390 protein-coding genes, 12 tRNA genes, 3 pseudogenes and 2 riboswitches (1 of these 407 cut by a window edge) are annotated in these 461,373 nt (G+C 62.5%); of the genes and pseudogenes, 242 read left to right on the top strand and 163 right to left on the bottom strand.

Annotation, left to right across the window (positions count from 1 at the left end; genetic code table 11):
- Nucleotides 1-606: 606 nt before the first annotated feature.
- From NH396_RS02250 to NH396_RS02240, 3 genes are all read left to right on the top strand, one after another.
- Nucleotides 607-999: a hypothetical protein gene (locus NH396_RS02250; RefSeq protein ID WP_253061277.1), complete on the top strand. Its 393-nt coding sequence runs from the start codon at nt 607-609 to the stop codon at nt 997-999.
- A gap of 306 nt (nt 1,000-1,305) precedes the next feature.
- The gene (locus NH396_RS02245) at nt 1,306-3,711 is read left to right on the top strand and encodes a PAS domain-containing protein (RefSeq protein ID WP_253061275.1); all 2,406 of its coding nucleotides are present in this window, start codon (nt 1,306-1,308) and stop codon (nt 3,709-3,711) included.
- Between the two features lie 95 nt (nt 3,712-3,806).
- Nucleotides 3,807-4,673 (top strand): dienelactone hydrolase family protein, encoded by an 867-nt coding sequence (locus tag NH396_RS02240; protein WP_253061273.1) that lies wholly within the window; start codon nt 3,807-3,809, stop codon nt 4,671-4,673.
- Between the two features lie 209 nt (nt 4,674-4,882).
- On the opposite strand, the gene pncB is transcribed toward NH396_RS02240, so the two are convergent.
- The gene (pncB, locus tag NH396_RS02235) at nt 4,883-6,055 is read right to left on the bottom strand and encodes a nicotinate phosphoribosyltransferase (protein ID WP_253061271.1); all 1,173 of its coding nucleotides are present in this window, start codon (nt 6,053-6,055) and stop codon (nt 4,883-4,885) included.
- 159 nt (nt 6,056-6,214) lie between these two features.
- Nucleotides 6,215-6,604, bottom strand: coding sequence for a DUF4190 domain-containing protein (locus tag NH396_RS02230; protein ID WP_253061269.1), 390 nt, complete (start codon nt 6,602-6,604; stop codon nt 6,215-6,217).
- A 103-nt stretch (nt 6,605-6,707) separates the two neighbouring features.
- On the opposite strand from NH396_RS02230, the gene NH396_RS02225 reads away from it, so the two are divergent.
- The 4 genes from NH396_RS02225 (at nt 6,708) to NH396_RS02210 (ending at nt 10,787) form a co-directional block, all read left to right on the top strand.
- A complete protein-coding gene (locus tag NH396_RS02225; RefSeq protein WP_253061267.1) occupies nt 6,708-8,036 on the top strand; it encodes a GNAT family N-acetyltransferase in 1,329 nt (442 codons plus the stop codon).
- A gap of 129 nt (nt 8,037-8,165) precedes the next feature.
- Nucleotides 8,166-9,485 (top strand): nuclease-related domain-containing protein, encoded by a 1,320-nt coding sequence (locus NH396_RS02220; RefSeq protein ID WP_253061265.1) that lies wholly within the window; start codon nt 8,166-8,168, stop codon nt 9,483-9,485.
- A 454-nt stretch (nt 9,486-9,939) separates the two neighbouring features.
- Nucleotides 9,940-10,308, top strand: coding sequence for a phasin family protein (locus NH396_RS02215; RefSeq protein ID WP_253061263.1), 369 nt, complete (start codon nt 9,940-9,942; stop codon nt 10,306-10,308).
- A gap of 200 nt (nt 10,309-10,508) precedes the next feature.
- Nucleotides 10,509-10,787 carry a peptidylprolyl isomerase gene (locus NH396_RS02210; RefSeq protein ID WP_043331408.1) on the top strand — a complete coding sequence of 93 codons (279 nt, stop codon included), beginning with the start codon at nt 10,509-10,511 and terminating at the stop codon, nt 10,785-10,787.
- A gap of 130 nt (nt 10,788-10,917) precedes the next feature.
- Here the strand turns inward: NH396_RS02210 and thiC are convergent, their stop codons facing one another.
- The 6 genes from thiC to NH396_RS02180 form a co-directional block, all read right to left on the bottom strand.
- Nucleotides 10,918-12,927, bottom strand: a complete 2,010-nt coding sequence (gene thiC, locus NH396_RS02205) for a phosphomethylpyrimidine synthase ThiC (RefSeq protein ID WP_253061261.1) — start codon at nt 12,925-12,927, stop codon at nt 10,918-10,920.
- A gap of 126 nt (nt 12,928-13,053) precedes the next feature.
- Nucleotides 13,054-13,195: riboswitch (TPP riboswitch) on the bottom strand.
- A 160-nt stretch (nt 13,196-13,355) separates the two neighbouring features.
- Entirely contained in the window at nt 13,356-14,015 is a 660-nt protein-coding gene (gene tenA, locus NH396_RS02200) for a thiaminase II (RefSeq protein ID WP_176677661.1), read from the bottom strand.
- 146 nt (nt 14,016-14,161) lie between these two features.
- A riboswitch (TPP riboswitch) is annotated at nt 14,162-14,288 on the bottom strand.
- Between the two features lie 219 nt (nt 14,289-14,507).
- A complete protein-coding gene (locus NH396_RS02195) occupies nt 14,508-15,209 on the bottom strand; it encodes a TIGR04282 family arsenosugar biosynthesis glycosyltransferase (protein ID WP_253061259.1) in 702 nt (233 codons plus the stop codon).
- Nucleotides 15,210-15,225: 16 nt separating this feature from the next.
- On the bottom strand, nt 15,226-16,038 hold the full coding sequence (locus NH396_RS02190) for a TIGR04283 family arsenosugar biosynthesis glycosyltransferase (RefSeq protein WP_253061257.1): 813 nt from the start codon (nt 16,036-16,038) through the stop codon (nt 15,226-15,228).
- 431 nt (nt 16,039-16,469) lie between these two features.
- Nucleotides 16,470-17,714: a sugar dehydrogenase gene (locus NH396_RS02185; RefSeq protein ID WP_253061255.1), complete on the bottom strand. Its 1,245-nt coding sequence runs from the start codon at nt 17,712-17,714 to the stop codon at nt 16,470-16,472.
- A 199-nt stretch (nt 17,715-17,913) separates the two neighbouring features.
- The gene (locus tag NH396_RS02180; protein ID WP_253061253.1) at nt 17,914-18,948 is read right to left on the bottom strand and encodes a lysophospholipid acyltransferase family protein; all 1,035 of its coding nucleotides are present in this window, start codon (nt 18,946-18,948) and stop codon (nt 17,914-17,916) included.
- Nucleotides 18,949-19,279: 331 nt separating this feature from the next.
- Between NH396_RS02180 and NH396_RS02175 the strand changes: the two genes are divergently transcribed.
- The gene (locus tag NH396_RS02175; RefSeq protein ID WP_253061251.1) at nt 19,280-20,014 is read left to right on the top strand and encodes a class I SAM-dependent methyltransferase; all 735 of its coding nucleotides are present in this window, start codon (nt 19,280-19,282) and stop codon (nt 20,012-20,014) included.
- Nucleotides 20,015-20,261: 247 nt separating this feature from the next.
- Entirely contained in the window at nt 20,262-21,668 is a 1,407-nt protein-coding gene (locus tag NH396_RS02170; protein ID WP_253061249.1) for an MFS transporter, read from the top strand.
- 12 nt (nt 21,669-21,680) lie between these two features.
- On the opposite strand, the gene NH396_RS02165 is transcribed toward NH396_RS02170, so the two are convergent.
- Complete coding sequence (locus NH396_RS02165) at nt 21,681-22,346, bottom strand: 2OG-Fe(II) oxygenase (protein ID WP_253061247.1); 666 nt, start codon at nt 22,344-22,346, stop codon at nt 21,681-21,683.
- A gap of 257 nt (nt 22,347-22,603) precedes the next feature.
- Nucleotides 22,604-23,233: a CoA pyrophosphatase gene (locus tag NH396_RS02160; protein ID WP_176677655.1), complete on the bottom strand. Its 630-nt coding sequence runs from the start codon at nt 23,231-23,233 to the stop codon at nt 22,604-22,606.
- 142 nt (nt 23,234-23,375) lie between these two features.
- Between NH396_RS02160 and NH396_RS02155 the strand changes: the two genes are divergently transcribed.
- Entirely contained in the window at nt 23,376-23,960 is a 585-nt protein-coding gene (locus NH396_RS02155; protein ID WP_176677654.1) for an NUDIX hydrolase, read from the top strand.
- 52 nt (nt 23,961-24,012) lie between these two features.
- Here NH396_RS02155 and NH396_RS02150 read toward each other — a convergent pair whose 3' ends face one another.
- Nucleotides 24,013-24,324, bottom strand: coding sequence for an NGG1p interacting factor NIF3 (locus NH396_RS02150; protein ID WP_253061245.1), 312 nt, complete (start codon nt 24,322-24,324; stop codon nt 24,013-24,015).
- A gap of 123 nt (nt 24,325-24,447) precedes the next feature.
- Between NH396_RS02150 and ftsB the strand changes: the two genes are divergently transcribed.
- The 14 genes from ftsB (at nt 24,448) to NH396_RS02080 (ending at nt 37,516) form a co-directional block, all read left to right on the top strand.
- Nucleotides 24,448-24,852: a cell division protein FtsB gene (gene ftsB, locus NH396_RS02145; RefSeq protein WP_253061243.1), complete on the top strand. Its 405-nt coding sequence runs from the start codon at nt 24,448-24,450 to the stop codon at nt 24,850-24,852.
- Entirely contained in the window at nt 24,849-25,655 is an 807-nt protein-coding gene (locus NH396_RS02140; protein WP_253061241.1) for a 2-C-methyl-D-erythritol 4-phosphate cytidylyltransferase, read from the top strand. The genes ftsB and NH396_RS02140 overlap by 4 nt, the downstream gene beginning before the upstream one ends.
- Before the next feature lie 91 nt (nt 25,656-25,746).
- Nucleotides 25,747-26,247, top strand: a complete 501-nt coding sequence (gene ispF, locus NH396_RS02135) for a 2-C-methyl-D-erythritol 2,4-cyclodiphosphate synthase (protein ID WP_290441682.1) — start codon at nt 25,747-25,749, stop codon at nt 26,245-26,247.
- A complete protein-coding gene (locus NH396_RS02130; RefSeq protein ID WP_306424365.1) occupies nt 26,240-27,415 on the top strand; it encodes a tRNA pseudouridine(13) synthase TruD in 1,176 nt (391 codons plus the stop codon). Before ispF ends, NH396_RS02130 begins: the two co-directional genes overlap by 8 nt.
- Nucleotides 27,416-27,466: 51 nt before the next feature.
- On the top strand, nt 27,467-28,213 hold the full coding sequence (surE, locus tag NH396_RS02125; RefSeq protein WP_200017427.1) for a 5'/3'-nucleotidase SurE: 747 nt from the start codon (nt 27,467-27,469) through the stop codon (nt 28,211-28,213).
- A 185-nt stretch (nt 28,214-28,398) separates the two neighbouring features.
- A complete protein-coding gene (locus tag NH396_RS02120) occupies nt 28,399-29,055 on the top strand; it encodes a protein-L-isoaspartate(D-aspartate) O-methyltransferase (protein WP_233593656.1) in 657 nt (218 codons plus the stop codon).
- Entirely contained in the window at nt 29,052-30,005 is a 954-nt protein-coding gene (locus NH396_RS02115) for a DUF368 domain-containing protein (RefSeq protein ID WP_253061239.1), read from the top strand. The genes NH396_RS02120 and NH396_RS02115 overlap by 4 nt, the downstream gene beginning before the upstream one ends.
- Nucleotides 29,998-31,239, top strand: coding sequence for a peptidoglycan DD-metalloendopeptidase family protein (locus NH396_RS02110; RefSeq protein WP_253061237.1), 1,242 nt, complete (start codon nt 29,998-30,000; stop codon nt 31,237-31,239). Before NH396_RS02115 ends, NH396_RS02110 begins: the two co-directional genes overlap by 8 nt.
- A 61-nt stretch (nt 31,240-31,300) precedes the next feature.
- Nucleotides 31,301-32,278 (top strand): RNA polymerase sigma factor RpoS, encoded by a 978-nt coding sequence (gene rpoS, locus NH396_RS02105; RefSeq protein ID WP_176677651.1) that lies wholly within the window; start codon nt 31,301-31,303, stop codon nt 32,276-32,278.
- Between the two features lie 374 nt (nt 32,279-32,652).
- Entirely contained in the window at nt 32,653-34,023 is a 1,371-nt protein-coding gene (locus NH396_RS02100; protein ID WP_166018839.1) for a TolC family outer membrane protein, read from the top strand.
- A gap of 380 nt (nt 34,024-34,403) precedes the next feature.
- Entirely contained in the window at nt 34,404-35,555 is a 1,152-nt protein-coding gene (gene alr / locus NH396_RS02095) for an alanine racemase (RefSeq protein ID WP_176677649.1), read from the top strand.
- Between the two features lie 60 nt (nt 35,556-35,615).
- A complete protein-coding gene (gene lpxL / locus NH396_RS02090) occupies nt 35,616-36,533 on the top strand; it encodes an LpxL/LpxP family Kdo(2)-lipid IV(A) lauroyl/palmitoleoyl acyltransferase (RefSeq protein WP_253061235.1) in 918 nt (305 codons plus the stop codon).
- Nucleotides 36,534-36,541: 8 nt separating this feature from the next.
- Entirely contained in the window at nt 36,542-36,925 is a 384-nt protein-coding gene (locus NH396_RS02085) for a hypothetical protein (RefSeq protein ID WP_253061233.1), read from the top strand.
- A 429-nt stretch (nt 36,926-37,354) separates the two neighbouring features.
- The gene (locus NH396_RS02080; RefSeq protein ID WP_043331394.1) at nt 37,355-37,516 is read left to right on the top strand and encodes a DUF1328 domain-containing protein; all 162 of its coding nucleotides are present in this window, start codon (nt 37,355-37,357) and stop codon (nt 37,514-37,516) included.
- A 172-nt stretch (nt 37,517-37,688) separates the two neighbouring features.
- Here the strand turns inward: NH396_RS02080 and NH396_RS02075 are convergent, their stop codons facing one another.
- The 5 genes from NH396_RS02075 to NH396_RS02055 form a co-directional block, all read right to left on the bottom strand.
- Nucleotides 37,689-39,038, bottom strand: coding sequence for a DUF2254 domain-containing protein (locus NH396_RS02075; protein ID WP_253061231.1), 1,350 nt, complete (start codon nt 39,036-39,038; stop codon nt 37,689-37,691).
- A gap of 288 nt (nt 39,039-39,326) precedes the next feature.
- Entirely contained in the window at nt 39,327-40,988 is a 1,662-nt protein-coding gene (ettA, locus tag NH396_RS02070) for an energy-dependent translational throttle protein EttA (protein ID WP_176677644.1), read from the bottom strand.
- Nucleotides 40,989-41,181: 193 nt separating this feature from the next.
- Entirely contained in the window at nt 41,182-41,427 is a 246-nt protein-coding gene (locus NH396_RS02065) for a PA3496 family putative envelope integrity protein (RefSeq protein WP_176677643.1), read from the bottom strand.
- A gap of 263 nt (nt 41,428-41,690) precedes the next feature.
- The gene (locus NH396_RS02060; protein WP_043331389.1) at nt 41,691-42,131 is read right to left on the bottom strand and encodes a PAS sensor domain-containing protein; all 441 of its coding nucleotides are present in this window, start codon (nt 42,129-42,131) and stop codon (nt 41,691-41,693) included.
- Between the two features lie 279 nt (nt 42,132-42,410).
- Nucleotides 42,411-43,718: an MFS transporter gene (locus tag NH396_RS02055; RefSeq protein ID WP_253061540.1), complete on the bottom strand. Its 1,308-nt coding sequence runs from the start codon at nt 43,716-43,718 to the stop codon at nt 42,411-42,413.
- Between the two features lie 354 nt (nt 43,719-44,072).
- On the opposite strand from NH396_RS02055, the gene NH396_RS02050 reads away from it, so the two are divergent.
- The gene (locus NH396_RS02050) at nt 44,073-44,396 is read left to right on the top strand and encodes a SelT/SelW/SelH family protein (protein ID WP_253061229.1); all 324 of its coding nucleotides are present in this window, start codon (nt 44,073-44,075) and stop codon (nt 44,394-44,396) included.
- Between the two features lie 39 nt (nt 44,397-44,435).
- Here NH396_RS02050 and NH396_RS02045 read toward each other — a convergent pair whose 3' ends face one another.
- Nucleotides 44,436-45,461, bottom strand: coding sequence for a zinc transporter ZntB (locus tag NH396_RS02045; RefSeq protein ID WP_176677640.1), 1,026 nt, complete (start codon nt 45,459-45,461; stop codon nt 44,436-44,438).
- Nucleotides 45,462-45,605: 144 nt separating this feature from the next.
- On the opposite strand from NH396_RS02045, the gene NH396_RS02040 reads away from it, so the two are divergent.
- Complete coding sequence (locus NH396_RS02040; protein ID WP_253061227.1) at nt 45,606-46,526, top strand: DMT family transporter; 921 nt, start codon at nt 45,606-45,608, stop codon at nt 46,524-46,526.
- A 39-nt stretch (nt 46,527-46,565) separates the two neighbouring features.
- On the opposite strand, the gene ppk2 is transcribed toward NH396_RS02040, so the two are convergent.
- Nucleotides 46,566-47,486 carry a polyphosphate kinase 2 gene (gene ppk2 / locus NH396_RS02035; protein WP_253061225.1) on the bottom strand — a complete coding sequence of 307 codons (921 nt, stop codon included), beginning with the start codon at nt 47,484-47,486 and terminating at the stop codon, nt 46,566-46,568.
- A 190-nt stretch (nt 47,487-47,676) separates the two neighbouring features.
- Entirely contained in the window at nt 47,677-48,417 is a 741-nt protein-coding gene (locus NH396_RS02030) for an arylesterase (RefSeq protein WP_253061223.1), read from the bottom strand.
- A 92-nt stretch (nt 48,418-48,509) separates the two neighbouring features.
- Between NH396_RS02030 and NH396_RS02025 the strand changes: the two genes are divergently transcribed.
- The 10 genes from NH396_RS02025 to NH396_RS01980 all read left to right on the top strand — a co-directional run bounded on the left by NH396_RS02025 (nt 48,510) and on the right by NH396_RS01980 (nt 60,959).
- Entirely contained in the window at nt 48,510-49,313 is an 804-nt protein-coding gene (locus NH396_RS02025; protein ID WP_253061221.1) for an ABC transporter ATP-binding protein, read from the top strand.
- The gene (locus NH396_RS02020) at nt 49,306-52,047 is read left to right on the top strand and encodes an FtsX-like permease family protein (RefSeq protein WP_253061219.1); all 2,742 of its coding nucleotides are present in this window, start codon (nt 49,306-49,308) and stop codon (nt 52,045-52,047) included. The genes NH396_RS02025 and NH396_RS02020 overlap by 8 nt, the downstream gene beginning before the upstream one ends.
- 232 nt (nt 52,048-52,279) lie before the next feature.
- A complete protein-coding gene (glyA, locus tag NH396_RS02015; protein ID WP_175088535.1) occupies nt 52,280-53,542 on the top strand; it encodes a serine hydroxymethyltransferase in 1,263 nt (420 codons plus the stop codon).
- Between the two features lie 277 nt (nt 53,543-53,819).
- Complete coding sequence (locus NH396_RS02010; RefSeq protein WP_153636358.1) at nt 53,820-54,101, top strand: DUF6506 family protein; 282 nt, start codon at nt 53,820-53,822, stop codon at nt 54,099-54,101.
- Nucleotides 54,102-54,257: 156 nt separating this feature from the next.
- Nucleotides 54,258-55,208: an FCD domain-containing protein gene (locus NH396_RS02005; RefSeq protein WP_253061217.1), complete on the top strand. Its 951-nt coding sequence runs from the start codon at nt 54,258-54,260 to the stop codon at nt 55,206-55,208.
- A 102-nt stretch (nt 55,209-55,310) separates the two neighbouring features.
- Nucleotides 55,311-56,393: a TRAP transporter substrate-binding protein gene (locus NH396_RS02000; protein WP_253061215.1), complete on the top strand. Its 1,083-nt coding sequence runs from the start codon at nt 55,311-55,313 to the stop codon at nt 56,391-56,393.
- A gap of 166 nt (nt 56,394-56,559) precedes the next feature.
- Nucleotides 56,560-57,204, top strand: a complete 645-nt coding sequence (locus tag NH396_RS01995) for a TRAP transporter small permease (protein ID WP_253061213.1) — start codon at nt 56,560-56,562, stop codon at nt 57,202-57,204.
- Nucleotides 57,204-58,505: a TRAP transporter large permease subunit gene (locus tag NH396_RS01990; RefSeq protein WP_175088539.1), complete on the top strand. Its 1,302-nt coding sequence runs from the start codon at nt 57,204-57,206 to the stop codon at nt 58,503-58,505. Before NH396_RS01995 ends, NH396_RS01990 begins: the two co-directional genes overlap by 1 nt.
- 304 nt (nt 58,506-58,809) lie before the next feature.
- Entirely contained in the window at nt 58,810-59,706 is an 897-nt protein-coding gene (locus NH396_RS01985; protein WP_253061211.1) for an HAD-IIB family hydrolase, read from the top strand.
- Between the two features lie 41 nt (nt 59,707-59,747).
- On the top strand, nt 59,748-60,959 hold the full coding sequence (locus NH396_RS01980; protein WP_253061209.1) for a glycosyl transferase: 1,212 nt from the start codon (nt 59,748-59,750) through the stop codon (nt 60,957-60,959).
- Between the two features lie 110 nt (nt 60,960-61,069).
- Here NH396_RS01980 and NH396_RS01975 read toward each other — a convergent pair whose 3' ends face one another.
- Both NH396_RS01975 and NH396_RS01970 read right to left on the bottom strand, forming a co-directional pair.
- Nucleotides 61,070-62,968 carry a sugar phosphorylase gene (locus NH396_RS01975; protein ID WP_253061207.1) on the bottom strand — a complete coding sequence of 633 codons (1,899 nt, stop codon included), beginning with the start codon at nt 62,966-62,968 and terminating at the stop codon, nt 61,070-61,072.
- 365 nt (nt 62,969-63,333) lie between these two features.
- Nucleotides 63,334-63,582 carry a GlsB/YeaQ/YmgE family stress response membrane protein gene (locus NH396_RS01970; RefSeq protein ID WP_043331379.1) on the bottom strand — a complete coding sequence of 83 codons (249 nt, stop codon included), beginning with the start codon at nt 63,580-63,582 and terminating at the stop codon, nt 63,334-63,336.
- A gap of 400 nt (nt 63,583-63,982) precedes the next feature.
- Here NH396_RS01970 and nrdR point away from each other — a divergent pair, with 400 nt between their 5' ends.
- From nrdR to lon (NH396_RS01925), 9 genes are all read left to right on the top strand, one after another.
- Nucleotides 63,983-64,471 carry a transcriptional regulator NrdR gene (gene nrdR / locus NH396_RS01965; RefSeq protein ID WP_176677628.1) on the top strand — a complete coding sequence of 163 codons (489 nt, stop codon included), beginning with the start codon at nt 63,983-63,985 and terminating at the stop codon, nt 64,469-64,471.
- 243 nt (nt 64,472-64,714) lie between these two features.
- Nucleotides 64,715-65,869 (top strand): bifunctional diaminohydroxyphosphoribosylaminopyrimidine deaminase/5-amino-6-(5-phosphoribosylamino)uracil reductase RibD, encoded by a 1,155-nt coding sequence (ribD, locus tag NH396_RS01960; RefSeq protein ID WP_253061205.1) that lies wholly within the window; start codon nt 64,715-64,717, stop codon nt 65,867-65,869.
- A 156-nt stretch (nt 65,870-66,025) separates the two neighbouring features.
- Nucleotides 66,026-67,180 (top strand): bifunctional 3,4-dihydroxy-2-butanone-4-phosphate synthase/GTP cyclohydrolase II, encoded by a 1,155-nt coding sequence (gene ribBA, locus NH396_RS01955; RefSeq protein WP_176677626.1) that lies wholly within the window; start codon nt 66,026-66,028, stop codon nt 67,178-67,180.
- 111 nt (nt 67,181-67,291) lie between these two features.
- Nucleotides 67,292-67,774: a 6,7-dimethyl-8-ribityllumazine synthase gene (gene ribE, locus NH396_RS01950; protein WP_043331374.1), complete on the top strand. Its 483-nt coding sequence runs from the start codon at nt 67,292-67,294 to the stop codon at nt 67,772-67,774.
- Entirely contained in the window at nt 67,771-68,286 is a 516-nt protein-coding gene (gene nusB, locus NH396_RS01945) for a transcription antitermination factor NusB (protein ID WP_176677625.1), read from the top strand. The genes ribE and nusB overlap by 4 nt, the downstream gene beginning before the upstream one ends.
- Nucleotide 68,287: 1 nt before the next feature.
- A complete protein-coding gene (thiL, locus tag NH396_RS01940) occupies nt 68,288-69,391 on the top strand; it encodes a thiamine-phosphate kinase (protein ID WP_253061203.1) in 1,104 nt (367 codons plus the stop codon).
- A complete protein-coding gene (locus tag NH396_RS01935) occupies nt 69,388-69,861 on the top strand; it encodes a phosphatidylglycerophosphatase A (protein WP_176677623.1) in 474 nt (157 codons plus the stop codon). The genes thiL and NH396_RS01935 overlap by 4 nt, the downstream gene beginning before the upstream one ends.
- Nucleotides 69,862-69,976: 115 nt before the next feature.
- Nucleotides 69,977-71,257, top strand: a complete 1,281-nt coding sequence (locus NH396_RS01930; RefSeq protein ID WP_253061201.1) for a DUF945 family protein — start codon at nt 69,977-69,979, stop codon at nt 71,255-71,257.
- 194 nt (nt 71,258-71,451) lie between these two features.
- Complete coding sequence (gene lon, locus NH396_RS01925; RefSeq protein ID WP_253061199.1) at nt 71,452-73,902, top strand: endopeptidase La; 2,451 nt, start codon at nt 71,452-71,454, stop codon at nt 73,900-73,902.
- Nucleotides 73,903-74,040: 138 nt separating this feature from the next.
- Here the strand turns inward: lon (NH396_RS01925) and NH396_RS01920 are convergent, their stop codons facing one another.
- Nucleotides 74,041-74,382, bottom strand: coding sequence for a YegP family protein (locus tag NH396_RS01920; RefSeq protein WP_043331370.1), 342 nt, complete (start codon nt 74,380-74,382; stop codon nt 74,041-74,043).
- A gap of 427 nt (nt 74,383-74,809) precedes the next feature.
- Here NH396_RS01920 and ilvD point away from each other — a divergent pair, with 427 nt between their 5' ends.
- Nucleotides 74,810-76,654: a dihydroxy-acid dehydratase gene (gene ilvD / locus NH396_RS01915; protein WP_253061197.1), complete on the top strand. Its 1,845-nt coding sequence runs from the start codon at nt 74,810-74,812 to the stop codon at nt 76,652-76,654.
- A 126-nt stretch (nt 76,655-76,780) separates the two neighbouring features.
- On the opposite strand, the gene NH396_RS01910 is transcribed toward ilvD, so the two are convergent.
- The 3 genes from NH396_RS01910 to NH396_RS01905 all read right to left on the bottom strand — a co-directional run bounded on the left by NH396_RS01910 (nt 76,781) and on the right by NH396_RS01905 (nt 80,714).
- Entirely contained in the window at nt 76,781-78,394 is a 1,614-nt protein-coding gene (locus NH396_RS01910) for a diguanylate cyclase (RefSeq protein WP_253061195.1), read from the bottom strand.
- 382 nt (nt 78,395-78,776) lie between these two features.
- Entirely contained in the window at nt 78,777-78,899 is a 123-nt protein-coding gene (locus NH396_RS16995; RefSeq protein WP_290441662.1) for a hypothetical protein, read from the bottom strand.
- 303 nt (nt 78,900-79,202) lie between these two features.
- Nucleotides 79,203-80,714 carry a helicase HerA-like domain-containing protein gene (locus tag NH396_RS01905; protein ID WP_253061193.1) on the bottom strand — a complete coding sequence of 504 codons (1,512 nt, stop codon included), beginning with the start codon at nt 80,712-80,714 and terminating at the stop codon, nt 79,203-79,205.
- Nucleotides 80,715-81,360: 646 nt separating this feature from the next.
- Here NH396_RS01905 and NH396_RS01900 point away from each other — a divergent pair.
- Nucleotides 81,361-81,720, top strand: a complete 360-nt coding sequence (locus NH396_RS01900) for a hypothetical protein (RefSeq protein ID WP_253061191.1) — start codon at nt 81,361-81,363, stop codon at nt 81,718-81,720.
- 225 nt (nt 81,721-81,945) lie between these two features.
- On the opposite strand, the gene nudE is transcribed toward NH396_RS01900, so the two are convergent.
- On the bottom strand, nt 81,946-82,542 hold the full coding sequence (nudE, locus tag NH396_RS01895) for an ADP compounds hydrolase NudE (protein ID WP_253061538.1): 597 nt from the start codon (nt 82,540-82,542) through the stop codon (nt 81,946-81,948).
- 201 nt (nt 82,543-82,743) lie between these two features.
- Here nudE and yrfG point away from each other — a divergent pair, with 201 nt between their 5' ends.
- From yrfG to NH396_RS01875, 4 genes are all read left to right on the top strand, one after another.
- Nucleotides 82,744-83,454, top strand: coding sequence for a GMP/IMP nucleotidase (gene yrfG / locus NH396_RS01890; RefSeq protein ID WP_253061189.1), 711 nt, complete (start codon nt 82,744-82,746; stop codon nt 83,452-83,454).
- Nucleotides 83,451-83,843: a S4 domain-containing protein gene (locus NH396_RS01885; protein ID WP_175088554.1), complete on the top strand. Its 393-nt coding sequence runs from the start codon at nt 83,451-83,453 to the stop codon at nt 83,841-83,843. The genes yrfG and NH396_RS01885 overlap by 4 nt, the downstream gene beginning before the upstream one ends.
- Before the next feature lie 154 nt (nt 83,844-83,997).
- On the top strand, nt 83,998-84,912 hold the full coding sequence (hslO, locus tag NH396_RS01880; protein ID WP_253061187.1) for an Hsp33 family molecular chaperone HslO: 915 nt from the start codon (nt 83,998-84,000) through the stop codon (nt 84,910-84,912).
- 309 nt (nt 84,913-85,221) lie between these two features.
- Nucleotides 85,222-86,781, top strand: coding sequence for a phosphoenolpyruvate carboxykinase (locus NH396_RS01875; protein WP_253061185.1), 1,560 nt, complete (start codon nt 85,222-85,224; stop codon nt 86,779-86,781).
- Between the two features lie 132 nt (nt 86,782-86,913).
- Here NH396_RS01875 and NH396_RS17120 read toward each other — a convergent pair whose 3' ends face one another.
- Complete coding sequence (locus tag NH396_RS17120; protein ID WP_176677611.1) at nt 86,914-87,846, bottom strand: lytic transglycosylase domain-containing protein; 933 nt, start codon at nt 87,844-87,846, stop codon at nt 86,914-86,916.
- 176 nt (nt 87,847-88,022) lie between these two features.
- Complete coding sequence (locus tag NH396_RS01865; protein ID WP_176677610.1) at nt 88,023-89,753, bottom strand: proline--tRNA ligase; 1,731 nt, start codon at nt 89,751-89,753, stop codon at nt 88,023-88,025.
- Nucleotides 89,754-90,030: 277 nt separating this feature from the next.
- On the opposite strand from NH396_RS01865, the gene NH396_RS01860 reads away from it, so the two are divergent.
- Entirely contained in the window at nt 90,031-91,464 is a 1,434-nt protein-coding gene (locus tag NH396_RS01860) for a Dol-P-Glc:Glc(2)Man(9)GlcNAc(2)-PP-Dol alpha-1,2-glucosyltransferase (RefSeq protein ID WP_253061183.1), read from the top strand.
- Nucleotides 91,465-91,508: 44 nt separating this feature from the next.
- Here NH396_RS01860 and NH396_RS01855 read toward each other — a convergent pair whose 3' ends face one another.
- From NH396_RS01855 to uvrY, 7 genes are all read right to left on the bottom strand, one after another.
- Nucleotides 91,509-91,961: an STAS/SEC14 domain-containing protein gene (locus NH396_RS01855; protein WP_253061181.1), complete on the bottom strand. Its 453-nt coding sequence runs from the start codon at nt 91,959-91,961 to the stop codon at nt 91,509-91,511.
- Between the two features lie 359 nt (nt 91,962-92,320).
- Nucleotides 92,321-92,405: transfer RNA gene (locus NH396_RS01850), tRNA-Leu, on the bottom strand.
- Between the two features lie 488 nt (nt 92,406-92,893).
- Nucleotides 92,894-92,967: transfer RNA gene (locus NH396_RS01845), tRNA-Cys, on the bottom strand.
- 112 nt (nt 92,968-93,079) lie between these two features.
- Nucleotides 93,080-93,154: transfer RNA gene (locus tag NH396_RS01840), tRNA-Gly, on the bottom strand.
- A gap of 156 nt (nt 93,155-93,310) precedes the next feature.
- The gene (pgsA, locus tag NH396_RS01835) at nt 93,311-93,859 is read right to left on the bottom strand and encodes a CDP-diacylglycerol--glycerol-3-phosphate 3-phosphatidyltransferase (RefSeq protein ID WP_176677607.1); all 549 of its coding nucleotides are present in this window, start codon (nt 93,857-93,859) and stop codon (nt 93,311-93,313) included.
- A gap of 250 nt (nt 93,860-94,109) precedes the next feature.
- Entirely contained in the window at nt 94,110-96,143 is a 2,034-nt protein-coding gene (gene uvrC, locus NH396_RS01830; RefSeq protein WP_290441661.1) for an excinuclease ABC subunit UvrC, read from the bottom strand.
- 283 nt (nt 96,144-96,426) lie between these two features.
- Nucleotides 96,427-97,089 (bottom strand): UvrY/SirA/GacA family response regulator transcription factor, encoded by a 663-nt coding sequence (gene uvrY / locus NH396_RS01825; RefSeq protein WP_043331360.1) that lies wholly within the window; start codon nt 97,087-97,089, stop codon nt 96,427-96,429.
- A gap of 299 nt (nt 97,090-97,388) precedes the next feature.
- Between uvrY and NH396_RS01820 the strand changes: the two genes are divergently transcribed.
- The 3 genes from NH396_RS01820 to NH396_RS01810 all read left to right on the top strand — a co-directional run bounded on the left by NH396_RS01820 (nt 97,389) and on the right by NH396_RS01810 (nt 98,718).
- Nucleotides 97,389-97,464 (top strand) — tRNA-Ala (locus NH396_RS01820).
- Nucleotides 97,465-97,539: 75 nt separating this feature from the next.
- Nucleotides 97,540-97,615: transfer RNA gene (locus NH396_RS01815), tRNA-Ala, on the top strand.
- Nucleotides 97,616-97,845: 230 nt separating this feature from the next.
- Entirely contained in the window at nt 97,846-98,718 is an 873-nt protein-coding gene (locus NH396_RS01810) for an AraC family transcriptional regulator (RefSeq protein WP_253061179.1), read from the top strand.
- Between the two features lie 87 nt (nt 98,719-98,805).
- Here the strand turns inward: NH396_RS01810 and NH396_RS01805 are convergent, their stop codons facing one another.
- Together NH396_RS01805 and argF are read right to left on the bottom strand one after the other, a co-directional pair.
- Entirely contained in the window at nt 98,806-99,885 is a 1,080-nt protein-coding gene (locus NH396_RS01805) for an ABC transporter ATP-binding protein (protein WP_253061177.1), read from the bottom strand.
- Nucleotides 99,886-100,014: 129 nt separating this feature from the next.
- The gene (gene argF, locus NH396_RS01800; protein ID WP_043331358.1) at nt 100,015-100,932 is read right to left on the bottom strand and encodes an ornithine carbamoyltransferase; all 918 of its coding nucleotides are present in this window, start codon (nt 100,930-100,932) and stop codon (nt 100,015-100,017) included.
- Between the two features lie 316 nt (nt 100,933-101,248).
- On the opposite strand from argF, the gene grxD reads away from it, so the two are divergent.
- Nucleotides 101,249-101,581 carry a Grx4 family monothiol glutaredoxin gene (grxD, locus tag NH396_RS01795; protein WP_176677604.1) on the top strand — a complete coding sequence of 111 codons (333 nt, stop codon included), beginning with the start codon at nt 101,249-101,251 and terminating at the stop codon, nt 101,579-101,581.
- A 154-nt stretch (nt 101,582-101,735) separates the two neighbouring features.
- Here grxD and rnt read toward each other — a convergent pair whose 3' ends face one another.
- The gene (gene rnt / locus NH396_RS01790) at nt 101,736-102,431 is read right to left on the bottom strand and encodes a ribonuclease T (protein ID WP_176678431.1); all 696 of its coding nucleotides are present in this window, start codon (nt 102,429-102,431) and stop codon (nt 101,736-101,738) included.
- Nucleotides 102,432-102,698: 267 nt separating this feature from the next.
- Between rnt and NH396_RS01785 the strand changes: the two genes are divergently transcribed.
- From NH396_RS01785 to NH396_RS01765, 5 genes are all read left to right on the top strand, one after another.
- A complete protein-coding gene (locus NH396_RS01785) occupies nt 102,699-103,964 on the top strand; it encodes an argininosuccinate synthase (RefSeq protein WP_366071330.1) in 1,266 nt (421 codons plus the stop codon).
- A gap of 216 nt (nt 103,965-104,180) precedes the next feature.
- Nucleotides 104,181-104,468, top strand: a complete 288-nt coding sequence (locus NH396_RS01780) for an HlyU family transcriptional regulator (RefSeq protein ID WP_306424366.1) — start codon at nt 104,181-104,183, stop codon at nt 104,466-104,468.
- A gap of 53 nt (nt 104,469-104,521) precedes the next feature.
- Nucleotides 104,522-105,226: a glutathione S-transferase gene (locus tag NH396_RS01775; RefSeq protein ID WP_253061173.1), complete on the top strand. Its 705-nt coding sequence runs from the start codon at nt 104,522-104,524 to the stop codon at nt 105,224-105,226.
- Between the two features lie 461 nt (nt 105,227-105,687).
- Nucleotides 105,688-106,971, top strand: a complete 1,284-nt coding sequence (locus NH396_RS01770) for a sensor domain-containing diguanylate cyclase (RefSeq protein ID WP_253061171.1) — start codon at nt 105,688-105,690, stop codon at nt 106,969-106,971.
- Nucleotides 106,972-107,282: 311 nt separating this feature from the next.
- Nucleotides 107,283-109,151: a dihydroxyacetone kinase subunit DhaK gene (locus tag NH396_RS01765; RefSeq protein WP_253061169.1), complete on the top strand. Its 1,869-nt coding sequence runs from the start codon at nt 107,283-107,285 to the stop codon at nt 109,149-109,151.
- A gap of 224 nt (nt 109,152-109,375) precedes the next feature.
- Here the strand turns inward: NH396_RS01765 and NH396_RS01760 are convergent, their stop codons facing one another.
- Both NH396_RS01760 and NH396_RS01755 read right to left on the bottom strand, forming a co-directional pair.
- Complete coding sequence (locus tag NH396_RS01760) at nt 109,376-110,260, bottom strand: DMT family transporter (RefSeq protein ID WP_253061167.1); 885 nt, start codon at nt 110,258-110,260, stop codon at nt 109,376-109,378.
- Between the two features lie 127 nt (nt 110,261-110,387).
- A complete protein-coding gene (locus NH396_RS01755) occupies nt 110,388-111,233 on the bottom strand; it encodes an IclR family transcriptional regulator (RefSeq protein WP_176677599.1) in 846 nt (281 codons plus the stop codon).
- A 300-nt stretch (nt 111,234-111,533) separates the two neighbouring features.
- On the opposite strand from NH396_RS01755, the gene xsc reads away from it, so the two are divergent.
- The 3 genes from xsc (at nt 111,534) to NH396_RS01740 (ending at nt 116,135) form a co-directional block, all read left to right on the top strand.
- Nucleotides 111,534-113,354: a sulfoacetaldehyde acetyltransferase gene (gene xsc, locus NH396_RS01750; RefSeq protein WP_253061165.1), complete on the top strand. Its 1,821-nt coding sequence runs from the start codon at nt 111,534-111,536 to the stop codon at nt 113,352-113,354.
- Between the two features lie 164 nt (nt 113,355-113,518).
- Entirely contained in the window at nt 113,519-114,532 is a 1,014-nt protein-coding gene (gene pta / locus NH396_RS01745; RefSeq protein WP_253061163.1) for a phosphate acetyltransferase, read from the top strand.
- Nucleotides 114,533-114,677: 145 nt separating this feature from the next.
- Nucleotides 114,678-116,135 carry a hypothetical protein gene (locus NH396_RS01740; RefSeq protein WP_253061161.1) on the top strand — a complete coding sequence of 486 codons (1,458 nt, stop codon included), beginning with the start codon at nt 114,678-114,680 and terminating at the stop codon, nt 116,133-116,135.
- Between the two features lie 266 nt (nt 116,136-116,401).
- Here the strand turns inward: NH396_RS01740 and NH396_RS01735 are convergent, their stop codons facing one another.
- Together NH396_RS01735 and NH396_RS01730 are read right to left on the bottom strand one after the other, a co-directional pair.
- The gene (locus NH396_RS01735) at nt 116,402-118,150 is read right to left on the bottom strand and encodes a cobalamin biosynthesis protein CobT (RefSeq protein ID WP_253061159.1); all 1,749 of its coding nucleotides are present in this window, start codon (nt 118,148-118,150) and stop codon (nt 116,402-116,404) included.
- Nucleotides 118,147-119,241 carry an AAA family ATPase gene (locus NH396_RS01730; protein WP_253061157.1) on the bottom strand — a complete coding sequence of 365 codons (1,095 nt, stop codon included), beginning with the start codon at nt 119,239-119,241 and terminating at the stop codon, nt 118,147-118,149. Before NH396_RS01730 ends, NH396_RS01735 begins: the two co-directional genes overlap by 4 nt.
- Nucleotides 119,242-119,413: 172 nt before the next feature.
- On the opposite strand from NH396_RS01730, the gene thiO reads away from it, so the two are divergent.
- The 3 genes from thiO (at nt 119,414) to NH396_RS01715 (ending at nt 122,771) form a co-directional block, all read left to right on the top strand.
- On the top strand, nt 119,414-120,553 hold the full coding sequence (gene thiO, locus NH396_RS01725) for a glycine oxidase ThiO (RefSeq protein WP_253061155.1): 1,140 nt from the start codon (nt 119,414-119,416) through the stop codon (nt 120,551-120,553).
- Between the two features lie 252 nt (nt 120,554-120,805).
- The gene (locus NH396_RS01720; RefSeq protein WP_253061153.1) at nt 120,806-121,192 is read left to right on the top strand and encodes a nuclear transport factor 2 family protein; all 387 of its coding nucleotides are present in this window, start codon (nt 120,806-120,808) and stop codon (nt 121,190-121,192) included.
- Nucleotides 121,193-121,307: 115 nt separating this feature from the next.
- Nucleotides 121,308-122,771, top strand: a complete 1,464-nt coding sequence (locus NH396_RS01715) for an FAD-dependent oxidoreductase (RefSeq protein ID WP_253061151.1) — start codon at nt 121,308-121,310, stop codon at nt 122,769-122,771.
- Between the two features lie 134 nt (nt 122,772-122,905).
- Here the strand turns inward: NH396_RS01715 and NH396_RS01710 are convergent, their stop codons facing one another.
- Nucleotides 122,906-124,408 (bottom strand): PLP-dependent aminotransferase family protein, encoded by a 1,503-nt coding sequence (locus tag NH396_RS01710; RefSeq protein WP_253061149.1) that lies wholly within the window; start codon nt 124,406-124,408, stop codon nt 122,906-122,908.
- Between the two features lie 538 nt (nt 124,409-124,946).
- Here NH396_RS01710 and NH396_RS01705 point away from each other — a divergent pair.
- The 4 genes from NH396_RS01705 to NH396_RS01690 all read left to right on the top strand — a co-directional run bounded on the left by NH396_RS01705 (nt 124,947) and on the right by NH396_RS01690 (nt 128,571).
- Nucleotides 124,947-125,969, top strand: coding sequence for a TRAP transporter substrate-binding protein (locus tag NH396_RS01705; RefSeq protein WP_253061147.1), 1,023 nt, complete (start codon nt 124,947-124,949; stop codon nt 125,967-125,969).
- Between the two features lie 161 nt (nt 125,970-126,130).
- Complete coding sequence (locus NH396_RS01700) at nt 126,131-126,709, top strand: TRAP transporter small permease (protein WP_253061145.1); 579 nt, start codon at nt 126,131-126,133, stop codon at nt 126,707-126,709.
- The gene (locus tag NH396_RS01695) at nt 126,706-128,049 is read left to right on the top strand and encodes a TRAP transporter large permease (protein WP_253061143.1); all 1,344 of its coding nucleotides are present in this window, start codon (nt 126,706-126,708) and stop codon (nt 128,047-128,049) included. Before NH396_RS01700 ends, NH396_RS01695 begins: the two co-directional genes overlap by 4 nt.
- A 45-nt stretch (nt 128,050-128,094) precedes the next feature.
- On the top strand, nt 128,095-128,571 hold the full coding sequence (locus tag NH396_RS01690; protein ID WP_176677590.1) for a universal stress protein: 477 nt from the start codon (nt 128,095-128,097) through the stop codon (nt 128,569-128,571).
- 165 nt (nt 128,572-128,736) lie between these two features.
- Here the strand turns inward: NH396_RS01690 and NH396_RS01685 are convergent, their stop codons facing one another.
- The 4 genes from NH396_RS01685 to NH396_RS01670 all read right to left on the bottom strand — a co-directional run bounded on the left by NH396_RS01685 (nt 128,737) and on the right by NH396_RS01670 (nt 132,762).
- Complete coding sequence (locus tag NH396_RS01685; RefSeq protein ID WP_253061141.1) at nt 128,737-129,495, bottom strand: IclR family transcriptional regulator; 759 nt, start codon at nt 129,493-129,495, stop codon at nt 128,737-128,739.
- Nucleotides 129,496-129,666: 171 nt separating this feature from the next.
- Complete coding sequence (locus NH396_RS01680) at nt 129,667-130,944, bottom strand: TRAP transporter large permease (protein ID WP_253061139.1); 1,278 nt, start codon at nt 130,942-130,944, stop codon at nt 129,667-129,669.
- A gap of 10 nt (nt 130,945-130,954) precedes the next feature.
- Complete coding sequence (locus NH396_RS01675) at nt 130,955-131,536, bottom strand: TRAP transporter small permease (RefSeq protein ID WP_253061137.1); 582 nt, start codon at nt 131,534-131,536, stop codon at nt 130,955-130,957.
- Nucleotides 131,536-132,762: a TRAP transporter substrate-binding protein DctP gene (locus tag NH396_RS01670; protein ID WP_176677586.1), complete on the bottom strand. Its 1,227-nt coding sequence runs from the start codon at nt 132,760-132,762 to the stop codon at nt 131,536-131,538. The genes NH396_RS01675 and NH396_RS01670 overlap by 1 nt, the downstream gene beginning before the upstream one ends.
- A 640-nt stretch (nt 132,763-133,402) precedes the next feature.
- Between NH396_RS01670 and NH396_RS01665 the strand changes: the two genes are divergently transcribed.
- The 3 genes from NH396_RS01665 to trxC all read left to right on the top strand — a co-directional run bounded on the left by NH396_RS01665 (nt 133,403) and on the right by trxC (nt 136,927).
- Nucleotides 133,403-135,046 (top strand): choline dehydrogenase, encoded by a 1,644-nt coding sequence (locus NH396_RS01665; RefSeq protein ID WP_253061135.1) that lies wholly within the window; start codon nt 133,403-133,405, stop codon nt 135,044-135,046.
- Between the two features lie 79 nt (nt 135,047-135,125).
- On the top strand, nt 135,126-136,193 hold the full coding sequence (locus tag NH396_RS01660) for a YeiH family protein (RefSeq protein WP_253061133.1): 1,068 nt from the start codon (nt 135,126-135,128) through the stop codon (nt 136,191-136,193).
- 296 nt (nt 136,194-136,489) lie between these two features.
- Nucleotides 136,490-136,927, top strand: coding sequence for a thioredoxin TrxC (gene trxC, locus NH396_RS01655; RefSeq protein WP_043331344.1), 438 nt, complete (start codon nt 136,490-136,492; stop codon nt 136,925-136,927).
- Between the two features lie 160 nt (nt 136,928-137,087).
- Here trxC and NH396_RS01650 read toward each other — a convergent pair whose 3' ends face one another.
- Entirely contained in the window at nt 137,088-137,909 is an 822-nt protein-coding gene (locus NH396_RS01650; protein ID WP_253061131.1) for an SDR family oxidoreductase, read from the bottom strand.
- A gap of 481 nt (nt 137,910-138,390) precedes the next feature.
- Between NH396_RS01650 and NH396_RS01645 the strand changes: the two genes are divergently transcribed.
- Complete coding sequence (locus NH396_RS01645; RefSeq protein WP_253061129.1) at nt 138,391-138,759, top strand: hypothetical protein; 369 nt, start codon at nt 138,391-138,393, stop codon at nt 138,757-138,759.
- 174 nt (nt 138,760-138,933) lie between these two features.
- On the opposite strand, the gene NH396_RS01640 is transcribed toward NH396_RS01645, so the two are convergent.
- The 6 genes from NH396_RS01640 to NH396_RS01615 all read right to left on the bottom strand — a co-directional run bounded on the left by NH396_RS01640 (nt 138,934) and on the right by NH396_RS01615 (nt 146,654).
- Nucleotides 138,934-139,269 (bottom strand): zinc ribbon domain-containing protein YjdM, encoded by a 336-nt coding sequence (locus NH396_RS01640; protein ID WP_253061127.1) that lies wholly within the window; start codon nt 139,267-139,269, stop codon nt 138,934-138,936.
- Nucleotides 139,270-139,502: 233 nt separating this feature from the next.
- Nucleotides 139,503-140,459, bottom strand: a complete 957-nt coding sequence (locus NH396_RS01635) for a hydroxymethylglutaryl-CoA lyase (protein ID WP_253061125.1) — start codon at nt 140,457-140,459, stop codon at nt 139,503-139,505.
- Nucleotides 140,460-140,464: 5 nt separating this feature from the next.
- Nucleotides 140,465-142,732 carry an acetyl/propionyl/methylcrotonyl-CoA carboxylase subunit alpha gene (locus NH396_RS01630; RefSeq protein ID WP_253061123.1) on the bottom strand — a complete coding sequence of 756 codons (2,268 nt, stop codon included), beginning with the start codon at nt 142,730-142,732 and terminating at the stop codon, nt 140,465-140,467.
- A gap of 166 nt (nt 142,733-142,898) precedes the next feature.
- Entirely contained in the window at nt 142,899-143,738 is an 840-nt protein-coding gene (locus tag NH396_RS01625) for an enoyl-CoA hydratase-related protein (RefSeq protein WP_253061121.1), read from the bottom strand.
- An 83-nt stretch (nt 143,739-143,821) separates the two neighbouring features.
- Nucleotides 143,822-145,429 carry a carboxyl transferase domain-containing protein gene (locus NH396_RS01620; RefSeq protein ID WP_253061118.1) on the bottom strand — a complete coding sequence of 536 codons (1,608 nt, stop codon included), beginning with the start codon at nt 145,427-145,429 and terminating at the stop codon, nt 143,822-143,824.
- A 55-nt stretch (nt 145,430-145,484) separates the two neighbouring features.
- Complete coding sequence (locus NH396_RS01615; protein ID WP_176677577.1) at nt 145,485-146,654, bottom strand: isovaleryl-CoA dehydrogenase; 1,170 nt, start codon at nt 146,652-146,654, stop codon at nt 145,485-145,487.
- 501 nt (nt 146,655-147,155) lie between these two features.
- Here NH396_RS01615 and NH396_RS01610 point away from each other — a divergent pair.
- The 3 genes from NH396_RS01610 (at nt 147,156) to NH396_RS01600 (ending at nt 149,875) form a co-directional block, all read left to right on the top strand.
- Nucleotides 147,156-147,896: an ATP-binding cassette domain-containing protein gene (locus tag NH396_RS01610; protein ID WP_176677576.1), complete on the top strand. Its 741-nt coding sequence runs from the start codon at nt 147,156-147,158 to the stop codon at nt 147,894-147,896.
- Nucleotides 147,893-149,470, top strand: a complete 1,578-nt coding sequence (locus NH396_RS01605; protein WP_253061116.1) for a glycine betaine ABC transporter substrate-binding protein — start codon at nt 147,893-147,895, stop codon at nt 149,468-149,470. The genes NH396_RS01610 and NH396_RS01605 overlap by 4 nt, the downstream gene beginning before the upstream one ends.
- A 237-nt stretch (nt 149,471-149,707) precedes the next feature.
- Complete coding sequence (locus tag NH396_RS01600) at nt 149,708-149,875, top strand: hypothetical protein (RefSeq protein ID WP_175088592.1); 168 nt, start codon at nt 149,708-149,710, stop codon at nt 149,873-149,875.
- Nucleotides 149,876-150,257: 382 nt separating this feature from the next.
- Here the strand turns inward: NH396_RS01600 and NH396_RS01595 are convergent, their stop codons facing one another.
- The 5 genes from NH396_RS01595 to NH396_RS01575 form a co-directional block, all read right to left on the bottom strand.
- A complete protein-coding gene (locus NH396_RS01595) occupies nt 150,258-151,562 on the bottom strand; it encodes a TRAP transporter large permease subunit (protein WP_253061114.1) in 1,305 nt (434 codons plus the stop codon).
- A 1-nt stretch (nt 151,563) separates the two neighbouring features.
- On the bottom strand, nt 151,564-152,121 hold the full coding sequence (locus NH396_RS01590; protein WP_043331335.1) for a TRAP transporter small permease: 558 nt from the start codon (nt 152,119-152,121) through the stop codon (nt 151,564-151,566).
- A 260-nt stretch (nt 152,122-152,381) separates the two neighbouring features.
- On the bottom strand, nt 152,382-153,401 hold the full coding sequence (locus tag NH396_RS01585; RefSeq protein WP_253061112.1) for a TRAP transporter substrate-binding protein: 1,020 nt from the start codon (nt 153,399-153,401) through the stop codon (nt 152,382-152,384).
- Nucleotides 153,402-153,625: 224 nt separating this feature from the next.
- Entirely contained in the window at nt 153,626-154,537 is a 912-nt protein-coding gene (locus NH396_RS01580; RefSeq protein ID WP_176677573.1) for a LysR family transcriptional regulator, read from the bottom strand.
- 132 nt (nt 154,538-154,669) lie between these two features.
- Nucleotides 154,670-155,110, bottom strand: coding sequence for a VOC family protein (locus tag NH396_RS01575; protein ID WP_054555510.1), 441 nt, complete (start codon nt 155,108-155,110; stop codon nt 154,670-154,672).
- Nucleotides 155,111-155,393: 283 nt separating this feature from the next.
- Between NH396_RS01575 and NH396_RS01570 the strand changes: the two genes are divergently transcribed.
- Genes NH396_RS01570 through NH396_RS01560 form a run of 3 tightly spaced genes read left to right on the top strand, consistent with a single transcriptional unit; the run spans nt 155,394 to nt 157,866 of the window.
- The gene (locus NH396_RS01570; protein ID WP_253061110.1) at nt 155,394-156,161 is read left to right on the top strand and encodes a 5-oxoprolinase subunit PxpA; all 768 of its coding nucleotides are present in this window, start codon (nt 155,394-155,396) and stop codon (nt 156,159-156,161) included.
- Entirely contained in the window at nt 156,161-156,907 is a 747-nt protein-coding gene (locus NH396_RS01565; protein WP_253061108.1) for an allophanate hydrolase subunit 1, read from the top strand. The genes NH396_RS01570 and NH396_RS01565 overlap by 1 nt, the downstream gene beginning before the upstream one ends.
- Nucleotides 156,904-157,866 carry a biotin-dependent carboxyltransferase family protein gene (locus NH396_RS01560; protein ID WP_253061107.1) on the top strand — a complete coding sequence of 321 codons (963 nt, stop codon included), beginning with the start codon at nt 156,904-156,906 and terminating at the stop codon, nt 157,864-157,866. Before NH396_RS01565 ends, NH396_RS01560 begins: the two co-directional genes overlap by 4 nt.
- A gap of 440 nt (nt 157,867-158,306) precedes the next feature.
- On the opposite strand, the gene NH396_RS01555 is transcribed toward NH396_RS01560, so the two are convergent.
- From NH396_RS01555 to NH396_RS01545, 3 genes are all read right to left on the bottom strand, one after another.
- On the bottom strand, nt 158,307-159,302 hold the full coding sequence (locus tag NH396_RS01555; protein ID WP_253061106.1) for a class I SAM-dependent methyltransferase: 996 nt from the start codon (nt 159,300-159,302) through the stop codon (nt 158,307-158,309).
- Nucleotides 159,299-160,996 carry an AMP-binding protein gene (locus tag NH396_RS01550; protein ID WP_253061534.1) on the bottom strand — a complete coding sequence of 566 codons (1,698 nt, stop codon included), beginning with the start codon at nt 160,994-160,996 and terminating at the stop codon, nt 159,299-159,301. The genes NH396_RS01555 and NH396_RS01550 overlap by 4 nt, the downstream gene beginning before the upstream one ends.
- A 363-nt stretch (nt 160,997-161,359) precedes the next feature.
- Complete coding sequence (locus NH396_RS01545) at nt 161,360-161,899, bottom strand: MerR family DNA-binding transcriptional regulator (RefSeq protein WP_306424367.1); 540 nt, start codon at nt 161,897-161,899, stop codon at nt 161,360-161,362.
- 296 nt (nt 161,900-162,195) lie between these two features.
- On the opposite strand from NH396_RS01545, the gene NH396_RS01540 reads away from it, so the two are divergent.
- The 7 genes from NH396_RS01540 (at nt 162,196) to NH396_RS01510 (ending at nt 170,085) form a co-directional block, all read left to right on the top strand.
- Nucleotides 162,196-163,791: a CoA-acylating methylmalonate-semialdehyde dehydrogenase gene (locus NH396_RS01540; RefSeq protein ID WP_253061104.1), complete on the top strand. Its 1,596-nt coding sequence runs from the start codon at nt 162,196-162,198 to the stop codon at nt 163,789-163,791.
- Nucleotides 163,792-163,890: 99 nt separating this feature from the next.
- On the top strand, nt 163,891-165,057 hold the full coding sequence (locus NH396_RS01535; RefSeq protein WP_253061102.1) for an acyl-CoA dehydrogenase family protein: 1,167 nt from the start codon (nt 163,891-163,893) through the stop codon (nt 165,055-165,057).
- Between the two features lie 52 nt (nt 165,058-165,109).
- A complete protein-coding gene (locus tag NH396_RS01530) occupies nt 165,110-165,928 on the top strand; it encodes an enoyl-CoA hydratase (RefSeq protein ID WP_192837571.1) in 819 nt (272 codons plus the stop codon).
- Nucleotides 165,925-167,109 (top strand): enoyl-CoA hydratase/isomerase family protein, encoded by a 1,185-nt coding sequence (locus tag NH396_RS01525; RefSeq protein WP_253061100.1) that lies wholly within the window; start codon nt 165,925-165,927, stop codon nt 167,107-167,109. Before NH396_RS01530 ends, NH396_RS01525 begins: the two co-directional genes overlap by 4 nt.
- Before the next feature lie 85 nt (nt 167,110-167,194).
- Nucleotides 167,195-168,109, top strand: coding sequence for a 3-hydroxyisobutyrate dehydrogenase (mmsB, locus tag NH396_RS01520; RefSeq protein ID WP_253061098.1), 915 nt, complete (start codon nt 167,195-167,197; stop codon nt 168,107-168,109).
- A gap of 62 nt (nt 168,110-168,171) precedes the next feature.
- On the top strand, nt 168,172-168,585 hold the full coding sequence (locus NH396_RS01515; protein WP_253061096.1) for a rhodanese-like domain-containing protein: 414 nt from the start codon (nt 168,172-168,174) through the stop codon (nt 168,583-168,585).
- Between the two features lie 120 nt (nt 168,586-168,705).
- Nucleotides 168,706-170,085, top strand: coding sequence for an MATE family efflux transporter (locus NH396_RS01510; RefSeq protein WP_253061094.1), 1,380 nt, complete (start codon nt 168,706-168,708; stop codon nt 170,083-170,085).
- A 134-nt stretch (nt 170,086-170,219) separates the two neighbouring features.
- On the opposite strand, the gene NH396_RS01505 is transcribed toward NH396_RS01510, so the two are convergent.
- Together NH396_RS01505 and NH396_RS01500 are read right to left on the bottom strand one after the other, a co-directional pair.
- Nucleotides 170,220-170,507, bottom strand: a complete 288-nt coding sequence (locus tag NH396_RS01505) for a pyrimidine/purine nucleoside phosphorylase (RefSeq protein ID WP_166018755.1) — start codon at nt 170,505-170,507, stop codon at nt 170,220-170,222.
- Between the two features lie 102 nt (nt 170,508-170,609).
- A complete protein-coding gene (locus NH396_RS01500) occupies nt 170,610-171,443 on the bottom strand; it encodes a pyruvate, water dikinase regulatory protein (protein ID WP_043331317.1) in 834 nt (277 codons plus the stop codon).
- A gap of 395 nt (nt 171,444-171,838) precedes the next feature.
- Between NH396_RS01500 and ppsA the strand changes: the two genes are divergently transcribed.
- Together ppsA and NH396_RS01490 are read left to right on the top strand one after the other, a co-directional pair.
- Nucleotides 171,839-174,226 (top strand): phosphoenolpyruvate synthase, encoded by a 2,388-nt coding sequence (gene ppsA, locus NH396_RS01495; RefSeq protein ID WP_290441659.1) that lies wholly within the window; start codon nt 171,839-171,841, stop codon nt 174,224-174,226.
- Nucleotides 174,227-174,661: 435 nt separating this feature from the next.
- Complete coding sequence (locus NH396_RS01490) at nt 174,662-175,942, top strand: dicarboxylate/amino acid:cation symporter (protein ID WP_253061092.1); 1,281 nt, start codon at nt 174,662-174,664, stop codon at nt 175,940-175,942.
- An 89-nt stretch (nt 175,943-176,031) separates the two neighbouring features.
- Here the strand turns inward: NH396_RS01490 and rraA are convergent, their stop codons facing one another.
- Entirely contained in the window at nt 176,032-176,532 is a 501-nt protein-coding gene (gene rraA, locus NH396_RS01485) for a ribonuclease E activity regulator RraA (protein WP_043331314.1), read from the bottom strand.
- A 334-nt stretch (nt 176,533-176,866) separates the two neighbouring features.
- On the opposite strand from rraA, the gene NH396_RS01480 reads away from it, so the two are divergent.
- A complete protein-coding gene (locus NH396_RS01480) occupies nt 176,867-177,487 on the top strand; it encodes a porin family protein (RefSeq protein WP_253061090.1) in 621 nt (206 codons plus the stop codon).
- 181 nt (nt 177,488-177,668) lie between these two features.
- Here the strand turns inward: NH396_RS01480 and acnB are convergent, their stop codons facing one another.
- Complete coding sequence (gene acnB, locus NH396_RS01475) at nt 177,669-180,272, bottom strand: bifunctional aconitate hydratase 2/2-methylisocitrate dehydratase (protein WP_176678420.1); 2,604 nt, start codon at nt 180,270-180,272, stop codon at nt 177,669-177,671.
- A gap of 418 nt (nt 180,273-180,690) precedes the next feature.
- Here acnB and NH396_RS01470 point away from each other — a divergent pair, with 418 nt between their 5' ends.
- The 3 genes from NH396_RS01470 to NH396_RS01460 all read left to right on the top strand — a co-directional run bounded on the left by NH396_RS01470 (nt 180,691) and on the right by NH396_RS01460 (nt 186,007).
- Nucleotides 180,691-181,185 (top strand): DUF1289 domain-containing protein, encoded by a 495-nt coding sequence (locus NH396_RS01470; RefSeq protein WP_253061088.1) that lies wholly within the window; start codon nt 180,691-180,693, stop codon nt 181,183-181,185.
- A gap of 118 nt (nt 181,186-181,303) precedes the next feature.
- Nucleotides 181,304-182,014, top strand: a complete 711-nt coding sequence (locus tag NH396_RS01465) for a tRNA-(ms[2]io[6]A)-hydroxylase (protein ID WP_253061531.1) — start codon at nt 181,304-181,306, stop codon at nt 182,012-182,014.
- Between the two features lie 78 nt (nt 182,015-182,092).
- Nucleotides 182,093-186,007 carry an AAA family ATPase gene (locus NH396_RS01460; RefSeq protein ID WP_176677558.1) on the top strand — a complete coding sequence of 1,305 codons (3,915 nt, stop codon included), beginning with the start codon at nt 182,093-182,095 and terminating at the stop codon, nt 186,005-186,007.
- Nucleotides 186,008-186,108: 101 nt separating this feature from the next.
- On the opposite strand, the gene NH396_RS01455 is transcribed toward NH396_RS01460, so the two are convergent.
- Complete coding sequence (locus tag NH396_RS01455) at nt 186,109-186,882, bottom strand: UDP-2,3-diacylglucosamine diphosphatase (RefSeq protein WP_253061086.1); 774 nt, start codon at nt 186,880-186,882, stop codon at nt 186,109-186,111.
- A 152-nt stretch (nt 186,883-187,034) separates the two neighbouring features.
- Complete coding sequence (locus tag NH396_RS01450; RefSeq protein WP_043331309.1) at nt 187,035-187,529, bottom strand: peptidylprolyl isomerase; 495 nt, start codon at nt 187,527-187,529, stop codon at nt 187,035-187,037.
- A gap of 238 nt (nt 187,530-187,767) precedes the next feature.
- On the opposite strand from NH396_RS01450, the gene NH396_RS01445 reads away from it, so the two are divergent.
- Nucleotides 187,768-189,447 (top strand): glutamine--tRNA ligase/YqeY domain fusion protein, encoded by a 1,680-nt coding sequence (locus NH396_RS01445; protein WP_176677556.1) that lies wholly within the window; start codon nt 187,768-187,770, stop codon nt 189,445-189,447.
- Nucleotides 189,448-189,648: 201 nt separating this feature from the next.
- Complete coding sequence (gene cysS, locus NH396_RS01440; RefSeq protein ID WP_253061529.1) at nt 189,649-191,031, top strand: cysteine--tRNA ligase; 1,383 nt, start codon at nt 189,649-189,651, stop codon at nt 191,029-191,031.
- A 119-nt stretch (nt 191,032-191,150) separates the two neighbouring features.
- Here the strand turns inward: cysS and mtnN are convergent, their stop codons facing one another.
- Nucleotides 191,151-191,861, bottom strand: a complete 711-nt coding sequence (mtnN, locus tag NH396_RS01435) for a 5'-methylthioadenosine/S-adenosylhomocysteine nucleosidase (RefSeq protein ID WP_176677555.1) — start codon at nt 191,859-191,861, stop codon at nt 191,151-191,153.
- A gap of 85 nt (nt 191,862-191,946) precedes the next feature.
- Complete coding sequence (gene folD / locus NH396_RS01430) at nt 191,947-192,816, bottom strand: bifunctional methylenetetrahydrofolate dehydrogenase/methenyltetrahydrofolate cyclohydrolase FolD (protein ID WP_175088614.1); 870 nt, start codon at nt 192,814-192,816, stop codon at nt 191,947-191,949.
- A gap of 581 nt (nt 192,817-193,397) precedes the next feature.
- On the opposite strand from folD, the gene NH396_RS01425 reads away from it, so the two are divergent.
- From NH396_RS01425 to NH396_RS01380, 10 genes are all read left to right on the top strand, one after another.
- A tRNA-Pro gene (locus tag NH396_RS01425) sits at nt 193,398-193,474 on the top strand.
- A gap of 86 nt (nt 193,475-193,560) precedes the next feature.
- Nucleotides 193,561-193,637: transfer RNA gene (locus NH396_RS01420), tRNA-Arg, on the top strand.
- Nucleotides 193,638-193,730: 93 nt separating this feature from the next.
- Nucleotides 193,731-193,805, top strand: a tRNA-His gene (locus NH396_RS01415).
- 68 nt (nt 193,806-193,873) lie between these two features.
- Nucleotides 193,874-193,948 (top strand) — tRNA-His (locus NH396_RS01410).
- 315 nt (nt 193,949-194,263) lie between these two features.
- On the top strand, nt 194,264-195,616 hold the full coding sequence (gene tig / locus NH396_RS01405) for a trigger factor (protein ID WP_253061084.1): 1,353 nt from the start codon (nt 194,264-194,266) through the stop codon (nt 195,614-195,616).
- Nucleotides 195,617-195,738: 122 nt separating this feature from the next.
- The gene (gene clpP / locus NH396_RS01400) at nt 195,739-196,359 is read left to right on the top strand and encodes an ATP-dependent Clp endopeptidase proteolytic subunit ClpP (protein ID WP_043331300.1); all 621 of its coding nucleotides are present in this window, start codon (nt 195,739-195,741) and stop codon (nt 196,357-196,359) included.
- An 85-nt stretch (nt 196,360-196,444) separates the two neighbouring features.
- On the top strand, nt 196,445-197,734 hold the full coding sequence (gene clpX, locus NH396_RS01395; RefSeq protein WP_043331299.1) for an ATP-dependent Clp protease ATP-binding subunit ClpX: 1,290 nt from the start codon (nt 196,445-196,447) through the stop codon (nt 197,732-197,734).
- A gap of 232 nt (nt 197,735-197,966) precedes the next feature.
- Entirely contained in the window at nt 197,967-200,375 is a 2,409-nt protein-coding gene (gene lon, locus NH396_RS01390) for an endopeptidase La (protein ID WP_253061082.1), read from the top strand.
- A 177-nt stretch (nt 200,376-200,552) separates the two neighbouring features.
- The gene (locus NH396_RS01385) at nt 200,553-200,825 is read left to right on the top strand and encodes an HU family DNA-binding protein (protein WP_043331296.1); all 273 of its coding nucleotides are present in this window, start codon (nt 200,553-200,555) and stop codon (nt 200,823-200,825) included.
- A gap of 277 nt (nt 200,826-201,102) precedes the next feature.
- A complete protein-coding gene (locus NH396_RS01380) occupies nt 201,103-202,917 on the top strand; it encodes a SurA N-terminal domain-containing protein (RefSeq protein WP_253061080.1) in 1,815 nt (604 codons plus the stop codon).
- Nucleotides 202,918-203,164: 247 nt separating this feature from the next.
- Here NH396_RS01380 and NH396_RS01375 read toward each other — a convergent pair whose 3' ends face one another.
- A complete protein-coding gene (locus NH396_RS01375) occupies nt 203,165-204,121 on the bottom strand; it encodes a LysR family transcriptional regulator (protein ID WP_176677550.1) in 957 nt (318 codons plus the stop codon).
- A gap of 264 nt (nt 204,122-204,385) precedes the next feature.
- On the opposite strand from NH396_RS01375, the gene NH396_RS01370 reads away from it, so the two are divergent.
- From NH396_RS01370 to NH396_RS01360, 3 genes are all read left to right on the top strand, one after another.
- Entirely contained in the window at nt 204,386-205,384 is a 999-nt protein-coding gene (locus tag NH396_RS01370) for an NADP-dependent oxidoreductase (protein ID WP_253061078.1), read from the top strand.
- A 419-nt stretch (nt 205,385-205,803) separates the two neighbouring features.
- Entirely contained in the window at nt 205,804-206,955 is a 1,152-nt protein-coding gene (locus tag NH396_RS01365) for an iron-containing alcohol dehydrogenase (RefSeq protein ID WP_253061076.1), read from the top strand.
- Between the two features lie 225 nt (nt 206,956-207,180).
- The gene (locus NH396_RS01360; RefSeq protein ID WP_253061074.1) at nt 207,181-208,407 is read left to right on the top strand and encodes a CobW family GTP-binding protein; all 1,227 of its coding nucleotides are present in this window, start codon (nt 207,181-207,183) and stop codon (nt 208,405-208,407) included.
- A 54-nt stretch (nt 208,408-208,461) separates the two neighbouring features.
- Here NH396_RS01360 and NH396_RS01355 read toward each other — a convergent pair whose 3' ends face one another.
- The 4 genes from NH396_RS01355 to queC are packed head-to-tail and all read right to left on the bottom strand — an operon-like array spanning nt 208,462 to nt 211,089.
- A complete protein-coding gene (locus NH396_RS01355; protein ID WP_253061072.1) occupies nt 208,462-208,749 on the bottom strand; it encodes a YkgJ family cysteine cluster protein in 288 nt (95 codons plus the stop codon).
- The gene (locus NH396_RS01350) at nt 208,746-209,654 is read right to left on the bottom strand and encodes a 6-carboxytetrahydropterin synthase (RefSeq protein WP_253061070.1); all 909 of its coding nucleotides are present in this window, start codon (nt 209,652-209,654) and stop codon (nt 208,746-208,748) included. The genes NH396_RS01355 and NH396_RS01350 overlap by 4 nt, the downstream gene beginning before the upstream one ends.
- Nucleotides 209,654-210,346, bottom strand: a complete 693-nt coding sequence (gene queE / locus NH396_RS01345) for a 7-carboxy-7-deazaguanine synthase (protein WP_253061068.1) — start codon at nt 210,344-210,346, stop codon at nt 209,654-209,656. Before queE ends, NH396_RS01350 begins: the two co-directional genes overlap by 1 nt.
- Nucleotides 210,346-211,089 carry a 7-cyano-7-deazaguanine synthase QueC gene (queC, locus tag NH396_RS01340; RefSeq protein ID WP_253061066.1) on the bottom strand — a complete coding sequence of 248 codons (744 nt, stop codon included), beginning with the start codon at nt 211,087-211,089 and terminating at the stop codon, nt 210,346-210,348. Before queC ends, queE begins: the two co-directional genes overlap by 1 nt.
- 634 nt (nt 211,090-211,723) lie before the next feature.
- Here queC and NH396_RS01335 point away from each other — a divergent pair.
- Nucleotides 211,724-213,451, top strand: a complete 1,728-nt coding sequence (locus NH396_RS01335; protein WP_253061064.1) for a GGDEF domain-containing phosphodiesterase — start codon at nt 211,724-211,726, stop codon at nt 213,449-213,451.
- Nucleotides 213,452-213,611: 160 nt separating this feature from the next.
- Here the strand turns inward: NH396_RS01335 and NH396_RS01330 are convergent, their stop codons facing one another.
- The gene (locus NH396_RS01330; protein ID WP_176677541.1) at nt 213,612-214,574 is read right to left on the bottom strand and encodes a LysR substrate-binding domain-containing protein; all 963 of its coding nucleotides are present in this window, start codon (nt 214,572-214,574) and stop codon (nt 213,612-213,614) included.
- 448 nt (nt 214,575-215,022) lie between these two features.
- Here NH396_RS01330 and NH396_RS01325 point away from each other — a divergent pair, with 448 nt between their 5' ends.
- From NH396_RS01325 to NH396_RS01310, 4 genes are all read left to right on the top strand, one after another.
- The gene (locus NH396_RS01325) at nt 215,023-216,354 is read left to right on the top strand and encodes an MATE family efflux transporter (RefSeq protein WP_253061527.1); all 1,332 of its coding nucleotides are present in this window, start codon (nt 215,023-215,025) and stop codon (nt 216,352-216,354) included.
- Nucleotides 216,355-216,761: 407 nt separating this feature from the next.
- Nucleotides 216,762-218,021: a D-amino acid dehydrogenase gene (locus NH396_RS01320; RefSeq protein ID WP_176677540.1), complete on the top strand. Its 1,260-nt coding sequence runs from the start codon at nt 216,762-216,764 to the stop codon at nt 218,019-218,021.
- 106 nt (nt 218,022-218,127) lie between these two features.
- A complete protein-coding gene (locus NH396_RS01315; RefSeq protein ID WP_253061062.1) occupies nt 218,128-218,511 on the top strand; it encodes a RidA family protein in 384 nt (127 codons plus the stop codon).
- 267 nt (nt 218,512-218,778) lie between these two features.
- Complete coding sequence (locus tag NH396_RS01310) at nt 218,779-220,005, top strand: LysR family transcriptional regulator (protein ID WP_253061060.1); 1,227 nt, start codon at nt 218,779-218,781, stop codon at nt 220,003-220,005.
- A 141-nt stretch (nt 220,006-220,146) separates the two neighbouring features.
- Here the strand turns inward: NH396_RS01310 and NH396_RS01305 are convergent, their stop codons facing one another.
- From NH396_RS01305 to phhA, 3 genes are all read right to left on the bottom strand, one after another.
- A complete protein-coding gene (locus NH396_RS01305) occupies nt 220,147-221,340 on the bottom strand; it encodes an amino acid aminotransferase (protein ID WP_253061058.1) in 1,194 nt (397 codons plus the stop codon).
- Nucleotide 221,341: 1 nt separating this feature from the next.
- Complete coding sequence (locus NH396_RS01300) at nt 221,342-221,680, bottom strand: 4a-hydroxytetrahydrobiopterin dehydratase (RefSeq protein ID WP_054555480.1); 339 nt, start codon at nt 221,678-221,680, stop codon at nt 221,342-221,344.
- Nucleotides 221,681-221,747: 67 nt separating this feature from the next.
- Nucleotides 221,748-222,629 carry a phenylalanine 4-monooxygenase gene (gene phhA, locus NH396_RS01295; RefSeq protein WP_253061056.1) on the bottom strand — a complete coding sequence of 294 codons (882 nt, stop codon included), beginning with the start codon at nt 222,627-222,629 and terminating at the stop codon, nt 221,748-221,750.
- Between the two features lie 380 nt (nt 222,630-223,009).
- Here phhA and NH396_RS01290 point away from each other — a divergent pair, with 380 nt between their 5' ends.
- Complete coding sequence (locus tag NH396_RS01290) at nt 223,010-224,563, top strand: sigma-54-dependent transcriptional regulator (RefSeq protein ID WP_253061054.1); 1,554 nt, start codon at nt 223,010-223,012, stop codon at nt 224,561-224,563.
- 333 nt (nt 224,564-224,896) lie between these two features.
- Entirely contained in the window at nt 224,897-225,418 is a 522-nt protein-coding gene (locus tag NH396_RS01285; RefSeq protein ID WP_253061052.1) for a MarR family transcriptional regulator, read from the top strand.
- A 7-nt stretch (nt 225,419-225,425) separates the two neighbouring features.
- Here the strand turns inward: NH396_RS01285 and NH396_RS01280 are convergent, their stop codons facing one another.
- On the bottom strand, nt 225,426-225,695 hold the full coding sequence (locus NH396_RS01280; RefSeq protein ID WP_253061050.1) for a class I SAM-dependent methyltransferase: 270 nt from the start codon (nt 225,693-225,695) through the stop codon (nt 225,426-225,428).
- Between the two features lie 278 nt (nt 225,696-225,973).
- Complete coding sequence (locus NH396_RS01275; RefSeq protein ID WP_253061048.1) at nt 225,974-226,351, bottom strand: hypothetical protein; 378 nt, start codon at nt 226,349-226,351, stop codon at nt 225,974-225,976.
- A gap of 455 nt (nt 226,352-226,806) precedes the next feature.
- Here NH396_RS01275 and fdhA point away from each other — a divergent pair, with 455 nt between their 5' ends.
- Nucleotides 226,807-228,015, top strand: coding sequence for a formaldehyde dehydrogenase, glutathione-independent (gene fdhA / locus NH396_RS01270; protein WP_253061046.1), 1,209 nt, complete (start codon nt 226,807-226,809; stop codon nt 228,013-228,015).
- 232 nt (nt 228,016-228,247) lie between these two features.
- A complete protein-coding gene (gene argE / locus NH396_RS01265) occupies nt 228,248-229,486 on the top strand; it encodes an acetylornithine deacetylase (RefSeq protein ID WP_253061044.1) in 1,239 nt (412 codons plus the stop codon).
- 54 nt (nt 229,487-229,540) lie between these two features.
- Here argE and NH396_RS01260 read toward each other — a convergent pair whose 3' ends face one another.
- On the bottom strand, nt 229,541-230,479 hold the full coding sequence (locus NH396_RS01260) for a LysR family transcriptional regulator ArgP (RefSeq protein ID WP_253061042.1): 939 nt from the start codon (nt 230,477-230,479) through the stop codon (nt 229,541-229,543).
- Between the two features lie 135 nt (nt 230,480-230,614).
- Here NH396_RS01260 and NH396_RS01255 point away from each other — a divergent pair, with 135 nt between their 5' ends.
- Both NH396_RS01255 and hppD read left to right on the top strand, forming a co-directional pair.
- Nucleotides 230,615-231,220: a LysE/ArgO family amino acid transporter gene (locus NH396_RS01255; protein ID WP_175088642.1), complete on the top strand. Its 606-nt coding sequence runs from the start codon at nt 230,615-230,617 to the stop codon at nt 231,218-231,220.
- Nucleotides 231,221-231,578: 358 nt separating this feature from the next.
- The gene (hppD, locus tag NH396_RS01250; RefSeq protein ID WP_253061040.1) at nt 231,579-232,658 is read left to right on the top strand and encodes a 4-hydroxyphenylpyruvate dioxygenase; all 1,080 of its coding nucleotides are present in this window, start codon (nt 231,579-231,581) and stop codon (nt 232,656-232,658) included.
- A gap of 150 nt (nt 232,659-232,808) precedes the next feature.
- On the opposite strand, the gene NH396_RS01245 is transcribed toward hppD, so the two are convergent.
- Nucleotides 232,809-233,297: an Lrp/AsnC family transcriptional regulator gene (locus tag NH396_RS01245; RefSeq protein WP_043331273.1), complete on the bottom strand. Its 489-nt coding sequence runs from the start codon at nt 233,295-233,297 to the stop codon at nt 232,809-232,811.
- A 557-nt stretch (nt 233,298-233,854) separates the two neighbouring features.
- Here NH396_RS01245 and leuA point away from each other — a divergent pair.
- Together leuA and gltS are read left to right on the top strand one after the other, a co-directional pair.
- Nucleotides 233,855-235,579, top strand: coding sequence for a 2-isopropylmalate synthase (gene leuA / locus NH396_RS01240; protein WP_253061038.1), 1,725 nt, complete (start codon nt 233,855-233,857; stop codon nt 235,577-235,579).
- A gap of 457 nt (nt 235,580-236,036) precedes the next feature.
- Nucleotides 236,037-237,227 carry a sodium/glutamate symporter gene (gene gltS / locus NH396_RS01235; RefSeq protein ID WP_175088646.1) on the top strand — a complete coding sequence of 397 codons (1,191 nt, stop codon included), beginning with the start codon at nt 236,037-236,039 and terminating at the stop codon, nt 237,225-237,227.
- A 243-nt stretch (nt 237,228-237,470) separates the two neighbouring features.
- Here the strand turns inward: gltS and NH396_RS01230 are convergent, their stop codons facing one another.
- Nucleotides 237,471-238,967, bottom strand: coding sequence for a DASS family sodium-coupled anion symporter (locus tag NH396_RS01230; protein ID WP_253061036.1), 1,497 nt, complete (start codon nt 238,965-238,967; stop codon nt 237,471-237,473).
- Nucleotides 238,968-239,490: 523 nt separating this feature from the next.
- Between NH396_RS01230 and galE the strand changes: the two genes are divergently transcribed.
- The 15 genes from galE (at nt 239,491) to ihfA (ending at nt 256,731) form a co-directional block, all read left to right on the top strand.
- Complete coding sequence (gene galE / locus NH396_RS01225; protein ID WP_054555473.1) at nt 239,491-240,513, top strand: UDP-glucose 4-epimerase GalE; 1,023 nt, start codon at nt 239,491-239,493, stop codon at nt 240,511-240,513.
- 185 nt (nt 240,514-240,698) lie between these two features.
- On the top strand, nt 240,699-241,526 hold the full coding sequence (gene cysQ / locus NH396_RS01220) for a 3'(2'),5'-bisphosphate nucleotidase CysQ (protein WP_253061034.1): 828 nt from the start codon (nt 240,699-240,701) through the stop codon (nt 241,524-241,526).
- A 79-nt stretch (nt 241,527-241,605) separates the two neighbouring features.
- Nucleotides 241,606-243,456, top strand: a complete 1,851-nt coding sequence (locus NH396_RS01215; RefSeq protein WP_253061032.1) for a sulfatase-like hydrolase/transferase — start codon at nt 241,606-241,608, stop codon at nt 243,454-243,456.
- 1 nt (nt 243,457) lies between these two features.
- Nucleotides 243,458-244,810, top strand: a complete 1,353-nt coding sequence (locus NH396_RS01210; RefSeq protein ID WP_253061029.1) for a UDP-glucose/GDP-mannose dehydrogenase family protein — start codon at nt 243,458-243,460, stop codon at nt 244,808-244,810.
- The gene (locus tag NH396_RS01205) at nt 244,807-245,940 is read left to right on the top strand and encodes a glycosyltransferase family 4 protein (RefSeq protein WP_253061027.1); all 1,134 of its coding nucleotides are present in this window, start codon (nt 244,807-244,809) and stop codon (nt 245,938-245,940) included. The genes NH396_RS01210 and NH396_RS01205 overlap by 4 nt, the downstream gene beginning before the upstream one ends.
- A 245-nt stretch (nt 245,941-246,185) precedes the next feature.
- A complete protein-coding gene (locus tag NH396_RS01200; RefSeq protein WP_253061025.1) occupies nt 246,186-246,698 on the top strand; it encodes a DUF2489 domain-containing protein in 513 nt (170 codons plus the stop codon).
- 20 nt (nt 246,699-246,718) lie between these two features.
- Nucleotides 246,719-247,873 (top strand): amidohydrolase, encoded by a 1,155-nt coding sequence (locus NH396_RS01195; RefSeq protein ID WP_253061023.1) that lies wholly within the window; start codon nt 246,719-246,721, stop codon nt 247,871-247,873.
- Between the two features lie 276 nt (nt 247,874-248,149).
- Entirely contained in the window at nt 248,150-249,025 is an 876-nt protein-coding gene (locus tag NH396_RS01190) for an OmpA family protein (RefSeq protein WP_176677520.1), read from the top strand.
- A gap of 337 nt (nt 249,026-249,362) precedes the next feature.
- Nucleotides 249,363-251,261 carry a threonine--tRNA ligase gene (gene thrS, locus NH396_RS01185; RefSeq protein ID WP_176677519.1) on the top strand — a complete coding sequence of 633 codons (1,899 nt, stop codon included), beginning with the start codon at nt 249,363-249,365 and terminating at the stop codon, nt 251,259-251,261.
- Between the two features lie 34 nt (nt 251,262-251,295).
- The gene (gene infC / locus NH396_RS01180) at nt 251,296-251,835 is read left to right on the top strand and encodes a translation initiation factor IF-3 (protein ID WP_176678415.1); all 540 of its coding nucleotides are present in this window, start codon (nt 251,296-251,298) and stop codon (nt 251,833-251,835) included.
- Between the two features lie 100 nt (nt 251,836-251,935).
- Nucleotides 251,936-252,130 carry a 50S ribosomal protein L35 gene (gene rpmI, locus NH396_RS01175; RefSeq protein WP_043335648.1) on the top strand — a complete coding sequence of 65 codons (195 nt, stop codon included), beginning with the start codon at nt 251,936-251,938 and terminating at the stop codon, nt 252,128-252,130.
- A 45-nt stretch (nt 252,131-252,175) separates the two neighbouring features.
- Nucleotides 252,176-252,529, top strand: a complete 354-nt coding sequence (gene rplT / locus NH396_RS01170) for a 50S ribosomal protein L20 (RefSeq protein ID WP_043335644.1) — start codon at nt 252,176-252,178, stop codon at nt 252,527-252,529.
- A 358-nt stretch (nt 252,530-252,887) separates the two neighbouring features.
- A complete protein-coding gene (pheS, locus tag NH396_RS01165; RefSeq protein WP_043335643.1) occupies nt 252,888-253,907 on the top strand; it encodes a phenylalanine--tRNA ligase subunit alpha in 1,020 nt (339 codons plus the stop codon).
- Between the two features lie 56 nt (nt 253,908-253,963).
- Nucleotides 253,964-256,348: a phenylalanine--tRNA ligase subunit beta gene (pheT, locus tag NH396_RS01160; RefSeq protein ID WP_253061021.1), complete on the top strand. Its 2,385-nt coding sequence runs from the start codon at nt 253,964-253,966 to the stop codon at nt 256,346-256,348.
- A gap of 26 nt (nt 256,349-256,374) precedes the next feature.
- Nucleotides 256,375-256,731: an integration host factor subunit alpha gene (gene ihfA / locus NH396_RS01155; RefSeq protein ID WP_107336300.1), complete on the top strand. Its 357-nt coding sequence runs from the start codon at nt 256,375-256,377 to the stop codon at nt 256,729-256,731.
- 145 nt (nt 256,732-256,876) lie between these two features.
- Here the strand turns inward: ihfA and NH396_RS01150 are convergent, their stop codons facing one another.
- Nucleotides 256,877-258,271, bottom strand: coding sequence for a potassium transporter TrkG (locus NH396_RS01150; RefSeq protein ID WP_253061019.1), 1,395 nt, complete (start codon nt 258,269-258,271; stop codon nt 256,877-256,879).
- A complete protein-coding gene (locus NH396_RS01145) occupies nt 258,268-258,921 on the bottom strand; it encodes a TrkA family potassium uptake protein (RefSeq protein WP_253061017.1) in 654 nt (217 codons plus the stop codon). The genes NH396_RS01150 and NH396_RS01145 overlap by 4 nt, the downstream gene beginning before the upstream one ends.
- A gap of 419 nt (nt 258,922-259,340) precedes the next feature.
- Here NH396_RS01145 and NH396_RS01140 point away from each other — a divergent pair, with 419 nt between their 5' ends.
- Entirely contained in the window at nt 259,341-260,804 is a 1,464-nt protein-coding gene (locus NH396_RS01140; RefSeq protein ID WP_253061015.1) for a sodium-dependent transporter, read from the top strand.
- Between the two features lie 147 nt (nt 260,805-260,951).
- Here NH396_RS01140 and lapB read toward each other — a convergent pair whose 3' ends face one another.
- The 3 genes from lapB to NH396_RS01125 form a co-directional block, all read right to left on the bottom strand.
- A complete protein-coding gene (gene lapB, locus NH396_RS01135; protein ID WP_175089339.1) occupies nt 260,952-262,130 on the bottom strand; it encodes a lipopolysaccharide assembly protein LapB in 1,179 nt (392 codons plus the stop codon).
- Nucleotides 262,131-262,436: a LapA family protein gene (locus NH396_RS01130; RefSeq protein ID WP_054555462.1), complete on the bottom strand. Its 306-nt coding sequence runs from the start codon at nt 262,434-262,436 to the stop codon at nt 262,131-262,133. It lies immediately after the preceding gene.
- 224 nt (nt 262,437-262,660) lie between these two features.
- Nucleotides 262,661-262,957, bottom strand: coding sequence for an integration host factor subunit beta (locus NH396_RS01125; protein WP_043335630.1), 297 nt, complete (start codon nt 262,955-262,957; stop codon nt 262,661-262,663).
- Between the two features lie 269 nt (nt 262,958-263,226).
- Here NH396_RS01125 and NH396_RS01120 point away from each other — a divergent pair, with 269 nt between their 5' ends.
- Both NH396_RS01120 and NH396_RS01115 read left to right on the top strand, forming a co-directional pair.
- On the top strand, nt 263,227-263,502 hold the full coding sequence (locus NH396_RS01120; protein ID WP_043335628.1) for a succinate dehydrogenase assembly factor 2: 276 nt from the start codon (nt 263,227-263,229) through the stop codon (nt 263,500-263,502).
- Nucleotides 263,503-263,560: 58 nt separating this feature from the next.
- The gene (locus NH396_RS01115) at nt 263,561-264,355 is read left to right on the top strand and encodes a hypothetical protein (RefSeq protein WP_253061013.1); all 795 of its coding nucleotides are present in this window, start codon (nt 263,561-263,563) and stop codon (nt 264,353-264,355) included.
- 41 nt (nt 264,356-264,396) lie between these two features.
- Here NH396_RS01115 and nadB read toward each other — a convergent pair whose 3' ends face one another.
- Complete coding sequence (gene nadB / locus NH396_RS01110) at nt 264,397-266,103, bottom strand: L-aspartate oxidase (RefSeq protein ID WP_253061011.1); 1,707 nt, start codon at nt 266,101-266,103, stop codon at nt 264,397-264,399.
- Nucleotides 266,100-267,437, bottom strand: a complete 1,338-nt coding sequence (locus NH396_RS01105) for an FUSC family protein (protein WP_253061009.1) — start codon at nt 267,435-267,437, stop codon at nt 266,100-266,102. The genes nadB and NH396_RS01105 overlap by 4 nt, the downstream gene beginning before the upstream one ends.
- Nucleotides 267,438-267,888: 451 nt before the next feature.
- Between NH396_RS01105 and NH396_RS01100 the strand changes: the two genes are divergently transcribed.
- Nucleotides 267,889-269,280 carry a class II fumarate hydratase gene (locus NH396_RS01100; protein ID WP_253061007.1) on the top strand — a complete coding sequence of 464 codons (1,392 nt, stop codon included), beginning with the start codon at nt 267,889-267,891 and terminating at the stop codon, nt 269,278-269,280.
- Nucleotides 269,281-269,384: 104 nt separating this feature from the next.
- Here the strand turns inward: NH396_RS01100 and glpD are convergent, their stop codons facing one another.
- Complete coding sequence (glpD, locus tag NH396_RS01095; protein ID WP_253061005.1) at nt 269,385-270,887, bottom strand: glycerol-3-phosphate dehydrogenase; 1,503 nt, start codon at nt 270,885-270,887, stop codon at nt 269,385-269,387.
- Between the two features lie 592 nt (nt 270,888-271,479).
- Complete coding sequence (locus NH396_RS01090) at nt 271,480-272,271, bottom strand: DeoR/GlpR family transcriptional regulator (RefSeq protein WP_253061003.1); 792 nt, start codon at nt 272,269-272,271, stop codon at nt 271,480-271,482.
- A 471-nt stretch (nt 272,272-272,742) separates the two neighbouring features.
- Between NH396_RS01090 and glpK the strand changes: the two genes are divergently transcribed.
- From glpK to NH396_RS01060, 6 genes are all read left to right on the top strand, one after another.
- Nucleotides 272,743-274,275: a glycerol kinase GlpK gene (gene glpK / locus NH396_RS01085; protein ID WP_253061001.1), complete on the top strand. Its 1,533-nt coding sequence runs from the start codon at nt 272,743-272,745 to the stop codon at nt 274,273-274,275.
- 2 nt (nt 274,276-274,277) lie between these two features.
- The gene (locus NH396_RS01080; RefSeq protein ID WP_253060999.1) at nt 274,278-275,003 is read left to right on the top strand and encodes an MIP/aquaporin family protein; all 726 of its coding nucleotides are present in this window, start codon (nt 274,278-274,280) and stop codon (nt 275,001-275,003) included.
- Nucleotides 275,004-275,234: 231 nt separating this feature from the next.
- A complete protein-coding gene (locus tag NH396_RS01075; RefSeq protein WP_176677506.1) occupies nt 275,235-275,957 on the top strand; it encodes an MIP/aquaporin family protein in 723 nt (240 codons plus the stop codon).
- 221 nt (nt 275,958-276,178) lie between these two features.
- Nucleotides 276,179-276,255: transfer RNA gene (locus NH396_RS01070), tRNA-Val, on the top strand.
- Between the two features lie 36 nt (nt 276,256-276,291).
- Nucleotides 276,292-276,368: transfer RNA gene (locus NH396_RS01065), tRNA-Val, on the top strand.
- 50 nt (nt 276,369-276,418) lie between these two features.
- Nucleotides 276,419-276,495: transfer RNA gene (locus NH396_RS01060), tRNA-Val, on the top strand.
- Between the two features lie 103 nt (nt 276,496-276,598).
- Here NH396_RS01060 and NH396_RS01055 read toward each other — a convergent pair.
- The 5 genes from NH396_RS01055 to NH396_RS01035 all read right to left on the bottom strand — a co-directional run bounded on the left by NH396_RS01055 (nt 276,599) and on the right by NH396_RS01035 (nt 281,137).
- Nucleotides 276,599-277,573: an alpha/beta hydrolase gene (locus tag NH396_RS01055; RefSeq protein WP_253060997.1), complete on the bottom strand. Its 975-nt coding sequence runs from the start codon at nt 277,571-277,573 to the stop codon at nt 276,599-276,601.
- A 217-nt stretch (nt 277,574-277,790) separates the two neighbouring features.
- The gene (locus NH396_RS01050) at nt 277,791-278,279 is read right to left on the bottom strand and encodes a GAF domain-containing protein (protein WP_253060995.1); all 489 of its coding nucleotides are present in this window, start codon (nt 278,277-278,279) and stop codon (nt 277,791-277,793) included.
- A 201-nt stretch (nt 278,280-278,480) separates the two neighbouring features.
- Entirely contained in the window at nt 278,481-279,299 is an 819-nt protein-coding gene (locus tag NH396_RS01045) for a MetQ/NlpA family ABC transporter substrate-binding protein (RefSeq protein ID WP_253061523.1), read from the bottom strand.
- A gap of 160 nt (nt 279,300-279,459) precedes the next feature.
- Nucleotides 279,460-280,113 carry a methionine ABC transporter permease gene (locus tag NH396_RS01040; protein ID WP_107336314.1) on the bottom strand — a complete coding sequence of 218 codons (654 nt, stop codon included), beginning with the start codon at nt 280,111-280,113 and terminating at the stop codon, nt 279,460-279,462.
- Complete coding sequence (locus NH396_RS01035; protein WP_253060994.1) at nt 280,094-281,137, bottom strand: methionine ABC transporter ATP-binding protein; 1,044 nt, start codon at nt 281,135-281,137, stop codon at nt 280,094-280,096. The genes NH396_RS01040 and NH396_RS01035 overlap by 20 nt, the downstream gene beginning before the upstream one ends.
- Before the next feature lie 670 nt (nt 281,138-281,807).
- Here NH396_RS01035 and NH396_RS01030 point away from each other — a divergent pair.
- From NH396_RS01030 to NH396_RS00980, 11 genes are all read left to right on the top strand, one after another.
- Nucleotides 281,808-282,419, top strand: a complete 612-nt coding sequence (locus tag NH396_RS01030; protein ID WP_054557313.1) for a riboflavin synthase — start codon at nt 281,808-281,810, stop codon at nt 282,417-282,419.
- A 300-nt stretch (nt 282,420-282,719) separates the two neighbouring features.
- Entirely contained in the window at nt 282,720-284,021 is a 1,302-nt protein-coding gene (locus NH396_RS01025) for an NCS2 family permease (protein WP_253060993.1), read from the top strand.
- On the top strand, nt 284,021-284,566 hold the full coding sequence (locus NH396_RS01020) for an adenine phosphoribosyltransferase (RefSeq protein WP_175089366.1): 546 nt from the start codon (nt 284,021-284,023) through the stop codon (nt 284,564-284,566). Before NH396_RS01025 ends, NH396_RS01020 begins: the two co-directional genes overlap by 1 nt.
- 171 nt (nt 284,567-284,737) lie before the next feature.
- Nucleotides 284,738-285,235 (top strand): xanthine phosphoribosyltransferase, encoded by a 498-nt coding sequence (gene gpt, locus NH396_RS01015; protein WP_175089368.1) that lies wholly within the window; start codon nt 284,738-284,740, stop codon nt 285,233-285,235.
- A 1-nt stretch (nt 285,236) separates the two neighbouring features.
- The gene (ung, locus tag NH396_RS01010; protein ID WP_253060991.1) at nt 285,237-285,935 is read left to right on the top strand and encodes a uracil-DNA glycosylase; all 699 of its coding nucleotides are present in this window, start codon (nt 285,237-285,239) and stop codon (nt 285,933-285,935) included.
- Between the two features lie 39 nt (nt 285,936-285,974).
- On the top strand, nt 285,975-286,658 hold the full coding sequence (locus tag NH396_RS01005) for a glycosyltransferase family 25 protein (RefSeq protein ID WP_253060989.1): 684 nt from the start codon (nt 285,975-285,977) through the stop codon (nt 286,656-286,658).
- Nucleotides 286,642-287,517, top strand: coding sequence for a polysaccharide pyruvyl transferase family protein (locus NH396_RS01000; protein ID WP_253060987.1), 876 nt, complete (start codon nt 286,642-286,644; stop codon nt 287,515-287,517). The genes NH396_RS01005 and NH396_RS01000 overlap by 17 nt, the downstream gene beginning before the upstream one ends.
- A gap of 453 nt (nt 287,518-287,970) precedes the next feature.
- Entirely contained in the window at nt 287,971-288,441 is a 471-nt protein-coding gene (locus NH396_RS00995; protein WP_253060986.1) for a sulfotransferase family 2 domain-containing protein, read from the top strand.
- 192 nt (nt 288,442-288,633) lie between these two features.
- The gene (upp, locus tag NH396_RS00990; protein WP_043335602.1) at nt 288,634-289,263 is read left to right on the top strand and encodes a uracil phosphoribosyltransferase; all 630 of its coding nucleotides are present in this window, start codon (nt 288,634-288,636) and stop codon (nt 289,261-289,263) included.
- Between the two features lie 121 nt (nt 289,264-289,384).
- Nucleotides 289,385-290,671: a uracil-xanthine permease family protein gene (locus tag NH396_RS00985; protein WP_290441657.1), complete on the top strand. Its 1,287-nt coding sequence runs from the start codon at nt 289,385-289,387 to the stop codon at nt 290,669-290,671.
- A 196-nt stretch (nt 290,672-290,867) separates the two neighbouring features.
- Nucleotides 290,868-292,091 carry a glycosyltransferase gene (locus tag NH396_RS00980; protein WP_253060984.1) on the top strand — a complete coding sequence of 408 codons (1,224 nt, stop codon included), beginning with the start codon at nt 290,868-290,870 and terminating at the stop codon, nt 292,089-292,091.
- A 34-nt stretch (nt 292,092-292,125) separates the two neighbouring features.
- Here NH396_RS00980 and NH396_RS00975 read toward each other — a convergent pair whose 3' ends face one another.
- The 3 genes from NH396_RS00975 to NH396_RS00965 form a co-directional block, all read right to left on the bottom strand.
- Nucleotides 292,126-292,764, bottom strand: a complete 639-nt coding sequence (locus tag NH396_RS00975) for a helix-turn-helix domain-containing protein (RefSeq protein WP_253060983.1) — start codon at nt 292,762-292,764, stop codon at nt 292,126-292,128.
- 164 nt (nt 292,765-292,928) lie between these two features.
- On the bottom strand, nt 292,929-295,217 hold the full coding sequence (locus NH396_RS00970; RefSeq protein WP_253060981.1) for a cache domain-containing protein: 2,289 nt from the start codon (nt 295,215-295,217) through the stop codon (nt 292,929-292,931).
- The gene (locus tag NH396_RS00965; RefSeq protein ID WP_253060979.1) at nt 295,214-296,776 is read right to left on the bottom strand and encodes a sigma-54 dependent transcriptional regulator; all 1,563 of its coding nucleotides are present in this window, start codon (nt 296,774-296,776) and stop codon (nt 295,214-295,216) included. Before NH396_RS00965 ends, NH396_RS00970 begins: the two co-directional genes overlap by 4 nt.
- Nucleotides 296,777-297,402: 626 nt before the next feature.
- Between NH396_RS00965 and NH396_RS00960 the strand changes: the two genes are divergently transcribed.
- The 10 genes and pseudogenes from NH396_RS00960 to NH396_RS00915 all read left to right on the top strand — a co-directional run bounded on the left by NH396_RS00960 (nt 297,403) and on the right by NH396_RS00915 (nt 306,506).
- Nucleotides 297,403-298,326 carry a substrate-binding domain-containing protein gene (locus NH396_RS00960; RefSeq protein ID WP_253060977.1) on the top strand — a complete coding sequence of 308 codons (924 nt, stop codon included), beginning with the start codon at nt 297,403-297,405 and terminating at the stop codon, nt 298,324-298,326.
- A 26-nt stretch (nt 298,327-298,352) separates the two neighbouring features.
- On the top strand, nt 298,353-299,027 hold the full coding sequence (locus NH396_RS00955; protein ID WP_253060975.1) for an ABC transporter permease: 675 nt from the start codon (nt 298,353-298,355) through the stop codon (nt 299,025-299,027).
- A gap of 280 nt (nt 299,028-299,307) precedes the next feature.
- Entirely contained in the window at nt 299,308-299,958 is a 651-nt protein-coding gene (locus tag NH396_RS00950; protein ID WP_253060973.1) for an ATP-binding cassette domain-containing protein, read from the top strand.
- Nucleotides 299,959-300,076: 118 nt separating this feature from the next.
- On the top strand, nt 300,077-300,793 hold the full coding sequence (gene mobA, locus NH396_RS00945) for a molybdenum cofactor guanylyltransferase (protein ID WP_253060971.1): 717 nt from the start codon (nt 300,077-300,079) through the stop codon (nt 300,791-300,793).
- A 515-nt stretch (nt 300,794-301,308) separates the two neighbouring features.
- Nucleotides 301,309-301,908: a molybdopterin-guanine dinucleotide biosynthesis protein B gene (mobB, locus tag NH396_RS00940; protein WP_253061519.1), complete on the top strand. Its 600-nt coding sequence runs from the start codon at nt 301,309-301,311 to the stop codon at nt 301,906-301,908.
- Complete coding sequence (gene glp, locus NH396_RS00935) at nt 301,905-303,350, top strand: gephyrin-like molybdotransferase Glp (RefSeq protein WP_253060969.1); 1,446 nt, start codon at nt 301,905-301,907, stop codon at nt 303,348-303,350. The genes mobB and glp overlap by 4 nt, the downstream gene beginning before the upstream one ends.
- Before the next feature lie 163 nt (nt 303,351-303,513).
- Nucleotides 303,514-304,383 carry a cyclic pyranopterin monophosphate synthase MoaC gene (gene moaC / locus NH396_RS00930; RefSeq protein WP_253060967.1) on the top strand — a complete coding sequence of 290 codons (870 nt, stop codon included), beginning with the start codon at nt 303,514-303,516 and terminating at the stop codon, nt 304,381-304,383.
- Nucleotide 304,384: 1 nt separating this feature from the next.
- Nucleotides 304,385-304,846, top strand: a pseudogene (locus tag NH396_RS00925) (molybdenum cofactor biosynthesis protein MoaE); the annotation flags it as partial.
- A gap of 155 nt (nt 304,847-305,001) precedes the next feature.
- Nucleotides 305,002-305,991: a GTP 3',8-cyclase MoaA gene (gene moaA, locus NH396_RS00920; RefSeq protein ID WP_253060965.1), complete on the top strand. Its 990-nt coding sequence runs from the start codon at nt 305,002-305,004 to the stop codon at nt 305,989-305,991.
- A gap of 230 nt (nt 305,992-306,221) precedes the next feature.
- Nucleotides 306,222-306,506 (top strand): hypothetical protein, encoded by a 285-nt coding sequence (locus NH396_RS00915; protein WP_043336782.1) that lies wholly within the window; start codon nt 306,222-306,224, stop codon nt 306,504-306,506.
- 209 nt (nt 306,507-306,715) lie between these two features.
- Here NH396_RS00915 and NH396_RS00910 read toward each other — a convergent pair whose 3' ends face one another.
- Entirely contained in the window at nt 306,716-308,296 is a 1,581-nt protein-coding gene (locus NH396_RS00910; protein ID WP_253061517.1) for a ribonuclease J, read from the bottom strand.
- A 413-nt stretch (nt 308,297-308,709) separates the two neighbouring features.
- On the opposite strand from NH396_RS00910, the gene purU reads away from it, so the two are divergent.
- Complete coding sequence (gene purU / locus NH396_RS00905) at nt 308,710-309,564, top strand: formyltetrahydrofolate deformylase (RefSeq protein WP_253060964.1); 855 nt, start codon at nt 308,710-308,712, stop codon at nt 309,562-309,564.
- Between the two features lie 117 nt (nt 309,565-309,681).
- Here purU and dinB read toward each other — a convergent pair whose 3' ends face one another.
- On the bottom strand, nt 309,682-310,740 hold the full coding sequence (gene dinB / locus NH396_RS00900; protein ID WP_253060963.1) for a DNA polymerase IV: 1,059 nt from the start codon (nt 310,738-310,740) through the stop codon (nt 309,682-309,684).
- Nucleotides 310,741-310,906: 166 nt separating this feature from the next.
- Nucleotides 310,907-312,253 (bottom strand): Na+/H+ antiporter family protein, encoded by a 1,347-nt coding sequence (locus NH396_RS00895; protein WP_253060962.1) that lies wholly within the window; start codon nt 312,251-312,253, stop codon nt 310,907-310,909.
- A 330-nt stretch (nt 312,254-312,583) separates the two neighbouring features.
- Here NH396_RS00895 and NH396_RS00890 point away from each other — a divergent pair, with 330 nt between their 5' ends.
- Nucleotides 312,584-313,201: a YrbL family protein gene (locus tag NH396_RS00890; protein ID WP_043336773.1), complete on the top strand. Its 618-nt coding sequence runs from the start codon at nt 312,584-312,586 to the stop codon at nt 313,199-313,201.
- Nucleotides 313,202-313,339: 138 nt separating this feature from the next.
- On the opposite strand, the gene bioA is transcribed toward NH396_RS00890, so the two are convergent.
- Nucleotides 313,340-314,650: an adenosylmethionine--8-amino-7-oxononanoate transaminase gene (gene bioA, locus NH396_RS00885; RefSeq protein WP_253060961.1), complete on the bottom strand. Its 1,311-nt coding sequence runs from the start codon at nt 314,648-314,650 to the stop codon at nt 313,340-313,342.
- 714 nt (nt 314,651-315,364) lie between these two features.
- Between bioA and NH396_RS00880 the strand changes: the two genes are divergently transcribed.
- The gene (locus tag NH396_RS00880; RefSeq protein WP_043336770.1) at nt 315,365-315,748 is read left to right on the top strand and encodes a histone-like nucleoid-structuring protein, MvaT/MvaU family; all 384 of its coding nucleotides are present in this window, start codon (nt 315,365-315,367) and stop codon (nt 315,746-315,748) included.
- Between the two features lie 263 nt (nt 315,749-316,011).
- Here NH396_RS00880 and NH396_RS00875 read toward each other — a convergent pair whose 3' ends face one another.
- Both NH396_RS00875 and NH396_RS00870 read right to left on the bottom strand, forming a co-directional pair.
- Nucleotides 316,012-316,836, bottom strand: coding sequence for an anti-sigma factor (locus tag NH396_RS00875; RefSeq protein ID WP_253060960.1), 825 nt, complete (start codon nt 316,834-316,836; stop codon nt 316,012-316,014).
- On the bottom strand, nt 316,833-317,411 hold the full coding sequence (locus NH396_RS00870; RefSeq protein WP_043334088.1) for a sigma-70 family RNA polymerase sigma factor: 579 nt from the start codon (nt 317,409-317,411) through the stop codon (nt 316,833-316,835). The genes NH396_RS00875 and NH396_RS00870 overlap by 4 nt, the downstream gene beginning before the upstream one ends.
- Before the next feature lie 324 nt (nt 317,412-317,735).
- Here NH396_RS00870 and NH396_RS00865 point away from each other — a divergent pair, with 324 nt between their 5' ends.
- The 5 genes from NH396_RS00865 (at nt 317,736) to NH396_RS00845 (ending at nt 322,241) form a co-directional block, all read left to right on the top strand.
- Nucleotides 317,736-318,620, top strand: a complete 885-nt coding sequence (locus tag NH396_RS00865; RefSeq protein WP_043334090.1) for an NAD(+) kinase — start codon at nt 317,736-317,738, stop codon at nt 318,618-318,620.
- 16 nt (nt 318,621-318,636) lie between these two features.
- Nucleotides 318,637-319,713 (top strand): metallophosphoesterase, encoded by a 1,077-nt coding sequence (locus tag NH396_RS00860; protein WP_176677477.1) that lies wholly within the window; start codon nt 318,637-318,639, stop codon nt 319,711-319,713.
- A gap of 301 nt (nt 319,714-320,014) precedes the next feature.
- Nucleotides 320,015-320,929, top strand: coding sequence for a rhomboid family intramembrane serine protease (locus NH396_RS00855; protein ID WP_253060958.1), 915 nt, complete (start codon nt 320,015-320,017; stop codon nt 320,927-320,929).
- A gap of 101 nt (nt 320,930-321,030) precedes the next feature.
- Entirely contained in the window at nt 321,031-321,306 is a 276-nt protein-coding gene (locus NH396_RS00850) for a DUF1315 family protein (RefSeq protein ID WP_253060956.1), read from the top strand.
- Entirely contained in the window at nt 321,294-322,241 is a 948-nt protein-coding gene (locus NH396_RS00845) for a DUF2797 domain-containing protein (RefSeq protein ID WP_253060955.1), read from the top strand. The genes NH396_RS00850 and NH396_RS00845 overlap by 13 nt, the downstream gene beginning before the upstream one ends.
- 158 nt (nt 322,242-322,399) lie before the next feature.
- Here the strand turns inward: NH396_RS00845 and NH396_RS00840 are convergent, their stop codons facing one another.
- Nucleotides 322,400-323,995 carry a RimK family protein gene (locus NH396_RS00840; RefSeq protein ID WP_306424368.1) on the bottom strand — a complete coding sequence of 532 codons (1,596 nt, stop codon included), beginning with the start codon at nt 323,993-323,995 and terminating at the stop codon, nt 322,400-322,402.
- Nucleotides 323,996-324,163: 168 nt separating this feature from the next.
- Here NH396_RS00840 and NH396_RS00835 point away from each other — a divergent pair, with 168 nt between their 5' ends.
- From NH396_RS00835 to pepN, 6 genes are all read left to right on the top strand, one after another.
- Nucleotides 324,164-324,805 carry an N-acetyltransferase gene (locus NH396_RS00835; RefSeq protein WP_253060954.1) on the top strand — a complete coding sequence of 214 codons (642 nt, stop codon included), beginning with the start codon at nt 324,164-324,166 and terminating at the stop codon, nt 324,803-324,805.
- Between the two features lie 78 nt (nt 324,806-324,883).
- On the top strand, nt 324,884-325,372 hold the full coding sequence (locus NH396_RS00830; RefSeq protein WP_253060953.1) for a YajQ family cyclic di-GMP-binding protein: 489 nt from the start codon (nt 324,884-324,886) through the stop codon (nt 325,370-325,372).
- A gap of 301 nt (nt 325,373-325,673) precedes the next feature.
- Complete coding sequence (locus NH396_RS00825) at nt 325,674-326,516, top strand: S1-like domain-containing RNA-binding protein (RefSeq protein WP_253060952.1); 843 nt, start codon at nt 325,674-325,676, stop codon at nt 326,514-326,516.
- 159 nt (nt 326,517-326,675) lie between these two features.
- Entirely contained in the window at nt 326,676-327,887 is a 1,212-nt protein-coding gene (locus tag NH396_RS00820) for a glycerate kinase (RefSeq protein ID WP_253060951.1), read from the top strand.
- 248 nt (nt 327,888-328,135) lie between these two features.
- Nucleotides 328,136-328,561, top strand: a complete 426-nt coding sequence (locus NH396_RS00815; RefSeq protein WP_225996323.1) for a YbaN family protein — start codon at nt 328,136-328,138, stop codon at nt 328,559-328,561.
- Between the two features lie 99 nt (nt 328,562-328,660).
- Nucleotides 328,661-331,312 carry an aminopeptidase N gene (pepN, locus tag NH396_RS00810; protein WP_253060950.1) on the top strand — a complete coding sequence of 884 codons (2,652 nt, stop codon included), beginning with the start codon at nt 328,661-328,663 and terminating at the stop codon, nt 331,310-331,312.
- Between the two features lie 202 nt (nt 331,313-331,514).
- On the opposite strand, the gene NH396_RS00805 is transcribed toward pepN, so the two are convergent.
- The 10 genes from NH396_RS00805 to NH396_RS00760 form a co-directional block, all read right to left on the bottom strand.
- Nucleotides 331,515-331,802: a hypothetical protein gene (locus NH396_RS00805; protein ID WP_175089424.1), complete on the bottom strand. Its 288-nt coding sequence runs from the start codon at nt 331,800-331,802 to the stop codon at nt 331,515-331,517.
- A 61-nt stretch (nt 331,803-331,863) separates the two neighbouring features.
- Nucleotides 331,864-334,071, bottom strand: a complete 2,208-nt coding sequence (locus tag NH396_RS00800; protein WP_253060949.1) for an EAL domain-containing protein — start codon at nt 334,069-334,071, stop codon at nt 331,864-331,866.
- 218 nt (nt 334,072-334,289) lie between these two features.
- Nucleotides 334,290-334,925, bottom strand: a complete 636-nt coding sequence (nth, locus tag NH396_RS00795; RefSeq protein WP_253060948.1) for an endonuclease III — start codon at nt 334,923-334,925, stop codon at nt 334,290-334,292.
- An 87-nt stretch (nt 334,926-335,012) separates the two neighbouring features.
- Entirely contained in the window at nt 335,013-335,723 is a 711-nt protein-coding gene (locus tag NH396_RS00790) for an electron transport complex subunit E (RefSeq protein ID WP_253060946.1), read from the bottom strand.
- Complete coding sequence (gene rsxG, locus NH396_RS00785; RefSeq protein ID WP_253060944.1) at nt 335,716-336,495, bottom strand: electron transport complex subunit RsxG; 780 nt, start codon at nt 336,493-336,495, stop codon at nt 335,716-335,718. The genes NH396_RS00790 and rsxG overlap by 8 nt, the downstream gene beginning before the upstream one ends.
- Nucleotides 336,492-337,532 carry an electron transport complex subunit RsxD gene (rsxD, locus tag NH396_RS00780; protein ID WP_253060942.1) on the bottom strand — a complete coding sequence of 347 codons (1,041 nt, stop codon included), beginning with the start codon at nt 337,530-337,532 and terminating at the stop codon, nt 336,492-336,494. The genes rsxG and rsxD overlap by 4 nt, the downstream gene beginning before the upstream one ends.
- 91 nt (nt 337,533-337,623) lie before the next feature.
- Nucleotides 337,624-340,545, bottom strand: a complete 2,922-nt coding sequence (gene rsxC, locus NH396_RS00775) for an electron transport complex subunit RsxC (RefSeq protein WP_253060941.1) — start codon at nt 340,543-340,545, stop codon at nt 337,624-337,626.
- Nucleotides 340,545-341,183 (bottom strand): electron transport complex subunit RsxB, encoded by a 639-nt coding sequence (gene rsxB / locus NH396_RS00770; protein ID WP_253060940.1) that lies wholly within the window; start codon nt 341,181-341,183, stop codon nt 340,545-340,547. Before rsxB ends, rsxC begins: the two co-directional genes overlap by 1 nt.
- 1 nt (nt 341,184) lies before the next feature.
- A complete protein-coding gene (rsxA, locus tag NH396_RS00765; RefSeq protein WP_043334102.1) occupies nt 341,185-341,766 on the bottom strand; it encodes an electron transport complex subunit RsxA in 582 nt (193 codons plus the stop codon).
- Nucleotides 341,767-341,782: 16 nt separating this feature from the next.
- The gene (locus tag NH396_RS00760; RefSeq protein WP_253060939.1) at nt 341,783-342,073 is read right to left on the bottom strand and encodes a hypothetical protein; all 291 of its coding nucleotides are present in this window, start codon (nt 342,071-342,073) and stop codon (nt 341,783-341,785) included.
- 30 nt (nt 342,074-342,103) lie between these two features.
- Between NH396_RS00760 and NH396_RS00755 the strand changes: the two genes are divergently transcribed.
- A complete protein-coding gene (locus NH396_RS00755; protein WP_253060938.1) occupies nt 342,104-342,610 on the top strand; it encodes a DUF3465 domain-containing protein in 507 nt (168 codons plus the stop codon).
- Nucleotides 342,611-342,724: 114 nt separating this feature from the next.
- Here NH396_RS00755 and metG read toward each other — a convergent pair whose 3' ends face one another.
- The gene (gene metG, locus NH396_RS00750; protein ID WP_253060937.1) at nt 342,725-344,782 is read right to left on the bottom strand and encodes a methionine--tRNA ligase; all 2,058 of its coding nucleotides are present in this window, start codon (nt 344,780-344,782) and stop codon (nt 342,725-342,727) included.
- A gap of 249 nt (nt 344,783-345,031) precedes the next feature.
- Here metG and NH396_RS00745 point away from each other — a divergent pair, with 249 nt between their 5' ends.
- Nucleotides 345,032-345,505, top strand: coding sequence for a TerB family tellurite resistance protein (locus NH396_RS00745; RefSeq protein ID WP_253060936.1), 474 nt, complete (start codon nt 345,032-345,034; stop codon nt 345,503-345,505).
- 139 nt (nt 345,506-345,644) lie between these two features.
- Here the strand turns inward: NH396_RS00745 and NH396_RS00740 are convergent, their stop codons facing one another.
- Complete coding sequence (locus NH396_RS00740; RefSeq protein ID WP_253060935.1) at nt 345,645-346,322, bottom strand: cell wall hydrolase; 678 nt, start codon at nt 346,320-346,322, stop codon at nt 345,645-345,647.
- A gap of 503 nt (nt 346,323-346,825) precedes the next feature.
- On the opposite strand from NH396_RS00740, the gene NH396_RS00735 reads away from it, so the two are divergent.
- The 4 genes from NH396_RS00735 (at nt 346,826) to NH396_RS00720 (ending at nt 351,617) form a co-directional block, all read left to right on the top strand.
- Nucleotides 346,826-347,539, top strand: coding sequence for an RNA pseudouridine synthase (locus NH396_RS00735; RefSeq protein ID WP_253060933.1), 714 nt, complete (start codon nt 346,826-346,828; stop codon nt 347,537-347,539).
- Between the two features lie 199 nt (nt 347,540-347,738).
- Entirely contained in the window at nt 347,739-348,575 is an 837-nt protein-coding gene (gene apbC, locus NH396_RS00730; protein ID WP_366071327.1) for an iron-sulfur cluster carrier protein ApbC, read from the top strand.
- A 125-nt stretch (nt 348,576-348,700) separates the two neighbouring features.
- Nucleotides 348,701-349,267, top strand: coding sequence for a dCTP deaminase (dcd, locus tag NH396_RS00725; protein WP_176677458.1), 567 nt, complete (start codon nt 348,701-348,703; stop codon nt 349,265-349,267).
- A 358-nt stretch (nt 349,268-349,625) separates the two neighbouring features.
- On the top strand, nt 349,626-351,617 hold the full coding sequence (locus NH396_RS00720) for an autotransporter domain-containing protein (RefSeq protein WP_253060931.1): 1,992 nt from the start codon (nt 349,626-349,628) through the stop codon (nt 351,615-351,617).
- A gap of 138 nt (nt 351,618-351,755) precedes the next feature.
- Here the strand turns inward: NH396_RS00720 and purN are convergent, their stop codons facing one another.
- On the bottom strand, nt 351,756-352,532 hold the full coding sequence (gene purN / locus NH396_RS00715) for a phosphoribosylglycinamide formyltransferase (RefSeq protein ID WP_253060930.1): 777 nt from the start codon (nt 352,530-352,532) through the stop codon (nt 351,756-351,758).
- Nucleotides 352,529-353,611, bottom strand: a complete 1,083-nt coding sequence (purM, locus tag NH396_RS00710) for a phosphoribosylformylglycinamidine cyclo-ligase (RefSeq protein WP_253060929.1) — start codon at nt 353,609-353,611, stop codon at nt 352,529-352,531. Before purM ends, purN begins: the two co-directional genes overlap by 4 nt.
- Nucleotides 353,612-353,921: 310 nt before the next feature.
- On the opposite strand from purM, the gene NH396_RS00705 reads away from it, so the two are divergent.
- From NH396_RS00705 to NH396_RS00695, 3 genes are all read left to right on the top strand, one after another.
- Nucleotides 353,922-355,031, top strand: a complete 1,110-nt coding sequence (locus NH396_RS00705; RefSeq protein ID WP_253060928.1) for an AI-2E family transporter — start codon at nt 353,922-353,924, stop codon at nt 355,029-355,031.
- Between the two features lie 40 nt (nt 355,032-355,071).
- Nucleotides 355,072-355,770, top strand: coding sequence for a DnaA regulatory inactivator Hda (hda, locus tag NH396_RS00700; protein ID WP_253060926.1), 699 nt, complete (start codon nt 355,072-355,074; stop codon nt 355,768-355,770).
- A gap of 103 nt (nt 355,771-355,873) precedes the next feature.
- On the top strand, nt 355,874-356,347 hold the full coding sequence (locus NH396_RS00695; protein ID WP_253060924.1) for a phosphate-starvation-inducible PsiE family protein: 474 nt from the start codon (nt 355,874-355,876) through the stop codon (nt 356,345-356,347).
- 58 nt (nt 356,348-356,405) lie between these two features.
- On the opposite strand, the gene NH396_RS00690 is transcribed toward NH396_RS00695, so the two are convergent.
- On the bottom strand, nt 356,406-356,837 hold the full coding sequence (locus tag NH396_RS00690; protein ID WP_253060923.1) for a secondary thiamine-phosphate synthase enzyme YjbQ: 432 nt from the start codon (nt 356,835-356,837) through the stop codon (nt 356,406-356,408).
- 148 nt (nt 356,838-356,985) lie between these two features.
- On the bottom strand, nt 356,986-357,894 hold the full coding sequence (locus tag NH396_RS00685; protein ID WP_253060922.1) for a LysR family transcriptional regulator: 909 nt from the start codon (nt 357,892-357,894) through the stop codon (nt 356,986-356,988).
- A 431-nt stretch (nt 357,895-358,325) separates the two neighbouring features.
- On the opposite strand from NH396_RS00685, the gene NH396_RS00680 reads away from it, so the two are divergent.
- The 4 genes from NH396_RS00680 to NH396_RS00665 all read left to right on the top strand — a co-directional run bounded on the left by NH396_RS00680 (nt 358,326) and on the right by NH396_RS00665 (nt 361,953).
- Nucleotides 358,326-358,616 carry a hypothetical protein gene (locus tag NH396_RS00680; RefSeq protein ID WP_253060921.1) on the top strand — a complete coding sequence of 97 codons (291 nt, stop codon included), beginning with the start codon at nt 358,326-358,328 and terminating at the stop codon, nt 358,614-358,616.
- Entirely contained in the window at nt 358,613-360,634 is a 2,022-nt protein-coding gene (locus NH396_RS00675; protein ID WP_253060919.1) for a TonB-dependent receptor, read from the top strand. Before NH396_RS00680 ends, NH396_RS00675 begins: the two co-directional genes overlap by 4 nt.
- A gap of 352 nt (nt 360,635-360,986) precedes the next feature.
- Complete coding sequence (locus NH396_RS00670) at nt 360,987-361,448, top strand: flavodoxin domain-containing protein (protein WP_176677450.1); 462 nt, start codon at nt 360,987-360,989, stop codon at nt 361,446-361,448.
- Between the two features lie 88 nt (nt 361,449-361,536).
- Nucleotides 361,537-361,953: a hypothetical protein gene (locus NH396_RS00665; protein WP_253060917.1), complete on the top strand. Its 417-nt coding sequence runs from the start codon at nt 361,537-361,539 to the stop codon at nt 361,951-361,953.
- A 154-nt stretch (nt 361,954-362,107) separates the two neighbouring features.
- On the opposite strand, the gene ppnN is transcribed toward NH396_RS00665, so the two are convergent.
- Nucleotides 362,108-363,520: a nucleotide 5'-monophosphate nucleosidase PpnN gene (ppnN, locus tag NH396_RS00660; RefSeq protein ID WP_290441656.1), complete on the bottom strand. Its 1,413-nt coding sequence runs from the start codon at nt 363,518-363,520 to the stop codon at nt 362,108-362,110.
- A gap of 16 nt (nt 363,521-363,536) precedes the next feature.
- A complete protein-coding gene (locus NH396_RS00655; RefSeq protein WP_253060915.1) occupies nt 363,537-363,836 on the bottom strand; it encodes a hypothetical protein in 300 nt (99 codons plus the stop codon).
- Nucleotides 363,837-364,143: 307 nt separating this feature from the next.
- Here NH396_RS00655 and NH396_RS00650 point away from each other — a divergent pair, with 307 nt between their 5' ends.
- Together NH396_RS00650 and NH396_RS00645 are read left to right on the top strand one after the other, a co-directional pair.
- The gene (locus NH396_RS00650) at nt 364,144-365,085 is read left to right on the top strand and encodes a LysR family transcriptional regulator (RefSeq protein WP_043334148.1); all 942 of its coding nucleotides are present in this window, start codon (nt 364,144-364,146) and stop codon (nt 365,083-365,085) included.
- Nucleotides 365,086-365,493: 408 nt separating this feature from the next.
- On the top strand, nt 365,494-367,089 hold the full coding sequence (locus NH396_RS00645) for an acetyl-CoA hydrolase/transferase family protein (protein ID WP_290441670.1): 1,596 nt from the start codon (nt 365,494-365,496) through the stop codon (nt 367,087-367,089).
- Between the two features lie 59 nt (nt 367,090-367,148).
- On the opposite strand, the gene NH396_RS00640 is transcribed toward NH396_RS00645, so the two are convergent.
- The 5 genes from NH396_RS00640 to NH396_RS00620 all read right to left on the bottom strand — a co-directional run bounded on the left by NH396_RS00640 (nt 367,149) and on the right by NH396_RS00620 (nt 372,241).
- Nucleotides 367,149-367,478 (bottom strand): YkgJ family cysteine cluster protein, encoded by a 330-nt coding sequence (locus tag NH396_RS00640; RefSeq protein WP_253060911.1) that lies wholly within the window; start codon nt 367,476-367,478, stop codon nt 367,149-367,151.
- Between the two features lie 79 nt (nt 367,479-367,557).
- Nucleotides 367,558-370,071, bottom strand: a complete 2,514-nt coding sequence (locus NH396_RS00635) for a YjbH domain-containing protein (RefSeq protein ID WP_253060909.1) — start codon at nt 370,069-370,071, stop codon at nt 367,558-367,560.
- 99 nt (nt 370,072-370,170) lie between these two features.
- Nucleotides 370,171-371,082: a hypothetical protein gene (locus tag NH396_RS00630; protein WP_253060907.1), complete on the bottom strand. Its 912-nt coding sequence runs from the start codon at nt 371,080-371,082 to the stop codon at nt 370,171-370,173.
- Nucleotides 371,076-371,864: a YjbF family lipoprotein gene (locus NH396_RS00625; protein ID WP_253060905.1), complete on the bottom strand. Its 789-nt coding sequence runs from the start codon at nt 371,862-371,864 to the stop codon at nt 371,076-371,078. The genes NH396_RS00630 and NH396_RS00625 overlap by 7 nt, the downstream gene beginning before the upstream one ends.
- Nucleotides 371,864-372,241 (bottom strand): hypothetical protein, encoded by a 378-nt coding sequence (locus NH396_RS00620; RefSeq protein WP_253060904.1) that lies wholly within the window; start codon nt 372,239-372,241, stop codon nt 371,864-371,866. The genes NH396_RS00625 and NH396_RS00620 overlap by 1 nt, the downstream gene beginning before the upstream one ends.
- A 1,463-nt stretch (nt 372,242-373,704) precedes the next feature.
- Here NH396_RS00620 and NH396_RS00615 point away from each other — a divergent pair.
- The 11 genes from NH396_RS00615 (at nt 373,705) to glmS (ending at nt 390,081) form a co-directional block, all read left to right on the top strand.
- Complete coding sequence (locus tag NH396_RS00615) at nt 373,705-374,904, top strand: polysaccharide export protein (RefSeq protein ID WP_253060903.1); 1,200 nt, start codon at nt 373,705-373,707, stop codon at nt 374,902-374,904.
- 73 nt (nt 374,905-374,977) lie between these two features.
- Complete coding sequence (locus NH396_RS00610) at nt 374,978-377,341, top strand: GNVR domain-containing protein (protein WP_253060902.1); 2,364 nt, start codon at nt 374,978-374,980, stop codon at nt 377,339-377,341.
- Nucleotides 377,342-377,539: 198 nt separating this feature from the next.
- Nucleotides 377,540-378,835, top strand: a complete 1,296-nt coding sequence (locus NH396_RS00605) for a sugar transferase (RefSeq protein ID WP_054556262.1) — start codon at nt 377,540-377,542, stop codon at nt 378,833-378,835.
- Nucleotides 378,836-378,837: 2 nt separating this feature from the next.
- Complete coding sequence (locus NH396_RS00600; protein ID WP_253060901.1) at nt 378,838-379,905, top strand: EpsG family protein; 1,068 nt, start codon at nt 378,838-378,840, stop codon at nt 379,903-379,905.
- Nucleotides 379,902-381,293, top strand: a complete 1,392-nt coding sequence (locus NH396_RS00595) for a hypothetical protein (protein WP_253060900.1) — start codon at nt 379,902-379,904, stop codon at nt 381,291-381,293. The genes NH396_RS00600 and NH396_RS00595 overlap by 4 nt, the downstream gene beginning before the upstream one ends.
- 161 nt (nt 381,294-381,454) lie before the next feature.
- Nucleotides 381,455-382,954 (top strand): polysaccharide pyruvyl transferase family protein, encoded by a 1,500-nt coding sequence (locus NH396_RS00590; protein ID WP_253060899.1) that lies wholly within the window; start codon nt 381,455-381,457, stop codon nt 382,952-382,954.
- Nucleotide 382,955: 1 nt separating this feature from the next.
- Entirely contained in the window at nt 382,956-384,230 is a 1,275-nt protein-coding gene (locus tag NH396_RS00585) for a glycosyltransferase (protein WP_253060898.1), read from the top strand.
- Nucleotides 384,223-384,978 carry a glycosyltransferase family 2 protein gene (locus NH396_RS00580; RefSeq protein ID WP_253060897.1) on the top strand — a complete coding sequence of 252 codons (756 nt, stop codon included), beginning with the start codon at nt 384,223-384,225 and terminating at the stop codon, nt 384,976-384,978. Before NH396_RS00585 ends, NH396_RS00580 begins: the two co-directional genes overlap by 8 nt.
- The gene (locus NH396_RS00575) at nt 384,962-385,912 is read left to right on the top strand and encodes a glycosyltransferase family A protein (RefSeq protein WP_253060895.1); all 951 of its coding nucleotides are present in this window, start codon (nt 384,962-384,964) and stop codon (nt 385,910-385,912) included. The genes NH396_RS00580 and NH396_RS00575 overlap by 17 nt, the downstream gene beginning before the upstream one ends.
- Before the next feature lie 682 nt (nt 385,913-386,594).
- On the top strand, nt 386,595-387,941 hold the full coding sequence (locus NH396_RS00570) for a UDP-glucose/GDP-mannose dehydrogenase family protein (protein ID WP_253060894.1): 1,347 nt from the start codon (nt 386,595-386,597) through the stop codon (nt 387,939-387,941).
- Nucleotides 387,942-388,134: 193 nt separating this feature from the next.
- The gene (glmS, locus tag NH396_RS00565; RefSeq protein WP_253060893.1) at nt 388,135-390,081 is read left to right on the top strand and encodes a glutamine--fructose-6-phosphate transaminase (isomerizing); all 1,947 of its coding nucleotides are present in this window, start codon (nt 388,135-388,137) and stop codon (nt 390,079-390,081) included.
- A gap of 126 nt (nt 390,082-390,207) precedes the next feature.
- Here glmS and NH396_RS00560 read toward each other — a convergent pair whose 3' ends face one another.
- Nucleotides 390,208-390,969 carry a TSUP family transporter gene (locus NH396_RS00560; protein ID WP_176677432.1) on the bottom strand — a complete coding sequence of 254 codons (762 nt, stop codon included), beginning with the start codon at nt 390,967-390,969 and terminating at the stop codon, nt 390,208-390,210.
- 155 nt (nt 390,970-391,124) lie between these two features.
- Here NH396_RS00560 and NH396_RS00555 point away from each other — a divergent pair, with 155 nt between their 5' ends.
- Both NH396_RS00555 and NH396_RS00550 read left to right on the top strand, forming a co-directional pair.
- Nucleotides 391,125-391,616: a hypothetical protein gene (locus NH396_RS00555; protein WP_253060892.1), complete on the top strand. Its 492-nt coding sequence runs from the start codon at nt 391,125-391,127 to the stop codon at nt 391,614-391,616.
- A 17-nt stretch (nt 391,617-391,633) separates the two neighbouring features.
- Entirely contained in the window at nt 391,634-392,113 is a 480-nt protein-coding gene (locus NH396_RS00550) for a hypothetical protein (protein WP_253060891.1), read from the top strand.
- 26 nt (nt 392,114-392,139) lie between these two features.
- On the opposite strand, the gene NH396_RS16990 is transcribed toward NH396_RS00550, so the two are convergent.
- From NH396_RS16990 to NH396_RS00540, 3 genes are all read right to left on the bottom strand, one after another.
- Nucleotides 392,140-392,262: a hypothetical protein gene (locus NH396_RS16990; protein ID WP_290441655.1), complete on the bottom strand. Its 123-nt coding sequence runs from the start codon at nt 392,260-392,262 to the stop codon at nt 392,140-392,142.
- 107 nt (nt 392,263-392,369) lie between these two features.
- Nucleotides 392,370-392,942: a carboxymuconolactone decarboxylase family protein gene (locus tag NH396_RS00545; RefSeq protein WP_253060890.1), complete on the bottom strand. Its 573-nt coding sequence runs from the start codon at nt 392,940-392,942 to the stop codon at nt 392,370-392,372.
- A 65-nt stretch (nt 392,943-393,007) separates the two neighbouring features.
- Nucleotides 393,008-394,336 (bottom strand): aspartate aminotransferase family protein, encoded by a 1,329-nt coding sequence (locus NH396_RS00540; protein ID WP_253060889.1) that lies wholly within the window; start codon nt 394,334-394,336, stop codon nt 393,008-393,010.
- Between the two features lie 166 nt (nt 394,337-394,502).
- On the opposite strand from NH396_RS00540, the gene NH396_RS00535 reads away from it, so the two are divergent.
- The 4 genes and pseudogenes from NH396_RS00535 to NH396_RS00520 all read left to right on the top strand — a co-directional run.
- Complete coding sequence (locus NH396_RS00535; RefSeq protein ID WP_253060888.1) at nt 394,503-395,435, top strand: MurR/RpiR family transcriptional regulator; 933 nt, start codon at nt 394,503-394,505, stop codon at nt 395,433-395,435.
- Between the two features lie 179 nt (nt 395,436-395,614).
- A complete protein-coding gene (locus NH396_RS00530) occupies nt 395,615-397,021 on the top strand; it encodes an ethanolamine ammonia-lyase subunit EutB (RefSeq protein WP_253060887.1) in 1,407 nt (468 codons plus the stop codon).
- The gene (gene eutC / locus NH396_RS00525; RefSeq protein WP_253060886.1) at nt 397,018-397,878 is read left to right on the top strand and encodes an ethanolamine ammonia-lyase subunit EutC; all 861 of its coding nucleotides are present in this window, start codon (nt 397,018-397,020) and stop codon (nt 397,876-397,878) included. The genes NH396_RS00530 and eutC overlap by 4 nt, the downstream gene beginning before the upstream one ends.
- A gap of 129 nt (nt 397,879-398,007) precedes the next feature.
- Nucleotides 398,008-398,235: pseudogene (locus NH396_RS00520) on the top strand (ethanolamine permease); the annotation flags it as partial.
- A 133-nt stretch (nt 398,236-398,368) separates the two neighbouring features.
- Here the strand turns inward: NH396_RS00520 and thiE are convergent.
- Together thiE and thiM are read right to left on the bottom strand one after the other, a co-directional pair.
- A complete protein-coding gene (thiE, locus tag NH396_RS00515; protein WP_253060884.1) occupies nt 398,369-398,992 on the bottom strand; it encodes a thiamine phosphate synthase in 624 nt (207 codons plus the stop codon).
- Nucleotides 398,982-399,833 (bottom strand): hydroxyethylthiazole kinase, encoded by an 852-nt coding sequence (gene thiM / locus NH396_RS00510; RefSeq protein WP_253060883.1) that lies wholly within the window; start codon nt 399,831-399,833, stop codon nt 398,982-398,984. Before thiM ends, thiE begins: the two co-directional genes overlap by 11 nt.
- 415 nt (nt 399,834-400,248) lie before the next feature.
- Here thiM and NH396_RS00505 point away from each other — a divergent pair, with 415 nt between their 5' ends.
- Entirely contained in the window at nt 400,249-401,322 is a 1,074-nt protein-coding gene (locus tag NH396_RS00505; RefSeq protein ID WP_253060882.1) for an endonuclease/exonuclease/phosphatase family protein, read from the top strand.
- Nucleotides 401,323-401,433: 111 nt separating this feature from the next.
- Here the strand turns inward: NH396_RS00505 and yghX are convergent, their stop codons facing one another.
- On the bottom strand, nt 401,434-402,321 hold the full coding sequence (gene yghX / locus NH396_RS00500; RefSeq protein WP_253060881.1) for a YghX family hydrolase: 888 nt from the start codon (nt 402,319-402,321) through the stop codon (nt 401,434-401,436).
- 436 nt (nt 402,322-402,757) lie between these two features.
- Between yghX and NH396_RS00495 the strand changes: the two genes are divergently transcribed.
- The 6 genes from NH396_RS00495 (at nt 402,758) to NH396_RS00470 (ending at nt 407,006) form a co-directional block, all read left to right on the top strand.
- Nucleotides 402,758-403,840 carry an iron ABC transporter permease gene (locus tag NH396_RS00495; RefSeq protein WP_253060880.1) on the top strand — a complete coding sequence of 361 codons (1,083 nt, stop codon included), beginning with the start codon at nt 402,758-402,760 and terminating at the stop codon, nt 403,838-403,840.
- Nucleotides 403,837-404,688: an ABC transporter ATP-binding protein gene (locus tag NH396_RS00490; RefSeq protein ID WP_253060879.1), complete on the top strand. Its 852-nt coding sequence runs from the start codon at nt 403,837-403,839 to the stop codon at nt 404,686-404,688. The genes NH396_RS00495 and NH396_RS00490 overlap by 4 nt, the downstream gene beginning before the upstream one ends.
- Nucleotides 404,685-405,902, top strand: a complete 1,218-nt coding sequence (locus tag NH396_RS00485; protein ID WP_253060878.1) for an ABC transporter substrate-binding protein — start codon at nt 404,685-404,687, stop codon at nt 405,900-405,902. The genes NH396_RS00490 and NH396_RS00485 overlap by 4 nt, the downstream gene beginning before the upstream one ends.
- Before the next feature lie 118 nt (nt 405,903-406,020).
- Complete coding sequence (locus NH396_RS00480; protein WP_166018387.1) at nt 406,021-406,191, top strand: hypothetical protein; 171 nt, start codon at nt 406,021-406,023, stop codon at nt 406,189-406,191.
- Between the two features lie 51 nt (nt 406,192-406,242).
- Complete coding sequence (locus tag NH396_RS00475; RefSeq protein WP_253060877.1) at nt 406,243-406,641, top strand: Lin0512 family protein; 399 nt, start codon at nt 406,243-406,245, stop codon at nt 406,639-406,641.
- Nucleotides 406,638-407,006, top strand: a complete 369-nt coding sequence (locus NH396_RS00470) for a Lin0512 family protein (protein WP_176677416.1) — start codon at nt 406,638-406,640, stop codon at nt 407,004-407,006. Before NH396_RS00475 ends, NH396_RS00470 begins: the two co-directional genes overlap by 4 nt.
- Nucleotides 407,007-407,133: 127 nt before the next feature.
- Here the strand turns inward: NH396_RS00470 and NH396_RS00465 are convergent, their stop codons facing one another.
- Both NH396_RS00465 and NH396_RS00460 read right to left on the bottom strand, forming a co-directional pair.
- Entirely contained in the window at nt 407,134-408,165 is a 1,032-nt protein-coding gene (locus NH396_RS00465; RefSeq protein WP_253060876.1) for an HlyD family secretion protein, read from the bottom strand.
- Between the two features lie 85 nt (nt 408,166-408,250).
- Nucleotides 408,251-409,852 (bottom strand): MFS transporter, encoded by a 1,602-nt coding sequence (locus tag NH396_RS00460; RefSeq protein WP_253060875.1) that lies wholly within the window; start codon nt 409,850-409,852, stop codon nt 408,251-408,253.
- A gap of 119 nt (nt 409,853-409,971) precedes the next feature.
- On the opposite strand from NH396_RS00460, the gene NH396_RS00455 reads away from it, so the two are divergent.
- Nucleotides 409,972-410,721, top strand: a complete 750-nt coding sequence (locus NH396_RS00455) for an IclR family transcriptional regulator (RefSeq protein ID WP_253060874.1) — start codon at nt 409,972-409,974, stop codon at nt 410,719-410,721.
- 249 nt (nt 410,722-410,970) lie between these two features.
- On the opposite strand, the gene NH396_RS00450 is transcribed toward NH396_RS00455, so the two are convergent.
- On the bottom strand, nt 410,971-411,666 hold the full coding sequence (locus tag NH396_RS00450) for a haloacid dehalogenase type II (RefSeq protein ID WP_253060872.1): 696 nt from the start codon (nt 411,664-411,666) through the stop codon (nt 410,971-410,973).
- Between the two features lie 358 nt (nt 411,667-412,024).
- Between NH396_RS00450 and NH396_RS16985 the strand changes: the two genes are divergently transcribed.
- Nucleotides 412,025-412,150 carry a hypothetical protein gene (locus NH396_RS16985; RefSeq protein WP_290441651.1) on the top strand — a complete coding sequence of 42 codons (126 nt, stop codon included), beginning with the start codon at nt 412,025-412,027 and terminating at the stop codon, nt 412,148-412,150.
- A gap of 357 nt (nt 412,151-412,507) precedes the next feature.
- Here NH396_RS16985 and NH396_RS00445 read toward each other — a convergent pair whose 3' ends face one another.
- Nucleotides 412,508-413,023, bottom strand: a complete 516-nt coding sequence (locus NH396_RS00445; protein WP_253060870.1) for a lactoylglutathione lyase family protein — start codon at nt 413,021-413,023, stop codon at nt 412,508-412,510.
- A 241-nt stretch (nt 413,024-413,264) separates the two neighbouring features.
- On the opposite strand from NH396_RS00445, the gene NH396_RS00440 reads away from it, so the two are divergent.
- Nucleotides 413,265-414,140, top strand: coding sequence for a LysR family transcriptional regulator (locus NH396_RS00440; RefSeq protein WP_176677411.1), 876 nt, complete (start codon nt 413,265-413,267; stop codon nt 414,138-414,140).
- 120 nt (nt 414,141-414,260) lie between these two features.
- Here NH396_RS00440 and NH396_RS00435 read toward each other — a convergent pair whose 3' ends face one another.
- The 6 genes from NH396_RS00435 to NH396_RS00410 form a co-directional block, all read right to left on the bottom strand.
- Nucleotides 414,261-414,590 (bottom strand): gamma-glutamylcyclotransferase family protein, encoded by a 330-nt coding sequence (locus NH396_RS00435; RefSeq protein ID WP_153636169.1) that lies wholly within the window; start codon nt 414,588-414,590, stop codon nt 414,261-414,263.
- A 76-nt stretch (nt 414,591-414,666) separates the two neighbouring features.
- A complete protein-coding gene (locus NH396_RS00430) occupies nt 414,667-415,647 on the bottom strand; it encodes a LysR substrate-binding domain-containing protein (protein ID WP_253060868.1) in 981 nt (326 codons plus the stop codon).
- Between the two features lie 285 nt (nt 415,648-415,932).
- Nucleotides 415,933-416,409, bottom strand: a complete 477-nt coding sequence (locus NH396_RS00425) for a GFA family protein (protein WP_253060866.1) — start codon at nt 416,407-416,409, stop codon at nt 415,933-415,935.
- 162 nt (nt 416,410-416,571) lie between these two features.
- Entirely contained in the window at nt 416,572-416,898 is a 327-nt protein-coding gene (locus tag NH396_RS00420) for a gamma-glutamylcyclotransferase family protein (protein ID WP_253060865.1), read from the bottom strand.
- A 261-nt stretch (nt 416,899-417,159) separates the two neighbouring features.
- A complete protein-coding gene (locus NH396_RS00415; protein ID WP_054556215.1) occupies nt 417,160-417,759 on the bottom strand; it encodes an HD domain-containing protein in 600 nt (199 codons plus the stop codon).
- Nucleotides 417,759-418,928 (bottom strand): TauD/TfdA family dioxygenase, encoded by a 1,170-nt coding sequence (locus tag NH396_RS00410; protein ID WP_253060864.1) that lies wholly within the window; start codon nt 418,926-418,928, stop codon nt 417,759-417,761. The genes NH396_RS00415 and NH396_RS00410 overlap by 1 nt, the downstream gene beginning before the upstream one ends.
- A gap of 578 nt (nt 418,929-419,506) precedes the next feature.
- Between NH396_RS00410 and NH396_RS00405 the strand changes: the two genes are divergently transcribed.
- The 4 genes from NH396_RS00405 to NH396_RS00390 are packed head-to-tail and all read left to right on the top strand — an operon-like array spanning nt 419,507 to nt 427,398.
- Nucleotides 419,507-421,003 carry a hypothetical protein gene (locus NH396_RS00405; RefSeq protein ID WP_253060863.1) on the top strand — a complete coding sequence of 499 codons (1,497 nt, stop codon included), beginning with the start codon at nt 419,507-419,509 and terminating at the stop codon, nt 421,001-421,003.
- A 2-nt stretch (nt 421,004-421,005) separates the two neighbouring features.
- Nucleotides 421,006-421,902 carry a hypothetical protein gene (locus tag NH396_RS00400; RefSeq protein ID WP_253060862.1) on the top strand — a complete coding sequence of 299 codons (897 nt, stop codon included), beginning with the start codon at nt 421,006-421,008 and terminating at the stop codon, nt 421,900-421,902.
- Nucleotides 421,903-421,904: 2 nt separating this feature from the next.
- Nucleotides 421,905-426,341, top strand: coding sequence for a hypothetical protein (locus NH396_RS00395; RefSeq protein WP_253060861.1), 4,437 nt, complete (start codon nt 421,905-421,907; stop codon nt 426,339-426,341).
- A 13-nt stretch (nt 426,342-426,354) separates the two neighbouring features.
- The gene (locus NH396_RS00390; RefSeq protein WP_253060860.1) at nt 426,355-427,398 is read left to right on the top strand and encodes a Wadjet anti-phage system protein JetD domain-containing protein; all 1,044 of its coding nucleotides are present in this window, start codon (nt 426,355-426,357) and stop codon (nt 427,396-427,398) included.
- Nucleotides 427,399-427,589: 191 nt separating this feature from the next.
- Here the strand turns inward: NH396_RS00390 and NH396_RS00385 are convergent, their stop codons facing one another.
- The 3 genes from NH396_RS00385 to NH396_RS00375 all read right to left on the bottom strand — a co-directional run bounded on the left by NH396_RS00385 (nt 427,590) and on the right by NH396_RS00375 (nt 429,902).
- A complete protein-coding gene (locus NH396_RS00385) occupies nt 427,590-427,997 on the bottom strand; it encodes a helix-turn-helix domain-containing protein (protein ID WP_253060859.1) in 408 nt (135 codons plus the stop codon).
- Between the two features lie 21 nt (nt 427,998-428,018).
- On the bottom strand, nt 428,019-428,858 hold the full coding sequence (locus tag NH396_RS00380; protein WP_253060858.1) for a ParA family protein: 840 nt from the start codon (nt 428,856-428,858) through the stop codon (nt 428,019-428,021).
- A gap of 72 nt (nt 428,859-428,930) precedes the next feature.
- A complete protein-coding gene (locus NH396_RS00375; RefSeq protein ID WP_253060856.1) occupies nt 428,931-429,902 on the bottom strand; it encodes a DDE-type integrase/transposase/recombinase in 972 nt (323 codons plus the stop codon).
- An 894-nt stretch (nt 429,903-430,796) separates the two neighbouring features.
- On the opposite strand from NH396_RS00375, the pseudogene NH396_RS00370 reads away from it, so the two are divergent.
- From NH396_RS00370 to NH396_RS00345, 6 genes and pseudogenes are all read left to right on the top strand, one after another.
- Nucleotides 430,797-431,938, top strand: a pseudogene (locus NH396_RS00370) (IS3 family transposase).
- Nucleotides 431,939-432,450: 512 nt separating this feature from the next.
- A complete protein-coding gene (locus tag NH396_RS00365; RefSeq protein ID WP_176677398.1) occupies nt 432,451-433,119 on the top strand; it encodes an ABC transporter permease in 669 nt (222 codons plus the stop codon).
- 45 nt (nt 433,120-433,164) lie between these two features.
- On the top strand, nt 433,165-434,346 hold the full coding sequence (locus NH396_RS00360) for a betaine/proline/choline family ABC transporter ATP-binding protein (RefSeq protein ID WP_176677397.1): 1,182 nt from the start codon (nt 433,165-433,167) through the stop codon (nt 434,344-434,346).
- A 4-nt stretch (nt 434,347-434,350) separates the two neighbouring features.
- Nucleotides 434,351-435,082 (top strand): ABC transporter permease, encoded by a 732-nt coding sequence (locus tag NH396_RS00355; RefSeq protein WP_176677396.1) that lies wholly within the window; start codon nt 434,351-434,353, stop codon nt 435,080-435,082.
- A gap of 102 nt (nt 435,083-435,184) precedes the next feature.
- Nucleotides 435,185-436,066 carry a glycine betaine ABC transporter substrate-binding protein gene (locus NH396_RS00350; protein WP_253060854.1) on the top strand — a complete coding sequence of 294 codons (882 nt, stop codon included), beginning with the start codon at nt 435,185-435,187 and terminating at the stop codon, nt 436,064-436,066.
- Between the two features lie 258 nt (nt 436,067-436,324).
- Nucleotides 436,325-437,167, top strand: coding sequence for a nitrilase-related carbon-nitrogen hydrolase (locus NH396_RS00345; protein WP_253060852.1), 843 nt, complete (start codon nt 436,325-436,327; stop codon nt 437,165-437,167).
- 132 nt (nt 437,168-437,299) lie between these two features.
- On the opposite strand, the gene NH396_RS00340 is transcribed toward NH396_RS00345, so the two are convergent.
- From NH396_RS00340 to NH396_RS00330, 3 genes are all read right to left on the bottom strand, one after another.
- The gene (locus tag NH396_RS00340; protein WP_253060850.1) at nt 437,300-438,787 is read right to left on the bottom strand and encodes a CoA-acylating methylmalonate-semialdehyde dehydrogenase; all 1,488 of its coding nucleotides are present in this window, start codon (nt 438,785-438,787) and stop codon (nt 437,300-437,302) included.
- Nucleotides 438,788-438,883: 96 nt separating this feature from the next.
- On the bottom strand, nt 438,884-440,167 hold the full coding sequence (locus NH396_RS00335) for a Xaa-Pro peptidase family protein (RefSeq protein WP_253060848.1): 1,284 nt from the start codon (nt 440,165-440,167) through the stop codon (nt 438,884-438,886).
- Between the two features lie 127 nt (nt 440,168-440,294).
- Nucleotides 440,295-441,176, bottom strand: a complete 882-nt coding sequence (locus NH396_RS00330; protein ID WP_253060846.1) for a phytanoyl-CoA dioxygenase family protein — start codon at nt 441,174-441,176, stop codon at nt 440,295-440,297.
- A 112-nt stretch (nt 441,177-441,288) separates the two neighbouring features.
- Here NH396_RS00330 and NH396_RS00325 point away from each other — a divergent pair, with 112 nt between their 5' ends.
- The gene (locus NH396_RS00325) at nt 441,289-442,218 is read left to right on the top strand and encodes a LysR family transcriptional regulator (RefSeq protein ID WP_253060844.1); all 930 of its coding nucleotides are present in this window, start codon (nt 441,289-441,291) and stop codon (nt 442,216-442,218) included.
- A 236-nt stretch (nt 442,219-442,454) separates the two neighbouring features.
- On the opposite strand, the gene betT is transcribed toward NH396_RS00325, so the two are convergent.
- Entirely contained in the window at nt 442,455-444,581 is a 2,127-nt protein-coding gene (betT, locus tag NH396_RS00320; protein ID WP_253060842.1) for a choline BCCT transporter BetT, read from the bottom strand.
- A gap of 611 nt (nt 444,582-445,192) precedes the next feature.
- Here betT and NH396_RS00315 point away from each other — a divergent pair.
- Nucleotides 445,193-446,107, top strand: coding sequence for a LysR substrate-binding domain-containing protein (locus NH396_RS00315; RefSeq protein ID WP_253060840.1), 915 nt, complete (start codon nt 445,193-445,195; stop codon nt 446,105-446,107).
- 202 nt (nt 446,108-446,309) lie between these two features.
- On the opposite strand, the gene NH396_RS00310 is transcribed toward NH396_RS00315, so the two are convergent.
- The 3 genes from NH396_RS00310 to NH396_RS00300 all read right to left on the bottom strand — a co-directional run bounded on the left by NH396_RS00310 (nt 446,310) and on the right by NH396_RS00300 (nt 448,818).
- Nucleotides 446,310-447,323, bottom strand: a complete 1,014-nt coding sequence (locus NH396_RS00310) for a methylenetetrahydrofolate reductase (protein WP_253060838.1) — start codon at nt 447,321-447,323, stop codon at nt 446,310-446,312.
- Nucleotides 447,320-447,784, bottom strand: coding sequence for a methylenetetrahydrofolate reductase C-terminal domain-containing protein (locus tag NH396_RS00305; RefSeq protein WP_253060836.1), 465 nt, complete (start codon nt 447,782-447,784; stop codon nt 447,320-447,322). The genes NH396_RS00310 and NH396_RS00305 overlap by 4 nt, the downstream gene beginning before the upstream one ends.
- Nucleotides 447,785-447,936: 152 nt before the next feature.
- The gene (locus NH396_RS00300; RefSeq protein WP_253060834.1) at nt 447,937-448,818 is read right to left on the bottom strand and encodes a LysR family transcriptional regulator; all 882 of its coding nucleotides are present in this window, start codon (nt 448,816-448,818) and stop codon (nt 447,937-447,939) included.
- Between the two features lie 114 nt (nt 448,819-448,932).
- Here NH396_RS00300 and NH396_RS00295 point away from each other — a divergent pair, with 114 nt between their 5' ends.
- From NH396_RS00295 to NH396_RS00270, 6 genes are all read left to right on the top strand, one after another.
- Complete coding sequence (locus NH396_RS00295) at nt 448,933-450,399, top strand: aldehyde dehydrogenase family protein (RefSeq protein WP_253060832.1); 1,467 nt, start codon at nt 448,933-448,935, stop codon at nt 450,397-450,399.
- Nucleotides 450,400-450,408: 9 nt separating this feature from the next.
- Nucleotides 450,409-451,410 carry a dipeptidase gene (locus NH396_RS00290; RefSeq protein WP_253060830.1) on the top strand — a complete coding sequence of 334 codons (1,002 nt, stop codon included), beginning with the start codon at nt 450,409-450,411 and terminating at the stop codon, nt 451,408-451,410.
- Between the two features lie 119 nt (nt 451,411-451,529).
- Nucleotides 451,530-453,146, top strand: coding sequence for a BCCT family transporter (locus NH396_RS00285; protein ID WP_253060828.1), 1,617 nt, complete (start codon nt 451,530-451,532; stop codon nt 453,144-453,146).
- Between the two features lies 1 nt (nt 453,147).
- Nucleotides 453,148-454,944 carry a hypothetical protein gene (locus NH396_RS00280; RefSeq protein ID WP_253060826.1) on the top strand — a complete coding sequence of 599 codons (1,797 nt, stop codon included), beginning with the start codon at nt 453,148-453,150 and terminating at the stop codon, nt 454,942-454,944.
- A complete protein-coding gene (locus NH396_RS00275) occupies nt 454,944-455,732 on the top strand; it encodes a DUF3726 domain-containing protein (protein WP_253060824.1) in 789 nt (262 codons plus the stop codon). The genes NH396_RS00280 and NH396_RS00275 overlap by 1 nt, the downstream gene beginning before the upstream one ends.
- Before the next feature lie 93 nt (nt 455,733-455,825).
- Nucleotides 455,826-456,209: a RidA family protein gene (locus NH396_RS00270; RefSeq protein WP_054556192.1), complete on the top strand. Its 384-nt coding sequence runs from the start codon at nt 455,826-455,828 to the stop codon at nt 456,207-456,209.
- 165 nt (nt 456,210-456,374) lie between these two features.
- On the opposite strand, the gene NH396_RS00265 is transcribed toward NH396_RS00270, so the two are convergent.
- The 5 genes from NH396_RS00265 to NH396_RS00245 form a co-directional block, all read right to left on the bottom strand.
- Nucleotides 456,375-456,587 (bottom strand): DUF2474 domain-containing protein, encoded by a 213-nt coding sequence (locus NH396_RS00265; protein ID WP_253060822.1) that lies wholly within the window; start codon nt 456,585-456,587, stop codon nt 456,375-456,377.
- Between the two features lie 11 nt (nt 456,588-456,598).
- On the bottom strand, nt 456,599-457,606 hold the full coding sequence (cydB, locus tag NH396_RS00260) for a cytochrome d ubiquinol oxidase subunit II (RefSeq protein WP_253060821.1): 1,008 nt from the start codon (nt 457,604-457,606) through the stop codon (nt 456,599-456,601).
- Between the two features lie 17 nt (nt 457,607-457,623).
- Nucleotides 457,624-459,039 carry a cytochrome ubiquinol oxidase subunit I gene (locus NH396_RS00255; RefSeq protein WP_253060820.1) on the bottom strand — a complete coding sequence of 472 codons (1,416 nt, stop codon included), beginning with the start codon at nt 459,037-459,039 and terminating at the stop codon, nt 457,624-457,626.
- A gap of 636 nt (nt 459,040-459,675) precedes the next feature.
- Nucleotides 459,676-461,097, bottom strand: coding sequence for a PLP-dependent aminotransferase family protein (locus NH396_RS00250; protein WP_253060818.1), 1,422 nt, complete (start codon nt 461,095-461,097; stop codon nt 459,676-459,678).
- Nucleotides 461,098-461,280: 183 nt separating this feature from the next.
- Nucleotides 461,281-461,373, bottom strand: partial view of a hypothetical protein gene (locus tag NH396_RS00245; RefSeq protein ID WP_253060816.1) — the 3' portion only. Its footprint extends 2,496 nt past the window's final position; 93 of the gene's 2,589 nt are visible here — the last part of the coding sequence; its start codon lies off the right edge, out of view — the gene reads right to left on this strand; it ends in the stop codon at nt 461,281-461,283.

The raw sequence follows: 461,373 nt of genomic DNA, 5'->3' as shown, positions 1-461,373 counted from the left end.
CTGTCGGCAAGACAGCAGGGCAGGCTCCCAACAGGTGAGGACGAGTGGCCCGAGGATTCTCGCGTCGCGCTCAGGCTCCACGGACAAGGCAATGCCATTCGTCCCCTTTGAATCGGTGGTCGGTCAGGGTTGGCGCCAAGACCGGCTTCGATGCTGCTCGGAATGACATCGCGTCATCCATTCTTGAACCTCTCCCAATGGGAGAGGTTTTTTTTGCGCACCATGAAAGTGCGGGAGGTGTTTCAGAGCGCAAGGTGTCGTTGCCTTGCGTCAGTGGCGTGGTCTTATGGCAACTTTTTTTAGCACGATCGCGACAGGATTGGTTCAGGTGGTGTGAAACGTGCACTGATACGTCGAGAAAGGTGGGCAACATGTCGTCATCGTAATGCACGGTCGAGTGAAATTAGCGAAACTGTGGCGGTGTGTTACACTTCGCACCTGTTGGCCTTGCATCCATTGGTGAGCCAGGTCATGACAACGTCAAATCATGCAGGCGGCCCTATGGCCTGCGAGTGATCCATTGTTGTGCGCAATTCAGGGAAGGTATTGCCACACTGCCGCATACTCTCCGGCAGTTATCTCGACTTCCACAGCAGGCTGTCTCAGATGCACGATGCCATCCGCGAAGCTCATGAATTGATCGGTGCTACCTTGCGTGACCCGCGTACCCAGCGTGAGGGCAAGGTCGTGGGTATGGACCTGGGGCGTGAGCAGCCGGCGATCTATGTGCTATGGCAGGAAAGTGCCGCAGCGGAGCGCATCGGCATGGAGCCGGATGATTTTCGCGTGTTGCTCGATCATCTGCGGGCGCGCCTGCCGGACAAGGCGCCTTCCGCCCAGCAGGACAAGGACAGCCGGCAGTCGCGGCGCCAAAAGCGCAATGCCCCGCGCGCGACTGCCCAGCCGGCTGGCGAGAGCAACGATGGCTGTAGCCGCGCACCTGATGCCCCGACCTCCGCGCTCATCGGCGATGCCATGCCGCGTTCCGCGCAAGGCTAGATCTTTCCAGGCCAGCTCTGCTCAAGGTCAGCTCTCAAAAAAGCCCGAAGCTTATGCTTCGGGCTTTTTGCATCCATGAGGTTTTCCCTTCGGCGCCGCTTGCGTGATACTTGACCACAGCATTGCGCGTCCGCTGCCGATAAGGGAGATAGTCAGACGCAAGAAGGAAAGGTCGCAATCGTTCATATGCCGTCATCTGCCTGGATCTTCGCGCAATCAGGCATTGGGAGTGGGAGGGCTGCTGGTTGCCAGCGCCATGGATAGGGCATTCTTGAGCTAACCGCATGACAGAGAAGGGGGTTCACGTTGCCTGAATCATTCGCGGATAGTCGTTTGCTGCAGCATCATTATGCTGTCGTGGCAGATGTGTTGTTCACGCTCAGTGCTGATGGTCAGCGCCTGATTGCCATGAATGCAGCGGCGGAACGCCTGCTGGGATATGCGGTGCGGGATTTTCTCAAGCAGCCGGAGCTCTGGCTTTCGCTGGTGATCACCGCCGACCGGCAGCGGTTGAGTGACTTTCGCGCCTCGATGGGGCGGGTCGAGCGTACGACGTATCGCATGCGCGACCGCAGCGGGCAGCTGTTGTTGCTCGAGGAATGTCTGTGGAGTTCCGGCGTTGGGCATCCGCTGTGTGGACGAGTGACGGATATCACGCAGCGTGACAAGGCCAATGAGCAGGAGCGGCAGCTGGCACGTGCCTATCGTCTGATGATGGTGCGCAGTCGTGACCCGATGGCGATCCTGCTGCTCAAGGATGAAAGACTGGTGATCAGTCATGCCAACCCGGCCTGGCATCTCTATCACGACGCGGCCTGTGCACATTCCCGCCTCTCGCTTGAGCACCTCTACCTCCCTCATGTCCTGCGTAGCCTGGAGAGAGCCGAGCCCTGGCAATGCGATATCAGCCTGTCGCTGCCGCGGGGGGAATCCAGATTGTCCGTCCAGATGGTCAGTCTGGGGCGCTCGCTCGCCGACGAGGGGCGTCAGGTGGCCGTGATGGCGCGCGATATCACGCAGGTACATCAACGTCTCGATCATGTGATCGATCAACAGCAGCGTCTGGCGCGGCGGGTGGATGAGACACCCGGCGCGCACTACGCGACCGCTGGTGAATGGCCGCCAGAGGAATTGGAGTATCTGTCGGCAGGCAGCGAGGCACTCACCGGGCTTTCACATGACCTGCTGATGGCAAGCCCGGGTCTCTGGCGGGCCCGGTTGGTGCCGGATGAGCTGGCCATCTGTCAGCAGCGCTTCGGCGAGGCCGTGCGGGAGCGCCATAGCCGTTTGAGCCTGTGTTACGCCTTCGTGCATGTGGATGGGCGCAAGCGCTACCTCCAGGATGACATGCAGCTGAGTTACTCCCCTGAAGGGAAGGTCACTGCCGTGCTCGGCAAGCTCAGTGATGTCACTCAGCGCGAAGCGCATCGGCGCCAATTGGATAACCTTGTCCAGCAGATGCGCGGTGTCCTCTTCCAGTGTCGCCTGAGTCAGGAGGGCGAGCTGCGCTATACCTACCTCTCGCCGGTCGCCTCGCAAGTGCTGGGGTTCGATCCACAGGCCGTCATCGACGACCCCATGCTGCTGCTGGCGCGCATCGAGGATCGCGAGCGCGAGTCTTTGCTTGCGTCTCTGCAGACCAGTGCCCAGCAGCAATCGCCCTGGGAGGCGGAGATACGCTATCAGCATCCGGATGGTCAGGAGCGCAGGCTGGCCTGTGTCGGCTTGCCGCAGATGATCGACTCCCCCGGGGGCGGCGTGATCTGGAATGGCTATTGTGACGATGCCACCGCTCGATACCGTATCGAGGATGAGCTGCGCCAGAGCGAGGAGCGCTACCGATTCATCCTCAACTCCGTCAGCGATCTGGTCAGCATCGAGGACTCCCACGGTATCTGTCAGTACATCAGCCCCTCGGTGGAAAAGCTCTGTGGCTACCGGCCGCAGGAGGTCATCGGTCATGAGATCAAGCAGCTCATCCACCCTGACGACATGCAGCGCATCGCCCATGAAGTCCATCGTGCCGCCTGTCTCGGCGAGGTATTTCGAATCGATTTCAGAATTCAACACAAGGCCGGACATACCCTGTGGTTCGAGTCGATCTCGACGCCCTCGATGGACCCCGTCACCGGGCGTTATCAGCGCGTGCTGTCGGTGTCGCGCAACATTCATGAGCGCAAGCTGATCGAGCAGCGGCGTGAGCATGAAGCGATGACGGATGCCATGACGGGTGCCATGACCCGCGCCAGCTTCCTCGACACGCTCGATACCCTGCTGAGTTCGTCATCGCGGGAGCAGATGGCGTTGATCCTGTTTGATATCGACCACTTCAAGCGCGTCAATGACACTCACGGTCATGCGGCGGGCGATCAGGTACTGATCAGTCTTGGCGAGGCGTGTCGTGCCCAGCTGCGGCGCGACGACTGCTTTGCGCGTCTGGGCGGCGAGGAATTTGCCGTCCTGCTCACCGATGCCGGCACGGCCACCGGTGTCGGAATGGCCGAGCGACTGCGACAGCAGATCGCGGCGTTGGAAGTTCGCTTCAAGTCACTCACATTGCACTGCACCATCAGCATGGGGGTGGCGACACCCCAGTCGGGGGAGACTCGGGATGGCTACCTGCACCGTGCCGATATGGCGCTCTACAGTGCCAAGCGCAGCGGTCGCGATCGGGTGGTGCTGGCATCGCAGTCCTTGAGCGAGGACAATTGAGCCAACACCGGTGATCAATCGGGCACACCGGCAGCCGGTGTCTCGGGTTGTGGATCGCGTCATGCAAGTGGATCACGTCATACAAGGAGTAGGCGATGCGAATGTTACGTGGCTGGTGCGCTGGCACCCTGTTGTTTGCACAGTCGGTATTTTCTGCCGGACAGGCCATGGCCGCCGAGGATACACCGCTGGTCAATCGTCTCGAGGGGCCGCAGGTGGTGACGGAGACGGTGACCTATCGGGCCAATGGTGAGGAGCACGTCGGCCTGATCGCACGCGATGCCAAGGCGCAGGGGCGCCGTCCCGGTATCCTGCTGGTACATGAGTGGTGGGGCTTGAACAGCTACGCCCGCAAGCGTGCCGAGCAGCTGGCAGGGCTTGGCTACGTGGTCATGGCCGTCGACATGTATGGCGGTGGGCGCACGGCCGAGCACCCCAAGGAGGCCGGTGCTTTTTCCTCTGCGGTGATGAGTGACTGGCCGAAGGCCGAATCCAGCTTCAATTCGGCGCTGGCGGTGCTGCGCTCACGCCCGGAAGTCGATGGCGAGCGCATGGCGGCAATCGGCTACTGCTTCGGCGGTGCCGTGGTGCTCAACATGGCGCTGACCGGAGCGCCGCTCAAGGCGGTCGTCAGCTTCCATGGCAGCCCGTCGATTGCCGTGACGGAGCCCGAGCCGTTTGCCGGCCGGGTCGTGATCCAGAATGGCGCGGCCGATACGCTGGTGTCGCAGGAGGATCTCGACAAGCTGGTCGCGACCTTCCAGTCACTCGAGACGCGCACCACGTTGATCCAGTATCCGGGCGCCAGGCACGCCTTCACCAATCCGGAGTCGGATGCCAAGGCGGCCAGGTACGATCTGCCGCTGGGCTATGATGCAGCCGCAGATTCGGCTTCCTGGCAGGTCATGCTCAACCTGTTCAATGAGGTCTTCAAGACACCGAAGAAGTCAGTCAAGACCTGAGTCGTCAAGACCTGAGCTGCAAGACCTGAGTCGTCAAGACCTGAGCCGTCGTCACTTATGCTGAAGGTGATCGACATGCAAAAGCCCGCTCGGGAAGTTTCCGGGCGGGCTTTTGCATGGGGCTTTTCCAGAAGCTGGTTCATGAGCCTGTTTCAAGGTCTCTGGCAGGAGGCCATGGCAGGGCGCTCAGTGATCGCTGAGCGCGCGGCTCAATCCAGCTCCTTGAGTGACAGCACCTGGTGCGCCAGACGAATCATGTCGGGGTCGCCGGTGTGTTTGCTCGAGACATCCGACAGCTTTATCACCGGCACCCACTCCTGACCCTCGGGGCGGGCTTCGGTCATCTTGATCACCATGTTCATCGGTTGCGGGCCGACATCATTGGTGAAGTTGGTGCCGATGCCGAACGACATGCCGATACGTCCGGCGCAATAGCGTACGATGCGATCGACCTTGTCGGTGTCCAGGCCATCGGAGAACACGATGGTCTTGGTCTTGGGGTCGATCCCCAGCGACTCATAGTGACGGATGGTGGTCTCGGCGAAGTCGATGGGGTCACCACTGTCGTGGCGCACGCCGTCAAACAGCTTGGCGAATTTCTTGTCGAAGCTCTTGAAGAAGGCCTGGCTGGTGAAGGTGTCAGACAGGGCGATCCCCAGGTCGCCGCGATAGACCTTGACCCAGTTCTCCAACGCCAGGATGTTGGCCATCTTGAAGCCGAAGCGCGCGGCATGAAACATGAACCACTCATGGGCGTGCGTGCCGATCGGCTTGATGCCGTGGCGCTGCGCCATGTGCACGTTGCTGGTGCCGATGAAGCAGCCACGGCCGTGGTCCTTGAGGCCCGCGACCACCTTGTCGTGCACATCGTAGGAGTGCCGACGACGAGTACCGAATTCCGCCACGCGGATGCCGAGACGCTTGTAGTGCTCGATCTTGGCCAGGGTGCTGTCGCGCAGGGCCTGATCGCTGTCGCGTTGATCTCCGCCCAGCTGATACCAGAGCTCGCTGATCATCGCCATCAGCGGGACTTCCCACAGGATGGTGCGATACCAGTAGCCTTCGATATGCACCTCCAGCTCATCACCGGTCTGGGTGATGGTGATTTCGGAGGGATCGAAGCGGAAGCCCGCCAGGAAGTCGCGGTAGGTCGGGTCCAGGAAGGGGCAGTGAAGCTCGAGGAAGGATTTCTCTTCCACGCTCAATGCCAGTTCGGCCATGCTGTCCACCGCCATGCGCAAGGCCGCGCCGAACCCCGGCGGGAACGAATGCTCGCCACGGTTGATGAAGGCGTAGCGAGCGCGCGCATACGGAAATAGTTTCACCACGGCGTTCTGCATGGTGAACTTGTAGAAATCATTATCGAGAATCGAGTACAACATCGAGGCTCGCTCAGTATCAAGGCGGCTCGGGGGAACCGGAATCGCTGGCAGGGCAGGCGCTGCGAGAGGCAGGCATGCCCCGCTGGCACGGGGAAGCAATGTCGGCGCATTATCCGTGCAGGCGCGCTGCACGTTCAAGCCGGAGAGCCCAGGCGCTGGTCAGGTGCTGAAGGCCATGATGCCGAACATGGTCAGCATCATGCCGCCGAACATCAGCAGGCCGGCCAGCGACAGGGCGATCAGCAGATAACCGAGAATCAGCCCGGCCAGGGCCCAGCTGTCACCGGCTTCGCCACTGCGGCGGATCTGGCTGCGCGCAATGTGGCCACATACGACGCCGCCGAGTGCCGCAGGCGCGAGCAGGCAGCCGAGCACGCTCAGGGCGAAGGCGGCCACTGCCATGAGATTCGTGCTGGCATGGGTGTCCTGCGCGGGCGGGGTCGGCGCATACGGGCCTTGAGAGGGCCCTTGCGAGGACTCTTGAGTGCGCCCCGGGGTCTGTGAGCCGCTCGTGGACGTGTCGTCCGGCGGCGTGGGAGTCTCTGTCATGTGGGTCTCGTTGTCCTGCATCATGTCGACACACTAGCATGTCCTGGGATATGCGGCATGTCTGCATCAGCGGTGGGCATGGCAAGACCATGAGGAGAGTACGGTGACAGGGCAATGGCAGGTAGAAGATGAGGCGGCGACAGGGGCGGCGGCTCACGCGACAGAGGCTGCGACAGGCCAGCAGCAGGTTGCGAGCGCCGCAGATGCCGCAGAGAAGCAGGGTTGGCGCCTGGAGGTGCTGAATTCCCTCGACGCCCTCACCGTCAGTGAGTGGAATGTGCTGGCAGGCGATGACTATCCCTTCCTGCAACATGCCTATCTGAGCGCGCTGGAGAGCTGCGGTGCGGCCAGCGCCGCCAGTGGTTGGCATCCTGCCCATCTGGTAGTGCGAGACGCCGACGGCCGCTTGCTGGCAGGGCTGCTGCGCTATCTCAAACTGCACTCGCGTGGCGAATATGTGTTCGACCAGCAATGGGCGGAGGCCCTGGAGCAGGCCGGTGGTCGCTATTACCCCAAGCAGTTGACTGCCGTGCCGTTCACCCCCAGTGACGGGCCGCGTCTTGTCACCTCGCCGCAGTTGACGTCGCCCGCTGCCCGGCGTGCCTTGCTTGCCTGGTTGTGGCCGCACCTCAAGGCGGGTATCGCGCCTGCGGCAGAGCCGGGGAGCGTGCTGCGTCGTTATGAGCACAGTGGTTTCCATCTGCTGTTTGCCTCGGCACAGGAGCGGCAAGACTGGCAGGCGGCGATTCCGGAGCTGATTTCGCGTCCCGGGATGCAATATCACTGGCAGTCACGCGGCGAGCCTGACTTCGCCACCTGGCTCGAGAGTCTGCGCTCCAAACGGCGCAAGGAGATCCGTCGCGAGCGGCGCAAGGTCGCCGAGCAGGGCTTCACGCTGGCCAGGCTCGAGGGAGCGCAGATTGGCTCTGACGATATCGCGGCCTTCTACCGCTGCTACTGCATGACCTATCTCGAGCGCGGCCAGCGGCCCTATCTGCCGCTCGATTTCTTCCAGCAGCTCAGGCGCCACATGCCCGAGCGGTTGCTGCTGGTGCAGGCGCGCGATGAGCAGGGCGTGCCGGTAGCGGCAGCCTTGTGTCTGATCGGCAGTGATTGCCTGTATGGTCGTTGGTGGGGCAGCGAAGTGCATGCCGACTGTCTGCACTTCGAGGTCTGCTATTACCAGGGGCTCGAATTCTGCCTGCAGCGAGGGCTCAAGCGCTTCGACCCCGGTACTCAGGGTGAGCACAAGATCAGCCGCGGTTTCGCGGCGTATGCCACCGGGTCGCTGCATTGGCTGATGCATCCCGGGCTTCAGGAGGCGGTGGCAGAGGCGGTCGAGGAGGAGGCACGCTGGATCAGCAAGGCGCGTCAGCAGGTGACGGCAATGCTGCCTTACCGGGAGGCCGCGCCCCAGCCAGCGCAGGAGTGATGACCTTCAGGCCCCGTGACTGTCATCCGCTATCCGCTGGCGGATTCTCCCGCGGAGTCAGAGGCAAGAAAGATTGCGAATGGAGCGCTACACTGAGTTATATATGAATGCTCTAATCCAGAGGCGCCCATGCTGATCAAGGATTGCGATTCACGGGAATACGACCTGCTGGTGCTCGAGGTGCTGGCGCAGGATGCTGCGCTTGCCGCGCCCGAGCGCCACAAGGTGCTGGAGGCCCTGCGTGCGATACGTGCCCGTCAGGCGCGTCGCCGTGCACTGGCAAGCCAGCTGGATGCCTTGTTGGGGACGCGGGATGATTGGGTCGTGCTGCATGATGTGCGCCTGACGCAGGCAGAGGGCGTGATCGAGATCGATCACCTGCTGATCAACAGCCTCATGCAGGTCTGGGTGCTGGATGCCTCCTGTTTTGATCTGACGCTCTCGATCACCCCCTTCGGTGAGCTGTTGGCCCATGGCGGACGAGTCGCGCGGGGGAGCGAGACACCCACTGGCGAAGATGGTGCCATGGCGCATGCCGTGACGCCGTGTCCCTTGCAGACGATCCCTGAGCGTAGCCGCGCCATCATGCAATGGCTGGAGGCCTCCTCGTTGCTGCCTGTGCGGCTGGGGATGACGCTGCAGCCGCAATTGCGCTATCGCATCCTGGTGGCCGATGCGGCTCAGGTCAGCCGACCGCCGGAAGATATCGTGGACAGTCGTGCGCTGCTGTCCTTCGCGCGCCTCAAGCGTCAGTGCCTGCAGGTGAGTGGCAAGACCGCTTACGTGACACGGCTGCGCAGTTTTACCCACCGCCTTGATCAGCGCCGCCTGCGCCAGCTGGGGCGCGCCATCGCGACCCGGCATGTGGCCCCCAATACGGATTGGGTGGCAAAGCTGGGCCTGGCCGCTGACGTGCGCGCGACGGAGGACGACGCTGCCACTCCGCTGTCCCCGCTGGCCTATCTATGGCAACCGCCGCCATCGCCTGAAGAGCTGGCGCGGACCTCAGGTGGAAGCGCTGCCATGGCGGTAGAGTCTGAGGACAAGGAGGGAGCGCCGGATGACACGACGCTGGCGGTCCAGCGTGGCGTGACATCTACAGCTGCCCTGAAACGGCAGTGCGGTTTTGGGGGGCGAGGGCTGCAGGCCGCGCATTGGCAGCCCGGGCACCCGGCGCTGGACCAGGCTCAGGGGCAGGCCCGGCACCAGGACAGCCAAGCAGATCCCGCTAGCCCGCAGACGGCAGGCGAGCAGCCGAGGACTGTGCCCGGCAATCAGCAGGGCGCGTCTTCCGCCCAGTCACAGGATGAGGATGGCTTGCCGCGCTGCCAGGGCTGTCGGCGTTGGCTCTCCAGCGAGAGTGTCGACTTCTGTCGCCAGACAGAGCAGGCGCGCGTGCTGGGCGGGCGCCTGCTCTGCAAACGCTGTCGCGACGCCTCATGCCAGTGAGGGATAAGCACGGCGCTCTCCTCAAGTTCAGCCTTTCAGCTTCGGGCTTCTGTCTCAGCCCTCTGTCCTAGTTCTCTATCCTCCCAGCCCTATGGCCCAGTCTGGTGTTCCAGGGGCGTGGTGTGTGGCATGACGGGGCCCCAAGGCGTCAATTTTCTTTTCGGCTTCTGATTGTTTTTCTCCAGTGTAATCAGCCAACTGCATCAATCAGGGCGTACAGACCAGTCGTTGCGATGTTTTTGATGTTGCAGTGCAACAAAGACTGTCTTATGCTGCTTTGCAGCGAGGATGGAACCTGGTCGATAGCACTATCTGACCGCGACGGCTTGATAGTGACGGCTTGATAATGATGGCTCGGTCACTACGGTGCACCAGCCCGGTTCAGTCCTGATAACCGAACGGAGCAACGCTCCGGTTCATTTCAGTGTGATGCCAATACCCTGGAGGTGCCTACATGTTCAATGCCAACTTCGAGAAGTCCGCTCAGCAGTTCGACGATATGTTCCTGTCTCCGCTGCGTGCGTTCAGCGCCCTGAGCATCGATTACAGCGAGAAGCTGATCGGCGCACAGATGGAACTGACCAAGTCCTATGCTGATGCTTCCCTGACCCAGGCGCGTTCCATGCTCGAGATCAAGGACAGCGAAGGTCTGAAGAACTTCGTCAAGGAGCAGCAGGAAACCGTCAAGACTCTGGGCGAGAAGCTGCAGAACGACACCCAGAAAGTGGTCGAGCTGAACCAAGAATACGCCAAGAAAGGTCAGGAACTGGCAGAAAGCAACGCCAAGTCCGCCTCCGAGGCCATGCAGAAAGCCGCCAAGTAAGCGATTGCTGCCGACGCTCTCAGGCGAGCGTCCTCAACGCCCATCCGGTCTTCCGGGTGGGCGTTCGCGTGTCTGGAGTATCGCTGAGCAGGTGGGGAGGCGCGCGACGCTAGCGGCGAGCGCTGCCTTGGGCCACAATGACCTGCCACGCCGCCGGTGATTGCCGGCGGCATTTATTCGATCAGTGACAGGTGATAGACATGGCACAGGCCACAGCGCGTCATATTCTCGTTTCCAGCGAAGAACAGTGTGCAGCTCTCAAGACCGAAATCGAGAACGGCCGCGATTTCGCTGATGCCGCTCGCGAGCACTCCTCTTGCCCGTCCGGCCGCAGTGGCGGCGACCTGGGTGCCTTCGGTCCGGGCATGATGGTCAAGGAATTCGACGAAGTCGTGTTCAGCGCCCCCATCAACACCGTGCAGGGCCCGGTGAAGACCCAGTTCGGTTATCACCTGCTGGAAGTCACCAGCCGCACGTGAGCCTTCTGTCACGCTCATGAGATGTCATGAGCCTCTGGCAGGATGTGACGAAAACGCCCCGACCATCACTGGTCGGGGCGTTTTTTTGTGTCGCTTGGAAAGTCAGCTTTCCTGTGCGTCAGGCGCTTGGCTAGACCTCCTGATAGAGCTGGCTGCCTTCACGCTTGAACTTGTCGGCCTGTTCCTGCATGCCGGCCATCACGCTGTCGGCATCGCCGGTCAGACCATGCTCATTGGCGTAATCGCGCACTTCCTGGGTGATCTTCATCGAGCAGAACTTCGGCCCGCACATGGAGCAGAAGTGGGCGACCTTGGCCGAGTCCTTGGGCAGCGTCTCATCGTGGAAGCTGCGCGCGGTGTCCGGGTCCAGGCCCAGATTGAACTGGTCTTCCCAGCGGAACTCGAAGCGCGCCTTGGAGAGCGCATTGTCACGGCGTTGCGCGCCCGGATGGCCCTTGGCCAGATCGGCGGCATGTGCGGCGATCTTGTAGGTGATGATGCCGGTCTTGACGTCGTCCTTGTTGGGCAGGCCCAGGTGCTCCTTGGGGGTCACGTAGCAGAGCATGGCGCAGCCGAACCAGCCGATCATCGCGGCGCCGATGCCGGAGGTGATGTGGTCGTAGCCCGGGGCGATGTCGGTGGTCAGCGGGCCGAGGGTGTAGAAGGGCGCCTCGTCACACTCGCTGAGTTGCTTGTCCATGTTCTCCTTGATCAGGTGCATCGGCACGTGACCCGGGCCTTCGATCATGACCTGGACATCGTGCTGCCAGGCGATCCTGGTCAGCTCGCCGAGGGTCTCGAGCTCGCCGAACTGGGCGGCGTCATTGGCATCGGCCACCGAGCCCGGGCGCAGGCCATCGCCCAGTGACAGGCTGATGTCGTAGGCCTTGCAGATCTCGCAGATGTCCTCGAAGTGGCGATAGAGGAAGCTTTCCTCATGATGCGCCAGACACCATTTGGCCATGATCGAGCCACCGCGCGAGACGATGCCGGTCACGCGATTGGCGGTCAGCGGCACGTAGCGCAGCAGGACGCCGGCATGGATGGTGAAGTAGTCGACGCCTTGCTCGGCCTGTTCGATCAGCGTATCGCGGAAGATTTCCCAATCGAGGTTCTCGGCCACGCCATCAACCTTCTCCAGCGCCTGATAGATCGGCACCGTGCCGATGGGCACGGGAGAGTTGCGCAGAATCCATTCACGGGTCTCGTGGATATTGGCGCCGGTCGAGAGATCCATCACGGTGTCGGAGCCCCAACGGATCGCCCAGGTCATCTTGTCGACCTCTTCCTCGATGGAGGAGGTGACCGCCGAGTTGCCCAGATTGCCGTTGACCTTTACCAGGAAGTTACGACCGATGATCATCGGCTCGCTTTCCGGGTGATTGATGTTGGCGGGGATGATGGCGCGACCGCGTGCGACTTCCTCACGCACGAATTCGGCGGTGATCTCGTCGGGCAGGTTGGCGCCGAAGCTGTGGCCCGGATGCTGATGGCCCAGGATGCTTTCCACGGAGTCACTGCCCCGATATTCCTCACGCAGCGCGATGCGACGCTGGTTCTCGCGAATCGCGATGTATTCCATCTCCGGCGTGATGATGCCCTGGCGCGCATAGTGCAGTTGGGTGACATTCTTGCCCGGTAGAGCGCGGCGCGGGCGATGGTTGAGCTCGAAGCGCAGTGACGCCAGGCGCAGGTCGGCCTGACGCACGCGGCCGTATTCACTGCTCAGCTGATTGAGTTGTTCGGTATCGCCGCGCTCCTGGATCCACTGTTCACGCAGCGGCGCCAGACCTCGGCGAATGTCGATCTCGACCGCCGGGTCGGTGTAGGGGCCGGAGGTATCGTAGACGACGATCGGCGGATTCTCTTCCAGACCGCTGGAGGTCTGGGTTGGCGAGCAGCCGATCTCGCGCATGGGCACGCGAATGTCCGGGCGGGAGCCTTCGATATAGATCTTGCGTGAGCCGCTCAGTGGCGCGATGGCGGCGGCGTCGACGCGTGCTTCGCTGGCAAGGTGGCGGCTGCCATCCTTGCGACCGGCACGCGCGCGTGCCTTGGGGGCAGACTCAGGCTGCGAGGCGAGCGGTGACTCGGCGGCGTTGGTAGCTTGTGGGTCTTGGGTTGTCGGGGCAGTGCTCATGCAGGTCTCCTCAAAGGGCGACGTCACGGCTGACGTCATCATGGGAAGACCGTGCGCAGGGAGAGGATGGTCGTCGCCAGCTCCTTGCCAGCAGGTGGCCCGGGAGCGAGGCGGCCGCGCGCAGCGGCTGGCCATCAGCTTGATTTCCTACGCCGGTCCTAACCGGTTCAGGTTCCACGGGACCCCTTGCTGGCAAGCTCGCGCGTCAGGGCGGCGAAGCATGCATGCAGGATCTCAGCCGGTTCCACCGGCACCCCGTCAAGCGTGTGCAGATTTCAATGCGAGAGGGTGTTGTCCGAAGCGTCAGGCTTGCCCCGGGGAGCGTTCTAGCATCCAGGCTCTGTTGGCCTGTCAGTCGTGCCATCCATGGAGGATGGCGTCATCCCGAGCGACTCATGGCGAGCGCCGGGATGTCAGTCCGTCATGACTCAGGCGCGATCGAGGCCCATCTGCCAGAAGTCGATCTCGAGTCGCGTGGCGTCCCGGAAGACATCGACCAGTTCACCCAGTCGGCGCTCCGAGACTTCCGAGAGCCGCGCATCCAGCCATTCACGCTCGGCTTCGACGGCTTCCTTGAAGTCATCGCTTGAGTACATCGCGATCCAGTCCGCGTACGGGTTGTTCTCGATCTCGGTGGTGTCCTGATCGAGCAGCCACTCGGCGATCTCGCCGTAGCCGATCAGGCAGGGCGCGAGCGCCACGTGCAGATCGAGCAGGTCGCCGCGCTGGCCGCAATCGAGCACGTAACGGGTATAGGCCAGGGTGGCGCGGGATTCCGGCAGCTCGCTCAGGTCATCCTCGCTGATGCCCCACTCGCGGCAGTAGCCGATATGCAGATCGAGCTCGGTATTGAGGATGGTGTCGAGACTGGCCGTGGCCTGACGCAGCTCCGCGAGGGTGCGGCTCTTGTAGGCGGCCAGCGCCCAGGCACGCGCGAAGTGGATCAGGAACAGGTAGTCCTGCTGCAGGTAGTGGCGAAAGGACTCCTCCGGCAGACGGCCTTCGCCCAGCTGGCGAACGAAGTCGTGCTCGAGATAGTCACGCCATTCCTCGGCGCAGGCACTGGTCAGGTCGTTGAAACTGGGCATGACACATCCCTCGGTGAGCGTGCTGACGACCCGTGATGGGACGACAGGTCTCTGGCGCAAGTGTGGCCAGTACCGGAACAGGAGCAGGGGAAAAGCGGGGGAGGTGCCGACAGTCACCGTGAGAAAGTGGTGACGATATCGAGTGGCATCGCTTCGCGCTTGATCCCTACGCCGGTACTAGCCGGATCAGGTTCGGCGGGATCGTCATTCACGCAAGGACGTTGCCTGCGCATGACATCTCAGCCGGTCTTACCGGCACCCCGTCAAGCTGTGACATATGAGTCACGATGCAGCGAGTGTAACAGCCCTGCGGCGCAGAAGAAGGGCAGTGTGAGCAAAAATGCATACGACTTTGGGAGGCATGCCGAAGGTGTGAAGAGCCTCAGGCGGGCTTATAAAGAGCCTCAAGCGGGCTTGTGATGAGCCTCAAGCGGGCTTGTGATGAGCCTCGAGCGGGTTTGTAGAAAGCCGTGAGCGGGTTCATGCAAAGCCTCAAGCGGCAAGGTCGGCCATGAGCGCCGGCAGGTGGCGCGACAGTCGCGCAAGGTCACGTGGCTCATCGACATCCCAGCTGGTCGGCAGGCAAGCGGTCGTTCTCCCCGCCCGTGCCAACAGCGTCAGGGTGTCCCGGCAGACATGGGCATGACTCCAGTGGGGCAGCAGGAAGGCTTGCGGGCAGCACGCCTTGAGGCCGATCAAGCCATAGCCGCCATCGTAGGTGGGTTGCAGCACCGCGTCGTGAGTGCGCAGTCTGTGGGCTGCCTCGCGCAGACGCTGGCTGTCCAGCGCCGGCAGGTCGGAGCCCATCAGCAGCACCGGCCCTTCGGGCAGATGTCGGGCCATGGCCCGGGACATTCGCTCACCGAGATCCCCCTGCGGCTGTGCTTCGAAGGTGAGGTTGGCAGAAGCATCGACAGTACTTCGCAGCCGGGCTTCCAGCGCCACCTGCAGAGCCGCCTGTTCAGGGGCCTGACTCGACGGCTCGGCAGCGGGCGTCAGCATCACCACGACCTTGCCGAGATGCGCGGCGCAGGCCTGGTCAACGATATGGCTCAGCATCCGCTCATAGAGTCGAGCTGCGCCCTCGGGTCCGAGTGCGGGGATCAGACGTGTCTTGCAATGGCCGGCGATGGGCAGGCGACCGAAGATGATGAGGGTCGGGCGCACCTCTGACGCGGCATCAGTTGTGGGCAAGGTAGGCAACGTCGCATCACGCATGGGGCATGCCGCGCTGCTCACAGGCCTGCGCCGCGGCGCGATAGCCGTAGAGGCGTGCCAGACGTGTGGGAGAGACCCCACACCAGGCCGCCAGTCGCAGTCCCCACATCTTGACGATGGTGCGCCAGACGCCCTGGGTGTCCCAGCGTCGACCGCTGGTGGTAACGCGCGCTGTCAGGTTCATTGGCGGTGTCAAATGCTTGAGCTGGGCACTCAACCAGATATCTTCCATCAATGGCATGTCGGCAAAGCCGCCGATGGCCTCGAAGGTCGAGCGCTGCACGAACTGGGTCTGGTCGCCCGTGCTGATGCTGGTCAGCCGCGAGCGCAGATTCATCATGATGGCGATCACCGGTAACCACGGCGACTCGCCCTTGATGCTGACATCGAAGCGGCCCCAGTCGCTGCGGCGATGCGTCGTGACGGCCTCTTTCAGCAATGCCAGCGCATTGTCGGGCAAGTCGGTATCGGCATGCAGAAACAGCAGCCATTCCCCGCGCGCGCGCGCGGCTCCGGCGTTCATCTGGCGTGCTCGGCCCGGCTCACTGCTCAGCACGGCATCACACAGCGGACGGGCCAGTGAGGGGGTGCCATCCGTCGAACCACCATCCACCACGATCACTTCACAGTCCCCTCCCGCGCGCAGGCGATTCAGGGCGATCAGGGTTTGCACGATGCCGGCTGCCTCGTCATGCACCGGCATCACGATGCTCAGCCAGGGAGCGCGCGTCAGATGCGTGCATGTGCTCGGCAAGGAGTCACGGCTGGCAGGCGTCCGTGCTGCTGAGGGTGGCTGCTGATTCATGGCGGCAGGCTCCGACGATGGCGTATTCGTTGGATCATACGCAGGAGTTCGTAGGCTAGATGCACGAGCGAGAGACGCTCCCTCAACGCGTCATCGTTCATTAAACGCTTGGCGTCGGGCCAGTGTCGCTCAGTGGCCACATGATGACCAGAAGGCCATTGGGTGCATGCGGGGGCACGGGACTACATTTCTGTAATTCGAAGGCGGGGCATGAACGACCAGGTTCTAGAGTCTGCAGCAGGCAAGCACTTCATTCATCGGCCCTATTTACAGGCCCTATTCACAGGTCTTGTTCATAGGCTCTCTGCCAAGCATCTCCTGGAAAGAGAGCCTGAAGAGAGGGCTTGGAGAGAGCGCGTGACTAAGGGCCAGGGCCTCGCTTCAAAAGCCCGTTCTGCTGAAGGTCAGGCCATCAATCGAAGGTGAGGCCATCAATCGAAGGTGAGGCGATAGAGGCCAGCCGCGCCGCTATCCGAGGTGAAGTACAGGCTGCCATCAGGGCCGAACAGGACATCGAGCGGGCGAATCCAGCGCTGACCGCTGCTGCTGTCCTGCAGGCCGGTCAGCACTGGCACCAGACGTGCTTCAGTGTCTGGCGTCGCCAACTTGAGGCCCAGCAGGCGAGGCTCACGACGGCTGGCCGGGTCACCCGCCGCGTTGCCGGAGGGCGCCGTGCCCCAGCTGCCGTGAACGGCCACCACGACATCCATGTCTGCGGCCAATGGATGATCTGGCGGTACCATCGCGATTCCCATTGGCGCACTGCGAGCGGGAACCTCGGCCAGTGGCGGCGCAATCTCGTCACGCTCGCGCGGTGAATCGCTCGTGATGCAGTCATCCGTATGCCAGCGGCCATCGACCCACTGATACCAGGGCATGCCATGGAAGCTGCCTTCGCGGGCTGCGACCACCAGCTCGCGAGGTTGCTCATAGCCCCAGTGGTCGGGGCCGTTGTTGGTGGCCAGCAGGCGCGGCTCATCTTCCATGCCCAGCTGCCAGGCGAGGCCCACCGGGTTGCGCAGCCCGCTGGCCCAGGGTTGCCAGTGCGGGGCATCGCCGGATTCCTCAAGGCGCAGCACGCCGCCTCGGCGTTCACTGAAGGAGTAGCCCTGCTCGCTGCCTGCGAGATATTGATTCGAGCAATTGCCCTGGATGCCCAGCGCCAGATAGAGGCCGCCATCAGGCCCGAGACTCAGGGTGCGCGAGTTGTGGCCACCGCCGCCGGGCAGGGCGATCAGCTCACGAAAGTCATCGCGGGTGAGAGATTCGCCGTGTGAATAGTCGGCGATCAGCAAGGCTGCAGTGGTCGCGACATAGAGCTTGTCGCCGCGTACCACCAGCGAGTGAGGGTAGCCCGACAGTTCGACCAGCGTCTTCACGGCAGATAGGTTGCCGTCCGGCGTCAGCTGAGCGCGATAGACACGCTCGGCCCGCGAGCCGATCAGCAGCTCGCCAGCGTCAGTGAGATGCAGCATGCGTGGACTGTCGAGTGAGGCCAGCCGCTCGAGCGTGGCGCCCTCAGGCAGCTTGAGCGCAGGGGCATCACTGGGCACTTCCTGAGCGCTCACCAGCGACAGTGAGGAAGCGGCATCTGTCTTGGCTTGGGCTGGTAGAGACAAGGCGAGACAGGCCGCCGCGGCACCTGTGACCAGGCGTGTCGCCACACGTGTTGCCAACCTTGTCGCCAAGCCTGTCACCAGACTTGCCGGCAGGCGTGTCGATACTGCCCGAGACAGTGAGGGGCGCCGGGGCGATGCGCCACTTGTGAGGTAAGCGACGTGAGCGGCGTGAGTCTCGATCGGCATCCTTGCCTCCTGTCATTGAGCCATGCGCATTCAGTCTGGGAGCTGATGGCCTGTTGCGCCAGTGCTGCCCTCAGCCGTGCTTGCTGGCCTTGCGGCGATGCTTGAAGTAACGGCGCCAGCCCTTGAGCGAGAAGAAGGAATAGGTGCGCGCATAGAAGCGGGCTTCCTGCCAGCCCGGTTGTTGCTCCATTTCCTGCGGGCTCTTGCGCCAGCGCTTGTATTCCCACTGATACTGGGCCGGCGCCAAGGCGATCGCCGATTCCACCGAGGCATTCACCCCGCGTGCCGAGGCGACTTCCTCTTCGCAATAGACACCTTCATCCGCGGCGAGGAAGTGGATGGCGAAGCCATGGCCATCTTCCAGGCGTTGGGCGACACCGGTGACGACGCGTGCATCGGTTCTCGCCACCAGCTTGGGCAAAAGGGTGGCGGTATAGGCGGGGCGGCCATAGAAGTCGGCGAAGACGCCGCTGCCACGACCCGGCTCCTGATCCGGCAGTATGCCGATCGCTTCGGCGCGCTTGAGTGCCTTGAGCAAGGCAGCCACGCCGCGCGAGTTGGTGGGCACCAGGCTCGCGCCCATGCGTTCACGGCCATTGCGGATGATCGGGTCGAGGCGCTCGAACTTGGGCGGCTCGTACATGGCGGTGAACGGGAAGTGGCTGGAGAGCCAGAAATTGAGCACTTCCCAGTTGCCGAAGTGCGGCGCCAGCACGATGACACCGCGCCCCTCGGCGCGCGCCTCGTCGAGCAGGTTGCGGCCGTGGACCTCGAGAATCGAATCGCGCACGGCGTCTTCATCGCCCAGCCACACCTTGCCCAGTTCCAGCATGGTGGCGGTGGAATGCGCGAGGCTGTCGCTTGCCAGACGCGCGCGCGCCTGTTTGTCGAGCTGCGGGAAGGCCTGGCCAAGATTCTGGCGCGTGACCCGACGCTCGCGGGGATTGCACAGCTGCACCATACGCGCCAACGGGCGCGCCAGCCACCAGAGCTGACGGGTGCTGAGCCCGGCCAGTCGTTGCCACAGACAGGCCACGGAGTTGGCCTTGAGAGGAGTCAGGCGCTGTTCCATGGCCTGTTCGAACCGCTTGAGAGTCTTGTCCATCGTCACACGTGAAGTTCCGGTGGTCTGGCGTGAAAGATCGCGACTGTCTGACGCGAAGGCAGGCGCCGTGACATCGTCAGGTGTCGCGGTGCCGCACTCGAATGATGTTCATTGTGCCAGAGGGGGGCGGTGCCTGCAGGCTCCATCGCGGCAGGCGCAATACACTGGCGCGGGGTATCATTCAGCACTCAGACCGTCGCCACCTTCGATACGTTCACCTGCTGCGGAATTGCTCGTGCCGCCGCGGTGTCGCGCGTGGCGGCGAGTTGTCACCGCCAGCCGTGTGGTGACATCGACCCTCATCGCCAGTGTCCCTTGCCGCGGAGCCCTGATGTCAGCCCCTGATTCCCCCGTTCCCTATCCGCCTTCAGATACTGTCTGCCCGCTGTGTGAGGCGCCCCGGTGCCAGCATGTACTGCACCTGGTACAGCGACGCAGGCCATGCCCCGACACCGGTAAGCGACCGCCCGCCGATGAGCGTGATTACCTGCGCTGCCCGGAATGTCATCTGCTGTATCTGGCGCCGTCCCAGCGCCTGGATGCCAGGGCAGAGCAGGACATCTACGACCAGCACGAGAATGACCCGGCAGACCCGCGTTATCGAAGCTTCCTGGCCAGGCTCTTCACGCCGATGTGCGAGCGGCTCGCGGCCGGTGTCAGCGGGCTCGATTTCGGCTGTGGACCGGGGCCTGCCTTGGCGCAGATGTTCGAGGAGGCGGGCCATCCGATGACGCTTCACGACCTCTATTATCATCCGAACCCGGCCGCGCTCACCCGCCAGCATGACTTCATCGTCAGCACCGAGGTGATCGAGCATCTCTACGCCCCGGGAGAAGTCTTCCGCCAGTGGTTGCGCTGCCTCAAGCCCGGCGGCCTGCTGGGGGTGATGACCCAGCCCGCCTCGGATGACCCGGAAGCGCTCAGGCGCTGGCACTACCTGCGTGACCCGACGCATGTGTGCCTGTTCAGCCCGGCGACCTTTGCCTGGCTGGCGCGTACGCACGGACTCGAGCTTGAGCAGGTCGCCAACGACAGTGTCATCTTCCGCGTGCCCCGATCCGCCTGACAAGAGCGCGGGGCAGGGCATGGGACAGGGCGCGGGACAGGGCATGGATAGAGCGCAGGACAGGGCGCAGCGGCACGAAAGAAGACATGGTCGCCAAATGACGCAAAAAGGCTTGGATTTGGCGCGGACTGTCACTATATTGCCCGCGCCTTGACGTATTCTCGCAGGGCAAATTCCCTCTCCCGACGATATCCGCACCTTGCGGCATTGGCTGATCGCTGACTGGCGGCCGGCCGAGGATCTGGTCATGCCCCGTCATCTGCTGTTGATGTCCCTTGCACCCCTGCTCGGCCTTGCCTTGCTGGGGATCGGTAACGCCATGCTGACCTCGCTGGTCCCGTTGCGGCTGTCTGCCACCGGCGTCTCGAGCGAGGCGATCGGCCTGATCAGCTCGGCCTACTATCTGGGCCTCGGGCTCGGCGCGCTGGTCAACGACCGCCTGCTGCTGCGCATCGGCCATATCCGCGCCTATGCCGGCTTCGCTTCGCTGGTGGCGGTCGCGGCACTGGCCATGGGGCTGGGGGACCACCCGGTGGTGTGGTTCCTGCTGCGCATGATGATCGGCTGGTCGCTGGTCGGAGTGTATCTGGTCATCGAGAGCTGGCTGCTGAGCGCCGCCGACCCCGCCGTGCGCGGGCGTCTGCTGGCGCTCTACATGATCGTGCTCTACGGCGCGGGGGTGCTCGGTCAGCTGCTGCTGGGCGTGACTGCCATGTTGAGCCTCGAGGCAGCTTTCATGCTGGTGGCGATGCTGGCGGCGGCCTCGGTATTGCCGCTGGTACTGCTGCCGCGTGTCTCGCCGCTGATCGAACAGTCCGAACCCCTGAGCCCGTGGCGCCTGATTCGCATCACACCGACGGGCGTGTTCGGTTGCCTGGCCTCGGGACTGGTGGTGGCGGTCATCTACAGTCTGCTGCCTCTGGCGCTGGGCGATGGCGGCATCCTGAGCACCGCGGAGATCGGTCAACGCATGGCGCTGGTGATTCTTGGTGGCATGTTGCTGCAATACCCCATCGGCCGCTGGTCTGACAGCCATGATCGCCAGCAGGTGCTGATCATTCTGTCGATCGCCATCGTCGGCTTCGCCGCCTTGCTGATGGGGCCGGCCCGCGAGGGCATCGCCCAGCTGACGGTGCTGTTCCTGCTCGGCGGCGCCGCTTTCACCCTCTATCCGGTGGCGGTCAGCCATGCTGCCGACCGTGCGCCCGCCGGCGCCCTGGTGCGCATGAGTCAGGGCCTGCTGTTGATCAATGCGGTGGGGTCGACCCTGTCACCGCCGGCGGTATCGTTGCCGATGGCCGAAATGGGCGCGATGCCCGGCATGGCGCTGAGTCTGGCGGTGATGGGTGGCGGCATGCTGCTCTTCTTCGTCTGGCGACGCGTGATGCGCCCGGCGCCACAGCCGTTGGCGCCCTTCGAGACCCATGCCCCGCAGACACCGCTGGGCACCGAGCTTGCGGTCGGGCCTGAACTGGTCGAGGCCGCCGAAGAGCACCTGCGTGACGCCGAAGCCGATGACCCGCTGGTCGAGGTCACGCGTGAGCTGGTCGCTGACATGCCGGAGCTGATCACGGAGGCCTCGCTGGACAGCCTCGAGGAGATCGAGGTCAAGGAGGAGCAGGCCTTGCAGGAAGAGCGAACGCTCCCGAAATAGTCACCTTTCAGATCAGCGTGCCGGGTCGACCAGATTGCCCTGTGAGCTGTTGCGCCGGAACCAGCCGGTGACACTGGCGCGCGCCTGATGCGTCGGCAGCACCTCATGGGGGATCTGCTCGGAAAGGAAGCACACGAAGGTGCCGGCCTCGGGGGTGACGCGCGCCATTTCGCGGCTGTCATCCTCGGGGTCGTAGAGCACGATCTCGCCGCCGCCATCGCGCGGCCAGTCCTCATTGAGATAGAGCACGCTGGAGATCAGGCGATTGCCGCGGCCGCGAAAGCTGTCGAGATGCTTCTTGTAGAAGCTGCCGACCGGATAGTGGGCGAAGTGGGCCTCATACTCGAACAGCCCCAGATAGAGGGCGCGGTTGAGCTCATCCTTGAGCACGTTCATCGCTTCCAGGTAGGCGCGCTGGGCACGCGAATTGCGGTCCAGCCAGCGAATCGCGTCGCCGCGGATGTCCGGGCGCAGATCATGCTCGCGTCCGCGCCCGATACCCGCCGCCGTCAATTGCTGCCGCGTCTCCAGCGCCGTCAGTTCATCATTGAGCTGGGCGATGACCTGGCGCGGCAGGAAATCGGGGCGCACGCTGTAGCCATGCTCGACCAGTTCATCGATCAGCAGGTTCAGCGCGACAGGGTCCAGCAGTGGGGCGGGTGCAGGTACAGCGGGCATCAGGCGCTCCGAACGGGAAGTGGCATGGCATCGTGGGCGAGGAGTTATAGTCCAGTGCCATTGTCGGTGCAATATTGTCAGGGCAATGGCAGCGGTGCGATGCCATCAGGGCGATGACATCAGGGCGATGACATCAGGGCAATGGCGAGCCGCTTGGCGGGAACACACCTTGCCTGGTTCAGGTGCTCTGGAGCTCTGGAGCTCATTAACTCAGGAGTTCAGGAGTTCAGGAGTTCAGGAGTTCAGGGTCTTGAGCTTCAGGGCCGAGGCGGCACGGGGCGCGGCGGCAGATGGCGCAGCGGTGCACCAGGCGGTGGCGCTGCCTTGAGGCTCACGGCATGGCCGAAGCCGATGGCCATCAGTTCGACCAGCATCATCGAGGACAGCCCCCACAGCACCTGGTCGGCCACGCGATAGCTGGGCACGTACCAGGTCTCGTCACCGACGGTGATCACGTCGGTATGCTCGCGCTCGTCCTTGAGCAACATGCTCAGCGGCATCTCGAAGATCTGCTCGATCTCGCCGGGGTCAGCGCGCAGCGGCAGGTCGGCGGGAATGCGTCCGACAAAGGGCGTGACATGCATGCCGTGCAGGGAAATCACGTCGCTCAGCTGGCCGAAGACCTCCACGGCGCTGGGCGGTAGCGCGACTTCTTCCTCGGCTTCGCGCAGCGCGGTGGCCAACAGATTGCTATCATCGGGTTCGGCCTTGCCGCCGGGAAAGGCCACCTGGCCGGGGTGCTGGCTGAGATGGCTGGCGCGACGCGTGAGCAGCAGCGTCGGTTCGGGACGATCGATCAGCGCGATCAGGACGGCGGCGCGTGGCAGCTGGTGGTCGGTCGCAAGGGGTTGATGTGCTTGCAGGCGTTGGCGCAGGGCTTCTAGCATGTCGTTTCCTCGTAGGCATTCATGATGTGGCGCGAGGGTCCTGGCGGTCAAGGCGACTGCCATGCCGCTGGGCCCACCGCGCAGCGAGGAAGCTGAGACGGGATGTCACTGAAGGGTGCCTTGAGATTTCATGGGAGAGCGAATGAATTATTGCAGTCACTGTGGTGAAACGGTGCGTCTGGCAGTGCCGCAGGGCGATGATCGTCTGCGCTACCTGTGTGATAGCTGCGGCACCATCCATTATCAGAATCCGCGCATCATCGCGGGCACCCTGCCGGTGCGGGACGGCAAGGTGTTGCTCTGTCGGCGTGCCATCGAGCCGCGCCTGGGCTATTGGACCCTGCCGGCCGGCTTCATGGAGAACGCCGAGACCACCAGCGACGCCGCTGCTCGCGAGACACGGGAGGAAGCCGGCGCCGAGGTCAAGCTGCAGGGGCTTTATACGTTGATCGACCTGCCGCACATCAATCAGGTCTACATGCTGTTTCGGGCCGAGCTGATCAGCGACTACTCGGCTGGCGTCGAGAGCCTCGAGGTGGCGCTGTTCGCCGAAGAGGAGGTCCCCTGGCAGTCGCTGGCCTTCCCGACCATGGAAGTGACGCTGCGCCGCTACTTCGAGGACCGCCGCCACGGCGAGGGTGACGAGCATTTCCCGCTGCATCTCGAGCAGATCGACCTGGACACCCGCGAGCACTTCTTCAACACCACCTTCCTGCCTGCGAGCTAGATCGTCTGGCCAGTGCTGACCTCGCGTGCCTCGTTCTTCGGGACGCGCGGGGTCAGAGCGATTCCAGTCGCCAGCAATCGAAGGCGACTTCTTCATAGGGATGGGCCTCGCGCAGCGCCGCCACGGCAGCGGCGATGAGCGAATCGTCACATACCAGCTCTATCTTCAGTTCGGCGACGCGCTCCAGCGTGCCGCAGGTCCCGATATGCGGATTGGCGCTGGCCAGTGGCCGAAACTGGCCGGTGCCGCGTGTCTCGAAGCAGCAGGCCTCGTAGTCGCCGATACGCCCTGCGCCGGTGGCGAAGACGGCTTCCTTGACGTGTTCGGCGTCATTCTCCGGGACGAAGAACGCAAGCTTGTACATTGGATGACTCCTGGCAGAAGGGTGAGAGGGCGCTGTCATCAGGTGGCCCTGGTCGACTGGGGGGCGTCAAGCGTGGCAACGGATGCTGGCAGTGCCTGCGTCACGCTCCCGGATGATGGCATAATGCGCGCTGCAACGGCCAAGGACATCGCCATGCTCAAATGGATCAATATCTCACTGCTGCTGCTTCTGGCACTGCTCCAGTATCGGCTGTGGTGGGGCGAAAATGGCATCACCGAATTATTCGATATTCGCGCACGCGTGCATCAGCTGTCCAAGGAAGGTGCGGTGCTGGACAACCGCAATCAGCGACTCGGTGCGGAAGTGGTCGACCTCAAGAATGGTCTGGCGGCCATCGAGGAGCGTGCACGCAATGATCTCGGCATGGTGCGCAAGGACGAACAGTTCCTGTGGGTGCCCAATGTCGCGGTGCCTGAACGCAAGGCGCCTTCACCAGATGAAGTGGCGGACGGTGCGCTGGAGGGTAAGGGCCTGGAAGGCGGGCTGCCCAAGGTGATCACGCCATGATGCCGACAGACGCCTCGCGCGAGCCCCGACTGTGGTATCTGGTGCCGGCCGCCGGCGTGGGCAGCCGTATGCAGGCCGACCGCCCCAAGCAGTATCTGGAGCTGTCGCCCGGCGGCTGCGTGCTGGAGGCGACGCTGGCCACGCTCAAGCGCGCCTTGCCCGAGGCAGGACTCTGTCTGGTGCTGGGCGCCGATGATGGCTATTTCACGCCGTCGATGGTGCCGTGGCAGGACTGGCTGCGCGCCGATGGTGGCAGCGAGCGTGCCGACAGCGTGCTGGCGGGCCTGGATTGCCTGAGCCGCCACGCCCATGACGATGACCTCGTGCTGGTGCACGATGTCGCGCGTCCCTGCGTGCGTGATGCCGATATCCATGCGCTGGTCGCGACCGCTCGCCGCAGTGCCGATGGCGCCATCCTCGCGGCCCCCGCCAGTGACACCATGAAACGCGCCGCGCCGGCCGGCGACTCGCGCCCGCATGGCGGTGGCGATGGCAGTGGCGGCGATGAAGAGCGTGCGCCGAGCATCGCGCATACCGAATCCCGCGTCGGCCTGTGGCATGCCTTCACGCCGCAGGCCTTCCCGCTGGGCCTGTTGCGACGGGCGCTGCGTGAAGCGCTGGGGGAGAACCCCGCGCTCATCACGGATGAGGCCTCGGCACTGGAGGCCTGTGGCCGTGCCCCCGTGCTGGTCGCCGCCGCCCGCGACAATCTCAAGATCACCCATCCGGAAGACCTCGCCATGGCGCGCCTGTTGCTGGCCGCGCGCGAGGCGCTTCCCGATAGCCCCCGGACGTCTGCCTGACATGACTGAGCAATCTGCAACACCCGCTGCTGCCACTGCCTCTGCGCAATCCTCGACCTCTCCCCAACAGGCTGGCCATGTGCCGATGGCCCTGCGCATCGGCCACGGCTTTGATGTGCATCGCTTCGGCGATGGCGATCACCTGATGATCGGGGGCGTGAAGATCGCCTACGAGCATGGGTTCGTGGCGCACTCCGACGGTGACGTGCTGCTGCATGCACTGTGTGATGCGCTGCTCGGCGCCTGTGGCATGGGCGATATCGGCAAGCATTTCCCGGACACCGACAGCGAGTGGTCCGGCGCTGATAGCCGTGGCCTGCTGCGCCACGTGATCGGGCTGGTCAATGCCGCCGGTTTCGGGGTCGGCAATGTCGACCTCACCGTGATGGCGCAGGCGCCGAAGATGGCGCCGCACATCCAGGCGATGCGGGAAGTGATCGCCGAAGACCTGCGCGTGCCGCTGGCGGTCGTCAACGTCAAGGCCACCACCACCGAGCGGCTCGGCTTCACCGGTCGCAAGGAAGGCATCGCCGCCGAGGCCGTGGTGCTGCTGGGCGCGCTGCCGACCGCGAGCGGAGCCGAGCATGTCTGAAGTGAATGACATGTCCGAGTTGCCCGAGGCGGATGCGCTGTTTGCCGAGGCGCTGACGGCGCTGGATGCTGCGGGCAGCGAGGCGTGGGTCAAGGAATCCGAGTTGATGCAGCGCTGGCCGCATGCGCATGGCGGCCCGCTGGGAGCAGGCGACTTCCGCCACACGCCGGAGGACTTCCGGGTCACCGAGCTGATGGACTTCGTGCCCGAGGGCCACGGCGAGCATCAGTGGCTGTGGGTCGAGAAACGCGGCCTGACCACCGATGAGCTGTGCCGTGAACTGGCCAGCCTGTGCGAGGTTGCGCCGCGTGATATCGGCGTGGCCGGTCTCAAGGACAAGCAGGCGATCACCCAGCAGTGGGTCTCCGTGTGGTTGCCCGGGCGTGAAGCGCCGCAGGATCTCGGCGATGCACTGGCCGAGAAGGGCGTCCGCGTGCTGGCCAGCGTGCGTCATCCGCGCAAGCTCAAGCGTGGCGTGCATCGCGGCAACCGCTTCGCGCTGCGTGTCAGCGGTGAGGCCGTCGCGCATCCCGAGTTCGAGGCGCGCTGGCAGACGCTGATACGTGATGGTGTGCCCAACTATTTCGGGCCGCAGCGTTTCGGGCATCAGGGACATAATCTCGGCCGGGCACGTGCCGTGCTGGTGCGTGGCTGGCGCAAGCGTGATGACCGCAGCGGCATGCTGCTGTCGACCGCGCGCAGCTTCCTGTTCAACGAGGTGCTGGCGGCGCGCCTCAAGGCGAATTGCTGGGCGACGGCGATGAACGGAGAAGTATTTGCGCTCAACGGGACGGGCTCGCGCTTCGTCACCGATGGCAGTGAGTCAGCCGAGACGCTGGCGCAGCGCCTGGCGAGTGGCGATATTCATCCCACTGGCCCGCTGTGGGGTACCGGGCGTGCGGAGGCTCACGCGCAGGTCGCCCAGCTCGAGCAGGTCCTGGCCACGCGTTGGCCACAGTTGTGCGAGGGGCTCGAGAAGGCCGGGGTCAAGACGGAGCGTCGTCCGCTGCGCCTGATGCCCGGCAAGCCGCGCCTGGAGTGGGATATCACGCCAGGGCAGGCAAAAACCGAAGGCAGCGAGGCCAGTGTCTGGCTGCATTTCGATCTGCCGCGTGGCAGCTTCGCGACGGGCCTGTTGCGTGAGCTGATCGCCCACCCACTGCTGTAGTGCCGTCAGGCCACATGACGGCCATCCGATGATTCGCAAAGGAGTGAGATGATGCGCAGGATTCTGCTTTCCAATGATGATGGCGTGCACGCTCCGGGGCTCAAGGCGCTGCATGATGCCCTGGCCGGGCAGGCACGCATTCGTGTGGTCGCGCCGGACCGTGACCGCTCAGGGGCCAGCAACTCGCTGACGCTGAGTCGGCCGTTGTTGCTGTCCGCGATGGAGAACGGCTTCTACAGCGTCGACGGCACACCCGCGGATTGTGTCTACCTGGGCGTCAATGGCGTCTGGGACGAGAAGCCTGACATTGTGATTTCCGGCATCAACCATGGCGCCAATCTGGGCGATGACGTGCTGTATTCCGGTACCGTGGCGGCGGCGATGGAAGGACGCTCGCTGGGCATGTCGGCAATCGCGATGTCACTGTGCGGCAAGACCCACTTCGAGACCGCCGGGCGCGTGGCGGCGAGCCTCGTCGGCGCGGCCGAGACCCTGGCATTGCCGCCGCGCTCGCTGCTCAACGTCAATGTGCCGGATGTGCCGTGGAGCGAGATTCGTGGTTTTCGCGTCACGCGTCAGGGCCACCGTGGCCCGGCGGGCGCCCCGATCGAGGTCAAGGACCCGCGTGGCCGCACCCGCTACTGGATCGCGCTGGCCGGCGATGGCATCGATGATGGCGATGACACCGACTTCGCCGCCATCGCGGCGGGCTATGTGTCCATCACGCCGTTGATGACGGACCTTACCTCCCATGGGGCGCGCCACGATGTAGAACAGTGGCTCGATGCGCTGACCTGAGCGATGCAGCGCCAGGCAAGGCTCAAGGTTTCGCTGTGAAGTCCTCGCTCGACAGGATATGAATCAAGACCATGAAGGACGTGTATCAGAACGCTTTCCCGCTTGCGCAGTCAGACAGCGCAGCGGGAATCGCCGGGCCCCTGCATCTCAGGCGCCCGGACACGGCGCAGCTGAGCGGTATCGGCATGACGTCCCAGCGCACGCGAGACCGCATGGTGGCGCGCCTGGAGGATGCCGGCATTCGCGATGAGCGGGTGCTGGAGCTGATGGCCAGTGAGCCGCGTCATCTGTTTCTCGATGAGGCGCTGGCGCATCGTGCCTATGAAGATACCGCACTGCCGCTGGGGCAGGGGCAGACCCTGTCCCAGCCTTACATGCACGCCCGCATGACGGAGCTTGCCCTCGCGCAAGCGCCGCGCCCGCGCGAGGAGTGTCGGGTGCTGGAGGTCGGCACCGGTTCGGGCTATCAGACATTGCTGCTGGCGCGTCTGTTCGCTCGGGTGTCTTCGCTCGAGCGCATCGCCGTGCTGCACGCCAGGGCCGCTCAACGCCTTGGCTGGTTCGGGCTCGACAATGTCGAGTTGCGCCATGCCGATGGTGGGCATGGCTGGCAGGACGATGACTCGGCATTTGATCTGATCGTGGTGACTGCCTGCGCACCGCATCTGCCGCAGGCGTTGTTGAAGCAGTTGGCCCCGCAGGGGGTGATGATCGTGCCATTGGCCGAGGACGACAGTGATCGTCAGTGGCTGACACGAGTGCGCCGTGTTGGCGACACTCAGGATATTCAGCGGTTCGAGGCTGTGCGCTTCGTGCCGTTGCTCGAGGGAGTGATCAGGTGAAACGAGCTTTGAGCGTGTTCTTCAAGGGCGCTGGCATGGGAGCGGCGGATGCCGTGCCCGGGGTATCAGGCGGCACGATTGCCTTCGTGACCGGCATCTATGAAGAATTGATCGAGTCCATCAAGCGCTTCGGCCCCTCCGCCATCGGCGTATGGCGTGAGCAGGGTGTCAAGGCGCTGTGGCAGCATTTGAATCTGGCCTTTCTGCTGCCGTTGGCCGCTGGCATCTTCGCCAGCCTGATCAGCGTGGCGCATCTGGTGACCTGGTTGATGGAGGCGCAGCCGCTGCTGCTCAATGCCTTCTTCTTCGGGCTGGTAGTGTGCTCCGGGGTGGTGGTCGCGCGGCGTATCACCACCTTCCGGATCGGGTATCTTGTGTGGTTGGCGCTGGGGCTGGTGCTGGCCAGCAAGTTGCCCAGCCTGTTGCCTGCCGCCACCGATGCCTCCTGGGTGCTGGTGGTCGGCGGTGCCATCGCCATCAGTGCCATGCTGCTGCCGGGCGTCTCCGGTAGCTTCCTGTTGCTGACCATGGGCCTCTACGGCACGGTGATGACTGGCATCAAGAGCTTCGATCTGCAGCTGATCGTGCTGTTCGGCAGCGGCTGCGCCATCGGGCTGTTCACCTTCTCGCGTTTGTTGTCGTGGTTGTTTCGTCATCATCATACCGCGACACTGATGCTGCTGACGGGCTTCATTCTCGGCTCGCTGCCGGTATTGTGGCCGTGGCGCACCATCACCGATTATCGTCTGGGACCCAAGGGTGAACAGGTTCCGCTGGATTACCAGTTCATGATGCCGGATACCTACACCAGTGTGACCGGTGAGCCTGCCCAGCTGTGGGCGGCACTCGCCCTGATGCTGGCCGGCGTATTGCTTGTCTGGTTTGCCGGAGAACGCTCCGGTCCGGATGACGACTCCAGCAATTCCCGCAAGGAGCAGGAACATGCGTGACAGGATGGACAAGGGAATCAAACTGACGTTGGCCGGTCTGGCGCTGGGTGCGCTGACAGCCTGCAGCACGGCGACCACTCGCCCGCAGGTTCAGGACCTCAACGCCGGCAATGCGCGTATCACCTCCGACACCTATACCGTTCAGCGCGGTGACACCCTGTATGGCATCTCCTGGCAGAGTGGTCAGGATTTCCGGGATGTGGCGCGCATGAACGGCTTGAATCCGCCCTACACCCTGCAGCCGGGGCAGACGCTGCGTCTGGACCCCAATACCCAGCTGCCGGCGAGAGCGGCGGGCGCTTCCGGTACGAGCGTCTCCTCGGGCGGTGGCGTCGTTGCCACGCCGATGGGCGGGGGCAGCGATGGTTCGATCGCCGGCGGCAGCGAACTGCCGGACTGGCTGGCACCGGATGAGTCCGCCATGGCTCAGCAGCAACAGCGCACCCGCCAGGCCCAGTCGCTGACGACCGGCTCGGGTGGCGTGTCATCGGCCGCCACCGGGGCCGCGGCGGCGGCCGGGCTGGGGCCTGTCTACCAGGAAGGCAGTGAAGAGGCGCTCGCCGAGACGGCGCGCAACGCCGCCAATGACAGCGTAGAGCAGGTCAGCAGCGGTGCTGCGCAAGCCAGCAGTTCGGCCAGTCAGACAGCCAGCCAGGCGGCTGCCAGTGCGGCCGCCGCCCAGGCCGAGGCGCGCAAGGCCGCCAAGGAAAAGGCCGAGCAAGCCGCCGCTGCCGCCGCGGCAGAGCGCGAGAAAGCGGCCGCTAGCGTGAAAAATGAGGCTGCCAAGGTTGAAAAGGGCACCAACGTCGCTGGCGAAACCGTCAAGGCTGCACCGGCCAAGAAGACCTACGTTCCGGTAAAAAACGTTGACTGGCAGTGGCCTACGCAAGGCGAGATCATCGGCAAGTTCGGCGAGTCCGAGAGTGTCACCGGCGGCATTGATATCGCTGGTCAAAAGGGGCAACCTGTCAAGGCAGCAGGGCCGGGAATCGTGGTCTACGCCGGAAGCGGAGTACGTGGTTACGGTAACCTCATCATTCTCAAGCACAACGACCGCTATCTGAGCGCCTACGCCCACAACGACACTCTGCGTGTATCAGAGAACGATGTGATCGACGCCGGACAGGTCATCGCCACTCTGGGAGCCACTGATGCTGAACGTGCTCAGCTGCACTTCGAGATTCGCGAGGATGGGCAGCCCAAGGACCCACTGAAATTCCTGCCTAAACGCTGATTCCCACCGCTGCCACAACAACAAGTTCCTGGCACCAGACCAGAGACAACGGGGTATCGACATGAGCATGCTGGAAAAGGATATCGATCAGGCTGAGGTTGAGTTGTCCCTTGAGGATGTCGAGGAGGATGACGATACGCTTGAGGCAGAAGCGGAAGAGGCGGCATTCGAACGCGCCTTGAATCGTGAAGAGCGCAAGCACTACCAAAGCCTGGATGCGACCCAGATCTACCTCAACGAGATCGGTTTTTCCCCGTTGCTCAAGCCCGAGGAGGAGGTCTACTTCGGGCGCCTGGCACAGGCGGGCGACCCTGCCGGTCGCCAGCGCATGATCGAGTCCAACCTGCGTCTGGTGGTCAAGATCGCGCGGCGCTATCTGAATCGTGGTCTGTCGCTGCTCGACCTGATCGAGGAGGGCAATCTGGGGCTGATCCGCGCGGTGGAGAAGTTTGACCCTGAGCGCGGTTTCCGTTTCTCGACCTACGCCACCTGGTGGATTCGCCAGACCATCGAGCGGGCGTTGATGAATCAGACACGCACCATTCGTCTGCCGATTCATGTCGTCAAGGAACTCAACATCTACCTGCGTGCCGCGCGCCAGCTGACCCAGAAACTGGATCATGAGGCCACCGCGGAGGAGATCGCCGAATTCCTCGACAAGCCGGTCGATACCGTCAAGAAGATGCTGGGGCTCAATGAGCGCGTGTCATCCGTCGACTATCCGATGGGCGGTGAGAGCGACAAGCCGCTGATCGAGACGATCGCCGACGAGAATGACACCAGCCCGGAGTCCAGCCTGGTGGATGTCGACGTCAAGGCGCATGTCGATGAGTGGTTGGCGGAGTTGACCGAGAAGCAGATGGAAGTGGTGGTGCGTCGCTTCGGGCTGCGTGGTCACGAAGCCGCGACGCTGGAGGAAGTGGGCGAGGAAATCGGTCTGACGCGTGAGCGGGTCCGTCAGATTCAGGTCGAGGCGCTCAAGAAGCTGCGACGTATGCTCGAGAAGCAGGGGTTGACGCTCGAATCCATCTTCGAATGATGCGCGGGCACAGTCGTCGTGGCTGTCGATGCCTTGATGCAGGTTGCCAGTGAAAACGGCCCGCTCGTGATTCGAGTGGGCCGTTTTCATATTGTGTCATCATTATACTGGCAGAGTGGGGTGTTCTGACGTTCGAGCGCAGGGTGCTCCCTGACATTGTTGTCAATTTGGAAACGCTGTATCGTGCAATAACGTTAGCCAACTAACTGGACGCCCAAAAGAGCGACGATTAGACTAAGGCCACTTTTTCACGACCCGCTTGAGCAGGGCTGAGGCAGTAGTCCAGCCGATGTGTGAGCTACCTTTTACCTTGTCCTGGTGCTTTCGAGGCGCCATGCAGGTCACGACTGTCACTGATCAGGAACAACGCATACATGGCCAACATTCGCATACTGCCACTGGTGCTGGCGATGGGTTTTGCGACCCAGGCTCAGGCTGCCAATCTGCTCGACATCACCCGTGATGCATTGACCCACAATGCCAGCCTGTCCTCCTCTCGCTCGCTCTATCAGAGCGTCGAGGACAATGAGCGTATCGAGCTTGCTGACCTGTTGCCCCAGATCACTGCCACGGGAACCGTGTCGCGTACCGATGTCACCGGCAATTCCCAGAGCGGCACCGAGGGCGATTACACCGACAGCAACATCGTGGTCAACGTGAACCAGCAGCTGTTCGATGCCGCCGACTGGTATGAGCTCGCGACCAGCAAGGACACCACCCGTCAGCAGAAGTTGCTGCTGGATTCCGATCAGCAGCAGCTGCTCTATGACGTGGCGTCTGCCTACTTCACCATTCTGAACAATCGTGATGTGCTCGATGCGCGCATTGCTCAGGAAAAGGCCTTCTCCCGCCAGCTGGACCAGGCCAATCAGCAGTTCGAGGTCGGTCTGATCGCGATCACGGACGTGCAGGAAGCCAGGGCATCCTTCGATGATGCGCGCGCCCAGCGCATCGCGGCCGAAGCCGATCTTCAGGTCAGCTTCGAGGCCCTGCAGCAGTTGACGGGCCAGCAGTACGATTCCATCGATGGCCTGGAAGAAGATCTGGCGATCGAAGCGCCGGTGCCGGCCAGCCGCAGCAAGTGGGTCGAGATGGCATTGTCCAACAACCCGCTAATTGGTGCTGCCCAGAAGGGTGTCGATGTCGCCAGAGGCGATGTGAAGACCTCCCGCGCAGGCCACTTGCCGGAAGTCGGTGCCTTCGCGACCTACTCCTACGATGAAACCGACATCGATACTGCCGGGGGGTATCAGGAATACAACCAGATCGGTATCCAGGCCTCCCTGCCGATCTATACCGGTGGCCGCACCTCCGCCCAGGTACGTCAGAGCACCCATCTGCTCGAGCAGAGCCAGTACGACCTGCTCGACCAGCAGCGCTCCACCACCCAGAGCGTGCGTTCGCTCTACAGCCAGGTGCGCAGCGACGTCCTGACCGTCAAGGCGCGCAAGCAGGCGATCGTCTCCAGCCGTAGCGCACTGGAAGCGACTCGCTCCGGTTATGAGGTCGGCACGCGCAACATCGTCGACGTGCTGGACGCCGAGCAGGCCCTGTATCAGGCGCTGGCGGACTACGCCTCTTCGCGTTACACCTATGTGCTCGACCTGCTCAACCTGCGTCAGGCGGCAGGTATCATCGATATCAACAGCGTGCGTGACCTCAACGAGAGCCTCAAGGCAGATCGTCAGGTATCCCTGGTGCTGAATGATGAGAGCTCCGACGAGCTGGAAAACGTGACGCCCTGATCGTCCCGAGCTGGCTGTCGCCACGTGCTGCATGCACCCCCACAGGCCCTGCCTGCGGGGGTGCATACGTTTCGCGAGCATGCGTTTGAGGGCATCAGTGGGTCAGGCCACTGATGCTTAAGCTTGTGTTCATCAGGCAAGTGATGACTAGCCAGAAAGGCGCCGAAGATCAGTGCACAAGGGCAGCGCGGCCTCGAGACAGGCGGTTTCGTGGTGGTATTGGTCGAAAATCCTGCCTATATTTTAACAGGCAGTGGTTTATATCGGTGATTTGGGGGAAGTTTGGTGGTTTTCAGCGTGACCTGACGGCGATGATGGAAAATAATTGAGGGGCTTGCTCTGCTGTTTGCCATCTTCACCTATCACTCTGGAGTCCCCTCATGTCCCGCCCACTGCGCGCTGATATTGATCTCGATGCACTGCGTCACAACTATCAGCTGGCCTGCGAGCTGGCGCCGCATTCGCGCGCCCTGGCCGTGATCAAGGCGGATGCCTACGGGCATGGCGCGGTGGCGTGCGCACAGGCACTGGCAGACCTCGCGCCCGCCTTTGCGGTGGCCACGATAGAGGAGGCGCTGGCGCTGCGGGCGGGCGGCATCTCTCATCCGGTGGTACTGCTTGAGGGGGTGTTCGAGGCCGCGGAGTACGCCCTAGCGGCCGAGCATGACTTCTGGTGCGCCATTCACAGTGAATGGCAGTTGGCGGCCCTCGAACAGAGTGAGCTTGCGCAGCCCTTGTCCTGCTGGATCAAGTTCGACTCAGGTATGCATCGTCTCGGCTTCACGGCCGAGCAGGTGCTGGATGCCAAGGCGCGCCTCAAGGCAAGTGACAAGGCGCGTGACCTGCACCTGATGACGCACTTCGCCAGCGCTGACAGCCTGACACCAGACTACTTCCAGCTGCAGATGGCGGCGGTGACGGCCTTGGCGGCCGAGGCAGAGCTACCACTGTGTCTGGCCAACTCACCGGCGACGCTTGCCTGGCCAGAGACGCATGCGGCCTGGAACCGCCCGGGAATCATGCTCTACGGCGCAGACCCGCTGGAAGGTGCCAATGACGCCAGCCGGCGTCTGAAGCCGGTGATGACGCTGTCTTCGGCCATCATTGCCGTGCGTGAGATCGCCATCGGTGAGCCGGTGGGGTACTCGGGGCGCTTCGTGGCGACGCGTCCCACGCGTATCGGTGTCGTCGCCTGCGGCTATGGCGATGGCTATGATCGCCACGCCGTGGATGGCACGCCGGTGCTGGTGGATGGCCAGGAAACGGTGCTGGCCGGCAAGGTGTCGATGGACATGCTGACGGTGGATATCACGGACCTGCCCGAGGCGGGTATCGGCTCACGGGTGGTGCTGTGGGGCGAGGGGCTTGAGGTCAATCGCGTCGCCGCCAGTTGCGACACCATCAGCTATACGCTGCTGACGGGGCTGCTGCCGCGCGTGCCCAGACACTATCATGGTGGCGTTGGCAGTGTGGCGGACGACCAGGATGTCGCGCAGTTGGCCAGCGCTCAGCCGCTGGATACGCACGCCTGACCTGACGGCAAGGCTCGCGCGGTCTACAATGGCCGCCGTTGCCCGTCGAACGAGAGAGTCATGGCCAAGAAGAGCTATCCCGAGAGTTTTGCACACCCCCGCTACTGGCTGACCTGGCTGGGCATCGGTGCCATGAAGGCTTCGGCCTATCTGCCCTGGTGTGCCAAGTTGTGGCTGGGGCGTGGCCTGGGTGAGCTGGCATGGCGCTTCGGCAAGCGTCGTCGTCACATCACCGACACCAACCTCAAGCTGTGCTTTCCCGAGTGGAGTGAGGCGGAGCGCGCGCGTCAGGTACGCAAGACCTTCCACGCCAACGGCATCGGTATCTTCGAGACGGCCACAGGTTGGTGTCGTGATCCTGAGCACATGCGTGATCGCGTGACCTTCAAGGGGCAGGAGCACATGGAGCGCGCCATGGCCCAGGGCAAGGGGGCGTTGATCGTGGGCATCCACTTCTCGACCCTGGATCTGGGCGGCGCACTGCACTCGCTGTTCTTCCCGGCCGATGTCGTCTATCGCCCCCACGACAACCCGCTGTTCGAGCGCTTCATGACACGTGCGCGCAATGGCATCTTCGGCACCGCCATCGATCGTCACGACCTGCGGGGTGTGGTACGTCGCATCAAGAGCGGCCATGGCGTGTGGTATTCACCGGATCAGGACTTCGGTCGCGAGGTCAGCGTGTTCGCGCCGTTCTTCGGCATCGATGCCGCCTCCATCAAGCTGACGGCCAAGATCGCCCGCATGACGGGCGCGCCGGTGATGCCCTTGATGTTCCACCGCAATCCGGACAATCGTACCTATACGCTGGAGTATCTGCCGGCGCTGGACGACTTCCCGAGTGGCAATGACGTCGCCGATGCCACGCGCATCAACGCCTTCATCGAAGGGGCGATCCGCAAGCATCCCGAGCAGTATCTGTGGCTGCACCGTCGCTTCAAGACACGTCCCGAGAAAACCGATCCGTCCCTGTACTGAGGTGAACCATGAGCAACGACATCTCTTCTCACGCCGCCCTGGCCGAGGTGGAAGCGCGGCTGGCCGCTGGCGATACCTTCGTGCTCAATCAGGTCGCGGAATGGTGCCCGGATTGCACCGAACGTCAGCGTCCGGCACTGCCTGCCTTCAAGGCGGCGCTTGCCCGTGGCGGTCTGCCACTGGTGACCTTATGCGTGCAGCAGACCCGTGGGGTCTATCTCAGCGATGCTCATGCACAGATGAGTGAGCGCATCGGCGGTGCGGGCTATCCACGTACCTTGCTGGTTCGCCACGGTCAGCCGGCGAGCCTCGACAGTGGTTTGAACCGCGTCGAGGTGATGAGCGAGCCCGATCTCGTCGCCTACGCCGAGGCCTTGATCGCCGCACTGTAAACCGATACCTCCGGCAACGATCATCCGCCGCTGTCAGGGGGATGACACGAGTGATGCACACAGCAAAGGCCCCGTTCGGCATCTCGCCGAACGGGGCCTTTGCTGTGTAAGGCGGCACCCGACAAGCAACATCATCTGCCCGAGCTGCATGCGTGCGGTCAACCGAGTGCCGCCTGTCGTGTGCCTATCACAAGACGTGCGGATGACGGGGCAGGCTTTCAACCCATCAGAAGGGCTGCGGGAAATTCTTTTACTTAAGTGCGACATCATGTTGACAAAGCTTTAGTTTATTACCATTTTGGCAATAACGAGTCAGGTGGCTGACACGCCTCCTGACCGCTGTTTTCAGCACTCTGGAGTGCGCCTGAGGCGTCATCCGTCAGGGCCTGACTCCGCTGCGACAATTCTCACATGACATAAGGAATTGACATGCTCAACTACGCCATCATCTTTCTGATCGTCGCTGTCATTGCCGCAGTGCTGGGCTTCGGCGGCATCGCCGGCACCGCAGCGACCATCGCCAAGGTCCTGTTCGTGATCTTCCTGGTGCTGTTCCTGGTGTCCTTCTTCAAGAGCCGCCGCAAGCCGTGAGGCTCTGATTCCCTGCCACGGGTCAGACTGACGGCAATAGGCCGCAAGCCGTCACGTGATCGGACAGTCGACTTCGAGACAGTACGGCTCAGAAATAGTACGGCTCAGAGACAGCAACGCCCGCGACGGTGATCGACCGTCGCGGGCGTCTTGCGTTCAGGCGCTGGCCTTTTTACCACTGAGGGCTGGGCAGGTTCAGACGATGGTGACCGGCCTGCAGGCTGTGTTCGATGAAGCGACGATCCACCTCGAATTCGGCCTGGGCGAGAATCGCCTCTACCACCTTGTCGGCATGCTGTTGCAGCAGCACCAGATGGCCGTATTGCGCGCCCATCAGGGACAGGGTCTTCAACAGCTCCAGCAGGGCCAGGCAGATCGAGAGGTCATCACGACCATAATGCAGAATCGGCGTGATGGAGCGGTAGAGGAGGCTTGCGAAGGACTCCATCTGCCAGCTGACGCGCACGGCCTTGTGATCATCCACGCAACAATTGCACAGCGGCACCGACATGCGCTCGCTGAGCAGTTCGGTCAGCTGGTGCATGCAAAGACGTGCCGTGCCGGGGTCATTGATGCCGGGTGACAGTGCCTTGATGGCGACTTCCATCAGCTGGGTCAGGCCGTGCTCGTGCAGGTCCTCGACGGACTCCCCATCCAGGTAGCCAAGCGTGGCACGCAGATTTTTGATCAGTTCGGCCTGTTGTTCTTCATCGAGCTCTTCCCCCGCCGTCGCACCCTTGGGCAGGCCGTTGGGCCACTCGATGCGCATCAAGGGCATGCCGCTGACGATGAAGGCGCCCAGCGCGAAATCCAGATGCACCACCATGTCATGCTTGATGGCCAGTTGGCGCAGCGCCGAGAAGTCGACCTGCTGGATGTAGCCACGCCTGCGTGCCCGCAGCAGCTGGCATTGGTCGTCGTCACGGCTGACCTCGCGCTCGCAGAAGCCATCGTCACGATTGCGCTGACGCAGGCGTTCCAGCGAGAGGCGGGTGCGTCCGGACAGGCGCCGCGCAACGGCGTTGATCTGCACCGACTGCGAAACCTGATGGATGAAGTAGACGAACATCCCCAGGCAATTGACCATCATCAGCACGCCCAGATAGACGGCCAGCGAGCGCCACAGGGTCGGGGAGTCTCCCGTATTGGGCACCATCAGGTTGACCAGCAGGAACAGCAGACTGCCCAGGTAGTGGCCGAGCACCAGCTGGTGGTGGCGCTCGGTCACCAGGCCCAGCAGCAACTTGTGGGAGAACTGCGCGCCTGCCTGGGTGAGCACGCTCATCACCATGGTGAAGCTGAACACCATCAGCGAGATCAGGCCGCCGACCAGTGCCGCCAGCAGGGTGCGCGGGGTGTCATGTTCCTTGAAGGCCAGTGCTTCGAAAAAGTCGCTGTTCGGCAGCGAGGAAGGATCCGGCAGCCCGGAGGGCATCACCGAGATCAATCCCAGCAGGGTATAGACCATGGCCAGCATGCTGGGGAGATAGGCGATGCTGGTGGTCCAGGTTCGCAGCCACATGAGGGGTTGCTGTAGCCAGCGATGCATAGACGATTCCCGAACGGATTGATTGGCAAGCTCCTGTTATGACGGCTCGCGTCGATCACTGCAAGTCAGCATGACGTGCTGGCAGGAGGGGTCTGGAGGTGAGGAGGTGGGGAAGAAGCAGAACAGCGCAGACAGAGCGGACGAACTGGAACGGACAGACTGGAACGGACAGCAGGGCCCGATGGCAAGACGCCCCACCGGGTGAGCGGTGAGGGCGTCTTGAGACTTGCGTCGATCAGCGTGGCTGACCCCGCCGGCTCATCAGGCGTCGATACGCTTGTACTTCATGCGCTTGGGAGCATCGTTGCCGACGCGCGCGTGATAGTCCGCTTCGTACTCGGTATAGCTGCCTTCGAAGAACACCACGTTGGAGTCACCCTCGTAGGCGAGGATGTGGGTCGCGATGCGATCGAGGAACCAGCGGTCGTGCGAGATGACCATCGCACAGCCCGGGAAGGCCAGCAGAGCCTCTTCCAGCGCGCGCAGGGTCTCGATGTCCAGGTCGTTGGATGGCTCATCCAGCAGCAGCACGTTGGCAGCCTGCTTCAGGGTCTGGGCCAGCTGCAGACGGCCACGCTCACCACCGGACAGATCAGACAGACGCTTCTGCTGGTCGGTGCCCTTGAAGTTGAAGCGGCCGACATAGGCGCGCGACGAGACTTCATGGCCATTGATGTTGAGCATGTCCTGACCGCCGGAGACGGCTTCCCAGACGGTCTGATTGTCTTCCAGGCCATCACGCAGCTGCTCGACGTAGGCGACCTTGACGGTCTCGCCCAGCACGACTTCACCGCTGTCCGGGGTGTCCTTGCCGGTCACCAGCTTGAACAGCGTGGATTTACCTGCACCGTTGCCGCCGACGATACCGACGATGGCACCCGGGGGGATGGTGAAGGAAAGATCATCGAACAGCAGCTTGTCGTCGAAACGCTTGGTGACGTTGTGCAGCTCGATGACCTTGTCACCCAGGCGCGGTCCCGGCGGAATGTAGATCTCGTTGGTCTCGTTGCGCTTCTGGAAATCACCGGACTGCATTTCCTCGAAGCGGTTGAGACGCGCCTTGCTCTTGGCCTGACGGCCCTTGGGGTTCTGACGAACCCATTCGAGCTCCTGCTGGATGGCCTTGTTGCGTGAGGCTTCCTGCTTGGCTTCCTGCTGCAGGCGAGCGTCCTTTTGCTCGAGCCACGAGGAATAGTTGCCTTCGAAGGGAATGCCCTGGCCACGGTCCAGCTCGAGAATCCAGCCGGCGACGTTGTCGAGGAAGTAGCGGTCGTGGGTGATGGCCACCACGGTGCCGGAGTAGTCGTGCAGGAAGCGTTCCAGCCAGGCGACGGATTCGGCGTCCAGGTGGTTGGTCGGCTCGTCCAGCAGCAACATGTCCGGGCTGGAGAGCAGCAGACGGCACAGTGCGACACGGCGGCGCTCACCACCGGACAGCACGCCGACATTGGCATCCCACGGCGGCAGACGCAGCGCTTCGGCAGCCACTTCCAGCTTGCGCTCGAGGTTGTGGGCGTCGGAGGCCTGGATCAGGTCTTCCAGCTTGGCCTGACGCGCGGCGAGGGCGTCGAAATCGGCGTCCGGCTCGGCGTAGGCGGCATAGACTTCATCAAGTTCGGCCTGGGCGTTCTTGATGTGGGCCAGGGATTCTTCCACGCACTCGCGCACGTTCTTGGAATCATCCAGTTCCGGCTCCTGGGGGAGGTAGCCGACATTCAGACCCGGCATGGGACGTGCTTCGCCGTTGTAGTCCTGATCGACGCCGGCCATGATGCGCAGCAGCGAGGACTTGCCCGAGCCGTTGAGACCGAGCACACCGATCTTGGCACCCGGGAAGAAGGACAGCGAGATGTCCTTGAGAATCTCGCGCTTCGGGGGAACGACCTTGCCCACCCGGTTCATGGTATAGACGTATTGCGCCATGGAATCCCAATTTGGTTGGAGAATGGAATGACGCGCAGATGATAGTGCCCGGCGTCACGCTTGGCCAGCCGGGCAGCCTGTGCCAGGCGAGCGCGGCGACTCACTGCATGACATTCCCTGTCCTGACGTCGACCCCTTCCATGGCCTGACCGCTCCCCGGCTTCCCTTCCCCTGCACGCCGCTGGTGGCGAGCTTACTCCTCTTCGCCCCAGTCGCTGGCGCCGATCAGGTCATCGTCGTCGGCTTCATCGTCCCAGCCTTCGCGGATTGAGCGAGCCAAGGCGCGCTCCTCGAGCAGGGCTTCAAGACGTTGGCGGGAGTCACTGCGTTGTGGCTTGGCAGGTGCGCTGGAGGGCGACAGCTCGAAGTCCACTTCGGTGGGGCTGTCTTCGGCGAGTGCCGTGGCATCGATATCATCGAGGAATTGTTCACGGGCCATGGGCGGACCTCACGATCTTGGAACGACCTGCCCGATATCCAGCGCCTGGACTGGCCTGTGCTACCGGGCACCGCCAGCGGCGATGCGCCGAAGGCTCTCTGGCTATATACCGCCCGTCGGCGAGGATGACAAGCCTTTCGCTCGGCCTGTCAGGGCTTTCGCCAATTGCCAAAGGCGAGAGGCCCATAACGACAACGCCCACCGGTGGGGTGGGCGTTGTCGTTGCTGGCGCAATGCGGCGCCTGATCTTTAGCGTGTGGCGATCAGTTGGACTCGCTGGGGTGCTCCGCGCGCAGGCGTTCCAGCTCTTCCTTGGCGGTCATCAGGCCGGTGACATCCTTCTGGACACCAACGAAATACTGCAGGTTGTCATGCTCATCGAAGACCGGTGTCATGGAAAGTTCATTCCAGAACAGGCTGCCATCCTTGCGATAGTTGCGCAGTATCTCGCGGCACGGACGCTTGTCGCGCAGCGCGGCACGGATGTTGTCCAGCTGCGGCTGATCGCGGTCATCATTCTGCAGGAAGCGGCAATCGCGGTAGAGAATCTCGTCGGCGCTGTAACCGGTGAGGCGCTCGAAGCCCTGATTCACGTAGATCAGGATGTTCTCATCGCCTTCCTGTTCCGCCACTACGATGCCATCGTCCGAGGCATTCACGACTCTCTCGAGCAGCTCGGGGCTGATCATGTGAGGTCTTTTCATCTGACTCTGATCCTTGCGGCTTGAGAACCCGGTCCTGAAGACCGAGCCCGAGAGTACGGGTAGTAGGGTGCCTGTCCGTGTGCCCGGACATTCCAGCACCATGATCGGTTTCACTATGGCGGGGAGACGCGGCTTATGCAATCGCAGCCGCTAATGTGGCAGGGCCCGACATCGTTGTCAGGCCCTGTCAGCGTGAGAGTCGATCAGATACATAAGGGGGAGAGAGGGGTATAGAGGTAAAAGGGGTAGCAGGGGAGCCGTCACGCCCGCCCCGGATGCTCAGTCGTCCTCCACTTCCGGCAGGCGCTGCGCGCAGAGCGCGGCACAGGCCGCGACGACCGCCAGAATCATCAGCAACCATTCACTGCCCAGCCACTGGGCGAGCCCGCCGATCAACAACCCCAGTACCAGCATCAGCACGCCGGTCAGGGTGTTGGAGAGTGCGACGTAGAGGGCGCGATTGTCAGAGGTGGCGAGATCGACCACGTAGGTCTTGCGTCCCAGGCGGATACCGGCGTGGGCGATCACCAGCAGCCCGTAGACCAGCGCGTAGCTCCAGATGCTGTCGGCCAGCGCCTGCGGCCACCAGGCCATGCTGCCGGCCAGGGCGCAGCAGACAGCGGCGCCGGCCCCTGCGTTGCGCATCACGCGGCGGCTGGAGGTGTCGGCCAGCCTGCCCCAGATGGGACTGGCCAGCATCCCGGCCAGTCCTGATACCACCACCAGCGCGCCCAGGCCGCCCAGACTCTCACCGCTCTGCTGCTGGCCGAGCAAGGCGATATAGGGCAGTGCCAGGGCGCTTGAGAGCAGCAGGGCGCGTGCCAGATTGAAGTTGCGAAAGGCGACGTCATGCTTGAGCTGGATGACCCCGTCGCGCACCGTCTCCCAGGCATTGGCGCCGCCGCTGGTGGCACCGCTGTCCTCACGGATCATGGCGGCGCACAGGGCATTGAGTGTCCAGCCCAGCGCCGCGATAGCCATCAGTATCGCCAGCACCTGCTGCCCGGGCTGCTCGCCCAGCAGCATCAAGGCGACGCCGGCCAGCAGGGTCATCGCCCCCGCCACACTGCCACTCCAGCCCATCAGGCGCCCACGGCGCTGCTTGGCGATGGTCTTGCCCAGCACATCCTTGGTAGCAATGGAAGCCACTCCGCGCCCGAGCGACAGCAGGATCAACAGGAGCAGAACCAGGCTGCCTGCGAGGGTGCCATCGAGTCCGTGACGCGTGGCGAAGTTGCCCTCGGCCAGTAGGCTGATCATCATCAGCCCCAGCGCCATCAAGGCCTGGGTGGAGGCCCCGGCGACCCACACCCACTTGCGTTGCGGCAGTGGGCGAATGAAGCCTGCCACCAGCAGTTGAGGCAGCAGGGCGCCGGCCTCGCGAATCGGCACCAGCAGTCCCACCATCCACACCGGCGCCCCGATCAACCCCAATAGCCACGGCAATACCAGTCGTGCACTGGCCATCTCGTCGGCAAGCTTGGTGCCCAGCGAGGCCAGCAGGTGACGCCAGAAGTTGCCGGGCTGCTGGTGACAGGCATCCTCGGAGATGTCCTTGCACATGCGCGAATCTTCATCGCCGGTCATGCGCTCGAAGAAGCGACTCTGTCCGCTGCCCGACGGCCTCTCGTGGGCTTTGTCTGCAGACTCCCGCTCAGTCTCGCGGTCTTGAGCGTCTGTCGGTGAGGAGGCCTCGGTAGAGGAAGGCAGGGGTGACATGTGGCCAGGGCTCCGCTATCGGCGTCGTGTACGGGAAGTCGTGATGCAGATCACGTCCGTACTGCCGGTTGAAGAAGGATCGATCGCAGTGCGACCTCAACTGAAGGAATGACTGCGCCGAGTATAGTTTATGTAAAGTTTGTGTGTAGCTTTATGGTGTTGACCATTGCGCGACAGTGCAGTGAAGTGATCATTACATCATTGATTGGAGCAGGCACCACCATGGATCAGGCATCCACGCTGAAAGTCCGGATTCACTACTGCACCGGCTGCAACTGGCTGTTGCGAGCGGCCTGGTATGCACAGGAACTGCTGTCCACCTTCGGGGAAGACCTCGGTGAGGTGGCCTTGGCGCCGAGTCACTGCGGCCATTTCGAGGTGCTGTGCCAGGCCACTCCTGATTCGGAGTGGCTGGTACTGTGGGAGCGCAAGCGCGACGGCGGCTTCCCCGACAGTCGTGATCTCAAGCAGCGCGTGCGAGATGTGCTCGACCCAGAGCGCGATCTGGGCCACATCGACCGCGCCAGTCGTGAGCAGGGCCAGTAAGCAGGGTTTTCCAGCAGCTCCGCTACGCCATGGGTGCGCTCACCACCATTTCTTGCGCTTGAGCAGCCACAGCTGCATCGCCACCACGCCCAGCGTGATGCCGACGAAGGCAGCGAAGCCCCACTGGCTGTCGCTGCCCGGTATGCCACCGACGTTGACCCCCAGCAGCCCGGTGAGAAAGCCCAGCGGCAGGAAAACGGCGGTGATCACCGACAATAGATACATGCGCTGGTTGAGCTGCTCGTTGTGCTCACTCATGCGCTGTTCATGGATGATCAGCGCGCGCTCCTGCATGGCCTGAAAATCCTCCACGTAGCGCGACAGCTGATTGGCGATCTCGCGCAGGTCCAGACGCGCCTGCTCATCGATCCACAATGGCCCTTGGGAGAGTTGTGCCAGACAGTCGCGCTGCGGCCCCATGAAGCGTCGCAGAGTGATCAGGGGGCGCCGCAGGCGGGTAATGTCATCGGGGTCGATCTCGACATCATTGAGCTGGTCTTCCTCGAGGTTGGCGAGCTGCTCATCGAGGCGATGGCTGAGCTCCGCCACGCGATCGACCAGCGCATCGCTGAGCATCGCCAGCAGCCAGGAAATGCTTTCCGCGCCCTGGCCGACTTCCAGTTGCTCACGCACCTGAGTGATCGACTGGAACGGCCGACGGCGCAGGGTGATCAGGCGGGTCGGGCTCATCCACAGGCGCAGTGACAGCAGGTCTTCCGGCGCGGCGCCGGGATTGAGATTGATACCGCGCAGCGTGGTGACCATGCCGCCGCCGAAGCGCGCCACGCGCGGGCGGGTGTCCAGCTCAGTCAGGGCCTCGATGCTTGGCTCATCCAGCTGGGCAAGGTCGTCCAGGTAGTCATTGACGTCGCCGCGGGTGTAATCGAGGTGCATCCAGATCAGCGCGTCGGGGTCCTGCCATTGCTCGCGCAGGCTGTCATCATCGAGCAGGCTGGCGCCGCCCTTGCCATCTAGGCGATAGGCGCTGACCAGTGCCGTGGCCGAGTCATCTCCCGCGGGGGGCGCAGGTGTCGGCGCGGCTTGCGTATCGGTGGCATCACTCATTCACGAAATTCCTTTTTGGTGGCGCGGCTTGCAGCAGCGGGCAGGGCACGCGATGCTCGAATGTCAGGCCGTGGGCAGTGTCGCTGCCATCGCCATGCCACTCATCGCCAGGAAGGCGATACCCGAAATGCGAGGAAGGATGCCATGAGTCAGGATAGGGAAGCCATGCTCTACGGTCTGGGAGCCGTGGCCCTGTGGTCGACGGTGGCGACCGCCTTCAAGCTGGCACTTGCGCAGATGTCGCCGCTGGAGCTGGTATGGCTGGCGGCACTGGTGTCGTGGCTGTTGATCGGCGTGCTCATGTGGCGTCAGGGCAAGCTGCGCGAAGCGCTCACCACCGGCTGGCGGGGTGGCTGGCGTACGGCACTCTGGGCTGGCCTGATGAATCCGGTCGGCTACTATCTGGTGCTGTTCGGCGCCTACGCGCGACTGCCGGGCCAGGAGGCGATGGCGCTCAATTACACCTGGGCGCTGGCGATGGCCTTTCTTGCCGTACCGATTCTCGCGCAGCGCCTGACGCGCATCGACGTCGCGGCGGGGCTGATTGCCTATGCCGGTGTCTGGACCATCGCCACGCGTGGCGAGATATTCGATGTCGCCTTCGCCGACCCGCTGGGCGTCGGGCTGGCGCTGGGCTCGACCCTGCTATGGGCGCTCTACTGGTTGCTCAATGCGCGTGACTCGCGCGCGCCGCTGGTCGCCCAGTGGCAGAACTTCAGCATCGCCTTGCCGGTGCTGACGCTGCTGGTGGCCTTCGGGCCGGGCTTCGGCAACTTCATCGGCGCAGGCGCCAACCCCCAGGCGCTGACGGCGGGCATCTATGTCGGCCTGTGCGAGATGGGTATCGCCTTCGTGCTCTGGCAGCTGGCGGTGCACAAGGTATCGCGCACCGCCAAGGTCTCCAATCTGATCTTCCTGTCGCCGCCCATCTCATTGACGCTGCTGCACTTCATCGTCGGCGAGCCGATTCTGACCTCGACGCTGGCAGGGCTGGTGCTGATTCTGGCCGGACTCGGTCTGCAGCAGCTACAGAAGGCACCGGCGGAGCTGTCACGGTCGACCTGAGCGAGCTGCGCCGTCAGTGCACCGCCCGTCACTCGATCGTCAGTCGTCGGGCAGGATGAGGCGATCGGCATCCACCACGATCAGCGGGTCCGGGGTGCCGATCATCTTCTTGTCCTTGCCGGGGTAGTCGAGCTGACTGAGCACATGACGCAGCGCGCCGATACGGGCCCTGCGCTTGTCGTCGGAGCGGATCAGCGTCCAGGGCGCATGATCGCTGTGCGTGCGCGCGAACATGGCCTCGGCGGCATCGGTGTACTCATCCCATTTCTCCTGCGCCACGGCGTCCATCGGTGACAGTTTCCAGTGGGTCAGCGGGTCGGCGGCGCGCTTGGCGAAGCGGATCGATTGCTCCTCGCGGGACACCGAGAAGTACAGCTTGACCAGGTGCAGGCCATCCTCGACCCACAGGCGCTCCTGCTGGGGCACCTGAACCAGGAAGCGTTCGACTTCCTCCGGCGTGGCGAACCCCATCACCGCCTCGACCCCGGCGCGGTTGTACCAGCTGCGATCGAACAGCACGATCTCCCCACTGGTGGGGAAGCGAGAGACATAGCGCTGGAAATACCACTGGCCCTTTTCCGTCTCGTTGGGCTTGTCGAGGGCGACGATGCGCGCGAAACGTGGATTGAGATACTCCATGAAGCGCTTGATGGTGCCGCCCTTGCCGGCGGCGTCCCGCCCCTCGAACACGATGGCCAGACGTCCGCCACTGTCACGCAGCCAATGCTGCACCTTGAGCAGCTCGATCTGCAGCGCGCGCTTCTCGGCCTCATAGACCTTGCGCTTGAGGCGCTCGTCGTAGGGGTAGGCGTCACTGGAGACCGGCCCCAGCGTCATGCGCGGGGCATCGCCAGTGGCGTGCTTCTTGCCGGCCTTGCCCTTGGCGCCCTTGCGCTTGGCATCCTTGGCCTTCGAATGCGCCTTGCCGGCATCCGCCTTCCTGTTGTTGGATTTACTCATGGCAGTATTCCCTGTGAGGATGGGGCCTGGCCCCGACGACCGACGACTCGGGCTGATGACGTCAGCGCTGCAAGGCCTCATGGCCCAGATGGCCTGCCTGACAGGCATTGATCAGCCAGGCGCGGATTGTCATCTCGCGGCAAGGTAGGCGCATGCAAGCTGGCGTGACATGCGCCGCGCCTGATATTGATCACTCCGCTGACGTCGCGTGTTGCGCCAGTGGCGCGAGTGTCGGCCAGATGGTGTCGAGCAGCTGCGGTTGTGCCTTGGCGGTGGGGTGGATGCGGTCCTGCTGCATCAGTTTCTCGCTGGCCGGGGCCGTGGCGATGCCTTCGAGGATGAAGGGCACCAGCGGCACGGAATATTCGTCGGCCAGATCCCGGTAGACCTGACGGAAGGCATCGGTGTAGGCCGGGCCGTAATTGGGCGGGATCTCGATGCCGAGCAGCACCGGCTGGGCATCGGCGTCTTCCACGGCCTCGATCATGCTGGCCAGATTGGCCTGCATGCGGGCGGGTGGCAGGCCACGCAGGCCGTCGTTGCCGCCCAGTTCGATCATCACCAGTGAAGGGTCGTGTCGCTCGAGCAGTGCCGGCAGACGATTGAGGCCGCCTTCGGTCGTGTCGCCGCTGATGCTGGCATTGATGACCTCAGGCGCATCGCTGCCCAGGCGGTTCTCGAGGCGCATGTCGAGCAGTGCGACCCAGCCCTGGCTGCTGTCGATGCCGTAGCCGGCCGAGATGGAGTCGCCGACCACCAGCCACGGGGCCGGCGCGTCGGCCAGCGCCATCTGAGGTGTCAGCACGGCCACGAGGCTCAGTGCCGTACTGGCGAGGGCATTGCGCAGCCGCTTGAGTCCCGGCGTGCCGGGAGCTTTGCCACCGCTCGCCAGGCACTGGGTGTCACGGCGATTCACTAGCCATTTCTGCATTCATCATCTCCATCATCTGCACACTATTCATACCCGTTTCGGGGTCTGGAGTTCGTGCCCACCCCGTTCTCTACCATAAGCGAGCAGACACGATGTCACATAACGCCTCCATTAACGACGTGACCCCTGCGTCGGATCAAACCTCGTCAGACGCGCAGGCCAGCGCAACGCCTGCACCGGTGCTGGAAGTGAGCGGACTGGCGCAGCGGGTGACCAGTGGCGAAGGGCGCCTGACCATCCTCGAAGACCTGGAGCTTGCCGTGCAGGCCGGTGAAAGCGTCGCCATCATCGGGGCCAGCGGCTCCGGCAAGTCGACGCTGCTGGGTCTGCTGGCGGGTCTGGACAGCCCGAGCGAGGGCGATATCCGCCTGTTCGGAAGCTCGCTTGCAGGGCTCAACGAGGATGGCCGTGCGGCACTGCGCGCGGGGCAGGTCGGCTTCGTGTTCCAGAACTTCCAGCTGTTGCCGACGCTGACGGCGCTGGAGAACGTGCTGATGCCGCTGGAGCTGGCCCCGCAGGGCGATATCGAGGCGCAAGCACGTGACTGGCTGACGCGGGTCGGGCTGGGAGAGCGGCTCGATCACCTGCCGCGTCATCTGTCCGGCGGCGAGCAGCAGCGCGTGGCCATCGCGCGCGCCTTCGTCGCGGGGCCGGGGCTGGTGTTCGCCGATGAGCCGACCGGCAATCTGGATACCGCCACCGGCGAGCGCATCGCGGAGCTGCTGTTCACCCTCAACCGTGAGCGGGGCACCACGCTGATTCTGGTCACCCATGATCTGACGCTGGCCAGGCGCTGTGATCGCTGCCTGAACCTCGAGGCCGGCAAGCTGGTGGAGTGGCAGGATGAGGCGAGTGCGCCGGCCGTGGCGACGCCACAAGGAGGCGACGATGTCTGAGTCCCGGGTGTCTGACCGCGCGGCGACATCTTCCGCCAATGCGCAGCGCCCGCGTGGGGCGCGCCTGCCGCTGGCACTGCGTGGCCTGCTGCGTGACCTGCGCGCCAGTGATGTGCGCGCGCTCTTTCTGGCGCTGATGCTGGCGGTCGCCGCGACCACCATGATCGGCTTCTTCCTGGATCGTCTCGACCGTGGACTCAATCGCCAGGCGAGTCAGCTGCTCGGCGGGGACCTGGTGCTGGAGTCCAGCAACCCGCTCGATCCGCGCTTCGCCGAGGCCTTCCGCGCGGCGGGGCTTGAGATGTCGCCGCAGCTGGGCATGGTCTCGATGGCTTCCCACGACGACAGCTTCGTGCTGTCGAGTCTCAAGGCGGTGTCGCCGGGCTATCCGCTCGCCGGCCGGGTGGAGCTGGAGTCGGACGCCACGGGCGAGGAGGCTCAGGCGCCAGGCACCAGCTCGCGCGCGGAGATTCCGCCGCCAGGCGAGGCGTGGATCGTGCCGCGTCTGGCCATGGCGCTGTCGGCCGAGGTCGGCGATACCCTGACGGTCGGGCGCAAGCAGCTCACCATCAGTGGCCTGATCACGCGTGAGCCTGATCAGCAGGGCGGCTTTTCCGAGTTCAGCCCGCGCCTGATGTTCAACATGGAAGATCTCGACGCCACCGGTCTGATTCAGCCCGGCTCGCGGATGGAATATCGCCTGCTGGCGGCGGGCGATCCGGCGTCGGTGCAGCAGGCACGTGATGCCATCGCGCCGCTGCTGGCGAGTGCCGACAACGCCGAGGTACGCCTCAAGGACGTGCGCGAAGACCGCCCGCGTCTGGGGCGCTCTCTGGAGCGTGCCGACAAGTACCTGAGTCTGGCCGGGCTGGTGGCGGTGCTATTGGCCGGGGTCGCGGTGGCGATGTCGACGCGCCGCTATGTGGAGCGCCACCTGGATAGCGCCGCGCTGTGGCGCTGCTTCGGTGCCTCTCAGCGTCAGCTGTCACGGCTGTTCGCAGCCCAGCTCGGCTGGTTGGCCCTGTTGGCGAGCACCGGGGGTGCGGTGCTGGGCCTACTGGGCCAGATGGGACTGGTGGCGTTGCTGGAACGCTTCCTGCCGCTTGAGCTGCCCGCACCGGGGCCGCTGCCGTTGGCGTTGGGAGTTCTGACGGCGCTGGCGGTGCTGGTCGGCTTCGCCGGCCCGATGCTGCTGCGCCTGCGTCAGGTCAGCGCGCTCAAGGTGCTGCGGCGTGAACTGGCCCCGCTGCCTGCCTCGGCGTGGGTGGTGGTGGCGATCGCCAGTCTGGTGTTCGGTGCCCTGATGTGGCTCTACTCGGGTGACCTCACTCTGGCGGCCGGTCTGCTGGTCGGTGGCATCATCGCGCTGGGGCTGTTGATGGTGGTGGGACAGCTGCTGCTGTCGCTGATGCTCAAGGTGGTGGCGCGCATGCGCGGTCAGGGTGGCTGGAGCCGGCCGATTCGCCTCGCCGGCGGCATGCTGGCCAGGCGGCGCGGTGCCAGCCTCGGTCAGCTGGTGGCCTTTGCCGTGACCTTCGCGGCGATGGCGTTGATCGCGCTGGTACGCGGTGATCTGATCACCCGCTGGCAGGCGCAGATTCCGACCAATGCGCCCAATCACTTCGCGATCAATATCCAGCCCGGAGAGCAGCAGGCCTTCGGCGAGCAGCTGACCGCGATGGTGGATGAGCAGGCCGGCGACAGCCAGAGCGAGCTCTACCCGATGGTGCGTGGACGCATCACGGCGCTCAAGGGCGAGTCCCTGCTGGGACGCACCCAGCAGGGACTCCAGGCTGCTGGCAGCAATACGTCGGCCCAGTCGGATCAGCCGGCGGCAGGCGGCATGCAGGAAGGACGCAGCGACGAGGGGGACGGCGAGCAGCAGGGCGTTCCGCAGCGTGAGCTGAACCTGACCTGGCATCGTGATCTGCCGGACCACAACCGCCTGTCGGCGGGCGAGTGGGTGCCGATCAGTGATTTCGCCGAGGCAGACAGCGAGACGCGCCGCCGCCTCGCCGCCGCGCAGGGCGTGCCGGTGTCGATGGAGGAAGAGCTTGCCGAGCGCATGGGGCTGGTCATCGGTGACAGCCTGTCGTTTACCATCGGCAGCGAGACCGTCAAGGCGCAGGTGGTCAATCTGCGCCATGTCGACTGGGACAGCTTCCTGCCCAACTTCTACGTCATCTTCCCGCCCGGCGCGCTCGAGAGCTTCGCCCACAGCTACATGACGGCGTTTCATCTCGAGGATGAGCGCAAGCTGGCGCCACTGGTGCGTGACTATCCCAGCGTGTCGTTGATCAATATCGACGCCATCCTGACCCGCGTGCAGGAGCTGATCGCCCAGGTGTCGCGTGCGGTGGAGCTGATTCTGGGGCTGGTGTTGCTGGCGGGGGCCAGCGTGCTCTACGCGGCGCTGGTGGCCAGTCGTCCGGCACGTGAGCACGAAGGCGCGCTGTACAAGGTGTTCGGCGCCGGTCAGGGGCTGCTGGCCCGCCTGCAGGCCGCTGAGTTCGTGTTGCTCGGTCTGCTCAGTGGGCTGCTGGCGGCGATGCTCGCCGAAGGCGCGGCGGTCGGTCTCTATTCCGGCTGGCTGGGGCTGCCGGTGGTGCTGCATCCGTGGCTGTGGGTGCTGCTGCCGCTGGCGGGGGGTGTGCTGATCGGCGGGCTGGGCTTCTGGCTGTCGAGAGACGTGAGGCGTCAGCCGCCGATGGCGGGGCTGCGCGCCCTGCAGTAAGGGCCATCAGGCCTCGTCATCGCAGCGCCGGATGATGACGCCTGACGACGTCAACCTGCGGCCTCATGATCATTGTCTCGGTCATGGGGCCGTCTTGCGTTAACAATGATGCTGATTCATGTGAATCGGACCGCTGGCTGAGGTATCATGCTGGTCCTGATCTTACCCCCAGATGGCGAGCCGGCCGCGCCGGAATTCGCTGTCGTCATCACCCTTCAGGCGAGGACACCCGATGTTCACCCGTGACATGCAGATTGCCGGTTTTGATGATGCGCTCCTGAGCGCCATGGACGACGAAGTCGTTCGCCAGGAAGCTCACATCGAGCTGATCGCCTCCGAGAACTACGCCAGCCCCCGCGTTATCCAGGCGCAAGGCTCCCAGCTGACCAACAAGTACGCGGAAGGCTACCCGGGCAAGCGTTACTACGGTGGTTGCGAGTTCGTCGACAAGGTCGAGCAGCTGGCCATCGATCGTGCCTGCGAACTGTTCGGTGCTACCTACGCCAACGTTCAGCCGCACGCCGGTTCCCAGGCCAACAGTGCCGTCTTCCAGGCGCTGGTCTCGCCGGGCGACACTATTCTGGGCATGAGCCTGGACGCGGGGGGTCACCTGACTCACGGTGCACGTCCGAACTTCTCCGGCAAGCACTACAACGCCGTGCAGTACGGTCTGGGCGAGAACGGCCTGATCGACTACGCCGAAGTCGCGCGTCTGGCGCGTGAGCACAAGCCGAAGATGATCATCGCCGGCTTCTCCGCCTACTCCCAGATCATCGACTGGGCCGAGTTCCGCAAGATCGCCGACGAAGTGGGTGCCTACCTGCTGGTCGACATGGCCCACGTGGCCGGTCTGGTCGCCGCTGGCGTCTACCCGAGCCCGCTGCCCCACGCCCACGTCGTCACCACCACCACGCACAAGACCCTGCGTGGTCCGCGTGGCGGCCTGATCCTGTCCGCCGAAGGCGATGCCGACATCGAGAAGAAGCTGAACTCCGCTGTCTTCCCGGGTGGCCAGGGCGGCCCGCTGATGCACGTCATCGCGGCCAAGGCAGTCTGCTTCAAGGAAGCGATGGACCCGGCCTTCACCGCTTACCAGAAGCAAGTGGTCAAGAACGCCAAGGCGATGGCGTCCGTGTTCCTGGAGCGCGGCTTCGAAGTCGTCTCCGGCGGCACCGAAGACCACCTGTTCCTGCTGTCTCTGGTCAAGCAGGGCCTGACCGGCAAGGACGCTGACGCTGCGCTGGGCCGTGCCCACATCACCGTCAACAAGAACGCCGTACCGGGTGACCCGCAGTCGCCGTTCGTCACTTCCGGTCTGCGTATCGGTACCCCGGCCGTCACCACGCGTGGCTTCCAGGAGCAGGAGTGTCTGGAACTGGCCGGCTGGATCTGCGATATCCTCGATGCGATGGTCGCTGGCGATTCCGCCGCTGCCGAAGCCGAGGTGCAGGCCAAGGTCTCCGCCGTCTGTGCACGTCTGCCGGTCTACGCCTGAGGCGTGACGAGGTGCCAGCCCGGCTGGCCCTCATCGCAGCAGTGCTGACAGTGGCGTTGCGCTGTCATGCACCGGACGAGAAACGCCTGTCGCGCAAGCGGCAGGCGTTTTTTTGTGCCCGCACCACGGCCAGCCGAGGCCGAGTGGTGTGATGCGCAGCGGGGTGGGAGAGTGGTCAACCAGCGCTCAGAAATATCAGCCTGTGCCCGGGAGTGGGCGCGCTACGCTATTCTCGATGCCGGACACACTCTGCTCATCTTCGTGCAAGGAGGCTTTCATGGCCGTCATGCAGCACCATGCCTTTCTGATCCTGGTCGAGAATAGCGGCAATACCTCACTGAGCAGTCAGGGTAGCGGCGAGGTCCGCATTTCCGTCGCCACGCTGGGGACGCTGAGAGCCGCCGAGCGGTTGGTCAGTGAGCTGGTCGCCCAGGGCGTCAGCCAGATCGAGCTGTCGGCAAGTTTCGGCGCGGCAGGTGAGGCAGCGCTGAGAACGGTGGTCGCGGACAGCGGTGCCGAGCGTACGGTGTCGATCGGTCGCGTGCGATTCACGGCCTGACGCCAGCACAGGGGGAAATTGCCAGTACCTGAATAGCCCTTTTGCAACAGGGAGTTGCGTAAAGGTGTGACCAAAGTCGGGTCTCACCCTTGGTCTAGGGTGTCTTGTTGGCATGTCTGACATGGGCTATTCCTTGACGGACAAGAGCGCGCCGCGATGCATCCCGTGAAGGATGTGCGCGAGCTACAAATGACGCGCCACGCCATCAAGGAACGTTCGATCATGACCACGCCTACCACGAGTGCCGCTGGCGGCAGCCCGCGCGCCAATGCCTCTTCTGGAACGTCTGCCTCACCCGGCGACACCTCGACCGCGCGTGTCGATGTCGCCGAATGGCTGGCGCAGGCCATCTTCGAGAATCGCTACCCGCCGGGCAGCCTGATTCCTCGTGAGCTGGACCTGTGCGATCAGCACGCCCAGAGCCGCGCCACCGTGCGCACCGCGATCCAGAGCCTGGTCAATGCCGGGATTCTCACCCGCACCACCGGCCAGGGTACCCGCGTCAATCCTCTCAGCGAGTGGCATCTGCTCGATCCGCGTGTCACCGGCTGGATGACACGCTACGCGATGCCGCATCCGCAGCTGGCGCGGGACATCTACGCCTTCCGCATCTCCATCGAACCCTTCGTCGCCGCCCTGGCGGCCACCGAGGCCACCGCCCAGGACCTGTCCGCCATCGAGCAGGCCTACGACGGCATGGCCGCAGCGGTGCATGGCGGCAGCGCCATGGAGGAGTTCGACCGCGCCGATATCGCCTTCCATGACGCCATCTTCGCCGCGACCCACAACGTCATCTGGGCGCAGCTTGGCCATGTGCTCAAGCCGTCGATCAGCCTGCTGGTGGCGACCTCCAATCACAATGCCTCGGAGCTGGGTGACAGCCTCGGCCGCCATCGCGCGGTGATGGAAGCGATTCGTCTGCGCCAGCCCGATGCCGCCCACGCCGCGACCCTGCATGTGCTGGACCGCACCGGCCAGGACCTCGGGCTGGCCATGCCTGCAGGCCCTGAAGGCAGCCATCCTGCCGGGCGCGCCCAGGAACCGCTGGAGCTGCTGCGTCGCTTCGGCCAGCTGCCCAGCCTGTCTGCACCGCTGTCAAGCGAGTGAACGGCACCTCACGGCGTTTCGCCACGCCGGAAAGTGCCTGCACGTCTTCCATTGACCACAGAACGTCATAACACGTCATAACAACAAGCCAGGAGTTTCACCATGCCGCGTTCCACTATCTCGTCGCTCACCACTACCTCGCCGCGCACTACTGCCGCTCCCGCCCGTGTCACGCTCAAGGCGCTGGCGCTGTCCAGCGCCGTGGCCGCCACGCTGATCGCCACACCGAGCTGGGCGGCCGAATACGAATGGACCTTCCAGACCTCCGAGACGGCCGGGGAGCCGCAGTTCGAGGTCAAGAAGGCCTGGGCCGACAGCATCAAGGCCATGTCGGATGGCCGCATCGCCATCGAGATCCTGCCGGTCAATGCCGTGGTGCAGGCCAACCAGACGCTGGACGCCGTCAGCGCCGGCATCCTGCAGGGCCACCTGACCGATCCGTCCTACTTCTCGGGTCAGAATCCGGCCTTCGGCATGCTGGGCAACCTGGTGGGTGCCTGGGGTGACCCGCTGGAATATCTCGAGTACATGCAGCACGGCGGCGGTGAGGAGCTCTACAACGAGCTGGTCGAGCCCTACGGCGTGCATCTGATCGGCGCGGGCGCCACCGGGCTTGAGTCCTTCGTCTCCAAGAAGCCGGTGCGCACCGTCGATGACCTCAAGGGCCTCAAGGTGCGTGCGCCGGAAGGCATGGTCTACAACATCTTCCAAAAGGCCGGCGCGGCACCCGTCAACCTGCCGGGCTCCGAGGTCTACACCGGCCTGGAGAAGGGCGTGATCGACGCGGCGGATTACACCGTCTTCGCCACCAATGATGACCAGGGCCTGCACAGCTTCGCCAAGTACCCGTCCTACCCGGGCTTCCACTCGTTGCCGATGGTGGCGGTGTCGATGAACAAGGGCATCTGGGACGGCCTGCCGGCGGATCTCAAGGCGATCATGGAGACCGCTACCGACGCGATGGCCTACGACATGGTCTTCACCCTCAAGGCGCGTGACATCAAGGCGGTGAGCGCGGCGCGTGCCAATCCGGATATCGAGGTGATCGACATGGCGCCGGAGGAGCGCGCCAAGTTCCGTCGCATCGCGCAGCAGGAGTGGAAGGTGTGGGCCGAGAAGAATGAGCTGACCGGCAAGGTCTACGAGTCCGTGGTCAGCTTCCTGACCGACCGCAACCTGATGTGAGCCCGCTGGCGCGCGGAATGGGCACCAGCCGCCGCGTGGCAAGAGACAGCTAGCCACGCTTTTGGCGACACGATCGTAGAACGATGAAGACGCGGGAGATCAAGGTCGGCGTGCTCACTGGGCGCGCCGATTCTCCTCGGGGCAGCGAGTCAGCAAGGAATTCGATATGGCAGAACATGATGTGGCGTCGCCGGGGCTACCCGAGGCGTCGGATGACCACGACCCGAACCTGGGCACGCGCACGCCGCTGGACCGCCTGGTGGGCAAGGGCACGCGCGCCGCGGCGTGGCTGGTATTGCTGGCGATGGCGATCAGCGTGTTCGAGGTGGTAATGCGCTACGGCCTCGATTCACCGACCTCCTGGGTGCACGAGACGGTGATCTTCCTGGTCGCGACCAGCTTCGCGCTGGGCGGCCCGGCGGCACTGGCCAACAATCGCCATATTCGCGTGCGTGTGCTCTACGACCTGGTCGGCACGCGCTTTCGCTACGTGCTGGACTGCTTCAATGACGTGATGACGTTCGTCTTCTGTCTGGCGATGAGCTATGCGGGCTGGGTGATGTTCTGGCGTGCCTCGCACAGTCCGCTGGGCGAGTGGCAGCTGGAGCGTTCCGGCACCTCGTGGAATCCGCCGTTTCCGGCGCTGACCAAGGGCGTGATCCTGTTCGCGCTGGCGGTGATGACCCTGCAGGCGCTGTGGCATCTCTATCAGACCTTCTTCTCGCCCCGTCCGCCCGAGGGCGGCAGTGAGTCTCATGATGCCTCCGACGCCACTCCCGGCGCCGCAGCTGACCACAAGGAGCCGCGCTGATGGATATCGCAACGGCTACGATGCTGCTGGTCGGCGGCATCTTCGCGCTGCTGGTCACCGGCCTGCCGCTGGCCTTCGTCACCGGCCTGGTCGCGCTGGCCTACACCTTTGGCTGGTTTGGTCCGATGGCGCTGCCGCTGGTCACCAGTCGTGTCTATGGCTTCGTCACCGAGTATTCGCTGGTGGCGGTGCCGATGTTCGTGCTGATGGCCTCGCTGCTGGATCGCTCGGGGATCGCCAGGGACCTGTTCAATGCCATGCGCGTGATGGCAGGGCGCCTGCCCGGCGGCGTGGCAATCCAGACCATCGTGGTGGCGTTCTTCCTCGCCGCGATGTCCGGCATCATCGGCGGCGAGATCGTGCTGCTGGGGATTCTGGCGCTGCCGCAGATGCTCAGGCTCGGCTATGACAAGCACATCGCCATCGGCGTGGTGTGTGCCGGCGGCTCGCTGGGCACCATGATGCCGCCCTCCATCGTGCTGATCATCTATGGCCTGATCGCCAACCAGTCGATCGCGGACCTGTTCACCGCGGCGATCACCCCGGCCATCGTGCTGATGGCAAGCTACATCATCTACGTGCTGATCCGCTGCCTGCGCAACCCTTCGCTGGGGCCGGTGATGCCCGAGGAGGAGCGCCGCGCCAGCTTCCAGAGCAAGCGTGAGCTGCTCAAGGCCATCGGCGTGCCGGCGGTCATCGCGGGGCTGGTGCTGGGCTCCATCTATGGTGGCGTGGCCTCGGTGACCGAAGCCGCGGCGATGGGCAGCTTCGGCGTGCTGGTGGCGGTGATGCTGCGCGGTGAGTTCTCCATCACCCTGATGCAGCGTGCGCTGTCCCAGACCATGAACACCTGCGGCATGATCATCTGGATCGGCATCGGCGCGGCGGCGCTGGTCGGGGTCTACAACCTGATGGGCGGCAACCGCTTCGTGTCGAGCATGATTCTCGGCCTGGATATCCCGCCGCTGGCGATCATCATGGTGATGATGGCGATCCTGCTGCTGTTGGGGCTGTTCCTCGACTGGATCGGCATCGCGATGCTGACCCTGCCGATCTTCGTGCCGATCATCGTTCAGCTCGGCTACGACCCGGTATGGTTCGGTGTGCTGTTCGCGGTCAACATGCAGGTGTCCTTCCTGTCGCCACCCTTCGGGCCTGCTGCTTTCTATCTGAAAGGCGTGGCACCGGAAGGCATCAGCCTCAAGGATATCTTCGTCTCGCTGCTGCCGTTCATCGCCATCCAGCTGTGCGTGCTGGCGATGTTGCTGCTGTGGCCGCAACTGTCGCTGTGGCTGGTCTAGTCTCAACAGACGTTGTCCACTTGCCCAGAACTCGACGCCCTCGCAGATGCGAGGGCGTCGTCGTTGGTGACGTTGAATTTGCGCCGCCATGAGGCGTGACATCATGCAAGGCAGGCTTTGTGCTCTTTGATGGTGCAAATGAGCGGGTGCATAAACATCGTCATGGCGAGAGAGGGCAGGCTGACATGGAGGCTGCACCATCTTGGCACATTCCCTGCAATGCTCTTGCAATGCCTGTCCGGTGCCACGAGATCCTGCCGAGGTGACCCCCGACACGCTGCAGCACTTCACGAGGAGAGTTCACATGTCAGAGACTCAAGCACCGCTGTTGTTGCTGACCGATCTGGATGGCTCGCTGCTGGATCACCACGATTACTCACCGGGCCCGGCACGCAGCTGGCTGACCCGTCTGCGCGCCCGTGGTGCCTGGATCGTGCCCAACACCTCCAAGACCGCAGCCGAACTCACGCCACTGATGAACTCACTGGGGCTGGCGGGTCAGCCCTGGATCGCCGAGAACGGCGGCGTGGTGGCACTGCCTGCCGATTGGCTGAGCGCCTACCCGCTTGAAGCGGCCAGCGCCCCGGATGCCCACGGCCTGTGTCGTATCGCGGTGGCGATGCCCCGCGACAGGATTCTCGCGGCCCTGGAGGAGCTGAGCGCGGAATTCGCCTTCGAGGGCTTCGCCTCGATGTCGGTGGCGAGAATCAGTGAGCTGACGGGGCTGGAGGAGGGCGACGCGGCCCTGGCGGGACAGCGTGATGCCAGTGAGCCGCTGGTGTGGCGTGACGCGCCGGAGCGTCTCGAGGACTTTCGCGCGCGTCTGGCCAGTCATGGCCTCAAGCTGACACGTGGTGGGCGCTTCCACCATGTGACCGGGGACAGCGACAAGGGCGTGGCAGCGCGCTATCTGATCGCGCGCTACCGGCTCTGCGAGCGGGTGCGCCCCTGGACGCTGGGCTTCGGTGATGGCGCCAATGACCTGCCGCTACTGGCCGCCGTCGACAACGCTGTGCTGATCCCCGGCGTCGGCGATACCTCACAGCGCGATCGTGAGCTTGGCGACTACCCGACATTGGCGGATGAGCGCCGCTGTTTCCGCGCCAATTCCCCCGGACCGCAGGGATGGGTCGAGGGATTGCGTCACTGGCTGGCCAATGGCCAGCCGGAAGAATGGACATCCAGAGGCCTGGGCGCCTGACGCCTGCCTGATGCATGTCTTCGGCATGACAAGGAGCTGACATGAGCGATTTTTACCAGAATGGCATCATCACCAACTTCCATAACCTGACCGATCGTCCGGTGGAAGATCTCGAAGCGGACCTGATGCGCTTCTCCCGCAAGCGGCCGATGAGCCTGATTCTGCCGTCGCTGTATTCCGAGCTGGAAGGCCCCGCCCTCAAGCATATCGTCGAGGAGCTGGCCCAGGTGCCCTACCTCAGCGAGATCGTGATCGGGCTGGACCGCGCCGACCGTGACCAGTTCGAGCATGCCAAGGAGTTCTTCTCGCACCTGCCGCAGCATCACCGCATCCTGTGGAATGATGGTCCGCGCCTGCGTGCGCTGGACGAGGAGCTGACCGAGCATGGTCTGGCGCCGATGGAGGCCGGCAAGGGGCGCAATGTCTGGTACTGCTCCGGTTACGTACAGTCCTCGGGCATCGCCGAAGCGGTGGCACTGCATGACTGTGACATCGTCACCTATGACCGTGGCCTGCTGGCGCGGCTGATCTATCCGGTGGCGCATCCGCAGTTCAACTACGAGTTCTGCAAGGGCTACTACTCGCGAATTGCCCAGGGCAAGCTGAACGGTCGCGTGGCGCGTCTGATGGTCACGCCGCTGATCCGTGCGCTCAAGAAGGTCTATGGCCCGCTGCCGTACCTGGATTACCTCGACAGCTATCGCTACCCGCTGTCCGGCGAGTTCTCGATGCGTACCGACGTGCTGGCGGATATCCGCATTCCCAGTGACTGGGGGCTGGAGATCGGTGTGCTCTCGGAAGTGCATCGCAACTATTCCACCAAGCGTCTGTGTCAGGTGGATATCGCCGATGCCTATGATCACAAGCACCAGCCGCTGTCCGAGGAGGACGCACTGGGCGGGCTCAACCGCATGAGCCTGGATATCGCCAAGGCCATGTATCGCAAGCTGGCCACGCTGGGCGTCGAGATCCACGGCGAGACCTTCCGCACCATCAAGGCCACCTACTACCGTATCGCGCTGGACCTGATCGAGACCTACTACAACGATGCCGTCATGAATGGTCTGACGGTCGACCGCCATAGCGAGGAAGCGGCGGTGGAGCTGTTCGCATCCAACATCATGGATGCCGGCAGCGCCTTCCTCGACAATCCGCGCGACAAGCCCTTCATCCCGAGCTGGAACCGGGTGCAGTCAGCCGTGCCGGACCTGCTCGAGCGCATGCACGAAGCGGTGGAGCTGGACAACCAGTAACGCTCGCGGCGGGAAACAGCAAGGCTCGCGGGGGGAAACAGCAAGACCCACGACAACGGGGCTGCCACTGGCAGCCCCGTTGTCGTTGGCAGGAGGGGAAAAAGAGGGCGTCAGACGACCTCGATGGCCGGCGGGCGCACGGTTTGCTCCATCAGCCAGGCCGCTTGATAGGGACGGCGAGCCATGGTGGGGTCGTAGGCCTTGTCGTGGCACAGGTGGTCGGTCAGCGCGACGCCTTGCCAGCTTGCCGGCAGCGGCAGCACGCGCGGCTGATCGGTGACATTGAGGGCGAACAGCAGGCGACGCCCTTCATGGGTGACGCGCTCGAAGACGAAGAAGTCCGGGCCGACATCGAAGACATTCTGGTCGGCATCCGGGTGGAAGCAGGGTTCGTTGCGGCGCAGTGCCATCCGGCGCTTGAGGGCGTGGAAGACCTCATGGGTTGCGGTGTTGGGGCTTGCCAGCAGCGCTTCCAGTTCATCACGCTGCCACTTGCGGCGGTTGATGGCGCGCAGATGACCATCGCGTTCGACGCCTTCCTGGTGATTGGGGGTCGCGGTCAGCGAGTGGATATACAGCCCCGGGATGCCCTGCAGGCTCAGCATCAGGGTCTGACTGGCGATGAAACGCTCTATCTGCCACGGGTCCTGGCCGCGCCGCGTGCCCTTGAGCGCATCGAAGTAGCTGATGTTGAGTTCATAGGGGGTGTCGGCGCGGCCCGGGTTGGCGCGCATGCTGACGTAGCCGCCGAAGTCATGCACCAGTCGCACCAGGGTGTCGCGCTCGTGGTCGGGCAGCAGGCCCTCAAGGGCGCGAACGCCGATGCCGTCGTGGCTGGCGGTGAAGTTGAAGTAGCTGCAGCCGGAGGGCAACGACGGCAGGCTGGCGGCCCACTGGGTCAGGGCGCTGGCATCGCCGGAGGTCAGGGTGTGCAGCGTCAGCGGCGGCAGCGTGAACTGATAGATCAGGTGCGCTTCATCGGCCTGGGCGCTGCCCTCGATGGTGGCGAGGTCGTGCTGTGACAGACGGTCGAGCCCGAAGTAGGACATGTTCTCGGCATGGGGCACGTTGGTCTCGGTGATCAACAGGCTGCCCGGCGCCAGATGATCGACGATGGCGCGCAGCAGGCGCACCACGGCATGTGTCTCCGGCAGGTGGATGCAGGAAGTGCCCTGGCGCTTCCACAGGAAGGCCACCGCATCGAGGCGGATGATGCCCGCGCCCTGCTCGAGGTAATAAAGCAGGATGCCGATGAATTCGAGCAGCACATCGGGATTGGCGAAGTTCAGGTCGATCTGGTCATCCGAGAAGGTTGCCCAAAGATGGCGCAGGCCACGACGGGTATGCACCGGCGTGAGCAGGGCAGACGGGCGCGGGCGCACGACCTCGGAGACATCGGTGTCGGGGTCCATCTCGATGAAGTAGTCGCGACCGGGCTGCACACCGGCCAGATAGTCGGCGAACCACAGTGACTCGCGTGAGCAGTGATTGATGACCAGGTCTGCCATCAGGTCGCGCTGCTCACTCAGGCGCCGGATGTCCTGCCAGTCGCCGAGGGCCGGATTGACCTCGCGATAGTGGACGACGCTGAAGCCGTCATCGCTGCTCCACGGAAAGAAGGGCAGCACGTGGACACCGGACAGGCTGTCGTCCAGTCGGCTGGCGAGGAAGTCGTGCAGGGTCGCCAGTGGCGCCTCGCCTTCCTGCTGCAGGCTGTCGCCGTAGGTGATCAGCCACTGGTCGCGCTCGCTCCAGAGTGGCTCGCCTTCCGGTACGCGGGGATTGAGGCGCGTGCGATGGAAATCCAGCACCGTCTCCAGGCGTCTGAGGACTTCTTCATGACGCTGCGGGTAGATCTCGGCGAGCAGACGTGTGGCGTGGGCCTGGAAATCAGCCTGCGAGAGGCGCTTGGCGAGAGAGACTCTGGCGCGTGGCCTGGCGTTGCCCTCGCTCGGCGCAGGATCGGAGGCAGTGGAAGTCGAGTGATCGGGAGGTGGCGTATCGGACATGGGCAATCCTCGTGGCAGCAGAAGCGGTCTGGCTCTGCCGCGTGAGCCGCAACGGGCAGAGCGTGTCGCGGGTGATCTTCGTTAAGCCCGCCGGCGCAATCTTGCGGGGGCCGGTGGCAAGACAGGAAATCACATATCAGATGAAGTCGGCTGGCCGTCGTTTGGTGAAATGCCTGAATAGCGCATCGGCTCAGCGGCGCCCGTGGGCGACGGCCTGGTGTCTTTACCCTTGAGTCATGCACGCCTCGGGCCAGATTCTTCAAGCCTGCAAGACAGGACGGCCAGCCTGCATGAGCCGGCTGGCCGTCCTGTCGGGCGTCATATGGCCTGAGGCCGGCTGACGCCAATGCGCTTCAAGACGCGCTTTACTTGCGCAGCACGCGATACAGGATCAGCAGGATGACGGCGCCGAGCACGGCGATGACAAAGCTGGCCAGATTGAATCCCGTCACTTCCCCGAAGCCCATCAGGGTGCCGACCCAGCCACCGACCACGGCCCCCAGAATGCCGATGATGCTGGTGACGATGATGCCACCCGGGTCCTTGCCGGGCACGATCACCTTGGCGATGATGCCGGCAATGAGACCGAATATGATCCATGCAATGATTCCCATGTCGCAGCTCCTTGCGTCATCGTGATCAGTCTCGCGGCAGAGATCATCTGCCGCCAGTCGTGAAAGGATTCCACAGCTCGGGCAAGCGTCCTCGTGAGGCGCTGCACCCTGATGTCATCTTTCGGTTATCCCGCGGGGATTTCAAGCCTGCCGAGCAGGTTGATTGACGCTTTCGCCGTGGTGTCCGCCCCCCCCAGGGCGACAATGCAGGAAACTCCTGTCGCCCTTTGGTCTCTCCCCAAGGCCAGTTCAGATAGGTCGGGGCTGACATAGGCTCCCGTGGCGGGGCCTTAACGGTTACAATACCCGCCATTCGCTGTCATTCGGCTGCGCTGCGCCACTTCCTCGCTGTGCTTCGCGCGGGGTCGCAGCCACCTCGCACCCAAGCAGGCTCTCCAACATGCACTGTCCCTTCTGCGGAACTCATGAAACCAAGGTCACGGATTCCCGGCTGGTGGTCGAGGGTGACCAGGTGCGGCGTCGGCGCCAGTGTGCGGCCTGTGGTGAGCGTTTCACGACCTACGAAACAGCGGAGCTGGTCATGCCGCGCGTGGTCAAGGGTGACGGCTCGCGTGAGAGCTTCGATGAGCACAAGCTGCGTGCCGGCATGCTGCGTGCGCTGGAAAAACGCCCGGTGTCCTCCGAACTGATCGAGGCCGCGGTGGAGCGCATTCGCCAGCGTCTGCGTGCCACCGGCGAACGTGAGATCGAGGCGCGGCGCATCGGGGATGAAGTCATGCAGCAGCTCAAGCGGCTGGATCAGGTCGCCTATATCCGCTTCGCTTCGGTCTATCGTCGCTTCCAGGACCTTGATGAGTTCCGCGCCGAGATCGACCGCCTCGCCCAGGAGCCCAGCTTCCTGCCGGGCGAGGAAGATTCGCGGCCCTGATGCCTCGAGGTCATCCTTGCAGATGACCTCGAGGCCTGTGTCTGCTGGCTCTGTCGCGTCACGCTGCGTAGCTCAGGCCTCGAAGTATTGGTCACCGCCTGGGCTACGCCTACCTTCTCTCGTTTCACGCCAAGGTATCGCATGTCTCTTTCTCCCCATGCTTCTCATGCTCCCCGTGACAGCCACTCTCGCGACAGTCACTCTCGCGCACGCGGTGCTTCCTCGGCGCGTGATGCGCGCCACATGGCCCACGCCCTGCGCCTGGCGCGACTGGGCAGCTACACGACGCAGCCCAATCCGCGTGTCGGCTGTGTGCTGGTAGAGGCCGAGACTGACGAGGTGATCGCGAGCGGCTTTCATGTGCGTGCCGGGGAAGGGCATGCCGAGGTCAATGCGCTGGCAGAGGCGGGCGAGCGCGCGCTGGGCTGCGTGGCCTATGTGACGCTGGAGCCCTGCTCCCACACCGGGCGGACCGGCCCTTGCTCGCTGGCGCTGATCGCGGCGGGCGTTTCGCGGGTGGTGATCGCGATGCGTGATCCGAATCCGCAGGTTGCCGGGCGCGGCATCGCGCTGTTGCAGGGTGCGGGCATCGCGGTGACGGTCGGGGTGTTGGAGCAGGAGGCGCGAGCGCTCAATCCCGGCTTCCTGTCACGCATGGAGCGCGGTCGGCCCTTCGTGCGCCTCAAGCAGGCCATGAGTCTGGACGGTCGCACGGCGATGGCTTCCGGCGAATCCCAATGGATCACCGGCCCTGAAGCGCGCAGCGCCGTGCAGCGTCTGCGCGCCCGCTCCAGCGTGGTGATGAGCGGCATCGAGTCGGTCATCTTCGATGATTCGCGTCTCAATGTACGCGCCGACCAGCTCGGTCTCGACGACCACCCGCTGGGACTCGAGGCGCTGGTGGCGCGTCAGCCGTTGCGCGTGGTAGTGGACAGCCATCTGCGTCTGCCGCTGGCGGCGCGCATTCTGGCGCAATCCGGTCGTACGCTGCTGGTATGTGTCGCGGATGAGACAGCGGCGCTGGCTGAGCGACGTACCTTGTTGGAGGCGGCCGGTGCCGAGGTGCTGGCGCTGCCGGCCGGCGAAGATGGCCGCGTGGACCTCGAGGCCCTGCTGCGCTATCTGGCCGAGCACGAGCAGGCCAACGAGGTGCTGCTGGAAACCGGCGCGGTGCTGGCCGGGGCCATGATCCAGGCAGGCCTGGTCGATGAGATGCAGCTGTTCATGGCGCCCACGCTGCTGGGTGGTGAGGCTCGTCCGCTGCTGGCACTGCCGGGGCTGGATCACATGGCGCAGCAGCGCCGGGTCGAGATTCGCGATATTCGGGCGGTGGGGCGTGATTGGCGCATCACCGCGGTGCCAGTAGCATCGCCAGGCCCACAGGAGAGCGACGACTGATTTCTTGTTGTCACGCAAGCACTTGCCGCCGTCTGGCGACAGCGGCGTCGCTGGGTGCTGGCGCAAAACGGGGTGGCGGGGTACCCTGACGCCCGACTTTTTGATACTACGCGTGGGTCCGGCATGGGCCGGCGCAGCCCGTAAAGTGGAGCAAGCATGGCGCTATCAGGCATCGCAGCACTCGTCGAGGATATCCGGCAAGGCAAGATGGTCATCCTCATGGATGACGAGGATCGTGAGAATGAAGGCGACATCATCATCGCCGCGGAAGCCGTGACAGCCGAGCACATCAACTTCATGGCACGCCACGCGCGTGGCTTGATCTGCATGCCGATGTCGCGTGAGCATTGCGAACAGCTCCAGCTGCCACTGATGGTTCAGGCCAACGGTTCCGGCTTCGGCACCAAGTTCACGCTCTCCATCGAGGCCACCGAAGGCGTCACCACCGGTATCTCGGCGGCTGACCGCGCCCGGACCGTGCAGGCTGCTGCCGCGCGCAATGCGCGCCCGCAGGACATCGTCCAGCCGGGACACATCTTCCCGCTGATGGCGGAGCCGGGTGGTGTGCTGCGTCGTGCCGGCCATACCGAGGCGGCCTGTGACCTGGCGTCCATGGCGGGCTTTGGCGCGACCGGCGTGATCTGTGAAATCATGAATGATGACGGCAGCATGGCGCGTCGTGAAGAGCTCGAGCGCTTCGCCGCCGAGCACGACCTCAAGGTCGGCACCATTGCGGATCTGATCGAATATCGCATCCACAATGAGCAGACCGTGGAAGTGCTGGATAGCGAGCAGGTCGAGACCGCCTTCGGCGAGCTGACGTTGCATTGCTTCAGCGATCGCATCCAGGGCCGTCACCACCTGGCGCTGGTCAAGGGCACGCCGAATGCCGAGTCTCTGACTACCGTGCGCGTGCACGTGCAGGACCCGATGCGCGACCTGTTGACCCTGCGTCAGCCGGGCAGCAGCAGCTGGGCGCTCAATGATGCACTCGCTGAAGTCGCCGCCGCCGATGCCGGCGTGCTGGTACTGCTGGACACCGGCAGCGACACGCTGGATTACAAGGATCGTCTCGATGTCTTCCTCGGCCGACGTCGTACCCCGCGCACCAACGAATCCGATGGTGCGGGCAACTATCTGACCACCGGTACCGGTGCCCAGATCCTTCGGGATCTCGGTGTCGGCCGGATGCGTCTGCTCAGCTCGCCGTGGAAATTCTCTGCCCTGTCCGGGTTTGGCCTCGAAGTGGTCGAACTGGTCGGCAGTGATGACACGGCAGGCGAGACAGACGCAGACGCCGCAGGCGCGTAAGCGCTTCGGCACCCCAAATGGCGGGGGAGGTCGCGCGCTTCTGGCGACCTGCCCCGGTATGATTGATATCCCCGCCCCGGTTCTCCGGGGCGCTAGCATTGTGGACTGACCATGCAACCGATTGCTCAACTCGAAGGCACTTTCACCAATGTCGATGGCCGTTACGTCATCGTCGTCGGGCGTTTCAACCACCATGTCGTCGACAGCCTGGTGGAAGGCGCGGTCGATTCTCTCGTACGCCACGGCGTCGATGAGGAAAACATCGACCTGATCCACGTGCCGGGTGCCTGGGAAATTCCGCTGGCCGTCAAGGCCGTGCTGGCCAAGGTCAAGCCGCACGCCGTCATCACGCTGGGTGCGGTGATCCGCGGTGGTACGCCGCACTTTGAATACGTCGCCGGCGAGTGCAACTCCGCGCTGTCCCGTCTGCAGCTCGAATTCGACACCCCGGTCGCCAATGGCGTGCTGACGGTGAATTCCATCGAGCAGGCCATCGAGCGTGCCGGCACCAAGGCTGGCAACAAGGGTACCGAAGCGGCCATGGCGGCGATGGAAATGGTCTCCCTGCTCAAGGCCATGGGAGGTGACGCGTGAGCGAACGCAATGAACGTACCGAGCGCGAGCCGTCCAGGCAGCAGCAGGCGCGGCGCGCCGCTCGCGAGCTGGCCGTGCAGGGCATCTACCAGTGGCAGATGACCGGCAAGAACATGACCACCATCGAGGCCGAGTTCCGTGGTCAAAAGATCGACGATGATGTCGAACTGCACGAGAACTGGGTCGAGGTGATGCGCATCGCTGACCAGGCCCTGTTCCACGAGTTGCTGCACAACGTGCCACGCTTCCAGAAAGAACTGGATGCCAGCATCAGCCCGCTGCTCGACCGCCGCTTGCAGGATCTCGACGAGATCGAGTTGGCCATCCTGCGTCTGAGTGCCTACGAGCTGTCCAAGCGCATGGAAGTGCCGTATCGCGTGGCGATCAACGAAGGGGTCGAGCTGGCCAAGACCTTCGGTGCCACCGACGGGCACAAGTACGTCAACGGGATCCTCGACAAGCTGGCAGTCAAGCTGCGCAGCGCCGAGGTGACCCAGGCCCGCCTGCGCTGACATGCCAGGTGAATTCGAGCTGATTGCCCGCTACTTCCAGCGCGATCTGTCCGGGGCACCGGGCGTGTTGCTGGGGCCGGGAGACGACTGTGCACTTCTTGCCGCCAGTGATGGCATGCAGATGGCGGTCAGTGTCGATACCTCGGTGGCGGGGGTGCACTTCCCGCCGGATGCGCCTGCGGCGTCCATCGGCCATCGTGCCCTGGCCGTCAATCTGTCTGATCTGGCGGCGATGGGTGCGACCCCGCGCTGGGCGTTGCTGGCGCTGACGTTGCCGGACGTGGATGAAGACTGGCTGCATGGTTTTGCGGCCGGTTTCCACGCGCTGGCGGATCGCTACGGCATCGCGCTGGTCGGCGGCGACGTCACGCGCGGCCCGCTCTCTATCACGATCACCGTGCATGGCGAGTTGCCGTGCGTGCTCGAGCCTGCTCAGCAGGCCGGCAGCGTGGCCCGCCCGATCCTGCGGCGTGACGGCGCCCGCGAGGGCGATCTCATCGCGGTCACCGGTCTGCCGGGGTTGGCGCATGCCGGACTCAAGGCCTGGCAGGATGGCGTCCGCGATGTGCTGAACCCTTGCCTGGCGGCCTACCTGCGACCAGAACCGCGGGTCGATGCGGGGCTGGCGCTGCGTGAGCTGGCCAGTGCGGGCCTGGATGTCTCCGATGGCGTGATGGGCGATCTGGCACACATCTGTCGTGCCAGTCAGCTGTCGGCGGCGCTGGAGCTTGGCGAACTGCCGCTGGCGCCGGAGCTGGTCACGGCGCTGGGCGAGCAGGGCGCCCGCGAGGCGGTCCTCAATGGCGGCGACGATTACGAGCTGTTGCTCACGCTGCCCCAGGAGAACCTCGAGACGGCCAGGCTTGCCCTGCGCTCGCTCAACCTGCCCTTGAATGTCATCGGGCGCATGCAGGCGGCGGGCGGCGATGCGCCACGCGTGATGCTGATGGACAAGGGCATTGAGCAGGCAGCGACGGGTCAGAGCTGGCAGCATTTCTCTGCCTCGCAGGCTTCTGACACACAGGTCTCTGCCACACAGGCCTCTGGGACAGATGGCTCCTGTGGTGATGCGTCGTCACGCAACGAGAACGGGGTGGCACCATGAATCGCGCACCCGCCAGTGTCTGGCGGCGCCCCGTGCACTTCCTGGCCTTCGGGCTGGGCAGCGGTACCGCGCCCTTTGCACCGGGTACCTTTGGTACTCTCGCGGCAATCCCGTTCTACTGGCTGATGACCAACCTCACGCTGTGGCCGTATCTGGCCACCGTGCTGGTCGCCTCGCTGGTCGGGATCTGGATCTGTGATCGCACCTCGCGCGATCTCGGCGTGCATGATCACTCCGGGATCGTCTGGGACGAATTCGTCGGCTATTGGATCACGATGGCCGCCGTGCCATTCTCTTGGCAGGCAGCGCTGTGGGGCTTCGTGGTCTTCCGGGTCTTCGATATTCTCAAGCCATGGCCGATTCGCTGGGCCGACCGCCGGGTTGCCGGTGGCTTCGGCATCATGCTGGATGACATCTTCGCCGGTATCTATGCCTGGTCGACGATGCATCTGTGGCTGTGGTTGCACTGACGCCTCGCTGCCTTGGCGGCGAGGCTCATGCACATGTTTCACTGATGGAAGCAGATGCGACAAGAGGCACCGCGCAGACGGTGTGATGCTCCAATAACGGACAAGGGTTAATGCGATGGGCAAGGGACTGGTAACCGCGACGGCAGTGGTCGTCATCGGGGCAGCCGGCTATGTCGGCGGCGTGGCTTACTCAAGCCAGCGCTTTGAAGATGAGATGGCCCGCATGGTGGCAGAGCTCGACAGGAGCTCCGACATCAAGGCGACCCGAGAGGATGTCGACAGCGGCTGGTTCGGCTCCGCGGGCCGGGTAGAGATGGAACTCGCCACCGGGGACGGGGAAGGTCCCATGCGCATCCTATTGCCCTATGAAGCCGGCCACGGCCTGCTGTCGACCACCATGCAGGGCAACGTCAAGGTGCTGTACGGTACGCCGTCACGCGACGTCTTCGCCGAAGTGCTCGGTGATGGCAAGGCGATCGCCTTCGATGGCAGCGTCGACAACTTCAGCGGCGCCAGCGATACTACTCTGACCTTGCCGGCCTTTGACTGGCAGGACCCGGAGAGCGGTACGCGCATCGACTTCCAGGGCGGCGAGCTGGTGGCTTCCCATGATGGTGGTGACACACCGGAAATTACCGTGGATGGCGAGATCACGCCGTTCGATATCACCAATGGCGCCGAGAAGATCAGCGTCGGCACTCTGAGCCTCAACGGCATCTATCGCGGGGCGGACAATGACTTCCGCCAGGACGACAAGATCGTGCTGGACACCCTGACCATCGACAACGGCACCGGTCAGCCGCCAGTGGTCGCCAGCGATATCCGTTACAGCGGTGAAACGCGTCTGGACCCGACCGAGCTGCGCTATCTGATGAAGCTGTCGGTGCAGGATGTCAGCGCGGGTGATCAGCAGATGGCCAGCGGCGACGTGTCCATCTCGATCGATCGTCTGCAGGGTGCGGCCGTCTATGACTTCATCACCCAGCTGCAGGGCTTGCTGGAAGAAGCGGGCAAGCCGTTCGAGGAGCTGAGCGAAGCGCAGCAGGTCGCCATGCTCGAGAAGGTCGAAGCGCCGCTGTTCACCATGCTGAGCACCTCTCCGCGCATGACACTGGAATCGCTGAATGCCAAAAGCGATGCCTTCGGTGTCGACATGCAGGGTGATGGCCAGATGATTCTTGATGGTGCCGACATCACTGATCTGTCCATTCAGGAGTTGCAGACCGTGCCGGCTCAGCGGGCCTTCCTGAATCGTCTGAGCGGGCGCTTCGAGTTCCGCAACGTACCGCCGATGATGGCCATGATGGCAGGTGTCTCTCCGCAGGCCGCCGACCGCAACCTGGTGGTCGAGATCGATGGTGACAGCGTGAAGATCAACGGCACTCCGATCTACTGAGCGTCGCGCAGTATGCTGGAAACGACAATGCCCGCCTCATGGCGGGCATTGTCGTTTCCAGGGGGGCGCCCGGTGCCACTCTGAACACGCAGTGTTGCGTCCCCGGCGCGGCAAGCGTGCCTTGATAAAGTGGCTCACTGGCCGCATTGGTGGAGATGATCGCCTCAACCGAGGCCTGGTTTCATGAGGGTTGCATGCCACGTCACGAAGAGATTTCCGATAACGACGATATTCTTGCCGGCTTCGAGGATGACAGCCAGTCACAAGAGCCTTCTTCTTCCGCCTCGGGTGGGCTGGTGCCGAGTGGCGACCAGCTACCGGAGCGCATCTACCTGCTGCCGATTCACAATCGCCCGTTCTTCCCGGCCCAGGTTCAGCCGCTGGTGATCAACAAGCAGCGTTGGGCCGAGACCATGCAGCTGGTCGGCAATACGCCGCATCATGCTGTCGGCCTGGCCTTCGTCGGCGATGTCGAAGTGGATGAGCTGGGGGTCGAGCACTTTCCCGAGATCGGCTCTGCCGTGCGCGTCCACAAGCCCGAAGACGGCGATGACCAGGTACAGTTCATCGCCCAAGGGCTGCGTCGCTTCCGCATCACGCGCTGGCTGTCGCGCAAGCCTCCCTATCTGGTTGAGGTCAACTATCCGCGCGAACCGGTCGATGCCGAGAGCGACGAGGCCCGCGCCTACGCGATGGCGATGATCAACGGCATCAAGGAGCTGTTGCCGATCAACCCGCTGTACGGCGAGGAGCTCAAGCAGTACCTCAACCGCTTCAGCCCGCATGAACCCGGCCCGCTGACCGATTTCGCCGCCGCCATCACCTCGGCCAAGGGTGCTGAGCTGCAGGAAGTGCTGGAGTCGCTGCCAGTGATGGAGCGCATGCAGAAGGTGCTGCCTCTGCTGCGCAAGGAAATCGAGGTCGCACAGCTGCAGACCGAGATCTCCCAGCAGGTCAACGCGCAGATGGAGAAGCATCAGCGCGAATTCTTCCTGCGCGAACAGCTCAAGGTCATCCAGCGTGAACTGGGCATCTCCAAGGATGATCGCGAGAACGACGTCGATACCTTCCGTGGCCGTCTCGACGAGCTCAAGGTGCCGGAGCGTGTCCAGTCGCGCATCGATGACGAGCTCGACAAGCTGTCGGTGCTGGAGACCGGTTCGCCGGAATACGGCACCACACGCAACTATCTTGACTGGCTGACCTCGCTGCCGTGGGGCATCACCTCCACCGATCAGCTCAATCTGGCCCACGCGCGCACCGTGCTCAATCGCGATCACGATGGGCTGGATGACGTGAAGTCACGCATCGTCGAGTTTCTGGCCGAGGGCACCTTCAAGGGCGATGTCGGCGGCTCGATCCTGCTGCTGGTCGGCCCGCCCGGCGTCGGCAAGACCTCCATCGGGCGCTCCATCGCCCAGGCGCTGGGGCGCGAGTTCTATCGCTTTTCGATCGGTGGAATGCGAGACGAGTCCGAGATCAAGGGGCATCGCCGCACCTACGTGGGCGCCATGCCCGGCAAGCTGGTGCAGGCGCTCAAGGAGGTCAAGGTCGAGAACCCGGTGATCATGCTCGATGAGATCGACAAGCTGGGGCAGTCCTTCCAGGGCGATCCGGCCTCGGCGCTGCTCGAGGTGCTCGATCCGGAGCAGAATGTCGACTTCCTCGACCACTATCTCGATGTGCGTCTCGATCTCTCCAAGGTGCTGTTCGTGTGTACCGCCAACACGCTGGACAGCATCCCCGGCCCGCTGCTGGACCGCATGGAGCAGATTCGCCTCTCCGGCTACATCGCCGAGGAGAAAGTGGCGATCGCCAAGCACCACCTGTGGCCGAAGCTGCTGACCCGCGACAACATCCCCAAGAAGCGCATCAATCTGAGTGATGCCGCGCTGCGTCAGGTCATCGAGGGCTATGCGCGTGAAGCCGGCGTGCGCCAGCTGGAGAAACAGCTGCACCGCATCGTGCGCAAGGCGGCGGTAAAGTTGCTGGAAGAGGAGCTTGCGACCGTGAAGGTCTCGGTCAAGAACCTCGAGGAATTCCTCGGGGCGCCGATCTTCCGTCGCGAGAAGGTTCTGGCCGGCGAAGGCGTGGTGACCGGTCTTGCTTGGACCAGCATGGGTGGGGCGACCCTGCCCATCGAAGCCACCCGGGTGCATGGCCTGACACGTGGCTTGAAGTTGACCGGCAAGCTGGGTGACGTGATGCAGGAGTCCGCCAACATCGCCTACTCCTACACCCTGGCCAATCTCGAGGCCTATGATGCCGAGGCGGACTTCTTCAACGAGTCCTTCATTCACCTGCACGTGCCCGAGGGCGCGACGCCCAAGGATGGCCCCAGCGCCGGTGTGACCATGACCACGGCGTTGATGTCGTTGGCCAAGCGTCAGGCCCCGCGCAAGGGACTGGCGATGACTGGTGAACTGACCTTGACCGGTCAGGTGCTGCCGGTGGGCGGTATCCGCGAGAAGGTGATTGCCGCGCGGCGCAGTGATATCTACGAGCTGATCCTGCCGCAGGCTAATCAGCGTGATTACGATGAGCTGCCGGAATACCTGAAGGAAGGCATGATCGTGCACTTCGCGGCTCGCTACGCGGATGTCTCGCGTGTGGTCTTTGACACTGACAGCGCACAGCGACACTGACAGCGCAGGGCGCAGAATGGATGGCGACATCCGACGAAAAGCAGAAGCCCCGCCAATCGGCGGGGCTTCTGCTTTGCAGTGGGGCTTTTGCTTTGCAGTGGGGCATTGTGTGCATGCAGGCGTCATGCTCGCGGGCATTCAGGCGGTATCGAGCTGTTCCAGAACGGCCGCCTCAGCGGCATTGCGCCCGACGCTGGCGATTCCGTTGTCGCGCCCGGACTCCGACTTGTACATCTGGCTGCGACCGATCTGCTGGCTGTTGGCGGCCAGCAGGGTGAAATAGAAACGTCCGTCCTTGGCGACTTCCCGGGTGAAGCGTTTTTCCTCGACGGCATTCTTGCGCACGGACTCCACGCCGTTCAGGCAGCCGCGCTTGTCGGCATAGCCCTGACTCTGCAGGATCTTCTCGCCGTTGCCTGCCTTCAGCGCAAAGTAGAACTTGCTGTCCTTGCCCCGAGTGATGACGAATTTTCCGGCCATGGGTGACTCCTGTTCCTTGTGGGGTGTCTGGCATTGCCTGATGTGTCGTCCCTCAGTGTAATCAGCGCCTCCCGCCGCAGGCCCACGCTAGAGGCCGCTTGATTCAACGCTTTTGCGCTTGTCGGCATCTTTCGGGGCTGCGTGTGGCGTGGACGTTGCTATCTGGTAGGCAAGCAGGGCCGGTACATGACAGAATTGTCCCCAGGCTGACAGCGTTGACCCGTGAGGCACGCGTCTCCTCTGGACACCAGGTGTGCGTACCCCACGGGGGGCGCCGCCTGACCAAAACAGAAGCCGCTCCCGTGCGGAGTGATTCTGCAGCGGATTGCGCAGAAGGGCGGCGTCAGTTTGACCCTGCCAGGCGCGATTCCATGAATCAGTCCCTCTTCACACAGGAGAGCGGCCAAGCACTATTGACGAGGACACCATGCCAGAGTATCGCTCCCGTACGACCACCGCAGGTCGTAACATGGCCGGCGCTCGCGCCCTGTGGCGCGCCACCGGCATGAAAGATGGCGACTTCCAGAAGCCGATCATCGCCGTTGCCAACTCCTTCACCCAGTTCGTTCCGGGCCACGTTCACCTCAAGGACATGGGGCAGCTGGTCGCGCGCGAGATCGAGAAGGCCGGCGGCGTCGCCAAGGAATTCAACACCATCGCGGTCGATGATGGCATCGCCATGGGCCACGACGGCATGCTGTATTCGCTGCCGTCGCGTGACCTGATCGCCGACAGCGTCGAATACATGGTGAATGCCCACTGTGCGGATGCGCTGGTGTGCATCTCCAACTGTGACAAGATCACCCCGGGGATGCTGATGGCCGCCATGCGCCTCAACATCCCGGTCATCTTCGTCTCCGGTGGCCCGATGGAAGCCGGCAAGACCAAGCTGCTGGATCACGGTCTCGATCTGGTCGATGCCATGGTCATCGCTGCCGATGACAGCGTCGACGACGAGACGGTCGCCGAGATCGAGCGCAGTGCCTGCCCGACCTGTGGTAGCTGCTCGGGCATGTTCACGGCCAACTCCATGAACTGTCTGACCGAGGCGCTGGGCCTGGCGTTGCCGGGCAACGGTACCGTACTGGCCACGCACTCCGATCGTCGTCGCCTGTTCGAGACTGCCGGTCATCGCATCGTCGAATTGGCCCGTCGTTACTACGAAGGCAATGAAGAGCACCTTCTGCCGCGGGCCATCGGCTCCCGCGCCGCCTTCACCAATGCGATGACGCTGGACATCGCCATGGGCGGTTCCACCAACACCATCCTGCACCTGCTGGCTGCCGCTCAGGAAGCCGGTGTCGACTTCACCATGTCCGACATCGACAAGCTTTCCCACAACGTGCCGCAGATGTGCAAGGTGGCGCCGAACACCCAGAAATATCATATCGAGGATGTCCATCGTGCCGGTGGCATCATGGGGATTCTGGGCGAGCTGGATCGTGCCGGCGTGCTGGATACCTCAGTGCCGACCGTCTACGGCGACTCGCTGTCTGCGGCGCTGGAAGAGTGGGATATCATGCGCTCGCCCACTGATGAAGTCGTCGAGTTCTATCGCGCCGGCCCGGGCGGTATTCCGACCCAGACCGCCTTCTCGCAGAGCGCGCGCTGGCCGAGCCTGGATGGTGATCGCGCCCAGGGCTGTATTCGCGATTACGACCATTGCTTCTCCACCCAGGGCGGCCTGGCCGTGCTGTACGGCAACATCGCATTGGATGGTTGCGTGGTGAAGACCGCTGGCGTCGATGACTCCATCCTGGTCTTCGAAGGCCGTGCCTACGTCTGCGAGTCCCAGGATCAGGCGGTGGAAGACATCCTGGCCGACAAGGTCAAGGAAGGCGACGTCGTGATCATCCGCTACGAAGGGCCGAAGGGTGGTCCGGGCATGCAGGAAATGCTCTACCCGACGTCCTATCTCAAGTCCAAGGGGCTGGGCAAGGCGTGTGCGCTGCTCACCGACGGACGTTTCTCCGGCGGTACCTCGGGCCTGTCCATCGGCCACGCGTCTCCGGAAGCGGCGGCGGGCGGCGCCATCGGTCTGGTCGAGCATGGCGACACCATCCTGATTGACATCCCGAACCGCACCATCAACGTCCAGCTCAGCGATGCCGAGCTGCATGCGCGTCGCGAGGCGATGGAAGCCCGTGGCAAGGATGCCTGGAAACCGAGCATCCAGCGCAATCGTCGCGTCTCCGCGGCGCTCAAGGCCTATGCCCTGCTGGCGACCTCTGCTGACAAGGGCGCCGTGCGCGACCTGAGCAAGCTGGATTGAGCAAGCTGGATTGAGCAAGCCTGCAGGAGTCAAACGACAACGGCCACCCCAAGGGGTGGCCGTTGTCGTTGATGGGGATGTGCCTGAGGGGCATCCGTGGCAGGGCGCACACACGAAAGGCGCCACTCAGGGCAGGTCGGGCGAGGGGGAGCCGCTCGGTGACTGAGGGCTTGCGAAGGTGTCCGTCGGGATGACCGGCTCAAGCTCAAGGAAGCGCACGCGATTGCGTCCCTGGCGCTTGGCCTTCTTGAGTGCGTGCTGGGCGCGCTCGCAGAGCTCGAGACGGTTGGCCAGCGTGAGCGTATCGGGCGCCGGGTGATAGCAGGTCAGCCCGATGCTGCAGGTGACTGGTCCCTCGAGGCCATGCAGTTCTGTCGTGGCATGGCGGACGCGCTCGGCGAGGATGATGGCGCCGCTGGAATCGGTCTGGCCCAGCACCGCAATCAGCGAGCCATCGTCGCGCTGACTGAGCAGGTCGCTCTTGCGTGTCGCGTTGCGCAGGATGGTGGAGACCTGCTGCAGTGCGCGGTCTCCTGCGGCGCGGCCGTACTGGCGATTGAAGTCGGTAAAGGCATCCACGTTGAGCAGCAGGATCGACAGTGGCTGCCCGTGGCGTGCACTGCGCGCGATCTCGCCATCCAGCTGTTGCTCGAAGATCTCGGCGGGCAACAGCTTGTCCAGCACCGACGGCACGGCCGGGCCCGGGGGCGTCATGCTGGCCAGCTTGTGCCGCATGCGGGCCAGGCTTTCCTCGTGGGAGCGCTGCTCGCTGAGGTCCTGGTGCTGACTCAGAATGACGCCGGAGTGGCTGTCAATTACATCCAGATGCAGCATGACTTCGATGATCTGCCCCTGTCTGCCCAGATAGCGGTGCGGCTGCTCGAAGTGGGTGATCTCGCCGGCCTGCATGGCCATAAGCGCCTCCTGACAGGCCTGCATGTCAGCAGGGTGCGAGACATCCTCCAGCGCGCCGCGCTGCAGTTCACTCCTCTCCGTCCCCAGCAGTTGGGCCAGCGCCGGATTGAGACGTGTCCAATGGCCATGGAAGTCCATGATCGCCATCGGGAGCTGGCAGCGTGAGAACAGCAGCTCCATCTCCTGGTAGGCGAGGCGCAGGTTGCTCAGTTCGCTGGCGAGCCGCTTGCGTTCATTCTCGCGATCGATCAAGCCTCCCAGCAGGCTGGCCAGTGTCTCGACCAGTGCACGATCGCTGGCGCTGAAATCTGTCGCGCGCGGTGAGTCGTCGCCGAAGCAGACGGTGCCGGTCAGACGGCCTTCGGTCCATACCGGCGCGGCGATATAGCTCTGGAAGGGCATCGACTTGAGAGCCGGATGAGCCTCGAGTGCTGGCGTGGTCGCGATATTGGCGTAGGCGATGCAGCCAGCCTGCTCAACGACTTCATTGCAGTAGGTCTCGTTCAGCGGTGCGATCGCGCCCTCGACCTTGCCGGGCGGAGGATTGACCGCCGCCATGATTTCATAGCGATTGGCCTCTGCGTGGCCGAGGATGCCAGTGGTCATCCCCAGCAGGCGGCAAGCGGTCACCAGGTACTCTCTGAGCTGTTCGCTGAAGGTTCCCGCAGGCGCGAGTGTCAGGGCAAACAACGCTTGCAGCTGGGCGGGTCCGAGATTCTGATTGAGGAAGACAGTCGCGGCGGCGGCCTGTGGCGAGAGCTCTGAGGTATCAACTGGATTCGAACGTCCCGAGGAGGATGGTCGCGCGGGCGGGGTAGGCAGCATGTGACATCCTTATCTTGCATGTTGCGGGGAGAGGGGAATGGCCATACATCGATTATGCTGGCTCGGAGCGATGAATGGGTGTTTTACTGGAGAAGATAATCAACTGTTTATATACGTAAGAATGACGGCGCCTTTCGAGGTGTGACTGGACTAGAGGCGCGCCAGGTCGTGAATCTGGTGGTACAAAAGAAACGGGGAGGCCGGTCGATGGCTGATCGACGGCCTCCCCGACAAGTTCTTTCTCTGCCCACCATGATGCGTCGCCATGCGTGGCAGAGTCTGTGTGCCGCTTGTCCTGTCATCCGGGTCCTGTGCCGTTCACACCTGGTGTCACCGATGGGGCCGGCAGGATCCCGCTGTTGTCATGCGTAACGCTCCTGGCTCAGGCGGCTTCGGCCAGCTGAGGTTCCGCTGTCGCTTCCATTTCGATGGCTTCCAACGCCAGTTCAATCGAGAACCAGTTGTCGTTCAGCCACAATTCCAATGCTTCATTGCTCATGCACATCGTCAAGTCTCCCCGAGAGTAGTGGCAATCGAGTGTGTGTCATGGTGTGCTGCCGATAAGCAGCAAACATCAGTATGGCGTCTCCTTGCCGAGAGCGAATGAAGTTTGCGCGACGATATGATGTCAGCAGCCTTGGATAGCGAAAGCAGGACATCACCCATGGTCAAATTCCCATGGGTGATGTCCTGCTTTTCGTGAAGGGTGAGCCTCTCAGTCTCGAGAGCCTGATTGTCGGGGGAAGCGTCTATTTGCCAAGGAGCGCCTCAGGCTGTTGGCGTGGTGTCAGACTGAAAGCAGCGAGCCTCAGCGGCGAGTGAAGGAGCGCAGCAGGCTGCGAATCAGGGTCCGTCCCAGTTGCGATCCCAAGGCGCGCATCACGGACTTGAGCAGGGTCTCCATGATGCCTTGACGCTGTCTGCCGCCTTTGCGTGGGGCGCTTTCGGCCACCGGACTTGTTTGCTCGATGTCAGGCGTCGCGGCTGGCGTCTCCTCCGTCCGAACCTGGGCTGTCGCCGAGCTCGTCAGTTGCGCCTCGAGGCGCTCGTGAGCCGATTCACGGTCTATCGCCTCATCGTAGCGACCGGCCAGTGATGAGCTTGCCAGCAGCGCTGCGCGCTCGCTGTCACTCAACGGGCCGATCCGCCCACGCGGCGGCGCGATCAAGGTGCGCTCCACCTGGGTGGGCGTACCCTTGTTGTCGAGCACCGAGACCAGTGCCTCGCCCACACCAAGTTCCGTGATCACCCGAGCCGTATCGAGGGCCGGGTTGGGGCGGAAGGTCTCGGCAGCGGTCTTGACGGCCTTCTGGTCGCGTGGAGTGAAGGCGCGCAGGGCATGCTGGATCCGGTTGCCCAGCTGGCCGAGCACGTCATCGGGGATGTCGGCGGGGGATTGGGTCACGAAGTAGACGCCGACTCCCTTGGAGCGAATCAGGCGCACCGTCTGCTCGAGGCGCTCGAGCAATGCCTTGGGAGCGGCATCGAACAGCAGGTGGGCCTCGTCGAAGAAGAACACCAGCACCGGGCGGTCGGCATCGCCGCGTTCGGGGAGGGTGCGAAAGAGCGTCGACAGGAACCAAAGCAGGAAGGTGGTATAGAGGCGTGGGCTTTGCATCAATTCACGCCCATCGAGCAGATTGATGAAGCCGCGTGTCTGGTCTCCCTCGCCCGTGGTCGCCAGCATGTCATGGATGTCGAGCGCCGGTTCGGCGAAGAAGCGCTCGCCGCCCTGGGTGGCCAGCACATGCACTCGGCGCAGCATGGCACCGAGGCTCTGGGGGCTGACGCTGCCGTAGCGCTCCTCAAAGGCTTCGCGCTCGCGCTCGATATGCTTCAGCAGGCTGATCAGGTCCTTGAGATCGATCAGCTCCAGCCCTTCACGCTCGGCATGATCGAAGGCCAGGTGCATCAGGCCACTCTGGGTGTCGTTCAACTCCAGCAGGGTCGACATCAGCTCAGGCCCCATGGAAGCCACGCTGGCACGCACCGCATGCCCACTCTTGCCGAACAGATCCCATAGCCTGACGGGCGCGGCCTGAGGCTGCCAGTCATTGATGCCGAGGCTGGCGAGGCGGTCATCGACGCGTGGATGCGCGGCACCTGCCGCGGCAATACCGGAGAGGTCGCCCTTGACGTCGGCGGTGAACACCGGCACTCCCATGCGTGAAAACTCTTCTGCCAGCACCTGCAACGTGACGGTCTTGCCGGTACCTGTCGCACCGGCGACCAGGCCGTGACGATTGGCCAGTGCTCCGGCTAGCGTGATGTGGCCCTTGGGTCCCTGTCCTGCGAGCCCCCCGATCAGCACGTCTGGCATGTGAGTCTCCTGTCATTCAGGTGGTGGCGGTGCATGCAGAAGGAGGTGTGGTGACCACTGCCGATGACCGCAGAGATGGGCGATGTCATGGAACTGTAGGGTTACAAAATGTTTCGTTGAGTAAAATGCTGCAAGCCATCTTGCGCCACTTGACGCATGGCGTCAGACAATCGATGCGTGAAAAACCGCCTGATGAGCGGCCAGCAGCCTATATGGGCGCTAATTAAACGCGAGTCGATATCTCACTCTTGTATAGGAAATCTGGAAGAAAGATATTTTTCTTTCCCTTCTCTGCTTGAAAGTTCGGCCCCTTAGTTCCATATCTTTAGGCATCAGGGCGCATGTGACGCAACACGTCTCGGCAGATTGAGGTTTTCGTCAAGAATGACACCATCAGGTTCGGGTACAACTCTGGTGACGTTTTTTGAAGAATGCTCCGACAAGCAGCCGACGCGCAGGAGAGGGTCGATACATGCGCCGCAAGGATTTTACGCAGTACCACAAGACGTCGTTGAGATAAGCAGGAATGTCTTGTGGAGCCTGGAACTCGAGACATCCAGTCTCGAGATTCTTGAAGGCTTACCGGCAACGGCCGAGCGAATCATCTGCTCGTCTCTTGCAACAGACCGCTACTGGAGGATGGATCATGAAGAAGCTGACTGCTGCACTTTTCGCGACTGCCCTGGCACTGCCGACCACTGCTGCCTTTGCCGATCACCACGAATCCAGCAACACCGGTTCCGCCAACACTGGCGCCCACTCCACCAAGGTAGAGGGTGGTACCGCTGCGGGTCATGAAGGTGGCAAGGTGCATCACGATACCGAACGCAACACCGAGAGTGGTTCTGCCAACACCAAGAAGGATTCCATGATGGTCGAAGGCGGCACGGCCCAGTCCGAGTCCGCCAAGCACGGCAAGGTCATGGACAAGGGCGAAGATCACATGGGCGTCAGCCCGGAATCCGGTTCGGCCAACACTGCCGATGGCAGCATGAAGACCGAATAAACGCGTTTTGACGGTCTGTTCCCAGGCCAGACCCGCAATGGATCTTGCGGTGCCTGAACGAGTCGCCAGCACGACCCGCTTGAGCGCATCGCGAGTGAAACGACAAGCCCCCGCCTTGGCGGGGGCTTGTCGTCGTATTGGGGCATGCAAAGCAGGGGGTGAGGGGGGCAGGAAAGAGGGGGCTGGCCCCTCAGGTGCTTGTCATCGGCGCTTGCCACCAAGCCCTTACCACCAGCGAGGGCTGTAGGTATCTTCCCCGGCCAGCAGGCGTTCGCGGGCCATGAACAGCGCCGCGACCGCACGCGCCTCGTGGAAGTCCTCACGCGCCAGCAGCGCCGGCAGCTCATCGAGGCGGTGGCGCTCGACGACCAGCGGTTCCGGTTCATCGCCCGGCAGGCGCTTTTCGAACAGATCGCGCGCCAGCATCACGTTCATGCGGTGATCCATGTAGTTGGGCGCCAGGCTCAGTTCGGCCAGTGGTTCGATGTTGTGTGCGCCATAACCGCATTCTTCCATCAATTCGCGATTGGCGGCGGTCACCGGGTCCTCGCCCGGGTCGATCAGTCCCTTGGGCAGAGTCAGCACATATTGCTCAGGGCCAGCGGCATATTCGCGGATCATCAGCACGTGGTCGGGGTCGGGCATGGCGACGATCATCACCGCGCCGTGACCGCCGCTCTTGAGGCGCTCGAAGCTGCGGGTGGCGCCATTGGAAAAGGTCAACTCCAGCGCCTCGACGGCGAACAGGCGCGAGCGAGCGACCTCGCGGCGTGAGTCGATCCGCGGCGGCGTCAGCGTGTGGCTGGTGTCTGAATGATTCATGGTCGGGTGAACGGTATCTGGCGCATCATCCATCGCAAGTCCTCGCGAGGCAGTATGAGAAGAGAGAATACTGTCGCTCATCGTGGCAGGCCGCCGCGAGCGGGGCAATCACAAGCCGCCATCCCCCCTTGTTGCACATGCGCGCCCGTGGGCCATGCTTTACACTATGAGGCCAAATTTCCCTCTGGCTGACAGAACCCGATGCTTGACTGGAACACTATCGACACCGTGCTGTTGGACATGGACGGCACTCTGCTTGACCTTCACTTCGACAGCCACTTCTGGCTCGAACACCTGCCCAGGCGCTATTGCGAGCTGCACCGCCTCGATGAGGCGCTGCAGGCCGATCTCAAGGCGCGCATCATCAGCGAGTCCGGCACCCTCAACTGGTACAGCCTCGATTACTGGAGCCGTGAGCTCAAGCTCGACGTCGTCGCCCTGAAGCGTGAAGTGCAGCACCTGATCGGCTATCGCCATGAGGCCGAGGACTTCCTCGCCTGGCTGCGCGATCAGCCGCAACGCGTGGTGCTGGCGACCAACGCCGACCGTCATGGCATCGATCTCAAGTTCGCGTTGACCGGCATGGGCGACTATTTCGACGCCGTGGTGTCGTCCGCGGATCTGGGTCACGCCAAGGAAGAGCAAGCCTTCTGGCACAAGCTCAACGAGATCGAGCCCTTCGATCCGGCGCGTACCCTGTTCATTGATGACAATCCGCAGGTGCTGGAAAGTGCCCACACCTATGGCATTGCCCATCTGCTGGGCGTGCGTCAGCCGGATTCGAAGCGCCCTGCGCGTGATTTCGAACGTGTGCACGGCCTGGACGGCTTTGCAGTGCTGACACAGGGCGCGGGGTCCGAGGTGGCCAATACCGGAGTCTCGAGCGACGGGGAGGGCGAGGAGGCGTCATGAGCGATCAGGTACGTATCGACAAGTGGTTGTGGGCAGCGCGCTTCTTCAAGACGCGTGGCATGGCCAAGAAGGCCATCGAAGGCGGCAAGATCCAGTACAACGGCGGCAAGGTGAAAACCTCCAAGACCGTCGAGATCGGCGCCGTGATCGAGGTGCCGCAGGGCTGGGATCGCCTTGTCGTCGAGGTGCTGGCCCTCAGCGACCAGCGCCGTGGCGCGCCCGAGGCCCAGAAGCTCTATCAGGAGACGCAGGAGTCCCGCGAGCGCCGTGAGCGTGAGGCCGAGACGCGTCGCCTCGGCAATCAGGGCATGACGCCGCCTCCCGGCCGTCCTGACAAGAAACAGCGCCGCAACATCCATCGCTTCCAGCGTCAGGATGCCGATAGCTGAGCCAGCGCGAGTCACCGCCGGGTGCCTTGGCACCGACCGGCAGAATTTCCATACCGATGTGTGTCAGCACATCGTTGTTGGCGGCCTGACAAGGGGGCGCTTGTGCGCTCTCCCTTCACGCCTGCCTTGAGGTCCCTCAATGAGCGAACACGACATGCAAGATTCCCATTCCACTGACGATGCGGCCGCGCCGAGCTTCGATCAGATCCAGCGCTTCCTGTTCGATGCCACCAACGTGCGTGGCGAGATCGTCACACTCGACAAGGCCTACGCCGAGGTGCTCGATCGGCACTCCTATCCACAGGCCATCTCGCGCCAGCTGGGCGAGATGCTGGCGGCCGTGGCGCTGCTGACCGAGACCATCAAGCTCGATGGCACCATGACGCTGGAAGTGCGCGGTACCGGTATCGTGCGCCAGCTGATGGCCGAGTCGAACCCCGGCGGTGAGCTGCGTGCCATCGCACGTCTCGGCGATGAAGCGGTGTTGCCGACGGAAGAGTCCAGTCTGCAGGAGCTGGTTGGCCAGGGCCAGATCGTGATCACCCTCGACCCGCGCGAAGGCAAGCGCTATCAGGGCATCGTGGCCATCGATCAGGACAGCCTCGCCGGCTGTCTGGAGAGTTACTTCAGTCAGTCAGAGCAGCTGCCGACCCGCCTGTGGCTGATGGCCGATGGCAAGCGCACCGGCGGCGTGCTGCTGCAGCAGCTGCCCAACGATGAGGCCAACAAGGACCCGGATGCCTGGGAGCGCGTCGTGCACCTGGCCGAGACCCTCAAGGCCGAGGAGCTGCTGACGCTGGACCAGCAGGAAGTGCTGCATCGTCTCTATCACGAAGAAACCGTGCGCATCTATGAGCCCAAGGCGCTGCGTTTCGGCTGCACCTGTTCGCGCGAGCGTCTGGGCGCTGCCCTGCACAGCATCGCCGCCGACGAGCTGCGTCAGATCGTCGCCGAGCAGGGCGAACTGGCCACCCAGTGTCACTTCTGTCATACCCGCTATTCCTTCAGTGCCGCGGAAGTGGAAGCGATCATCGAAGATCCTGACGCCGAAAGTCCCGTCGTGCATTGAGCTTTTCCCAATGCGCCGGCGACTGGCCCCAGGGACGATGATTGTCTGACATATCGTCGTCTCTCAGGCGGCGGCGCCTGCGCCAAGGTGTTGCAACAATGGGCGTTTCCGCCCGACACCCTTTTTGCCATAATGCCTTGCCAGTACAGGGCCGGATGCCCTGTGCTGGTGGTATCGACGGTGTCATGGCATGCCGTCATGCGCGATCGGGCAGCAACGATCGATCACAAAATAAGCCTGTGGCATGTACCTCGGGCATCTGGCTTCAGCCATCAAGAGAGAGGGCGGCCCTGAGCCGCGGAGACGCGAATGAGCAAGCATCAAGACAGTGCGGTGACCACTCACACCAATCTCAGCAGCGCAGAGCTGATCGAGCTGGCAGTGGCTCGCGGCGAAGGACGTCTGGCCGACAACGGCGCGCTGGTCGTGGAGACGGGAACCCGTAGCGGACGCTCCCCGAACGACCGCTTCATCGTCGACGAGCCGTCCACCTCGGACGCCATCGACTGGGGCAGCGTCAATCGCCCGTTCAGCCCGGAGCGTTTCGACGCCCTGTGGGAGCGCGTCGAGGACTACCTCGGCGAGCGCGACAGCTTCGTCTCCGAGCTGCATGTCGGGGCTGACCTCGAGCACTACCTGCCGATCCGCGTGACCACCGAGACGGCCTGGCACAATCTGTTCGCGCGTACCATGTTCGTGCGTCCGGACAGCTTCAATGCCAAGGACAAGAGTGAATGGACCATCCTCAACGCGCCGCACTTCACCTGCGAGCCTGAGCGTGATGGCACCAACTCCGACGGCGTCGTGCTGATCAACTTCGCGCGTCGCCGCGTCCTGCTGGCCGGCATGCGTTACGCCGGTGAGATGAAGAAGGCCATGTTCTCGGTGCAGAACTTCCTGCTGCCGGAAAAGGACGTGCTGCCGATGCACTGCTCCGCCAACGTCGGTGACGATGGCGAGACCACGCTGTTCTTCGGCCTGTCCGGCACCGGCAAGACCACCCTGTCCGCCGACCCGGCGCGTTACCTGATCGGTGACGACGAGCATGGCTGGGGCGAAGGCACCGTCTTCAACATCGAAGGCGGCTGCTACGCCAAGTGCATTGACCTCTCCGAGAAGAACGAGCCGGTGATCTGGAACGCGATCAAGTTCGGTGCCGTGCTGGAAAACGTGGTGCTGGATGACCGTCGTGGCGCGGATTACGGTGATGACCGTCTGAGCCAGAACTCGCGTGCCGCTTACCCGCTGGAGCACATCGAGAAGCGTGTCCCGGAAAACCGTGCCGGCGAGCCGAATGCCATCGTATTCCTGACCTGCGACATGTCCGGCGTGCTGCCGCCGGTGTCCGTGCTCAGCAAGCAGGCCGCTGCCTACCACTTCCTCTCCGGCTACACCGCCAAGGTCGGCTCCACCGAGATGGGCTCCACCGCCGGTCTCGAAGCCACCTTCTCCACCTGCTTCGGCGCGCCGTTCTTCCCGCGTCCGGCACGTGAATACGCTGACCTGCTGATCAAGCGCATCGAGGCCTTCGGTTCACGCGTCTACCTGGTCAATACCGGCTGGACCGGTGGCTCCTACGGTGAGGGCGGCTCACGCTTCTCCATCCCGACCACGCGCGGCATCATCAGCGCGATCCAGAACGGTGCGCTGGCGGACATCGAGACGCGTCACATCGACGTGCTCAACCTGGATGTGCCGGTGCGCGTGCCGGGTGTCGACTCCAGCCTGCTCGATCCGCGTGAGACCTGGGAAGATCGCGCCGCCTACGACAGCAAGGCGCGTGACCTGTCAGCCAAGTTCGTCGAGAACTTCAAGAAGTTCGCCGGCGTGGATGAGGCGATCATCGCGGCAGGCCCGACCCTGGTCTGACGATCAGCGGGATTGATCGCAAGCGGTAAGCAAAAAGCCTCGCCCGGTATTCCGGGCGAGGCTTTTTCGTGTCTACAGCTTTTCTCGTCAACAGTTGCCGTCATCACCTGCTGTCGGGTCTGTCAGGCGCTGTCAGGGACTGCCACCGGCGGCCAGCGAGCGGTTGGCAGGGCCGTCGAAGGTGTCCTCGGCGGCGAGCGGCTCCGGGCCTTGCGCAGCGCCGGTATGTTGCTCGATACCCTCATCTAGCTCAACACCAGCACTTTGCTCGAGGCTGGGCTCAGTGTTGCTGGCCTCGGTGCGGCGTGACGCGCCTTCGTTGGCGGTTTTGGCAAGGTCTTCGTCGGCGGTGTCGGCAAGGCCTTCGGGCGAGCGCTCGGCGACGAAGGGCGCCGGCGGCTGATACCACCAGCGGGTTGTCCAGGCACGCATCACTCGCTCCGGGTACCAGGTCTTGCCGAGGCTGCCGTTGTAGCGCGCCAGCGCATCGGTGATGTCGCCTTTCTCGCGCTTGAGGTAGTGGGCAAGGATGGTGGCGCCGTAGCGCAGGCTGGTGTCCTGATCGAGCAGGTTGTCGTCGGGCTCGCCGATCTCACGCTTCCAGAACGGCATGACCTGCATCAGACCGCGCGCCCCGGCGTGGGAGACAGCAGTGGGTTTGAAGGCGCTCTCGACCTGGATGACGGACAGGATCAGCTCCGGTGCCAGGCCTGTGCGCGTCGCTTCGCGGCGCACCTTGCGCAGCAGGTCGATGCGCGCGGCGCGGTCGGGCATGTAGCGCTCCAGCCGCTGCTGCATGCTCAATACCCAGTGCAGAGCATCGATGGGGTCCTCGAAGGCCTCGGGCTCGGCCAAGGCCTCGCGCAGGCTGTCACGCAGCCCCGGCGACAGCCCATGCTCGGGGATCGCGGCGGCGGCCTGCACCGGGGAGCTTGTCAGTCCGGTAGACGCGGCGCTCAGCGTCAGCAGGACAGCGGCCAGCCACGGGCGCAGGCGACGACGTGAGGTATTGCCTGCAGCGCCTGTCACGGGCGGCACTGCAGGAGAAGTCGATGAGAGGGTCATGCGCAGTCCTTGCGTATCCGTCATGGCGTCATTATGCCGTGCCAGTGGCGTTGACGTTAATCGGATCGCGTGGTGAATGCATGTAAAGAAACAGCCCGCCCCTCGAGAAGAGGAGCGGGCTGTCCCGGGGGCTGCGCTAGCGTCAGCCGTGAGCGAGTGGCTCAGGCGGCTCGAGTTCAGCTCGCGCTGTGCTCGGCCAGGAAGTCCAGCAGGCTGTCGACGGCGATCATGGTCGCTTCGGCGTCGGTGCGACCCTTGTACTCGTACTCGCCATTGTCGAGACCACGATCACCGATCACCAGGCGATGCGGAATGCCCAGCAGCTCGCCGTCGGCGAACTTGTTGCCCGGGCGCAGATCACGGTCATCCAGCAGCACGTCGTAACCGGCAGCCGTCAGCTCCTGATAGACGCGCTCGGCAGTCTCGCTGACACGCACGGACTTGTGGGCGTTCATCGGCACGATGGCGACCTGGAAGGGCGCGATGGCTTCCGGCAGCACGATACCGCCCTTGTCGTTGCCCTGCTCGATGGCAGCCGCGACCACGCGGGTCACGCCGATGCCGTAGCAGCCCATGGACAGCGGCTGTGCCTTGCCGTTCTCGTCGAGCACGGTGGCATTCATGGCCTCTGAGTACTTGGTGCCGAGCTGGAATATGTGACCCACCTCGATACCGCGTGCGATATCGATCACGCCCTTGCCGTCCGGTGACGGATCACCGGCGACGACGTTGCGGATATCGGCGATTTCCGGCAGCGGCAGATCGCGCTCCCAGTTGAGGCCGAAGTGGTGCTTGCCTTCGATATTGGCACCGGCACCGAAATCGCTCATCAGCGCGACGCTGCGATCGATGATGATCGGCATCTCGAGGCCGACCGGGCCGAGGGAGCCGAAACCGGCACCGACGGCGGCGCGCACTTCCTCGTCGCTGGCCATGGTCAGCGGCTCGGCGACCTGCGGCAGGTGCTCGGCCTTGATCTCGTTCAGCTCGTGGTCGCCACGCACCATCAGCGCGATCAGACCACCTTCGACGCCTTCGGCCGCCTTGACGATCAGCGTCTTGACGGTCTTCTTGATGTCCAGGCCGTGCTGCTCGACCAGTGCGGCGATGGTCCTGGCGTTCGGCGTGTCGACCAGCTGCATCTCCTGGGTTGGTGCCGCGCGCTCAGGCGTCTCGCCCAGCGGTGCCGGCAGCGCTTCACACTTCTCGATGTTGGCGGCGAAATCGGAGCCGGTGGAGAAGGCGATGGCGTCTTCACCGGAGGCGGCCAGCACGTGGAATTCGTGGGAGCCGGTGCCACCGATGGAGCCGTTGTCGGCGATGACGGGACGGAAGTCGAGACCCAGACGCGTGAAGATGCGCACGTAAGTGTCGTACATCACCTGATAGGTCTCTTTCAGGGATTCTTCGCCCAAGTGGAAGGAGTAACCATCCTTCATCACGAACTCGCGCGAGCGCATCACGCCGAAGCGCGGACGAATCTCGTCGCGGAACTTGGTCTGGACCTGGTAGAAGTTGGCCGGCAGTTGCTTGTAGCTGTTCAGCTCACGACGCGCGAGGTCGGTGATGACTTCCTCGTGGGTCGGGCCGACACAGTAGTCGCGCTGGTGACGGTCAACCACGCGCAGCAGCTCGGGGCCGTACTGCTCCCAGCGACCGGACTCCTGCCACAGCTCGGCTGGCTGCACGGCTGGCATCAGCAGTTCCTGGGCACCGGAGCGGTCCATCTCTTCACGCACGATGCGCTCGACCTTGCGCAGTGTGCGCAGGCCCAGTGGCATCCAGGTGTAGAGGCCGGAGGTCAGGCGACGGATGAAACCGGCACGCAGCATCAGCTGGTGGCTGACGACTTCGGCGTCGGACGGGGTTTCCTTGAGAGTGGAAATCAGCAGTTGACTGGCACGCATGGGCTCAGCGATCCCTCGACTTGTCGCTTTGATCGGTACGCTTCGCAGTCGCGAAGCATGAACAGGCAGGTCTTCGGCACGCCTTTTACAGGCGCATCAGCGAAGCAGACTGAGCGCATTGTACTGCCGCGAGCCTTGGAGGGGCAAAGTGCATGGACAGACTGGAAAGATCCTCATCGGCCTGACGATACTGGTGACACGGGGTTTCCCCTTGAAGAGGGCCACGATCGGCTCTTTCGGGGGAGTCCCGATAAGGAGCCGATAAGGAGACAGGGATATGTCATCACTCGATCAGCGCATGGGATACGCGCGCGCCAGACATCGCTGGCCCTTGAAGGTGGGGCTTGTGTTGCTCGCACTGGGGGCGTGCCTGAGCGTTTCCCTGTGGCTGGTGAGTCTTTTCCTGCCGATCCCTTTCGTCGATGAGGGAGTGCATTTCGCGCAGATTCGCCAGTTTCTCGCCGGCGACTGGGGTCAGCATCCCAAGCTGACCACCCTGACGCTATATCACGCCACCATGGCGGTGACGTTGATGACGCTCCAGACGTTGGGGGAGTGGCTCAATCTTCCTCTCGCAGCTGACGCCCTGGCCGGACGCTGGCCTGAGATGCCCTCGGTTGACTGGGTGCGGGGCCTGTCGCTGCTCGGCTTCAGTGTCATGGTGTGCATGGTCTGGCGGGCGCTGCCGAGCGTCTATCGGCGCCTGGGCCCCATGCTCGATGAGAGCGGCGCCCGGCAACAGGCGAATCGTCAGAGCTGGCAGTGGCTATGGCTGCCGATCATCTTTCCCTATCTGGCACTGGTGTATACCGACCCGTGGATCATCGCCCTGATCGCGCTGCAGCTCGTCGCGCTGGTGCATGAGCGGCGCCTGGCGTTGCTGGTCTTGATCCTGGTCGGGCTCGGCTTGCGGCAGGACAGCATCGTGCTGCTCGGGCTGTGGGGCGGTCTATTGCTGTTCATGACGCAAGCGCAGCCTGGGGCTCGTTCGCAGGCTGTCGGCATGGCACCACCGCTGCGCTCGCCGTTGCGTCAGCTTTCTTTCTGGTGGGGCCTGATCGTGCGCTGGTGGTGGGTGGCCGTGATTCCGGTGGCCGCCTTCATCGGGTTTGTTCTCTGGAACGACGGCATTGCCATGGGCGATACCACGCGTCATCAGGCCGGTTGGCACACCGGCAATCTCGGCTATTACCTGGGCGTGATCGGCGTGGTGTTTCTGCCATTGTGGCTGGCCGACTTGCCGAGGCAGTGGCATCTGCTGTGGCGTCTGTGCACCCGGGGCGCCTGGCCATGGCGAGGCATTCTGCTGCTGGGGGCGCTGGCGGGCGTGTGGGTCATGCTGGTGATGAGCTTTGAGGTGACGCATGACTACAATTTCCAGCGCTGGACGATCCGCAATACCTGGCTGTTATGGCTCAATGACCACCCGGTGGGGCTGTGGGTCACCATGTTGCTGACTACCAGCATGGCGCTCTGGTGGCTGAGAGCACCGCTGCGGCTGGGGCATGGTGGTCTGCTGCTGGTAATGCTCGCCTTGATGATCTGCACGCGCGAGCTGATCGAGACGCGCTACATGCTGCCCTTGATCACGGTCTTCCAGTTACTGCGCTGTGCAGAGCGAGCGGAAGTGGAGCGCGCGATGACGCTCTGGGCGGTTTCGATGGGGGCGCTGCTGCTGGCGGGATTGGTGCTGACGCGCACCCTGCCATGAGGCGGTGGCAGGGTGCTTTGGAGGCTCACTCGACGGCGGGGGCTTCAGGCCTGATGGCGTTTCGCCGCCGGGGTCTGGGCATCATGACCGCTAGGGGTTTTATTGGCACCAGCACCGATGCCAGAGCCACCACGCGGTGGCTCGGCGACCCAGGCATAGGCAGCCTCGCGCTCGTCGGGCGAGAAGTGGCGCACCTCGATGGAGCGCACCAGATGCTTGCTGAACTCGGTGACATGGCGCAACCAGTCGGCCTTGCTGATGATGGCTTCGCGCTCGAAGTCTCCCAGGTGGCGCAGGGCATAGCCGATGTCATTGAGCAGGGCGGCGGGCGTGATCAGGCCAAAGCGTTCGATTTCCACCAGCAGCGAGATTCGCTCATGGCGTGCCAGGCGTTCGTCGCATTCCTTGATGATGGGGGCGAGCGAAGCCTGATCGATATGCCCCGCGAGATGCAGGGCGACAACGTGATCGGCGGGACTCTTGAGCAGTGTCAGCATGTTTGGCTCCTGCACTGATGCATGTTGGCTGGGCGAGCCGTGCTGGAAACCAGCGCTGGCGTCGCTACCTCTTCAGTGTAGTCGCATGTAAGCCGCTTGCGGGCGTCTGGCCGGGCGATTGTCGGGACTGTTCGTGTCGAGGAACTGCCAGCTACGGTTACCTCCTTCGGCATCTGGCCGCGCGAGGCATGACGAGCGGGGCAGTGTTCAGGTAAGAAAAGCATCGGACACGAAAAGTATCAGGCATGAAAAGTATCAGGCATGAAAAGTATCAGGCATGAAAAGTATCAGGCATGAAAAAGCGCCGCCCCTCGTGAGAGGAGCGGCGCTCTTGAATTCAGACTGACTCTTGCTTGATCTGGTACGGCCAGCCGGACTCGAACCGGCACGCCCGAAGGCAGGAGATTTTAAGTCTCCGGTGTCTACCGATTCCACCATGGCCGCGCAGACTGGCGCATAACTTATCATATTTCAGATCAAGGTCAACTTTAATGGCAATGACACCTTACTGAATACGTGATTCAACTGACTGTTATGCAATGAAATTGCGACGCTGAATGGTCATCGTGAGCGGTGACATTGAGACAGGAAGAGCAGAGCGATTTTTGCCCGGCATGATCACGGCAAGCAACGCGAAAAGGTGCACGGTGGAGAAGGGCAGGAAAACAGAGGGTCAGTACCGAGCACGAAGGCGCACAGGAGAAATCCTTCATGGGATTAGGGCGACTGTCAGAATCACTGGACAGATGAAAAAAAGATATCACGCGGCAAGGCAACGACTTGGCAAGACGTAGACCAGGTGATAGCCAAGCGAAAAAGCGCCAGGGTTGCAGCAATGCAAATCGAAACAAGCAAGGGAAGTGTGACGACCCGAAGGGGGTGGGTGTCATAGCCATTCCAGAGAGAAACAGGGGATGTTTCGGTATCTGAAATGGAGGCTGGAGTCGGAATCGAACCGGCGTACACGGAGTTGCAGTCCGCTGCATGACCACTCTGCCATCCAGCCTCAATGATCGAGATGTCAGTCGAAACTGATGTCTGATCCGAGGAGTATCCACTGATGCTGCTGCAGATACATGAATCAGTAAATCAGGTGGATGTTGCGCTACCTGTGTTACTGGAGCGGGAAACGAGATTCGAACTCGCGACCCCAACCTTGGCAAGGTTGTGCTCTACCACTGAGCTATTCCCGCTGAACTCGAGGTCGAATTATACGGATAATTCCCATGCTGTCAAACAGTTAATGAAAAATTGTCTCGCGAGTCAGGTCGCTGGAAACGAAAACGCCCACCGGCCATAGGGGCGGTGGGCGTTGAGGCATTCGCAGCATCTCGTGGCTGAACGGGGTGTCAGACCGAGCGCACCAGTTCCGGCCAGGCGGCGCGCAGGTAGCTGATCATCGACCACAGCGTCAGCGCAGCCGAGATATACAGCAGGGCGAGGCCGGTGTCCCCTCCGACACTGCCTGGGGCGAAGAACAGCAGCATGAACAGGGCGAGCATCTGGGCAGCCGTCTTCAGTTTGCCGACCCAGGACACCGCGACGCTGCCGCGCTTGCCGATCTCGGCCATCCACTCACGCAGTGCCGAGATGACGATCTCGCGACCGATGATGACCAGGCTCGGGATGGTCATCCACAGGCTGTCGTAGCGTTCGATCAGCAGGCCCAGTGCCACCGCGACCATCAGCTTGTCGGCGACGGGGTCCAGGAAGGCGCCGAAGGGCGTGGTCTGATTCCACAGGCGGGCCAGATAGCCATCGAACCAGTCGGTGATGGCGGCCAGTGCGAAGAGCAGCGCCGTCAGCGGCAGGCTCCATGCATAAGGCAGATAGAAACATACCACCAGCAGCGGAATGAACAGGATGCGGATCAGAGTCAGGATATTGGGGATGCTCATCGTGACGGCACGAGTCCTTGCATGAAGCGTAGGTGGCTGGGCGCAATCGAGGGCGAGTCGAGCCCCTGAAGAAAGCCGTTCGATTGACGCCGCACAAGTCGTCTATTCTAGCCTGCCGGCGGCGCATTCAGCCATGCCAAACGGCAGGTTATTCAAGCCAACGCTCTGTCACTCTTCCTTGAGCGTTGAGTCGATGGTGCCAGAGGCCACCATGTCGTGCACGGGAGGCAGCCATGCAGCGTCTGATTCATCAGCCATGCAGCGCCTGGTGGATCAGCTCGGCGAGCGACTCGCTGATGCCGGGCACGCGGGCCAGTTCCGGTTTGGAGGCCTGTTTCACCCCCTGCAGTCCGCCGAAGAACTTGAGCAGCTCGCGGCGCCGCTTGGGGCCGACTCCCGCGATTCCCTCCAGACTTGAGGTGCGCCGCGCCTTGTCGCGTTTGGCGCGGTGACCGGCGATGGCGAAGCGGTGCGATTCATCGCGCACATGCTGGATCAAGTGCAGCGCTGGCGAGTGGCTGTCGAGGTCCAGAGTGTCATGCACCGTCTCGATGAACAGCGTCTCGAGCCCTGCCTTGCGCGTAGTGCCCTTGGCCACCCCGAGCAGGATGATATCGGTCACGCCGAGTGACTCGAACACCCCGCGCGCCATGTTGAGCTGTCCCTTGCCGCCATCGACCAGCAGGATGTCCGGGCGCTTGCCTTCACCTTCCTGAAGTCGCTTGAAGCGCCGCGTCAGCGCCTGTTGCATGGCGGCGTAGTCATCGCCCGCCGTCACGCCTTCGATATTGAAGCGGCGGTAATCCGACTTGATCGGGCCGTCATGATCGAAGACCACGCAGCTGGCCACGGTCGCCTCGCCATGACTGTGGGAGATGTCGAAGCATTCCAGTCGCTTGGGCACTTCATCGAGTCCCAGCGCATCGCGCAGCGACAGGAAGCGGTTGGACAGCTGCTGGCGGCTGGCCAGCTGGGTGGCCAGATGTTGCTCGGCGTTGGTCTGCGCCAGTGTCAGCCACTGGGCGCGGTGGCCGCGCACCTGATGCGCGACCCGTACCCGCCGCTCGGCCTTCTCGCTCAGGGCGCCTTCCAGCAGGTTGGCGTCATCAAGGGCCAGCGAGGTCAGCACCTCATCGGGCATCTCCCTGTCCTGGCCGAGATAGTACTGGCTGACGAAGCTGGTCAGCAGTTCACTGCTGGTCAGGTCCAGGCCATTGTCGGGCGAGAAGTGGCGCGCGCCGAGCATGCGGCCCTGACGGACCGAGACCACGCTGATGCAGAGCCCGCCGGGGCGCTCGGCCAGCGCCAGAATATCGGCGTTGCCGGTGCCGGTGTCGACGTATTGCTTCTCCTGCATGCGGCGCAGCTGGGCAACCTGATCACGCAGGCGAGCCGCTTCCTCGAATTCCAGCCGCATGGCCGCGTCTTCCATCGCCTGGCTGAGCTCGTCGGTGACCTTGTCACTCTGGCCGTTCAGGCACATCACCGCATGTTCCATGTCGCGGCGATAATCCTGCTTGCTGATGTAGTCGACACACGGCGCGGTGCAGCGGTTGATCTGATATTGCAGGCACGGGCGCTCGCGGTGGGCGAACACCGAATCCTCGCAATTGCGCAGGCGGAAGATCTTCTGCATCAGGGTCAGAGACTCGCGCACCGCGACGCTGCTCGGGTAGGGGCCGAAGTAGCGTCCGTCATTGCGCTTGTGGCGCACGCGCTTGAACTCCAGCGCCGGATAGTCGTGGTGCTGGCTGATGAAGACGTAAGGGTAGGATTTGTCGTCACGCAGCAGGATGTTGTAGGGCGGGCGCAGCTCCTTGATCAGGGTCTGCTCCAGCAGCAGGGCCTCGGTCTCGCTGCGCGTGATGGTGACCTGCACATCGGCGATGCGCCCGACCAGCGCTTGGGTCTTGGCATTCAGGCCGGTGTTGCGGAAATAGCTGGAGAGGCGTGCCTTGAGGCGCTTGGCCTTGCCCACATACAGCACGTCGCCTGCGCTATCCAGCATGCGGTAGATGCCCGGTGCATCGCTGACATGCTTGAGGAAATGGCGAGCATCGAAGCCGGTCGCCTCGCTGCCCTGCAGCAGGTCACTGCTGGCGTCACTGGTGATCAGACGGCTGGAGACCCGTGCGGCATCGCTGCGTGCGCGACTGTCAGCCTGCGCGCTGGCATCACGGGCTGGCGAGCCTTCAGGCTGGGCAGGATTGCCAGATGGCTGCTCATTCTCGGGTGACTGAGAAGTGGTGTCCGTCATCGTGGGATCAGTGTGCTGCTTGGCCATGAGGTTCCTCGTCCAGAGATGCCTCGAGTCTATCAAACAAGGGCGATTGCTCGCAGGCATGGGGGCGACGCTGCCATGCTGCAATGCCTGCTGTCATGACCGGCCCGATCAGGACGTGCCACTCAAGAACGCCTCAGACAGAAACGCCTCAGACAGAAACGCCTCATGCAAGAACGCCACCCGGGAAGGTGACATTCTTGCATGAGGCGTTGACGGCGCTGCTCGGGAGTGTCACGAGCAGCGCGGGCCTGCAGTGTGTGACGGGCTAGCAAGGTGTGCTTGTTCAAGCCTCGTCAGGACGGTCCAGCACGTAGTCATCCAGCAGCTGGTGACGCATGGCCAGATGCGTCATCTCCACGTCGCTGGTTACGCCAAGCTTGTCGAAGATGCGGTAGCGGTAGGTGTTGACCGTCTTCGGGCTCAGGTGCAGGCGGTCCGAGATCTCGCTGACGCGATGGCAATTGACGATCATCGTCGCCACTTGCAGCTCGCGGCTCGACAGCTGATCGAAGGGATTGCTGCGCTGGGTGTCCATGCCCGAGAACACCAGGCGCTGGGCGATTTCCGGGGATAGATAGCGTTCGCCTGCGGCCACCTGATGGATGGCGCGAATCATCTCGTCAAAGGGCGTGCCCTTGGAGATGAAGCCGAAGGCTCCCGCTTCCAGCAGGCGTTTGGCGAAGGACTCTTCCAGATAGGCGGTCAGCACGATGACTCTGACGTCGGGCAGGCTGCGCACGATCTTCTGTGTGGCTTCCAGGCCATCGACGCCGGGCATGCGGATGTCCATGAGCACGATATCCGGGCTGTGCTCACGGCAGAGTTTGATCGCGGTTTCGCCATCCGAGGCTTCTGCAATCACCTTGAGCCCATCCTCTAGCTCAATGGTACGGACGATGCTGGTACGCACCAGGTGGTGGTCGTCAGCGACAAGAACCTTGATCAAGGCGGCTCCAGTAAAGGTGTCAATAAGTAGTGAAGTGAATGCGCGATCCAATGTACCCATTGGACAAGGGCTTGTCGATGCCCTGTCATCCAGTGAGTCGCGCTCAGGATAACCACTGCTGATATAGTGCTAGCGTGATCCTGCTCCTTGTCGTCGGCCGTGTGACAGTGAGCGAGCCGCTGCGGTAAATCGTGCCTCGCGATGTGACCCGTAGACTTCACGCACTCCACAAAGCGCAGCAAAAATAAGAGGTTGACGACGTATTCGTCGCTCTGTAATATGCGCTCCATCGTGAAGACGGGGCCTTAGCTCAGCTGGGAGAGCGCAACACTGGCAGTGTTGAGGTCAGCGGTTCGATCCCGCTAGGCTCCACCATGACTCGCGACAAGTCTGTCCAGGTTTCACGTGCCCACTTGCCTGCAGGTGACACATGACATGACAGTCTGATTAGGGGCCTTAGCTCAGCTGGGAGAGCGCAACACTGGCAGTGTTGAGGTCAGCGGTTCGATCCCGCTAGGCTCCACCAGAATTCTTGAAAAAGCGGTCATCCTTCGGGGTGGCCGCTTTTTTGTGCCCGGCTTTCAGCTCGCCCCTGTCTGCTTCACATATATAGCCGCCGGTGCCCGGGTCTGCCAATGCTGATTGGAATAGGTGGTAAATCTCACCCGGGTTCGTGATTGGCTGAAATTGCCGCCAATCATTGCCTGATCGTCTCAAGTTGTTGATGAGAGGCAGGCATGGCGCTAGATTGGCGACATGAGCAGACAAGAGATCACACGACTCGTGGCGAGCCTCGCCCATGAGGAAGGCATTCGAGAGACCGCAGTGAAGGGCGTGCAGCTCTTTCGCATGATGGAGCCCGTTCGTTGCGCGCCGGCCATCTATGAACCCGCCGTGGTGGTGATCGTCAGCGGTGCCAAGGAGGCGATACTGGACGGCGAGCGGCATGTCTACGACAGCCGCCAGTATCTATGTTGTCCCATCTCGATGCCGGTCGAGGCGGGCGCCCCCACGGCCTCGCCAGAGATGCCATTGTTGGGCGTGTACGTCTCGCTGGACACGCGGGTGATGACGGAGCTTGCCATCGAGATGGAAAGCGCTGCGGGGCTTGTGCGCAAGCCGGGCAGCGGCCCACTGCCGCCGGGGCTTGCCCTGGCGCATTGGGACGCCGCCTTCAGCGATGCCTTGTTGCGACTGCTGCAGGTGGCGCAGAACCCCCTTGACGCGGCGATACTGGGAGAAGGGCGGCTGCGGGAGCTTTACTACGCCGTCCTGAAGGGTGAGGCGGGGGAGTCGGCGCGACGGGCCTTCGGGGTGGGCAATGAGATCGCGCGGACGATCGATTACCTGTCCAGTCGACTGGATGAGCCGGTCAGCATTGAAGACATGGCCGGGCGGGTCGGCATGAGTCGCGCCGTCTTCCACCGCAAGTTCAAGCAGGCGACCACGATGTCGCCGATCCAGTTCGTGAAGTCCATGCGCCTCAATACCGCTGCCATGCAGATCGCCAATGGCAAGACCGTCAGCGAGGCGGCCATGGCCGTGGGCTATGTGAGCTCGTCGCAATTCTGTCGCGAATTCAAGCGTCTGTACGGGCAGTCGCCCAAGCAATGGAGTCAGTTCAAATAGCGACACGCCACCAGCGGGGCAAGAAAAAACGGCCATCCGAAAGGAGGCCGTTTTTTCATGGCTGGCGATCATCCTGCTCGTGGGGTACTAGAGCACCGCTTCACTCTCCTCGACACGCTCGAAGAGGATCAGGTGATCGGCCTGGATACGCAGCATGACCCGCTCACCGGGCTGGTAGTCGTGATGGCTGTTGAAGGCCGCCTCGACTTCCCGCCCGGAAGGCAGCGCCAGCCGGTAGAGGGTGCTGGTACCGGCGAAGGTCGCGCTGAGCACGCGTGCCTTGAGGTCGGTCGCTTCCGAATCCCCTTCGGCCAACACCAGGTCATCCGGGCGCAGCAGCACATCCACCGGCGTGCCGGGTGCATACGGATAGGCACGGTTGCCGCGAATCACGCCCAGCTCCGTGCTCACGCATTCGTTGTCCTTCAGCGTGCCGGGGATGAAATAGCCCTGGCCGATGAAGTTGGCGACGAAGCGCGTGGCGGGTTCGTGATACAGGTTGAACGGCGTGTCCCACTGCTGCAGATGACCGCCGTGGATCACGCCGATCTGGTCGGCCATCGCGAAGGCCTCATTCTGGTCATGCGTGACCAGCACCGCGCTGATGCCGAGGTGTTTGAGAATCCGCCGCACCTCCTGGCTCAGTTGACGGCGCAGCTCCACGTCCAGATTCGAGAACGGCTCATCGAGCAGCAGAATGCGCGGCTCCGGTGCCAGCGCGCGAGCCAGGGCCACGCGCTGCTGCTGGCCACCGGACAGTTCATGTGGGAAGCGCTCGCCGAGGTGGGCGAGGCCGACCAGGGTCAGCAGCTCCGTCACCTTGTCATTGCGCGCTTCACGGGTCATGCGGCGCACACCGAAGGCCACGTTGTCCGCCACGCTCAGATGGGGGAACAGCGCGTAATCCTGGAAGACCATGCCGACATGGCGCTGCTCTGGCGCAGTCAGATGAGTCGCGCTGGACAGCACCTCGCCTTCGAGACGAATCTCGCCCATTGCTACCGGTTCGAAGCCGGCAATCGCGCGCAGCAGCGTGGTCTTGCCGCAGCCGGAGGGGCCGAGCAGGCAGGCAATGTCACCCTTGTTGAGGGAGAAATTGATGTCGCGAGTCACGACGGTGGTGTCGTAGCGACATTCCAGCGAATCGATCTGAAGGAGCGGTTGCATGATGGCAGGTCAGTCCGGATGGCGATGAAGGCAACGGGGCAGGGGAGTGTCCGTCTCGCTTGAGCATACGCGAGCGCCGCCTGCGTGGATGCAGGCGGCGGCTCAGTCCTGAGCTTCAGTGCTGATGGCTCAGTCCTGGCGACCCAGCATCAGGAACTCGAGCAGTGCCTTCTGGGCGTGCAGGCGGTTGCCTGCTTCCTGCCAGACGACGGCGCGCGGGTCATCCAGCAGCCCCATGCTGATCTCTTCGCCGCGGTGTGCCGGCAGGCAGTGCAGGAAGATGACATCGTCGGCGGCCTTGTCGAGCATGGCTTCATCGACCTGGAAACCGGCGAAGTCGGCTTCACGCTTGAGCTGCTCTTCTTCCTGGCCCATGGAGGCCCAGACATCGGTGGTCACCAGGTCCGCGCCCTGCACGGCTTGCTGCGGGTCACGATGGATGCTGACGCGCTGGCCAGCCGCCGCGACGATCTCGCTGTCCGGCTCGTAGCCTTCCGGGCAGCAGATGCGCAGGTTGAAATCGAACTGACGCGCGGCGTTGATCCAGGAGTGGCACATGTTGTTGCCATCGCCGATCCAGACCGCTGTCTTGCCCTTCACGGAGCCACGGCATTCGGTCCAGGTCATCACGTCGGCCAGCAGCTGGCACGGATGATAGTCATCGGTCAGCGCATTGATGACCGGCACGCTGGAGGCGTCGGCGAAGGCTTCGATGTCGGAATGGGCGAAGGTGCGGATCATCACGCCATCGACCATCTCGGACAGCACGCGGGCGGTGTCGCCGATCGGCTCGCCACGGCCCAGCTGGGTGTCGCGCGGTGACAGGAACAGCGCATGGCCACCGAATTGCGCCATGGCCGTCTCGAAGGACACGCGGGTGCGCGTGGAGGACTTCTCGAAGATCATCGCCAGGGTGCGGTTGGCGAACGGCGTATAGACCGGACCTTCCTTCTTCAGCCCATCCTTGATGGTGATGGCGCGCTGGATGAGGTAGTCGAGTTCTTCCGGAGAAAGGTCAAGCAGGGTCAGAAAGTGCCGGGTGGCCATCGAGCGGGCTCCTGTCAGGGTCTCGGGCAGCACCATCGAAAAGGGCGCCATGCGTCGGAGGGAAGGAAGTCGCCGACGATCACGGCGCCCGGATGGCGCTGCCTGTCAAAAGAGCCATCCTAGCCAGCTCGGCGCGAGCGTGCAACGCTCGCGCCGTTATCAGGGCAGCCATGGCGCGCGCTGCAGTGCCGATGCGCGCTGCTGCAGACAGCAATCTACAACTCGGGCACTATCGGGGGCTGAATTCATGGCTTACCCCCAGTAGAATGAGGGAATGACACTCACGGGCCTTGCGCCCACCGTCCGAGGATTGCACATGAGCACTACCATCGAATCGATCGAAAAGCAGATTGGCGAGAACCCGATCCTCCTGTACATGAAGGGCACCCCGCAGCTGCCGCAGTGCGGTTTCTCTGCGCAGACCGTGCAGGCCGTCATGTCCTGCGGCGAGCGTTTCGCCTTCGTCAACATCCTCGACAACCCGGACATCCGCGCCGAGTTGCCGAAGTACGCCAACTGGCCGACCTTCCCGCAGCTGTGGATCAACGGCGAGCTGGTCGGCGGCTGCGACATCGTGGTCGAGATGTACCAGAGCGGCGAGCTGGAGCCGATGATCAAGCAGGCCGCTCAGGCAGCTTCCGCCGAGTGATCGGCAGTCTGATCTGACCTGCTGGATCTGACACGCGCTGATCTAGGCAAATGCCGTTCAGAAAAAACGCCCCCGCAGCCTGGCTGCGGGGGCGTTTTCTTTTCTGGCTCTAGGGGAGCCTGTCAGCCGGAGAAGCTGTCAGAAGCTCTGCCAGTCAGGGCGCGGGCGCGTCGAGCGAGACCGGCACCTCGTCATTCATGCCCTGTTCCTTCATCGCCAGGTCCCAGCCGCCCAGGTCCTTGAAGCGGTTGACCATCGCGCAGAACAGCTCCGCGGTACGTTCGGTGTCATAACGCGCCGAGTGGGCGGAGGCGTTGTCGAACTCGATGCCGGCGGCACGGCAGGCGCGCGCCAGTACCGTCTGGCCATAGACCAGACCCGCAAGCGAAGCGGTATCGAAGCACGAGAACGGGTGGAACGGATTGCGCTTGATGCCGCAACGCTCGACTGCCGCGTTCAGGAAGCCCTGATCGAAGGCCGCATTGTGGCCGACCAGCACCGCACGCGTGCAGCCGTGCGCCTTGATGGCCTTGCGCACCGGGCTGAAGATCTCGCCCAGCGCCTGATTCTCGGCCACCGCGACCTGCTTGCGCACCGGGTTGTCGAGATCGATACCGGTGAAATCCAGTGCCGACTGTTCGATGTTGGCGCCCTCGAAGGGGGCCACGTGGAAGGCATAGGTCGCATCCGGCACCATGTTGCCATCGTCGTCCATGGTCAGCGTGACGGCAGCGATCTCGAGCATTGCATCACCGGCGGCATTGAAACCACCCGTCTCGAGGTCGACCACCACTGGCAGAAAGCCACGGAAGCGCTGTGCCATCTGCGTGCGCTCGCTCGCCTGGGTCATCAAGATCTCCAATCCCGTCATTGCATCTCGTGCTGCGCCGTGCGTATCGCCGACGCTCAAGGTGGCCAATTGTAGCAGGGCGAAAAGGGCGCGTCGCGGCGCTGGCCGCGTGCCGGGGTGTCTCTGGCCCTCCTGGCAGTATCGGTGAGGTGCCAGCCTCGCTATAATCGGCCTCACATCGTGATTCGGGTAGATGAGCGGCTGCGCTTGCGCGGTCTTCGCTCGTCTGGACCGGGCGATCCAACCCCACCTGCGGCCACGGCGTTCATCAGTGGTACGCGGGAACTACAAGCATCAACTCAGGAGTCAAGCATGTCCGACGTGCAAAAGGTCGTTCTCGCCTACTCCGGCGGCCTGGACACTTCAGTCATCGTCAAGTGGCTGCAGGAAACCTACAACTGTGAAGTCGTGACTTTCACAGCTGACCTCGGTCAGGGCGAGGAAGTCGAGCCGGCGCGTGCCAAGGCAGAAGCCCTCGGCGTGAAGGAGATCTACATCGAAGACCTGCGCGAGACCTTCGTCCGCGATTACGTCTTCCCGATGTTCCGTGCCAACGCCATCTATGAAGGCGAGTACCTGCTGGGCACCTCCATCGCACGTCCGCTGATCGCGCGTCGCCTGGTCGAGATCGCCAACGAGACCGGCGCCGACGCCATCTCCCACGGTGCGACCGGCAAGGGCAACGACCAGGTGCGTTTCGAGCTGGGCGCCTACGCGCTGAAGCCGGGCATCCAGGTCATCGCGCCGTGGCGTGAGTGGGACCTGAACTCCCGCGAGAAGTTGATGGAATACTGCGAGCAGCACGGTATCGAAGTCGACTACGCCAAGAACAAGAAGAAGTCTCCGTACTCCATGGACGCGAACCTTCTGCACATCTCCTATGAAGGTGGCGTGCTGGAAGACCCGTGGACCGAGTGCGAAGAAGAAATGTGGCGCTGGAGCGTCAGCCCGGAGCAGGCGCCGAATGACGCGACCTACATCGACCTGACCTACGTGAAGGGTGATATCACTGCCATCGACGGCAAGGAAATGGCCGCTCACGAAGTGCTCGAGTACCTGAACAAGGTCGGCGGCGCCAACGGCATCGGCCGTCTCGACATCGTCGAGAACCGTTACGTCGGCATGAAGTCGCGTGGCTGCTACGAAACACCGGGCGGCACCATCATGATGCGTGCTCACCGTGCCATCGAATCCATCACCCTGGACCGCGAAGCGGCCCACCTGAAGGACGAGATGATGCCCAAGTACGCCGAGCTTGTGTACAACGGCTACTGGTGGAGCCCGGAGCGTCGCATGCTGCAGGCGGCCATCGATGAGTCCCAGAAGGTCGTCAACGGCGTCGTGCGTCTCAAGCTCTACAAGGGCAACGTGATCGTCGTCGGCCGTCAGTCCGAAGATTCGCTGTTCGATGAGTCCATCGCGACCTTCGAAGACGACGCGGGCGCCTACGACCAGAAAGATGCTGCCGGCTTCATCAAGCTGAACTCCCTGCGCCTGCGTATCGCGGCCAGCAAGGGACGTGGCATCGAGTAATCTCTGATCCGATAGCCTGATCTCGGAACACCATGACGCCGGCCCCTGCTGCAGCCATTCGCTGCCATAGGGGTCGGCGTCGTGCTATCTGGTGGTCGGCCGAGCGCTGTTCACCCCCACGGGGGCATGCGATGCTGACACAAGCGCCATTTCATTCTCATTTCTGCACGTGAACCGCCGGCGAGCGTCACGAGAGCCGGCCAAGGAAGATGTCTCATGCTGGGTATGCTGAAGAAACTGTTTGCCGCAGGCGAGCCTGCGCCGGTCAAGGAACCGGAAGCCACCGAATACAAGGGCTATCTGATCGTGGCGATGCCGCAGAAGCACGATGGTCAATATCGGGTGTCGGGCGTGATCCGCAAGCCGGTGGAAGGCGGCGAGATGCTGGAGCACCGTTTCGAGCGCTCCGACACCGTGCCGGGCGAAGAGGGCGCCGTGGAGCTGACCCTGCTCAAGGCGAAGCGCACCATCGATGACCTGGGTGACAGCATCTTCGAGCGCTGATCGCCCCCGGAGCTGACCGCTGCGCACTTGACCCTACCTTCAGGAGCACGCCCATGATCACGGTTCACCATCTGGAAAACTCGCGCTCGCAGCGCATCCTGTGGCTGCTGGAAGAGTTGAATCTTGAATACCGTCTGCAGACCTATGCCCGCGACAGCAACAGCATGCGTGCGCCCAAGGCGCTGAAGGAGATACACCCGCTGGGCAAGGCGCCGATCATCACCGACACCACGCTGGCGGGAGAGAATGCCGAGCCGGTGGTGGTCGCCGAGTCCGGGGCGATCATCGAATACCTGATCGATCTGTACGCCGGCCAGGGCAGCGGCAGCACCGCACACCTGCGCCCGCCCGCCGGCAGCCAGGCCGAGCGTGACTATCGCTTCTGGCTGCACTTCGCCGAGGGCTCGGCGATGCTGCCGTTGATACTCAGGCTGGTATTCTCGCGTCTCGACAAGCCACCGGTGCCGTGGCTGGTGCGCCCGATCTCGCGCAAGCTGGCCAAGGGCGTGAATGACAGCTTCATCAGCCCGGAGATCAAGGCGCATCTCGCCTACATGGATACCTGTCTCGAGCATCGCCAGTGGCTTGCCGGTGACTCGCTGACCGGTGCCGATATCCAGATGAGCTTCCCGATCCAGGTGCTTGATGCGCGCCAGGGGCTCAAGAATCACCCGAATATCCAGGAATGGCTGGCCCGCATCCGTCAGCGCGAGGCCTTTCAGCGCGCCGTGGCCAAGGGTGGCGAGCTGGCGCTCTGACGCGCTGATGTTTGTGCGCCCTGAGGTGCTGATGCTTTTGTGCTCTGAGGTGCTGATGCGTTGATGCCTGGGCGCGCTGCGCAAACATCACATGGCTTGCGCATTTCTGCGCTATTGATGTCATTTAGACTTTCGTCGGGATTCTTTCGGCATCCGAGCTGTCACATCTTAACGTTATATCGGTAGGTTCTGCTTTAGATATTTAAGCTACAGTTAATGCTTATTGACCTCGAGCGGGCGACAGCCGCCCAGTCACCAAGCTGGGTAGCGAAGCGCGAAGGATGCTAGGAAGAGCATCGCAAGACAGAACGACAAGACAGAACGACAAGACAGAACGACAAGACAGAACGACAAGACAGAACAGAAGACCGTGAGCGATGCATCGGCAAGCGAACAGGGAGTTCGCCGTGGTGCCGATGGATAAACAGGATGCAGGACAAGGAGTCGACCGGGGGCCTGGCATGGCACACAAGAGTCTGCGTGAACAATCACTGGAACAAGCACTCAAGCAGATGGAGCGCGACAAGGCCCGCCTTGAACGCCGACTGGCGGGACTGGAGGAAAAACTGTCGGCGACGCTCGACGGTACCGGCCTGCGCCTCTGGCAACTCGAGGTGCCCAGCGGCAAGCTCACCATCTTCAACTATCGCTGGGGACGCATGCTGGGCTACCAGCCGGGCGAGCTGAACGCCCATTTCGATGTCTGGCGTGAGCACCTGCACCCGGAAGACCGCGAGGAAGTGCTCGCCAACCTCAATGACCACCTGGAGGGGCGCACCGAGGTCTATCAGGTCGTGCATCGCATGCTGGCTCGCGATGGCAGCATCACCTGGGTCGCCGACCGCGGGCGGGTAGTCGAACGCGATGAGCACGGCGATGCCCTGCGCCTGCTGGGCACGCATACCGACATCAGTCATGAGAAAGACTACGAAGCGCGCCTCAATGCGCTGGCCAGCACCGATGCCCTGACGGGGCTTGCCAATCGTCAGGCCATCAACAGCTGGCATCAGCGACCGCTGGCCGATGACAGTGCCTTGATCTTCATCGACCTTGACGGCTTCAAGCAGGTCAATGACCAGTTCGGCCATCGTGCCGGCGATGAAGTGCTGGTGCTGGTCGCGCATGGCCTGAACGATGAGCTGCATCGACTGAGCATCCACCAGCATCTCTCGGCGCGTTTCGGCGGCGATGAATTCCTCTTTCAGCTGCCCCGCATGACACTGCCGCGTGTCGAACATATCGCCCGTCGCTGGCTGGAGCGCTTCGCGCATCCCCTCGAGATCAGCGGTGGCCTCGGCTGCGTCGGCCTGAGCATCGGCATCTGTTTCGGGCGCGAAGCCGACAATCGCTTCGGGCTGGCGCTGGAACAGGCCGATCAGGCGATGTATCGAGTCAAGCACCACGGCAAGCACGGCTTCAAGGTTCACTCGACGCGGGAAGACCGCGAGGGCGACAACCGGACCGCGAGTCAGCAGGCCCCCGCCAGTCGGCTGCCTTCCTGGCTGCATCCGGAGGCTGAATCGAAGCTGAGACCTGCGCCGAAACCGGAGCCGGAACCGGAACCGGAACCGGAACCGGAACCGGAACCGGAGCCCAAATTGGAGCCGGCACCGGCACTGAGGCCTGCCTCATCGCCACCACCTCGTCAGGCGCCCTTGCCACCGGCCCTGCCAGCGAGACAGCCAGCCGCGGCATCAAGGCCAGAGAAGAAAGGTGAGAGAGGAAAGGTGAGAGAGGAAAGGTGAGAGGCATGACCCTGAATACACGCCCCGGTGACACTCGGCATTCCAAGCCCCCCGCACGCGCAGGCGTCGGGGGGCTTTTGTCTTTCAGGCCACTCGACTGATGGGCGTGGCACAACGCTGCAGCGCGAATGCCATCATTTTCTGATATGACTATTGCATCCGGCAAGGTCGCGAACGACGCTGGGGGAGCGGCAAGGCAGGATGAGCCGAGGCCCCGAGCGTCATGGAAGCGTCGTGGCACAGGACAGGCATGAGCGGCGGCCTCCAGTGCCGCCTTTATCAGCAGGGCGAGTGTCCTCAAGGAGAGAAGGATGAGTAGCAGCGAGTCTGGCCGACAGTTCATCAATCAGCCACGCCAGGTCGTCGGCGAGGCCCTGGAAGGCTGCGCACGACTGCGCCACCCGGATGGCAGTGGCGTGCGGCTGTCAGACCCCGCCAGTGGCATGCGCCTGGTAGTGCGTGATGACTGGGCGCGTGATGACTGGGCGCGTGATCAGGTCGCGCTGATTTCCGGTGGCGGCTCGGGGCATGAACCCGCGCACGCAGGCTTCGTCGGTGCTGGCATGCTGACAGCCGCCGTGTGTGGTGAGCTGTTCGCCTCGCCGACGGTGGACGCCGTGCTGGCGGCGATCCGCGAAGTCACCGGTGAGGCCGGGGCCTTGCTGATCGTCAAGAACTACACCGGGGATCGCCTCAACTTCGGGCTGGCCGCCGAGCGGGCGCGCCAGGAAGGCTTCAAGGTCGAGATGGTCATCGTCGCCGACGATGTGGCGCTGCCCGACAATCCGCAGCCGCGTGGGCTGGCCGGCACGCTGCTGGTGCACAAGGTCACCGGTGCGCTGGCGGCACGGGGGGCGGGCCTCAAGGAAATCACCGCCATCGCGCGTCGCGTCGGCGACAGCTGTTCAACCCTGGGCGTGGCCTTCAATGTCGGCCGTCATCCCGGCAAGCCGCGTGAGCAGCGCGCACCGGAACTGGGGCTAGGCATTCACGGCGAGCCGGGCGCCATGGCGCTGGAGCTTGGCAGCAACTCGGGCACCCACGGCGTGCATGCGGTCATGGACACCGTGGTCACGGCGCTGGTGCAGGGTCATTCGCGCAAGGATGTCGGCGGCGACCTGCCGGCCAGCGGCCATCTGCTGCTGATCAATGATCTGGGCGGTTGCTCGGCGCTGGAGCGCAGCCTGCTGCTGGAAGAAGCGCTGACCCATCCGTCGCTGCAGGCGCTGGGCATCCATGCCGTGGTCGGCCCGCAACCGCTGATGACCTCGCTGGACATGCACGGTTTCTCGCTGACGCTGCTGCCGCTGGATAGCTTGCTAGAAGAGGCGCTCAGCGCCAGCTGCGCGCCGGTGGCCTGGCCGGGCGTGCAATCGGTGACGCCACTGGCGCACTTCACGCCGAGTCAGGACGCCGTCAGAACCGCCAGTGATGAGGCCTCGGATGCCAGACGTGCCCAGGCCAAGGCCGACTGCCAGGCGCGTGCCGCCCGTGGCGTGAAATCGCGTGCCGGCCTGCCGGGCGATCCGCAGGTCGAGCAACGCCTGCGCGCGGCATTGGAAGTCCTGCTTGCCAGCGAGGCGGATCTCGACCGACTCGATGCCATCAGCGGCGACGGTGATACCGGCAGCACCTTCGCCAGTGGCGCGCGCGCGGTGATCGAAGCGCTGGAAGACTGCGAGCTGGCATGTGGTGATTCCGGCGAGCTGATGGCCACCATCGGCAAGCAGCTGGCCCACGGCATGGGTGGCTCCAGTGGTGTGCTGCTCTCGACGCTGTTCACCGCCGCCGCCACCCGCTGGAAGGAGCAGTCGGACACGCATGGCCAGGCGCCAATGAGCCAGCGCTGGCACGATGCCCTGAGTCACGGCGTCGCCCGCATGCAGCATTACGGCGGCGCCTCACGCGGCGACCGCAGCCTGCTGGATGCGCTGTTGCCGGCGCTGGAGGCATTGCAGTCTTCGTTGCAGGCCACCCCGGGTGGGCGTGTCGACTGGGGTGGCATGGCGCGCGCCGCCCGTGAGGGAGCGGATGCCACCGCCGCGATGGAGCGCGCACGCGCCGGACGCTCCGCCTACGTGCCCGCCGCGCATCTGGTCGGCAACAGCGACCCGGGCGCGGAAGCCGTGGCGCGTGTCTTCGAAGCGCTGGCCGATGCCGCCGAGGAAGCGGCGGGCTGATACGGTTGACCGGCTGATTTGAGTGACCGGCTGATGTGATTGACCGGCTGATTTGAGTGAATGGCTGAGTCGCTTGACCCGAATGGCCAGTGTCTGAGCTCTCCAGCCCCCAAAAGCTCTAAAACCAAAGCCCCATAAAGCAAAAGCCCCATAAACCAGAAGGCCCGCCCATGAACCTCATGTTCAGGGGCGGGCCTTCTTGCATTATGTGGCCAGGCCAGCGGTCAGGCGACTTTCTGACGTGTCGGCAGGCGAATCAGACGGGTGGCGATGGCGGTGCCCAGCAGGGTGATGCCCATGCCGGTGAGGATGCGCGCATCGATCACCTCATCGAGCAGCATGTTGCCCCATAGCAGCGCGCTGACCGGTACCAGGAAGGTCACCGAGGTGGTCGCGGTGGCGCCGGCGCTGGCCAGCAGGCGGAAGAAGATCAGAAAGGCCAGGCTGGTGCTGAGCACCGCCAGCGCGATCGCGCTGCCCCAGGCCTCCAGGCTGACGCTGGTCGTCGGCCACATCCACAGGCCCGGAATCAGCAGCAGCAGGGACGACATCAGCGAGCTGCCTGCAGCCAGCACCGGTGAGGGCAGGTGACTCAGGCGCTGGCGCGAGAAGTTGGAGGCGAAGCCGTAGCAGAAGGTCGCGCCGAGGGCGGCGAGGATGAACCAGCCATCGCCGCCGAGCTGGAAGTCGAGGCGATCGCTCGACAGCACATAGACACCGCTGAAGGCCACGGCCAGGCCGAGATACTGCTGCTTCTGGATCGGCGTGGCGAACAGCGCCATGCCCAGCAGCGCGGTGAACAGCGGCGTGGTGGCATTGATCAGCGAGGTGAAACCGGCTTCCAGCTGGGTGGTGGCCAGCGCCAGCAGGCAGAAGGGCAGCGCCTGACTGGTCAGCCCCAGCACCGCAAGCGGGCCCTTGTGTTCCCACAGCAGCTTCAACCGGCCCACGCCCAGCAGCAGCGGGGCCAGCACCAGCGCGCCGATGCCCATGCGCAGCAGGATCAGCGTGGTCGGGCCGAATTCCGGCGCAGCCACGCGCATGAAGATGAAAGACATGCCCCAGAGGCTGGAAAGCAGGACAAGACGCAAGGCATCGCTGGCGGACATGGTGTTCTCGACGTGGTGTGTAAAAGGCAGTCCGACAGGCTAGCCCCTCATGCGCGTCACGGGAAGCATGACCTTGTGCCTGTCGCTCTTCTTTCCCAGGCCCAGCTCCAGCTCCAGCCCGCTGGCCTCAGGCGGAGGGTATCGCACCACGCTGGATGGCGGCGATATCGCGGGCGGCGCGCTCGAGTGCCGGCAGATGCTTGAGCATGTCCTCGCGCGACTGGCGCATCACCGGCGCCTGGATGGCCACGCCGATGTTGGAGGGCCCATCGGGATTGGGCGCCAGCACCGCGATGCACACCAGCCCGGGCAGGAATTCCTCGTCATCCAGCGCGAAGCCCTGCTGGCGGACCTGCTCGATCTCGGCCTCGACGGATTCGATGTCGGTCAGGGTATTGCGTGTCATCGCGTTCAGCGGCGTGCCGGTCAGCAGACGACGGCGCTGGGCGGGCGGCATCTGGGCCAGAAACAGCTTGCCGCTGGCGGAGCAATGCACCGGCACCCGGGAACCGGGGTGCAGATAGAAGCGCAGCGGGGCCTGGGTCTCGACGCGGTCCAGATACAGCACCTCGCTGCCGGACAGCGCCGTGATGTTGCAGCTCTCGCCGACCTCTTCCATCAGCCGGTTGAGCACGCCGTGGCGGGCACCCTGCACGGTGTCGTTGAGCAGCAGGTTCTCCGCCAGACGGCGCAGGCGGCTGCCCTTGCTGTAATGGCGGTTGTCCGCCTCGCGCTGCAGCATGCCGCTGCCTTCCAGCTGCTGCAGCATGCGATGCAGCGTCGGCTTGGGCAGGCCGGTCTCTTCCACCAGCCCCTGCAACGTGAAGAACTGGTCCTTGGCGGCGATCACCTCCAGCAGTGCCAGCAGGCGCTGGGCAGGTGTATCACCCTCTATCTTGCTGCCTTCCCTGGCGGTGTCGCTGTCCTTGCGGTCATGCGGCAGGCTCGTGTGGGGTTGGGTGGCACTGTTCATGGGCGTTTTCCTCTTTCGATCCGTGCGCTGAACGGTCGTGCGCCGGGGCGGTCGTGTGTCGAGCCGTCATGCGCGGGGCAGTATGGCGCGCAAACGCGCGGCCCGTCAGTGCCTTGCGTTGCTGCGCCTACTGTAACAGTACTCCATTCATCGGAAGAAGTTTCTAAAAAAGGTGCGTTTTTCATCATTTTTCGAAATCGTGCTTGACGGACTGCTCGGTGAGGGCTAATTTTGGTCACATGTTTCGGTAATCGGAACTAAATGTATCAATAAACATAAAATTCAAAAGTTGGAGACGCCATGAGCACTCAAGACAGCGCAGACAATCGCAAGGTCGTGCAGGGCAAGCAGAAGATGACCCCTTCCGAGGCCTTCGTGGAAACCATGGTCGCCAATGGCGTCACCGACATGTTCGGCATCATGGGTTCCGCCTTCATGGATGCGATGGACATCTTCGCGCCGGCCGGCATTCGCCTCATTCCGGTGGTGCATGAGCAGGGCGCTGCCCACATGGCCGACGGCTATGCTCGTGTCTCCGGCCGTCACGGCATGGTGATCGGCCAGAACGGTCCGGGCATCTCCAACTGCGTCACCGGCATCGCGGCCGCTTACTGGGCGCACAGCCCGGTGGTCATCGTCACGCCGGAAGCCGGCACCACCGGCATCGGCCTGGGCGGCTTCCAGGAATGCAAGCAGCTGCCGATGTTCCAGGAATTCACCAAGTACCAGGGCCACGTGACTCACCCGTCGCGCATGGCGGAATACACCGGTCGCTGCTTCGATCGCGCCATGTCCGAGATGGGCCCGACCCAGCTCAACATTCCGCGTGACTACTTCTATGGCGAGATCGAATGCGAGATTCCCAAGCCGGCACGTGTCGACCGCGGCCCGGGTGGCAGCAAGAGTCTGGATGAGGCGGCCGAGCTGCTGGCCAGCGCCAGGTTCCCGGTCATCGTCTCCGGTGGCGGTGTGGTGATGGCCGATGGCGTCGAGGAGTGCAAGGCACTGGCAGAGCGTCTCGGCGCGCCGGTGGTCAACAGCTACCAGCACAACGATTCCTTCCCGGCCAGCCACCCGCTGTGGTGTGGTCCGCTCGGCTACCAGGGTTCCAAGGCGGGCATGAAGCTGATCTCCCAGGCCGATGTGGTCATCGCGCTGGGCACCCGTCTCGGGCCGTTCGGTACCCTGCCGCAGCACGGCATGGACTACTGGCCGAAGGACGCGAAGATCATCCAGATCGACGCCGACCACAAGATGCTGGGCCTGGTGAAGAAGATCTCCGTCGGCATCTGCGGCGATGCGCGTGAAGCGGCCATCGCCCTGACCGAGCGCCTGGCAGGCCGCACGCTGGAATGCGATGCCTCCAAGGACTCGCGCCTCAGCACCATCCGCGAAGAGAAGGCCGCCTGGGAAGCGGAGCTGGACGAGTGGACCCACGAGAAGGACGCCTTCAGCCTCGACGCCATCGACGAGGCCAAGGATGAGAAGCCGTTCTCCGGCGGCGAATACCTGCACCCGCGTCAGGTTCTGCGAGAGCTGGAAAAGGCCATGCCGGAAGATGTCATGGTCTCCACCGACATCGGCAACATCAACTCCGTGGCCCACAGCTATCTGCGCTTCGACAAGCCGCGCAGCTTCTTCGCCCCGATGAGCTTCGGCAACTGCGGCTACGCGCTGCCGACCATCATGGGTGCCAAGACTGCCGCGCCGGAACGTCCGGCCATCGCCTACGCCGGTGACGGCGCCTGGGGCATGAGCCTGATGGAAATCATGACCGCCGTGCGTCACGACATTCCGGTCACGGCTGTCGTCTTCCACAACCGTCAGTGGGGCGCCGAGAAGAAGAACCAGGTCGAGTTCTATAACCGTCGCTTCGTCGCCGGTGAGCTGGACAATCAGAGCTTCGCCGAGATCGCCCGCTCCATGGGTGCCGAAGGCATCACCGTCGACCGTCTGGAAGACGTGGGCCCGGCCCTCAAGAAGGCCGTCGACATGCAGATGAACGAAGGCAAGACCTGCGTCATCGAGGTGATGTGTACTCGCGAACTGGGCGACCCGTTCCGCCGCGATGCCCTCAAGAAGCCGGTGCGTCTGCTCGAGAAGTATCAGGATTACGTGTAACGCCGATCGCTGATCGCGCTGTGCAGGTCATGGATGGCAGCGTGATGTTCAAGCGATAGCGCGACGCGCAAGCAGGACTGGAGCTCTCCCTTGCCCCGGCCATTTCAGATGTCCGGGGCTTTTTGGATGTGTCGGTTGCCTGCAGGGGCAGCGAGGAGACAGACATGAAGGCACTCAACAACATTCTGGCGCGGGCCAAGGCAGACCCGCGCCGTATCGTGCTCTGCGAAGGGCAGGACATGCGGGTGGTGCAGGCGGCGGTGAATGCGGCGGAACAGGGCCTGGCGCAGGTGATGCTGGTGGGCGACCCCACTGTCATCGCCGCCACCGCCAGAGAGGCGGGGCTTGAGGATCAGGCGCTGGCCCGGCTCATGCTGATCGACCCCGCCACCTCCGAGCACACCGCCAGGCTTGCCGAGGCGCTGCACGCGCATCGCGCGGCCAAGGGCATGACGATGGAGCTTGCCGCCGAGAAGATTCGTGATCCACTGACGTTTTCCAACATGCTGGTGCGCGAAGGCCTGGCGGATGGCTCGGTGGCCGGCGCCGTACTGACCACGGCCGATGTGGTGCGCACCGCCATTCAACTGCTCGGGCTGGCGCCGGGCAGCAAGCTGGTCTCCAGCTTTTTTCTGATGATGCTGTGCAAGCCGTTCCACAACCTGAAGGGCGGCATGATCTTCTCGGACTGCGGGCTGGTGATAGACCCCGACGCCGAGGAGCTTTCGCAGATCGCGCTGGCCGCTGCCGACAGCGCCCAGGCTCTGCTCGGGGAAGACCCGCGGGTGGCGATGCTGTCGTTCTCCACCAATGGCAGCGCGCATCACGCCGCCGTCGACAAGGTGGTGCAGGCCGCGCATCGCGTGCGCGAGCAACGCCCGGATATCGCCATCGATGAAGATGTGCAGCTCGACGCCGCCATCGTGGCGGAAATCGCTGAGCGCAAGCTGCCCACCTCGCGCGTCAAGGGCACCTCCAACGTGCTGGTGTTCCCCAATCTGGAAGCCGGCAACATCGGCTACAAGCTCGCCGAACGCATCGGCGGCGCAGAAGCCATCGGCCCGCTGCTCCAGGGCCTCGCCAAACCCGCCAACGACCTCTCGCGCGGCTGCTCCACCGCCGACATCCTCAATGTCATTGCGGTGACTGTCGTTCAGGCACAGCAGCGTAATCAGTAAGGCTGGATTTATTTCTTTGAGTTATTTCAATGCCGGACATATAGTTTTGTTCGGCATGATTTAAATTCACTTGTTGGGAGTAGTGTTATATCATTGACCATAATACCGATATCACCATCAAGCTGTAGTTGGGGTTAAGTTAGCTATGATTAATTATTTAAAATTACTATTTTTTAGATCCAAATTTCTCTTTAAGTACATTAGAAAAGAGAAGAGTGCTTCTGTTGTTCAAAGAAACTTAGTTGACTGCGAAAATGAATATAGCAAAATTCCATCTGATGAGATGATTAGCTTTCCTGCTACATGGGTAACAGAGCTTTATACGCCGTCTTTAGCAAGAGAGCTCGTAAAAAAAATTAAAAAATTAGGATGGGGCGACTCAGGATTTTCCGATCAGTCGGCTAGTGATTGGATAAATAGTCTACGTCGAGGTACTTTTTCTGGCCGAAAATATTTTGAACCTATAGTCTCAGATAGAACGGGGAAATTACTTAGTACTGATTGTCGGGAAAAAGCTGTTTTACCAAGCGGTGTTGTTTCAATAAAACCAACTTTATGTTCTATCTCGCCCAGTATCACGGCGTTAAATATTCTTTTCATTTTCGATAAAAAGGTATCAGGATCATTACAGGATATTTTAACTTCTGAATATACCGCTGTAGTTACACGCGGAAAGAGGTATAGTTTTATTGATTATGTTAGATTTGTTTTTCTAGGTAAGGATTTAAATCACTTTGATAATATTGAAATGCCAACTAATATACGTGAGCGTATGTCAAGTGATATTTTTAGATTGCGTAAGGATGTATGTGCGCAATGGGTTAAATCTAATATACCTGGGGTGTTTTCGAACATAGATGGTTCTTGTATCCCGAATACTAATTTTATAGTTTCGGAGTCGAATGTTATTTCACCGGATCTATGTAGAGAAAAACCCTCGTTTCGCTCTATATGTGACTCGGGAGATAGTTTTTGGACTTCACGTGATTGGATTGGTTCCACTTTTCGTATCCCCGTTATTAATTCTGAATGTGAGTTATATTTGTATAGTAGGCGTAAAGATGCCTTTGGTGTAAACAGTATGAGCAGTATGGATAGTATAGATACATCCGATTTTGAGTTAATTAGGAGGGCTGAATGCGATGTCTTGACTATTATGAATGAGTTCTCTGTTGGTTTTCTCTTGACTAGCTATAGCTACATACTCTCCGAAATGCGAGATAATATATCGCGTGGTGATAATAAGAGGATTGTAAGAAATTTGAAGGATTATAGAAAGCTTTCAATGGAATGGATATATGATATAAAAGCAGTTGTTTTAGATATCTATGATAAAAATGGGGTCGAGGCAAGGAGTACGTATGGACTACCTCGTCTAAATAGAGTTGGGAGCGTGGATGAACGAAGTGAACATGATTTAAAAACAATCTTAAGAGAAGCCTCATATAAAGATGCTCAACGTCTTGAAAAGGAGGTTAGGTATCTTGAGAGCGTTTTTGATACTATTAATTCTACAAGCCAGGCTATATCAAGCATAAGGCTACAAAGATGGGCGATATTTTTTGCAGTTGTAACATTTATAGCTACCGTTATTGGCATATGAGGTATGGCTTAAATGAAAGTGTGTAAGTAGGATAGTTGCGTCGAAAAGTACTTCATTATGTCTTACCGGTCTTAGAGCGTCATTTTTGCATTAAGGACGTTTGCATCAGCAATTACATTATGGAGAGGGCATCTGGGGCAGATGGATACTGTTAGGGGGAGGCGGCGCTGGGTCCTAGCCCGCCGCCGAGGTGGTGGGCGGCCAGTGATCGAGTGGAACGGTCATTCCCGTGAAGAGTGACGGAAACATGATGGTGCGCCTCGCGCTCACACCCCCTGATGCCGACACGCCAGCGCCATGTGATAGACGATTTCATCGGCGAGGGCGTTGTCGAGGGTGCGCTCAAGATCGATGATCAGCTGGTTGGGGTAGTAGGCGCTGAGGTCCAGCCCGACGCCGAGGCCGAGGATGGCCTGGCGGCCGGAGCGGGTCTGTTGCGCGACGACCTGCTTGAGGTGGCTATCGAGGTACTGTTCATCATTGGCCATGTTGGTGGCGCTGTCACAGGGGCTGCCATCGGAGATGACGACCAGCAGACGGCGCGCGCCTTCGTCGGCAGGGGCGTTGTCCGCGAGACGTGAGCAGGCCCATTGCACGGCTTCGCCATCCACGCCTTCGCGGTAGAGATCGGCCTTGAGCAGGGCGCCGAAGTGGCGGCGCGCACGTCGCCACGCCAGTGATGCGGGCTTGAAGATCAGATACTGCACTTCATTCAGGCGGCCCGGACGCGCGGGCTTGCCGGCGCGACGCCAGTCCTTCAGGGCGCGGCCGCCATTCCAGGCACCCGTGGTGAAGCCGAGCACCTCGGTGGGCACACCGGCCATGTCGAGTGCGCGGGTGAGAGTTTCGATCAGCATCGCCACCGCCTCGCCATGTACCTTCATCGAACCGGAGCAGTCGATCAGGAAGCTGACCTGGGCACTGGCCTCGGGCACCCAGCGCTCGCGCTGGAAGACCCGCCGCTCGGCCGGTGAGGAAATCACCTGACTCAGCCGCCGCCCATCGATGATTCCTTCCTCCTCCCCGAAGTGCCAGCCCTCACGCCTGGGAGAGCTGAAATGGCGCGCCAGCTGGCGTGCCAGGCGCCGCACGTTGATCTTCTGCTCCGCCAGACGCGTATCCAGCGCCTGACGATACTCATCGAGCAGGGCCGCGCGCATGCGTCTGGCAGGTTCCAGCTCGCGGTCATAGGCCGTGGTGAACACCTGATAGGGCAGCAATTCCTCCGGCGCGCCACGCCGATGACTCGGCAGCTGCGCTGCCGCCTGCTCGTCGAGCAGGCTCGCTTCCTCATCCTCGTTTTCCAGAAACAGCGCGAAGCGCTGCCGGGCGTCCGAGTCGTCATCCTCCTCGCCGCCCTGCTCCTCCAGCGATTCGGCCAGCTCCTGCTCCAGCCACAGGCTGATGTTCAGCGCATGCTGCTGATAGGCCGCCTGATCGAAGCGCGTACGTCTCAGCCCCGCCATGTCAGCGCCCAGCGCCTGATAGAAGGAGGCGCGCGTCGTCTCGATGTAATCCTCCGTCTCGTGGATCACCGCACAGGCCATCAGGCGCGACCAGCACGACTGGATGACGCTGTAGATGAGGATGCCGCTGCTCGTCTCGGTCAGGCCCGCGTGATAGAAGGCCAGGCACCAGTCGGTGAAGCGCCGCGTCAGATTCTCCTTCACGCCGGGCATGTCAGGGTCGACCAGCGCCTCGACACGCAGCTGCTCCAGCAGATCATAGATCAGGCGGGTTTCCGGCAGCGCCGGGCGCGCCGCCAGATGCAGCGCCTCGTCGGTGTGGATCAGACGCAGCGCGATGGCATCGCTGACCGCGCGATAGTTGTCGAGCGTACAGTCATTCTCTTCCAGCCGCAGATGCGGCGTGCGCAATGGCAGCGCCCGAGCATGCCGGCTCAGGCGCCGCCCACGATAGGCCCAGCCGGCCTGGCCGCTGAGTGCCCCGAGACTCGCCGCCGCAAGCTCCTCGAGATACTGCTGACGACGACGTACCTGCTGGGCCGCACTCATGCCTGGACTCCCTTGTCACTGTCCTGTTCATCCATCAGGTCACTCTCCATCAGGTCGCTCTCCATCAGCGCCGCGGATTCCTCCAGTTCCTTGGCGAAACAACGCTGATAGAACTCGGCGACCAGCGGTCGCTCATGCTCATCGCACTTGTTGAGGTAGGAGAGGCGGAAGGCCAGCGCCGGGTTGCGGAAGATCTCGCAGTTCTCCGCCCAGGTGATCACGGTACGCGGCGACATCAGGCTCGACAGGTCGCCATTGGCGAAGCCCTTGCGGGTGAGGTCGGCCACCGCGACCATCGCGCGAATCAGGGCGCGGCCACGCTCGTTGTCCTTGGCGGGCACCCGCGCCAGCACGATCTTCACCTCTTCCTCACGCGGCAGATAATCCAGCTTGGCGACGATGTTCCAGCGGTCGATCTGCGCATGATTGAGTAGCTGGGTGCCGTGATAGAGCCCGTCCTGATTGCCGAGCCCCACGGTATTGGCGGTGGCGAACAGTCGGAACTGCGGATGCGGGCGAATCACGCGATTCTGGTCGAGCAGCGTGAAGTGGCCGTCACGCTCCAGAATGCGCTGGATGACGAACATCACGTCCGGACGGCCGGCATCGTACTCATCGAAGATCAGCGCGATGGGGCGAGTCAGCGACCAGGGCACGATGCCTTCCTGGAACTCGGTGATCTGCACGCCGTCGCGAATCACGATGGCGTCCTTGCCGACCAGATCCAGCCGGCTGACATGGCCATCGAGATTGACGCGCAGGCACGGCCAGTTGAGGCGCGCGGCGATCTGCTCGATATGGGTCGACTTGCCGGTGCCGTGCAGGCCCTGAACCATCACGCGGCGGTTGTTGGTGAAGCCGGCGAGAATGGCGAGGGTAACATCGGGATTGAAGCGGTAGGCGGTGTCGATCTCCGGAACATGGGCATCGCGATGCAGGAAGACCGGCACCTTGAGGTCGCTGTCGATATCGAACAGCTCGCGCACGCCGCGCAGTTCGGTGGCCTGCAACTGGCCAGCGGGCAGCGGCTGCTCGGCATCGCTGGCAGGGTGTTGGGCATCGCTGGAAGGCGTCAAGGTGGCATCGCTCACGGGGTGTCTCCCTCGTCATTCTTGTCGGTGGCTGGCCGCAGAGGCTGCAGGGGAATGCAGTGGCCAGCGGACGGCGGCAATGGCCTGAATATAGCTTTGTTTCTAAAAATAATGCAAATCGTATCGAAATATGAGATTTGTGATTATTCATTCCCCCGCAGGAGCAAGGCAGATGAGCGATACCCTGATCATTGGTGGCGGCGTGATCGGCATGATGATGGCGTGGCAGCTGGCCGAGGCCGGCCAGACGGTCACGCTGCTGGAGCGCGGCCAGTGCGGGCACGAGGCATCGTGGGCCGGTGGCGGTATCGTCTCGCCGCTGTATCCGTGGCGCTATTCGAGTGCCATCTCATCACTGTCACGCTGGTCAGAAGGCGAATACCCCAGGCTTGCCGAGGCGCTCAAGGACGCCACCGGCATCGATCCGGAGTATCGCCAGAAGGGGCTGATCTACCTGCGGGTCGAGGACGAGGCGCTGGCCCTGGACTGGGCGCGCACCCAGCACAAGCCGCTGGAGGTGATCGGTCAGGAGGCGCTCTACGCGCGTGAACCGAATCTGGTCGCGGGCCATCAGGAAGCCTTGTGGATGCCGACACTGGGCAGCATCCGCAATCCGCGCCTCGGTCAGGCGCTGCGTGCGCGTCTGCTGGCCCACCCGCGTATCCGGGTGCGTGAAGAGTGCGAGGTCACCCAGCTGGTGCTTGCCACGCCGTCGCGTGTCACGGGCGCACGGCTTGTTGATGAGACCGTCAGCGCAGACAACGTCGTGGTGTGTGGCGGCGCCTGGAGTGGCAGGCTGCTGGCGGCCGCCGGCGTACTGCTGCCGGTGCGCCCGGTGAAGGGCCAGATGATGGTGTTCAATCCGGTGGCGGCGGGGCTTTGCAGCGTGGATGCGCCGCTATTGTCGCGAGTGGTGCTGTGCGATGGCCGCTACGTGATTCCGCGCGCCGATGGGCGGATTTTGATCGGCTCGACCCTGGAGCATCAGGACTTCGACAAGTCCACTACCACGCAGGCGCGCGAGTCGTTGCATGCCAGCGCCGCGAGCATCCTGCCTGCGCTGGGGGATCTGGCGCCGGAACATCACTGGGCAGGTCTGCGTCCGGGCACGCCGGATGGCACGCCCTTCATCGGCGCGGTGCCGGGGCTGAACGGCCTCTACGTGAATGCCGGCCACTACCGCAATGGTCTGGTGCTGGCGCCCGCCGCCACGCGCCTGCTCAGTGACATCCTGCTCGGGCGAGAGAGCTTCATGTCAGCGGAGGCCTTCACGCCACCGGGCGTGGCAGCGCCCACGGCCCTCGCAGGCTGAATCGTCCGAGGGCGGCGATCGGATGGCCTTGGTACGGCATCAGCGCGGTGCGATGGGACCAGTTGGCACCAGGGCAGCAGCGCTGGTACCAACTGGCCCAATCGCTGGTGGTCAACTGGTGCTAAAGGGCAGTGCAGGTGTCGGCGTAGTCTCGGGTCATGGCGCAGCGCCTGCTGTCGCCCTTGCTCAAACGACACGCTCGAACGACAAGCCCAACAACAAGCCCAACAACAAGACCGCGGAGCCCGACCCATGACTCACCAAGCGACCATCGAACTGCTGACTGCCTTCTGCGACGCCCTCAACCGTCACGACATCGATGACTGCCTGTCGATGATGACCGATGACTGCGAATTCCTCGCCATCGCCGGGCCGGAGCTGGAAGGCAAGACCTTCGCCGGTCAGGACGCCGTGCGTGCGGGTCTCTCCGCCGCCTGGCAGAACGCGCCGGATGCCCAGTGGATCGACGCGGAAATCTTCGCCGAGGGCGAGCGCGGTTTCGTCATCAGCACCTACACCGGCACCACCGCCGATGGCGCGCGCAGTGAAGCGCGCATGATCGACGCCTTCACGCTGCGTGACGGCAAGATCGCGATCAAGAATGCCTTCCGCAAGAACCGTCCGCCCGTCAACGTCTGAGCGCCAGCGGCGTATCGATCAGGGATGAGGTTTCTGAAGCTGTCTTTGCCCAGGGGCAGCGCGTCATGGCGTCAGGTCGTGGCGTGCGCCCCGTGGGTGAGAGGAGGTGTTCGAGATGGAAACTATCGTGCAGCATGGCGCCCGGCTAGATGAGGTGGGCAGCGAGTCACCACAGCGCCCGGCCACTCAGGCCTCCCGGCCGTATGACCCGGCCTATGACCCGATGGTGAGCGCCACCCCCGGCGAAGGGCGCGATTACGCGCCGACCTACTGGGTCGCCACCGCCGGCGAGCCGCCGGCAGACGATGGCCCGGTGATGGGCGATATCGACGCCGATGTGGTGATCGTCGGTTCCGGCTTCACCGGTCTGAGCGCTGCCATCGTGCTGGCCGAGAAGTACGGCATCAAGGCCACCGTGCTGGAGGCCAATCGGGTCAGCTGGGGCTGTTCGACCCGCAATGGCGGTCAGGCGCAGTGCGCCACCGGTCGCCTCAAGCGCTCGCAGTGGATCGAGCGTTACGGTCTCGAGGCCGCCCACGGCCTGCACCGCGAGTGCGTCGAGGGCATGGAGAATTTCAAGGAATTGATCAAGGACATCGACTGCGATCCGCAGCCGGGCGGCCATCTGTATATCGCTCACCGCGAGCGCATGATGCCGGGGCTGGAGAAGGAAGCGCGCCTGTTGCGCGAGACCTTCAACTACGACGCCCGCATCATCGATGGCGCCACGGTGCGCAACGAGTGGGTCGGCGACGAAGAGGCCTGCGGCGCGATGCACGAGCCGGAAGGCATCGGCGTGCACCCGGGCAAGTTGGCCTTCGGCTATCTGCGCAAGGCGCGCCGCCTGGGCGTCAAGGTGCACCCGGCAAGCCCGGTGGAGCGCTTCGAGACCCGCGATGGCGTGCACTATCTGACGACGCCGGGTGGTGTGGTCAAGGCGCGCTCGGTGGGCATGGCCACTGGCGGTTACACCTCCGGCAAGCTGCATCCGGAGCTCGACAAGCGGCTGATGCCGGTGCTCTCCAACTCGCTGGTGACGCGCCCGCTGACGGCGCAGGAAATCGAGGCGACCCGCTTCCATACCCATCAGGTACTCACCGATACCCGGGTGCTGCGTCACTACTACCGCCTGCTGCCGGACAACCGCCTGCAGATCGGCAGTCGCAGTGCCGTGTCAGGCCGTGACGCGCCCAAGGCGAAGTACGAGCAGCTGCTGATCGCCGACATGCATCGCAAGTTCCCGGCGCTGCAGGGCATCGAGGTCGATTATTCCTGGTGGGGCTGGGTGGATGTCAGTCACGACATGATGCCGCGCATCCATCAGCCGGACCCGAAGCAGAGCATCTATTACGCCATGGGCTATGGCGGCAACGGCGTGATGTACTCCGCCCAGGCGGGCAAGCGTCTGGCACAGTGGATTGCCAAGGACGCCGCCGATCTGGTGCTGCCGATCTTCCAGTCACGCCTGCCGTATCCCAATGTGCTCAACAAGGTCGAGTCGCCGCTGTTCGCGCCGTTCCGCCGCACCGGCCAGCGCTGCCTGTATCGCTGGTACGCGATGAAGGACGAAGCGCAGTAGTCTGCAAGTGCGATTATCTGCAAGTGCGATTGCCCGAAAGACAAGAGACTCCCTGATTGCCAAGTATTATTGGTCATTCAGGGAGTCTCTTTTTAGCTATAGGGTAATCATTTTTCATAATCTCCTGTCGAGAATCAAGCGCTCATGTCGATGACGCTTTCGGATGCCTCCATCGCCAGCGGTACCAGCTCGGCCAGCTTGAGAATGCCGGTCTCGATGCGCGCTTCCGGAATCGCCGAGAAGCCAAGCCGGAAGTAGTGGCGATGGCTGTCGCGATCGTGGAAGAAGTGCAGGTCACCGACCTCGATCAGGATGCTGCGCTCACGGGCGAGGGCAGCGAGGCGGTGGGCATCGAGCGTGTCGGGGCCTTGCATCCAGAAGCACGAGCCGCCGTAGATCGCGGGCGTGCTCATCATCGGCAGATGGCGCTGGATGGCGTCGCGCATCAGCAGGAAGCGCCGCTGCATCACCTGATGCATCTGATTGATCAGGCTGTCGTGATAGCCACGCGCGATGAACAGCCCCACCGCACGCTGATTGTTGGTCGGCGGATGGCGCAGCATCAAACGGCGCAGGGCGCGAGCCTCTCGAATCAGCGTGGGGTGCGCCACCATGTAGCCCAGTCGCAACCCGGGGGCGAGAGTCTTGGACAGGCTGCCGACATAGATGACCCGCTTGTGGCGGTCCAGGCTCTTGAGCGCCGGTGTCGGGTTGTCGGCGTAGTTGCTCTCGCTCTCGTAGTCGTCCTCGATGATCAGGAAGTTGCCGGTCTCGGCCATATCCAGCAGCTGGCGGCGACGCTCCAGCGGCAGGGTGACGGTGGTCGGTGACTGATGGCTGGGCGAGACATAGACCAGTCGGCAGTCCTTGAGTGACTCCACCGGCTGCATGCCCTTGTCGTCGATGGGCAGCAGCTGGATGTCATCGGTGAAGGTGCTGGCGATGTTGTACATGTCGACGTAGCCGGGGTTCTCCATCGCGAAGCGCTGGCCCTGCTTGAGCAGCAGCATGCAGCTGATCCACAGCGCCTGCTGCGTACCTACCGTGATCAGAATCTCCTCCGGGCTTGCCCAGACACCGCGGCGCGGCAGCAGCCGCTGATGGATCTGCTCGATCAGCAGCGGGTCGTCATTGTTGAGGTGGTCCACCGACCAGCTGCGGATCGACGGCACGCTCATCGAGTCGCGGCTGCATTCGCGCCAGTGCTGGGTGGGAAAGAATTCCGGGTCCAGCTGACCATAGAGGAAGGGGTAGTCGTACTGGTGCCAGTCACCGGGCTTCTCGATGGTGCGCTGCCTGGACGGCTTGAAGGCCAGCCGCTCATCCCAGTCGAGGCTGTCGGCCTCGATGTCATTGAGACGCACCGGCGTATCGGCGCGACCCTTGAGAATCTCGGGATTGATGAAGTAACCGCTGCGCTCGCGCGCGATGAGAAAGCCATCTTCCAGCAGCTGCTCGTAGGCCAGCATCACGGTATTGCGCGCGACATTCAGCTCGCGGGCCAGCTTGCGGCTGGAGGGCAGCGCGACATCACGTGGCAGATGGCCTTCGAGAATCGCCTGGGAGATCTGCTCACGAATCTGGAATTGCAGGCTTTCCTTGCGCGAGGAATCAAGGTGAAACAGCGGATGACTCATGCATGTTCTCTATTGTTGTCGCGAGAGTGTCGTTACTAGGACTTTTTACCATAAGCTCTCGTTTTATATGCATTTTTCATGCCTTTTGCTGGTAGGCAGCGCCGGGAAGCGCGGTGCGGGCCGGCGTGGACGATCCGGCCGCCAAACCCGGCCTGTCATCATTGAGGCAGAGCGCCGCAAGGAGAGCAATAGCCAGCCGGAGCTGGTCCCATCGATGTCGACGGATTGGTTCTATCGAGGAATGGCGCACGGGGGGAAAGTGATCTGGCAGGTACAACGAAAGCACAGTTCAAGCACGACGCGATTTCACACTCCCTTTCCTGGGGCTGTAGATGAGCAGGTGATGGCAATCGTGAATGACATGATGCGCTGCAAGAGAGTGGTGCAGACGCGAAGTCATTGACGTTACGAGGTGCAGTACCCCGCTCGCTATCACGCGCAGCCGTCAGGAGCCCGCAACAACAATAACGACGGGACAGACAAGATGATCGACTCGACACAGACCCTTTCAAACCTCCGCTCCCTTGGTCGCACTGGTATGACTCGCACCGGTGCCTTCAAGACCACGCTGGCCATCACGGTGACTGCCGCGAGTCTGGGCATGGCCGCGGGCGCCAATGCCGCGACCTGGAAGATGGCCCTCGGCGATGCGGCAGGCGGCACCCAGTATGAACTGGGCAAGACCTTCGCAAGCCTGGTGGAAGAGAAATCCGGCGGCGACATCAAGGTGGACCTGTTCCCCAACGGCCAGCTGGGCAGCGAGCAGGATACCGTCAACAACGCCAGCATGGGCCTCGTTGACCTGTCCGTGGTGGCGATCAACAACCTGACGCCCTTCTCGCCGACCGTCGGCGTGCTGACCCTGCCGTATGTCATCCACGGCCCGGACGATGCCAAGGCGCTGACGCAAGGCAAGATCGGCGATGAGCTGCGCGAGAACACCCTGCGTGATTCCGGTATCCGCATTCTGGGCTGGGCCTATTCCGGCTGCCGTCGTCTGACCAACTCCAAGCAGGCGGTCGCCTCACCGGCAGACCTGCAAGGCATGGTCATCCGCGTGCCCAAGAACGAGATCATGATCTCTTCGTATCAGTCCTGGGGCGTCAATCCCAACCCGCTGGCGTGGTCCGAGACCTTCACCGCCCTGCAACAGGGAGTCGTCGATGGCCAGGACAACCCCTACATCACCATCGATGCCATGAAGTTCTATGAGGTGCAGAAATACGTGACCGACAGCTGTTACGTGTTCTCGATGGAGCCGCTGATCATGGGCGAAGGCACCTTCCAGAGTCTCAGCGAAGAGCAGCAGAAGCTGGTGCTGGCCGCTGGTGAAGAGGCGACGTCCCATAGCTACGACTACCTGCTGGCCACCGAGGATTCCATCAAGAAATCGCTGGTGGAAGAGCACGGCATGACCATCACCCAGCCCGCCAATGATGAGAAGGAATGGATCGCCAAGGCCTCCAGCATCTGGCCGGACTTCTATGACAGCATCGGCGGCCGCGACAAGCTGGTCGAAGTGCTCGAGACCCTCGGACGTGATCCGTCCACCGCGCCCTGAAGATTTCCTGAACGGCTGAGGCTTTCAAGGCCCGCCCGGATTCCCCTGCCTTCCGGCACCTGTCATGAGCATGCCAAGAGCATGTCGTCGACATGTGATCGCTGGCAGGGGAGGCGTGGCGTCAAGTGGTCATCGCTGGCGATGTCGGGGGATCTGTATCCATGCGGGTATTGTTGAAGATTCTGGATAATCTCGAGAACTATCTCTGCCAGTTCCTGCTGGTGGTGTTCGTCATCATTCTCTTCACGCAGATCATGCTGCGTAACCTTTTCAGCTACTCGATTCCCTGGGGAGACGAGTTGGCGACCTATGCCTTCGTGTGGTTTGCCTATCTGGGCGCCGTCTACGCCACACGCATGTCGGCGCATAACCGTGTGACCTTCCAGTTTCGATTCCTGCCGCGATGGGTGGAAACCGTCTGCGGCGTGATGACCGATATCATCTGGATCGCCTTCAATGCGGTGTTCATCTATTACAGCTACGACTTCGTGTTCAACAAGATGAATCTGTTCTGGAAGTCACAGACATTGGGTGTGCCGATGAAGTACTTCTATCTGATTCTGCCGCTGGCCTTTACCGCCATGACGGTGCGCATCATCCAGACCAATTATCTCAAGTTCGTGCGCAAGGAAGACATCGTGGACCCGGAATCCCAGGCAATGGAGGAATTGAAGCAGGGTGATGATGGCCAGGTCAGTGAAAGACAGGGCAGTGAAGGACAGGAGGGCGGCAAGTCATGATCGATTCCACCATCATCTACATCCTGTTTGGCGTCTTCTTCCTGCTGCTGGTGCTTGGCGCACCGATCACCGTCTCGCTGGGTGTCGCGGCGCTGGCGACCTATCTGAGCATCGATGAAAACCCGATGGCGTTCGTGCAGATCGCCTTTACCTCGGTGGGCTCCTTCCCGCTGATGGCCTTGCCGGCCTTCATTCTGGCCGGGGCGCTGATGGAGGCCGCCGGCATCTCGCGGCGTCTTGTCGATATCGCCGAGGCCTTCGCCGGGCCGGTGACGGGCGGACTGGCCGCCGCCACGGTATTTGCCTGCATGTTTTTCGGCGCGATTTCCGGCTCAGGGCCTGCCACCACGGCGGCGGTCGGCATGCTGATGATTCCGGCGATGGCCAAGCGCGGCTATGACCGTGGCTACGCCTCGGCGATCACGGCCTCATCCGGTGGATTGGGGGTGGTGATTCCGCCGTCGATCCCGATGGTGATCTTCGGGATTTCCGGCATGGGCCTGCAGCCGCCGCCCGAAGCGGTGGCCATGCATGGTGATTTCCAGACGCTTTCGATCCCGAAGCTGTTCATCGCCGGCGTCATGCCGGGTGTGGTGATCGCCGGTTTCCTGCTGACGATCAACTACGTGATCTCGAAGAAACGCGGCTATCGCGGGCTGACCAACAGCTGGTCGTGGACGCATATTCGCGCCACCTTGAAGAAGGGCATCTGGTCGATGCTGGCGCCCTTCATCATTCTGGGCGGCATCTACAGCGGTCTGTTCACGCCGACCGAATCTGCCATCGTCGCCATCGTCTATACCCTGATCGTCGGCATCTTCCTGCACAAGGAACTCAAGTGGAAGCCGACGCTGCGCACCCTGGAAACCACCACCTGGATCACCGGTCGCGTGCTGCTGATCCTGTTCACGGCGACGGTATTCGGGCGGCTGCTGGTCGAGCAACGCGTGCCGGCCCATATCGCCGAGGGCATGCTGGCGATGACCGACAACCTCTATCTCATCTGGGCGATGATCATCTTCTTTCTGCTGTTCGTCGGCATGTTCATGGAGACGCTGGCCGCGATCATGATTCTCACCCCGGTGCTGCTGCCGATCATGTACATGCTGGGGATGGACCCGGTGCACGTCGGCATCGTGGTGGTCTGCGCGCTGGCCATCGGCTTCCAGACGCCGCCATTGGGGGAGAACCTCTTCGTGGCTTCGGGGATAGGCGGCGCCTCCATCGAAGAGATTTCCCTGAAGGCATTGCCGTTCGCGGCGGGCTCGGTGGCGGCCATCTTCCTGATCGCCTATGTGCCTGAAATCTCGCTGTGGTTACCCAGGGTGATGGGGTACTGAAGCGCCATCCGTACGCTAGCCCTGCAATGAACGAGGAGAAGGATGATGCCGGCAGTCAAACGAATTCTGTGTTGTGTAGGTCTGCGCGGAGATTGTGAGCGGGTACTGGCGCGCTCGGTGTGGTTGGCGGGGGCGACGGGCGCCGAGCTGCACGTGCTGCACGCCGTCAAGTCACTCTCGGATGACGTGATGAACACCCTCAAGGTCAACATCCGCCACAAGCCGACGCTGGAGGGCCTGATGCAGCAGCGGCTCGATCAGGCGCAGGAAAATCTGGAAAAGATGCTGGAGGACTTCTGGAGCACCCATGACGACGGCGATCCGCGCCCGGTGATCGCCGGGCTGAATGTGGTGGAGGGCTATCCGGCCTCGGAGATCATCCGCTACGCCACGCGCCATGACTGCGACATGATCATCATGGCCACCAACAAGCGCGGTTTCGTGGCCTCCTATGCGGGCAAGGTCACCAAGGGGGTGATCAAGCGCGCCAGCATTCCGGTGGTGGTGGTGCCGACGCCCTGAGCCGAGGGAGGCACATCAGGGCGGCACGTGAAAAAGCTCGCCCCTACAGACAGTGACGGTCTGTGGGGCGAGCTTTTTTCTGATCATGCTCCATCTTTCGCTTTGAACATGCTCCCTCTTGTGCTCGGGGCATGTTCCCTTCTCAGCGTCACTGAGGTGCCTGAGTCACAGCGTGCCTTCCAGCTCGGTGGCGACCTGGCGCATCAGCGGCGCCCACTCCAACAGGGAGTCGATGGAGTGGCGCAGGCGCGGTGCGTGGATCGCCAGTGTCGCCTGGATCTGGCCGACCTCATCGAAGACCGGCACCGCGATGGCGACCATGCCCTGGATGAACTCCTCATCATCGGTGCTCAGCTGATTGCGCGCCACGGTGTCGAGCGCCTCCTCCAGCGTGGCCCGAGAGGTCAGGGTGCAGGGCGTGTGTGCCTCGAGTGCCAGATGGGCGAGCAGGGCGCGGCGGCGATGCAGTGGCATCAGCGCCAGAAACAGCTTGCCACTCGCGGTGCAGTGCAGCGGCAGGCGTGAGCCGGGGGCCAGCTGGATGCGCACCGGCCAGTTGGTTTCCACGCGGTCGTAATACATCACCTCGTGGCCATCGAGCAGCGTCAGGTTGCAGGTTTCGCCGACTTCCCTGGCCAGCCGTTCCAGCAGGACGCGGCGCGGCACCTTGAGGCCTTCATTGGCCAGTGCCCCCAGCGACATGCGGCGAAAGCGCGGGCCGGGCAGCAGGTGACGGCCATCCAGATCACGACTGATCAGCTGCTGTTCTTCCAGCTGCTTGAGCAGGCGGTGGATGGTCGGCTTGGGAATGTCGAAACGCTTCTCGAGGTCGGCGGCGCTGACGGCATGCTGGGTGGTGACGATGTCTTCCAGCAGGCTCAGGGCCCGAAAGAGGGTCGAATTCGTCGTGATGTCTTTGCTCATCTAGTGTCCTCATCCTGACTGTCGGGGGCATGTCGTGGGCGATCAGCGCGGCCGACAGGGGCAGGGTGGCAAGGCGTCAGTGCATCGATTCATCACGCAGGCCGACATCTACTGATGGCTTGCGTGATGAGACGAAGACAGCCCCTCGCGGGGCTGTCGATGAGGCTAGTGTTACAGGTTTACCAGGAACAGGGAAAGGGAAGGCACCAGGCAGATGGCCAGCCAGCAGGCGATCAACGCGATGAAATAGGGAATCACGTATTTCACCAGTCTGACGTAGGAGATGCCGGTGATGCTGCTGGCCACGTACAGGTTGAGCCCGAAGGGTGGCGTGACGAAGCCGATGGCGGCACCGACCAGGAAGATGACCGAGAAGTGGATCGGGTCGACCCCAGCCTGCTGGGCGATGGGCGCGAGAATCGGCGCCAGGATGATCGTCACCGGCAGACTCTCCAGGATCATGCCCGCCAGCAGGATGATCAGCATGCAGGTGCCCAGCGTCAGGTAGTAGTTGTCGATGCCGCTGAGCATCTCGCTCAGTGCCTGACCGGCACCCAGCACCGACAGCAGCTGCTGCATGACCACCGAGATGGCGATCAGCGGTGCCAGCATGCCGGCGATCTGACCCGAGCGCAGCATGATGGTCGGCAGCTTCTTGAGGCTGATCTCGCGAGTGATCAACAGCCCCGCGATCATGGTGAAGCCTACGGTGATGGCGGCGGCTTCGGTCGGCGAGAACTTGCCCGAGTAGATGCCGTAGACCACCACGCCGATGGTCGCGAAGCCCAGATAGGCCTTGCGCGCCAGTCTGGCGCTGACACCGGCCTTGAAGGGCTGCAGCTGGCCCCAGCCATTCTTGCGTGCCACCAGATAGCAGGCCCCCATCATCGCGACCACCATCAGGGCGCCCGGCACCATGCCGGCGATGAACAGGTCACTGATCGACAGGTTCATCATGAAGCCGTAGACGATGAAGATGATGCTGGGCGGAATGATGATGCCCACGGTGCCGCCGGAGGCCGCCGTGGCAGCGGCGAAGCGCTCGTCGTAACCGTTCTTGACCATCTCGGGCTGCATGATCGAACCGATGGTGGCGGTGGTACCGGCGTTGGAGCCGGAAATCGCCGCGAACAGCCCACAGGCGCCGAGGGTCGACATGCCCATCCCGCCGCGCATCCAGCTCAGCGTCGAGTAGGCGAAGTCGGAGAGTCGCTTGGCGATGCCCGCCGCGTTGATCAGGTCCCCCGTGAGGATGAACAGCGGCAACGCGAGCAGGCCGAAGAAGCTCAGCCCCTGGAAGAGGGTGACGCCGACATTGGCCAGCGTGAAGTCGATCACCAGACTGGTGCCGACCACCCACAGGCCGATGACCAGGAAGATGGGCACACCAAGCAGGAAGAAGCTGGTCACGCCCGCCGTGATCAGAAATATCCAGGTACCGTCAGTCATGCTGATCTCCTCAGTCCATGATGGACGGTTGCAGGTTGAAGGATTCACCGCGGCGATAATGTGACCAGTCAGCGTAGAGGTTCTGCAGTACGCGGTAGATGATCATCACCCATGCCAGCGGCGTGGCGAGGTAGAACCACCACTGCATGACGTTGTCGGTGCCCGGTACGATGGCGTAGTTGTCGTAGGCCAGCGTCACCTGGGTGGTGGTGAAGTAGATCACCATCATGCCGAAGCCGATCCACAGCACGGCGTCCAGAATCAGGCAGGCGAACTGGCCGCCGCGCGGCAGCTTCATGCGGATCTCGTTGAGGCTCAGGTGAGTGCGTTTCTTGACGTTGAGCGAGGCGCCGAACCAGGTCAGCCACAGGAACAGCAGCACCGGAATGCTGGTGCTCCACGGCGCCTGCAGGCCGAAGAAGAAGCGGCGGATGACTTCGACGAAGATGATGCCGGCCATGCCGGAATAGGCGATCAGAATCACGACCTGTTCCAGATGGGCATCCAGCCACAGGAAGGGACGCGCCCAGGGCGCGGCCTTCTTGATGGCAGGTTGCTTCGTCGATTGGCTGAAGATGGTGGTATCGCCCATTACCCCCTCCACCAGCGCTGCGGCTTGACGTTGACGGCGGCGACATCACGTGGAATCTCGCGCGCGATGGTGTGGATTTCCTGATAGATGTCGAGACCGCCGGACCACTTGTTGAGGCGTTCACGCCACTGTTCCCACGGCTCGGGATTGAATTCCGGCGAGCACATCTGTTCGGCGCGTGAGCGTTCGGCGTCAGACAGCGGTGCCACGCGCACATTGTTCTCGGCGAAGACGGTACCGGCGGCAGGGTGCTCGGTGGCGCCGACGATCTCGAAGCGGCCGGCCTCGTTCATGCCCTGGGTGAAGATCTGCGCACAGTAGGCGGATTCCATCACCTGGTCCTGCAGCTCAGAGCCGAGGCTGTCGAACTTGGGCAGGCTCATGCCGGTGTGCTCGGTGCCGGCGAAGAAGCGCAGGTCGACCGCCTGGGACACCACCGGTGCCATGCCGGCGTAGGCCACGGCGCTCATCCAGGTCTCGGCGCCATCCAGCAGGCCCTGGCGCAGGCCATCGAGGGTTTCTTCCCAGGCGACCGGCACCGGGTTCAGGCCCAGCTGCTCCATCGCGATACGCCCCATCTGGGTGCCGGTGACCCGGTTCTTGGTGCCCTTGAGGTCATCGATGCTGGTGACCAGCGGTTTGTCCTGCCACTTGAGGCCGAGCATGATGCCGCGCAGGTCACAGTGGGTGAACAGGAACTGCAGGTTGTGGCGTTGGCGCAGCGGTTCACGCAGCAGCTGCTCACTCTTCTTGTGATAGAAGAAGTGGAACATCGAGGCGACGGTGGGGAACAGATAGGCGAAATCGAGCACGTTCAGATACGGCGCGCTGCCCGAGGAGTTCTGGGTGGAGGCCGAGTAGATGTCGACGATGCCCTGTTGGGTCTTGCCGACGCAGTCCAGCTGGTTGCAGACCTCGTTGCTGCCCATGAATTCGACGCGAATCGCGCCGTTGGTGCGCTCCTCGAGATCACGTGCGAAGAACAGCTGACCGGATTTCTGGATGTCGAGGTTGCGCTCATTGAAGCCCGAGGCACCGAATCGTAGCTGGAACTTGGGCGCTGTCTTGTAGCGGCGCTGCTGCTCCTGGTCGGCGGCGCGCGCCAGCGTGGACGCGGTGAGACCTGCGCCGAGGCCGGTGGCGGCGAGCAGGGTCGAGGTCAGGCCGAAGCGACCCGAAATGTCGAGGAAGTCACGGCGTGACAGTTTGCTGAGTGGCGATGGCATGGTAGTGCTCCCGGTATTGTGTTTGCTTTTGTGTTGGGATACTGGTCTGTCGGCTGGGCTGAGATGTCGTCTTCCCCGGCCCTATACTGGCGTTGTTGTGGTTCTTGCGGTGCGATTCTTTGTTCCGTTGCGTGTCTGGCAAGCAGTCGGCTGATCACTTCTTTAGCCAAATGCTTGTTTATCCGTCCTTATTTGCTGTCCTGATTTGCCCGTCTTTATTTGCCCGTCTTTATTTGTCAGGCGTTTTCGCAGTGCCTGTTCAGAGCGTGTCTCTTCAGAGAGCGCTGGAGCGCTTGTCAGACATATCCGCTATTTCTTCAAAGCCACTTCAAAGTCTCTTCAAATTATCCTCAAGCCCTTTTCAAGCTCTCCTCAAGCACGTCTCCAGAGCCCATGAGCCCTGCTTCTGGCCTCTCTGGAGACTGCCATTGATGGCGGTCTGTGTCGTTCTCGCTAGTTCGTCTTACATAGTTGGTCGTATAACGAGACGAAAAGTACCGTTACCGGCGTTTCAAATCTCAATGTAGGGCACTTTTTCAGCTTTGGCAAAGATATTGAGACAATACGTTTCGTATTTGACGAATTCAAATTTTGATACCATGATTATGAGACAATATGTCTCGATATGGTATATAAAATAATGAAAACAACACGTTACGCCAATGCAGATGCATCAGCCGCCTATGACTACATCGTGATCGGTGCGGGTTCAGCCGGTTGCGTGCTAGCCAATCGTCTAAGCGAAGACCCTTCCATCAAGGTGTTGCTGCTGGAAGCCGGTGGCTCGGACTGGAATCCGTGGATCCATGTGCCGGTGGGCTATTTCAAGACGATGCACAATCCGGCGACCGACTGGTGCTATCTCACCGATCCTGACGAGGGGATCAATGGCCGTCGCCTGCAGTGGCCGCGCGGCAAGGTGCTGGGCGGGTCCAGTTCACTCAACGGCCTGTTGTATATCCGCGGCCAGCATGAGGACTACGACGACTGGGCGGCGGCAGGCAACAAGGGCTGGGACTTCAAATCGGTGCTGCCGTATTTCCGCAAGTCGGAATGTCAGTCGCGGGGTGCCAACCAGTGGCACGGTACCGATGGGCCGCTGCATGTCTCTGACCTGCGCCTCAAGCGTGAGATTGCCGAACGCTTCATCGAGGCGGCGGTGGAGGCGGGGATTCCGCTCAACAAGGACGTCAATGGTGAGCGCCAGGAAGGGGTCGGCTATTTCCAGCAGACGACATACAAGGGCCTGCGTTGCAGTACGGCCAAGGCCTTCCTGCGTCCGGCGCTCACACGCAGCAATCTGACACTGGTCAAGCATGCGCACTGTCGCCGTGTGTTGCTGGAAGGCAAGCGCGCAGTGGGAGTGGAATACGAGGTGAAGGGCACGATCCACACGGCGCGCGCCGAGCGCGAGGTGCTGCTGTCCAGCGGCGCCATCGGCAGCCCGCAGATTCTGCAATGCTCCGGTATCGGTGAGCCCGAGCATCTGGCCAGTGTCGGCGTCGAATGCCTGCACGCCTTGCCGGGCGTCGGCGAAAACCTCCAGGATCACCTGCAGGTACGCCTGGTGTTCAAGACCCAGTGCCGCACTCTCAATGATGAAGTGCGTCATCCGCTCAAGAAGCTGGCGGTCGGTACCCAGTACATCTTCACGCGTACCGGCCCGCTGACGCTGGCGGCCAGTCAGGTGTGTGCCTTCACCCAATCCCGCGAGGGGCTGACGCGTCCGGATATCCAGTTCCACATGCAGCCGCTGAGTGCCGACAAGCCCGCCGATGGCGTGCATCCGTTCTCGGCCTTCACGTCCTCGGTGTGTCAGCTGCGTCCGCACAGCCGCGGCCAGGTGCGCATCACCAGCGCCGACGCCAGAGCCTATCCCTCCATCCAGCCCAACTATCTCAGCGCCGAGGAAGACCGCCGCGTGGTGGTCGATGCCATCAAGGTGGCGCGACGCATCGCCCAGGCAGAGCCGCTGGCCTCGGTGATCAGCGAGGAGTATGTGCCGGGCGTGCAATATCAGAGTGATGAGGAGCTGCTCGAGGCCGCGCGCCAGTTCAGCCAGACCATCTATCACCCCGCGGGCACCTGCAAGATGGGCCACGATGCGCTGGCGGTGGTGGATGACGAACTGCGTGTCCACGGTCTTCAGGGCTTGCGTGTGGTGGATGCCTCGATCATGCCGGTGATCGTGTCGGGCAATACCAATGCGCCGACCATCATGATCGCCGAGAAGGCCGCCGACATGATCAAGGCCGCCCGAGTGGACATGGCTCAGGCCAGCTGACAGGCCTTCGTGCCTGAACGACACATCGCGGCGGAGCATCTTGCCCGTCATCGCTTGCCGGTTTGCTTGAGGAATTCGCGTGGCCACTGACAACAGTTCATCACTGCACGACACACCTACCCCGCCCACCAGCTTGTGGCGGACCCTGGAAGGGCGTGTGCGCACCATCATGCCGGGCCTGTTGATCTGCATCATCATCGCGCTGGCGACCACCTTCATCGCCGATCATTACGGCGGCCCGACGCTGCTCTATGCGCTGCTGTTCGGCATGTCGTTGCACTTTCTCTCCGAGGAGGGCCCATGCAAGGCGGGCATCGAGTTCGCCTCCAAGACGGTGCTGCGCCTCGGCGTGGCCCTGCTGGGGGTGCGCATCACCCTGGAGCAGGTCGCGAGTCTCGGCCTCGGCCCGGTGATCACGGTGGTGATCGGGGTGGTGGCAACCATCCTGTTCGGCGCGCTGCTGGCCCGCGTGATGGGGCTGGACCGCGACATGGGGCTCTTGACCGGTGGCTCGGTAGCGATCTGTGGCGCCTCGGCGGCACTGGCACTGTCGGCGGTGATGCCGCGCAACGCCACCAGTGAGCGCCACACCATCATGACCGTGGTCGGGGTGACCACACTCTCGACCGTGGCGATGATCACCTATCCGCTGATCGTCAGACTGCTGGGGCTGGATGATGCCGAGGCCGGCATCTTCCTCGGCGGCACCATCCACGATGTGGCGCAGGTGGTGGGGGCGGGCTACATCATTTCCGAGCACACCGGGGACGTCTCGACCTTCGTCAAGTTGCTGCGGGTGGCGATGCTGGTGCCGGCGGTGATGGTCTTCATGCTGCTGTTCCGCAGTGCGCGCCAGGCCAATGGCGATGAGGGCGGCAAGGTGCCGATGTTCCCCACCTTCCTGATCGCCTTCGTGGCACTGGTGCTGATCAACAGCCTCGGCTGGGTGCCGAGCGTCGCCGTGGAAGGCTTCACCGACCTGTCGCGCTGGTGTCTGGTGGCGGCGATTGCCGCGCTGGGCGTCAAGACGTCGTTCCAGAAGCTGGCGGTGGTCGGTTGGAAGCCGGTGATCCTGATGGTGGTGGAAACGCTTTTCCTGCTGGTGCTGGTGACACTGTGCATCAAGTTCGGGCTGGCCAGCATCTGACCGACTCTTGGGTGTGTTCAACTGGGTGTGTTCAACTGGGTGTGTTCAACCTGAAGGGCCCCGCCGTGACTGGCGGGGCCCTTCAGGTTGAGGGTAGGCGGTCGTTCAGGTTAGGCGGGCGTTCAATTCGCTCAGTTCGTTCAGATCAGGCGGGCTCATGCAGCCAGCCAATCAGGGCGATAAGGTGGCTCAATTGCTTCCTGGCCCATGAGTCGTATGATCTGCGCTTATCGGTTCGCGTCTGACGGTTGACCGCCACATGGCGTACCGCATCCCCCTTTCTCTGGAGTCCGATCATGTCTGAATCCCTCGTGCTGGCCTGTCCGCAATGTCTCGCTCTCAATCGTGTGGCCACCGCGCGTCTGGATGACAACCCCAGCTGCGGCAAGTGCAGCGCCGCCGTGCTGCCCAAGGAGCCGCTGGAACTGACCAGCGACAACTTCGAGGCTCTGGTGGTGCGCAGTGAAATGCCGGTGGTCATCGACTTTTGGGCCAGCTGGTGTGGTCCGTGCAAGATGATGGGGCCGATCTTCAATGAAGTCGCGGCGCAGATGGGCACCCGTGTGCGTTTCGCCAAGATCGACACCGAAGCCCAGCAGGCGCTGGCCGGTCGTTTCGGCATCCGCAGCATTCCGACGCTGCTGGTGATGAAGCAGGGCAAGGAGCTGGCGCGCGAATCCGGCGTGATGCAGGCCGGTCAGCTCAAGCAGTGGCTGGCCCCGCACGCAGTGTGACCCTCGGCCTGCGCGAGACAAATCCGCAGTTGAGCGTTCAGGGAAAACCGGACGCAGATCAAGCACTGACAACGCCTGACGTGCAATCGCGTCAGGCGTTGTTGTCTCAGTCGGCCTTATCGTATCAGTCGGCCTTATCGTCTCAGTCGGCCTTGTTCTGTCAGTCGGCGTAAACCATCTTGCGCGTCATGCCGCCATCGACGACATGATTCTGGCCGGTGATGAAGCCGGCCTTGTCCGAGATCAGGAAGGCCACCAGTGCAGCGATGTCATCGACATGGCCGACGCGCCCGACGGGATGCTGGGCGTGGTCTTGGTCACTCAGTGATTCGGCCTCGCCGCTTTTCTGCAGGCGGCTTACATCGATCCAGCCCGGGCTGATGGCATTGACGCGAATCTCCGGCCCCAGGCTCATCGCCATGGCGTGGGTGAGGGCGACGATGCCGCCCTTGCTGGCGGCGTAGGCTTCGCTGTGCGGCTCGGACTGCAGGGCGCGGCTGGAGGCCAGATTGACGATGCTGCCGCCAGTCTCGCGCAGATGACGCGCCGCATGCTTGGCGGTCAGGAAGCTGCTGGTCAGGCTGGTATCCAGCACCTGATGCCAGCGCTCGAGTGACAACTCCTCAAGCTTGCCCTGGAAGGGATCAGCGATCGCGGCATTGTTGATCACCGCATCCAGCCGCCCGAAGGCCTCGCAGGTAGCCGCGATGCTGGCGGCCACGGATTTCTCGTCACGCACATCGAGTGTGAACACACGCAGGCGCTCGCCGATGTTCTCTGCGGGCTGCTCCCCCGACGGCGTTGCAGGCTCCTCTGCGAGCCCGCTCGCCTGTCGCTTCTTCATCTCCCGATATTGCTGGCCTGCCTCGGCATCGATATCCGCCACGGCCACGCGCCAGCCGTGGGCGAGCAGATAGTCGCTGATGCCGCGGCCGATGCCTTGAGCACCGCCGGTGATATAGGCCACCTTGGCTGTCTTCATGTGATTCTCCTGATGAGGTGCCGGCAGGGCGTTGTGTGCAGGGCGATGTGACGAAGCGCGTCATTCACGTCTCGTCGATGGCGCGGTGTGCCCCTGCGGGCAATGATATAGGTGCGGCGGGCGCGCGTGACAAGGGCGGTGCTGCAGACACCGCGGACGGCGACCATGCCTAAGCATGACAGGCCTCAGAGTCGTGATGGGGCTGGCGGGTGGTGCGGCGCCTCACGGCCTGCGTTGAGGACTGATCCTGATGGCTGATTCTATTGGTCAGGGAGTTATCGCCTCGCGTGGCAGCTGTCAGACTGTGCATGAGTCCATGTCAGGCGTCAGGTGCGTCTGGGTGGCCACGAGATATCGCCATTCGACGCGAGGGGCGAGGAACTCGACTGCCGGGCCGTTGCCCGACTCCCCTCAAGCCGCAAGCGAGTGAATGAGCGAGCGGGTAGCCCCCGATGAAGTATCAGTCGCGCGAGGAATGAAGATGAACAAGGGGATGCAACACTGGCTGGCGATGGTAGCCGTGGCGGTGATGCTGATGGCCGGGGCGGGATGCGATGGCGTCAATGGCCCGCGCCCTACCAGCGTGGCGACGCTGCTGGAACACTCCGAGGCCTGGCAGGGCGAGCAGGTGGCCGTGCAGGGCAGGGTGCGCAGCGAAGACGTGCCCAACCGCTACTGGCTGGAAGGCGAAGGCCAGCAGCGCCTGGAACTGCTGCCACCGGAGCGCATCGGAGCCTATATCGGGCGCGAGGTCCAAGTGAGTGGCCGCTTTGAATTCGAGGTCGGCGGTCAGCGCCGCATACGCCTGTCCAAGGTCACGCCGCTCGACAAGACGTCGCCTGAGGGGTGAGTGAGCACTTGCTGAGGTGGGTTAGAGCGGGCTGAAGCGGGCTGAACAAGGTGCCTCGGCAAGCCGGAAATGACGGGCTGGAAACGATAGTCCGAAAACGGCAGTCCGCAAACGACGATGCCCCGTCGCGCACAGAGCGCAGGCGGGGCATCGTCGTGTCAGGCAGCAGGCCAATCAGGCTTTTTTGACGAAGATTGACTTCAGCTTCATCGGGCCGACGCCATCGATCTTGCAGTCGATGTCGTGATCGCCATCCACCAGGCGGATGTTCTTGACCTTGGTGCCGACCTTGACGACGGAGGAGGTGCCCTTGATCTTCAGGTCCTTGATGACGGTGACGGTGTCGCCATCGACCAGCTCGTTGCCGTTGGCATCGCGGAATACCGGGCCGGCTTCCTCGACGGCGGCTTCCTTGGACCACTCATGGGCACATTCAGGGCAGACGTACTGCATGCCGTCGTCGTAGGTGAATTCGGAATTGCAGGCCGGGCAGTTCGGGAGGGAGCTCATCACGGTGTCCTGAAAGCTGTCTCGTGCTTCACCTGCTCAGAAGGCAGGCGAAGATTCAGGCAGAGACATGGTGTTGGAAGGCGCGCATCGGGCTCAAGCGGTGCGCGAACGGCAGCAAGCCTACACCGATTCCATGACAGCGACCATCCAGTGCGGCCCTTGGTCGCAATCAGCGCGCGCCATTGCGCCCTCGCTTGGCAGTGCCTCGATCCAATCGCCCTCAGCCTTGGTCATCAGTCACTGGCCATCAGCGCCTGGCCGACGCGTGAACCATTCGGCCGCCCAAGCTCACGGCTGATCCAGTCACCGGTGCGGGCCAGCGCTGCCAGATCCACCCCCGTCTCGATGCCCATGCCCTCAAGCAGATAGAGCACGTCTTCACTGGCGACATTGCCCGAGGCGCCCTTGGCGTAGGGGCAGCCGCCCAGGCCCGCCACCGAACTGTCGATCACCGCGATGCCTTCTTCCAGCACGGCGTAGAGGTTGGCGAGCGCCTGGCCGTAGGTGTCGTGGAAGTGGGCGGCGAGCTGCGTGATCGGCACCTCGCGACTGACCTGCTCCAGCATGTGCTTGGCCTTGAGCGGCGTGCCGACGCCGATGGTGTCGCCAAGCGAGACCTCGTAGCAGCCCATGGCCTTGAGCTCGCGAGCGACGGCGGCCACCTCGGCGGGGGCTATTTCGCCTTCATAGGGGCAGCCGAGCACGCAGGACACATAGCCGCGCACACGCACACCGGCCTTGAGGGCGTGTTCCATCACCGGCGCAAAGCGCGCAAGCGACTCGGCGATCGAGCAGTTGATGTTGCGCTGCGAGAAGGACTCGCTGGCCGAGCCGAACACGGCCACCTCGCGCACACCACACTCAAGCGCCGCCTCAAGGCCCTTCATGTTGGGTGTGAGAGCGGAGTAAGTGGTCGCTGACCTGGTGGTTGTTGACTTGGTGGTTGTTGACTCGATGGTTGTTGACTTGGCGGAACTGTCGCGCAGCGCCAGCATGATCTCGCGGTGATCAGCCATCTGCGGCACCCACCTGGGCGAGACGAAGCTGGCGGCCTCGACATGCGCAAGACCGCTGTCGCTCAGGCGCCGGATCAACTCAAGCTTGGTGGCAGTCGCGACGGGCACCGACTCGTTCTGCAGTCCGTCGCGTGCCCCCACCTCGACGATGCGTACCTTGCGGGGAAAGTGCATGCTGACTACTCCTTGTCCGACTCGACCTGCGCGGCCGTGAATTCGAGCAGCACATCGCCCTGGATCACGCTGTCACCGGCCGAGAAGTGGAACTGGGCGACCTCGCCATCGGCGGGGGCGTTGAGGGTGTGCTCCATCTTCATCGCCTCCATCACCATCAGGGGCGTGCCCCGCGGGACATGGCTGCCCGGCGCGACCAGCTGCGCGACCACGGTGCCATTCATCGGCGCATTCAGGGTTGCCTGGGTCTCGTGGCGCGCGTGGTCCACGGCATCGGCACGCCGCCACAGCAGGCGTGATTCCCCCTGTGGAGTGCTGCCGGACTGGCTGTGCTGCGCTGACGACAGCACCAGCACTTCACCGCCGCGCGCCGGCGCGTGGCTTGCCTGGAAGCGACGACGATGGCCATCCAGCGTCACGGCGATGGCGTTGCCTTCAAGGCGAGTGAGCCGACCGAGATGGTGTGTGGTCTGTCTATCTTCGCCGCAGTGAGTGGTCACTTCAATTTGCCAGTCGCCGTGCGAATCACTCCCGGATGAGGTACCCGCCGTGTGCGTATTCGCCATGGAGGCATGCGCTACGGGGCGGCGCGCGATGATATGCGCCACCTTGTCGCTGCGCTCATCGGTATCGGCGTCAGCGGGCAGACACAGCGCCAGGCGCACCTGGTTTGGCAGGCCATTGCGCCAGCCATCGCGGCGCTCCCACGGGCTGGCACAGGGCTGGCGTGAATGTGATGTGCGACTCGCTGGTGATGCGTGATTGGCTTGCTCATTCAGGCGCGAGAGCGCCAGCAAGGCACTGGCCGCGAGGCTGCCATGATCCAGCGTCGCGCTGGGGAACAGGCTGTCGTGATGGCGCTCGATGAAGCGGGTATCCAGCTCGGCGGCGCGGAAGTCAGGATGGCCCGCCAGGCGGGACAGGAAGGCGCGGTTGGTGGTGACGCCACGCACTTCCAGCGCTGCCAGCGCGCGCAGCAGTATCTCGAGCGCCTGTTCGCGAGTCGGCCCGTAGCTGATCAGCTTGGCCAGCATCGGGTCGTAATGCATCGAGACTTCATCGCCCTCGGCGACGCCGCTGTCCAGACGTACCTGCCGGGCGGTCAGTCCGCCCCCTGCCAGATCCAGCCGGAAGCGTTCCAGCACACCGGTGGCGGGCAGGAAGTCGTTGTCCGGGTCTTCGGCGTAGAGCCGCGCCTCGAAGCTGTGGCCGGTCAACGTCAGCTCATCCTGCTGGCGCGGCAGGCGTTCACCCCGCGCGATGCGAAGTTGCCATTCGACGAGGTCTTCGCCGGTGATCATCTCGGTGACCGGGTGCTCGACCTGCAGGCGGGTGTTCATCTCCATGAAGTAGAAGGCGCCGTGGCTTTCGCTGCCCGGCTGCGGCGCGTCGAGCAGAAACTCGATGGTGCCGGCACCGACATAGCCGATCTCGCGCGCTGCCCGCACGGCGGCCTCGCCCATCTCACGGCGCAGCGACGGCGTCAGTCCCGGCGCGGGGGCTTCTTCCAGCACCTTCTGATGACGGCGCTGGACACTGCAATCGCGTTCGAACAGATAGACACCGCTGCCGTAGCTGTCGCAGAACACCTGGACTTCGACGTGGCGCGGCCGGGTCAGGTATTTCTCGATCAGCATGCGCTCATCGCCGAAGGCGGCGCGGGACTCACGCCGACAGCTGGCCAGCGCCGCCGCGAATTCCTGCGCGCTCTCGACCACGCGCATGCCCTTGCCGCCGCCGCCGGCACACGCCTTGATCAGTACCGGATAGCCCATGCGGTCCGCTTCGGCCTGCAGCAGCGCATCCTGCTGGTCATCGCCGTGGTAGCCGGGCACCAGCGGCACGTTGGCCGCCTGCATGCGCATCTTGGCGGCGGACTTGTCACCCATGTCGGCGATCGCGCTCTGGGGCGGGCCGACGAAGATGATCCCGGCCTCGGCCAGCGCGCTGACGAAGGCGGCGTTCTCGGACAGGAAGCCATAGCCGGGATGCACGGCATCGGCACCGCTTTTGCGCGCGGCAGCGATCACCTTGTCGATATCCAGATAGCTTTCGCGGGCGCTGGCGGGGCCAAGGCGCACTGCCTCGTCGGCCTCGCGCACATGCAGGGCATCGGCGTCGGCATCGGAGTAGACCGCCACTGTCTGGATGCCCATGGCGCGAGCGGTGCGCATCACGCGTACGGCGATCTCACCTCGGTTGGCGACCAGCAGCTTGCGGATCTCGCCGCAACCGGCGGGGAAGGTCTGGTCTGTCTCGCGGTTGGCGTTCATGGCAAGCGTCCTGTGGCGAAGGTGGCTAGGGAAATCAGGAAGAGAAAAGCTCTTATGAAAAAATCCGGCAGGCATGGCCGAGGTGAATGTCTGAGATTGATGACCAAGAGTGATGACCAGTGCCGAGAGCGTCGACATGCCGTCAGCGGCTTCAGGCCTCTGGTGATCACGAGGATTTCGGTGTCTCGGTTGTTTGGTTCTCGGTCGGCACCCAGGGCGCCGGCGTGCCGGCGAAGAAGGCTGCCAGTCCGGCCTGGCCCTGCTCGCTGACGCGCAGCTGGCTGATCACCTCGCAGCAGCGTTCACGGGTCGCGGCACTGTCAGGTGCCTGAGCCACCTCGCTGAGCAGCGCCTTGGTGGCGCGACTGGCGGCAGGCGAGGTGGCCAGCAAGGTCTGCACCATCTCCGTGACGCGCGCCTCCAGCAGCTCATCGGGGCAGGTCTCGTGGACCAGGCCGATGCGCTGCGCGGTGGCACTGTCGATCACCTCGGCGCTGAGGGCATAACGGCGCATCTGGCGTGAGCCGATGGCGCGCTGCACGTACGGGCTGATGGCCGCCGGCGCCAGGCCGATGCGCACTTCGGAAAGACAGAAGCGCGCACGCTCGGCGGCAATCACGATGTCGCAGCAGGCCGCCAGACCGACGGCCCCGCCGAAGGTGGCGCCCTGGACACGACACACGCTGGGGCATGGCAGCCCATCGAGCAGCTGCATCAGTCGCGCAAGCTCGCGTGAGTCGGCGAGGTTATCCTCCAGCGAATACTCGACCATGCGCTGCATCCACTTGAGGTCGGCGCCGGCCGAGAAGCTCTTGCCCTCGGAGGCCAGTACCACCACACGCACCTCGTCGCGGCTCGCCCTGGCGTGCAGGCTCTCCAGGTGCTGGTTCAGCTCTGCGATCAGCAGATCATCGAAGGCGTTGTGCACCTCGGGGCGCAGCAGAGTGAGGCGGGCGACGCCGTGTTGATCTATCTCGAGGCGACTTGATTGGCGAGGCTCTGTCATCGCACTTTCTTCCATTCTGTTAGCTTCAAGATGACTGATGGCATTCAGTGCGGGCTACAAGGATTGCCACGGTGTTTGCCTGGTTACATGCGAAGCACACCGAAGCGACTGTCCTCGATCTCGGCATTCATGGCCGCGGCCAGTGACAGCCCCAGGATGTCGCGGGTCTGCAGCGGGTCGATCACGCCGTCATCCCACAGGCGCGCACTGGCGTAGGTCGGATGGCCCTGACGCTCATATTGCTCGCGTACCGGCGCCTTGAAGGCCTCCTCTTCCTCGGCGGGCCACTCGCGCCCCTCGCGGGCATGCTGGTCGCGCTTGACCTGTGCCAGCACGTTGGCAGCCTGCTCGCCGCCCATCACCGAGATACGTGAGTTGGGCCACATGAACAGCAGATTGGGATCATAGGCGCGCCCGCACATGCCGTAGTTGCCCGCGCCGAAACTGCCGCCGATCAGTACCGTGAACTTGGGCACCCTGGCGCAGGCCACCGCCGCCACCAGCTTGGCGCCGTGCTTGGCGATGCCTTCGTGCTCGTAGCGCGAGCCGACCATGAAGCCGGTGATGTTCTGCAGAAAGATCAGCGGAATCCGGCGCTGGGTGCACAGCTCGATGAAGTGCGCGCCCTTGAGGGCGCTTTCCGAGAACAGCACGCCATTGTTGGCGAGAATGCCGACCGGATGGCCATGCAGATGCGCGAAGCCGGTGACCAGCGTCTCGCCGTACTCGCGCTTGAACTCGTCGAAGTCCGAGTCATCCACCAGGCGGCCGATCACCTCGCGCACGTCGTAGGGTTTCTTGAGGTCGGTGCCGACGATGCCGTAGAGCTCCTGCGGGTCCAGGCGTGGCGGACGCGATTCACGCAGCGCGAGCTGGCCCTTGCGTCGCCAGTTGAGACGCGACACGGCGCGGCGAGCCAGTTGCAGGGCATGGGCGTCGTTGTCGGCCAGATGATCGGCCACGCCACTGATCTTGCAGTGCACCTCGGCGCCGCCCAGCGCCTCGGCGCTGATGTCCTCACCGGTGGCGGCCTTCACCAGCGGTGGCCCTGCCAGGAAGATGGTGCCTTGCTCGCGCACGATGATGGATTCGTCCGCCATCGCCGGCACGTAGGCGCCGCCTGCGGTGCATGACCCCATCACCACGGCGATCTGCGGGATACCCTCGGCGGACAGCGTGGCCTGGTTGTAGAAGATGCGGCCGAAGTGGTCGCGGTCCGGGAAGACCTCGTCCTGGTGGGGCAGATGCGCGCCGCCGGAATCGACCAGGTAGAGGCAGGGCAGGCGATGCTTGCGGGCGATTTCCTGGGCGCGCAGATGCTTCTTGGCCGTCATCGGGAAGTAGGTGCCGCCCTTGACGGTGGCGTCGTTGGCGACGATGACGCACTCCACACCGCTGACGCGGCCGATGCCGGTGACCAGGCCCGCGCCGGGGACGGGACTGTCGTAGACGTCGTGGGCCGCCAGCGCAGAAAGTTCGAGGAAGGGCGAGCCTTCATCGATCAGGTGGTCGATGCGTTCGCGCACGAACAGCTTGCCGCGCGACTCGTGACGCTCGCGCGCCTTGTCACCGCCACCGGCCGCGACGGTCTCCAGCAGCTGGTGCAGGCGATCGACCTCGGCCTGCATCGCCGCTTCATTGGCGCGGAACTGGTCACTGCGCGGATTGATCAGGGAGGTCAGTATGGCCATCGGGCAAGCTCCAGCGGCGAAGGGGTACGAAAAGAGTAGGGGATGACGAGAGGTATCAGGCGCTCTCGTTGAACAGTTCACGCCCGATCAGCATGCGGCGAATCTCGCTGGTGCCGGCGCCGATCTCGTAGAGCTTGGCATCACGCAACAGACGCCCGGTGGCGTACTCGTTGATGTAGCCGTTGCCGCCGAGCAGCTGGATGGCATCCAGTGCCATCTGGGTGGCCTTCTCGGCGCAGTAGAGAATGACGCCCGCGGCGTCCTTGCGTGAGGTCTGGCCGCGATCACAGGCATTGGCGACCGCATAAAGATAGGCGCGACAGGCATTGAGTGTGGTGTACATGTCGGCGACCTTGCCCTGCACCAGCTGGAATTCACCGATGGCCTGGCCGAACTGACGACGCTCGTGCAGGTAGGGCACCACGATATCCATGCACGCCTGCATGATGCCGATGGGGCCGGCGGCCAGTACGGTGCGCTCGTAGTCCAGGCCGCTCATCAGGACCTTGACGCCACGATTGACCTCACCCAGCACGTTCTCCACCGGCACCTGGCAATCCTGGAAGACCAGCTCGCAGGTGTTGGAGCCGCGCATGCCGAGCTTGTCGAGCTTCTGGGCGGTGGAGAAACCGGGGAAGTCACGCTCGATGATGAAGGCGGTGATGCCCTTCGAGCCGGCGTCCGGGTCGGTCTTCGCATAGACCACCAGGGTGTGGGCATCGGGGCCGTTGGTGATCCACATCTTGTTGCCGTTGAGCACGTAGTGATCGCCGCGCAGTTCGGCCTTGAGCTGCATCGAGACCACGTCAGAGCCGGCGCCGGGTTCGGACATCGCCAGCGCGCCGACATGCTCGCCGCTCATCAGCTTCGGCAGGTAGCGTGTCTTCTGCTCGGCGGTGCCGTTGAGCTTGATCTGATTCACGCACAGGTTGGAATGCGCGCCGTAGGAGAGTGCCACCGAGGCGCTGGCACGCGAGATCTCCTCCATCGCGATGCAGTGCGCCAGATAGCCCATGCCGCTGCCGCCGTCCTCGTCGGGCACGGTGATGCCGAGCAGGCCCATGTCGCCGAATTTCTGCCACAGGTCATCGGGGAAGGCATTGCTGGCATCGATCTCGGCGGCGCGCGGGGCGATCTCGTCGCGGGCAAAGGCGTTGACCTGCTCACGCAGCAGGGTGTGTGTCTCGTCGAGTCCGAAATCCAGCGGTGAATAGAGGCTGTGCATGATCTGGCATCCTGTAGATCGGTGAAGCGCGATGAGCAAGGTCCACCAGGGGCTGTGATGACCTGATGGCAAACGGTCTGTCGCGACCGGCTTATCAAGTCCGCCCGCCATGGGCCGCCTTGGCGTGTGATGGGATTACTCTAGGTCAAAGTTGACGTTAACGTAAAGGTCATTATGCAGCGCTTTGACCAAGGTCGCAGGACCTGTAACAGGGGGCCTGAAGGGGACTCGAGGGGGAGCGCCAGGTCGAGTAGCGCAGTTGAATGACGTCAGGGAGAGAAAGTCAGTTCAGAAACGAAATTGTTCCGGCATCGCCGGGGTGACTTGATAAGCTGAGACGCTGTAGTCACTGTTGATTGAGGAAGCCGTGAGGGCGTCAGTGGGGAGCATTCCCGTCACCTGCCTGGTGTCACCGGCACTCTTTGGTGTGCAAGTGCGCCGACTCGCCAGCGCTTTCCGCCATTCAAGACTCATGCTCACCTGCCTAGAAGGACCTACTCGATGAGTGATGACACCGCCCCGGCAGTCCGCTTCAGCGGCCTGCACAAGGGCTTTGCCGGTCAGCGCCTGTTTGAAGGCATTGATCTTGAACTACCGCGTGATCGCATCACCGCCCTGGTCGGTGCCAGCGGGTGTGGCAAATCGACCCTGCTGCAGCTGATCAACGGCCTGATCCGCCCGGATGAAGGTGAGGTGAAGGTATTCGGCGCCGCCGTCGATTACGCCAACCTGCCAGCCATGCGTCGCCGCATCGGCTATGCCGTCCAGCAGATCGGCCTCTTTCCCCATCTCAGCGTGCGCGACAACGTCGCCATTCTCGCTGACCGCGAAGGCTGGAGCGACGAGCGCGTCAAGTCACGCATCGCGCGTCTGTTCCAGATGATGGATCTCGACATGGCGCTGCTGACCCGCTATCCCCACGAGATTTCCGGCGGTCAGGCCCAGCGCGTCGGGCTGTGTCGCGCCATGATGCTGGAGCCACCGTTGCTGCTGCTCGATGAGGCCTTCTCGGCCGTCGACCCGATCACGCGCATCGAGGTGCATGCCCAGTTCCAGCGCATGCAGCAGGAGGAGCCGCGCAGCGTGGTGATGGTCACCCACGACATGAACGAGGCGCTGAGCCTGGCTGATCACATGGTGGTGATGGCGCCCGGCGTGGTGCTGCAGGCCGCCAGTCCCGACACCATCACCACGGCGCCAGCGGATGAGCGCGTGGCCCGACTGCTGGAGGCACGCGCATGAAGACGCTGATGACGACTCCCGTCCTGCAATGCTCGCGCCGCGGGCTGTCTGGTGCGCTGATGGTCGCCGGCCTGGCGCTTGCCAGTCTTGGGGCGCTGGTGAGCAGCCCGCTTGCCAGCGCGGAAGAGCAAGCCGCGGCATGGCCCGAGGACAAGCCGATCGTGGTCGGCTCCAAGGCTGACCGCGAAGGCCATCTGCTGGGCGAGATATTCGCACAGGTGCTGGAGGACGCCGGCTTTACGGTCGAGCGCCGTCTGGGGCTGGGCCAGACCATCATCACCTATCAGGGGCTGGCGGAAGGCGAGCTGGATGTCTATCCCGAGTACACCGGCACCCTGGCCCACGCCATTCTCAAGCTGGATGACGTACCCCCGCTCGAGACGCTCGATGAGCTGAGTCGCGAGCAGGGCCTGCGCGTGCTCGAGCCGCTGGGCTTCAATAATACCTATGCCGTCAGCATGCGCCGCGATCAGGCCGAGTCGCTGGGCATCAGTACCATCGGCGATATGGCCGATCACCCGGAGCTGTCCATCGCGATGTCGCATGAGTTCATCAAGCGGTCGGATGGCTGGCCGGGACTGGCGGCGGAATACGGCCTTTCCCAGGTGCCGCGTGGCATCGAGCACGGCATCGCCTATCAGGCGCTGCGCGAGAGCAAGATCGACGCCACCGATGCCTACTCCACCGAGGGCGACATCAAGCGCTTCGACTTCGTGCTGCTCGAGGACGACAAGGGCTACTTCCCCGAATATCTGGCGGTGCCCTTCGTGAATGCCGCCTTGCCGGAAGATGCCGTCGCGGCGCTCAACCAGCTGGCGGGCAGCCTCGATGAAGACAGCATGCAGGCGCTCAACGCCCGCGTTTCCACCGATGAGCAGAGCTTCGCCCAGGTCGCCAGTCGCTTCATTCAGGAGCAGGGCATCACCACCGAGCAGCGGGAAGTCAGCGGTGCCAAGTGGGACAAGCTGGGCACCAATCTGATCGAGCACCTGCAGTTGACGCTGTCCGCGCTGCTGCTGGCGTGTCTGGTCGGACTGCCGCTGTCCTTGCTTGTCTATCGCAATCCGAAGGTCTCGCGGGTGGTGCTCTACGTCACCGGCCTGCTGCAGACCATCCCTTCCATCGCGCTGCTGGCACTGATGATTCCGCTGTTCGGCATCGGGGTGGTGCCGGCGGTGATCGCGCTGTTCGTCTACTCCTTGCTGCCGATCATCCGTGCGGCGATCACCGCGCTGCTGACGGTGGACCCGTTGCTGGTCAAGGTGGCACGTGGCATGGGCTTGACGCGTCGTGAGCAGCTGCGTCATGTCATCCTGCCGCTGGCGACGCCCAATCTGCTCACCGGCATCAAGACCGCCGCCATCATCAACATCGGTACCGCGACGCTGGCAGCCTTCATCGGCGCCGGGGGGCTGGGTGAGCCGATCGTCACCGGGCTTTCGCTCAATGACTATGATCTGGTGCTTTACGGGGCGATTCCCGCGGCATTGCTGGCCATCTGCGCCGAGCTGTTGTTCGAGCTGTTCGAGCGTCTGGTGATACCTGCCCATATGCGCGGGCTGAAGGCTCGCTGAGCTGGAAAAACGGCGGAGTACATTACACGACAATCATGTCGCAACTCCTGTACAAGGCGTGCAGTAAAAAAGGAAGGCTGCTGCGAAGGTTTAACGTTGGTCGTCGATCAGCGTAATGTGAAGGGGAAAGTAAGGGCTTTCTGACAGCGCTTGCAGGCAGGGTTTGTAGACAATGCCGGGCAATCTTGTACGGCTCGGTCCTGCAGCAGCCTCTACCCCCCTTTGAAGGAGAGATTCATGCGTATCAAAAATCTGTTTCCGATTGCACTGGTCGCGGCGACTCTGGCCCTGAGTGGTTGTGGTCTGTTCGATCATGGCCACGGCCATGGTGGGCATGGTGGCGGTGGCAAAGGTCACGCGATGATCGACACCCCGGCCAGCGCCCCGGCAGATCATCTGTCCTGATCTAGCCTCGCCTGTCGGTTGACGAAAAAGCCGCCCCTTTCTGCCTCACGGCAAGGAAGGGGCGGCTTTTTCGTGTGCGTGTCCGTGTCCGTGTGCCGATCTGAGCTGAGCTGTATGGGGCTGGGCTGTGTGCGAGGACGGTGCTTTGCGTCTCGATGCTTTCAGTCGCGGTGCTCTGTAAGCGGCGTGCGGCGAGCGGCAGGTGCCAGGCAGGCGGCATAAAAAAGACCTCCCCGTGGGGAGGCCTGCAAGCACGTCACCGTATGTCTGCCGTGACGCTCGGTGCCCCTGAGACAAGGGGCGACCGATAGAGGTGCCGACAGCTGCGGTTCCCGAGTCTGGAAGCGCTACCAGCTGCCATCCATGGCATTGTGTCACCTGATCAGTTGTTCATGGCCTGCGGAAGATAGAGCACGATCTCCGGGAAGACGTGCATCAGCACGATGGAGAAGATCATCAGCAGGAAGAACGGTAGCGTCGCCTTGGTGATGGTGATGATGTCCTTGCCGGTCAGGCTCTGGATCACGAACAGGTTGAAGCCGACCGGCGGGGTGATCTGCGACATCTCGACCACGATGATCAGGTAGATACCGAACCAGATCAGGTCGAAACCGGCGGCTTCGATGACCGGCATGATGATGGAGGTCACCAGCAGGATCAGCGAGATGCCGTCGAGGAAGCAGCCCAGAACCAGCAGGAACAGCGTCAGCACCACCAGAAGCATGGTCGGGGACAGCCCCAGGGTGGCGATGCCTTCGGCCAGCTGCATCGGAATCTGGGTGAAGCTCATCGCGGAGGACAGGAAGGAGGCACCGGCGATGATGAAGGCGATCATGCACGAGGTGCGCAGCGCCGCGAACAGCGATTCCTTGAAGGTGGCGGCGGTCATGTGGCCGTTGAGGCGCGCGATGATCAGCGACAGTACCACGCCGACCGCGGCCGCTTCGGTGGGTGACGCCAGGCCACCGTAGATGCTGCCGAGGATACCGCCGATCAGTGCCAGCAGCGGAATCAGCTGGGCGCTGTTGCGCAGCTTGGCCATGAAGCCCATGTGTGGCTCGTCATGGCCGGCGCGGCCCTGCGGCTCACCGACGACCTTCGACCAGATCGCCAGGTAGCCCATGAACAGGGCCAGCAGGAGCATGCCCGGCAGGACACCGGCGATGAACAGACGCGAGATGGACTGCTCGGTGACCACGCCATAGACGATCATCATGATCGACGGCGGAATCAGCAGGCCGAGGGTCGAGGCACTGGCGAGGGTACCGATGGCCAGATTGCTGTCGTAGCCGCGGCGCTCAAGCTCCGGCAGTGTCATCTTGCCGACGGTGGCGCAGGTAGCGGCGGAGGAGCCGCACACGGCGGCGAACAGACCGCTGCCGATGATGTTGGAGTGCAGCAGACGGCCGGGCAGGCGATTGAGCCACGGCGCCAGGGCGCGGAACATGTTGTCGGCCAGTCCCGAGCGGAACAGGATCTCGCCCATCCACACGAACATCGGCAGGGCGGTCAGGTCCCAGCCATAGCTGGCACCCCAGAAATCGGAGGCCAGGATCGGGCCGGTCTCGAAGGTGGAGAAGAAGGTCAGCACGATCCAGCCGGTGCCGATCAGCGAGAAGGCGACCCACACGCCGCTGCCGAGCAGCAAGGCGAGGGCCAGTAGAGTGACGAGGATGAGTGTCAGCATGTCATTCGGCTCCGTCTTCGGGCTCGGGCGCCACGTAGCTTGAGGGCGCGGTGAAGGCGGTGCGCAGCGTGGCGATCAGGGTCTCGAGAATCGCCAGGCACAGCAGGCCGGTACCGGCGACCAGCACGCTCTGCGGAATCCACAGCGGCAGCGCCAGCAGGCCGGAGGAGATGTCGTGGTACTCGAGGCTCTCGCCGACCAGCAGTACCAGTTCATGGGTGATCAAGACGCTCAGGCCGAGTGCGATCAGCAGCGCGAGGCTTTCGATCCATACGCGCACGGCGGCCGGCAGGCGGTTGATGACCAGCGTCACGCGGATATGGGCGTGATGCGTGAAGGTGTAGGCGAGGCTCAGGAAGGTGGCGCCAACCAGCAGGAAGGCAGCCATTTCCGACACGCCGGAGATCTCGAAGCCGAGACGCTCGGCGCCGAACATCACCATGATGGCGTCGATCAGGCGCAGGAAGACTTGCAGGCTGACGAGGGTGCAGATCAGCAGCATGCAGGCCGCCGCACCCCACGCGCCGAGGCGATAGAGTCTGTCGAAGAAATAGGTCATGACGGGCGCTCACAGGGAAGGTGAGGGTGGCCACGCGATGCTGCACACAGGCTTGTCCGTGGGTCACCTGCCGGCGGGCGGCAGGTGTCGGAGTCTCGAGTGGCGTACCGCGTGGCGGGATAGCAACGCTGCAGCTGGGGTCAGTCAGGACATCTGCAGCGCTCAGGCAATGCTCAGACGTTGCTCAGGCAGTGCACGGTCGATGCGCTTGGCCACATGTCCAGCATTCAGCGCCGGGCAGTCGGGCTTGCGAGCGGATCTCAGGCATCCAGGTCTGCGCGGTAGCGCTCGAGCAGCTGCTGGCCTTCTTCACCGGCACGCGACTTCCAGTCCTGGAACAGCTTGTCACCGGCGGCCTTGAGGTCTTCGGCCAGCTTGGCGTCGGGCTCCGTGATGGTGAAGCCATTCTCGGTCAGCACCTTGGCGCTCTCGGCGGCATCGGCCTTGCTGGCTTCCCAGCCGCGGGTCTCGGCGGCCTTGGCGGCATCGAGCACGGCTTGCTGAGTGCTCTCGTCGAGGCGATCGAAGGCACGCTTGTTGACGAAGACGATGTTCTTCGGCAGCCACAGCTTGGCGTCGTTGTAGTGCTTGACGTAATCCCAGGCCGACATGGACTTGCCGGTGGAGCTGGAGGTGATCATCGCGTCGACACGACCGGTGCTGAAGGCGGTGGGGATGTCGGCTTCTTCGGTCTCGGTGGGCTTGCCGCCGACGTTCTCGACGAAGCGCTGGGTGTTGATGTTGGGCGCGCGGATACGCAGGCCCTTGAGCTGGGAGACGTCGGTCAGGTCGAAGTCGGTGTAGATACCCTGGGCCGGCCAGGCGACCGCGTACAGCGGCATCAGGCCTTCCTTGGCGAACAGCTGGGTGATGTCCGGTTTGGAGGCCTGCCAGAGGGCGAAGGCTTCTTCGTAGCTGGAGGCGACGCCCGGCAGGGTGTCCAGCTCGTAGACCGGCGATTCGTTGGAGAGAATCGACAGGAATATCTCACCGGCCTGGACGGTGCCGCGACGCACGGAAGGCTTGATCTCGCCGTGGGAGATCAGGGAACCGCCGCTGTGCACGGTCACGGTCAGCTCGCCATCGGTGGCCTCGGTGACTTCCTCGGCGAACTGCTTGGTGTTCTTGGTGTGGAAGCTGGCATCGCCATACGGAGTGGCGAGGTTCCACTGTGCCGCGAGTGCCGAGCCACTGAAGGCCAGGGCACCCACTGTCGCCAGCCAGGCGAAGGACTTGACTGTCGGGATCTTGCGAGTGAGGGAATCGTTGGGCTTACGCATGTCTTGTTCCTCATTATTATTGAATGTTGTCGGCAGACGATTTCATTCTTCAAGCGACGGGCCATCCCGTCCAATCGTTAATTCTGATTCGCAGTATCGATGAAATCTTTCATAGTGTCGTTGCATGAAAGCCTTTGGCGATATTGTTAGACCTTGGTCTGATGCTGACCTGATGCGGAGCGGGGCGCGATCAACCCTGACTCAGCGCATGACAGGCGGTCTGATCAGGGAGTGGAATGCGCGTGTTGCTGCGAGTAGGTCTCGGCACATTGGCAGCCGAGGCGTGCCACGCTGGCACAGAAATCGGGGTAGTTGGCATTGCGCCAGATGGCTTCATAGATCATCGGGGGCAGCGGGGTCTTCAGTGGCAGGCGCACCAGTTCGCCGTGGCTGATGACATCCTCCACCGTAGCGACCGGCAGTACGCCGATGCCGAGCCCTTCGCTGCTCATGCGCAGGATGGTCATCAGGGTGCTGGTGCAGTGCACCTTGGGCTGGGTGATGCCCCGGTCCGACAGATAGCTGACCAGCTCGGTATAGGGGCGCGCCTGCTTGCTGAAGGAGATGAATGGCGTGGAGGCGAAGCGCTCGCCATCCTCGGCCAGCTGCTCGGCGAGGGCCGGTGAGGCGAACATGCCCATCTCGAAGGTGCACAGCGGAGTCTGGGTGGCGTAGGGCCCCATGGCGGCGCTGTCCATCGCGAACAGCATGTCGAGATCATTGTCGGCCAGACGCTGATGCAGAGAGGGCGAGATATCGACGGTCATTTCCAGCGTCAGCTTGGGATAGCGTTCGGCCAGCTGGCGCATGAAGGCGGGGAACCAGCTGTTGGCGATGGTCTCGATCACGCCCAGACGCAGCGTGCCCGAGAAGGCGCCTTCTTCCTGAAACAGGCGCATGGCTTCGTCGCGGCCACTGAGCAGGCGCTCTGCGTGGGCGAAGAACTCACGCCCGCGCAGGGTGGGCTGGATGGGGCGGGTGGCGCGTTCCAGCAGGGATTCGCCGACGGTGGCTTCCAGGCGGTTGATGCGGTCCGAGATGGAGGGCTGGGTCAGGTGAAGCTTGGTCGCGCCCTTGCGGAACGAGCCAAGCCGGACCACCCAGACGAAGGCCTCGAGTTCCTTGAAGTCGAACATGGCAGATGCCCCGTGATGAATCGTTGTGACCGCCCATCTTGCCGCATGCAGCGCGGGGCGTCAGCTTTCATCACGGGGCACGGCCCGCGTCAGGCCGGGCGTGGGCTCATGCGCCTGCGTGGGTCGCTCACGTCATTTGCGAAACAGCTGGCTCTCGCGGTCCTTGAAGGCCTTGAATTCCAGCGCATTGCCGGTGGGGTCGAGGAAGAACATCGTCGCCTGTTCGCCGGGTTCGCCCTTGAAGCGGATATGGGGCTCGATCTCGAAGGTGACGCCCTCGGCGATGAGGCGATCCGCCAGTGCCTGCCAGGCGTCCATCTCCAGCACCACACCGAAGTGTGGCACCGGCACACCATGGCCATCGACCGGATTGCGGTGCTGAGCGACGGCGCTTGCCGGGTCGGCCAGCGCCGGATTCAGGTGACAGACGAACTGATGGCCATAGAGATCGAAATCGACCCAGCTGTCGGACGAGCGGCCCTCGGGGCAGCCCAGAAACTCGCCATAGAAGCGGCGTGCCTCGGCGATATCGCGGACCTGGATGGCGAGGTGGAACGGATCGCTGACGGCCATGGTGAAACTCCTGTTGTTGTAGGGGGATTCGGCTGAGCAAAGCGTGACTTCAGACAGGCGGTGGGCGGGAAGACAGACCCTGCCGCCACCGCTCGGCTCGCTCAAGACACAAGCATGACGCGCTCCGTCGGGCAAGCGATACACGGCCGGTGCTTTCATGGCGCAAGATGATGAAAGATTTCACCGATATGACGAATCATAAAATACGATTGGATACCAAGGCGGCCCCTTACATAGAGTGGAGGCATAACAACACACAAGATCTGACCTGTGAGGTTTTGCTATGTCCCGCTCTGCCCCCTTCCTCCCCCTGCTCAACTGCGATATGGGCGAAAGCTTCGGCAACTGGAAGATCGGTCTGGATGAAGAGGTCATGCCCTTCGTCGACTGCGCCAACATCGCCTGTGGTTTCCACGCTTCCGATCCCACCATCATGCGCCGCACCGTGCGTCTGGCGGTCAAGCATGACGTGCGCATCGGCGCGCACCCGGCCTACCCGGACCTGCAAGGCTTCGGCCGTCGCTCGATGGCGTGTTCGCCTGCCGAAGTCGAGGACATGCTGCTCTATCAGATCGGCGCGCTGGATGGCATCTGTCGCGCCGAGGGCACTCGTGTCCAGTACGTGAAGCCGCATGGTGCGCTCTACAACGACATGGCCGCCGACCCGACGCTGCTGCGCGCCGTCATGCAGGCCGTGGTGCGCTATGACGCCAGCCTGCCGCTGATGGTGATGGCGACCGCCAACCCCGCGCCGATGCAGGCGCTGGCCGACGAGATGGGCATTACGCTGTGGTTCGAGGCCTTCGCCGACCGCGCCTACGATTCACGTGGCCACCTGGTGTCGCGTCGTGAGCCGGGCGCCGTGCATCATGACAGCGAGGTGATCATCGCCCAGTCCGTGACGCTGGCACGTGGTGAAGCGCTGACCGACAGCAGCGGCGGTGACCTGGTGCTGTCCGCCGATACGCTGTGCGTGCACGGTGACAACGCCGAGTCCGTGGCCGCGGTGCGCGCCATCCGTGAAGCCTTCGATACGTTGGCGGGTGCCTGATGGCGGGGGCTGACAGCCACGGCCGTGGCACGTCACCGCAACTGCGCCTCGAGACCGTCGGCATGGACTCGCTGATCATCCGGCTGTTCGATCGCATCGAGGAATCCAACATGGCCTGGGTGCTGGCCGCTGACAGTGCGCTGCGTGAGGCCTTCGGCGCGACGCTGGTCGATCTGGTGCCGTCCTACACCACGCTGCTGCTGCATTACGATGTGGCCGCGCTGGAAGAAGGCGAGGCGCGTGCCCGCATCCAGGCCGCGCTGGCAGATCTCGCGCCGGGCAGTGGCCAGCAGGGCCAGCTGCATGAAGTGCCCGTCTGGTATGACGACAGTGTCGGGCCGGAGCTGGCGCCGATCGCCGCGCGGCTGGGCATCAGCGTCGAGGCGCTGATCGAGCGTCACGGGGAGCATGACTACTGCGTGTTCGCCCTCGGCTTCGCGCCCGGTTTCGCCTTCATGGGTGTGCTGGAAGAGGCGCTGACCACGCCGCGCCTCAAGACGCCGCGCCAGAAGATCGCCCCCGGCAGCGTCGGTATCGCCGACCGTCAGGCCGCGATCTATCCGTCACGCTCACCCGGCGGCTGGAACATCCTGGGCCGTACGCCCATCACCCTGTTCGGGCGCAATGAAGCCGGAGAACCGTCCAGTCGCTTCATGCCCGGTGATCGCGTGCGCTTTGTCTCCGTGAGCCGAGAGGAATTCGTTCGCCTGGGCGGCGATGTCACCCCGCTGGAGGAACGCGCATGAGCGACGTGAAGACGAAGACGACGCTGCGCGTCGAGCGCAGCGGTGCCCTGGCACTGGTGCAGGACGCTGGCCGTCTGGGCGTGCGTCACCTGGGCGTGACCCAGGGTGGCGCGGCGGACTGGGTGTCGCTGGGCTGGGCCAACTGGCTGCTGGGCAACGCCTATGACGCACCGGGGCTCGAGATCACCATGGGCGGCGGCTTGCTGTTCAAGGTCGAACAGGCCGGCACCCTGGCGCTGTGCGGTGCAGACCTGGCCGCGACCCTCGACGGCGAGACGCTCGCACCGGGTCAGGCCTTCGAGGTGGCTTGCGGACAGCAGCTCAAGTTCGAACGTCCCGTCGCCGGGCTGCGTGCCTATCTGGCCTTCCCCGGTGGCCTGGATGTCGCCCCGGTGCTGGGCAGCGCCGCCAGCACGGTGCGCGACGGCCTCGGCGGGCTGGATGGCGAAGGGCGAGCCCTGGTCAGCGGTGATGTGCTGACGGCTGCCAGCAATGAGCTGTCGCTGCGCGAGCTGCCGGCGTCGGCACAGGCATGGCAGCAGTCGCTGACCCCCGAAGAAGGCGAGGCGCTCGAATTGCCGCTGGTCGTGGGGGCGCAGATCGCCGAGTTCAGTGGCGACAGCCTCTATCGCGCCTTCAACAGCGAATGGGCGGTGGATGGGCGCGCCGACCGCATGGGGGTGCGCCTGACCGGCCCGCGCCTCGAGCGTGACGGGGCGGGCATGGTGTCCGAGGGCATTCCGCTGGGCGCCGTGCAGGTGCCGGCCGATGGCCAGCCCATCATATTGCTCAATGATCGCCAGACGATCGGCGGCTACCCGCGCCTTGGCGCGCTGACGCCACTGGCCTGCGCACGGCTCGGACAATGTGTGCCGGGCTCCCGGGTGCGACTGGCGGCCGTGACACCGGGTCAGGCGCGTCGTGATCACCTCGAGGTGCTGACCGGCTGGCAGTCGTGATGCGCCGCAGCGAAGCTTTCAGCTCGACGCCTGCAGACCTGAACGTGCAGACCTGAGCGACTGGATCGAAGCGTGCAGACAAAAAAAGGGCCTCCAAGTGGAGGCCCTTTCGGTTTTCCCGTGAGGGAATCTTTGATGCTGTTGGGAGTGATTGATCAGATCACACCCTTGATGAACAGATTCCCGGAGAAACGTTGCGCGAGCATCGGGAAACGTTGCACTGACTCGTGGGTATCGATGAAACACGAGGCAATGCGGTCATCATGTCGGGCACATTACCCTCACATGCTGACGGGTAACGAACGGCTTATCCCCCGAACGGGACTGTACTGGCAAGAATAACGGTTGAGACAGGCGGATGCCAGTCATTTGCGAGCGCTGTTTCCTAATTTTTTCCTCACCGCATCCCTGCGGTGAGTTCTACTGATCCAGCGCGCCCTTCACTGCCTGGCAGGACGCTTGCGCAGGCGCCACAGGTGAACCTCCAGCCAGCCGGCTTCCAGGGCCAGCATCAGGTTGCGTTGCATCAGGGAAAAGGCCGGGCCGAAGATCAGTTCCGGCGTCAGGCCGCGAGCAGCCAGCATGGCCGGCGAGGGCGCAGGCGCGTCCTCGCGGTAGGCGATGGGCTGCTCGCTGGTACTCTCGCACATGCGGCGCGCCTGCCAGCTCAGCACCTGATCGGTCAGCTCGACATGGGCATCGACCTCGAAGCCACTGCTGGCCATCGCCTCATGCAGCTCCTCGCAACTGGCCAGCTGGTCGCCACGCGGTGACAGCGCCCACGGCAGTGGCAGGGCAGGGCGCTCGCCAAACGCCTGCGCCTGCACGCTGAGCACCGGCTCGTGCAGCAGGAGATAGCCATCCTGCTCGAGACAGTCATGCCACTGCGTGAGCGTGCTGACCTTGTCGCTCAGATGCACCAGCAGGTGCTGGCTGAAGAGGCGATCAAAGCGGCGGCCCGAGAGTGCTGGGTGCAGCTCGGGGTAGCAGGCATCGCCCTCCAGCACGCGAATCGACTCGCGCAGTCCGGTGGCCCGGTTGAGGGCAATCGCCAGCTCGCAGAGGCTGCTCGAGAGGTCCAGTGTGGTGATGTGATGGTCAGCGCCGGTGTCACGCGACAGGCTGGCAACATGTCGCGCCAGCCCGCCGAGGCCGGCGCCGAGTTCAAGCATCGAAAGCCCCCGCGACTGGGGTTCCAGCCGGGCGAGGGCCAGCAGCTCGCGGGTGCCCGTCACGCCACCCAGATGCAGTTGGTCCAGCCCGGCCAGTGCCATGATCGGCAGTTCACCGCTCGGGTGGGCGTCTATCAGCGTCTCGAGTGCCTCGTCGAGAGCCGCATGATGGTGGCTCGCCGCATAGTGGGCGACCTGCTGACGAGCGCTGCTCAGGTGGCGTGCGGCGGGAGTGTCATCCTCCCCCTCACGTGACGTACTCACCTGGCCAGCCCCAGCTCTTGTGTCGCGGCCTCGCGCATCTTGAACTTCTGGATCTTGCCGGTCACGGTCATCGGGAATTCCTCCACGAACTTGATGTAGCGCGGCACCTTGAAGTGAGCGATACGTCCCTGGCAGAACGCCTTGAGCGCCGGTTCATCGAGCTGCTCGCCTTCCTTGAGCTTGACCCATGCCATCACTTCCTCGCCATACCGCTCATCGGGCACGCCGATCACCTGCACGTCCGACACCGCAGGGTGGGTGTAGAGGAAGTCCTCGATCTCGCGCGGGTAGATGTTCTCGCCACCGCGGATGATCATGTCCTTGATACGTCCCACGATCGTCACGTAGCCGTCTTCATCCAGCGTCGCGAGGTCGCCGGTATGCATCCAGCGGCCGGCGTCGATGGCCTTGGCGGTGGCCTCCGGGTTGTTCCAGTAGCCCAGCATCACGCTGTAGCCCCGCGTGCACAGCTCGCCCTTCTCGCCGACTGGCACCACGCGGCCGCTGTCAGGGTCGATGATCTTGATCTCCAGATGCGGGTGCAGGGTGCCAACGGTGGAGACGCGCTTGTCCAGCGGCGCCTCACGAGTGGTCTGCAGACTCACCGGGCTGGTCTCGGTCATGCCGTAGGCGATGGTGACCTCGCGCATGTGCATGCGCTCGATGACCTGGCGCATCACCTCGATGGGGCAGATGGAGCCGGCCATGGTGCCGGTGCGCAGGCTGGTGAGGTCGAATTCGGCGAAGCGCGGGTGTTCGAGTTCGGCGATGAACATCGTCGGCACGCCGAACATCGCGGTGGCGCCTTCCTCGCTGACCGCCTGCAGGGTGGCCAGCGGATCGAAGCCCGCTTCCGGATAGACGATGGCGGCGCCGTGGGTCAGACAACCCAGGTTGCCCATCACCATGCCGAAGCAGTGATAGAGCGGCACCGGCATCACCAGCGTGTCGTGCTCGCTGAGATTCATGCGCTCGGCGACGAAGAAGCCGTTGTTGAGGATGTTGTGGTGCGAGAGGGTCGCGCCCTTGGGGGCGCCGGTGGTGCCGGAGGTGTACTGGATGTTGATCGGGTCATCGAAGGTCAGACTGGCCTGCAGCTCCTTGAGTGTCTCGACGCAGACGCTATCGGCTCCGCTGAGCACATCCTGCCAATTGAGCATGCCGGGCAGGGCATCCTCGGCCTCGAAGCAGATCAGGCGCCTGAGGTCTGGCAGCGCGCCATTGTGAATGCCATCACGGCCGCGGGCCTCCCTGGCCTCAGGGAACAGCTCCTCGAGGATCGCCACATAGTCGGACGCCTTGAAGCGAGACTGGAAGATCAGCGTCGCCGCACCGGATTGCTTGAGGGCGTAGGCCAGTTCATGGCCACGATAGCTCGGGTTGAGGTTGACCAGCACGACGCCGATCTTGGCGGTGGCGTACTGGATCAGTGTCCATTCGGCACGATTGGGCGCCCAGATGCCGACGCGGTCGCCGCGCTCGATGCCCATCGCCAGCAGGCCGCGCGCCACGCGCTCGACCTCTGCGTGCAGTTCGGCCCAGGTGTAGCGCAGTCCCTGATGGCGACTGATCAGGGCATCGCGCTCGGGCCAGCGCGCGCAGATGCGATCGAGGCAATCACCGATGGTTTCTCCCATCAGTGGCGTGTCGGAGGTGGTGCTGAGATAGCTGACTGACCGGCTTGCACGTGTCATTTCGCTTGCAGGCTGGCGTGTGGCGATGGCGTCCTGTGACATGGTGCTTTCCTGTGTCCTTGGTTGTTATTGGTGAGGCAAGGCTTGTCAGGGGGAGCCGCCTCAGGGAGGCGGTGACGCTGTGTTGTTGTTCTTTTCGTCCTTTTCGTCCTTTTCGTTTTTGTCGTCTGGTCGTGCTGTCGTCTTGTCGTGAGCTCAGCGTGCGACGCGTTGCTCTCCGGCAGTCTGCTGTCGCCCGCACTCGCGAGGCGCTGGTCACTCCAAGGGTGAATGTTCTCCTGATGGGCAGTTTTCCATGGACAGTCTAGTCGCTGTCACTTGTATAGCTGTCAGTTACATAACTGTTGCTGACGCGAGTGGGTGCTAGCTCTCGCTGTCGCCGGCCAGGCGGGCGAGGGCTTCGCGGGCACGTGTCTCGACGTCATCCAGCTCGCGCTGCATGGCGGTGAGATCGCGCAGCTGACGCTCAAGGCCCTCACGCTTTTCGCTCAGAATGCCAAGCAGGCGGGTGAGCTGCTTCTCGCCACCGCCGTCGGCGGCGTCGTAGAGGTCGACCACTTCACGAATCTCGGCCAGCGAGAAGCCCAGTCGCTTGCCGCGCAGGGTCAGCTTGAGGCGTACGCGGTCCTTGTCGCGATAGACGCGTGTCTGACCGCGTCGCTCCGGGTGCAGCAGTCCTTCCTGCTCGTAGAAGCGGATGGTGCGCGTGGTCACGTCGAAATGCCGTGCCAGCTCGCCGATGCTCCAGGTGCGCTGGGTCGGACGGATGGCATCGCTGGTGCTGGTGGTGCTCAGCAGGGACTCCACACCGGCACCGTCATTCACTGCACCGCCAGGCGTCGTGCCATCAGGCGTTGCTCGGGATCTGGGGTCAGGACTCGGGGTCATCATCGTATCTGTCATGGGCGCTGCCGCTCCGGATGCTGTGCGCGCCAGGGAGAGGGGAATGCTCCTTGGCGCTGTGGGTGCCAGCGGCGTCTGGCCGTGAATTTTCTACAGACTAGCATTGTTTACGTTAACGTAAAGGGTAATAGTATTTGCAGCCAACCAAGCAGATGCTAGGTTGAATCAGATCACAGTCTCGGCTTGCCGCTTTCTGCAGGACGGCCTGGTTCTGCAAAGCGGATCTTGCTGACGACTTCGGCTCTGTTGACACACTGTCTTCCTCCCAATAACAACAGCCACAGGAATGCCACGCCATGTCTTCGACGTCTCTCACGCCCTCTACTGCCGCGCCCTCTACCGGTTCACTGGATCTGCTGTCACGCCTGCGCGCCGTGGTCGCCGGTGACGGCGCGCCGCTGGTGCTGCCTCAGCTGATCAATGGTCAGTTTGTCGAAAGTCGCGCCGATCAGCACCTGAGCGTCACCAACCCGGCCACCAACGGCGAGATCGCCCGCGTGCCCCTGTCACCGCTGAGTGAGCTGGATGAGGCGCTGGACCACGCCGAACAGGCCTTCCAGCGCTGGCGCAACACGCCGGTGCCGACCCGTGCCCGCCTGATGCTCAGCTATCAGCATCTGCTCAAGCAGCATCATGACGAGCTGGCCGAGATCATTTCCCACGAGCTAGGCAAGACCTTCGAGGACGCCAAGGGCGATGTGTGGCGCGGCATCGAGGTGGTCGAGCACGCCGCCAACATTCCCAGCCTGCTGATGGGCGAGACGGTGGAGAACGTCGCCACCGGCATCGACAGCTATTCCGTGATCCAATCGCTGGGGGTATGCCTGGGGATCACGCCGTTCAACTTCCCCGCCATGATACCGCTGTGGATGTTCCCGCTGTCCATCGCCTGTGGCAATGCCTTCGTGCTCAAGCCCTCCGAGCAGGTGCCGCTGACCACGCTACGGCTGGCAGAGCTGTTCATGGAGGCGGGGGCACCCGAGGGTATCCTGACCGTGGTGCAGGGCGGGCGGGATCAGGTCAATCATCTTCTCGCCCACGAGATGGTGCGCACCGTCAGCTTCGTCGGCTCGGTACCGGTGGGGCAGCACATCTATCGCACCGCCACCGACAACCTCAAGCGCGCCCAGTGCTTTGCTGGGGCAAAGAATCACATGGTGATCATGCCGGACGCCCCAGCGGACCAGGTCGTCAACGCGCTGGTCGGTGCCAGTGTCGGCGCGGCGGGTCAGCGTTGCATGGCGATCTCGGTAGCGGTCTTCGTCGGTGATTCGAAGGCCTTGATCGAGCGGGTGCGCGATGCGCTGGCCGAGGTGCGCCCGGGCGCCTGGGATGACAAGGGCGCCAGCTACGGGCCGCTGATCTCGCCGCAGGCGCTGGAGCGCGTGACCGGCTGGATCCAGCAGGGCGAGCAGGAAGGCGCCGAGCTGCTGCTGGATGGCCGCGGCGTCTCGGTGGCGGGCTATCCCGACGGCAACTGGCTGGGGCCGTGTCTGTTCTCCAGGGTGACGCCGGAGATGGTGCTCTATCGCGAGGAAATCTTCGGACCGGTGCTGTGCTGCATGGAGGCGGCGGACCTGTCCGAGGCCATCAAGCTGATCAACAACAACCCCTACGGCAACGGCACCTCCATCTTCACGCGCTCCGGCGGCGCCGCGCGGCGCTTCCAGAACGAGATCGCGGTCGGTCAGGTCGGCATCAACGTGCCGATTCCAGTACCGCTGCCGTTCTTCTCCTTCACCGGCTGGCGCGGCAGCTTCTTCGGCGATCTGCATGCCTATGGCAAGCAGGCGGTGCGTTTCTATACCGAGACCAAGACGGTGACCGCGCGCTGGTTCGTCGATGCGCCGGCCGAGGGCAATCAGCCCAACTTTTCTATTCAAATGCGCTGATGGCGCCTCAGATGCGCTGAGCCGCTTTGACAGGCCCGGGCGATAGACCCGGGCCGACAGAACCGGGCCGACAGAACAAGGACAACAGGAGGCAGCTGCATGAACTTTTCGCTGACCGATGACCAGCGTGCCCTCCAGGAGGGGGCGCGTGCCTTCGCGGATGCCGAGCTTGCCCCGCATGCCGCCGAGTGGGACGCCACGGCCCACTTCCCCATCGAGACACTTCGCAAGGCGGGCGAGGCCGGCTTCATGGGGCTTTACGTCCCCGAGGAGCATGGCGGCCTCGGCCTGCCACGTCTCGACAGCTCCATCATTCTCGAGCAGCTGGCGACCGGCTGCATCTCGACCACCGCCTACATCACCATCCACAACATGGTGGGCTGGATGATCGCCAGTTTCGCCACGGAGAGCTGTCGCGAGCAGTGGGTGCCGGCGATGGTGGCGGGCGACAAGCTCGGTTCCTACTGCCTGACCGAGCCGGGCAGCGGCAGTGATGCTGCCAGCCTGCGCACCCGCGCCGAGCGTGAGGGCGATGACTACTATCTGAGTGGCTCCAAGATGTTCATTTCCGGTGCCGGTGCCACGGACGTGCTGGTGGTGATGGCGCGTACCGGCGAGTCCGACAGCGGCGCGGCGGGTATCTCGGCCTTCGTGGTGCCGGCTGACGCCGAGGGCATCAGCTACGGCAAGAAGGAAGACAAGATGGGCTGGAACAGCCAGCCGACCCGGCTGGTGAGCTTCGATCGCGTGCGGGTTGCGGCGGCCAATCGTCTGGGCGAGGAGGGCGAGGGCTTCCGCTTCGCGATGAAGGCGCTGGATGGCGGACGCATCAACATCGCCACCTGCTCATTGGGTGCGGCCCAGAAGGCGCTGGAGCTTTCTCGCGATTATCTCGGCGAGCGCAAGCAGTTCGGGCGCGAGCTGGCCCAGTTCCAGGCGCTGCAGTTCACGCTGGCCGACATGGCTACCGAACTGACCGCGGCGCGCACCCTGGTGCGGCTGGCGGCCTTCAAGCTCGATGAAGACGACGTCGAGGCCAGCGCCCACTGTGCGATGGCCAAGCGCTTCGCCACCGACATGGGCTTCGAGGTCTGCAATCAGGCACTCCAGCTGCATGGCGGCTACGGTTATATCCGCGAGTACCCGTTGGAGCGACTGGTGCGTGACACCCGTGTGCACCAGATTCTGGAAGGCACCAACGAGATCATGCGTCTGATCATCGCGCGGCGTCTTCTGACCCCGGGCATGATCGAGTCGCTGGCGTAATGCCACCTCCACTTCATTTGTCATTGGTTACCATCTTTCAGGGAGTTACATGATGTCATCCAGTCAAGGGCCATGCCTCGTTCTCGAGAAGGATCGTCATATCGCCCGGGTCACCATCAACAACCCGCCGGCCAACACCTGGACGGAAGCGTCCTTGATCGAGCTGGAGCAGCTGCTCGACGAGCTGGAGGGCGATGGCAGCATAAGTGCGGTGGTGATCACCGGTGAGGGCGACAAGTTCTTCTCTGCCGGTGCCGACCTCAAGACCTTCGCCGATGGTGACAAGGGCGTCGCCGCCACCATGGCGCGCCGCTTCGGGCTGGCCTTCGAGCGGCTCGCCAACTTCCCGGGCGTGACGATCGCTGCCGTCAATGGCTACGCGATGGGCGGCGGGCTCGAGTGCGCGCTGGCCTGTGACATGCGTATCGTCGAGCGTCAGGCCCGGCTGGCGCTGCCGGAGGCCAAGGTGGGGCTGTTGCCGTGCGCGGGCGGCACCCAGCATCTGCCGTGGCTGGTCGGCGAAGGCTGGGCCAAACGCATGATCCTGTGTGGTGAACAGGTGGACGCCGAGACCGCCGGTCGCATCGGACTGGCCGAAGAGGTGGTCGAGACCGGCCAGAGCTTCGAGCGCGCGCTGGCGATTGCCGAGAGCGTCGCCAACCAGAGCCCGAGCGCGGTGGCACGCTGCAAGGCGTTGATCATGTCGTCGCGCCATCGCGGCATGAGCGATGGCCTGCGCATGGAGCGCGAGCTGTTCGTCGAGCTGTTCGATGACCCCAACCAGAAGGAAGGCGTGAGCGCCTTCCTCGAGAAGCGCGCCCCGCAGTGGGTCTCGCGTCAGGAAGAGGTGAAGGGAGGAGGGCGCTCATGAGCCAGATAGAAGGTGTCACCGCCAGGGCCGCGACCGATGTCGAGGCGCCCGTGGTGTTCGAGACGCGTCGCGCCCGCGACGGCAAGCAGCTGGGAATCATGCGCCTGAACGCGCCGCGTTCGCTGAATGCGCTGTCGCTGGCCATGATCGAGCGCATCGAGGCGCAGCTGGATGCCTGGGAGCTGGACAGCAGCATCGCCATGGTGTGGCTGGAAAGCGCCGGTGAGCGTGCGCTGTGTGCCGGTGGCGATATCGTGGCGCTCTATCAGGCGATGACCACGGCGCCTGCCAACGAAGGCGCAGACTCCCTCGAGGCGCTGGATGATTTCTTCGCCACCCGCTACTTCACCGCCGAATACCGGCTCGATCACCGGCTGCATACCTTCCCCAAGCCGCTGCTGGTGTGGGGTGGCGGCATCGTGATGGGCGGCGGCATGGGGCTGTTCGCCGGCGGCTGTGAGCGCGTGGTCACCGAGAGTTCACGACTGGCGATGCCGGAAGTCAGCATCGGTCTGTATCCGGATGTCGGTGCCAGCTGGCTGCTCAATCGCCTGCCGCGTGGCATCGGAGAATATCTCGGCGCGACCGGTGCGCAACTGAATGCCCGCGATGCGCTGGATCTGGGGCTTGCGACACGCCTGATTCCCGATGAACAGCGCGAGGCGCTCAAGCAGGCGCTGTGCGAGGGTGAATTCGGCCGTCATCCGTCGCGACATCTGAGCAAGATACTGAGCGAGTTCGAGCGCCGTGAACTGGCGCCGCCGGGGCAGGTGCTGCCGCTCTTCGATCACCTTCAGCAGCTGGTCGCCGGGCGTGAAGTGCTGAAGGCCTGCCAGCGAATCATCGATGACCCCCAGGCGCGCAGTGACTGCAATGCGTGGCTGTACGCCAACCGCGAGCGTCTGCTGGCCGGCTGCCCCAGCTCACCGCATCTGGTATTTCGCATGCTGGCACGCCATCGTCACTCCTCGCTGGCGGAAGCCTTCCGCGACGAGCTGACCCTGTCGGTGCGCTGCTGCATGGGCACCGAGCTTGCCGAAGGGGTGCGCGCCCTGCTGATCGACAAGGACAAGCAGCCGCAGTGGGCCTATGCCTCGATCGCCCAGGTCTCCGAGGAATACATCGATGGCTTCTTCGCACCGCTATGGGAAGAGGATGAGCATCCGCTGATGGACCTCTGAGCACGCTTTTCAGCAAAGGCGGCAGGCGCAGACTTGCTGCTGTACGCCAATGACAACAAGAACCTGTTCACAAGGAAGCATTGCCATGACATCCATCGGTTTCATCGGACTCGGCAACATGGGCGGGCCCATGGCGCTCAATCTGGTCAAGGCTGGCCATGCGGTAAGGGTCTTCGATCTGGTCGAGTCGGCCATGAACGAGCTGGTCGAGGCGGGTGCCACCCGCGCGGCATCTCCCGGAGAGGTCGTCGAGGGTGTCGAGGTGTTGATCAGCATGCTGCCGGCCGGTCAGCACGTACGAAAGCTCTATCTGGGTGACAAGGAAGACGGCGCGGGTGGCCTCCTGGCCACGCTCGATGCCTCGGTGCTGGTGATCGACGCCTCAACCATCGCGCCGGATGACGCCCGTCTGGTCGCGCGCCACGCCGCCGAGCGTGGCATCACCTTCATGGACGCCCCGGTGTCCGGCGGGGTCGGTGGTGCGCGTGCCGGCACGCTGAGCTTCATCGTCGGCGGCGAGGCCGACGGCTATGCGCGTGCCGTGCCGCTGCTGGAAGTGATGGGCAAGAATCTGTTCCATGCCGGCCCGGCCGGCAGCGGCCAGGTCGCCAAGATCTGCAACAACATGCTGCTGGGTATCCTGATGAGTGGCACCGCCGAGGCGCTGGCGCTGGGGGTCAAGAACGGACTGGACCCGGCCGTGCTCTCGGAGGTGATGAAGCAGTCATCTGGCGGCAACTGGGCGCTCAACGTCTACAATCCCTGGCCTGGCGTGATGGAAGCTGCACCGGCATCCAATGATTATCGGGGCGGTTTTCTGGTCGATCTGATGACCAAGGACCTCGGCCTTGCCTGGGAGATGGCGCTGGGCTCGAAATCGGCGGTGCCAATGGGCTCCCAGGCGCGTAATCTGTTCGTCCAGCATGCTGCCCAGGGTGCAGGACGCCTCGATTTCTCGAGCATCCAGCGCTTCTATCGCTGTGGGGAGGCGGATGCGTGAGCTGTCACGCCGCCAGTCGCTGACATGCACCCGAGGACAACATCATCTGCAAGGAGCACCCCATGATTCGACCGGTCAGTGAGCTGGTGGCCGCCGCCGAGACGGAGATCGAGACCCTGTCCCCCCGCGAGCTGCGCGAGGCGCTGGAAGAGGCGCGCGCTGGCGGCACGCCGCTGACGCTGGTGGACATCCGCGATGTGCGTGAGCTGGAGCGGGAAGGGCGCATCCCCGGCGCCATCCACGCGCCGCGTGGCATGCTGGAGTTCTGGGTCGATCCGGCCTCGCCCTATCACCGCGCCGACTTCGCGCGCGAGGGGCGCTATGTGCTGTTCTGTGCCGGCGGGTTGCGCTCGGCGCTGGCCACCAAGTCGCTCAAGGACATGGGCTTCGGGCCGGTGGCCCATCTGGGGGGCGGCTTCGCGGCCTGGCGTGAGGCGGGCGGAGAGATCGTCTCGCCCTTCATGCAGGGCAACTGATGCCGCGCGGGGAGGCTCGGCGCGATCCGGCGTTGCCCCTCACCTGACACGCTGATGCTTTACACTGTTCGACCCCGCTGGCACCTCGCCGGTCGGGGTCGTTTTCTGTCCGGAGCCTGTATGTCTGACCCTGATACCCCTGCCACCCCCAAACGTGCCTCGTCTCGACGTGGTACGCGTGACCTGCTGCGTGACCCGATTGCCTCGACGCTGGCCCGCATGACGGGGCCGGTGATCGGCGGCATCGTCACCATGATGCTGTTCAACCTGGTAGATGCCTGGTTCATCGCCCAGCTGGGCACCGCGGAGCTGGCGGCGGTGACCATGACCTTCCCGGTCACCTTCGGCGTGATCAGCATCGCCATCGGGCTGTCCATTGGCACCACCGCCGTGGTGGGGCGCAGGCTGGGGCGTGGCGAGTTCGAGACCGTCAAGGCGCGCACCACGGATTCCAGTCTGCTGGGGCTGCTGCTGGGGCTGGTGATGCTGGCGTCGGGGCTTGCCAGCATCGGGCCACTGTTCGGGCTGCTGGGAGCCGATGACACCCTGATGCCACATATCCGCGACTACATGCAGGTGTGGTATTTCGGCGCGCCCTTCGTATTGCTGCCGCGTGTACTGGGCAGCGTGCTGCGCGCCGAGGGCAATACGCTGGTGCCTTCGCTGGTGATGGCGGCGGCGGGGGTGCTCAATGCGCTGCTCGACCCGCTGCTGATCTTCGGTATCGGCGGCTGGCAGGGCATGGGCGTGGCGGGTGCGGCGCTGGCCACGGTGCTGGCATGGCTGGCGATGACGCTGGGCTTGCTGGCTTTGCCACTGCTGCGTGCGCGACTCGATTTTCGTCACCTGAGCGTGACGCGGCTGGTGACATCATGGCGCGAGATCGGGGCGATCGGCTTGCCTGCCGCGCTGACCAGCGTGATGACGCCGATTGCCACCGCGTTGGTCACGCGTATCGTCAGTCAGCATGGCCACGCGGCGGTGGCGGCTTACGGTATCGGTTCACGCATCGAGTCGCTGGCGCTGATTCTGGTGCTGGCGTTGTCCATGACGCTGTCGCCCTTCATCAGCCAGAACGATGGCGCTGGCCAGCAGAAGCGCGTGTGGCGCGCCATCCACGGCGTGCTGGCCTTCATTCTCGTCTGGCAGCTGGTCGTCTGGTTGGGGCTGGGGCTGGGCGGTGAGTGGATCGCGGCGCGTTTCGCCGAGAGTGAGGAGGTCGCGGGGTTGGTCAGCACCTATCTGTGGCTGATTCCCGCCGCACTCGGTGCCCAGGGCGTGATCATCCTCGCCAACTCCAGCCTCAATGCGCTGCACAAGCCGCGCCGCGCGATGACACTCTCGCTGGTGCGCCTGTTCGCCTTGCTGGTGCCGCTGGCCTGGCTGGGCGGCGCTCTGTATGGCGTGATCGGCATCTTTGCCGGGGTAGCGACAAGTTACCTGTTGATGGGTGGCATCAGTTATCTGGCGCTACGTTCGGTACTCAGGCAGCGGGCCTGAGCCTGGTATCGAGAAGCCGCTGTCGTGACGAAAAAGCCGCCGTACCCTCTCGGGTCACGGCGGCTTTTTCATGCCTGGCTTTCAGTGCCTTGGGCTTTTGTCACCAGCGCCTCAGGCGGTTGTTTTCCAGTGCCTTAAGCGTCTTCGTACTTGCACAGATAGGCGGACTCGACCGTGGTGCGCACCTCGAAGCTCTGGTTGGCTTCGACGATGAAGCTTTCACCGGCGGCGAGCTGATACCACTCTTCCGCGCCCGGCAGCAGTACCTGCATGTCGCCGCTGATCAGGGTCATGTACTCGCGTTGGCTGGTGGAAAACACGAATTCGCCGATGGCCATCACGCCGACCGTAGCAGGGAGGTCTGCGCTCTGGAAGGCGATGGAGGCCACCTGGCCGTCGAAGTAGTGGTTGGTGTTGAACATGGGAGGATTTCCTGGGTGAGTAGCGCTGTTGTTGTGGTCGATGTCTGTCGTCGTGGCCGACGTGTGTCGTGTTGTTCGATTAGTGATGACCTGGCGTCGAGGTCAGCGCGGTGAAAAGCGGCGCGCCAGGCCGGTCTCGGCGATCATGCGTGTCGAGATCTCTTCGATCGAGAACCGCGTGGTATCGATGTAGGGCACCTTGGAGCGGCGGAAGAGTGCCTCGGTCTGCTCGACTTCCTGCAGACACTGGTCGATCGAGCAGTAGCGGCTGTTGGGGCGACGCTCGGTACGGATGGCGGCCAGACGGCGCGGGTCGATGGTCAGCCCGAACAGCTTGTGACGATATTGCGCCAGTGAGGCGGGCATCTTGAGGGTACCGGACTCGTCCAGATCATCCTCGGTCAGCGGGTAGTTGGCCGCGCGGATGCCAAATTGCAGCGCCAGATACAGCGAGGTCGGGGTCTTGCCGCAGCGTGAGACGCCGATGAGGATGACGTCTGCCTTGTCGTATTGGTGCGTGCGCGCGCCATCATCGTTGTCGAGGGCGAAATGCACCGAATCGATGCGATTCATGTAGACGTCGTCCTGCCCGATGGAGTGGGTCTTCCCGACGCTGTAGGACGAGTGGGTGTCCAGTTCCTCTTCCAGCGGCTTGAGGAAGGTCGAGAAGATGTCGACCTTGAAACCTGAGGATTCGGAGATGATGTCGCGGATGTTCTGGTCGACGATGGTGTCGATGATGATCGGGCGCTCGCCGTCGTTGGCATGCGCGCTCTCGATGGCCTTGACCAGTGCCGTCGCCTTTTCGGCCGAATCGATATAGGGCTTGGTCACCATGCGGATGTCGGTGTTCTCGAACTGGGCGAGCAGACTGCGTCCCAGTGTCTCGGCGGTGATGCCGGTGCCATCGGAAATGAAGAAGGCGGTTCGGGTCATGACGGGCACTCGTGAAGAACGAATCGAAGACACCAGCCCGCTCAGGCTGTTGCCCCATGAAGATCCCAAGTGTCGGTGTTCACTGTCGAGCTTGCAATATCCGGTACAGGGGCAGTGGCGCGATATGAGAAATCCCGTGTTCTCGTTCTCAACCAAAGCGTCTCATGACTACATTCCTGTAGCGGCCGTTTCTGGCTTGTCGACATGTTCGCCGACGATGGCGACAGAACGTCTGAAAAAGGCTCAGGGTTGTAGTCCTCCTCCACTGACTAGCCGGTTAGACCAATGGCTAATGCTAGAGAGAGCTTGTTAGGGTGGCGTCATTGCTGAACGGAAGGCGGTTCATCGTCCTCCATCGGTCATTCGTTTCCATCCATTGGTACCAGGGGGTTCCCTTGTCACAGCAAGCCACATCCGAATACGTCGTCGATTTCGATCAGCTCGGCATGAACGATGTTGATCGCGTTGGCGGCAAGAACGCCTCGCTCGGTGAGATGATCTCCAATCTGGCCGATGCCGGTGTCACCGTGCCCGGCGGCTTTGCAACGACCTCCTTTGCCTATCGCGAGTTTCTGGCCCACGAAGGCCTCGACAAGCGTATCAATGCTGCCCTCGATGCTCTCGACGTGGACGACGTGGTCGAACTGGCGCGCGTCGGTGCCGAGATCCGTCAGTGGATCATCGACACGCCGCTGCCGCCGGCCTTCGAGGCCGAGATGGAGCGTGCCTATGCCGAGCTTCAGGCCAGGCACCCGAACCTGAAGGTCGCCGTGCGTTCTTCCGCCACCGCGGAAGACCTGCCGGATGCCTCCTTCGCCGGTCAGCAGGAAACCTTCCTCAACATCGAAGGCTTCGACAACATCAAGCGTGCGGTTCACGAGGTGTTCGCGTCACTGTTCAACGATCGCGCCATCTCCTACCGCGTGCACAAGGGCTTCGATCACTCACTGGTCGCGCTGTCTGCCGGCGTACAGAAGATGGTGCGCTCCGAGACGGCCGCTTCCGGCGTGATGTTCACCCTGGACACCGAATCCGGCTACCGCGACGCCGTCTTCGTCACCGGCTCCTGGGGCCTGGGCGAGACCGTGGTGCAGGGCGCGGTCAATCCTGACGAGTTCTACGTCCACAAGACCACGTTGGCCGCTGGCCGCCCGGCGGTACTGCGCCGCAACCTGGGCTCCAAGCTGATCAAGATGGTCTACACCGACGACACCAGTGCGGGCCGTTCCGTCGAGACCGTCGACGTGCCGGTGCCGGACCGCCACCGTTTCTGCATCAGCGATGCCGATGTCGAGGCACTGGCGCGCCAGGCCATGATCATCGAGAAGCACTACCAGCGTCCGATGGACATCGAATGGGCGCGTGATGGCGACGACGGCAAGCTCTACATCGTCCAGGCGCGCCCGGAAACGGTCGTCAGCCAGGAAGAGGGCGGCAACCTCGAGCGCTTCCAGCTGCGCGAGAAGGGCCGCACTCTGGTCACCGGACGTGCCATCGGCCAGCGTATCGGCCAGGGTGCGGTGCGCGTGATCGACAACCCGGAGCAGATGGACAAGGTGCAGGTCGGCGACGTGCTGGTCACCGACATGACCGATCCGGACTGGGAGCCGGTCATGAAGCGCGCCTCCGCCATCGTCACCAACCGTGGCGGACGTACCTGCCACGCGGCGATCATCGCGCGTGAGCTGGGCATCCCGGCCGTGGTCGGCTGTGGCGACGCGACCTCGGTGCTTGCCGAAGGCCGCGAAGTGACGGTCTCCTGCGCCGAAGGCGATACCGGTCACGTCTATGACGGTATCCTCAATTTCGATCGCACCGTCACCAGCGTCAACGAGATGCCGGAGATTCCGTTCAAGATCATGATGAACGTCGGCAACCCGGACCGCGCCTTCAGCTTCTCGCGTCTGCCGAATGCCGGCGTGGGCCTGGCGCGTCTCGAGTTCATCATCAACCGCATGATCGGCGTGCACCCCAAGGCGCTGCTTGACTACGCCACCCTGCCCATCGACCTGCAGCAGACCATTGATGCGCGCACTGCCGGCTACGCAAGCCCGGTCGACTTCTACGTCGACAAGCTGGTCGAGGGTATCTCCACCCTGGCGGCCGCCTTCCACCCGCAGAAGGTCATCGTGCGCATGTCGGACTTCAAGTCCAACGAGTACGAGAATCTGATCGGCGGCAAGATGTATGAGCCGGGCGAAGAGAACCCGATGCTGGGCTTCCGTGGTGCCTCGCGCTACGTGTCCGACACCTTCCGTGACTGTTTCGATCTGGAGTGCCGTGCCCTCAAGCGCGTACGTGACGAGATGGGCCTGACCAACGTCGAGATCATGGTGCCCTTCGTGCGCACCACCGGCGAGGCGGAGCAGGTCATCACGCTGCTGGGCGAGAATGGTCTGGTGCGCGGCGAGAACGGCCTGCGCGTCATCATGATGTGCGAGCTGCCGACCAACGCGCTGCTGGCGGACCAGTTCCTCGAGCACTTCGATGGCTTCTCCATCGGTTCCAACGACCTGACCCAGCTGACCCTGGGACTGGACCGTGACTCCGGCATCGTCGCTCACCTGTTCGATGAACGGAATGCGGCGGTCAAGCAGCTGATGTCGATGGCGATTCGTGCCTGCAAGGCGCAGGGCAAGTATGTCGGCATCTGTGGTCAGGGCCCGTCAGACCATCCGGAGCTTGCCAAGTGGCTGATGGAAGAAGGCATCGACAGCGTCTCTCTCAACCCGGATTCTGTGCTGGAAACCTGGTTCATGCTGGCCGACAAGGAGCTGGTATGACCCAGACTCCCCACGACGGTGACCTGACGCGCTGAGGCGCAGACGGTCGTTGTCACCCAGGGCGCCCATCGCACTCGACGTGCGGTGGGCGCTTTTCGTTTCGTGGCCTGAAACCTGAAAGGTTGGTCAGCTCAAACATTAGACCAATGGGGGAGAATGCGGCCCAAAGACGTCAGTTAGTAACAAATAGCAACAAAACGATCTCGATTGCGCGACTAAAGGATTATCCTTCTGTCTTATGTAAAAAAGGCAGTCATTTATAATCCCAGCCACCCTGCTGACCACAATATTCATGGTGCCTATGAATCCAAGGTAACCATGAGTCCAAGGCGACCATGAGTCCATGGTGACCATGACGGCAGGCCTCACCGGTAGCCAGCAACGCGGTGGCACGCAACAACCGACCTTTCAGACACAATCCAAGGTAGTCGTAACGTGAAACAGTCTTTATGGAAAAACATCGGCGTCCAGGTCGTCATCGCCATGATCCTGGGTGCCGGTGTCGGGGCGTACATGGGCGAAGACGCCTCGATGTTCGCGCCACTGGGCGAGCTGTTCATTCACCTGATCAAGATGCTGGTCGTGCCGCTAATCGCGGTCTCCATCGTGTCGGGAGCCGCCAATCTGGGTGACAGCCCTTCCGCCGGCAAGATCGGTCTCTCCACCTTCGCCTTCTTCATGCTGACCTCGGCCGTGGCCGTGATGCTGGCGCTGGTGATGGGGCATGTCTTCCAGCCGGGCAGCGGAGTGGACCTGGAAAGCGCCAAGGGCATGTTCTCCAACGCCTATGCGGACAAGGGTAACGTGCCGGGCGTGATGGACACCATTCTTGGCATGGTGCCGACCAACATCTTCGGTGCACTCACCGATGCCAATATCCTGCAGATCCTGGTGTTCTGCCTGTTCCTCGGCATTGGCCTGTCCAAGACCGGTGAGCGGGGCAAGCCGCTGATCGAAGGCCTGAACACCGTCATCGAAGCCTTCGTGTGGATGATCAACGTGGTGATGCTGATCGCGCCGATCGGCGTCTTCGGCCTGATGGCGGACGCCGTCGGCACCTTCGGCTTCGATGTACTGACGCTGGTGATGAAGCTGTTTCTCGTCTATATGGGCGCCATCCTCATCTACGGCTTCGTGTTCTACCCGCTGGTGGTCAAGTTCGGCTCTGACGTGCCGCTGGGTCGCTTCATGTCCGCGATGAAGAAGCCGCAGGCCGTCGCGCTGTCCACGGCGTCTTCCATGGCGACCCTGCCGGTCACCATGGAAGTCTGCGAGAAGGAGTTGGGCCTCAAGAATGCCACCTCTGCCTTCGTGCTGCCGCTGGGCGCGACCATCAACATGAGCGGCAATGCCATCTATTACGGGCTGGTGGCGATGTTCTTCGCCCAGGTCTTCGATGTCGATCTCGGATTCTCCGCCTACGCCGCCATCGTGTTCACCGCGACTCTGGGGGCCATCGGGCAGGCCGGTGTACCGGGGCCGTCGTTCCTGGTGGTCGCCGTGCTGCTGGCGGCCGGTATTCCCATCGAAGGCCTGCCGCTGCTGTTCGCGCTGGATCGTATCTTCGACATGACGCGTACCGCGCTCAACATCACTGGTGACGCTGCCTGCGCCGCCGTGGTGGACCGCTTCGCGCGCGCCGATGATACGGCTGCGGACTCTCAGGCCAGTGCTCAAGCTGGTTCGCAGGCCGCTGAGCCCGCCAGCACTCGCTGAGCCCTCACTCTGACGCGAAACGCCCCCGCAACCTGCCTGGTTGCGGGGGCGTTTTCATTGCGGCGCACACAGCGGTGCGAGACGGCGACTCAGGGCGTCGGCTGGGTACGGATCAGCGCTTCCTTGGCGGTGATGACGCCATTGTTGTCGGCATAGAGGTAGTCGCCAGGCACGATGGTGACGCCCGCGAAGGTGACCGGAATATCACGCTGGCCTTCGCCGCGCTTGATGCTGGGGCGCGGATAGCAGCCCAGTGCCTGCACGCCGAGATTGGTGGCGTGGATCTCATCCACATCGCGGATGCAGCCATACATGATCACGCCGGCCCAGCCACTCTTGGCGGCCTGTTCGGCGAGCATGTCGCCCAGCATCGCGCAGCGCATCGAGCCGCCGGCATCGACGACCAGGACGCGGCCTGCGCCGGGCTCCGCGACGGCTTCCTTGACCAGCGAGTTGTCCTCGAAGCACTTGATGGTCACGACTTCGCCACCGAAGGACTCGACGCCGCCGTAATTGATGAACAGCGGCTCGAGCACCTGCACGTCGGGGAACTCATCGCAGAGGTCGGGGGTGGAGATGGGATGCGTCATGTCGTATTCCTTGTGCTGGTCGGCCGCGGCAGGCCGCTTGAGGGACGGAGCGCTGGCGATTGCTGCAATGCCACAACGTCGAGAATGCCCGATGCGCCAGGGCTTTGCACCTGTGCGAAGGGCTAAGTGGGTCTCTGGCACGCGCAAGTGGAGGGGGCGGGAAGGACACGAGGACATGTTGCTGACTGGCGACGTGACAAGTAGTCAAAACGCCACTCTTGAAACACTGTTCTATATCTACCACGATGCTTCTGCAACCCATGACAGGCGCCGTTTTGCCGTCAGTGTCCGGCCGGCAGCTGCCTGTGCCGCCCATTGGATCAAGGAGCAATACATGAGCAAGTCACGTCTTCTGGCCGCCCCGTTGGCTACCGTTTCCTTCGCCGCTCTCGCTCTGGCGCTCAGTGGCCACGCTCAGGCAGCAGGCAAAACCAGCGAAGGTCTCTACATCGGTGCCGGTACCGGCTTCTCCAGCCTTGAGAACGATGATTCCGATGAGGCCGGTGACTTCATCGAATCCGGCAGCGATGACTTCGATGTGGATGATGACGACAACGTCTACAAGGCCTTCGTGGGCTATCAGTACAATCCGTACTTCGCCACAGAGGCCTTCTACACCGACCTGGGAACTGTCCGGCTCAAGGGCAATGACTTCAGCAATACCGATCTCGAGTCCAAGGCCTATGGTGTGAACGTGGTGGGTATCCTGCCCATCGGTCAGTACTTCTCGCTGTTCGCCAAGGCGGGGATGGCCAAGTGGGAAACCGATGTCGACGGCAATCTGGGCAATTCCAGCGTCGACCTGAAGGACAACGACGGCTTTGATCCGGTCTATGGCGCCGGCGCACAGGTCAATCTGGACCCGTTCCTGATCCGTGCCGAGTACGAGCGCTATGACTTCGACAGCGATTATCAGGTGGATGCCTTCACCGCCTCGGTCGGCTACAAGTTCTGAGGCAGGGCGCTTGCATCCACTGAGCTTATCGCAGGCATGAAAGAATGAGCTTGTCGCAGGCATGAAAAAACGGGCCGTCCCTTGAGGGGCGGCCCGTTTCGTTGTCTGGCATGACGCCAGTTGCATGATGCCAATGCTGCTGTCAGAGGGGAGCCATGCAGGGGCATGACTCCCCGCCTGATCAGGCTTCCTGGGTGACCGGAATCACGTTGGACGCGGCGTTCTGGAACTCTTCGATCTCATGGAAGTTCAGGTAGCGATAGATCTCGCCCGCCATGGCATCGAATTCGCCCATGTAGCCCTGATATTCCTCGACGGTCGGCAGACGACCGACCACGGCCGCGATGGCCGCCAGTTCGGCAGATGCCAGGAAGACGTTGGCGCCGTCGCCCAGACGGTTCGGGAAGTTGCGCGTGGAGGTGGACACCACGGTGGACTTGGCAGCCACACGTGCCTGGTTACCCATGCACAGTGAGCAGCCCGGCATTTCCATGCGTGCGCCGGCACGGCCGTAGATGCCGTAGTAGCCTTCTTCGGTCAGCTGGTGCTGGTCCATCTTGGTCGGCGGAGCCAGCCACAGCTTGGTCTTCAGGCTACCGGCCGGCTGCTTCTCGAGCAGCTTGCCCGCAGCACGGAAGTGACCGATGTTGGTCATGCACGAGCCGATGAAGACTTCGTCTATCTTCTGACCGGCGACGTCTGACAGCAGACGGGCATCGTCGGGATCGTTCGGCGCACACAGCACCGGCTGGTCGATCTCGGAGAGGTCGATCTCGATGATCTCGGCGTATTCCGCGTTCTCGTCGGCACGCATCTGGCTCGGATTGGCCAGCCACTCTTCCATGCCCGCGATACGACGCTCGATGGTACGGGCATCGCCGTAACCGTTGGCGATCATCCACTTGAGCAGGGTGATGTTGGACTTCAGGTACTCGGTCACGCTCTCGTCGGACAGCGTGATGGTACAACCGGCGGCGGAACGCTCGGCAGAGGCGTCGGACAGCTCGAAGGCCTGTTCGGCCGTCAGATCTTCCAGACCCTCGATTTCCAGAATGCGGCCAGAGAAGGCGTTCTTCTTGTTGGCCTTGTCGACGGTCAGCAGACCCTGCTTGATGGCGTACAGCGGGATGGCGTGGACCAGGTCACGCAGGGTGATGCCCGGACGACGTTCGCCCTTGAAGCGCACCAGGATGGATTCCGGCATATCCAGCGGCATCACGCCAGTGGCGGCGGCGAAGGCCACCAGGCCAGAACCCGCCGGGAAGGAGATACCCATCGGGAAGCGGGTGTGGGAATCACCACCGGTACCGACGGTGTCCGGCAGCAGCATGCGGTTCAGCCACGAGTGGATGATGCCGTCGCCCGGACGCAGGGAGACGCCGCCGCGGTTCATGATGAAGTCGGGCAGGGTGTGGTGAGTCTCGACGTCGACCGGCTTCGGATAGGCGGCGGTGTGACAGAAGGACTGCATCACTAGGTCGGCCTGGAAGCCCAGGCATGCCAGGTCCTTCAGCTCGTCGCGGGTCATCGGGCCAGTGGTGTCCTGGGAGCCGACGGTGGTCATCTTCGGCTCGCAGTACATGCCCGGACGCACGCCCGGCATGTTGCAGGCCTTGCCGACCATCTTCTGCGCGAGGGTGAAGCCCTTGCCGGTGTCCTTGGGCTGCTCCGGCAGGCGGAAGACGTCAGACGCTTCCAGACCCAGCTCGGTACGCGCCTTGTCGGTCAGACCGCGACCGATGATCAGCGGAATACGACCGCCGGCACGCACTTCATCCAGCAGGACCTGAGTCTTGAGGGAGAAGGTGGAGACGACTTCGTCAGTGTCGTGACGGCAGACCTTGCCTTCGTACGGGTAGATGTCGATGACATCGCCCATGGCCATCTTTTCGACGTCCATCTCGATGGGCAGGGCACCGGCATCTTCCATGGTATTGAAGAAGATCGGGGCGATCTTGTTGCCGATGCAGAAGCCGCCAGCGCGCTTGTTGGGCACGAACGGGATGTCGTCGCCGAAGAACCACAGCACGGAGTTGGTGGCGGACTTGCGGGAAGAACCGGTACCGACCACGTCACCGACGTAGGCGACCGGGAAGCCCTTGGCCTTCACTTCCTCGATCTGGGCCAGCGGGCCGACGACGCCATCTTCCTGCGGGCTGATGCCTTCACGCGGGTTCTTGAGCATCGCGTTGGCGTGCAGCGGGATGTCCGGGCGTGACCAGGCGTCAGGCGCCGGAGACAGGTCATCGGTGTTGGTCTCGCCCGGCACCTTGAAGACGGCCAGCGAGATCTTCTCGGCCAGCGCCGGCTTGGACAGGAACCATTCGGCGTCGGCCCAGGACTGCAGCACGGCCTGGGCGACGGCGTTGCCGGCCTTGGCGCGCTCTGCGACATCGTGGAAGGCGTCGAACATCAGCAGGGTGTGCTTGAGCTGTTCGCCGGCTTCCTTGGCCAGGCTCTCATCGTCCAGCAGCTCGACCAGCGTGGCGATGTTGTAACCGCCCTGCATGGTGCCAAGCAGCTTGACGGCATGTGTCTTGTCGATCAGCGGAGATGCGGCTTCGCCACGTACGATGGCGGTCAGGAAGCCAGCCTTGACGTAGGCGGCTTCATCAACGCCCGGGGGAATGCGATTGGTGAACAGATCGAGGATGAACTCTTCTTCACCGGCCAGCGGGTTCTTGAGCAGTTCGACCAGTTCGGCGGTCTGTTCGGCATTCAGCGGCTTTGCCGGGATGCCCTGCTGGGCGCGTTCTTCAACCTGTTGACGGTAGGCTTCAAGCACGTGGGAGACCCTCATCTGTAATCGTGTCGAAATGCGCGGGCCAGTCGTCTTGAAGACGCAGGGCATGGCACCTCGAGGCTTCTTGCGGGTAATTCAAGCGTCTTATTGCGAGCGAATCAGGCGCTACGGGGCGAATGCGAGTCTACTCAACTTTGTCGACAATGTTAAGGAGCGCCCAGTGGCGGGGGCTGAGACTTTGGTCGCCTATTGCGGCATAACATCCTGATATTTCATCTGATTGTCAGGAAGTCACGCTGAGAAAACACTATGCGGCAACCTTGATGACGCGCTGATGACGCCCAGCACGCCGCTGACAAGGGGCCCTTTGGCGCACGCGGCGCGATGCTGTCGGCTCTCGGGTACGCACGGTATGATGGGGGTACCCCGAATCACACTTTCCGCCTCCCCCGAGGGCAACATGAGCCGTATTCTTTCTCCTTGCGTAGGTGTCTGCTCCACTACGGTCGGCGATAGCGTCTGTCGCGGCTGCCAGCGTCATGATCATGAGATCCTGGCCTGGTTCGGCTATGACAGTGACCAGCGCGCCCAGCGCATGCTGGCACTGGACGAGCTGCGCAGTCAGGTCGCCGCCCGCTGGCTGCGCGTCGCCGATGACGCCATGCTGGCCGAGCAGCTTACCCGCCATCGCATCCGTTTCCGTGCCGAGCAGTCGGCTCTGTCACGCGCCGTTGAGCTGCTGCGTGTCGGGCGTACCCGCATAAAGGACCTGTCAGCGTATGGCATCGCGCCACTGGATCATGCGCGAGCACTTGAGCCCGAACAGCTTTTTGCTCATATAAACGATGAAATCATGGTGGAAGCGGCAAAGCGTGCCGATAATGATATGAACTCCGTCGTTGAGGTGTCTCCTGTCAGTCAGCAGCAGACGCAAGCGAGCGAGATAAAAGACTGACGTGATAATGAATTCAATGACCGACGTGACCGAGCGCAATGTGATTGCGCCTGAGCAGAGCAGGCAGCATGATGATGTTCATGCTGGGCAGTATGGCGAGAGTGAGGCCGGGACGTACATGATTGCAGCGTCGCAGGGGCCAAGCGATGAAGATACCGATGCCTTGCTGCCGGCGTCGCTGCTGGCCTTTCTGCCCTGCAGGACGCCCCTGAGCTGGGTCGAGGCGGCGCTTGAGAATCCGGAGCTGTTGCTGATCGATCATGCGCAGTGCGAGAAGAAAGCCGCCTCCACCGCCATGAGCCTGATGTACCGCTACGTGAACCGGCCACTGCTGTTGACCAAGATGTCACAGTTGGCGCGCGAAGAGCTGCTGCACTTCGAGCAGGTGGTCGGGCTGATGGAGAAGCGGGGCATCGCCTATCGGCATATCAAGGCCTCGCGCTATGCCGAAGCCTTGCGCCAGCAGGTCAGGGACGAAGACCCGCAACGCCTGGTGGACATCCTGCTGATCGGCGCCTTGATAGAGGCAAGGTCATGTGAGCGCTTCGCGCGCCTCATCCCGTATCTGGAACCAGAGCTTGCAAAGTTCTATCGCACTTTGGTTAAGTCAGAAGGACGTCACTATGAGGATTACCTCATGTTGGCAGAGCAATACACCAATGAACCACTGGCCCCCCGTCTCGCGGTGCTACGTGAAGTGGAACGAGAGCTGATCGAAACCCCCGACGCTGTCTTCCGCTTCCACAGTGGTCAGCCGAGCGCACGACGGGCAGCGCGCGCCTCGGTCAGGGTGGGCCGAGACGCGATGGATCAAGGCACGAGAGACTAAGGCAAGGATCAAGGACAGGGGATCACCGGCGCCGTGGCAGGGCTGGCGTTTCGTTCGCGACTTTGAAATGGATGACACATGACGCAGGAAACATCTGGTCAAGCTCAACTGGCACTGCTGGGACATTTCCAGCTGACGTTGGGTGATGACACGCTGACTCAGTTCAGCTACGACAAGGTCAAGGCGCTACTTCTGCATCTGCTGCTGCATGATCAGGCCGTCTCCCGTGCCGGGTTGGCGGAATTGCTCTGGCCGGATCAGGGGCTGTCTTCCGGACGGACCAACCTTCGCCACGCCCTGCACTGTCTGCGTCAGAGTCTCGGCGACGAGGCCGACAATCTGTTGACGGTGTCGCGTCAGACCATCGCGCTCTCGCTGCCGGAGCACTGGGAGCTTGATCTCGACGAGCTCAACGGCCTACTGCTGGCACCGCCCTCCGTCGCCACCCTGGGAGAGATTCTCACCCTGTATCGTGGCGATCTGGTCGAGGAGCTCGCCTTGACCCAGTGCCCTGACTTCCAGCGCTGGATGATCAAGGTGCGTGGCGAGTGGCGTCAGCGCGTCATCCAGTTCGCCGAGCGGGTGCTGGCCACGGATGAACCGCTGCCCGATGACGTGCTGCGCACGCTGGTCAGCCGCTTCTCCGGTTACGGCCCCTTCCATGAGCGTCTCGTGCGTCAGCTGGCCGAAGGCGGTCAGTCGGCCGCGGCCCATGAGCAGTTCAATGCCTTCCTGCAGCAACTGGCGCTCTCCGGCCAGCAGCCGGACCCCGGCTTCCTGCAACTGGCGCGCTACTGGTCCGATGGCAAGAGCGAGACCATGAGCTCCATGACGCCGCAGGGCGCCATCTCACGGACCCTGTCGCTGGACAGCGCGCCGCTGCGTGAAGAGGAAATCGATCACCGTCAGCTGTCGGTCATGGCCATACGCCTGAGCGTCAAGGACAGCCATCGTGACCGCGTCTGGGCGCGTGCCTGCCTGACGCTGCAGATCGAGCTGTTGCGCTGGTTGGAGCAGCAGTGCCACCACCTGGGGGGCTTCTGGCTGCCGGGTGCCACGGGGGGCGTGGGTCTGGCATGTTTCGGTACCCACGGCCCGGCGCATCAGCTCGCCGAGCTGGTCGCGCTATATGAACATTGCAGCAAGGCGATCCCCGATGAGATCGCCAAGCTGTGGGACGGCGAAGGCAAGCCGCCGGTCTTCTCGCTGTCGGCGGGCCTGCACTCCGGTCAGGTCATCTACCTGCCGGAGCGTCAGCTGGCCGATCCGCTGGGTCAGGTCACGCAATATTCCCTCGAGTTGATGACCGCCGCCGAAGGCAGCGAGCTGGTGATCTCCCAGGAAGCCAGCCAGCACATGCCGCCGGCACTGGACCTGCAGCCCCGCTTGACCTCGCGCCTGTTGGCCGCTGACGGTCGCGTGCGTCTGCGCGCGCTGGTGCTGGGCAGCAGCGTCGCTACTCGCGAATCCTCGTTGCCGACCTTGATTGGTCGCGAGGGCGAGCTGCGCCGTCTGCGCGATGCACTGGCTCGCGCCAGCATCGGCCTGCGCCAGAGCGTGCTGGTCAGTGGCAACACCGGCATGGGCAAGTCGGCCCTGATGGTCAATTTCCGTCAGCTGGAGCAGAGCCAGGATGTCGGGCTGTGCTGGATGCCGACCACGCGCCTCTCGCAGCTGGAGCCCTACAGTGTCGTGACGGCGCTGATTCGCTGGCGTCTGGACGGCAATATCGATCGCGAAAGCGTCGAGCAGTTGTTCGAGTCTTCCGAGGCGTTGCAGGGCATCAGCGAGGAAGTGCGTCGCTCCTTCCATGCGGTGCTCGGCACGGCGGAAGACACCACGGAAGACGAGGTGTTGATCCAGTCCAGTGAGACGGTCGAACGCGTCGTGCGTGTGCTGCATCTGGTGATCGAGAAGTCAGCCAGCCTGCGCCCGCTGGTGATGATGATCGATGACCTGCAGTGGCTCGACGAGCCGTCGCTCAAGGTACTGGCTGGCCTGCAGGCGCGTCTGCCGATCAACATCGGCTTCATGCTGGCCGCAAGCCACAACGGTCGCGACAGCCTGGCAGTCAAGCTCAACTGGGACCAGTACATTGCGTTGGGTCGCCTCGATCCGATGCAGGTCTCGCGCCTGCTGTCGCACCTGTCACGTCGCTATCGCCTGCACCTGAGTCCGCGCATGCGCAGTCAGCTCATCGAGCGCTGCGATGGCGTGCCGCTCTACCTGCAGGAAATCTGCCGTCGTCTCGACATGGACCGCCGCGAAGGGCGCCCGGTGCAGCTCGACGAGTTGCCCAAGGGCCTGATCGGCCTGCTCTCCAGTCGTATCGATCAGCTGGAAGAAGGGCGCGATGTCGCTCACGCCGCCGCGGTATTGGGGCGTGTCTTCAAGTTGAGCTTCGTGCGCCAGAGCTGTGAGTTCGAAGAGGGCCGCCTCAAGCGCGCCATCGAGAACATGCAGCGTCTGGAGATCATCGAGGCCTGCGGCAGCGACAGTGAATTCGACTACCAGTTTACCCATCAGCTGATCCAGGAAGCGGCCTATCTGTCATGTCCGCGGGATGTGCGACGCCGGATTCACCATCAGGTGGTCGCGCTCATCGAGGACAAGTATCCCGCCTGGATCAGTCGTCACCCCGGCTACTTCGCCGTTCACCTGCGCAAGTCGCAGAACTTCAGCCGTGCCGCGCGTTACTTCGAGCTCTCGGCGCGCGAGGCGCTCAAGATCAGCGCCAACCGCACCGCGCTCAGGATGGCGGACAACGGCCTGGCTTGCCTCAAGCATGTCGATGGACAGGAAGAGCGCGAGGTCAGTCTGCTGACGGTACGCGGTCAGTCCGGCTTCGCGCTGGAGGGCCATGGCTCACGCATTGCCCACGAGAGCTTCGTGCAGGCACGCAATCTGCTCAGCAGTCCTGCGCTGGTCGAGGACGATGAGCCGGACCTTGAACAGGCCTTCATTGTCAAATGGGGTCTGTGGGTCGGCTGCAGCGAGCGTCATGCCCACGCCGATGCCTTCGCACTGGCCTCGGGCCTCAGCGAGCTGGCGGAAGAGCTTTCCGATGATCGCTATCGCCGTCTGGCCGATTATGCACGTGCCCACTGCGAGTTCTGGGCCGGTCGCGTGCGTGTGGCGGGCGAGCACCTGGATGAGATCGATCCGGTCAACCATCCGATGGTCCTCGAATGGCTGCCGTTCAGCGATCACCCGCAGGTGGCAGCGTCATGTCTGCAGAGCTGGACATCGTGTCTGCGCTGCGACTACGTGAAGGCCGAGCAGCAGGCCGAGGCGGCGATTCGCATGGCCGAGCAGATCGGTCAGCCCGGTTCGCTGGCGATGGCACTGATGTTCTCCACCTCCCTGTATCGCCAGCTGGGCCACACCCATCTGGCGACCCAGCGTGCCGAGCGGGCCTTGGAAGTGACGCGTTCAGCGGACCTTCACCTTTGGCACATGGCCGCGCATGGTGTGCTGGGCTGGGCGCGGGCGATGAATGGTGACCGCAATGGCCTGTCCATGCTGCAGTCGAGCATGAACGAGTTCGCGGAACTGACCGGTCGCGAGCGTCATCAGCGTCCCAATCTGTGGTACATGGACGCCGTGATGGCGCTGGGCGAGTACGCTGCCGCTGAGGAATACATGGAGAAGGTGCTGCTGGTCGCCCAGGAGCGCAATTCCTTCTACCTGTCAGAGGTCAGCTATCTGGTCGCGAGCCTGCGCAGTGCTCAGGGGCTGCCGATGGAGAAGGTGCGCTCCCTGATCGAGCAGGGGCTGTCCTACTCCATCGAGCAGGAAAACACCCACCATGAAGCCATGGGGCTTGCCACCTGGCTGCGTCTGGTCGATGCCCATGATGCCGAGCGGTGTCAGCGTCTGAAAGTGTTGCTGGAAGGGCTGCCGAGTGCCGATGCCCCCGCGGTGCTGGGCTGGCATCAGCTGGTGGAGATCGCCGAGGGGCGTGCGCGCCGCAAGGCATCGTCACCGGCCTGAGCGAAGCGACTGGCGCAGCGAAGCGCCTGATACTGTGAGAGCGTAAGCAAAAAGCCCCGCTGCCGTGATCGGCAGCGGGGCTTTTTGGTGTGTGCGAGCGATCAGCCGTGAGTGATCGCATCGACCAGCGGCAGCGCAAATTCACGCAGCTCTGGCCCCTGGCCACGGGCGATGATGTCGAAGGCCTGGGTCGGGCGCCAGTCGCCGAGCACGATGCGGCGCGCCGGCTCGTCATCGATCTCGAGTTCATGCACCGCCGGGCGATGCGTATGGCCATGGATCAGCGTGCGTACGCCGTGCTCACGCATCTCGCGCACCACTTCCTCGGGCGTGACGTCCATGATCGCCTCGTCCTTCTCGCTGTTGGTCTCGCCGGACTGCATGCGCAATGACTGGGCCAGCGCCAGACGCTGTTCCAGCGGCATGGCCAGAATCTGTGCCTGCCACTGAGGGTCGCGGGTCATGGCACGAAACTTCATGTAGGCCTCGTCGCGGGTGCACATGCTATCGCCGTGCATCAGCAGCACGCGCTCGCCGTCCAGCTCGATCACGCTCGGGTCGGGCAGCAGTGTCACGCCGGCCTCGGCGGCGAAGGTCTCACCGACCAGGAAGTCCCGATTGCCGTGCATGAAGAAGATCGCGGTGCCGCGTTCGGCGATGCGCTTGAGCGCAGCGCTCATGCTGTCGGTGAAGTCGTTGCGATAGTCATCGCCGACCCAGACCTCGAAGATGTCACCCAGCAGGAACAGACGCTCGACGGCAGGCTGGCAGGATGCCAGGCGTGCCAGATAGTCGAGAAAGCCCTGGGCGATCTCGGGCGTGTCGGGTTGCAGGTGCAGGTCGGAGATGAAGAGGGTGGTGGCAGTCGTGTTCATGGTCGGGGTCCGCGAAGGTGGGCGGTCAGCAGGGCATCGCAAGGGCGCACTGCCGTGGGAGTTCGTAACGCAAACCGCCCAGCCTGACACTCGCGATCACGAGGCAAGGCCGGGCGGCAGGCACGCCTTGCGGCGTGATCAGGCGAAATCGCTTATTCGGTGATTTCAGCGCTGGTGATGATCACGTCTTCTGCCGGCACGTCGGCGTGGCCGTCGCGACGGGTGGTCTTGACTGCTTCGATCTTCTCGACCACGTCCATGCCTTCGACGACCTTGCCGAACACGCAGTAACCCCAGCCCTGGCTGGTCTTGCTGGTGAAGTTCAGGAAGTCGTTGTCATTGACGTTGATGAAGAACTGGGCGCTGGCGGAGTGCGGGTCCATGGTGCGAGCCATGGCCACGGTGCCGCGGTCGTTCTTGAGGCCGTTGTCGGCTTCGTTCTCGATCACGCCATTGGTCGGCTTCTGGTTGAAGTCGGTGTCAAAGCCACCGCCCTGAACCATGAAACCCGGAATGACACGGTGGAAAAGGACATTGCTGTAGTGGCCTTCACGCACGTACTGCTCGAAGTTGGCCGCGGTCTTCGGGGCCTTCTCGTGGTTGAGTTCGAGGGTGATATCGCCGTAGTTGGTGTGAAGAACGATCATGCGGGCTTCCCGGTCATCTGTCTTGCTCAAGTGTCAGGCAGGCGCGGCTTCATGGCATCGCCTGCGGGCGTCGCGCTATAATAGCGGCTTTGCATCCAGACACGAAAGCCTGAGCGGGCGGCAGGCGCGTGGATGCAGCCCCGATCATCCGTCTTGTTGTCCTTGCGCACGTTCGTTCAACCACATGACGACCCGCAATACGACGCCCAGGAACCACACAGAGGTGCAGCGAAACTTCATGAGTACCGAGACCCAGAGCGCTCCGAACTTCGTGCTTAACCAGATCCGCGAAGAACTCGAGGCCGGCCGTGCCGATAAGGTTGTCACGCGTTTCCCGCCGGAGCCCAACGGCTTCCTGCATATCGGGCACGCCAAGTCGATCTGTCTGAACTTCGGTCTGGCGCAGCAGCTCGGTGGCGATTGTCACCTGCGCTTCGATGACACCAACCCGGCCAAGGAAGAGCAGGCCTATATCGACGCCATCAAGGAAGACGTCGAATGGTTGGGCTTCGAGTGGGCCGGCAAGGTGCGCTTCGCTTCCGATTACTTCGACCAGCTCTATGCCTGGGCTCAGCACCTGGTGCGTGAAGGCAAGGCCTATGTCGATGACCTGTCGCCGGACGAGATTCGTGAATATCGTGGCACGCTGAAGGAGCCGGGTCGCCCGAGCCCTTACCGTGAGCGTAGCCCCGAGGAAAATCTCGACCTGCTCGAGCGCATGAAGAAGGGTGAATTCGGCGAGAGCGAGAAGGTGCTGCGTGCCCGCATCGACATGGCGGCGCCCAACATCAATCTGCGTGATCCGATTCTCTACCGTATCCGTCATGCCAGCCATCACCAGACCGGCGACAAGTGGAAGATCTATCCGTCCTATGATTTCACCCACGGTCAGTCCGATGCACTGGAAGGCGTGACGCACTCCATCTGTACGCTGGAGTTTGAAGACCACCGCCCGCTGTACGAGTGGTTCCTCGCCAATCTGCCGGTGCCGAGCACGCCGCGTCAGATCGAGTTCGCGCGTCTGAACCTGGATTACACCGTCACCTCCAAGCGCAAGTTGAAGCTGCTGGTGGACGAAGGCGTCGTCGATGGCTGGGATGACCCGCGCATGCCGACCATCTCGGGCATGCGTCGTCGTGGCTACACGGCCGCTTCCATTCGCAAGTTCTGCGACATGATCGGCGTGAGCCGCGCGGATGGTGGCATGGTCGAGATCGGCATGCTGCACCACGCCATCCGTTCCGACCTGGAAGACAACGCGCTGCGTGCCATGTGCGTGCTCAACCCGCTCAAGGTGGTGCTGACCAATCTGCCGGAAGGCCATGAGGAAGTCTTCGAGGTGCCCGGCCATCCGGCGCGTGACGACATGGGCACGCGCCAGATTCCGTTGACCCGTGAGCTGTGGATCGACGCCGACGACTTCATGGAAGATGCGCCGAAGAAGTTCTTCCGTCTCGCGCCCGAGAAGGAAGTGCGTCTGCGCAACGGTTACGTCATCCGCTGTGATGAAGTGATCAAGGATGAGGCCGGCGAGATCGTCGAGCTGCGTTGCAGTGTCGACCTCGATACCCTCGGCAAGAACCCGGAAGGCCGCAAAGTCAAGGGTGTCATCCACTGGGTCAGTGCCGAGCACGCGGTACCGGTCGAGGTGCGTCAGTACGAGAACCTGTTCCTGGAAGCCGAGCCGGACCGCGACAAGGATGTCGACTTCCTTGAGCACCTCAATCCGAACTCGCTGAGCATCGTCAAGGGCTTCGGTGAGCCGAGCCTGCGCAATGCCGCGCCGGAAACGCGTTACCAGTTCGAGCGTATCGGCTACTTCGTCGCCGACCGCCATGACTGCGTCGATGGCGCGCTGGTCTTCAACCGTACCGTCAGCCTGAAGGACGGTTGGGCCAAGGCCCAGAAGAAGGGTTGATGGCAGCCAGGCCTCCTGCGGGAGGTCTGCTGGCATGACTTTTACCCGCTTCACGGCCCGCAGGCGGATCCTGTACCTTCGATGACGAAGTTGCATGATCGGCCTGCGGGTCGCTCCATTTCGCAAGACTGACAGAGCGCTGTCAGCAAAGTAGCCAAGGGCGATGACTGAATGATTTCACTCGAAGATGCCGCGAGCACACTGTCCATCTACAGTACCCTGAGCCGGACCAAGGCACCCTTCGTGCCATTGGAAGGCAACAAGGTGCGCATGTACGTCTGTGGCGTGACGGTCTATGACCTCTGTCACATCGGCCATGCGCGTGTGATGGTGGCCTTCGACATCATCACGCGTTACCTGCGTGCGCGTGGCTATGACGTCACCTATGTGCGCAACATTACCGATATCGACGACAAGATCCTCAAGCGTGCCGACGAGAATGGCGAAGCCTTCGAGGCGCTGACCGAGCGCATGATCCAGGCGATGCACGAAGACGAGGGGCGTCTGGGGATCCTGCGTCCTGATCGCGAGCCACGGGCGACCGCCCACATCGGCGATATCATCGCGATGACCGAGACGCTGATCGACAAGGGCTTTGCCTACGCGGCCAGCAATGGGGACGTCTACTACCGTGTGCGTCGTTTCGAAGGCTACGGCAAGCTCAACAACCGTCAGCTCGATGACATGCAGTCCGGCGTGCGCGTGGAAGTGGGAGAGGCCAAGGAAGACCCGCTCGACTTCGTGCTGTGGAAGGCCGCCAAACCGGGCGAGGCCAGCTGGCCATCCCCCTGGGGTGCGGGCCGTCCGGGCTGGCATATCGAGTGCTCCGCGATGTCGACCTGCTGCCTGGGCAACACCTTCGATATCCATGGTGGCGGGCCGGACCTGACCTTCCCGCATCACGAGAACGAGATCGCCCAGTCCGAAGCCGCCACTGGTCAGCAGTATGCCAACGTGTGGATGCACGCCGGCGCAGTGCGTGTCGGGCAGGACAAGATGTCCAAGTCGCTGGGCAACTTCTTCACGATTCGTGATGTGCTGGAGCAGCACAACCCGGAAGTGGTGCGTTACCTGCTGGTGGCCAGCCATTACCGCAGCGCGATCAGCTACGAGGCAAACTCGCTGGATGAGGCGCGTCGTTCGCTGGAGCGCTTCTACAATGCGCTGGAGAACGTCACGCCCGAACAGGGTGAGATGTCAGGTGACTGGCGGGCACGCTTCGTGGCAGCCATGGATGACGACTTCAATACGGCTGGTGCGCTGTCGGTGCTGTTCGAGCTGGCCCGCGAGCTCAACCGTGCCAAGAAGGAGGCGCCGCAGCAGGCGCCGGCGCTGGCCTTCGAGCTGACGTCGCTGGGCGGCCTGCTGGGATTGTTCGGGCAGGACCCGGCGGTCTTCCTCAAGGGTGATACTGCCGCATTGGCGTTGTCGGAAGACGAGATCCAGGCGCAGATCGAGGCGCGTGCTACTGCCAAGAAGGCCAAGGACTTCGCGGGTGCTGACCGTATTCGTGATGAGCTGGCCGCTCAGGGCATCATCCTCAAGGATTCCCGCGAGGGGACAACCTGGGTGCTGGAAGGCTGATGCCGTTGGCATGACGCATTGTCGCCGCGAAAATGTCACCGCGAAAAAAACCGCCGTCCCGATAGGGGCGGCGGTTTTTTATGGTCAGTCGGGCGGGGTCGCTCTCAGGCAGCGGCTGATCAGCTGGCGAGGCGCTTGACCATGGCCTCGACCATGCGCGAGGACTGACGTGCGGCGACGTGCAGGAATTCCTCGAAGGACTGGCTGTTGTTGTCCTTGCCTGCGATGTCAGACAGCGCACGGATGACCACGAACGGCATCTCGTAGACGAAGCAGGTCTGGGCGATGGCGGCGGCTTCCATCTCGGCGGCCAGCATGTCCGGGAAGCGTGAGCGAGTCAGCGCGACCAGTTCCGGGTCTGCCATGAAGATGTCGCCGGTGCAGATCAGGCCTTCACGCGCCTTGATCTCGCCCTGGGCTTCGACGCACTCACGCGCGATCTTCACCAGTGCCGGGTCTGACGGGTAGGCGGCCGGCATCTGTGGCACCTGGCCATATTCGTAGCCGAACACCACGGCATCGACGTCGTGGTGACGCACTTCGCTGGAGATGACCACATCGCCGATCTCCAGATCGGAGGCGAAGCCACCGGCGGAACCGGTGTTGATGATGGCGTCCGGCTGATAGCGCTCGATCAGCTGGCAGGCGCCCACGGCGGCGTTGACCTTGCCGATGCCGGACTGCAGCAGCACGACCTTGAGGCCGTGCAGCTGGCCGACGTGGAAGGTGGAGCCGGCATGTCGAGTCGTGGTGCTGTCTTCCAGCAGTTCGGCGAGGATGGCGACTTCCTCGGCCATGGCGCCGATGATGCCAAGTGTCTTGAGGGACATGATGAAATCCTGAAGCAGGGCCTGCGGGGCATCCTGTCACGCGATGCCCCGTGGCCAGGGGAGGTGTCAGCGAGAGGGCTTGTACTTACTTGCCGGCCAGCTGGGCATCGTGCAACTCGGCGGCGAACAGGGTGTTCTCCAGCAGCGAGGCAACGGTCATCGGCCCGACGCCGCCCGGTACCGGCGTGATCCAGCCTGCACGCTCCGCTGCCGGGGCGAACTCCACGTCACCGACCAGCGAGCCGTTGTCGAGGCGGTTGATGCCCACATCGATGACGATGGCGCCTTCCTTGATCCATTCACCCTTGACCAGGCCCGGCTTGCCGACGCCGACCACGACGAGGTCGGCCTGGCGGACCTTGCTTTCCAGGTCCTTGGTGAAGCGGTGACAGACGGTGGTGGTGCAGCCGGCCAGCATCAGCTCCAGTGACATCGGGCGACCGACGATGTTGGAAGCGCCCACGATGGTGGCGTCCATGCCGCGCACCTGCAGGCCGCTCTCGGACAGCAGCGTCATGATGCCCTTGGGCGTGCAGGGGCGCATCACCGGCAGGCGCTGCGCCAGACGACCGAGGTTGTAGGGGTGGAAGCCGTCCACGTCCTTGTCGGTGCGGATGCGCTCGAGAATCGGGCGTGAATCGAGATGCGCCGGCAGCGGCAGCTGCACCAGGATGCCGTCGATGCTGGTGTCGTCATTCAGCTGGTCGACCAGGGCTTCCAGCTCCTGCTGAGTGGTGTCAGCGGACAGGCGGTGCTGGGTGGAGAGAATGCCAGCCTTCTCGCAGGCACGGTGCTTGTTGCGGACATAGACCTCGGACGCCGCGTCTTCGCCGACCAGCACGACGGCAAGCCCCGGAATACGTTCACCGGCATCACGACGCGCATCGACCTGACGGCCTACCTGTTGGCGTACGCGTTCGGCAATGGCCTTGCCATCTATCAGTTGTGCTGACATCAGCGATCATTCCTTCTCGTGGGCGATAAATGCAGGAGGGTCAACGATGGCCAATTTTCGCATGCCTTGCCCTCCAGTCAACGCCGAATGACGACCTTGGTCGAAAGCTGTCATGGCTGTCAGGTCTTCCGCAGGCGTTCGACAGTGCAGAGGACGGCACCAGGGGCAGGCGAGAGTGGGGTCATGTCATACGATTGACGCCCTGATGCTCCATCTTCAGGGGTGCAAGAAAAGGTCGAGATAAAGGTAGAGGCATAGGTAGAAGCAAGGAAAGGAGAAAGGGGGGGTAGGGCAGGGAAGCAGAAGGCGTAGGGACAATAGTCAGTCCACCGGCGGCGTTCAGCCGTCGCAAGTCATCACTGTATCAGTGGCAGAAGCGATGACAGGTAAGGCGGCTTGTATCAGCAAGCAGAGATGTTGGGGGCTTCATGGATGAAAGCTCGCGACATGACATTGGCATGACAGCGCGAGGGGCAAACGATTCTTTTGGAAAGAATTCACGTAAGGGCTTGACCGCAGACGAAAGTTCGGTAGAATACGCCTCGCATCGACGGGGTTCGACGGTCGGTTGAAGACGGTTTCGGGATATAGCGCAGTCTGGTAGCGCGCCTGCTTTGGGAGCAGGATGTCGGGGGTTCGAATCCCTCTATCCCGACCACTTGAATGCAATGTATCGCAAGGCTTAGGTCTTCTGAAGCAGCATTCAGGGCTTTGTCCGGAGGTTGACTCGCAGCATTGATTTCTGCGCCTATAGCTCAACCGGATAGAGCAACGGCCTTCTAAGCCGTAGGTTGCAGGTTCGAGTCCTGCTGGGCGTGCCATCGAGATGATGTTTGTCATCGAAGTGGATGTCGGAATGCTCTTCATTGAGCCTGATGACTGCGACCAGACGATGTGAAGATGTTCATGCAGTGGTGGGTGTAGCTCAGTGGTAGAGCCCCGGATTGTGACTCCGGTGGTCGTGGGTTCGAACCCCATCATCCACCCCATTGCATGTCAGCTTGAGCAGTATCAACGAGATGGAGACGGCAGGCTTTCTGTCCAATCTCCAGAAGTGGTGGGTGTAGCTCAGTGGTAGAGCCCCGGATTGTGACTCCGGTGGTCGTGGGTTCGAACCCCATCATCCACCCCACGTCTCGATGAATATCAGGATGCTGCCTAGCCCACTTGGGCGGGCGGCATGCCGCAAAAGGGGGAGAAGGCCAATGGCTTTCTCCTCCTTTTTTTTGGTTTTTTCGCACTGCTCCATGCATGACGATTCCGCGTCGCCGGGCGCTCCAGGCGCCTGTCTGGCGGGTAGGTGGAGCAGAAAATGGCCGGGGTCCTTGAATAACTTGGACCAAGGCACCATATGAAGGGGTCATATCCGCGCTTGCCAGCGCGTGGCGGGGTTTCTACAATCTTCGCCTTTATGATTCGAACGCCACCAGTGGGTAGAGGAACTTTCATGCAAGCTTCTGTCGCAACGACTTCTCCGATCGAGCGCACGGTCACCATCACGGTGCCGGCTTCTGAAGTCGACCAGGCCGTCAACGCCCGTCTTCTGGAAACCGCCAAGACCGTTCGTCTGAACGGCTTCCGCAAGGGCCACGTGCCGATGGCAGTGGTGAAACAGCGTTACGGCAAGGACGTGCGCAACGAGATCGTTGGCGAGATCATGCGCCAGCATTACGTGACCGCCGTCACCGAAAACGAACTGAACCCGGCTGGCTGGCCGAAGATCGACGCGACCGTCGATGAAGCCGGCAAGGATCTGGAGTTCGTCGCGACTCTGGAAATCTACCCGGAAATCGAACTGAAGCCGATCGAAGGCGCTGAAATCGAGCGTCCGCAGGCTGAAGTGACCGACGCCGACGTCGAAGAGATGATCGAGACCCTGCGCAAGCAGAACGCTTCCTGGACCGACGTCGAGCGCGCTGCCGCTGACGGCGACCAGGTCAAGATCGACTTTGAAGGCTTCCTCGGTGAAGAGGCCTTCGAAGGCGGCAAGGCAGAAGGTCACGAGCTGGTGCTGGGCTCCAACAGCTTCATCCCGGGCTTTGAAGAGCAGCTGGTCGGCGCTGCTGCCGGCGACGACAAGGAAATCAAGGTTTCCTTCCCGGCTGACTACCAGGCCGAGCACCTCGCCGGTCAGGAAGCGACCTTCAAGGTCAAGGTCCACGCCGTCAAGGCTCAGGAACTGCCGGAAGTGAACGAAGAGTTCATCGCCCAGTTCGGCCTGGAAGCTGCCGATGTCGAAAGCTTCAAGGTGGAAGTGAAGAAGAACATGCAGCGTGAGCTGAAGAACGCGATCGAGAATCGCGTCAAGCAGCAGGTGCTGGCCGAATTGACCAAGGCCAACGACATCCTCGTGCCGCAGGCTCTGGCCGACCAGGAAATCGACGGTCTGAAGCGTCAGGCGGCACAGCAGTTCGGTCTGGGCGAAGACTTCGACGTCTCCCAGCTGCCGGGCGAGCTGTTCCAGGACCAGGCGGTCCAGCGCGTCAAGACTGGCCTGCTGCTCAGCGAAGTCGTCAGCAGCAACGAGATGGACGTCAGTGACGAAGAGCTGAATGCTCGCGTTGAAGAAATGGCTCAGCAGTACCAGGACCCGGCTCAGGTCACCGAGTACTATGGTTCCAACGAACAGGCTCGCAATCAGCTCAAGTCGGTGCTGCTTGAAGAGAAGGCCGTTGACAAGCTGCTGGCACAGGCTCAGGTTAAGGACGTTGCCATGTCCTACCAGGAAGCCCTGCAGGCTGCACAGCAGCAGGAAGAAGCAGAAGAAGAGGCTGCTGAAGCCGAAGGCGAGCAAGCCTGAAGCTTGGTTGACCCCTAGTGCTTGCTAGACCAGGACCCGGCTACGGCCGGGTCTCTGGTCAGTGGGCGGGGTAAAGTGGCATGCTCAATGGATATCAATGTCATCGGATGAAGGAAGCCCCCATGAACGACTTCGACATCAAGAATGCTGGCGGTCTGGTTCCGATGGTTGTCGAGCAGAATGCTCGCGGCGAACGGGCCTATGACATCTATTCCCGCCTGCTGAAGGAACGGGTGATCTTCCTTGTGGGTCCGGTTGAGGATTACATGGCCAATCTGGTCGTGGCTCAGCTGTTGTTCCTCGAGTCTGAAAACCCGGACAAGGACATCCATCTGTACATCAACTCGCCGGGTGGCTCCGTGACTGCAGGGATGGCGATCTACGACACCATGCAGTTCATCAAGCCCGACGTGTCCACCGTGTGCATCGGCCAGGCAGCCAGCATGGGTGCCTTGCTGCTGGCAGGCGGTGCCGCCGGCAAGCGCTACGCGCTGCCGAATTCCCGCGTCATGATCCACCAGCCGCTGGGCGGCTATCAGGGTCAGGCCACGGATATCGAGATTCACACCAAGGAAATCCTGACCATCCGTGAGAAGCTCAATCGCATTCTCGCGCACCACACTGGCCAGGACTTCGACACCATTGCCAATGATACCGACCGTGACAACTTCATGGCGGCCAATCAGGCAGTGGAGTACGGCCTGATCGATGCCGTGCTGGAACGCCGTCCCGACGTGGAATGATCCCGCGTAAACGGCTGACCTGACGTCGGCAAACATGCATTTCCGGCGGCTCCCCGGGGAGTCGCCGCCATTGAGAGGTACGCGAATGGCTGACGGCAAAGGCAAGGACGAGAACGGCAAACTGCTGTACTGCTCCTTCTGTGGCAAGAACCAGAATGAAGTGCGCAAGCTGATCGCAGGACCTTCCGTCTACATCTGCGACGAATGTGTCGATCTGTGCAATGACATCATTCGCGAAGAGGTCCTCGAAGCCGACGCCGAAGGTGATGATGATCGCCTGCCGGCGCCGCGTGAGATTCGTTCCACTCTCGACGATTACGTGATCGGCCAGGACCGCGCCAAGCGTGTGCTGTCCGTGGCGGTGTACAACCACTACAAGCGTCTGCGCGCCGGTCAGAAGGCCGCGGATGAAGTGGAACTGGGCAAGTCCAACATCCTGCTCATCGGCCCGACCGGTAGCGGCAAGACGCTGCTGGCCGAGACGCTGGCGCGCCTGTTGAACGTCCCGTTCACCATCGCGGATGCGACCACCTTGACCGAAGCGGGCTATGTCGGTGAGGACGTCGAGAACATCATCCAGAAGCTGCTGCAGAAATGCGATTACGATGTCGAGAAGGCCGAGCGCGGCATTGTCTACATCGATGAGATCGACAAGATCTCGCGCAAGTCCGACAACCCCTCCATCACGCGTGATGTCTCGGGTGAAGGCGTGCAGCAGGCACTGCTCAAGCTGATCGAGGGCACCACTGCCTCGGTGCCGCCGCAGGGCGGTCGCAAGCACCCTCAGCAGGAATTCCTGCAGGTGAATACCGGCAACATCCTGTTTATCGTCGGCGGTGCTTTCGCTGGCCTGGACAAGGTGATCCGCGAACGCGCCGAGAAGGGTGGCATCGGCTTCAATGCCGAGGTCAAGAGCAAGCAGGACGAGAAGACCGTGGGTCGCGTGCTGGCAGACGTCGAGCCGGGTGATCTGGTCAAGTTCGGTCTCATTCCCGAGTTCGTTGGCCGCCTGCCGGTCATCGCGACGCTGACCGAGCTGGATGAAGATGCCCTGGTGCAGATTCTGACCGAGCCGAAGAACTCGCTGGTCAAGCAGTACTCGCGCCTGTTCGAGATGGAAGATGTCGAGCTGGACCTGCGCGAAGATGCGCTGCGTGCCGTGGCTCGCAAGGCCATCGAGCGTCGTACCGGCGCACGTGGTCTGCGCTCGATCCTCGAGTCCGTGCTGCTCGACACCATGTATGACATCCCGTCCGAGGAGAGTGTCAGCAAGGTGGTGGTGGATGAGTCGGTGATTGCCGGCGACAGCAAGCCGCTGCTGATCTACTCCAAGAACGAAGAGAGTCAGGGCAAGGTGGCCGGCAAGGACGGCTGAAACGTCCGGGCCTGAGTCGCACCAACGGGGGGCCGCAAGGCCCCCCGTTGCGTTTGCGCTCGCAAGTCATCCTTACTGTGATGCATTCGCGGGGCACGCACGGCTTCATTCAGCGTTGAGTTACCGCCAGGCGTGTCGGGATCATTGCAAAATCATGACCTTGCCCCCATGGTCCTAGTATCAAAGTGCCGTGTGAGGCGGCCCACCCACAGAATACCGAGGAACGTCTGCCATGGAGCAGAACGAAGATCAGACCCTGACACTTCCGCTGCTGCCGCTGCGGGATGTGGTGGTCTATCCCCAGATGGTGATTCCGCTGTTCGTCGGCCGGGAAAAGTCGATCCAGGCCCTCGAAGTGGCCATGGAAGGCGACAAGAAGATCCTGCTTGCGGCGCAGCGTGAAGCCAGCCAGGACGACCCGACGGCGGAAGACCTGTTCGCCATCGGCACCGTTGCCGACATCATGCAGCTGCTCAAGCTTCCTGATGGCACCGTCAAGGTGCTGATCGAGGGAAGCTCGCGCGCCGATATCCAGGCGATCCGCCTGCACGACGACGGCCACAGCATTGCCGATGTCGTCTTGCGTGACAGCCAGCCGCTGTCCGAGCGGGAGCAGGAAACCCTGGTACGCGTACTGCTCAATCAATTCGAGCAGTATGTGAAGCTCTCCAAGAAGGTGCCCAACGAAGTGCTGGGCAGCCTGCAGGGCATCGAGGACCCGAGCCGTCTGGTGGACACCATCAGCGCGCACCTGTCGCTTGGCATCAATGACAAGCAGGCGCTGCTCGAGATGGACAAGGTGCGTGACCGCATCGAGCACCTGATGACGCTGATCGAAGCGGAGATCGACCTGTTGCAGGTCGAGAAGCGCATTCGTACCCGCGTCAAGGAGCAGATGGAGAAGTCGCAGCGCGAGTACTACCTCAACGAGCAGATGAAGGCCATCCAGAAGGAAATGGGTGAGCTGGATGACGTGCCCAACGAGGTCGAGCAGTACGAGCGTCGCATCAAGGACGCCGGCATGCCGAAGGAGGCAGAGGAGAAGGCTACCCAAGAGCTCAACAAGCTCAAGATGATGGGGCCGACTTCCGCCGAGGCGACCGTGGTGCGCACCTACCTGGACTGGCTGTGCGACGTGCCTTGGAAGAAGCGCACGCGTGTGCGTCACGACATCGACCACGCCGCCAAGGTGCTGGACGAGGATCACTACGGTCTGGATGAGGTCAAGGAACGCATCCTCGAGTATCTCGCCGTGCAGAAGCGCGTCAAGAAGCTCAAGGGGCCGGTGCTGTGTCTGGTCGGTCCGCCGGGTGTCGGCAAGACCTCGCTGGGCAAGTCCATCGCACGTGCCACCAACCGCCAGTACACCCGTATGGCGCTGGGCGGCGTGCGCGATGAGTCCGAGATCCGCGGTCACCGCCGCACCTATATCGGGGCACTGCCGGGCAAGATCATCCAGCGCATGGTCAAGACGGGCGTGAAGAATCCGCTGGTGCTGCTCGACGAGATCGACAAGCTGGGCATGGACCACCGCGGTGATCCGGCCTCGGCGTTGCTTGAGGTGCTGGACCCGGAGCAGAACGACAAGTTCGCCGATCACTATCTCGAGCTGGATTACGATCTGTCCGAGACCCTGTTCATCTGTACGTCCAACTCGATGAACATTCCGGGCCCGCTGCGCGATCGCATGGAAATCATCCGTCTGCCGGGTTACACCGAAGACGAGAAGCTGGCCATCGCGATGCGCTACCTGGCGCCCAAGCAGCTCAAGGCCAATGGCCTGAAGCCGGGCGAGCTGACCTTCAGCGAAGCCTCCGTGCTCGAGCTGATCCGTTACTACACGCGTGAAGCCGGTGTGCGTGAGCTTGAGCGCCAGCTCGCCAAGGTCTGCCGCAAGATCGTGCGCGAGCGTGTGGTCGCCGAGGCAAAGGAGGGCGCACTGTCTTCCATGCACCTTGAGGCCGAGCAGGTCGAGCACTACGCGGGGGTCCGCAAGTACAGCTTCGGCCTCGCCGATGCCGAGGACCAGATCGGCCGTGTCACTGGCCTGGCCTGGACCTCCGTCGGCGGTGAGCTGCTGACCATCGAATCTGTCGTCACGCCGGGCAAGGGCCGTGTCAGCAAGACCGGATCACTGGGCGACGTCATGAAGGAGTCGGTGAGTGCGGCCCACACCGTGGTGCGTGCGCGTGCCGAGGCCTTCGGTATCGAGGCTGAGCGCTTCGAGAAGGAAGACTTGCACATCCACGTGCCGGAAGGCGCCACGCCCAAGGACGGCCCCAGTGCGGGCGCTGCCATGGTCACCGCGATGGTATCCGCTTACTGTGGACGCCCCGTGCGCTGTGACGTGGCAATGACCGGTGAGGTCAACCTGCGTGGCGAAGTCATGCCGATCGGTGGCCTCAAGGAGAAATTGCTGGCGGCGCGACGCGGTGGTATAAAGCTTGTGCTGATTCCCGAGGAAAATCGCCGTGACCTCAAGGAGGTTCCGGACACCATCAAGGATGCACTCGATATTCGGCCGGTGCGCTGGATCGACGAGGTGCTTGAGGTGGCTCTAGCAGAAAAGTCGACTGCTGAGAAGGACGATTCTCGTTCAGACGATGCCGGTGGTCGTCAGACAATGATCAGTACACATTGACGGGATTTTTTTGGCCATGCCGCTGTCGAAATGTCGGCGTGGTGCGGTTTTGCGCGTGAGGTTGCTTGACAGTCGTTTGAGGGCGTTGCTATAAACTCCGCTTCGTCGCGATCGCGTTTAGCACCCGTAATTTTCGCGCTGATTTCTGGTAATTTTTGCAAATTCAAGGGGTGAAGAGTGAATAAATCCGAGCTGATCGAAGCCATTGCTGCATCTGCCGACATTCCGAAAGCAGCAGCTAGCCGTGCACTCGATGCGATGGTCGACACCGTCACTGATAGCCTGAAGAAGGGTGAAACCGTGGCATTGGTCGGGTTCGGCACCTTTATTGTCAAGGAACGTGCTGCACGTACTGGCCGTAACCCGCAGACTGGCGCTCCGATCGAGATCAGTGCTGCCAAGGTGCCGAGCTTCAAGGCTGGCAAGGCACTGAAAGACGCCGTCAACTGAGGTCTGCCTGCTTCGCAGGCACCCGGTGGCGCGGTACCGGTTCGGGAGTGGTCTGATGACTGCCGAACCGGCACCAGAACATCGAAGCGCATCGCCTGGCGATGCGCTTTTTTTGTGGCTGAACCCGGCCATGTCGGCAGGGCGCAAGCGTTTGATGACCCTGGCGAGTCAGTCAGTCGTGCAAAGTCACCTGCATCTGTCTGCGGCATGCGTATAATCATCAGTCACTGAGTCGCGGCCCTTGTGGCCATTCCAATCCCTGTAGTTCGAGGCCTGCATGCTGCAACGAATTCGAGACCGGTCGCATGGCTGGGTGGCCAAGACGATCGTTGGTTTCATTGTCGTCACCTTTGCCTTCTTTGGTGTTGAGTCGATCATTGGCGCCTTCACTGCCAGCAGTGACGACGTGGCCACGGTCAATGGCGATACCATCAGCCGTCAGGCGGTGGAAACCGAAGTCCAGCGTGCCATCCGTTCTGGCCAGGTAGCGCCGGAACAGGAGCGCGAAGCACGCAATCAGATCATCAACCAGATGATCGATTCCCGCCTGCTGGATCAATACGCCGAGGAAGGCGGCCTGCACATGTCCGATGCGCAGCTCGATCAACTGATCGTGAGCATTCCGGACTTCCAGGACGACAAGGGACGCTTCGATGCCGACCTGTTCCGCAATCGTCTGGCCAGCGCCGGCTATTCGCCCACCTCCTTCCGTCAGCAGTTGAGCAGCGACACCCTGCGCCAACAGTTGACCGACGGCTTTGCCGCCAGTGCCTTCGTGCTGCCGGGCGAAGAAGAGAAGCTCAGCCAGCTGCAGCGTCAGACGCGCACCTTCCGTTATGCCACGCTGAGCAGCGCGGACCTCGATGCGCCGGTGACGGTCAGCGAAGACGAGCTCAAGGCCTGGTATGACAACCATCAGGACAACTACCGTCGTCCGGCACAGGTCAAGCTGGCCTACGTACTGTTGGACCAGAACGAGCTGGCCAGCGGTGGCGATATCAGCGAAGACACGCTGAAGGCTGAATATGCGGCCAAGCGTGCCGACGCGCCGCGGGAGATCGCGCACATCATGGTCGAGAAGGGTGACGATGATGCGGCGGCACGTGCCAAGCTCGAGGGCGCACGTGACGCACTCGCCAACGGCGAAGACTTCGCCAAGGTGGCGGCCGAGGTCTCCGAAGACAGCTCCACGGCCGAGGATGGCGGTGAGCTTGGCGTGATCACCCGCGGTATCTTCGGTGAAGACTTCGATGACGCGGCCTTCGCGCTGGATGAAGGCCAGGTGTCGGATATCGTCGATACCGGCGACAGCCTGCACCTGATCAAGGTGACCGGTCTGGACATCGCGCCCTTCGAGGACATGCGCGACGAGCTGCTGACGCAAGCCCGTCAGGCCGCTTCCCGCGATACCTTCAACGAGAAGGCGCAACAGCTGAAGGACGAGAGTTTCGCGGCGGATGATCTGGCCAGCGTCGCCGAGGATCTGGACCTGCCGCTTGAGAAGACCGACTGGGTCGCGCAGGAAAACGATGACGAACTGCTGTCCGAGCCGGGTGTGATGGCGGCAGCCTTCGGTGACGAAGTGCTGAAAGAGGGCTACAACAGTGATGTCATCGAACTGGATGACAGCCGTCGTCTGGTGTTGCGCGTCCTCGAGCAGCGCCCGGCCACCACGCTGGCACTGGATGAGGTCAAGCAGCAGGTTCAGCGCGAAGCCAAGGCCGACAAGACTGCCAAGGCACTCGAGGCACTGGCCGAGAAGCGTCTGGAGACGCTGCGCCAGGGCGGATCACTCGAAGGGATTGACTGGCAGCAGGCTGACGACGTCAGCCGTCAGGCCAGCACCCAGCTGCCGCAGAGCCTGGTCAAGCAGGCCTTCACGCTGGCGCACCCGCAGGATGGCCAGCCGGTCTACGGCAAGGCGTCGCTGAGTGGTGGCATCGCGCTGATCGCCCTGACCGAGATCGGCGAGGCCGAGCCGAGCGAGATGGACCAGTTCCTCTCGCGTCTGGCCACACGTCTGCGTGCTCAGGCCGCTGTCACGGGCCTGCAGGAATCCCTGCGCGAGCGTGCCGAGATCGAGCGCAACTGATCGAGCGCAAATGAGCCAGGCAACTGGCGTGGGCAGCGTTGCCTGCCAATGAGACCGTCACCCCTTGGGGTGGCGGTCTTTTTTTGGTTCAAGCCGTTGGGTTCAAGCCGTTGGGTTCAAGCCATTGAGTTCAGGTCATTGGGTTCAAGCCTCGCAGGCTCAGGTAGCGAAGCTCAGGCCGCGAGGCTACGTGCGGGTGTGGCGTCAGATCACGAGCTTGGTGTCAGGTCACGCGTCATGTATCAAGTCACGAGCCCAGCCGCTGACGCAGCTGCTGGGAGAGTTCGCGGTGACGGACCTGAATGCCTGTGGAGAGCGTCTGGCGCAGCCAGCGGTGGCCAGTGTCATGATGCAGGCGTTCGTGCCACACCAGCCAGTAGGAGAAGCGGTTGAGGGTGATGGGTAGCGGACGCAGGGCCAGCGGCAGCTGATCGAGCATGCTGATGGCCAGACAGCCCGGCACGCACAGCAGCAGGTCGCTGTGACAGCTGACACTGAAGGCGGCCAGAAAATGGGGCTGGCGCATGACCACCTGACGACTCAGTCCCAGTTCCGCCAGCTTGAGGTCCACCGCGCCTCGCTCATCACCGCCCATGCTGATCAGTTGGTGACTGGCGGCGAGGAAGTCCTCCAGGCTCAAGGTCTCCTTCGCTGCCAGCGGATGGTCCTGGCGCATCACGCAGACGAACTGATCATCCCCGATCTCGCGACCATGCACGCCGGCCGGCACCCTGGCGGTGGGCACGCACATCGCAAGCTCCGGCCCGCCTTCTTCCAGCTGCTGTTCGACATTGCCGCCATAGGCCTGGATATCCAGGCGGATGCCGGGTGCCTGCGCGTGCAGTGGGGCGATCTGGGGCGCCACGAAGGCGTGCATACCGTAATCGGTGGTGGCCAGCTGAAAGCGACGCTGGCTATCTCCAGGCGAGAACTCGGGCGGTGCCAGCAGGGCACCCAGCTCCTGCAGCAGACGGGCGAGGGGCTGCCTGAGGGCCTCTGCGCGTGCGGTGGGGCGCAGACCGCGTTGCGCGCGTACGAACAGGGGGTCATCGAAGGCCTCGCGCAGACGGCCCAGGGTGCGGGACACCGCAGGCTGGCTCAGGTTGAGGCGCTCAGCGGCCCGCGACACGCTGCGGGTTTCCAGCAGCGCATGCAGCGCAACCAGCGTATTGAGATCATGGCGGGCAAGTTCAGCCAGGTGCATGGCAAGTGGTTCCCGGTAGCGAGGCGGCCCAGTCGCTGGGATGAAAGTGTGCAGTTTCAACCGCATATGATATCAGTCTCATGCATACCGGGATTCAGTTTCTGTCATTGGTGTGATATCGGGAGCGCGCGTAATCTGGGGGCACTTCGTCGCCGAGCAACGCTTGCGGCGGCCAGTCGTCACAGGGTTGAGGCCTCGGGCCAGCGGCCTGATGACGATTCTGATCACAAGTCGTTTGACCAGATCATTCGCAAGGAGCATCGCATGCAGACACGCTATTACACGATCACCGACTATCCGAAAGGCACCCCGGAACGCGACCTGTTCCAGTTGCGTGAAGAAGAGCTGAGCGAGCTGGGCGAAGGTGAGGTGCGCATTCGCAACAGCTGGTTATCCGTCGATCCCTACATGCGTGGCCGCATGAGCGGCGTGAAGACCTATATCGACCCCTTCGAGCTCAATGCGCCGCTGCAGGGGGCCGCCGTCGGTGAAGTGATCGAGTCACGTGACTCTCGCTTCAAGAGCGGCGACAAGGTACGTCACATGGGGGGCTGGCGTGACATCGCGCAGCTCTCTGGTGACCAGATCGAACCGCTGCCGAGCATCGAGGTGCCGGAGCAGGCCTACCTGGGCGTGCTGGGCATGCCGGGCATGACCGCCTGGACCGGCCTCAACATCATCGCCGAGATGAAAGAGGGCGATAACGTGCTGGTCAGCGCGGCCTCCGGTGCGGTCGGCTCGCTCGCCGTCCAGCTGGCCAAGGCCAAGGGCGGCACCGTCGTCGGCATCGCCGGCAGCCAGGAAAAGCTCGATTGGCTGGAAGCGCGGGGCGTTAAGGCGGTCAGCTACAAGGGCAAGGATGCCGAGCAGCTGACGAAGGCGCTCAAGGAAGCCTGCCCGGACGGCTTCGATGTCTACTACGAGAACGTCGGCGGTGATTGCCTGGTGGCGGCGCTGAACAACCTGAATGTCGGCGCTCGTATCGCCGTCTGCGGCATGATCTCCAGCTACAACGATACCGAGGTGGCGCCTGGCCCCTCGAACATCTCGATGATCCTGATCCGTCGCGCGCGCATGCAAGGCTTCATCGTCTTTGATCACTGGCAGAACTACAGCCGCTTCCTCGAAGAGGTAGGGCCGCAGGTCGCCAAGGGCGATATCGACTACGAAGAGACGGTGGAAGAAGGGCTCGAGCAGACGCCGGACGCCTTCCTCAAGCTGTTCTCGGGTGGCAACAAGGGCAAGATGCTGGTGCGTCTCTGATCTTAGAGCTTGATCTTAGAACTGAGTGCTGAGAGCTGAGCCAGCATTACTGAAGATCCGGACTGGAGACCCGAACACCTGACACCGCGCGTACGCGCGGTGCTCAGACAGTCACGAAAGGCTCGCCGCGGCGGGCCTTTTGCGTGGGTGGCCAAACATTTGCCATCACGCATTACTGGTCGCTAAGTATCACTGGTTGTGAGGATTGGTGACTCTTACGAACCAAAGACGTGCGGCCTGTGCTCTACTTTGGTCTTGGTCACTGCTCTAGAATGCAGACCATCGTTCGTGGGCAGGTGGCGTCATCGTCGCGCTTTTCTGTCACTTCGCCCACATATCACTCTGTGTCAGGTGGCGCCTGACCACGGCTCTGTCATCTCATGTTGCCGTGTCGCCCCTGACTCCGCGAGGAGAGCATCATGCAGGACTTTACCTATCAGAACCCGACCCGCGTGCACTTCGGTGCCGGCCAGATCGCCAAGGTGCGTGACGAGATTCCGGCGGATGCCCGCGTGCTGGTCACCTACGGTGGCGGGTCGATCAAGCGCAACGGCGTGATGGATCAGATCGAAGGCGCACTGGAAGGTCGTCAGTGGTGGAGCTTCGGCGGCATCGAGCCGAACCCGAGCTATCACACCCTGCTCGAAGCTCTGGAAATCATCAAGCGCGAGAAGATCGACTATCTGCTGGCGGTCGGAGGTGGCAGCGTCGCCGATGGCAGCAAGTTTCTCGCGCTCGCCGCCTGTCATGCCGGTGATCCGTGGGAAATTCTCGCCGAGGGCAAGCACCCCGAGATGGCGCTGCCGCTGGGCGTGGTACTGACACTGCCGGCTACGGGCTCCGAGTCCAATGGCAATGCTGTGGTCACCAACTATGAGACACATGACAAGCTGCCGATGTTCAGCGAACTGGCCTATCCGCGTTTCGCGGTGCTGGACCCGGTTACCACCCTGACCCTGCCGGAGCGCCAGAGCGTCAACGGTGTCGTCGATGCATTCGTGCACGTCAGCGAGCAGTATTTGACCTACCCGGTCAACGCGCCGGTGCAGGATCGCTTCTCCGAGGGTCTGTTGCTGACCTTGATCGAGGAAGGCCCCAAGGTGCTTAGCCAGCCGGATGACCTGGCCGTGCGCGCCAATATCATGTGGGCCGCCAACCTGGGTCTCAACGGCCTGATCGGGCGTGGCGTGCCGCAGGACTGGGCCACCCACATGATCGGTCACGAGATTACCGCACTGCACGGTGTCGATCATGGTCGCACCCTGACCATCGTGATGCCGGCGCTGTGGGAAGAGCTGTTCGAGGCCAAGCGTGCCAAGCTGGCGCAATACGGTCGTCGCGTCTGGGCACTGGAAGGCGATGAGGAGAGCGTTGCGCGCGCTGCCATCGACAAGACCCGTGAGTTCTTCACGCGCATGGGCGCGCCGGTATCGTTGAGCGAAGCTGGTATCAGTGCCGACAGCATCGATCAGCTGGTCGACAACCTGACCCGTCACGGCTTCACCGCCATCGGTGAGCACGGCGATATCACGCCGGACGTGGCGCGCCGTATCCTGACCCGCGCGGCCTGATCGCGTACCTCAGTCAGGGCCGAGTGTCAGCCTCAAACCCCTCGTCGCCCCTGGTGGCGAGGGGTTTTGCGTATTTCCCTCCTTGTCTCCCCCCTTGTTGCAGATTGCCGTTCGCCAGATCGCGTCATGCCAGAAGGCCGGATTCACTTGACGAGACTTCGTCGCCGGCCGGTTTTTGTTACTCTATAACCTTTTGCACGCCCTTCATCTTGCGGAGATTTCAGCATGTCTGTGGCTTCACGCGGCGCCAGAAGTGGCGACGCTCCGACGGAACCAGCTCCGATTCCGGTGCATCTGATCACCGGCTTTCTGGGAACGGGCAAGAGCAGTTTCATCCAGGCATTGGTCGCGACTAAGCCTGAGGATGAACACTGGGCGATCCTGGTCAATGAGTTCGGACAGGTGGGGATCGATCAGGCACTGTTTGCCGGGCGCGAGGATGTCAGCGTCAAGGGGCTGCCCGGCGGGTGCCTGTGCTGTCAGCTGGCCTTCGTGCTGCAGGCGGGGCTGGTCAGCCTGATTCATCAGACGCGCCCTGATCGTCTGATCATCGAGCCCTCAGGGCTGGGCCATCCGGCGGGGCTGATCGATGTGCTGCGCAGTGAAGGGCTGGCCTCGGCACTTGCGCTTGAGGAAGTCATCACCCTGCTGGACCCGCGCGCACTGGACGACCCCCGCACGCGCGAACACGGCACTTTCCAGGACCAGCTGACGCTGGCGGGCGGCGTGGTGCTCAGCAAGCGAGATCTGGCGAGCGATCAGCAGCTGGCGGCCGCGCATGAGTTTCTGGCGGGGATGTGGCCGCGCAAGCGCTGGGTCGGTGAGCTGGGCAGAGCCGACGGCGAGACCCATGCACTCAAGGCACGCATGAACGGTCAGGAAGCCCGGATCATTGACTGGTTGATGGCAGGACAGGGCGCGAGCGGAAGTGTCGATGAGCCGTTGGCGGAACAGATGAATGTGACGATGCCGGCCGCGCATCGTGCCGCATACGCCAATGCGGGTCAGGCACTTGAGGCGTCCGTGGGTGATGAATCGCCCGCCTCGGACGTGATGCCGCTGCCCGGCGCACCGGTGATTGAGCAGGCCGAAGGGCTTGAGCATGCCAGTCTGGGCTGGCGAATCGCCGCAAGCGAGGTGTTCGATCTCGATCAGCTGACCCAGTGGCTGGATGGCCTGCCGCGCGAGTGGCGCATCAAGGGCGTCTTTCACACCCAGGATGGTTGGCGCAGCTATAACCGTGCCAAGGGGCGTGCCGAGCTTGCGCCGTCCAGTTGGCGTGAGGATTCGCGGCTTGAGCTGATTGCACCGCTGGATGGACAGGAGCAGGGGGAGGAGCAGGAAGGGATGGTGGCGGCGTTGCCGCTTGATGACTCCCACCAGCTGAATGCGGCCTTGCTGGCCTGTCGCAGCGACGGCGCTGCCAGACCTTTCAACTTCTTCGGCGAGTGAGCTGAGGTGCTCCTTCGTGGAGCGCTTCAGCCCATGCCTCTCAAGAGCTGTCTGCTACGTCAGGCGCTCCCATTCGCCGATCAGGCGCAGGGCTTCTTCGCGGGAATCGCCACACAGCTCGTGATCGAAATCGAAGTCACGGCACACCGCCGGGCGCTGCGGTGTGCCGAACAGCTTGCACAGGTTGTCGTCATCCAGCTGCACGCAACGCACCCCCGCTGGCTTGCCATCGGGCATGCCGGGAATCGGGCTCGAGATCGAAGGAGCGATGCAGCAGCCGCCGCAACCGGCACGACAGCCGGGAGCGGCAGCATCTGCAGAAGGGGCGGCAGTCTGCGTCATGAGGTGGCGGTCGTGTCTTCGTGCTCGGGGAGGACGAGCGGCTCGCGCGCCGTCTGCGGGGTATGGCGCGCGATGGCGCCCTTGTTGATGCCCTCATAGGCCTCGACGCGGATGCTGTCACCGCTGTCGAGGGCGATCTGACGCGCCAGCCAGTCGGCGATCCACTCGATGGTGGTCGGTGTCGGCAGCAGCCAGACCTGCTTGCGCGGCAGACGGATGCGGAACCTGCCCTGCGGCGCCTCATAGCTGAATACCAGCTCACGTCCCGGGCGGTCGATCAGATCGCCTTCCTCGGCCAGATAGCGGTCGTTGAGTTTCTCGGCCCACTCGGCTTCCAGTGCCGTGTCCCGCTCACCATTGCGCTCGATGATCAGCGGAGAGCGATGGCCATGCGCGATACGCTGGCAGTTGCCACTGTGATGACGCAGGCCATGACTGTAGGTGTAGGCGGCGCCGTTGATGCTCTCGTCGCGCAGACGCACGCGCAGCCCATCGACACGCGGCGGCAGGCGGCGAGTCAAGAGCTTCTCGAAGTGCTCGGCCAGCACCTCGCTGGTGACCTCGGCCACCGGCAGCAGGCAGAAGGCCTGACGCGGGCCGCGCACTTCCATGGCATAGGGCTGGGTGAAGCGCAGGCATAGTCCTTCCGGGCAGTCCGTGATGCTCACGCCTTCGGCCTGGCTGGGCACGATCAGGGTGTGATCGGCGTCCTGATCGATCATGCGCTTGGCCCACGGCTTGACATCGCCGAAGTCGAACAGCATGCCGTCATGGCCGACGGCGCCGTCCAGCTCGAGATCCAGATGCTGGCTGATGCCGTACAGGCCGCGGGTATTGCTCCACACCGAGGCATCCACCGCGGTGAGGGCCCTGACGAAGAGGGTCTTGGGAGTCATTGCGGTCATCAATCGATACCACTGATCTTGTGGGTCTGCAGCGAGAGCTGCCACTGGGGATTGCGCATGCAGTAGCTGACGCACTGGTTCATCGGCGTATCGGACGCCAGCACCTCGCGGTAATGCTCGCGGGCCGCGGCAGGCGCGGGTAGGGCATCCAGGGCGGCGGTATCCAGTGGCTGCAGATAGAAGTGCGCGAAGTCCAGACTGACGAAGCGCTCCGGCAGGGCTTCCGGCTGCGGGTAGACGAGCTTGAGCTCATCGCCGCCGGTGAGGGTCAGCTCACTGGCGCCCTTGGGGCTCACGCACAGCCAGTCGATGCCGGCAGGCGGCTCGACGGTGCCGTTGGTCTCCACCGCGATCTCGAAGCCGCGGGCGTGCATCGCGTCCACCAGCTCACTGTCGAGCTGCAACAGCGGCTCACCGCCGGTGAAGACCACATAGGGCGTGGCGATGCCGGTGTGCTCCGGCCACAGACTGGCCAGGAAGTCCGCCAGCGCGTTTGCGGTGCGGAACTTGCCGCCGTTCTGACCATTGGTGCCGACGAAGTCGGTGTCGCAGAAGCGGCAGACCGAGGTGTCGCGGTCCTGCTCGCGGCCACTCCACAGATTGCAGCCGGCAAAGCGGCAGAACACGCTGGCGCGCCCTGCGCGAGCACCTTCGCCCTGCAGGGTGTAGAACGCTTCCTTTACCGTATACATCAGCGAGTGCCTGCGTCCTTGACGGAGTCGGTCGTTTCATAACCGAGCGGATCGCTCAGCCCATGGGCGGCGAAGGCCTCGAGACGTTCACGGCAGCTGCCGCATTCCCCGCAGGCCAGTTCGCGGCCTTCGTAGCAGGTCCAGGTCTGGGCGTAATCGAGTTGCATGGCGATGCCGGCGGCCAGAATCTCGTCCTTGCTCGCGTGCAGGAAGGGCGCGCGAATCTCCACCGGCGAGAAGTTGGCGATTGCGGCGACGGCGTTCATCTTGTCGACGAACTCCGGACGGCAATCCGGGTAGAGCACGTGATCGCCACCGTGGGCACCATAGAAGCAGACTTCGGCCTCGATGTTGACGGCCTTGGCGATGGCCAGGGACAGCAGGATCATGTTGCGGTTGGGCACCACGGTCGAGGTCATGGAGGCCTCGTCGTAGTCGGCCTTGGGCATCGTCTGGTCACTGTTGGTCAGCGCGGAGTTGTCGATCAGGCCATGGATGGCGCGAATGTCGACGACTTCGTGGGCGACGCCCAGCGACTCGCAGACCTGGCGTGCGACGTCGAGCTCACGCGAGTGACGTTGGCCATAATGGAAGGAGAGGGCATGTACCTCGAAGCCTTCCTTCAGCGCTTGATGCAGAACAGTGTAGGAGTCCATGCCACCGGAGTAGATGACGACGGCGCGGGGACGCTCTGCAGAGGGGGCGGAAGCGGAGACAGCAGAATTCTGGACGTTGAGAGTCATGACGGAGAATTTCTTTGACCGATGGATTCGGCGCCCGGGATCCGGTCCGGGCGAAACGGGCGCCTATCCTACTCTTCCACACGCCTTGATGCCACTCGCGCACTGATGCGGATCGCGGATACGCCGCCTGTCGCCAGGTTCTACTGTGGCCATGGCAGCCAAGCGTTGAGTCGGCGAGAAAATAGCCTTGGTACCTGCACCACAGGCTGGCATAGACTCGGAGTATTAGCGAAGCGTAGAGAGAGTCGACTGCGTGCTGCACGCTTGTCCACCTGGTGCTTGCCCTGACGGCACGCCCTTCGGGATGACTGGCTAAGGAGCAGGTTGAGGAGCCGGCTGAGTGGCTTGCCAAATGGCTCCGGGAGTGGCTCTCGCAATGGCGCGCGGTAGAGTTGCATGTGCGCCTGGACGTTGCCGCACTAGCCATAGCCATGCGGCCGGGCCATGCTGCAGCCAGCGGCGACAATGAGAGCAGGTGTAAGCAGATAAGCGCGAGAACAGCTGGTAGCGTGAATGACGCGTCGTGTCCCGGTGGTGTTGCCCGCGTTGCGCAGCCAACGACCAGCATCACTGGCGACAGGCGGCCCTTGCGGGGCATCAAGCCATTTTCCTTATGACTGCAGGTGGAGTGAACGTGCCTCTCGATATCTTGATCAAATTGCTGTCGTCCATCGAAGAGCCGTTGTGGATTCATGATTGCTTCGGCCAGCTCGCCTGGACGTCGCCGCGCGCTCGCCAGGAAGACAAAGTGCCGGAGCTGCCATCCCCGCTGCCCAAGCAGCCGGAGCCTTGTGGCATCAGCGGCCAGCCCGGCTTCTGGTTGATGGGCATCACCGGCGAGCTGGGGGAATGGCTGCTGGTGCAGAAGGCCAATCTGCCGTGGCGCATGGCGATCTTCGATGCCGAGTGTCTGGTGGCCAACACCTGTGGCTGGCAGGAGCTGTTCGGCACCGAGCGGCCGCGTCTCGAGCCGGTCAGCGAGCGGCGAGTCCGCCTCAAGGCGCCGTTCTCGGGGCTGGCGGAGGCCCGAGCGGCCGGGGTGGATGACAAGGTCTTGATCGCCCTGCGCCGTATGCAGCCCATCAACCTGCTGTCGCGCGATCGCTTCAATGCTCAGATCGATGAACTGCTGCTGGAAGAAAGCGTCGATGGCAGCATCGATGGTGGCATCATCTACCTGTCGCTGACCCACCTGGAAATCATCAACTCGGCGCATGGAGCCGAACGTATCGATCCGCTGCTGGAGCGTGTGGCAGAAGCCATGTCCCTGCAGTATCGCGACGCCCTGGTCTGCCGCCCCCTAGGCAACGCCTTCGCGCTGTTCTTCGCCGGGGATGAGGCCAGCCTGATCATGCGTGCCAACGAGCTGTGCGAACGCCTGGTGATGCTGATGCGACTGGATGGCAAGCCTCTGCCGGTCACGGCACGGGTCGGCATCAGTCTGGCGCCGCAGCACGCACGGCGTGCCCATCGCCTGATGCATCTGGCCGAACTCGCCATGTTGCACGGGGGATACGACGACATCGATGTCTGCGGTCCCCTGCATGTGTTCTCGCCCGGCGCGCACATGCAGCACCTCAACGACTATCGCCTGACCAGTGACCTGCGCGAGCATCTTGAAGAGCTGGATCTCGCCTTCCAGCCCCAGTTTGACCTCGCCAGTGGCGAGGCCGTCGGCGTCGAGGTGCTGGTGCGCTGGGACCACCCCGAGCTTGGCACCATCGGGCCGGGACGCTTCATCCCGTTGGCGGAGCAGTACGGCTTGATCGGCACCGTCGGCGCGCGAGTGATGGACACGGCCCTCTCGGCGACGCGTGATCTGGTGACGCCGAACGGCAAGCCGCTGTCAGTGGCGATCAATGTCTCGGCTCAGGAGTTTCGTGACCCCGGCTTCCCCGAGCGCGTCTCGGAGGCTCTGGCACGTCATGGCTTCCTCCCGGAACGCCTGGAGCTTGAGATCACCGAATCTTCACGCGTACCGGATCTCGATCGCGTCGTGGAGCGTCTCACCGGCCTGATCGAACGCGGTGTGCGCCTGGCGATCGATGACTTCGGCACCGGCTTCGCGTCACTGCTCTACGTGCGCGACCTGCGTGCTTGCCGCCTCAAGGTCGATCAGCGCTTCGTCGGTAGTCTTGATCATGATGCCCGTGACCGCGCCATCGTCTCCCATGCGATCTCGCTGGCCGACAGTCTGGGCATGGAGGTGCTGGCGGAGGGCGTCGAGACCGCAGAGCAGGAGCGCCTGCTGGTCGAGATGGGCTGTCACCTGGTACAGGGCTTCCGTTATGCACGGCCCAAGCGCCTGCCGGAGCTGGTCGAGTGGCTCAATCGCAAGCCGTCAATCCATCCCTACCCCTGAGTGCCATGTCCTGAGGGGGGGTAAGTGAAGGGGCCTTGAATGAAAACGCCCGCCACGCAGTGATTCTGCATGGCGGGCGTTTTCATGCTGGACGTTCGGGGCTGGCAGTAGCCGTGGGAGGGGACGGCTTGCATTCAGACTCGGGAGTCGTGGCGATGTCTCATTCGCTGCAACCGCTACCGTAGCCGTACATGTTCTCGAAGCCCGGAATGCGCTGCTCCCAGACGGGGGGAGTGCCGACGACCTCCTGCAGGCAATCGCTGAAGCGACGCGTCTTCTGCGGCAGGTACTGGCGGTGCGGGTAGACCAGGTGGATCGAAGGCAAGGGCTTCATCGGCACGTTGGTCAACAGCGGCACCAGTTCTCCATCCAGGATCTCGTCCTTGATGCTGATCGCGGACACCATGCCATAGCAGGCTCCCGACTTGATGGCACCGATCAGCACGTCGGCATCATTGACCTTGAGACGCGAATCCAGTGCCACCTTTTCCTCGACACCGCTCTCGGTGCAGACGCGCAGGCGATCGAGAATGAAGCCATCGCGGGAATACACCGCTGCCGGCAGGCCAGACAGGTCGGCGGGGGTCTGGGGCATGCCGTGACGCTCGATGAAGGCCGGCGAGGCACAGATCAGGTGACGGTGTGCCGCCAGCGGACGCGCGATCAGGTTGGAGTCTTCCAGCTCCGACATGCGAATGGCCAGGTCATAACCGCCGCCGATCAGGTCGGTCAGGTGATCTTCCAGGCGCACTTCCACCTGGGTATCCGGGTAGCGCTCCATGTACAGACGCACGGCCTGGGCGACGTAGGTGCGGCCGAAGTGGCTCGGGCTGGTGATCTTCAGGATGCCGCGCGGGCCATCCTGATAGGCGCCGGCCACATCGTCGGTATCTTCCAGCACTTCACGCAGACGCAGTGCGTGCTGATGGATCTCGCGCCCCGCATCCGTCAGAGCCAGTGAGCGAGTCGAGCGATTGAACAGACGAATCTGCAGTTCTTCTTCCAGACGGCTGATCTGCTTGGAGACCACCGAGCGGTTGACCTGACGATGGTCAGCCGCCTTGGAAAAACTCTGTGCTTCTACTACATCGAGAAACAGCAACAAACGGGATGCTTTATCCACGGTCTGACCTCTCGTGATGCCATGGGGAGGGGAACACTCTGCCAGCCATCCGTGAGGCAGTCAGTGCATATAAAGCGACGGTCCATCTTCGGTAGCAGTCGATAACCGGTGACATTGCATGGATCATCTTCACGAATCCAGATGACGGAAATCTCTGACAGGATGAGTTTATCACGGTCACTGTTTCCTCTAATACCACGCATCAACGCGTTTCTCGCTCTTCCTGTTGCCGACAATGCATCAAAGACATGTCCCACTGAGCCTATCTGGGGTCCGGTGAAATCCCTAGAATCATCCTTCCAGCGTCACGCAAGTGCTCCGACGCCTTTACTTTCATCCAACCAGTCATGCTCGACATGCTGGGAGTGAGTTCATGTCTTCTTCTATGTCCAACGACGCCTCTGCACCGACCCCGCCAACGTCGGAAACTCCGACGACGCGCGAGCTGATGTCACGCCTGTGGCGCAGCACCTTGCCGATGACACTCGGTATCATGGGACTGCTGGGCTTCAACCTGGTCGATGCCGCCTTCGTCTCGCATCTGGGCACCGCACCACTGGCCGCGCAATCCTTCACCTTCCCGCTGACCTTTCTGATCATCGGGGTGCAGGTCGGCATGGGCATCGCGATCGCCGCGATCGTCTCGCGAACCCTGGGTGCCGAGGATGAGGCGCGTGCACGGCGCCTGGGCGGTGTGGTGCTGCTGGGGTCCGGTGTGTTGATGGCACTGCTGATGCTGCTCTTGTGGGTCATCAGGGGCCCGGCCTTCGAGTTGCTGGGTGCCAATGCCGCCGAGATGAAGCTGATCGAGGTCTACTGGGGCCCATCACTGATCGCCAGCTGGCTGGGGGCCATGGCCTATGTGCTCTACAGTCTGTTCCGCGCCCACGGCGATACGCGTCTGCCGGGTGAGATGATGCTGCTGACCAGTGTCTTCAATCTGGTGCTGGACCCGCTGCTGATCTTCGGCGCGGGGCCGCTGCCCGGCTTCGGTCTGGCGGGGGCTGCCTGGGCGACCGTACTCTCCTTCGGGGCCGGGCTTGCCATCACGGTGTTCAAGCTCTCGCGCCGCGACTGGATGGAATATCGCGGCCTGTGGGCCGAATGGCAGGCCTCGCGCCGTCAGCTGGCGGGAATCGCGATACCCGCGATTCTGTGCCAGATGATGCCGGCGCTCTCCGCGATGCTGGTCACCGCCATCGTCGCGGGGCTTGGTCAGACGGAGGTGGCCGCCTGGGGGATCGCCTCACGCCTGGAAACCTTCTCGCTGATCGTGGTGCTGGCCCTGACCATGTCGCTGCCGCCGTGGCTCGGGCGTTGTTATGGTGCCGGCCGTTGGCAGGAAATTCGCCGCCTGATGAACCTGGCCGCTCGCGTGGTGATGCTCTGGCAGCTGGTGCTGGGCATCATCGCGGCAGTGCTGGCGACTCCGCTGGCCTATGTGCTGGTGGGCAGTGATGAGGTCTCGGCGGCGTTGGCGGTCCTGCTGCCGTGGATGTTGCCCAGTTACTCCTTCCTCGGCATCTGCATGCTGGTCGTGTCGGCTGCCAACGCGCTGGGGTGGCCGCTGCGTGCCACGGCGCTGTCCTTCGTGCGGCTCTTCGTCTGCTTCTTGCCGGCGGTATGGCTAGGGGCACATCTGGATGGGCTACGCGGGGTCGCGATCGGCTCGGCGATCGGCAACCTGCTGGCGGGTTTGGTGGCATGGCGTGTCTATCGTCAGGCACTGGGCGAGCGCGGCAAGTCAGTGCGTCGCCATGCCTATGTCGCGATGACCTGATCGCCCGGGCCCCCGTGCCGTCATGTACGAGCGCCCTTGAGATGTCAGGCGCTTTTCATGAGATTCTCGCCAGAAGGCCCTGCTGGAGACCCTGCCAGTAGATCTTGTCAGAAGCCCCGTCAGCAGTCCCGTTGAGCAGACCGAAAGCGGCCATTCCAAAAATGGCCGCTTTTTTGTTTTTTATCACTGCCATGGCACAAAATTTACCTGCTTATTTTCTGATGTAGGGGTTCATAACAGAATATTAACCGTGGTTTGCGCCTCTATACTGGATGCATTCAGGCCAAGCCACTGCGAGTCGTCTTGTCGACCGGTGTTGGCCTTCATCGTCTTTATTCGCTGCCGAGTGCGCGGATACGCCTGTCATTTGCCGTGGGGCGCGGCTTGCAGTCATGGGGTAGGCCAACATGAAGATTCTTGTACTCGGTAGCGGCGTCGTCGGCGTCACCAGTGCCTATTATCTGGCGCGTCAGGGGCATGAGGTCACGGTCGTCGACCGTCAGGCCAGTCCGGCGATGGAAACTAGCTACGGCAACGCCGGTCAGGTCTCCTTCGGCTTCTCCTCGCCGTGGGCGGCGCCGGGCATTCCGCAGAAAGCCGTCAAGTGGATGTTCCAGGAGCATGCGCCGCTCAAGATCCAGCCGCGCATGGACCCGCAGATGGCCAAGTTCATGGTCAAGATGTTTGCCAACTGCAACGCCGACCGTTATGCCGTCAACAAGGAGCGCATGGTGCGGGTCGCCGAGTACAGCCGCGCCTGCATCAACGCCCTGCGCGAAGAGACCGGGCTGCGCTACGAAGACCGCCAGAAGGGGCTGTTGCAGCTGTTTCGTACCCAGGCCCAGGTCGATGCCGTACAAAGCGACATGAAGGTGCTGGCGGGCTGTGGCGTGCGCCATCAGCTGCTGGACGCCGACGCCTGCGCCACGGTGGAGCCTGCACTGACTCGCGTGCCGGGCAAGTTCATCGCCGGCCTGCACCTGCCGGATGACCAGACCGGCGATTGTCACCTGTTCACCAACCGGCTGGCGGATTACTGCCGCGACACCCTGGGCGTCAATTTCGTCTTCAATACCACCATTCAGCGCATCCAGCGCAGCGGCAGCCGCATCGAAAAGGTCATCACCGACCGTGGCGAGATGACCGCAGATAGCTACGTGATGTGCCTGGGCAGCTACTCGCCGTTCCTGGCGCGTGATCTGGATCTGGATCTGCCTATCTATCCGGTCAAGGGCTACAGCCTGACCGTGCCGATCATCAATGCCGATGCTGCGCCACAGTCCACCGTGATGGACGAGACCTTCAAGGTCGCGCTGACACGCTTCGATGACCGTATTCGTGTGGGTGGCACCGCCGAGCTGGCCTCGTTCGATCTGTCGCTGCTCGAGAAGCGCCGTGCGACCATCAACATGGTGGTGCGTGATGTCTTCCCGGAAGCCGGTGACTATGCGCGAGCGGAATTCTGGGCCGGCCTGCGTCCGATGACGCCGGATTCCACGCCGATCATCGGGGGCACCAAGTACGACAATCTGTGGTTGAACACCGGACACGGCACCCTGGGCTGGACCATGAGCTGCGGCAGTGCGAGTCTGTTGGCGGACCTGGTGGATGGACGCAAGCCCACCATCGATCCCAACGGTCTCAGTCTTGGTCGCTACGCTGCCTGATTCCGAATAACGTCGTTCGATGGCCTGTCATCACGCTGACAGGCCATGTCTCGTCATGAACCGTTTTCACTGAGTGTTTTCACGTCACCAAGCAAAGGAAACCCGCATGACCAAGCAGATCATTGCCACCGAGTCCGCTCCTGCTGCCATCGGCCCGTATTCCCAGGCGGTGCGCACGGGTAATCTGGTGTTCCTGTCTGGCCAGATCCCGTTGGACCCGGCGACCATGGAAGTGGTGGAAGGTGGTTTTGAAGCCCAGGCAGACCAGGTGTTCCGCAATCTCAAGGCGGTGTGTGAAGCTTCCGGTGGCAGCCTGGATCAACTGGTCAAGGTCAATCTGTTCCTGACCGATCTCAGCAACTTCGCCGTGGTCAACACGCTGATGGAGCAGTACTTCAGCCAGCCGTATCCGGCGCGTGCGGCCGTCGGCGTCAAGGAGCTGCCCAAGGGCGTGCTGTTTGAAGCAGAAGGTGTACTGGCACTCTCCTGATCGCTCGTCGATTGTCGGTCTGAACCAGTGGTTGGTCTGAACGACCGACTGGCGTGAATCGATGCCTTGTCTCTCACTCCCCTCGCTGATTCATCAGCGGGGGGAGTGTCGTTTCAGGGGCCGTGACGTCCTGTAGACAGCTTGAGCGTGCTGTAGACAGCTTGAGCGTGACATTTGGAGCCAGCATGATTAGCGTAAGGCTAAATGAGCCAGCGATCAGCGCTGACTCTCGGAACATCGCGGACGAACCCTTCAAGGAGCAACACCATGGCGCAGTCAGACACAGGCACCCGTGAACCCGGCATACGACTGCGTCAGCTGGAAATGCTGTGGGCGGTGATCGAGTGTGGCTCGATGAAAGGCGGTGCCGCGCAACTGGGGATCAGCGTGCCGGTGGTCTCGCGGGGCTTGGCACAGCTCGAGCAGACGCTGGGTTATTCGTTGTTTCTGCGCGAGGGTGGCAAGCTGGTGCCGACCCCGGAAGCCGAGCGCCTGACGCCATCACTCGCCCGGATGTTCAGCGCTCAATCCGAGCTCAGGCGACTGGCCTTCGGGCCGGGCAGCGGCAAGCGTCCGCGTCTCGTGCTGGCGGTCACGCCCGGTCTGGAGGCCTTCAGTGCCGGTTGGCTGACACGTATTGCGGCCAGTGAAGCCTTGAGTGAGTGGCTGCCCAGCCTGGAAGTGCTCGAGGTGTCCCAGCATGATCTCGCCATCCGCGAGGGCCAGGTCGCGATGGCGGTGAGCCTGGAAGCACCGCCGGAGCCCCAGGGCGGCAAGCGTGCCAAGACCGCGGCGGCACGCGCCCGCGAGCTGAAGGCCAGCCTGCGTCAGCGTGCGCGAGAGGAGACGACTCTCATCGAAGGCGATGACGCCGAGGCAAAGCCCGCCGCCAAGGCTGCCATGCCCGAGTTGGGGGATACGCCGGAGCTTGCGTTTGACGTCGAGGATGATGCGCACAATGCCGAAAGGACCGCCCCCCGGAGCGCGGCAAGCGAAGAGGGCGGTGACGAGGCGCAAGCCGAGGCACCGCCCGCGCTGAAGCTGCCCTTGATGTTGCTGTGGCCCTCACGCTGGCCACTGCTGGACAAGCCGCTGACCCTTGCACGCCTCAATGAACGCCCCTTCGTCGATCTGCCGGAAACCAGCAGTCAGGGGCGCTTGATTCGTGGGCTGCTCAAGCGTGAGCGTGTGACGCCGGCGAGTCTGCTGGAAGTCGCCACGCCGGCCAGTGCCGGGCGCCTGGCGCGCGCGGGCAGTGCCGCCACCATCATTGATGCGCTGTCGGCGCAGCAGGCGCTCGAGGACGCCAGAGGCGACCTGATCGGCCTGCCGCTCTCGATGCGCAGCGAGCGCTATCTGGAGCTCAAGTGGCAGTTGCCGACGGCCGAGGAAGGGGAGTCGCTGCACGCGGTACAGGCCTTGCTGATCAGCCTGCTCGAAGAGGAGGTGGCGGCGAGTCTTGCCCGCTTGCCGCAGGCGGACGAGGAAGGCTGATCGGCTGATGGCGCAGGCGCCTGGCGGAAGCCTTGCCTCAGAGTAGAGGTCAGGCCAAACACCGGGCCGGTCAACAGACCATTAAAAAACCCCGCCGATTGGCGGGGTTTTCTTGTCTTTCACGACAGCGCTCGTTCGGGCTCAGCCCTTGACGACGGTCGCGATGGCCTTGGCCACGTAGGGCAGGTTCTCGGTGGAGAAGCCGGCCACGTTGGCACGCCCGGAGCGCACCATGTAGATGCCGAACTCGTCACGCAGGCGATCGACCTGTTCCGGCGAAAGGCCGGTGTAGGAGAACATGCCACGCTGTTCGGCGATGAAGGCGAACTGCTCATCCAGACCATACGGCTTGAGTGCCTCGACGAAGTCACGACGCAGGCCGTTGATGCGCTCACGCATCTCGGTCAGCTCGCTTTGCCACTCGCCGCGCAGGGTGTCGTCCTCGAGGATGTCGATGACTACCGCGCCGCCATGGGCCGGCGGGTTGGAGTAGTTCTCGCGCGCGGTGATCGCGGCCTGGGAGCGCACGTCGAGCATGCTCTCCTCGTCCTTGGCGATCAGGATCAGGCAGCCGGTGCGCTCGCAATAGATGCCAAAGTTCTTGGAGCAGGAGCTGGTGATGATGGCTTCATCGACATTTTCGGCCAGCAGGCGCACGCCGTAGGCGTCTTCTTCCAGGCCGTCACCGAAGCCCTGGTAGGCGAAGTCGATCAGCGGCAGCAGCTGGCGTGCCTGGACGACTTCCAGCACCTGGTCCCACTGCTCGCGGCTCAGATCGAAACCGGTCGGGTTGTGGCAGCAGGCGTGCAGCAGTACCACGTCACCTTCCGGGATGGTCTTGAGCGTCGCCAGCATGCCATCGAAGTCGAGGCGGTTGCTCTCGTCGACGTAGGGGTAGCTGTGGCGCGTGACGCCAGCGGCGTCGAAGATGCCCAGGTGGTTCGGCCAGGTCGGGGTGGACAGCCAGATATCACGGCCCTTGAGGTTGCTGGCGATGAAGTCCGCGGCCAGACGCAGGGCACCGGTACCCCCGGGCGCCTGGGTGGCGCTGGCGCGATTGGCGGCCAGCACCGGCGACTCGGCACCCAGCACCATCGGCAGCACGACCTTGCCGAAGCGCGGGTCACCGTGAGAGCCGATGTAGGTCTTGGTGACTTCATTCTCGACCAGACGGCTCTCGGCCTGCTTGACCGCACGCATGACCGGCGTATTGCCGTTGGCATCGCGATAGACACCCACGCCGAGGTCGACCTTCTGCGGGTTGGTGTCCTTGTTGAAGGCTTCGATCAGGCCGAGGATGGCATCCCCGGGTACACGCGCAATCTGCTCGAACATCTTATTTCGCTACCTCGTCGGTTCTGGCGGCCATGATGAAATCGTTCTTGTGCAGACCCTTCATCTCGTGGGACCACCAGGTCACGGTGACCTTGCCCCACTCGGTGAGAAGTGCCGGGTGGTGCCCGACTTCCTCGGCAATCTCGCCTACGCGGTTGGTGAATGCCAGTGCCTGCTTGAAGTTGCGGAACGTAAAGCACCGTTCCAGTTGCATGATGCCATCGCGATTGAGCAACTGCCACTCGGGAATGGCGGTCTTGAGCGTCTCGATGTCGCTATCGCTGACCTTGGGCGCATCGAAGCTGCAGGCTTCACAGGACTGTCTGGCGAGTTCGGTCATGTCACTATCTCCGGCTTGAGAAAAGAGGGTGGGGCGGGTGATAAGGAGCGCAAGGAGGCCGCTGCGATCAACGTGGTGCGAAGCGCGGCGTCTTGAGGCCAAGGGCCATCGCTTCGTGGACCAGCGCCATGATGTCGCGACTGGCGAGTTCATGCAGGTCCTCCAGTGACTCAAGGACATAGTAGAGCGGCTGCAGGATGTCGATGCGATACGGGGTGCGCAGTGCCTCGACGGCATCGAAGGGCAGATGCTCGGGGCGCTCGAGACTCTCCGCAAGCTCACCCAGGGCGTAGCGGGTCTCGCGCGGCGAGGAGATGATGCCGCCGCCGTAGAGGCGCAGCGCACGACTGCCATCGGGTTGAGTCTCGCGCAGCATGCCGAATTCCACCGTCATCCAGTAGAGGCGGGCCAGATAGACACGTTCTTCCTTGCTGGCGGCAAGACCGAGGCGTCCGTAGGTGGCGGTAAATTCGGCAAAGGCGGGGTGGGTGAGCATCGGGCAGTGGCCGAAGATCTCGTGGAAGATGTCCGGCTCCTGCAGGTAGTCGAGTTCTTGCGGGGAGCGGATGAAGGTGGCAACCGGGAAGCGCCGCTCGGCGAGCAGCTCGAAGAAGCGCGTGAAGGGGATCAAGGCCGGCACGCGAGCGGTTCGCCAGCCGGTGGTGGCCTCGAGGACACGATCGATCTCGCCAAGCTGGGGGATGCGGTCCACTGGCAGGGCAAGGCGCTCGAGCCCTTGCAGATACTCGCGACAGACACGCCCCTCGACCAGTGCCATCTGGCGCGTCATCAGTGTCTGCCAGGTGGCGTTTTCCTGATCGCTGTATTGGATATGGCCCCGGGCATCCGGCTCATGGGCCACGTAGCGGGTGCCATTGGCCCTGGTTTGCGAGCCGGGCTGAGCTTCCTGGGATGTCTGTGGCCAATGACGACCCTGCGGTGCGTTCATGCAACCTCCCCAACGAGTTGGCGGCGCTGCCAAGCAGGCTGCCGTGTTGTCATTATGGCGTACATGCCAGTCCTTGCATGTCGATGACAACGCTAGGCCTTGTCGGGTGGCGTTGACCAGTGGTCAGGCGTGGCTTTGCGCGGCAGATGAGTCCGCGTTGGCACGTGTCTTGTCACATAATTCTGACACTGGAGCGGTGACTGGGCGTATCCTGTGCCATTCGGGCGCTCATGCACTTCGTGTCGCCGTCTTTTGTAAGGAATGCTTTACGAAGTTTTTGATAACGCTTACGTTAACGTCACTCAGCTGTCACTCGGTCGGCGACGTCAAGCCAGTGACATCATTTCGACAAGAATTCCAACAACGATGCCGAGAACGCCATGCGCCTCAAACTGACCTGTCAGAATCGAATCGGGATTCTGCGCGACATCCTGGCCCCCTTTGCCGATTACGGCCTCAATGTGCTGCGCGGTGAGGTCGGCGGAGAGGCCAACAACTCCATCTATCTGCATGTGCCCAACATGCTGCGCATGCAGCTCTCGACCCTGAAGCCGACTCTCGAGGAGATTCCCGGGGTCTTCAAGGTCAGCCGCGTCAGCCTGATGCCCACCGAGCGACGCCATCTGGAGCTCAATGCGCTGCTGTCATCGCTGTCGGACCCGGTGATGTCCATCGACATGGATGGGCGCGTGGTGGCGGCCAATCGCGCAGCGGGCAAGTTGCTCGGGGTACGCATCGATGAGGTGCCGGGGTTGGCGCTGACGCGTCATGTCCAGGATGTCGATCTGCCGGAGCTGATCCGGCGCAACAATGCCCGCCTCAATGGCCTGCGCCTGCGGGTGGGGGAGGAGACCTTTCTCGCCGATATCGCGCCATTGCACACCGAGAACGAGGATGTTGCTTCGCTGGCGGGTGCCGTGGTCACCCTGCACCGTGCAGACCGCCTGGGCTCGCGTATCTATCAGATCCAGCGCACCGAGGTGCGCGGCTTCGAAGCGATATTCCAGGCGAGCCGTCAGCTGTCGGCGGTGGTCAAGGAAGCTCGCCGCATGGCTCCGCTGGATGCGCCGCTCTTGATCGAGGGCGAAACCGGCACCGGCAAGGAGCTGCTGGCGCGGGCCTGCCACCTGGCCAGCCCCCGCGGCCAGGCACCCTTCATGGCACTCAATTGCGCGGGGCTGCCGGAGTCGATGGCTGAAACGGAGTTGTTCGGTTACGCCCCGGGCGCCTTCGAGGGCGCACGGCCGGAGGGCAAGCTGGGCCTGCTGGAGCTGACCAGTGGCGGCACCATCTTCCTGGATGAGGTCGGCGAGATGAGCCCGCGCATGCAGGTCAAGCTGCTGCGCTTTTTGCAGGACGGCGGTTTCCGGCGTGTCGGCAGCGATGAGGAAACCTTCCTCGATGTGCGCGTGATCTGCGCCACCCAACAGGACCTGCCGGCATTGTGCAGTGAAGGGCGCTTCCGTCACGATCTCTTCCATCGCCTCAATGTGCTGTGTGTGCAGATCCCGCCGCTCAGGGAATGTCTGGATGGGCTCGAGGAGCTGGCGAGGCATTTTCTCGAGCGCGCAGTGCGCCAGATCGGCGCTCGCGTGCGGGATATCTCGCCCGAGGCCATGGCGCGCCTGCAGGGCTATCACTGGCCGGGCAACGTGCGTCAGCTGGAGAACGTGCTGTTCCAGGCCGTCTCGCTGTGCGATGGCGAGGTGATCGAGGCGCAGCATCTGCGCCTGACTGGGGAGGCGCGTGATGAGGGGCTGGACAACATCGACCTGACCGGCAGCCTGGGCGATATCCATGACGAGGTCGAACGGCGCATCCTGGCGCATCTCTATCCCGAGTATCCGTCCAGCCGATTGCTGGCCAAGCGTCTGGGGGTCTCGCATACCACCATCGCCAACAAGCTCAAGCGTCACGGCATCGCACAGGAGTGACCCACGGTGCAGCTGATGGCGGGAGAGTCAGGACAACAGGGCGCGAGAAAAGCGGACGAGCAGGAAAAGGAGAAGGAGAAGGGCAAGAAGGCAGGCAAGAAGTCAGGAGCGTAGAGGTGCTTGAATGCGTGTTTGAATATCGGAATTGGTGAATTGTTTTGCTCGCTAACAAAGGGTATGATTCTCATATTGTTAGCAAGCTAATATGGATGGCGTCTGATATCGCCGGCAACAGCCGCCCTGACGCCGCACCAATCAAGGCTCTCGTGGGTCTTCCGCTCAGTACTGATGAGGGGGAGTGTCATGGGAGCCTTCATGATCGAGAGATGATACATGAACGCACATTCTCCGGGGACGGATTCGACACAGGAAATCCCGTTTCACGAGCAGATCAAGCCCTCGTTGGGGGGCCAGGTCGGCCGGGTTCACCGTCTCTGGCGCACCGCCATCACCAGCGCGGTGCGTAGCCTGGACATGACGGAATCGCGCTGGACGGTCATGGTCCATCTGGAAAAGCTCGGCGAGGGCTGTACCCAGCAGATGCTGGCCAGCGAGCTGGGCATCGAGATGCCGTCGCTGACACGCACCCTCAACCAGCTCGAGGCTCAGCAGCTGATCGCGCGCGTGCCGCACGAGACCGACAAGCGGGCGCGTTGTCTGTGGTTCACCGAGCAAGGCCGCCAGTGCCTGACCCAGTTGACGGAGCGCATCGAGCGAGTGCGTGCCGAGCTGTACGTCGGCTTCGATGACGAAGCGCTCAATGCCTTCGCCCGAGCTTTGCTCCAGCTCGAAGACAATGCCAGTGCCAGCATCGCGCGCTCCCAGGCTGAATATCAGCGCAGTCGCCAGGGGTAGCACCCGATCAGCGTGGCGCGTCGTAGCGCCCTACGGTGCCATGGGGGAACACCGCCTGCCACAGCTGCAGCTGACGGGCATGGAAGGCACCTGCGCAGGCGCCGAGATAGTACTCGAACATGCGCTTGTCGCGCGGTGAGTAGGTATCGGCCAGTTCATGCCAGTGCTGGTCGAGATTGGCGCGCCACGCCATCAATGTCGGGGCGTAGTCGGTGCCGAAGTTGTAGGTACAGCATCCGAGTCGCCGCAGGTATGCCAGCCGGGTGTCTGGTAACAACGTTCTTCACCAGGTATACGCGGCGATCAGGAGCGGCGCTGGGGCAGCTGTCGTCTCAGCATAGTCAAGAGTCGTCTAATGCGGTGACGCAATAGGCTGATTTCCGGGGCAACCGATGGTTGCGGACTTGGAACACAGGCTTGGCAGTGTCGGCTTTCCGGGGGGCTCTTCGGATGTCGGAACACAAGAAAGCCGCCCCTGAGGGCGGCTTTTTGACGGATGCTGCGCTTTCGCGTTCGATCGCGCCGTCAGGTCACGCTACCTGACGGGGGAGCGCCTCAGCGGCAGCGCACGGTCCAGACGACCTTGTAGCCTTCGCCTTCATGGGTGGCGGCAGCCATTTCGGTGTCTTCATTGATAGTGCCACCTTCCAGCTGGTCATTGCCATCGGCGGCCTTGGCGGTAGCGTCTTGCGGGCCGAAGACGCGCGAATCGAGCACATCGTACTTGTCGCGGTCCTGCTCTTCACACACCTCGAGTGCGCGTTCCTTGACCTGTGCTATGGCATCATCGCGGTCTTCATCGACGGCGCTGACTTCGTAGCGCGTGTCCTGCTTCTCGATCACGCTGGTGTTGCCGCAACCGGCGATGAAGGCGGAACCGACGATGGCCAGGGTCATGCAGGAATTGCGCAGGGCGTTGGATGTCAGGGTCATGATCTCTCCTTGAAGTGTCTTTCAAAGCTGTCTTTCAGAACTGTCGTTCAGAATTGTCTTCCAGAGCCGCCGTAAGCGGGCTCGGGTCGCAATGTCTGTCGTCAGGATGACACTGCTATCAGTACTGGGGGATATGAGCGTGCGCTTCAAGTGTCGAGATGCATCGACGCTGGCTGTCGCCGGCCAACAACAGCAGAGGCTCTGGGGCACTGGTGCGTGGGCTTGCGGGTAACTGAAGTGACACTTTGGTCGTGAGCTGTCTTATTTAGGCATGTCGATGCCTCATCTGGACAGCCAACCTGTGACAGCTGACCTAGTCTGCATGAGCCCTTGCGGTTGGACGCCACCGACCGGGGGGCTGGTGGCCTAAGCAGGAAAAGTGACGGGCGGTGCAAGCCAGCTTGTCTGCCTGTCGCCGGCCACGTGCCAAACCCCATGCCAGCCAGGAGCACGTCATGTCAGCCAATGCCAATCGCGGAGTTGTCTACCAGGGAGCGGGGAAGGTGAGCGTCGAATCACTGGACTATCCGACCCTGGCGCTGGGAAATCGCAAGTGTGAACACGGGGTCATTCTCAAGGTCGTCTCGACCAATATCTGCGGCAGTGATCAGCACATGGTGCGTGGCCGTACCACGGCCCCACAGGGCCTGGTGCTGGGTCACGAGATCACCGGTCTGGTCGTCGAGGCCGGGCGCGATGTGGAATTCATCAAGGTCGGTGACATCGTCTCGGTCCCCTTCAACATCGCCTGCGGCCGCTGCCGCAACTGCAAGGAAGGCAAGACGGGGATCTGTCTGAACGTCAATCCGGCGCGTCCCGGCGCGGCCTACGGCTATGTCGACATGGGCGGCTGGACTGGCGGTCAGACAGATTACGTCATGGTGCCCTATGCCGACTTCAACCTGCTCAAGTTCCCGGACGCCGACCAGGCGATGGAGAAGATCCGTGACCTGACGCTGCTGTCCGATATCTTCCCCACCGGCTTCCACGGCTGCGTGACCGCGGGTGTCGGGCCAGGCTCCACCGTGTATATCGCGGGCGCCGGGCCGGTCGGGCTGGCGGCGGCCGTGTCCGCCCAACTGCTGGGTGCGGCCTGTGTCATCGTCGGCGACATGATTCCCGAGCGTTTGCAGCAGGCCCAGAGCTTCGGCTGCGAGACCATCGATCTGCGTCAGGAAGGCTCGATGGAAGACAAGGTCGAGGTGATTCTCGGCGAGCGCGAGGTGGATTGCTTCGTCGATTGCGTCGGCTTCGAGGCGCATGGCTGTGGTTGTGACCACGGCCGTGAGCAGCCGGCCACGGTGCTCAACTCGGCAATGGCGCTGACGCGTGCCGGCGGCCAGATCGGCATCCCCGGTCTCTATGTCACCGAAGACCCGGGCGCCGAGGATGAGGCCGCCAAGGTCGGGGCGCTGTCGATGCGCTTCGGGCTGGGCTGGGCCAAGTCCCACTCGCTGCACACGGGCCAGTGCCCGGTGATGAAGTATCACCGCCCGCTGATGCAGGCGATCCTGTTCGGGCGCGTCAACATCGCCGATGCGGTCAATGTGCAGGTCATCAGTCTGGAAGAAGCGCCGCAGGGCTATGCGGACTTCGATGGCGGCGCTGCCAAGAAATTCGTCATCGACCCTCACGCCATGGTGCGCAACGGCCGTGCCGCCTGACGCCATCACGGCCTGAATCCCGCCAGTAGCGGAGTTTTGCCGCCACAGACGACGCTGCCACGCCCTTTGCCGGGGCGTGGCAGCGTCGTCTTTTCTTGATGCGTGCCTGCCAGGCGGTTGTTGCAGCCAGGCCCTTGTTGTCGAAGAGGCGCTGCGCTATACCGGTGAGCATATGAGGCCAGCGCGCTGCGTATGGTGCTCTCCGCTCTGATGTATCTGCACAGGAATGCCCATGTCCGCTTCAGCGTCCCCCATCGCCAATACCGCCAGCCTGATGCCACAGCGCGCCGATTTCTCCGACTGGCCCGACAGCCGCGACTGGCTGGCGCACCTGGTCAGCTTCAATACCGTGTCGCGCGAGTCGAATCTGGCGTTGATCCATTGCCTGCGCGACGCCCTGGAAGTGGCTGGTGTCAGTGCCGAGGTCATCCACAACGATGGTGGCGACAAGGCCAATCTGCTGGCGGTGATCGGGCCGGAAGTCGAGGGCGGTGTGGTGCTCTCCGGGCACACCGATGTGGTGCCGGTGGAGGGCCAGGCCTGGGACAGTGATCCCTTCACGCTGCGTGAGGCCGAGGGTCGCCTTTATGGGCGTGGTTCCTCCGACATGAAGGGCTTCATCGCCTGTTGTATGGCGGCGGTGCCGGCACTGGTGAATGCCCAGCGTGCGGGCACGCTCAAGAAGCCGGTGATCCTTGCCTTCTCCTATGACGAGGAGATCGGCTGCCTGGGCGCGCCGCGCATGATCGCGCGCCTGCGTGATCGCCTGCCGCGTCCGGCCGCGGTGCTGGTGGGCGAGCCGACCATGATGGCGATCGTCGATGCTCACAAGGGCATTACCGATCTGCGCACCACGGTGACCGGCAAGCCGTCGCATTCCAGCCTGGTCTATCGGGGGGTGAGTGCCATCCATCTGGCGGCGCGCATGGTGACCTTCATCGAAGACCGCATGCAGGCGCGCATCGACTGCGGCCATCTGGACGAGCGCTTCGATGTGCCCCACGCCAGTCTGCACGTCGGGCGCATCGAGGGCGGCACGGCGGTCAACATTACCGCCGGGGAGTGCATCTTCGACTGGGAGCTGCGCCACCTGCCGGGCGAGGATGTCGAGGCGATGCTGGCGGAAATCGATGCCCACGCCGAGCGTCTGGTCGCTCCCTATCGTGAGCGGGCGCCGGAAGTGGCGATTCGTAGCGAACGCACGGTGGAAACGGTGCCTTCTCTGGGGCATGGCGATCGAGACCCGGCCATTCGCCTCTGTCAGCGCCTGCTGGGCGACGAGCGGGGCAGCGAGGCCGTGGAGTACACCACTGAGGCGGGCCAGTTCCAGAGCGAAGGCTGGCCGACGGTGGTCTGCGGGCCAGGCTGCATCGGGGTCGCACATCAGGCCAATGAGTACATCGAACTCAGCCAGCTGACGGCCTGTGATCGCTTCCTGTCCCAGCTGGTGCGTGAGCAACAGGGTGGCTGAGGCTCTTGTATTGAGTCCCTTCTGACGGGCCTGATGCACGACTGAAGCGTACGCTCACAGCATGCCGGGGCGGGGTGTCTCCTGCTCCGGCATCGGGCGCAATGCCGTGGCGCATTCCCGCAACAGGTGGTCGGTGAGCTTGTCCAGCGTGCTGCCTCCGTGGCGCCAGTGATGCCAGTAAAGCGGTACATCGAGGGCATGGTTCGGCGCGATATCCACCAGCTCATCACTGGCCAGCAGATGTGCCGCCTGCTGCTCGGGAATCATGCCGTAGCCCATGCCGCTCAAGGCCAGACGCACGAAGCCTTCAGATGACGGGCAGAGGTGGTGGGGGAAGGGCTCATCGAAGCCCATGCTCGACAACAGCCGGTGCTGCAGGCGGTCATCACGGCCATAGACGATGGCGGGCATGCTGCGCAGGGTCTCGGCCGGCAGAATGGCCGGGATGGCGTGACCTTGTGTCGTGATGTGGCGCTGCACGAAGTCCGGGCTGGCCAGCGCCCGATAGCGCATGCTGCCCAGTGGATGGGAGCGTGCCCCCTGCACCGGGCGTGGCGTGGCACAGATGCAGCCCGCGACTTCTCCATCGCGCATGCGCCTGAGCGCCACTTCCTGATCCTCCACCAGCATGTCCAGCAACAGGTCACGCTGGCGACAGAAACTGCCGGTGACGGTCGGCCACCAGGTGGCCAGCGAGTCGGCATTGATGGCGATGCGCAGTCGCTGCTCGCTCTCGCCGAGGGCGGGAATCTGGTCGAGCAGGTCATGTTCCAGCAGGCGCACCTGCTGGACATGATTGAGCAGGCGCCGCCCGAGCGGCGTCGGCCCCAGGTGCGGTGTACGCACCAGTACCGGCTGCCCCAGCCGTGCCTCCAGCAGTTTTATGCGCTGCGAGACCGCCGACTGCGTCAGCCCCAGTGCTCGCGCCCCGCGTTCAAAGCCCGCCTGATCGATGACGGCCGCCAGCGCCTCCAGCAATTTATAGTCCAGCATCAATATTCCTTATGATCCATTCCCTGAATCAATTTCCTTGATGGATTCATCCTAGCGTACTCTGCCTGCCTCAGCACTGATAGCCGTGGCATGCGTCGCCAGTCACGGCAACGACACGACGAAAGGACAGGCGATATGTGGTGGTCATTCTTCAATGGGGCGGGGGTAGGCGCAGGCTTGATCATCGCCATCGGGGCGCAGAACGCCTTCGTCTTGGGGCAGGGGCTCAAGCGCGAGCATCAATGGTGGGTGGCGGGGCTCTGCGCACTGTGCGATGGCGTGCTGATCATCGCCGGCGTGCTCGGGCTTGGCGCGCTGATGCAGCAATCACCGCTGTTGATGAGCATTGCCCGCTGGGGCGGCGTGGCATTTCTGCTCTGGCAGGCACTCAAGGCGTTGGGGCGCATGCGCACTGGCGGCCAGCTGACGGCCAGCAACGCCCTCAAGGCCAATCTTGGCAAGGTGCTGGCGGCGACGCTGGCCGTCACGCTGCTCAACCCCCAGGTCTATCTGGATACGCTGGTGATGCTGGGCGCGATCGGCGCGCAACAGCCGTCACCGGAGAGCTTCATCGTCGGGGCGAGCCTGGCCTCCTTCGGCTGGTTCTTCGGCCTGGTGGCATGTGCCGGCTGGCTGGCGCCACGCCTGACCAGCCCGCGTGCCTGGCAGGTCATCGAGGCCTTCATCGCCACGATCCTGCTGTGGGTGGCCTGGCAGCTGGGCAGCGGTGCCTGGCTCTAGCAGCCAACGCAAGACGGGCAAGAGGCAGCAGCAGGCGTGAGGCGCCGATGGGTGTAAAGAAAGCATGACGCAGTGTCAGGCGCTCGCCGCAGCGGGAGCGCCCCGAGAGGGCAGTGTCGAGATGGCCGTCAGCGCCATGGCAGAGATTCGTTACATGTCTGGCGTGAGGGGAGGCAGGGCACGGCACCAATGCAGGCGCAAGGCGCATGGGCAGGGCGGCAGGCAAGGCATAGATTTCCGATAACGGAATCGGGACACGACAGGTGGCCAGTGTGACGCGTTCACCTGTCGTGAAGGATGTTGCCCCCCTTTTCTCTACCTTGCCTGCCCTGTCGGCAGCCTGACTCAGGAGCCCCACATGAACGCACCGGCGCGTATCGAACAGCACAATCCCATTGGCACGGACGGTTTCGAGTTCGTCGAATTCACGGCCCCGGATGCGGCCGGCATTGATGCCCTGCGCAAGTTGTTCAACCAGCTCGGGTTTACCGAGACCCGTCGCCATCGATCCAAGCAGGTGTTCCTGTTCCAGCAGCACGGTATCAATGTGGTGCTCAACGCCGAGCCGAACAGCCCGGCGGCGGAATTCGCGGCGATCCACGGCCCGAGTGCCTGTGCGATGGCCTGGCGTGTGGCGGATGCCGAGCAGGCGCATCGCTACGCCCTGGCGCACGGTGCGCGCAGCGTCGAGCATCCGGTCGGGCCGGGCGAGGTGGGCATCCCCGCGGTGCAAGGCATCGGCGGTTCGGTACTGTACTTCGTGGACCATCACCGCGAGCGCTCGATCTACGATACCGACTTCGTCGCCATTGATGGCGCAATCGAGAACGCCAACAGTGTCGGCCTGCATACGCTGGATCACCTGACCCACAATGTCGGGCGTGGTCAGATGGATGTATGGGCAGACTTCTATTCGCGTATCGCCAACTTCCGCGAGATCCGCTATTTCGATATCGAAGGCAAGATGACCGGGCTCTTCTCGCGCGCGATGACGGCACCCTGCGGCAAGATGCACATTCCCATCAACGAGTCAGCGGATGATGACTCCCAGATCGCGGAATTCATCCGCGAATACCATGGTGAGGGCATCCAGCACCTGGCGATGGCGACGGATGATATCCAAGCCACCGTCAAGGCCCTCAAGGCCAATGGTGTCACCTTTCTGACCACGCCGGCCACCTATTATGAGAAGATCGATGCGCGGGTGCCCAACCACGAGGAGAATGTCGAGGACCTCAAGGCATTGAATCTGCTGGTCGATGGCGCGCCGGGGGAGGGGATTCTGTTGCAGATCTTCACCGAGACGGTGATCGGACCGATCTTCTTCGAGATCATCCAGCGCAAGGGCAACGATGGTTTCGGCGAGGGCAACTTCAAGGCGCTGTTCGAATCCATCGAGGAAGACCAGATTCGCCGCGGCATCATCGGTGGCGAGTGATTTCTCCAATCGGCATGCCGAGTGATTTCGCTAGCCGGCACGCCCTGATCATTGCGTGATCACGCTGGCATCTTCATCAACACGAAAGCCCCGCCGGTGATAGCCGACGGGGCTTTCGTGTTGATGAGGGCTTGATTCAGACAGTCAGGCTCAGGAGGTCGTCGGGACGCGCTGGTGATCAATCACCTGACGCAGCACGAAGCTTGAATGCACGCCGGTCACCCCCTCGATGCGCGTGATCTGCTTGAGCAGCAGGTCGTGATAGTCATCCATGTCCTTGACCACCACCTTGAGCTGGTAGTCCGCTTCCTGGCCGGTGATCAGCAGGCATTCCATCACCTGGGGCAGTGAGGCGATGGTGTCCTCGAAGTTGGTGAAGCGCTCCGGGGTGTGGCGGTCCATCGAGATATGCAGCAACGCCATCAGGCTGAGTCCCAGCTTGCGGGCATCTATCTGGGCGCGATAGCCGGTGATCATGCCGCTTTCTTCCAGGGCACGGACACGGCGCAGGCAGGGCGACGGGGACAGGCCAATGCGCTCCGCGAGTTCCTGATTGCTGATGCGACCCGAGTGCTGAAGCTCGTCAAGAATGCGACGGTCGAAGCGGTCCAGTGTCGGGAGAGGAATATTCTGGCTCATTTTCGCAATCCATTGGCGGTGAAGATGTGAATGGTGAAATAATCTGCTTTTAAGATGGCGATGTCATGTGGTTTTCGCAATCGTCCGCCCTGATATGCGGCATATACTGTAATCACTGCTCAGCGATGAAGACGCCCGCTCGGGTCGTGGCTGTCGCATGACACGACGCACGACGCGAACGACATACCTGAGCAGGATGAGCCACCGGCGCTGGCGACACGCCTCTTGCAACCGGTTAACGCGGAACGCAGTCGGCTTCTGATCGAAGCGAGGCTCACGAAAAGGCTCTGGTGGTGATCCCTCCGTCCTTCTTCCCGCGCTGGAGACCGTGATCCGGTCCCGGAGCTTGCGGCGGGCAGTGACGTTACGCTGCCCCCGACTTGCTTGCTTGCCCTGCTGACGGCAAGCTTTCGGATGCAAGGCCTTCACGCCTTCGTCATCTCACATTTACTCAGGCGCCCCGATTGGGACACTGTTGAGTGCGAAAGGTGCCATCGATCTCCCGTATCGGGCCTCGATTGCCGGTTTTTCGCACCCAGACCGCCAAGGACACGACCATGACTGCTGCATCCACGCCAAGTGCTGCCTTCGACCACACCAAATATCGCCCCGTGACCCCTGTTGCACTGACCGACCGCCAGTGGCCGTCGCGTACCGTGACCCAGGCGCCGCTATGGGCGAGTGTCGACCTGCGTGATGGCAATCAGGCGCTGCTCGAGCCGATGACGGTCGAGCAGAAGAAGCTGATGTGGAAGCTGTTGGTCAAGATCGGCCTCAAGGAGATCGAAGTCGGTTTCCCCTCCGCCAGTCAGCTCGATTTCGACTTCGTGCGCTGGTTGATCGAGGAAGATCAGGTCCCGGAAGGCGTCAGCATCCAGGTGCTGGTGCAGGCGCGTGAGCACCTGATCGCGCGCACCTTCGAATCGCTGGTCGGTGCGCGTGATGCCGTCGTTCACGTCTACAACTCCACCTCCACCGTTCAGCGTGAGCGGGTGTTCGAGATGGACCGTGACGGCATCAAGGCCATCGCCGTCGAGGGCGCACAGCTGGTCAAGGACTACGCCGAGCGCTACCCGGACACCAACTGGGTGTTCCAGTACTCGCCGGAGAGTTTCACCTCCACCGAGATGGATTACGCCGTCGAGGTCTGTGAAGCGGTGATGGATGTCTGGCAGCCGACGCCGGAAAAACGCTGCATCCTCAATCTGCCGGCCACGGTGGAAGTGGGCCCGCCCAATCACTTCGCCGACCAGGTCGAGTACTTCATCAAGCACCTGAGCCGTCGTGACTGTGCGATCATCTCGCTGCACACCCACAACGACCGCGGTGGCGCCGCTGCCGCCGCCGAACTTGGCCTGCTGGCCGGGGCTGACCGCATCGAAGGCACCCTGCTGGGCAACGGTGAGCGCACCGGCAACATGGACCTGATCACCCTGGCGATGAACCTCTACAGCCAGGGCATCGATCCGGAGCTGGATCTCTCCAACCCGGACGAGATCATCCAGGTCTACACCGAGTGCACCAATCTGCCGGTTCACCCGCGTCACCCGTGGGTCGGCGAGCTGGTCTACACCGCCTTCTCCGGCAGCCATCAGGATGCCATCCGCAAGTGCCTCAAGAAGCAGCAGCCTGATGAGCCGTGGCAGGTCGCCTATCTGCCCATCGACCCGCAGGATCTCGGTCGCGACTTCCAGGCGGTGATCCGCGTCAACAGTCAGTCCGGCAAGGGCGGCATGGCCTTCCTGCTCGAGCGGGATCACGGCATCAGCCTGCCGCGCTGGATGAGCCTTGAGCTTGCGCCGCACGTACAGAAGGCCAGCGAGCAGGTCAGTGGTGAGCTGTCCAGCGACCAGATTCGCGCGATTCTCGATGCCAGCTTCAAGCGCGAAGCGCCGCTGAGTCTCAAGGGCTATCGTCTGGATCGCGAAGGGGCCGAGCAGCTCACCGCGACACTGGTCGATGACAAGGGCGAGCAGATCGCGCTGGCCGGTGAAGGCAATGGTGCCATCTCCGCCTTCATGGATGCCTGGCAGCGCCACACCGGTTCCACCGTCAGTGTGGTGGACTACGGTGAGCACGCCCTCGGCGAAGGCAGCGATGCCGTCGCGGTGGCCTTCGTGATGCTCAACCTGGATGGCAAGCGTGTCTGCGGCATGGCCGAGGATGGCGATACCGTGAGCGCGTCGCTAAAGGCCGTGCTGTCGGCGGTCAATCGCGGCCTGGAAAGCAGTGCACGCAGCGAAGCGGAACGTGCCGAGGAAGCCGGCCCGGTCGCTGTCTGATGGCATCACGTCTCATGCGTGACTGATCAGAGGCTTTTTTGCCTCTCTTGAGACCCTCGCTCACCAGAGCGGGGGTCTCTGCGTTTTGTGGCAGGGCAGAAGTTGCCCGGCTGGCGCTCACGCCCGCCGTTGCTGGGCTGACGCGAGCAGGCTTGCGTGGAAAATACGTGTCATGCTCGCCAGGCCTCTATAGACTTTTGTCTGATGTTGACGGCTCAGTCAACATCCGGGCTTGCACCGGTGCCCACCCTGCGTATCATCGCTGCACCCGCATAATGATAACGATCTGGTGGCAGACCGGATTCGAGAACACAACAATTCCAAGCGGTGCAAAGGCAAACCCCCTGATGGAAGAGATAATGGATGCGTCCCCATCCATGCTCTGGTCGGGCATCGCCAGTGCACCTCTCGTTCAGGAGGTCCGCTAGAACAACCCACAACTACTCATCGGTATCGCATGATTCAACTTGATGCTATCACCACCCTGTTGCTGGCGGCGCTTGTCCTCGTCGTTGGCCATCTGATCGTCGAGCGCGTGCGCGTGCTGCGCGAATTCAATATCCCCGAGCCTGTGGTCGGCGGCCTCATCGCTACCATCATCGTCACCGGCCTGCGCGGCCTGGGTTACGAGTTCCAGTTCTTCGGCGGCCTCCAGACTCCCTTCATGTTGCTGTTCTTCGGCTCCGTTGGCCTGTCGGCAGACGTTCGCATGATTCGTGCCGGCGGCAGCAAGCTTGTACTGTTCCTCGCGCTGGTCATCGGTCTGCTCATCCTGCAGAACCTGCTGGGTGTCGGTGTTGCCAGCCTGTTCGGTCTTGATCCGGTGCTGGGTCTGCTCGGCGGTTCCATTACCATGTCCGGTGGTCACGGCACCGGCGCAGCATGGGCCAACGTCTTCGCCGACGAATATGGCATCAATGGCGCGATGGAAGTCGCGATGGCCTGTGCCACCTTCGGGCTGGTGTTCGGTTCTCTGATCGGCGGGCCGACGGCACGCTTCCTGATCAATCGCATGAAGCGCGAAGGGCAGGATATCAACGCCCAGGTCAGCGATTCCGAATATGACGAGACGGAAGTCCAACATCCGCTGAATACGGCCAATGCCCTGAAGACACTCTTCATGCTGCTGCTCGGAGTCGTCTGTGGCCAGCAGCTGCAGTCACTCACCTCGGGCACCGCCTTCTCGCTGCCGACCTTCGTGTGGGTGCTGTTCAGCTGTATCGTCATCGGCAATGTGGTGCGCGCCTTCGGCGACAAGCACCTCAATACCCACGCCGTGGATGTGCTGGGCAACATCAGCCTTTCCATCTTCCTGGCGCTGGCGTTGATGACACTCAAGCTCTGGGATCTGGCCAATCTGGCACTGCCGATTCTGGCCATCCTGCTGGCACAGGTTGCACTGGTGTTCCTCTACACCACCCAGATCACCTTCCGCCTGATGGGCAAGAACTACGACGCAGCGGTACTGGTTGCGGGTAACTGTGGTTTCGGCATGGGCGCCACGCCGACGGCGATCGCCAACATGCAGGCGGTCACGCAGCACCACGGGCCCTCGCGTCTGGCCTTCATCATCGTGCCGGTGGTGGGCGGCTTCCTGATCGATATCGCCAACTCACTGATCATCAAGGGCTTCCTCGGCTTCTTCTGAACATGACCGCAGGTGTCATGATGAGAAGTCGCAGAATCTGCCTGGCATGAACGACAACGCCGGACTCCATTGGAGTCCGGCGTTGTCGTTTCGGGGGGCTGAGGCTTGCAGGTTTCCAGGGCTCAGGCTTCAAAGGCGGTGAAAACCTCGTCAGGCGCTTGTGCTTAAACCCTTGTTCTCACCTTCGCTTTTACCTTTGTTCTCTTCCTCGTGCTCCCCCAGATCCTGCGTCAGCACTTGCCTCTACACCCACAGTGCCACGATCAGGCCATAGGCCAGCAGCGTGACGACCACGGTACCGGCCAGGTTCAGGAAGAAGCCGGCGCGCATCATGGTCTGGATCTTGAGGTGGCCGGTGGCGAACACGATGGCGTTGGGTGGCGTCGCCACCGGCATCATGAAGGCACAGCTGGCCGCGATGGCCGCCGGCACGGTGATCAGCAGCGGATCGATGTCCAGTGACAGCGCCAGTGCTCCCAAAAGCGGCAGGAAGGCGGCAGCCGTCGCGGTATTGGAGGTGACCTCGGTCAGGAAGATGATCACCAGTACCACGATGGCGACCAGGCCGATGAGCGGCAGCACGCTGAACATCGACAGCTGGCCGGCGATCCACTCGGCGAGACCCGAGCTCTTGATCACGCCCGCCAGTGCCAGACCACCCCCGAACAACAGCAACACGCCCCAGGGCAGGTCACGCGCGTCTTCCCACACCAGCAGTCGACGACCGCGTGAGGTGCCGGAGGGAATGGCGAACAGGCCCACGCCGATGGCCATGGCGATGCCGGTGTCCGACAGCCAGGCAAGGCCCATCTGGTTGATAAGCGGACGGAACATCCACAGCAGGGCAGCCACCAGGAAGGCAACGCCGACACGCTTCTCGGCGCTGCTCATGGCACCCAGTGCCTTGAGCTCGCGGCTGATCATCTCGCCGCTGTCCGAGGTCTCGGACTTGAAGGAGAAGGGCGTGCGCGTCAGCCACCACCAGGTGATGGCGCACATCGTGATGGCGACCGGCAGGCCGACGAGCATCCACTGGGCGAAGCCGATCTCGATGCCTTGATCACTGGACAGGTAGCCCGCCAGCAGGGCATTGGGCGGCGTGCCGATCAGGGTCGCGATACCGCCGAGGCTGGCGGAATAGGCGATGCCCAGCAGCAGGGCGGCGGCGTAGCGCTTCAGTTCCGGGTCATTGCTGTCGCGCTCATCCTGACCACTGGACATCAAGCTGACCACTGACATGCCGATGGGCAGCATCATGATGCTGGTGGCGGTGTTGGACACCCACATGCTGATGAAGCCGGTGGCGATCATGAAGCCGGCGATCTGGCGGCGCGGCGAGTGACCGGCAAGCTTCAGCGTATGCAGGGCCACGCGGCGATGCAGGTCCCAGCGCTGCATGGCGATCCCGAGCAGGAAACCACCGAGGAACAGGTAGATGGTCGGGTTGGCATAGGCGGCGGTGGTGCTCTTGATGTCGTCGATGCCAAGCGCCGGCACCAGCACGATGGGCAGCAGCGAGGTCACCGGAATCGGCAGGGCCTCCGTGGCCCACCAGGTGGCCATCAACAGGGCCAGGCCGACGCAGAGCCAGGCGCTGTCCGGCATGTCGCCCGGTGCCGGTGTCAACCAGGTCAGCAGCAACAGGAGGGGTCCGAGTATCAGGCCGATGCGCGCCGCGAGTGGCGCTTGTGGCGGCGTAGTGGATTGATCAGCGACGTGATCGGGAGATTGCTCAGGCATGTCGACTCCAGAGAAGCCGGTCGGCGACTGGCTTCCTCATCATGGTGGTCATCGTGTTGTTGGTATGGGTCATGGTAGGTGATGGCGAGTTGTCGTGTTGGTGTTATTCATTACATGCCGCGCATATATCCCCGGTCGGGGTGACGTGCACGGCGTGTCATGTTGCCTGCCTTGTCAGAAAGTCGCTCGCGAGTCGATCAGCCGGGCGTTCAGGCGACAAGGCGCGGCCATTGTCTCAGCATTGCGGCGCGGCTCAATAGCCTTCATTGCCTGTTTTGAAACGCCGATAGGTGAAACCTTGACGCCGCGCAAGCGCGACGCTTGATCCGATGTGTTCACACCTCGGGCCAGGCCCTGTATGGCGCCATCTTGCACGGGGCAGGTTGCCGTCTGGCGACAGACGCTGTCGTTGGCTGTGGACTTGTGAGCGCAAGGGCTGGAAGGTAGGGTTAGCAGCCATGAACAGGGCCAGCGCAGGACAACTGCGTGGCCTGCTGTCGCGTTACTTTCACAAGGAAGATGATTGATGATTCTGGTCACGGGTGGTGCAGGCTACATCGGCTCTCATACGGTATTGGCGCTCATGGAGGCCGGCCATCAGGTGCTGGTGCTGGACAACCTGTCCAATGCCAGCGAAGCCTCTCTTGCGCGTGTGGCGACACTTGCCGGGCGTGAAGTGCCGTTCGTCGAAGGGGATATCCGCAACGGGGCGCTGCTCGACAGCCTGTTCGAGCGTCACGATATCGAGGCCGTGGTCCATTTCGCCGGGCTCAAGGCGGTCGGCGAGAGCGTCGCCAAGCCGCTGGCCTACTACGACAACAACGTCAATGGCACCCTGGTGCTGTGTGACGCCATGGCGCGTGCCGGCGTCAAGCGTATCGTGTTCTCGTCTTCCGCCACCGTGTATGGCGATCCGGCTTCCACGCCGATCCGCGAAGACTTCCCGACCTCCGCGACCAACCCCTATGGCCGCTCCAAGCTGATGGTCGAGGAAGTGCTGCGCGACCTGGCCGTCGCGGATGACAGCTGGCGTATCGCGCTGCTGCGCTACTTCAATCCGGTGGGCGCCCATGAGTCCGGCACCATCGGTGAAGACCCCAACGGCATTCCCAACAACCTGGTGCCGTATATCAGCCAGGTCGCCGTGGGCCGCCTCGAGGAACTGGCCGTGTTCGGTGATGACTACCCGACGCCGGATGGCACCGGGGTGCGCGATTACATCCACGTCGTCGACCTGGCCGATGGCCACCTCAAGGCGCTGGACTACCTGGCCGGTGATGCGCGCGATGGCGTTCACACCTATAACCTGGGCACCGGTACCGGCTATAGCGTGCTGGACATGGTCAAGGCGTTCGAGAAGGCCAGCGGTCGTCCGGTGCCGTATCGCATCGCACCGCGTCGCGCCGGTGATATCGCCGAATGCTGGGCAGAGCCGGACAAGGCCTTCAACGAGCTGAAGTGGAAGGCCGAGCTGGGGCTCGACCGCATGATGGCCGACAGCTGGCGCTGGCAGTCGCGCAATCCCAACGGCTATCGCAGTGCCTGAAAACTGACACTGCAGGGTCAGTGCGCCGAAGTTGACCAAGCTTGAGTTGACCGAGATTGAGTTGACGGCGCTTGTGTGAAGACCTCTCGAAGCGGTCGCGGGCAGCATCCGTGGCCGCTTTTGCGTATGATGACGGCGGGCCGAAGAGCCCGTGTCGACTCCTTCGAATTCTCTGCGAGACCCCCATGACCCAGTCTGATGTCACCCTTGATCTTGAACTGCTGACGGCCATTGAACAGCTTTGCCGTAAGGCGGGGCAGGCGATACTCGCCGTTGCCCGTGGGGGAGAGCTCGGCACGCGCGCCAAGGCGGATGACAGTCCCGTCACGGCGGCGGATATGGCGGCGCATCGTGTGCTGGTCGAGGGGCTGGCCCGCCTGACGCCGCAGATTCCGGTCCTCTCGGAGGAGAGCGACAAGGCCGATATCGCGGCGCGGCGTGACTGGCAGACCTTCTGGCTGGTCGACCCGCTGGATGGCACGCGTGAATTCGTCACCGGCAGCGGTGAATACACCGTCAACGTGGCGCTGATCCAGGGCTCGCGCAGCGTGCTGGGCGTGGTGGATGCGCCGGTGCTGGCGACGACCTGGAGCGGGCTTGTCGGTGTGGGGGCCTTCCGGGAAGACGCCGCCGGGCGTGTCGCGATCGCGGTCAGCCTGGAGCCCGAGGTATTGAGAGTCGTGGCCAGCAAGTCGCATCTCGATGCGCGTACGGCGGCGCTGATCGAGCGACTGGCACCGGTGGAGAATGTCAGCTGTGGCAGCTCACTCAAGTTCTGTCGCATCGCGGAAGGCAATGCGGACCTCTATCCGCGCTACGCGCCGACCAGCGAATGGGACACCGCGGCGGCCCAGGCCGTGCTGGAAGCGGCCGGCGGCCAGGTCTTCGATGCCGAGTCATTGCCCGCACAGCCGCGTCGTCTGGACTACAACGCCCGCGATACGCTGGTGAATCCCTTCTTCATCGCCTGTGGCCAAGCGGATGGTCGCTGGCGCCAGGCGCTGGACGTCTGAGGGTGGCCGGGGCTCGACGGCTCGTGCATCCATTGGCCCGCGTGAGGGATGAAGCGTTCATGCCGTTGCGAGGACGCGCATGAAGGGCCTGCTGCAGCGCCTCGTCCGTCGCCTGTTTGCGCGCAGTGATCAGGCGAGCAAGCGGGCCGGGGGGATCTCCGCCATCATGCTGTCCCTGCTGGCGAGCCTGGTGCCGTTGATCTATCACGGCCTGCTCGAGGGCGGCCTGATCCTGTTCGGCAATCTGTTGCTGTGGCCGTGTCTGCTGGCGGCGCTGCATCGTCCGCGTTGGCGTTGGCCGGCGCTGGGGCTGATGGCGGCGCTGGGTGTCAATCTCTCCGCAAGTGTGGTCAGCGCCGTCTATTACGATTCCCGCTATGGGCTGGCCTTTGCGCTCAGCTCGCTGGATACCAGTCGCAGCGAATCGATGGCGATGCTGTTCAAGTTCCCGCTGGCCCTGATCGTGCCGCTGGGGTTCTTCCTGCTGGCGCTGTCACTGGGCAATCGCTTCGGGTCGGGGTTGGCGCGTTCCCGGCTGGGCGGGCACAGCGGAATCGCCTTCGTGCTCTGGATGCTGATGTTGCTGGCCGGTAGCTGGCAGTGGGGGCGGGCCAGCGTGCCGTTGGTCATCACGACGCTGTCGGTCTCGCCGGGCTGGAATCTGGCCACCACCTCGCATGCCTGGTGGGAGAAGGAACGCTACAAGGCGCTGATGGCGGATGACTATGATTTCGGCGGCGTCTCGCGCAGCCCAGATGTGCCGGATGACGCTGTCTTCGTCCTGATCATCGGCGAATCCCAGCGCCGCGATCAGCTGTCGCTGTATGGCTATTCCCGCACCACGACGCCGAATCTCGATGCGCGCCGCGATGAGCTGGTGGTCTTCGATCAGGCCATCGCCCCGGCGCCCCAGACCGTGCTGGCGGTCCCGATGCTGGCCAGTCTGACCGACCCGCGGACCTTCTCGCCGCGCTACCTGGACGCCAATCTGATCTCGCTGGCCAATCAGGCCGGCTATCATACCGAGTGGCTGTCGCGCCAGGGGCTCGACATCACCTCCGAGCGTACCTGGATCACCGCCATCGCCCAGCGTGCCGATATCGCGCGCACCATCATGACCGACTATGACGATGGCCTGCTGGATGCCCTTGATGAGGCGCTGGCGCGTGATGTTGCCGGGCCGCGGCTGATCGTGCTGCATCTGTACGGCAGCCATCCTCCCGCCAGCCTGCAGTACCCGGACTCACTGCGCTATTTTCTGACTCCGGACAGTCGCACGCCGCTGACCGATGCCTACGATGACAGCATCCGCTTCACGGATCAGGTGATCGAGGGCGTCTTCCAGCGCCTCGAAGGGCGACCCGCTGGCGTGCTCTATCTATCGGACCACGGCCTCGAGCATGACCCGCTCAGTGACGCCTATGTGCATGGCGGTGACCGCCCCAGTCAGGCGCCGTACCGCATTCCGCTATGGCTGTGGCAGACGGCGCAAGCGCCCAATCCCGCACGTGAGCTGGCGCGCCTGCGGTCGCACGCCGATGCGCCTTTCGCCAGTTTTGACCTGCCCTATCTGGCCAGCGACTGGCTGGGTATCCGCTTCTCCGGTGACAAGCCGTGCCTGTCGCCCTGGGCGGTCTGCTATCAGCCGCGTGAGCGTCATCCGGTGCTGGACCAGCTGGGGCGATTGAACTTCTATGAAGCCCTGCCGTCGGACTTTCTTTCCCGGCCTCTCGCGCCGGGTGCCGAAGAGCTCGAGGAAGCGGTCGAAGCGACCACCGAGCTGCTGGAGCGCCCGGAGTTCATGTCCGGGCAGAGCGCAACGCGCGATGGGCAAGCTCCAGAACCGGATTCCCGCGTGACGCCGCCAGAGGAGTCGTCGGCGCTCACCTTGTCACCTGCTTCATTACCTTCAGAAACTCTCAAGGACTGACATGAAAATCACTGTCTTCGGAACAGGCTACGTAGGCCTGGTGACTGGCACCTGTCTGGCCGATGTCGGCCATGACGTGATCTGCATGGACGTTGATGCAGCCAAGATCGATGGCCTCAAGCAGGGCGAGATCCCCATCTTCGAGCCGGGGCTGGAGAGCATGGTGCTGCGCAATGTCGAGGCTGGCCGTCTCCACTTCACCACTGACGCGCGTGAAGCCGTCGAGCATGGCGTGCTGCAGTTCATCGCCGTGGGCACACCGCCGGACGAAGACGGCAGCGCCGACCTCAAGTACGTGCTTGCGGTGGCCGGCACCATCGGCGAGCACATGAATGACTACAAGGTCATCATCGACAAGTCCACCGTGCCGGTGGGCACGGCAGACCGCGTCGCGGCGCGGGTCAATGAAGTGCTCGACCAGCGCGGCGTGAGTGTCGATTTCGATGTCTGCTCCAACCCGGAATTCCTCAAGGAAGGCGCGGCGCTGGACGACTTCACGCGTGGCGCGCGCATCGTGGTCGGCACCGATTCCGAAGCGGTGCGTGAGCGCATGCGCGAATGCTACGCCCCCTACAACCGCAACCATGAAAAGCTGATGTTCATGGATGTGCGCGCCGCCGAGCTGACCAAGTACGCCGCCAACGCCATGCTGGCGACCAAGATCAGCTTCATGAACGAGATTTCCAACCTGGCCGAGCGCCTGGGTGCGGACATCGAGGAAGTGCGCCGCGGCATCGGCAGTGACCCGCGTATCGGCTACCACTTCATCTATCCGGGCTGTGGCTATGGCGGCTCCTGCTTCCCGAAGGATGTCCAGGCACTGGCACGTACCGCCAGTCAGGTCGGCTATGACGCCGAGCTGCTCACCGCCGTGGAGTCGGTCAACAAGCGCCAGAAGGTCACGCTGTTCGACAAGCTGTCGCGGGCCTTCGATGGCGACCTCAAGGGCAAGACCATTGCCGTCTGGGGGCTGGCCTTCAAGCCCAACACCGATGACATGCGCGATGCGCCGAGCCGCACGCTGATGGAAGCGCTGTGGGCCGCTGGTGCGACCGTGCAGGCCTATGACCCGGAAGCCATGAAGGAATGCCGCCGCATCTACGGCGAGCGCGATGAGCTGGTACTGGTCGCGGACCGTCAGCAGGCGGTCAAGGGGGCCGATGCGCTGGTGGTGTGCACCGAGTGGAAGGAATTCCGCACCCTGGATGGCGAGTGGCTGAAGTCCCAGCTCGGCTTCCCGGTGGTGGTCGATGGCCGCAACCTGTTCGAGCCCGCCGCCATGAAGGCCGCTGGCCTGATGTATTACGCCGTCGGTCGCGGTGACTCCATGCGTCGTGTGCAGGAGGCGTCGTGAGCACTGGTGCAGGCAAGCTGGCCGCGATCGCCATTCGTCAGGTCGAGAAGAACACCGGTGCCAGCCGCAATGCCTTCGAGCAGGCGGATGCGTTGCGCGCGCTGGGCTATCGCGCGGTGATTCTCGCCGAGCGTGGCAAGCCTGAACTGGCTCGCGCCCACGGCGCGGAGCTGGTGCGTCTGTGGCGGTGGCCCTTCAAGGGGGCATATCGACGTTTCTGGTTCAATCGCCGTGTCCAGGCCTGGGCCAGCCGTCATGCGCCCGACCTGCTGATCAGTCATGGTGACTGCGAAAGCCCGGATACCGTCTATCTGCACAATTGCGTGCACCTTGCCTCGCAGTGCATCCATGGCCGTGAGCTGCCTCGCGACCACGAAGTGGCGGCGATTCATGATCACGTGCTCAAGGGGGGCAAGTTCCGTCAGGTCGCGGTCAATTCGCGCATGATGGGCGAGGATCTGATAGCGCGCTATGGTATCGCGCCTGAGCGGATCGAGATCAGCTACCCGGGCTATGACCCGGTGCAGTTCACGGTCGAGCGTGCGCGCGCAGGGCGCTCCGCCCAGCGTGAAGCGTTGGGCGTGGCCGAAGATGAGCTGCTTGTCGGCCTGGTGTCATCCGGCAACTTCACCAAGCGCAACGTGGCAGGGTTCGTAGCGATGGCGGCGCTGATGGAGCAGGCCTCACCGGGCCGCTATCGTTTCCTGGTGGTAGGCAAGGATGACGCCGCGCCTTACCAGCAGCAGGCCAGAGAGGCGGGCATCGCCGAGCGCATGATCTGGCGCTCGACCATCCCCGAGGTCGAGACGCTCTACGGCGCGCTGGACCTGTTCGTGATGCCGGCCCATATCGAGGAATTCGGACGTGTCGCGCTGGAGGCGATGGCCTGTGGCGCGCCTGTGCTGCTCAATGCGCGGGTCGGCTCGGCTGAGTTGCTCGATGACTACTCTGAGCTGGTCATGGCGGCAGAGTCCACGCCACAGCAGTGGGCTGAGCGCTGCAGCCATCTGCTCGAGAGCGACACGCAGGCGCTGAGCACTGCGCTGGCCAGCCTGGCACGCAATTACTCGCATCAGGCACAGAATCTCAAGCTCAAGGCCAGTTTCGAGGCCTTGATGGCGGGGCGCTGATGGCCGAATGATGAAAGTCTTTACCGACAGCTCGACCACTCGCGTACCGGGCGAAGCATGAGTGCAATAGGGCAAGGTGTACAAGAGAGAGCGACACGACTGGCCCCGTATCCCTGATGCGGGGCCTCTTGTTGACGCAAGGCGTGGGCGAGGGCGGGCTATGTGGTCATCGGTCGCAGTGCCCCGCCTTGGGTGTCGCGTGTGCAGTCCCTATACTCATGGCTTGTTTACCGCAGGAGAAAGGCATGTCCCTGACTATCAGCATCATTCTGGCCGTCATCGCGATCATCATCATCGCGGGATTGGCGTTCTATGCCCTCAAGCTGCGCCGCGAGGTCAAGGTGCGTGAGGCGCGCCGCGAGCAAGAGCTCATCCAGGCCCGCGCCAACTGTCTGGAAAGCCTCGAAGCCATCGCACGCGCCATGCAGGCCGGGCAGGTCGACATGGTGGAAGGCGGTCTGCGCTGCAAGGTACTGATCGAGATTCTCGACACCTCGCTGGCGGAAGATGACGTGCTCTCGGTCTTCGGTGTCCTGCATGGGCGGGTCTCACACCTGCATACCCATTCAGCACGCAAGGAGCTGTCGCCGCGTGAGCGCCTGGCCGAAGACAAGGAGCGCATTGCCGTCGAGGAAGCGCTGGCGGAGCCGCTGCAGCTGGCGGCGAGTCGCGTGCTGAGCAACATGGAGTCCTGGCATCAGCATTACCTGGGGCGCAAGCGTCCCGCTTCGCCAGCAGATCTGGGGCAGGCCGTCTGATGAGTCTTCAAGAGCCAGGCATGAACACGTCACTTTCCTTGCTGGGTACGCCGCTGGCCGAGCTGCGTCACGCACTGCACCGCTCACCGGAACTCTCCGGACAGGAAGCCGCCACGGCGGCCTGCATCGCCGGCTGGATGCAGGAGGCCGGCGCCGAGGTGGTCAGCGGTCTGGGCGGGCATGGCCTGGCCGCCATCTTCCGCGGCGCCGAACCAGGACCGCGCGTCATGCTGCGCTGTGAGCTGGATGCTCTGCCCATCGATGAGGCGCCGCGCGGCGACTGGTCCTCCTGTCATCCGCATGTCGGTCACCTGTGCGGCCATGACGGCCACATGAGCTGGATGCTGGGCGTGGCGCAGCGCCTGACGGCGTCTCCGGTCGCCAGGGGCGAGGTAGTGTTGCTTTTCCAGCCCGCCGAGGAAACCGGCGAAGGGGCGCGTGCCGTCGTGCGCAGCAAGGCCTTTGCCGCACTCAAGCCGGATTATCTCTACTCGTGTCATAACTTGCCGGGGCGCCCTCTCGGGGAGGTCAGTGTGCGCGACCATGCCTTCACCTGCGCTTCACGTGGCATGATCGTGCGGCTTTCCGGGCTCTGTGCGCATGCGGCCCACCCGGAAAACGGTCGCAGTCCGGCGATGGCCATGTGTCGCATCATGCAAGGCCTGTCGCGTCTGCCGTTGCAATTTGCCGATGAAACCGGACTTGCGATGGTGACTCTGATTCATGCGCGCCTGGGCGAGGTCGCGTTCGGTACCTCACCGGGCGATGCCGAGGTGATGGTCACCCTGCGCACCGAGAGCGATGACATGATGAAGGCGCTGGCGGAAGCGGCCGTGTCACTGGCGCGCAGCGAGGCGGAAGAAGACCGTCTGGGTATCGACGTTGACTGGTGTGACACCTTCGATGCGACCTGGAACTCGCCTGAGGCGAACGACATGATTCGCCGCGTGGCGCGACAGCAAGGGCTTGATTGTGTGGAACTTCCTCAGGCACATCGCTGGTCCGAGGACTTTGGCGTGCTGGCACGAGACTGCCATGCTGCCATGTTCACATTTGGCGCAGGTGAGGAAATGCCGGGGCTTCACCACCCCGATTACGATTTTCCTGATACGCTGTTGGCGCCCGGCGTCGAGATCTTCGAGGGGCTGGTGCGCCAGCACCTTGGAAGAGGGTAAAACAGGGGTTTTACAGCGTCGCCATTCTGATACAGTTAGTGTCAAAGTTTTTCGACGTTGCAAAAAACACTGTTTTCCTTCAACGTATGCCTGAGGATCGGTACCGTTTTCAAGGGAACAGACCCGATCAGAGCTGGAAGGACGCACCTGCATGTGCTTTCTTCATAAAGGAAGATTTGAATAAAATTCCTTTCATCGTAACGAGTTCGGCTCTTATACTGAGTCGAAACGTAACACCCTCGTTACATATTGCGCTGTGTTAAGAAGGAGTCTTACATGAAAAGATCTACGACTGGCCTGGTTCTGGGTTCTGCATTGGTTGTTGGCCTGTCTGGCTGCGCAAGCTCTGCTTCCCAGTCTTCATCTGCTGAGAAGCCCTGGTACAGCCAGCCGTTCGTCTGCGGTCTGGCCGGTGGCCTGATCGGTGGCGGGATTGGTTACGGCGTCTCTGGCGACAGCGACGAAGACACCGGCGCTTCTCTGGGTGCTGTCGGCGGCGCGACCGCTGGCGCACTGCTGTGTGCAGACGATGCACCGAAGTCCATGGACGACGATGGCGACGGCGTGCCGAACGACCGTGACGAATGCCCGGGAACTCCGGCAGGCGTCGCAGTCGATGCGAAAGGCTGCCCGCTGGACACCGACGGTGACGGCGTTGCTGACTACAAGGACCAGTGCCCGGGTACTCCGGCCGGCGTCACTGTTGACGCGAAAGGCTGCCCGCTCGATTCCGACGGTGACGGCGTGCCGGACTACCAGGACCAGTGCCCGAACACCCCGGCCGGCGCCAAGGTCAATGCCTTGGGCTGTGTCGCTGACCTCGTCCTGCGTGACGTGAACTTCGAGTTCGACTCCGCCAAGCTGACTGCCAACGCCGAGAAAGTGCTGAACGGTGTGGCGGCCAAGCTGGTCTCCAACGAGAATGTCCGCGTTCGCGTCGAAGGTCACACTGACTCCGTGGGTTCTGACTCCTACAACAAGCAGCTGTCCCAGAAGCGTGCTGACTCCGTGAAGGCCTACCTGGCTTCCGAAGGTGTTGACACCAACCGTATCCAGACTGTGGGTTACGGTGAAGAGCAGCCGGTCGCCAGCAACGATACCGCTGAAGGCCGTGCCGAAAACCGTCGTGTCGAGCTTGCTGAAGTCAAGTAAGCCGAACGCGGTAAGCTGAATCAGACGGGGCGCCTCAGGGCGCCCCGTCTGCGTTCGTGTCGTGCATGGCTTTCAGTGGCCAAGCGTATCTTTACGACTTTTGAATGGGCTGCTAAGGTCTTGCCTCGTTCATGTTCCCGCGTTATGTGTCCACACCCTGACTGGTCGCTCGATCATCATGGGGCAGTGGGCGGCGCCCCAGGCATTGTAGGCCGGGGTCAGTAGCGTGAGGGGTGTGATCGTCATTGCCCCCATTTCGAGCCGACGCCTCGCGTTCGGCCAAATTCGCTTCACGTGACCCTTGGTAAGGGCCACCACTGAACGCAAGGATTTCTTCATGCCTATCGTTACTCTGCCTGACGGCAGCCAGCGTACCTTCGATACCCCGATTTCCGTGATGCAGCTGGCCGAGTCCATCGGTCCCGGTCTTGCCAAGGCCTGCGTGGCCGGCAAGATCAATGGCGTCGAGGTCGATGCCGCTGACATGATCACCGAAGACGCCAACGTCGCCATTCTCACGGCGCGTGATGCGGAAGGCCTGGACGTGATTCGTCACTCCTGCGCGCACCTGATCGGTCATGCCGTCAAGCAGCTCTACCCGGAGGCCAAGATGGCCATCGGCCCGGTCATTGATGACGGTTTCTATTACGACATCGACTTTGGCCGCTCGGTCACCCCGGAAGATCTCGAGGCCATCGAGAAGCGCATGAAGCAGCTGATCGACAGCGAGTACGATGTGGTGCGTGAATATGTCTCGCGTGACCAGGCCATGGCCGCTTTCGAGAAGCGCGATGAGCCGTACAAGCAGGAGATCATCGAGGGCATCGGCGAAGGCGACACCATCCGTCTTTACCACCACGAAGAATATACCGACATGTGCCGCGGCCCGCACGTGCCGAATACCCGCCACCTCAAGCACTTCCAGCTGCTCAAGCTGGCCGGTGCCTACTGGCGTGGTGATTCCACCAAGCCGATGCTGACTCGCATCTATGGCACCGCCTGGCCGGACAAGAAGCAGCTCAAGGCCTACCTCAAGCGTCTCGAGGAAGCCGAGAAGCGCGATCACCGTAAGCTGGCCAAGAAGCTGGACCTCTTCCATATGCAGGAAGAGGCGCCGGGCATGGTGTTCTGGCATCCGAATGGCTGGACCATGTACCAGGTGCTCGAGCAGTACATGCGCCGTATCCAGCGTGCCAATGGCTACCAGGAGATCAAGACCCCGCAAGTGGTCGATCTTTCGCTGTGGAAGAAATCCGGGCACTGGGGGCATTACAACGAGCTGATGTTCACCACCGAGTCCGAGAAGCGTGAGTATGCGGTCAAGCCGATGAACTGCCCGTGCCACGTCCAGGTCTTCAATCAGGGCCTGAAGAGCTACCGTGACCTGCCGCTGCGTCTGGCCGAGTTCGGCTCCTGCCACCGCAACGAGCCGTCCGGCTCTCTGCATGGGTTGATGCGCGTGCGTGGCTTCACCCAGGACGACGCCCACATCTTCTGTACCGAGGATCAGGTCGAGTCCGAGGCCGAGGACTTCATCCGTCTGACGCTGGAAGTCTACCGTCAGTTCGGCTTCGAAGACGTCGAGCTGAAGCTCTCCACTCGTCCGGAATCCTTCATCGGTGAGCCGGAAGCGTGGGACAAGGCCGAAGCTGGCCTGCAGGCAGCACTGGATGCGACTGGCCTGCCGTGGGAGCTGCAGCCGGGTGAGGGCGCCTTCTATGGACCAAAGATTGAATTCTCTCTGCGAGATTGTCTGAATCGTGTCTGGCAGTGTGGTACTCTACAGCTCGACTTCAATCTGCCTGAGCGTCTCAGTGCCCAGTTTGTCGATGAAAGTGGAGAGCGTCGCATGCCGGTCATGTTGCACCGCGCGATTCTCGGCTCCTTCGAGCGCTTCCTCGGCATCCTGATCGAGCACCACGCAGGCGCGATGCCATTCTGGCTTGCCCCTGAGCAGGTTGTCGTGATGAATATCACGGATTCCCAGGCAGAATATGCCAAGGATCTGGTCTCCCGCCTCGAGAAACATGACATCCGTGTCAAAGCAGACTTGAGGAACGAGAAGATCGGCTTTAAAATCCGTGAGCATACTCTGCAGAAGGTTCCTTACCTCATCGTCGTTGGCGACAAGGAAGTGGAAGCTGATGCAGTAGCTGTCAGAACCCGTTCCGGTGAAGACCTCGGCACCATGAAAGTTTCAGAGTTCATGGAACGCCTGAAGGAAGAGCAGGTCTGACAGTAACGAATTTCAGCCAAACGGAGACGCAACGATCAAGCGGAATAATCAGCGCGGACGCCCCCAGGAAAAGCGGGCTCCCATCAATGACCGTATTCGTGCGGACGAAGTCCGCCTCATCGACGCAGATGGCGAGCAGGTTGGCGTAGTGTCAACCAGAGACGCGCTTGCCAAGGCCGAAGAGGCAGGGCTCGACCTAGTCCAGATTTCCAATGCCGATCCCATCGTCTGCAAGATCATGGATTACGGCAAGTTTCTTTTCGACGAGAAGAAACAGAAGAATCTGCAGAAGAAGAAGCAGAAACAGATCCAGGTCAAGGAAGTCAAATTCCGTCCTGGTACCGATGAAGGCGATTATCAGGTCAAGCTGCGCAACCTGACTCGCTTCATCGAAGGCGGAGACAAGGGCAAGGTTACCTTGCGCTTCCGTGGTCGTGAGATGGCGCATCAGGACATCGGCCGCAAGCTGATGGAACGCATCGCCGCAGACCTCGGTGAACTCGTGACCGTCGAATCCTTCCCGAAGATGGAAGGTCGTCAGATGATCATGATTCTCGCGCCGAAAAAGAAGTGATCCACAGGCAGTAGAACGGACACATCAGGGTCACGCCTGCGGGCGTGGCTCTTTTTGTCGGCCCTGGATTTTCTCAAGAAACCGAGCGGAGTTAATACTCATGCCGAAGATCAAGACCAACCGCGGCGCTGCCAAGCGCTTCAAGAAGACTGCCAACGGCTTCAAGCACAAGCAGTCTTTCCGTAGCCACATCCTGACCAAGAAGTCGACCAAGCGTAAGCGTCAGCTGCGTGGCATGAAGCAGGTTCACGCTGCAGACAAGGCGCTGATCCAGCGCATGCTGCCGAACCTGTAAGCCGTCCTTACCTCGGTCCAACTTTCTTAATATCAGGAGTACGCTATGTCCCGCGTCAAGCGTGGCGTCGTCGCACGTCGCCGTCACAAGAAGATCATGAAGCAGGCCAAGGGTTACTACGGAGCGCGTTCACGCGTCTTCCGCGTAGCCAAGCAGGCTGTCATCAAGGCCGGCCAGTACGCTTACCGTGACCGTCGTGTCCGCAAGCGTCAGTTCCGTGCCCTGTGGATCGCGCGTATCAACGCTGCGGCCCGCATCAATGGCATGTCCTACAGCCGCTTCATCGCTGGTCTGAAGAAGGCCAATATCGAGATCGACCGCAAGGTCCTCGCCGATATCGCGGTTCACGAAAAAGCTGCCTTTGCTGCCATCGTCGAGAAGGCCAAGGCTGCTCAGTAAGTGACCGGATCAGATATCGCCCAGACCCGGCGAGTCGCAAAGCAGGCAAACCGGGTCGTGACTGTCGAATGCTTGCATTGGACAACTCAGGCGGTATCGAGATGACGTGTTACGTCACAGGGGAAGAGCAGCCGCTCTTCCCCTGTTTTTGTTTGGCCTGCCGTCAGAGAACCGGCGGTGGGTCAGCAGCGACATGAACGGGATTGGCCGCGTTGTGGGCCGGTCTCTGGCAAGGGCGCGATCGTCTGTGTGATTCACCGCAGGCGGAGCGCTCTCCCTGCCGACCTTCGGGTCGGCGCGACTTCCATTGGCGGCGGACATTGCCGCGCCAGTGACTCAAGCGATCGGAGCTGAACGGATGGAACATCTTTCCACCCTGGTGGACGAAGCACGCACCGCGATCCAGGCGGCCGAAGACGTCCAGACCCTCGATGAGGTACGGGTACGTTTTCTCGGCAAGAAGGGCGAGATCACCGCACTGCTCAAGGGCCTTGGCAAGCTGTCCCCCGAAGAGCGCCCCAAGGCCGGTGAGACCATCAACGAAGCCAAGCAGCTGCTGAGCGGTGAGCTGGACGCACGTCGCAATACGCTGGAAACGGCAGCGCTCAATGCACGCCTTGCCGCCGAGCGCGTCGATGTGACCCTGCCGGGCCGTGGAGAGCCGGTAGGCGGCCTGCACCCGGTTACCCGCACGCTTGAGCGTATCGAAAGCTTCTTCTCGCACATCGGTTACGGTGTCGCGGAAGGGCCGGAAATCGAAGATGACCATCACAACTTCGAAGCGCTGAACATCCCGTCGCATCACCCGGCGCGCGCGATGCATGACACCTTCTATTTCGATGCCACGCGTCTTCTGCGCACCCACACCTCGCCGGTGCAGGTGCGCAGCATGAAGGCCAGTGAGCCGCCGCTGCGCATCGTCTGTCCGGGCCGCGTCTATCGCTGCGACTCCGATCTGACCCACACCCCGATGTTCCATCAGGTCGAGGGTCTGCTGGTTGACGAGAATGTCAGCTTCGCAGACCTCAAGGGCACCGTCGAAGAGTTCCTGCATGCCTTCTTCGAGCGTGATGATCTGGAAGTCCGCTTCCGTCCGTCCTACTTCCCGTTCACCGAACCGTCCGCTGAAGTCGATATCCAGTGCGTGATGTGCGCCGGTGACGGCTGTCGTGTCTGCTCCCACACCGGCTGGCTCGAGGTGATGGGGTGCGGCATGGTGCACCCGGAAGTCTTCCGTCACTCCGGTATCGATAGCGAGCGCTTCCGCGGCTTCGCCTTCGGCATGGGCGTGGAGCGTCTGGCGATGCTGCGTTACGGCGTCAACGACCTGCGGTTGTTCTTCGAGAACGACCTGCGTTTCCTTCGCCAGTTCAGCTAGGCACTCATTCACGTATCGCGCCTTGAGGGCGTGAACTTACGGAACAGGACAGCAAGATGAAATTTTCCGAACAGTGGCTGCGTGAGTGGGTCTCGCCGGAACTGAGCACCCAGCAGCTGGCCGATCAGGTCACCATGGCCGGTCTGGAAGTCGATGGTATCGAACCGGTCGCCGGTGAGTTCACCGGCGTGGTCGTGGCCGAGGTCAAGGACAAGCAACCGCACCCGGAGGCCGATCGCCTCAATGTCTGTCAGGTGGATGATGGCAGTGGTGCGCTGGTACAGGTCGTCTGTGGCGCGCCCAATGTCGCCGCTGGCCAGAAGGTGCTCTTCGCTCAGGTCGGCGCGAAGCTTCCGGGCGACTTCAAGATTCGCAAGGCCAAGCTGCGCGGTGTCGAATCCCGCGGCATGATCTGTGGTGCCTCCGAGCTGGGTCTGGAGGCCGAAGCCTCCGATGGCATCATGGTGCTGGCTGCGGACGCGCCGGTGGGCCGTGATGCCCGTGACTTCCTGAATCTTGACGACAACGCCATCGAGGTCGATCTGACCCCTAACCGCGGCGACTGCCTGAGCGTCAAGGGACTGGCACGAGAAGTCGGCGTGCTCAACCGTCTCGCCGTCACGGCGCCGGGCATCGAGCCGGTGGCCGCCCAGATCGATGATACCTTCCCGGTCACCGTCAGCGCGCCAGAGGCGTGCCCGCGTTATCTGGGGCGTGTCGTGCGTGACGTCAATGTCGCCGCGACCTCGCCGCTGTGGCTCGAGGAGCGTCTGCGTCGTAGTGGCATCCGCAGCATCGACCCCGTCGTCGACGTCACCAACTACGTGCTGCTCGAGCTCGGCCAGCCGATGCACGCCTTCGATCTGGCACGCTTGAACGGCGGCATCGAGGTGCGCATGGCAGCCGCTGAAGAGCCGCTGACGCTGCTCGACGGTCAGGAAGTCGCGCTGCGGGATGACACCCTGGTCATCGCTGACGAGAAGGGCCCGCTGGCCATCGCCGGTGTGATGGGCGGCGAAGGCAGTGGCGTGAACGCCGAGACGCGCGACATCTTTTTCGAGTCTGCCTTCTTCGCGCCGTTGAGCGTGGCTGGCAAGGCGCGTAGCTACGGCCTGCACACCGACAGCTCGCATCGTTTCGAGCGTGGTGTGGACGCGCAGCTGCAGCGTGATGCCATCGAGCGCGCGACGGCTCTGCTGCTCGAGATCACCGGCGGCAAGCCGGGCCCGATCATCGAGGTTGCCAGCGACGCAGCGCTGCCCAAGGCCGCCGTCGTCAGCCTGAGCGGCGCCAGTGTCGAGCGCACGCTGGGCATGGCGCTGCCGGATGACGAGATCGTCGAGATTCTCGAGCGTCTGGGCATGCAGGTCGCCGCGAATGGCGATAGCCAATGGCAGGTGACGGTGCCGAGCTGGCGTTTCGATGTCAGCATCGAGGCTGACTTGATCGAAGAGCTGGCGCGCATCCACGGCTACAACAATCTGCCGGTCAGCCGCCCGAATGCGCGTCTGGCGCCGGCCGTGGCCAATGAGACCACCCAGCCGCTGACCAGCCTGCGTCGTCAGCTGGTGGCGCGGGGCTATCAGGAAGCGATCAGCTACAGCTTCGTCGCCCCTGAGCTGCAAAAGACGCTGGACCCGCAAGGGGTGGCACCGGCACTGGCCAACCCGATTTCCAGCGACATGGCGGTGATGCGCAGCTCGCTGCTGCCGGGGCTGGTCAAGGCGCTGAGCCACAACCTCAATCGTCAGCAGTCGCGCGTGCGCCTGTTCGAGACCGGGCTTGTGTTCCGCGGCGAGCTGGACTCCCTCGAGCAGACGCCGATGATCGGCGGTCTGGTCACCGGCGCCCGTCTGCCGGAAGGCTGGAATGGCGGTCGTGACAAGGTCGACTTCTTCGATCTCAAGGGCGATGTCGAGGCACTGCTGGCACTGGGCGGCAATCTGGAAGCCTGGCGCTTCGAAGCCGCCGAGCATCCGGCACTGCACCCGGGCCAGTGCGCTCAGCTGTTCTTCAATGGCGAGCCGGCAGGCTGGATGGGTGCCCTGCACCCGGCGGCGCGCGCCGAGCTTGGCCTGAAGGTCGAGGTCTTCGTGTTCGAGATCACGCTGGCTTCCGCCTGTGCGGGCCGTCTGCCGCGCTTCGCGCCGCTCTCCAGGTATCCGGAAGTGCGTCGTGACCTGGCCTTCGTGGTCGAAGAGGGCATTCACGTGCAGTCGCTGCTCGACGCCATCCGTTCGCAAGCCGGTGAATGGCTGACGGACCTGCGCCTGTTTGACGTCTACCAGGGCCAGGGGGTAGCCGATGGTCACAAGTCGCTCGCCCTGGGCTTGACCTGGCAGCATCCTTCGCGCACGCTGAATGATGAGGAAATCAATCAGTTAGTCGATGCGATCGTCACCGATGGCCACACACGTTTCGGGGCGGCGCTGAGAGCATGAGTCGCCACTTGAACGAGGGAGCGGACATGGGAGCGTTGACCAAGGCGGAACTTGCCGAGCATCTGCACGCAGAACTCGGCATGTCCAAGCGCGAAGCCAAGTCGATGGTAGAGGTGTTCTTCGACGAGATTCGCGGTTGCCTGCGGGAAAATGAACAGGTGAAGCTGTCCGGTTTCGGCAACTTCGATCTACGTGACAAGCGCGAACGTCCGGGGCGCAATCCCAAGACAGGCGAGGAGATTCCGATCTCCGCGCGTCGCGTGGTGACATTCCGCCCAGGTCAGAAGCTCAAGGCCCGAGTGGATGAGTACGATGGCGAGACGCACGCACATCAGCGTCTTGAAGAGCATGATGACCACGATGATCATGATGATGATCACTGAGGTCATTGCCTGACCTCACCCGTCGCTCCCTGAGCGGGTGACCATGCTCACGAAAGCCCCGACGTCTGCGTCGGGGCTTTCGTCGTTCTGAGGTGTCGTCTGTGGTGTGCCATCAGCTGTGCGCCATCGCCCGTGCACATGCACATCAGCCGATCGAGAGCTCGGTACGCGCATAGCGGATGCCGGGGCGGCTGCGGGTCGCCAGCAGGTAGCCGAGGGCGAGTGGTCCGGTGCGACCCAGCAGCATGGTCGCGATGATCAGCAATTGCCCACCGGGCGAGAGCTCTGGCGTCAGGCCGTGGCTCAGGCCGACGGTGCCGAAGGCCGAGACGGTCTCGAAGGCCAGCGACAGGAAGGCGTGGTCCGGGTCGGTGATGGTCAGGCCGAACAGCATGCCAAAGATCAGCAGCATCGCTGCCAGCGCCACGGCGATCGCCTTGAAGACGGTGTCATCGCCGATACGGCGGCCATGCAGGGTGGGAGAGGGTTCGCGGCGCAGGAAGGCACGGGTGGTCAGCAGCAGCACCACGAAGGTGGTCAGCTTGATGCCGCTGGCCGTCGAGCCGCTGCCGCCGCCGATGAACATCAGCGCCATGGCCCACAGGGTCGAGGCTTGCGTCATCTCGGCGGTATCGATGACGCTGAAACCGGCGGTGCGCGGTGTGATGGCCATGAAGGCGGCGGCGAGCAGGCGTTCGCCATGACTGGCCATGGCGCCCAGCGTGCCGGGGTTGCGCCACTCGAGGGCCAATATCACCACCAGGCTAAGCAGATTGAGGGCTACGCTGGCTTCGATCACCAGGCGTGTCTGCACCGAAAAGCGCGAGGGTTGCAGCAGCACGCGCCAGCCATGTTCGCGTCGCCGCTCACGCAGCTCGCCGATGACGGCGAAACCGATGCCACCGGTCATGAACAGGACTCCGATCACGCCGCTGGTCAGGGGATTGGCCGCCTCGCGCATCAGGCTGTCCGGCCACAGGGTGAATCCGGCATTGTTGAAGGCCGAGACCGAGTGGAAGAGGCTCAGCCAGAGCCCCTCCTGCCAGCCGTACTCGGGCACCCAGTCCATCGCCAGCAAGGAAGCGCCTGCCAGCTCGAGCGTCAGCGCAAAGGCGGTGATGATCTTGAGCAGGCGGCCTATCTCGCGTGAACTGCTGCGATTGAGCGCCTCGCGCAGCAGGCTGGTCTGATGCATCGGCAGGCGCTGGCCCAGCATCACCAGCGACAGGGCGGCAATGGTCATGAAGCCCAGGCCTCCGAGCTGGATCAGTATCAGTACGATGATCTGGCCCGCGAGGGTGAACTCGCTGAGCGGAGTGACGGACAGGCCGGTGACCGTGACGGCGGATGTCGCGGTGAACAGTGCCGACAGCCAGCTCAAGCCTTCCTGATGCATGCCGGGCAGTTTCAGCAGACAGGCGCCGAGCATGCCGAGGCCCAGAAAGCCGCCCAACAGGATTTCCGGCGGCGATAGGTGGATGATCGGGCCGCGTGGGCTGCGGGTCAGTGGGCGGAGGTAGCGTCGATAGCGCTGCCTCACAGGTGAGACCCCAGCTTGCGCAGCGCGCTCAGCTCGCCGATCAACACCAGGTGGTCACCGGCAGAAAGTCGTGTGCTGGCGGAGGGTTGACGATCGAGCGTCCTGCCCTTGCGCACCGCGATCACGCTGATGTCACCATCGATGGGCAGCTGATCGAGTCGCTGACAGTCATCGCCCAGTCGTGCGCTGACCTCCAGTTCGACCACGAACTGGTGATCGCCGAGATGGATGAAGTCGACCATGGCATGGTAGGCGAGGCTTTCCGCCACGCGTACGCCGAGATCGTATTCCGGATGCACGATGTGATCGACACCCAGACGACTGAGCAGCTTGTGATGGGCATCCGAGGTGGCCTTGACCCATAGCTCCTTCGCGCCGAGCTCCTTGGCCAGCAGTGCGCAGATCAGACTCTGCTCCATCGAGTCGCTTAGGTCGATCAAGACGGCGTCGTACTGCTCCAGCCCCAGCTCCTGCAAGGCGTGTTCATCGGTAGGGTCGGCGATCACCGCCTGATTGAGCAGGTCAGCCACCGCGTTGAGGCGTTTCTCGTCGGCGTCGACACCGAGTACCTCATGCTCATGGCGCCTCAGCTCTCGTGCGACGGTGCTGCCGAAATAACCCAGTCCGATAACCGCGAATTGACGATGCATGACGACTCCTTGTCTGCGCTGCCAGGTGAGGTCAGCTGCTCTTTGTTCAGACGCTTTCTAGCCAGGCACTCTCAGGCCCAGCGCTCTCAGGCCGGCGTCTCTTGAATGAGCCTACTCCAGTGATGCGGTGATGTCGGGGCCTTTTGCAGCACCGTGCCTCTCAGAGGCGGTTGCTTGCCAGCCTTGGGTGGCCAATATCGTTTCAAATGTTACCAAGTTGGAGTATCTAATGTAGAGTGATTGCCGTCGTGTGGTGATGGCGTTTTTGCAGAGGAATTCTGAGGGAATCGTGGTGATTTTCGATGGGAATCGCGGACGAACACGCTTCATATCAGTAAAATGGTCTGTGTGAGCACCCAAGACGTCCAGGCGTTGCGTCGATCACCACTGGCTCACAACAATAACTTGTAAGGTATTCCATGACGGCAAGACAGCAACCCAAGAATCTCTGGATCAGTCGCTGGGGCTTCATCCTTGCAGCTACCGGTTCCGCAGTAGGGCTGGGCAATATCTGGAAGTTTCCCTATATCACCGGTGAGTATGGCGGGGGTGCCTTCGTGCTGGTGTATCTGGCCTGCATTCTCGCCGTGGGCGTACCCGTGATGATGGCAGAGATTGCCTTCGGGCGGCGGGGGCGCGGCAGCCCCATCGAGGCGATTGCCAATCTGGCACGTGAAGCGGGGGCCAGTCCGTTGTGGAAGGTCTTCGGTTGGATCGCGATGCTGGCCGGCTTCATGATCCTGTCGTTCTATGTCGTGGTCGCGGGGTGGTCGTTCAGCTACCTGTGGAAGATGGCCAGTGGTGCGCTGTCCGGACACAGCGTCGCGGAGCTGGGTGCCATCTTCGAGGCTGGCAACGCCAATCCCTGGGCACTGGGCGGCTGGGCCACGCTGGTGGCGGTGGTGACGATGCTGATCGTCGGGCGCGGGGTGCAGGAAGGCGTCGAGAAGAGTGTGCGCTGGATGATGCCGGGCATGGTGATCATGCTGCTGATCATGATCGGCTACGCCCTGACTTCGGGCAACTTCTCGGCAGGCTTCCACTTCCTGTTCGATTTCGATGTCACGCGCTTGAGCAGCGAAGGGGTGCTGGCCGCGCTGGGACATGCCTTCTTTACCTTGTCACTGGCCTCCGGCGCCATCCTCACCTACGGCTCCTACCTGCCGTCGGGCACTTCCATCGCCCGTACCACCTTCACGGTGGCGATCGCCGATACCCTGGTGGCACTGATGGCGGGCCTGGCGATCTTTCCGATCATCTTCGCCAATGGCATGGACCCGTCCTCCGGACCGGGGCTGATCTTCATGAGCCTGCCGGTGGCCTTCAACCAGATGCCCTTCGGGCAGCTGTTCGGGGTGCTGTTCTTCGCCATGCTCTCGATCGCCGCCCTGACCTCCGCCATCTCGATGATCGAGGCGACCGTCGCCTGGCTGAGCGAGAACCGCAACATGAGCCGCGCCAAGGCTTCGTGGCTGGCCGGCAGTGTGCTGTGGCTGGTGGCGATGTTCGCGATGCTGTCGTTCAATCTCGGCGCGGACTGGACGCTGGCCGGCAAGCACTTCTTCGACTGGCTCGATTACCTGACCTCGCGCTGGATGATGCCGATCGGTGGCATCGCCATGGCGCTGCTGGCCGGGTTCGTCTTCAAGAGCAGCATGCTGCGTGATGAGCTGAATCTGAGTGATGCCGGCTATCGTCTGTGGCTGTTCATGATTCGCTATGTCAGCCCGGTCTGCATCCTGGCGATCTTCATCGATGCCCTGGGTGTCGCAGAACTGTCATTCGGTGACTGGCCGTATTTCGTGGCCGCCATCCTGGCAGCCTGTCTCGTGGGCGAGCTGCTCTCGCCGCGCCTGGGCGAGCGTGCCACCGGGCAGGGATGATGTGATCGATGGCGTCAGTTCGATGGCGTCAGCCCGGAAGTCATCAAGGCGGCATGAAAAAGCCCCCTGCAGCATGCTGCAGGGGGCTTTTCGTTCTGGTATCTGTGGCCTGTCTGTCAGCGGGTATCTGTGCACCAGTTGGCGCCATTACTCGCCTTCCAGGCCGGTGATCGGCTTGACCGTGCCCCAGTGGCGGCACTTCGGACATTGCCAGAGCAGCATCGAGGCTTCGAAGCCGCAACGATGACAGCGATGGCGAGGACGCGCCTGGATCAGCTGCTGGGTATGGCGCTTGAGCAGATTGAAACGCTCGGTCTCGCGCTCGTCGGCATCCAGCAGGTAGAGATCGAGCAGGTAATCGACGCCACGCAGGCTGGGATGACGATGCAGCTGCTCGCTGGCGAAGCTGGCGGCGGCCTCGACACCCTCGCGACGCTCGATCAATTGTGCAAGGCTGATGACGGTCGTGGTGTAGGGCGCGCGTTCGACTTCCTGATGCAGCAGGCGCACCAGGCCACTCTCGTCATCCAGCATGCGAAAGGCGTTGCCCAGTGGCTCGAGAATGATGGGGGTGAAGCCGGTGTCCTGACGTGGGATGCGCTGCAGCAGGCGGATGCACTGCTTGTAGTTGGCATGATCGAATTCGATCTCGGCCAGCATCCAGTTGGCGCGTACGCATTTCTCGTCAGTGGAAAGCGCCTGCTTTAGCCGCTTGCGGGCCATCGCCTGGCTGCCTTCGGCGATATCCAGCGCGGCCAGTTCGCAGTGCCAATGGGCCGCCGCGCGGCGGATGCCGCCTTCCTGACGCAGAATGGCGTGAGCGACTTCGAGTGCGGCCTCCCACTCGCGCTCCCGCTCGAGGAGGTCGATCAGCAGGCGGCGGCCGGCACGCCGATGACTGTCGTGCTGTGCTTGCTTGAGGAGGGTTTCCAGCAGTTTCTCGGCGCGGTCATAGACACCGCTGCGCATGAAGTCGCGGGCCAGTTCCAGCTGGACACGCTCGCTCTGTTCGCTATCCAGGGCAGGGCGGGCCAGCAGGTTCTGGTGAATCTTGACGGCTCGATCGACTTCGCCGCGACTGCGATAGAGATTGCCCAGCGCGATGTGGGTATCGACGGTATCGCTGTTGACTTCCAGGGCCTGAACGAAGGTTTCGATGGCACGATCAGGCTGCTCGTTGAGCAGATGATTGAGGCCGACGAAGTAGTCGCGGGACAGGGTGGCAGGAGCCGGTGCTTGTTCATCGGGGCGACGATCACGCCGCCCCAGCCAGAATCCGATGGCGATGGCCGCCATCAGCAATCCCAGCAATATCAGATCAGGCATTTATGCCACTTCCTTGATCTCCTGGATGCGCAGTTGGTCCAGTTCCTTGCGTTGCTGCTGGTTGCGACGCTGGGCACGGGTCAACAGCGTGCGCAGGCGCAGGTACATGCCGGTCATCGCGACCATGCCAAGCACGACGCCGACGGCCAGCGAGAACAGCAGCCACATGGAAAGGGACGCAGCAGGCAGCTCTACCCAGATGAGGTCGAGGGGCACGGCTTGCTGGTTGTGAACGGCAAAGAGAATACCGACCAGCAGGACGATCAGCAGGATCACGGCCAGAACGAGACCTTTTAGCCAACGCATAACGGTTTCCTTGTCATGAAATGCAGTCGTGAATCATCTGGGAGCGAGTGTATCACTGCCCATCGCGCGAGTCTTGGCGGCGACGCCGTGAGGTGGGTGGCTGTCGTCTCTGGCATCAGGGCTTGAGCGGGTTTCGGCCGGCACTGAACCCGCCAGCCCCGTCACGCCGGGTATTCATCTACGGTCAGCGCTGTCAGTCAGTCGCATCGTCATCATCACTGTGGTCAATACCCCAGGGCGCGACTGGCATCGACCTGCTCGCGCAGCTCCTTGCCGGGCTTGAAGTGGGGGACGAACTTGCCATCCAGATCCACAGGCTCGCCGGTCTTGGGATTGCGCCCCAGTCGTGGCTCACGGTAGTGCAGCGAGAAGCTGCCGAAACCGCGAATCTCGACGCGACCGCCGTGGGCCAGGGCGTCTGTCACATCATCGAGGATGATGCGAACCGCGGCCTCTACATCCTTGAGCGACAACTCAGGCTGTCGCATGGCTATCTGTTCGATCAGCTCGGACTTGGTCATCGGATCTCTCCATGCCTGCACCTTTCTCGTGAAAGGCGTTCGTGATGCGTCAGCCGGGCGACCTCTTGTCACCGGACAGGCACACGCATCCTTGTGATTGTTATCTCCTCAGCATAATGGGCAAATCCTGAGAAAACAACGCACTAGGGACATCATTGCCGATCACGGCACGGATTGCCAATTCCTGCCCGAGCAACGGGTCAACGGATGCCGCTGACGCCCCCCTCGGGTATACTGCGCGCATTGATGTGACGACTGAGGTTCAGGCAATGGAAGATGTGATTCGCAAGCGGCTGCATTGGCATTCGCGTCGCGGCATGTGGGAGCTCGATCTGCTGCTGCTGCCGTTTCTGGAGCAGCGTTTCGACGCCTTGAGCGAAGACGACAAGGCGCTCTATGTGCAGCTGCTGGCCGAAGAGGACCAGGATCTCTTCGTGTGGCTGATGAAGCGCGACCCGTGCGGCAATGCCGAATACCAGCGCCTGATCAACATGGTGATCGCCAATGCCGAGAATGGCGAGCGCGATCAGTTCAAGGGCCTCTAGGCAGGCGTTCGCGACCCACACCAGCCTGCGTGTCGGGCTGTTGGCGGCGAGTCTCGCCTTGTGGGTCTGGCTTGCCGAGCTGGCGACTGGCCAGTTCATTGTCAGTACGTGGTGGACCTGTCAGTGGCAATATCTTCGCAATGCCCTGCCTTTCGAGGCGGGGCATTGTGCGTTTGAGGGGCTCGCTCAGCTGCCGGATGGCATCATGGCGCTGCTGGCCGTGATGGGGCTGGGCTGGCTGTTGCAGGCTGGCGAGCTGGTGTCGTGGTGGCGCCAGGCTCGGCGGCGTCTCAAGGACCCCGAGGCGCGAGTCTGGCTGGCCCTGGGGGGCAGCCTCTGCGCCGATGCGGCGCTTGCCAGCGGTGGCCAGGCGCCAGTGCCGGAGCACGAGGCTGAAGCCAAGACCGAAGCAGAAAGCGAAGCCGAGACCGAAGCCAGTGACACCCCGCCTGTCTCAGATGCGCGCCATCGTCACCCGGAGATGCAGCTCTGCTGGTGGTGGGCCGATGGCGCCTCACGCAGCTGGCAGCCCGTCAACGTGCGCTGCCTGTGGTGCTCACCGCGCCTGATCGGGCTCGAGATCTCGCCGCAGGGTGTTGGGCCACCGGGGATGGGGGCCCAGGGTTTGAGGCCGCCGGGCTTGAGTCAGCCGGGCTTGAGACAGCAGGGCGCGGACCAGCAGCCCCTGAAAACGCAGCGGGTATGGCTGTGGCCGGATAGTGCTTCCAGCGAAGACCTTCACCAGCTGCGCCTGTGGCTGCTGTGGCCACCCTTGCCACATGGCTTGCCGCGTCAGCCGCCGCCATTGGAGACCCTGCGGCGCGTCGCAGCCCAAGGGGCTCATCCACGCTGAGCCTGCTCATGGGCCTTTTCATGGTCCTTCGCATGAGCCGCTCAGGTCGCGGCCGCAAAGGCCGAGAGGCGTATGACGCTATCGCGGGTGCGCGACGCCGGCATCGGGAAGTCGCGGATGAAGTGCAGGCCGCGTGATTCATGACGCTGATGAGCGCACAGCAGCAGCAGCGGTGCCAGCGTCAGGGCCTGATAGAGCGCAAGATGATCGAGCCCTGCCCGCGGCGCTGAAGCTTGCCTGTGCTGCTCGCTCTCCGCCGCCTGTCCCGTCTCAAGCGATACCCACTGTGTTATCTGCTCCAACGCCTCCCTCAGGCCGTGCTGGCTGCGCTCGATTCCCGCTTGCAGACTCATCAGCTGGCGCAAGCTGTGCAGGCGCGTGCGTGCCTCATCGGCGCTCAGGCGCATCACGCAGCGCCAGACCTGACCATTGTCGGCAAGCTGTGTGAGCAGGGCGGCGTGTTGCGGCATCAGCGAGTCGAGCGTGCTCGTCAGGCGTGGCTCGTCGGCGCGGTGGAGTTGCCCAAGTGCTTCACCACAGGCGCGCGCCTGCACCAGGCATTCGAGCAGCGAGTTGCTGGCCATGCGATTGGCACCGTGCAGGCCCGTGCAGGCGACTTCGCCGATGGCCCAGAGCCCCGACAGGTCGCTTTCGCCATCCAGCCCGGTGGCGATGCCGCCGCAGCTGTAGTGGGCGGCAGGGACGACGGGTATCGGAGCATGACGAATATCGATCCCGCGCGTCAGGCAGTGCTCGGCGATGGTAGGGAAATGGTGCTCGATCGCCTCGGCGCCCAGCGCGCTGATATCCAGACAGACATGCTCGAGACCGTGCGTGCGCATCTCGGTGAGGATGGCGCGTGCCACGACATCACGCGGCGCCAGCTCCAGGCGAGGGTCATGATCGGCCATGAAGCGATGCCCATCCGGGCGCAGCAGCAGCCCCCCTTCGCCCCGCACCGCCTCGGAGATCAAAAAGGGCGTGCCATCGGGATCATATAGGCAGGTGGGATGAAACTGCTGGAACTCCAGGTTCATCAGGCTGGCGCCGGCGCGGGTCGCCATCGCCATGCCGTCACCGACACTGGCGCTCGGGCTGGTGGCGTGGGCGAACAGCCCGCTGGCGCCGCCGGTGGCCAGTACCAGGTCATTGGCCGCCAGCCATTGGCGCTGGCCCGTGCCGTCCATCACCCACAGACCACTGGCGCGGCCAGCGTTGACCGCGATGTCGACGGCCAGCAGGTCTTCGAGAATCTCGATGTTCGGGTGAGCTTCGACGTGGGCGCTGAGCGTATCGAGCAGCGCTCGCCCGGTGGCGTCGGCGGCGTGGATGATGCGGCGGCGGCCATGCCCCCCTTCGCGGGTAAGGTGGAAGGGGTAGCTGGCGTCGGCGTCGGCCGGGGTGAAGGGTACGCCGAGCGCGATCAGCCATTCGATGGCCTCCCGCGAGTGACCGACGGTGAAGCGCACCGCGCGCTCGTTGCACAGGCCATCGCCGGCAATCAGGGTGTCGGCGACATGGGATTCCACATCGTCCTCGGGCGCCAGCACCGCCGCGATACCGCCCTGCGCCCAGCGGCTGGCGCCCTGTGCCTCACGCGCTGGACGCAACAGCGTGACGCGGCGGGTGCGCGGGCCGGGCAGCAGGCGATTGGCGAGGCTGAGTGCCAGGGTCAAACCTGCCGCGCCGCCACCGACGATCAACACGTCATGCTGGCTTGCGGGAGTCACTCCGGATACTGAGTTCATGTGTCTTTCCTGGCAGTCTCATTGCCGGCCGAGTCCGGCTGGCGCCTGTCGCGGCGGTCTGGCTCATCGCTGACTGTGTCATCACAGCTGTTGTCATTACCCGCCGTCGCTTTGCTGGCTGGCACCTTGCTGGCCGGCGCCTTGCTGGCCGGAGTGTGCTGCCTGCCAGCGCTGTTCTCGCGCCTGGTGGGGGCTGCCGTATCGCCCGGCGTCGGGTCTTCCGGCAGGAACAGGCGGCGTGCATCACTGATCAGGCCATGGCCCGGCAGTCGGCGTTGCAGGCGTTGGCTCGGCAGCCGTTCCAGCAGCGACAGACGCTTGCCCAGTGCCTCGGTCAGCCGGGCCAGCTCGCGATTGAGCCACAGATAGCCCGATGGGCTGAACAGCGCGCGGCCCTTGCGGCTCTCGACATTGCGGACATCGGCATAGCGTTGCAGGTCGAAGGGCGTCACCGTCAGTTCGATGCTCTGGCCGGTGCGCACCTGGAAAGCCAGGGTCCCCAGGGCGCGGGCCAGACGATGCTGGGCATCGCGCAGACCATCCAGTCCCTCGATGAATTCATGCCCCTCGCGGGTGTTCCAGTGGGTTTCCTGCAGCAGCTCGATGGTCGAGATCATGCGGCGCTCGAAGGACAGGATTTCCTCGATGTCGGCACGATTGATACGGCCTTCCTGAGCGACGGCATCGACCAGCCCGCGCTGCTTGACCAGCTGTGCCGAGGTGGCACGCACCAGCGCGAGTGCCTCACTGACACCCTCACGCTCGGCCTTGGTATGGCCGTGGTAGAGGCGTGCCAGCTTGTCGAGGTTGTCGGCCAGCAGGAAGCGAAAGACATCCGTCGCCTTCTGGGGCAGCAGCACCATGCTGACCACGATGCTGATCAGGGTACCCAGCACCACATTGAAGACACGCCACAGCCCGATGCCAATATCATGATTGCCATCCCCGATCACCATCAGCAGCGTGACGCAGAACAGCAGCGAGCTGTAGCCATAGCGATTGCTGAAGGTGGCATTCAGTGCCAGGGCGATGCCGACGATGCTCCAGAAAGGCACCACGCCCGGCAGCGGCTCGGCGACCAGAATCAGGATCAGGCCCCACAGGCCACCAAGCAGCGTGCCGACCAGACGTTGCCAGCCCTTGTCGATGACACCGCCGACGTGGGGCAGATTGCCCATGACCATCACGGTGCTGACCAATGCCCAGGAACTGTGCGGCAGGCTGAACAGTTCGATGATGGAAAAGCACAGCGTCAGGGCGACGGTCACACGCAGGATATGCAGGCGCTGGCGGTGCAGGTAGGTGAAGTAAGGGTTGTGCGAGAACCATTTCATGACGCGATTTCCCCTCCGACAGGCACGAGGAAGTGAGGGATGGTGCACACCGCACACAGGGCGGGTTTCAGCAGCGAAGAGGTGGACATCAGGTTCGCGGTCATTCCGTCGACAGGATTCATGAGGCGTGGTCAAGGGGCCGTGGCCATGGTGGAAGCGCCGCACAGTGTAACCGAGGCCTCGTCTTGCGTAACAGCGGATTGGTGAGCAGCCATCTTGCAAGCGTGCATCTGAAAGGTTGCAGGGCGGGGGATGACGGAGCCAGGCAATGAATGTGTAATTGTTATTGATAATCACTACCATCAAGCGGCTTGATTGGTATCCTGTGCGTCCCCAAGTGACCATCAGGGGACTGAAGCTGGCGATCAGGTCATTGATCAATGATTGCCAGCCGCCCATCAGTGACGCCAGCCAGGTGCGACGTCATATGCAACAGCACAGGGAGACAAGCATGAGCAGCCAGACCCGCCGTGAACGCGACAGCATGGGTGAACTCGAAGTGCCGGCCAGCGCACTCTATGGCGCCCAGACTCAGCGAGCGGTCGATAACTTCCCCGTCAGCGGCCAGCCGTTGCCTGCTGCCTTCATTCGCGCCGTGGCGCGCATCAAGCTGGCTGCGGCCGAGGTCAACCGTGACCTGGAGCTGCTGGATGACGTGCGTGCCGAGGCGATCATCAAGGCGGCGCGCCAGGTCATCGACGGCGAGCATGCCGATCAATTCCCGGTCGATGTCTTCCAGACCGGTTCCGGCACCTCGACCAACATGAACGTCAACGAGGTGCTGACGCAACTTGCCAATCAGCATCTGGGCGACAAGGACGTGACCGTCGGCGCCAACGACCACGTCAACATGGGGCAGTCGAGCAATGATGCCATCCCGACGGCCATTCATCTGTCCGCCGTCATCGCTGTCTCTGACACCCTGTTACCGGCGCTGCGCCATCTGCATGAGGTGATCGCTCGCAAGGCCTCTGAGGTGGACGATGTCGTCAAGACCGGCCGCACTCACCTGATGGACGCAATGCCGATCCGCATGAGTCAGGAGCTGGGTGCCTGGCAGGCGCAGGTCGGGCAGGCCATCGAGCGCATCGAGCAGGTGCTGCCGCGCCTCGAGCGCCTCGCCCAGGGCGGGACTGCCGTGGGTAGTGGTATCAACGCGCATCCGGAATTCGCCGAGCGCATTGCCGACCGCCTCTCGCACCAGACCGGCCATGCCTTCCGTCCCGCCGAGAGCTTCTTCGCGGCGTTGTCCTCCCAGGACACGGCAGTCGAGCTCTCCGGCCAGCTGCGGACCTATGCCGTGGCGATGATGAAGATCAGTAACGACCTGCGCTGGATGAATTCCGGCCCGTTGGCAGGGCTGGGCGAGATCGAGCTTGAGGCCCTGCAGCCGGGCAGCTCCATCATGCCGGGCAAGGTCAATCCGGTGATCCCCGAGGCGGCCGCTCAGGTGGCGGCGCAGGTGATGGGCAATGACGCCACCATCGGCATCGCCGGGCAAAGCGGCAATTTCCAGCTCAATGTCATGCTGCCGCTGATCGCCAACAACCTGCTGTCCTCGATCACGCTGAGTGCCAATGTCAGCCGCCTGCTGGCGGACAAGGCCATTGCCACCTTCAACGTGCGTCAGGACAACATCGAGGCACCGCTGGCCAAGAACCCGATTCTGGTCACGGCGCTCAATCCGGTGATCGGTTACAACGAGGCGGCGCGAGTGGCCAAGGTGGCTTATCAGGCCGGGCGTCCGATTCTGGATGTGGCCGAGGAAGAGACTGAACTATCACGCGAGGAGCTGGAGCGTCTGCTCGACCCGGCCAAGCTGACGGCGGGCGGTATCCAGTAAGTCCTCAATTCATGGCCCAAAAGCCTGCCTGTCCCTGAACGAAAAGCCCGCCCCTCCTTGTCGGAGGGGCGGGCTTTTTTCGCTGCTGGCTCAGCCGGTTTTCATCAGGCGGCGCGTGCCAGCAGGCGTTCCTTGAGGTAGTCGCCGATGCGCGTTGTTTGCTCATCGCTCAGGCGCAGCGTCAACTTGGTGCGGCGCCAGACGACATCCTGCACCTCACGCGCCCATTCGTGCTCGACCAGGTAGTCGATCTCGGCGGCGCTCAGGCCGGCGCCGAAGTCCTCGCCCAGGTCCGCCTCGCTCTGCTTGCCGTCGAGGAAGTGCAGGCACAGGCTGCCGTAGCTTGAGGCGAAGCGTCGGGCGCGTGCTTCGCCGAGGAACGGGTAGTCGCGCTGCAGCTGGCGAGTGAAGGCTGCGCGGCTCTCGATATCACCCCCGGGAAGGACCTTCTCGTGGGTCCACGGCTCGCCCATGCTCGGCAGCAGCGGCTTGAGGTCTTCAAGTGCCGATTCGGCCAGCTTGCGATAGGTGGTGATCTTGCCGCCGAAGATGGACAGCATCGGTGCGCCGCTGTCATCCAGGTGAAGAGTGTAATCACGCGTCATCGCGGACGGGTCTGCCGACTCGTCGTCACACAGCGGGCGTACGCCGGAGAAGGTCGAGACCACGTCATCGCGACTCAGCTTGCGCTTGAAGTGATGGTTGACCACCTCGAGCATGTAGTCGGTCTCGTCGCTGGAGCAGGCCACCTCGGAGGGGTCGCCCTTGTAGCGCACGTCGGTGGTGCCGACCAGGCTGAAATCTTCCTGATAGGGCAGCACGAACACGATGCGCTTGTCCTTGTTCTGCAGGATGAAGGCGCGATCATCGGTGTTCAGGCGCGGCACGATCAGGTGGCTGCCCTGGATCATGCGGATGCCATAGCGCGGCGTGCGTTCGGTGGCGCCCTTGATGAAGGACTCCACCCACGGGCCTGCCGCATTCACCAGAGTGCGTGCACGACGGGTGAAGGTCTCGCCGCTGCTGACATCTTCAAGCGTCAGCTCCCAGTGGCCTTCGACATCACGGGCGCCGACACAGCGGGTGCCCGTCATGATCTCGGCGCCTTGCTCGCGCGCCTGCAGCGCATTGGTGATGACCAGACGAGCATCATCGACCCAGCAATCCGAGTATTCGAAGCCCTGATTGATCTCGCTGACCAGCGGGCTCTGCTCGCCGAATTTGAGACCCTTGGAGGCTGGCAGTGTCTCGCGCTTGCCGATGTGGTCATACAGGAACAGTCCCGCGCGAATCATCCACGCCGGACGCAGATGCGGCTGGTGCGGCAGGATGAAGCGCAGTGGCCAGATGATATGCGGCGCCTTCTTGAGCAGCACCTCGCGCTCCTGCAGAGCCTCGCGCACCAGACGGAATTCGTAGTGCTCCAGATAGCGCAGGCCGCCGTGGATCAGCTTGCTGCTGGCGGAGGAGGTCGCGCTGGCGAGGTCGTTCTGCTCGCACAGGGCCACGCTCAGGCCGCGGCCGCTGGCATCGTTGGCGATACCGGCGCCATTGATGCCGCCGCCGATGATGAAGAGGTCAAGAAGTGCATCGTTGTCGCGGGACATGGGCTGCTCCTGCTCGTGCCCGGCGCTACCGGGTGGGGCGAATGAGTCTGCACCGGCAAGGTGCGCGATAATGGGTTTTCGAAAGTGAACATAGCTTAGCAAAAGTCGAACATCAAGGGGATTCTTCTGCGTTGATGGCTTTCGAAAGTGATCATTTGGGCGAGTGTCTGGCAACCGAGGATTGCCTGATATTCAACCTGTTGTCTTGCCGGTGTTTTTTCTCAGTCTCTGATCATGGCGTGACATTTTCATGAAGCGCCTGGCTGTCATGTTGCCGCGCGGGCGGCGCAGACGATGCCCGCAGTGACTGATCAAGCGTCCTGACACGATATACGGAGACGAAGCGGTGCCGCTGGGCAGCGGTAAGACAGCAGAAGTGCGGCTGTCGTCATCTGCGAGGGCTCATTGGTGCAAGAGGGGGGCGAGGAGAATGGGGGAAGGGGCGAGGTAGATGATGATGAGAGCTGGGCCAGGCTGCTCGTCGGCGTGTTGCCTGGCCCCGTGATCGCGAGACGAGTCGGTCGTGTGTGGCTTGTTGGTGAGATGACTCGTTGGTGAGGTGACTGGTTGGTTGGGTGACGCGTCATCGAGCTCAAGCGTCGCCAGTCTCGCCCGGCGACTCGTCGTCGGCGACGTGCAGCGCGACCTCGTGCTGACGCATCAGGGTCAGAATGCTTTCCGGGGGCTGGATGTCGGTGAAGAGCGCATCGAGCTGGCTCAGGTTGCCCTGGCGCACGACCGCATTGCGCTGGAACTTGGAGTGATCTGCGATCAGGAAGACCTGGCGTGAGTTGTGGATGATCGCCTGGGCGACACGCACTTCCTGATAGTCGAATTCCAGCAGTGAGCCGTCTTCATCGATACCACTGATGCCGATGATGCCGAAGTCGACCTTGAACTGGTTGATGAAGTCGATGGTGGCCTCGCCGATGATGCCGCCATCGCGGGAGCGCACCATGCCACCGGCCACGATGACATTGAAATCCTCCTTGTGCTGGAGGATGGCCGCCACGTTCAGATTGTTGGTGATGACTTCAAGCCCGCGGTGATCACACAGCGCCTCGGCCACCATCTCGTTGCTGGTGCCGATGTTGATGAACAGCGAGGCATGGTCGGGAATCTGCCTGGCCAGAGCCGCCGCCATGCGCCGCTTGGCGCCCAGGTTCAATGTCTTGCGGGTGCTGTAGGCGGTGCTGACGGTGCTGGACTCAAGCCCCGCGCCCCCGTGCACGCGCTTGAGCGCACCGGCCTCGGACAGCTGATTGAGGTCGCGACGAATGGTCTGTGGCGTGACATCGAAGTGACTGGCCAGCTGCTCGATGGAGGCATATCCCTGACGCGTGATCAGTTCGACAATGGCGCGATGGCGCTTTGGCTGCATCATCCTGCTCTCTTGTTGTCAGCGGCTTGCGGATCGTGAGTTCACTTCATGTCAGGAAGCGCGCATCACGATTGCCGTTGGGGAGTGGGGTCGTCCAGTGAGGGTACATCCTAATCCAACAGGGGGGCGTCAGTGCAATTTGACGAATGGCGTCAGGGTGTTGCGAAGCTGCAACAGGCCATGTCGGCGCATTGGACATGAGACCAAGGTACAATGATATTGATTGGTAATACGTTTGTGATAATGCGCATTTGGCGCTAACGTTTGCAGCGATATTCGAAGACGAACATTTAGTGTTCGGTTGTGATGGTTCAAGAGGAAGTGTTCTCGTTGCGCCTGCCAAGCGTGAAGAGGACAAAGCCAACCCGCTTTCTCCTGCCGCTCTCACATGATATCCGAGCCAATATAGTGAAGTACCGCAGTCTCCGCTGACGTGTACTCTCAGAAGCAGCCTCGAAGCCAAGGACAGTCATAATGTCTAGCCCCAAGCCAGAGAAAGACTCTCGCGTCGATGGACCCACGCGGATTCTCGCGATCGACCAGGGTACCACCAGCTCCCGCGCCATCCTCTTCGATCGTGAAGGCGCGGTGACCGGACTGGCACAAGAAGAATTTGCTCAACACTTTCCGAACAGCGGCTGGGTCGAGCACAACGTCGATGATATCTGGGGGTCAGTGAAGCGCACCGTGCGTCAGTCGCTGATCAACACCAATGTCGGCGCCGAACAGGTGGCCGCCATCGGGATCACCAACCAGCGTGAGACCACCATCGTCTGGGACCGCGAGACCGGCGTGCCGGTCTACAACGCCATCGTCTGGCAGGACCGCCGCACCCACGAGTACTGTCGTGAGCTTTCCGATGCCGGTCATGGTGACATGATCCAGCAGAAGACCGGCCTGTTGATCGACCCGTATTTCTCCGCGACCAAGCTGCGCTGGATTCTCGAGAATGTCGAAGGCGTTCGCGCACGCGCCGAGAAGGGCGAGCTGGCCTTCGGCACCGTCGACAGCTATCTGATCTGGAAACTGACCGCTGGCAAGCGCCACGTCACCGATGCCACCAACGCCTCGCGTACCTGCCTGTTCAACATCGTCGATCAGTGCTGGGACAGTGAGCTGCTGGAGCTGTTCGGTATCCCACAATCCTTGCTGCCGGAAGTGCTGGACTCCAGTGATGATTTCGGCACTACCGATCCGCAGCTGTTCGGTGCGGCCATGCCGATTCGCGGCGTTGCCGGCGATCAACAGGCGGCGCTGGTCGGCCAGGCCTGCTTCACGCCCGGCATGAGCAAGAGCACCTACGGCACCGGCTGCTTCATGATCATGAACACCGGCGAGAAAATGGAGCTGTCCCGCAATCGTCTGCTGACCACGGTGGGCTATCGCCTCAATGGCAAGCCGACCTATGCCATGGAAGGCAGCATCTTCGTGGCGGGCGCGACCGTGCAGTGGCTGCGTGATGGCCTGAAGCTGTTTTCCGATGCCTCCGAGACCGAACCGCTGGCGCGTGCGGCCAAGGCCGATCACGGCGTCTACATGGTGCCGGCCTTCACCGGTCTCGGTGCGCCGCATTGGGACCCGCAGGCGCGTGGCGCGATCCTGGGGCTGACCCGTGGCACCGGCATCACCGACATCGTGGCGGCCGGCCTGCAGTCAGTGTGCTATCAGACGCGTGACCTGCAGGAGTGCATGCTGGATGACGTGGCCATCAGCTGCGCGAATCTGCGCGTGGATGGCGGCATGGTCAGCAACAACTGGGTGATGCAGTTCCTGTCTGACATGCTGGGCGTGAAGGTGGATCGTCCGCGCGTGCTGGAGACCACGGCGCTGGGCGTCGCCTATCTGGCGGGCCTGCATATCGGCTGGTATGACAGCCTGGATGAGATCGGCGAGCTGTGGCACTGCGAGCGTACCTTCGCGCCGGAAATGCCGGAAGAGCAGCGCGAACGCCTCTACGCCGGCTGGCTGGAAGCGGTGGAAAGAGTGAAAAGCGACGGGGGCCACTGAGCATGTGGACCGATGTCATGACAGGCGAGTTTCTCGGCTGTCTGTTCCTTATCCTGTTTGGCGGTGGCGTGGTCGCCAATGTGGTGCTGTCTGACACCAAGGGCAATGGCTCCGGCTGGATCGTGATCACCACCGGCTGGGGCTTTGCGGTGATGATTGGCGTGTTCGTGGCCGTCTCGACCGGCTCGCCCCAGGCAGACCTCAATCCGGCGGTGACCCTGGCCAAGTACCTGCTCGGAGTGCATGCCACCCTCATGGAGGTGGCGCGGCATATCATCGCGCAGATGCTCGGGTGTTTCGCCGGTGCCGTGATGGTATGGCTGGCCTATCTGCCGCACTGGAAACGCACCAGTGATGCTGACCTCAAGCGGGCGGTGTTCTGCACGGATCCGGCAGTCGAGTGTCGCCTGGGCAACATGCTCAGCGAGGTGATCGGTACCGTGGTGCTGATCTTCGGTATCGGCGCCATCGTCGGCTCCGGCACCATCAGCGCCGGCCTGCTGCCCTATCTGGTCGGGATGCTGGTATGGGCCATCGGCCTCTCGCTGGGTGGCGCGACGGGCTATGCCATCAATCCGGCGCGTGATCTGGGCCCACGTATCGCGCACTCGCTGCTGCCGATCCACGGCAAGGGTGCATCCGGCTGGGGCTATGCCTGGGTGCCGATCGCCGGGCCTCTGGCGGGTGCCTTGATCGCGGCCTCCATGTGGCACCTGCTGCTGCTGTAACAAATCCTTGCCGCAATCTGCTGGAGCCGTCTCCTGCACCTGTGGCACTGTAGCCTGACTTCGCCCCGTCCATCGACGGGGCGAAGTGCTTTCAGGTCTGCGTCCTTTCTGGTCATCATGTGACGTCATGTTCACGTCCGCGTTCAGGGGGCGTGTTTATGCGGGCCTGTTCGTGCGGGCGAGAGATGGCGGCAGGCGACTTACAGGGGATGAATGGCGGAGGTCATCAGGATGTGGACTGACGTCATGACAGGCGAGTTTCTGGGCACCACCTTCATGATTCTGCTGGGAGGTGGCGTGGTCGCCAATGCGATGCTCAGAGGCACCAAGGGAGCGGGTTCCAGCTGGTTGATGATCAATGCCGGCTGGGGATTTGCCGTGATGGTCGGGGTGCTGGTGTCTACCTCGACGGGGTCGCCCTACGGCGATCTCAATCCGGCGGTGACGCTGGCGAAATATCTGCTGGGCATCCATGTCAGTGAGCTCAAGGTCGCCAGGATGATGCTGGCGGAGCTGCTGGGCTGCTTCATGGGGGCGGTGCTGGTATGGGCGGCTTATTACCCGCATTGGAAGGTGACTCGAGATCCGCTGCGCAAGCGTGCGGTCTTCTGCACTGACCCGGCAGTGAACAACAAGACAGTCAATGTCATCAGTGAAGCGATCGCGACGGTAGTGCTCATCTTTGCCATCGGCAGCATGGTCGAAAGTTCCATGGTCACTGATCAGGCACTGCCATATCTGATCGGTCTGCTGGTCTGGGCGATCGGTCTGTCACTGGGTGGGCCCACCGGCAACGCGATGAATCCGGCGCGCGACCTGGCGCCGCGTATCGCGCATTGGGTGTTGCCGATTGCCGGCAAGGGCAGTTCGGGCTGGCGCTATGCCTGGGTACCGATCGCCGGCCCCTTGCTGGGTGCCGTGGTGGCAGCCGGATTGCGGGGAGTTTTGCTGTAGCACCAGTGCACAGGGTGACGCGTCGAGCTTTCTGACTTTCAGGGTCGACGCCTCACTCCGATGGAGGGGGTGATCCGTGCCCTGTCACGGCAGTGCGCAATGTCGAGAAAATTTTTTATCATCAGGGGGTTGCATCAAAACGGGAGTTGCGTAGAATACGTCCTCGCTGACAGGGCAAAGCACTTCGCATCACACTGCTTCGCATTTCAGCATGCTGGCATAGGACCATAGCTCAGTTGGTTAGAGCGCCACGTTGACATCGTGGAGGTCGGCGGTTCAAATCCGCCTGGTCCTACCAGCATCGGCATTGATGGCAACATCGGCCACTTGATACAGGACCATAGCTCAGTTGGTTAGAGCGCCACGTTGACATCGTGGAGGTCGGCGGTTCAAATCCGCCTGGTCCTACCAAGCCGTTTCGCGGCATGTTTCAAGTGTTCTCGGGTCATCTGCCATACTTCAGGACCATAGCTCAGTTGGTTAGAGCGCCACGTTGACATCGTGGAGGTCGGCGGTTCAAATCCGCCTGGTCCTACCAGATTCCAGAAAACGCCCGGCTCACAGAGTCGGGCGTTTTCGTGTGCGTGTCATGAAAATTTGCCGTGTGACCGGCGCGTGATATCTGGCGAGAGTGGCACCGCTCAGCCAAGCGCAGTATCGAGGAATTCACGTGCCTCATCGAGCGCGGCATTGGCAGCGCTCAGCAGCGGAGCGAAGCCGACGAAGACATGTGGCATATCCGGCCACAGGCTCAGGGTGACGGGCGAGCCGCAGTCCTGTGCCTGGGCGGCATAGCGACGGCTGTCATCGAGCAGAATCTCGGCTTCGCCGCACTGGATCAGTGTCGGAGGCAGATCAAACAGGTTTCCCTCCAGTGGCGAGATGCGCGGGTCGCTCATGTCGGTACCGTCCTGCACGTAGGCCATGCTCACGAAGGGCAGCAGGTTGGGGTCGAGAATCGGGTCCACCTCGGCCTTGCGCGACAGCGAAGCGCTGCCCCAGCTGAGGTCGGTGGCGGGCGAGAAGGCGATTACAGCATCCGGCAGCCGCTCGCCTGCACTCTTGAGTGCATTCAGGGCTGCCAGTGTGAGGTTGCCGCCCGCGCTGTCACCGGCCAGCAGCAGGTGGTCCTGCGGGTATTCGTCACACAGCCAGCGCCACGCGGCCAACACGTCCTGCAGGCCGGCCGGGAAGGCGGCCTCTGGCGCGAGACGATAATCCAGGGTGTAGGTCTCGGCGCGTGCCGCACGGCCCAGACGGCTGGCCAGCGGGCGATGACCGGCAGGTGAGCCTGCGATCCAGCTGCCACCATGCACATACAGCAGGCGACGCGGGCGGGCTGGTACGTCATCGGGTGCTGGCAATACCTCACAGACACGCTCTCCCTCGCCACCCGGCACCATCATGAGACGCGGTGTCACGCCAGTGTCGAGAATGCTGGCATCGGCGGCGAAGTAAGCCTCAAGCAGGGTGCGCTTGGCGCCGAGGTCATTGCCGGTGCGTGCGGTGAAAGCCTTGATGCGCTCAAGGTGCGTGATGACCCGATCAAGCCCGGCGTGGGCGTCATCGTGATTCTGGAGTGAGGCTTCTGCATGAGGAGGTGCGGTCGCTGGCATGTTCTGCTCCTGTCAGATCAGAGGAGCTTTCACGTTACACCTCGGCGAGAGTTGCGCAAGTGGCAGGCTGGCAACAACGCAGACCGCCCGCGGTGCGGGTAAGCACGGCGGGCGGCAGGGCAGGAAACTGCAGGTCAGACAGGCTTCTGTCGGCAGTCTTTTGCGGACGGCCTTCTGAAGCGGTCGTCTTCAGACGCTCTTCTTCAGGTGCTCTTCTTCAAGCAGGCACGCTGTCGAAGTCGCTGGAGGCGATGAAGACCTCGACCAGGCGCTCGATGCCGGCCTGATCCTGCTCACTGAAGCGCTCGGGGCTGGGGCTGTCCAGGTCCAGCACACCCCACACTACCTGCTCACCGTCCTGCTCGATGATCACCGGGACTACCAGCTCGCTGCGTGAGGCGGCGTCGCAGGCGATATGCCCCGGGAAGGCGTGCACGTCAGCGACACGCTGGGTGGTGCGCTCAGTGGCGGCGGCACCACATACGCCCTTGGTGAAGGGAATCGGATGGCAGGCCGGCTGACCCTGGAATGGCCCCAGGTGCAGGACCTGCGGCTGGCGTTGCACATAGAAGCCTGCCCAGTTGAGGTTGTCCACCGTCATGTTGATGAAGGCGGCCGTCTGGGAGGCGTTGGTCAGCCAGTCGCGAGTGTCGAGGATGGCGTCCAGCTGGCGGGCCAGCAGTGAGTAGTCAGGGCGAGTGGCCATTGGGGCTCCTGTGGGGTAGGTAAGATTGCGATATGGCGCAGGAATGCGGTCGCGGGTCGGCTGTTTCAAGCACGTCCTTCGCGCGCCCTTGCACCGCATCGGTATCTGAACGTGATGGGGTGGTTCATCAGTCAGATGCAAAAGCGCCGACCAGTGGTCGGCGCTTCGCGTTCAGGTATCTGTCAGTGACATGGGTGAGGCTTACTTCCAGCCCGGCACCGCAGCGCCCTTGAACAGCTCTTCCGCCTTGGCTTCGACTTCCGGCGTCTGGTAGGCCTTGACCAGCTTCTGCACCTTCTCGCTGTCTTCATCGCCCTGACGCACGACGATCAGGTTGACGTACGGGGACTCGGCGCCTTCACGGATCAGCGCGTCTTCCGGCTTCAAGCCAGCCGGCTGGGCGAAGGTGTTGTTGATGAAGGCCAGGTCGACATCCGGCAGGATGCGCGGCAGCTGGGCAGCCTCGATTTCCTTGAACTGGTAGTCATGCGGGTTCTTGGCGACATCGATCGGGGTCGCTTCGAGGTTGCTCTTGTCGGTCAGCTCGATCATGCCCAGGTCGTGCATCAGGATCAGGGAGCGGCCTTCGTTGGACGGATCGTTCGGCAGGGCGATGGTCGCGCCGTCCGGCAGTTCGCTGATGTCTGCGTACTTCTCGGAGTAGGCGCCGATCGGGTACACGAAGGTCTTGCCGGCGCTGGCGAACTTGTAGCCGCGCTCACGCACCATGGATTCCATGTACGGCTGGTGCTGATAGGCGTTGGCGTCCAGCGAGCCATCGGCCAGAGCGGCGTTCGGCGACACGTAGTCAGTGAACTCTGTGATCTCGACGTTCAGGTCGTACTTTTCCTTGGCGACCTCGGCCGCGACCTTCATCACTTCGGTTTCCGGGCCTGCGACGGTGCCCATCTTGAGGGTGTTCTCGTCGGACGCGTCGTTGCCGCAGCCTGCCAGCAGAGTGGCGCCGAGCAGAGTGGCAGCACCGGCAAGGCGCAGTGGGGAAGAAAGCGTGTTCAGCATGTTGCGCATCGAGGTTCTCCTTGTGATCCAGCGTGACCGACGCGGTCCGCGGAATATTATGAATGATGGCTCATCGTGATGAGCCGTCACGATACCGAAAGCATTCTTGCATGTGGAGCGACCGACGGCTGTCGAGCGCTCGTCACCGTGGCGGCAGGTGTCACTTGTGATTCGACTTGCGCACCAGGTGGTCGCCCAGGCTCTGGAAGCCTTGCACCATGACGACGAGGATGACCACGGTCACCAGCATCACCATCGGGTCGAAGCGGTTGTAGCCGTAGCGAATGCCGAGATCCCCCAGGCCGCCGCCACCGACGGTACCAGCCATGGCGGAATAGCTGATCAGCGTCACCACGGTGATGGTCAGACCATTGATGATGCCGCCGCGTGCTTCCGGTAGCAGTACCTTGGTGATGATCTGCATCGGCGTGGCGCCCATGGCCTGGGCGGCCTCGACCAGCCCCGGGCCGACTTCATTCAGCGCGCCTTCGATCAGGCGGGCGACGAAGGGAATCGAGGCGATGGTCAGCGGCACGATGGCGGCGTTGGTACCGATGGAGCTGCCCGCGATCAGACGCGTCAGCGGGATGATCGCCACCATCAGGATGATGAACGGCACCGAGCGACCGATGTTGGTGATGATGCTCAGCACGCTGTTGAGTGCCGGGCGCGCGAGAATCTGGCCGGGGCGTGAGGTGTAGAGTGCCACGCCCAGCGGAATGCCGAGTGCCGCGGAGATCAGGCCTGCCACCGCGACCATGTAAAGCGTCTCGAGGGTGGAGGACAGGACGAGTTCAAGCAGTGCGGGTGACATGACCGAGCACCTCCACTTTCAGGTCGTGGGATTCGAGATAGTCGAGCGCTTGCCGGGTCTGGGTGCTGTCGCCCATCAGTTCGGCGATCATCAGGCCCAGGGTGCGCTCCTGGATGGATTCCACCTTGGCCTGCAGGATGCTGACATCCACCTGGCATTCACGCGCCAGGCGCGAGATCAGCGGGGTGGAGACGGCATCGCCACTAAAGGCCAGGCGGACGACCGGATGGGTATGCGGGCCGGCCGTGGCCTCTAGGCGCTCCACGAGCGCACGCGGCGGCTCAAGCTCCAGGAAGTCGTTGAGGAATTCACGGCCGAGGCGGGTCTGCGGCGCGGTGAAGAAGTCGCCCACCGAGGCCACTTCCACAAGTTCACCCCCGCTGATCAAGGCAACCTGATCGCAGATGCTCTTGACCACTTCCATCTCGTGGGTGATCAGCAGGATCGTCAGCCCCAGCTTGGTGTTGATGTCCTTGAGCAGCTCGAGAATGGACGTGGTGGTCTGGGGGTCGAGTGCTGAGGTGGCCTCGTCGCACAGCAGCACCTTGGGCCGGCTGGCCAATGCGCGGGCGATGGCTACGCGCTGTTTCTGGCCCCCGGAGAGCTGGGCCGGATACTGGCCAGCCTTGTCGCTCAGGCCGGTCAGCTCCAGCAATGGCTCGACGCGCTTGCTGATCTCGTCTTTCGAGATGCCTGCCAGCTCCAGGGGCAAGGCCACATTGGCGAAGACCGTGCGCGAGGAGAGCAGGTTGAAGTGCTGGAAGATCATGCCGATCTGATGACGGGCATTGCGCAGGGCGGACTCGTCGAGCTCGGTCAGTTCCTGACCATCGACGACGACGCTGCCGGAGGTAGGGCGTTCAAGGAGATTGACGCAGCGAATCAGGGTCGACTTGCCGGCACCGGACAGGCCGATGACACCGGTAATGGCGCCCTGAGGAACCGTGAGGCTGGCATCCTTGAGCGCGACCACGGCCTTGTCACCACTGCCGTAAGTCTTGGAGACGTTCTTGAGTGTGATCATGGGGGTCCGAGAGGTTAAGGCACCAACCGGATTGCGGGCGAAGGTCTGTAGAAGACAGAGCGTTCTGCCGGCGTCTGCGCACATGGCAGACAGCGAAGAGGGGAGCGATCCAGTGGGGAGAAAAAAGACCACCCAAGACGGGTGGCCATCAACGCTGGACACACCCTTTTAGCAGAACTTGCACCCCGTGAGACCAGCTCTCGTGGTGGGCGCCCGCAATCCGGGTACAAATCGGCGCCAAACAGATTTGAGGCGCATTCTATCAGTCACCTTGGGGGTGTCAACGACTTTGGTCTTGCGCCGGGCGTTTATTCGAACTGGCGTTCGATATGGTAATTCGGCGATACGCTCTGTAAGCCATTTCTTACAAGTATCTGGCCGTGGCGAGGGTTTCAACGGCTATCAATGGCTTTCCTGTCTTGACGGTCAGTCGGGTATGAGTTGCGGCCTGCTATCGCTGCTCTGCGTTCGCGGTGGCGGCTGCACGTGCCCGCGGTGGGTGGCGAGGGCAGCAACGCCGCGCAGCCCAACGGTCGATAACGCCAGCATGTCGACGGCAAGTCCACCATGCTAGGATTTCGGCTGGGCATGCCGGTCATCTCGCTGCTGCATGCCGTCCCTTATTCATGGCTTCTCGACAGCAAGAAGCAGCTGCAAGGAAAGATCACGCATGTTCACGGGTATCGTACAAGGCATGGCGGAAGTGGTGGCCATTGAGGAACGCACTGACTTTCGCACGCATCAGGTCCGGTTGCCGGCGGGGCTGGAGGCGGGGCTGGAGCTGGGGGCATCGGTAGCCCATAACGGTTGCTGTCTGACCGTGACGGCGCTTGAGGGCCAACTGGCGAGTTTTGACCTGATGCGCGAGACGCTGCGTCTGACCAATCTGGGCGAGCTCGAGGTGGGCAGCGTCGTGAACGTGGAGCGAGCGGCACGCTTCGGCGACGAGATCGGTGGGCACTCGATGTCCGGGCACGTGATGGCGATGGTGACCATCGATGCCATCGAAGCCACTGCCGACAATCGTCGTATCTGGTTCCAGGCGCCGGCCGAGCTGATGCGTTTTCTGTTCGACAAGGGCTATGTGGGACTTGACGGTGTCAGCCTGACGATCGGCGAGGTGCAGGGTACGCGCTTCTGCGTCAATCTGATTCCCGAGACGCTCGAGCGCACCCTCATGGGAGTCCGTGCCGTCGGGGATCAGGTCAACCTTGAAGTCGACCCGCAGACGCAGGCCATCGTCGAGACCGTCGAGCGGGTCATGGCCTCCCGTCTGGCATGAGGCTTGCAGGTCTGCAGCGGATCACCTCACTGGCAGGACGCCAGTACTCGTCTGACTGGTCAGGAAATATGCCGGGAATGCTCGATTCGCTGCAGACCTTTGGGTACCATGTTGCGCCTTTCGATGCCCTGCCGCCGGCGGGGCATCGTGGTTCAGGCAGGCTGAACAGGGGAAAAGCGTCATCCAACGCCCTGTGCGGCATACCTGTCCGAGCGAGTTCGTCTTGATCTGCTGATTCTGACAATCACCGACCACTGCGCCTTGCCGGACAGGCACTGCTCTAGGATAGGGGCTACCTCAATGCTGGAACGTCTTTTCAAGCTCTCCGAGCACGGTACCAATGTGCGTACCGAAGTCATCGCAGGATTTACCTCCTTCCTCGCGATGGCCTATATCATCTTCGTGGCCCCCTCGATGCTGGCCTCCACCGGCATGGATCACGGCGCCGTGTTCGTCGCGACCTGCTTGGCGGCAGCCATCGGTTGTCTGGTCATGGGCCTCTATGCCAATTACCCGATCGCGCTGGCACCGGGCATGGGGCTGACGGCCTTCTTCACCTATACGGTCGCCGGTCAGATGGGCGTGCCCTGGCAGGTCGCGCTGGGCGCGGTCTTCCTGTCCGGTGTGAGCTTCTTCCTGCTCTCCGCCTTCAAGATTCGCGAGTGGATCATCAATGCCATTCCCGCCTCGCTGAAGACCGGCATCGCCGCGGGCATCGGCCTGTTCATGGCGATCATCGCCCTGCAGGGCAGCGGCATCGTCGTCGACGCCCCCGGCACGCTGGTCACGCTGGGCGATCTGTCCTCTCCGGCGGCCATGTATGCATTGCTCTCGTTCTTTTTGATCGTCGCGCTGTCCTACCGCAAGGTGATCGGTGCGGTGATGATCGGCATACTGCTCGTCACGCTGCTGGCAACCCTGACCGGCAACAATGACTTCCACGGCCTCGCCTCGATGCCGCCGAGCATGCTGCCGACGCTGGCGGAGCTCGATATCGTCGGCGCATTCAATCTGGGCATGGTGTCGATCATCTTCGCCTTCCTGTTCGTCGATCTGTTCGACACCTCGGGCACGCTGATCGCCGTCTCCCAGCAGGCTGGCCTGACCAATGAGCGTGGCCACCTGCCACGCCTGGGGCGAGCCTTGATGGCCGACTCCAGTGCCACCATGGTCGGCTCTGTCATGGGCACCTCGAACGTGACCAGCTACATCGAATCCGCCACTGGCGTGGCCGCCGGCGGACGTACCGGCCTGACGGCCGTGGTCGTGGCTGGCCTGTTTCTCGTCAGCCTGTTCCTGTCGCCGCTGGCGACCTCGATTCCGGCCTTCGCCACTGCCGGTGCGCTGCTGTATGTCGCCTGCCTGATGACGGGCGGCCTGGCACGTATCGACTGGAACGACATTACTGAAGCGGCACCGGTGGTGATTGCCACCCTGGTGATGCCGCTGACCTACTCGATTGCCAACGGGATCGCGCTGGGCTTCATCAGCTACGCCGTGATCAAGCTGTTCTCCGGCCGTTATCGTGATCTGAGCCCGGGGCTGGTGATTCTCGCCATCCTGTTCGCCTGCAAATACCTGTTCCTCGACGGAGCCCTCTAATGAGCATCTACAGTGACTACATCAAGTCTGTCATCCGCACCGTGCCGGACTGGCCGCAGGAAGGCGTCAACTTCCGTGACATCACGCCGGTACTGCAGAACTCCGCCGCATTCCGCAAGCTGATCGACTCCTTCGTGCACCGCTATCAGGAGATGGAAATCGACGCCATCGCCGCCATCGATGCACGTGGCTTCATCATCGGCGCACCGTTGGCCTACGAGCTGGGCTGCAGCTTCGTGCCGGTGCGCAAGAAGGGCAAGCTGCCGTTCAAGACCATCAGCGAGACCTACACGCTGGAATACGGTGAGTCCACCGTCGAGCTGCACTCCGATGCCTTCCGTGAAGGCGATCGCATCCTGGTGATGGATGACCTGATCGCCACCGGCGGCACCATGCTGGCGGCCTGCAAGCTGATCGAGCGCACCGGTGGTGTGGTCGTCGAGACGGCAGCCATCATCGATCTGCCGGAAATCGGCGGCTCCGCGCGCATTCGTGAAGAAGGCCACAGCGTCTTCGCGGCGTGCAGCTTCACCGAATCCGAGTAATGCCGGCTTGACGCGATGGCCCTGTCTTCTGGCAGGGCCATCGTCGTTGCTGCGGGCAGCGAATCCGAGGCCCTTGTCCGCGCTCCAGCGTGGCTGAGTGGATCTTCCCCTTGTGCGGTGGCGCGCCAGCCACCATGCTTTCCTTCTGTTTCGTCATTGCGAGTGACCCACATGTCTTCCGAACGCTACCACGACCACTTCATCGTCTCCTGGGATCTGCTGCACCGTGATGTGCGCGCGCTATGTCACGACCTCAGCGGTCGCGATTACAAGGGCATCATCGCCATCACCCGCGGTGGCCTGATTCCGGCCGGCCTGATCGCCCGCGAGCTGGGTATCCGCCACATCGATACCGTGTGCATCAAGAGCTATCACGACCACATGGAGCAGGGTGGTCTGGAAGTGGTCAAGGGCGTCGACCACGACGGTGACGGCTGGCTGCTGGTCGATGACCTGGTCGACACCGGCAATACCGCACGTGCGGTCCGTGACATGCTGCCCAAGGCGCACTTCGTGACCGTCTATGCCAAGCCGGAAGGGCGTCCGCTGGTCGATGGCTTCATCACCGAAGTGCCGCAGAACTGCTGGATCCAGTTCCCGTGGGACATGGGTATCGCCTACGTCGAGCCGATCGCCGAGCAGCTCAAGAAGCAAGAGAGCGATAGCTGACATGCCGTTGGAGACTGCCGCGACTGGCCGCTCCGAGGTGCTGCCTGCCGATTGGCAGGCGCATCTTGGCCCTGAGTTTCAGGCTGACTACATGCAGCGTCTGCGCGACTTTCTGCGCGCCGAGAAAGATGCCGGCAAGGTCATCTATCCGCATTCCGATGACTGGTTCCGTGCCTTCTGGCTGACGCCGCTCTCCAACGTCAAGGTCGTGATCCTCGGGCAGGACCCGTACCACGGCCCGGGCCAGGCGCACGGACTGTGCTTCTCGGTACGCCCCGGTGTGCGCCCGCCGCCTTCGCTGAAGAACATCTACAAGGAACTGGCCATCGATGTCGGCGTCGACCCCGTCGATCACGGTTTCCTGGAAAGCTGGGCGAAGCAGGGCGTCTTGCTACTCAACAGCGTGCTGACCGTCGAGCAGGGCAAGGCCGCCTCGCATCAGAAGCAGGGGTGGGAGCAATTCACTGACCGCGCCATCGACGTGATCAATCAGCACTGTCAGGGTGTGGTTTTCCTGCTCTGGGGCAGCCATGCCCAGAAGAAGGCCCGCGCTGTGGACACCCAGAAGCACCTGGTGCTCCACGCGCCGCACCCATCCCCCCTCGCAGCGCACCGCGGTTTCTTCGGCTCTCGCCACTTCTCGCAAGCCAACGCCTGGCTGGAAGCGCGTGGGGAAAAGCCGATCGACTGGCAGCTATAATATATTATTGTGACAAGCTTCTAGGGAAAGCCGCCAAGGATGAACAAGAGTCAACAAACACTCGAGGTGGATGGGGTATTTTGTATCAGCCTCAAAGAGCGTGAAGACCGCCGGGAACATCTACAGAAAGAGTTTTTACCGCTAGGCTTGGATATTGAGTTTTATCTTGCCGAGCGTGATGTGGATAATCCTGAGCGTGGATGTTACGAGTCACATCGTGCCTGCGCAGCAATGGCCATGGAAAGAGGTTATCAACGAGTCTTGATCCTTGAAGATGATGCTACTCTTGCCATGCCGGCTGAAAGAGTAATAGCACGTATCAATTGTTTCTTGAAAATACGTAACCCGGAAATTTTTTACCTTGGTGGCATGCTGGGAAGGATGTGGTTGATTCCTTTTGCGGGCGTGGTTAGAGCCAAGCTGACGGGAGGGCATGCCTATATGCTGTCTCGTAAAGGTATGAAGAAGATCGTTGATAAGCCTTATTCAAAAAAAGCGGTAGATAGTTTCTACGCGACTGAATATAAGGCTTATGCTGTTTACCCTCTTTTTTGCGATCAGCTTCCGGAATCGGATGTCAAAAGTGATATCGCTGATTATCGAATTGAAACAAAAGGGGGAGGTAGCTACAAAGATGATGAGTATTGGAGTCTCAATTCAAGAAAGCAGGAAGTAGCGTTGCGTAGGGATATGTGGAGAACCTTATGTGGACGATGGCTTTAATGTTTCAGGAGATGGTCAATTGAAAGCATACTGGTGGCGATCGGCGAATGGCGGATGCAATTTTGGTGATGAAATCACATCTATCATTTTGAATAGAAGGTTTCATGTTGCTCATTCCATTTCGAATGTCGACGAGGCAGATTTGATCTCTGTTGGCAGTATTTTAAATAAGCTCGTCAACAATAAAGCGATTTCTTCACGAAATAGGAAGATTCATGTTGTAGGGTCTGGGCTTATTTCTCCACATGTCAAACATGCCTCTTTATTCAAACGAATGAAACCAATGGGCAGGACATTTGGTAAATCTGTTGTTGTTCATTCTGTACGTGGGTATATGACTCAGCAGGTGCTTACTTCATTGGGAGAAAAAGAATACCCTGTCGGTGATCCAGGGCTCATGCTCCCTTTGGTTTATGACACAGATCCAGACAAGACTTATAAAATAGGAATTATTCCTCATATCTCCACTGTTGATAATCCGGAATGGAAAAATGTGTGTGCTCGTGTAGGCAATAGTATAATAATAGATTTCCGTACGGATGATCTGGAGTCCATTGTTACTCAGATAAAATCCTGTGAAATCATTGTAAGTCAGAGTCTACATGGCTTGATCATAGCGGATGCCTATGGAATCCCGAATTGCTGGTACTATGATGGTCCTCTCCATTCAGGGGGTAAGTTCAAATTTTATGATTATTTCTCCTCTGTTGGCCGTAACTTTGCCCTGAGGTTTTGTTCTTTCAATGAGTTAAATGCTGGCGATATCAATAGGTATGCGGATAAAATCGATCCTAATGTCATCTGTAGCTTGCAGCTCGATATAGTCAAGAGTTTTGAGAAAGCCTTGCAACAAATCTAAGCTTGTATTAATTGATCATGTTTTACTGTTGTTGCTAGAAATATAATGTGTATGTACTTGCATGCTCTATGAAATGTTCCTCCTTTTTCATAGGCGAGAATATTCTTGTCGGGTATGAGGAGGGAGGAATGCGCGATAAAGCAGGTGGTGAATTTCGAAGGTGTTTCAATAAGAATAAGTGTATCTTTGTCGGAGTGCAAAGGTAGGAAGTGAATCTATCTTTTTGGCTCTGGGGGATGAGTACATTAGGAAGAGGGAGTGTCGTGATCGCCGGTTTGTCGGAGAATAGATCCTTCTCGTTTCGATCAATATTTTAAGTTCGCTTTCGTTCGTCACCCACTGGATAGATCGTTTTCGGCTTGTCAGTATTTAAGGCATTCGGGTGACCATGGTCAGAGTCACAAAGCGTTATCTGAAGAGCTGTGGCAATATCCAACTTTCGATGCATTCATCTTGAATTCAGACAAGAAAGCCAGTTCCAAAAAATTCGTCCGTTATTACAAATTCACCTTTGTCAGAAATCCCTACGACCGTGCCCTGTCAGCGTATCGCTATATATTGAGTGGCGGCAATCAAGGCAAGCAGGATCTCGCCATTGCCAAGGAGATGGCAGAGTATTCAGATTTTGATGATTTTGTCGCACGTGGCTTGTGGCAAGGCGCTTTTCGTAGTCACCTCCTGTTTCTCTCGCAGTCCTCTTTTGTCATGGATGGAAACGAGACCTTGATGGTGGATTTTCTGGGGTATTTCGAAACCCTGGACAAGGATTTCCAGCAGGTTGCCAACAAGCTGGGTATCAGCGGCGAGATTGCACATCGCAACAGGGGAAGTGTCGAGGCAGGGGCCGGCATGACAGCGGCGACCCGCGAGAAGCTGACCATTCTCTATGCACAGGATTTCGTCAACTTCGGTTACACACCTTGAATGAGTGGCAGGCGGGAGGGCGCCAGTCCATTTGCGGCGCTTCCACTGTCACCTGAAGGCGAGAGCCTTAACTTGTCAGCCTGCTTCCGCTAGAATGCGCTCAATTTACCAGCCTCCCGCTGCTATCGTCCGAGCCGGCGGGGGTAGTGCTGCGTTTCGTTTGCACCATCTTCTGTCCCAAGAGGTATTTCCATGAGCGTCCATGCCATCAATCATCCACTGGTCCAGCACAAGCTCGGCCTGATGCGTGCAGCAGGCATCAGCACCAAGAGCTTCCGTGAGCTGGCCAGTGAGGTCGCCAAGCTGTTGACCTATGAGGCAACCCAGGACCTGGAGCTGGAAACTACCACCATTGATGCCTGGAGCGGCAACGAGCTGGATGTCCAGACCATCAAGGGCAAGAAAGTGACCATCGTCCCGATCCTGCGTGCCGGCCTGGGCATGCTGGATGGCGTGACAGACCTGATTCCCCCGGCACGCATCAGCGTCGTGGGCCTGTACCGTGATGAAGAGACGCTGGAGCCGGTGCCGTATTTCGAGAAGTTCGTGTCAGATCTCGACGAGCGTCTGGCCATCGTGATCGACCCGATGCTGGCAACCGGCGGCTCCATGATCGCCACGCTGGACATGCTCAAGGCCAAGGGCTGCCAGCAGATCAAGGTCATCGTGCTGGTCGCGGCACCTGAGGGGATCGCCAAGGTGCAGGAATCCTACCCGGACATCGAGATCTACACCGCGTCCGTCGATGACCGTCTCGACGAGAACGGTTACATCGTGCCGGGTCTCGGCGATGCCGGTGACAAGATCTTCGGCACGCGCTGAGCGCCCGCCAGAGATGACAACGCCCTGCGCATCTGCGCGGGGCGTTTTTGTATCTGTCTGACCTGTCTGAGCAGTCAGGATCAGGCGGTTGACTCCTCCGCCCGTGAAAAGAAGTGCTGCCATGTCGTCTTCATCACCGTCCTCTGATACCTCCTCTCCCCATGCGTCGTCTGCCCATGTGCCCTTGCCGGAACAGGAAGGGTTCTCGCTGGCGACGCTCGTCACCGGCGCGCAGATGCTGTTCGTCGCCTTTGGCGCGCTGGTGCTGGTCCCGCTGTTGACCGGGCTTGACCCCAACGTCGCCCTGTTCACGGCCGGTGTCGGCACCCTGGTCTTCCAGTGCGTGACCAAGGCCAGCGTGCCGGTCTTCCTCGCCTCATCGTTTGCCTTCATTGCGCCCATCCAGAGCTCGGTCGCCAACTTCGGCATTCCTGCCACCATGGGCGGCTTGTTCGTCGCGGGCTTGGTCTATGTGCTGCTGGCGCAATGCATTCGTCTCAAGGGTGTCGGCATCGTGCATCGCCTGCTGCCGGCCGTCGTGGTCGGTCCGGTGATCATGGTCATCGGTCTGGCACTGGCACCGACGGCGGTGCAGATGGCCACCGGCGAATTCAGCGACAACATCTCGCATGCCCAGGCCCTGACGTTGTCATTGGCCAGTCTTGGCGTGACGCTGGTGCTGTCGATCTTCGGACGTGGCATGCTGCGTCTGGTGCCGATCCTCGGCGGTATTCTGACGGGATATGCGCTGGGGCTGCTGATGGGAGTGATCGATCTTTCGCCGGTGCATGCGGCTGCGTGGCTGGCACTGCCAAGCTTCACTGCGCCGACCTTCGAGTTTTCCGCCATCCTGTTCATGATTCCCGTCGCCATCGCGCCTGCCGTCGAGCACATCGGCGATATGGTGGCGATCGGCTCGGTGACACGCCGCGATTACCTCAAGAAGCCGGGGCTGCATCGCACGCTGCTCGGTGACGGCCTTGCAACCTCGGCGGCGTCACTGTTCGGGGGGCCGCCCAATACCACCTATTCCGAAGTGACCGGCGCGGTGATGCTGACGCGTAACTTCAATCCGCGGGTGATGACGGTCGCAGCCTGTGTCGCGATCTCGCTGGCCTTCGTCGGCAAGGTCGGTGCCGTGCTGCAGACGATTCCCACGCCGGTGATGGGCGGCATCATGTGCCTGCTGTTCGGGTCGATCGCGGTGGTCGGCATGAATACCCTGGTACGTGCGGGGGCGTCACTGACCGCGCCGCGCAATCTGGTGATCGCGTCATTGATTCTGGTATTCGGAATCGGTGGCATGCAGATCGGTGGTGGTCAATTCACGCTGCAGGGCGTGAGTCTGGCCGCCATTCTGGGCATCGTGCTCAATCTGATTCTGCCGCCGGCGAAAGAAGGAGAGTGATTGTCATTGTCATCTGAGAGGTAGGACTCAGGAACATTTCCGCGAATGACGGTTCAGATAAATGTAACCCCCGTGTGCCGAGCGACTGGCACTCGGGGGTTGCATTTTTCGTTTTCCCACCTGACGCCAGCTATCGTTTTCGCATGTCTTGCGCGCGGCATAAAGCGGTACTGGCGGACATTCGAAGGAGTGATGCTTGCGTACCCTGGTCGTAGTGAGAAGCCTGAAAATGGGTGGCATGGAGCGAGTGGCGGTCAATCTTGCCGATAGTCTTGCCGCCAGCAATCACGAGACGCACCTGGTCATCTGGCGAAATCGCGATCAGGTGCTCGAGCCCCAGGACGCCAGCGTCCAGCAGCACATCGTGCCGATTCAGCAACGCGTTCAGCGTTCCGTCGGCGGCGCCCTGACGACACTGGCGTCACGGCTGGTGCTCAATCCCGTCATCCGTCGCTCCAATTTCGTGTGGGTCGGTAAGGCCGGTGGCGAGGAATTTGCCGCTTGGCTAAAGGAATTCGAGCAGGAACACGGCAAGGTTGACCGCATCATCTTCCGTGGCCTGGGAACCTTCGAGCAGGTGTGGGGATTCAAGGATTCCCGTGCACGTTACGTGCTGGAAAATCGCGTCAACTTCAGCGGCCCGCAGTGGAAGCAGCGCATGTTTGCCCGCTGCCTGCTGGAGGACAAGCATCTGGTGGCGGTGTCCGAGGATGTGGCGCAAGGGGCACGTGACATTGCTCGCCAGCATGGGGTGACGCCGGCGCATATCGAGACGATCGTCAATGCCTGTCCGATCACCCGGATCCGCGAGCAGGCCGCCATGGATGAGCCGGATATCCCCGCTGAACCCTTCATTCTCAATGTGGCGCGTCTGGTGCCGCAGAAAGACCATGCCCTGTTGCTCGAGGCTTATGCCCTTGCCAATCCGAAGGAGCCGCTGGTGATCGTCGGGGCGGGCAATTGCCGTGAAGCCCTGGAAGCCCAGGCTGAAAGGCTTGGCATCGCCGAGCGGGTGATCTTCGCCGGTCAGCGTGACAACCCCTATACCTGGATGCGGGCCGCCAAGCTGTTCGTGCTCAGCTCGCGTGTCGAGGGCATGGGGATCGTGCTGATGGAGGCGCTGGCCTGCGGCACGCCGGTAGTGTCAGTGGATTGTCGTGGCGGAATCCGCGAGATCCTTAAGGGCGAACTCGAACATGCCATCGCGCCGCATTCCGCCGAAGGTCTCGCGCGACGCATGAACGAGGTGCTGGCAGAGGGGGGCTATCCGATTCGTGAGGCATGGCTGGCAGATTTCTGTCCGCACACCATGGTGGAGCGTTTCCTGGCCGAGCCGGCCACCAATGAGCCCTGGGGTGAGGCGCGCGAGCAGTCGCCTGATGCTGCGGGCCGCTCTCACTCCCGCGCCGCGAAAGGCTAGCGATCCTGAGCGGCGCTAGCGGCCCTGTACGAGGTTAGCGGCCCTGTGCGATGCATAGCCACTGGCAGTCTGGGGCCTCGGTAGCGTCGGAGACCCCATGGTGGGTGACTTCACCGCTGGCGGCTTTTGACGCCTCAGGCTTGCGCCAGTGCAGTTGATAGCGCTCCCCGGCGTGAAGCCGCGCAGCATCACCGCATTCGAGAAGTGCCTCCTGGCAGGCCGCCGTGGTGGGCAACGCGATATGCAGCGCCCCGTGGGTAACCAGCACCAGGCTGTCATGCGCGGCCTGCAGATAGGCGCTGCACTCCGGAGCCAGGCGGCCCAGCTCGACCAGAGGCTGTGGCGCTGACTGCAGCGGCTGCGCAATGCGTCTCAGCTCGAGGCCCGGCCCACAGCCTGCAATCGGCTCATGCTCGCTGGCACGCAGGATGCGTGGTGGTTCGATGGGCACCTCATCGCTGAAGAAGTCGCTCAGCGAGATCGGAAATACCTCGAGAATCTTGTTCAGTGAGCTGACGGAAGGGCTGACCGCGTCCTGCTCGACCTGCGAGATGGTCGAATTGGTTACCTGGGCGCGCTTGGCCAGTTCGCGCTGAGAGAGGCCATGACGCGTGCGCAGCTCGCGCAGCCGCTTGCCCAGCGTGCGAGGCGCTGCCCTTTCCTCGTCTGCCATTTTCTCGTCGTCAGTGGGCTGCGCTGCCTTGCCGGCAGTGGGAGGTTCGGGGGCAGTGCGGGGGCTATCGTGCGACATCAGTGGTGCCTGATTGAGTGAGCATGCGCGCAGGCTAGCATGCATGAGCAGGTCGTTGGCAGATGTGAACCTCGGTCATCTGTGGCTCAAGGCGAGCGACTGCTGCCCCCGGCGCTGAGCGTCTCGAGCAGATGGCGCCCTTGATCATCCTCATGATGCCGGCGTGCGATGCACGGCAGCCACAGGCAGAAGGTCGCGCCGCCACCTGGCGTATCTTCCAGCCATAGCCTGCCCCCCAGCTGGGTGATCAAGCCCGATGAGACCGACAGGCCGATGCCCGAGCCATTGGCGCGTGTGGTGAAGAACGGCGTGAAGATGCGTGATTTCAGATGCTCGGGCACGCCAGCGCCGTGATCGATGACGCGGATCTCGACTCCCGCCACGGGGGCGAGCTCCGCTGTTGGCGTTGGCACTGCTGCTGGTACTGAGGCTGACGCTGGCACTGAGGGTGATGTATCCGGACGGCTGTTCGGCTCGCCGTTCATCACGGCCAGCGCTGCATCACGATCACGGCTGGTGATGCACAGTGTATCCGGCGCAGGCGCCATCTCGATGGCGTTGATCAGCAGGTTGACCAGCACCTGGGTCAGTTGCGCGCGATCAGCCTCGATCAAACGGGTCGCCGCCAGCTCATGCTGCAATCGATGGCCATGATGATCCAGCGCATGCCTGACCAGTACCTCGACACTGTGAATGGCCTCGTCGGGATGAATCTGGCTGAGGTGAGGCGCACCGAGCGACGGTGTCAGTGAGTTGTCGTCGCCAATGTCGTTGGAGGCGAGCGGATCGCGCGCGTACTGACGCAGGTTGTCGACCAGCGCGCGAATGCGTTCGACCTGATGGATGATGGTGGCGATTTCCTCGCGTACCGGCTCGGCCTGTTCGCCGAGAATCACCTCGATCAACTCTACATGACCCAGAATCACCGCGGCGGGGTTGTTGATCTCGTGGCCGATACCCGCCGTCAGTTCGCCCAATGCCGCCAGTTTCTCGCGGGTCAGCAGGCGTGCGCGCGCTTCACGCAGCAGACGCACGTGCTCCTCCAGTGCCTGACTGCGTTCGCGCAGCGTGGCGGTCTGGGCGCTCAGATCGCGGGTGCGATCCTCCACCTGGGCTTCCAGCGTCTGGGCCGCGAGCTGTATCTCATGGCGGTGCGCTTCCAGTCGCGCCAGCATGGCGTCGAATTCCCCGGCCAGTTCATCCAGCTCATCTCCATGTCGCTGTGCCGGCCCCAGAGAGGACAGCGGGCCGATGCGCAGGCCTTCCTGCGCCGGTGCGTCCCGCACCGCATGCACCACACGGCGGATCTGTCGGATCGGCTGCATCAGACGCTCGATGCTGCTCCACACCAGCAGCACGCCCAACAGGCTGACCGCGATCAGCACCAGGCTGATATGCGTCAGCGTCTCGCGATAGAGCCGTGCGTAGGGCGCCTGCGGATAGCCTGCGTAGATCATGCCGATCCGCTGGCCATCCAGAGAATCCAGCGGGGCATAAGCGGCCACGAACCAGTCACGCACCACGAAGGCACGATTGATATAGCGCTCGCCATTGCCGATCACCTGACGCTTTACCTCCAGCGAGGCGCGCGTGCCCAGTGCACGCTCGCCGCTGGCGTCGGTGACATTGGTGGCGATGCGGACATCATCGAGAAACAGGGTGATGGTGCCGGTGCCATCTTCCGGCAGGGTGCCGGGGCCATAGAGCAGATCGCGGATTTCATCGACCAGACGCGAATCGCGATTGAGCAGGCGGCCCGCATCCAGCACGCCCAGCAGCTGGCCCTCGCCATCGAGGATGGGCACCAGCGCCCGCAATAGCATGCCGCGGTTCTCCTCGCGGCGGGCACTGGGTTGTGCGTAGGGCGTCTGGCGCAGTGCAAGGCGCGCACGTTCGGCAAGCGCTGGATCCAGTGTCGCCAGTGAGTCACTGGACAGCATGTCGAGGCCATCCAGGCTTTCGCCGCGCGCCAGTTGCGGAATCAGCGCGGCGACACCGGGCGTCTGACGCAACTGCTCGGTGGGCAACCAGCGCAGCCAGTCGGCATTGAGGGTGTCCCGCATCGTATCCAGGCGCGGTGTCAGACGTGGCAACAGCTGTGCGGATTGCTCATTGGATGCTACCAGCTGGCGCAGGTTGCGGCGCATCGCCTCCAAGCCATCCCGCAGGCGCTGATGTTGGCTTTGCAGCGTGCGGCTGGCGACATCGAGATCGCTGCGCACGTTCATGTATAGCTGGCGGTCGGTATAGGCCGTGGTCCAGTAGGCGGTCAGGCCGACCAGCGCCAGCATCAGCGCCAGTAGCGGCGCCAGTGTCAGCAGCAGCAGCCTGCGCCGCAGCGAACCGGCGAAGTAATGGCGCAGGCGCTTGATCATGCGCTGCCGTCGGCTTCGTAGGGAGCGGTAGATGCAGTGGCGGGGGCTGGATGATCGCTCTCGATGCTGCTCTCAGCACCATTCTCAGCGCCGCTGTCCCCGCTGCTTTGCTGCTCGGCGCGCCAGGTGGACAGTTTGCGATCCAGCGTCTTGCGCGAGATGCCCAGCTGGCGGGCGGCGGCTGACTTGTTGTTGGCATGCCGCTCCAGTACCGCGCACAGATGGGCCTTTTCCACCGCATCCAATGACCACTCGAGCGGATAGCCGCTGCTGGCGGCCTCTTCCTCGGTGCTGGTCGCGTCTTCGCTGTCGTTCCCTGTCGGGTGGCCTGATGCCTGTTCAGTCTGACTGTCGGCCGGCAGGGTATCGCCGGGCAGGCGACCGAGCAGCAAGGCGCGCTCGATGACGTTCTTGAGTTCCCGCACATTGCCGGGCCAGGAATAGTGGCACAGGCGAGTAAGGTCTGAGTGCTGCCAGGGCACGGCGGGGAGGTTGAGCTCACGCGACAGTTGGCGCGAGAAGTGCTGGGCCAGCGCCGGGATGTCCTCCGGGCGCTCGCGCAGGGCCGGCAGCGTCAGGCTCAGCACGTTGAGGCGATAGTAGAGGTCTTCGCGGAAGCGGCCCGCGGCCACCTCCGTCTCCAGTGTGCGATGGGTGGCGGCCACGATACGCACGTCCACCGCCTGTTCCTGCTCGCCGCCGACGGGGCGAACGCGGCGCGTTTCCAGCACTCGCAACAGCTTGGCCTGCATCGCCAGGGGCATCTCGCCGATTTCATCCAGGAACAGCGTGCCGCCATCGGCGAAGCTGAACAGGCCATCACGGCCACGGTGCGCGCCGGTGAAGGCCCCCTTGAGGTGGCCGAACAGCTCGCTCTCCAACAGCTCCGGGCTGATGGCGCCGCAGTTGACCGGCACGAAGGCGCCGCGCCGACCGGACAGGCGATGCAGGTCACGCGCCGCCAGCTCCTTGCCGGTGCCGGACTCTCCCAGGATCAGCACCGGCGAGGGCGCGGGAGCAACGCGCGCGATGATATGCGCCAGCTCCTGCATGGCAGAGCTCTCGCCCTTGAGACTGGCCTCTTCCTGTTGATGGCGGGCATTGTCGCGACGGAGCAGGAAGTTTTCCCGCGTCAGCTGGCGGCGCTCAAGGCAGCGGTCCAGCGCAGCCTGCAACTGTTCGAGACGAAACGGCTTGATGATGAAATCACAGGCTCCGGCCCGCAGTGCGCGCACAGCGGTCTCGAGATCGGCGTAGGCCGTCATGAAGATGACATCGCTGACCGAAGAGGGCGCAAGGGCTTCATCCCAATCCAGGCCATCACGCCCCGGCAGGCGAATGTCGAGCAGGATGAGGTCGAAGTGCAGACGCGAGCGCAGGGCTTCGGCCTGTTCGACACTCTCGGCGCACTCGATCAGTGCGAAGCGCGAGGACAGTGCCTTCTCCAGATAGCGGCGTATGCCAGGCTCGTCATCGACGATCAGCACCGAGGCGGTGGGGAGGGGGTCGCTGCCGCTACGCCGGGTCTCACGGGGTGTGGAGGGGGCGTGGGCAGTCATGGCGTTCCTCGGGTCAACAGGGCAGTAATGGTCGCAGGGGAAATCATCTCTATCATGCGGGCATTGTGGCGTGCTGCTCTCTGGTAATCTAGCGCTGGGTGTCACATTGCTGCCTGTTTCTGCTTACGCTTGCCACAGGCAGCCCCTTGCGGCCTTGTCAGCACGCAGCGCTGGCGGGCAGGGTTGGCTCGCTGTCCCGTTGCGCTACGCAAGGCTCGGCCATGACGCGTCAATCGGGTCATCATGGGTCAGTGGTGGTCATGCTTGGACTTATTGTCAGTATTTTTCCGGTCATTCCGGCAGTGCTATCCCAGCATCGCCATCCGCCCCGCCAGGGTTAGCGACAAGGATAGCGACGTCAGCAGGGCGACAGGGGCTGCAGAGGCGAGAGGGGCGACAGGGACGTCAGCAGGCAACTCAGCCTGCTGGAGAAGGTTCCGGTATCATCGCCGGCTGTCTTGCATGCCAGTCCATGTATCAGCCCCGTCTGCCAAAACTTTGAAAGCCTTTATTGGATCGTCCCTTTCGTCACCACAGCGCTTTCGGCATGTTGTTTGCAGAGTCAGCATTCACGTTGATGTCATCAAGGCCGTCACGCTAGAAAAAATATTCAGGGAGCATCATCCATGTCGCAACGCCATACCTTGTCTTCTCGTCGCCTGCTGTCCACTCTCGCAGGCCTGTCATTCGGTGCGCTGAGCATTCTGCCGGCCCAGGCAGCCGACGACATCATCCGTCTGGCCACCACGACCAGCACCTACAACTCAGGCCTGCTCGATCACCTGCTGCCGGAGTATGAACAGGCCCACGATGTCACCATCCAGGTCATCGCGGTCGGTACCGGCAAGGCGTTGCGCATGGGCCAGGATGGCGATGTGGATCTGGTGATGACCCACGCCCCGGGCGCCGAGCGCAAGTTCGTCGATGCCGGCTACGGTGTCGAACCGCATGGCGTGATGTACAACGACTTCGTGCTGCTTGGCCCCGAGGCGGACCCGGCGGCCATTGACGGCATGCAGGATGTGGACGCCGCACTGGGCAAGATCGCCGGCGCCAATGCCGGCTTCATCTCGCGCGGCGATGATTCCGGCACCCACAAGAAGGAATTGGCCCTGTGGCAGAGTGCCGATGTCACCCCTGATTTCTCCGGCTACAAGGCCGTCGGTCAGGGCATGGGCAAGGTGCTGAGCATGGCCAGTGAGCTGCAGGACTACACCTTGAGCGATCGGGGCACCTGGCTTGCGATGGAAGACAAGCTCGAGCTCGAGATTCTGGTCGAGGGCGATGCGCGTCTCTTCAACCCCTATCAGGTGATTCTGGTCAATCCTGCCAATCATGATGGGCTCAATACTCGTGGTGCGCGTGAGCTGGCCGAATGGTTGATCTCCAGCGAAGGGCAGCAGGCAATCGATGATTACCGTCTCAAGGGCAAGGCGCTGTTTCATGCCAGCCACGGCGAGACCGGCTTCGATGCTCGCCAGACAGCGGATCGCGCCTCTGAGCGCACGCCGGTGAAGGCGCAGGACGCACAGGCTGAGCCGCGTTCGTGAGCTTGTGGCAAACCACGCAGGAGGCCATGAGCCTCCTGCTGAGCATGGATGGCGCGCTGTGGGAGATCATCGGCGTGTCGTTTCGTGTCTCGCTGATGGCGATGCTGATCGCGGTACCACCGGCACTGTTGATCGCCTTCGTGCTGGTTCGCTGTGCCTTCCCGGGGCGCTGGCTGCTGATCTCGCTGATCAATACCCTGATGGCCGTCCCCACCGTGGTGGTGGGGCTGCTGCTGTTCATCCTGCTGTCGCGCGCTGGACCGCTGGGTGATTGGCATCTGCTGTTCACCCAGCCGGCGATGGTGATCGGGCAGATTCTGCTCGCCCTGCCGATTCTGGTGGTGATGCTGCATGCCGCGCTGGCGGGCGTCGACAAGCGTGCCTGGGAGACAGCCTTGCAGCTTGGGGCGTCGCGCCGGGCGGCGTTGTGGCGGCTGGTGATGGAGGCCCGTTTCGGCGTGATGGCGGCGTTGGTGGCCGCGTTTGGTAGAATCATCGCGGAAGTGGGTTGCGCCATGATGGTGGGTGGTAACATTGCCGGTTTCACGCGCAATATCACCACGGCCATCGCGCTGGAAACCCTCAAGGGCGAGTACGCCCAGGGGGTCGCCCTGGGCATGGTATTGCTGGTGTTGGCGCTGGCGCTCAATCTGATGCTGGGGCTGTTGCGCGGTCGCGGTCAGCTGGCGGTGCAGGCCTGACCCCAGGCCCCGCCGCCAGTCGCGTTCTGCTCCCGCAGCCTGCAAGCCGCCTACCTGCCAGTTGAGACAAGCACACCAGCACTGATCGCGTCAGGCTGAATCGTCGTATGGAGTCATGATGTTCCCCCCTAGTTCTTCGTCCTCGTCTGTTCCCCCGGGCGACTCCTCCTGCCCAGTGGCGGGGACTGGCTTCGCGCAAGCCTCGTCGTCTGCTGCCCGGGCACTTGATGCTGACGCAAGCGTTGCCCCTCTGTTGCGTGTGCGCGACCTCGAATATCGCTTGCCGACTGCTGCGCAGGCATCCGGCGAGGGCGCCGAGGCGCAAGGGCGCCTGTTATGGCATGTGGCGGCGCTGGATTGGGCGCCGTCCCCGGCGTCCGGCTGGGTGCACCTCAAGGGTGACAACGGTAGCGGCAAGACCACGCTGCTGCGCGTGCTGGCCGGCATGCAGCCAGCGACCGGCGGCAAGCTTGAATGGCAGACCCGTGACGCTCATCCGGTGCGCTACCTGCACCAGCAGCCGTATCTGTTCGACACCAGCGTGGCCGGCAATCTGGTGCTGGCGGCTCGCTGGCAACCCGACAGCGGCTCTGCCGGGCAGCAGCGTGATCAGGTCGAGGAGATGTTGCGCTGGAGCGGGCTGAGCGATCAGGCCCGTCAGCCGGCCCGCTCCCTGTCGGGTGGCGAGCGTGCACGCCTGGCATTGGCGCGCGCTTGGTTGTCGCGTCCGCCGGTGCTGTTGCTGGATGAGCCTGCCGCCAATCTTGACCAGGCCGCCGTCGAGCAGTTGGCGCTGCGACTGGAGCAGATGTGCCAGCAGGGGTGTGCGGTGATCCTGTCCTCGCATCAGGACAATGCCTTGAGTCAGGGCTCGAGTGCGCGCTGGACGCTGAGCGCTGCCAGCCTGCACACTGAGCCCACAGCGGTCTGAGTTGCCTTGATGGGCTGAGAAAGCCCTGCTCATCAGCCGCTTGCACTGGATGCCCTGCCAGCAGCCCTGCTGCATGACATTACCTGCGCCTTTGCGCACTCGACCGGGATACGCCTTCATGCCGAGCTCCAATCACACCTCTGACGCTACACCCCTGCCGAGCGATGCCGAGCAGCTCAAGGCCTCGCTCTCGCCTGCCAATATCACCGGGGTGGTGCTGGCCGGTGGCCAGGCGCGGCGCATGGGTGGCGTCGACAAGGGGCTGGTCACGCTCAATGAGGTGCCGCTGGTGGCGCATGTGCTGGCGCGGCTGACCCCTCAGGTGGGTGAGCTTCTGATCAATGCCAATCGCTCGCACGCCGAATATGCCGCCTATGGGCATCCGCTGGTCGAAGACAGCGAGCCGGGTTACCACGGCCCCTTGATGGGCATGGCCAGTGCGCTGGCGGCAGCGCGGACGCCCTGGGTGATGATGGTGGCCTGCGATGTGCCGCACCTGCCCAATGAACTGGTCGAGACGCTGAGCGTGGCGCTGATCGATCATGCCAACGGCGATCAGCTCGAAGGCTTCAGTGTCGAGGGCGGCCATACGGCCGATTCCGGGCCTGCGCTGCTGGCCGTGGCGGCAGATGAGTTCCGTTACCATCCGGTGATCTGTCTCATGCACCGTGGCCTGCTGCCTTCGCTGCAGGCGGCGCTGGCCGCTGGCGAGCGCAAGATCGACCGCTGGTTCGATCAGCATGTCTGGCTCAAGGTGCAAGCGGGCAGCGAGCAGGACTTCGCCAACCTCAATACCCTGGATGAATGCCGTGAAATGGAAGCCGGCTCGCGCTGAGCGCGCTTCTTTCCTGACGTCCTTTGCGTGTCATCCGTTCCCGCTTGCACGCCCAGGGTGTGTCATTGTGATGCAAGTCGTCATCGCCGGGGGCGTCTCTTCAGGATTCTGGCGGGTTATTGTCTTTGCCTGCCCGGTATTGATGGCCTTGGCGTTGCACCTTGAAAGTGTCGTGTCTGGCGGTACTGGCAGGTGTCTTGCCACTCTGCGTCGTTGCCCCCATTGAATCCTTGCGCATGTCGAGCCGTTGCCCATTGAAATGAGCGCCGTGCGTGTTCACCTTCATGGCATCCGCTCAGCCCGCATTGCCATCGTCATCTTTTCCCTTGCGGGCGCGGCAGCGCTGCGGTGAGCCCGTCGACAGGCCGCCATACGCCGGAATCACCAAGAGAACCTTCATGCCTGAGTCTTCCTCCACGACTGACCAGCGTGCCGATACCGCTGTCAGTGCTGAACATTCCTCCCCCCGCAGTGATGCTCCCACGCCACGTGGTGATATTTCTCATGAGGTCGGGATGTCGCCTGCCTGGCAGGCACGGCTGGCGGCGTCAGCGTGTCCGCTGCTGGGCATCGCGGCCTGGAGCGGCACCGGCAAGACCACGCTGCTCGAGCAGCTGCTGCCCGAGTTGAAAGCACGCGGCCTCCGTGTCGCCGTGATCAAGCATGCGCATCATGCCTTTGATGTCGATACGCCGGGCAAGGACAGTCATCGTCTGCGAACGGCCGGTGCCATGCCGATGCTGGTGGCGTCCGCCAGGCGCTTTGCACTGATGATGGAGACGCCGGACCAGGCGGAGGCCGATCTGGAGCAGCTGGTGGCGCAGCTCGAGGGGCTGGAGGTGGACCTGATTCTGGTCGAGGGCTTCAAGCAGTGGCCGTTGCCCAAGCTTGAGCTGTACCGCGAAGCCGTGGGCAAGCCGCTGCGAGCCCCGGAGGACCCCTGGATCCATGCGCTGGCGACACCGGCGGCGCAGCTGCCGCCTCGTGATGATGTGCCGCAGGACCTCAAGTGGCTGGATCTTGACGATCCTCAGGCGCTGGCTGCCTGGATCGCCGCCTGGCCGGTGCATTGGCGTCTGGAAGGCGGCAAGCCGCGTGGCGAGGTGGGCGCATGAGTCTATCGTGTTTCGATCCGCGTTTCGGCGAGCGCATGCTGAGTGTCGATGAAGCCTTGAGCGTGTTGGGGGAGAGCCTGGCGGGCGTGAGGCGCACGCCGCGCAGCGAGCGTGTCGCTTTGGCGCAGGCACCCGGACGTGTGCTCGCCGAGACGGTCATCTCGTCGCTGGATGTTCCGGCGAAGACCAACGCAGCGATGGACGGCATCGCACTGGCACGGGCTTCATTGCCAGACGCGGAGAGCGGCGAGCCCCTGAGCGATCGCGGCGAATTGAGCGATCACTGCGAGCTGAGCGTGATCGGCAGCTCGCTGGCGGGCCATCCCTGGACGGGCCGGGCGCTCGCCGCGGGGGAGGCCATGCGTATCACGACCGGTGCGGCCCTGCCCGCAGGCGCCGACACCGTCGTCATGCAGGAGCAGCTCGAGTATCGCTCCATGCAGGGTGAGGCCGAAGGGCAGGGCGAGGGCTTGGTCGACGGCGAAGCAGGCGAGCGGGTGGTGATCGAGGGCATGACCAGCATTCGCCGTGGCCAGAATGTGCGTCAGGCCGGAGAGGACATCGCGCGCGGCAGCCAGGTGATGGCGCCGGGCCAGTGGCTGACGCCTGCCGCCGTGGGCGTGCTGGCGTCGCTCGGGCTCGCCGAGGTCGCCGTCTATCGGCCGCTGACGGTGGCGATCTTCTCCACCGGTGACGAGGTCACGGCTCCCGGCGAGACGCTGCCGGCCGGCGGCATCTATGACGCCAATCGCTTCAGCCTTCTGGCGCTGCTGCGCGACCAGGGCATCGAGGTACTGGATCTCGGTATCCTGAGCGATGACGAGGCGAGCGTGAGTGCTGCCCTGAGTGATGCCGCGACGCGTGCCGACATGGTCATCACCTCCGGCGGCGTGTCGGTGGGCGAGGCCGATCATGTGCGCAGCGCTCTCGCTGCCTGTGGTGAGCTCGCGCTGTGGCGCATCGCCATGCGGCCGGGGCGCCCGCTGGCGTTCGGCATGTTGCGTGCCACTCCCGCCGACGCCGAGACGTCATCTTACCAGGTGCCGTTCTTCGGCTTGCCGGGCAATCCGGTGGCGACCATGGTCACCTTCCTGCAGTTCGTGCTGCCCGCGCTACGCCTGTTGTCGGGACAGCAACGGTTGGCGAAGGGTGAGGCGAATGCCTCGGCGACGACACTGGCGCAGTGGCAAGCCCCGCGCCTGCAGTTGATCGCCGGCGAGACGCTGCGCTCACGTGCCGAGCGTGTCGACTATCATCGCGGCCAGGTCGTGCTGGATGCCGAGGGGCGTCAGGTGGTGATGACCACGGGGCGGCAGGGCTCGGGTATTCTGACCTCGATGTTGCTGGCCGAATGTCTGATCGAGATTCCTGCCGGCTGCGCCACGCTTCACGCCGGCGAGCCGGTCATGGTGCAGTGGCTGGGCAGTCGCGGCATCGTCTAGGCGATGCCCATGCAGTGGTCATGCCAGCGAATTCATGAAAAGATAGTCTGCTAATTTTTTGGTCGGTCCTGCTCATCAGGGCTTGCCTGCCTGCTTCTTCAGGCTTTGGTACTTCTGAGATTGCCGCCAGTCAGGCGCACCCGATACGGATACGAGACAGCTCATGAGCCTTACTCATCTCAACGCACGCGGCGAAGCCCATATGGTGGATGTTGCGGACAAGCAGGAAACCCGCCGCGAGGCGCGAGCCAGCGCACGCGTCAGCATGCTGCCTGCCACGCTCGCCCTGCTCGCCGAAGGTGGCTTGCCCAAAGGCGATGTGCTGGCGACGGCGCGTATTGCCGGTATCCAGGCGGCCAAGCGCACTCATGAGCTGATTCCGCTCTGCCATGCCCTGATGCTCTCCAAGGTGACGGTCGACTTTACGCTGGACAGCACCAACAGCTGCGTGGAAATTCAGGTGCTGTGCCGCCTCAATGGACGTACTGGTGTCGAGATGGAGGCGCTGACGGCGGCCTCGGTAGCGGCCTTGACGCTCTATGACATGTGCAAGGCGGTCGACAAGGGTATCGTGATTGGCGATATCCAGCTCGAGACCAAGACCGGTGGCAAGAGTGGAGACTGGCAGCGTCCGGAGGAGGCTGCCGCTGTCGAGCAGACGCCCGCTGAGCCAAGCCGTGCTGAATCAAGCCGAGCCGAGCCGAGCCGTGCTGCGGCAGCTGAGCCCAACGAAGTGAGAGTGACAGCGGGACAGGCCGCTTCGGCGGCACGCGATGATGCCACCGTGCGGATCCTCTTCCTGGCGGAACTGCGGGAGCGGCTGGATCTCGACAGCCTGGCGCTGAACCTGACGACGCTGTCGGAGGCGACGGTCGGGGGCCTCAAGCGCACCCTGGCGCTGCGTGACCCGCAGCTTGAAGCGCTCAATGACACCCGCGTGCTATGCGCTGTCAATCAGGAGATGGTGCGCGATGACCATGCACTGAATGCCGGTGATGAAGTCGCCTTCTTCCCACCGGTGACGGGGGGCTGACATGACCCAGGTCGCAAACGAAGCCACGCAGGCCTTTTCGGTCAGTATTCAGGCCAGCGATTTTGATCTGCGTGTCGAGCAGGATGCCCTGACGCGTGGGCGCGGCGACATCGGTGCCGTGGTGTCCTTCACGGGGCTGGTGCGTGATTTCAATCAGCGTCCGGATGTCGTCGCGCTGACGCTGGAACACTATCCCGGCATGACGGAGCGCAGCCTCGAGCGCTTGATCACAGAGGCGCGCGAGCGCTTCCCGCTCACCGGGGCGCGTATCATTCATCGTGTCGGACGGCTCGAGCCCGGCGACAATATCGTGCTGGTGCTGGTCGCCAGTGCACATCGTCAGGCTGCCTTTGCGGGGTGTGACTTCCTGATGGACCACCTCAAGTCGCGAGCGCCTTTCTGGAAAAAGGAGCACACCGCCACAGGAGATTATTGGGTGCGAGAACGCTCGAGTGATCGCGAGGCACTCGAGCGCTGGCATCCCGAGTCCGCGGTGACGGCAGAGGGTAGAGCGGCAACCCCCTTTGCCGAGCAACACAAGGCTGATGACTCATTGGCCGAGGCCAGCGGCGAAGAGAGACAATCAGCGCTGGCAACACCCAAGTTTTCGGGAGAGTCATGATGGAAACCCTGGTCGATGACTTCGGTCGTCGCATCCGCTATGTTCGCCTGTCAGTGACGGACCGCTGTGACTTTCGCTGCGTCTATTGCATGAGCGAAGAGATGACCTTTCTGCCGCGCGATGAGGTGTTGAGCCTCGAAGAGATCGCGTTGCTGGCGCGCGCCTTCGTGGAATTGGGGGTCGAGAAGATTCGCTTGACCGGAGGGGAGCCGCTGGTGCGGCGTGATATCGGCAAGCTGGTCGATGAAATCGGCGCGCTCGAGGGCCTCAAGGACTTCTCGATGACCACCAACGGTGCGGGCCTTGCCAGGCACGCCGCGCAGTTGAAGTCCGCCGGCATGTCACGGCTGAATATCAGCCTCGATTCTCTGGACCCGGAGCGCTTCAAGGCGCTGACGCGTACCGGCGACCTGAACAAGGTGATCGCCGGAATCCGTGCTGCGCGCGAGGAAGGTTTCCGTATCAAGCTCAATGCGGTGGTGCTGAAAGGGCGCAATGACCACGAAGTGGTCTCGCTGGTCGAGTTCGCGCGTGAGGAAGGCCTGGATATCAGCTTCATCGAAGAGATGCCTCTGGGTCAGGTCTCGGACCACGGTCGTGATGAGACCTTCTGCTCCAGTGACGATGTCCAGGCGCGCATCGAGACGCGTTATCCGCTGATTCCGACCCTCGAGGACAGCCTGGGGCCGGCCCGTTATTTCCGCATGGCGGACAGCGAATCACGTGTGGGATTCATCTCACCGCACAGTCATAACTTCTGCTCGACCTGCAATCGTGTTCGCGTCACGGTGGAAGGGCGTCTGTTGCTGTGCCTTGGCAATGAGCACTCGCTTGATCTGCGCGAGATCATGCGTCGCCACCCGGGTGAGATCGAGCCGCTAAAGGCCGCGATCATCGATGCCATGCACCTCAAGCCCGAGCGTCACTACTTCACGACAGATGGTGATGTCCAGATCGTTCGCTTCATGAACATGACGGGAGGCTGAGCCCTTTTTCATTCTCGGTCATGTTGTTCGAGGCCTGCAGAAGCCTTTGATGTATCAAAAGACACCCCGCCATCATGCGGGGTTTTTGTTGGTCTATTCTGTGGAAACACAGCCTTGCTTTTGACAAGGCTTGTTAGTTCATATTTAGCGCTTATACTTTGTTGCATTATCACATCCGGTGCGATGACTCGCAGGGATTCCAGCTCAGTGCATATGGTGGAGGTAGCGAAATGACAGCCGATTCTCTCGAAAAGATCGCTCGTAACAAGAATGTTGCTCGTGCAGCAGCGCGTCAGCTGTCCATGGAGCAACTGCACAAGCTCTCCGAGGTCATCAATGAGGTGATCGAGCAGAAAGCCGAAGAAGACGAGCAGCGCCGCGAAGAAGAAATCGCCAAGGAGCGCAAGCTTGCCGAGATTCGTGATGCGATGATCGAAGCAGGCCTTTCCGTGGATGATCTGGTCAGTGATCAGCCCAAGCGTCGTGGCCGTCCGCCGAAGAACAAGTCCGTTTGAGACCTTCGGCCTGACGCCATGGAGGTGGCTGAAGTGCTTGAGAACGAGATTTCCAGTCGGAAAGTTGGCAATCTCGCCATCACCAGTCCCTGAGCGCCTCCCAGTAGCAGAAAAGCCCGCCCGGTATTTCCCGGGCGGGCTTTTTCATGCCTCGCTTTGCGCAGGGCAGTGAGCTCGAAGCGGCCATCACTTCCATGTTGGCGCGATACTCACTCCTGATTCATGGCCATGATATGCAGGAAGAGCACCGGCTCATGGCGCAGGTGGTTGCGCAGCCAGCGATTGATGCGTCCATCGAGTTGCTGCTTGAGTTCACGTTCATTGCTGGCATCCAGGCCTGCCAGGGTGTCATCCAGCCACTCGGCGAAACTGTCTTCATCCAGGCTTGAGGTGCCGCTGATATCCAGCATCAAGCGGCCGATGCGAACCCAGCCGGCTTCCTGCAGCGTGACGGGCAACGCGAGCGAGACGCTGCCATGCCGGCCGAGACGCGCGCGGGCACGGCGGTCCATGGAGTCCAGCGGGCGCACCTTGTCATGCTCGATGATGCGTTCGTGCAGAGTCAGTCGTTTCTCCACCGACAGCCCCTGAGCATCGAGGCGAATCACGTCACCATTGACGGGAATCAGCGGTGCCTCGATGCCCAGGGACTGTGCCACCTGGGTGTGAGCGAGCTGGTGGCGATATTCGCCATGCACCGGCAGCAGACGTACCGGCTTGAGCCAGCCATAGAAGGTGCGCAATTCTTCCTGTGCCGGGTGGCCGGAGGCGTGCAGGTCCGGGAACTGCTTCTCTTCCATGATGCCGACGCCGAGTCGTGTCAGGGCATTGTGCAGCTTGCCGATGGCCAGTTCATTGCCGGGAATCGCCTTGGAAGAGAAGATCACGGTGTCGCCGGCAGCCAGTTCGAAGTCCGGATGCCGAGAATTGGCCAGGCGTGACAGTGCGGCGCGCGGCTCGCCCTGGCTGCCGGTGGCGATCACCATGACCTCTTCCGGGGGCAGATAGCCCAGGTCCTTCACCGGTACCAGTGGCGGGAAGTCCTCCAGATAACCGAGACCGCGGGCGACGCGCACCATGCGCTCCATCGAGCGACCCAGCAGCGTGATGCGGCGACCATTGCGTGCGGCGGCGCGCCCCAGTGCCAGTATGCGGGCCAGATTGCTGGCAAAGCAGGTCACGACGACGCGTCCGCGACAGCCGGCCAGCGTCTTCTCCAGTGCGCGTGCAACCTCGCCTTCACTACGCGAATGGCCTGCCAGCGGCGCATTGGTGGAGTCGCCGACGACCAGATCGACCGGCGCCAGTGCCTGATAGCGCTCCGGATCGGTAGGCTTGCCGATCAACGGCTCCGGGTCCAGCTTCCAGTCGCCGGTATGCATCACGCGATATTCCGGCGTGACGATCAGCAATGAGCAGCTTTCCGGAATCGAGTGGGTCAGCGGCAACAGTCGCAGCGCGAAGGGGCCGGATTCGAAGCCTTCATCCACCTCGATGATCTGCAGGCTGGAGGTTTCCAGCTCGCGCTCGGCAAACTTGGCGCGCAGCAGGCCAGCCGCCAAGGGCGTGGCGATGATCGGGCAGCGCCACTTTGGCCACAGCCAGGCGACTGCGCCGATGTGGTCTTCGTGGCCATGAGTGATCACCAGCATCTGCGGGCTGATGCCCAGGCTTGCCAGAGACTCGATATCCGGTACCTGCAATGGACCTTCCGGCAGGTCCTGACGAATCATCATGCCGCAATCCACGGCGATCCAGTGATCCTGATAACCATACAGCGTCAGATTCATGCCGATCTCGCCGCAGCCACCCAGTGGTAGCAGGTGCAGCGGCGGACGTTGTCTCTGACGGACTTGAACGCGGGGTTTCAACATGGATGTCATGCCATCTATAAAGTGTGGCTCAACTATACGGGAATCCCGCGAAGCGCCACAAATGGCGCTGTTGTCCGCTCGCATCAATTCGAGAGCGGCCCAGCCGTCCGCGTGACGCCTTGAGGTGGGCTGACGTGATGGCCACTGATCGCAATGTCGTATTGACCATATGGACAGAATCGGGGCGCAGCACTGTTTCAGGCCGCGCGATCAGCTACAATAGTTCACCTTTGCCGAGGGGCTGCTTACGGGCGGCGTCATGATACCTCGCGCAGGCCGGCTCATGCCGGCTGAACATCATTCCCGCTATCACAATGGTTGAACTTACGATGTCTCACGCCTATCGCCTGGTGGTGTCCTGCCCTGATCAGGTCGGAATTGTTGCCCGAGTTTCCACTTTCATCGCCGAGCAGGGCGGGTGGATCACCGAAGCCAATCAGCATTCTGATCTTGGCGCCGGTCGTTTCTTCATGCGCTATGAGATCAACCCCGAAACCATCGGCCTGAGCGCCGCTGAGCTCGGCAAGCGCTTCGCCCCGATCGGCGAAGAGTTCGGCATGCAGTGGCGCGTGCATGACACCGCAGCCAAGAAGCGTGTCGTGCTGATGGTCTCCAAGGACTCCCATTGTCTGGTGGACCTGCTGCATCGCTGGCAGTCCGGTGATCTGGATTGCGAGATTCCCTGCGTCATTTCCAACCACGAGGACATGCGCTCGCTGGTGGAATGGCACGGCATTCCGTTCCATCACGTGCCGGTCGACAAGAATGACAAGGCGCCGGCCTTTGCCGAAGTCGAGCGTCTGGTGGAAGAATCCCGGGCCGATTGCATCGTGCTGGCGCGCTACATGCAGATCATTCCGCCGAGTCTGTGTGAGCGCTATGCCGGTCGCCTGATCAACATCCACCACAGCTTCCTGCCTTCCTTCGTGGGTGCCAAGCCGTATCACCAGGCCTTCGGGCGCGGGGTCAAGCTGATCGGCGCGACCTGCCATTACGTGACTGAAGAACTGGATGCCGGCCCGATCATCGAGCAGGACATCCATCGCGTCACACACTGCCATACCGCCGAGGAACTGGTGCGCATCGGCCGTGATGTCGAGCAGAAGGTGCTGGCGCGCGGCCTGCGCTGGCACCTGCAGGATCGTGTGCTGATCCACGGCAACAAGACCATCGTCTTCGCCTGAGCCCCGCTTGCTCAGCGCATGAGTCTGTCATCGACCTGAAGTCGTGACGATGAAGCCGGTACCTGTCCTAGGTGCCGGCTTTGTTGTTTGCGGGATGGGGTGGGCGCCTGGTGCGAGCTAGAACAATCCCAGCTGCTGGGCGTCCTCGCGGGCCTTGAGGCGTACGCCGACGCCCAGCAGGCGGACAGGGCGGTGGCCGCGTTGCCAGGCTTGCTCCATCAGCAGGGCGAAGCTGTTGGCGCTCGGCAGCGTGGTGGTCGAGGCGGGGAGCAGGTTTTCCAGCGTGGTGCTCTCGAAGTTGCTGAAGCGGATCTTGACGAACTGCTTGGCCAGCACCGGCTGGTCATGACGGGCGTGACGGCTGGTCAGGCGTTCGAGCAGGGCGGGCAGGCGCTCCAGGCAGGCCGGCAGGTCAGGCAGGTCGTGATCGAAGGTGTGCTCGACACTGATCGACTTGCGTTCGCGTTCGACACGCACCGGTCGCTCATCGATGCCGTGCGCCAGTTCGTGCAGGCGGGTGCCGAACTTGCCGAAGTGCTCGGCCAGTGTCGTCAACGGTGTGCCGCGCATGTCTTCGCAGGTGGTGATGCCCAGGCGTGTCAGACGCGCCAGCGTCGCGGGGCCGACTCCGTGCAGCTTGCCGACGGGCAGCTGGCGGATGAAGGCGTCGCTGGTCTCGGGCGTGATCACCGTCAGGCCGTCGGGCTTTTCCCAGTCACTGGCGATCTTGGCCAGAAACTTGTTGGCGGCCACGCCAAGGGAGAGGGTGATGCCGGTGCGCTTGAGCGCCTCTTCCTTCAGCCAGCGCGCCATCCAGGTGGCGCTGCCCTGAAAGTCAGTCACGGCGCTGACATCCAGATAGGCCTCATCCAGCGAGAGAGGCTCCACCAGGGGCGTCAGCTCATGGAAGAGTGCCTGGATCTCGGCGGAGACGGCGCGGTAGCGCTCGAAGTCCGGTGGCACCAGAATCAGCTGTGGGCACAGGCGTAGCGCGCGGGCAGTCGACATCGCCGAGCGTACACCGAAGGCACGCGCGGGATAGTTGCAGGTGGCGATGACACCGCGTTGCTCGGTGCGGCCACCGATGGCGATGGGCACCTCGCGCCACTCGGGATGGCGGAGCATCTCGACGGCGGCATAGAAGCAATCGCAGTCGGCGTGGAGGATCTTGCGCATGCGCGCATCATGCTAAAAGACTGGATGGCTGTCCAGTGGCGGTGCCCATTCATTGCGCCTGAGCCGGCTCACCAACGACAACGCCCGACAGTAAGGAGAGTCCTCTCTGTCGGGCGTTGTCAGGTCTGGCATCTCGCTTGGGGGCGCGAGGCTGTCGCTCAGCGGATTACAGCGTCATCGCGGCCACCCAGCCGAACACGATCAGCGGGATGTTGTAGTGGAGGAAGGTCGGCACCACGCTGTCCCAGATGTGGTCGTGCTGCTGATCGACATTCAGGCCGGCCGTCGGGCCGAGGGTCGAGTCAGAAGCCGGTGAGCCGGCATCCCCCAGCGCGGCGGCGGTGCCGATCAGCGCGACGGTGGCCAGCGGCGAGAAGCCGAATTGCAGCGCCAGCGGCACGTAGATGGCGGCAATGATTGGAATGGTCGAGAAGCTGGAGCCGATGCCGAGAGTGATGAACAGACCGACCATCAGCATGACCAGTGCGGCCAGCGGCTTGTTGTCTCCGATGATATGGAAAGAGGCGTCGACCAGGGTCTGGATGTCGCCGGTGGCCTTCATCACGGAAGCGAAACCTGCCGCCGAGATCATGATGAAGCCGATCAGCGCCATCATGCGCATGCCGGAGGTGAAGAGGTCATCCGCTTCGTTCCACTTGAACAGACCACCCAGCGAGAGGATGGCGAAGCCTACCAGGCCGCCGAGAATCATCGAGCCGGAATACAGCTGAATGCCGAGGGCGGCGATGATGGCGATGCCTGCCATGACCAGGCCGCTCTTGGACGGCGTGTGCATGGGCGTGTGGTGCGGCACGTTGCTGGACTTTATCTCGCGGGTCGCGTAGTCACGCGGCTTGCGGTAGGAGACGAACAGCGCCGTCAGCAGGCCGAGGAACATGCCGCCGACGGGAATCGCCATCGCCATCGGCACCATGCCACGGGTCACGTCGAGGCCGAGCGACTGGCCGGCATCATTGATGTTGGCCAGCAGGATGTCGTTGAGGAAGATGGAGCCGAAACCGACCGGCAGCAGCATGTAGGGCGCGGTCAGGCCGAAGGTCAGTGCACAGGCCACGGCACGACGATCCAGACGCAGGCGGTTCATGGCGACCAGCAGCGGCGGAATCAGGATCGGGATGAAGGCGATGTGAACCGGAATCAGGTTCTGGGAGGAAATCGCGACCAGAGACACGCTGCCCAGCAGGCCGTACTTGATGGCCGTATGGCGTCGCGGCGTGCTTTCGCCATTGAGCAGGCCGATCAGACGTGCGGCGAGCAGGTCCGGCAAGCCGGAGCGAGACAGGGCGACGGCGAAGGCACCGAGAGTGGCGTAGGCCAGCGCGACCTTGGCGCCGCCGCCGACACCGTCATTGAAGGCGCCGAGCGTGTCGGTCAGGGACAGCCCGCTGAACAGACCGCCGACCAAGGCGCCGGCGACCAGCGCGAAGACGACCGAGACGCGAGCCAACGACAGGCCGACCATGACCAGGACGGCCAGAATTACCGCATTCATGCGAGTACCTCTATGTGGGGTTGTGCCAGCTTTGGGAGTGTTGCGGACAGAGCGGGCGAACTGTGGGTGCGTGGCCACCCGATCCCGGGGCAATGCCTCGCATGACGTGTACATTCGTGACGAATGCCTTGCTGTCGCAGTGTTCCTGAGGCTTCCTCCTGAATGCCGTCAAAAACGGCGCATAATCTTACCAGAAGGGCAACGCAAGCTGAATGGCCGATGAACGTGGGCGCTGCCAAATGGCACAAGTTGGCGTGCCATGACGGCTTTTTGTAGAATGCCACGCTGCCCGGCGGCTGCAGTCGCAGGCGTTATTCAACAGGAGTGCGCATGCTGGAGCTGGAAAATGCCCGCGTCATCGGCATGGGAAATGATCGGCGTGTCTATCAGGACCCGAACGACCCCCATCGCTGCATCAAGGTCCCGCGTTACCCTGACAAGGGCAGCCGCCAGAATGAACGCGAGCAACGCTATTTCGAGGGCCTGGTCAGACGTGGCATGCGCGACTGGTCCTATGTGCCTGCCTACCACGGCAGTGTCGCCACCGCCGAGGGACTCGGGCTGGTCTTCGATCTGATTCTCGACAGTGACGGCTCCACGTCACGCCGACTGCGCGAGGTGCATCTCGAGACCCCCGAGCGCCTGAGCGCCGAGGTGCTGGTGAGCGAGCTGGCCAATCTCTATCGCTATCTCGAGAAACGCTGGTTGATTCCGTCTGATCTCAATGATCGCAATATCGTGGTCCAGTTCAGCGACGACCAGCCCCCCAGGTTGTGGCTGATCGACGGTATCTCGAATCCTGACTTCATTCCGCTGGCGACCAGTGTCGCCTGGCTGGCACGGCGCAAGGTCGCGCGTCGCTATCGTCACTTCCTCAAGAAGCTGGTCAAGGGCGGTCAGCTCTCGCCAGAGGATTATCAGGCGCTCGAAGCCCGTCTGTGGGGGTGAATGCCTCTGATGGTGATGGCTCTCGAGACTGGTGGGTCTCGAGGGTGACTGCCCCTGATGGCGCTTGTCGCTGATAGCAATGGCCTTTGATGAACATCGCCAGGGGCAGTCGTGTTGTATGTCAGTGCAATCAGTGCATCAGTGTTCCAGAGTCTCGAAGTAGCTGGTCATCGCATGGGTGATCTGGCGCAAGTCCTGTGGCGAGGTGATATAGGCCGGCATGGTATAGAGCCAGCGCCCGAAGGGACGTAACCAGACACCCAGTTCACGGGCATGGGCTTGAGCGCCTGCCAGACTGCTGGCATCGTGCACTTCTATCACCGCCGTAGCACCCAATACGCGTATATCGCGAATGGCGGGGTGGGAGAAATTCAGCAGGGTGTCGCGCAACACTTGATTGAGCTCGGCAATCTTGCCCAGATAATTCTCTTCCTCGAACACCGCGAGACTTTCCAGTGCTACCCGACAGGCCAGTGGATTGCCCATGAAGGTCGGGCCGTGCATGAAGGCGCTGTTGGCATCCTCACCATCAAATGCATGGAAGATATGACTCTGGGCCAGGGTGGCGGCATGTCCCAGATATCCCCCCGTCAGTCCCTTGGAGAGCACCATGATGTCAGGAGAGACATTGGCGTGTTCACAGGCAAACATCTTGCCGGTCCGACCGAAGCCGGTCGCGACCTCATCGAAGATCAATACGATTCCGAACTCATCACATAACTCGCGTGCCGCCTCGAGATAGTAGGGCGAGTACATGTTGAGGCCACCTGCCGCCTGTAACAGTGGCTCCATCAACAATGCCGCTATCTCATGCTGGTGTGTTTCCAGGCAGGCGCGCAATGCGCTGATATCGTCTGCTACCTCTTCACGACTGGCACTGAAACCGGCAGTCGGCGCCGGTGCGAAATGATGTCTGGGCAGGAAGTCGGCGAACAAGGAATGCATGCCTTCTTCGGGGTCACACACTGCCATGCAGCCCGCCGTATCGCCGTGATAGGCCTTCATCAATGACAGCATGCGCGTCCGTCCGCGCGTGTCATTGCGGTCTTTGCGCTGTTGCTGATATTGCACTGCCATCTTCATGGCGACTTCCATGCCCACCGAGCCGCTATCCGAGAAGAAGACATGATTCAGGCCCTCAGGGGTGACACGCACCAGCGCATCGGCAAGCTCCTTGGCCGGTCGATGGCGAATGCCCCCCAGCATCACATGGCAGAGTTCTGCCGCTTGCTGCTGGATGGCCGCGACGAGACGCGGGTGTCCGTAGCCATGGATCATGCACCACCAGGAACATGTCGCATCCAGCAGTGTCTCACCTCCCGCCAGTGTCATGCGGGCTCCCGTGCCGCCGATCACCTCCAGTGGCGCTGGCATGTCCTGCATCTGGGTATACGGGTGCCAGAGAGAAAGTGAGTCCGTATCGCGGGTCGGCATCTGGGAGAATGGCATGGAGTATCTCTGCGAGTGGCGGGGTAGTGGTGTGGTGTGATGACGGCGCAATCTTTGTCAACTTTGACCATTCTATCAGGTTGACAGTTTTTTTGAAGTGACGCTTTCTGGAGAAAGTGTTGCATTTCGCACCGCTATTAGTTCGTCACCTGCTTTAGTATGGACTGCTGTTGTTCGTTCAGGTGCATGCTTTTCGAGGTGCGCAGGCAATGATTGCCCATCATCAAAAGTCTGCACTGTGACGCTGTCACGCCGATGGGGAAAGTGGTTGCATAATACTTCCTTGTGGGTTGTCGTCATGAATTGTGCATATCCCGTGAATGTTGGAGGCCTAGTCATGGCGGGCCCTCAAGCCCGATATCAGGTCGTGGCAAAAAGTTCTTCGTGTTGTTGCAGTGACCCTTTTGGCAGATCTGTCTTCAGTTGTGACAGTGGATAATGAAGTGCTTGGGCAGTGAGTAATTTTTTCTGGCTATTGCATTGATCGGAAAGATTGCATACTTTGGAAACATGTTATTTAAGACTTCACCTTGCAGTTGACTCGGTCTATAATCGCCCTTGATCTGGTGTGGGCGCTTAACTGTCCCGAGTGTCCTGCACAAGTCTTTATGAAAACGCGCTGTTAAACATGTACGGCAGATGAATATCGCCGGGCCTCACTCAGCATCGTGTTTTCGTGACTCAACTGTCTGTCCCGACCTCCTGGAGATACTCATGTCCCTGTTGACTGATTTCATGCAGAAAGAGCAAGAGCTCAAGAAACTTCAAGAGCAGCTGGAAAGCCTGCGCAATGATGACCGTCTGAAGAACGAACTCGAATTCAAGGACAAGCTGGACGCGCTGATGGGCGAGTACGGCAAGTCCACTCGTGACGTCATTACCCTGCTGGACCCGAAAGCGTCCCAGGCGCCGGCTGCTGCTGCACCGGAAAGCAAGACCGGTGGCGTGCGTCGCAAGCGCAAGCTGAAGGTCTACAAGAACCCGCACACCGGTGAAGTCATCGAGACGCGTGGTGGCAACCACAAGCAGCTGAAAGAGTGGAAGGAAGAGCACGGTGCGGAAACCGTCGAATCCTGGCTCGAGCGCACTGAAAGCTGAGCACTGGCTTGGTTGCCAGCTAGCTGACGCTGCCAGACATGAAAAAGCCCCGCAATCGCGGGGCTTTTTCATGTCTGGCGTTTGGCTGACGCTAGACGACGGACTCCCTCTTTTGAGCAGGTCTTGAGCAGGTCTTGGGCAGGTCTTGAGAAGGCCTAGAGCAGAGCGATAGGGCGCTTTCCCGTGAGACTCACTGTGAAATTACAGCGTCAGAAAGCGCCACTAACGACAGTCGTCATGCCCGAGGGCTGTCATTGGGGCTATCAGCTATCACGCTGATTGAGGTCCACCAGGCGACCGATGGCGAGAATCTTGCCTGTCGGTTTGCCGGTCGGCGACCCGCCTTCTGGCTCCAGTGTCATCTCCAGCAGCTGGCCCGGACTCATGCTGCCGATCTGCTCGGCGCTGAGTTCGATGCCGGCAATCGGGTCGACCAGCCCCAGTGAGCGCGGCCCTTCTTGCGGGTCGGTCAGGGTCCACAGTTCGATGGCGCGATCCGTCGGACGCTCGATGGAGACGTTCGGTGTCAGCTGCAGGCCCCCGCTGGGCGTGACATTGGCCACCCAGGTCGGCGTACCCGGATCTTCCAGTGTCTGCAGAATAGCGACTATGCGTTGCGCATCGCCGTCAGGTGTCTGGGTAGCCACCTTCGGTGACGTGCCCTCAAGCGACGCGCTGGGAGAGAAGGGCCCCACCTGCATGACCAGCGCCAGGGCGAGCCCCGCTCCGAGCCCCAGGCCGAGACCACCGCCTAGCCAGCGCAGTAGCCAGGGCGCCTTGGTCGAGGTGCTTGTCTGCTCTGCGTCATGGCGAGCGGCGTTATCGCGGGTGGCGGAGGACTGCTTGAGGCGCACCAGGCTGGCGTCGATGCGCTTCCATAATGAGTCGGAAGGGGGCTCCGGCGGCAGGCGATCACTCACGCTCAGCCAATGTTGCTGCCAGCGCAGGGCCATGCGTGCGGCATTGTCATCGCGCTCGATCCAGGCGCGCACTTCGGCCTCGCGTTCAGGGTCCAGCAGCCCGAGGGCATGCTCACCCAGCAGCAGGTTCTGTTCTTCGGGAGATTCGGGAATCAGGGGGCTATTCATCGTGACAGGCACTCCTGCAGTAGCTTGAGACCGGCGCGGATGCGTCCCTTGATGGTGCCAAGCGGTGCGCTCAGCTTCTCGGCGATCTGTTCGTGTGTCAGTCCCTTGAAGAATGCCAGCAGAATGGGCTCGCGTCGTGGCACTTCCAGCTCACCCAGGCAGTCACTCAACTGGTGCGCCGTCTGGCTGTCATCAGCCGCGGTTTCCGGGTTGGCGAGCAGATCGGCCAGGGTGTCGAGCGCATCGCTGTCGCCGCGTGGCGTCCGCCCCTGGGCGCGCAGTTGATCCAGGGCGCGATAGCGCAGGATGGTAAACAGCCAGGCGCGACCATTGCCGAGTTCACGGCGATACTGACCCGCGTTGGACCACAGCTTGATGAAGGCGTCATGGACGGCATCTTCCGCCTGGTCGCGGCTGTTCAACAGGCGCATGGCGAGCGCCAGCATGCGGCCCGATTCAAGATCATAGAGGCTGCGGAACGCGGCCTCGTCTCCGCGTGCACAGGCTTCTATCGCACTGGCGTGGTCAAAGCTTTCCGCGTCTGGCGGACTGACTGACGGCTTCTGTGCTGGCATGGGGCGGCCGGCTCCTTTGGCGGGGGGTCCATTGATCAGCTGACGGTAAGTGCACCGCCGGGGAATGGCAAGTTGCATGATAGAGGCCTTCGTTCGAGAAAGAATCAACGCCCGTGACACTCGGGATGGCGGTGCGTCAATTGCGGGAGGATAGTCTGGTAACGTCCCGCTTCCTGCCTTGGATGTTCGCGGCCGGTTTTCAGACGTGCCTGGACATGACGCCAGCCAGTCACCTTGCACCCAATGGGAAAGGTGCGGCGCGGCTGCATTGCTGCTCGCGCGGTGAGTCCGCATAATGGCCGGCATGACAGCCTGGGAGGCGTGATGAAGCAGCAATTCAATACGATCGGCGTGATTGGCCGACTGGGCAGTGCCCAGGTGGTGGATACGCTCAAGCGCTTGATTCGCTTTCTGGATTCCCGTGGCCTGGCCATGGTGATCGAGGAACGCACTGCCACGCTGCTGCTGGACCACGGTCTGCAGGTGGCCAGCCGCCGTCAGATGGGCGAGCAGTGTGATCTGGTGATCGTGGTCGGCGGCGATGGCAGCCTGCTGGGCGCCGCGCGCGCGTTGTGCCGCAGCGGCACGCCCGTGCTCGGCGTCAATCGTGGGCGACTCGGCTTTCTGACCGACATTCGCCCCGATGAGCTCGAGGAGAAGGTGGCCGAGGTACTGGGAGGTGACTATCTCAGCGAGCAACGTTTCCTGCTCGAGGCCGAGGTCTATCGAGAAGGCGAGCGCATCGGGGCGGCCGATGGCCTCAATGACGTGGTGCTGCACCCCGGCAAGGCGGCGCGCATGATCGAGTTCGAGCTGTTCATCGATGGCCAGTTCGTCTACTCCCAGCGTTCGGATGGCTTGATCGTCGCCACGCCGACCGGCTCGACTGCCTATGCGCTGTCCGGTGGCGGCCCCATCGTGCATCCGCGTCTCGAAGCGATCACCCTGGTACCGATGTTCCCGCATACCCTTTCCAGTCGTCCGATCGTGATCGATGCGGCCAGCGAGATCATTCTGCATATCAGTGCCAGCAACTCGACCTATCCGCATATCAGCTGCGATGGCCAGACCCAGGTGGTGGCCAAGCCCGGGGATGTGCTCAAGATTCGGCGCAAGAGTGAGCGCCTGACGCTGATTCATCCGCTGGAGCACAACTATTTCGAGATCTGTCGCACCAAGCTCGGTTGGAGCAATCGCCTCGGCGAGTGACCTCAAGGCTGACACCATGCAAGCATTCGTGGCGCCACAGGATGGCTATGATCTCATCGGCGATGTACACGGCTGCGGCGCCACTCTGGCGACGTTGCTGGAGACGCTCGGCTATCACATCGTCGATGGCGTCTATCGCCACCCGACCCGCAAGGTCATCTTTCTCGGCGATATCATTGATCGTGGTCCGCGCATCCGCCTGGCGGTGCAGCTGGCCAGCAGCATGGTCAATGCCGGCGAAGCGCTGATCGTGATGGGCAATCACGAATACAACGCCTTGGCGTATTGTCGGCGCGCACGCCCGCGTGCAGGCGGCGAGCATCGTGATTTCCTGCGCTCGCATACCTCACGTCACAATCGCATCATCCGCGAGACGCTTGACCAATATCAGCATCATCCCGATGAGTGGGACGAGGCGCTGCGCTGGTTCATGCGCATGCCGCTGTGTCTGGAGCTGCCGCCGCTGGCCCCCGGCCAGAGCGGGCTGCGCGTGGTGCACGCCTGCTGGGATGAGCCTCTGGTGCGTTCCTTCCTGGAGCGCTATCCCGATGGCTGCATCGATGAAGACTTCCTGCATGAGTCCATCGAGCATGACAGCTTCGCCTATCGCGTGCTGGACCGCATGACGCGCGGCGCGAATCTGCGCTTGCCGGAAGGAGTCGAGATCCATTCCGGCGATGGCTTCACGCGCCGAAGCTTCCGCACGCATTTCTGGGCACGTGAGCCCCGCACCTACGGCGATGTGGTCTTCCAGCCCGACAACCTTCCCGGCGAGCTGGAATCGCGCTGGTTGAGCGAGCAGGAGCTGGCCAATCTACCTTACTACGGGCCGGAGCAGCCGCCCCTGTTCCTCGGGCACTACTGGTGTGAGGGCTTGCCGGCGCTGCCGGCTCCCAACATCGCCTGCCTGGATTACAGCGCGGTCAAGTTCGGGCGCCTGGTGGCGTATCGCTTCAGTGGCGAAGCCACGCTGGATGCCGCCAACTTCGTGTGGGTACCGGTACCGCGTGAGCCTTCCCGACGCCCCGTGCCGGAAGAGCTGTCCCGCGACACCCTGTCGAACCCGTCATTGGCCAATGGCGCCAGTCAATAGCACTGGTCATTTGCTTGCTCATTGGTACGTCCCAATAGCGTCAGTAATGCTGGTGATGAATGACGATTGTTTTTTACAATCATATGTCAGTGAACCAAAGCCCGATTGCGCACTCTGAGTAAGTGTTCCCTTGAATGATCCTTGCTCAGTCCGGTGCCCCCCCACCGGGCTTTTTTTATGTCTGTCACAAAGGCCAGCCCCCTGCGAGGCTGTGGTAGATTTTCGCAGGCTGGTCTGACATCTCCTTGTTTATCAACGTGTACTGAGTCTGTTCAGTCGCATGTCATTTTCAGAGGCATATATGTTCAAGGTTCTGACGCTGCCTGAATCCTTCGACAGCCGCCCCCTGCGTGAAGCCCTGTGGGCCGAGAAGATCGGTCATCAGATCACTCTGAGCCAGGCTCGCCCGACAGAGGCTGCGTCTGGCGACGATGCCGAGAGCCACGAGGGCGGCCAGGAGCTGTGGCTGGCCGACCCCGAGCAACTGCCGCGCGTCATCGCGATGCTCGAGCGCCAGTCGCGCGGTGAACCGCTGCGGGACGCCTCCGCAGGTACCACGACGCGCGGTACCGCCAGCTCTCAGTCCCTCATCACCCTGATGCGCCAGACGCCGTTGACCTGGCTGGTCGGTCTGGCCTGCTGTATCACGGTACTGTTCCAGTATGCGCTGGGCCAGGCAGCGGTCTTCGAATGGCTGGCCATCGTGCCCTTCGAGCTTGTCGGCAGTCAGCACATCGCGCCCGAGCCGCTGTCCGTGACGCTTTCGGGGGAGTGGTGGCGGCTCTGGTCGCCGTCGTTGATGCACTTCGGGGTACTGCACCTGGTGTTCAACCTGCTGTGGCTGTGGGTGTTCGGGCGACAGATCGAGGCCATCGATGGCGGTTGGCGCTTCGCGCTGGTCGTGGTGCTGAGCGGCGTGGCGGCCAACCTGGCGCAATACGCCACCGGCAGCGTGCTGTTCGGTGGGTTGTCGGGGATCGACTTCGCCGTGATCGGCTATGTCTTCATCGCCGCACGCCGCCGCCCCACGTTGGGCTATCAGATGCAGCGCTCGCTGATGATCTTCATGTTGATCTATCTGGTGCTTTGCATGACGCCGCTCTCGAGCGCCATCGGGTTGGGTGCCATCGCCAACGAGGCGCATCTCGGGGGGCTGCTCGCCGGTCTCGCGCTCGGCCTCGTGCTGCCACGCCGGACACGCCGTGTCGCACCCTGACAGTCGATGCGCTGACGATGGTAGAATGTGCACATTCCCCACGTCGGGTCCGGCATTTGAAAGCCCTGGCTCCGCGTGCCTCAGTCTCAGGAGACCCCATCATGAGTGACATGACCTTCGACGGTATGGTCGAGCAGATGACGCCAGCCATCTACGAGAGCCTCAAGCAGTCCATGCAGCTGCGCAAATGGCCGGATGGCCGCGTGCTGACCCAGGAGCAGGTCGAGCTGTGCATGGAGGCCGTCATCAAGTACGAAGCGCACAACAACGTGCCTGCCGAATCGCGGGTCGGCTTCATCGACAACGGTACCTGTGGGCCGCGTGATGGCGATGGCACTGCAAGCGATGAGCCGGAGCAGATCAAGTGGGTCAACTGACACTGGATGATGCACTGACCACCAAAGCGATGCTTCCCGAGGTACCGGCCGTAACCCTGAGCGGCAACCTCCGCAAGATGTCCATCGTGCCCGCCGGCGAGGTGCCGACGATCGATACTGCGCCTGACACGCTGTCGGTCACGCGGGAGCCGTTGGCGGCCAGCTATGGCCTGCGTCTGGGCGAGACTACCCAGCCGCTGAATGCCTATATCGGCCACAAGGTGCGCCTGAGTTTCTCCGGTCAGATCCACTGCAGCCATTGCGGTCGCAAGACCAAGAAGAGCTTCGCGCAGGGGCATTGCTATCCCTGCTTTCGCAAGCTGCCGCAGTGCGATGGCTGCATCATGAAGCCGGAGACCTGCCACTACGCCGAAGGCACCTGCCGTGATCCGCAGTGGGGCGAGGAGCATTGCTTCCAGCCGCATATCGTCTATCTGGCCAATTCCTCCGGCCTCAAGGTCGGCATCACGCGCAAGACCCAGATGCCGACACGCTGGTTCGATCAGGGCGCCATCCAGGCGCTGCCCATCGTCGAGGTGTCCAATCGCCTGCAATCAGGGCTGGTCGAGGTGCTGTTCAAGCAGGCGCTCAACGACCGCACCAACTGGCGCGCGATGCTCAAGGGCGATGTGGCCGAGCTGGATCTGGAAGCGGAACGTGATGCGCTGCTCGAGCAGATGTCGGAGGGCCTGGCGGCCCTTCAGGCGCATTGCGGCGAGGGTGCCATCCGGGTGCTGGACACCACGGCGCTGGCCTTCGAGTTTCCGGTGCGCAGCGCGCCGACCAAGGTCACCTCGTTCAATTTCGACAAGACGCCAGTGGTGGAAGGCGTGCTCGAAGGCCTCAAGGGGCAGTATCTGATTCTCGACAGCGGCGTGATCAACCTGCGCAAGTTCACCGGCTACGAGATCGAGGCCCAGCTCGGCGAGCAATGAGCCGCGGCTGAGCCATAGCCAAGAGCACAGCACCGCACACACGACAGCGCCCACGCTCCTTCACGGAGGGTGGGCGCTGTCGTTTCTGTGCCTCTGGTTTCTGGTTTCTGGTTTCTGGTTTCTCGCTTCTTGCTAGAGGCTTGCAGACTCGGGGGGTGTCACCCCAGCACGGGCTGGCGGCGCGCCTGCATGCGTGCCAGAAAGACCTGCATCACGCGCCGGTAGAGCTCGCGTCCCAGCACCACATCCTCGACGCCGGCATCCAGATTCGGATTGTCGTTGACCTCGATGACCACCACGCGGTCCTCCAGCTGTTTCAAGTCGATGCCATAGAGGCCATCGCCGATCAGGCGGGTCGCCTTCAGGGCCGCCTTGATCACGGCCGCTGGCACCTCGCTCGGGTCGACTGTCGCGAAGCCGCCGGAGCGGGTACGCGCGCCGCTGTGGTCGTAGATCTGCCAATGGCCGCGCGCCATGTAGTAACGGCTGGCGAACAGCAGCTTGCCGTCGAGCACGCCGATGCGCCAGTCGAACTCGGTCGGTAGCCACTCCTGCAACAGCAGCAGGGCGGAATCCTGGAACAGCCGCTCGGCTTCGCGCACCAGTGTCTCGGGGCCATCGATCTTGACGATGCCGCGGGAGAAAGCGCCATCCGGTACCTTCATCACCAGCGGGTAGCGCATGTGCTGACCGCGCTCGGCCAGCTGGCGCAGTTCGCCCCGATGGATCAGGCGACCCTGTGGGGCACTCAGACCACGTGCCTTGAGAAGCTCATGCAGGAAGACCTTGTTGGTGCAGCGCAGGATCGACTGGCTGTCATCGATCACCACCAGCCCTTCGTGCTCGGCACGCTTGGCCATGCGATAGGTGTGGTGATCCAGACTGGTCGTCTCGCGGATGAACAGTCCATCGAACTCGGCCAGGCGGCCCTCGTCGCGCCGGGTGATCAGGCTGACATCGATGCCCAGGCGCCGTCCTTCGCGGATGAAATGCTTGAGCGCGGTGCGGTTCGACGGCGGCAGCGCCTCGTCCGGGTCGACCAGCATGGCGAGATCGAAGCGATAATGGCGGCGGGCCTTGGGCGTGCGCCACACCTTGCGCGAATGGCGATTGAGCGCCTGAGCGAAGCGGTCTTCATCCGCCGTTGCCAGGTGGCTCAGGGATTGCGGGCGCACCCGCTTGAGCACCCAATGATCGCTTCGGCCTTCAAGACGCACCTCCAGCAGCGGGCAGGGCAGACGCTCGAACAGCTTGCGTGCGAGGCGTGCAAGCGCGGGGTCTGCGCTCTCGCCGAAGGTCAGCAGCAGGTCGAGTCGTGGCGGCTTGCCAGCCCCATGCGTCATGCCTTGCGGGGCGGGCAGGGCGCCCTTGCGTGTCAGCTCCTCGAGCAGCACGCGGATGCCGCCCAGCTCCATGTCGATCAGCGACTTGCGTGACAGCTGATTGAGGGTCTCCACCGACGGCAGCGCCTTCTGGCCACGCGCCTGGGCCAGCAACGAGACGTAATAGCCGATGCCCAGGTAATCCAGCCCGCCGCACAGATTGATGACGTGGGTGGCGGGCTGCGGCGCATCGTCGGCGCGCTGGGCTGGCGCATCGCTTGAGAGTTCGGAAAGAAAGTCATGGGCGCTGATGACATCATCACTGGGATAGAAGGCGCGCCAGTCAGACACACGGTCAACCACGATACGCAGGCGGGACATTGCGAAGCCTCGCAAGGCGGGCACCGAAGTGGTGCCGAATGCGCGCATCATGAGAAACAATCCCCGTCATCGCAATAGGCTGGAAAGTGAAATAATTTCATGCAAAGAGACCAAGACAAGACGCGCCTGCATGCCCAGAATGCAGCGCATTGCTACCGCCCCGCGACACGCTGAACATCAAGCAGCGTCAGGGCGCTGACAGGCGGGAGAGCCTGCACCATGACCCCCATTTTACGCCCGGCCATCCGGGCCGATCTCGACGCTCTGGTAGAGCTCGAGGAAGTCAGTTTCGACAGCGACTGGTTCAGTCGTCGTCAGCTGTCCCACCTGATTCTGCGTGCCCATGCCCGTACCCTGGTGATCATCCAGCCCGATGACGATGTCATCCCGTCCACAGCGGCGGTGGACGATGTCATGGCCGCGCTATGGCCAGACGGTAGCGTCGAGCGTGATGACGCCACGCCGCTGCGCAGTGTGCTCGGCTACGGCACCGTGCTGTTTCGGCGCAATTCACGCCGGGCGCGACTCTACTCCTTCTGCCTGCATCCGGAATCGCGTGGCCGCGGCCTTGCCCAGCGCATGCTGACATCGCTTGAGCAGCTGGCCATCGCCCAGGGCTGTACGCAGTTCGATCTTGAGGTGCATACCGGCAATGGCGCGGCGATCGCGCTCTACGAGCGACACGGCTTCGAGAAGTGTGGTCGCCTGCGCGATTACTATGCCGATGGGGCGGCCGCCTGGAAGATGCGCAAGGCACTGACGCTGGATTCGCCGACGCCAGTGGCTCAAAAACTCGCGGCCGGTGATGCCGGTGAAGCGCACCCGGGGTCGCCCTCGACGGTGAATGCCGGCGCCGCCTGAGCCGGGGGCATGGCGCGCGTGGCCCCCATGGGCTAGGATGCGCTGTTTATTCTTCATGGCTTCAAAGGAATCGCTCCCATGCCGTCATTCGATATTGTCTCCGAACTCGACAAGCACGAAGTTCAGAATGCCGTCGATCAGGCCAATCGCGAACTCGCGACGCGCTTTGATTTCAAGGGCGTGACTGCCAGCTTCGAACTCGAGAAGGAAGAGAACGTCAATCTGGAAGCCGATGCCGATTTCCAGTTGCGTCAGATGGTCGAACTGCTCAAGGGCCGTCTGATCGCGCGTGGCATCGACGTGCGCTGCCTGGAAGAGAAGGATGCCGAAACCGCTGGTGTGCGTGCCCGTCAGCAGCTGGTGCTGCGTCAGGGGCTGGACCAGCCGACCGCCAAGAAGATCGTCAAGGCGCTCAAGGATGCCAAGCTCAAGGTCCAGGCGCAGATCCAGGGCGAGAAGGTCCGCGTCACCGGCAAGAAGCGTGACGACCTGCAGGGCGCCATGGCACTGCTCAAGGGCGATGAGAGTATCGATCTGCCGCTGCAGTTCAACAACTTCCGCGACTGATCCAGCGCGCAAGTGACTGGCGGTCGCCATTATCAGCACCGTTCGCTATCGGCGTGCGGTGCTGTATTCGTTTGACTCGCTGATTTGCGCTGTCGTGAGAGTCACTGACTCGCATGTTTTCTGGATCAACGGATTCGCTTTGAAAGCGTCATGTCTCGTCGCTGGGGCTACGCTTGTCCAGCCCGGTGCATCACTCGAGACGACCGGACGCGTCGCTTTCAAAGCGTTTCACCCTATTCGTACGTGATATCTGCGCCATGCGGGCCGCTACGGCACCCGCCAACGCGCAAAGAGAGGTTATATGTCTGCTCCGCTCGCTATCGGCCAGCGCAACACCCTGACGATCACCAAGCGGGTCGGCTTCGGCGTCTTCCTTGATGGTGGAGATCGCGGGGAAATCCTGCTGCCGACACCTTTCATTCCGGCGGGGGCCGACATTGGTGACGAAGTCGACGTCTTTGTCAGTCTGGATGATGAAGACCGTCTGCTGGCCACTACGCGTTATCCGCGCGCCATGGTCGGCGAATTCGCCGCGCTCAAGGTGGTCGAGGTCAATGATATCGGCACCTTCCTCGACAATGGCCTGGGCAAGGATCTGCTGCTGCCCTACGGCGAGCGCAAGCGTGAGCTCAAGGCCGGCCAGTTCGCCATGGTGCACGTCGGTCTCGACAAGCACAGTGACCGGATGGTCGCCTCGATGCGACTGGATCGATGGCTCGACAAGACCCCGGCCACCTACGCGGTGGGGCAGGAGGTCTCCGGTCTCGTCGCTGCCCGCACCGACCTGGGCATGAAGATCATCATCGACAACGCCCATTGGGGCCTGGTGCACCACGACCGTATCTTCACGCGTCTGCGCATCGGCAACCGTCTGCGTCTGTGGGTGTTGAAGAATGACGGCAAGGGCAATGTCGATCTCACGCCGCAGGCGCCGGGCCCGGCTGGCCATCAGCAGCTGGCGGACCGCATTCTGGCCGCGCTGGAAGGCAGTCAGGGCGTGCTGCCGCTGGGCGACAAGAGCGAGCCGGAAGCCATCAGCGAGGCCTTCGGTGCCAGCAAGGCCAATTTCAAGCGTGCGCTCGGGCATCTCAAGCGCGAAGGCAAGGTCACGCTGGCGCCCACCGAGACGCGTCTGGTCAAGTAAGCACTACTGTCAGCCTGTACTGCCACTGCCACCCTCGGGAGACCCTGGGTGGCAGTTTGCGTTTCAGGGTCCCGCATGGCACCAATGACAGCGTATCATGGGAATATCTTGCACTGAGTCACCCCATTCGCTCCTTCACCTTCGACAAGGAATGTCTGCATGACTGTCTCCGCTGCTGCTGTCTCCGCTTCTTCTGGTTCCTCAAATTCTGCCGGTGCGCCGCGCTTGTTGATTGCTCCTGACAGCTTCAAGGAAGCGCTGGCAGCCAGTGATGCCGCCGAGGCCATGGCGCGTGGTGTTCGCCGGGTACTGCCCGAGGCACAGATCGACCTCTGCCCGCTGGGGGATGGCGGTGAGGGCACGCTGGCGGCGTTGTTGGCGGCGGCCAGTGAAGCAGACCCCATCGAGGCGCGCAGCGCTCAGGTGCGTGATCCGCTCGGGCGCGACGTCACCGCCCAGTGGGGCTGGCAGCCGGGTAGCCGCACGGCCATCGTCGAGCTGGCCGAGGCCAGTGGTCTGCATCTGGTCAGCCCTGAAGAGCGCGACGCGCGTGTCGCCGACACGCATGGCGTAGGCGAGCTGATCCTGGCGGCGCTGGACGCCGGTGCCGAGCGGCTGATCGTCACGCTGGGCGGCAGTGCCACCAACGATGGCGGCAGCGGCATGCTGCGCGCGCTCGGGCTGCGTCTGCTCGACGCTGATGGCAATGAGCTGCCCGCAGGCGGCGCGGCCCTCGCGCGTCTGGCGAGTCTGGACGTCAGTGCGCTGGACCCACGCCTGGCCGATCTCAAGGTGTCTGCCGCGGTCGACGTCGACAACCCCCTGTGTGGCCCGCGCGGCGCGAGCGCCGTGTTCGGCCCGCAGAAGGGTGCCGATGCCGCGGTGGTCGAGGAGCTGGATGCGGCACTGGCCCACTTCGCTCGCCTCAGCGCTGAAGTGCTGGGTGCGGATCAGCAACAGCTGGCCGGTGCAGGGGCCGCAGGCGGCATGGGCTTCGCGGTGGCGGCCTGGTTGCATGGTGAATTGCGCCCGGGCATCGAGCTGGTGATGGAGCGCCTCAAGGTGAGCGAGCGTCTGGTGGGCTGTGATCTGCTGATCACCGGGGAAGGCGGTCTGGATGGCCAGAGCCTGGGCGGCAAGACCCCCATCGGTGCGGCGCGAGCCGCGCGAGTCGCCGGGGTGCCCGCCATCGTGTTGGCGGGGCGACTGGCCGAGGGCTGGCAAGCCGCCCATGATGAAGGGGTCAGTGCCGTCTTCACGCTGTGTGACAGTGCCATGCCGCTTGAGCAGGCGCTGGCGCGCACCTCGGAGCTGCTGGCTGACCGCTGCGAGGCCATCATGCGTCTCTGGCAGTTGGCGCAGCCCGACTGAACGCAGCGCGGCTGACCGCCGCTAAGCCACGCCCGGCTCGACGGATTGCGGCGTCGAATCCGGCGCAGACAGCGGCCCACGGCCCCCGTGGCGGGGGGCGTGGCCTTTCGCGATATCGGCAAGCCCGTTACCATGCACGCAGTTGCTATCAGGCGGATAGTCAGAAAGTACTTTTCCCATGCACGACTTGGCGTTTGACTGATAGCAGGAAGCACAAGGTGTGTGACCGCAGGTGGTGAGGATTCGACATGATGATCTTTCGGCGCATGAAGCGTATCTGCTGGCTTGGCCTGGCCTGGTTGTTCTTCGGCATCGGCTTCGCTGGCATGTTTCTGCCGCTGCTGCCCACCACCGTCTTCATGCTGCTGGCGCTGGCCTGTGCCAGCCGAGGCTCACCGCGCTTTGCGCGCTATATCCGGGAACATCCCCAGATCGGGCCGACACTGGTGGCCTGGGAGCGCGAACGCGCCATTCCGCTGCGCGCCCGCATCATGGCGGTCAGCATGCTGGCCGTCTCGATGCTGATCATCCTGTTCACCGTGTCAGTGCTGGCCGTCAAGGTCTCGCTGCTGGTCTTCCTGTCGCTGCTGGCACTCTGGCTGGCCACGCGCCCGGAGCCCAAGGGCGAGGGGGCGAACCTTGCCGTCAGTGGCGAATCCCTTCCGCGCGAATGAGCGCTTCATCGCGGGCAGGTGAGGTGTCTGCTCCCTCGCTGTCCGCTGTCTTCCTGCCGTGAGGAGTCCTCTCCCGCGGCGCTGATTGCGGAGTCTTTGATGTCACAACCTGCAGCGATTCATCTTGCCGATTATCAGGCACCCGCCTGGCGTGTGCTGGACACCCGGCTGACGTTTGATCTGGCACCGTCCGCGACCCGTGTGACGACCGTGCTGACCCTTGAGGCCAATCCCGATGCCGCCGTGGGCAGTGACGCCACGCCGCCGCTGGTGCTCAATGGCGAGCATCTGACGCTTGAGTCCGTGCGTGTCGATGGGCGAGCGCTGGCCAGTGATGAATACAAGCTCGACGAGACACACATGACGCTGGCCGGCCTGCCGGCCAACTGTGAGCTCGAGACGGTGGTGGTGATCGACCCGGCCGCGAATACCGCGCTGGAAGGCCTCTACGTGTCCTCGGGCATGTTCTGCACCCAGTGCGAGGCCGAAGGCTTCCGTCGCATCACCTACTACCCGGACCGCCCGGACGTGATGTCGGTGTTCACCACCACCATCATCGCCGACAAGGACAGCTACCCGATCCTGCTCTCCAACGGCAATCCCATTGAGCGTGGCGAGCGCGAGGGCGGTCGTCACTTCGTCACCTGGCAGGACCCGCACCCCAAGCCGTGCTATCTGTTCGCGCTGGTGGCGGGTGACCTGGTCAAGCATGACGACAGCTTCACCACCATGAGTGGCCGTGAAGTCGCTCTGGAAATCTGGGTCGAGCCGGAAAATCTCGACAAGACCCAGCACGCCATGAACTCCCTCAAGGCCTCCATGAAGTGGGACGAGGAAGTCTACGGTCGTGAATATGACCTCGACATCTTCATGATCGTCGCGGTCAACGACTTCAACATGGGCGCGATGGAGAACAAGGGCCTCAACATCTTCAACAGCGCCTGCGTGCTGGCCAACCCCGATACCACCACCGACGCCGCCTTCCAGCGCGTCGAAGGGGTGGTCGCGCATGAATACTTCCACAACTGGTCGGGCAACCGTGTCACCTGCCGTGACTGGTTCCAGCTGTCCCTGAAGGAAGGCTTCACCGTCTATCGTGACCAGACCTTCTCCGCCGACATGAACTCGGCGCCGGTCAAGCGTATCGAAGACGTCGCCATGCTGCGTACCGCGCAGTTCGCCGAAGATGCCGGCCCCACCGCACACCCGGTGCGCCCGGCCTCCTATATCGAGATTTCCAACTTCTACACCCTGACCATCTACGAGAAGGGCTCCGAAGTGGTGCGCATGGTCGCCAATCTGCTCGGGGAAGAGGCCTTCCGCCGTGGCAGTGATCTCTACTTCGCGCGCAACGATGGCAGCGCCGCCACCATCGAGGACTTCATCAGCGCGATGAGCGAAGCCTCCGGCCGCGACTTCAGCCAGTTCATGCGCTGGTACTCCCAGGCCGGAACGCCGAACATCGCCGCCAGTGGCGCCTTCGATGCCCAGGCTGGCACCTATTCCCTCACGCTGCGTCAGTCCACGCCGCCCACGCCGGGGCAGGCGGAGAAGCTGCCGCTGGTGATTCCGGTGCGCATGGGGTTGGTCGGCGCCGATGGCAGCGATCTGACGCTGACCCTCGACGGCGAAGCGCTGGGCACGGAAACCGTACTGGAGCTGACCGAGGCCGAACAGACCTTCGTCTTCACCGGCCTTGCGGGCGATGCCGAGCCGGTGCCGTCGCTGCTGCGTGGCTTCTCGGCGCCGGTCAAGCTGGCCTTTGACTACAGCCGCGAGCAGCTGGCCTTCCTGATGCAGCACGACAGCGATGGCTTCAACCGCTGGGATGCCGGTCAGCGTCTGGCCATGGCAGCGCTTGAAGACCTGATGGCGGCCTGGCAGCGTGGCGAGCACGAGGCCCAGCTGGATGAGCGCCTGCTGGCCGCCTATCGCTTCCTTCTCCAGAGCGAAGCTTCCGATCGTGCGGTGCTGGCCGAGATGCTGACGTTGCCTTCGGAGGCCTATATCGCCGAGCAGCAGAGTGTCGTCGATGTCGATGCCATCCACTGGGCGCGCAAGACCGCCAAGGCACAGTTGGCCAGTGCGCTGCGCGACGACTTCGTGGCGCTCTATCACGCCAACGAGCAGCAGGGCGACTACGCGCCGACCTTCGAGCAGATGGCGCGTCGCAGCCTCAAGAATGCCGCGCTCAGCTATCTGATGAGCATCGAGGACGAGGAGGGCGTGCGTCTGGCCCAGGCCCAGCTGGCGGCGGCCCACAACATGACCGACGTGCGTGCCGCGCTGACGATGCTGGTGCACTCCTCACGCACCGATCTGGGTGACCCGGCGCTCAAGTCCTTCGCCGAGCGTTGGTCGCATGATCCGCTGGTGATGGACCAGTGGTTCTCGATCCAGGTCACGCGTCCGCAGGCCGATGTGCTGGACCGTGTGCGCTTCCTGATGGAGCATCCGGCCTTCTCGTTGACCAACCCCAACAAGGTGCGTGCCTTGATTGGCGCCTTCGCCGGCCAGAACCGCGTCAACTTCCACCGTCTCGATGGCGAAGGCTATCGTCTGCTGGCGGATGTGGTCATTGAGCTCAATCGCCTGAACCCGGAGATCGCGGCGCGCATCATCACGCCGTTGACGCGTTACAAGCGCTTCGATGCCAAGCGTCAGGACTTGATGAAGGCAGAGCTTGAGCGTATCCGTGGCGAGAAGCTCTCGAACAACCTGTATGAAGTCGTGGAGAAGGCGCTGGCCTGATCCTCTGAACTGACCCTTGAAGACAGGCGGCAGTCATCGAGCGCATGGTGATGACTGCCGCTGACATGAAAAAGCCCCTGCCGATCGGCAGGGGCTTTTTCATGTCACGAGCCTGGCGCGAGTCCCGCCAGGGTATCGCCTTCACGGTCATCGCTTCCAAGGCGTCGCTTCTGGGGCGTCGCTTTCAGGGGCATTGTGCGCGTCAGGCAATCATCCAGCCCAGGAAGGTCAGGCCGATGAAGGTCATCAATAGTCCGCCGATGATGGAGCCTCTCAACAGCGACGTGATGCCCTTGAAGAGCAGATAGAGCCCCAGTGCCAATCCCAGCAGGCTGAACAGTGATGTGCCAAGTCCCAGCTCGCCGGTCAAGCCATTGAAGAATCCCGATAGGGCATCATCGAAGTTGGCGAAGAAACCGCTCAGGCCTTCGACGATGAAGCGAATGGCGGCACCGAGCTGGGTGCCGATCCAGTTGAAGAAGTCTTCCATAACGCATGATGTCCAAACAGAAAAGAGGCCCCAGTGTGCCATGAAAGACGCGGATGCGCTGTCATCCGAGCTGATACCTGGCGGTGAATGCCTCGATCGCCATCGGCTTGTCCATCAGGTAACCCTGCAGGGCATCGCAGCCCATCTCCAGTAACAGATCGCGCTGACTGGGGGTCTCGACGCCTTCTGCCACTACGCACATGCCCAACTCACGCCCCAGCTGCACCATGAAGTCCACCATGCGGCGGTTGATCTCGTCGTTCTCGAGATCATTGACGAAGCTGCGGTCGACCTTGAGCTCATCGAAGGGCAAGTGCTTGATGTAGGTCAGGGAGGAGAAGCCGGTGCCGAAATCATCCAGTGACAGACGCAGGCCCAGCGAGCGCAGTTCGTGCATGCGTGCCACCGTGGCAGGCATGTCGGTGGCGAAGACGTTTTCGGTCAGCTCCAGCTGCAGATATTGCGGGTCCAGCGTGTGCTGGCTGAGTGCCTTGGCGACATTGCCGACGTAGTGAGGGGAGTCCAGCTGCTTGACGCTGACATTGACCGACAGATAGAGCCTGGCGAAGGCGGTGCCTTTCTGCCAGTCCTCCAGCAGCTTGCAGGCCTGCTCCAGCACCCAGTCGCCGAGGCTGTCGATCAGCTGGCTCTTCTCGGCCAGCGGAATGAATTCATAGGGCGAGATATTGCCGAGCTTGGCGTGTCGCCAGCGCAACAGGCACTCGGCGCCGACCAGCTTGAGCCCTCGATCGAATTGCGGCTGCAGTTCCAGGTACAGCTCTTCGGTCTCGATGGCGCTGCGCAGGTCATTTTCCAGCTGTATGGCGCGCTCAAGCTCCACACGCATGCTGGGGTCAAAGCGGACGGTCTGGTTGCGCCCGCCCTCCTTGGCGCGATACATCGCGATATCCGCACGCCGGATGAGCTCCTCCGCACTCAGATGGCGATCATGGAACATGATGCTGCCCAGGCTTGCCGAGCTGTGATGCTGCAGCGGCTGCGACTGTGGGCCCAAGAGCGAATACGGCTGGTTGAGTACCTGCTGCAGGCGCTCAAGCAGCTCATCCAGTTCGCGACAGGCAATCTGCGGATCGTGGCTCAGGGGCTGTACCAGGATGACGAATTCGTCCCCGCCGAAGCGCGCCACCAGGTCGCTGTCACGCACCGTTGAGCTCAGGCGATGGGCCACCTCGATCAACAGATGGTCGCCGGTGGTATGCCCCAGCAGGTCGTTGATCTTCTTGAAGTGGTCCAGATCGATGAAGATGAGCGCGCCGTGGGTGTCACGGGCGTCGGTGATGATGATGGCCTGCTGCAGGCTGTCGATCAGGGTGGCTCGGTTGGCCAGCTTGGTCAGCGAGTCGAAGCGACTGTGCTGGTGCAGCAGGGCCTCTGATTCGACGATACGCGTGATATCGGTGATCGAGCCGATCATGCGCAGCGGATTGCCTTCGCTGTCCCGCTCGGTGACATCGCCCTTGTCGATCACCCAGACGACGTCGCCACCGCGGGTCAGCATGCGGTGGCGGTGATAATAGGCCGTCTTGCCCGCCATGCAGTCCTGGATGGCGATCATCGCCTCGGGCTTGTCCTCGGGGTGCAGCAGGCTTGCGAATTCTTCCAGGCTGTTGCTGAGCTCGCTCTCCGGGATGCCCAGAATCTGTGACCAGCGGCGATTGTGCGTCACGGAACTGGTCAGGATGTTCCAGTCCCAGAAGCCTTCCAGCGAGGTGTCATAGATGTGGTCGATCTGGCGGGTCTTGCGCTCATGCTCACGGACTTCGGTGGTGATGTTGTGCGCCAGAACGGCGACCAGCGGCTGGCCGTGAGTGTCATGGAAGGGCTGCTTGATGGAGCGGAAGTGGTTGACCTCGCCGGTGGTGCCGTCGGTGGCATCCTCGAAGATCGTCTCGCGCTCGAACCTGCTGAGTACCTGCTCCACGCTGCGCCGAAAGAAGTGGCTCTGCTCGGTGTTGCCGGTGTAATGGCTGTCGTCGCGCCCGATGATGTCTTCGAGCGTAGTACCGTAGAAGTCGGTCAAGGTGCGATTGGCGAAGCGGAACAGCCCCTTGGCATCCTTGATGAACAGGATATCGGGGTGGGTGTCGACCAGGGTGCGCAGCAGGTGGTTCTCGGCTTCCAGTGCCTCGAGACGTGACGACATCTCCTGCAGACGCGAGTGCAGGCAGCTGTCATCAGGCTGGCGGGAATCGTCGGAGCCTTCTGGGCGCGGAGGGCGGCGATCCCCGGCATCGGAAGGTGCGGTCATGGCAGGTTCCTGAGGCAACGGGCTGTGCTCTCAGTCTACGTTGCCGCTCGGTTGAATAGGTGGGGAGGCGGGGTTCATGCTCAATCAACGATCATGCATGCAGGCCACGCAGGATCGGGGCTTTCGCCAGGCGTCTGGTGATCAAGGCCCAGTCATCAAGGCCCAGTCATCAAGCCCCTGGTCATGAAGAAGTCATCAAACCCTCGTGCCGGGAGGCGTTACAGGTCGACCTTGTCCTTGTACTCACAGAGGTCCTCGATGATGCAGCTGCCGCAGCGCGGCTTGCGTGCCAAGCAGGTGTAGCGGCCATGCAGGATCAGCCAGTGGTGGGCATCGACCAGGAACTCCTTGGGCACATGGCGCATCAGCTTGTGCTCGACCTCCAGCACGTTCTTGCCCGGGGCGATGCGCGTGCGGTTGGAAACGCGGAAGATGTGCGTGTCCACCGCCATGGTCGGCTGGCCGAAGGCGGTGTTGAGCACCACGTTGGCGGTCTTGCGGCCCACGCCGGGCAGCGCTTCCAGCGCCTCGCGGGTCTGCGGTACCTCGCCACCATGCCGTTCGATCAGCATGCAGCAGGTCTTGATGACGTTCTCGGCCTTGGTATTGAACAGGCCGATCGTCTTGATGTACTCCTTCAGACCCTCGACGCCCAGCGCGAGAATGCTCTCCGGCGTATTGGCGACCGGATACAGCTTCGCCGTGGCCTTGTTGACGCCCACATCCGTCGCCTGCGCCGACAGCAGTACCGCGATCAAAAGCTCGAAGGGCGTTGACCAGGCAAGCTCGGTGCGTGGCTCAGGATTCTCGTTGCGCAGGCGGGTGAAGATCTCGAGGCGTTTCTGGGCGTTCATGGTATCTCGGGGCTGCGGTAAGGGCTTGGGAGCGGGGACGTCGACTCGGACTGTCAACCAGTGGCTGACAGTCTGAGTGAGAGGGGCTCAGGAGATGGTGCCGGTCACGCGCACACGCCGCGATACCTTGGGCACATCGGCGTTGGCGGCCTTGCGGCGCTGCTCGAGGCGCTCATCGATGGTCTTCTTGCCCGCGATGATCAGCCCCATGCAGAAGAAGGCGCCCGGCGGCAGCACCAGGAACAGGAAGGAGTAGTCCGGGAAGATCGTCAGCTGCCAGTCGGCAGCCATCGGCCCGAGTAGCAGTTCCATGCCGGCAAAGAGCGTGCCCTGGCCGAACAGCTCACGCATGCCGCCCAGCAGTACCAGCACGGCCATGAACCCCAGTCCCATCATCAAGCCATCGGTGGCGGCCGGCAGCACGGGGTGCTTGGCGGCGAAGGCATCGGCACGCCCGAGAATCGCACAGTTGGTGACGATCAGCGGAATGAAGATGCCAAGAATCTGATAGAGCTCATAGGTGTAGGCCTTCATCAGAAGCTCCGCACAGGTCACGAAGGAGGCGATGATCATCACGAAGGCCGGCAGGCGCACTGCAGAAGGCACCAGATTGCGGATCAGCGATACCGCCACGTTGGAGCCGATCAACACCAGCAGCGTGGCAAGCCCCAGCCCGATGGCGTTGACGACGCTGGCGGTGACGGCCAGCAGCGGACACAGGCCCAGCAGCTGTACCAGTGCCGGGTTGTTGTCCCACAGGCCGTCGCGGCTGATCTTGCCAAGCGAGATATCACTCATGAGGGTCGTCTCCGCCGTGTTCAGAAGGCGCTGATGGCGTGAGCGTGCCATCAGCGGTGGGAGCTTGCGTACTCTGTTGGGCCCTGGCAGCGCGGCGGGTCGCGGTCAGTGTCTCGCTGTCGCCTGCCAGCAGCGCCGTGCGGTGCGCCATGAAGTAGATCAATGCCTGACGAACGGCACCCACCACGGCACGCGGGGTGATGGTCGCGCCGGTGAACTGGTCGAAATCACCGCCATCCTTCTGCACCTTCCACTCCACCGAGCTGAGCGTCTGGTCATCGAATTCGTGGATCCAGTCGGACTTGCGCGCTTCGATCTTGTCGCCCAGCCCCGGGGTCTCGGCGTGCTTGACGGCGCGTACACCGGCCACGCTGCCATCGGCACGGATACCGACCAGCAGGCGGATATCGCCGCTGTAACCCTTGCCGGTCACCACCGGCAGCAGCACCGCGACGGTCTCGCCATTCCTGGTGGCTCGCCAGCCGGTATCGGCGCTCTCCAGACCCAGCACCCGGGAGGGCGGCAGGGCGAAGGCCGCGTCGAGCAGGTCATTGTCGTGCAGCGACGGCGGGATGATCTCGGCCAGCGCCGCGCTCTGGGCGGCACGCTCATTGTCGGCAATGGTCTCGGCGGTGGTCATCTGGGTCACGGCGACGACGCCGGCGGTGACGACAGCGAAGACCGCCAGACCCAGCGCTGCCCGCGCGATGGTGTGCTTCAGACCCTGCGCGGCCTGGGCTTGCTGTTCGGGCTGATCAGGCGTCAGGCTCATGCCTTGTCCTCCAGCTTGATGCCGCGACGGGCCTTCTTGTGACCATAGCTGCGTGGCTGGGTGTAGTAATCGATGAACGGCACGCTGAAGTTCATCAGCAGCACCGCGAAGGCGATGGCGTCAGGATAGGCGCCGAAGGTGCGAATCAGGTAGATCAGCACGCCGATGCCGACGCCGTAATAGAGCTTGCCCTTGTTGGAGGTCGCCGCCGTGACCGGGTCCGTGGCGATGAAGAAGGCGCCGAAGATCGCCGCACCGCACAGCAGGTGGAACAGGGGGCTGGCGTGCTGCTCGCCATCCACGAAGGCGAAGATGGCGGAGATCAGCGCCAGGCTGCCCAGCATCGCCACCGGGATATGCCAGGTGATCAGGCGACGCGCCAGCAGCACCAGGCCGCCGAGGCCCCAGGCGATGGCCGTCTGCTGCCAGGCCAGCAGGTTGGCGGCGGGCAGCAGGCTCGGGTCTGCCCAGAACTCGCTGCTGGAAAGCTCACCCTTGTTGCGGAAGGCGTCCAGTGGCGTGGCGCCGGTCAGGGCATCTGGCGTGGTGATCACGCCGAAGAACTGCCGCAGGCTGTCAGTGAAGCCGAGCACGAAGCCATCGGGGGATGACCAGCGCGACATCTCGACCGGGAAGGAGATCAGCAGCAGCGCATAGGCGACCATCGCCGGATTGAACGGATTCTGGCCCAGGCCACCGTAGAGCTGCTTGGCGACCACGATGGCCGCGATCACACCGGTCAGCACCAGCCACCAGGGCGCCAGCGGCGGCAACGACACCGCCAGCAGCACGCAGGTCACAAGCGCGGAATTGTCCTTGAGAAAGAAGCTGACCGGACGGCCACGCAGCTTGAGCAGCAGCGCCTCGAGGGCGACACCCGCCAGACAGGCGAAGACGAGGTTGAACAGCACACCCCAGCCATAGTGCCAGCACAGCACGGCGATACCCGGCAGCGTCGCGGCCAACACCCAGGCCATAACGCGCGAGGTAGCGGTCGGCCCGTGGGCATGGGGGGAGCTTGCATGCATCAGGCTCATGAGACGGTCAGATCCTTGCGGTAAATGGGCAATGACACGAGGCGTGCTTCAGGATGAGTCGCCATTGGCGCGGTAATTGGGCTCAGGTCGTTCATTGGGCGTCCACCAGTGCCTGCACCTCGGCCAATGACTCGCGGGCGTGTTCCAGATTGCGGCGTGTGCGGTCGACCTTGGTCGCCAGGCGCTGACGGTTTTCGTCATCCGCCTCGCTCAATGCCGCCTCCGCCTTGCGGTGTGCCGCCTCGGCCGCCTTGACCGCGATGCTGACCTGCTTGTGACGCTTGGCGAGGTTCTCGGCGCGTGATGCCTCGATCTCTGCCTGAGAGAGCGTCACGTTGCTGGCCATGCTGCCGCGTCCCACAGAACCTGCGGCAGGCTTTGGCGCCTCGGGAATCAATTCGCCCGCGCTCTTGGCGGCAGGCGTCGCGTCAGTGCTGCCGGCTTGCGCGCTGTTGAGGCGCACCTCGGCGGCGCGCAGGTTTTCCTGGGCCGTGGCCAGCAGGGTCTGGAGGTCCTCGATATCGCCTTCGCCGCTCTCGCTGGCGCGGGCCAGGGCCTTTTCGGCCTTCTTGACTGCGATATTGGCCGCAGCGCGTGCTGTCTTGAGTGCCTTGAGGTCGGCTGCCGGGGCAGCCGCGCCCGTCGCGGAAGCGCCGGCCGGTGCAGGGGTAGCTGACTCGCTGGCCTCGCTGGCGGTCTTGAGATCGCCTTCAGCCTTGGCCAGTCGGGTCTTGGCCTCTGCCAGGCTGCTTTCGAGGGCCGGGATATCGCCTTCACCGCTGTCCTGGGCGGTCTTGAGGGCCTTCTCGGCCTTCTTGACCGCGATATTGGCGGCGGCCCGCGCCGTCTTGAGCGCCTTGAGGTCGGCTGCCGGGGCAGCCGCGCCTGTCGAGGAAGCGCCGGCCGGTGCAGGGGCCGCTGACTCGCTGGCAGCCTTGAGGTCGGCTTCAGCCTTGGCCAGTCGGGTCTTGGCCTCTGCCAGGCTGCTCTCGAGGGCCGGGATATCGCCTTCACCGCTGTCCTGGGCGGTCTTGAGGGCCTTCTCGGCCTTCTTGACGGCGATATTGGCTGCGGCGCGCGCCGTCTTTAGCGCCTTGAGATCGACAGCCGATGCTGCGGCAGCCGGGGCTGCGGCGGCGGGGGCAGCTGACTCGCTTGTCTCGCTGGCGGCCTTCAGGGCGCTCTCGGCGCTGGCGAGCTTGGTCTTGGCTGCGGTCACGTTGGCCTCGAGCTTGGCGATATCGCTCTCGGAGCTCTCACCGCCATCCTGGGCTGCCTTGAGGGCTTTTTCGGCTTTCTTGAGGCCGATGTTGGCCGCGGCGCGCGCCGTCTTGAAGGCCTTGATGTCGGTGGCCGGTGCCGGCTGGGCAGCGGCGGCCGCTGTGGTGGCTGTGGCTGCCGAGGCCGAAGTCGTGTCTGCGGCGGCGCTGGCATCGGCGCGGGCGGCAGCGGACTTCTGTGCCGCCTGAGCGCGCTGCTGACGCTTGGCTTCCTTCTCGGCTTCCTCGCGCGCCATGCGCGCCTGCTTGAATTCGAAGCGGTGACGAGCGCGTTCGGACTTGCGCGCCTCATGCTGGGCGCTGCGAATCTCGCCCTTGGCGAAGCGGTAATACTGCACCAGCGGAATCTGGCTGGGGCAGACATAGGAGCAGGCGCCGCATTCGATGCAGTCCGCCAGATTGTAGAGCTCGGCCTTGTCGAACTCGCGTGCCTTGGAGAACCAGTAGAGCTGCTGCGGCAACAGCTCGGCCGGGCAGGCCTGTTCGCACATGCCGCAACGGATGCACGGCTGCTCGACCGCCGGTGCCGGCAGTGACTCGGGAGAGGAGGCCAGCAGGCAGTTGGTGGTCTTGATGATCGGCAGGGCGTCGCTCTCGAGCGTGAAGCCCATCATCGGCCCGCCCATCACCAGACGTGCGATGCCCGTCGGCGCCGGCGCCGCCAGACGCAGCAGGTCTGCGATGGAGGTGCCCAGGCGCGCCTCGACATTGTGCGGGTGCTGCAGCGCCTCACCTGTTAGGGTGACGACACGCGAGATCATCGGCTCGCCGAAACACACCGCGCGCTGCACGGCGCGCACGGTCCCCGGGTTGTGCACCACCACGCCGACATCGGCGGGCAGGCCACGGCTGGGCACTTCGCGGTCCGTCAGCAGCTTGATCAGCTGCTTCTCGCCGCCGGAGGGATACCTGGTCGGTACCACCACGACTTCGAGGCGTGAATCCAGCGGCGGCAGGCGCTTGTCGGCGCGGCGGGCGCGAATCGCCTGTTCCAGCGCGATGACGGCCTCGGGCTTGTTGTCCTCGATACCGATCAGAATGCACTCGGGGCCGATCAGGCTGGCGAGAATCTCGAGCCCTTCGATCAGCGCTTCCGGATGCGTGCGCATGGTCAGGTCATCGGCGGTGATGTAGGGCTCGCACTCCGCCGCGTTCAGAATCAGGGTGTCGATGGCGTGGCGCTCACGCACCCGCGCCTTCACCGCCGAGGGGAAGCCGGCGCCGCCCTGGCCGACCACGCCGGCGTCCTGCAGGCGCTGGATCAGGTCCTGGGCTTCCTGCTGACGCCAGTCGCGCCAGGCTTCCAGGCGCGCCCATTCGTCGATTTCACCCTCGCGCTCGATCACGATGCACAGGTCTTCCAGGCCCGAGACGTGGGGGATCTGGCGAGGCTCGATGGCGGTGACCACGCCGGTGATGCTGGCATGTACCGGTGCGGAGATCATGCCCTGGGCGCGGGCGATCAGCTCGCCCGTCTTGACGCGCTGGCCGATCTCCACCAGCGGCTGGGCGGGCGCGCCGATATGCTGGCTGAGCGGCAGTACCACCTCACGGGGCAGCGGGGCGGCCACCAGCGGGGCGCGGTTGGAGAGCGCCTTGTGCTCCGGCGGATGGATACCGCCGTGGAAGTCGAACACGCGCGGCGCGCCCTGACCCTTTTGCGTGTGTTCCGCCTCCGCCGTGGCAGCGGAGCGTGAGGAAGTCACCATGGATTTGAGTAACGACAGAACCATCAGGCGACATTCCTTGCAGATGTGGCAGTAGAGTCGGCGGCATCGGTCACGATCAGGTTGCCGCTGAAGCGGGCATTGTCGCGGGTCGGGCCCGCCGGTTGCGGCCAGTGCCAGCTACGCACGTCGGTGGCGACCGGTACCATGTCGATGCAATCGACCGGGCAGGGTTCGACACACAGGTCGCAGCCGGTGCATTCGTCGGCGATCACGGTGTGCATGTGCTTGGCAGCACCGAGAATGGCATCGACAGGGCAGGCCTGGATGCACTTGGTGCAACCGATGCATTCGTCCTCGCGAATCACTGCCACCTTGGGGGTGTTGTCGGTATCGCCATCCAGCGGCGTGGCCTCGCGGCCCAGCAGGTCGGCCAGCGAGGCGATGGTGCTTTCGCCGCCCGGCGGGCACTTGTTGATCTCGTCGCCTTCGGCGATGGCCTGGGCGTAGGGCTTGCAGCCCGGATAGCCACACTGGCCGCACTGGGTCTGCGGCAGCAACTGGTCGATCTGCTCGACGATGGGGTCGCCCTCGACCTTGAAGGCCACGGCGGCAAAGCCGAGCAGGCCACCGAAGACGACGGCCATGGCCACCAGTGCGACGATGGCGGAGATCAGCGTATGGTCGTTGAAGAATTCGAGCATGTCAGATCTGCACCAGTCCGGAGAAGCCGAGGAAGGCCAGCGACATCAGGCTGGCGGTGATCATCGCGATGGCCGGGCCCTGGAAGGGGCGCGGCACATCGGCGACGGCCAGGCGCTCGCGCATGGCGGCGAAAAGTACCAGTACCAGCGAGAAGCCGACGGCCGCGCCGAAGCCGTAGAGGGTGGCTTCCATGAAGCTGGAATTGCGGTTCAGGGTCAGCAGCGCCACGCCGAGGACCGCACAGTTGGTAGTGATCAGCGGCAGGAAGATGCCCAGCACCTGATAGAGCAGCGGGCTGGTCTTCTTGACTACCATCTCGGTGAACTGCACCACCACGGCGATCACCATGATGAAGGCGATGGTGCGCAGGTACTCGAGCCCCAGCGGCGCGAGGATGAAGTGATAGGTCAGGTAGGCGCACATCGAGGACAGCGTGAGCACGAAGGTGGTGGCCAGCGACATGCCCATCGCGGACTCCAGCTTGTTGGAGACACCCATGAAGGGGCACAGGCCGAGGAACTGCACCAGTACGAAATTGTTGACCAGGATGGTGCTGATCAGGATAAGAAGGTATTCACTCATCAGGGGCGTCGCTCGGTCAGGGTGTTTCGAAGGCGCTTCCGTGCTCGTGGCATGCGTGAACCGGCGCTCGCAGGCGATCAGGACTGGTGCTGCCGCAAGCTGTCAGGAAGCTGCAGGGCAGGGGATCGTCGAGCGCGGCGGTATTATACGCAAGATGCTGCTGGCCGACAGCCTGTAGCGTGGCAAGCAAGGCGTAGTGTTGCCAGCATGAGACGGCCATTGTTTCGCGTTTTGCTTGGTTCTTGAAGTAATAAAGAAGAATTCCTTTATTACTTTTATTGATTGTGACGTGATCAAAGACTTTCACGTCACCCGGAGGTGGCACAAGGAGCGGGATATGCGCAGGACAGGAACACGCGGCCGTCGGCCGTTATGGGTCATCATCCTGGTGGTGGCGATGGCGGGCATCTCGCAGCTGACGGGTAATGGCAACTTCTCGCTTTCCCAGCTGTGGAATGACTTCCAGTCGCCGCAGGCCGAGGCGACGCAGGGGGAAGGCACCTCCTCGGCGGACGAAAGCCGACTCAGGCGCGCCATCAGTGCGCAGCAGAGTGATGTTCAGGTACGTGGCACGGGGGAGGTGATACGTCTGCTCCGGGATGATCTCAAGGGCAGCCGTCATCAGAAGTTCCTGATTCGGGTCGCGGGCGGCACCACCATTCTGGTGGCGCACAACATCGATCTGGCGCCGCGCATCGACAGTCTTCAGGTCGGTGATCGCATCCGCTTCTACGGGGAGTATGAGTGGACCGACAAGGGCGGCGTGATCCACTGGACGCACCATGATCCCGGTGGCCGCCATGTGGATGGCTGGCTGGAGCACGCCGGTCGCCGCTACGAGTAGCCGTCTCGGCGTCTGGAGGCGACGCATGAACGACAACGCCCCGCCAGAGCGATTCTGGCGGGGCGTTGTGCTGAAGAGTCCTTGGTGAGGCTCGCTCAGTGCAGCGTCACTGCATCAGGTGACGCGCTGACCCGGCTTGGCGCCGGTGTGCGGCTCCAGCAGGTAGATGCCTTCGTCGTCACCTGCGGCCAGCACCATGCCCTCGGACACCCCGAAGCGCATCTTGCGCGGTGCCAGGTTGGCGACCATCACCGTCAGGCGGCCTTCCAGCGCTTCCGGCGCGTAGGCGGACTTGATGCCGGAGAATACGGTGCGCGTCTCGCCGCCAATATCCAGCGTCAGTTTGAGCAGCTTGGCCGCCTTCTCGACGTGCTCCGCCTTGACGATCTTCGCCACGCGCAGGTCGGTCTTCATGAAGGTATCGAAGTCGATCTCCTCGGCGATCGGGTCGGCGTCGAGCGGACTCGGTGCGGCAGCGGCTTCGGCTTCCGCCTTGGCGGTGCCGTCCTTGATCTTCTGCTCCTCGACCAGCACTTCGCGCGAGGCTTCGAGCATCTTGTCGATACGCTCCGGCTCGACACGGGTCAGCAGCGGCTTGAACTTGTTGATCGCATGATCGGTCAGCACGCTTTCACGGCTGGCCCAGTCGAGGCTCTCGAGGTTCAGGAAGTCGCGTGCCTTGTCGGTTAGCTCCGGAATCACCGGCGCCAGATAGACCATCAGCTGGCGGAACAGGTTGATGCCCACGGAGCACACGTCGAGCACTTCCTGCTCGCGGCCGTCTTCCTTGGCCATCGCCCACGGCGCCTTGTCGGCGATGTAGGTGTTGGCTTCATCGGCCAGCTCCATCACCTTGCGCATGGCGCGCGCGAATTCACGGGCTTCGAAGTCCGCCGCGATGCCTTCGCCAGCGGCGATGAAGCGCTCGACCAGCTCCGGCTCGGCGCAGGTCGTGGACAGCTTGCCGTCGCCGAACTTCTTGACGAAACCGGCGCAGCGGCTGGCGATGTTGACCACCTTGCCGACCAGGTCGGAATTCACGCGGGCGGTGAAGTCCTCGAGGTTGAGGTCAAGATCATCGACACCGGAGGTCAGCTTGGCGGCGAAGTAGTAGCGCAGGTATTCCGGGTTGAGGAACTGCGCGTAGGTATCGGCCTTGATGAAGGTGCCGCGCGACTTGGACATCTTGGCGCCGTTGACGGTCACGAAACCGTGGCAGTTGACGCCGGTCGGGGTGCGCATGCCGGCACCTTCCAGCATCGCCGGCCAGAACAGGGCGTGGAAGTAGACGATGTCCTTGCCGATGAAGTGATAGACCTCGGCGTCGGAATCGGCCTTCCAGTAGCTGTCGAAGTCGATGCCCTGCTTCTCGCACAGGTTCTGGAAACTGGCCAGATAGCCGATCGGCGCGTCCAGCCATACATAGAAGTACTTGCCCGGCGCGTCGGGAATCTCGAAGCCGAAGTAGGGCGCATCGCGGGAGATGTCCCACTCGGCCAGACCCGCCTCGAACCATTCCTGCAGCTTGTTGGAGATCTGGCTCTGCACGCGGCCACTCTTCGTCCATTCCTTGAGGAAGTTCTCGAAGTTCGGCAGCTTGAAGAAATAGTGGGTGGAGGTGCGCATTTCCGGCGTGGCGCCGGAGATGGCCGAGACCGGATCGATCAGCTCGGCCGGGGTGTAGGCCGCGCCGCAGGCTTCACAGTTGTCACCGTACTGGTCTTCGGTCTTGCACTTCGGGCAGGTGCCCTTGATGAAGCGGTCGGCCAGGAACAGACCCTTGACCGGATCGAACATCTGCTCGATATCGCGCGTGGCGATATGACCGGCATCGCGCAGCGCCAGATAGATGCGCTCGCTGTGGGCGCGGTTCTCCGGCGAGTGGGTGGAGTGATAGTTGTCGAAGCCGACGCCGAACTTGGCGAAGTCGGCCTGGTGCTCGTCACTCACACGCTGGATCAGCTGCTCGGCGGTGACACCTTCCTGCTCGGCACGCAGCATGATGGCGGTGCCGTGGGCGTCATCGGCGCACACGTAATGGCATTCGTGGCCACGGCTTTTCTGGAAGCGTACCCAGATGTCGGTCTGGATGTACTCAAGCAGGTGACCCAGGTGGATCGACCCATTGGCATAGGGCAGGGCACTGGTAACCAGAATCTTGCGCGCTGACATGAGGCCTCGTCTTGACGGTAAAGGGCGCCTGCTGCGCAGTGCGCAGCCACTCGCCGGGATGACTCGTGATAAGGGGCGAACGCATCGCCCCGTCGGGATGGGCGCTACTATATCGCGAAGGCGCGGGCGGCGCGAAGGGCGCGTCGCGTCACCGGCAACGCGGCCGTGCGCAACTGTGAGGTTGCAACCCGTGACGCAGCCCTCATGAAGCATTCAAAGGCACTATATTTTCCGTTCCTGGAGGTCAGCATGTCAGCTCAACTATCCGTTGCCGGTCAGATCAATCGTCTCATCCGCCAGGTGATGATGCCTGGCAGCAACGCCCGTCCCAACGAGGAGCCCGGCCCGGAACTCGCCATGGCCGTGCTGATGTTCGAGGTGGTGCGCGCCGATGACCATCTCGATGCACGCGAGCGCGACGCCTTGGCGCGCCAGCTGGCCGAGCGTTTCTCGCTGGGGGATGAGGAGCTTGCCAGCCTGCTGACCCAAGCCGAGCAGGATGCCGAGCAGGCCACGGACCACTACCGCTTCGTCAAGCAGCTCAACGAGCACATGAGTCTTGAGGAGCGCAGCGAGCTGATCGGCATGCTCTGGGAGCTGGCCTGGGCCGATGGCGAGCTGGACCCGCAGGAAGAGCATCGCATCCGCCGTCTTGCCGGGCTGCTGCATGTCAGCCACAGCGAGTTCATCCGCACCAAGTTGGCGGCCCGGCCGGACAAGTAAGTGACAACCCGCTCTCATGCAGACGCCCCCGTTGCCGATGGCAGCGGGGGCGTCGTGTTTATGGCTTCTGATCGCAGGGTGTCTGGAGCAAGTATCGGCTGGCTCTCTGCAGCGGTCTTCCAGCAGCAGTGGCTCGCGCTCAGTTGCGATAGAACAGGTGTTGACCGATGCGCGCGGTGCGCACGAAGCGCTTGGCCCAGTAGGGCGTGGCATAGCGGGCGTGGAAGTAGAGGGCGCCGTCGGTGACGTCTTCCAGCTGATGGTTGAGTGCCTGGCGGGCCACGTCGCGGGCCTCGGCGTAGGCGGCAGGTTCGCGAATGCGGTCGGAGCGCCCGTCACACCACCAGGAGAACTGGCAGCTGCCGCTTTCGCCACCCTGCTTGACCACGCCGCACAGGCTATCGGGGAAACGCGGGTCGGCGGCGCGGTTGATCACCACATTGACGATACCCTGCATGCCGCTTCTGCCTTCGCCCTTGGCTTCCCAATAGGCGGCGCGCGCCAGGCAGGTCAGGGGGTCATCCACCGGGCGCTGGCCGTTGGGGTCGATCGCCTTGGCGCCGGCCTTGCTGAGCAGCAGGTTCTCGGGCACATCGCTTTCGCCTTGCACCAGCAGGCTTTCCAGCCGCTCGGCCTTGACGGCTGCCTTGGCCGCGGTGGTCGGTGCGGCAGGCGCGTCCGAGGCGTGCGGCGCGGAGCAGCCCGCGGCCAGTGTCAGGCCAAAGATCAGTACCAGATGACGAAGCGTGAGAGCGCTGCTGATGGCGTAGCGCCGAGTGTGAGTCAGCGGGCGGGGCGATGTGGGAGATAAACGCATGCAAGATACCTGTGAACGTTGCCTGGGAAGCGCAGCAAGGCGGGATGGCGCGCAGGGTAAAGCCGGGTTGATCGTACACCTTCGGCTGGCGTGTCACTGACGGAGGCTCAAGCGTTGGCCATCGGCTTCCTCGGTAGCGACAGTTGACGCGCAAGCGCATCAGTTTGCCTGACCCTGGCCCTGTATGGTTCAGAGTGAGCTTCAACGCAACTCTGACGTTTTGCCGCGCAAAGGGTTCCGCAAGTGTCACCACGCGGTTGCGTGGCGATGGCGCATGCCCAGGCGTAGTGGAACAGATGAGCTGCCGAAGCGCGCAGCACCGATTTATGGCCCCGCAGCCTAGCATCTTCGGTGTGTCTCGTCCGTGCCATCCTCGGCGCATGCCGTTATCATGGCGGGCCAGCCTTGATGACCCTGTCAGGCGTCCCGCTTCTTTTTATCTATCTGCGCTTCTGCGTGCTGCTGCTCTGCCTGTTGCCTGCGTCGCTGCCTCGAGAGTCCCCATGACCGAACCCGTCCGTCTATCCAAGTTTCTGGCCCATCAGCAGGGCATCTCGCGCCGCGAGGCCGAGCATCTCATCGCGCAAGGTGTGGTGCGTGTCGCGGGTGAGGTCATCGAGGCACCGTTCTTCAAGGTTACGGATCAGGTCGTCACGGTCGACGAGGGGGCCAGCATGGAACCCATCGCGCCGATGACACTGCTGTGGTACCAGCCACCGGGCACGCCGCTGCCGGACCCTCTGACCCTGCGTGACGGCGCGCCGCGCAGTGCACTCGACAACAGCGGTGCCGACTGGCTCAAGGTGCATTTCCTGTCCCAGCAGCCGCTGGCCGAGCTCGGCGAGGATGAATCCGGTCTCGCCGTGTGGTCACAGAACCGTGGCGTGATCCGCAAGCTGGGTGATGATCTGGACCAGCTGGAGCAGGAATACGTCGTCGAGGTGGAGGGAGCGCTGGATCACGAAGGCCTCAAGCGTATCGGCTTCGCGCTGTGTGCTGACATCCGCGGCCGCAAGCCCAAGGTCAGCATCAGCTGGCAGAGCGACACCCGTTTGCGCATCGCCATGAAGCGGGTGCCGATGGGGGGTATCCGCGCTGCGGTCGAGGGGCAGGGCCTCAAGGTCATCGAGGTGCGTCGTCTGCGTCTGGGCGCGATTCTGCTGGGTCGCATGGCGCCGGGCGAGTGGCGCTTCCTGCCGGTCGACGTGCGCTTCTGATTCCTGATCTCAAGGGCATGGCGTCCACGGCCCGGGGCATGGCTGATCGGTACTGATGCATCCGGGCATTGTCTATCTGGGCACTGTCTATCAGGACATGGTTCATCGGCTTGGCCCGTATCGCGGTGGCAGGCATACTGTGCCCATCGTGTTCCACGGCTTTTTTCGCTGACAGTTCAGACGCCTGCGCGCCACATTCATCGCGCCGCGCAGGCCGTCACAGGAGTTTCAAGGTATGGAAGGTATCAAGCACATTGTCGCGGTCGCTTCCGGCAAGGGAGGCGTCGGCAAGTCCACCGTCACCGCCAATCTGGCGCTGGCATTGGCGGCGGAAGGGCTCAAGGTCGGCCTGCTGGACGCCGACATCTATGGCCCGAGTCAGGCGCAGATGTTCGGCGTGCCGAGTGGTCAGCGTCCGGAAATGGCCGGTGAGCAGGTCTTCAGCCCCATCGAGGCGCATGGCATCAAGACCATGTCGATGGCCTATCTGGTCGACGTGAAGGACCCGATGGTCTGGCGTGGCCCGATGGTCGCCGGCGCCTTCCAGCAGCTGCTCAACCAGACCGCCTGGGGCGAGCTTGACGTGCTGCTGATCGACATGCCGCCGGGCACCGGTGACATCCAGCTGACCCTGTCGCAGAAGGTGCCGGTCTCCGGCGCTGTCATCGTCACCACGCCGCAGGACATCGCACTGCTGGACGCCCAGAAGGGCATCGAGATGTTCCGCAAGGTCAAGGTCCCGGTGCTGGGGGTGGTCGAGAACATGAGCACTCATACCTGCAGCCAGTGTGGCCATAGTGAAGCGGTCTTCGGCGCGGGCGGTGGTGAGCGTATTGCCGATGAGTACCAGACTCGTCTGCTGGGCCAGCTGCCGCTGACGCTGAGCATTCGCGAGAATGCCGATGGTGGTCGCCCGAGCGTGATCGCGGAGCCGGACGGCGAAGTGGCCGCGAGCTTCCGCGCCGTCGCGCGTCAGGTCGCCGAGTCTCTGGAAAGTGCCGGCGCGGACGAAGGCCCGAGCATCAGCTTCAGCTGAACCCGGCACGCCACGCGCAAGCCGCGCTTGCCGAGGTTTCCAGTGACGCAGCGGGCCGGTATCATGCTGGCCCGCGTTTCATGGCGCTCACGCGTCTCTCCCCATCAGTCAGTCAGGTACGCTCGATGAGCATCAAATCCGACAAGTGGATCCGTCGCATGGCCGAAAGCCACGACATGATCGACCCCTTTGAGCCCGATCAGGTGCGCTTTCACGATGAGCGCCGTGTGATTTCCTACGGCACCTCCAGCTACGGCTACGATGTGCGCTGCTCGGATGAGTTCAAGGTCTTCACCAACATCCATTCGGCGACGGTGGACCCCAAGCACTTCGACGAGAAGAGCTTCGTGGACGTGAAGGGCGACTCCTGCGTGATTCCGCCCAACTCCTTCGCGCTGGCCCGTACCATCGAGTACTTCCGTATTCCGCGTAACGTGCTGACCATCTGCCTGGGCAAGTCCACCTACGCGCGTTGCGGCATCATCGTCAACGTGACGCCGCTGGAGCCGGAGTGGGAAGGCCACGTCACCCTCGAGTTCTCCAACACCACCAACCTGCCGGCGCGTATCTACGCCAACGAAGGCGTGGCACAGATGCTGTTCCTCGAGTCCGATGAAGTCTGCGAGACCAGCTACAAGGATCGCGGCGGCAAGTATCAGGGCCAGCGTGGCGTGACACTGCCGCGTACCTGATACCTCTTGCTGCACGCCTGGGTATTGCGTTCACGCAAGTGACCCGCACGCCGCAGGCCAAGAGTGCGGCAAGACAAGCAAGCCAAGAGCGCCTCCTGCGGGAGGCGCTTTTTTTGTGCTTGCCTGTGGCGTGTGGCGACGGTGGCAAGAAAGAGGCGATGACAAGAAAGAGACGACGGCGGAATGGGAGATGCCGATGGCAGTCGCGAGAACGTGACATGCTCGCAAGGCGCTGAGTCTTAGCCGGAAGTTGAACGAAACACGTGATTCAATCACTCGTTTTATTGCCTATGCTTGTCTGCAGGCCACCCCCAGAGTGGCTGCAGGACGGATACCTCCCACAAGCAAGGGGCACGCCATGCCATCGCGTTCACATCGCGCTGTATTCCCTCCGGCCAGCGGTCTGGCCCGACGTTTCACTCTCACGAGTATCGCTCTCGCCATCAGCACCACCTTGCTGGCGACTCCCGCACAGGCTTATTCCAATCTCTATCTCTTCGGCGACAGCCTGAGCGACTCCGGCCAGTTCCCCGATACCACTCTGGGTGGCCTCAATAGTCTGCGCTTCACCAACCGCAGCGGTCCGGATTACGAGAATTCGGCCTATGGCAGCGTCTCGACCCAGTTGCTGGCCACGGAACTGGGGCTGGCGGCAGAGCCCTCCACCTCGGTGATCTATCAGCTGGCCGGCTTCAGTGACGGCACCAACTACGCGGTGGGCGGTTACACCACGGCGCAGATTCTGGCCTCGGTGACCGATGAGGATGGCTCCGAGGTGGTCATTCCCGCGGGCAGCCCGGGCGCCGGCACGGTGCTCAGGGTCGAGGATGGCTATCTGGTCAGCACCGGCGGCAGTGCCGACCCGGACGCCCTCTATTACGTCAACGGCGGTGGCAATGACTTCCTGCAGGGCGTAATCACCTCACCGGCCACGGCGGTCGCCTCTGCCGGCAATCTGGCCGCGGCGGTGGAGGCGCTGGCAGCGGCGGGTGCCACCACCATCATGGTTTCCAACCTGCCGGATGTCGGCAGCACCCCGGCCGGCCAGTCGGCGGGCGCGGCGCAGGCGGCGGGGACCTCCGCGCTGGTGGGCGTCTTCAATGATGCGCTGGGCGCGCGACTGGCGGCGCTGGATGGCGAGGTCAACATCATCCGCCTGGATACCGCCGGCATTCTCGAGGAGGTGCTGGCCTCGCCGGCCGAGTTCGGCTTCGCCAGCGACGTGCCGCTGACCCAGGTGTGCTTCTCGGACAGCTGCAACGTCACGCCCTACGGGCTGGGCGGCGCCGCGGAAGACCCTGACAAGCTGCTGTTCAATGATGGTGTTCACCCGACCACCGCCGGTCAGGAGATTCTGGCCGACTACGCCTATGCGATGCTCGCCGCGCCCTCGGTACTGGGGCTGGCACCGCAGCTGGGTACGGGGACGCTCAATGCCAGTCAGCGCAGCCTCGCCGATGAATTGCGTCCCGGCGCGCAGAAGCAGCGCTCCAGTGATGGCGAAGGCAAGGGCGTGCGCGTGTTCGCCATCGGCTCGGCCAGTGGCGGCACCGGCGATGGCGAGACTTCCACCGGCCAGCAGGGCTTTGACAGCGAGCAGCGCGGTGCGGGTGTCGGCGTGATGTTGCCGCTGGACAACGCGCTCGGCCAGGCCTGGGGCGGTGTTGCGGTCAGTCAGCGCAATGCGGACTTCGATGTCGATGATGGCAGTGAGCTTGAGCTGGAAGGGCAGGTGTTCAGCCTGTTCGCGCGTCAGCAGCTGGGCAGGTTTGGCGTCCAGGCGGTGGCCAGCTACGGCGATTTCGATTACGACCTTGACCGCCATGTCGCGCTGGGTCAGTCATCGCGCACCCTGTCCGGTGAGACCGATGGCGATGGCTTCAGCGCCGAGGCGCGTCTCGATTATCGCCTCACCGCTGCCGATTCGCTGTGGTACAACGCGCCCTTCGTGGCCTATCGCCATACCGAGTCCGACATCGAGGGCTACACCGAATCCGGCTCTTCCGCCAACGCCCTGAGCGTCTCGGATCAGACGCTGCGCGATCGCCGGGTCGAGGCTGGCTTCATGGTCGACCGCGCCATCGCGGAGGGCTTCGGCCTCTACGGTGAGCTGGCCTACGGCAAGCGTCTGGATGATGACGCCGACAGCGCTGAGGTGCGACTGGCGAGCCTGCCGACCAATGCCTACCACGGCGAGGATCTCGATCGCGGCAGCGACAACTACCTGCGTGTCGACGGTGGCTGGCGCATGCAGCTGGGCCGCAATGCCATGCTGCATCTGGGCGCCGGCATCGAGACCTGGGATGAGGTGACGGCGCGCGGGGAGGTGGGGGTCAGCTACACCTTCTGAAAGCGAATGCCATCGAGAGAGAAGTGAATCAGTAGAAACAAGAAGACCCCGCGACATCGGCATGTCGCGGGGTCTTGTGTTGTCAGCTCTCTGTCAGCTTTCCATCAGTTCGCTGTTCGTCAGTTCGCTGTCAACGGATCAGTCTTCTTCGCCTTCCGGCAGCTCATCGCTGAGCTCTTCTTCCACATCGGCGTGGGAAAGGCGCAGACCGCCCACCGGCAGGGTGTGGCCGTCGAGCTTGGCCACATCGCCGTCGAGCGTCAGGCGGCCTTCGAGGAACCAGCGCACTGCGATCGGGTAGATCAGGTGCTCACGCGTGTGCACGCGCTCCTTCAGGCTGGCCTCATCATCGCCGTCCAGCACGTTGGCGACGGCCTGGATCGCGACCGGACCACCGTCGAGCTCCTCGGTGACGAAGTGCACGCTGGCGCCGTGTTCCTTCTCGCCGGCTTCCAGTACCTTGCGATGGGTATCCAGCCCTGGCCAGGCCGGCAGCAGTGACGGATGAATGTTGATCAGGCGGCCGAAGAAGCGCTGCACGAAGATCGGCGACAGGATGCGCATGAAACCGGCCAGCACGATGAGGTCCGGTTCATGACGCTCGATCACCTTGATCAGGGCGCCATCGTAGTGCTCGCGGTTCTCGTACTCATCATGCGGCAGCACCACGGCATCGACGCCGGCGTCGCGCGCACGTACCAGGCCGTAGGCATCGGCCTTGTTGGAGATGACCGCGACCACGTCGCCGCCCAGCTCGTCGTGTTCCTGCGCTTCCAGCAGCGCCTGCAGATTGCTGCCGCTGCCGGAAATCAGTACCACGACGCGCGGGCGAACCGGCGCATCGTCTGCCTCGAAACCGTTGCCGAAGCCGCCGAGAGTGTCACCATTGGAGGCGTTGGTAGTCGGTTCGATCATGCGGACAGATTCTCCAGCTGGACCTGCTCTTCCAGCCCCTTGCGGGCGCGGATGCTGCCGAGGGTGAAGACGGTCTCGCCCTGGGCTTCCAGGTGAGCACGTGCGGCGGTGGCGTCAGACTCAGCGACGACCACGACCATGCCGACACCACAGTTCAGCACGCGGTGCATCTCGTGTTCTTCGACGTTGCCCTGCTGCTGCAGCCAGTCGAAGATGGCCGGGCGCTTCCAGCTGGCGACGTCGATCTCGGCGGTGCAGTCTTCCGGCAGCACGCGCGGGATGTTCTCTAGCAGGCCGCCACCGGTGATGTGGGACATGGCGTGCACGGACAGGCCGCTTTCCTTGAGCAGCGACAGCAGCGGCTTGACGTAGATGCGCGTCGGCGCCATCAGGGCGTCAGCCAGCGGCTGGCCGTCGATTTCCTGCTCCAGCAGGGAGGCATCGGCGACTTCGAGAATCTTGCGGATCAGCGAGTAGCCGTTGGAGTGCGGGCCGGAGGAGGCCAGACCCAGAATCACGTCGCCTGCGCCGACCTTCTTGCCGTCGAGGATCTCGGACTTCTCGACCACACCGACGCAGAAACCGGCCAGGTCGTAGTCGCTGCCTTCGTACATGCCCGGCATTTCAGCGGTTTCACCGCCGACCAGCGCGCAGCCGGACTGCAGGCAGCCTTCGCCGATACCGGTGACGACGTCAGCGGCGATGTCGACGTCGAGCTTGCCGGTGGCGTAGTAATCGAGGAACTGCAGCGGCTCGGCGCCGGCGACCACCAGGTCATTGACGCACATGGCCACCAGATCGATGCCGATGGTGTCGTGACGGTTGAGGTCCATGGCCAGGCGCAGCTTGGTGCCCACGCCATCGGTGCCGGTGACCAGCACGGGCTGGCGGTAGCCTGCCGGCAGTTCGCACAGGGCGCCGAAGCCACCCAGACCACCCATCACTTCCGGGCGGTGAGTGCGCTTGGCGACACCCTTGATGCGTTCGACGAGGGCGTTGCCTGCATCGATATCGACACCTGCATCCTTGTAGCTCAAGGAAGTCTTGCTGGGCGAGGAGTCCTGGGGGCGTTGCGTCATGTGAGGTTCCTGTCGGTGCGGCCTGGGCGGTGAGACACGATCGATCGCGGGAAAAGAAAGGCGGCCATTGTAGCATTGCGCTTCGCAGCTGACACTGTGCCGATTCACAAAGCTGCATCAAAATGTGAAAAGGCCGCCGCGCCAGTCATGGCAGGCCCTGTCGCGCCTTGGATGGCGCCGGGAGAGGCAATGTCAGACGAGTGAGCGGCGCGTGTCTTGTGGGTGACTCGGCGACAGGCAACAATGGGTGATGCGTGCGCCGTCGGCAGTCAGCCGTCACGAGTGCCCCGGCTTGTCTCAAGGAGTGAAGATGCAGCGTAAATGGTGGTTGCTGGCCGCAGGCGTAGCCCTGCTGGGATTGCTGGTTCTGTTGGAGCCTATCCTGATGCCGTTCTTCATCGGCATGATTCTCGCCTATCTGGGTGATCCGCTGGCCGACTGGCTGGAAGACAAGGGCCTGTCGCGCCATCTGGCGGTCACGCTGGTGTTCAGCGTGCTTTCACTGGTGCTGTTGATCGCCATGCTGATTCTGGTGCCGCTGCTCGGGCGCCAGCTGGCACAGCTGATCAGCTTCATGCCGGTGGTCTTCAACTGGATACGCGAGACGGTGCTGCCGGAAATCCAGGCGTTCACCGGGCTGGATTTCAGTGCCGATTTCGATCAGGTCCGCTCGCTGCTGCTGGGCAACTGGAAAGAGACCGGCACCTTCGCCGCCGCGCTGCTGGGTACCGTCTCCAAGTCCGGGCTGGCGATGGCCATCTGGCTGGGCAATCTGGCGCTGATTCCCGTCGTCACCTTCTATCTGCTGCTCGACTGGGACCGCATGAAGGAGAAGCTGCAGGGCCTGCTGCCGCGCCATATGGAGCCCACCGCCACGCGTCTGGCGCATGACTGTGATGAGGTGCTGGGCGCCTTCCTGCGCGGGCAGCTGCTGGTGATGCTGAGTCTGGGCATCGTCTACGCCATCGGCCTGGCGATCATCGGGCTCAAGTTCGCGCTGTTGATCGGTCTGGTGGCGGGGCTTGCCAGCATCGTGCCGTATCTGGGCGTCATCGTCGGTATCCTGATCGCGGCCACGGTGGCCTTTTTCCAGTTCGGCGAGTGGTGGGCGCTGCTGGCGGTCGGCGGAGTCTTCGCGCTCGGCCAGCTGCTGGAAGGCGTGGTGTTGCAGCCGCTGCTGCTGGGCGACAAGATCGGACTGCATCCGGTCGCGGTCATCTTCGCGGTGATGGCGGGCGGCCAGCTGTTCGGCTTTACCGGCATTCTATTGGCCCTGCCGGTGGCGGCCGTGATCATGGTGCTCTTGCGTTATCTGCATGATCGCTATAAAAACAGTACTTTATATGACCAACAGCGTGATTCTCGCCCCGCGGTGGCTGCCGATCAGCCAGCACCGCCGGCGGCAGAGGATACCCAGTGATCGAGAGACGAGATCACGGCAACAACAATCAGCATGACGGATGGCAATGACTCAGGGACAGATGGCACTCGGCGTCGGGGTACGTGACGCCGCGACCTTCGACAACTACCACTTCACCTCGACCTCGCTGGCGGAGGCCCTCAAGGGGCAGCTTGCCGACGGCGGGGAGCCCTTCGTCTATCTGTGGGGCGGCGAGCAGAGTGGGCGTAGCCACCTGTTGCAGGCGGCCTGTCATCTGGCGGGCGAGCTGGGCAAGCGTGCCTTCTATCTGCCGCTCAATGAGCTGGGCCACTTCCCGCCGCACATGCTCGAAGGGCTGGATGAGATGGACCTGGTCGCCATCGATGACCTGGATGTGGTGATCGGTCGCCAGCGCTGGGAAGAGGCGCTGTTCCACCTCTACAACCGCCTGCGCGATGGCGGGCGGCATCTGCTGGTCAGCGCCAGCTGCGCGCCGCGTCTGCTGCCCGTCATCCTGCCGGATCTCGCCTCGCGCCTCTCCTGGGGCGTCACCTTCCATCTCTCGGGGCTGGATGATGCCCAGCGCCTCGAAGCGCTCAAATTGCGTGCCCGTGACCACGGCCTTGCACTGCCCGACGAAGTCGCCCGCTACATCCTGCATCGCGGGCCGCGTAGCCTGCCGGGCCTGTTCGCGGCGATGAGCGAACTCGACAACGCCTCGCTCTCCGCTCAGCGCAAACTGACCATTCCCTTCGTCAAGCAGACGCTCGGCTGGTAGGGCAGCGCCTGCGCGGGCCTGATGGCCCAATCTTGCCTTCATCACGACCGCGGCACCGATATTGCAGTCTCTTTCTCATCATCTCTGTCTGAGGACACGCGGCATGAACAGGCTGGACAAGCATCGGGAGCGCATGCACAAGCAAGCCAACTTGATCGGCAACTTGCTGGTCGAAGGTTTTCACTATCTTGGCCTGTTCGCCATCGGCGGCGCGATTGCCATCGCCTCGGTATCGGCCTTCTTCGAGATGTTCGCCAAGGGCTCGGCCAGCGTCGATGACATCCTGCTGCTGTTCATCTATCTCGAACTCGGCGCGATGGTCGGTATCTACTTCAAGACCAACCACCTGCCGATCCGCTTTCTGCTCTACATCGCCATCACCGCGCTGACGCGCTACCTCATCGGCGATGTCTCCCACCACAAGGCCCCCGATATCGGCCTGCTCTACCTCTGCGGCGGCATCTTCTTCCTCGCCCTCTCGGTACTCGCCGTGCGCTTCGCCTCCTATAAATATCCCTCCAGCCGCGCCATGGACCCGATGGGCGGCACGGTAGGGGACGAAGACTCGACGCGATGAGCCTGTGTTTCAGTAGCTTCGGAAGACCCAAAAGGCCGCGTTTGATCGCGGCCTTTCTTCATTCTCCACTCAGCGTCAGACACAGCCTGCGGCTGCCGCCGTGGTCACGGTGTTCGCCGAGCCAGATGCCTTGCCAGGTGCCGAGTGCGAGGCGATTGACGCCGCGGCGGGCTTCGACAGGCAGGGTGAGTTGGGTGCCGAGCAGGCTGGCGAGTACGTGGGCAGGCATGTCGTCATCGCCTTCCAACGTGTGGCGGAAGTAGGGCAGGTCGCCGGGCACCAAGCGGCGCAGGAAGGCGTCCATGTCGTGGCGCACGTCGGGATCGGCGTTCTCGTTGAGCGTCAGCGAGGCAGAGGTGTGCAGCAGCTGCACATGCAGCAGGCCGATATTGACCGGTGGCATTTCGGCCAATGCCTGCTCCACCTCGTCACTGATGAGGTGAAAACCGCGCTTGCGGGCGGAGAGGGTGAGCGTGTCGCGTTGCCACATGAGGAGCCCTGCCTGTCGTTGATTCAGTACCTGCTAAACATGACAAGCCAGAACGCAAAAGGCCAGCCCCTGAGGGCTGGCCTTTTTGCTGCGTGCCGCGCTGTATCGGTTCACCGCGAGGGTGAGGGCCGGCGTGGCAGAGCGTGAATCAACCGGCTGAGGTGGTGGCTTCGCTGACGGTGCGGCGGGCGGCCTTGGCGGTGACGCGTTCCGGCTCTGTCTTGCCGATTTCACGTGCGAGCCAGTCGGCGAGCATGCGCACGCGGGTCGGGATCGGGCCACGCGGCAGCAGCATGCCGATCTCGACCGGCGGGATCTCGTCGCATTCCAGACGCTTGAAGGACTGGCCGTTGCGCTCGCTGAGCGTGTTGACCCAGTCGGTAGGCAGCACGGCGCGAATCAGGCCATCGGCCACGTAGTCGGTGAGGACTTCGAGGTCATCTGACTGGATGTGATTCGGGCGCGGGTCTTCCGGGTGACGCGAGAGAGAGGTGCCGGACACCAGCGGCTCCAGCTCGCCCCACGGCAGTTCTTCCGGGTTCTCGACGTGAGAGGCCGCATAGGCCGCCTGATGCCAGTGGGTCAACGGGCGGAAGACGTGGGTGCTGCCGGCCAGATGCGGGAAGCCGATCACCAGGTGCGGCTGGTTCTCGAGAATCTCGCGGCCGTTGTGCCACAGCTTCAGCTTGATATCGACGCCTTCGTGTTCCGACAGGAAGCTGGTCAGCGCGTGACCCAGGAAGTGACGACCCAGCGACGGCGTGGCGTGGATACGGATGGTACCGGTGAGGTCTGACTGGCGGTCTTCGATGGCGCGGTGCGCTTCATCATCGAGATTGGCCATCGAGCGTGCGTAACGGTAAAGGGTCTCGCCGGCTTCTGACAGGCGAATGCCACGATGACCACGCTCGACCAGGCGAGTGCCGAAACGGCCCTCAAGGGCGTCGAGGCGACGGCTGACGGTGGACTTGGGCAGGCGCAGGCGTTCTGCTGCGCGCGACAGGCTGCCGAGGTCCGCGACCATCAGGAAGGTGTTATAGGCGTCGATATCGCTCATCGAATAGGTCCGGTTGTTCAGAGGGTCGGGGTGTGCCGTCAGGGAAACACCCACCTTGTACGGGCCAAACGGGCCCGTTGCAGCGCCAGTCGCTGCACAACGGATTGCCTGTCGATGACCGTGCCCCTAAGGCCGCAGGGGGCTTCCCCCGGGCAAAGACGCGCTCATCGATCAACAACCGCCACTGCCAGCCGAGCACCTCAGCGCGCGGCGACAGGTCTTGCATCTGCTGCAGATATCTTCAGGGCCGAGGCCATCACAGGGCACTGTCCGGGGCGACAGCAAGCGCCCTTAATCTGAGCACGCTAACTATATCACTCTGCCCGTAGTGTTGCATCCAAAGACGCACACATTGCGCAAATCCGATCTCCGCAAGACGAAACCCTGTCGTGAAGCGAGAAATTTGCGTGGGAGAGGTGTCGTCTCGGTGCATGACGGCTATGACGTCGGTCACCGCTGATGGTTCCGTAGCGGATGGCAGACAGGTGAAAAAAAGAGAATCTGATGACCGTACAGGTGAAAAAGTGTGCATGTTGGTGATTTTCTGGCAGCCGAGAGCGGAGAGGGGGCCAGAAATGAGGAGAAATGATGCGTCTGGATTGCAGAAGCTGCAGAGCGGCGTTGCAGGAAATGTTGATGACGAAAATGTGCAGATACGTGCATCATCCGGTTCGCAAAGAGAATCATTATTATTACTAATCTTGGGAACCTGCAGCTCATGACCGATCGTCTCTCTCCGTGCGTGGCAGCCAGCGCTTCCCGCGCCACTGCTTTCACTCCGCGTCCGCTGGTGGCAGCCGTTGCGCTGCTGTGTGCCAGTACTGCCCATGCAGAGACGCTGCAGATGGACACGCTGCAGATCGAGGACGATCGCCTCAACGCCACGGCGGTCATCGATAGTGAAGAGATCGCCCTGCATCAGGCGCATGATCTCAAGGATGTGTTCCGTGATACGCCGTCCGTCACCGTCGGCGGCACCACCGCCTCGTCCGAGAAGATCTACGTGCGTGGTCTGGAAGACACCAACCTCAACATCAGTGTCGATGGTGCCAGCCAGAACGGCTACTTGTTCCACCACAGCTCCAGCTTCAACATCGAGCCGGAACTGCTCAAGCGTGCCGAAGTCCAGGCCGGACCGGGCGCCGCCGACAATGGCCCCAACGCCCTGGGCGGCAGCATCAAGTTCGTTACCAAGGATGCCCAGGATCTGCTCAAGCCGGGTCAGACCTTCGGCGGCATGGTCAAGGGCAGCACCGAGTCCGCGGCAGATGCCGTCAAGGGCACGCTGTCCGTCTACGGTGAAGTCGCGCCGAATGCGGGTCTGCTGTTCTCGACCAGCGCACGCAACAGCGATGACTACCGCACTGGCGGCGGTGATGAAGAAGAGGGCACCGGCGGCCATCAGCGCAGTTACTTCGGCAAGTTCAGCCTGCTGGATCAGGGGGCTCACAGTCTGCGCATCAGCGCCGAGCACAACGAGGACACCGGCATCTACTGCGTGCGCCCCAACATGGAGTGTCAGGAGTTCAACAATGCCAAGGTCGATACCGACCTGAGCCGTGACACCTATACCGCCAACTATGACTTTGATCCGGGCTCGCGCCTGGTGGACGTGCACACCAACGTCTTCCACACCAGGACCGAGCTGGAACGCACCACGGTTTCCACCGGCGCCGAGCTGAACGCCGATGTCGAGAGCTATGGCGGCGATCTCAACAACACCTTCCGTTTCGGCCCCGAGGACATGGACAACCGTCTGACGCTGGGTAGCGATTACGTCTACGACGAATCCAGCACCGGCGGCTTCGACGAGAAGGCGCGCAACCTCGCGCTCTACGCCCAGCACCGCATGACACTTGGCGCGGTGGACCTGTCCTTCGGCGCACGTGTCGATGACTACAAGACCGAATACGCCAATGGCGAGACGCTGGATGACACCGATGTCAGCCCGAACGCGAGCCTCAACTGGCGTGTCGGCGGCGGTGTCGAGCTGTTCACCGGCTACTCCACTGCGGTACGCGGCAACAAGGGCCGTGAAGCCATCCTGGTCGATGGTGGTGTCGGTCCCGGCGAGAGCCTGGTGGTTGAGCCGGGGCTTGAGGCCGAGACCTCGCGCAGCACGGAAGTCGGCGCGCGCTGGAAGGGCAATGGCCTCCTCACCCAGCGTGACCGCGCTGGCCTGGAAGTCACCTACTTCGATACCCACTTCGACAACTACATCACCGAAGAGAGTTCGGGCGGTGTGACCACTATCACCAACATGGAAGGTATCGTCACCAGCAAGGGTGTCGAGGCGCGGGCCACCTACGGCATCGGCGGCTGGGACATGACGCTGGGTTACCTGACCATGGACCTGGAAGACAACCAGGGCGAGACCGTGGTCGACAACATGGGCCTGGGCAACCAGACCGGTGATCGCTGGAGCCTGGACAACCGCTACACCTTCGCTGACCCGCAGATGACGATCGGCTGGACCGTGACCGCCTACGAGCGCCTCACCGACCTGCCGGATGATCAGAGCGAGCGCGCCGGTTATGCCACGCACGATGTCTACGCCAGCTGGGTGCCGCGTGACATGCAGGATCTGACCCTGACGGCCGGTATCTACAACCTGTTCGACAAGGAATATAGCGACCAGAACACCTATTACCTGGAAACCAACAGCGCACGCGGCATCATGCCGGGCGCCATCACCAGCCCGGGGCGTGACATGCGTCTGTCAGTGGCTTACCGCTTCTGATCAGAAGGGCTTCGCGCCAGCAAGTTCGCACCTGACAGGGTTTTCTCGCCAGCGGTCGTGATCCAGGCTCGCAACGCAGGATGCTTCACTGGCCAGACCCTCACAGCGCCATCGTGTTCTTCACGGTGGCGCTGTTTCGTTTGCGGGGGGGCTATGAAGGGAGATGCCAGCTCCTACTGCCTGCGTCCCGCAGGCGCGCTGTGCTAGCGATTCATCGGACCAGGCCCGCCTGCGTCTCGCAGGCGTGCTGTGCTACCATCGCGACCAAATGTCGGAGAGCGTCTGCGCGACGCTTCGCACTGCACTCACGTTCCCGCCTCTGGCGGGTGATCGTTCGAATAAGGAAGGATGCATGGCGCTTCTGAAGATTTTTGTCGGCACGATGTATGGCGGTTCACTGGATGTGGCCGAGCAGGTGCAACCGTTGTTCGAGCAGGCCGGCTACACGGTCGAGGTGCTCGACCAGCCGACACTGGCCGACCTGACTGACGCGCGCCCTGATCTGGCGCTGTTCGTCACCTCCACCACCGGCAGTGGCGATGTGCCGGGCAATCTGACCGGCTTCCTCAATGCGCTGTCTGCCGAGTCTCCGGCGCTGGATTGGCTGCGTTATGGGCTGATCGCCCTGGGCGACAGCTCCTACGGCGAGACCTACTGTGGCGCGGGGCGTCATCTGGATGAGCGTCTGGCCGACCTGGGCGCCACGCGCCACGGCGAGCGTCTCGAGATCGATGCCATGGAAACCTTCATGGCCGACGACGCGGCGCTGCCGTGGGTCGAGAGCTGGATTCCGACGCTTCCGGCTAGCGCTTGATGCCGTGGCCACGGCCTGATCCTGCGGCGGTGGGTTGGCCCACCGCCTGCTTCTTCTGTTGTCCGTTCTTTCATCGAGACTGCTTCACATGCCGAAACTGAATCCTGATCATCCGCGTGCCCGCAACCTGACGCCGCAGCGCGTCTCCGTGCTGGCGGGTCTGGCGGTGGTAATGGTCGCCAATATTCCGCGTTTCCTGATCAGCGGCGAGAATACGCGTCTGATGCTGATTACCGGCTTCGCCGTCGCCGTCAGCGCGCTGGGCATCTATATCTATCGCCAGCTGTCAGAGAGCGCCAGGGCCAAGGTGCCGATGATGATGCGTCGTCTGCTGGTCTGGCTGGTGGTGGGGCTGGCGGCGATGACCGCCTTCAACCTTGCCGCGCCGATGCTGAATCGTCCGCAGGAAGGTGGGCTGGAGGTGCTGGTCGATGGTCTGACGCTGGGCCTGCTGGCGCATGTGATCAGCATGTGGATGCAGCGCCGTCGTGGTGAGGAAGGCTGAGTCTCGGTTCTTGAGGCTCATGAGATGCTGTCAGCAAGATCTTCCCGATAAACAAGAACGCCCCGATCAGCGATGATCGGGGCGTTCTTGTGATGGCGCTCCTGTGATGGCTGATGAGGTGACGACACGCCTCAGCGTGCCATCACCGGGCCACTTACTTGCACAGGGTGTAGCAGGGCACGTAATCGCTGCCCGGCAGTTTCATGCGGCCCTGGGCGACGAAGGAGGTGAGCAGGGCGTCGAGACGCTCCATCAGCTCGGTTTCGGCGGTCAGGCGGAAGGGGCCGTCGCGCTCGATCTCCTCGATGCCTTCCTTCTTGACGTTGCCGGCGACGATGCCCGAGAAGGCGCGACGCAGGTTGGCCGCCAGTTCGTGCACCGGCTGGTTGCGGTGCAGCGCCAGGCCCGACATGTTGGCGTGGGTCGGCGCGAAGGGCTGCTGGAAGTGCGGCGCGATGTGCAGGCGCCAGTTGTAGTAGAAGGCATCCTGATGCTGGCGACGGAATTCCGCCACCTGGTCGATGCCACTGCGCATGGTGCGTGCCACCTCGACCGGATTGTCGATGATGATGCGGTAGCGCGAGCGCGCTTCCTCGCCCAGGGTGTAGGCGATGAACTCGTCGATCTGCTTGAAGTACTCGGCGCTGGACGCCGGGCCGGTGAAGATGACCGGGAACGGCAGCTCGCTGTTATCCGGGTGCAGCAGAACGCCGAGCAGATAGAGAATCTCTTCGGCGGTGCCCACGCCGCCCGGGAAGACGATGATGCCATGTGCGGTGCGCACGAAGGCTTCAAGGCGCTTCTCGATGTCCGGCATGATGATCAGTTCATTGACGATCGGGTTGGGCGATTCCGCGGCGATGATGCCCGGCTCCGAGATGCCCAGATAGCGGCCTTCCTTGCGACGCTGCTTGGCGTGCGCGACGTTGGCGCCCTTCATCGGGCCCTTCATGGCGCCCGGGCCACACCCGGTGCAGATGTCGAGGTCACGCAGGCCGAGGTGGTAACCCACGTCCTTGGTGTACTCGTATTCCTCACGGTTGATGGAGTGCCCGCCCCAGCAGGTGACCAGACTCGGCTCACGCGAGGACTTCAGCGCCCCGGCGTTGCGCAGGATATGGAACACCGCATTGGTGGTGCCTTCGGTGGTCGTGAGATCGAAACGCGGGGTGTTCTGAATCTCGTTGGCCACATAGACGATGTCACGCAACACGCTGGAGAGATGCTCGCGAATGCCGCGGATCATCTTGCCGTCGACGAAGGCATCGCCGGGGGCGTTGTCGAGCTTGAGGCGAATGCCACGGTCCTGCTGCAGCACCTCGATCTCGAAATTCTTGTGTGCGTTGAGCACCGCGACGCTGTCATCTGTCTGGCTGCCGCAGTTGAGCACGGCCAGCGCACAGCGGCGCAGGATGTCGTGCAACCCGTTGGAGGAGGTGTCTCGCAGGCGATTGACCTCATCCTGGGAGAGCACTTCCAGGCTGCCTTCCGGCGAGATGATGGTCGAGACCAGCATGGAGCTGGCATCACGTGAATAGGTCGTCGCTTCGCTGGTGACAGAATTCATGACTGTCTTCCTTGTGTCAGGCGCCCACGGTGGTCTGGGCGCGTTTCCGGGCTTCTGCCCAGAGTTCAGCAATGCGCTCGCGGTCGTCCACGCTCATGCTGTCCTGGGCAAAGGCGTGCTGCATCCACTCTTCAAAGGTGGCGTCAAAGTCTTCCGCAACCACATCCTCGGGATTGTAATCGGCGTTTTCCAGCACCAGTTCCACCTGGGGAATCATGTACCCCAGCGGGAACAGGTCATTTTCGGCACACTCGCTTTCCATGGCGAGCAGCGCCTTGTGAATGGCTTCGCCGCGTGCAGCCAGAGCATCAGACATCTAAAGCATCTCGTGTTTCGGGCCAGTCCGAAGATTGGCCAGGACAGGGGTAAAGCGCCGGGCCCTGGCGCGTCATCGTGACGTTGAACACGGCAGACGCAGCCAGGGTGGCAGCTGGCATTGTCCATGATGCTAACACGCGAGAGTGGCGGGGCGCAGCGCTGCGCATGGCGGCCAGCTCTGGTAGAATCATCTGCTTTGCGGGTCGGTGGCACCTGTGCTGACATGGCAGTTGCGTCATGCAGGTCGTCGCCGGCAACACGATGCGCCGAGTCGCGTCCCCCGTTCGTGAGTGGTCAGTGCCTTCATGTTCAACGCCCAGTATTTTCGTACCTTCATCACACTGGTGGAGACCGGCAGCTTTACCCATACCGCGCGCAAGCTGGAGATGACCCAGCCCGGCGTCAGCCAGCATATTCGCAAGCTGGAGCAGTATCTGGGCCGCTCGCTGCTCAATCGCCAGGGACGCAAGTTCTCGCTGACCGCAGCGGGGCGTCGCTGCTATGACTACTCCATCAAGCTGTTCGCCGAGCACACCCAGTTCATGCACTCGCTAGATGATGACTCCCCGGACAGTGGCGAATGTCGCGTGGCCAGTCCCTCAAGCGTCGGGCTGATGTTCTACCCGTTCACGCTGGGCTATCAGCAGCAGCATCCGGGGCTGACGGTCAGCTACAGCTTCGCCTTCAATTCCGAGATCGTGCAGGACGTGCTGGCGGGTCGTTTCGACCTGGGCATCGTCACCGAGCCGGTCAAGCATCCGGACCTGAACTTCGAGCTGTGGCATCAGGAGCCGCTGTGCCTGGTGGTGCCCGCCGACTTCGCCGGCAACAGTCTCAACGAGCTGATGGCGCTGGGCTTCATGAATTACGCCGATGGCGTCAACAATGCCAGTGCCTTGCTGCGTGAGAACTTCGCCGGCGAATTCCGCTCCATGAGTCACTTCCCCCAGCAGGGTTTCACCAACGACATCGGCATGGTGCTGGACGCCGTGGCGCGCGGCCTGGGCTTCACCGTCGTCTCGCGCACGGTGCTGGAGACCTCGCCGTGGCAGCGTCAGGTGCGCGAGATGCCGCTGACCGAAGCCGTCTACGAGAACCTCTACATCGTCACGCGTGACAATGCCGAGGTGCCGCGCCGCTACGAGCAGCTGCTGGGTGAATTCCGCCTGCAGCGTCGCAATACGCTCTACGGCTACGCCGATGCGCCGGAAAGCTTCGACAACATGGACTTCGACAGCATGGTGTAATGCCTCGCGTCCATTGTCTGCGCCTTTCGAAAGCCCGCTCTTCATGAGCGGGCTTTTTCGTATCTCGCCGCCGTCATGTGCGCCGAGTGTTGCGTCGCCCTTTGTGCACCGCCGGGTTCCAGCCGCTGCCACCGTCTTGCGACCAAGGCCTGATGCGGGGGCGGCGTACTGCGTGGGATGCTGAAAGCCAGTGCCTGGTTATTACAGCCTTGGCTATTTCAGGCTTGGCTAGGTCTGCGCCTTGCCAGTGCCTTGTTTGCTCATTTCGTGGTGTCTTGCCCTTCAGGAGGTTCTGCCGTCGTGTCTTCATCCGGTTCTCGCTCCAGTGTCACGCCCCATGTTCCGCCAGCCTCCCCATCTCCCGAAGCAGCAGCTGCATCAAGCGAGGTCTTCTCGCTGCTGGCGCGCATGGAGGTCGGCGAGCTGACCCCGGAGCAGCACGCCGAGATCGCGCGCCGCTGCCGTTGGCCTGACTGGCAGTCGCGCCAGATGAGCGCCAGCCAGGCCGCCGAATTGATTCACGATGGCATGACGGTGGGCATGAGCGGCTTCACGCGGGCGGGAGAGGCCAAGGCCCTGCCGCTGGCGCTGGTCGAGAAGGCACGTCGCGAGCCGTTCTCCATCACGCTGATGACCGGCGCCTCGCTGGGCAATGACCTCGACGGCCAGATGGCGGATGCCCACATGTTGGCGCGGCGCATGCCGTTTCAGGTCGACCCGGTGCTGCGCCGCGCCATCAACGCCGGCGAAGTGATGTTCATGGACCAGCACCTGTCCGAGACGGTGGAGCTGCTGCGCAACCACCAGCTGAGCGACATGGACATCGCGGTGATCGAGGCCAGTGCCATCACCGTCGATGGCGGCATCGTGCCGACCACCTCGGTGGGCAACTCGGCCAGCTATGCGATTCTCGCCGACAAGGTGATCATCGAGCTCAATCTCGAGTCGCCGGCGGCGCTTGAAGGGTTGCACGACATCTATATTCCGCAGATGCGCCCCAGTCGGCAGCCGATTCCGGTGGTCGCGCCGGATTCGCGCATCGGCACGCCCTACATCCCCATCGACCCCGCCAGAATCGCGGCCATCGTGCTGACCCGCGGCAGTGACAGCCCCTCGACCTGCACGCCGCCGGATGACGGCACCGAGCGCATGGCCGACCATCTGGTCGAGCTGCTCAAGCAGGAAGTCGCGCTGGGGCGCCTGACGCCGGCACTGCTGCCGCTGCAGGCGGGCATCGGCAGCATGGCCAACGCGGTGATGAGTGGCTTGAAGGAAGGGCCCTTCGAGCACCTGACCATGTACTCGGAGGTGTTGCAGGATTCCACCTTCGATCTGCTGGATGCCGGCAAGCTCGATTTCGCCTCCGGCTCCTCCATCACGGTCACCGAGGAGCGTGGCCGCACGCTGTGGAAGGACCTCGAGCGCTATCGTGATCGCCTGATCCTGCGCCCGCAGGAGCTGTCCAACCATCCCGGTATCGTGCGGCGCCTTGGCGTGATCGCGGTCAATACGGCGCTGGAATTCGATATCTACGGCAACGTCAATTCCACCCACGTCTGCGGCACGCGGATGATGAATGGTATCGGCGGTTCCGGCGATTTCGCGCGCAATGCCCAGCTGTCGGTGTTCATCACCAAATCACTGGCCAAGGGCGGTGATATCTCGAGCGTGGTGCCGTTCGCCAGCCACGTGGACCACACCGAGCGCGATGTCGATATCCTGGTCACCGAGCATGGGCTGGCGGACCTGCGCGGTCTGGCGCCACGCGAGCGGGCGGTGCAGGTGATCGAGAACTGCTCGGACCCGAGCTATCGCCCTGCGCTGCGCGCCTACTTCGAACAGGCGTGCCAGCGTGGCGGCCACACGCCACATTGTCTGGAGCAGGCGCTGAGCTGGCATCGCGAGGTAGAGGTGAAAGGGCATATGCGCGCCATGCGCACGCTACCCGAGACAAGCCCGAGCCTTGAAGGAGCGGCCCCATCGGTGCCGGACGCCACTGCCTGAGACAGCACATCAGGCCGGGCAGTAATGACAGACAATAAAGACGAGCGCTGGCAGGCGGCCTACTGATCTAGGCCGTTTTCCAGGCGCTCGTCTTCGCATTCGGGGCTACCCATCTCGTAATCGCGGCACAGCTGCGGGCGCCGGTCGTAGATGGTGCACATCAGCGTTTCGCGGTCGACGGCGGCACACCAGCCATCGTCGAGACGACGCATGATTTCGCCGCCCCATTCATCCTCGTCGATCAGGTAGTCCGGCACGCCGGTATCAGTGAGCAGAATGACCTCAAGCCGGCAGCAACAGGCCTGGCAATTGCTGCAGGCGATCTCGTGATTGGCAGGTGTCGCAGCACCGGCAGTGGCCGGCGAGACGTTGGTAATCGGAATATTCATCGGGTCAGGGTCAGCCACAGTGAGTCAGGCGCCAATATCGGCACGCTTCAGCCGGCAGTGAAACACACTCACGAACGGATTACTTGTAGACCTTGTCGATGCCTTTCCAGTAAGTTTCGGGATCACGATCGCGCGTCATGTCATACAGCTGATAGCGGCGGTTGAGGCGTGCGCCACCATCACGGGTCAGCGGTGCCCAGGCAAAGCCGGTGCTGCCCTTGCTGGAGGTGGTGAAGAAGGCATCCAGCGGTATGCTGACGTAGAGTCCCTTGTCGAAGCTACCCTCGCCGTAGTCATCGCCGGCATCGGTCAGGGTCGCCCAGGCACCGACGCTGACTCCGTTGGAGAAGCTGCGCGACAGGTCCAGCGTCGCGCCGACATCGCCGGCCAGATAACGCCCCACCGAGCCCTTGACCAGCACATCGTGCCAGCCGGACTGCCAGTAGGCGGTGGCGTGGCCGGTGGTGACCGAGTAGTCACGCAGGCCGAATTGCTGGTCGAACTCGCGCTGGCGGACGCGGTTGATGTCCAGCCCCAGCGCCAGCGAGCTGTTCATCGGGCGATAGAGCAGCTCGGCACCGACCCCGGCGTACATCATCTCGAGAATTCCGCCGTAGGCCTGGGCGTACCAGTCGCGCCCGAACTGGTGGGTGCGGTTGTACTGCAGGCTGGTGATGCCCAGATCGGTTTCCTTGATGTATTCCCCGACATAGGTGCGCACGCGCGGCAACTCGGAATCGGCGATGTACTCGTAGTTGTCGAAGTTGTCGGCAAGCTGATAGGTCGCCACGCCGGTGAACCAGCCATTGCGGTCGGTGCGCCACAGGGCGTCCAGCTGCAGGTTGAGCTGATAGAGGTAGCCATCGGGGCCGCCGAAATTCTGCTTGAGGCTCGGCGAGAAGCCCCAGCTGAAACCGAACGGCTCGCGCGCCAGCTTGACGCCATCCCCTGTCGCCTGGCGTGTCGCTTCGTCGGAGCTATGAGGCGAGGCAGCATGGGCGGTGATGGAGTGCTCGTATTCGGCGCCGAAGCGACGGTCATTGGCGGCGGCCACGAAGGGCTGGCGCGGATGCTCATCTTCGCGCAGCGCCAGACCATTGCTGCTCAGGCGATAGCGGAAGGTGGTGATCTCGGCGGGCAGGCGGTTGTGCAGCACGCGGTTGGCGCGGCCTTCGGCCTGCAGGTCATCGCGGAAGCGCGTCGCCTCGGCCTCGACGATCAGGGTATCGCCATCGACCCGCAGCTGTGACACCTCAAGGCCGCTCTGGGCACGCAGGGTATCGGCCAGCGCGTCCCAGTCCACGTCGGCAAGACGCGGGAGATCGTCTGCCTGCGGGCCGTCAGTCGCGCTCGGCCCGAGCGGGGAGTCTGCGGGCGCGCCGCCGAACGAGTCGAGGGTCAGCAGGCGGCCTTGTTGATCCTTGTTCGCTGACGGCTTCTTACTTGCTGAAGGCTCTTCATGCGCTGAAGGCTCTCCATGGGCTGAAGGCTCTCTGTTCGCTGAAGGCTCTTCATGGGCTGACGGCTCTGCTACCACGCCTGCCGGTCGGGTAGCGCTGGCGGTGGGGGCGGAGGACGCTGTGCCGTGTGAGGCGTTCGCGTTGAGCGAACGCACGCGGAAGGCCTCGGGTGTCTGGTCGTTGCGATAACGGCCATGGGGGCTGGGAGCGACCGCTTCCGGCGTGCCGTCGTCCTTGGCCTGGGCGAGCCCGGCCAGATTGGTCGACAGCGACAGCCCCAGCATGGCGGTGTTGCCTCGCTCCCAGCCGCCATGCAGCGACAGGTTGTCATTGACCTTGACGGTCGCACCCAGATTGACCGGCGAGTCCTGCTCGATCTCCACCGTCAGTGGCTCGTCGGAGTAGTCGTTGCCTTCGTATTCCAGCATCAGGGTCAGCGGGTCCCAGGGCGTCTGGTATTCGATGCCACCGAAGACGGCCGGGCTACCACTGAACATGCTGCCGAGCTGGAAGTCGCCGCCGTCATCGCTGGTCGAGTCACTGCGCGTCTCGAGGCTGCTTCTCACCACTGCCAGCGGATTGCTGAAGTCGCCGCGCGTGCCCAGATAGCCCCAGCCGAGGCCAAGGCTGAAGTCGAGGTCGCCGTAGCGTTTGCTGGCGACCAGATACTCGGAGCTGAACAGGCCCGTACCGCCGAGATCTCGCAGGCCCACCGCGATTTCGGGCTGATAGCGGCCTTCTTCCATCAGACGGAACTTGGTGTCGAAGGATTTATCCAGGTAGTCGCGGTCCGGGGCGGCCGCGCCGTAGCTGACGGTTTCCACCGAGACATAGCGAAAGCCCAGCTCCATCCAGTCGAAGGGCGCCGCGTTGACGCTGAAGCGCTTGTAGGGCTGGGTGCGGCTGTAGGTGAAGCTCAATTCGCCCTGGGGCGCAAAACGCGCCGTGGGCGTCTGCATCAGACCCACGCCACCGAAGTCGCTCTGGGATTCGCCGGTCGCCGCATGGGCGATCTGCGCACCCAGCAATCCGCCCGCCATGCCGAGTGCCAGCCAGCCATTGCGTGCCAGGGCAGGGCGCTGCTCGGGGCTTGAGTGCGTAACGTGATTGGCAGGGCGAAAAGGACTCGACATGGGCGTCTCGCATGCACGCAAGCCAGCGGCTCACGTACGTGAATAAGGGGTTGGGTTCGCGATCAGGCGCAGTGTGCTGCGCCGGGGCAGTCTCGCCGGCTAGCGCGGGGGCGTCGAAAGCTTCGCGGCGTCCAGCTGCCAGCTCTGGCAGGCATCGCCCGGCAGGCGGCTGGCAAGCCAGGCCGGTAGCGCCTCGTTCACCCACTGCTGCGCGGTATCGATGCCTGGCGTGCTGATCACCACGCTGGCGCCGGGGGCGACGGGCAGGTCGGCGTCGCCGCTGGTCAGACGATTCCAGCTCGCCACCGGGCGGGTCAGCACCTGGCCCTGCGGCGTCACGAGGCTGACCTCGACGGCTGGCCCGATGCCGCCGGCAGCGGCGCGCTCGTCGATCAGTGCATCCAGGCTGAGATTCGGCATCCACTTGCGCTCATGAACGCCGGTGGCGTCCAGAATCACCACGCTGCGTGGCGCCTGGCAGGCACCGACCACCATGCCCGGGGCGATGCGAATCGCCTGCGGGCCATCGCGCATGTCGCGGCGCGGGTCGAGCTGACCCGGCAGGCGTGCCACCACGGCGTCAGTATCTGGCGAGTGGGTGCCTGACGCGCGGCCCTGCTCGACATAGGCCTGCCAGGCCTGCAATGCCTCGGCATAACGCGCTTGCGGGCTGTCTTCCTTCGCGCCGACGGCGTAGCGCGCCGCGATCAGTTCGAGCTCGGCGCTGACGCGGTTGGCTCGCGCGGCCATCTGCTGGCGAATCAGCGGCGTGCTGACGAAGCTGTAGCGCCAATCCAGCGCTTTGGATGGCGCCAGGCCATCCCATTGCGCCTGCAGCACCTGGCTGGCCAGCGGCGTGCTCGCGGCGCTGAACGGCAGCGGGGTGTCATCAGCGCTCGACAGGGGCGCGGCCAGCAGTGCGCTCAGTGCGAGCGGCAGCAGGAGGGTGGCGCTGTTCATACGGGCCAGTGATGATAGACGGGCCAGCGACGAGAGGACGGGGCTCACCATGCCTTGGCGACCTCCCAACCGAACCGCGGGCCATCGGGCCAGGCTGTCATGTCGGCCGCCCAGACGCGATTCTCGTCACGCCACAGGTCATTGCGCGTGGTGCTGCCGTCGTCCCAGCTCAGAATCTCGCGGCAGTGCTGCAGCGGCAGTTCTGCCAGCGGCAGCGAATAGGGGGCGGCGGTCTCGCATTCGAGTCGCGCCGTGGCCTCGTGTACCTGCATCACGGCGACGTCGTCCTGGCGCTGGCTGCCGGTGGAGGCGGCATCATGACGCTCCAGCCGACGCGGGTAGGGGGACAGCGCACTGACACTGACCTGATAGGTCGTGCCACTGGCCATCAACCAGGCCGGACGCGCCAGAGCGCGCCCGGTAGTACTTTGCTCACGCCTGTCTGCCACATCACGCGCAAAGCCTGAAGTGGCGGACAGGACGCCATCGCGCAATTCGAGGATGCCGCGGTCGCGACTCTCGAAACGCGCGATGCGCCCATTGCCTTCCAGCGTCGCCAGAACCACCAGCGCGGTGCTGTTGGCATGCTTCAGCTTGAGAGAGGCATAGGGCAGCTCGCTGGCACGTGTGGCGTCAAACTCGTCCTTGCCCATCACATCACCGAGCGAACTCGAGACGATCTGGGCACAGCCGGAAAGCGACACCAGGCACGCGAGGGTACCGAATGCCGCCAACGACCTGCTGCGCAGAGCACGGGAGACCACCGAGGTAGCCGCCGTGCCCCGCGCAGGGCTTGAGAACGTGAATCGTTGCGTCGCACGTGCCGTCTTCATCAGCGAGTCCCGGTTGAACCAGTGGTGCCGGTTGTCCCGGTGGTACCGGTCGTGCCGGTGCCGCCGCCGACGGTGCCGGTGGCCGCACCTGCAGCGACGCTGCCGCTGCTGGCGCTCGGCGTCACGCTGCCGGTGGCATTCTGGCTGGCAGTGCCGGTGCCGGCTGCGCTACCTGTCGGCACAGTGCCGGTAGTCCCAGTCGTGCCGGTAGTCCCAGTGGTGCCAGTCGTGCCGGTAGTCCCAGTGGTGCCAGTCGTGCCGGTAGTCCCAGTCGTACCGGTCGCACCCTGAGGCGCTTCTTCTTCCGCGATGGCATTGCCAGCGAGAAGCAGGGCACCTGTCAGGCCGATGATGGCTCCCAGATGTGTCTTGCGCATGGATAACTCTCCTTGATGAGCATTGTCGGCGGTCAGCCGACCAGGGAGGGATGTCAGACCACGATGGGATGACTCAAGGACTGAGGCATCGGCGTCGAGGCTGCCAGCAGATGCTGGCGATCATCCAACCTGCTGCTGAAGATATCGATAGAGGAGAAGAGCGCCGTCCCTGACGCCATCCCTGGCATCCTCCGTGGCGCGACCTCGTCCTGAGGTGTTCCTGTCATGACCGTATTCCCTGGTCATGTGCTTGCCGAAATTCATCGTTGCGCCTTGCTGTCTGCGCCTGACGGGCCTGTGAGGTATCAGCCGCCGAGCGGTTGATTCAGGAAGTCCTTCTCCGCACGGAGACAAGGCCGATAAGTCACGGCAAAGCGAGGCTCATGTTAACGAGAATATGTGAACTGTCTAGCGCGAAGCCTTGCGTATTATTCGCGTTGATGACTTGAGAATTATTTGTGTAAAAAAGAGTAATTGGGGTGTGGATGATTGGCGACGTGACTGTCGATGATCCACCGGGCGCTACGCCAGACGGGGTCCGCGTGGCGACTGGAATCCTGTGGTTGAGTGTGTCGCATTGCCGACGAAACGGGGTTTGAGGTGTCTGTCATCGGCAACGCGTCTTTCGTGGAAGTGGCGACATCGAGCGTACTTGTGGCGCTACAAACCAATGTTTTTATTGGATTTTTGTAACAGGGTGCTGATTGGCGGGAGGCGTGTATCAGGTAAAATGCACGGCAGACAGGGTTTGGTCACCTTGCCAGGAACGCCACGAATGGCGTGATCCAATGCAGGGCGATGCCGCTGCATTGGTGTTACTGATTCATCGGCAAATCCTTTGGCAGCTCCATGGGTCGTGGGCTGTGCTCGAAAGAGGTGTGCCGCATTTCGGTAAAAAAACTACAGAAAGTTTGCTCTGCAATGGTGCTGAAGATATTGCCCAAATGACAGCAAGAGTGGCATGAAGGCCGCCATGCAGAGAGTGGTGTCAGAGCCGCAAGTGGAAAGTAGATTGAATACACCTACCGTCTGAGCATCGTCGGTTGCGGTTCAGGGTCTTGCTTCGTAGATCTTGAACCATGCGCCTACCTTCTGAATGGGGATGACGGCGGGATATGACAAGCCATGTGCGTGATTCATATGGCGGAAATGTCGCGGTAAGCGTTGCGGATCACACTGGCCCAGCGTGAGCGTGAATGAGGTCGCAGCGACCAGTCCTGAGACGCCAGTCGCAAGACACCAGTCACAAGACACCGAGACCGCCAGGGTCCGGAACCCAAATGCACGAGGGCCCACCCTCGGCAGCCGCGTGATTGCCAGGCAAGGCCGGCGACACGCATGACGCAGCAGGAACTGAAGACGTTATCGAATCCATCCCGGCGGCCATGTGCGGCGGGGGAAGGCGCGATGATCATGGCACTGGGGTGCCGGGTCATCGGGCCTGTCGACTCAACGGACTTCAGATGAAAAATGCACTGATAGCACGACTTCTGGGCGCCAGCTTGAGCATCGGCGCCCTCACCGGGCTCGCCGGGTGCGTCTTCGCCCCCGGTGGCAACATCGACTACGACACCAGCGCTGCGCCGGTGGATGACATCGTCGATGTGGAGCCGATCACCTTTGGCCTGATCAAGGCCCAGGCGCGCGCAGACGCCGAATCACGCCAGTCCAGTGGCGATGACAGGCAGCGTCGTGAGCTTGAAAAGGCGCTGGCCCAGGAGCTCAACAGCAGCACGCGCGCCAGTCTGGCACCGGACTATCAGTACCGTGTCGGCCCCGGCGACATCCTGACCATCATCGTCTATGACCATCCCGAGCTGACCCTGCCGACGGGCTCCGAGCGCAGTGCGCAGGAAGCCGGCAACGTCGTGCATGCCGATGGCACGCTGTTCTATCCCTATGTCGGTCGCGTCAAGGTCAGTGGCATGACGCTGGACCAGATTCGCCGTGATCTCGGCGAGAAGCTGCAGCCCTACCTCAATGCGCCGCAGATCGACGTCAAGGTCGCCGCCTTCCGCAGTCAGAAGGTGCGGATTACCGGCGAGGTCCAGTCGCCCGGCGTGCAACCGATCAGCGATGTGCCGCTGAGCCTGCTGGACGCCATCGCGGCGGCGGGCGGTCTGTCCGACGACGCCGATTGGCACAACGTGGTGCTCAAGCGCAATGGCGAAGAGACCACCATTTCCCTCTATGAGCTGCTGGCCGAGCGCAATGGCGCCAATGACGAGGCGGGCGATGATCGCCTGCTCAAGGATGGCGACACCCTCTACGTGCCGGACGTCGGTACCCAGAAGGTGTTCGTGATGGGCGAGGTGGACAAGTCCATCAGCCTGCCGCTGGGCAGAAGCCCGATCTCGCTGACCGATGCCATCGCGCGTGCCGGCGGCATCAAGGAGAACTCCGCCGATGCATCGGGCATCTTCGTCATCCGTCGTGATCGTGAAGACCCCGAGAAGCTGGCCACCGTCTATCAGCTGGATGCGCGCAATTCCACGGCGCTGATTCTGGGCGCGGACTTCGGCCTCAAGCCGCAGGACGTCGTCTATGTGACCGCCGCACCGGTCTCGCGCTGGAACCGTGTGATCACCCAGCTGCTGCCGACGGTGAGTTCCATCTACTACAGCACCGAAATCCAGGACAACCTCGATACCCTCGGCCAGTAAGGCGAGGGGTCGTCAAGGCGTCCCTGCCCGGCACCGCCGTGGCCGGGCAGGACACCAGGAGAGTGACCCAACGATGTCGAACCGCAATTCCCACACCACGCGTCAGGCCTCGGCCAGCGAGTCGTCAAGCGTGCCCGCGCGCACCAGTCTCGATCTCGGCCGCATGCTGGGCCAGCTGTATGACAGCCGTCTGACGCTGGCGCTGATCACCGGCACCTTCACCGTGCTGGCAGTGCTCTACGCGCTGCTGGCCACGCCGATCTACAAGGCCGATGCGCTGGTGCAGGTCGAGGAGAGCGGCGGCAACATGAATCCGCTGCGTGATGTCTCCAGCCTGCTGCGTGGCGAGGCGCCGCCGTCCGAGTCCGAAATCCAGATCATCACCTCACGCCTGGTGCTGGGCGAGACAGTCAAGAAGGAACAGCTGGATCTGGTGGTCAAGCCGTATCAGTACCCGCTGATCGGCACCTTCCTGCGTACCCACGAATTCACGCGTCCGAGCTGGCTTGCCGGGTCCAGCATGGTCTGGGCCGGCGAGTCGATCGACGTGGCAAGCCTCGAAGTGCCGGCGGCCTGGGACGACGTGCCGCTGACGCTCGTGTCGCTGGGAGAGGGCGGTGAGTACGAATTGCAGTACGACGGCGATGCGCTGGGCACCGGTGTGGTCGGCGAAGCCTCACGCTTCGATGGCCCGCTGGGCGAGGTGACGCTCAAGGTCAGTGCACTGGACGCGGCCAGAGGTGCTGAATTCACGCTGATGCATCAGTCGACCCTGGAAGCGACCAATGCGCTGCGTTCTCGCTTCGCGGTGGCCGAGATGGGCAAGGAAACCGGGGTGCTGGGTCTGGCGCTGGTCGGCGAAGACCCGCTGCGCACCCAGCAGACCCTGCAGCGCATCACCGATACCTACCAGCAGCAGAACATCGAACGTCAGTCCGCCGAAGCCGAGAAGTCGCTCGAGTTTCTCAAGAAGCAGGTGCCGACGGTGCGTGAGCGTCTCGAAGTGGCCGAGAACCGTCTCAATGCCTATCGCGGCAAGAGCGATAGCGTGAATCTGGATCTCGAGACCAAGTCGGTGCTCGAGCAGCTGGTCAATATCGACAACCAGATCAACGAGACCCAGCTGGAAGAAGCGGAGCTGTCCGGCAAGTTCAACCCCAGTCACCCCAACTACGTGGCACTGCGCAAGAAGCGTGCGGACCTGCAGCAGACCCGCAAGGAGCTGGAGAAGCAGGTCGGTGATCTTCCGGACACCCAGCAGGAAATCCTGCGTCTGGAGCGTGAAGTCGAGGTCAATCAGCAGATCTACGTGCAGCTGCTCAACAAGACCCAGGAAATGAACATCGCCCAGGCCAGCACCATCGGCAATATCCGCATTCTGGACGAAGCCGTTGCTCAGCCGCATCCGATCAGCCCGCGCAAGGCGATGATCGTGGTGATCGCGACCCTGCTGGGCGGCATGCTCGGGGTGGTCTTCGTGCTGCTGCGCTCCATGCTGCATCGCGGTATCGAGACGCCGTCGGAGCTTTCCGACCTGGGGCTCAATGTCCACGCGACCCTGCCGCTCTCCGAGGAGCAGGCACGCCTCAACCGTCGTCTGGCACGTGGCTTCAAGCGCTTCACCGGTCGGGGTGTCGCCACAGCGGCCAATGACAACGTCGCGTCGGGGCTGCTGGCGATCCGCAACCCGGCGGATCTCTCCATCGAGGGTCTGCGCGGTCTGCGCACCAGCCTGCACTTCGCGATGATGGAAGCCCCCGACAATCGCCTGATGATCTGTGGCCCGAGCCCGGGCATCGGCAAGAGCTTCGTGTCCGCCAACCTGGCCGCCGTCTGCGCCCAGGCCGGCAATCGGGTGCTGGTCATCGATGCCGACATGCGCCGTGGCCATGTCCACCAGAGCATGGCGGGTGTCTCGCCCAGCGACGCCGCGCCGGGCCTGAGCGACTTCCTGCTCGGCAAGGCCGACCGCGACAGCATCGTGCGTCACATCACTGATCCGAGTCTGGCGATGTCCGAGGCCGCTGCTGTGGCGCTTGGCGAAGGGGCGGCCGCCAACGGTGCGCCGAGCAACCTGTGCTACGTGGCGCGCGGTACCACGCCCTCCAACCCGTCGGAGCTGCTGCTGCAGTCACGCTTCAGCGACCTGCTGACGTGGGCCAGCGCCAACTTCGACATGGTCATCGTCGATACGCCGCCGATCCTGGCGGTTACCGATGCGGCCATCGTCGGCAAGCAGTGCGGGGTCAGCGTGATGGTGACGCGCTTCATGCATAACTCGCCCAAGGAAATCGAAGCGGCGCTGGAGCGCTTCGCCTCCAGTGGCGTGCATGTCGATGGCGCGATTCTCAATGCCGTCGAGCGCAAGGCCACCACGACCTACAGCTACGGCTACAGCTATCACGATTATCAGTACCAGGGTGGCGCCAAGGGTTAGCGGCCACTTGCATTAGAGCCCGTGAACCCGATGTCTGAGACTGCGTGCCTCGTTGGCAGTGGGGATCGGCAGTCGAGGCGAGAGCCGGGGCAGTACGGGTGAAGCATCGGGTAGCACGCCGTCGAGCGACGGCACCAGCGGCTCCGAGCGTGATGAACGGAACCACAACACGAACGCAAGCCAAGGGGGTAACGGCATATGAATACCACGACGAACCATGCAAGCTCCGGGCTGGAAGGGCGTCAGCGCCACTCCCGCATGTACGAGCGACTGATGTTCAACTCGCTGTGTCAGGCCATCGTCGGTCTGATTCTGGCAGTGGGTGTCCCGCTGCTGCTGATCAATGGCCTGCGCCCGTGGGTCAGCGAGATGCGCATGCACAGTGTCATCGCCGCCAGCGGCGGCTTCCTGCTCGCCTTGCAGGCGATTCGTCACATGTCGCGCTACCCCGGCGCCAAGGCCTTCGCCTACGTGCTGCCGGCCATCACCATCAGCTATCTGCTGGCGATGAGCGTGCTGATCGCGCTGGATCTGCGCTTCAGCCGCATCGTGCTCGGCAGCTCATGGCTGGCGGCGATGCTGATCTGCTCCATCGGCTTCTGGGCCGAGCAGCGCACCCGCATCCGCAAGCTGGCCGTGGTGCCCTTCGGTGACTATCGCAGCCTGTTCACCACCCGTGGGGCACGCTGGAACCTGATGCGCGCGCCGGACCTGGGCGAAGAGCGCTACAACGGCGTGGTCGCCGATCTGGAAGCCGAGATGCCGGCAGAATGGCAGCGTTTCCTGGCCAACTGCGTGCTGCATCGCATCCCGGTCTATGACGCCAGCGAAGTCCGCGAGTCGCTGACTGGGCGTGTCGAGCTCGATCAGGTGCGTGAGAACAGTTTCGGTCAGCTGGCCCCCAACAGTGAATATGAGCTGTTCAAGCGTCTGTTCGACATGCTGGCCGTGCTCGCCGTGGCGCCGTTCGTGCTGCCGATCTGCCTGGTGACTGCCGTGTTGATCCGCCTCGATTCCCCGGGCGGCGTGTTCTTTGTCCAGGAGCGTGTCGGCCAGGGCGGTCGTCCGTATCGCATGTTCAAGTTCCGCAGCATGTGCCACGACAGCGAGAAGACCGGTGCCCAGTTCGCCCAGGCCAACGACATGCGCGTGACCCGTATTGGTCGCGTGATCCGCAAGACCCGCATCGATGAGCTGCCGCAGTTCATCAACGTGCTCAAGGGCGAGATGAGCCTGATCGGCCCGCGTCCGGAGCAGGTCAAGTTCGTGAATGAATTCGCCGAACAGATTCCGTTCTACAACTACCGTCACGTGGTGCGTCCGGGCATCACCGGCTGGGCGCAGGTCACTCAGGGCTACGCCTCTGACGCCGACGAGACCCGCGAGAAGCTCGAGCACGACTTCTACTACATCAAGCGCTTCTCCGTGTGGCTCGACCTGCTGATCGTCGGCCGTACCATCAAGACCATGCTGACCGGCTTCGGGGCACGCTGAGCATGCTGACCGTCAGTGGCTATTACGTCGGCTTCATGGCCCTGCTGGTGGCAATCCTGCCGCTGGCCGCCAGCGAGCGCACCCGCATGGTGGGTGCCTGGTTGGCCGGTGGGCTGTGTCTGGCGTTCATGGCATTGCGTTACGACGCAGGGTACGACTACTTCTCGTACCGCCAGATGGCCACCTGGCAGGTCGACCTGAGCTTTCTCGAGCCTGCACCTGCTGCCCTGGCACGCATGGCGCGGGCCTGGGGCGAGCCGCAGCTGTTCTTCATCATCACCGCCATTCTCTACGTGTCGTGCTTCGTCTCGGCACTGGTGATGAGCCGTCGCAATCTGGCCTGGTGCCTGCTGTTCTTCGTCTGCCTGCCGCTGATCTATCTGTCGGCCTTCGGCTTCGTGAAGCAGCACGTGGCAATTGCGCTGTTCATGCTCGCGATGGCGTGCCTGGAGCGCGGCATGCGGCTGCCCGCGCTGGTGCTGATGCTCGTCGGCACCAGCTTCCACTACACCCTGGCACTGTATCTGCCCTTGCTGGTGATCTATCCGCTGTTGCGCCGCGCCTACCCGTTCTGGCTCTACCTGGGGCTGCTGCCACTGTGCTTCGTGGCCGGGCCGCTGGCCAAGAGCATTCTCAGTGCGTTGGGCCTCTATGCGCATTATTTCGAGGATTTTTCCGGCGGTGGCGAGAAGCTCTACGTCATCTACCTGTTGATCTGCCTGGGGACTCTGGTGCTGTGGAAGCATTTCCGCCTGTCACTGGACCCCTGGGCCTTCAACCTGATGTTCATCGGCGTGGCGCTCTACACCCTGTTCATCACCTACGGTGAGCATGTGGCACGTGCCAGCTATTATTTTCTGCCGTTCGCCATCTTCGTCATCTGTGACGTGATCGAGCATTTCCGCGACAAGCTGTTGCCCAGCCTGATCAGCGGTGCGCTGATGATGGCGCTGTTCTTCATGTCGCTGAAGGTGGCGGCCGGCAATCAGGACCACGATTTCTTGAACAACTACGAGTTCTATTTCCTGAGCGATGAAGCCCTGGTCGTCGGCAACGGAGGCCAGTCATGAGCGAAGCGCTGATCTTCTCGCTGTTCAATCTGATGGCGCGCGGCCTGTCCTCCGCGGCGGGCCTGCTGCTGGCGCGTGCCGTGGCGCCGGAGGCCTTCGGTGAATACGCGCTGGCGCTCAACTACGCGGTACTGCTGGGCGTACTGGCGCGCATGGGCGGCAACGAGGTGTTGCTGGTCACCCGCGATGGTTCAAGTGGCGCGGCACTGCGCCGCTGGATGGGCGTCGGCATCTCGCTCTACGCCTTGCTGGCGACCGGCTTCGCCGTCGGCATCGCGCCGCTGTTGGGCCTGTCGGCCTTCATCTTCGCCTTCTGTGCGCTGCGCGCCGCGGCGGAGCAGGTCGGCCTGCAGATGATCAACTCGCGTCTGCAGCGTCAGGAGCGTCTGGGGCGCGTCAATCTGATGACGGTGCTGATCTCGCTGGCGGTGGCGATCGCGGTCGCCTGCGCGGCGGGCCCGGCGCTCTATCACCAGGGCGTCGCGCTCGTCACCGGCGCCGAGTTCAGTGCCGAGCTGACCACACCGTCCGGCATGTTCGGCCTGGCGCCGGTGCCGACCTTCGTGACGGTCAGCGCCATCGCGCTGGTCATCGTGATGGCGCTGGGCATGTGGCTGTCGCGTGATGCGGCAGCGGATGCCCGGGCCGATGCCGACGCGGCGGCTGGCCATGAGGGCGTGGGCCAAGAGCGTGCGGGCCAGCGCCGCCTGCCGAGCAAGGCCGATTTCGCGCGCGGTCGCGGCTTTCTCTACAACAACCTGATGTCGTTCGCCTACCTGCAGGCCTGGGTGATTCTGGCCGGGCTTGCCTTTGCGCCCGCTCAGGTGGCCAGTGTCTCGGTGGTGACCTCCATCGTGTTCGCGCTCTATGTCTTCCCCACCAGCCTGTATCGCTACTACCTGCCCAAGCTGACCCATGGCGATGCGCGCCTCAAGGAGTACCTGGTCATCGCCAGTGGCTTCGCGCTGCCGGTGGCGGGAGGGCTGGCGCTGATCGCGCCGTGGCTGGCGGAACACTTCCTGAGCGGCGCCTACCCGCGCCTGACCCTGACGCTGCGCGCCTTCGCGCTGGTCTATCTGGTGCACGCCTTCGTCACCTGCGCCTTCACGCGTCTGGCCGCGCTGCGCCTCAACGGCAAGCGCCTGCTGTGCCAGAGCACCGGCGCCACGCTGGTGGTCGGCGGGGGGCTTGCGATCGCGGCGCTCAATCACTCGCTTGGTAACGCGTCCGGTGACACCGGCAGCTTGCTGGGCGTCGATCTCTACCGCCTTTTCCTGTGTGTGCCGGTCGCCGCCGAAGTGGTGATGCTGGCGATGGCGATCCTCTTCCAGCCATCACTGTCCCGTGGTGGCAAGGCACACGAAGACAACGCTGCGGCGAGTGCCTGACCAGGCTTCACGCGCGCAGCAGGAATCGGAAGGTCAGCATCTGTGACTTCCGGTTGATGACATGACGGCGATGCCGGGCATTCAGACACAGCCCTCAGGCATCGCGCGTTCCGAATCGCGACATTACGGACAGAAGGACGAACAGCATGGCCAAGATATGCATGACGCACGGATGGCATGACGACAACAAGGGCGACTCCGCCATCCTGATGGGCACCATCGACTTTCTCGATCAGCTGATCGATGCCGAACAGGGCCGCAGCGATGTCTCCGGCGCCGGTGTGGCCAAGGCCGAAGGCCACCGCATCGACATCCTGCCCATCGATGATCAGGTGTTCGCCACCGAGCGTGGACCCTTCCGCCATATCCGTCGCCGCTACCGTGAACGCGTCACCGTCGGCCAGCCGCTGATGCCGCCGATGCGTGACAAGCTGCGCTTCGTGAGCTCGCTGCTCGGCCTGGGCGCCAGGATGATGTTCGGCAAGCAGGGCAAGAGTGGCAACGACATCATCGACGCCGCAGACCTGGTGGTCGTCAAGGGCGGTCATATCTTCCACAACGGCAGCTTCAAGAAGACGCTGTCCTCGTGGCTGGCACTGATCGGCTATCTGGCGCCGGTGATGCTGGCCCGCAAGGCCGGCAAGCGCGTGCTTCTGCTGGGTCATTCCTTCGGCCCGTTCAAGACCCCGGCCCAGGAGCGCTTCTTCCTGCGCACCCTGAGCGATTGCCTGGTGGTCTCGCGTGAGGAAATCACCCACGCCATGACCCAGAAGGCCGACCCGAAGCTGCCGCATGCGCTGCTGGGCACCGACATGGCCTTTGCCATGGCCCCGCGTGCCAGTGACGAGCATGCCAAGGTGAAGGCGCCGAATGGCATGGCCTCGCCGTACGCCGTGATCACCCTGCGCGACTGGTGGGGCCTGGATCAGCAAGCCTTCGCCGAGCGTGTCGAGGTGCTGTCGCGCTCACTGCTGGAATCCCGCGAGCGTCTGGGCATCGAGCGCCTGCTGGTGGTCCCGCACGTGCTGGGCCCGACCGATATCGAGAATGACCAGCGCATCTCCCGGCTGGTGTTCGATCATCTGCAGAAGGCCTTGGCCACGGCGGGCGGTGAAGACCTCGCCAAGCGCATCGAGCTGGTGCAGGGCGACCCGAGCCCGGATGCGCTGGTCGATCTCTACCGCGATGCCCGGTTCCTGGTCGGTACCCGCTTCCACTCGGTGATCTTCGCGCTGATGTCCGGCACGCCGGTCTATGCGCTGTCCTACTGCGGGCCCAAGGCGCCGGGGATCATGCGTGACTTCGGGCTCGGCGACAGCGTGCAGGACATCGAGAACTTCGACCCGGCGCGCATCGTGGCCGATATCGAGGCGCTGGTCGCCGACAAGGCCTTCCCGGCGCTGGCCGAGCGCGTCATCGCCGAGAAGCTGGCGATCACCGCCGACATCACGCGTGACTTCCTGCGCCGTGCACCGGGACGTGCCGGTGTCTGGGGCCAGCGTGAACTGAAGCTCAATGATGCTGCCTTCCCGACGCCGGCGACACCCAGGTCAACCACCCCTGAGGCGGCCGATGACGCGGCGGCCGCTGCCGTGGCCGCGGATGCACCGGCCTCGGAGCACGACACGGCGGACAACGAGCCTGTCGTGCGAGGAGCCTGATATGGCACATGTCGCTCTGTTGATTCAGGACATCAGCGCCTGTGGTGGCGTCGAGAAGGTGATGCATGGTCTGGCGCGGGACCTGAGCGCCAGCCACCGGGTCACGCTGGTCTCGGTGCGCGAAGGCGAGCCCTACTGGGGGCGTCTGGAGGGTGTCGAATATCGCACCCTCGGGCTGCCGGCCACCGGCACGCGCCAGAACTTCCGCCATTGGGTGACGCATCTGCGTCGCCTGATGCTGGAGGCGCGGATCGAGGTGATGGTCAGCGGCTACTTCGCCTTCCATCTGGCGGCGCAGCTGGCGGCACGCGGCACCGGTGGCGTCGATGGTGAGGGGCGCCCGCGTCCGCGCACGCGCATCATCGCCCAGGAGCACAGCGCCTATCATCACGATCGCCGTGCCAAGCGCATCGTCAAGCAGCTGGCCTATCGCCACCTCGATGTGCTGCAGGTGCTCAATGAGGTCGATGCCGAATGCTGGCGTCGCCGCGGCCTCACGCCGACGGTGATTCCCAATTATCTGGATGACCAGCAGGCAGATGAGGCACGCAGCGGCTGCGAGCATCAGGTCGATGTGGTGATGGTCGGGCGACTGGCGCCGATCAAGCGCCTCGATCTGGCGATTCGTGCCTTCGCGGATTCCGGCTACCGTCGCGGTCGCCTGGTGGTGGTCGGTGACGGCCCGGAGCGTGAACGCCTGCTGGCGCTGTGCAACGAGCTGGGCCTGCGCGTCTTCCAGGGCGCCAACGACAGCACGGTGCCTGCCGGCACTCAGGTGCTGTTCACCGGCGCGCTCAGGGATGTCTCCCACGAGCTGCGGCGTGCACGCCTGTTGCTGCTGACCTCGGAGCGCGAATGCCTGCCGATGAACGTGATCGAGGCCAAGCGTGAGGGGCTGCCGTGCCTGTCACGCCCGGTGCGTTCCGGCCCGCTGGCGCTGATCGAGCATGGCCGTGACGGGATGCTCAGCGCGGAGCCGGATGGCAGTCAGGATGCCGCCATCATCGCGGAGCTTGCCCACGAGCTGGCGCGCCTCGAGTTCGATGACGAGCTTCTGCTGCGTCTCTCAACCGGTGCCTGGCAGAGCTTTGACCGCTACAGCGCACACGCGGTGCTGCCGCAATATCAGCGTCTGATCTCGCGTCTCGCGCCGCCGACGCCCGGCGATGCGGCGACTACCGGGCAGGCGCGTCAGGACTCATCCGCCGACACGCGCCCAGACACACACTCGCGTCGCGTTCAGCGACAGCCGCTTGAGGAGAAGGCCCATGGCTGATGTCTCCGTCATCATGCCCAACTACGGCTATGACCGCCGCCTGCACGCCGCCGTCGACTCGGTACTGGCCCAGAGCGAGCCGGTACGCGAGATCCTGATCAGCGACGATGCCTCGCCGGATGGTGCCGCCAGTCGTCTGCGTGACGACTTCGCGGCGCTGGACACCGCTGGCATCGAGATCCGCGTGCTGGAAACCGACACCAACGGTGGCCCGGGCCGGGCACGCAACCGTGCCATCGCCGAGGCCAAGGGCCGCTACATCGCCTTTCTGGATGCCGACGATGCCTGGCTGCCCGAGAAGATCGAACGCCAGATCGCCTTCATGCAGGACACCGGCGCCGGGCTTTCCTACACCGGCTACGAGATGGTCGATGAGCAGGGCGAGCACGTCTCGTACTTCGCGCCGCCCGAGCGCCTGACGCGTGACGACATGCTGCGCTCCAACTCCATCGGCTGCCTGACCGCCATCTATGACGCCGGTCGCTACGGGCGCTTCTACATGCCGACGATCCGCAAGCGTCAGGACCTGGCGCTGTGGCTGATCATCATCGGTCAGCTGGGCCCGGCGCAGGGCATGCCGGAACCGCTGGCGCGCTATACGCGTCGCGAGAGCAGCGTGTCGTCCAACAAGTTCAAGGCCGCCGCCTATCAGTGGCGTCTGTATCGTGAGGTGCTGGGGATGGATGTGATCAGTGCCAGTCGCAACTTTGTCCATTACGCGGTGAACGGTTATGCAAAACATCGTTGAACAGGATGTCGCGGCATCCGCGACACCTTCCACCGAGTCCACGGCGGCTTCCCGCCATGCCGATGCAAGCGCGCAGCCGACCCTCGACTCGCGCCCGCGCGTGTTGGTCGGGGCACGCCAGGTGGATGACAGCGCGCGTCGCCAGGTGCCGGAGCTGACCTTCCTGATCTCGACCCTGGATGACGGCCTCTACAGCGTGCCGCGTCATGATGCGCTGCCCGGGGCGCGCTTCTTGATCGTGCATCAGCTGTCAGACCCCGCGAGCCGCGAGCAATATCGCGAATACGCGCTGGCCAATTTCGATAGCCGTTTCGAGTACCTGGCGATCGACGGGCGGGGGCTGTCGAAGAGTCGCAACACGGCGCTGGCCGCCTGTGCCACGCGCTACGCCTATGTGCTGGATGACGACATCGAGCTGCATCCCCAGGCAGTCGCGCTGGTGATGGAAGCCTTCACCTGCACCGAAGCGGCTGCGATCAGCTTCCCCCACGTCAAGGCCTTCCCATTGCATGAGCGGGACCCGGACCGGCCCGCGCCGCCGGTGTCCTTCAAGACCCACAGCCTGTTGTCACTGGCGCGCGTGCGCTCGGTCGACATGGCGCTGGATCTCTGCCAGTTCCATGCACGCTTCGATGAGCAGTTCGGCCTGGGCACCGATCAGCCCTCCGGCGAGGAGTTCATCGTGCTGAGCGATGCACGTCGTCAGGGTGCGCGTCTGATGCGAGCCAATCTGGGCATCGTCGCTCATGCGGGGGTCACCTCCGGCAGCGATTTCTACAGCACGCCGGCCAAGGCGCGCACCAAGGGGCGCATGTTTGCCCGCGCCACCGGCAGTCGTTTCTCGCCGTTGTCATTGGCCTTTTTCCTGCGCAAGGCGCCGGTCGCCATGAAGCATGGCCACCTGGCGACCTTCGCGAAGCATTACTTTCGCTGATGACTGCCGCGCCGCTGATGGCTCTCATTGACTGACGGTTCTGATTTGATGATGACTCTAGCGCGAAGGCATGGCCATCCATGAGATGGCCATTGCCGCCCGGGTAGTCAATTGATCAAGTGGCATATCAGGGAAGTTGCGGCAGGCAGGATCAGAAAGATAAGTCACAAGTTAGATAGGGTCATGTTTTGGATCATATTGCGCCCGACAGGATGACTTTTCACGAAGTTGCTTTATAACAGAGCCACACTTCGGGCAGCGATGATTGCCCATCACTGACTCAAGCGGCGCGTCTTTTCCCTGCGAGCTACCTGCAGTCTACCTGCAATCACCTGCGAGCCTTCTGGCCCGTGGGTTGGGTAACCTCGCGCCGCTGTCACGAAATATCGCTGTTCAATGGGGGTGAATCCACTTGCACAGGACATTGTCGGCATTTCATTTTCGGCCAATGAAGGCGGGAAATTCCGCCTTGGAAGACATCTCTTGAGAGAGACCCGAGGGAAACCCGAGGGAGTCATGAGGGAGTCTTGAGGGAACAGAACTTTACGGCGAAATGCCCTGAAGTCCACCTCGATTGCCGCTGAAAAGCCGTCAGATGTGCACGAGATTCTGCCGCCATTGCCTCGTTTCACTTTGAGTATCACGACACGATCTGGCGACAAGGCCAGCAAGGATGACATCAATGAAGATCACGATTTTTGGAAGCGGTTATGTCGGTCTGGTCACGGGTACCTGCCTGGCCGACGTCGGCCACGACGTAGTGTGCATGGATGTGGACGCCGCCAAGATCGAGGGTCTCAAGCAGGGCGAGATTCCCATCTATGAGCCAGGCCTGGAAGGCATGTTGCTGCGCAACGTGGAAGCCGGTCGCCTGAGCTTCACCACCGACGCGCGTGAAGCCGTCGAGCATGGCGTGCTGCAGTTCATCGCCGTGGGCACGCCGCCGGATGAAGACGGCAGCGCCGACCTCAAGTACGTGCTGTCCGTCGCCACCACCATCGGCGAGCACATGAATGACTACAAGGTCATCATCGACAAGTCCACCGTGCCGGTGGGCACGGCGGACCGCGTCAAGGCGCGGGTCAAGGACGTGCTCAAGGACCGTGGTGCAAGCGTCGATTTCGATGTCTGTTCCAACCCGGAATTCCTCAAGGAAGGCGCGGCGCTGGACGACTTCACGCGTGGCGCGCGTATCGTGGTCGGCACCGATTCCGAAGCGGTGCGTGAGCGCATGCGCGAATGCTACGCGCCCTACAACCGCAACCATGAAAAGCTGATGTTCATGGATGTGCGCGCCGCCGAGCTGACCAAGTACGCCGCCAACGCCATGCTGGCGACCAAGATCAGCTTCATGAACGAGATCTCCAACCTGGCTGAGCGCCTGGGTGCGGATATCGAGGAAGTGCGTCGCGGCATCGGCAGTGACCCGCGTATCGGCTACCACTTCATCTATCCGGGCTGTGGCTATGGTGGCTCCTGCTTCCCGAAGGACGTCCAGGCGCTGGCACGTACTGCCAGCCAGATCGGTTATGACGCCGAGCTGCTGACCGCCGTGGAATCCGTCAACAAGCGCCAGAAAGTCACCCTGTTCGACAAGCTGTCACGCGCCTTCGATGGCGACCTCAAGGGCAAGACCATCGCCGTCTGGGGTCTGGCCTTCAAGCCCAACACCGATGACATGCGCGATGCGCCGAGCCGCACGCTGATGGAAGCGCTGTGGGCCGCTGGCGCGACCGTGCAGGCCTATGACCCGGAAGCGATGAAGGAATGCCGCCGCATCTACGGCGAGCGCGATGAGCTGGTACTGGTCGCGGACCGTCAGCAGGCGGTCAAGGGCGCCGATGCGCTGGTGATCTGCACCGAGTGGAAGGAATTCCGCACCCTGGACGGCCAGTGGCTGAAGTCCCAGCTCGGCTTCCCGGTGGTGGTCGATGGCCGCAACCTGTTCGAGCCTTCTGCCATGAAGTCCGCTGGCCTGATGTACTACGCGGTCGGCCGCGGTGACACCCTGCTGCTGAATCAGGCTTGAGCTTGCGGCTTGGCATCACAGCCCGGGCGTCAGTGCTCAATCGTCAATGCTCAGCCATCAAGGCTCAAGCAGGCATTGAACGTCACTGAAAGATTCAGCACGCGTACCTGATCTGCGTACGCACTCCCTGAAAGACATCCATTCAGTCGTGCCACGCTCTCCATGAGGGTGGCACGCAGTAGAGGAATTTCTCATGTGTGGCATCGTTGCCGGTCTGGCTCAGCGTGATATCAGCAAGATTCTGATCGAGGGGCTGCATCGCCTCGAATACCGCGGGTATGACTCCGCTGGCGTGGCGGTCATCGACCCTGCCGGAGAACTGCGTCGTGCGCGTGCCGTGGGCAAGGTACGTGCGCTGGAAGACGAGCTGCGTGAGGCGCCGCTGTCCGGCGCCATCGGCGTGGCGCACACCCGCTGGGCGACCCACGGGCGTCCTGCCCAGCACAATGCGCACCCGCATCTCTCCAGCGAGCGGGTCGCCGTGGTGCACAACGGCATCATCGAGAACCACGAAGCGCTGCGCGGCGAGCTGGAAGGCGCCGGTTATGTCTTCACTTCCGAGACCGACACCGAGGTGGTCGCGCACCTGGTCGATCGCGAACTGTGCAGCGGCCTGGCACTGCCGGAAGCCGTCAATGCGGTTACCGCGCGTCTCGATGGCGCCTTCGCGCTGGCGGTGATGGAGCAGCGCAACCCCGAACTGCTGGTCGGCGCCCGTCAGGGCAGCCCGCTGGTGGTCGGCGTGGGGATCGATGAGCACTTCATCGCCTCCGACCCGCTGGCGCTTTTGCCGGTCACCGATCGCTTCATCTATCTCGATGAAGGCGACATGGTCGCCATCAGCCCGAGCGGCATCCAGGTGCTGGCACCTAGCGACGACCGCGATGAGCTGACACCGGTCTCGCGTGAAGTGGTGCGTTACGAACACAGCGTCGAAGCCACCGGAAAGGGCGAGTATCGCCACTTCATGATGAAGGAGATCATGGAGCAGCCCACCGTGCTGTCGCGCACCCTGGCCGAGCGACTGGACCCGCAGGGCGTGCGTCTGGAGGCCTTCGATGTCTCGCGCCATTCCTTCCTCGCCGCCAGCGCTGGCAACGAGGGCGGCAAGCAGGGCGTGGATGTGGCGCGCCTGACACAGCTGTTCGCCGATGTGCGCCAGGTACAGATCATCGCCTGTGGCACCAGCTATCACGCCGGCATGGTGGCACGTTACTGGCTGGAAGAGGTCGCGGGCATTCCGGCGCAGGTCGAGGTGGCCTCGGAATTCCGTTATCGCGAGCGGGTCGCGGCACCGGGGACGCTGTTCCTGACTCTGTCCCAGTCCGGCGAGACCGCCGATACGCTGGCGGCGCTGCGCGACATCCAGAAGCTCAACCGTGAAGGCCCGCAGGCCGGTCATTATCTGGCGAGCCTTGCCATCTGCAACGTGGCGGGCAGCTCGCTGGTGCGTGAATCCGACCTGTCATTGCTGACTCACGCCGGGCCGGAAATCGGGGTCGCCTCCACCAAGGCCTTCACCACCCAGCTGGTCGCGCTGATGTTGACCACCCTGGCGCTGCGTCAGGCCAAGGGCGATGGTCAGACGGATGACCTGCTGAGCCGTCAGCTGCTGATGCGCCTCAAGGACCTGCCGCACGTGATCGAGCAATCCCTGGCGCTGGATGGGGAGATCGCGCAGCTGGCGGAGAAGTTCATGCATCGTCACCACACCCTGTTCCTCGGGCGTGGCAGCCAGTATCCCATCGCCATGGAAGGGGCACTCAAGCTCAAGGAAATCTCCTACATCCACGCCGAAGCCTACGCGGCCGGTGAGCTCAAGCACGGTCCGCTGGCGTTGATCGACGAAGACATGCCGGTGGTGGCGGTCGCGCCGATGGATGACCTGATGGAGAAGCTGAAGTCCAACCTGCAGGAAGTTCGCGCCCGCGGCGGCCAGCTGTTCGTGTTTGCGGACCCCGAAGTCAGCCTCAAGGCCGGTGAAGGCGTTCACGTCGTCACCGTGCCGGGCGTGTGCCGCTTCCTCGCGCCGATCGTCTACGCGGTGCCGCTGCAATTGCTCTCCTATCACGTCGCCGTGCTCAAGGGTACCGACGTCGACCAGCCGCGCAACCTGGCCAAGAGTGTCACGGTGGAGTGATCGACTGCGCTTGAGGTCATGAAGCAAACGAAAGGGACTGCCCATGGGCAGTCCCTTTCTTGTTTGACTGGCTTTGCCGTGGCTTGGTGTTCTTGCGGGGAATCAGGCAGCGTGGCGGCTGTCGAATCAGATCAAGCCCTTGAGGATCAGGTTGCCACTGGCGATCAGCAGGATGGCGTATGCCATCTGACGCAGGTGGGTATCGCTCAGGGGCGGAGGATAGCGGCGAGCGAGTTCAGTAAAGCCGATCACGACGAAGATGCCGGCTGCTCCGATCATCAGCAGATCCTGGAGATGTTCTCCAGCGCGTCCGGGAGATGCGATGGACAGCCCCATACGTACCAGTCCCCCGAGCAGAAATACGCCGAACAGGGTGCAGCGGATCGCGATCAGGGTCATCGGTTGGCGATAGAGCATCACGACCAGCGGGGGGCCGTTTGCCGCAAACAGTCCACCCATCAGACCGGACAGCCCCCCGGCGAGGTGAAAGTGCCAGCGCGGGGATAGCGTGCTGCGCGGCGTGGGCTGGACCAGCAGTGCCACGCAGGCGATCAGGATGACGATGCCCAGCAGCATGCCCAGCAAGGGCGTATGTGCCTCACCCAGCCAGCTGGCGAGAAAGTAACCGACCGGCAGCAGCGGCAGGCTGGTCATCAACAGACGCCGAGCCAGAGTGAGGTCGATCTCACGCCAATGGCCGCGTAGTGCCATGGTGTTGTTGAACAGGCTGAGCAGAGCGCACAGCAGAGCAGCACTCTCTATTGGCAGTACATTGAGGGTCGCCAGCAGGCCCATCACGATCAATCCGAAGGCGAAACCGGTCAGGGTCTGGATATAGCTGGCGAGTGCCAGGCTCATCATGATGGCGACAAGTTGCCAAGGCTCCATGAAGTCTCCGTGGGCAAGGGGGATAGAACAGAAAGGGCAGGGCGGCGCTGGCTCCGTCATGCGCACCGCCTGCCATCATAGCCTGCATTGCGCCCCGGCAATATGACACTCGCGCAAAGTACTCACCTTGATGTGCGTCACACAAGGCCGCGGGCATGATGGCTTTGATTGCATTGGCTCAATTGGCGGGGCGCATTTCAATAGTCCTGATTGTCAGTACCTGGCATGAGTTACCGGAGGATTGGCGCATAAATGCTCATGATTTCGGCGTTTGGCGACAGCGCAGCTTGTTTGGGCTGGGGGATTATTGGTCTGTGGTCAACGGCGGGGCAGGAAGTGTCGCCATTTGCTGCCACTTTCTGCCACTCCCTTTCTCACGAGCGGACATCCCTCCAGTGTCCACTCCTCAGGGTGACGTCGTTCACCCGTTCGTCCTCAGTGGCCAGGCCATCCGCGGAGGCTCCCTGACGCGCAAGCCGTTCAGCAACCAGGAACTAGGCAAGTTTCACCGCAGCTCGGTCAATCCCTGCGTCACTGGCTGGCTGTGCGAAGCGGCCAATGTCGAGTCTCTCGAGCAGCAGATGCAGGGCTGTCTGCAGCACACACTGGATATCAAGTTGCGTAAGTCAGTACTCGCTACTTCGTGAGGAGGGTTGCTAACATATTGACATTGTTGGATTTTAGTCAGAAAGATGAAGAAAATCGTTCTCGACGGTTGGGCAAATATCAGGAACTGCTGCTGGATTTAACGCGCACAATGGCCCCGCGAGTGAGAGTGACAGGCGCCTGCCTGGGGAGCGCAATCGGTCGGGACAGTGCTTCTTCTGGCAATGACACACCGCGTGTCGCTGAACAGGCCGTCTCGCTGGAACGCGATCGATCGTTATCAAAGGGAAGGATGCCCGTGAATACCCTCAACAGAGAGCGGAATGTCGTCATGAGTGGATATCGTTTCTGCACCCAATGCGGGGGCGCCAGCGTACATCGCGTAAAACGCCAATGGTGGCAGCGACTGGCCGGCAAGGCGCCGCTCTATCACTGTGAAGATTGCGGCATCATCCATCGCGTCTCGACTGAGGCAATCACTGCCAGCCGGACGAGCAAGCAGGACGCTGAGTCGTCGCACCCGATTGCTGACCGCTGATCCTGTCTTCAGGTGCCAGCACTGAGCTATTGTCCAGTCACGCCTGTCAATGTCACCCCGATATGCTGATGGCCAAGGGCATGGATCACGCGTAACTCATTGGGCAGCGGGCCGATCACCGCCACTTCCGGGTGCTCGTCACCACTCATCGAGTGGTCATCTTGTTGTGATCGAGGTGTTGTCATCCTGGCGTCGATATCGAGGCGCCGTTATCGGGGTATTCGCGCCGCAATCCAGGCCCTTCAAGACACGCGCTTCAAGTTCGGCTTGGCTCCTCGAAGGGTAGCGGGATGTCATCATCGCGCCGGACGGCGAAGACATTCAGCGTCATGGCCACCAGGGCGTAATATCCCAGCACCCCGACCAGCTCCACCACCACGGTTTCGCCGAACATCGCGACGGCCTCGCCGTAAAGTCCATCATCGACACGCCGCTCGGCGTAGAGGGCGCGGGTGATGCGATAGACCAACCGCTCATCGTCTTTTTCAAACGCGGGTTCACGCTCCTCGCGCAGCGCCGTGATGACCTCGGGCGCGAGGCCGGCCTGCTCGGCGATCGGCGCGTGAATCTGCCATTCAGCCTGGGATTTCCACCACACCGCCGTGGTGAGAATCGCCAGTTCGCTGAGGCGCAGCTCGAGGCCGGTGGCGTAGCGACAGAAGGCGCCGAGGCGCTGGGCATGATCGGCAAGCTCGGGACTGTGGATCCAGGCCAGGAAGGGGCCGTCCAGATTGCCGCGCGGGCCGCTGAGAATCTCGGCCAGCACCTCGCGCTGAGCCGCGCTCATGCTGGCGTCATCCAGTTCGGTCAGACGCGATGTGATCGCCATGAAAGTCACTCCATTCAAATCCATTCAAAGATCGTGGGGCAGGCAATGGGTCGGCAGCTGAGCCGTCACAGGCTGGCCAGGGTGGTATCGATGGCACGCCCCAGCTTGGCGGTGAGCTCGTCCAGGTGCGACTCCTGCAGAATGAACGGCGGCGCCAGCAGGATGTGATCGCCCCGGCGGCCATCGAGAGTGCCGCCCATCGGATAGCACATCAGGCCTTCGGCCATGGCGGCCTTCTTGAGCCGGGCGTGCAGCTTGAGGGCCGGATCGAAGGGGCGCTTGCTGTCGCGGTCCGCCACCAGTTCCAGCCCCTGGAAGAGGCCACGACCGCGGATGTCGCCGACATGGGGATGCTGCGCGAAGCGCTCGTTCAGGCGCGCCTTGAGCCCCTCGCCGAGGACGTTGACACCCGTGAGCAGGTCGCGGGTTTCGATGGTCCGCTGGACGGCAAGGGCCGCGGCACAGGCGGTGGCATGGCCGATGTAGGTATGGCCGTGCTGGAAGAAACCGGAGCCATTGGCGATGGCATCACGGATGCGCTGGCTGACCAGGGTCGCGCCGATTGGCTGGTAGCCGGCGCCCAAGCCCTTGGCGATGGTGATCAGGTCCGCCGTGACACCCTCCTGCTCGGCGGCGAACAGACTGCCGGTGCGCCCCATGCCGCACATCACCTCGTCGAGAATCAGCAGCACGCCGTAGCGGTCACAGACCTCGCGGATGCGTCTGAAGTAGCCCGGCACCGCCGTGACGGCGCCCAGGGTGGCACCCACGACGGGTTCTGCCACGAAGGCCATCACGTTCTCGGCGCCCAGACGCAGGATTTCCTCCTCAAGTTCCGCGGCGAGACGAATGCCCATCGCCTCGGGCGTCTCGTCGGGCTGCTGGTCCCGATAGGCGTAGCAGGGGCTGACGTGGCTGACGTTGATCAGCAGCGGCTCGAATTGCTGACGGCGCCAGGCGTTGCCGCCGGTGGCCAGCGCACCCAGCGTATTGCCGTGATAGCTCTGGCGCCGCGCGATCAGATGCTTGCGCTGGGGCTGACCGATCTCGACGAAATACTGACGGGCCAGCTTGAGCGCCGCCTCGACCGCTTCCGAGCCGCCGGAGACGAAGTAGACCGAGTCGAGCCCTGCGGGTGCGCGTTCGATGAGAAAGTCGGCCAGCTGCTCCATCGGGTCACTGGTGAAAAACGAGGTATGCGCGTAGGCCAGTTGGCTGACCTGATCCTTGATGGCCTGCGCCACCGCCTCGTCGCTGTGCCCCAGACATGACACGGCTGCACCACCGCTGGCATCCAGATAGCGGCGTCCCTCGCGATCGACGATGTAGGGGCCATCGCCCTTCACGGCGGTGGGATACTCCTGATTGAGGTTGCGATGCAGTACGTGGCTCATGTGGGCTCCGTGGCGGCAGGGGTGCAAGCAATGAATGCAAATATGGAATGCATTTTTAGTTTATGCAATAAATGATTGCATATGCTCGCTTGTGCCTTCGGACTCGACCGGCCAGAGATGCTACCGTTGCCGCCAACTTTCCTGTCCCTTGCCAAGGAGGTATCCCATGCCCCCATCCGCCCGAGCCCCCGGGCCCACATCCCCTGACTCGCCACCGGAGACCCTGGAGGGCTTGAAGCAGTTGCTGGCGGCGATCGATCGTCGTGAGGTAGAGATTCGTCTCGGCGCGAGTTCCCGGCGCGTGCTGGCGGTGCTGATCGAGTCCCCGCAACGCACGGCGGTGTCTTCCATCAGCCAGCTGGCGGAGCTGACCGGCGTGAACGCCTCGACCTTCTCGCGTCTGGCCCAGCGGCTGGGCTACGAGGGCTTCAGCCGCTTTCAGGATGTCTTTCGCCAGGCGGTGACGGATGGCGAGCATTTCTACAGCCAGCAGGCCTCGCAGCTGCTGGCGCGAGACGCCGATAGCAGCGCCATGGCCCAGCTTGCGCGGCTGGGGCGTCAGGAGAGCGCCAACATCCTCAGCATGCTGGAGAGGGTGGACGCCGCGGCCTTCGAGGCCGCGACCACCTTGCTGGTCGAGGCGCCGCGCGTGCGCCTGCACGGCATGCGTCAGTTCAATTCCCTGGCACTGTTCATGGCCTATGGGCTGGGGATGCTGCGCCCGGACGTGGCACCGCTGGACGCCAGTCGTCAGGGTGTGGCCGATGCACTGGCCCAGCTGACGGCGGGTGATGTGCTGGTGGTGGCCAGTTGCTTCCCCTATACCCCGAGCGTTGTGGCCTGTGCCGAGGTGGCGGTGGAGCGGGGTGTCGAGGTGATTGCGCTGACCGATTCGGCCAGTTCTCCGCTGGAGCCGCTGGCGCGCTACAGCTTCCATGTGCCCAATCACAGCCTTTTTTATAGCAACAGCATGAGCGCCTTCATGTTCCTCGCCGAAGGCCTGCTCAGCGAGGTGGCCAGCAAGCTGGGTGAGGCCGGGGTGGCCTCGCTCAAGCAGCGCGAGGCGATCATCACGAAGCTGGGGGGCGCACGCGGCTGACCCCCCGCGACTCACTGCACCGAGCGTGAACGCGGTCATGCACCGCAGGGGTGCATGCTCAGACCTACGCAATGCGGCTTCAAGGCGCATGCGGGACCAAAGAGGCATGGAGGGAGATTGGCGTGATTCCTGCAAAACGACTGAGATGAAATGACATCCGTCAGGGCAAGGAATTTCCCATGAGCCGCGAGTACCGTTACACCCTGGGCAGTCAGGTCCATCGTTTTGCCAATCTGGCCGAGCTGATGGCCAAGGCGACGCCCGCCCGCTCCGGAGATCGTCTTGCTGGCGTGATCGCGGAAACCGCCGAGGAGCGAGTCGTCGCTCAGCTGTGTCTGGCGGAGTTGCCCCTCAAGACCTTCCTCGAAGACGTGCTGATTCCCTACGAACAGGACGACATCACCCGCCTGATCATCGATGAGCATGATCCGGTGGCGTTCCTGCCGATCGCGCATCTCACCGTCGGTGACTTCCGCAACTGGCTGTTGAGTGATCTCGCGACGCCGACGATGCTGGCGCAGGTGCGTGCCGGCATCACTCCCGAAATGGCTGCCGCGGTCAGCAAGTTGATGCGCAATCAGGACCTGATTCTGGTCGCCAGGAAGTGCGAGGTGGTCACGGCCTTTCGCAATACCATCGGCAAGAGCGGCCATCTCTCGACCCGCCTGCAGCCCAACCATCCCACCGATGACGTCACCGGCATCGCGGCCAGCATTCTCGATGGGCTGCTCTACGGCAACGGCGACGCCGTGATCGGCATCAATCCGGCCACCGACAACGTGGTCCAGAGCATCAAGCTGATGCGTCTGATGGATGAGGTGATCCAGAAGTATTCGATTCCCACCCAGTCCTGCGTGCTGACCCACGTCACCAACACCATTGAATGCATCGAGCAGGGCGCCCCGGTGGATCTTGTCTTCCAGTCCATCGGCGGCACCCAGGCCACCAACGAGAGCTTCGGCGTCGAGCTCTCCGTGCTGGCGGAGGCACAACAGGCCGCGCTGTCACTCAAGCGCGGCACGGTGGGCGACAACGTGATGTATTTCGAGACCGGCCAGGGCAGTGCGCTGTCCGCCGATGCCCATCACGGCCTGGACCAGCAGACCTGCGAGGCGCGCGCCTATGCGGTGGCGCGCAAGTACTCGCCGCTATTGGTGAATACCGTGGTCGGTTTCATCGGTCCCGAGTATCTGTTCAATGGCAAGGAGATCATCCGCGCCGGCCTCGAGGACCACTTCTGCGGCAAGCTGCTGGGCCTGCCGATGGGCTGCGACATCTGCTATACCAATCATGCCGATGCCGATCAGAACGACATGGATACTCTGCTGACGCTGCTCGGGGTGGCGGGCTGCAACTTCATCATGGGTATCCCCGGCTCGGATGACATCATGCTCAACTATCAGACCACCTCCTTCCACGATGCTCTCTATGCACGGCGGGTGTTGGGCCTGGGCCCGGCGCCCGAATTCGCCGCCTGGCTCGAGGAGATGCAGATCTTCACCGATGTCGCCACCCAGGCACTGCCAAGCGAAATGCCCGACCGCTTCGCCAATTCACTGCGTCAGGTGACAGGAGGTGGCGCATGAACCCTGAACAGCCCTCTGCTGACGCGGTCTCGCGCAGCCTCGAACCCGATGCCATCGTCACGCCCAATCCCTGGCAGCGGCTTGGCCAGTTCACGGATGCGCGCATCGGCCTTGGCCGTGCCGGCATCAGCCTGCCAACCAATCGTTCGTTGGAATTCCAGCTGGCGCACGCCCGCGCTCAGGACGCCGTCCACCTTCCGCTGGAGATTCCCCGACTGATCGAGGACCTCAATCAGCTCACAGCGCTCGAGAATGCTCCGCAGATCCAGCGACTGCACAGTCGCGCCGTGGATCGCACCACCTACCTGCAGCGCCCCGATTACGGCCGGCGCCTCGATGAGGATTCGCGTCAGCAGTTGTCCGCCCTCGACGCACAGCCTGCCGATCTGGCCATCGTGGTCGTCGATGGGCTCTCGTCTCTGGCGGTGCAGAACAATGCTGGGCCCTTCATCGCGGCACTGCTGGAGGCGCTGGCAGAAGACGGGCCGGATGCCTGGTCATTGGCACCGATCAGCGTGGTGGAGCAGGGGCGGGTCGCGATCGGTGATGAAGTCGGTGAGCTGCTCAAGGCGAGGGCGGTGCTGGTGATGGTCGGCGAGCGTCCCGGCCTCAGCTCTCCGGACAGCCTCGGCCTCTATCTGACCTGGCAGCCGCGCGTCGGCCTGAGCGATGCCAGTCGCAACTGCATCTCCAACGTGCGTCCGGCAGGGCTCGACTTCGCCATGGCCGCCCAGCGTCTGCACTACCTGCTGCGCGAGGCACGCAAGCTCGGCCTCACCGGGGTGGGGCTCAAGGACAGAAGTGGCGACAACTCGCTGGATAGCGGGGGCGGTATCCAGAACTTCCTGCTGTCCTGACGGGACGGCAGCACAGCAGCGGGAAACTCCCGATCCAACAATGACAATGCTTGACGGCAACAAGGCGGCACCATGACTCGCGACACGCATCACGACACGAATGAGCAGGACTATCTGGCGCGTCTCAATCGCACACCGGGCGGCATCGTGACGTCCGCCATCGCGCTGGTGCTCTCGCTGATCGCGCTGACCGGGGTCTATGCCTTCGATCCGCGTGCCTTCAATTACCCCCTGGTGCTGTTCGTGGTGGGCATCGCCTACTACGCCATCTTCAGCCGTCATCGGCTGGTGGCGAAGACCGCCGAGGAGGAGTTCGCGCTGGTGGCGAATGCCGAGAGTGACCTGGCGACCAGCTGATCCGCTCAATCAGTTCAATCAGTTCAGGTAGCAAAGACGACAACGCCCGCCATGGTCAGCCATGGCGGGCGTTGTCGTGACTGGCAGGCTCGGATCGATCCGAGCGATTCAGCTCAGTTCAGCTCATCTTTGATCAGAAAGGATACTGCGCCAGGAATTGCTGGGCGGCCGCGGCGGGATCTTCGGCACTGCACAGCGCCGAGACGACGGCGAGGCCGTCGGTGCCGCTGGTCATGACTTCGCCGGCATTGGCCAGCGAGATGCCGCCGATGGCGACCGTCGGCAGCGGGCTTGAGCGCACGAGCTGCGTGAGCCCCTCGATGCCCAGCGGTGCGGCATGATCCGGCTTGGTCGGGGTGGCATACACCGGGCCGAGGCCGAGGTAGTCGATGCGCTTGACATCGACGGCCTTGAGCTGCTCAAGCGTCTGGACCGACAGGCCGATCAAGGCGTCCTCGCCGAGACGGCGACGCGCCTCGACCGGATCGCCATCGCCCTGACCGATGTGCAGGCCATCGGCGCCACTGGCCAGCGCGACCTCGATGCGGTCATTGATGATCAGCGGCACCTCGTACTCGTCCAGCAGCGCCTTGAGGCGGATGGCCTGGGCGATCATCTCCTCGTCGCTGGCGTGCTTGTCGCGCAGCTGCACGACACTGACGCCACCGCGTACGGCGGCCATCACGGTGGCTTCCAGGCCACGCTCGGCGCACAGCGCGGGGTCGGTGACCAGGTAAAGGGATAGATCAAGTGACATCGGTCAGCTCCAGACGAGAGGCTAGCAGGGTGGAATCGGCGTCGAGAGTATACAGGGCATCCATGAAGCGTGGCACGAAGCTGCCCGGCCCTTGCGCTGACTGACCCGCCGTCTCACCGGCCTCGGCGTAACAGGCCAGCGCGGCGGCGGTGGCCTGCAGGGCGTCGTCATGTCCGTCGAGGGAGGTGGCGAGGGAGGCGGCGAGAAAGGCGGCGACCACGCTGCTCAGCGCGCAGCCCATGGCGGTGACGCGCCCCATCAGCGCATGGCCACCTTGAACCGTGAGTTGCCGCTGGCCATCGGTGACGACATCGACACGGCCGGTCATCGCCACCACGCAATTCTGCGCGCGCGCCAGCGCGACGGCGGCCCGACTGGCACGCTCCTGCGCATCCTCACCATCATCGCCGCTGTCCACGCCGCGGCCCTGATTCATCTCACCGACCAGCGCCAGCACTTCGGAGGCATTGGCGCGAATCACGCTGGGACGATATTCCAGCAGCGCGCGGCACGCATACTGGCGCAGGCTGGAGGCGCCGATGCCGACGGGGTCCAGCACCCAGGGTTTGCCATCGCGGTGGGCGCACATCGCGGCCAGCTGCATGGCCTCGATCCAGCTGGGTGACAGGGTGCCGATATTGATCGACAGCGCCGCACTGATGGCGGAGATCTCCTGGATTTCCTGCTGCGCATGCGCCATCAGCGGCGAGGCGCCGATGGCCAACAGGGTATTGGCGGTCGGTGTCATCGCGACATGATTGGTGATGTTGTGCACTAGCGGCGTGGTCTGGCGCAGCTGATTCAGCAGGCTGCCGGGAGAAAGGGATGACGATGGGGTCATGGGATCTCGTGACTGGAGAAAGGAAGCATCAGCGCTCGAGAGTAAAAGCGGGCGCTGAAAGGTCAAGTGGCAAGGTCCGGCGCTGACGGTGGCGTGACGCGCTAGCTCCCTGTCATTTATCAAGAGTCGCGCAAAGGATAATAAATAATATCGTGGTTCTATAAACCTTGACGACAAGTCCATAAGATACCGTCTCTTAGGGTCTTTTGTGTACGAGTCATCAGTCAAGGGTCACGCAGTGATACGGATAGGTCAGCGCGGTAGCGTCAGCAATACGGGCAGCAGTCACCTGGATATCGCTGGCAACAGCAGCACGAGCAGCACGAGCAACAACAGCAAGCACCCGCGCGGCCGGCAGCCCTCTGATGGCTCTCGGCTTGAGCGGATTGTCAGACGGGTGGCGCTGGCGTTGGCAGTGCCCGCACTGCTGGGCGCTGCGGCCAGCAGTCAGGCGGATGCGGTGATCGCCAGCTGGAATCTCAAGCATGCCGGCTGGAACAACGGCAAGCATCTCGAACAGGTCGCGGCGGTGGCGAGCCATATGGATCTGATCGGCCTGCAGGAGGTGATGAAGGAGGAGGTCGTCAGCGAGCTCGAGCAGCAGCTCGAGGCGCTGACCGGTGATGAGTGGGACAGCCTGGTCAGCCATGCGGTAGGGCGCAGTACCTATACCGAGCGTTACGCCTATCTGTATCGCGACAAGACGATCGCCTATCAGGGCGGGGCTACCGTCTATCTCGACCCCGAGGATGTGTTCTCGCGCGAGCCGCTGCTGGCCACCTTCGTCGAGAAGGACAGCGGGCGGGCCTTCAGCGCCGCCAACGTGCATATCGTCTATGGCGACAGCAAGGCAGATCGCGCGCCGGAAATCCGTGCGCTGGCGGATATCTACGACCTGATGAAGGAAATCTCGCCCGCTACCCCGGCGATCATCATGGGTGACTTCAACATGGCACCGGACGAGCCTGCCTGGGGAGGCCTGCGCACCCTCGGCCTGCGCCCGCTGATCACCGAGGGCGCGACGACGCTCTCCAAGACCGATGGCCGCTATGCCTCGCTCTACGACAACATCTGGTACGTGCCGAGCGAATGGCCCAGCGCCAGCGGCGAAGTGTTCCGCTTCCCGGACTATCTGGGTATCAGTCATGAGGCGGCGCGTGCCGATGTCTCCGATCACGCCCCGATCTATCTGTCGGTGACCGGCGAGACACTGGCGTTGCTGCCACTGGACGGCGGCCAGCCGCAGGCGGCGGGCATAGAGGTGGCCAGTCGTGCATCCAACGCCTCCAGTTCGGCGAGTCAGACCTGTATCGACCTCAACACCGCCAACGCCGATCAGCTGGATCGCCTGCCCAATATCGGGCCGGCACGCGCCGCCGATATCATCCGGCAGCGCCCGTGGAGTTCCAGCGGTCAGCTGACCCGCATCAGCGGCATCGGCAAGGGCACGCTGAGCGAGATCGTCGCCAGCGGCATGCTGTGCAGCTGAAAGACGGCCCGATGGTGTCCTGACATACTCATGACAAGGCCCGCACCCCAAGGATGAAGCATGGGGTGCGGGCCTTGTCGTTCAGAGAGGAGCCACATTGCGTCGAGCGGATCAGGTCAGATACTTGGCAAACCACTCAAGCGTTCTGTCCCAGGCGAGCCTGGCGGCCTGTTCGTCATAGCGTGGCGTCGAATCGTTGTGGAAGCCGTGGTGGGTGTCGGGGTAGATGTAGGCTTCATAGACCTTGTCGTGCTCCTCAAGCGCGGCTTCATAGGCGGGCCAGCCGGCATTGACGCGCTCATCGTGCTCGGCGTACTGCAATAGCAGCGGTGCCTGGATGGCGGCGACTTCCTCGGCGCGTGGCTGGCGGCCGTAGAAGGGCACGGCGCAGGCCAGTTCCGGATAGGCGACGGCGGCCGCATTGGAGACGCCACCGCCGTAGCAGAAGCCCGTGATGCCGATCTTGCCGGTGGTGCGGTCCTCGCTCATCAGGTAATCGATGGCGGCGAAGAAGTCATTCATCAGCTTTTCGGGGTCGATCTGTGCCTGCAGCTCCTTGCCCTTGGGGTCATTGCCCGGATAGCCGCCCACCGAGCTCAGTCCGTCCGGGGCCAGCGCGATATAGCCGGCCTTGGCCACGCGGCGCGCCACGTCCTCGATATAGGGGTTGAGGCCACGATTCTCATGCACCACCACCACACCCGGCAGCGGGCCGCTGGCCTTGGCGGGCTTGACCAGATAGGCGCGCACCTCGCCGTGGCCCTCGGGGGACGGATAGGTGATGTATTCGGCGACGATGTCGGGGTCCGTGAACTCGACCTGGGAAGCCAGCGCGTAGTCGGGGCTCAAGCTTGCCAGAATCGAGGTGGCCGTCATGCCCGCGACGGCAAAGGCCGCCGCGCGATCCAGAAACTGGCGGCGAGTGATGTTGCCATGCACATATCCGTCGTACAGCTCCAGCAACTCGGGAGCAAAATCCTTTGCAGTGAGGCGGGCCATGTCAGACTCCTAGGCAAGAGAAGGGGCGAGCGAGCCTTGAACATAGCAACCCATCATGACGCTACCAAGTTTTTGCCGGCCTGTTCACCGAGTCTGTCATTTTGTGAGCCTGACATTTGCTGAGTCAGGTATTTGCCGAGTCAGGTATTTGCCGAAGCGTGCGTGAGCAGGGCAGGCGTGAGCAGGGCGGGTGTGGGAAGCACTGGTGTAGGAAGGACTGGCGGCACCAGCCTGGCTGGGTTGAATGGGCGTGAGCTAGGGCGCGCAAATCGCCAGTCGCGGCCGTGCGCATTGTGACTGCAGGCGTCAATCATTATCATCTGCGCATGATTCATGCTGATAGCCGAGCTGCCTGGCGGCTGCGGTGGGCCCTGATGCATGGAAGTTCACTTCCTCCTCCTAGTGGCAGACCTTGCTGGTGATTGAAAAAAGTCCGATGTCTCCCCCCGCGCACGCTCAGGCCTCAGCGCCTGAGTCGTCGCCTACGCTCGCCCAGCAATACCGGCGCTTCGCCTGGAAACGTGTGGTGATTCTCGCCGCGCTGGGCCTGGCACTGCTGTTGGCCATCCTTGGCGACATCATGACCGGCCCTGCCGATCTCGCGCTGTCTGATCTGCTGGGCGAACTCATCAATCCCGGCTCGCACGGGCCGATCAATGAAGCCATCGTCTGGCAGATTCGCCTGCCGACGGCGGTGATGGCGGCGCTGGTCGGTGCCGCTCTGGGGCTTGCGGGCGCCGAGATGCAGACCGTGCTCAACAACGCCCTGGCCAGCCCCTTCACACTGGGCGTGGGCGCCGCGGCGACGCTTGGCGCCTCGCTGGTCATCATCCTGGATGTCGCCTTGCCGGGGCTGCCGCCCAGCTACACCATCGCGCTGATGGCCTTCGTGTTCGCGGCGCTGTCGATTCTGGCCATCGATGCCGTGGCCTCGCTGTATGGCGCCAGTCGCGAAGTCATCGTGTTGTTCGGCATCGCGCTGGTCTTCGTGCTCAACGCCGTCAATGCGCTGGTGCAGTTCGTGGCCAGTCCCGATGCGCTGCAACAGCTGGTGTTCTGGACCATGGGCAGCCTCTCGGAAGCCTCGTGGGAGCGAGTCGCGATCATCGCAAGCGTCTTGGTCGTCTGCCTGCCCTTCGCCATGCGGCGTGCCTGGGCGCTGACAGCGCTGCGTGCCGGGGAAGACCATGCGCGCAGCTTCGGCGTGCCGGTCACCCGTCTGCGCCGCACGGCGCTGTTGCGCGTCAGCCTGCTGGCGGCAGTGGCGGTGGCCTTTGTCGGCACCATCGGCTTCATCGGTCTGGTCGGGCCGCACATGGCGCGTCTGGCGCTGGGGGAAGACCATCGCTTCTATCTGCCCGGCAGTGCGCTGGCGGGGGCGCTGGTGCTGTCCCTGGCCGCCACGGCCAGTGAGTCGCTGGTGTCCGGCCTTGTGCTGCCGGTGGGAATCGTGACCTCGTTGATCGGTATCCCCTGTTTCCTCGCCTTGCTGCTCGGACAGCGCAGGGGGCAGGGATGAGCCATCACGTCTTTGATTCGCAAGCGGCCCTGAAGATCTCGCGGCTGACCACCGGCTACCAGCGGCACATGATCTTTGATCAACTCGACCTGCCACCGCTGCCGGCGGGCTCACTGGTCGGGGTGCTCGGGCCGAATGCGGTCGGCAAGTCGACCTTCCTCAAGGCGATAGCCGGCATGCGCCCGGCCAAGGGCGACATCCACCTCGGCGAGCTTGCGCTGTCGTCGCTGCACGGGGCGAATCGCATGCGCCATGTCGGCTACCTGCCGCAGACGCTGCCGCAGCCGACCAGTCTGGTCGCCTATGAAGCCGTGGCCAGCGCCTGTCGCGCGGCGCGTGCCGAGTTGAGCCGCGAGGCCACGGATTCGCTGGTCGAGCAGGTCTTCGCGCGCCTGTCGCTGCATTCGCTGGCCTTCCGGCGCATGGACACGCTCTCCGGTGGCCAGCGTCAGATGGTCGGCCTCGCCCAGGCGCTGGTGCGTCAGCCGCAACTGCTGCTGCTGGATGAGCCGACCAGTGCGCTGGACCTGCGCTGGCAGCTGGCCTTGATCGAAGGCGTGCGCGGTGTGGTGCAGGAGCAGCAGGCCATCTGTCTGATCGCGCTGCATGACATCAATCTGGCGCTGCGCTTCTGCGATCAGATCATCCTGTTCGCGCCCTCCGGCCTGCTGGCCACCGGGGCCCCGCGGGAGGTGATCACCGCCGAGCATCTACGTGAGGCCTACGGGATCGAGGCACGGATCGAGAGCTGCTCGCTGGGCCATCCGGTGGTACTCACCGATCGCGTCGCCGACTCGGCCCAGGCGGATATCGGTCAGATCACGCGCGATGCCGGAGTCAGACGATGATGGCGGTGAGCACAAGACTGGCAGGCGCCCGCCTGCTGGCACTCGCCACTGTCTTCGCAGGCGCCTTCTCGAGCGCGCCGGGCAACCTTGCCCATGCCGCCGAGCCGGTCGCCAAGGTGCCCTTCGCTACTGAACAGGCCCAGGCCAGCTTTCCGCGTCAGGTCACGGATCTCGCCGGGCGCGAGGTGACGCTTGAGTCCTCACCGCAGCGCATCTTCCTGGCCCAGCCGCGCCAGTTGTATGCGCTGCTGACGCTATTGGATGCGCCGCTTGAGCGTATCGTCGGCTGGGCCTACCCCCTGGCGGTGTTTGACCCGGCGATGACCGAGCGTCTTGAAGCGCGCTGGCCGCAACTTGCCACGCTGCCAGCGCTGAGTCGCGCCTCGACGCCGAGCCTCGAGGGCGAGGCCCTGCTGGCGTTGACGCCGGACCTGGTGCTGTTCGATCTCTCCCAGCGTTCGCGTATCGAAGGCTCTCCGCTGGCGGCGCTGCTGGATGAGGTTGGCACTCCCTGGCTGTATGTCGAGTTCAATCATCATCCGCTCAAGGATGCTCCGGTCAGCGTGCGCCTGTTGGGTGAGGTGCTCGGCGTCGAGGCGCGTGCCCGCGAGGTGGATGACACCATCGCGGCGCATCTGGCGCTGATTGACGAACGTCTGGCGACGATTGCCGAACGGCCGCGTGTGCTGATCAACATCGCACCGGGCGTGAAGGTGGATTGCTGTCGTACCAATCTGCACAACGGCGTGGCGGACCTGATCACGCGGGCCGGCGGGCGCAATCTGGCCGCTGAACTGGCGCCGGTCAGCGGTGCCACCCTCAGCAAGGAGTGGGTGCTGGCACACCCGCCCGAGGCGATTCTCAATACCGGCGGCCAGTGGGCCAAGGGCGATGGCCTGCGTGCCGGCATCGGCATCTCGGGGGAGGATATCCAGCACGACCTGGCGCGCATGGTGCAGACACTGCCCGGCTGGCAGTCACTTGATGCCGTCAAACAGGGCCGGGTGATGGCGCTGTGGCATGGCTTCCACCAGGGGCCCTATGCCATCGTCGCGCTGGAGGCCATCGCCCGCTGGCTGCACCCCGAGACCTTTGCCGATCTCGACCCGATGGCCACCTTTGCCTGGCTGATGAATGACCCGACGCTTTCACGTAACAGCGGCCACTTCTGGGGACAGTTGGCCATCGACGATGAGACCAGAGGCGACGAGTGAGTCTGTCGACAGCCTGGCGTCAAGGTTCGGAAGTCGTATTTCCTGATTGAGGCTTTCCTGAAACGATGGAGTCATCGTGATCACCTGACTCGTACGTCAGGCCCGTGGGGGAGTCTGCATGTCCGAACCTGATGACCATGGACCGGCCTCGACGATCAGCCCGGTGCGCAGTGCACAGCTGGTGGCGATCGTCCTGGCGCTGATCGAGCTGTTCCAGGGAGATTGGCAGGGCGCCCTGCTGCTGGGCGGGACAGGTTGGGTGATCGGACTTTTCAAGCATCCGCGCTGATGGGCGGCGCGAGTGGTACGTCTTTTCCGTGACAGGAAATCAGGGGGTAATGTGGCCAAGACACGCATGGTGACCCAGTTCGGCATGGGCACTTCCATTCGCAGCCAGAACTACACCGAGGCGGCGGCACGTGGCATCCGCGATGCCCTGTGGCACAACTCGCTCAACGTGGCGGACGCCTTCGGCTTCCCCAAGGAGGCGATGCTGATCGAGGTCGAGATCGGCGTGCAGCAGCCCGAAAAGGTCGACAGTGACGCCCTGCTGGGCATCTTTCCCTACGGTCAGCCCAGTGTGCGCGTGTTCAAGGGCGGGCTGGACGTCGCCAAGCCGGATGGCAGCGGGGTTAGCGTGATCGCCAACGTCGCCATCATCGTGTCATTCGACATGGCGGCCGCCGGTGCGGCGCCCACTTCTTCCACGCCCGGGCAGTCGGCAGGAGGTCAGTCATGAGCGAGCAACGCATCATTCTCGAGATGGGCACCGGCAATGACCTCTACGGCATGGACTACACCAAGGCCGCCTGCCGTGCGGTGCATGACGCCCTGCATCATTCCTCCATCGTGATGTTCCAGTCACTCGGCATCGATCACCACCAGATGCGTGTCGAGGTCACCATCGCGGTCCAGGAGCCGGACGCCGTGGATGCAGACGCGGTGGCGCGCGAGCTTCCCCGTGGGCGCGCCGAGGTGACGGTGGTGCAGGGCGGTCTCAATGTGCATGACGAGGCCAGTGGCCAGACGCATGTCATCGCCTCGGCCGCCATCGCCGCCATGCTCGATATCGACCACGACGCCTGGCAGCTGTGTCAGTCGTAGGCAATGCGCGAGCGTGCTGATTGAGGTCGTGCCGGTCAACGAAGAAAGCCCCGTGCGTCACTGACGCACGGGGCTTTTCGGTTCAGACCCGATGGCGCAGGTGATGACTGCCGAGCCGCGTGTCGAATCAGGATTGTGGCTGAGTCGTGACATGGGCGATCACGGACATGCCGATGCGTACCTTGTCGAAGTCGGGCTGGTTCGGGTCGAACACGATCTTGACCGGCATGCGCTGGGTGATCTTGGTGAAGTTGCCGGTGGCGTTCTCGCTGGCCACGGCCGAGAAGGCGCTACTGGAGGCCGGTGCGATGCTGTCGACATGGCCAGTGAAGGTCTTGTCCGGCAGGCTATCCAGCGTCATCTCGACCGGCTGGCCCGGCGCCATCTCGGCCATCTGGGTCTCGAGATAGTTGGCGACGACATAGGCTTCTTTGTGCGGCACGATGGCCAGCAGCGAATCACCCGGCTGCACGTAGGCACCGACACGCAGTGAGCGCTGGGTGACGATGCCGTCCTTCGGCGCACGAATGACGGTATAGCCGGTGTTCAGTTCCGCCTGCTCGAGTGCTGCACGTGAGCGTTCGACCTCGGCCAGGGCTTCCACGCGCTGGGCCTCAAGGACGCCGATCTGCTTTTCTGCCGAGCGCTGTGCCGCCTGGGCCTGCACGAGATTGGCTTCCCAGATGCCCTGCTGTTCATCGGCCTTTTCCTTGTCCTGCTGGGAGGCGGCGTTGGTCATGCGCAGGCTGCGGTAACGCTTGGCATCATTGCGCGCATAATGCAGCGAGGCCTGGGTGGACTTCACTTCCGCGATGGACTGCTGAACGACGGCGTGCTGACGCTCGATGTTGGCATCCAGGTCACCGACCGCTGCCTGCTGGGCGGCGAGATCGGCCTGGGCGGAGTGCAGGGAGGCCTGGTAATCGCGGTCATCCAGCGTGGCCAGAATCTGGCCTTCCTTGACCACTTCGTTGTCTTCCACCAGCACCTTGTCGATCTGACCCGCGACGCGTGTGGTCACCATCACGCTATCGGCGCGCACATAGGCATTGTTGGTGGCTTCGCGGCCATCGTGGCCCTTCCAGTAGAGGCCCGCGTAGGTCGCGACCAGCAGGAGCGCCAGAACGCTCAACAGTAGGGTGGTACGTGTCTTGTTCATGTCGGTGTCGTATCTCGTCGTCTACGTCGAAGAAGGGGAAGTGGCTGAATCCTGGCTGGCGGGCAGCCGCCGGCTTTGTCTGTGTCTATGCCCCGGAGGGTTGTGCTTGAGAGGGCTGAGCCTGAGAGGGGCGTGTCTGCGAGAGCTGTGCTGGCTCTGGTGATCGGTCTGGTGATTGAGCTGCCGGTGCCGGTTGGGGCGGCCAGGCGCGGATCGGCAGCACCATGACCAGTATCAGCAGCGCCACCACGAAGGGGATGATGGCGAGGTAGGCATCCGCATAGCTCATCACGGAGGCCTGCTCGGAGATGCGCGTGGTGATATCGCTTGCCGCGTCGACCTGGATGGGTCCGGCGGGCTGATTGCCCTGCAGGCCGAGTGCTTCGCCCAGGCGGGTGGTGTGCAGGGCTTCACGCGTGACGAGGAAGCTTCCGTAGACCGTGGAGGCTACCACCGTGAACAGGGCGCGCAGCGAGTTGACCATCGCGGTGGCGAACGGCCCTTCCAGCGGGCTGACCGCTCCGGTGGCATTCATCAGCAGCGGTACCACCACCATCGGCTGGCCCAGGGTGTTGAGCACCTCGATGAGATAGAAGTTGTCGCGATTCCAGTCGCTGGTGAGCTGCGAGCCCAGCAGGCAGCTGATCAGGATCAACACCAGGCCCGTGGCCATCACGTAGCGGCTGTCGACGCTCTTGCGGTTGATCAGTGTCGCCACCAGCGGTGCCAGCAGCAGCTGTGGAAGGGCCATGGTCAACATGACCGGGAACAGCTGCATGGGGCGATAACCTTGCACTTCCCCCAGGAAGGCGGCGGGAATGGTGCCGGCGGCCAGGGTCAGGAACATGAAGGTACATATGGTGATGATGCCGAAGGCAAAGTTACGGCGTGCCAGCAGCTGCAGCTTGTAGAGTGGCATCGGGTGGAACCACTCATGGATCAGGAAGGTCACGAAGACCAGTCCGCCCGTGGTCAGCAGGGCGACGATCAACGGCGAGTTGCCCCAGTCGAGTCGCTCACCCTGGGTCATGCCGGCGACCAGCGCGCACAGGGCAGTGACGCCCAGCAAGGCACCGAGCCAGTCGAACTGCTTGCAGCGTTCCAGCTTGAGCGGGTCCTGCGGCAGGCCCCAGGAGACCAGCGCGGCGGCGAGAATACATACCGGCGCGGTTTCCCAGAACACCAGATTCCAGTCGCCCAGGTCACCATAGAGAGCGGCCAGCGGTGCCGACAGATAAGGGCCGAAGGTGGCCGTCATCGCATAGGCCGACAGGCCATAGAGCTTGCTGTGCCAGGGCAGGAAGCGCAGCGCTGACATCATCAACAGCGGCAGGATGCTGCCGGAGGCCAGGCCCTGGGCCACGCGCAGCCCCGCCATCAGCGGGAAGCTGTCGGCCAGGGGCACCAGCAGCGAGAACAGTGCCAGCGACAGGCAGGCCCCGATCGCGAAGCGGCGCAGGCTGAAGGTGACGGCCAGCCAGCCGGCGAGCAGCATCATCGAGACTTCCGCCGCGCTGTAGAGGGTGGTCAGCCAGCTGCCCTCATCGTGGGAGAAGCCGAAGTGTCCGACCACATCCGTCAGGACGGTCTGCGTGACACGCTCTCCCACACCGGACATCAGCGATGCGAGCAGGATGCCCACAAGACCGAGTGCGAGTCGTAGATTGAAGGGTTGAGGAGCGGCCACTGTAGAGTTCCCGTTTTGAGGTGAAGCGCTAGACACGTTTGGGTGTACCATTATGCGGAGCACTGTACCATCTAGTGGTTTTGTTAGGCAAGTAGTTAGCTTGTTAAGGAGTTATGTCCGTGTCCACAAGAGAAGGTAGTGGCGTGCAGGTCGTGGCCAGAGTGGCGGCGATTCTCAAGAGTCTGGAAGGCAGTGAGCAGGGCATGAGTCTGGGGGAGATCGCCGCCAGCAACGATCTGCCGCGCTCGACCGTCAAGCGGCTGGTCGATGCGCTGGCCCAGGAAGACCTGCTGGAAATCCACGGCCATGGCGGGATACGGCTCGGCTCGGCGCTGATGCGGCTGGCGCGTCATAGCCAGCTCGATATCACCACGCATGCCAAGTCGTTTCTGGAGGCGTTGAGCGTCACCACCGAGGAAACGGTGGTGCTCTGCAGTCTGAGCGGCAACGAGCTGCTGATACTGCACTCGGTGTTGTCGCCGCTGCCGCTGCGGGTATCGCCGATGGCCGGCAACTTCCTGTCATTGCATGCGACAGCCAGCGGCAAGGTGCTGCTCTCGCATCTCGAGGACGAGCAGGTGGAGCGCCTGCTGGGCACGGATCTCACGGCCTACACGCATAACACCCTCGCGATGCCGGCACTGCTGACGCAACTGGCCGAGGTGCGTCGCACCGGCATCGGCCATGATGAGGATGAGCATATGCAGGGGGTCGGTGCGATCGGAATCGGCCTGGAGACCAGCCAGGGCCATTACTCCGTGTCCGTGGTCGGCCCCTCATGGCGCATCAGCGAGCACAGGGCGGAGATTCAGGCCGCGCTGCAGGCGACCCGTGATGAGATGCTCAAGACCTTTCGTTCACTCAAGTGAGGGCTCCCCGCAAAGGCGGCAAGGCTGCCATGTGCGGCGGCGGATCGAACGACGAGGTGGTGGAGAGAGCGAACAGGAAGTCATGCACAGTCACGCCGCCCGACCGAATGGGCGAGCGGCGTTTATTTACTAAGCAGCACTCAGAGACAGAGCTGAGAAACTGAGCTTGGAAAGAGAGTCTAGCAAGAGAGTCTAGCAAGAGAGTCTAGCAAGAGAGTCTAGCAAGAGAGCTCAGAGGCCAGTGCTCGCTCAGGCCTCTCTGGCCGCGATCAGCTGGTCCGCCAGGGTCATCAGCTCCGCGGCGATGAAGTCCGGGGTCGGCACATTCTCGGCGGGCAGCACGGCATTATGCGGACGTGTCAGCAGAGCCCCCTGCATGCCAACGGCCTGGGCACCGATGGTGTCCCACACATGGCAGGCGATCATGCACATGTCGCCCAGTTCGATCTCGAGCTGCTCGGCGACATACTGATAGGTGGCCGGCGCCGGCTTGAATTGCCCGACGCTGTCGACGCTGAAATGCCGCTCGAAGGCATCGCTGATGCCGGCCTTTTCCAGCGGTGTCGGGGAGGCGCCCGCGGGAGAGTTGGTCAGTGTCACCAGGCGGAATCCGGCCTGCTTGAGACGCTCAAGTGCCGGGGCGACATCGGGATGTGCCGGCATCTCGGCCATGCGCGACTTGAGCTCACCGATATCGTCATCCGTGAGCGTGACCTGATGGATCTCGGCGACCATCTTAAGGGCACCCACACCCAGCGCGCCGAAGGGGGTGTAACGCCCGGAGAGTGTCATGGTCTGCGAATACAGCACCAGCTGCGCGAACCATTCGCGCAACACGCCTTCATCACCGAACACACGCCCGAACAGCGGTGACAGGGTGGTGATATCGAGCAGCGTCTCGTTGACGTCGAACACCAGTACGTTGGGGAAGGTCTTGTCGGGCATGATGACTCCTGGGGGGATATTTCAGACATGCGGTAGGCGCGAAGCGAGGTAGCAGGCACGGGTGGCGCCAGGGGGGGGGCAGCACCAACGGCTCAGCGCCAAGGAATCAGTGCAGGCAAGCCCACGCCGCTTTCTTCATGCTTCATGGCGCAAGACTACCCGTTATTGAGCGATTGCTCAAATCATGGCCGCTGGCAGTGTGAGGACGCCGGTCAGAGGTCTGGAATGGCACCGGTAATTTCAGCGCCAGATGGAGGTCGACATTTTCATGATCAAATGTTGTACAAATATTGAATTTACGCCATATTGCGTCGCAGAAGGGCTGAAAAAACCAAGAAAACAGCAGGGGTAAGGGACAATGAGCAATATCGCTATCTGGATGGGGCTTGGCTTGGCCGTCACCTTTGTGCTGTTGGCGACTGGCGTCTTTGACAGGCTACTGACCCGTATCGAGCAGGAGGATTCGGCCCGCGAGACGGAATGATCCTGCGGTGCGCCGGCCCATGGCTTCACGCAAGAGCCCACCCGCCAGGGTGGGTTTTTTCATGCCTGAAATGAAGGGGATGGCTGACGAGACAGCCCCCCAGGAGGCCTGTGCCGACAGCTCGGCAGTGCCCGGGGCTCGCCACCTCAAGGAGCGTATTGGAGGCGTTGCGTGCTTCGATGTGTACCGGCAAGAGTTGTACAGATATCACATCGTGGCTAACGGCAGGACAGGCCAAGGCATGGCATGGCATGGCATGGAGAAGGTGTCAGGCCGCGAGGCCATCAAGACACGCAGCGGATACAGCAAGGCCCCGCCATGGCGGGGCCTTGTTGTATCTGACGTCTGCGGCCGTGCTCAGTTCTGGTAGGCACCGGCGGCGTAGGTCATTTCATAGCTGTGGCTGTAGACCTCGAGGATGTTGCCGAACGGGTCTTCCATGTAGACCATGCGGAACGGCTTCTCACCCGGGAAGTACTCGCGTACCGGCATGCGCTGCTTGCCGCCGGCGGCGACGATGCGCTCGGCCAGTCCCTCGACGTCCGGGTCCTGAACGCAGAAGTGGAAGATGCCGGTCTTCCAGTACTCGAAGTTGTTTTCCGGCGTCTCGTGGTTCGGGAATTCGAAGATCTCGACACCGATACGGTCGCCGGTGGACAGGTGTGCGATGCGGAAGCTGCCCCAGCCCGGACCGAAGACATCGCTGCACATCACGCCAATGGCGGAGTCATCTTCGGTGATGGTGGTCGGCTCCATGATCACGTACCAGCCCAGCACTTCGGTGTAGAACTTGACCGCAGCTTCCACATCACCGACCGACAGGCCGATGTGGGAGAAGGTACGCGGATACGGTGTGGTCTTTTCGTTGCTCATGAGTCACCTCGATATGTGAGTCGTGAAAAAATGGCTCGGTCACTGCCTGCGTGACGTTGGATGCCATCTTGGGCGTCATGGGCAATAATGAAAACTACGTGGCTGTTATGATAATGATAAGACTTGCTTATGGTGGTAGGAGTTCTCTGTCGTAGTTCTGCTGATGCTACTCCTCCGACGCTGACTTCCTGATACTGCCCCCTGACTCTGCCCCCTGATTCTTCCAGCCCCAGGAGCTTGAATGCTGCAACCCCAATGGCTACGCACCTTTCGCACCTTGGTGAGTGTCGGCAACTTCACGCGCACCGCGGAGCGGCTCGATCTGACCCAGGCCGCTGTCAGTCAGCATGTGCGCCAGCTGGAAACCCGACTTGGCACGCTGTTGATTCGTCATCCGCGCAAGATCGAACTGACGCCGGCCGGCCATGCACTGCTGGATTTTGCGCGTGAGATGGAAACCGCCGAGCAGCGCCTGGCCCAGCGGCTGGCAGGCAATGAAGACAGTCATGGCGACATTCGGCTGATCACGCCGGGCAGCATTGGCCTGGCGATCTATCCACGCTTGCTGGCGCTTCAGCAGGAGTCGCCGGGCCTCAATGTCCACCATCGCTTCGCGCCGACGCGCGAGGTGGTGGAGGCCGTGCTGGAGAATCGCTTCGAGCTGGGGATCGTCACGCTCAAGCCGGATGACCCGCGCCTGAGCGTGACGGAGTGGGCGCGTGAGCCCCTCGAGCTGGTGGTGCCGGCGGGGGGCGAGATCCATGACTGGGGGGATCTCGAGACACTGGGCTTCATCGATCACCCGGATGGTCAGGACATGGCCTCGCGCCTGTTGAGTCGGCGCTTCCCGGGCAATCCGGGCATCAGCTCATTGCCGCGCAGTGGCTCCACCAACCAGATCAGCCTGATTCTGGAGCCGGTCGCCCGCGGGCTGGGCTTCAGCGTCGTGCCGCGCCATGCCCGTGAGGCCTTTCCTGATCATCAGGCCATCCGGGTGGTGCCACCGCCTGAGGGCAGTACGGAGGTAGTCGATACCCTATGGTTGCTCACGCGAGCGGAATGGCCGCTTTCGGCGCGCGCCAGACGGGTGTTGGAGTATCTGAAGGTGTCGCTGTAGCACGTCGGGGCATCAGTACTCAGGTATCAGCGCTCAGACCTCGACACTTAGGCATCGACGCCGGGCATCAGCGCACTGATGAGCTTATGGAGTAGTTCATGGATCATTTCATGGTGGAGCTTACGGCTGGCTCAGCGCATAGACCTGTGCCGTCAGGGTGCTGCCATCTTCCAGCGTGATCGTGGCCGGCTGGCGAAGGTATTCGCTGCCTTCGAAATCATCCAGCGCCTGCCAGTGATCGGCCAGGTTGTCGGAGGAGAAGACGTGACCGCGGATGGTGTCGCCCGCCTCATCCAGTCTCAGCCCAGGAAAGCCCATCTCAGCCCCCCAGCCAGCTGCCTCCAGGCGGCCCTTGAGGGTGCCGGGTGTCCAGCTGCCGCCAATGTCGAGCATGACGTGTTCGTTGGGGCCGCCCGGGCCGAGGGTTCCGTAGATGAAAAGATGCTGCATGGGAGTCTCTGTCGTTCGTCGGGGGAGAAGTCTGTCTCGGCGGCACGCGCCGGACGTATCGAGGTCTTGCGGCCGCTCACGGCTGCCTTGAGGGCCCCGGAATCTCGAGGCCGGAAAATTCGCGTATCAGCCAGCGGGTGATGGGTTGGATCACGGCACTGTTGGGGTGGCGGACACTCATGCGATAGCCGTGGCGGTCCCGCGAGATATGCGGCGTCAGGGCGATCAGCGAGCCGTTGTCGAGCAGGTCCTGGATGACGTGGCTCCAGCCCAGCGCGACGCCCTGATGATTGACGGCAGCATTGAGCGTCAGCGGAAAGTTGTTGTAGGGGAAAGCCTTGTCGAGGCGCGGCACCGGCAGCCCCGCGTGGCGACACCAGGTGGCCCAGTCTAGCCAGCGGGTATCGCGCATGTCCAGATGCAGCAGGGTGATGCGCGACAGCGCCTCGGCGTCCAGCCCCTTCTCGAGCCCATGACGCCGGGCGTAGTCCGGGGAGCAGACCGGGAAGGCACGCTCCGCGACCACCAGCGTATCGCGATGATCGCCCGTCAGCGGCGGGCCGAAGCGGATCGCGATATCGGCCTGCTGCATCTGCGGGTCTTCATCGCGATCGATCGGCAGCAGCGTGAAGTGACAGTCGGGAAAGTCCTGTTCCAGCCGCTCCAGACGCGGGCGCAGCCAGACATGCGCGAAACCGGCGCCCGCGGCGATGGTGATGCGCGGCGTCGGCTTGTGCACCTTGCGACGTGCTTCCGTGACGGCACTGCATACCTTGCCAAGCCCGCTTGCCAGTTCGGCATGGAAGGTCTCGCCGTAGTGGTTGAGGATCAGTCGGCCGCCCTGGCGATCGAACAGCGGATGGCCCAGGTGCTCCTCCAGCGCGCGGATGCGCTGGGAGATGGTGGGCTGGGTGGTATCCAGCTCACTGGCGGCGGCCGTCATCGACCCCAGACGGACCGTCACGTCAAAGGCGACCAGCCCGCGCAGGGAGGGCAGGTCATCCAGAGGGCTTGCGCTTTCCAGCGGCGCTGGGGTGCTTGTCTTTCGGGCCGGCACGAGAGTCCTCACTGTGATGCGCTGTCGCGGTGCTCCTTCCGTACTGTCCGACCTGGCTGATGGCTCGGGCGATTGCCTGGATCAGGCATGATAAGGCATCAGCGAGCAACTACTGGAGACGAACAGGAGCGCCGCCCTGTATAGGCGGCACTTATACGCGAGGCAGCGAATGACATCAACGCTCACCCCGGTGGATCAAGCCGTGAGGTCGCACCTGACTCTGATCAAGGTCGCGCCGGATCCTGAACGATGATGTAGCTGGTTCCGATTGACGCGCCGCTGATATCAGTCGGTGTCGCGCTCGGCAATCCGCGCATGCCAAGCGGCAATGCTCTCTTCGGGATACTCGGCATGATGAGCATCACGCGCTTCGTGCGCGACTTCCACCCAGTTGGCCTTGCTGTCGAGCATGATGTGAACATGCTCCGGCGGTATGGGCAGCGGGGTGTCGATCGCCCCCGCCTGAGGGTGGATCAGCTCCGGCCAGCGGGCATCGTAAAGCCACAGCGCGCTCCCGCAGCGCTTGCAGAAGTGTCGTTCCGCCGGACTTTCGACCCCGTCGGTCACCGCGTGATAGATGGAGAGATTGTCCCGGCCTTCCACCTTCAGGGTGTTGGCATCGCCCGCCAGATTGATCGCGTAGCCACCGCTGCCCGCCGTCTTGCGACAGATCGAGCAATAGCAGCGCTGATACGGATAGGGGTGCGGCGATTCGAGCTGGAATGTGACGGCCTTGCAGTGGCAGGAACCTTCAAGCTGCATGCGAAATCTCCCTTGTGATGCATGAATGAGGACGCTGGCGCTGACTGGCCATGCATCGCCCGAAGGACAACGTTACGCCATCCGGGCGCAAGGCGGCGGGCAGTCATACACGGTCATCCAGCACTTGCACGAGCCATCCGCTATCCGCGCCGCACGTGAGTCTCACTGCGGCAGGGCGTAGACATAGGCCTCGAGTTCACGATTGTCATCGAGAATGACGGTCGTGATGGTGCGCTGATAGATGGGGGCCTCGAAGTCATCGAGAGCATCCCAATGCTCCGGCAATTGCGCCGAGGAGAACACCTGGCCGCGTATCACCTGGCCCGAGTGGTCGATGACCAGCCCCGGGAAGTTGTGCTCATCGCCGTGATCGGTGTTTTCCAGTCGGCCGCGTAGATAGGCCGAGCGCCATTCGCCATCGATATTGGCGATGACATGCTCATTGAGGCCGCCGGGGCCCAGTGGACCGTAGATGAAGAGATGTTCCATGCGTCTACCTGTCGGGTTGGGGAAGGGGGATGATCCGCGAGGGAAAGACGGCCGTAGCGGCACCGCTTTCATTGATACTGACGTTAGTCAGTGATGATGAAGGCTGAGTGGCAAGGTTCAACCCCTTGTTGATGTGGCGCACTCAACGCCACGCCCACAAACTACAATGCCCCCACTGGGCGAGCCAGTGAGGGCAAGGGTCAAGCGAGGGAGCGCAGGAGAAGAAAGTCAGTCGCGTTTCACGCCCCCGCCTTCACATGCTCAGACGCGGCTGTCGAAACCGCCGGCTGGCTCTTCGCCGATCACGTCCGGATCGAAGGGTTTGCGCGCGAAGACGCGACGCAGTGCCGGTTCGAAGTGCTCCAGCGGCGGGGTCGGGTAGTCGGGATCGAAGGCGGCCTGATCATAACGCTCGCAGAAATCCACGCACTTCTGATACCAGGGGTGGTCCTTGTAGATCTCGCGCTCGTTGCGGTCCTCGCCGTAGAAGTGGCCGTAGTAGAACTTCTGGAACAGGCCGTGATGATGGATGATCCAGGTCACTTCGGCACGCACGTACGGGCGAATGATGGCAGCGGCCAGCTGCGAATGATTGTAAGGTGCCAGCTCATCGCCGAGATCATGCAGCAGGGTGGCAACGACCAGGTCGTCATCGGCGCCATCGGCCTCGGCGCGTGCCGCTGACTGCAGGGAATGCTCCAGACGGCTGACCTTGTAGCCACTCAGGCCATCATCGAGCTTGCGCAGGGCAAGCTTGAGACGCTCCACCAGCCCTTCATTGAACTGATCTTCAAGACGCTCGAGCAACGCATAGTCTTCTGCGGTGCCATCCTTCATCTGGGTGAATGAAACCTGATCCATTACGCCATTTCCTCACGGTTTTCTTGTTGTGCCTGCTGCTGACGCTGACGCATCAGGGTGGTGGCGAAGCGCTCACGCGGGCCGTCGCTATCCATGTAGCAGCCCTGCAGGTGGCGATGCCCCTCATTGGTGTCGAACGCGGTACGGCCATGCAGCACGCGGGTATTGTCGAACATCATCAGCTCTCCGGATTCGAGCTGGAAGCGAATCTCGTTGGCCGGGTCCTGGAACAGCTGCCCCAGACGCTGGCGGGCCTGATGGTAGCGGCGAGTGTTCTCCAGCGACATGTGCGGCAGGTGATCGAGGCGCGGGCTGTAGTTGACGCCGATGGGCTCACCATCGGAATTCTCGCGAATCACGCAGCGACGCGTAGTCAGCTCGGTGCCGGCGTCCAGGAAGCGGAAGCCCACCGGGGTGGTGCGCAGCAGTTCATAGCCTTCCGGCATCTCGGCCTTGAGCTGCTTGAGCGCATTGAGGCTGTCGACCAGCGTGGACAGGCCGCCGGTGGTCTCGTTGACCAGGCAGTGCAGCATCTGGATGCCCGGCACCGGATCACGATACGGGTTGTCGGTGTGCGGCCCGAGCGCCACGCTGCGGTAGGCCAGGTCATTGCCCGTCGGACGCGAGTACACCTCGAAGTAGCTGCCGAAGTTTGTGTCCTTCACGTAGCCGAAGTGACCGGCCACTTCCAGAATGCGCTCCGGATCGGTCGGCACGTTCTGCACGATGAGGTAGCCAAAGCGCAGATAGGCCTTCAATGCCTTCTGGAAGTCCTCATTGTTGCCCATCTTCTCCCAGTCGACGCGCTGCGCCTGCTGATCGATGCTCGCATCCCAGCTCTCGGGCTTGGGGAACGGCGTGATGCCCTGCAGTTCATGCGCCAGCATGGTGAGGTCATACACCTCGCAATGCCCGTCACTGAAGGTGAATTCCACGTGCGTCTCGTCGACTGGGCGCGCCGCGGTCAGCTCGAGGTTGACGTCGATGGCATGCGAATCGAACAGGCGCTGAGTGGTTACCTCATCGAGCTGCTCCGGGTCCTGGGTGCGCTCGCGCAGCCACAGCGGGCTGACCGGCTCCAGGCCTTCGGCGGTGATCAGATTCAGTGACAGCGGCGACTCGCTCAGGGTCAGCGGCAGCGCGTCGGACAGGGCATTGGTCAGGGGCATGCAGGCATCTCTCCATTAGCACGGTTGTATACCGTGGCCATTATGGGAGCGAGGCATGGGACCTAAGTAGGGGGTGAGTGTTATCGGAGGGTATGCATTTTTCTTATGGAGGGGTGGATGGAACCCGAGGTAATGGCCCATGAAGCGTACTGGTGTCAGATTGATAAATAAATAATCCCCCTTATTTTATGTGCTTAATAAAAACAGAGGCTTACAGAAAGCCATTAACCAAAAACGCAGTTTTGTTGTCATATGGTAAGTGATTCTAGGGGTGGGCGTTCCTTGTCATCCGGCAAAAACCACCGATTTTCTAATAGCGAACAACAGGTTATGAAGACAGTGTGACCGGGAGGCCAAACCCATTGGGCTGGCCGGAAATTTCCGCGTTCAGGGGCTGGTGAAAGAGATTGGAGTAGAGGAGTTTGGTCGTCAGTGTAAGGCATCAAGGTGCGACAGGGGAAATAAAATCGCCCTGATTGCATTATTTATCATTGCATTGTTTTTAGTTGATTGTGTGTGACATGTATAAAACAAACATCATTTTTATTGTTTTCCATGATCCGGCATGATTTGCTACGGTGATTCTCTCTAAGCTGGTGGACGTTATGTTGCTAGAGTTTCTGGAGCAGGCTCGCAATGAATCCATGGCACGTCGTGAGCTGACCATTCAGTCTCACGCGCTGCGGGTCGTGCGGACGCTGGATTCGATCTATAGCGCCCTACAGCGCAAGTTGTTTGACGGAGTCGACTTTGATGCCCTCGCGGCCATCATGCACCTCTTCGACGCCATGCTTTACTACGCCGACCGTGAGCACCAACCGGGCATGACTCGCAAAGAAGCGGAGTGGTGCTTGGCGGAGCACCTGCAGGAGGCGTACCCGGGACAAGAAACCTCGAGCTACACGCAGGTAGCCGGCAAGATTTTCGCGGCGATCAAGGACCCTTTCCGCCTCCGGTACTACGATTTCACCGAACGCGCGCATTCCGATGAGCAGGTCGTTCGCCTGATACGCCACGACCAAGTGCTCGGTTCCGATGATATTCTCTGGTCTCTGACCGATGAGGGGATGCTGTTTTACACCCTCCGTCTGGACGAAACGCCGATAGAGCGAGCTGCGATTCTCGCTTGGCGAACGCTCAAAACCATCCGTCGAGGCGAGATCGATAAAGCGGTACAGCAGATCCAGTCAACCCAGCGGCAGTTGGAGCAATACCTGATTGGGATGCGAATGAAAGTACGCGCCGCCCAGTCGGGTGATTTGAGCACATCCTATGCGCACGATATCCGTCCCGTACTCAGCGACTCCTTTGATAAGACTCAGGAAGTGCTGGGGCATATTCAGAACACCCTGTCGACCATTACCGAAATGCTGGCTGATGGACACTCGGAATTGCACCCCGACAAGCTACACAAGCTACGCAAGGCGCAAGAGATTTTTGCCGAGGTCAGCACCTTCACACTGAGCTATCAAGATTGCTTGCACGATGTGAACAAGGATTTTGAGCGGGCTCGCCTGAAGCTAATCATTCCCAGAGACAACACCCTGTTTCGGGAGACGCTGGAACAAGGTGCACTCAAGCCCTTGCTAGCCCATGCCCCAGCGACCGCCGAACAGAGAATGGATGAGCTGGTCACGCACCTGTTGGCTCCCCGAAACCAAGATGACGGCCTGCACACCCTGCTCGACCTCGAGGCAGTGCTTAACCTGTATCTCGATCAGTTCGAGCAAGAGCTTCCACGCGAGATTCACGACCCCACCGAGCAGCCCGTTGCCATTGAAGCCACACTGCGCGGTATTCCCGACTCGGTAGTTAAGCACTGCAGCGACTGGGTTAGCGCCCGTTTGAAGGATCGGGGGCGCGTCAGTTTTGCTGATGTGTTTGACGCCTACGCGAACGGCGAGTTATCCGAGCTGGAGCAACAGGTCTGCTTGCTCCACATCGGCAGTTTAGCGGCCAACAGCGATCCTACGATCGAGGTGGATGTGGACGACGCCCCTATCGAAACAGCGCTCTGGCGGGCTGACAATATCAGCCTACTGACAGTCGCCCCCGCACTGCCCTTTGAGGAGTAGTCATGTACGAGATGGATCAACAGGCCAAACTCTATGCCGAGATCGCCACACAGGCGATCATGGGTTCATTGGGGTATAAGATGGGGGAGGAGTCAATTCAGCGAGCACTGGAGCTTCAGGGAGACGTTCTATTCGCTGAAATTATCCGTGGCGTCGCGGCCGGTATGAAATTGCGTTACCTCGGCATCCACGAGACATACGGAGTATTGCTGACTGCAGATGGTCGTGGCCCTTTTGCTCCCACCCTGGGCTGGCTGAATAAACGCCTGCTACCTGAAACCACAGCAGAGCAAATGAGCAAAGAGCGCAAGGAGCAGCGTCTCTTCGCGGGATTAACACTGATCGCGTTGCTGGCCGATATGTTTCCCAACCCCGATGCGGTTCGGGTCGAGTCCGGTCAAACCAGCGGTACCAATGTTACCTCAGTAGTCACCAAGCTCAACGACGTTGCCGACCAGGTGATCGCGCAACGCAAAGCTGAGGGGGACGATGTAGTGGACGGCATGCTCCTGGCTGCCCGGTTTGTGCAGGAAGAACGTATCCCCCGCATCCACGACGAGAAGGTGGGGCGTGTCTCCAGCATTCGCTCGCAAACGGAAATGGCAATGCGCTGGATACAGCTGCTGCAGGAGGAAGGCTTCCTGGCAGAGGACAGCAGCCTGTCAGGAGAATCCGACTGGTACCCGACCCAGAAGCTCAAACACTATCTGCGCCATACTGGCATTGAAGAGACGGTACGCTTTGTGATGAATATCGACCCCACAACAGGGAAGCCGCCGTCCGACCTTGTCGACAGTGATGCGGCGGGGTCAGCTGACAACCCGGAACCTGCAGCGGCCAAGGGCCAGCCTGATCCCGTCGAAACCGCTGAAACTCTACGCTCGGGGGAGGTCTACTAGGCATGTGGCTGATCAAACGGGTTTATATGGATGGTGCGGGCCACGAAGAGGCCTTCTACAAAGACCTTACTCTAGACTACATTGGCATGACTCATGCGGTCGATCAATCTGCTGACTCACCACGCAGCATCTCGGCCAAGAACGTAAAGGCTGTGGCCAGCACCTATCAGCAACTGGTGAACGGGGGCGGCAAGTCCACCTACATCGCATTGCTATTGTCAGTCTTTGAGCCGTCCGTCAATGACTTCACCCAGTACCTGGCCAATCGTCGCCAGAGTGAATACCACTACCGCAATTACTTCCATCAGGAACTGTCTGTCATCCTGGTGGAGATGGTCAATGAAACCGGTCAAACCTTGCTGCTGGGACACGCCCACCAGCGCCGCGGCGATGATGTGGATCGCGTTCTGTTTATCTGTGATACGCCCGACTCCCTGCTGGACACCCCGTTTGACGAAGTGCCGTCATACTCGCGTGCCGAGTACAATCCCGAGCTGCGTCCCTATGCCAACACTCTGCATAGCTTTGAAGGTTGGCTCAATCTCAAGGCGGGTGGCAGCGGCGGTGTACACTGGCGAAAAACCCGAGTGATCAAAGAATGGCGCGCGTTTTTGCTGGAGCAGCGGATCAATATTGATCTCATCAAAACAATGGTCACCTTCAACTCAGAAGAGGGTGGGCTGACCAAGTTCATTGACTATAAAACCGAACAGGATTTCCTCGGCGCCTTCTTCGCCTGCACCATGTCCAAGGACACCACGGAGCAGCTGCGTGAACTGGTGGCGCACGAGGTCGAACGCCAGGGTGAGCTGGAAGCGATTCGCCGTAACGAGTCCTTCCTGGGGGATGTGCTCGTTAACTGGAAGGCGTTTCTTGAGCCGGCCCGGCTGCTGGAAAGCGCCCAGACGCAGCAACGGCAGATGGATGATGGCTTCCGCGAGGCAATGCGTGATCTCACGGCCTTTATTGAGGATACTCAGACAGAGCAAGCACGGCTCGATGACCAAGCGGAAAGCCTTCGGAAAGAGATTGTCCAAACAACGTCTCACCGCGACATGCAGGGCAGGCGCCAGGCCCTGCTTGAGCACGATCTCGCTCTGCATCAACTCAACGAACAGCAGGCCAAAGTCGCCGCACTTCAAGACGAGGACGACACCTGTCAGCGTCAGCTGCAGATCACACGCACTGCCATTGACTACAAAGCCTATGCGAAGGCTCAAGATGCGTACCACCAAGCGGACGACGACCTGAAGGTTTTCCAAAGCGAAACAGAAAAGCCGCTGCAGGTAATCTTCGAGCGCACCGCTGGCGAAGCGCTGGGTGTGCTGGAGTGGGTGATTAGCGGTCATCGCCAGCAGGAGGCCGAGATCACGGAAGCGTTGACACAGCTCAACAAGGAAAGCGAAGCCCTCAGGCAGTCCTGTGGCAAGCTGCAGAAAAAGCTGGGCAGCCTGGAGTCGGAGAGCAAACAGTGCCGGCTGGACAAGCACAAGGGCGAATCACGAAGGGATGCGCTGTGCGACGAGGGGCTGATCCAGACAGGGGAAACCCCTGCGGCCGCCCAGCATCGACTGGGGTCGGTTTTGCGTGAATCAGAGCAGGCCGAGGCTCAGGCCAAGATCTCTTGTGGTAAGGCAGAGCAGGCACTGGAAGTGCATCAGCAGGTGGTGGGAAAAGCCTCGGTTGCACAAAGCCAAGCACAGCAGGCGTTCACTCACGCAGAGCAAAAGCACCAGGCTGCGGTAGACAGCGCACGGGCTTTGGCCGAGGGCTATCAGGCGCTACCTGCGCCGACCCAGCACGCCCTTGGTCTTGAGGATACCAACTGGCACAGCGCGCAGTGCGGATCGCAGATCGATGAGGTGCTGGAGACCAACACTCAAACGCTCAATGGGATGAAACAGCGATTGTTGCAAGCCCAGCACGAGTTGAATGAGTTAAAGCTCACGGGCCACGAGCTGATCACCAAGCAGATGAACCAGGCGCTTGAGGCGTTCTATGCGGCGGGCATTCCTCGGGATAAACTCTGGGCCTTCCCTCACTACCTAGCCTCCGCCTTCAACGACAATGCGCCGCGCATCGCTGCGGTTATCGATCAAAACCCGGGCCGCTATCTGAGTCTAGTCGCACTGGATGAGGCGACACTCTCTCAAGTCTGCGCGGTCAGTGAGACGCTGACCTGGAAAGGGGGGCCCGTCGCCGTTCATCGCCTGGATGAAGCGCGAGATCTCAGGGGTATGGCACCCGAGTCAGCACAGGTCGTTCTCTCAAACCCAGACAAGCACGGCTACAGCCAGGCCGCCTACGAAGCGCGGCTACTGGAGCTGGAAAGCGACGTGGCGTCACAAAAGGCCTGCGTAGAAACTGCGGAACGCGCCCTGAAGACATTGGAGTCCTTCAAGAACGAATGGTGCCTACACCACAACCAGCACGGCAGACACTGGTTGAGCCTGATCGAACAGCGTGATCACGCACGCTCAGCACTGGCAAAAGCCAATGCCGCGCTCGAGCAGGCACGCCAACGCGAACAGGACCTACGCGGCGAAAAAGCACAGGCTCAAGCGCGACTCGAAAGCGCCCAACAGCAGCGCAATCAAGCGGAAAAGAAGCATGAAACGCTGACTCATTTTGTTGACACGGAATGGGCGGCGCGCGAAGCAGCGATCCTTAAGCTGGATCAGCTGACAGGGCAGATTCGGCGGAGCGAGGAAACTCTCGCGCGCCAGACCGAGGAGCTGACACAGCAAAGCCAGACAGCGGAGACCAAGCGCGCCGAGCGAACCGGCATCAATATACAGATCAGCCAGTGGATAAGCATGCGCAACGAGCCGTTCTATACGGGGATTACGGCGACCGAGGGTGCCGACGATCGGAGCCCGCAAGATGCCCATGAGGCGGCCTCTCAGGCGCACAAGAAATTGCTTGAGGCTGCCCAGGGTGATCAGGTCACGGAACTCAAGCAACAGCGGAAAGAGGCTGAGCAGGCGCAACGCGACGCCTTTGATCAGCTATCGACACATACCGCCTACGAGACGCATCCGGATGCGGTCAAAACAGCAGCCATCAGTGATCTGGCGCTGATTAACGACCGCATCGCGCAGCTCGAGACGCAGCACCGGCAATGCGCGCAGCGTCAGATTACGGCGCAGGCCACTCTGCAAAATCTGACCGAGAAATGCGAGGAGGCGCGCGAGGCGTTGGGCGAAGATTTTGTGTGGGAGGAGAAGCCCACCGAGATCGAAGCTATTCGGGCGTCTCTGGTCGAAATCGTCGATAATCTCCATGAAACCAAGCACCAGCTTAGACGCCTGCAGGAGCAACGGACGCTCCAGGCGAAAAAGATCGAGGATGTGAAGGAGCGGCTACAGAGCGCCAAAACAGCTCAGGCGATGATCCAGCCCATCACGCCGACCTCGGCGGCGGGTTTGCCCGCCAAGATCCTGAACATCGCTGAGTATGCCAATTCACTGGGTATCCAATGCCAAACGTACGCGAAGCTGAAAGAAACGCTGAAGCAGCAAGATGTGCGTGTAGCCACGGTCTGGAGTCACTTCCGCAAACGGATCGAAGCAGAGTCGACCAAGGACCCGGACGGTCGTGCCAGCCAAGAATACTTGCGACAGCTGGATTCAATCGCAACCTACCACGAGGTGCTGGGCGATCTGGACCGGGTCGGTACGGGGATCACGCAGGTGTTTGAGGCTGTTCAGGACAGCCTGGAGCAGTTCCAGCGTTCGATTGATCTGACCGTTACCCACCTGACCGCTCATCTGGAAGGGGCGATTAAGCTGCTCAAACGTGCCAAGTCGGTCAGAATCCCGGACGACTGCCCCGTACTGCCCGGTCGGCCTATTGTGAAGCTGACGGACCGATTGAACGATATCACTGCCGACCTCAGGGGCTTTGCCAGCGCCCGCTTGCAACACTGGATCGCCAAGGGCCAGGTGCCCCGCGCACCAAACCGTGATGCCCTGACGGCCGATCTGGTTCAGTCGGTGTTCGGCGAAGGTTCGCTCGAGGTGCGGCTGCTCAAGACGAACGCCAGTCGTCCACAGTGGACCCATATCACCCGGCTGGAGGGATCAGGAGGGCAGCGACTCACATCAGCCTTCCTGCTGTTTGTGACGGTCGGCAAGGTCCGAGAGTACGATACGGGTATTTCGAGCGCGGGCTTCTTGCTGGCCGACAATCCGCTGGGCAAATCGAATGCCGATGATCTGATGCGGATTCAGACACAGATGGCCAAGGCCTACAACATCCAGCTCATCTACTTGACCGGCATTTCTGACGAGAATGCCCAGTCGATGTTTGATAACCACCTCTTCCTGAACAAGGTGCAGAAGCTGAAGCGTCGTGATCTGGTGACCGTTGATAACGACCGCCACGCGTTGTGGGCCGCCTCCCTGGCAGCTAAGCCGCAACCCATAGCCACGTCATAGAAGGAGGAGCGTTATGAAAGGTGTGACGCTGTGGCTATCCCGAATGGAGTCGACCGCCAACAAACACCGTCTTGCAGCAGGCAAGGCAGCGCGCACGGCGAAGGCCAAGGCGGTACTTGATGAGGTGTTGAGCACGCATCGGCAGGAGGCCTTGAATCATGACGCTCCCGACTTGCTGGCTCAAGCGATCTTGCAAATGCTCGAGGGCGACTGGCGAGCCCAACCCAAGCGCGAAGCAAGCTGGCAGCCGTACTGGCGAGGACTGCGCCTTCCCAACGTTTTTATTTACGAAGGTGCAGTAGCCTCCGAGACGACGGTGCCAGAAATCGCCTGGCATCCTTGGTTGGCGGAGCGTGTTACAGGGCTGCTCTCGCCACAGGTCAAGGAGCGTTTACAGCAGCTCAATGCTTACCTGTTTCGTCAAGCCGAGTGCGGCAAGCCGCTTTTTCCGGGCACGCTCGGGCGCCGTGAGCGGGCGCTGTTGATCTTTGGTGATGAAAAAGCACTAGACTCCATGCCGCTCGGTGGCTGGAAGCATGTAGCGCTGACCTTGGCCGACCTAGGTGCCATTCGGCGAGCACCGCCGCTACCGTATGAACCATCCAGTCGCAGAGATCTTCCGGCCATCATCGTTGAAAATTCCGATGTGTATTACCGCTTATGCCAAATTAATCGTGATCAAAGACATTGGTCACTGGTGATTTATGGCGCGGGTAACAAGGTGTCAGGCCAAGCAGAGTGCGTGTCACAACTTCTTGAGGCCGAACAGATAAAGCAACTGCTCTATTTTGGTGACCTGGATGTGGCGGGCCTAAAAATTGCCCATCAACTGCGCTGCAAGCTCCTCGATTACTACGGTATCAGTCTGAAACTGGATGAGTGGCTCTATGAGGAGCTGATCCTAAATCGCCTAGTGACACCTGAAGGAAGCGCCAACAACGAGCGGTTTGATTTTGAGTCTCTGTGCGACTGGATGCCACGCTTTGTCGTCCGAGAAATGAAGACGCTGATGGCAGCCCACCAGAGACTGCCTCAAGAAGGTGTGACCTACCGTTGAGGCTGTCAAGAGTAAGCGTTCGGGGATCACCACTTGTAGTGGCACAGTGAATCTGGAACTCCTCAACGTTTCATGTGAACTTGGCTTCATCCAGCATGCCTCCTTCGGGGCTACCGATCTGGTAAATCATCGCAATGAAATTGCTTTCATTTCGGTAGCCGCAAGCCCGAGGCATAACAGCTTGAAGGAGATCATTCATATTTGCCAGATATGCGTTGGTTAGATCCTGGTCGGCATTTCTTCTTCAGTTTGTTTGAGGGCCCATACCCTGGTTTATTTTTGGTAGCTGATTCTGCACTTGGTGTCGAAGAGTCTTTTCTTAGTTGCTTTATTTCATAATTAAAATTATCTACACCATCAATGAATTTTTTAATATTATCATAGAGTTCTCGAACATCTTCCGTAGTGTATTTGTTCTTTTCACTATTGCCTCCAAAAATAGTACAGGCGTTATTAAGTAATTCTGATTTACATTTATAGACGAACTCATAGCTAACGTTATACATAGAAGATATTTCTTCTATGGAATGTTTTTCTAACGCTAATAAAGCAATATCTGCTTTAAATGCGGCGCTGTACTTTTCATATTCGTTTCTCATGATCTTTTGCATCTATTTGGTTTAATTTATATTTTTGTAGGATTCCATTGTCTTGATTCTAACAGTCATTTCTTTGACAAAACGGTCTATGTTTTTTCTGGCAATGTGGCTGTTAGTGATTTTGTTAAGAGGCTGCCTGGTATGTAATGATTTTTTTATTGATTTGCTAAATTTAATGTTGTTTGTGAATGAGTAGTAGCCGCGCTCTTTCAATGGTTGTGCTAATTTTTCTATATCACAACCTAGAGATTTCTGATAACCTACGAAAACTGTACCAAGGGATGTTACAGACTTTTCGTATTGAGAACTTATGTCTTTTATAAACCCCTCTGTGTTAATAGCGGCCTGTATAGAAAATATATCTTGGGTGGCAGGGATCAGAACATAGTCTGCCATTATAATTGCTGCTTTATATTTGTTCTTTGGGCTGGCCTTAGTGTCGATTAGAATATAGTCATAGTCACCTTTTTCTGCTAACTCACGTATTCTTTTGTAGCCTAAAGTAACGTCATGAGGCTGATTATCGTTAGTAATTATGCTTGTATTCGGTGATCCTGATATTAGGTCAATGTTCGAGTTGTATGTTTTTATTGTCGGTAGCCTATCATCTTTTTCTAAAAGAATTTCTATGGCATTATCTTTCGCTAAATCAGTCCACATTTCTTTAAAACTATCGTATTTTTCTAAGAATAGAAAGCTCAAACAGCAAAGCTGATCAAGATCAACACACAATACACGTTGAGGATCGCGACCATTTCCATCAATACATGAAAGTTCTGAAAGCCTTTGAGCCATCAGCCAACAAATCGGTGTTTTCCCAACTCCACCTTTTTCATTTGCTATCGCGATTATATGTGTCATTTTAACTCCTTGGTTAATTTTTATATTGAATTGCTGTGGGTTCACTTAGCACATATAGCTGTCGGGTTCCATCTAATTGATTACAGCCCGAGTAAACAGCTCCGATCGTTCAGCCTGCCACTCCTTCATTACTTCAACAGGTGTCCTGTGGTGTAGTGATTTCTGGGGGATATGGTGATTGTATAACCAGTAATACCGCTCGAGAGTCTGTTCTAAATCCTCTCTTGAGTTATTGCGCAGAATCTGCAGAACATCGCTGATACGCCCATTGAAGTGCTTCACCATTTCATTCGTTTGGGCGCTGCGCGGCTTGATCAATCGATGTTCTATTCCATGGCTCTGACATTCCTGACCGAATAGGTGATGCCCACGGGGCTTACGATCGCCACCCACGGTGAAGTAATTAATAAAGGATTTACCATTATCCGTGAGTACGGCTTGAATAGTGAAGGGAGCCCTCTCTTCCACGCATCTCATGAATACACGAGCCTCTTTTGTAGATTGACTAGATCTGACCTCCAGATACACCCACCGAGTGGCACGATCAATCGCGATGTAGAGATAACGCTTCTGATCTCCATCAAGCCTTTGGGACAAGTGCTTGATATCAATGTGCACATATCCGGGTTCATAATCCATGAAAGGCCGGTGCTTGGGCTTCTCGTTCTGTTCCGCGTCTTGACGCGCCAGCTGGGCAAGAGTCGGTACATCACGTCGTTTGAGCATACGCTGGAGCGCGGAACGTGACAGATTGAGATTCAGGGATTCACGAGCAACAACAAGTAGATCATCGAGTCCCAGCCGTAGTAGTGCCCGAGCGGCGATGACTATCTCTTCTTGTTCTGAGGTCAGAGTCGGTAGCAGGTTATGACGTGTTTTGGGACGATTAAGGACATCATCACGATGACGCCAGCGCTGGGTAGATGAGACGCTGACCCCCAACTGACGAGTGTGATATTTTTTGGACATACCGGCAGGAGCTATTTGGGTGTCGGCAAGAATTTCCGGTGTCGTCGTCGCTTGCTTATGCAGCTTGATGTCCATAAAGCCTTTCCTGAATAAATTGCTTGATGAGCTCACGTAAGGCCAGAAAGGATGTCCTCGTTGCGAAACCTGATCATCCGACCTCTGCAGATAGAAAACTTTTAGCACAGTCTTTTTGAACAAACAAATTGCTTTTAGAGGTGTGATTAGGAAAAAAATAGCGTATAGAGAGCTTTGTAAAGTTAGTTGCGGCTTCGAATAAAGTGCACAAAATCAATGTATTTTCTGAGAATTAGCTGATTTTTTGTTTTCTTTTAGTATATTTGTTGCCATGAGATAGATTGTGTTGATAGGAATGTTTTCGTCTATATTGTCTTTAATTTTCTTTAGGGATACGAGGAAATAGTTGTGTTTTTTGTCTTCTTGTTGTTTAAAAAAAGTAAGATTTTTCGCCAAATGTTGTCTATCTATCTGAATTTACATTGTTTTTATTCTTCAAAAAAGGAGGGTTTTTCTAATGTGTTTTTCATATATTTCTAATTTAATATTTTCTTGTTTCTCATTTTGCTGTTTTTTGGCCAAGTAATTTTATGTTTCTCGCTTTAGATCCAATATCTTTAGGCTATTTTATTATATTATATTTTCATGATGTTGTGTCTTTTTTGATACTTTGGTATATAGTTCCTCAGGCGTCACTATACCGGGCATCAGAAAGAAGCGTTCAGCGACGAAGTCCGATTTGTAAAGAATTGTTTCCTGAGAAGGTTTTTTCGTATCAGACGGCGGGCATGATCTATGCCACTGCGAGGCCCGCCTTTACTGATCCAAGCTTGAGCACTCTTAAATTTTTTGGGCGAGGCGTGACTGGTGTGGAGCCTGTCAGCAGTGCGGTGAAGTGGTCCAATTGGAGCGGACACCCCGATAAGCCTCATAATAGAGGCGATGGAGGTGTTCATGACCAAGAAGACTCGACGTCGGTATTCCGATGAATTCAAAGCAGATGCGGTGAGCCTGGTGAGCGATCAGGGATATACCGTATCCGAAGCAGCTCGGCGCCTGGGAGTTGACCGTAGCTTGTTGGACCGTTGGTGCCGCAAGCAACGTCAACAGACTTCAGGCGCCTCGAGCCAACACGCGGATGATCGCGACGACGAGATCAAGATGCTCCGCGAAGAGGTTCGTAAGCTTCAGATTGAAAAGGATATTTTAAAAAAGGCGGCGGCCTTCTTCGCCAAAGACTCGAGCTGAGATATCAGTTCATCGAATCGGAGAAGGCCGCCTATCCAGTGGCCTTGCTGTGTCGGGTCATGCAGGTCAGCCGGAGTGGTTTCTATGACTGGCGACGGCGTGGCCCAGATGATCATCGCCAGGCCCTTCACCGTGAGGTCAGAGAGATCCACCGTCGGAAGCGAGGCAGCTACGGCAGCCGCCGCATCGCCAAAGAGCTGCAACGTCGTGGCTACGAGGTTGGCCGTTACCAGGCCCGGAGTCTGATGCGGGAAGCCGGCGTAGAAGCAAAGCAGCGGCGCCGCTAGCGTCATACGACCGACAGTGAGCACAGCCTTCCGGTGGCGCCCAACCTGCTCAACCGTCAGTTTTTGGTGTCGGCACCGAACCGGGCCTGGGTGGCCGATATCACGGCGATCTGGACGTTGGAAGGGTGGCTCTACTTGGCGGCAGTGCTCGATCTCCACGACCGGCAACTTGTGGGTTGGGCGATGGCAGACCACATGCGCACACAGTTGGTTCGGGACGCCTTGGAGATGGCCGTAGGGCGCCGGCAACCCAAGAGCGGATTGATCCACCACAGCGACCGCGGCAGCCAGTACGCGTCACATGACTACCGATCCACGCTGGATCGGCACGGGTTCCAAACCTCCATGAGCCGCAAGGGAAACTGCTGGGACAATGCTGTTATGGAGCGGTTCTTCGGCTCACTGAAAAGCGAGTGGCTGGCTGACCAGCGATATGGAACCCACCAAGCAGCACGGCGAGATGTGATCGAATATATCGAGATGGAGTACAACAGCTGCCGACTCCACTCGACCTTAGGCTACCGAACGCCGAGGGATATTGAACTGGCTGCTGCGGCTTAACAATGTGTCCGCTCTCACTTGACCAGAACACTCAGTTTCACTGCGGCTCGCATTGCCGACGCTCACTGCCATCAGCTCTGCCCGGCATACTCTCCAGCGTGCATTAGTGGAATATCGTGTGTCGTTCCGCTGTGCCCGGGGCCTGCCTGCACATGCTAAATAGATGATTTACAAATTGTTTTGACTTTCTTGTTACCATTGCCGAGGACAAGGCGGATAGCGGTGGCGAATTGGCCCCAAACCTGCAGAGCGAATCAGTGATACCTGTCGTCAGTGAGTCAGTCGTGCTCTCGGGCGCGCGTGGCGCAAGGAGGATCACTGTTCTTGATAACTGGCATTTTGCATGCTCATTCAAATCGATAAATAACTGCTATCTCGCTTTGCTAAGCTAAGCAGGTTTCCGTTTCGGCATCTCAGCGACTTCGCTTGATGATATACCTGCCCTGACACCTGTGACGCCGGCTCAAGCCTGCCGTGCCGAACAGGACACAATAAAAGCAAGGAGATCCCGCTTGGAACTGATCCAGTATGCTCTGGACAATCTGGAGCTCTTGACCACACGCACGCTTGAGCACATCTCGCTGGTCGGGGTGGCGGTGGGCATCGCCACCCTGACGGGCGTGCCCATCGGTATCGCGATCACCAAGAACGAGCGAGCCGCCAAGACCGTGCTGTATATCGCCTCGATCATCGTGACCATCCCCTCCATCGCGCTGTTCGGCATCATGATTCCGATCCTGTCGTTGATCGGGCAGGGCATCGGCTATCTGCCGGCCGTGATCGCCGTACTGCTGTATTCGCAGCTGCCGATCATTCGCAACACCTATACCGCGATCAACAATGTCGACCCGGCGCTGCGCGAAGCCGCCAGAGGGGTGGGCATGAGCCAGAATCAGCGTCTGTGGATGGTGGAGATTCCGCTGGCCGTGCCGATCATCATGGCCGGTGTGCGCACCGCCGTGGTGCTGAATATCGGGGTGATGGCGATTGCGGCCTATATCGGTGCCGGGGGGCTTGGCACCTTCATCAGTCGAGGGATTTCCCAGTCTGATCCTCGGCAACTGATTGTCGGGGCGGTGGCGGTCAGCGTACTGGCCATCCTCGTCGACTATGCATTGTTGGCGCTGCAGAAGCGCCTGACGCCCAAGGGCATGGACCGCACGACAGCGGCCGCCGCTTGACGCGTCATCTGCGCGCAAATCTGCCAACACGACAAGGAACACTTGATGATTGAGCTCGACAACCTGACAAAAGTCTTCGATACCCCGAAGGGCGCCGTGACAGCGGCCGACCAGATCAGCATGAAGGTCCCGAGCGGTGAGATCTGCATCCTGCTTGGCCCCTCCGGTTGCGGCAAGACCACCAGCCTCAAGATGATCAACCGCATCATTCGCCCGACCTCGGGGCGAGTACTGATCAACGGGGAGGACACCACCAATCTCGATACCCAGGAGCTGCGCCGCAACATCGGCTACGTGATCCAGCAGATCGGCCTGTTCCCGAACATGACCATCGAGGAGAACATCACGGTGGTGCCCAAGCTGCTGGGCTGGGACAAGGCGCGCTACCGCGAGCGTGCCCGTGAGCTGATGCGCATGATCGCTCTCGAGCCCGATGCCTTCCTCAAGCGCTACCCGAGTGAGCTGTCCGGTGGCCAGCAGCAGCGCATCGGCGTTGCGCGTGCCCTGGCGGCGGACCCGCCCGTGATGCTGATGGATGAACCCTTCGGTGCCATCGATCCCATCAATCGCGCGGTGATCCAGGATGAGTTCCTCAAGATGCAGCAGGACCTCAAGAAGACCATCATGTTCGTGAGCCACGACATTGATGAAGCGATCAAGATGGGCGATCGTATTGCCATCTTCCGCGGCGGCAAGCTGGTACAGTATTCATCGCCCGATGAATTGCTGGCTGCGCCGAAGAACGACTTCGTCGAATCCTTCCTGGGCGAAGATCGTGCCTTGAAGCGCCTCAATCTGGTCAAGGTGCGCGACCTGGCCAGTGATGAAATTGGCATGGTCACGCCGGATGACACCCTGACCACGGCGCTCGAGCGCATCGAGGCCTACGGCTACCAGAACAGCATCGTGATGGTGAACGACAAGCGCCAGCCGGTCGGCATCATCAGTGCCGCCATCGCTCGTACCTCCAAGGGCCATTGCCGTGATCACTTCCAGAGCGTGCCGGTCGTGGTCAGCCTGGAGGACGACCTGCGCAAGGTAGCTTCGCTGATGTTTGCCAATGACATGACCTGGATTCCGTGCGTCGACGACGATGGGCGAATCGTCGGTCAGATCACTCAGCGCGCCATTACCCACCATCTGGGCTCGCGCTATCGAACGCATGCCGGCGGGAAGGCGGCGGGTCAGCAGGGTGAGATGTCCGCGACTGCGCTGCACAAGGAGTAAGCCCATGCCGACATTGAATTTCACGGGCTTGCTGCGGCTGGTGGCTGTGGTCGCGATCTTCCTGGCCGGCGTCTGGAGTCAGTCCAGTGGCGTGATCGAAGAGTTCCTCTTCTACATACCGGACATCCAGTACCTGGCGGTACAGCACCTCTGGTTGACGGCGATGTCTGGCGGACTGGCGATCCTGGTCGCTGTCCCGCTGGGTATTCTGTTGTCACGGCCAAGCATGGCGCGTTTCGCTGAGTCCGCCATGCAGGTGCTCAATGTGGGGACCACCATCCCGACGTTGGCGGTACTGGCCCTGTCGATGAGCTTTCTAGGCATTGGTACCGTACCGGCAGTCTTCGGGTTGTTCGTCGCCACCCTGCTGCCCATTACCCGCAACACCTACACGGGGCTCAAGGGCGTGTCTCCGGCCTTGAAGGAAGCGGCAGCCGGGATCGGCATGTCGCCACTCCAGCGTCTGGTGCGGGTCGAACTGCCCAATGCGCTGTATGTGATGTTTGCCGGAGTCCGAACTGCGCTGGCCATCAATGTCGGCACGGTACCGCTGGCATTCCTGATCGGTGCCGGTGGGCTTGGGGAGCTGATCTTCACCGGGATCGACCTCTATGACCCCATCATGATGTTGTCGGGTGCGATTCCCACGGCGCTACTGGCGATCGGGGTGGATATGCTGGTGGCTTTCGTGGCATTTCTGGTAGTACCGCGAGGCGTCAATCCGGCACGGGCATGAACGAACCTCCACGCGCCGTCTCGCTCGGCGCGTGGTGAGAGACTGCACTATCTGGACAATAACAACCGGCAGAACCGAACTTTCACGGGATAGGAGAACACCATGAAGACCTTGACGACTCTGCTGACCGGCGCGGCACTGGCCGCATCACTTTCCACGGCGCAGGCTGACGAGATTGTGGTGGGTGGCAAGAACTTCACCGAACAACAGATCCTCGCCAGCATGACGAGTCAGTATCTGGAAGGCCTCGGATATGAAGTGGAAGAGCGCTCCGGCATGGGCTCCGCCGTCCTGCGTCAGGCGCAGGAAAATGGACAGATCGACCTCTACTGGGAATACACCGGCACCTCGCTGATCAACTACAACGATGTCAGTGAGCGCCTGAGCCCGGAAGACACCTATGCCCGCGTCAAGGAGCTGGATGGCGAGAAAGGGTTGGTGTGGCTGGAGCCGTCTGCCGCCAACAACACCTACGCACTGGCGATGCGTGAGGCGGATGCCCAGAAGCGCGGTATTGCTTCACTGTCTGACCTCGCGCAGGCGGTCAATGACGACGAGGGGCTGTCCTTCGCGCTGAACGCTGAATTCTACGCGCGTGATGATGGCTGGCGTCCCCTGCAGAAGGCCTATGACTTCCGTGTCGGGCGCGCCGACGTCAAGCGCATGGATTCCGGCCTGGTCTATCAGGCACTGCGGGATGGTCAGGTCGATGTCGGCCTGGTATTCGCCACCGATGGACGCATTCCGGCCTTCGATTTCACGGTGCTCAAGGACGACAAGGGCTACTTCCCGGCCTACGCCCTGACGCCGGTGGTGCGTGAGGAGTCGCTCAAGGCCAACCCGGAACTCGAGTCGCAGATGAATGCGTTGTCCGCCAAGCTCAATGACGACACCATGGCGAGCCTGAACGCCCAGGTCGATGTCGATAAGAAGACCATCGAGCAGGTCGCCGAGACCTTCCTGAGTGAGAACGGTTTCAAGTGATCACGAGGGACGCCTGATTGTCCGCTAGTGGGGCTCAGGCGCTTCGCCAGAGACGACAAGACCGCCTTAGGGCGGTCTTGTCGTCTCTGGATGACGTGTCGCATCCCTCTCTGAAACGTCGATCAGTACCGATGCCTGGCTGGCGCTCAGTGAGCGGCCGTCTGCTTGAACACGCGAACCTTGCCTGACATTCTGCGTGGCATTTTCCATTCCTGCTGATTGGCATTCCCTTTCTTCCTCTTACTGCGAGACTTGCCCATGCACCATCAAGGTCACCTGCGCGTTGGCGCGGCCCAGATCAACGCCACCCTCGGCGATATTGAGGCCAACCTGGAACGTCATCTCGACATCATCCATCAGGCGCGAGATGTTGATCTGGACCTACTGGTCTTTCCGGAGCTGTCGCTGACGGGCTATGGCATGGGCAGCCGGGTCATTGATCTGGCCTTTCCGCCGCATGACCCGCGTTTGTTGATGCTCGCGCGTGCCGCAGGCGACATGCAGCTGGTGGTCGGCTTTGTCGAAGAAGCCAGCCCCGGGGAGTACTACAACGCCCTGGCGATTCTGCAGCACGGCGCGCTGCAAGCTGTGCATCGCAAGCTGAATCTGCCGACCTACGGTGGGCTGGAGGAGGGCAAGCTGTTCACCCACGGCAGCGATCTGACCAAGAACGATGTGCGCGAAGGCTGGTCGGCCACCTCACTGATCTGTGCGGACCTGTGGAATCCGGGACTAGTTCACGCCGCCATGCTCGCGCGTCCCACCGTGCTGTGTGCGCCGATCAATTCGGCCTCGGGCATTGTCAGCGATGATTTCTCCAACGAGCAGAACTGGGCGATCAACCTCCAGTTCTATGCCATGACTTACGGCACGCCGGTCATCATGGCCAATCGCTTCGGGCCGGAAGGCGGCAGTCATTTCTGGGGCGGGTCGCGAATTCTTGGCCCGCGCGGGGAAACGCTGGCCCAGGCGGAAGACCGCGAGATGCTGATACATGCCGAGCTTTCGCGTACCGCGATCGCCAAGGCCCGTTTCGAGCTGCCAACACATCGCGACGCCGACACGCCGCTGGTCCGTGACCTGATGCTGGGTTATCGCTGAGCGGTTGGTGTCAGCAGCAGGCGCTGATCAACCCTGGAAGCAAGACAGATAAACCTGTCGAACAACAAGACGCCCGTGCCAGAGTTCTGGCGCGGGCGTCTTGTTGCGTCGCGGGCGTCTTTCAATCGCGGATCAGGATGGGAAGTTGAACTGGGCGGCTTCCTGTGCACTGCGCTCAGGCCAGCGCTGGGACACGCTCTTGCGCCGGGTATAGAAGCGCACCGCGTCGGGGCCATAGGCGTGCAGGTCACCGAACAGCGAGTCCTTCCAGCCGCCGAAGCTGTGGAAGGCCACCGGTACCGGCAAGGGCACATTGATACCGACCATGCCGACCTCGATCTGGTCGGCGAAGCGACGCCCGGCCTCGCCATCGCGGGTGAAGAGGCAGGTGCCGTTGCCGTACTGGTGGTCATTGATCAGCGCGATGGCGTCTTCGAAGCTTGCCACGCGCACCACGCAGAGTACCGGGCCGAAGATCTCGTCACGATAGATGCTCATGTCCGGCGTGACGCGATCGAACAGCGTGGCACCCATGAAGAAGCCTGGCGAGTTCTCGACCAGCGGGTGAGTGCGGCCATCCACGATCAGCTGGGCGCCAGCGCTGGCGCCTGCCTCGATATAGCCGGCGACCTTGTCGCGCTGCGAGGCATTGATCAGCGCGCCCATGTCGTGACCGGGTTCAGTGCCCGGGCCGATGCTCAGGGCGCGGGCCTGAGGCGCGAGGCGTTCGATCAGGGCATCCGCGGTGTCATCCCCCACGCAGACGGCCACCGAGATGGCCATGCAGCGCTCGCCTGCGCTACCGAAGGCGGCACCGATCAAGGTGCTGGCGGCGTTGTCGAGATCGGCGTCCGGCAATACCACGGCGTGATTCTTGGCGCCTCCCAACGCCTGGATCCGCTTGCCCTGACGCGTGCCGCCTTCGTAGAGGCTCCGCGCCACGGGTGTCGAGCCGACGAAGCTCATCGCCTTGACCTCCGGGGCCGCGATCAGCGCCTCGACGGCTTCGCGATCGCCATGCACCACGCTGAAGAGCCCCGCGGGCAGTCCGGCTTCTTGCAGCAGGTGTGCCATCTTGTTGGCCGCCGACGGGCTCTGCTCCGACGGCTTGAGGATGAAGGCATTGCCGCAGGCCAGCGCCATGGGGAACATCCAGAGCGGCACCATGGCCGGGAAGTTGAATGGCGTGACACCGGCCACGATGCCCAGCGGTTGATGGTTGGACCAGGTGTCGATGCTCGGCCCGGCATTGTGGGAATACTCGCCCTTGAGCAGCTCCGGCACGCCGCAGGCATATTCGACGTTCTCGATGCCGCGCTTGAGTTCGCCCATGGCGTCGTCGAGCACCTTGCCGTGCTCTTCACTGATCAGGGCGCAGATTTCCTGAGCATCCCGTTCCAGCAATGTCTTGAAGCGATACATGACCTGAGCGCGCTTGGCGGGCGGCATGGCGCGCCAGGCGGGCAGGGCATCGCTGGCGGTCTCTATCGCGCGTTGCATGATGGCGGCATCGGCCAGTGGCAGACGGCGCACGGCTTGCGCGGTGGCCGGATTGAGCACATCCAGGGTGCGTTCGCCAGTCACGGCGTCACCGCCAATCAGGTGAGTCAGGGTATCCATCGGTCAGTTTTCAGCCTTGTGTTCAGTCGCGGTGAAGGTGGAAGAGATAGTCGCTCTCTCGTGTTGAGGTCGCTGTGTGCCCGGATTGACCAGTGCTCAGAATTGACGCCCCAGCAGTGCCTCATCGAAGGGATAGCGCGAAATCTTCTCGATACCGGTCTCGGTGATCAGCACCTCTTCCTCCAGCTTGACGCCATCGGCCGCGCCCACTTCACCGATATAGCTCTCTACCGAAACGACCATGCCGGGCTCCAGCACGCCATCCTTGGAGAAGCGATCAAAGTCCATGTGGTGTGCGACCAGTGGTGTCTCGCCATGCATGCCGACACCGTGGATGATCGAGGGATAACGGCGGTCCAGGAAGCGCTCGGGAATCTTCCAGGCGCTCTCGGCGATCTCGCGATAGCTGATGCCAGGCTTGAGGATCGACATGTTGTGGTGCACCTGCTCGTGCGCCATCTGGTAGAGGCTCTGCTGATAGGCGGTCGGGCGGCCCGGGCCGACATGGAAGGTGCGTGAGAAGTCGGAGTAGTAGCCATGGCAGCCGATGGTGTCGGTATCCAGCGCGACCAGCTCGCCGGGGCGAATCACGCGGTCGCTGGCCTCGTTGAACCACGGATTGGTGCGCGGCCCGGACGACAACAGGCGGGTCTCGATGAACTCACCGCCCTGGCGGATGACATCGCCATACATGATGGCGAACAGCTCATTCTCGGTGACGCCGGGCTTGATGGCGGCTTCCACGGCGGCAACCGCGGCCTCGCTTCCTGCCATTGACTGGGCCAGGCAGGCAATTTCCTCAGGCGTCTTGAGTCGACGACAGTGCAGGGTGTCCTGCATGCAGTCGAAGACTTCCAGTCCCTGTGCTTCCAGCGAGCGCGCCAGATTCAGGGTGCAGCGGTCCAGCCCGACCTTCCGATTGCCGCCACCATGTTCCTCGATCAACTGGGCAATCTCGATACCGAACGGGTCGCTAGAGAGATTGTCGCGCTGGTTGACGGCGGACCACACCACCTTGGAGGTGCGCGATTCATCGATGGTTTCCAGCCAGGTCGAGATGTGGGCGCTGCCGGGGTACTCGAACAGGATCACTGGTCCCTCGAGAGGCACGTAGATGTAGCGAGTGGAGTTGCGCAGGAAGTAGCCGAACATGTTGCGCGAGCCGGTGGCGTAACGCTGATTGTTGGGATCAAACAGCACCACGGCGGCGTAGCCCTGTTCCGCCATCATGGCGCGCAGGCGAGCCAGGCGGCCGCCACGCAGCTTAACAGGGTCGAATGCCGTAGCGATGCTGTCACCATTGGCCATTGGCGCGGATGGCACGATCGGGAAGCTTGTGGGTTCACTGTCAGTCAGTCGTTCAAAATCGACGATGCTCATGGATAGTCTCGGCTCACGGTCAGGTGAAAGGTCAGGAAAAGCGTTGGGCAAAGGGCTGGCACAGGCGCTATCAAAGACTCTGGGGAGAGGTTCCGGTACAAGACAGGACGCGCAGGGCCAGGATGTGTCAGTCCGCCAGGTTGTCGCTGCGCTGCATGCCTTCCTTGAGCAGACGCTCGTGGATAGGTGCCATACGGCCAAAGATTCGCTGGGCGCGCTCAGGGCGACCGATGAAGCCGGGCTCCTTGGCGTAGGCGAATATCACGGTATGGCGCTCACGCTCACCGCGAACCGGGGTAACACGATGCAGGGAGTAGCGGCCGAAGAAGATCTGCAGATCGCCCGGCTTCAGATCGATGGCGGTCAGGCGCGAGCGGTCGCCATCGAGCACTTTTTCGACGCCCTCGAAGTTTTCGCCCTCGGGGCTACGGATTCCGGGAGCGTATTCGAAGCGGCCGCCCGCGTCGGATTTGCGGGTCATCATGGTGACGATGAATTCGTTGGTGTCGTAGTGCCAAGGGTGCTGGCAACCATCGCGCAACACGTTGACGACCAGATCTGCGAGCGGGTCGGCATATTGGTGAATGTCGTCCATGCCCACGACGCTGGCGATGAAGTGCTGAAAATCGGGATGCGAGTAGACCTGACGAATCAGGGTGTCCGCGCCGATGCGATCGCCCGCCACGAATCCGTTGGTGCGATCGTCGAAGCGATTGCGCGGATGCGATGCGGGCAGTGAGTCATCGCCGTCGCTGTTGTAGGGGTTGGTGACGGTCTGGTTGTAGTGCGCCAGCGGTGAAAGGCGTTCCGTTTCCTGTTCCAGTCGTGCCAGTGCCTCCTGCGGCACAAAACCTTCCAACACGACGCAGCCATCCTGCGCGAGCTGTTCGCGGCATCGGCGCATCAGTTCGCGACCCCGCGCTTCTGTCAGTCGGTGGATGGGATAATGTACAAGGTCTATCAGCCCATCGAGAGAGGACTCACTGGCCTGCTGTTCGATTGCGTGCATGCCCCAGCTCCTGTTACCTGATCAATAAATAACGTAGGAATAGGTTAGAGGGCGTGTTTTGATAATAGAAATGAATGGTCAAGATGAAATGCATTGCGAGGGCTCATAGATCATGGATACCGACCTGCTACGTGCCTTTGTCACGGTGGCCGAATGTGAAGGGTTCAGTGCCGCCGGCAAGGTGCTGCATCGCACCCAGTCTGCTGTGAGTTTGCAGATCAAGCGGCTGGAGGATCAGATGGGAGGCGCGCTGCTGTCCCGCACCAGCCGTCGGGTAGAACTCACTGCGTCGGGAGGACGGTTGCTCCCCTATGCGCGACACATTCTCAAGCTGCAGGATGAAGCGCGTCAGGTGCTCGGGGTTGATCGCAAGAATGAACTCATCCGACTAGGCACCTCCGAGGAGCAGGCCAGTACCTACTTGCCTGAATTGCTGTCGCGCTTCGCCGCAGATCACCCTGACGTGCGGCTGGAAATGACGTGCAAGATCAGCGCATCACTGGTGAGAGACTTTCAGGAAGGGTTGCTGGATGCCGTGCTGGTAGTGCGCCATGGCCCGACGCATACCGGACGACTTCTAGGGCGTGAACGTATGGTGTGGGTGGTCGCTGAGGACCAATCGCTTGCAGACTGGGAGGTACTGCCGCTCGCGCTCAATCCGGAAGGATGCATCTTCCGAGCGCATGCCTTCGCCGCCTTGGGACGGGATGATCGGCAGTGGGATGTGCGTTACTCAAGCCAGTCACCGACAGGCATCAACCTGCCGGTGAAAGCCGGACTGGCACTGACCGTCAAGACTCCACGCAGCGTGCCCTCCGGCTGTCGTATCGTCGGCGATGACGAAGGCTTGCCGCCGCTTGGCCATGTCGAGATCGAGCTTCATCGCTCGCCGGGCCACGTCAGCGATGCGCTGAGTGACTTCTGCGATCATCTGGAAGCCATCGTCACCGGCAAGGGCAAGCTGGAAGAGGTCGGAGCGTTAGTGGCAAGCAATCACAAGACATTGGAGGAAGGCCAGGAGGTAGCTGACGTCAAAGGGTGACGTCGGGGCCGGATTGATAAGGCCGTCAATGTCATTGCTGTCCTGGTGATAAGTCTTCTCGATTCACGGTATGAGGGGGCGCGATACCTCGCAGCAGAAGACGACGCTGCCGCATGTGTTGCACCAGATCATGGGATCTACAAGCACAAAAACGACACGGGCCCCGGTCAGGGGGCCCGTGTCGTATTCAAGCGTGGGGAAGTATTAGCGAAACACGTACCAGGAGATCGCGAGTATCAGGAACGCTCTGCCAGCGGTTCGGAGGCAGGTTGAGCCTCCTGTTTCGGTTGAGGGCTAACCTCATCGACTGGCTCCTGCATCATGTGCCCGGCCGGGATATTGGCCAGATCAAGGTTCTTATCGACTTGATTGAGGAATTGCAGGTGTCGTTGGTATTCATTCAAGACATCGTGAATGACCTGATTGCGTGTGAAGCCATTGAGGTCCTGTCCGATACCACCTTCGGCGAGGTGGACATCCAGCCGTAGATAGTAATCATCATCTGCCGGCAGGAAACTTGGGGTGCGCATGCGGCACGGACGAACCTGGTACAGGAAACTGGGCGCCCCGGGAAAATCAACCTGCAGCGTTGGACATCCGTCCTCTACCTCATCACTGTCCCGGTTCGTGACCGAGGCCTGATGACCGTGCGATTGCAGCTCATTGGCAAGCTGTTGCAGGGCGGGACGTACGGAGTGCTTGAGTATGCTGACGGCACCATGGCGTGTCGTGCCATCCAGGGTGCGCGAGAGCCTCTCCCGCCAATCGCTGTCTTCTCCACTGACGGCAGAAGTCAACTGACGGGCATCGGCTTTCTCGTTTTCAATGTTCAGCGCGCGGTACATGCTGATCATGACCATGAAGATGACGGCAGAGAAGGGGAGAGCCGTGATCACGGCGACGCTTTGCAGGGTTTTGAGGCCGCCTGCCATCAGAAGGGCGATGGTAATCACGCCAATGAGGACGGACCAGAGAATGCGTAGACGTATGGGGGCGTCGTGGTTCACGTCACGCAGCACGTAGGTAAAGTTGGCGAGCACCAGTGCTCCGGAATCGGCAGATGTCACGAAGAACACGATGCTCAACAATGTCAGCAGGCTCGCGGTAAAGCCGACACCGGGCAGTTGTTCCAGGAAGGTGTAGATGCTGGTCTGCGGTGTATTGAGCGCCTGCTCGCCCAGCTCCACCGCGCCGGATTGCACCATCTCGATGGCCGAGTTGCCGAAAACACTCATCATGATCATGACGAAGGATAAGGGAATGAATAGCGCACCAGCTACAAACTGGCGGATGGTGCGACCGCGGGAGATACGCGCCAGGAACAGACCCACGAACGGAGCCCAGGAAATCCAGAAGCCCCAGAAGAAGACGGTCCAGCTGTTGAACCATGACTGTTTATCAGGGGCGTAGGCATAGGTTTCGAAGCTCAACCCTAGATAAGCGGTCGCATAATCCCCTACATTCGTTACCAATGCATTGAGAAGGTGTAACGTGGGCCCCTGAAGTAGCACGAACAGCACCAGCCCTCCGACCAGTAGCAGGTTCAGTTCCGACAGGCGGCGGATGCCTTTTTCGACACCTGATACCACGGACATCGTGCCCAGTACGATGACCATGATGATGATCAGGATCTGGGAGATCAGTCCTTCGTCGACACCGAACAGATAGTTCAGGCCGTAGTTCATCTGCATCACGCCTATCCCGAGTGCCGTGGCGATCCCGAAAACGGTAGCCAGCACCCCCGTGATGTCTACCGCATTGCCAATGGGGCCATAGATACGGTTGCCAAGCAGCGGGAACAGGGTCGAGCGAATGGCAAGCGGCAATCGGTGACGATAGCTGAAATAGGCAAGCGCCATTCCCATCACCACAAAGACTCCCCAGCCGGAAATCCCCCAGTGCATGAAGGTCTGCACGATGGCTCGGCGTTGCATCTCTTCTGTCGTGCCTGAGCCCCCTGGAGGTGTCAGAAAGTGCGACAGTGGCTCGGATACCACGAAAAAGAGGATTGCGCCGCCGATACCTGCAGCGAACAGCATGGCCGCCCAGGAGAGTGTCGAGAACTCGGGGCGCGAGTGGTCAGGCCCCAGTCGAATGCGTCCGAAGCGTGACAGGCCGATACCGACCACGAAGATGACATAGAGCGTGACGGCCAGCATGTAATACCAGCCGAAGGTGTTCCCGATCCAATCGAGGCAATCACCAAAGAAGGCAGTGGCCTGTTCCGTGAAGCCTATGGCATACGCCACGAGCAGCACGATGGCGATCAGCGAATACCGAAACACCGCATGGTTGAGGTGATTGCTTGGCTCTGTTTGCGGTTCATCGCGCGTGGCTAGAGGGTCGTCATCCTTGGGTGTCATGCTCAATCTCAAGCTCCTGGAATGTTGGGGAGGGGGAGTCGATATGGCGAAACCATTGAGTTGTCGTTTCAGCCCGGTAGTGCGTCAGGAGGCTGGGTCGCCGTCGTGATATTGATCTTTTGGATAACAGGTTGTGTCACTGGTAGATGAGCCAGCATGGCAAGCCAGATCATTGATCTGGCACAGACATCATGAGTCTCGAGGCACCTGGCACGAGCTTTTCGTTGACCTTGACGCTGTGTCCCAGCGCAAAAAACGAGAAAAGGCCGGACGACGGGTGCCCTACATGGGGCGCTGATCCAGCGGGAAGTCAGGATGTGACGTCGTGACTCACATGTGCCCTGCATGGAGCGCTGATCCAGCGGAAAGTCAGGATGTGACGTCGTGACTCACATATTGCTAGGCAGCAGGTAATACGCTCGTGAGTGCAGGGTATGAAGTGGTAGGGCGAGCCCTGTACTCCCTGCATTAATATTGGTTATGGAGCGTTCCGGAATATGGCCTTTACCAGCGATTTTACTATCATGAAATGTTATGCAGTCGCGAGTCTCCATGAGCCTCGTTAATCTGTAAACTGCCTCATTATTAATCAGAAGGTATTAACTGAGCTTATGGCAAAGATTGGTCATCATGTGTCACCCAACCTTTTGCGCGTTTTTGAGGTGGCTGCACGCCATCGTGCCTTCACGCACGCCGCTCAGGAGTTGCGTTCTACCCAGTCTGCTGTCAGTCAGCAGATCCGCGCGCTTGAGGAGGCCCTTGGGATGACTCTTTTCAAACGAGTGCACCGTGGGGTTCGTCTGACGGAAGCTGGCGAGCGATTATTCAGTAGTGTGCAGGAGGGATTCGCGGTCATTGAAAAGAGCCTAAATGACATTCAGCAGCTGACGCCTTCGCCGACACTCAATATCTTGACTGACTTTGCCTTTGCCAGTGCGTGGCTGATGCCTAACCTGCCAGAGTTTCGTCGGCTTCACCCAAGCATTGATGTGCACTGCATGACCAATCAGGGCGTGCTCGATCACTCGATGCAGGAGATCGACGTGGCACTGTTGTTCTGTAAGGGAGATGACTCGCGGCCACGCCTGTTGCGTGAGCGAGTCTTTCCTGTCTGCAGTCCAGAATTTCTGGAGCGGCACGGTCCGATCGAGAACCTTCAGCGGCTCAGCCATTTGCCGCTGCTCACATTGACAGCCGAACAGGGCCAGGCCTGGATGGATTGGCCGACCTATCTCGCTGCGCAGGGCATTCATGGGGATGGCGGACAACGCGAACTGACACTGAACAATTACCCATTGCTCTTGCAGGCCGCCGCCGCAGGCCAGGGGGTCGCACTTGGCTGGCAGGGTCTGTGTGAGGAAGCGCTGGCATCGGGCACCCTGATCGCGCTGGAGGAATTCGGGCTGAGTACTGATTGCGGGTATGTATTGATCGACGTAAATCCCGATGAGCACTCTGCGGCCAAACAGGCACTGATGGACTGGATCAAGGCGAGTTTTACAACGCCGGTAGCAGAGGTCTCATGAGAAGTGATGTGTCCAGAGGCGCTATTGAGGATTGAGCCTTCAGCAGCGCGTCCCCCTCGGCAAGGCTACAGCGTTTTCTTGAATACGATCTTGCTGGTTTCAAGCATGCCAGCATCTTCATATGCGCAGATCTGATAGCCCGCCGAGACAAGCAATTTGCGCATGGCGGGATATCGATTCATGGATTTGACCCGGAAACATATCAGCCAATGGGCGATGTAGCGCCCAGCGGGGCTTGCGGCGTATATAGCCCATGCGACCCCAGAATGCCCGCGCGCTGGATGATCTCGGGCACGAAGGCTTCCTGACGATGCGCCATGACATGCACGCCGCTGACGCCCTCGATCTCACGCAGCTGCTGGATCATCTCGATGCAGATGTCCCGGCCCTCCGCCTTCTGATCCCGGGCTCCCTTCAAGCGCTTGAGCACGTCATCCGGGATATGCACGCCAGGAACATGGCGTCGCATCCACTCGGCGGTGCGTGCCGAGGCCAGCGGGCCGACGCCGGGCAGGATAAAGCATTTCTCCAGCAGCCCCAGATCACGGGCACGATGCATGAAGTCCTGAAAGCGTGGCAGATCGAAGCAGTACTGTGTCTGGATGAACTGGGCGCCGGCGGCAATCTTCTTGGCCAGTCGATGAGGGCGAAACGCGAAGGGCGGGGCGAAGGGGTTGGCGGCTGCGCCCAGAAATACCTGAGGCGCTGAGGTCAGTGTCCGGCCGCTCGCGAAGGTGTGCTTGTCACGCAATCCGGCGACAATTTCCAGCAGCGACAGGGAGTCGAGGTCGAACACCGGCTTGGCCTCGGGGTGATCCCCGACCTGCACGCCGTCCCCGGTCAGGCACAGCAGATTGCGGATGCCCAGCGCCGCGGCTCCTAGCACATCGCCCTGAATGGCGATGCGATTTCTGTCACGACACGAGATCTGCATCACCGTCTCATGGCCTTCGCGGGCCAGCAGGGCGCACATCGCTACGCTCGACATGTGGCAGTTGGCGCCCGAGCCATCGGTGGCGTTCATGGCATCCACATGACCGGCAAACAGCTGCGCGCGTGCATGCACCTCCTGCGGGTCGGCCGAGTCGGGCGGCGCCAGCTCGGCGGTGACGGCGAATTGCCCGCTCCTGAGTACCTGCTCGAGGCGACCGACGTTGCCAACGCCTTCGGCAGGTGACAGTTGGGTGTTGTCGGGGATAGTGAGTCTGGAGGTCATTTCAGGCTCTCTCGACGCTCAGCGGCTCGCCGGGCCACGCGCAGCCAGGATGAGGTGCCCTGCAGGCGATGGTCCACCGGCAACTGCACGATCTGGATCGCATCGCTGTCCTTCATCCGCTGGCTACCTTCCCAAGCTTCTACCCAGACACAGCGCTTGTCCGGTTCGACTTCACAGTTGCCGTTTTGCATGACACCACCGCAGGGGCCGTTGCGTAGGTGTTTGGGACAGTTCATTGAGCAGGACATGCCGGTCGAACTCAGAATGCACTGGCCACACATCTGACAGTCAAACAGCAAGCCCTTGCAGGCTTGCTCCAGCCTGGCGACAGGCTTCTCGGCGCGTGCGTAACCGACGGACTTCCACAGCGGCTGCAATTTGATGATCACCGGTTCGACGGCCTGATAGGTGAGCTCCAGCAGTCGCGCGTGACGTGCGGCCCACAGACGAATCGAATACACGCATGCCTCCTGTCAAAACCTGGCGGGGGTAACGCCATGGGCGTTTCAAAGCGCTATCTTCGCACGGCCGCCACCCGGGCCGACATCCCGTGGGCGACAGCGTCACCATCGAATGGCGCAGTCCAAGGCTCGAGCGACGTGACAGGAAGGGCTCATTGTTCGACGGCGAGGCTTTCTATGATGAAGCTCTCCATAGCCTGCGCCGCCGGCGACAAGCTGGCGCCCTTGCGGCGAATCAGGCCCACTTCGCGACTGACACGCGGTTCGGCGAGTTCTATGAATCGCAGGCGCTCATATTCCTGCGGAAACGCCAGGCGGGGCAGCGTCGTGATCCCCATCCCGGCGACCAGCGTGGCGGTCAACGAAATCATGTTGGAGATATACAAGGCATGCATCTCAAGCAGTGACTCGGCCGCCGTGCCCTGCAAGAGCCGCGAGGTGCCATTGCCGATCAGGGATTCTGTCTCCAGTGCTTGCCATGTCAGGGTCTGGCGCTCGGCCAGGGGGTGATCGTCACGGCAGACCACGCCGACTTCGTCATGAAACAACGGATGAAAGAGCAATTCTTCCTCCAATCCCCACAGGCTGGTGATGCCGATGTCGACCTGACCGCTGATGACCTGCTCGCGGACAAAATCGGCGTTGCCATCGTGGAGGCCGACCTTGATCCCCGGATAGCGATTGACGAACTCGGAGAGCAGTTTCGGCATCAGTCGGCTGGCCACTGACGGCACCACTGCCATGTCCAGTTGGCCTGCCTCCTTGGCGGCGCGCGCCTGTAGTTCCCGACTGAGACGATCATGCTGATTGATCAGCTCCCGAAAGCGCGGCACGCAGTAGCTGCCATAGGGGGTCAGGGTCGCCTTGGCACCCTTCTCGAACAGCGCCTCCCCCAGGCGGTTTTCCAGCTCGCGGATGGCCATCGACAGGGCCGGCTGGGTGCGATGCAGATAACGAGAGGCAGCGTGAAAACCACCGTGATCCACCACTGCCAGGACATAGCGCAGCGGCGTGATCTTCAGCTCTGCGACCATCGCGTCGATCCTCTTCAAAGTGGTAAGGGAAATTTATCATAGGGTATTTATTATTGATTATCTTTATCCCTCTGGACCTCCTAGTCTGTTGTCACCGCGTTCAAGGAGGTTCACATGTCACACCACACCACTACCGCCACTCATGCCGCTGTTCACGATCTCTATATCGATGGTCAGTGGGTCGCTGGGCAGGGCAGCATCGCCAATCTCAACCCATCCGATACCCGTGATGTCATCGGTCATTATGCGCAGGCCAGTGTCGATCAGGTCGCCGATGCCATCCAGGCGGCCAAGCGTGGCCAGGCGCAATGGGCCCAGTCAGGTCTCGAGCAACGTTATTCCGTGTTGATGGCCATCGGCGATGAGCTGATCGCCCGCAAGGCGGAGCTGGGTGAGTTACTGGCGCGTGAAGAGGGCAAGACCCTGGCGGAGGGAGTGGGTGAGGTGCATCGCTCCGGGCAGTTCTTCCATTATTACGGCGCTGAAGTGCTGCGCCAGATCGATGAGCGCGCAGACTCGGTGCGTCCTGGCGTTGAGGTCGAGGTCCGTCGGGAGCCTGTCGGTGTCGTCGGTGTGATCAGCCCCTGGAATTTCCCGATGGCGACAGCGGTCTGGAAGATTGCGCCTGCGCTGGCCTTCGGCAACGCGGTCGTCTTCAAACCGGCCAATCTGGTCCCTGCGAGCGCATGGGCGCTGACCGAAATCATTCATCGCCAGTCACTCCCGGCAGGCACTTTCAATCTGGTGATGGGCCCGGGCAGCAGCATCGGGGATGAACTGATCTCCAGTCCTGACATCCATGCCCTATCCTTCACCGGCTCTCTGGAAGTGGGTCGCCGAGTGGCGGCGGCCACTGCCGCCAATCTGGTCAAGTGCCAGTTGGAAATGGGCTCCAAGAACGCCCTGATCATCGCCGATGATGCCGACATGGAGCTGGCCGTCGAGGCCGCCTTCAATGGTGCCTACTCAGGCACCGGCCAGAAATGCACGGCATCTTCGCGGCTGATCGTGATGGAATCGGTTCATGACGAGTTCGTGGAAAAGCTGACTCAGCGCCTGTCTCAGGTCCGTGTCGGTCACGCATTGGAAGAGGGCGTGCACATGGGGCCGGCCGTCGATGCCAAGCAGCTTGAGTCCAACCTGTCCTGGGTGCAGCGCGCCCAACAAGAGGGGGCAACGTTGGTCTGTGGCGGCGAGCGTGTGGAGTGCGCCACCGATGGCTACTTCATGAGCCCGGCGCTGCTGGTCAATACCACCAACGACATGGCCATCAATCGCGAGGAGATCTTCGGTCCCATCGCCTGCGTCATCAAGGTGAGCGACGTAGAAGAGGCCATCGATGTGCTCAATGATACGCACTTCGGGCTCACGGCGGGCATCATCACCAACTCCCTGAAACTGGCCAGCAGCTTCAAGGCGCGTGCCGAGACCGGCTGCGTGATGGTCAATCTGCCGACTGCGGGGACGGATTACCACGTGCCCTTTGGCGGACGTAAGGCTTCAAGCTTCGGGCCTCGTGAGCAGGGGCGATACGCGCGCGAGTTCTACACCGTCGTGAAGACCTGCTACATCAAGGCGTGAGGAGGCCCCATGTCCAAGACAATGCTCACGATCGATGGCCTGCAGTATTCCAACTGGTCACGCGAGATATTTGAACAGATGCGTGAAGGCGGACTGGACGCCGTACACGCCACCCTCGTATACCACGAGACGACGCGAGAGACCTTGTCGCGTCTTGGGGAGTGGAATCGCCGTTTCGAGGCCTGGCCTGATCTGATCATGCCCGTGCATGTGCCGCAGGACATCGCGGTTGCGCAGGCCAGCGGGCGTGTCGGCATCATCCTGGGGGCGCAGAACTGCTCCCCCATCGAGGACGATATCGACATGGTCGAGGTGATGCGTGACCTCGGGTTGATGATCATGCAGCTGACCTACAACAACCAGAGTCTGCTAGCCTGCGGGTGTTATGAGGCACAAGACAGCGGGATCACCCGCTTCGGACGCCAGGTGATCCGTGAGATGAATCGCGTCGGCATGGTCATCGACATGTCGCACAGCGCAGAGCGGTCCACGCTCGAGGCGATCGAGATATCCGAGCGTCCCGTGATCATTTCCCACGCCAACCCTGAAAGCTTCCATCCGGCAAAGCGCAACAAGTCCGACAAGGTGCTCAAGGCCATCGCGGAGAGTGATGGGCTGCTGGGGTTCTCGGCGTATCCCTTCCACCTGCGCAATGGCTCCGACTGCACTCTGACTGAGTACTGCGAAATGATCGCCAGAACCGCAGACCTGATGGGCATCGAGCACCTGGGAATCGGCACCGACCTGTGTCAGAACCAGCCGGTGTCCATCCTTGAGTGGATGCGCAATGGTCGCTGGTCCAAGGACATGGATTACGGTGAAGGCAGTGCCAGCAACGCTGACTGGCCGCGTCCGCTGTCCTGGCTGCGAGACAGTCGTGACTTCCCCAACCTGATTGCCGGTTTGCGCAAGATCGGCATGTCCGAGGACGAAGTGGCCGGCATCATGGGCAAGAACTGGGTCGCGCTCCTCGAGCGCGCCGCGACCCGTCAGGAGACCACGCCTGCCTGATCGCCGTAACGCTATGCCATGGCACCTGTGCCGAGCCAGGAATCCTCAGGGTATCGCTCGGCAACCAACAACCATAATAAATGCCTGCCAATGACGAGAGCTCGTCAGAGGAATGCCACATGACTTCATCTCGCAAGACCACGACGTCTGCCACGTCGGATGCGTTACCACAAGGTCAGTACCGCTTTGGTGACCCTGTCGTTCTGACCTGCAGCATCGGCTTCATACTGCTGTTCGTCGGCCTGTCCCTGATTGATCTTGAAGGGGTTGCGCAAGCCATCAGTGCCGGCTTTGCCTGGACCGCCAGAACACTGGGCAGCTACTTCCAGATTCTGTTGCTGCTCACCTTCTTCATTGCCCTGGGGCTGACCGCAACGCCTGCGGCCAGTGCCCGTATCGGTGGCACGCGAACGCCTGAGCTATCCACCTTCAAGTGGGTGTCGATCATCATGTGCACCTTGCTGGCGGGAGGTGGGGTCTTCTTCGCTGCCGGCGAACCGGTGTACCACTTCCTGGTGACACCGCCTGCCTTTGATACCGAGCCGGGCACTGCGAACGCCATCGCGCCTGCACTGGCGCAATCCTTCATGCATTGGGGCTTTCTTGCCTGGGCCATTCTAGGCAGCCTGACCGCCATCGTGCTGGCGCATGCCCATTACGAAAAGGGCCAGCCCCTGCAGCCGAGAACGCTGCTGTATCCCGTGTTCGGCGAGAAGATCATGAAGGGCAAGCTGGGCGGGGTGGTGGATGCCATGTGCGTCATTGCTGTGGTGGCAGGAACGGTGGGCCCCATCGGATTTCTGGCCACCCAGGTCAGTTTCGGCCTGCATGAACTCTTTGGCGTGACCAATGACTATTCGACGCAGCTGAGCGTGCTGGTAGTGCTCGGGGTGATCTATGTGACCTCGGCCGTGACCGGCATCGACAAGGGCATCCAGATCATGTCGCGCTTCAACGTCTTCCTGGCGCTGGGCGTGGCAGCGGTAATCTTCGTCTTCGGGCCGACCCTGTTCATGGTCAATGCCTTCACCCAGGGCTTTGGCGAGTATCTGAGCTCGTTCTTCACCATGTCGACCATGACGGCACAGAGCGCTCCAGACTGGTGGATGCAGTGGTGGACCGTGTTCTTCTTTGCCTGGTTCCTCGGCTATGGCCCGCTGATGGCGATCTTCGTGGCGCGCATCTCCAAGGGCAGAACCATCCGTCAGATGATCCTGACCGTTGCCGTGCTGGCGCCACTGGCTACTGCTGTCTGGTTCACTCTGCTGGGCGGGGCGGGCATCTTCTATCAGTTCACCGGCGTAATCGACCTCACCGACGCGCTCAACAACTTCCAGTTCGATGTCGCGACCCTTACCGTGGCGCAGGCATTGCCCGGCGGGACCGCAATGGCAGCTGCCATCCTGACGCTGACCACCATCTTCGTCGCCACCACCGGTGACTCGATGAGCTACGCGATCGCCGTCGTCAGTGCCGGACACGATGACCCCAGCCCGCTGGTGCGTGCCTTCTGGGGCATCAGCATGGCGTTGATGGCTGCGATACTCCTTTATATGGGGGCCGGTCAGATCAGCGCGCTTCAGCAGTTCATCGTCATCACGGCCATCCCTGTCTCGCTGGTGCTGCTGCCCTCCTTGTGGACAGGACCTCAATCAGCCTTCGCGATGGCACGTGCGCAGGGAATCACCAGCCAGCGGCCAGCCATGCCGGCCCCGGAAGACGCAGGAGAGCGTTGATATGTCTCGCAATCACCAAGGCGCGCGCCTCTCATCCACCGAGCAACGTCTGCGACTGCGGGCACCGGACGATGTGATGCAGCTGGAGCGCCTCGGCAGCCTGCATGCCAGCCGCCTGAGTTTCGTGAGAAGTCTAGTGCGCCAGATGGCACACGAAAAATGGAAGATCACCACGACCCGCTTCGAACTGGATGCCCTCGGTCACGGTGTGGCGATCTACTGCCTGCAGACGCCCAACAAGCGCTATCACGGCGTCATATTTTCTCAGGCGCTTGAGGATTCCGCACGCTCTGACCGCGTCATCGCCGAGGCCTGGGATGTCACCTTCGGCGTCGTGGAAGGTGATGTGGATGATGCGCTTCTCGAGCAGATGGCGGCCAATGTGCCGTTGCAGGAAGCCGGGCGCCAGCATCCCAGATTGTTGGTCCTGTCGCGTGCCAATCGCAGCTTGCGCAACTTCGCAAGCTTCCTGGAGGCGCTGAGTGCAGGCCAGCAACCTGATCCTGAGTGGCTGACCCGGGTCGGCTATCTGTATCGGACCACGGCCGTCTATGGCAATGGCAAGTTCGGCATCGCGGATTATGACCGTCTCAAGGACAACGCGGATTTCCATCGACCCTTTTCTGCCCAGATGCTGGGCGTCTATCTGCTGCGTCACTTCTCGATCCAGCAGATAGAGCACATGGCCCGTGCCCGGGCTCCCGAGACCGCCGCACCTCTGACAACCTCGTTGAAGCGCTATCTGGGCATCGGCAACTCCACTGGCCTCGGGATGGCGCCGTTCCTGATCAATCATCCGCAGTTGGTACAGCGCTGGGTGGAAAGCCGGGAACTGGCGCTTGCCGAGGTGACGGCACAGGTACCGGGAGAACAGGAGCGTTCACGTCTGCTGGCACTCCTCAAGCGCGCCGAGACTCATCTGCGCCAGACTGTCACGGACGATCACGAGCAGACCCTGCGCAACCAGGCCACGGTGGCGTCGTTGCCTGAGCTGATGACCTGGCTCGAACTCGTGCCGCTGTCGCCGGAGCTCTGGCAGGAGCTGATCGACTGGAGTCACCAGCAGCATGGGCTCGAGGCTCAGGAGCTGGTGAACACTCTGCTGCTGGAGCTGTATCCGAGCATCGTCGACCGCTATGAGGACCTGATGGCGGTGGAAGAAAGCTTGGAGCTGACCCCGGACATGCCGCTGGTTCACCTCAAACAGGTGATCGAAACGCACTACGACTGGGCGTTGCGCTTCGATTTTTCACTCGCCGAGAATCGCCACTGGTTCTGGTATCGCTCGGTCGAGAAGGAGGAGCCCCGTCTGGGAGTCCGCGACAGGGAGGCAGGTGCCGACAAGGAAATGAAGCTGGCGATTGCCCCGCGTGTCGCCGATACCCATGCGGCGATCAGTCAGTACCTGGAAGACAACCCTCGTGCCTTGGTGGTGGAATTCCTGATCCAGTGCCCGCGTCACAAGGATATCGTTCGCCGCATTCAGAGCATGGCCAGCACCAGCTTTGGCGAGATACGCGCCAACCTGTGGGCGCGGGACATGAAGCCCATGCACCTGTTGCGGACCAAGCTGTCGTTCTTCGGTGCCAGCCGTTTCGACCCGAAGTCTGATCGTTGGGTGCGTATCACGCTCTTCCAGGGGGCTCCGCTGGTGGAGGAACTCAACGCCGAGCCGGAGGATCCTGTCGCGTTTGATGATTGGAGCTTCCCGCTGGCACCGCAGATTGCGCGCACGGTGCTGCCAGAGATGACCGCCGGCCTTCGGCAGGGCAATACCACGACAGTGGGAGGAATGTGATGAAGGTCTCCTACAACGAGCTTCACGGACTGTGTCGCAAGGCCTTTCAGGCGATGGGCTTTGAAGACGGTGACGCCGGGGATGCCGCCGACATGGTGGCCTGGATGCAGCTCTATGAGTTGGAAGGGCTGGCGGCGCTCAATCGCGGGCTGCGTTTCTTGCTGGAGGATACCGAGGAGCATCCGCCGGAGGTCGTCTATGCCGATGGCGACCTCGCGGTACTCGACAGCCACGGTCACAGCGTATTGAAGAGCTCATCGCTGGCGTTGGAACTCGGTTTTGCCAAGGCACGTGCGCGTGGCCTCGCCGTCATCAAGATTCAGCATTGCCACAATCGGCAGCTGATCATGGGCTACCTGGCGCGCCTTGCGGGGCGTGGCATGAATGTTACCGCCTTCTGGCGCAACGCCCAGGACGTGGACGAGGCGGCCGGCTGCCCCATGATCGAGCAGGTCGTGGGCTTCAGAGCCAACAGCTCGGTCCCCGAGATACGGGTCTATGCCGTGCGTGAAGTGCCAGAAGAGAATGAGCCCAATGACGGCATCACGCTGGTGATGGCCAACCATGTCGATCTGCTGCCATCTCTTCGCTCCGACTATGACGTTGACCTGCTGGCCTGTCATGAAGAGTCGAAGCTGCTCGCCTGTCGCCAACGTGCCATGCAGGAAGGCATCGAGGTGGATGACGAACTCTGGTCACGCCTGAAAGCACTCTCGACACGCCTGTTGGTCGAGGCAACGGAAGACTCTCGCAGCGGTGCCGGCGCCGGTTCCACCGACAACGACTGACCGCTCGCGTCTCAATACGCCCTATCTCTCCATGATTCGCCGCTCTTGCCGGGTCATGGAGAGCGCCCATCGAAAGATCTTTGAGGAATACCCATGGTTCATCCCGTCAAGACTGATCTGTTTGCCTCTCGTGCGCCCCTGTCATGGGCGAGTGTCGGCAATGGCATCCTGTTCACTGCCCAGATCCCGATCGATGCCGCTGGCAATGTCGTGGAGGGCGGAATTGCTGCCCAGACCCGCCAGACGCTGGATAATCTGATTCATACCTTGGAATGCGCCGGTGGTGACGCCTCCTCGCTGACCCAGGTGCTGATCTATGTGACTGATCGCGAGCATCTGGCGACAGTGAATAGTCTCTATGCAGAATATGTGCGTGAGCCCTATCCCAACCGGGCTGCCATCATCGTCTCCGGGTTTGCACGCGAAGAGATGCTGGTTGAGATGGTCGCCTATGCCGCACTGGAGGTTGATGTCTAAAGCCACCGGGATGCGGGCGAGGAAGTGACCCGTCACGTTTGTGCCCTGCATTGACAGGTCATTGAGGCCCATCGGTTCATCAAGCCACAGGCCAATGAGAAAGACGCCGGAGCATTCGCTGCTCCGGCGTCTTTTTTGCCTACGTCATGTCTTCTTTCACTGCTGTCAGGGCGTAAGGCCCGCGGCCTGCATGAAGCGTCTCAGTGCCAGAGAGACGAGGCCCAGCGCGCAGACACTGCCTCCCCAGATCACCACCAGCCAGCCGATCTTGCTGAGCCAGCTGGCCGGGTGCGCGGGCGTCTCGGATAGCTCGTCGTCGAGTCTGGCTGTGGGGGCATGCAGTGGCGCTGAATGTGTCTCGCGTGTCGGGGATGTCATGTCAGCACCTCTCAATGGTAGCCATCGGTGTGACGGACCTTGCCCTTGAATACGAAGTAGCTCCACGCCGTGTACATCAGGATGATCGGCAGGATGAAGAGCGTGCCGACGAGAGCAAAGCCCTGGCTTTGGGGCGGAGAGGCCGCTTCCCAGATCGTCACATGACCGGGAATGATGTCAGGCCACATGCTGATGCCGAACCCGCTGTAGCCCAGGAAGATCAAGGCCAGCACCAGCAGGAAAGGCTGGGCATGATATTCAAGGGCGACGGCGCGGATCAGCGCATAACTGGCCAGCACTACCAGCACTGGCACCGGCAGGAACCAGAACAGCTGCGGCAGCGAGAACCAGCGCTCGGCGATGGCGGAGTGTGCCAGCGGAGTCCAAAGACTGACGGCCGCGATCATGATCAATACCCACAGCGTCAGCGGGCGCGTCAGGGCAAACATGCGCGCCTGGAGAAGGCCTTCGGTCTTCATGATCAGCCAGGTGCTGCCGAGAAGCGCATAGGTGAATAGCAGCGCCACACCGCAGAACAGCGGGAAGGGCGACAGCCAGTCCAGCGAACCACCGCTGAAGTGAACCCCATCGAAGGCGATACCCTGGATATAGCCTCCCAGAGCGACGCCTTGACTGAAGGTGGCCAGCACCGAGCCGCCCAAGAAGGCCTTGTCCCACCAGTGGCGGCTCGCGTCCGAGGCCTTGAAGCGAAATTCGAAGGCGACACCGCGGAAGATGAGGCCGATCAACATGGCGACAAGGGGAATGCTCAGGGCTTCCAGCAAGACGGCGTAGGCCAGCGGGAAGGCCGCAAATAGCCCGGCGCCGCCCAGTACCAGCCATGTCTCATTGCCATCCCACACGGGGGCCACGGTATTCATCATCACATCGCGGTCCACTTTATCCTCCACCCACGGGAAGAGGATGCCGATGCCCAGATCAAAGCCGTCCATGATCACGTACATCATCAGGCCGAACAGGATGATGCCCGCCCAGATGACAGAAAGGTCGATACCCATAGCGTTCATCGCTCCAGTCAGTGAGTGGTGCCGTCGAGAGATTCCTCGATGGCCGACAGTGGGCGGGAAGGTGTACGTGGCTTGCCGGGGCCGCCGCTGGGGGCGTGGCTGTCATCACCCGCCGGCCCTTTCTTGATCAGCTTGAAGAGGTAGTTGATCCCCGTGCCGAAGACGACGAAGTAGACCGCGACAAAGGCCGTCAGGCTGATGCTGAGGTGGGCCGTGCTGTGAGCAGAGACGGCATCTTCCGTTCTCATCAAGCCGTAGACCACCCACGGCTGGCGGCCGACCTCAGTGGTGAACCAGCCTGCGAGTATCGCGATCAACCCAGCCGGCCCCATGGCGACGGCCAGCCTCAGCCAGCGCCGCGAGGTGAAGAGCCTGCCCTTGCGGGCCAGATAGACACCCGAAAGGCCAAGCAGAATCATCGCAAGGCCCAAGCCGACCATCAGGCGGAAGCTCCAGAACACGACGGTCGAATTGGGGCGGTCCGCGGCAGGGAAGTCCTTGAGCGCCGGTACCTGCTTGTCGATGTCATGCATCAACAGCAGGCTGCCGAGAGCCGGAATCTCGAGCGCGAAGCGCGTCTCTTCGCGCTGCATGTCGGGCACACCGAACAGGATCAATGGCGTCGGTTCCCCATGGCTGTTGTCCCAGTGACCTTCGATGGCCGCGATCTTGGCCGGCTGGTGCTTGAGCGTATTCAGACCGTGCATGTCGCCGACGAAGGCCTGCAGCGGGGCGGTCACCATCAGCATCAGTACCGCCATGACCAGCATCTTGCGCACTTCCGGGGTGTCGCGTTTCTTGAGTAGCAACCAGGCGGCGGAGGCTCCGACGAACAGCGAGGTGCTCAGGAAGGCGGCCAGTGCCATGTGGGCCAGGCGATAGGGGAAGGAAGGGTTGAAGACGATCGCGAACCAGTCGACCGGCACGACGATGCCATCGATGACCTCATGCCCCTGTGGGGTCTGCATCCAGCTGTTGGATGACAGGATCCAGAACATCGAGACCAGGGTGCCGAGCGCCACCATGCAGGTCGAGAAGAAATGCAGGCCGCGACCGACGCGATTCCAGCCAAACAGCATCACGCCGAGGAAGCCGGCTTCGAGGAAGAAGGCGGTCAGGACTTCATAGGTCAGCAGTGGCCCGGTCACGCTGCCGGCAAAGGCCGAGAAACCGCTCCAATGCGTGCCGAACTGGTAGGCCATGACCAGCCCTGACACCACGCCCATCGCGAAGTTGACCGCGAATATCTTTGACCAGAAATGATAGAGGTTGCGGTAGACCTGTGTGCCTGTCTTCAACCACATGCCTTCCAGCACCGCCAGATAGCTGGCGAGGCCAATGGTGATGGCCGGGAAGATGATGTGAAACGAGATGGTGAAGGCGAACTGTATCCTGGCCAGGTCGATGGCCTCGGTGCCGAACATGGCAATGTCTCCTGAGTAGGCGGCAAGGGGGACGGCCCTGCCTGAATCTTCGCCGCTACTCTAGGGAGCCACCGGAAGCCATAACAGGCTCAGTTGTGCGAGAAAAAACCATATCAGTTGCGTGCCGAATTCTGATCAGTCGTTAAAGGCGCGTGAGTCTGTCAGCCGGACAGCCAGGGGGTATGGCGAGCAGCCTGCAAGGCGAGCCAGACGCCCGGGCACACTCTGATTGATGCCCGCACCCTGTCAGTGTCAGGTGTCTGTCGTATCGCCCTTGGCGGCAGGCCCCGTCATGGCGGGCTCTGGCGCTTCCTTGAGGGGCACTCGTGCATCATCAGGGCATGCAATCAAGGTGCGCAACACGGTGCGACATCCAGGCGTGGCAAGCGGCTGGCGCGCGAGTGATATGCGCCGCAAAAGGCTGTTTTCGCCCCCGCGGATGACGAGTGAAGACTGTGTGGCAAGGCGGCCACAAGGGCTGCGGCATTTGCGCGCACTCGTGCGCGCATATACTCAAGTCGCACCTCGCACCTCGCACCTCGCACCTCGCACCTCGCACCTCGCACCTCGCACCTCGCACCTCGCACCTCGCACCTCGCACCTCGCACCTCGCATACAGCCTGAGCGGTCCGCGTTTCAGGCTGCCTTGAGCAATTCACCCAATGTCTGCATGGCGCGCTCTGACGCCGCATCCCACGGGTGGCCGTAGCTCAAGCGAATGCAATGCTTGAAGCCCTGGGTGGCTGAGAAGATGGGCCCCGGTGCAAGGCTGATGCCGTGGGCCAGCGCCTGCTGAAACAGGGCCAGCGAGTCGATGTGCTCTGGGAGCTCGCACCACAGGAAATATCCCCCGTGGGGGTGGGTGACGCGGGTGTCTGCGGGGAAGTAGCGATCAATGGCTGCCAGCATGGCCGTCTGCTGGGTCTCGAGCGCCAGGCGTAGCTTGCGCAGGTGGCGGTCGTAGCCGCCGTGCTGGAGGTAGTCGGCCAAGGCCACCTGGGCAGGCAGCGATGGCGAGATGGTCGTCATCAGCTTGAGGCGCGAAATCTCTCGTGTATGACGCCCCGCGGATATCCAGCCCACCCGATAGCCCGGCGCCAGGCACTTGGAGAACGACCCGCAGTGCATCACCAGCCCCTCGACATCCAGCGCCTTGATGGGCTGCGGGGGTGGTACCTCGGCACGTTGATCGAAATACAGCTCCGCGTAGACGTCATCCTCCAGCATTGGCAGTTGATGACGGCAGAGCAGCGCATACAGTTGGGCCTTGCGTGCATCGCTCAGGCTGGCCCCCAGCGGATTCTGCAGATGGCTCATGAACCAGCAGGCCTTGATGGGCAGCGTCTCCAGACGGTTCTCGAGCACCTCGAGATCAATCCCGTCGCGCGGATGTACCGGAATTTCCACCGCGCGCAACTTGAGCCGCTCAAGCACCTGAAGCGTGGCATAGAAGGCCGGCGACTCGATGGCGACCAGGTCACCGGGCTGGGTGACGCATTGCAAACCAAGGTTGAGCGCTTCCATGGCGCCATTGGTGATCACCAGCTCCTCCGTCGGCAGCTGCATGCCGTTGACCATGTAGCGCTGAGCGATCTGCCGGCACAGGTCAGGATGGCCGGTCGTCATGTCGGAGATCACGGCATGCGACGATAGCTGGCGCAGCCCGCGCGTCATGCTGGTTGCAAGCCGCGCGAGCGGGAAGAGCTCCGGGCTCGGGAAGGCAGATCCGAAGGGGACGGTATCGTTGTCGCTCAGTGAACCCAGTACCGAGAACACCAGTTCACTGACGGCGACCTCAGAAGGGGCTTGCTGCTGCAGGGCGACATGCGGTTCATCGAGTATCCGCGAGGCATTGTCACGCACGAAATATCCCGAGCGCGGCCGCGCACTGATCAGGCCTTGATTCTCCAGCAGGTAATACGCCTGAAAGACGGTAGAGGGGCTGATGCCATATGCCTTGCTGGCTTGGCGCACTGACGGCACGCGCTCACCAGGCGCGAGAATTCCAGTACGAATCAGGTTGGAGATCTCGGCGGCAAAGCGTTCATAACGCTTCATGGTAAAGCCCTGATAAAGTTGAACGACACATGTGTCCCCACGACGAGGCGGGGGAGTGCAGACTACCTCTATTCAGTCAGCGCCACTACCGTGGTCGCATTCCTTGAGTGGTCTGCCAAATCACGAGTCATCTTGTTCAAGTTCTGCAGCGCAGGAGGCTGGTGACGGCAAGTTGCGCTGTCTTCATTGCGTGGAGGCCACCCAGGGTGTGATCGCCCGGGTGTACTCACTGGCGCGCCGCATGGCCTGCCGGTGCAGGTATTCCAGACTATGGGC

The organism is Cobetia sp. Dlab-2-AX, from assembly GCF_024124625.1.
Classification (GTDB): Bacteria; Pseudomonadota; Gammaproteobacteria; order Pseudomonadales; family Halomonadaceae; genus Cobetia.
This window is presented reverse-complemented; position numbering and strand designations above follow the sequence as displayed.

Coding starts and splice junctions, on each gene's coding strand:
- NH396_RS02250 (WP_253061277.1), top strand. CDS start 607: ATGCACGATGCCATCCGCGAAGCTCATGAATTGATCGGTGCTACCTTG.
- NH396_RS02240 (WP_253061273.1), top strand. CDS start 3,807: ATGCGAATGTTACGTGGCTGGTGCGCTGGCACCCTGTTGTTTGCACAG.
- pncB (WP_253061271.1), bottom strand. CDS start 6,055: ATGTTGTACTCGATTCTCGATAATGATTTCTACAAGTTCACCATGCAG.
- NH396_RS02230 (WP_253061269.1), bottom strand. CDS start 6,604: ATGACAGAGACTCCCACGCCGCCGGACGACACGTCCACGAGCGGCTCA.
- NH396_RS02220 (WP_253061265.1), top strand. CDS start 8,166: ATGCTGATCAAGGATTGCGATTCACGGGAATACGACCTGCTGGTGCTC.
- NH396_RS02215 (WP_253061263.1), top strand. CDS start 9,940: ATGTTCAATGCCAACTTCGAGAAGTCCGCTCAGCAGTTCGACGATATG.
- NH396_RS02210 (WP_043331408.1), top strand. CDS start 10,509: ATGGCACAGGCCACAGCGCGTCATATTCTCGTTTCCAGCGAAGAACAG.
- thiC (WP_253061261.1), bottom strand. CDS start 12,927: ATGAGCACTGCCCCGACAACCCAAGACCCACAAGCTACCAACGCCGCC.
- tenA (WP_176677661.1), bottom strand. CDS start 14,015: ATGCCCAGTTTCAACGACCTGACCAGTGCCTGCGCCGAGGAATGGCGT.
- NH396_RS02190 (WP_253061257.1), bottom strand. CDS start 16,038: ATGAATCAGCAGCCACCCTCAGCAGCACGGACGCCTGCCAGCCGTGAC.
- NH396_RS02180 (WP_253061253.1), bottom strand. CDS start 18,948: ATGGACAAGACTCTCAAGCGGTTCGAACAGGCCATGGAACAGCGCCTG.
- NH396_RS02175 (WP_253061251.1), top strand. CDS start 19,280: ATGTCAGCCCCTGATTCCCCCGTTCCCTATCCGCCTTCAGATACTGTC.
- NH396_RS02170 (WP_253061249.1), top strand. CDS start 20,262: ATGCCCCGTCATCTGCTGTTGATGTCCCTTGCACCCCTGCTCGGCCTT.
- NH396_RS02165 (WP_253061247.1), bottom strand. CDS start 22,346: ATGCCCGCTGTACCTGCACCCGCCCCACTGCTGGACCCTGTCGCGCTG.
- NH396_RS02160 (WP_176677655.1), bottom strand. CDS start 23,233: ATGCTAGAAGCCCTGCGCCAACGCCTGCAAGCACATCAACCCCTTGCG.
- NH396_RS02155 (WP_176677654.1), top strand. CDS start 23,376: ATGAATTATTGCAGTCACTGTGGTGAAACGGTGCGTCTGGCAGTGCCG.
- NH396_RS02150 (WP_253061245.1), bottom strand. CDS start 24,324: ATGTACAAGCTTGCGTTCTTCGTCCCGGAGAATGACGCCGAACACGTC.
- ftsB (WP_253061243.1), top strand. CDS start 24,448: ATGCGCGCTGCAACGGCCAAGGACATCGCCATGCTCAAATGGATCAAT.
- NH396_RS02140 (WP_253061241.1), top strand. CDS start 24,849: ATGATGCCGACAGACGCCTCGCGCGAGCCCCGACTGTGGTATCTGGTG.
- NH396_RS02130 (WP_306424365.1), top strand. CDS start 26,240: ATGTCTGAAGTGAATGACATGTCCGAGTTGCCCGAGGCGGATGCGCTG.
- surE (WP_200017427.1), top strand. CDS start 27,467: ATGCGCAGGATTCTGCTTTCCAATGATGATGGCGTGCACGCTCCGGGG.
- NH396_RS02120 (WP_233593656.1), top strand. CDS start 28,399: ATGACGTCCCAGCGCACGCGAGACCGCATGGTGGCGCGCCTGGAGGAT.
- NH396_RS02110 (WP_253061237.1), top strand. CDS start 29,998: ATGCGTGACAGGATGGACAAGGGAATCAAACTGACGTTGGCCGGTCTG.
- rpoS (WP_176677651.1), top strand. CDS start 31,301: ATGAGCATGCTGGAAAAGGATATCGATCAGGCTGAGGTTGAGTTGTCC.
- NH396_RS02100 (WP_166018839.1), top strand. CDS start 32,653: ATGGCCAACATTCGCATACTGCCACTGGTGCTGGCGATGGGTTTTGCG.
- alr (WP_176677649.1), top strand. CDS start 34,404: ATGTCCCGCCCACTGCGCGCTGATATTGATCTCGATGCACTGCGTCAC.
- lpxL (WP_253061235.1), top strand. CDS start 35,616: ATGGCCAAGAAGAGCTATCCCGAGAGTTTTGCACACCCCCGCTACTGG.
- NH396_RS02085 (WP_253061233.1), top strand. CDS start 36,542: ATGAGCAACGACATCTCTTCTCACGCCGCCCTGGCCGAGGTGGAAGCG.
- NH396_RS02080 (WP_043331394.1), top strand. CDS start 37,355: ATGCTCAACTACGCCATCATCTTTCTGATCGTCGCTGTCATTGCCGCA.
- NH396_RS02075 (WP_253061231.1), bottom strand. CDS start 39,038: ATGTGGCTGCGAACCTGGACCACCAGCATCGCCTATCTCCCCAGCATG.
- ettA (WP_176677644.1), bottom strand. CDS start 40,988: ATGGCGCAATACGTCTATACCATGAACCGGGTGGGCAAGGTCGTTCCC.
- NH396_RS02065 (WP_176677643.1), bottom strand. CDS start 41,427: ATGGCCCGTGAACAATTCCTCGATGATATCGATGCCACGGCACTCGCC.
- NH396_RS02060 (WP_043331389.1), bottom strand. CDS start 42,131: ATGAAAAGACCTCACATGATCAGCCCCGAGCTGCTCGAGAGAGTCGTG.
- NH396_RS02055 (WP_253061540.1), bottom strand. CDS start 43,718: ATGACCGGCGATGAAGATTCGCGCATGTGCAAGGACATCTCCGAGGAT.
- NH396_RS02050 (WP_253061229.1), top strand. CDS start 44,073: ATGGATCAGGCATCCACGCTGAAAGTCCGGATTCACTACTGCACCGGC.
- NH396_RS02045 (WP_176677640.1), bottom strand. CDS start 45,461: ATGAGTGATGCCACCGATACGCAAGCCGCGCCGACACCTGCGCCCCCC.
- NH396_RS02040 (WP_253061227.1), top strand. CDS start 45,606: ATGAGTCAGGATAGGGAAGCCATGCTCTACGGTCTGGGAGCCGTGGCC.
- ppk2 (WP_253061225.1), bottom strand. CDS start 47,486: ATGAGTAAATCCAACAACAGGAAGGCGGATGCCGGCAAGGCGCATTCG.
- NH396_RS02030 (WP_253061223.1), bottom strand. CDS start 48,417: ATGCAGAAATGGCTAGTGAATCGCCGTGACACCCAGTGCCTGGCGAGC.
- NH396_RS02025 (WP_253061221.1), top strand. CDS start 48,510: ATGTCACATAACGCCTCCATTAACGACGTGACCCCTGCGTCGGATCAA.
- NH396_RS02020 (WP_253061219.1), top strand. CDS start 49,306: ATGTCTGAGTCCCGGGTGTCTGACCGCGCGGCGACATCTTCCGCCAAT.
- glyA (WP_175088535.1), top strand. CDS start 52,280: ATGTTCACCCGTGACATGCAGATTGCCGGTTTTGATGATGCGCTCCTG.
- NH396_RS02010 (WP_153636358.1), top strand. CDS start 53,820: ATGGCCGTCATGCAGCACCATGCCTTTCTGATCCTGGTCGAGAATAGC.
- NH396_RS02005 (WP_253061217.1), top strand. CDS start 54,258: ATGCATCCCGTGAAGGATGTGCGCGAGCTACAAATGACGCGCCACGCC.
- NH396_RS02000 (WP_253061215.1), top strand. CDS start 55,311: ATGCCGCGTTCCACTATCTCGTCGCTCACCACTACCTCGCCGCGCACT.
- NH396_RS01995 (WP_253061213.1), top strand. CDS start 56,560: ATGGCAGAACATGATGTGGCGTCGCCGGGGCTACCCGAGGCGTCGGAT.
- NH396_RS01990 (WP_175088539.1), top strand. CDS start 57,204: ATGGATATCGCAACGGCTACGATGCTGCTGGTCGGCGGCATCTTCGCG.
- NH396_RS01985 (WP_253061211.1), top strand. CDS start 58,810: ATGTCAGAGACTCAAGCACCGCTGTTGTTGCTGACCGATCTGGATGGC.
- NH396_RS01980 (WP_253061209.1), top strand. CDS start 59,748: ATGAGCGATTTTTACCAGAATGGCATCATCACCAACTTCCATAACCTG.
- NH396_RS01975 (WP_253061207.1), bottom strand. CDS start 62,968: ATGTCCGATACGCCACCTCCCGATCACTCGACTTCCACTGCCTCCGAT.
- NH396_RS01970 (WP_043331379.1), bottom strand. CDS start 63,582: ATGGGAATCATTGCATGGATCATATTCGGTCTCATTGCCGGCATCATC.
- nrdR (WP_176677628.1), top strand. CDS start 63,983: ATGCACTGTCCCTTCTGCGGAACTCATGAAACCAAGGTCACGGATTCC.
- ribD (WP_253061205.1), top strand. CDS start 64,715: ATGGCCCACGCCCTGCGCCTGGCGCGACTGGGCAGCTACACGACGCAG.
- ribBA (WP_176677626.1), top strand. CDS start 66,026: ATGGCGCTATCAGGCATCGCAGCACTCGTCGAGGATATCCGGCAAGGC.
- ribE (WP_043331374.1), top strand. CDS start 67,292: ATGCAACCGATTGCTCAACTCGAAGGCACTTTCACCAATGTCGATGGC.
- thiL (WP_253061203.1), top strand. CDS start 68,288: ATGCCAGGTGAATTCGAGCTGATTGCCCGCTACTTCCAGCGCGATCTG.
- NH396_RS01935 (WP_176677623.1), top strand. CDS start 69,388: ATGAATCGCGCACCCGCCAGTGTCTGGCGGCGCCCCGTGCACTTCCTG.
- NH396_RS01930 (WP_253061201.1), top strand. CDS start 69,977: ATGGGCAAGGGACTGGTAACCGCGACGGCAGTGGTCGTCATCGGGGCA.
- lon (WP_253061199.1), top strand. CDS start 71,452: ATGCCACGTCACGAAGAGATTTCCGATAACGACGATATTCTTGCCGGC.
- NH396_RS01920 (WP_043331370.1), bottom strand. CDS start 74,382: ATGGCCGGAAAATTCGTCATCACTCGGGGCAAGGACAGCAAGTTCTAC.
- ilvD (WP_253061197.1), top strand. CDS start 74,810: ATGCCAGAGTATCGCTCCCGTACGACCACCGCAGGTCGTAACATGGCC.
- NH396_RS01910 (WP_253061195.1), bottom strand. CDS start 78,394: ATGCTGCCTACCCCGCCCGCGCGACCATCCTCCTCGGGACGTTCGAAT.
- NH396_RS16995 (WP_290441662.1), bottom strand. CDS start 78,899: ATGTGCATGAGCAATGAAGCATTGGAATTGTGGCTGAACGACAACTGG.
- NH396_RS01905 (WP_253061193.1), bottom strand. CDS start 80,714: ATGCCAGACGTGCTGATCGGGGGGCTCGCAGGACAGGGACCCAAGGGC.
- NH396_RS01900 (WP_253061191.1), top strand. CDS start 81,361: ATGAAGAAGCTGACTGCTGCACTTTTCGCGACTGCCCTGGCACTGCCG.
- nudE (WP_253061538.1), bottom strand. CDS start 82,542: ATGAATCATTCAGACACCAGCCACACGCTGACGCCGCCGCGGATCGAC.
- yrfG (WP_253061189.1), top strand. CDS start 82,744: ATGCTTGACTGGAACACTATCGACACCGTGCTGTTGGACATGGACGGC.
- NH396_RS01885 (WP_175088554.1), top strand. CDS start 83,451: ATGAGCGATCAGGTACGTATCGACAAGTGGTTGTGGGCAGCGCGCTTC.
- hslO (WP_253061187.1), top strand. CDS start 83,998: ATGCAAGATTCCCATTCCACTGACGATGCGGCCGCGCCGAGCTTCGAT.
- NH396_RS01875 (WP_253061185.1), top strand. CDS start 85,222: ATGAGCAAGCATCAAGACAGTGCGGTGACCACTCACACCAATCTCAGC.
- NH396_RS17120 (WP_176677611.1), bottom strand. CDS start 87,846: ATGACCCTCTCATCGACTTCTCCTGCAGTGCCGCCCGTGACAGGCGCT.
- NH396_RS01865 (WP_176677610.1), bottom strand. CDS start 89,753: ATGCGTGCCAGTCAACTGCTGATTTCCACTCTCAAGGAAACCCCGTCC.
- NH396_RS01860 (WP_253061183.1), top strand. CDS start 90,031: ATGTCATCACTCGATCAGCGCATGGGATACGCGCGCGCCAGACATCGC.
- NH396_RS01855 (WP_253061181.1), bottom strand. CDS start 91,961: ATGCTGACACTGCTCAAGAGTCCCGCCGATCACGTTGTCGCCCTGCAT.
- pgsA (WP_176677607.1), bottom strand. CDS start 93,859: ATGAGCATCCCCAATATCCTGACTCTGATCCGCATCCTGTTCATTCCG.
- uvrC (WP_290441661.1), bottom strand. CDS start 96,143: ATGGCCAAGCAGCACACTGATCCCACGATGACGGACACCACTTCTCAG.
- NH396_RS01810 (WP_253061179.1), top strand. CDS start 97,846: ATGAGCAGACAAGAGATCACACGACTCGTGGCGAGCCTCGCCCATGAG.
- NH396_RS01805 (WP_253061177.1), bottom strand. CDS start 99,885: ATGCAACCGCTCCTTCAGATCGATTCGCTGGAATGTCGCTACGACACC.
- argF (WP_043331358.1), bottom strand. CDS start 100,932: ATGGCCACCCGGCACTTTCTGACCCTGCTTGACCTTTCTCCGGAAGAA.
- grxD (WP_176677604.1), top strand. CDS start 101,249: ATGAGCACTACCATCGAATCGATCGAAAAGCAGATTGGCGAGAACCCG.
- rnt (WP_176678431.1), bottom strand. CDS start 102,431: ATGACCCAGGCGAGCGAGCGCACGCAGATGGCACAGCGCTTCCGTGGC.
- NH396_RS01780 (WP_306424366.1), top strand. CDS start 104,181: ATGCTGGGTATGCTGAAGAAACTGTTTGCCGCAGGCGAGCCTGCGCCG.
- NH396_RS01775 (WP_253061173.1), top strand. CDS start 104,522: ATGATCACGGTTCACCATCTGGAAAACTCGCGCTCGCAGCGCATCCTG.
- NH396_RS01770 (WP_253061171.1), top strand. CDS start 105,688: ATGGCACACAAGAGTCTGCGTGAACAATCACTGGAACAAGCACTCAAG.
- NH396_RS01765 (WP_253061169.1), top strand. CDS start 107,283: ATGAGTAGCAGCGAGTCTGGCCGACAGTTCATCAATCAGCCACGCCAG.
- NH396_RS01760 (WP_253061167.1), bottom strand. CDS start 110,260: ATGTCCGCCAGCGATGCCTTGCGTCTTGTCCTGCTTTCCAGCCTCTGG.
- NH396_RS01755 (WP_176677599.1), bottom strand. CDS start 111,233: ATGAACAGTGCCACCCAACCCCACACGAGCCTGCCGCATGACCGCAAG.
- xsc (WP_253061165.1), top strand. CDS start 111,534: ATGAGCACTCAAGACAGCGCAGACAATCGCAAGGTCGTGCAGGGCAAG.
- pta (WP_253061163.1), top strand. CDS start 113,519: ATGAAGGCACTCAACAACATTCTGGCGCGGGCCAAGGCAGACCCGCGC.
- NH396_RS01740 (WP_253061161.1), top strand. CDS start 114,678: ATGATTAATTATTTAAAATTACTATTTTTTAGATCCAAATTTCTCTTT.
- NH396_RS01735 (WP_253061159.1), bottom strand. CDS start 118,150: ATGAGTGCGGCCCAGCAGGTACGTCGTCGTCAGCAGTATCTCGAGGAG.
- thiO (WP_253061155.1), top strand. CDS start 119,414: ATGAGCGATACCCTGATCATTGGTGGCGGCGTGATCGGCATGATGATG.
- NH396_RS01720 (WP_253061153.1), top strand. CDS start 120,806: ATGACTCACCAAGCGACCATCGAACTGCTGACTGCCTTCTGCGACGCC.
- NH396_RS01715 (WP_253061151.1), top strand. CDS start 121,308: ATGGAAACTATCGTGCAGCATGGCGCCCGGCTAGATGAGGTGGGCAGC.
- NH396_RS01710 (WP_253061149.1), bottom strand. CDS start 124,408: ATGAGTCATCCGCTGTTTCACCTTGATTCCTCGCGCAAGGAAAGCCTG.
- NH396_RS01705 (WP_253061147.1), top strand. CDS start 124,947: ATGACTCGCACCGGTGCCTTCAAGACCACGCTGGCCATCACGGTGACT.
- NH396_RS01700 (WP_253061145.1), top strand. CDS start 126,131: ATGCGGGTATTGTTGAAGATTCTGGATAATCTCGAGAACTATCTCTGC.
- NH396_RS01695 (WP_253061143.1), top strand. CDS start 126,706: ATGATCGATTCCACCATCATCTACATCCTGTTTGGCGTCTTCTTCCTG.
- NH396_RS01690 (WP_176677590.1), top strand. CDS start 128,095: ATGCCGGCAGTCAAACGAATTCTGTGTTGTGTAGGTCTGCGCGGAGAT.
- NH396_RS01685 (WP_253061141.1), bottom strand. CDS start 129,495: ATGAGCAAAGACATCACGACGAATTCGACCCTCTTTCGGGCCCTGAGC.
- NH396_RS01680 (WP_253061139.1), bottom strand. CDS start 130,944: ATGACTGACGGTACCTGGATATTTCTGATCACGGCGGGCGTGACCAGC.
- NH396_RS01675 (WP_253061137.1), bottom strand. CDS start 131,536: ATGGGCGATACCACCATCTTCAGCCAATCGACGAAGCAACCTGCCATC.
- NH396_RS01670 (WP_176677586.1), bottom strand. CDS start 132,762: ATGCCATCGCCACTCAGCAAACTGTCACGCCGTGACTTCCTCGACATT.
- NH396_RS01665 (WP_253061135.1), top strand. CDS start 133,403: ATGAAAACAACACGTTACGCCAATGCAGATGCATCAGCCGCCTATGAC.
- trxC (WP_043331344.1), top strand. CDS start 136,490: ATGTCTGAATCCCTCGTGCTGGCCTGTCCGCAATGTCTCGCTCTCAAT.
- NH396_RS01650 (WP_253061131.1), bottom strand. CDS start 137,909: ATGAAGACAGCCAAGGTGGCCTATATCACCGGCGGTGCTCAAGGCATC.
- NH396_RS01645 (WP_253061129.1), top strand. CDS start 138,391: ATGAACAAGGGGATGCAACACTGGCTGGCGATGGTAGCCGTGGCGGTG.
- NH396_RS01640 (WP_253061127.1), bottom strand. CDS start 139,269: ATGAGCTCCCTCCCGAACTGCCCGGCCTGCAATTCCGAATTCACCTAC.
- NH396_RS01635 (WP_253061125.1), bottom strand. CDS start 140,459: ATGCACTTTCCCCGCAAGGTACGCATCGTCGAGGTGGGGGCACGCGAC.
- NH396_RS01630 (WP_253061123.1), bottom strand. CDS start 142,732: ATGAACGCCAACCGCGAGACAGACCAGACCTTCCCCGCCGGTTGCGGC.
- NH396_RS01625 (WP_253061121.1), bottom strand. CDS start 143,738: ATGACAGAGCCTCGCCAATCAAGTCGCCTCGAGATAGATCAACACGGC.
- NH396_RS01620 (WP_253061118.1), bottom strand. CDS start 145,429: ATGGCCATACTGACCTCCCTGATCAATCCGCGCAGTGACCAGTTCCGC.
- NH396_RS01615 (WP_176677577.1), bottom strand. CDS start 146,654: ATGCACAGCCTCTATTCACCGCTGGATTTCGGACTCGACGAGACACAC.
- NH396_RS01610 (WP_176677576.1), top strand. CDS start 147,156: ATGAGTGATGACACCGCCCCGGCAGTCCGCTTCAGCGGCCTGCACAAG.
- NH396_RS01605 (WP_253061116.1), top strand. CDS start 147,893: ATGAAGACGCTGATGACGACTCCCGTCCTGCAATGCTCGCGCCGCGGG.
- NH396_RS01600 (WP_175088592.1), top strand. CDS start 149,708: ATGCGTATCAAAAATCTGTTTCCGATTGCACTGGTCGCGGCGACTCTG.
- NH396_RS01595 (WP_253061114.1), bottom strand. CDS start 151,562: ATGCTGACACTCATCCTCGTCACTCTACTGGCCCTCGCCTTGCTGCTC.
- NH396_RS01590 (WP_043331335.1), bottom strand. CDS start 152,121: ATGACCTATTTCTTCGACAGACTCTATCGCCTCGGCGCGTGGGGTGCG.
- NH396_RS01585 (WP_253061112.1), bottom strand. CDS start 153,401: ATGCGTAAGCCCAACGATTCCCTCACTCGCAAGATCCCGACAGTCAAG.
- NH396_RS01580 (WP_176677573.1), bottom strand. CDS start 154,537: ATGTTCGACTTCAAGGAACTCGAGGCCTTCGTCTGGGTGGTCCGGCTT.
- NH396_RS01575 (WP_054555510.1), bottom strand. CDS start 155,110: ATGGCCGTCAGCGATCCGTTCCACCTCGCCATCCAGGTCCGCGATATC.
- NH396_RS01570 (WP_253061110.1), top strand. CDS start 155,394: ATGTCCCGCTCTGCCCCCTTCCTCCCCCTGCTCAACTGCGATATGGGC.
- NH396_RS01565 (WP_253061108.1), top strand. CDS start 156,161: ATGGCGGGGGCTGACAGCCACGGCCGTGGCACGTCACCGCAACTGCGC.
- NH396_RS01560 (WP_253061107.1), top strand. CDS start 156,904: ATGAGCGACGTGAAGACGAAGACGACGCTGCGCGTCGAGCGCAGCGGT.
- NH396_RS01550 (WP_253061534.1), bottom strand. CDS start 160,996: ATGACACGTGCAAGCCGGTCAGTCAGCTATCTCAGCACCACCTCCGAC.
- NH396_RS01545 (WP_306424367.1), bottom strand. CDS start 161,899: ATGACAGATACGATGATGACCCCGAGTCCTGACCCCAGATCCCGAGCA.
- NH396_RS01540 (WP_253061104.1), top strand. CDS start 162,196: ATGTCTTCGACGTCTCTCACGCCCTCTACTGCCGCGCCCTCTACCGGT.
- NH396_RS01535 (WP_253061102.1), top strand. CDS start 163,891: ATGAACTTTTCGCTGACCGATGACCAGCGTGCCCTCCAGGAGGGGGCG.
- NH396_RS01530 (WP_192837571.1), top strand. CDS start 165,110: ATGTCATCCAGTCAAGGGCCATGCCTCGTTCTCGAGAAGGATCGTCAT.
- NH396_RS01525 (WP_253061100.1), top strand. CDS start 165,925: ATGAGCCAGATAGAAGGTGTCACCGCCAGGGCCGCGACCGATGTCGAG.
- mmsB (WP_253061098.1), top strand. CDS start 167,195: ATGACATCCATCGGTTTCATCGGACTCGGCAACATGGGCGGGCCCATG.
- NH396_RS01515 (WP_253061096.1), top strand. CDS start 168,172: ATGATTCGACCGGTCAGTGAGCTGGTGGCCGCCGCCGAGACGGAGATC.
- NH396_RS01510 (WP_253061094.1), top strand. CDS start 168,706: ATGTCTGACCCTGATACCCCTGCCACCCCCAAACGTGCCTCGTCTCGA.
- NH396_RS01505 (WP_166018755.1), bottom strand. CDS start 170,507: ATGTTCAACACCAACCACTACTTCGACGGCCAGGTGGCCTCCATCGCC.
- NH396_RS01500 (WP_043331317.1), bottom strand. CDS start 171,443: ATGACCCGAACCGCCTTCTTCATTTCCGATGGCACCGGCATCACCGCC.
- rraA (WP_043331314.1), bottom strand. CDS start 176,532: ATGACGCATCCCATCTCCACCCCCGACCTCTGCGATGAGTTCCCCGAC.
- NH396_RS01480 (WP_253061090.1), top strand. CDS start 176,867: ATGAGCAAGTCACGTCTTCTGGCCGCCCCGTTGGCTACCGTTTCCTTC.
- NH396_RS01470 (WP_253061088.1), top strand. CDS start 180,691: ATGAGCCGTATTCTTTCTCCTTGCGTAGGTGTCTGCTCCACTACGGTC.
- NH396_RS01465 (WP_253061531.1), top strand. CDS start 181,304: ATGATTGCAGCGTCGCAGGGGCCAAGCGATGAAGATACCGATGCCTTG.
- NH396_RS01460 (WP_176677558.1), top strand. CDS start 182,093: ATGACGCAGGAAACATCTGGTCAAGCTCAACTGGCACTGCTGGGACAT.
- NH396_RS01455 (WP_253061086.1), bottom strand. CDS start 186,882: ATGAACACGACTGCCACCACCCTCTTCATCTCCGACCTGCACCTGCAA.
- NH396_RS01450 (WP_043331309.1), bottom strand. CDS start 187,529: ATGATCGTTCTTCACACCAACTACGGCGATATCACCCTCGAACTCAAC.
- NH396_RS01445 (WP_176677556.1), top strand. CDS start 187,768: ATGAGTACCGAGACCCAGAGCGCTCCGAACTTCGTGCTTAACCAGATC.
- mtnN (WP_176677555.1), bottom strand. CDS start 191,861: ATGTCCCTCAAGACACTTGGCATCATCGGCGCCATGGCCGAGGAAGTC.
- folD (WP_175088614.1), bottom strand. CDS start 192,816: ATGTCAGCACAACTGATAGATGGCAAGGCCATTGCCGAACGCGTACGC.
- tig (WP_253061084.1), top strand. CDS start 194,264: ATGCAAGCTTCTGTCGCAACGACTTCTCCGATCGAGCGCACGGTCACC.
- clpP (WP_043331300.1), top strand. CDS start 195,739: ATGAACGACTTCGACATCAAGAATGCTGGCGGTCTGGTTCCGATGGTT.
- clpX (WP_043331299.1), top strand. CDS start 196,445: ATGGCTGACGGCAAAGGCAAGGACGAGAACGGCAAACTGCTGTACTGC.
- lon (WP_253061082.1), top strand. CDS start 197,967: ATGGAGCAGAACGAAGATCAGACCCTGACACTTCCGCTGCTGCCGCTG.
- NH396_RS01380 (WP_253061080.1), top strand. CDS start 201,103: ATGCTGCAACGAATTCGAGACCGGTCGCATGGCTGGGTGGCCAAGACG.
- NH396_RS01375 (WP_176677550.1), bottom strand. CDS start 204,121: ATGCACCTGGCTGAACTTGCCCGCCATGATCTCAATACGCTGGTTGCG.
- NH396_RS01370 (WP_253061078.1), top strand. CDS start 204,386: ATGCAGACACGCTATTACACGATCACCGACTATCCGAAAGGCACCCCG.
- NH396_RS01365 (WP_253061076.1), top strand. CDS start 205,804: ATGCAGGACTTTACCTATCAGAACCCGACCCGCGTGCACTTCGGTGCC.
- NH396_RS01360 (WP_253061074.1), top strand. CDS start 207,181: ATGTCTGTGGCTTCACGCGGCGCCAGAAGTGGCGACGCTCCGACGGAA.
- NH396_RS01355 (WP_253061072.1), bottom strand. CDS start 208,749: ATGACGCAGACTGCCGCCCCTTCTGCAGATGCTGCCGCTCCCGGCTGT.
- NH396_RS01350 (WP_253061070.1), bottom strand. CDS start 209,654: ATGACCGCAATGACTCCCAAGACCCTCTTCGTCAGGGCCCTCACCGCG.
- queE (WP_253061068.1), bottom strand. CDS start 210,346: ATGTATACGGTAAAGGAAGCGTTCTACACCCTGCAGGGCGAAGGTGCT.
- queC (WP_253061066.1), bottom strand. CDS start 211,089: ATGACTCTCAACGTCCAGAATTCTGCTGTCTCCGCTTCCGCCCCCTCT.
- NH396_RS01325 (WP_253061527.1), top strand. CDS start 215,023: ATGTCACGCCTGTGGCGCAGCACCTTGCCGATGACACTCGGTATCATG.
- NH396_RS01320 (WP_176677540.1), top strand. CDS start 216,762: ATGAAGATTCTTGTACTCGGTAGCGGCGTCGTCGGCGTCACCAGTGCC.
- NH396_RS01315 (WP_253061062.1), top strand. CDS start 218,128: ATGACCAAGCAGATCATTGCCACCGAGTCCGCTCCTGCTGCCATCGGC.
- NH396_RS01310 (WP_253061060.1), top strand. CDS start 218,779: ATGGCGCAGTCAGACACAGGCACCCGTGAACCCGGCATACGACTGCGT.
- NH396_RS01305 (WP_253061058.1), bottom strand. CDS start 221,340: ATGTTCGAGCAGATTGCGCGTGTACCCGGGGATGCCATCCTCGGCCTG.
- NH396_RS01300 (WP_054555480.1), bottom strand. CDS start 221,680: ATGACCGAACTCGCCAGACAGTCCTGTGAAGCCTGCAGCTTCGATGCG.
- phhA (WP_253061056.1), bottom strand. CDS start 222,629: ATGAACGCACCGCAGGGTCGTCATTGGCCACAGACATCCCAGGAAGCT.
- NH396_RS01290 (WP_253061054.1), top strand. CDS start 223,010: ATGCGCCTCAAACTGACCTGTCAGAATCGAATCGGGATTCTGCGCGAC.
- NH396_RS01285 (WP_253061052.1), top strand. CDS start 224,897: ATGAACGCACATTCTCCGGGGACGGATTCGACACAGGAAATCCCGTTT.
- NH396_RS01275 (WP_253061048.1), bottom strand. CDS start 226,351: ATGACCCTGACATCCAACGCCCTGCGCAATTCCTGCATGACCCTGGCC.
- fdhA (WP_253061046.1), top strand. CDS start 226,807: ATGTCAGCCAATGCCAATCGCGGAGTTGTCTACCAGGGAGCGGGGAAG.
- argE (WP_253061044.1), top strand. CDS start 228,248: ATGTCCGCTTCAGCGTCCCCCATCGCCAATACCGCCAGCCTGATGCCA.
- NH396_RS01260 (WP_253061042.1), bottom strand. CDS start 230,479: ATGCTGGACTATAAATTGCTGGAGGCGCTGGCGGCCGTCATCGATCAG.
- NH396_RS01255 (WP_175088642.1), top strand. CDS start 230,615: ATGTGGTGGTCATTCTTCAATGGGGCGGGGGTAGGCGCAGGCTTGATC.
- hppD (WP_253061040.1), top strand. CDS start 231,579: ATGAACGCACCGGCGCGTATCGAACAGCACAATCCCATTGGCACGGAC.
- NH396_RS01245 (WP_043331273.1), bottom strand. CDS start 233,297: ATGAGCCAGAATATTCCTCTCCCGACACTGGACCGCTTCGACCGTCGC.
- leuA (WP_253061038.1), top strand. CDS start 233,855: ATGACTGCTGCATCCACGCCAAGTGCTGCCTTCGACCACACCAAATAT.
- gltS (WP_175088646.1), top strand. CDS start 236,037: ATGATTCAACTTGATGCTATCACCACCCTGTTGCTGGCGGCGCTTGTC.
- NH396_RS01230 (WP_253061036.1), bottom strand. CDS start 238,967: ATGCCTGAGCAATCTCCCGATCACGTCGCTGATCAATCCACTACGCCG.
- cysQ (WP_253061034.1), top strand. CDS start 240,699: ATGACCCAGTCTGATGTCACCCTTGATCTTGAACTGCTGACGGCCATT.
- NH396_RS01215 (WP_253061032.1), top strand. CDS start 241,606: ATGAAGGGCCTGCTGCAGCGCCTCGTCCGTCGCCTGTTTGCGCGCAGT.
- NH396_RS01210 (WP_253061029.1), top strand. CDS start 243,458: ATGAAAATCACTGTCTTCGGAACAGGCTACGTAGGCCTGGTGACTGGC.
- NH396_RS01200 (WP_253061025.1), top strand. CDS start 246,186: ATGTCCCTGACTATCAGCATCATTCTGGCCGTCATCGCGATCATCATC.
- NH396_RS01195 (WP_253061023.1), top strand. CDS start 246,719: ATGAACACGTCACTTTCCTTGCTGGGTACGCCGCTGGCCGAGCTGCGT.
- NH396_RS01190 (WP_176677520.1), top strand. CDS start 248,150: ATGAAAAGATCTACGACTGGCCTGGTTCTGGGTTCTGCATTGGTTGTT.
- thrS (WP_176677519.1), top strand. CDS start 249,363: ATGCCTATCGTTACTCTGCCTGACGGCAGCCAGCGTACCTTCGATACC.
- rpmI (WP_043335648.1), top strand. CDS start 251,936: ATGCCGAAGATCAAGACCAACCGCGGCGCTGCCAAGCGCTTCAAGAAG.
- rplT (WP_043335644.1), top strand. CDS start 252,176: ATGTCCCGCGTCAAGCGTGGCGTCGTCGCACGTCGCCGTCACAAGAAG.
- pheS (WP_043335643.1), top strand. CDS start 252,888: ATGGAACATCTTTCCACCCTGGTGGACGAAGCACGCACCGCGATCCAG.
- pheT (WP_253061021.1), top strand. CDS start 253,964: ATGAAATTTTCCGAACAGTGGCTGCGTGAGTGGGTCTCGCCGGAACTG.
- ihfA (WP_107336300.1), top strand. CDS start 256,375: ATGGGAGCGTTGACCAAGGCGGAACTTGCCGAGCATCTGCACGCAGAA.
- NH396_RS01145 (WP_253061017.1), bottom strand. CDS start 258,921: ATGCATCGTCAATTCGCGGTTATCGGACTGGGTTATTTCGGCAGCACC.
- NH396_RS01140 (WP_253061015.1), top strand. CDS start 259,341: ATGACGGCAAGACAGCAACCCAAGAATCTCTGGATCAGTCGCTGGGGC.
- lapB (WP_175089339.1), bottom strand. CDS start 262,130: ATGCCTGATCTGATATTGCTGGGATTGCTGATGGCGGCCATCGCCATC.
- NH396_RS01130 (WP_054555462.1), bottom strand. CDS start 262,436: ATGCGTTGGCTAAAAGGTCTCGTTCTGGCCGTGATCCTGCTGATCGTC.
- NH396_RS01125 (WP_043335630.1), bottom strand. CDS start 262,957: ATGACCAAGTCCGAGCTGATCGAACAGATAGCCATGCGACAGCCTGAG.
- NH396_RS01120 (WP_043335628.1), top strand. CDS start 263,227: ATGGAAGATGTGATTCGCAAGCGGCTGCATTGGCATTCGCGTCGCGGC.
- nadB (WP_253061011.1), bottom strand. CDS start 266,103: ATGAACTCAGTATCCGGAGTGACTCCCGCAAGCCAGCATGACGTGTTG.
- NH396_RS01105 (WP_253061009.1), bottom strand. CDS start 267,437: ATGAAATGGTTCTCGCACAACCCTTACTTCACCTACCTGCACCGCCAG.
- NH396_RS01100 (WP_253061007.1), top strand. CDS start 267,889: ATGAGCAGCCAGACCCGCCGTGAACGCGACAGCATGGGTGAACTCGAA.
- glpD (WP_253061005.1), bottom strand. CDS start 270,887: ATGTCCCGCGACAACGATGCACTTCTTGACCTCTTCATCATCGGCGGC.
- NH396_RS01090 (WP_253061003.1), bottom strand. CDS start 272,271: ATGATGCAGCCAAAGCGCCATCGCGCCATTGTCGAACTGATCACGCGT.
- glpK (WP_253061001.1), top strand. CDS start 272,743: ATGTCTAGCCCCAAGCCAGAGAAAGACTCTCGCGTCGATGGACCCACG.
- NH396_RS01080 (WP_253060999.1), top strand. CDS start 274,278: ATGTGGACCGATGTCATGACAGGCGAGTTTCTCGGCTGTCTGTTCCTT.
- NH396_RS01075 (WP_176677506.1), top strand. CDS start 275,235: ATGTGGACTGACGTCATGACAGGCGAGTTTCTGGGCACCACCTTCATG.
- NH396_RS01055 (WP_253060997.1), bottom strand. CDS start 277,573: ATGCCAGCGACCGCACCTCCTCATGCAGAAGCCTCACTCCAGAATCAC.
- NH396_RS01050 (WP_253060995.1), bottom strand. CDS start 278,279: ATGGCCACTCGCCCTGACTACTCACTGCTGGCCCGCCAGCTGGACGCC.
- NH396_RS01045 (WP_253061523.1), bottom strand. CDS start 279,299: ATGCTGAACACGCTTTCTTCCCCACTGCGCCTTGCCGGTGCTGCCACT.
- NH396_RS01040 (WP_107336314.1), bottom strand. CDS start 280,113: ATGTCACCCGCACTGCTTGAACTCGTCCTGTCCTCCACCCTCGAGACG.
- NH396_RS01035 (WP_253060994.1), bottom strand. CDS start 281,137: ATGATCACACTCAAGAACGTCTCCAAGACTTACGGCAGTGGTGACAAG.
- NH396_RS01030 (WP_054557313.1), top strand. CDS start 281,808: ATGTTCACGGGTATCGTACAAGGCATGGCGGAAGTGGTGGCCATTGAG.
- NH396_RS01025 (WP_253060993.1), top strand. CDS start 282,720: ATGCTGGAACGTCTTTTCAAGCTCTCCGAGCACGGTACCAATGTGCGT.
- NH396_RS01020 (WP_175089366.1), top strand. CDS start 284,021: ATGAGCATCTACAGTGACTACATCAAGTCTGTCATCCGCACCGTGCCG.
- gpt (WP_175089368.1), top strand. CDS start 284,738: ATGTCTTCCGAACGCTACCACGACCACTTCATCGTCTCCTGGGATCTG.
- ung (WP_253060991.1), top strand. CDS start 285,237: ATGCCGTTGGAGACTGCCGCGACTGGCCGCTCCGAGGTGCTGCCTGCC.
- NH396_RS01005 (WP_253060989.1), top strand. CDS start 285,975: ATGAACAAGAGTCAACAAACACTCGAGGTGGATGGGGTATTTTGTATC.
- upp (WP_043335602.1), top strand. CDS start 288,634: ATGAGCGTCCATGCCATCAATCATCCACTGGTCCAGCACAAGCTCGGC.
- NH396_RS00985 (WP_290441657.1), top strand. CDS start 289,385: ATGTCGTCTTCATCACCGTCCTCTGATACCTCCTCTCCCCATGCGTCG.
- NH396_RS00975 (WP_253060983.1), bottom strand. CDS start 292,764: ATGGCAGACGAGGAAAGGGCAGCGCCTCGCACGCTGGGCAAGCGGCTG.
- NH396_RS00970 (WP_253060981.1), bottom strand. CDS start 295,217: ATGATCAAGCGCCTGCGCCATTACTTCGCCGGTTCGCTGCGGCGCAGG.
- NH396_RS00965 (WP_253060979.1), bottom strand. CDS start 296,776: ATGACTGCCCACGCCCCCTCCACACCCCGTGAGACCCGGCGTAGCGGC.
- NH396_RS00960 (WP_253060977.1), top strand. CDS start 297,403: ATGTCGCAACGCCATACCTTGTCTTCTCGTCGCCTGCTGTCCACTCTC.
- NH396_RS00955 (WP_253060975.1), top strand. CDS start 298,353: ATGAGCCTCCTGCTGAGCATGGATGGCGCGCTGTGGGAGATCATCGGC.
- mobA (WP_253060971.1), top strand. CDS start 300,077: ATGCCGAGCTCCAATCACACCTCTGACGCTACACCCCTGCCGAGCGAT.
- mobB (WP_253061519.1), top strand. CDS start 301,309: ATGTCGCCTGCCTGGCAGGCACGGCTGGCGGCGTCAGCGTGTCCGCTG.
- glp (WP_253060969.1), top strand. CDS start 301,905: ATGAGTCTATCGTGTTTCGATCCGCGTTTCGGCGAGCGCATGCTGAGT.
- moaC (WP_253060967.1), top strand. CDS start 303,514: ATGAGCCTTACTCATCTCAACGCACGCGGCGAAGCCCATATGGTGGAT.
- moaA (WP_253060965.1), top strand. CDS start 305,002: ATGATGGAAACCCTGGTCGATGACTTCGGTCGTCGCATCCGCTATGTT.
- NH396_RS00915 (WP_043336782.1), top strand. CDS start 306,222: ATGACAGCCGATTCTCTCGAAAAGATCGCTCGTAACAAGAATGTTGCT.
- NH396_RS00910 (WP_253061517.1), bottom strand. CDS start 308,296: ATGAATCTGACGCTGTATGGTTATCAGGATCACTGGATCGCCGTGGAT.
- purU (WP_253060964.1), top strand. CDS start 308,710: ATGTCTCACGCCTATCGCCTGGTGGTGTCCTGCCCTGATCAGGTCGGA.
- dinB (WP_253060963.1), bottom strand. CDS start 310,740: ATGCGCAAGATCCTCCACGCCGACTGCGATTGCTTCTATGCCGCCGTC.
- NH396_RS00895 (WP_253060962.1), bottom strand. CDS start 312,253: ATGAATGCGGTAATTCTGGCCGTCCTGGTCATGGTCGGCCTGTCGTTG.
- NH396_RS00890 (WP_043336773.1), top strand. CDS start 312,584: ATGCTGGAGCTGGAAAATGCCCGCGTCATCGGCATGGGAAATGATCGG.
- bioA (WP_253060961.1), bottom strand. CDS start 314,650: ATGCCATTCTCCCAGATGCCGACCCGCGATACGGACTCACTTTCTCTC.
- NH396_RS00880 (WP_043336770.1), top strand. CDS start 315,365: ATGTCCCTGTTGACTGATTTCATGCAGAAAGAGCAAGAGCTCAAGAAA.
- NH396_RS00875 (WP_253060960.1), bottom strand. CDS start 316,836: ATGAATAGCCCCCTGATTCCCGAATCTCCCGAAGAACAGAACCTGCTG.
- NH396_RS00870 (WP_043334088.1), bottom strand. CDS start 317,411: ATGCCAGCACAGAAGCCGTCAGTCAGTCCGCCAGACGCGGAAAGCTTT.
- NH396_RS00865 (WP_043334090.1), top strand. CDS start 317,736: ATGAAGCAGCAATTCAATACGATCGGCGTGATTGGCCGACTGGGCAGT.
- NH396_RS00860 (WP_176677477.1), top strand. CDS start 318,637: ATGCAAGCATTCGTGGCGCCACAGGATGGCTATGATCTCATCGGCGAT.
- NH396_RS00855 (WP_253060958.1), top strand. CDS start 320,015: ATGTTCAAGGTTCTGACGCTGCCTGAATCCTTCGACAGCCGCCCCCTG.
- NH396_RS00850 (WP_253060956.1), top strand. CDS start 321,031: ATGAGTGACATGACCTTCGACGGTATGGTCGAGCAGATGACGCCAGCC.
- NH396_RS00840 (WP_306424368.1), bottom strand. CDS start 323,995: ATGATGCGCGCATTCGGCACCACTTCGGTGCCCGCCTTGCGAGGCTTC.
- NH396_RS00835 (WP_253060954.1), top strand. CDS start 324,164: ATGACCCCCATTTTACGCCCGGCCATCCGGGCCGATCTCGACGCTCTG.
- NH396_RS00830 (WP_253060953.1), top strand. CDS start 324,884: ATGCCGTCATTCGATATTGTCTCCGAACTCGACAAGCACGAAGTTCAG.
- NH396_RS00825 (WP_253060952.1), top strand. CDS start 325,674: ATGTCTGCTCCGCTCGCTATCGGCCAGCGCAACACCCTGACGATCACC.
- NH396_RS00820 (WP_253060951.1), top strand. CDS start 326,676: ATGACTGTCTCCGCTGCTGCTGTCTCCGCTTCTTCTGGTTCCTCAAAT.
- NH396_RS00815 (WP_225996323.1), top strand. CDS start 328,136: ATGATGATCTTTCGGCGCATGAAGCGTATCTGCTGGCTTGGCCTGGCC.
- pepN (WP_253060950.1), top strand. CDS start 328,661: ATGTCACAACCTGCAGCGATTCATCTTGCCGATTATCAGGCACCCGCC.
- NH396_RS00805 (WP_175089424.1), bottom strand. CDS start 331,802: ATGGAAGACTTCTTCAACTGGATCGGCACCCAGCTCGGTGCCGCCATT.
- NH396_RS00800 (WP_253060949.1), bottom strand. CDS start 334,071: ATGACCGCACCTTCCGATGCCGGGGATCGCCGCCCTCCGCGCCCAGAA.
- nth (WP_253060948.1), bottom strand. CDS start 334,925: ATGAACGCCCAGAAACGCCTCGAGATCTTCACCCGCCTGCGCAACGAG.
- NH396_RS00790 (WP_253060946.1), bottom strand. CDS start 335,723: ATGAGTGATATCTCGCTTGGCAAGATCAGCCGCGACGGCCTGTGGGAC.
- rsxG (WP_253060944.1), bottom strand. CDS start 336,495: ATGAGCCTGACGCCTGATCAGCCCGAACAGCAAGCCCAGGCCGCGCAG.
- rsxD (WP_253060942.1), bottom strand. CDS start 337,532: ATGAGCCTGATGCATGCAAGCTCCCCCCATGCCCACGGGCCGACCGCT.
- rsxC (WP_253060941.1), bottom strand. CDS start 340,545: ATGGTTCTGTCGTTACTCAAATCCATGGTGACTTCCTCACGCTCCGCT.
- rsxB (WP_253060940.1), bottom strand. CDS start 341,183: ATGCTCGAATTCTTCAACGACCATACGCTGATCTCCGCCATCGTCGCA.
- rsxA (WP_043334102.1), bottom strand. CDS start 341,766: ATGAGTGAATACCTTCTTATCCTGATCAGCACCATCCTGGTCAACAAT.
- NH396_RS00755 (WP_253060938.1), top strand. CDS start 342,104: ATGCGCAGGACAGGAACACGCGGCCGTCGGCCGTTATGGGTCATCATC.
- metG (WP_253060937.1), bottom strand. CDS start 344,782: ATGTCAGCGCGCAAGATTCTGGTTACCAGTGCCCTGCCCTATGCCAAT.
- NH396_RS00745 (WP_253060936.1), top strand. CDS start 345,032: ATGTCAGCTCAACTATCCGTTGCCGGTCAGATCAATCGTCTCATCCGC.
- NH396_RS00740 (WP_253060935.1), bottom strand. CDS start 346,322: ATGCGTTTATCTCCCACATCGCCCCGCCCGCTGACTCACACTCGGCGC.
- NH396_RS00735 (WP_253060933.1), top strand. CDS start 346,826: ATGACCGAACCCGTCCGTCTATCCAAGTTTCTGGCCCATCAGCAGGGC.
- dcd (WP_176677458.1), top strand. CDS start 348,701: ATGAGCATCAAATCCGACAAGTGGATCCGTCGCATGGCCGAAAGCCAC.
- NH396_RS00720 (WP_253060931.1), top strand. CDS start 349,626: ATGCCATCGCGTTCACATCGCGCTGTATTCCCTCCGGCCAGCGGTCTG.
- purN (WP_253060930.1), bottom strand. CDS start 352,532: ATGATCGAACCGACTACCAACGCCTCCAATGGTGACACTCTCGGCGGC.
- purM (WP_253060929.1), bottom strand. CDS start 353,611: ATGACGCAACGCCCCCAGGACTCCTCGCCCAGCAAGACTTCCTTGAGC.
- NH396_RS00705 (WP_253060928.1), top strand. CDS start 353,922: ATGCAGCGTAAATGGTGGTTGCTGGCCGCAGGCGTAGCCCTGCTGGGA.
- hda (WP_253060926.1), top strand. CDS start 355,072: ATGGCAATGACTCAGGGACAGATGGCACTCGGCGTCGGGGTACGTGAC.
- NH396_RS00695 (WP_253060924.1), top strand. CDS start 355,874: ATGAACAGGCTGGACAAGCATCGGGAGCGCATGCACAAGCAAGCCAAC.
- NH396_RS00690 (WP_253060923.1), bottom strand. CDS start 356,837: ATGTGGCAACGCGACACGCTCACCCTCTCCGCCCGCAAGCGCGGTTTT.
- NH396_RS00685 (WP_253060922.1), bottom strand. CDS start 357,894: ATGAGCGATATCGACGCCTATAACACCTTCCTGATGGTCGCGGACCTC.
- NH396_RS00680 (WP_253060921.1), top strand. CDS start 358,326: ATGACGGCTATGACGTCGGTCACCGCTGATGGTTCCGTAGCGGATGGC.
- NH396_RS00675 (WP_253060919.1), top strand. CDS start 358,613: ATGACCGATCGTCTCTCTCCGTGCGTGGCAGCCAGCGCTTCCCGCGCC.
- NH396_RS00670 (WP_176677450.1), top strand. CDS start 360,987: ATGGCGCTTCTGAAGATTTTTGTCGGCACGATGTATGGCGGTTCACTG.
- NH396_RS00665 (WP_253060917.1), top strand. CDS start 361,537: ATGCCGAAACTGAATCCTGATCATCCGCGTGCCCGCAACCTGACGCCG.
- ppnN (WP_290441656.1), bottom strand. CDS start 363,520: ATGAATTCTGTCACCAGCGAAGCGACGACCTATTCACGTGATGCCAGC.
- NH396_RS00655 (WP_253060915.1), bottom strand. CDS start 363,836: ATGTCTGATGCTCTGGCTGCACGCGGCGAAGCCATTCACAAGGCGCTG.
- NH396_RS00650 (WP_043334148.1), top strand. CDS start 364,144: ATGTTCAACGCCCAGTATTTTCGTACCTTCATCACACTGGTGGAGACC.
- NH396_RS00645 (WP_290441670.1), top strand. CDS start 365,494: ATGGAGGTCGGCGAGCTGACCCCGGAGCAGCACGCCGAGATCGCGCGC.
- NH396_RS00640 (WP_253060911.1), bottom strand. CDS start 367,478: ATGAATATTCCGATTACCAACGTCTCGCCGGCCACTGCCGGTGCTGCG.
- NH396_RS00635 (WP_253060909.1), bottom strand. CDS start 370,071: ATGTCGAGTCCTTTTCGCCCTGCCAATCACGTTACGCACTCAAGCCCC.
- NH396_RS00630 (WP_253060907.1), bottom strand. CDS start 371,082: ATGGTGAGCCCCGTCCTCTCGTCGCTGGCCCGTCTATCATCACTGGCC.
- NH396_RS00625 (WP_253060905.1), bottom strand. CDS start 371,864: ATGAAGACGGCACGTGCGACGCAACGATTCACGTTCTCAAGCCCTGCG.
- NH396_RS00620 (WP_253060904.1), bottom strand. CDS start 372,241: ATGCGCAAGACACATCTGGGAGCCATCATCGGCCTGACAGGTGCCCTG.
- NH396_RS00615 (WP_253060903.1), top strand. CDS start 373,705: ATGAAAAATGCACTGATAGCACGACTTCTGGGCGCCAGCTTGAGCATC.
- NH396_RS00610 (WP_253060902.1), top strand. CDS start 374,978: ATGTCGAACCGCAATTCCCACACCACGCGTCAGGCCTCGGCCAGCGAG.
- NH396_RS00605 (WP_054556262.1), top strand. CDS start 377,540: ATGAATACCACGACGAACCATGCAAGCTCCGGGCTGGAAGGGCGTCAG.
- NH396_RS00600 (WP_253060901.1), top strand. CDS start 378,838: ATGCTGACCGTCAGTGGCTATTACGTCGGCTTCATGGCCCTGCTGGTG.
- NH396_RS00595 (WP_253060900.1), top strand. CDS start 379,902: ATGAGCGAAGCGCTGATCTTCTCGCTGTTCAATCTGATGGCGCGCGGC.
- NH396_RS00590 (WP_253060899.1), top strand. CDS start 381,455: ATGACGCACGGATGGCATGACGACAACAAGGGCGACTCCGCCATCCTG.
- NH396_RS00585 (WP_253060898.1), top strand. CDS start 382,956: ATGGCACATGTCGCTCTGTTGATTCAGGACATCAGCGCCTGTGGTGGC.
- NH396_RS00580 (WP_253060897.1), top strand. CDS start 384,223: ATGGCTGATGTCTCCGTCATCATGCCCAACTACGGCTATGACCGCCGC.
- NH396_RS00575 (WP_253060895.1), top strand. CDS start 384,962: ATGCAAAACATCGTTGAACAGGATGTCGCGGCATCCGCGACACCTTCC.
- NH396_RS00570 (WP_253060894.1), top strand. CDS start 386,595: ATGAAGATCACGATTTTTGGAAGCGGTTATGTCGGTCTGGTCACGGGT.
- glmS (WP_253060893.1), top strand. CDS start 388,135: ATGTGTGGCATCGTTGCCGGTCTGGCTCAGCGTGATATCAGCAAGATT.
- NH396_RS00560 (WP_176677432.1), bottom strand. CDS start 390,969: ATGGAGCCTTGGCAACTTGTCGCCATCATGATGAGCCTGGCACTCGCC.
- NH396_RS00555 (WP_253060892.1), top strand. CDS start 391,125: ATGATGGCTTTGATTGCATTGGCTCAATTGGCGGGGCGCATTTCAATA.
- NH396_RS16990 (WP_290441655.1), bottom strand. CDS start 392,262: ATGAGTGGTGACGAGCACCCGGAAGTGGCGGTGATCGGCCCGCTGCCC.
- NH396_RS00545 (WP_253060890.1), bottom strand. CDS start 392,942: ATGGCGATCACATCGCGTCTGACCGAACTGGATGACGCCAGCATGAGC.
- NH396_RS00540 (WP_253060889.1), bottom strand. CDS start 394,336: ATGAGCCACGTACTGCATCGCAACCTCAATCAGGAGTATCCCACCGCC.
- NH396_RS00535 (WP_253060888.1), top strand. CDS start 394,503: ATGCCCCCATCCGCCCGAGCCCCCGGGCCCACATCCCCTGACTCGCCA.
- NH396_RS00530 (WP_253060887.1), top strand. CDS start 395,615: ATGAGCCGCGAGTACCGTTACACCCTGGGCAGTCAGGTCCATCGTTTT.
- eutC (WP_253060886.1), top strand. CDS start 397,018: ATGAACCCTGAACAGCCCTCTGCTGACGCGGTCTCGCGCAGCCTCGAA.
- thiE (WP_253060884.1), bottom strand. CDS start 398,992: ATGTCACTTGATCTATCCCTTTACCTGGTCACCGACCCCGCGCTGTGC.
- thiM (WP_253060883.1), bottom strand. CDS start 399,833: ATGACCCCATCGTCATCCCTTTCTCCCGGCAGCCTGCTGAATCAGCTG.
- yghX (WP_253060881.1), bottom strand. CDS start 402,321: ATGGCCCGCCTCACTGCAAAGGATTTTGCTCCCGAGTTGCTGGAGCTG.
- NH396_RS00495 (WP_253060880.1), top strand. CDS start 402,758: ATGTCTCCCCCCGCGCACGCTCAGGCCTCAGCGCCTGAGTCGTCGCCT.
- NH396_RS00490 (WP_253060879.1), top strand. CDS start 403,837: ATGAGCCATCACGTCTTTGATTCGCAAGCGGCCCTGAAGATCTCGCGG.
- NH396_RS00485 (WP_253060878.1), top strand. CDS start 404,685: ATGATGGCGGTGAGCACAAGACTGGCAGGCGCCCGCCTGCTGGCACTC.
- NH396_RS00480 (WP_166018387.1), top strand. CDS start 406,021: ATGTCCGAACCTGATGACCATGGACCGGCCTCGACGATCAGCCCGGTG.
- NH396_RS00470 (WP_176677416.1), top strand. CDS start 406,638: ATGAGCGAGCAACGCATCATTCTCGAGATGGGCACCGGCAATGACCTC.
- NH396_RS00465 (WP_253060876.1), bottom strand. CDS start 408,165: ATGAACAAGACACGTACCACCCTACTGTTGAGCGTTCTGGCGCTCCTG.
- NH396_RS00450 (WP_253060872.1), bottom strand. CDS start 411,666: ATGCCCGACAAGACCTTCCCCAACGTACTGGTGTTCGACGTCAACGAG.
- NH396_RS16985 (WP_290441651.1), top strand. CDS start 412,025: ATGAGCAATATCGCTATCTGGATGGGGCTTGGCTTGGCCGTCACCTTT.
- NH396_RS00445 (WP_253060870.1), bottom strand. CDS start 413,023: ATGAGCAACGAAAAGACCACACCGTATCCGCGTACCTTCTCCCACATC.
- NH396_RS00440 (WP_176677411.1), top strand. CDS start 413,265: ATGCTGCAACCCCAATGGCTACGCACCTTTCGCACCTTGGTGAGTGTC.
- NH396_RS00435 (WP_153636169.1), bottom strand. CDS start 414,590: ATGCAGCATCTTTTCATCTACGGAACCCTCGGCCCGGGCGGCCCCAAC.
- NH396_RS00425 (WP_253060866.1), bottom strand. CDS start 416,409: ATGCAGCTTGAAGGTTCCTGCCACTGCAAGGCCGTCACATTCCAGCTC.
- NH396_RS00420 (WP_253060865.1), bottom strand. CDS start 416,898: ATGGAACATCTCTTCATCTACGGTCCACTGGGCCCCGGCGGCCTCAAT.
- NH396_RS00415 (WP_054556215.1), bottom strand. CDS start 417,759: ATGGATCAGGTTTCATTCACCCAGATGAAGGATGGCACCGCAGAAGAC.
- NH396_RS00410 (WP_253060864.1), bottom strand. CDS start 418,928: ATGCCCCTGACCAATGCCCTGTCCGACGCGCTGCCGCTGACCCTGAGC.
- NH396_RS00400 (WP_253060862.1), top strand. CDS start 421,006: ATGTACGAGATGGATCAACAGGCCAAACTCTATGCCGAGATCGCCACA.
- NH396_RS00395 (WP_253060861.1), top strand. CDS start 421,905: ATGTGGCTGATCAAACGGGTTTATATGGATGGTGCGGGCCACGAAGAG.
- NH396_RS00390 (WP_253060860.1), top strand. CDS start 426,355: ATGAAAGGTGTGACGCTGTGGCTATCCCGAATGGAGTCGACCGCCAAC.
- NH396_RS00385 (WP_253060859.1), bottom strand. CDS start 427,997: ATGAGAAACGAATATGAAAAGTACAGCGCCGCATTTAAAGCAGATATT.
- NH396_RS00380 (WP_253060858.1), bottom strand. CDS start 428,858: ATGACACATATAATCGCGATAGCAAATGAAAAAGGTGGAGTTGGGAAA.
- NH396_RS00375 (WP_253060856.1), bottom strand. CDS start 429,902: ATGGACATCAAGCTGCATAAGCAAGCGACGACGACACCGGAAATTCTT.
- NH396_RS00360 (WP_176677397.1), top strand. CDS start 433,165: ATGATTGAGCTCGACAACCTGACAAAAGTCTTCGATACCCCGAAGGGC.
- NH396_RS00355 (WP_176677396.1), top strand. CDS start 434,351: ATGCCGACATTGAATTTCACGGGCTTGCTGCGGCTGGTGGCTGTGGTC.
- NH396_RS00350 (WP_253060854.1), top strand. CDS start 435,185: ATGAAGACCTTGACGACTCTGCTGACCGGCGCGGCACTGGCCGCATCA.
- NH396_RS00345 (WP_253060852.1), top strand. CDS start 436,325: ATGCACCATCAAGGTCACCTGCGCGTTGGCGCGGCCCAGATCAACGCC.
- NH396_RS00340 (WP_253060850.1), bottom strand. CDS start 438,787: ATGGATACCCTGACTCACCTGATTGGCGGTGACGCCGTGACTGGCGAA.
- NH396_RS00335 (WP_253060848.1), bottom strand. CDS start 440,167: ATGAGCATCGTCGATTTTGAACGACTGACTGACAGTGAACCCACAAGC.
- NH396_RS00330 (WP_253060846.1), bottom strand. CDS start 441,176: ATGCACGCAATCGAACAGCAGGCCAGTGAGTCCTCTCTCGATGGGCTG.
- NH396_RS00325 (WP_253060844.1), top strand. CDS start 441,289: ATGGATACCGACCTGCTACGTGCCTTTGTCACGGTGGCCGAATGTGAA.
- betT (WP_253060842.1), bottom strand. CDS start 444,581: ATGACACCCAAGGATGACGACCCTCTAGCCACGCGCGATGAACCGCAA.
- NH396_RS00315 (WP_253060840.1), top strand. CDS start 445,193: ATGGCAAAGATTGGTCATCATGTGTCACCCAACCTTTTGCGCGTTTTT.
- NH396_RS00310 (WP_253060838.1), bottom strand. CDS start 447,323: ATGACCTCCAGACTCACTATCCCCGACAACACCCAACTGTCACCTGCC.
- NH396_RS00300 (WP_253060834.1), bottom strand. CDS start 448,818: ATGGTCGCAGAGCTGAAGATCACGCCGCTGCGCTATGTCCTGGCAGTG.
- NH396_RS00295 (WP_253060832.1), top strand. CDS start 448,933: ATGTCACACCACACCACTACCGCCACTCATGCCGCTGTTCACGATCTC.
- NH396_RS00290 (WP_253060830.1), top strand. CDS start 450,409: ATGTCCAAGACAATGCTCACGATCGATGGCCTGCAGTATTCCAACTGG.
- NH396_RS00285 (WP_253060828.1), top strand. CDS start 451,530: ATGACTTCATCTCGCAAGACCACGACGTCTGCCACGTCGGATGCGTTA.
- NH396_RS00280 (WP_253060826.1), top strand. CDS start 453,148: ATGTCTCGCAATCACCAAGGCGCGCGCCTCTCATCCACCGAGCAACGT.
- NH396_RS00275 (WP_253060824.1), top strand. CDS start 454,944: ATGAAGGTCTCCTACAACGAGCTTCACGGACTGTGTCGCAAGGCCTTT.
- NH396_RS00270 (WP_054556192.1), top strand. CDS start 455,826: ATGGTTCATCCCGTCAAGACTGATCTGTTTGCCTCTCGTGCGCCCCTG.
- NH396_RS00265 (WP_253060822.1), bottom strand. CDS start 456,587: ATGACATCCCCGACACGCGAGACACATTCAGCGCCACTGCATGCCCCC.
- cydB (WP_253060821.1), bottom strand. CDS start 457,606: ATGGGTATCGACCTTTCTGTCATCTGGGCGGGCATCATCCTGTTCGGC.
- NH396_RS00255 (WP_253060820.1), bottom strand. CDS start 459,039: ATGTTCGGCACCGAGGCCATCGACCTGGCCAGGATACAGTTCGCCTTC.
- NH396_RS00250 (WP_253060818.1), bottom strand. CDS start 461,097: ATGAAGCGTTATGAACGCTTTGCCGCCGAGATCTCCAACCTGATTCGT.